Source organism: Chromobacterium sp. IIBBL 290-4 (genome assembly GCF_024207115.1).
Lineage (GTDB): Bacteria > Pseudomonadota > Gammaproteobacteria > Burkholderiales > Chromobacteriaceae > Chromobacterium.
In genome coordinates, this window is the sequence record NZ_CP100128.1 from 2,890,128 (window position 1) to 3,338,750 (window position 448,623).

General features: G+C 61.0%; 413 protein-coding genes, 9 tRNA genes, 6 rRNA genes, 3 pseudogenes and 2 riboswitches (2 of these 433 running past the window's edge). Of the genes and pseudogenes, 237 read left to right on the forward strand and 194 right to left on the reverse strand.

Going from position 1 to position 448,623, the window contains the following annotated elements:
- Positions 1-661: the 5' portion of an SPOR domain-containing protein gene (locus NKT35_RS13475; RefSeq protein WP_254293755.1), read on the reverse strand. Its footprint begins 167 nt before the window's first position; the window shows 661 of its 828 coding nt (coding positions 1-661); it begins with the start codon at positions 659-661; its stop codon lies off the left edge, out of view.
- A gap of 132 nt (positions 662-793) precedes the next feature.
- Between NKT35_RS13475 and ndk the strand changes: the two genes are divergently transcribed.
- The 15 genes and pseudogenes from ndk to NKT35_RS13550 all read left to right on the forward strand — a co-directional run bounded on the left by ndk (position 794) and on the right by NKT35_RS13550 (position 16,125).
- Positions 794-1,219, forward strand: coding sequence for a nucleoside-diphosphate kinase (ndk, locus tag NKT35_RS13480; protein WP_254293757.1), 426 nt, complete (start codon positions 794-796; stop codon positions 1,217-1,219).
- 70 nt (positions 1,220-1,289) lie between these two features.
- A complete protein-coding gene (gene rlmN, locus NKT35_RS13485; RefSeq protein ID WP_254293759.1) occupies positions 1,290-2,384 on the forward strand; it encodes a dual-specificity RNA methyltransferase RlmN in 1,095 nt (364 codons plus the stop codon).
- A gap of 32 nt (positions 2,385-2,416) precedes the next feature.
- On the forward strand, positions 2,417-3,124 hold the full coding sequence (gene pilW, locus NKT35_RS13490; RefSeq protein WP_254293760.1) for a type IV pilus biogenesis/stability protein PilW: 708 nt from the start codon (positions 2,417-2,419) through the stop codon (positions 3,122-3,124).
- Between the two features lie 2 nt (positions 3,125-3,126).
- Positions 3,127-4,089, forward strand: a complete 963-nt coding sequence (locus tag NKT35_RS13495; protein ID WP_254293762.1) for a RodZ domain-containing protein — start codon at positions 3,127-3,129, stop codon at positions 4,087-4,089.
- Between the two features lie 13 nt (positions 4,090-4,102).
- Positions 4,103-5,386, forward strand: a complete 1,284-nt coding sequence (gene ispG / locus NKT35_RS13500) for a flavodoxin-dependent (E)-4-hydroxy-3-methylbut-2-enyl-diphosphate synthase (protein WP_254293764.1) — start codon at positions 4,103-4,105, stop codon at positions 5,384-5,386.
- Between the two features lie 34 nt (positions 5,387-5,420).
- Entirely contained in the window at positions 5,421-6,692 is a 1,272-nt protein-coding gene (gene hisS, locus NKT35_RS13505; protein WP_254293766.1) for a histidine--tRNA ligase, read from the forward strand.
- Positions 6,693-6,707: 15 nt separating this feature from the next.
- Positions 6,708-7,337 carry a YfgM family protein gene (locus tag NKT35_RS13510; protein WP_254293768.1) on the forward strand — a complete coding sequence of 210 codons (630 nt, stop codon included), beginning with the start codon at positions 6,708-6,710 and terminating at the stop codon, positions 7,335-7,337.
- A gap of 4 nt (positions 7,338-7,341) precedes the next feature.
- Entirely contained in the window at positions 7,342-8,481 is a 1,140-nt protein-coding gene (gene bamB, locus NKT35_RS13515) for an outer membrane protein assembly factor BamB (protein ID WP_254293770.1), read from the forward strand.
- A 10-nt stretch (positions 8,482-8,491) separates the two neighbouring features.
- Positions 8,492-9,803: pseudogene (der, locus tag NKT35_RS13520) on the forward strand (ribosome biogenesis GTPase Der); the annotation flags it as partial.
- Between the two features lie 193 nt (positions 9,804-9,996).
- Positions 9,997-10,257 (forward strand): RNA chaperone Hfq, encoded by a 261-nt coding sequence (hfq, locus tag NKT35_RS13525; protein WP_254293774.1) that lies wholly within the window; start codon positions 9,997-9,999, stop codon positions 10,255-10,257.
- A gap of 7 nt (positions 10,258-10,264) precedes the next feature.
- A complete protein-coding gene (gene hflX / locus NKT35_RS13530; RefSeq protein ID WP_505190943.1) occupies positions 10,265-11,485 on the forward strand; it encodes a ribosome rescue GTPase HflX in 1,221 nt (406 codons plus the stop codon).
- The gene (hflK, locus tag NKT35_RS13535; protein WP_254293778.1) at positions 11,472-12,662 is read left to right on the forward strand and encodes an FtsH protease activity modulator HflK; all 1,191 of its coding nucleotides are present in this window, start codon (positions 11,472-11,474) and stop codon (positions 12,660-12,662) included. The genes hflX and hflK overlap by 14 nt, the downstream gene beginning before the upstream one ends.
- A complete protein-coding gene (gene hflC / locus NKT35_RS13540) occupies positions 12,659-13,543 on the forward strand; it encodes a protease modulator HflC (protein WP_254293781.1) in 885 nt (294 codons plus the stop codon). The genes hflK and hflC overlap by 4 nt, the downstream gene beginning before the upstream one ends.
- A 97-nt stretch (positions 13,544-13,640) precedes the next feature.
- Positions 13,641-14,792, forward strand: coding sequence for an ATP phosphoribosyltransferase regulatory subunit (locus NKT35_RS13545; protein WP_254293783.1), 1,152 nt, complete (start codon positions 13,641-13,643; stop codon positions 14,790-14,792).
- Between the two features lie 37 nt (positions 14,793-14,829).
- Positions 14,830-16,125: an adenylosuccinate synthase gene (locus NKT35_RS13550; RefSeq protein WP_254293785.1), complete on the forward strand. Its 1,296-nt coding sequence runs from the start codon at positions 14,830-14,832 to the stop codon at positions 16,123-16,125.
- Positions 16,126-16,193: 68 nt separating this feature from the next.
- On the opposite strand, the gene NKT35_RS13555 is transcribed toward NKT35_RS13550, so the two are convergent.
- On the reverse strand, positions 16,194-16,544 hold the full coding sequence (locus NKT35_RS13555; protein ID WP_254293787.1) for a VOC family protein: 351 nt from the start codon (positions 16,542-16,544) through the stop codon (positions 16,194-16,196).
- A 59-nt stretch (positions 16,545-16,603) separates the two neighbouring features.
- Positions 16,604-17,854: a cytochrome-c peroxidase gene (locus NKT35_RS13560; RefSeq protein ID WP_505190919.1), complete on the reverse strand. Its 1,251-nt coding sequence runs from the start codon at positions 17,852-17,854 to the stop codon at positions 16,604-16,606.
- Between the two features lie 177 nt (positions 17,855-18,031).
- On the opposite strand from NKT35_RS13560, the gene NKT35_RS13565 reads away from it, so the two are divergent.
- A complete protein-coding gene (locus tag NKT35_RS13565; protein ID WP_254293792.1) occupies positions 18,032-20,164 on the forward strand; it encodes an acid phosphatase in 2,133 nt (710 codons plus the stop codon).
- Between the two features lie 123 nt (positions 20,165-20,287).
- Positions 20,288-21,694, forward strand: coding sequence for an MFS transporter (locus tag NKT35_RS13570; protein WP_254293794.1), 1,407 nt, complete (start codon positions 20,288-20,290; stop codon positions 21,692-21,694).
- 81 nt (positions 21,695-21,775) lie between these two features.
- Here the strand turns inward: NKT35_RS13570 and NKT35_RS13575 are convergent.
- From NKT35_RS13575 to NKT35_RS13595, 5 genes are all read right to left on the reverse strand, one after another.
- Positions 21,776-21,862 (reverse strand) — tRNA-Leu (locus tag NKT35_RS13575).
- A 56-nt stretch (positions 21,863-21,918) separates the two neighbouring features.
- Positions 21,919-22,005 (reverse strand) — tRNA-Leu (locus NKT35_RS13580).
- Between the two features lie 62 nt (positions 22,006-22,067).
- A tRNA-Leu gene (locus NKT35_RS13585) sits at positions 22,068-22,154 on the reverse strand.
- A 49-nt stretch (positions 22,155-22,203) separates the two neighbouring features.
- A tRNA-Leu gene (locus NKT35_RS13590) sits at positions 22,204-22,290 on the reverse strand.
- A gap of 49 nt (positions 22,291-22,339) precedes the next feature.
- Positions 22,340-22,426 (reverse strand) — tRNA-Leu (locus NKT35_RS13595).
- A gap of 73 nt (positions 22,427-22,499) precedes the next feature.
- Here NKT35_RS13595 and rnr point away from each other — a divergent pair.
- From rnr to NKT35_RS13635, 8 genes are all read left to right on the forward strand, one after another.
- Positions 22,500-25,286, forward strand: coding sequence for a ribonuclease R (gene rnr / locus NKT35_RS13600; RefSeq protein WP_371926347.1), 2,787 nt, complete (start codon positions 22,500-22,502; stop codon positions 25,284-25,286).
- Positions 25,287-25,726: 440 nt separating this feature from the next.
- Positions 25,727-27,262: ribosomal RNA gene (locus tag NKT35_RS13605) — 16S ribosomal RNA — on the forward strand.
- A 92-nt stretch (positions 27,263-27,354) separates the two neighbouring features.
- A tRNA-Ile gene (locus tag NKT35_RS13610) sits at positions 27,355-27,431 on the forward strand.
- 12 nt (positions 27,432-27,443) lie between these two features.
- Positions 27,444-27,519, forward strand: a tRNA-Ala gene (locus NKT35_RS13615).
- Between the two features lie 258 nt (positions 27,520-27,777).
- A 23S ribosomal RNA gene (locus NKT35_RS13620) occupies positions 27,778-30,669 on the forward strand.
- A gap of 146 nt (positions 30,670-30,815) precedes the next feature.
- Positions 30,816-30,930, forward strand: a 5S ribosomal RNA gene (gene rrf / locus NKT35_RS13625).
- Together the 16S, 23S and 5S rRNA genes with 2 tRNA genes alongside form the textbook arrangement of a ribosomal RNA operon.
- Before the next feature lie 239 nt (positions 30,931-31,169).
- A complete protein-coding gene (locus tag NKT35_RS13630) occupies positions 31,170-32,078 on the forward strand; it encodes an ion channel (RefSeq protein ID WP_254293798.1) in 909 nt (302 codons plus the stop codon).
- 75 nt (positions 32,079-32,153) lie between these two features.
- On the forward strand, positions 32,154-33,182 hold the full coding sequence (locus NKT35_RS13635; RefSeq protein ID WP_254293801.1) for an oxidoreductase: 1,029 nt from the start codon (positions 32,154-32,156) through the stop codon (positions 33,180-33,182).
- Here NKT35_RS13635 and NKT35_RS13640 read toward each other — a convergent pair.
- Positions 33,145-34,371 (reverse strand): IS256 family transposase, encoded by a 1,227-nt coding sequence (locus tag NKT35_RS13640; RefSeq protein ID WP_254293804.1) that lies wholly within the window; start codon positions 34,369-34,371, stop codon positions 33,145-33,147. The genes NKT35_RS13635 and NKT35_RS13640 overlap by 38 nt on opposite strands.
- 144 nt (positions 34,372-34,515) lie before the next feature.
- Entirely contained in the window at positions 34,516-34,851 is a 336-nt protein-coding gene (locus NKT35_RS13645; RefSeq protein ID WP_254293806.1) for a hypothetical protein, read from the reverse strand.
- A 186-nt stretch (positions 34,852-35,037) separates the two neighbouring features.
- Between NKT35_RS13645 and NKT35_RS13650 the strand changes: the two genes are divergently transcribed.
- Positions 35,038-35,847, forward strand: a complete 810-nt coding sequence (locus NKT35_RS13650; RefSeq protein ID WP_254293808.1) for an acetoacetate decarboxylase — start codon at positions 35,038-35,040, stop codon at positions 35,845-35,847.
- A 110-nt stretch (positions 35,848-35,957) separates the two neighbouring features.
- Positions 35,958-36,251 carry a YMGG-like glycine zipper-containing protein gene (locus tag NKT35_RS13655; RefSeq protein ID WP_254293810.1) on the forward strand — a complete coding sequence of 98 codons (294 nt, stop codon included), beginning with the start codon at positions 35,958-35,960 and terminating at the stop codon, positions 36,249-36,251.
- A gap of 75 nt (positions 36,252-36,326) precedes the next feature.
- On the opposite strand, the gene NKT35_RS13660 is transcribed toward NKT35_RS13655, so the two are convergent.
- Positions 36,327-38,237, reverse strand: coding sequence for a S53 family peptidase (locus NKT35_RS13660; protein ID WP_254293812.1), 1,911 nt, complete (start codon positions 38,235-38,237; stop codon positions 36,327-36,329).
- A gap of 570 nt (positions 38,238-38,807) precedes the next feature.
- Here NKT35_RS13660 and moaA point away from each other — a divergent pair.
- Positions 38,808-39,782, forward strand: a complete 975-nt coding sequence (gene moaA, locus NKT35_RS13670) for a GTP 3',8-cyclase MoaA (RefSeq protein ID WP_254293816.1) — start codon at positions 38,808-38,810, stop codon at positions 39,780-39,782.
- A gap of 12 nt (positions 39,783-39,794) precedes the next feature.
- Here the strand turns inward: moaA and NKT35_RS13675 are convergent, their stop codons facing one another.
- The 7 genes from NKT35_RS13675 to NKT35_RS13705 all read right to left on the reverse strand — a co-directional run bounded on the left by NKT35_RS13675 (position 39,795) and on the right by NKT35_RS13705 (position 44,127).
- The gene (locus tag NKT35_RS13675; RefSeq protein WP_254293818.1) at positions 39,795-40,325 is read right to left on the reverse strand and encodes a hypothetical protein; all 531 of its coding nucleotides are present in this window, start codon (positions 40,323-40,325) and stop codon (positions 39,795-39,797) included.
- Between the two features lie 2 nt (positions 40,326-40,327).
- A complete protein-coding gene (gene serB, locus NKT35_RS13680) occupies positions 40,328-41,176 on the reverse strand; it encodes a phosphoserine phosphatase SerB (protein ID WP_254293820.1) in 849 nt (282 codons plus the stop codon).
- An 81-nt stretch (positions 41,177-41,257) separates the two neighbouring features.
- Positions 41,258-41,719, reverse strand: a complete 462-nt coding sequence (locus NKT35_RS13685) for a DoxX family protein (RefSeq protein WP_254293822.1) — start codon at positions 41,717-41,719, stop codon at positions 41,258-41,260.
- Entirely contained in the window at positions 41,716-42,480 is a 765-nt protein-coding gene (locus tag NKT35_RS13690) for an HvfC/BufC N-terminal domain-containing protein (protein WP_254293824.1), read from the reverse strand. Before NKT35_RS13690 ends, NKT35_RS13685 begins: the two co-directional genes overlap by 4 nt.
- The gene (gene bufB / locus NKT35_RS13695) at positions 42,467-43,297 is read right to left on the reverse strand and encodes an MNIO family bufferin maturase (RefSeq protein ID WP_254293826.1); all 831 of its coding nucleotides are present in this window, start codon (positions 43,295-43,297) and stop codon (positions 42,467-42,469) included. The genes NKT35_RS13690 and bufB overlap by 14 nt, the downstream gene beginning before the upstream one ends.
- Positions 43,298-43,524: 227 nt before the next feature.
- Entirely contained in the window at positions 43,525-43,788 is a 264-nt protein-coding gene (locus tag NKT35_RS13700) for a BufA1 family periplasmic bufferin-type metallophore (RefSeq protein ID WP_254293828.1), read from the reverse strand.
- Between the two features lie 87 nt (positions 43,789-43,875).
- Positions 43,876-44,127, reverse strand: a complete 252-nt coding sequence (locus tag NKT35_RS13705) for a BufA1 family periplasmic bufferin-type metallophore (protein ID WP_254293830.1) — start codon at positions 44,125-44,127, stop codon at positions 43,876-43,878.
- Between the two features lie 551 nt (positions 44,128-44,678).
- Here NKT35_RS13705 and NKT35_RS13710 point away from each other — a divergent pair.
- On the forward strand, positions 44,679-45,866 hold the full coding sequence (locus NKT35_RS13710) for a lipase family protein (RefSeq protein ID WP_254293832.1): 1,188 nt from the start codon (positions 44,679-44,681) through the stop codon (positions 45,864-45,866).
- A 55-nt stretch (positions 45,867-45,921) separates the two neighbouring features.
- On the opposite strand, the gene queE is transcribed toward NKT35_RS13710, so the two are convergent.
- From queE to queC, 3 genes are read right to left on the reverse strand one after another with little or no spacing between them, the layout of a single operon-like run.
- Positions 45,922-46,557, reverse strand: a complete 636-nt coding sequence (gene queE, locus NKT35_RS13715; protein ID WP_254293834.1) for a 7-carboxy-7-deazaguanine synthase — start codon at positions 46,555-46,557, stop codon at positions 45,922-45,924.
- Between the two features lie 46 nt (positions 46,558-46,603).
- Positions 46,604-47,623 (reverse strand): 6-pyruvoyl trahydropterin synthase family protein, encoded by a 1,020-nt coding sequence (locus NKT35_RS24310; protein ID WP_254293836.1) that lies wholly within the window; start codon positions 47,621-47,623, stop codon positions 46,604-46,606.
- Between the two features lies 1 nt (position 47,624).
- Complete coding sequence (queC, locus tag NKT35_RS13725; protein ID WP_254293838.1) at positions 47,625-48,326, reverse strand: 7-cyano-7-deazaguanine synthase QueC; 702 nt, start codon at positions 48,324-48,326, stop codon at positions 47,625-47,627.
- Positions 48,327-48,595: 269 nt separating this feature from the next.
- Here queC and NKT35_RS13730 point away from each other — a divergent pair, with 269 nt between their 5' ends.
- Both NKT35_RS13730 and NKT35_RS13735 read left to right on the forward strand, forming a co-directional pair.
- The gene (locus NKT35_RS13730; protein ID WP_254293840.1) at positions 48,596-49,687 is read left to right on the forward strand and encodes a M35 family metalloendopeptidase; all 1,092 of its coding nucleotides are present in this window, start codon (positions 48,596-48,598) and stop codon (positions 49,685-49,687) included.
- 225 nt (positions 49,688-49,912) lie between these two features.
- Positions 49,913-51,070 (forward strand): PP2C family protein-serine/threonine phosphatase, encoded by a 1,158-nt coding sequence (locus NKT35_RS13735; RefSeq protein WP_254293842.1) that lies wholly within the window; start codon positions 49,913-49,915, stop codon positions 51,068-51,070.
- Between the two features lie 105 nt (positions 51,071-51,175).
- Here the strand turns inward: NKT35_RS13735 and NKT35_RS13740 are convergent, their stop codons facing one another.
- The 7 genes from NKT35_RS13740 to NKT35_RS13770 all read right to left on the reverse strand — a co-directional run bounded on the left by NKT35_RS13740 (position 51,176) and on the right by NKT35_RS13770 (position 62,282).
- The gene (locus NKT35_RS13740) at positions 51,176-52,126 is read right to left on the reverse strand and encodes a diguanylate cyclase (RefSeq protein ID WP_254293844.1); all 951 of its coding nucleotides are present in this window, start codon (positions 52,124-52,126) and stop codon (positions 51,176-51,178) included.
- Positions 52,107-56,678 carry a PAS domain S-box protein gene (locus NKT35_RS13745; RefSeq protein ID WP_254293846.1) on the reverse strand — a complete coding sequence of 1,524 codons (4,572 nt, stop codon included), beginning with the start codon at positions 56,676-56,678 and terminating at the stop codon, positions 52,107-52,109. The genes NKT35_RS13740 and NKT35_RS13745 overlap by 20 nt, the downstream gene beginning before the upstream one ends.
- 124 nt (positions 56,679-56,802) lie before the next feature.
- Complete coding sequence (locus NKT35_RS13750) at positions 56,803-57,435, reverse strand: LysE family translocator (protein WP_254293847.1); 633 nt, start codon at positions 57,433-57,435, stop codon at positions 56,803-56,805.
- 52 nt (positions 57,436-57,487) lie between these two features.
- The gene (locus NKT35_RS13755; protein ID WP_254293849.1) at positions 57,488-59,560 is read right to left on the reverse strand and encodes a prolyl oligopeptidase family serine peptidase; all 2,073 of its coding nucleotides are present in this window, start codon (positions 59,558-59,560) and stop codon (positions 57,488-57,490) included.
- Between the two features lie 175 nt (positions 59,561-59,735).
- On the reverse strand, positions 59,736-60,830 hold the full coding sequence (locus NKT35_RS13760) for an alkene reductase (protein ID WP_254293851.1): 1,095 nt from the start codon (positions 60,828-60,830) through the stop codon (positions 59,736-59,738).
- A 19-nt stretch (positions 60,831-60,849) separates the two neighbouring features.
- The gene (locus NKT35_RS13765; protein WP_254293853.1) at positions 60,850-61,590 is read right to left on the reverse strand and encodes an NADPH-dependent oxidoreductase; all 741 of its coding nucleotides are present in this window, start codon (positions 61,588-61,590) and stop codon (positions 60,850-60,852) included.
- Between the two features lie 74 nt (positions 61,591-61,664).
- Positions 61,665-62,282 (reverse strand): TetR/AcrR family transcriptional regulator, encoded by a 618-nt coding sequence (locus NKT35_RS13770; RefSeq protein WP_254293856.1) that lies wholly within the window; start codon positions 62,280-62,282, stop codon positions 61,665-61,667.
- 204 nt (positions 62,283-62,486) lie between these two features.
- Here NKT35_RS13770 and NKT35_RS13775 point away from each other — a divergent pair, with 204 nt between their 5' ends.
- Together NKT35_RS13775 and NKT35_RS13780 are read left to right on the forward strand one after the other, a co-directional pair.
- Positions 62,487-63,428, forward strand: a complete 942-nt coding sequence (locus tag NKT35_RS13775) for a metallophosphoesterase family protein (protein WP_254293858.1) — start codon at positions 62,487-62,489, stop codon at positions 63,426-63,428.
- Between the two features lie 12 nt (positions 63,429-63,440).
- Positions 63,441-63,764, forward strand: coding sequence for a cupredoxin domain-containing protein (locus NKT35_RS13780; RefSeq protein WP_254293859.1), 324 nt, complete (start codon positions 63,441-63,443; stop codon positions 63,762-63,764).
- On the opposite strand, the gene NKT35_RS13785 is transcribed toward NKT35_RS13780, so the two are convergent.
- The 4 genes from NKT35_RS13785 to NKT35_RS13800 form a co-directional block, all read right to left on the reverse strand.
- On the reverse strand, positions 63,761-64,801 hold the full coding sequence (locus NKT35_RS13785; protein ID WP_254293861.1) for an LLM class flavin-dependent oxidoreductase: 1,041 nt from the start codon (positions 64,799-64,801) through the stop codon (positions 63,761-63,763). The two genes, NKT35_RS13780 and NKT35_RS13785, sit on opposite strands and share 4 nt — an antisense overlap.
- Before the next feature lie 94 nt (positions 64,802-64,895).
- A complete protein-coding gene (locus tag NKT35_RS13790) occupies positions 64,896-65,441 on the reverse strand; it encodes a GNAT family N-acetyltransferase (RefSeq protein WP_254293863.1) in 546 nt (181 codons plus the stop codon).
- 102 nt (positions 65,442-65,543) lie between these two features.
- Positions 65,544-65,873 (reverse strand): hypothetical protein, encoded by a 330-nt coding sequence (locus NKT35_RS13795; RefSeq protein ID WP_254293866.1) that lies wholly within the window; start codon positions 65,871-65,873, stop codon positions 65,544-65,546.
- A complete protein-coding gene (locus NKT35_RS13800; protein ID WP_254293868.1) occupies positions 65,870-68,494 on the reverse strand; it encodes a glycoside hydrolase family 15 protein in 2,625 nt (874 codons plus the stop codon). Before NKT35_RS13800 ends, NKT35_RS13795 begins: the two co-directional genes overlap by 4 nt.
- A gap of 426 nt (positions 68,495-68,920) precedes the next feature.
- On the opposite strand from NKT35_RS13800, the gene hmpA reads away from it, so the two are divergent.
- The 4 genes from hmpA to NKT35_RS13820 all read left to right on the forward strand — a co-directional run bounded on the left by hmpA (position 68,921) and on the right by NKT35_RS13820 (position 71,602).
- A complete protein-coding gene (hmpA, locus tag NKT35_RS13805) occupies positions 68,921-70,132 on the forward strand; it encodes an NO-inducible flavohemoprotein (RefSeq protein WP_254293870.1) in 1,212 nt (403 codons plus the stop codon).
- A gap of 70 nt (positions 70,133-70,202) precedes the next feature.
- Positions 70,203-70,640, forward strand: coding sequence for an Rrf2 family transcriptional regulator (locus NKT35_RS13810; protein ID WP_254293872.1), 438 nt, complete (start codon positions 70,203-70,205; stop codon positions 70,638-70,640).
- A gap of 23 nt (positions 70,641-70,663) precedes the next feature.
- Entirely contained in the window at positions 70,664-71,005 is a 342-nt protein-coding gene (locus tag NKT35_RS13815) for a YnfA family protein (protein WP_254293873.1), read from the forward strand.
- 84 nt (positions 71,006-71,089) lie between these two features.
- Positions 71,090-71,602, forward strand: coding sequence for a DUF6622 family protein (locus NKT35_RS13820; protein WP_254293875.1), 513 nt, complete (start codon positions 71,090-71,092; stop codon positions 71,600-71,602).
- On the opposite strand, the gene NKT35_RS13825 is transcribed toward NKT35_RS13820, so the two are convergent.
- Both NKT35_RS13825 and NKT35_RS13830 read right to left on the reverse strand, forming a co-directional pair.
- On the reverse strand, positions 71,548-72,030 hold the full coding sequence (locus NKT35_RS13825; protein ID WP_254293877.1) for a DMT family transporter: 483 nt from the start codon (positions 72,028-72,030) through the stop codon (positions 71,548-71,550). The genes NKT35_RS13820 and NKT35_RS13825 overlap by 55 nt on opposite strands.
- Positions 72,031-72,032: 2 nt before the next feature.
- Positions 72,033-72,506 carry a DMT family transporter gene (locus NKT35_RS13830; RefSeq protein ID WP_254293879.1) on the reverse strand — a complete coding sequence of 158 codons (474 nt, stop codon included), beginning with the start codon at positions 72,504-72,506 and terminating at the stop codon, positions 72,033-72,035.
- Positions 72,507-72,637: 131 nt separating this feature from the next.
- On the opposite strand from NKT35_RS13830, the gene NKT35_RS13835 reads away from it, so the two are divergent.
- Positions 72,638-73,588 carry a LysR family transcriptional regulator gene (locus NKT35_RS13835; RefSeq protein WP_254293881.1) on the forward strand — a complete coding sequence of 317 codons (951 nt, stop codon included), beginning with the start codon at positions 72,638-72,640 and terminating at the stop codon, positions 73,586-73,588.
- Positions 73,585-75,000 carry a cryptochrome/photolyase family protein gene (locus NKT35_RS13840; RefSeq protein WP_254293883.1) on the forward strand — a complete coding sequence of 472 codons (1,416 nt, stop codon included), beginning with the start codon at positions 73,585-73,587 and terminating at the stop codon, positions 74,998-75,000. The genes NKT35_RS13835 and NKT35_RS13840 overlap by 4 nt, the downstream gene beginning before the upstream one ends.
- Here NKT35_RS13840 and NKT35_RS13845 read toward each other — a convergent pair.
- A complete protein-coding gene (locus tag NKT35_RS13845; RefSeq protein WP_254293885.1) occupies positions 74,990-75,811 on the reverse strand; it encodes an AraC family transcriptional regulator in 822 nt (273 codons plus the stop codon). The two genes, NKT35_RS13840 and NKT35_RS13845, sit on opposite strands and share 11 nt — an antisense overlap.
- Positions 75,812-75,907: 96 nt before the next feature.
- Here NKT35_RS13845 and NKT35_RS13850 point away from each other — a divergent pair, with 96 nt between their 5' ends.
- From NKT35_RS13850 to NKT35_RS13870, 5 genes are all read left to right on the forward strand, one after another.
- On the forward strand, positions 75,908-76,804 hold the full coding sequence (locus NKT35_RS13850) for a DMT family transporter (RefSeq protein ID WP_254293887.1): 897 nt from the start codon (positions 75,908-75,910) through the stop codon (positions 76,802-76,804).
- A 573-nt stretch (positions 76,805-77,377) separates the two neighbouring features.
- The gene (locus NKT35_RS13855) at positions 77,378-79,024 is read left to right on the forward strand and encodes an Nramp family divalent metal transporter (protein ID WP_254293888.1); all 1,647 of its coding nucleotides are present in this window, start codon (positions 77,378-77,380) and stop codon (positions 79,022-79,024) included.
- Positions 79,025-79,180: 156 nt separating this feature from the next.
- Positions 79,181-79,909: an MgtC/SapB family protein gene (locus tag NKT35_RS13860; protein ID WP_254293890.1), complete on the forward strand. Its 729-nt coding sequence runs from the start codon at positions 79,181-79,183 to the stop codon at positions 79,907-79,909.
- A gap of 229 nt (positions 79,910-80,138) precedes the next feature.
- Entirely contained in the window at positions 80,139-81,665 is a 1,527-nt protein-coding gene (locus NKT35_RS13865; RefSeq protein ID WP_254293892.1) for a fumarate hydratase, read from the forward strand.
- 316 nt (positions 81,666-81,981) lie between these two features.
- A complete protein-coding gene (locus NKT35_RS13870; RefSeq protein ID WP_254293894.1) occupies positions 81,982-82,758 on the forward strand; it encodes a class I SAM-dependent methyltransferase in 777 nt (258 codons plus the stop codon).
- A gap of 1 nt (position 82,759) precedes the next feature.
- Here NKT35_RS13870 and NKT35_RS13875 read toward each other — a convergent pair whose 3' ends face one another.
- From NKT35_RS13875 to tadA, 3 genes are read right to left on the reverse strand one after another with little or no spacing between them, the layout of a single operon-like run.
- Entirely contained in the window at positions 82,760-83,173 is a 414-nt protein-coding gene (locus NKT35_RS13875; RefSeq protein WP_254293895.1) for a DUF2721 domain-containing protein, read from the reverse strand.
- Complete coding sequence (locus NKT35_RS13880; RefSeq protein WP_254293897.1) at positions 83,173-83,799, reverse strand: L,D-transpeptidase; 627 nt, start codon at positions 83,797-83,799, stop codon at positions 83,173-83,175. The genes NKT35_RS13875 and NKT35_RS13880 overlap by 1 nt, the downstream gene beginning before the upstream one ends.
- Before the next feature lie 4 nt (positions 83,800-83,803).
- Positions 83,804-84,538 (reverse strand): tRNA adenosine(34) deaminase TadA, encoded by a 735-nt coding sequence (tadA, locus tag NKT35_RS13885; RefSeq protein WP_254293899.1) that lies wholly within the window; start codon positions 84,536-84,538, stop codon positions 83,804-83,806.
- Positions 84,539-84,704: 166 nt separating this feature from the next.
- Here tadA and NKT35_RS13890 point away from each other — a divergent pair, with 166 nt between their 5' ends.
- The gene (locus NKT35_RS13890; protein ID WP_254293901.1) at positions 84,705-85,793 is read left to right on the forward strand and encodes a hypothetical protein; all 1,089 of its coding nucleotides are present in this window, start codon (positions 84,705-84,707) and stop codon (positions 85,791-85,793) included.
- Between the two features lie 16 nt (positions 85,794-85,809).
- Here NKT35_RS13890 and NKT35_RS13895 read toward each other — a convergent pair whose 3' ends face one another.
- From NKT35_RS13895 to NKT35_RS13915, 5 genes are all read right to left on the reverse strand, one after another.
- The gene (locus NKT35_RS13895) at positions 85,810-86,082 is read right to left on the reverse strand and encodes a hypothetical protein (RefSeq protein WP_254293903.1); all 273 of its coding nucleotides are present in this window, start codon (positions 86,080-86,082) and stop codon (positions 85,810-85,812) included.
- The gene (locus NKT35_RS13900) at positions 86,079-86,435 is read right to left on the reverse strand and encodes a phage holin family protein (RefSeq protein WP_254293905.1); all 357 of its coding nucleotides are present in this window, start codon (positions 86,433-86,435) and stop codon (positions 86,079-86,081) included. The genes NKT35_RS13895 and NKT35_RS13900 overlap by 4 nt, the downstream gene beginning before the upstream one ends.
- 41 nt (positions 86,436-86,476) lie before the next feature.
- On the reverse strand, positions 86,477-86,791 hold the full coding sequence (locus NKT35_RS13905) for an ElaB/YgaM/YqjD family protein (RefSeq protein WP_254293907.1): 315 nt from the start codon (positions 86,789-86,791) through the stop codon (positions 86,477-86,479).
- A gap of 127 nt (positions 86,792-86,918) precedes the next feature.
- On the reverse strand, positions 86,919-88,229 hold the full coding sequence (locus NKT35_RS13910; protein WP_254293909.1) for an MFS transporter: 1,311 nt from the start codon (positions 88,227-88,229) through the stop codon (positions 86,919-86,921).
- Positions 88,230-88,423: 194 nt separating this feature from the next.
- Positions 88,424-89,050, reverse strand: a complete 627-nt coding sequence (locus NKT35_RS13915) for a LysE family translocator (RefSeq protein WP_254293911.1) — start codon at positions 89,048-89,050, stop codon at positions 88,424-88,426.
- A gap of 90 nt (positions 89,051-89,140) precedes the next feature.
- On the opposite strand from NKT35_RS13915, the gene NKT35_RS13920 reads away from it, so the two are divergent.
- On the forward strand, positions 89,141-89,524 hold the full coding sequence (locus tag NKT35_RS13920) for a DUF1275 family protein (RefSeq protein ID WP_505190944.1): 384 nt from the start codon (positions 89,141-89,143) through the stop codon (positions 89,522-89,524).
- Between the two features lie 208 nt (positions 89,525-89,732).
- Here NKT35_RS13920 and NKT35_RS13925 read toward each other — a convergent pair whose 3' ends face one another.
- The 5 genes from NKT35_RS13925 to smpB all read right to left on the reverse strand — a co-directional run bounded on the left by NKT35_RS13925 (position 89,733) and on the right by smpB (position 94,508).
- Positions 89,733-90,407 (reverse strand): CatB-related O-acetyltransferase, encoded by a 675-nt coding sequence (locus tag NKT35_RS13925; protein ID WP_254293915.1) that lies wholly within the window; start codon positions 90,405-90,407, stop codon positions 89,733-89,735.
- Between the two features lie 583 nt (positions 90,408-90,990).
- On the reverse strand, positions 90,991-91,896 hold the full coding sequence (locus NKT35_RS24315) for an MFS transporter (RefSeq protein ID WP_254293917.1): 906 nt from the start codon (positions 91,894-91,896) through the stop codon (positions 90,991-90,993).
- A 129-nt stretch (positions 91,897-92,025) separates the two neighbouring features.
- On the reverse strand, positions 92,026-93,609 hold the full coding sequence (gene guaA / locus NKT35_RS13935; protein ID WP_254301389.1) for a glutamine-hydrolyzing GMP synthase: 1,584 nt from the start codon (positions 93,607-93,609) through the stop codon (positions 92,026-92,028).
- Positions 93,610-93,702: 93 nt separating this feature from the next.
- On the reverse strand, positions 93,703-94,056 hold the full coding sequence (locus NKT35_RS13940) for a hypothetical protein (RefSeq protein WP_254293919.1): 354 nt from the start codon (positions 94,054-94,056) through the stop codon (positions 93,703-93,705).
- Positions 94,053-94,508, reverse strand: a complete 456-nt coding sequence (gene smpB / locus NKT35_RS13945; protein ID WP_254293921.1) for an SsrA-binding protein SmpB — start codon at positions 94,506-94,508, stop codon at positions 94,053-94,055. The genes NKT35_RS13940 and smpB overlap by 4 nt, the downstream gene beginning before the upstream one ends.
- Before the next feature lie 194 nt (positions 94,509-94,702).
- Here smpB and NKT35_RS13950 point away from each other — a divergent pair, with 194 nt between their 5' ends.
- Positions 94,703-95,140, forward strand: coding sequence for a type II toxin-antitoxin system RatA family toxin (locus tag NKT35_RS13950; protein ID WP_254293923.1), 438 nt, complete (start codon positions 94,703-94,705; stop codon positions 95,138-95,140).
- Positions 95,133-95,435, forward strand: a complete 303-nt coding sequence (locus tag NKT35_RS13955) for an RnfH family protein (RefSeq protein WP_254293925.1) — start codon at positions 95,133-95,135, stop codon at positions 95,433-95,435. The genes NKT35_RS13950 and NKT35_RS13955 overlap by 8 nt, the downstream gene beginning before the upstream one ends.
- Before the next feature lie 65 nt (positions 95,436-95,500).
- On the opposite strand, the gene NKT35_RS13960 is transcribed toward NKT35_RS13955, so the two are convergent.
- The 5 genes from NKT35_RS13960 to pyrG form a co-directional block, all read right to left on the reverse strand.
- Positions 95,501-97,279: a GGDEF domain-containing protein gene (locus tag NKT35_RS13960; protein WP_254293927.1), complete on the reverse strand. Its 1,779-nt coding sequence runs from the start codon at positions 97,277-97,279 to the stop codon at positions 95,501-95,503.
- Between the two features lie 45 nt (positions 97,280-97,324).
- Positions 97,325-97,648 (reverse strand): cell division protein FtsB, encoded by a 324-nt coding sequence (gene ftsB / locus NKT35_RS13965; protein WP_254293928.1) that lies wholly within the window; start codon positions 97,646-97,648, stop codon positions 97,325-97,327.
- 4 nt (positions 97,649-97,652) lie between these two features.
- Positions 97,653-98,936 (reverse strand): phosphopyruvate hydratase, encoded by a 1,284-nt coding sequence (gene eno / locus NKT35_RS13970; protein ID WP_254293930.1) that lies wholly within the window; start codon positions 98,934-98,936, stop codon positions 97,653-97,655.
- An 83-nt stretch (positions 98,937-99,019) separates the two neighbouring features.
- Complete coding sequence (gene kdsA / locus NKT35_RS13975) at positions 99,020-99,868, reverse strand: 3-deoxy-8-phosphooctulonate synthase (RefSeq protein ID WP_254293932.1); 849 nt, start codon at positions 99,866-99,868, stop codon at positions 99,020-99,022.
- Positions 99,869-99,873: 5 nt separating this feature from the next.
- Complete coding sequence (pyrG, locus tag NKT35_RS13980; protein WP_254293935.1) at positions 99,874-101,514, reverse strand: CTP synthase; 1,641 nt, start codon at positions 101,512-101,514, stop codon at positions 99,874-99,876.
- 269 nt (positions 101,515-101,783) lie between these two features.
- On the opposite strand from pyrG, the gene rpmB reads away from it, so the two are divergent.
- Both rpmB and rpmG read left to right on the forward strand, forming a co-directional pair.
- Entirely contained in the window at positions 101,784-102,017 is a 234-nt protein-coding gene (gene rpmB, locus NKT35_RS13985; protein ID WP_103902413.1) for a 50S ribosomal protein L28, read from the forward strand.
- A 35-nt stretch (positions 102,018-102,052) separates the two neighbouring features.
- A complete protein-coding gene (gene rpmG, locus NKT35_RS13990; protein ID WP_017506994.1) occupies positions 102,053-102,208 on the forward strand; it encodes a 50S ribosomal protein L33 in 156 nt (51 codons plus the stop codon).
- A gap of 136 nt (positions 102,209-102,344) precedes the next feature.
- On the opposite strand, the gene NKT35_RS13995 is transcribed toward rpmG, so the two are convergent.
- From NKT35_RS13995 to NKT35_RS14035, 9 genes are read right to left on the reverse strand one after another with little or no spacing between them, the layout of a single operon-like run.
- Positions 102,345-103,199, reverse strand: coding sequence for a uracil-DNA glycosylase (locus NKT35_RS13995; protein WP_254293936.1), 855 nt, complete (start codon positions 103,197-103,199; stop codon positions 102,345-102,347).
- A complete protein-coding gene (gene rimI / locus NKT35_RS14000; RefSeq protein WP_254293939.1) occupies positions 103,196-103,639 on the reverse strand; it encodes a ribosomal protein S18-alanine N-acetyltransferase in 444 nt (147 codons plus the stop codon). The genes NKT35_RS13995 and rimI overlap by 4 nt, the downstream gene beginning before the upstream one ends.
- Positions 103,636-104,307 (reverse strand): tRNA (adenosine(37)-N6)-threonylcarbamoyltransferase complex dimerization subunit type 1 TsaB, encoded by a 672-nt coding sequence (gene tsaB, locus NKT35_RS14005; RefSeq protein WP_254293941.1) that lies wholly within the window; start codon positions 104,305-104,307, stop codon positions 103,636-103,638. Before tsaB ends, rimI begins: the two co-directional genes overlap by 4 nt.
- 31 nt (positions 104,308-104,338) lie before the next feature.
- Positions 104,339-105,562, reverse strand: coding sequence for an EAL and HDOD domain-containing protein (locus tag NKT35_RS14010; RefSeq protein WP_254293943.1), 1,224 nt, complete (start codon positions 105,560-105,562; stop codon positions 104,339-104,341).
- Between the two features lie 15 nt (positions 105,563-105,577).
- Positions 105,578-107,485, reverse strand: coding sequence for a chemotaxis protein CheA (locus NKT35_RS14015; protein ID WP_254293945.1), 1,908 nt, complete (start codon positions 107,483-107,485; stop codon positions 105,578-105,580).
- A gap of 42 nt (positions 107,486-107,527) precedes the next feature.
- The gene (gene cheZ / locus NKT35_RS14020) at positions 107,528-108,292 is read right to left on the reverse strand and encodes a protein phosphatase CheZ (RefSeq protein WP_254293947.1); all 765 of its coding nucleotides are present in this window, start codon (positions 108,290-108,292) and stop codon (positions 107,528-107,530) included.
- Between the two features lie 44 nt (positions 108,293-108,336).
- A complete protein-coding gene (cheY, locus tag NKT35_RS14025; RefSeq protein ID WP_254293949.1) occupies positions 108,337-108,732 on the reverse strand; it encodes a chemotaxis response regulator CheY in 396 nt (131 codons plus the stop codon).
- A gap of 51 nt (positions 108,733-108,783) precedes the next feature.
- Positions 108,784-109,725, reverse strand: coding sequence for a chemotaxis protein (locus NKT35_RS14030; protein ID WP_254293950.1), 942 nt, complete (start codon positions 109,723-109,725; stop codon positions 108,784-108,786).
- Between the two features lie 40 nt (positions 109,726-109,765).
- On the reverse strand, positions 109,766-110,719 hold the full coding sequence (locus tag NKT35_RS14035) for a chemotaxis protein (protein ID WP_254293952.1): 954 nt from the start codon (positions 110,717-110,719) through the stop codon (positions 109,766-109,768).
- A 177-nt stretch (positions 110,720-110,896) separates the two neighbouring features.
- Between NKT35_RS14035 and NKT35_RS14040 the strand changes: the two genes are divergently transcribed.
- On the forward strand, positions 110,897-112,054 hold the full coding sequence (locus NKT35_RS14040; protein WP_254293954.1) for a sensor histidine kinase: 1,158 nt from the start codon (positions 110,897-110,899) through the stop codon (positions 112,052-112,054).
- A 64-nt stretch (positions 112,055-112,118) separates the two neighbouring features.
- Positions 112,119-112,436: an STAS domain-containing protein gene (locus tag NKT35_RS14045; protein WP_254293955.1), complete on the forward strand. Its 318-nt coding sequence runs from the start codon at positions 112,119-112,121 to the stop codon at positions 112,434-112,436.
- 136 nt (positions 112,437-112,572) lie between these two features.
- Here the strand turns inward: NKT35_RS14045 and NKT35_RS14050 are convergent, their stop codons facing one another.
- Positions 112,573-113,037 carry a hypothetical protein gene (locus NKT35_RS14050; protein ID WP_254293958.1) on the reverse strand — a complete coding sequence of 155 codons (465 nt, stop codon included), beginning with the start codon at positions 113,035-113,037 and terminating at the stop codon, positions 112,573-112,575.
- Between NKT35_RS14050 and NKT35_RS14055 the strand changes: the two genes are divergently transcribed.
- From NKT35_RS14055 to cheD, 7 genes are all read left to right on the forward strand, one after another.
- Complete coding sequence (locus NKT35_RS14055; protein WP_254293960.1) at positions 113,030-113,395, forward strand: response regulator; 366 nt, start codon at positions 113,030-113,032, stop codon at positions 113,393-113,395. The two genes, NKT35_RS14050 and NKT35_RS14055, sit on opposite strands and share 8 nt — an antisense overlap.
- A 39-nt stretch (positions 113,396-113,434) precedes the next feature.
- Positions 113,435-115,747: a chemotaxis protein CheW gene (locus NKT35_RS14060; protein ID WP_254293962.1), complete on the forward strand. Its 2,313-nt coding sequence runs from the start codon at positions 113,435-113,437 to the stop codon at positions 115,745-115,747.
- Positions 115,748-115,765: 18 nt separating this feature from the next.
- Positions 115,766-116,263, forward strand: coding sequence for a chemotaxis protein CheW (locus NKT35_RS14065; RefSeq protein WP_254293964.1), 498 nt, complete (start codon positions 115,766-115,768; stop codon positions 116,261-116,263).
- Between the two features lie 25 nt (positions 116,264-116,288).
- Positions 116,289-119,939 carry a methyl-accepting chemotaxis protein gene (locus NKT35_RS24200; protein WP_371926351.1) on the forward strand — a complete coding sequence of 1,217 codons (3,651 nt, stop codon included), beginning with the start codon at positions 116,289-116,291 and terminating at the stop codon, positions 119,937-119,939.
- Between the two features lie 100 nt (positions 119,940-120,039).
- Positions 120,040-120,885 carry a CheR family methyltransferase gene (locus NKT35_RS14080; RefSeq protein ID WP_254293966.1) on the forward strand — a complete coding sequence of 282 codons (846 nt, stop codon included), beginning with the start codon at positions 120,040-120,042 and terminating at the stop codon, positions 120,883-120,885.
- A 3-nt stretch (positions 120,886-120,888) separates the two neighbouring features.
- A complete protein-coding gene (locus NKT35_RS14085) occupies positions 120,889-121,962 on the forward strand; it encodes a protein-glutamate methylesterase/protein-glutamine glutaminase (RefSeq protein ID WP_254293968.1) in 1,074 nt (357 codons plus the stop codon).
- Positions 121,959-122,564: a chemoreceptor glutamine deamidase CheD gene (gene cheD, locus NKT35_RS14090; RefSeq protein WP_254293970.1), complete on the forward strand. Its 606-nt coding sequence runs from the start codon at positions 121,959-121,961 to the stop codon at positions 122,562-122,564. Before NKT35_RS14085 ends, cheD begins: the two co-directional genes overlap by 4 nt.
- Before the next feature lie 60 nt (positions 122,565-122,624).
- Here the strand turns inward: cheD and fdxA are convergent, their stop codons facing one another.
- Positions 122,625-122,948 (reverse strand): ferredoxin FdxA, encoded by a 324-nt coding sequence (gene fdxA / locus NKT35_RS14095; RefSeq protein WP_254293973.1) that lies wholly within the window; start codon positions 122,946-122,948, stop codon positions 122,625-122,627.
- A 92-nt stretch (positions 122,949-123,040) separates the two neighbouring features.
- Here fdxA and gluQRS point away from each other — a divergent pair, with 92 nt between their 5' ends.
- The 8 genes from gluQRS (at position 123,041) to NKT35_RS14135 (ending at position 135,216) form a co-directional block, all read left to right on the forward strand.
- Positions 123,041-123,934, forward strand: a complete 894-nt coding sequence (gene gluQRS / locus NKT35_RS14100; RefSeq protein ID WP_254293975.1) for a tRNA glutamyl-Q(34) synthetase GluQRS — start codon at positions 123,041-123,043, stop codon at positions 123,932-123,934.
- A 349-nt stretch (positions 123,935-124,283) separates the two neighbouring features.
- The gene (locus tag NKT35_RS14105) at positions 124,284-125,567 is read left to right on the forward strand and encodes an amino acid permease (RefSeq protein WP_254293976.1); all 1,284 of its coding nucleotides are present in this window, start codon (positions 124,284-124,286) and stop codon (positions 125,565-125,567) included.
- Between the two features lie 175 nt (positions 125,568-125,742).
- A riboswitch (glycine riboswitch) is annotated at positions 125,743-125,835 on the forward strand.
- 14 nt (positions 125,836-125,849) lie between these two features.
- Positions 125,850-125,948: riboswitch (glycine riboswitch) on the forward strand.
- A gap of 42 nt (positions 125,949-125,990) precedes the next feature.
- On the forward strand, positions 125,991-127,079 hold the full coding sequence (gcvT, locus tag NKT35_RS14110) for a glycine cleavage system aminomethyltransferase GcvT (RefSeq protein ID WP_254293978.1): 1,089 nt from the start codon (positions 125,991-125,993) through the stop codon (positions 127,077-127,079).
- Between the two features lie 57 nt (positions 127,080-127,136).
- Positions 127,137-127,523: a glycine cleavage system protein GcvH gene (gcvH, locus tag NKT35_RS14115; RefSeq protein WP_254293980.1), complete on the forward strand. Its 387-nt coding sequence runs from the start codon at positions 127,137-127,139 to the stop codon at positions 127,521-127,523.
- A 92-nt stretch (positions 127,524-127,615) separates the two neighbouring features.
- Positions 127,616-130,468: an aminomethyl-transferring glycine dehydrogenase gene (gene gcvP / locus NKT35_RS14120; RefSeq protein ID WP_254293982.1), complete on the forward strand. Its 2,853-nt coding sequence runs from the start codon at positions 127,616-127,618 to the stop codon at positions 130,466-130,468.
- A 217-nt stretch (positions 130,469-130,685) separates the two neighbouring features.
- Positions 130,686-131,321, forward strand: a complete 636-nt coding sequence (locus NKT35_RS14125; protein WP_254293984.1) for a class I SAM-dependent methyltransferase — start codon at positions 130,686-130,688, stop codon at positions 131,319-131,321.
- Between the two features lie 205 nt (positions 131,322-131,526).
- Positions 131,527-133,521: a putative bifunctional diguanylate cyclase/phosphodiesterase gene (locus tag NKT35_RS14130; RefSeq protein WP_254293986.1), complete on the forward strand. Its 1,995-nt coding sequence runs from the start codon at positions 131,527-131,529 to the stop codon at positions 133,519-133,521.
- 111 nt (positions 133,522-133,632) lie between these two features.
- Positions 133,633-135,216 carry an ABC transporter substrate-binding protein gene (locus NKT35_RS14135; RefSeq protein WP_254293988.1) on the forward strand — a complete coding sequence of 528 codons (1,584 nt, stop codon included), beginning with the start codon at positions 133,633-133,635 and terminating at the stop codon, positions 135,214-135,216.
- On the opposite strand, the gene NKT35_RS14140 is transcribed toward NKT35_RS14135, so the two are convergent.
- Positions 135,203-135,352, reverse strand: coding sequence for a hypothetical protein (locus tag NKT35_RS14140; protein ID WP_254293990.1), 150 nt, complete (start codon positions 135,350-135,352; stop codon positions 135,203-135,205). The genes NKT35_RS14135 and NKT35_RS14140 overlap by 14 nt on opposite strands.
- A 204-nt stretch (positions 135,353-135,556) precedes the next feature.
- On the opposite strand from NKT35_RS14140, the gene NKT35_RS14145 reads away from it, so the two are divergent.
- Positions 135,557-136,207 carry a TetR/AcrR family transcriptional regulator gene (locus tag NKT35_RS14145; RefSeq protein WP_254293991.1) on the forward strand — a complete coding sequence of 217 codons (651 nt, stop codon included), beginning with the start codon at positions 135,557-135,559 and terminating at the stop codon, positions 136,205-136,207.
- 60 nt (positions 136,208-136,267) lie between these two features.
- Here NKT35_RS14145 and NKT35_RS14150 read toward each other — a convergent pair whose 3' ends face one another.
- The 3 genes from NKT35_RS14150 to NKT35_RS14160 all read right to left on the reverse strand — a co-directional run bounded on the left by NKT35_RS14150 (position 136,268) and on the right by NKT35_RS14160 (position 138,987).
- Positions 136,268-137,233, reverse strand: coding sequence for an IS1595 family transposase (locus NKT35_RS14150; RefSeq protein ID WP_254293992.1), 966 nt, complete (start codon positions 137,231-137,233; stop codon positions 136,268-136,270).
- Positions 137,234-137,296: 63 nt separating this feature from the next.
- Positions 137,297-137,857: a hypothetical protein gene (locus NKT35_RS14155; protein ID WP_254293994.1), complete on the reverse strand. Its 561-nt coding sequence runs from the start codon at positions 137,855-137,857 to the stop codon at positions 137,297-137,299.
- Positions 137,858-137,949: 92 nt separating this feature from the next.
- A complete protein-coding gene (locus tag NKT35_RS14160; protein ID WP_254293996.1) occupies positions 137,950-138,987 on the reverse strand; it encodes a porin in 1,038 nt (345 codons plus the stop codon).
- Positions 138,988-139,585: 598 nt separating this feature from the next.
- Here NKT35_RS14160 and NKT35_RS14165 point away from each other — a divergent pair.
- On the forward strand, positions 139,586-140,446 hold the full coding sequence (locus tag NKT35_RS14165; protein WP_254293998.1) for a Rossmann-like and DUF2520 domain-containing protein: 861 nt from the start codon (positions 139,586-139,588) through the stop codon (positions 140,444-140,446).
- Position 140,447: 1 nt separating this feature from the next.
- Here NKT35_RS14165 and pncB read toward each other — a convergent pair whose 3' ends face one another.
- The 3 genes from pncB to NKT35_RS14180 are packed head-to-tail and all read right to left on the reverse strand — an operon-like array spanning position 140,448 to position 142,961.
- Positions 140,448-141,656 (reverse strand): nicotinate phosphoribosyltransferase, encoded by a 1,209-nt coding sequence (gene pncB, locus NKT35_RS14170; protein ID WP_254293999.1) that lies wholly within the window; start codon positions 141,654-141,656, stop codon positions 140,448-140,450.
- 22 nt (positions 141,657-141,678) lie between these two features.
- Positions 141,679-142,383, reverse strand: coding sequence for an SAM-dependent methyltransferase (locus NKT35_RS14175; protein WP_254294001.1), 705 nt, complete (start codon positions 142,381-142,383; stop codon positions 141,679-141,681).
- On the reverse strand, positions 142,380-142,961 hold the full coding sequence (locus NKT35_RS14180) for a Maf family protein (RefSeq protein ID WP_254294003.1): 582 nt from the start codon (positions 142,959-142,961) through the stop codon (positions 142,380-142,382). The genes NKT35_RS14175 and NKT35_RS14180 overlap by 4 nt, the downstream gene beginning before the upstream one ends.
- A 119-nt stretch (positions 142,962-143,080) precedes the next feature.
- On the opposite strand from NKT35_RS14180, the gene NKT35_RS14185 reads away from it, so the two are divergent.
- The 11 genes from NKT35_RS14185 to NKT35_RS14235 all read left to right on the forward strand — a co-directional run bounded on the left by NKT35_RS14185 (position 143,081) and on the right by NKT35_RS14235 (position 153,073).
- Positions 143,081-143,584 carry a YceD family protein gene (locus tag NKT35_RS14185; protein ID WP_254294005.1) on the forward strand — a complete coding sequence of 168 codons (504 nt, stop codon included), beginning with the start codon at positions 143,081-143,083 and terminating at the stop codon, positions 143,582-143,584.
- 48 nt (positions 143,585-143,632) lie between these two features.
- Positions 143,633-143,812: a 50S ribosomal protein L32 gene (rpmF, locus tag NKT35_RS14190; RefSeq protein ID WP_011136965.1), complete on the forward strand. Its 180-nt coding sequence runs from the start codon at positions 143,633-143,635 to the stop codon at positions 143,810-143,812.
- Between the two features lie 57 nt (positions 143,813-143,869).
- Positions 143,870-144,907 (forward strand): phosphate acyltransferase PlsX, encoded by a 1,038-nt coding sequence (gene plsX / locus NKT35_RS14195; RefSeq protein ID WP_254301390.1) that lies wholly within the window; start codon positions 143,870-143,872, stop codon positions 144,905-144,907.
- 5 nt (positions 144,908-144,912) lie between these two features.
- Entirely contained in the window at positions 144,913-145,872 is a 960-nt protein-coding gene (locus NKT35_RS14200) for a beta-ketoacyl-ACP synthase III (RefSeq protein ID WP_254294007.1), read from the forward strand.
- A gap of 127 nt (positions 145,873-145,999) precedes the next feature.
- A complete protein-coding gene (gene fabD, locus NKT35_RS14205; RefSeq protein WP_254294009.1) occupies positions 146,000-146,929 on the forward strand; it encodes an ACP S-malonyltransferase in 930 nt (309 codons plus the stop codon).
- Between the two features lie 80 nt (positions 146,930-147,009).
- Positions 147,010-147,747 carry a 3-oxoacyl-ACP reductase FabG gene (gene fabG, locus NKT35_RS14210; protein WP_254294011.1) on the forward strand — a complete coding sequence of 246 codons (738 nt, stop codon included), beginning with the start codon at positions 147,010-147,012 and terminating at the stop codon, positions 147,745-147,747.
- Positions 147,748-147,856: 109 nt separating this feature from the next.
- The gene (acpP, locus tag NKT35_RS14215) at positions 147,857-148,096 is read left to right on the forward strand and encodes an acyl carrier protein (RefSeq protein WP_254294013.1); all 240 of its coding nucleotides are present in this window, start codon (positions 147,857-147,859) and stop codon (positions 148,094-148,096) included.
- A 166-nt stretch (positions 148,097-148,262) separates the two neighbouring features.
- Positions 148,263-149,504 carry a beta-ketoacyl-ACP synthase II gene (fabF, locus tag NKT35_RS14220; RefSeq protein ID WP_254294015.1) on the forward strand — a complete coding sequence of 414 codons (1,242 nt, stop codon included), beginning with the start codon at positions 148,263-148,265 and terminating at the stop codon, positions 149,502-149,504.
- Between the two features lie 134 nt (positions 149,505-149,638).
- A complete protein-coding gene (locus NKT35_RS14225) occupies positions 149,639-150,931 on the forward strand; it encodes an aminodeoxychorismate synthase component I (RefSeq protein WP_254294017.1) in 1,293 nt (430 codons plus the stop codon).
- Positions 150,931-151,743, forward strand: a complete 813-nt coding sequence (gene pabC, locus NKT35_RS14230; protein ID WP_254294019.1) for an aminodeoxychorismate lyase — start codon at positions 150,931-150,933, stop codon at positions 151,741-151,743. Before NKT35_RS14225 ends, pabC begins: the two co-directional genes overlap by 1 nt.
- A gap of 148 nt (positions 151,744-151,891) precedes the next feature.
- Positions 151,892-153,073, forward strand: a complete 1,182-nt coding sequence (locus NKT35_RS14235; protein WP_254294020.1) for a dicarboxylate/amino acid:cation symporter — start codon at positions 151,892-151,894, stop codon at positions 153,071-153,073.
- A gap of 162 nt (positions 153,074-153,235) precedes the next feature.
- Here the strand turns inward: NKT35_RS14235 and NKT35_RS14240 are convergent, their stop codons facing one another.
- Positions 153,236-153,496 carry a DUF4936 family protein gene (locus tag NKT35_RS14240; RefSeq protein ID WP_254294022.1) on the reverse strand — a complete coding sequence of 87 codons (261 nt, stop codon included), beginning with the start codon at positions 153,494-153,496 and terminating at the stop codon, positions 153,236-153,238.
- A gap of 45 nt (positions 153,497-153,541) precedes the next feature.
- On the opposite strand from NKT35_RS14240, the gene NKT35_RS14245 reads away from it, so the two are divergent.
- Positions 153,542-154,474, forward strand: coding sequence for a prephenate dehydrogenase (locus tag NKT35_RS14245; RefSeq protein WP_254294024.1), 933 nt, complete (start codon positions 153,542-153,544; stop codon positions 154,472-154,474).
- 2 nt (positions 154,475-154,476) lie between these two features.
- Positions 154,477-155,217 carry an SDR family oxidoreductase gene (locus NKT35_RS14250; RefSeq protein ID WP_254294026.1) on the forward strand — a complete coding sequence of 247 codons (741 nt, stop codon included), beginning with the start codon at positions 154,477-154,479 and terminating at the stop codon, positions 155,215-155,217.
- Here NKT35_RS14250 and NKT35_RS14255 read toward each other — a convergent pair.
- The gene (locus tag NKT35_RS14255; protein WP_254294028.1) at positions 155,214-156,098 is read right to left on the reverse strand and encodes a LysR substrate-binding domain-containing protein; all 885 of its coding nucleotides are present in this window, start codon (positions 156,096-156,098) and stop codon (positions 155,214-155,216) included. The genes NKT35_RS14250 and NKT35_RS14255 overlap by 4 nt on opposite strands.
- A 98-nt stretch (positions 156,099-156,196) precedes the next feature.
- On the opposite strand from NKT35_RS14255, the gene NKT35_RS14260 reads away from it, so the two are divergent.
- Positions 156,197-157,453, forward strand: coding sequence for an MFS transporter (locus NKT35_RS14260; RefSeq protein WP_254294029.1), 1,257 nt, complete (start codon positions 156,197-156,199; stop codon positions 157,451-157,453).
- Positions 157,454-157,511: 58 nt separating this feature from the next.
- Here the strand turns inward: NKT35_RS14260 and mnmA are convergent, their stop codons facing one another.
- Genes mnmA through NKT35_RS14275 form a run of 3 tightly spaced genes read right to left on the reverse strand, consistent with a single transcriptional unit; the run spans position 157,512 to position 159,571 of the window.
- Complete coding sequence (gene mnmA / locus NKT35_RS14265; RefSeq protein ID WP_371926352.1) at positions 157,512-158,588, reverse strand: tRNA 2-thiouridine(34) synthase MnmA; 1,077 nt, start codon at positions 158,586-158,588, stop codon at positions 157,512-157,514.
- The gene (locus NKT35_RS14270; protein ID WP_254294031.1) at positions 158,585-159,193 is read right to left on the reverse strand and encodes a hypothetical protein; all 609 of its coding nucleotides are present in this window, start codon (positions 159,191-159,193) and stop codon (positions 158,585-158,587) included. Before NKT35_RS14270 ends, mnmA begins: the two co-directional genes overlap by 4 nt.
- A gap of 18 nt (positions 159,194-159,211) precedes the next feature.
- Entirely contained in the window at positions 159,212-159,571 is a 360-nt protein-coding gene (locus tag NKT35_RS14275) for an NUDIX domain-containing protein (protein ID WP_254294033.1), read from the reverse strand.
- A 167-nt stretch (positions 159,572-159,738) separates the two neighbouring features.
- Here NKT35_RS14275 and NKT35_RS14280 point away from each other — a divergent pair, with 167 nt between their 5' ends.
- Positions 159,739-159,939 carry a (2Fe-2S)-binding protein gene (locus NKT35_RS14280; RefSeq protein ID WP_254294035.1) on the forward strand — a complete coding sequence of 67 codons (201 nt, stop codon included), beginning with the start codon at positions 159,739-159,741 and terminating at the stop codon, positions 159,937-159,939.
- A gap of 108 nt (positions 159,940-160,047) precedes the next feature.
- Positions 160,048-160,524, forward strand: coding sequence for a bacterioferritin (gene bfr, locus NKT35_RS14285; protein WP_254294037.1), 477 nt, complete (start codon positions 160,048-160,050; stop codon positions 160,522-160,524).
- A 143-nt stretch (positions 160,525-160,667) separates the two neighbouring features.
- On the opposite strand, the gene NKT35_RS14290 is transcribed toward bfr, so the two are convergent.
- Complete coding sequence (locus tag NKT35_RS14290; RefSeq protein WP_254294039.1) at positions 160,668-162,263, reverse strand: YdgA family protein; 1,596 nt, start codon at positions 162,261-162,263, stop codon at positions 160,668-160,670.
- A gap of 159 nt (positions 162,264-162,422) precedes the next feature.
- On the opposite strand from NKT35_RS14290, the gene NKT35_RS14295 reads away from it, so the two are divergent.
- The 8 genes from NKT35_RS14295 to NKT35_RS14330 all read left to right on the forward strand — a co-directional run bounded on the left by NKT35_RS14295 (position 162,423) and on the right by NKT35_RS14330 (position 171,570).
- Positions 162,423-163,604 carry a DesA family fatty acid desaturase gene (locus NKT35_RS14295; RefSeq protein ID WP_254294042.1) on the forward strand — a complete coding sequence of 394 codons (1,182 nt, stop codon included), beginning with the start codon at positions 162,423-162,425 and terminating at the stop codon, positions 163,602-163,604.
- A 112-nt stretch (positions 163,605-163,716) separates the two neighbouring features.
- Positions 163,717-163,857, forward strand: a complete 141-nt coding sequence (locus tag NKT35_RS14300; RefSeq protein WP_254294044.1) for a hypothetical protein — start codon at positions 163,717-163,719, stop codon at positions 163,855-163,857.
- A 624-nt stretch (positions 163,858-164,481) separates the two neighbouring features.
- Positions 164,482-165,708 (forward strand): IS256 family transposase, encoded by a 1,227-nt coding sequence (locus NKT35_RS14305; RefSeq protein WP_254293804.1) that lies wholly within the window; start codon positions 164,482-164,484, stop codon positions 165,706-165,708.
- Between the two features lie 263 nt (positions 165,709-165,971).
- A complete protein-coding gene (locus NKT35_RS14310) occupies positions 165,972-167,348 on the forward strand; it encodes a hypothetical protein (protein WP_254294046.1) in 1,377 nt (458 codons plus the stop codon).
- A 300-nt stretch (positions 167,349-167,648) separates the two neighbouring features.
- A complete protein-coding gene (locus NKT35_RS14315) occupies positions 167,649-168,485 on the forward strand; it encodes a class I SAM-dependent methyltransferase (protein ID WP_254294048.1) in 837 nt (278 codons plus the stop codon).
- A gap of 106 nt (positions 168,486-168,591) precedes the next feature.
- Positions 168,592-169,962, forward strand: a complete 1,371-nt coding sequence (locus NKT35_RS14320; RefSeq protein ID WP_254294050.1) for a pyridoxal-phosphate dependent enzyme — start codon at positions 168,592-168,594, stop codon at positions 169,960-169,962.
- A gap of 65 nt (positions 169,963-170,027) precedes the next feature.
- A complete protein-coding gene (locus NKT35_RS14325; RefSeq protein WP_254294052.1) occupies positions 170,028-171,170 on the forward strand; it encodes a trans-sulfuration enzyme family protein in 1,143 nt (380 codons plus the stop codon).
- Positions 171,171-171,222: 52 nt separating this feature from the next.
- On the forward strand, positions 171,223-171,570 hold the full coding sequence (locus NKT35_RS14330) for a RidA family protein (RefSeq protein ID WP_254294054.1): 348 nt from the start codon (positions 171,223-171,225) through the stop codon (positions 171,568-171,570).
- Positions 171,571-171,618: 48 nt separating this feature from the next.
- Here NKT35_RS14330 and NKT35_RS14335 read toward each other — a convergent pair whose 3' ends face one another.
- Positions 171,619-171,879, reverse strand: coding sequence for a hypothetical protein (locus tag NKT35_RS14335; protein WP_254294055.1), 261 nt, complete (start codon positions 171,877-171,879; stop codon positions 171,619-171,621).
- 279 nt (positions 171,880-172,158) lie between these two features.
- On the opposite strand from NKT35_RS14335, the gene NKT35_RS14340 reads away from it, so the two are divergent.
- Together NKT35_RS14340 and NKT35_RS14345 are read left to right on the forward strand one after the other, a co-directional pair.
- Entirely contained in the window at positions 172,159-172,872 is a 714-nt protein-coding gene (locus NKT35_RS14340; RefSeq protein WP_254294057.1) for a hypothetical protein, read from the forward strand.
- 12 nt (positions 172,873-172,884) lie between these two features.
- Positions 172,885-173,469 (forward strand): C39 family peptidase, encoded by a 585-nt coding sequence (locus NKT35_RS14345; RefSeq protein WP_254294059.1) that lies wholly within the window; start codon positions 172,885-172,887, stop codon positions 173,467-173,469.
- Positions 173,470-173,534: 65 nt separating this feature from the next.
- On the opposite strand, the gene miaA is transcribed toward NKT35_RS14345, so the two are convergent.
- A complete protein-coding gene (gene miaA, locus NKT35_RS14350; protein WP_254294092.1) occupies positions 173,535-174,512 on the reverse strand; it encodes a tRNA (adenosine(37)-N6)-dimethylallyltransferase MiaA in 978 nt (325 codons plus the stop codon).
- A gap of 119 nt (positions 174,513-174,631) precedes the next feature.
- Here miaA and NKT35_RS14355 point away from each other — a divergent pair, with 119 nt between their 5' ends.
- From NKT35_RS14355 to greB, 5 genes are all read left to right on the forward strand, one after another.
- Entirely contained in the window at positions 174,632-175,150 is a 519-nt protein-coding gene (locus tag NKT35_RS14355; RefSeq protein WP_254294094.1) for a GNAT family N-acetyltransferase, read from the forward strand.
- Between the two features lie 77 nt (positions 175,151-175,227).
- On the forward strand, positions 175,228-175,860 hold the full coding sequence (gene scpB / locus NKT35_RS14360) for an SMC-Scp complex subunit ScpB (RefSeq protein ID WP_254294096.1): 633 nt from the start codon (positions 175,228-175,230) through the stop codon (positions 175,858-175,860).
- Between the two features lie 337 nt (positions 175,861-176,197).
- A complete protein-coding gene (locus NKT35_RS14365; RefSeq protein ID WP_371926509.1) occupies positions 176,198-177,340 on the forward strand; it encodes a pseudouridine synthase in 1,143 nt (380 codons plus the stop codon).
- Positions 177,341-177,448: 108 nt separating this feature from the next.
- Positions 177,449-177,907, forward strand: a complete 459-nt coding sequence (locus NKT35_RS14370; RefSeq protein ID WP_254294100.1) for an NUDIX domain-containing protein — start codon at positions 177,449-177,451, stop codon at positions 177,905-177,907.
- A gap of 36 nt (positions 177,908-177,943) precedes the next feature.
- Positions 177,944-178,498, forward strand: coding sequence for a transcription elongation factor GreB (greB, locus tag NKT35_RS14375; protein ID WP_254294102.1), 555 nt, complete (start codon positions 177,944-177,946; stop codon positions 178,496-178,498).
- Between the two features lie 59 nt (positions 178,499-178,557).
- On the opposite strand, the gene NKT35_RS14380 is transcribed toward greB, so the two are convergent.
- The 10 genes from NKT35_RS14380 to minC all read right to left on the reverse strand — a co-directional run bounded on the left by NKT35_RS14380 (position 178,558) and on the right by minC (position 188,219).
- On the reverse strand, positions 178,558-179,016 hold the full coding sequence (locus tag NKT35_RS14380; RefSeq protein WP_254294104.1) for a MarR family winged helix-turn-helix transcriptional regulator: 459 nt from the start codon (positions 179,014-179,016) through the stop codon (positions 178,558-178,560).
- Between the two features lie 302 nt (positions 179,017-179,318).
- A complete protein-coding gene (locus NKT35_RS14385; protein WP_254294106.1) occupies positions 179,319-179,945 on the reverse strand; it encodes a hypothetical protein in 627 nt (208 codons plus the stop codon).
- Between the two features lie 151 nt (positions 179,946-180,096).
- On the reverse strand, positions 180,097-180,687 hold the full coding sequence (locus NKT35_RS14390) for a pyridoxamine 5'-phosphate oxidase family protein (protein WP_254294108.1): 591 nt from the start codon (positions 180,685-180,687) through the stop codon (positions 180,097-180,099).
- Positions 180,688-180,796: 109 nt separating this feature from the next.
- Positions 180,797-182,809, reverse strand: coding sequence for a M3 family metallopeptidase (locus NKT35_RS14395; protein ID WP_254294111.1), 2,013 nt, complete (start codon positions 182,807-182,809; stop codon positions 180,797-180,799).
- Positions 182,810-182,893: 84 nt separating this feature from the next.
- A complete protein-coding gene (locus tag NKT35_RS14400; protein ID WP_254294113.1) occupies positions 182,894-184,918 on the reverse strand; it encodes a M3 family metallopeptidase in 2,025 nt (674 codons plus the stop codon).
- Between the two features lie 90 nt (positions 184,919-185,008).
- Positions 185,009-185,437, reverse strand: a complete 429-nt coding sequence (locus tag NKT35_RS14405; RefSeq protein ID WP_371926510.1) for a VOC family protein — start codon at positions 185,435-185,437, stop codon at positions 185,009-185,011.
- Positions 185,438-185,445: 8 nt separating this feature from the next.
- The gene (locus NKT35_RS14410; RefSeq protein WP_254294115.1) at positions 185,446-186,384 is read right to left on the reverse strand and encodes a LysR substrate-binding domain-containing protein; all 939 of its coding nucleotides are present in this window, start codon (positions 186,382-186,384) and stop codon (positions 185,446-185,448) included.
- Positions 186,385-186,387: 3 nt separating this feature from the next.
- The gene (minE, locus tag NKT35_RS14415) at positions 186,388-186,645 is read right to left on the reverse strand and encodes a cell division topological specificity factor MinE (protein WP_011136924.1); all 258 of its coding nucleotides are present in this window, start codon (positions 186,643-186,645) and stop codon (positions 186,388-186,390) included.
- A gap of 3 nt (positions 186,646-186,648) precedes the next feature.
- Complete coding sequence (minD, locus tag NKT35_RS14420; RefSeq protein ID WP_254294116.1) at positions 186,649-187,461, reverse strand: septum site-determining protein MinD; 813 nt, start codon at positions 187,459-187,461, stop codon at positions 186,649-186,651.
- Between the two features lie 23 nt (positions 187,462-187,484).
- Positions 187,485-188,219 (reverse strand): septum site-determining protein MinC, encoded by a 735-nt coding sequence (gene minC, locus NKT35_RS14425; RefSeq protein ID WP_254294118.1) that lies wholly within the window; start codon positions 188,217-188,219, stop codon positions 187,485-187,487.
- 394 nt (positions 188,220-188,613) lie between these two features.
- Between minC and NKT35_RS14430 the strand changes: the two genes are divergently transcribed.
- Entirely contained in the window at positions 188,614-189,183 is a 570-nt protein-coding gene (locus NKT35_RS14430; RefSeq protein ID WP_254294121.1) for a phasin family protein, read from the forward strand.
- A 187-nt stretch (positions 189,184-189,370) separates the two neighbouring features.
- On the opposite strand, the gene NKT35_RS14435 is transcribed toward NKT35_RS14430, so the two are convergent.
- The 5 genes from NKT35_RS14435 to ppa form a co-directional block, all read right to left on the reverse strand.
- Positions 189,371-190,423: a LysR family transcriptional regulator gene (locus NKT35_RS14435; RefSeq protein ID WP_254294123.1), complete on the reverse strand. Its 1,053-nt coding sequence runs from the start codon at positions 190,421-190,423 to the stop codon at positions 189,371-189,373.
- Positions 190,424-190,493: 70 nt separating this feature from the next.
- Positions 190,494-191,081, reverse strand: a complete 588-nt coding sequence (locus tag NKT35_RS14440) for a hydrolase (RefSeq protein ID WP_254294124.1) — start codon at positions 191,079-191,081, stop codon at positions 190,494-190,496.
- 9 nt (positions 191,082-191,090) lie between these two features.
- Positions 191,091-192,467, reverse strand: a complete 1,377-nt coding sequence (locus tag NKT35_RS14445; RefSeq protein WP_254294126.1) for an MFS transporter — start codon at positions 192,465-192,467, stop codon at positions 191,091-191,093.
- A 297-nt stretch (positions 192,468-192,764) separates the two neighbouring features.
- Entirely contained in the window at positions 192,765-193,475 is a 711-nt protein-coding gene (locus NKT35_RS14450) for a hypothetical protein (RefSeq protein ID WP_254294129.1), read from the reverse strand.
- Positions 193,476-193,641: 166 nt separating this feature from the next.
- Positions 193,642-194,169, reverse strand: a complete 528-nt coding sequence (gene ppa, locus NKT35_RS14455) for an inorganic diphosphatase (protein ID WP_254294131.1) — start codon at positions 194,167-194,169, stop codon at positions 193,642-193,644.
- Positions 194,170-194,299: 130 nt separating this feature from the next.
- Between ppa and coq7 the strand changes: the two genes are divergently transcribed.
- From coq7 to NKT35_RS14500, 9 genes are all read left to right on the forward strand, one after another.
- Entirely contained in the window at positions 194,300-194,920 is a 621-nt protein-coding gene (coq7, locus tag NKT35_RS14460) for a 2-polyprenyl-3-methyl-6-methoxy-1,4-benzoquinone monooxygenase (protein WP_254294133.1), read from the forward strand.
- A 232-nt stretch (positions 194,921-195,152) separates the two neighbouring features.
- Complete coding sequence (locus NKT35_RS14465; RefSeq protein ID WP_254294135.1) at positions 195,153-196,481, forward strand: anaerobic C4-dicarboxylate transporter; 1,329 nt, start codon at positions 195,153-195,155, stop codon at positions 196,479-196,481.
- Positions 196,482-196,493: 12 nt separating this feature from the next.
- Positions 196,494-198,269: a fumarate reductase (quinol) flavoprotein subunit gene (gene frdA, locus NKT35_RS14470; protein WP_254294137.1), complete on the forward strand. Its 1,776-nt coding sequence runs from the start codon at positions 196,494-196,496 to the stop codon at positions 198,267-198,269.
- Positions 198,266-199,012 (forward strand): succinate dehydrogenase/fumarate reductase iron-sulfur subunit, encoded by a 747-nt coding sequence (locus NKT35_RS14475; RefSeq protein ID WP_254294139.1) that lies wholly within the window; start codon positions 198,266-198,268, stop codon positions 199,010-199,012. The genes frdA and NKT35_RS14475 overlap by 4 nt, the downstream gene beginning before the upstream one ends.
- Complete coding sequence (locus NKT35_RS14480; protein ID WP_254294140.1) at positions 199,009-199,407, forward strand: fumarate reductase subunit C; 399 nt, start codon at positions 199,009-199,011, stop codon at positions 199,405-199,407. Before NKT35_RS14475 ends, NKT35_RS14480 begins: the two co-directional genes overlap by 4 nt.
- Positions 199,404-199,766, forward strand: a complete 363-nt coding sequence (gene frdD / locus NKT35_RS14485; RefSeq protein ID WP_254294142.1) for a fumarate reductase subunit FrdD — start codon at positions 199,404-199,406, stop codon at positions 199,764-199,766. The genes NKT35_RS14480 and frdD overlap by 4 nt, the downstream gene beginning before the upstream one ends.
- Before the next feature lie 196 nt (positions 199,767-199,962).
- Entirely contained in the window at positions 199,963-200,559 is a 597-nt protein-coding gene (locus NKT35_RS14490) for a hypothetical protein (RefSeq protein ID WP_254294144.1), read from the forward strand.
- Between the two features lie 188 nt (positions 200,560-200,747).
- A complete protein-coding gene (locus tag NKT35_RS14495) occupies positions 200,748-201,473 on the forward strand; it encodes a hypothetical protein (RefSeq protein WP_254294145.1) in 726 nt (241 codons plus the stop codon).
- A gap of 262 nt (positions 201,474-201,735) precedes the next feature.
- Positions 201,736-202,371, forward strand: a complete 636-nt coding sequence (locus NKT35_RS14500; protein WP_254294147.1) for a hypothetical protein — start codon at positions 201,736-201,738, stop codon at positions 202,369-202,371.
- 55 nt (positions 202,372-202,426) lie between these two features.
- Here the strand turns inward: NKT35_RS14500 and NKT35_RS14505 are convergent, their stop codons facing one another.
- The 3 genes from NKT35_RS14505 to NKT35_RS14515 form a co-directional block, all read right to left on the reverse strand.
- Positions 202,427-203,455: a DUF475 domain-containing protein gene (locus NKT35_RS14505; RefSeq protein ID WP_254294148.1), complete on the reverse strand. Its 1,029-nt coding sequence runs from the start codon at positions 203,453-203,455 to the stop codon at positions 202,427-202,429.
- Between the two features lie 111 nt (positions 203,456-203,566).
- Positions 203,567-204,778, reverse strand: coding sequence for a DUF1615 domain-containing protein (locus NKT35_RS14510; RefSeq protein ID WP_254294150.1), 1,212 nt, complete (start codon positions 204,776-204,778; stop codon positions 203,567-203,569).
- A gap of 78 nt (positions 204,779-204,856) precedes the next feature.
- Entirely contained in the window at positions 204,857-205,543 is a 687-nt protein-coding gene (locus NKT35_RS14515) for a peptidoglycan DD-metalloendopeptidase family protein (protein WP_254294153.1), read from the reverse strand.
- A gap of 49 nt (positions 205,544-205,592) precedes the next feature.
- Here NKT35_RS14515 and NKT35_RS14520 point away from each other — a divergent pair, with 49 nt between their 5' ends.
- Positions 205,593-206,321 carry a substrate-binding periplasmic protein gene (locus NKT35_RS14520; protein WP_505190945.1) on the forward strand — a complete coding sequence of 243 codons (729 nt, stop codon included), beginning with the start codon at positions 205,593-205,595 and terminating at the stop codon, positions 206,319-206,321.
- A gap of 73 nt (positions 206,322-206,394) precedes the next feature.
- On the opposite strand, the gene ettA is transcribed toward NKT35_RS14520, so the two are convergent.
- Positions 206,395-208,047, reverse strand: a complete 1,653-nt coding sequence (ettA, locus tag NKT35_RS14525; RefSeq protein ID WP_305883429.1) for an energy-dependent translational throttle protein EttA — start codon at positions 208,045-208,047, stop codon at positions 206,395-206,397.
- Between the two features lie 564 nt (positions 208,048-208,611).
- Here ettA and NKT35_RS14530 point away from each other — a divergent pair.
- From NKT35_RS14530 to NKT35_RS14555, 6 genes are all read left to right on the forward strand, one after another.
- Positions 208,612-210,111 (forward strand): carbohydrate porin, encoded by a 1,500-nt coding sequence (locus NKT35_RS14530; RefSeq protein ID WP_254294157.1) that lies wholly within the window; start codon positions 208,612-208,614, stop codon positions 210,109-210,111.
- A gap of 88 nt (positions 210,112-210,199) precedes the next feature.
- On the forward strand, positions 210,200-211,321 hold the full coding sequence (locus NKT35_RS14535) for an NHL repeat-containing protein (RefSeq protein WP_254294159.1): 1,122 nt from the start codon (positions 210,200-210,202) through the stop codon (positions 211,319-211,321).
- Complete coding sequence (gene efeB / locus NKT35_RS14540; RefSeq protein ID WP_254294161.1) at positions 211,318-212,613, forward strand: iron uptake transporter deferrochelatase/peroxidase subunit; 1,296 nt, start codon at positions 211,318-211,320, stop codon at positions 212,611-212,613. Before NKT35_RS14535 ends, efeB begins: the two co-directional genes overlap by 4 nt.
- Before the next feature lie 25 nt (positions 212,614-212,638).
- Positions 212,639-213,643, forward strand: a complete 1,005-nt coding sequence (locus NKT35_RS14545) for an iron ABC transporter substrate-binding protein (protein ID WP_254294163.1) — start codon at positions 212,639-212,641, stop codon at positions 213,641-213,643.
- Between the two features lie 147 nt (positions 213,644-213,790).
- Positions 213,791-215,410: an ABC transporter permease gene (locus tag NKT35_RS14550; protein WP_254294165.1), complete on the forward strand. Its 1,620-nt coding sequence runs from the start codon at positions 213,791-213,793 to the stop codon at positions 215,408-215,410.
- Positions 215,398-216,510 carry an ABC transporter ATP-binding protein gene (locus NKT35_RS14555; RefSeq protein WP_254294167.1) on the forward strand — a complete coding sequence of 371 codons (1,113 nt, stop codon included), beginning with the start codon at positions 215,398-215,400 and terminating at the stop codon, positions 216,508-216,510. Before NKT35_RS14550 ends, NKT35_RS14555 begins: the two co-directional genes overlap by 13 nt.
- A gap of 596 nt (positions 216,511-217,106) precedes the next feature.
- Here the strand turns inward: NKT35_RS14555 and NKT35_RS14560 are convergent.
- Complete coding sequence (locus NKT35_RS14560; protein ID WP_254294169.1) at positions 217,107-218,036, reverse strand: substrate-binding periplasmic protein; 930 nt, start codon at positions 218,034-218,036, stop codon at positions 217,107-217,109.
- Between the two features lie 374 nt (positions 218,037-218,410).
- Between NKT35_RS14560 and NKT35_RS14565 the strand changes: the two genes are divergently transcribed.
- Positions 218,411-219,343 carry an IS5 family transposase gene (locus NKT35_RS14565; protein WP_254294171.1) on the forward strand — a complete coding sequence of 311 codons (933 nt, stop codon included), beginning with the start codon at positions 218,411-218,413 and terminating at the stop codon, positions 219,341-219,343.
- Positions 219,344-219,617: 274 nt separating this feature from the next.
- Here NKT35_RS14565 and NKT35_RS14570 read toward each other — a convergent pair whose 3' ends face one another.
- The 8 genes from NKT35_RS14570 to gpmI all read right to left on the reverse strand — a co-directional run bounded on the left by NKT35_RS14570 (position 219,618) and on the right by gpmI (position 229,392).
- Positions 219,618-220,043 (reverse strand): lipocalin-like domain-containing protein, encoded by a 426-nt coding sequence (locus tag NKT35_RS14570; protein WP_254294173.1) that lies wholly within the window; start codon positions 220,041-220,043, stop codon positions 219,618-219,620.
- Positions 220,044-220,355: 312 nt separating this feature from the next.
- Complete coding sequence (locus tag NKT35_RS14575; protein ID WP_254294175.1) at positions 220,356-220,844, reverse strand: DUF456 domain-containing protein; 489 nt, start codon at positions 220,842-220,844, stop codon at positions 220,356-220,358.
- Positions 220,841-222,931 (reverse strand): polyphosphate kinase 1, encoded by a 2,091-nt coding sequence (ppk1, locus tag NKT35_RS14580; RefSeq protein ID WP_254294177.1) that lies wholly within the window; start codon positions 222,929-222,931, stop codon positions 220,841-220,843. Before ppk1 ends, NKT35_RS14575 begins: the two co-directional genes overlap by 4 nt.
- A gap of 230 nt (positions 222,932-223,161) precedes the next feature.
- Complete coding sequence (locus tag NKT35_RS14585) at positions 223,162-223,434, reverse strand: oxidative damage protection protein (RefSeq protein ID WP_254294179.1); 273 nt, start codon at positions 223,432-223,434, stop codon at positions 223,162-223,164.
- 97 nt (positions 223,435-223,531) lie between these two features.
- On the reverse strand, positions 223,532-224,839 hold the full coding sequence (gene argA, locus NKT35_RS14590) for an amino-acid N-acetyltransferase (protein ID WP_254294181.1): 1,308 nt from the start codon (positions 224,837-224,839) through the stop codon (positions 223,532-223,534).
- 180 nt (positions 224,840-225,019) lie between these two features.
- Positions 225,020-226,423 (reverse strand): S41 family peptidase, encoded by a 1,404-nt coding sequence (locus NKT35_RS14595; protein ID WP_305883430.1) that lies wholly within the window; start codon positions 226,421-226,423, stop codon positions 225,020-225,022.
- A gap of 42 nt (positions 226,424-226,465) precedes the next feature.
- Entirely contained in the window at positions 226,466-227,800 is a 1,335-nt protein-coding gene (locus tag NKT35_RS14600; RefSeq protein ID WP_254294183.1) for a murein hydrolase activator EnvC family protein, read from the reverse strand.
- A gap of 68 nt (positions 227,801-227,868) precedes the next feature.
- Positions 227,869-229,392, reverse strand: a complete 1,524-nt coding sequence (gene gpmI / locus NKT35_RS14605) for a 2,3-bisphosphoglycerate-independent phosphoglycerate mutase (protein WP_254294185.1) — start codon at positions 229,390-229,392, stop codon at positions 227,869-227,871.
- A 106-nt stretch (positions 229,393-229,498) separates the two neighbouring features.
- Between gpmI and NKT35_RS14610 the strand changes: the two genes are divergently transcribed.
- On the forward strand, positions 229,499-229,795 hold the full coding sequence (locus NKT35_RS14610; protein ID WP_254294187.1) for an ArsR/SmtB family transcription factor: 297 nt from the start codon (positions 229,499-229,501) through the stop codon (positions 229,793-229,795).
- A gap of 63 nt (positions 229,796-229,858) precedes the next feature.
- On the opposite strand, the gene NKT35_RS14615 is transcribed toward NKT35_RS14610, so the two are convergent.
- Entirely contained in the window at positions 229,859-230,317 is a 459-nt protein-coding gene (locus NKT35_RS14615; RefSeq protein ID WP_254294189.1) for a DUF4442 domain-containing protein, read from the reverse strand.
- Between the two features lie 278 nt (positions 230,318-230,595).
- Here NKT35_RS14615 and NKT35_RS14620 point away from each other — a divergent pair, with 278 nt between their 5' ends.
- The 7 genes from NKT35_RS14620 (at position 230,596) to trhA (ending at position 235,073) form a co-directional block, all read left to right on the forward strand.
- Complete coding sequence (locus NKT35_RS14620) at positions 230,596-231,210, forward strand: MotA/TolQ/ExbB proton channel family protein (RefSeq protein WP_254294191.1); 615 nt, start codon at positions 230,596-230,598, stop codon at positions 231,208-231,210.
- A 2-nt stretch (positions 231,211-231,212) separates the two neighbouring features.
- Positions 231,213-231,629 (forward strand): ExbD/TolR family protein, encoded by a 417-nt coding sequence (locus tag NKT35_RS14625; RefSeq protein WP_254294194.1) that lies wholly within the window; start codon positions 231,213-231,215, stop codon positions 231,627-231,629.
- A 12-nt stretch (positions 231,630-231,641) separates the two neighbouring features.
- On the forward strand, positions 231,642-232,667 hold the full coding sequence (gene lpxK, locus NKT35_RS14630; RefSeq protein WP_254294196.1) for a tetraacyldisaccharide 4'-kinase: 1,026 nt from the start codon (positions 231,642-231,644) through the stop codon (positions 232,665-232,667).
- Positions 232,657-232,839, forward strand: coding sequence for a Trm112 family protein (locus NKT35_RS14635; RefSeq protein WP_254294198.1), 183 nt, complete (start codon positions 232,657-232,659; stop codon positions 232,837-232,839). Before lpxK ends, NKT35_RS14635 begins: the two co-directional genes overlap by 11 nt.
- The gene (gene kdsB, locus NKT35_RS14640) at positions 232,836-233,594 is read left to right on the forward strand and encodes a 3-deoxy-manno-octulosonate cytidylyltransferase (RefSeq protein ID WP_254294199.1); all 759 of its coding nucleotides are present in this window, start codon (positions 232,836-232,838) and stop codon (positions 233,592-233,594) included. The genes NKT35_RS14635 and kdsB overlap by 4 nt, the downstream gene beginning before the upstream one ends.
- Positions 233,595-233,633: 39 nt before the next feature.
- Positions 233,634-234,290 carry an adenylate kinase gene (gene adk / locus NKT35_RS14645; protein WP_254294201.1) on the forward strand — a complete coding sequence of 219 codons (657 nt, stop codon included), beginning with the start codon at positions 233,634-233,636 and terminating at the stop codon, positions 234,288-234,290.
- A 165-nt stretch (positions 234,291-234,455) separates the two neighbouring features.
- Positions 234,456-235,073: a PAQR family membrane homeostasis protein TrhA gene (trhA, locus tag NKT35_RS14650; protein ID WP_254294203.1), complete on the forward strand. Its 618-nt coding sequence runs from the start codon at positions 234,456-234,458 to the stop codon at positions 235,071-235,073.
- Positions 235,074-235,149: 76 nt separating this feature from the next.
- On the opposite strand, the gene NKT35_RS14655 is transcribed toward trhA, so the two are convergent.
- The 8 genes from NKT35_RS14655 to NKT35_RS14690 all read right to left on the reverse strand — a co-directional run bounded on the left by NKT35_RS14655 (position 235,150) and on the right by NKT35_RS14690 (position 241,539).
- Positions 235,150-235,671: a hypothetical protein gene (locus NKT35_RS14655; protein WP_254294205.1), complete on the reverse strand. Its 522-nt coding sequence runs from the start codon at positions 235,669-235,671 to the stop codon at positions 235,150-235,152.
- A 6-nt stretch (positions 235,672-235,677) separates the two neighbouring features.
- Positions 235,678-236,049: a DUF6463 family protein gene (locus NKT35_RS14660; RefSeq protein ID WP_254294206.1), complete on the reverse strand. Its 372-nt coding sequence runs from the start codon at positions 236,047-236,049 to the stop codon at positions 235,678-235,680.
- Between the two features lie 272 nt (positions 236,050-236,321).
- On the reverse strand, positions 236,322-236,837 hold the full coding sequence (locus tag NKT35_RS14665) for a hypothetical protein (RefSeq protein ID WP_254294208.1): 516 nt from the start codon (positions 236,835-236,837) through the stop codon (positions 236,322-236,324).
- Between the two features lie 35 nt (positions 236,838-236,872).
- On the reverse strand, positions 236,873-237,517 hold the full coding sequence (locus NKT35_RS14670) for a dihydrofolate reductase family protein (RefSeq protein WP_254294210.1): 645 nt from the start codon (positions 237,515-237,517) through the stop codon (positions 236,873-236,875).
- A 114-nt stretch (positions 237,518-237,631) separates the two neighbouring features.
- Positions 237,632-239,089 (reverse strand): DegQ family serine endoprotease, encoded by a 1,458-nt coding sequence (locus NKT35_RS14675; protein ID WP_254301395.1) that lies wholly within the window; start codon positions 239,087-239,089, stop codon positions 237,632-237,634.
- Between the two features lie 122 nt (positions 239,090-239,211).
- Positions 239,212-239,844 carry an endonuclease III gene (gene nth, locus NKT35_RS14680; protein WP_254294212.1) on the reverse strand — a complete coding sequence of 211 codons (633 nt, stop codon included), beginning with the start codon at positions 239,842-239,844 and terminating at the stop codon, positions 239,212-239,214.
- Complete coding sequence (gene rsxB / locus NKT35_RS14685) at positions 239,841-240,605, reverse strand: electron transport complex subunit RsxB (RefSeq protein ID WP_254294214.1); 765 nt, start codon at positions 240,603-240,605, stop codon at positions 239,841-239,843. The genes nth and rsxB overlap by 4 nt, the downstream gene beginning before the upstream one ends.
- Before the next feature lie 25 nt (positions 240,606-240,630).
- Positions 240,631-241,539 carry a LysR substrate-binding domain-containing protein gene (locus tag NKT35_RS14690; RefSeq protein WP_254294216.1) on the reverse strand — a complete coding sequence of 303 codons (909 nt, stop codon included), beginning with the start codon at positions 241,537-241,539 and terminating at the stop codon, positions 240,631-240,633.
- A gap of 106 nt (positions 241,540-241,645) precedes the next feature.
- Here NKT35_RS14690 and NKT35_RS14695 point away from each other — a divergent pair, with 106 nt between their 5' ends.
- From NKT35_RS14695 to NKT35_RS14705, 3 genes are read left to right on the forward strand one after another with little or no spacing between them, the layout of a single operon-like run.
- Positions 241,646-241,960 (forward strand): carboxymuconolactone decarboxylase family protein, encoded by a 315-nt coding sequence (locus NKT35_RS14695; RefSeq protein ID WP_254294218.1) that lies wholly within the window; start codon positions 241,646-241,648, stop codon positions 241,958-241,960.
- A gap of 10 nt (positions 241,961-241,970) precedes the next feature.
- A complete protein-coding gene (locus NKT35_RS14700; protein ID WP_254294220.1) occupies positions 241,971-242,378 on the forward strand; it encodes a tautomerase family protein in 408 nt (135 codons plus the stop codon).
- Positions 242,372-242,932: a DUF4865 family protein gene (locus NKT35_RS14705; protein ID WP_254294222.1), complete on the forward strand. Its 561-nt coding sequence runs from the start codon at positions 242,372-242,374 to the stop codon at positions 242,930-242,932. Before NKT35_RS14700 ends, NKT35_RS14705 begins: the two co-directional genes overlap by 7 nt.
- An 87-nt stretch (positions 242,933-243,019) precedes the next feature.
- Here the strand turns inward: NKT35_RS14705 and NKT35_RS14710 are convergent.
- A pseudogene (locus tag NKT35_RS14710) lies at positions 243,020-243,592 on the reverse strand (class I SAM-dependent methyltransferase); the annotation flags it as partial.
- A 487-nt stretch (positions 243,593-244,079) separates the two neighbouring features.
- Between NKT35_RS14710 and NKT35_RS14715 the strand changes: the two are divergent.
- From NKT35_RS14715 to NKT35_RS14730, 4 genes are all read left to right on the forward strand, one after another.
- On the forward strand, positions 244,080-244,709 hold the full coding sequence (locus tag NKT35_RS14715; protein WP_254294226.1) for a DsbA family oxidoreductase: 630 nt from the start codon (positions 244,080-244,082) through the stop codon (positions 244,707-244,709).
- 71 nt (positions 244,710-244,780) lie between these two features.
- Positions 244,781-245,104 carry a DMT family transporter gene (locus tag NKT35_RS14720; RefSeq protein WP_254294228.1) on the forward strand — a complete coding sequence of 108 codons (324 nt, stop codon included), beginning with the start codon at positions 244,781-244,783 and terminating at the stop codon, positions 245,102-245,104.
- Positions 245,105-245,183: 79 nt separating this feature from the next.
- On the forward strand, positions 245,184-245,549 hold the full coding sequence (locus NKT35_RS14725) for a DMT family transporter (protein WP_505190920.1): 366 nt from the start codon (positions 245,184-245,186) through the stop codon (positions 245,547-245,549).
- A gap of 167 nt (positions 245,550-245,716) precedes the next feature.
- Complete coding sequence (locus NKT35_RS14730; protein ID WP_254294232.1) at positions 245,717-246,169, forward strand: nucleoside deaminase; 453 nt, start codon at positions 245,717-245,719, stop codon at positions 246,167-246,169.
- A gap of 312 nt (positions 246,170-246,481) precedes the next feature.
- Here NKT35_RS14730 and NKT35_RS14735 read toward each other — a convergent pair whose 3' ends face one another.
- Positions 246,482-246,928 (reverse strand): MarR family winged helix-turn-helix transcriptional regulator, encoded by a 447-nt coding sequence (locus NKT35_RS14735; RefSeq protein ID WP_254294234.1) that lies wholly within the window; start codon positions 246,926-246,928, stop codon positions 246,482-246,484.
- Positions 246,929-247,377: 449 nt separating this feature from the next.
- On the reverse strand, positions 247,378-248,343 hold the full coding sequence (locus tag NKT35_RS14740) for a SphA family protein (RefSeq protein WP_254294236.1): 966 nt from the start codon (positions 248,341-248,343) through the stop codon (positions 247,378-247,380).
- Positions 248,344-248,492: 149 nt separating this feature from the next.
- On the opposite strand from NKT35_RS14740, the gene NKT35_RS14745 reads away from it, so the two are divergent.
- Positions 248,493-249,023 carry a GNAT family N-acetyltransferase gene (locus NKT35_RS14745; protein WP_254294238.1) on the forward strand — a complete coding sequence of 177 codons (531 nt, stop codon included), beginning with the start codon at positions 248,493-248,495 and terminating at the stop codon, positions 249,021-249,023.
- A gap of 45 nt (positions 249,024-249,068) precedes the next feature.
- Here the strand turns inward: NKT35_RS14745 and acs are convergent, their stop codons facing one another.
- The 3 genes from acs to NKT35_RS14760 form a co-directional block, all read right to left on the reverse strand.
- The gene (gene acs / locus NKT35_RS14750) at positions 249,069-251,033 is read right to left on the reverse strand and encodes an acetate--CoA ligase (protein ID WP_254294240.1); all 1,965 of its coding nucleotides are present in this window, start codon (positions 251,031-251,033) and stop codon (positions 249,069-249,071) included.
- Positions 251,034-251,106: 73 nt separating this feature from the next.
- Entirely contained in the window at positions 251,107-252,786 is a 1,680-nt protein-coding gene (locus NKT35_RS14755; RefSeq protein WP_254294242.1) for a cation acetate symporter, read from the reverse strand.
- The gene (locus NKT35_RS14760; RefSeq protein WP_254294244.1) at positions 252,786-253,094 is read right to left on the reverse strand and encodes a DUF485 domain-containing protein; all 309 of its coding nucleotides are present in this window, start codon (positions 253,092-253,094) and stop codon (positions 252,786-252,788) included. The genes NKT35_RS14755 and NKT35_RS14760 overlap by 1 nt, the downstream gene beginning before the upstream one ends.
- 251 nt (positions 253,095-253,345) lie before the next feature.
- Here NKT35_RS14760 and NKT35_RS14765 point away from each other — a divergent pair, with 251 nt between their 5' ends.
- Positions 253,346-254,080: a class I SAM-dependent methyltransferase gene (locus NKT35_RS14765; RefSeq protein WP_254294245.1), complete on the forward strand. Its 735-nt coding sequence runs from the start codon at positions 253,346-253,348 to the stop codon at positions 254,078-254,080.
- Here the strand turns inward: NKT35_RS14765 and NKT35_RS14770 are convergent.
- Entirely contained in the window at positions 254,077-254,271 is a 195-nt protein-coding gene (locus tag NKT35_RS14770; RefSeq protein ID WP_254294247.1) for a hypothetical protein, read from the reverse strand. The two genes, NKT35_RS14765 and NKT35_RS14770, sit on opposite strands and share 4 nt — an antisense overlap.
- A 346-nt stretch (positions 254,272-254,617) precedes the next feature.
- Between NKT35_RS14770 and NKT35_RS14775 the strand changes: the two genes are divergently transcribed.
- From NKT35_RS14775 to NKT35_RS14785, 3 genes are read left to right on the forward strand one after another with little or no spacing between them, the layout of a single operon-like run.
- The gene (locus NKT35_RS14775; protein WP_254294250.1) at positions 254,618-255,163 is read left to right on the forward strand and encodes a cytochrome b; all 546 of its coding nucleotides are present in this window, start codon (positions 254,618-254,620) and stop codon (positions 255,161-255,163) included.
- 21 nt (positions 255,164-255,184) lie between these two features.
- A complete protein-coding gene (locus NKT35_RS14780) occupies positions 255,185-255,754 on the forward strand; it encodes a YceI family protein (protein WP_254294252.1) in 570 nt (189 codons plus the stop codon).
- 32 nt (positions 255,755-255,786) lie between these two features.
- The gene (locus NKT35_RS14785; protein WP_254294253.1) at positions 255,787-256,365 is read left to right on the forward strand and encodes a YceI family protein; all 579 of its coding nucleotides are present in this window, start codon (positions 255,787-255,789) and stop codon (positions 256,363-256,365) included.
- A 62-nt stretch (positions 256,366-256,427) separates the two neighbouring features.
- Here NKT35_RS14785 and NKT35_RS14790 read toward each other — a convergent pair whose 3' ends face one another.
- Together NKT35_RS14790 and NKT35_RS14795 are read right to left on the reverse strand one after the other, a co-directional pair.
- Positions 256,428-256,679 (reverse strand): hypothetical protein, encoded by a 252-nt coding sequence (locus NKT35_RS14790; protein ID WP_254294260.1) that lies wholly within the window; start codon positions 256,677-256,679, stop codon positions 256,428-256,430.
- Positions 256,680-256,693: 14 nt separating this feature from the next.
- Positions 256,694-257,011, reverse strand: a complete 318-nt coding sequence (locus NKT35_RS14795) for a hypothetical protein (protein WP_254294262.1) — start codon at positions 257,009-257,011, stop codon at positions 256,694-256,696.
- Positions 257,012-257,338: 327 nt separating this feature from the next.
- On the opposite strand from NKT35_RS14795, the gene sph reads away from it, so the two are divergent.
- Positions 257,339-258,877 (forward strand): sphingomyelin phosphodiesterase, encoded by a 1,539-nt coding sequence (sph, locus tag NKT35_RS14800; protein ID WP_254294264.1) that lies wholly within the window; start codon positions 257,339-257,341, stop codon positions 258,875-258,877.
- Positions 258,878-258,912: 35 nt separating this feature from the next.
- Here the strand turns inward: sph and NKT35_RS14805 are convergent, their stop codons facing one another.
- The gene (locus NKT35_RS14805) at positions 258,913-260,046 is read right to left on the reverse strand and encodes a nickel/cobalt efflux transporter (protein WP_254294266.1); all 1,134 of its coding nucleotides are present in this window, start codon (positions 260,044-260,046) and stop codon (positions 258,913-258,915) included.
- 138 nt (positions 260,047-260,184) lie between these two features.
- On the opposite strand from NKT35_RS14805, the gene NKT35_RS14810 reads away from it, so the two are divergent.
- Positions 260,185-260,457, forward strand: coding sequence for a metal/formaldehyde-sensitive transcriptional repressor (locus tag NKT35_RS14810; RefSeq protein ID WP_254294268.1), 273 nt, complete (start codon positions 260,185-260,187; stop codon positions 260,455-260,457).
- 75 nt (positions 260,458-260,532) lie between these two features.
- On the opposite strand, the gene NKT35_RS14815 is transcribed toward NKT35_RS14810, so the two are convergent.
- From NKT35_RS14815 to NKT35_RS14830, 4 genes are all read right to left on the reverse strand, one after another.
- Positions 260,533-261,618 (reverse strand): tryptophan 7-halogenase, encoded by a 1,086-nt coding sequence (locus NKT35_RS14815; RefSeq protein WP_254294270.1) that lies wholly within the window; start codon positions 261,616-261,618, stop codon positions 260,533-260,535.
- Entirely contained in the window at positions 261,608-263,419 is a 1,812-nt protein-coding gene (locus NKT35_RS14820) for a LodA/GoxA family CTQ-dependent oxidase (RefSeq protein WP_254294272.1), read from the reverse strand. The genes NKT35_RS14815 and NKT35_RS14820 overlap by 11 nt, the downstream gene beginning before the upstream one ends.
- Before the next feature lie 15 nt (positions 263,420-263,434).
- Positions 263,435-264,715, reverse strand: coding sequence for a ferritin-like domain-containing protein (locus NKT35_RS14825; RefSeq protein ID WP_254294280.1), 1,281 nt, complete (start codon positions 264,713-264,715; stop codon positions 263,435-263,437).
- 253 nt (positions 264,716-264,968) lie between these two features.
- Positions 264,969-265,808, reverse strand: a complete 840-nt coding sequence (locus NKT35_RS14830) for a heme-binding protein (protein ID WP_254294283.1) — start codon at positions 265,806-265,808, stop codon at positions 264,969-264,971.
- A gap of 313 nt (positions 265,809-266,121) precedes the next feature.
- On the opposite strand from NKT35_RS14830, the gene NKT35_RS14835 reads away from it, so the two are divergent.
- Positions 266,122-266,412: a hypothetical protein gene (locus tag NKT35_RS14835; RefSeq protein WP_254294285.1), complete on the forward strand. Its 291-nt coding sequence runs from the start codon at positions 266,122-266,124 to the stop codon at positions 266,410-266,412.
- Entirely contained in the window at positions 266,397-267,023 is a 627-nt protein-coding gene (locus NKT35_RS14840; protein WP_254294286.1) for a transglycosylase SLT domain-containing protein, read from the forward strand. The genes NKT35_RS14835 and NKT35_RS14840 overlap by 16 nt, the downstream gene beginning before the upstream one ends.
- Positions 267,024-267,105: 82 nt before the next feature.
- On the opposite strand, the gene NKT35_RS14845 is transcribed toward NKT35_RS14840, so the two are convergent.
- From NKT35_RS14845 to NKT35_RS14870, 6 genes are all read right to left on the reverse strand, one after another.
- Entirely contained in the window at positions 267,106-268,245 is a 1,140-nt protein-coding gene (locus NKT35_RS14845) for a GGDEF domain-containing protein (RefSeq protein ID WP_254294288.1), read from the reverse strand.
- Between the two features lie 582 nt (positions 268,246-268,827).
- Complete coding sequence (locus NKT35_RS14850; RefSeq protein WP_254294290.1) at positions 268,828-271,275, reverse strand: two-component system response regulator; 2,448 nt, start codon at positions 271,273-271,275, stop codon at positions 268,828-268,830.
- Positions 271,272-272,711 carry a sensor histidine kinase gene (locus NKT35_RS14855; RefSeq protein WP_254294292.1) on the reverse strand — a complete coding sequence of 480 codons (1,440 nt, stop codon included), beginning with the start codon at positions 272,709-272,711 and terminating at the stop codon, positions 271,272-271,274. The genes NKT35_RS14850 and NKT35_RS14855 overlap by 4 nt, the downstream gene beginning before the upstream one ends.
- Positions 272,712-272,952: 241 nt before the next feature.
- The gene (locus NKT35_RS14860) at positions 272,953-274,569 is read right to left on the reverse strand and encodes a 3-keto-5-aminohexanoate cleavage protein (protein WP_254294294.1); all 1,617 of its coding nucleotides are present in this window, start codon (positions 274,567-274,569) and stop codon (positions 272,953-272,955) included.
- Between the two features lie 1,107 nt (positions 274,570-275,676).
- Positions 275,677-277,398, reverse strand: a complete 1,722-nt coding sequence (locus NKT35_RS14865; protein ID WP_254294296.1) for a diguanylate cyclase — start codon at positions 277,396-277,398, stop codon at positions 275,677-275,679.
- 103 nt (positions 277,399-277,501) lie between these two features.
- Positions 277,502-282,691 (reverse strand): PAS domain S-box protein, encoded by a 5,190-nt coding sequence (locus NKT35_RS14870; RefSeq protein ID WP_254294298.1) that lies wholly within the window; start codon positions 282,689-282,691, stop codon positions 277,502-277,504.
- 128 nt (positions 282,692-282,819) lie between these two features.
- Between NKT35_RS14870 and NKT35_RS14875 the strand changes: the two genes are divergently transcribed.
- From NKT35_RS14875 to NKT35_RS14885, 3 genes are all read left to right on the forward strand, one after another.
- Positions 282,820-283,935, forward strand: a complete 1,116-nt coding sequence (locus NKT35_RS14875) for an HD-GYP domain-containing protein (RefSeq protein ID WP_254294305.1) — start codon at positions 282,820-282,822, stop codon at positions 283,933-283,935.
- Positions 283,936-284,039: 104 nt separating this feature from the next.
- The gene (gene mpl / locus NKT35_RS14880) at positions 284,040-285,410 is read left to right on the forward strand and encodes a UDP-N-acetylmuramate:L-alanyl-gamma-D-glutamyl-meso-diaminopimelate ligase (RefSeq protein ID WP_254294307.1); all 1,371 of its coding nucleotides are present in this window, start codon (positions 284,040-284,042) and stop codon (positions 285,408-285,410) included.
- On the forward strand, positions 285,407-285,895 hold the full coding sequence (locus NKT35_RS14885; protein ID WP_254294309.1) for a hypothetical protein: 489 nt from the start codon (positions 285,407-285,409) through the stop codon (positions 285,893-285,895). Before mpl ends, NKT35_RS14885 begins: the two co-directional genes overlap by 4 nt.
- Here the strand turns inward: NKT35_RS14885 and NKT35_RS14890 are convergent.
- The gene (locus tag NKT35_RS14890) at positions 285,874-286,809 is read right to left on the reverse strand and encodes a sensor domain-containing diguanylate cyclase (RefSeq protein ID WP_254294312.1); all 936 of its coding nucleotides are present in this window, start codon (positions 286,807-286,809) and stop codon (positions 285,874-285,876) included. The genes NKT35_RS14885 and NKT35_RS14890 overlap by 22 nt on opposite strands.
- A 232-nt stretch (positions 286,810-287,041) precedes the next feature.
- Here NKT35_RS14890 and NKT35_RS14895 point away from each other — a divergent pair, with 232 nt between their 5' ends.
- The 4 genes from NKT35_RS14895 to NKT35_RS14910 all read left to right on the forward strand — a co-directional run bounded on the left by NKT35_RS14895 (position 287,042) and on the right by NKT35_RS14910 (position 291,622).
- Entirely contained in the window at positions 287,042-287,758 is a 717-nt protein-coding gene (locus tag NKT35_RS14895) for a substrate-binding periplasmic protein (protein ID WP_254294314.1), read from the forward strand.
- 66 nt (positions 287,759-287,824) lie between these two features.
- Entirely contained in the window at positions 287,825-289,060 is a 1,236-nt protein-coding gene (locus NKT35_RS14900; protein WP_254294316.1) for a DUF1615 domain-containing protein, read from the forward strand.
- A gap of 59 nt (positions 289,061-289,119) precedes the next feature.
- On the forward strand, positions 289,120-289,830 hold the full coding sequence (locus NKT35_RS14905; RefSeq protein ID WP_254294338.1) for a substrate-binding periplasmic protein: 711 nt from the start codon (positions 289,120-289,122) through the stop codon (positions 289,828-289,830).
- Positions 289,811-291,622: a DUF1302 domain-containing protein gene (locus tag NKT35_RS14910; RefSeq protein WP_254294340.1), complete on the forward strand. Its 1,812-nt coding sequence runs from the start codon at positions 289,811-289,813 to the stop codon at positions 291,620-291,622. The genes NKT35_RS14905 and NKT35_RS14910 overlap by 20 nt, the downstream gene beginning before the upstream one ends.
- Before the next feature lie 279 nt (positions 291,623-291,901).
- Here NKT35_RS14910 and NKT35_RS14915 read toward each other — a convergent pair whose 3' ends face one another.
- Complete coding sequence (locus NKT35_RS14915; protein ID WP_254294342.1) at positions 291,902-293,221, reverse strand: sodium-dependent transporter; 1,320 nt, start codon at positions 293,219-293,221, stop codon at positions 291,902-291,904.
- A gap of 497 nt (positions 293,222-293,718) precedes the next feature.
- Between NKT35_RS14915 and NKT35_RS14920 the strand changes: the two genes are divergently transcribed.
- The 18 genes from NKT35_RS14920 to NKT35_RS15005 all read left to right on the forward strand — a co-directional run bounded on the left by NKT35_RS14920 (position 293,719) and on the right by NKT35_RS15005 (position 314,034).
- The gene (locus NKT35_RS14920; RefSeq protein ID WP_254294343.1) at positions 293,719-294,186 is read left to right on the forward strand and encodes a (2Fe-2S)-binding protein; all 468 of its coding nucleotides are present in this window, start codon (positions 293,719-293,721) and stop codon (positions 294,184-294,186) included.
- Positions 294,183-296,342 carry a xanthine dehydrogenase family protein molybdopterin-binding subunit gene (locus NKT35_RS14925; protein WP_254294345.1) on the forward strand — a complete coding sequence of 720 codons (2,160 nt, stop codon included), beginning with the start codon at positions 294,183-294,185 and terminating at the stop codon, positions 296,340-296,342. The genes NKT35_RS14920 and NKT35_RS14925 overlap by 4 nt, the downstream gene beginning before the upstream one ends.
- Before the next feature lie 9 nt (positions 296,343-296,351).
- Positions 296,352-297,344 carry an XdhC family protein gene (locus NKT35_RS14930; RefSeq protein WP_254294347.1) on the forward strand — a complete coding sequence of 331 codons (993 nt, stop codon included), beginning with the start codon at positions 296,352-296,354 and terminating at the stop codon, positions 297,342-297,344.
- A complete protein-coding gene (locus tag NKT35_RS14935) occupies positions 297,341-297,928 on the forward strand; it encodes a nucleotidyltransferase family protein (protein ID WP_254301396.1) in 588 nt (195 codons plus the stop codon). Before NKT35_RS14930 ends, NKT35_RS14935 begins: the two co-directional genes overlap by 4 nt.
- A 55-nt stretch (positions 297,929-297,983) precedes the next feature.
- Entirely contained in the window at positions 297,984-299,852 is a 1,869-nt protein-coding gene (locus NKT35_RS14940) for a methyl-accepting chemotaxis protein (RefSeq protein WP_254294349.1), read from the forward strand.
- A 902-nt stretch (positions 299,853-300,754) separates the two neighbouring features.
- Positions 300,755-302,218: an exopolysaccharide biosynthesis polyprenyl glycosylphosphotransferase gene (locus tag NKT35_RS14945; protein WP_254294351.1), complete on the forward strand. Its 1,464-nt coding sequence runs from the start codon at positions 300,755-300,757 to the stop codon at positions 302,216-302,218.
- 99 nt (positions 302,219-302,317) lie between these two features.
- Entirely contained in the window at positions 302,318-303,313 is a 996-nt protein-coding gene (locus NKT35_RS14950; RefSeq protein WP_254294352.1) for a GHMP family kinase ATP-binding protein, read from the forward strand.
- On the forward strand, positions 303,282-304,289 hold the full coding sequence (locus NKT35_RS14955; RefSeq protein ID WP_254294354.1) for a GDP-L-fucose synthase family protein: 1,008 nt from the start codon (positions 303,282-303,284) through the stop codon (positions 304,287-304,289). Before NKT35_RS14950 ends, NKT35_RS14955 begins: the two co-directional genes overlap by 32 nt.
- The gene (locus NKT35_RS14960; protein ID WP_254294356.1) at positions 304,286-305,113 is read left to right on the forward strand and encodes a transketolase; all 828 of its coding nucleotides are present in this window, start codon (positions 304,286-304,288) and stop codon (positions 305,111-305,113) included. Before NKT35_RS14955 ends, NKT35_RS14960 begins: the two co-directional genes overlap by 4 nt.
- A complete protein-coding gene (locus tag NKT35_RS14965; RefSeq protein ID WP_254294358.1) occupies positions 305,113-306,096 on the forward strand; it encodes a transketolase family protein in 984 nt (327 codons plus the stop codon). The genes NKT35_RS14960 and NKT35_RS14965 overlap by 1 nt, the downstream gene beginning before the upstream one ends.
- Positions 306,097-306,171: 75 nt before the next feature.
- Entirely contained in the window at positions 306,172-307,341 is a 1,170-nt protein-coding gene (locus NKT35_RS14970; protein ID WP_254294360.1) for a DegT/DnrJ/EryC1/StrS family aminotransferase, read from the forward strand.
- A gap of 9 nt (positions 307,342-307,350) precedes the next feature.
- Entirely contained in the window at positions 307,351-308,094 is a 744-nt protein-coding gene (locus NKT35_RS14975) for a nucleotidyltransferase family protein (protein WP_254294362.1), read from the forward strand.
- Entirely contained in the window at positions 308,081-308,662 is a 582-nt protein-coding gene (locus NKT35_RS14980; RefSeq protein ID WP_254294364.1) for a D-sedoheptulose-7-phosphate isomerase, read from the forward strand. Before NKT35_RS14975 ends, NKT35_RS14980 begins: the two co-directional genes overlap by 14 nt.
- A 23-nt stretch (positions 308,663-308,685) precedes the next feature.
- Positions 308,686-309,621: an NAD-dependent epimerase/dehydratase family protein gene (locus tag NKT35_RS14985; protein WP_254294366.1), complete on the forward strand. Its 936-nt coding sequence runs from the start codon at positions 308,686-308,688 to the stop codon at positions 309,619-309,621.
- A gap of 227 nt (positions 309,622-309,848) precedes the next feature.
- Positions 309,849-311,090, forward strand: coding sequence for an oligosaccharide flippase family protein (locus NKT35_RS14990; RefSeq protein WP_254294368.1), 1,242 nt, complete (start codon positions 309,849-309,851; stop codon positions 311,088-311,090).
- Positions 311,083-312,252, forward strand: a complete 1,170-nt coding sequence (locus NKT35_RS14995) for an O-antigen ligase family protein (RefSeq protein ID WP_254294370.1) — start codon at positions 311,083-311,085, stop codon at positions 312,250-312,252. Before NKT35_RS14990 ends, NKT35_RS14995 begins: the two co-directional genes overlap by 8 nt.
- 77 nt (positions 312,253-312,329) lie before the next feature.
- The gene (locus NKT35_RS15000) at positions 312,330-313,154 is read left to right on the forward strand and encodes a glycosyltransferase (protein ID WP_254294372.1); all 825 of its coding nucleotides are present in this window, start codon (positions 312,330-312,332) and stop codon (positions 313,152-313,154) included.
- Positions 313,155-313,173: 19 nt separating this feature from the next.
- A complete protein-coding gene (locus NKT35_RS15005) occupies positions 313,174-314,034 on the forward strand; it encodes a glycosyltransferase family 2 protein (protein WP_254294374.1) in 861 nt (286 codons plus the stop codon).
- A gap of 286 nt (positions 314,035-314,320) precedes the next feature.
- Here NKT35_RS15005 and NKT35_RS15010 read toward each other — a convergent pair whose 3' ends face one another.
- The 7 genes from NKT35_RS15010 to NKT35_RS15040 all read right to left on the reverse strand — a co-directional run bounded on the left by NKT35_RS15010 (position 314,321) and on the right by NKT35_RS15040 (position 321,367).
- Complete coding sequence (locus NKT35_RS15010) at positions 314,321-315,325, reverse strand: ABC transporter ATP-binding protein (RefSeq protein WP_254294376.1); 1,005 nt, start codon at positions 315,323-315,325, stop codon at positions 314,321-314,323.
- 13 nt (positions 315,326-315,338) lie between these two features.
- Positions 315,339-316,139, reverse strand: coding sequence for an ABC transporter permease (locus tag NKT35_RS15015; RefSeq protein WP_254294378.1), 801 nt, complete (start codon positions 316,137-316,139; stop codon positions 315,339-315,341).
- Positions 316,136-317,047, reverse strand: a complete 912-nt coding sequence (locus NKT35_RS15020) for an ABC transporter permease (protein ID WP_254294380.1) — start codon at positions 317,045-317,047, stop codon at positions 316,136-316,138. Before NKT35_RS15020 ends, NKT35_RS15015 begins: the two co-directional genes overlap by 4 nt.
- A 65-nt stretch (positions 317,048-317,112) precedes the next feature.
- On the reverse strand, positions 317,113-318,213 hold the full coding sequence (locus NKT35_RS15025) for an ABC transporter substrate-binding protein (RefSeq protein ID WP_254294382.1): 1,101 nt from the start codon (positions 318,211-318,213) through the stop codon (positions 317,113-317,115).
- A gap of 178 nt (positions 318,214-318,391) precedes the next feature.
- Complete coding sequence (hcnC, locus tag NKT35_RS15030) at positions 318,392-319,651, reverse strand: cyanide-forming glycine dehydrogenase subunit HcnC (protein WP_254294384.1); 1,260 nt, start codon at positions 319,649-319,651, stop codon at positions 318,392-318,394.
- A gap of 1 nt (position 319,652) precedes the next feature.
- Complete coding sequence (locus NKT35_RS15035) at positions 319,653-321,059, reverse strand: NAD(P)/FAD-dependent oxidoreductase (RefSeq protein ID WP_254294386.1); 1,407 nt, start codon at positions 321,057-321,059, stop codon at positions 319,653-319,655.
- Entirely contained in the window at positions 321,059-321,367 is a 309-nt protein-coding gene (locus tag NKT35_RS15040; protein ID WP_254294387.1) for a (2Fe-2S)-binding protein, read from the reverse strand. Before NKT35_RS15040 ends, NKT35_RS15035 begins: the two co-directional genes overlap by 1 nt.
- 430 nt (positions 321,368-321,797) lie before the next feature.
- Here NKT35_RS15040 and NKT35_RS15045 point away from each other — a divergent pair, with 430 nt between their 5' ends.
- The 11 genes from NKT35_RS15045 (at position 321,798) to NKT35_RS15095 (ending at position 329,811) form a co-directional block, all read left to right on the forward strand.
- Entirely contained in the window at positions 321,798-322,316 is a 519-nt protein-coding gene (locus NKT35_RS15045) for a hypothetical protein (protein WP_254294389.1), read from the forward strand.
- A gap of 27 nt (positions 322,317-322,343) precedes the next feature.
- Entirely contained in the window at positions 322,344-322,847 is a 504-nt protein-coding gene (locus tag NKT35_RS15050) for a hypothetical protein (RefSeq protein WP_254294391.1), read from the forward strand.
- Between the two features lie 81 nt (positions 322,848-322,928).
- Complete coding sequence (locus NKT35_RS15055; RefSeq protein WP_254294393.1) at positions 322,929-323,924, forward strand: asparaginase; 996 nt, start codon at positions 322,929-322,931, stop codon at positions 323,922-323,924.
- 560 nt (positions 323,925-324,484) lie between these two features.
- Positions 324,485-325,033 (forward strand): AAA family ATPase, encoded by a 549-nt coding sequence (locus NKT35_RS15060; protein WP_254294395.1) that lies wholly within the window; start codon positions 324,485-324,487, stop codon positions 325,031-325,033.
- Between the two features lie 207 nt (positions 325,034-325,240).
- The gene (locus tag NKT35_RS15065) at positions 325,241-325,456 is read left to right on the forward strand and encodes an RNA-binding S4 domain-containing protein (protein ID WP_254294397.1); all 216 of its coding nucleotides are present in this window, start codon (positions 325,241-325,243) and stop codon (positions 325,454-325,456) included.
- Between the two features lies 1 nt (position 325,457).
- Positions 325,458-325,652, forward strand: a complete 195-nt coding sequence (locus NKT35_RS15070; protein WP_254294399.1) for an oxidoreductase-like domain-containing protein — start codon at positions 325,458-325,460, stop codon at positions 325,650-325,652.
- Entirely contained in the window at positions 325,639-326,502 is an 864-nt protein-coding gene (locus NKT35_RS15075; RefSeq protein ID WP_254294401.1) for a 3',5'-nucleoside bisphosphate phosphatase, read from the forward strand. The genes NKT35_RS15070 and NKT35_RS15075 overlap by 14 nt, the downstream gene beginning before the upstream one ends.
- 19 nt (positions 326,503-326,521) lie before the next feature.
- Positions 326,522-327,145 (forward strand): L-threonylcarbamoyladenylate synthase, encoded by a 624-nt coding sequence (locus tag NKT35_RS15080; protein ID WP_254294403.1) that lies wholly within the window; start codon positions 326,522-326,524, stop codon positions 327,143-327,145.
- A gap of 24 nt (positions 327,146-327,169) precedes the next feature.
- Entirely contained in the window at positions 327,170-327,811 is a 642-nt protein-coding gene (locus NKT35_RS15085; protein ID WP_254294405.1) for a site-2 protease family protein, read from the forward strand.
- 80 nt (positions 327,812-327,891) lie between these two features.
- Positions 327,892-328,539, forward strand: coding sequence for a site-2 protease family protein (locus NKT35_RS15090; protein WP_371926359.1), 648 nt, complete (start codon positions 327,892-327,894; stop codon positions 328,537-328,539).
- 75 nt (positions 328,540-328,614) lie between these two features.
- Positions 328,615-329,811 carry a tryptophan--tRNA ligase gene (locus NKT35_RS15095; RefSeq protein ID WP_254294407.1) on the forward strand — a complete coding sequence of 399 codons (1,197 nt, stop codon included), beginning with the start codon at positions 328,615-328,617 and terminating at the stop codon, positions 329,809-329,811.
- A gap of 170 nt (positions 329,812-329,981) precedes the next feature.
- On the opposite strand, the gene NKT35_RS24205 is transcribed toward NKT35_RS15095, so the two are convergent.
- The 5 genes and pseudogenes from NKT35_RS24205 to flgA form a co-directional block, all read right to left on the reverse strand.
- Positions 329,982-330,440 (reverse strand): methyl-accepting chemotaxis protein, encoded by a 459-nt coding sequence (locus NKT35_RS24205; protein WP_371926511.1) that lies wholly within the window; start codon positions 330,438-330,440, stop codon positions 329,982-329,984.
- 99 nt (positions 330,441-330,539) lie between these two features.
- Positions 330,540-331,307 (reverse strand): annotated as a pseudogene (locus NKT35_RS24210) (PAS domain-containing protein); the annotation flags it as partial.
- Positions 331,308-331,466: 159 nt separating this feature from the next.
- Positions 331,467-334,058 carry a TonB-dependent receptor plug domain-containing protein gene (locus tag NKT35_RS15110; protein ID WP_254294409.1) on the reverse strand — a complete coding sequence of 864 codons (2,592 nt, stop codon included), beginning with the start codon at positions 334,056-334,058 and terminating at the stop codon, positions 331,467-331,469.
- A 273-nt stretch (positions 334,059-334,331) separates the two neighbouring features.
- Entirely contained in the window at positions 334,332-334,592 is a 261-nt protein-coding gene (locus tag NKT35_RS15115) for a hypothetical protein (protein ID WP_254294411.1), read from the reverse strand.
- Between the two features lie 56 nt (positions 334,593-334,648).
- Positions 334,649-335,341 (reverse strand): flagellar basal body P-ring formation chaperone FlgA, encoded by a 693-nt coding sequence (gene flgA / locus NKT35_RS15120; protein ID WP_254294413.1) that lies wholly within the window; start codon positions 335,339-335,341, stop codon positions 334,649-334,651.
- Positions 335,342-335,470: 129 nt separating this feature from the next.
- Here flgA and flgB point away from each other — a divergent pair, with 129 nt between their 5' ends.
- The 14 genes from flgB (at position 335,471) to asnB (ending at position 348,962) form a co-directional block, all read left to right on the forward strand.
- Positions 335,471-335,824: a flagellar basal body rod protein FlgB gene (gene flgB / locus NKT35_RS15125; protein WP_305883432.1), complete on the forward strand. Its 354-nt coding sequence runs from the start codon at positions 335,471-335,473 to the stop codon at positions 335,822-335,824.
- 3 nt (positions 335,825-335,827) lie between these two features.
- Positions 335,828-336,232 carry a flagellar basal body rod protein FlgC gene (gene flgC / locus NKT35_RS15130; RefSeq protein WP_254294417.1) on the forward strand — a complete coding sequence of 135 codons (405 nt, stop codon included), beginning with the start codon at positions 335,828-335,830 and terminating at the stop codon, positions 336,230-336,232.
- Positions 336,229-336,915, forward strand: coding sequence for a flagellar hook capping FlgD N-terminal domain-containing protein (locus NKT35_RS15135; RefSeq protein ID WP_254294419.1), 687 nt, complete (start codon positions 336,229-336,231; stop codon positions 336,913-336,915). The genes flgC and NKT35_RS15135 overlap by 4 nt, the downstream gene beginning before the upstream one ends.
- Positions 336,916-336,937: 22 nt before the next feature.
- Entirely contained in the window at positions 336,938-338,119 is a 1,182-nt protein-coding gene (locus NKT35_RS15140; protein ID WP_254294421.1) for a flagellar hook protein FlgE, read from the forward strand.
- A 4-nt stretch (positions 338,120-338,123) separates the two neighbouring features.
- Positions 338,124-338,855, forward strand: coding sequence for a flagellar basal body rod protein FlgF (locus NKT35_RS15145; protein WP_254294423.1), 732 nt, complete (start codon positions 338,124-338,126; stop codon positions 338,853-338,855).
- A 12-nt stretch (positions 338,856-338,867) separates the two neighbouring features.
- Complete coding sequence (flgG, locus tag NKT35_RS15150; RefSeq protein ID WP_254294425.1) at positions 338,868-339,656, forward strand: flagellar basal-body rod protein FlgG; 789 nt, start codon at positions 338,868-338,870, stop codon at positions 339,654-339,656.
- The gene (gene flgH / locus NKT35_RS15155) at positions 339,653-340,306 is read left to right on the forward strand and encodes a flagellar basal body L-ring protein FlgH (RefSeq protein WP_254294427.1); all 654 of its coding nucleotides are present in this window, start codon (positions 339,653-339,655) and stop codon (positions 340,304-340,306) included. The genes flgG and flgH overlap by 4 nt, the downstream gene beginning before the upstream one ends.
- Positions 340,307-340,314: 8 nt before the next feature.
- Positions 340,315-341,421, forward strand: coding sequence for a flagellar basal body P-ring protein FlgI (locus NKT35_RS15160; RefSeq protein ID WP_254294429.1), 1,107 nt, complete (start codon positions 340,315-340,317; stop codon positions 341,419-341,421).
- 413 nt (positions 341,422-341,834) lie between these two features.
- Positions 341,835-342,257 carry a rod-binding protein gene (locus NKT35_RS15165; RefSeq protein WP_254294431.1) on the forward strand — a complete coding sequence of 141 codons (423 nt, stop codon included), beginning with the start codon at positions 341,835-341,837 and terminating at the stop codon, positions 342,255-342,257.
- A gap of 12 nt (positions 342,258-342,269) precedes the next feature.
- A complete protein-coding gene (gene flgK / locus NKT35_RS15170; RefSeq protein WP_254294433.1) occupies positions 342,270-343,637 on the forward strand; it encodes a flagellar hook-associated protein FlgK in 1,368 nt (455 codons plus the stop codon).
- Between the two features lie 8 nt (positions 343,638-343,645).
- Positions 343,646-344,554: a flagellar hook-associated protein FlgL gene (gene flgL / locus NKT35_RS15175; RefSeq protein ID WP_254294435.1), complete on the forward strand. Its 909-nt coding sequence runs from the start codon at positions 343,646-343,648 to the stop codon at positions 344,552-344,554.
- Positions 344,555-344,561: 7 nt separating this feature from the next.
- Positions 344,562-345,596 carry a hypothetical protein gene (locus tag NKT35_RS15180; RefSeq protein WP_254294437.1) on the forward strand — a complete coding sequence of 345 codons (1,035 nt, stop codon included), beginning with the start codon at positions 344,562-344,564 and terminating at the stop codon, positions 345,594-345,596.
- Positions 345,597-345,700: 104 nt separating this feature from the next.
- On the forward strand, positions 345,701-346,915 hold the full coding sequence (locus tag NKT35_RS15185) for a phospholipase D-like domain-containing protein (protein WP_254294438.1): 1,215 nt from the start codon (positions 345,701-345,703) through the stop codon (positions 346,913-346,915).
- Between the two features lie 196 nt (positions 346,916-347,111).
- Complete coding sequence (gene asnB, locus NKT35_RS15190; RefSeq protein WP_254294440.1) at positions 347,112-348,962, forward strand: asparagine synthase (glutamine-hydrolyzing); 1,851 nt, start codon at positions 347,112-347,114, stop codon at positions 348,960-348,962.
- 102 nt (positions 348,963-349,064) lie between these two features.
- Here asnB and NKT35_RS15195 read toward each other — a convergent pair whose 3' ends face one another.
- From NKT35_RS15195 to ppk2, 4 genes are all read right to left on the reverse strand, one after another.
- Positions 349,065-351,149: a methyl-accepting chemotaxis protein gene (locus NKT35_RS15195; protein ID WP_254294442.1), complete on the reverse strand. Its 2,085-nt coding sequence runs from the start codon at positions 351,147-351,149 to the stop codon at positions 349,065-349,067.
- Positions 351,150-351,384: 235 nt separating this feature from the next.
- On the reverse strand, positions 351,385-353,184 hold the full coding sequence (locus tag NKT35_RS15200; protein ID WP_254294444.1) for an ATP-binding response regulator: 1,800 nt from the start codon (positions 353,182-353,184) through the stop codon (positions 351,385-351,387).
- The gene (locus tag NKT35_RS15205) at positions 353,181-353,636 is read right to left on the reverse strand and encodes a putative pterin-binding protein (RefSeq protein WP_254294446.1); all 456 of its coding nucleotides are present in this window, start codon (positions 353,634-353,636) and stop codon (positions 353,181-353,183) included. The genes NKT35_RS15200 and NKT35_RS15205 overlap by 4 nt, the downstream gene beginning before the upstream one ends.
- A gap of 424 nt (positions 353,637-354,060) precedes the next feature.
- A complete protein-coding gene (ppk2, locus tag NKT35_RS15210) occupies positions 354,061-354,918 on the reverse strand; it encodes a polyphosphate kinase 2 (protein WP_254301398.1) in 858 nt (285 codons plus the stop codon).
- Between the two features lie 341 nt (positions 354,919-355,259).
- Between ppk2 and NKT35_RS15215 the strand changes: the two genes are divergently transcribed.
- The 6 genes from NKT35_RS15215 to NKT35_RS15240 are packed head-to-tail and all read left to right on the forward strand — an operon-like array spanning position 355,260 to position 361,138.
- Complete coding sequence (locus NKT35_RS15215) at positions 355,260-355,964, forward strand: ABC transporter ATP-binding protein (RefSeq protein WP_254294447.1); 705 nt, start codon at positions 355,260-355,262, stop codon at positions 355,962-355,964.
- Positions 355,961-357,343, forward strand: coding sequence for an ABC transporter permease (locus NKT35_RS15220; protein ID WP_254294449.1), 1,383 nt, complete (start codon positions 355,961-355,963; stop codon positions 357,341-357,343). Before NKT35_RS15215 ends, NKT35_RS15220 begins: the two co-directional genes overlap by 4 nt.
- A gap of 10 nt (positions 357,344-357,353) precedes the next feature.
- Complete coding sequence (locus NKT35_RS15225) at positions 357,354-358,121, forward strand: outer membrane lipoprotein-sorting protein (RefSeq protein ID WP_254294451.1); 768 nt, start codon at positions 357,354-357,356, stop codon at positions 358,119-358,121.
- A gap of 3 nt (positions 358,122-358,124) precedes the next feature.
- On the forward strand, positions 358,125-359,348 hold the full coding sequence (locus NKT35_RS15230; RefSeq protein ID WP_254294453.1) for a hypothetical protein: 1,224 nt from the start codon (positions 358,125-358,127) through the stop codon (positions 359,346-359,348).
- 15 nt (positions 359,349-359,363) lie between these two features.
- The gene (locus tag NKT35_RS15235) at positions 359,364-360,386 is read left to right on the forward strand and encodes a sensor histidine kinase (RefSeq protein ID WP_254294455.1); all 1,023 of its coding nucleotides are present in this window, start codon (positions 359,364-359,366) and stop codon (positions 360,384-360,386) included.
- Positions 360,387-360,415: 29 nt separating this feature from the next.
- Complete coding sequence (locus tag NKT35_RS15240; protein WP_254294457.1) at positions 360,416-361,138, forward strand: LytR/AlgR family response regulator transcription factor; 723 nt, start codon at positions 360,416-360,418, stop codon at positions 361,136-361,138.
- 272 nt (positions 361,139-361,410) lie between these two features.
- Here the strand turns inward: NKT35_RS15240 and NKT35_RS15245 are convergent, their stop codons facing one another.
- Positions 361,411-361,914 (reverse strand): cupin domain-containing protein, encoded by a 504-nt coding sequence (locus tag NKT35_RS15245; RefSeq protein ID WP_254294458.1) that lies wholly within the window; start codon positions 361,912-361,914, stop codon positions 361,411-361,413.
- 90 nt (positions 361,915-362,004) lie between these two features.
- Between NKT35_RS15245 and NKT35_RS15250 the strand changes: the two genes are divergently transcribed.
- Complete coding sequence (locus NKT35_RS15250) at positions 362,005-363,672, forward strand: SulP family inorganic anion transporter (protein ID WP_254294460.1); 1,668 nt, start codon at positions 362,005-362,007, stop codon at positions 363,670-363,672.
- Between the two features lie 7 nt (positions 363,673-363,679).
- Here the strand turns inward: NKT35_RS15250 and NKT35_RS15255 are convergent, their stop codons facing one another.
- Complete coding sequence (locus NKT35_RS15255; protein ID WP_254294468.1) at positions 363,680-364,606, reverse strand: 2-hydroxyacid dehydrogenase; 927 nt, start codon at positions 364,604-364,606, stop codon at positions 363,680-363,682.
- Between the two features lie 143 nt (positions 364,607-364,749).
- Between NKT35_RS15255 and NKT35_RS15260 the strand changes: the two genes are divergently transcribed.
- Both NKT35_RS15260 and NKT35_RS15265 read left to right on the forward strand, forming a co-directional pair.
- Positions 364,750-365,976, forward strand: coding sequence for an HAD family hydrolase (locus NKT35_RS15260; protein WP_254294470.1), 1,227 nt, complete (start codon positions 364,750-364,752; stop codon positions 365,974-365,976).
- The gene (locus tag NKT35_RS15265; RefSeq protein WP_254294472.1) at positions 365,957-366,820 is read left to right on the forward strand and encodes an EamA family transporter; all 864 of its coding nucleotides are present in this window, start codon (positions 365,957-365,959) and stop codon (positions 366,818-366,820) included. The genes NKT35_RS15260 and NKT35_RS15265 overlap by 20 nt, the downstream gene beginning before the upstream one ends.
- Here NKT35_RS15265 and NKT35_RS15270 read toward each other — a convergent pair.
- The 3 genes from NKT35_RS15270 to NKT35_RS15280 form a co-directional block, all read right to left on the reverse strand.
- Complete coding sequence (locus NKT35_RS15270) at positions 366,817-367,584, reverse strand: HAD-IIB family hydrolase (protein ID WP_254294474.1); 768 nt, start codon at positions 367,582-367,584, stop codon at positions 366,817-366,819. The two genes, NKT35_RS15265 and NKT35_RS15270, sit on opposite strands and share 4 nt — an antisense overlap.
- Positions 367,585-367,661: 77 nt before the next feature.
- Positions 367,662-368,114, reverse strand: a complete 453-nt coding sequence (locus NKT35_RS15275) for a putative immunity protein (RefSeq protein WP_254294476.1) — start codon at positions 368,112-368,114, stop codon at positions 367,662-367,664.
- 15 nt (positions 368,115-368,129) lie between these two features.
- Complete coding sequence (locus NKT35_RS15280) at positions 368,130-369,497, reverse strand: HD-GYP domain-containing protein (protein ID WP_254294477.1); 1,368 nt, start codon at positions 369,495-369,497, stop codon at positions 368,130-368,132.
- 160 nt (positions 369,498-369,657) lie between these two features.
- Here NKT35_RS15280 and NKT35_RS15285 point away from each other — a divergent pair, with 160 nt between their 5' ends.
- Positions 369,658-371,244, forward strand: coding sequence for a hypothetical protein (locus tag NKT35_RS15285; protein WP_254294478.1), 1,587 nt, complete (start codon positions 369,658-369,660; stop codon positions 371,242-371,244).
- A 9-nt stretch (positions 371,245-371,253) separates the two neighbouring features.
- On the opposite strand, the gene NKT35_RS15290 is transcribed toward NKT35_RS15285, so the two are convergent.
- Positions 371,254-372,384 (reverse strand): hypothetical protein, encoded by a 1,131-nt coding sequence (locus NKT35_RS15290; RefSeq protein ID WP_254294480.1) that lies wholly within the window; start codon positions 372,382-372,384, stop codon positions 371,254-371,256.
- Positions 372,385-372,859: 475 nt separating this feature from the next.
- Here NKT35_RS15290 and NKT35_RS15295 point away from each other — a divergent pair, with 475 nt between their 5' ends.
- Positions 372,860-373,366: a GNAT family N-acetyltransferase gene (locus NKT35_RS15295; protein WP_254294482.1), complete on the forward strand. Its 507-nt coding sequence runs from the start codon at positions 372,860-372,862 to the stop codon at positions 373,364-373,366.
- Positions 373,367-373,430: 64 nt separating this feature from the next.
- On the opposite strand, the gene NKT35_RS15300 is transcribed toward NKT35_RS15295, so the two are convergent.
- Together NKT35_RS15300 and NKT35_RS15305 are read right to left on the reverse strand one after the other, a co-directional pair.
- Positions 373,431-374,906 carry a protein adenylyltransferase SelO gene (locus tag NKT35_RS15300; protein WP_254294484.1) on the reverse strand — a complete coding sequence of 492 codons (1,476 nt, stop codon included), beginning with the start codon at positions 374,904-374,906 and terminating at the stop codon, positions 373,431-373,433.
- Between the two features lie 87 nt (positions 374,907-374,993).
- Positions 374,994-377,261, reverse strand: coding sequence for a YgiQ family radical SAM protein (locus tag NKT35_RS15305; RefSeq protein WP_254294492.1), 2,268 nt, complete (start codon positions 377,259-377,261; stop codon positions 374,994-374,996).
- Between the two features lie 264 nt (positions 377,262-377,525).
- On the opposite strand from NKT35_RS15305, the gene kdoO reads away from it, so the two are divergent.
- The 10 genes from kdoO to NKT35_RS15355 all read left to right on the forward strand — a co-directional run bounded on the left by kdoO (position 377,526) and on the right by NKT35_RS15355 (position 389,197).
- Complete coding sequence (kdoO, locus tag NKT35_RS15310) at positions 377,526-378,374, forward strand: Kdo hydroxylase KdoO (RefSeq protein WP_254294493.1); 849 nt, start codon at positions 377,526-377,528, stop codon at positions 378,372-378,374.
- A gap of 224 nt (positions 378,375-378,598) precedes the next feature.
- On the forward strand, positions 378,599-379,207 hold the full coding sequence (locus NKT35_RS15315; protein ID WP_254294495.1) for a GNAT family N-acetyltransferase: 609 nt from the start codon (positions 378,599-378,601) through the stop codon (positions 379,205-379,207).
- A complete protein-coding gene (locus NKT35_RS15320; protein WP_254294497.1) occupies positions 379,194-379,814 on the forward strand; it encodes a class I SAM-dependent methyltransferase in 621 nt (206 codons plus the stop codon). The genes NKT35_RS15315 and NKT35_RS15320 overlap by 14 nt, the downstream gene beginning before the upstream one ends.
- A gap of 82 nt (positions 379,815-379,896) precedes the next feature.
- On the forward strand, positions 379,897-380,415 hold the full coding sequence (locus NKT35_RS15325; RefSeq protein WP_254294499.1) for a GNAT family N-acetyltransferase: 519 nt from the start codon (positions 379,897-379,899) through the stop codon (positions 380,413-380,415).
- A 142-nt stretch (positions 380,416-380,557) separates the two neighbouring features.
- Positions 380,558-382,240, forward strand: coding sequence for a glutamine--tRNA ligase/YqeY domain fusion protein (locus tag NKT35_RS15330; RefSeq protein ID WP_254294505.1), 1,683 nt, complete (start codon positions 380,558-380,560; stop codon positions 382,238-382,240).
- Positions 382,241-382,347: 107 nt separating this feature from the next.
- Positions 382,348-383,994 (forward strand): bifunctional UDP-sugar hydrolase/5'-nucleotidase UshA, encoded by a 1,647-nt coding sequence (gene ushA, locus NKT35_RS15335; RefSeq protein ID WP_254294507.1) that lies wholly within the window; start codon positions 382,348-382,350, stop codon positions 383,992-383,994.
- Between the two features lie 234 nt (positions 383,995-384,228).
- On the forward strand, positions 384,229-385,446 hold the full coding sequence (locus tag NKT35_RS15340; protein WP_254294509.1) for a 6-phosphofructokinase: 1,218 nt from the start codon (positions 384,229-384,231) through the stop codon (positions 385,444-385,446).
- A gap of 134 nt (positions 385,447-385,580) precedes the next feature.
- Entirely contained in the window at positions 385,581-386,954 is a 1,374-nt protein-coding gene (gene cysS, locus NKT35_RS15345; RefSeq protein WP_254294512.1) for a cysteine--tRNA ligase, read from the forward strand.
- A 107-nt stretch (positions 386,955-387,061) separates the two neighbouring features.
- Positions 387,062-387,277, forward strand: a complete 216-nt coding sequence (gene rpmE / locus NKT35_RS15350; RefSeq protein WP_114062334.1) for a 50S ribosomal protein L31 — start codon at positions 387,062-387,064, stop codon at positions 387,275-387,277.
- A 261-nt stretch (positions 387,278-387,538) separates the two neighbouring features.
- Positions 387,539-389,197, forward strand: a complete 1,659-nt coding sequence (locus NKT35_RS15355; RefSeq protein ID WP_254294514.1) for an ArnT family glycosyltransferase — start codon at positions 387,539-387,541, stop codon at positions 389,195-389,197.
- Positions 389,198-389,431: 234 nt separating this feature from the next.
- Here the strand turns inward: NKT35_RS15355 and NKT35_RS15360 are convergent, their stop codons facing one another.
- The gene (locus NKT35_RS15360; protein ID WP_254294516.1) at positions 389,432-390,319 is read right to left on the reverse strand and encodes a LysR family transcriptional regulator; all 888 of its coding nucleotides are present in this window, start codon (positions 390,317-390,319) and stop codon (positions 389,432-389,434) included.
- A gap of 96 nt (positions 390,320-390,415) precedes the next feature.
- Between NKT35_RS15360 and NKT35_RS15365 the strand changes: the two genes are divergently transcribed.
- Positions 390,416-391,384 carry an NAD-dependent epimerase/dehydratase family protein gene (locus NKT35_RS15365; RefSeq protein WP_254294518.1) on the forward strand — a complete coding sequence of 323 codons (969 nt, stop codon included), beginning with the start codon at positions 390,416-390,418 and terminating at the stop codon, positions 391,382-391,384.
- Between the two features lie 74 nt (positions 391,385-391,458).
- Here NKT35_RS15365 and NKT35_RS15370 read toward each other — a convergent pair whose 3' ends face one another.
- The 13 genes from NKT35_RS15370 to NKT35_RS15425 all read right to left on the reverse strand — a co-directional run bounded on the left by NKT35_RS15370 (position 391,459) and on the right by NKT35_RS15425 (position 405,011).
- Positions 391,459-392,325 carry an HDOD domain-containing protein gene (locus NKT35_RS15370; RefSeq protein ID WP_254294520.1) on the reverse strand — a complete coding sequence of 289 codons (867 nt, stop codon included), beginning with the start codon at positions 392,323-392,325 and terminating at the stop codon, positions 391,459-391,461.
- A gap of 244 nt (positions 392,326-392,569) precedes the next feature.
- Positions 392,570-393,535: an IS1595 family transposase gene (locus NKT35_RS15375; RefSeq protein ID WP_254293992.1), complete on the reverse strand. Its 966-nt coding sequence runs from the start codon at positions 393,533-393,535 to the stop codon at positions 392,570-392,572.
- A gap of 117 nt (positions 393,536-393,652) precedes the next feature.
- Entirely contained in the window at positions 393,653-395,617 is a 1,965-nt protein-coding gene (locus NKT35_RS15380; RefSeq protein ID WP_254294522.1) for an acetoacetate--CoA ligase, read from the reverse strand.
- A gap of 62 nt (positions 395,618-395,679) precedes the next feature.
- The gene (locus NKT35_RS15385) at positions 395,680-396,573 is read right to left on the reverse strand and encodes a hydroxymethylglutaryl-CoA lyase (RefSeq protein ID WP_254294524.1); all 894 of its coding nucleotides are present in this window, start codon (positions 396,571-396,573) and stop codon (positions 395,680-395,682) included.
- Positions 396,574-396,585: 12 nt separating this feature from the next.
- On the reverse strand, positions 396,586-397,092 hold the full coding sequence (locus tag NKT35_RS15390; protein WP_254294526.1) for a GyrI-like domain-containing protein: 507 nt from the start codon (positions 397,090-397,092) through the stop codon (positions 396,586-396,588).
- 28 nt (positions 397,093-397,120) lie between these two features.
- Positions 397,121-397,603 (reverse strand): tetratricopeptide repeat protein, encoded by a 483-nt coding sequence (locus NKT35_RS15395; protein ID WP_254294528.1) that lies wholly within the window; start codon positions 397,601-397,603, stop codon positions 397,121-397,123.
- 34 nt (positions 397,604-397,637) lie between these two features.
- Positions 397,638-399,593 (reverse strand): acetyl-CoA carboxylase biotin carboxylase subunit, encoded by a 1,956-nt coding sequence (locus tag NKT35_RS15400; protein ID WP_254294530.1) that lies wholly within the window; start codon positions 399,591-399,593, stop codon positions 397,638-397,640.
- Complete coding sequence (locus tag NKT35_RS24055; RefSeq protein WP_256493407.1) at positions 399,583-399,714, reverse strand: hypothetical protein; 132 nt, start codon at positions 399,712-399,714, stop codon at positions 399,583-399,585. Before NKT35_RS24055 ends, NKT35_RS15400 begins: the two co-directional genes overlap by 11 nt.
- Positions 399,715-400,361: 647 nt before the next feature.
- Positions 400,362-401,150 carry an enoyl-CoA hydratase/isomerase family protein gene (locus NKT35_RS15405; protein WP_254294532.1) on the reverse strand — a complete coding sequence of 263 codons (789 nt, stop codon included), beginning with the start codon at positions 401,148-401,150 and terminating at the stop codon, positions 400,362-400,364.
- 10 nt (positions 401,151-401,160) lie between these two features.
- Positions 401,161-402,759: a carboxyl transferase domain-containing protein gene (locus NKT35_RS15410; protein WP_254294534.1), complete on the reverse strand. Its 1,599-nt coding sequence runs from the start codon at positions 402,757-402,759 to the stop codon at positions 401,161-401,163.
- Positions 402,760-402,773: 14 nt separating this feature from the next.
- Positions 402,774-403,118: a nuclear transport factor 2 family protein gene (locus tag NKT35_RS15415; protein WP_231162445.1), complete on the reverse strand. Its 345-nt coding sequence runs from the start codon at positions 403,116-403,118 to the stop codon at positions 402,774-402,776.
- Between the two features lie 130 nt (positions 403,119-403,248).
- Positions 403,249-404,418 (reverse strand): isovaleryl-CoA dehydrogenase, encoded by a 1,170-nt coding sequence (locus tag NKT35_RS15420; protein ID WP_254294536.1) that lies wholly within the window; start codon positions 404,416-404,418, stop codon positions 403,249-403,251.
- 122 nt (positions 404,419-404,540) lie between these two features.
- A complete protein-coding gene (locus NKT35_RS15425; protein ID WP_254294538.1) occupies positions 404,541-405,011 on the reverse strand; it encodes an NUDIX hydrolase in 471 nt (156 codons plus the stop codon).
- A gap of 72 nt (positions 405,012-405,083) precedes the next feature.
- Between NKT35_RS15425 and NKT35_RS15430 the strand changes: the two genes are divergently transcribed.
- Complete coding sequence (locus tag NKT35_RS15430; protein ID WP_254294541.1) at positions 405,084-405,560, forward strand: YaiI/YqxD family protein; 477 nt, start codon at positions 405,084-405,086, stop codon at positions 405,558-405,560.
- A gap of 435 nt (positions 405,561-405,995) precedes the next feature.
- On the opposite strand, the gene NKT35_RS15435 is transcribed toward NKT35_RS15430, so the two are convergent.
- A complete protein-coding gene (locus tag NKT35_RS15435; protein ID WP_254294543.1) occupies positions 405,996-407,219 on the reverse strand; it encodes an L-lactate MFS transporter in 1,224 nt (407 codons plus the stop codon).
- 275 nt (positions 407,220-407,494) lie between these two features.
- Between NKT35_RS15435 and NKT35_RS15440 the strand changes: the two genes are divergently transcribed.
- Complete coding sequence (locus NKT35_RS15440) at positions 407,495-408,148, forward strand: hypothetical protein (RefSeq protein WP_254294545.1); 654 nt, start codon at positions 407,495-407,497, stop codon at positions 408,146-408,148.
- A gap of 12 nt (positions 408,149-408,160) precedes the next feature.
- Here NKT35_RS15440 and NKT35_RS15445 read toward each other — a convergent pair whose 3' ends face one another.
- The 3 genes from NKT35_RS15445 to NKT35_RS15455 all read right to left on the reverse strand — a co-directional run bounded on the left by NKT35_RS15445 (position 408,161) and on the right by NKT35_RS15455 (position 411,280).
- Positions 408,161-408,916 carry a LytR/AlgR family response regulator transcription factor gene (locus NKT35_RS15445; RefSeq protein ID WP_305883433.1) on the reverse strand — a complete coding sequence of 252 codons (756 nt, stop codon included), beginning with the start codon at positions 408,914-408,916 and terminating at the stop codon, positions 408,161-408,163.
- Positions 408,913-410,583 carry a sensor histidine kinase gene (locus NKT35_RS15450; protein WP_254294547.1) on the reverse strand — a complete coding sequence of 557 codons (1,671 nt, stop codon included), beginning with the start codon at positions 410,581-410,583 and terminating at the stop codon, positions 408,913-408,915. Before NKT35_RS15450 ends, NKT35_RS15445 begins: the two co-directional genes overlap by 4 nt.
- Before the next feature lie 154 nt (positions 410,584-410,737).
- The gene (locus NKT35_RS15455; protein WP_254294549.1) at positions 410,738-411,280 is read right to left on the reverse strand and encodes a carboxymuconolactone decarboxylase family protein; all 543 of its coding nucleotides are present in this window, start codon (positions 411,278-411,280) and stop codon (positions 410,738-410,740) included.
- Between the two features lie 117 nt (positions 411,281-411,397).
- On the opposite strand from NKT35_RS15455, the gene NKT35_RS15460 reads away from it, so the two are divergent.
- Positions 411,398-412,297, forward strand: a complete 900-nt coding sequence (locus NKT35_RS15460) for a LysR family transcriptional regulator (protein WP_254294551.1) — start codon at positions 411,398-411,400, stop codon at positions 412,295-412,297.
- Here the strand turns inward: NKT35_RS15460 and NKT35_RS15465 are convergent.
- Together NKT35_RS15465 and NKT35_RS15470 are read right to left on the reverse strand one after the other, a co-directional pair.
- On the reverse strand, positions 412,287-414,272 hold the full coding sequence (locus NKT35_RS15465) for a 2Fe-2S iron-sulfur cluster-binding protein (protein WP_254294553.1): 1,986 nt from the start codon (positions 414,270-414,272) through the stop codon (positions 412,287-412,289). The genes NKT35_RS15460 and NKT35_RS15465 overlap by 11 nt on opposite strands.
- Positions 414,273-414,288: 16 nt before the next feature.
- On the reverse strand, positions 414,289-414,909 hold the full coding sequence (locus NKT35_RS15470; protein ID WP_254294555.1) for a glutathione S-transferase family protein: 621 nt from the start codon (positions 414,907-414,909) through the stop codon (positions 414,289-414,291).
- 304 nt (positions 414,910-415,213) lie between these two features.
- Between NKT35_RS15470 and NKT35_RS15475 the strand changes: the two genes are divergently transcribed.
- Positions 415,214-416,662 (forward strand): M4 family metallopeptidase, encoded by a 1,449-nt coding sequence (locus tag NKT35_RS15475; RefSeq protein WP_254294557.1) that lies wholly within the window; start codon positions 415,214-415,216, stop codon positions 416,660-416,662.
- Positions 416,663-416,752: 90 nt separating this feature from the next.
- Here the strand turns inward: NKT35_RS15475 and NKT35_RS15480 are convergent, their stop codons facing one another.
- On the reverse strand, positions 416,753-417,280 hold the full coding sequence (locus NKT35_RS15480) for a MarR family winged helix-turn-helix transcriptional regulator (protein WP_254294559.1): 528 nt from the start codon (positions 417,278-417,280) through the stop codon (positions 416,753-416,755).
- A gap of 111 nt (positions 417,281-417,391) precedes the next feature.
- On the opposite strand from NKT35_RS15480, the gene NKT35_RS15485 reads away from it, so the two are divergent.
- Positions 417,392-418,270, forward strand: a complete 879-nt coding sequence (locus NKT35_RS15485) for an EamA family transporter (RefSeq protein WP_254294561.1) — start codon at positions 417,392-417,394, stop codon at positions 418,268-418,270.
- A gap of 43 nt (positions 418,271-418,313) precedes the next feature.
- Positions 418,314-418,931: a nitroreductase family protein gene (locus tag NKT35_RS15490; protein WP_254294563.1), complete on the forward strand. Its 618-nt coding sequence runs from the start codon at positions 418,314-418,316 to the stop codon at positions 418,929-418,931.
- On the opposite strand, the gene NKT35_RS15495 is transcribed toward NKT35_RS15490, so the two are convergent.
- Entirely contained in the window at positions 418,923-419,456 is a 534-nt protein-coding gene (locus tag NKT35_RS15495; protein WP_254294565.1) for a GNAT family N-acetyltransferase, read from the reverse strand. The genes NKT35_RS15490 and NKT35_RS15495 overlap by 9 nt on opposite strands.
- Positions 419,457-419,522: 66 nt before the next feature.
- A complete protein-coding gene (locus NKT35_RS15500) occupies positions 419,523-419,915 on the reverse strand; it encodes a MerR family transcriptional regulator (protein ID WP_254294567.1) in 393 nt (130 codons plus the stop codon).
- Between the two features lie 118 nt (positions 419,916-420,033).
- On the opposite strand from NKT35_RS15500, the gene NKT35_RS15505 reads away from it, so the two are divergent.
- Complete coding sequence (locus NKT35_RS15505; protein WP_254294569.1) at positions 420,034-421,722, forward strand: AMP-binding protein; 1,689 nt, start codon at positions 420,034-420,036, stop codon at positions 421,720-421,722.
- Between the two features lie 92 nt (positions 421,723-421,814).
- Positions 421,815-422,495, forward strand: a complete 681-nt coding sequence (locus NKT35_RS15510; RefSeq protein WP_254294571.1) for a UPF0149 family protein — start codon at positions 421,815-421,817, stop codon at positions 422,493-422,495.
- A gap of 29 nt (positions 422,496-422,524) precedes the next feature.
- On the opposite strand, the gene NKT35_RS15515 is transcribed toward NKT35_RS15510, so the two are convergent.
- Positions 422,525-422,884, reverse strand: a complete 360-nt coding sequence (locus NKT35_RS15515) for a hypothetical protein (RefSeq protein ID WP_254294573.1) — start codon at positions 422,882-422,884, stop codon at positions 422,525-422,527.
- Positions 422,885-422,960: 76 nt separating this feature from the next.
- On the opposite strand from NKT35_RS15515, the gene NKT35_RS15520 reads away from it, so the two are divergent.
- From NKT35_RS15520 to NKT35_RS15545, 6 genes are all read left to right on the forward strand, one after another.
- Positions 422,961-424,496, forward strand: a 16S ribosomal RNA gene (locus NKT35_RS15520).
- Between the two features lie 92 nt (positions 424,497-424,588).
- A tRNA-Ile gene (locus tag NKT35_RS15525) sits at positions 424,589-424,665 on the forward strand.
- Between the two features lie 12 nt (positions 424,666-424,677).
- A tRNA-Ala gene (locus NKT35_RS15530) sits at positions 424,678-424,753 on the forward strand.
- Positions 424,754-425,036: 283 nt separating this feature from the next.
- Positions 425,037-427,928, forward strand: a 23S ribosomal RNA gene (locus tag NKT35_RS15535).
- 146 nt (positions 427,929-428,074) lie between these two features.
- Positions 428,075-428,189 (forward strand): 5S ribosomal RNA (rrf, locus tag NKT35_RS15540).
- Between the two features lie 171 nt (positions 428,190-428,360).
- A complete protein-coding gene (locus tag NKT35_RS15545; protein ID WP_254294575.1) occupies positions 428,361-430,565 on the forward strand; it encodes an ATP-binding protein in 2,205 nt (734 codons plus the stop codon).
- Here the strand turns inward: NKT35_RS15545 and NKT35_RS15550 are convergent.
- From NKT35_RS15550 to aotJ, 4 genes are all read right to left on the reverse strand, one after another.
- Positions 430,562-431,554, reverse strand: coding sequence for a GlxA family transcriptional regulator (locus NKT35_RS15550; protein WP_254294576.1), 993 nt, complete (start codon positions 431,552-431,554; stop codon positions 430,562-430,564). The genes NKT35_RS15545 and NKT35_RS15550 overlap by 4 nt on opposite strands.
- 124 nt (positions 431,555-431,678) lie before the next feature.
- Positions 431,679-432,410: an ABC transporter permease gene (locus NKT35_RS15555; RefSeq protein ID WP_254294578.1), complete on the reverse strand. Its 732-nt coding sequence runs from the start codon at positions 432,408-432,410 to the stop codon at positions 431,679-431,681.
- A complete protein-coding gene (locus NKT35_RS15560; RefSeq protein ID WP_254294580.1) occupies positions 432,407-433,096 on the reverse strand; it encodes an ABC transporter permease in 690 nt (229 codons plus the stop codon). Before NKT35_RS15560 ends, NKT35_RS15555 begins: the two co-directional genes overlap by 4 nt.
- 70 nt (positions 433,097-433,166) lie before the next feature.
- Entirely contained in the window at positions 433,167-433,931 is a 765-nt protein-coding gene (aotJ, locus tag NKT35_RS15565; RefSeq protein WP_254294581.1) for an L-arginine-binding protein AotJ, read from the reverse strand.
- Between the two features lie 469 nt (positions 433,932-434,400).
- On the opposite strand from aotJ, the gene NKT35_RS15570 reads away from it, so the two are divergent.
- A complete protein-coding gene (locus tag NKT35_RS15570; RefSeq protein ID WP_254294588.1) occupies positions 434,401-439,209 on the forward strand; it encodes an NAD-glutamate dehydrogenase in 4,809 nt (1,602 codons plus the stop codon).
- Positions 439,210-439,315: 106 nt separating this feature from the next.
- Here NKT35_RS15570 and NKT35_RS15575 read toward each other — a convergent pair whose 3' ends face one another.
- The 3 genes from NKT35_RS15575 to coaBC form a co-directional block, all read right to left on the reverse strand.
- Positions 439,316-440,332, reverse strand: a complete 1,017-nt coding sequence (locus NKT35_RS15575) for a GGDEF domain-containing protein (RefSeq protein WP_254294591.1) — start codon at positions 440,330-440,332, stop codon at positions 439,316-439,318.
- 106 nt (positions 440,333-440,438) lie between these two features.
- On the reverse strand, positions 440,439-440,891 hold the full coding sequence (dut, locus tag NKT35_RS15580) for a dUTP diphosphatase (RefSeq protein ID WP_254294593.1): 453 nt from the start codon (positions 440,889-440,891) through the stop codon (positions 440,439-440,441).
- 53 nt (positions 440,892-440,944) lie between these two features.
- The gene (gene coaBC / locus NKT35_RS15585; protein WP_505190946.1) at positions 440,945-442,162 is read right to left on the reverse strand and encodes a bifunctional phosphopantothenoylcysteine decarboxylase/phosphopantothenate--cysteine ligase CoaBC; all 1,218 of its coding nucleotides are present in this window, start codon (positions 442,160-442,162) and stop codon (positions 440,945-440,947) included.
- Positions 442,163-442,287: 125 nt separating this feature from the next.
- Here coaBC and radC point away from each other — a divergent pair, with 125 nt between their 5' ends.
- The 7 genes from radC to NKT35_RS15620 all read left to right on the forward strand — a co-directional run bounded on the left by radC (position 442,288) and on the right by NKT35_RS15620 (position 446,975).
- The gene (gene radC, locus NKT35_RS15590) at positions 442,288-442,962 is read left to right on the forward strand and encodes a RadC family protein (protein WP_254294597.1); all 675 of its coding nucleotides are present in this window, start codon (positions 442,288-442,290) and stop codon (positions 442,960-442,962) included.
- A gap of 115 nt (positions 442,963-443,077) precedes the next feature.
- Positions 443,078-443,329, forward strand: a complete 252-nt coding sequence (locus NKT35_RS15595) for a hypothetical protein (protein ID WP_254294599.1) — start codon at positions 443,078-443,080, stop codon at positions 443,327-443,329.
- A 135-nt stretch (positions 443,330-443,464) separates the two neighbouring features.
- Positions 443,465-443,848 carry a Gfo/Idh/MocA family oxidoreductase gene (locus NKT35_RS15600; RefSeq protein ID WP_254294601.1) on the forward strand — a complete coding sequence of 128 codons (384 nt, stop codon included), beginning with the start codon at positions 443,465-443,467 and terminating at the stop codon, positions 443,846-443,848.
- A 302-nt stretch (positions 443,849-444,150) separates the two neighbouring features.
- Positions 444,151-444,600, forward strand: coding sequence for a DUF2844 domain-containing protein (locus NKT35_RS15605; protein ID WP_254294604.1), 450 nt, complete (start codon positions 444,151-444,153; stop codon positions 444,598-444,600).
- Positions 444,597-445,877 (forward strand): DUF3443 domain-containing protein, encoded by a 1,281-nt coding sequence (locus NKT35_RS15610; protein WP_254294606.1) that lies wholly within the window; start codon positions 444,597-444,599, stop codon positions 445,875-445,877. Before NKT35_RS15605 ends, NKT35_RS15610 begins: the two co-directional genes overlap by 4 nt.
- A 206-nt stretch (positions 445,878-446,083) precedes the next feature.
- Positions 446,084-446,371, forward strand: coding sequence for a hypothetical protein (locus NKT35_RS15615; protein WP_254294608.1), 288 nt, complete (start codon positions 446,084-446,086; stop codon positions 446,369-446,371).
- Positions 446,372-446,417: 46 nt separating this feature from the next.
- Entirely contained in the window at positions 446,418-446,975 is a 558-nt protein-coding gene (locus NKT35_RS15620; protein ID WP_254294610.1) for a flavin reductase family protein, read from the forward strand.
- A 67-nt stretch (positions 446,976-447,042) separates the two neighbouring features.
- Here the strand turns inward: NKT35_RS15620 and tyrS are convergent, their stop codons facing one another.
- On the reverse strand, positions 447,043-448,317 hold the full coding sequence (gene tyrS / locus NKT35_RS15625; protein WP_254294612.1) for a tyrosine--tRNA ligase: 1,275 nt from the start codon (positions 448,315-448,317) through the stop codon (positions 447,043-447,045).
- Positions 448,318-448,550: 233 nt separating this feature from the next.
- On the opposite strand from tyrS, the gene NKT35_RS15630 reads away from it, so the two are divergent.
- Positions 448,551-448,623, forward strand: the 5' end (the start) of a protein-coding gene (locus NKT35_RS15630; RefSeq protein WP_254294615.1) for a cytochrome b/b6 domain-containing protein. 584 nt of this gene lie beyond the right edge of the window; only the first 73 of its 657 coding nucleotides appear in the window; its start codon is at positions 448,551-448,553; the stop codon falls past the right edge of the window.

A 448,623-nucleotide genomic window follows, 5' to 3' on the forward strand; every position in this document is an offset into this window, starting at 1 on the left:
TGCTGAATAGTCCCATTTGCACTTGGTAGCCCATGGAACTGCCGGCGGGTTCGGCTTTGGCGATTTGGGGTGCGGGCTCTGGGGCGTTGGCTTTGGGGGCTGGCGCGGTTGCTGCGTTGGCGGGCGGCAGTTGCGCGGCCTCGTTGCGGGCGCTGGCGGCGGCGCTCGGGGCGGCGGCTTTTGCCGGCGCTTCTTTGTTGCTTGCCGCGGCGGCGGGTTTGGCCGCGCTGCTGTGGGGCTCGGCTGCCGCGTGAGGCGCTGCCGCGGGGTGTCTGGCGGCGGCTTGCTGATTGGCGATGGCGGGGGTTTTGCTCAGGTCGGGCGCGGCTGGCGTGGTTGCGGCCGGCGCGATCGGCGATTGGCTGGGTGTTTCCGCCGCGGGCGCGCTGGCTTGGATGGCGGGCGCGCTGGCGGTTTTGGCCGGCGTGATGACGCCGGCGGCTGGGCTGGACGTCGGTTTGATGATCTTGCCTGAGCTTGGACTTTGCGAGTCGCTGCTCATTTCCATCTTGGGTTTGGTCAGCGTATCCATCAGCGGAATGGCGGCGAGGGCGACGGCGACCAGGCCGCCGGCGATCCAGAGCCGTTTTTTCAGCTTGCTGTTGATGTCGGAGTCTTCTTCGCCGTCGTAGGGCGTCTGCTGTTGGTTTTGTTCGCGCATGGTGCCTGCTTGGATTGTGCAGCACGTGTTTGAAAACACTGCTAAAATAGCGGGTTCGTCAGAATTGGGTAACCCGACTGGCGTCATAATACTTAAGTTTAGCCAGTTGTCTTGTCGTTAGGGAGAATTTATATGGCAATCGAACGTACCTTGTCCATCGTTAAGCCGGACGCAGTCGCCAAGAATGTAATCGGCAAAATCTACGACCGTTTCGAATCCAACGGCCTGAAGATCGTCGCCGCCAAGATGAAGCAACTGTCCCGCGCCGAAGCCGAAGGCTTCTACGCTGTGCACAAAGAGCGTCCGTTCTTCACCGCTCTGGTTGATTTCATGATTTCCGGCCCGGTGATGATCCAGGCGCTGGAAGGCGAAAACGCCGTGCTGAAGAACCGCGAACTGATGGGCGCCACCGATCCGAAGAAGGCTGAAGCCGGCACCATCCGCGCCGATTTCGCCGATTCCATCGATGCGAACGCCGTTCACGGCTCCGACAGCGTGGAAAACGCCGCCATCGAAGTGGCTTATTTCTTCGCCGCTTCCGAAATCTGTGGCCGCTAAGCCCCGGATAGCAGTTGTTTGACCGGAGGCTGCCGGATGCTCGGCGGCCTCTTCCCCTTTTGAGGATTGCATGAAAACCAACCTGCTCGATTTCAATCTGGACCAACTGACGCAACACTTTGCCGAGATGGGCGAAAAGCCTTTCCGCGCCAAGCAAGTGATGCGCTGGATGCACCAGATGGCCGAAAACGATTTCGACGCGATGACCGATCTCGCCAAGAGCCTGCGCGCCAAGCTGCACGAGCGCGCCGTGGTGGGCGTGCCGTCGCTGATGACCGGGCAGGCGTCCAGTGATGGCACCCGCAAGTGGCTGCTCGATGTCGGCACCGGCAACGGTGTGGAAACCGTGTTCATTCCGGAAGACGATCGCGGCACCTTGTGCGTGTCATCCCAGGTGGGTTGCGCGCTGGAGTGCACGTTCTGCTCCACCGGCCGCCAGGGATTCAACCGCAATTTGTCAACCGCCGAAATCATCGGCCAGCTGTGGTGGGCCAACAAGGCCATGGGCGTGACGCCCAAGAACGAGCGCGTCGTCTCCAATGTGGTGATGATGGGCATGGGCGAGCCGCTGGCCAACTTCGACAACGTGGTCAGCGCGATGCAGATCATGCTGGACGACCACGGTTACGGCTTGAGCCGCCGCCGCGTGACGCTGTCCACCTCCGGCCTGGTGCCGCAAATGGACCGGCTGCGCGAAGAATGCCCGGTGGCGCTGGCGGTGTCGCTGCATGCGCCCAACGACGCGATCCGCGACGAAATCGTGCCGATCAACAAGAAATATCCGTTGGTGGAGCTGATGGCCGCCTGTCGCCGCTATCTGGAAAAAGCGCCGCGCGATTTCATCACCTTCGAATATGTGATGCTTGACGGGGTCAACGATAGACCGGAACATGCTCGCCAGTTGCTGGAATTGGTGAGGGACGTGCCGTGCAAGTTCAACCTGATTCCGTTTAATCCTTTCCCGAACTCGGGTTATGATCGCTCCAGCAACAACGCGATTCGCATTTTCCGTGAAATACTGCAGGAAAAGGGCTATGTCGTGACAGTGCGCAAGACGCGCGGCGAAGATATCGACGCCGCCTGCGGCCAGTTGGCGGGCCAGGTGCAGGATAAAACCCGGCGCCAGGCCAAGTGGATGCAGATCATAGAGGATAAAAAACTATGAGAGCATGGCGGGTGTGTCTGGCTGGATGGCTGTTGGCCTTTAGCGCAAGCGCACCTGCCGCGGCGGGCAATGCTCAGGATCTTGCCCGCATCCGCAGCCAGTTGGCGGTGGAGTACGCGAAGATAGGCAATCTGAAGGTGGCGCTGGACAACGCCAATCAGGCGGTTCAAGCCGACCCCACCCTGGTGAGCGCCTATCTGACCCGCGCGTATGTGTTGAATTTGCTGCAGCAGTCGGGCCCGGCGGAAGAGGATTTCCAGCGCGCGTTACGGCTGGACCCCGCCAGTCCCGAGGTCAATAACAATTACGGCCTGTTCCTGTGCGAACATGGCAAGCCGCAGGAGTCGCTGGCCTGGTTTCAGAAGGCTTTGGCCAATCCCCTGTATGATTCGCCGCAGAGCGCCTATTTGAACCTGGGCCGCTGCAGCGCCAAGCTGGGAAGGCAGGAGCAGGCGAACGATTATCTGTTGAGCGCTTTGCGCGCGGCGCCGGAGTACGCGCCCGCATTGCGCGAGCTGGCCAATTTGCAGCTGGAACAGGGCAACGCCAGGCTGGCGGCCTTTTATTTCGGGCGCTTGCGCCGCGCCGCGTCAAGCGCGCTGGATGCGGCTGACTGGTGGTTGGGAGCCAGAATCGCCCGCAAGGCTGGTGACGACGCGTTGGAGAGCGAGTGCGCCAACGTGTTGAAAAACCAGTATCCGGACTCCAGAGAAACGCAACTGTTGTTGAGTGGAAGCTGAGGATGGAAAAAAAAATCGAAGATCATGACACGCCGAAGCCGCGCGGCATCGGCGCCACTCTGAAGGCCGCTCGCGAGGCGGCCGGACTCGGCTTAGGGGAAGTGGCCGACAGACTGAAGCTGTCGCTTAGACAGTTGGAGGCGATAGAGCGCGACGATTTCGACGCCTTGCCCGGCGCGACTTTCGTCCGCGGCTTCGTGCGCAATTACGCCCGCTTCCTGGAAGTGGATCCCGAACCGCTGATGGAGGCGCTGGAGCAGCACTTCCCGTCGGCGGTGAACGAGGTCGCCAATCTGGTCAAGGGCACGGCGGCCCGCGAAGCGCAGCCGCAGCCCCAGGCTGCCGCGCCCGTCGAGGCGGAGCCCTCATCCGGCGCCGCCGGAAAGTGGGTGGTGCTGGGTTTGCTGGCCGCCGGGCTGGTGGGCGGCAGCGTCTGGTACGCCAATCGGGATGCGAGCGGCGCCAAGCCGGCGCAAGAGGCTGAAAGCGGCCTGGCGCCGATGCTGACGCAGCACGAAGCCTCGATGGCCTCCGCCTCCGCTCCTGTCGCCGCCTCCGCGCCGGCAGTGAAGACGGTTGCGGCGAAGACAGCTTCGGCGCCGGTGGCGGCAGCCAAGCCCGCCTCCGCGCCGACGGCGCTGGCCAAGGCGGCTGCCAAACCGGTAGCCAGCGCGCCGGCCAAGCTCGCGGTCAACAAGCCGCAAGCCAGCGCGCCGGCGGCGCAAGGCAGCGACAAGGTCAGCGTCAATGTCAAGGATGCGGCCTGGGTCTCGGTGCAGGACGCCAATGGCAGAAAACTGATTTACAAGGTGATGCAGCCCGGCGATCAAACCGAAGTGACCGGCTCCGCGCCGTTCAAGGTGGTGGTTGGCAATGCCAGCCAGGTGGAGCTGAGCTACAACGGCAAACCGGTGGATCTCGCAGACAAGATCAAGGGCACCACCGCCAAGATTCAACTCAAGTGACGCAGGGTAGCGAATGGATAGCGTGAACATCGCGCGCCGCTCCACCCGCCTGGTGCGGGTAGGGCATGTTTTGGTGGGTTCGGCCGCGCCGGTCGTGGTGCAGTCGATGACCAATACCGACACCGCGGACGCGGCGGCCACGGCCGAGCAGGTATACCAGCTGGCGCAAGCCGGCTCCGAAGTGGTGCGCATCACCGTCAACTCGCCGGAGGCGGCCGCCCGCGTGGCGGAAATCCGCCAGCGGCTGGACGATATGGGCAGCAGCGTGCCGCTGGTGGGCGACTTCCATTTCAACGGCGATCGGCTGTTGAAAGAGTTTCCGGACTGCGCCAAGGCGCTGGCCAAATACCGGATCAATCCGGGCAATGTGGGCAAGGGCGCCAAGGGCGACGACAAGTTCGCCTTCATGATCCGCGCGGCGATGGAGCACGACAAAGCCGTGCGCATCGGCGTCAACTGGGGCAGCCTGGACCAGGCCTTGCTCGCGCGGATGATGGACGCCAACAGCCGCGCGGCCCATCCCTTGCCGCTGCCCAAGCTGATGCAGGAGGCGCTGATCGTGTCGGCGCTGGAGTCGGCTGAGAAGGCGATGGAGATCGGCCTGTCGCCGGACAACATCATCTTGTCGTGCAAGGTCAGCAATGTGCAGGACCTGATCAGCGTTTACCGCGATCTGGGCCGGCGTTGCGACTACCCTCTGCACCTGGGCCTGACCGAGGCCGGCATGGGCAGCAAGGGCATCGTCGCCTCCAGCGCCGCCTTGGCGGTGCTGTTGCAGGAAGGCATAGGCGACACCATCCGCATCTCGCTGACGCCGCAACCGGGCGAGGCGCGCACCAAAGAGGTGGTGGTGGCGCAGGAGCTGTTGCAGACCATGGGCCTGCGCAGCTTCACGCCGCTGGTGACCGCCTGTCCGGGCTGCGGCCGCACCACCAGCACCTTCTTCCAGGAGCTGGCCGACCATATCCAGAGCTATCTGCGCGAGCAGATGCCGGTATGGCGCTTGCAGTATCCCGGCGTCGAGGACATGAAGGTGGCGGTGATGGGCTGCGTGGTGAATGGTCCGGGCGAGTCCAAGCTCGCCGACATCGGCATCTCGCTGCCGGGCACCGGCGAAGTGCCGGTGGCGCCGGTGTATGTGGATGGCCACAAGGATGTGACGCTGAAGGGCGACAACATTCCGGCCGAATTCACCGCCATCGTCGACAACTATGTGAAAACGCGTTACGGCGAGGGCGGGGCCAAGCGCCGCGAAAGCGCCAGCCGCACCATCCCGATCCAGCCGGTTAAGGCCTGACGGAACAGAATTCAGCAGATACAAGAAGATAGCAATGGCTCAGAAATACCAAGCGGTCAAAGGCATGAACGATGTGCTGCCGGCCGAATCCTACCAGTGGGAATACTTTGAAGAAGTGCTGCGCAAGCTGTTGGCCGATTATGGCTATCAGAACATCCGCACCCCCATCGTCGAAGGCACGCCGCTGTTCGTCCGCTCCATCGGCGAAGTGACCGACATCGTCGAGAAGGAAATGTACACCTTCATCGACAGCCTGAACGGCGACAGCCTGACGCTGCGCCCGGAAGGCACTGCCGGCACGCTGCGCGCGGTGGTCGAGCACAACCTGCTGTACAACGCCACGCCCAAGCTGTGGTACATGGGCCCGATGTATCGCCACGAGCGCCCGCAGAAGGGCCGCTACCGCCAGTTCCACCAAGTGGGCGTGGAAGCGCTGGGCTTCGCCGGCCCGGACATCGACGCTGAAATCATCGCGATGACCGCCGATCTGTGGCGCCGTCTGGGCATCAGCCAGTACGTGCGCCTGGAGATCAACTCGCTGGGCAACGCCGAAGAGCGCGCAGCCCACCGCGAGGCCCTGGTCAAGTACCTGGAACAGCACGTAGACATTCTGGACGAAGACGGCAAGCGCCGCCTGTACACCAACCCGCTGCGCGTGCTGGACACCAAGAACCCGGCGCTGCAGGAGATGGCCAACGCCGCGCCCAAGCTGTCCGACTATCTGGGCGAGGAATCGCGCGCGCATTACGCCGGCTGGAAGGCGATGATCGCCGCGCTGGGCATCGAGTTCGTGGAAAATCCGCGCCTGGTGCGCGGCCTGGACTACTACAACCGTTCGGTATTCGAGTGGGTGACCACCGAGCTGGGCGCGCAAGGCACCATCTGCGCCGGCGGCCGTTACGACGGCCTGATCGAACAGCTGGGCGGCAAGGCCGCGCCGGGCATAGGCTTCGGCATGGGCATGGAGCGCGTGCTGTTGTTGCTGCAGGACAAGGGCCTGCTGCGGGCGCAGCGCAATGTCGACGTCTACCTGGTGAACCAGGGCGAGGGCGCCGGGCTCTATTCGATGAAACTGGCGCAAACCCTGCGCGCCGCCGGCTACTCGGTGGTGCAGCATCTGGGCGAAGCTAGCTTCAAGTCGCAAATGAAAAAAGCGGACGGCAGCGGCGCGGCATTCGCGCTGATCGTCGGCGAAAACGAAATCCAGGCGGGTCAGGTGGTGGTGAAGGCGCTGCGCGCCGACGTCGCCCAGCAGACCGTGGCGGCTGATGCGCTGGTGGCCACCCTTGCCTCTCTGAAAGCTTGATAGAAAGGGGACGCGATGGCGTTCGACTTGCAGGAACAGGAACAGATCGATTCGATGAAGGCCTTCTGGCAACAGTGGGGCAAGCTGATCGGCGGCGCGGTGTTGGCCGTCAGCCTCGGCTACCTCGGCTACAAGGCTTACAATATGTACCAGCTGCAACAGGCCGAAAAAGCCGCCGCCTCCTATGAGGCGGTGGATAACGCCGTCGCGGCCAAAGACATCGCCAAGCTGAAATCCGCCGCGCTGCAACTGCAGGGCGAGTACGCAGGCACGATTTACGCCAGCCGCAGCGCGCTGGTGCTGGCCAAGGCCGCGTTCGACAAGAACGATTTGGATCTGGCCGCATCGCAACTGCAATGGGTGCTGCAAAACAGCAAGGATGACGCGGTGAAGGCCATCGCCCGCCTGCGTCTGGCCGCTTTGCATCTGGATCAGAAAAAGTACGACGCCGCGGTATCCGAGCTGAATCAGGAGCACCCGGCCGCCTTTGACGCGCAATACCTCGAGTTGAAGGGTGATGTGTTCGTCGCCAAGGGCGACAACGCCGCGGCTCGCGACGCTTACAAGGCGTCGCTGGCCAAACTCACCGATGACGACGCCGGCCGCCAGCTGGTGCAAACCAAACTCGACGCGCTGGGAGGCTGACCGAATGCGCCGCCAACTGTTGCTTGCCGCTGTACTTTCCTCATTGACGCTGGCCGGTTGCGCCAGCTGGTTTGAAGGTTCCACCCAGTTTCAGCCGACGCCGCTGGTGGCGATCAAGCCGCTGCAAACGATAGATGTGAAATGGACGCTGCAGCAGGCGGCGCCTGCCGGCAGCTTCCTGCCGGTGTACGCCAACGGCAATGTGGTGACGGCTGACGCTGAGGGCCGCATCCGCAGCGTGGACGCGCTGTCCGGCCGCGTGCAGTCCGATGTCTCCTTGAAGCAGGCCTTGACTGCCGGCGTGGCGGTCAGCGACGACACCGTGCTGGTGGGCACGCCGGACGCCACGCTGCTGGCGGTGAACCGCGTCAGCGGCAAGGTGTTGTGGCAGCAGACGCTGACCAGCATCATGCTGGAGCCGGCGCAGATCGCCGGCGCGGTCGCCGTGGTGCGCACCAATGACGGCCGCCTGACCGGCTTCAATGTCGCCGACGGCAAACAGCAATGGTCGGTCGGCAACGTGTTGCCGCAGCTGACGGTGCGCAACAACGGCTCCATGCGCGCAGTGGGCCGCGAAGCGGTGATGGTGGGGCAGGCCGGCGGCCGCCTCGACATCATCAATCCGGTGACCGGCAACGCGCTGTGGCAAGGTTCGGTGGCTACGCCGCGCGGCGCCACCGAGCTGGAGCGCATCACCGACATCACCAGCCGCCCGGTGTTCGACAACGGCCAGGTGTGCGCGGTGGCCTACCAGGGCCGCGTGGCGTGCTTCGACGCGCGCAATGGCAGCCTGCAGTGGGCGCGCGATGTGTCGTCCAGCAGCGGCGTGGCGGTGGATGCCCGCAACGTCTATGTGACGGCGGAAGACGGTTCGGTCTGGGCGTATGATCGCCAAACCGGCCGCAACGTCTGGAAAAACGACGAACTGAAGTACCGCAGTGTTTCCGGCCCGGCCTTGATCGGGCGCTTCGTGCTGGTGGTGGATGGCGAAGGCTACGCTCATCTGCTATCCAACGAGAGCGGCAGCATTGTCGGACGCAACAAGATCGGTACCTCCGGTCCGGTCAATCAACCGGTATCGCTTGGCTCCACCGCCCTGGTGCAGGGACGGGATGGCCGCCTGGCGATGCTGAATTTGGGATAAGCAGTTTTAGATGAAACCTACCGTAGCGCTGGTCGGCCGCCCCAATGTGGGCAAGTCGACCCTCTTCAACCGGCTCACCCGCAGTCGCGACGCCCTGGTGGCGGACCTGCCGGGTCTGACGCGCGACCGCCATTATGGCCAAGGCCGCGTCGGCGAGAAGCCGTATCTGGTGGTCGATACCGGCGGCTTCGAGCCGGTGGTGGACGAAGGCATTCTGTTCGAAATGGCCAAGCAGACCCTGCAGGCCGTGGACGAGGCGGATGCCGTGGTGTTCCTGGTGGATGGCCGCTCCGGCCTGACGCCGCAAGACAAGATCATCGCCAACCGCCTGCGCCAGCTGGACCGTCCGGTCTATCTGGCGGTCAACAAGGCGGAGGGCATGCGGCATGCCATCGCCGGCGCCGAGTTCCATGAACTGGCGCTGGGCGAACCCTTGGTGATTTCCGCCGCCCACGGCGACGGTGTGCGCGAGCTGATGGAGCTGGTGCTGGAAGACTTCCCCGAAGAAGTGGAAGAAGAAGACAGCCGCCATCCGAAGTTCGCCATCATCGGCCGCCCCAATGTCGGCAAATCCACCCTGGTGAACGCCATCCTGGGAGAAGAGCGCGTGATCGCTTTCGACCAGGCGGGCACCACTCGCGACAGCATCTATATTGATTTTGAGCGTGAAGGCCATACCTACACCATTATCGATACCGCCGGCGTGCGTCGCCGCGCCAAGGTCAACGAGATGCTGGAGAAGTTTTCCGTTATCAAGACCATGAAGGCGATAGAAGACGCCAACGTCGCGGTGCTGGTGCTGGACGCGCAGCTGGATATTTCCGAGCAGGATGCGACCATCGCCGGTTTCGCGCTGGAAGCGGGCCGCGCGCTGGTGGTGGCGGTGAACAAGTGGGACAACCTGGACGGCGAACAAAAGGAAAATGTGCGGCGCGAGATCGCTCGCAAGCTGAATTTCCTGGATTTCGCAAAGTTTCATTACATCTCGGCCATCGAAGGCCGCGGTGTGGCAGACTTGTTCAAGTCCATCGACGAGGCTTACCGCGCCGCCATGGTCAAACTGGCGACGCCCAAGCTGACCCGCGTGCTGCAAGTGGCGATCGAGCGCCAGCAGCCGCCGCGCGCCGGCCTGATCCGTCCCAAGATGCGTTATGCGCACCAGGGCGGCCAGAATCCGCCGGTGATCGTGGTGCACGGCAATGCCTTGGACAATATTCCGGCCAGCTACACCCGCTATCTGGAACATACTTTCCGCAAAGTGTTCAAACTGCAGGGCACCCCGCTGAGAGTGCAGTACAAGTCGTCTGAGAACCCGTTCGACAAGGAAGAGGGCAAGGAGAAATCCCGAGCCAAGCCTAAGCCGATGTCCAAAATGCGGGGCAGGGAAAAAGAAGTTCGCTACGGCAAGAGCAGCAAAAAATAGTACGACGGTATGTTTTCTGCTAAAAATAAGCAGGCCGCCGCGCTGTTAGACTGCGCAGTTAATACAACAATCATCGATTCGGAGAAAAACGAATGAGCTCTAAAGGGCAAATGTTACAAGACCCGTTCCTGAACATCCTGCGCAAGGAACACGTGCCGGTTTCCATTTATCTGGTCAACGGCATCAAGCTGCAGGGCCAGGTCGAATCTTTCGACCAATATGTTGTTCTGCTGAAGAACACGGTGACCCAGATGGTTTACAAGCACGCCATCTCCACCGTGGTTCCGGCCCGTCCGGTCAACATCCCGCACGAACATCCGGCGCAAAAGCAGGATCAGGCTCAGGACGCCTAATCCTAATCTGTCGCACCGATCGGGCCGATTGGCCGCATCGCAAGATGTGGCCATTCGGCCTTTATCATGTTCTGCGTTATTCATTATTGGTAAATGCATGTTTGACCGTCCCGACTTGGGCGACCAGGCCATCCTGGTCAGCCTCGATTTTGGCGACCCCGATTATCAGGAAAATGTCGCCGAGTGCGCCGAGCTGGTGCGCGGCAGCCAAGTGGAAATTCTCGGCATGGTGCAGGGCAAGCGCCAGCGGCCCGACGCAGCCTTGTTCGCGGGCAAGGGCAAGGTGGAAGAGATTGCGGCCATGGTGCGCGCGACCGGCGCCAATGTGGTGATCTTCAATCACGCCTTGTCGCCCGGCCAGGAGCGCAATCTGGAGCGCAAGCTGGAATGCCGGGTCATAGACCGCAATAGTTTGATTCTCGATATTTTCGCCCAGCGCGCGCGCAGCCACGAAGGCAAGCTGCAGGTGGAGCTGGCGCAGTTGTCGCACTTGTCCACCCGGCTGGTGCGCGGCTGGACCCACTTGGAGCGGCAAAAGGGCGGCATCGGCCTGCGCGGCCCCGGCGAAACGCAGCTGGAAACCGACCGCCGCTTGCTCGGCATCCGGGTGAAATCGCTGAAAGATCGACTGGCCCAGGTGCAGAGGCAGCGCCACACCCAGCGCCGCAGCCGCAATCGCGCCGGCATCGCCTCGGTGTCCATCGTCGGCTATACCAATGCCGGCAAGTCCACTTTGTTCAACTCGCTGACCAAGGCCAATATCTACGCGGCCGACCAGTTGTTCGCCACGCTGGACACCACCAGCCGCAAGCTGTTCCTGCATCATCGGCTTTCCGTCGTGATTTCGGATACCGTCGGTTTCATCCGCGATCTGCCCCACACCCTGGTGGCCGCTTTCCGCGCCACGCTGGAAGAGACGATTCAGGCGGACCTGCTATTGCATGTGGTGGACTGCGCCAACGAGATGCGCGATGCGCAGATCGAAGAAGTGAATAAAGTGCTGGCCGAGATCGACGCCGACGGCATTCCGCAGCTGATCGTGTGGAACAAAAGCGATTTGAAAGGCCTGCCGCCGGAAATCGAGCGCGGCGAAAACGGCGAAATCGTTTCGGTGCGGGTGTCCGCGCTGAAGGGCGAGGGCTTGGAACTCTTGCGCGAAGCGATTGCCGAAAGGGTGCAACCTTCCGCCAACAACCAAGAAGAATCCTACGAGCATGTCGTCGAATGACCCGAACCGCGGCCGCCAGAACGCGCCGCCGGACCTGGATGAAGTTTTCCGCGATCTGAACCGCAAATTCGCCCGCCTGCTGGGTTCGAAGAACGGCGGTCCAGGGGGCGGCCGAGCATCCGGGCCGCAACCATCTTATAAGCTTGTCGCGCTGGCGGCCATCGGCGTGGTCGGCGCTTTGTGGCTGGCCAGCGGCCTGTATGTGGTGGACGCCCGCGAAGAGGGCGTGGTGCTGCGGCTGGGCAGCTTCAACCGGCTGACCGAGCCTGGCCTGCAATGGCACGCGCCGTATCCGATCGAGAAGGCGGAAATCGTCAATCTGACCGAATTGCGCAGCGTGGAAGTCGGTTATCGCGCCAGCGCGCAGAATCGCGTGCCGGAAGAGTCGCTGATGCTGACTTCCGATCAGAACATCATCGACGTGCAGCTGTCGGTGCAGTACGACATCAAGGACGCGCGCGCCTATCTGTTCAACAACGCCGCGCGCGAGCGCGACGGCAAGGACCTGGTGAAGCAGGCGGCCGAAACCGCCATTCGCGAAGTGGTAGGGCGCAACAAGGTGGACTTCGTGCTGAACGAAGGCCGCGCGCAGATCGCCTCCGATGCGCGCAAACTGATCCAGGAAGTGCTGGACCGTTACCAGGCAGGCATCCGCATCGCCAAGGTCAACATCAATGACGTGCAGCCGCCGCAGCCGGTGCTGGCGGCCTTCGACGACGCGGTGAAGGCTGGGCAGGACAAGGACAAGCTGCTGAACGAAGGCATGGCCTACGCCAACGAGGTGGTGCCCAAGGCCAAGGGCATGGCCGCGCGGCTGGTGCAGGAAGCCGAAGCCTATCAGCAGCAGGTGGTGGAGCGCGCCCAGGGCGATGCCCAGCGTTTTAAACAAGTGTTGCCTGAATACAACAAGGCGCCCAAGGTCATGCGCGACCGCCTGTATCTGGACATGATGCAGCAAGTCATGAACAACAGCAGCAAGGTATTGGTGGATCAAAAAGCCGGCAACAGCCTGCTGTACCTGCCCCTGGACAAGCTCACCCAGATGACGGCGCCTGGCGCCGCACCAGCCGCAGCCCCCCAGACGCCGGTTGCGCCGGCGCCCGCCGCCGCGCAAGCGCCGGCGAAGAATGGACGCGATGCTTCGCGTGGCCGTGATTTCTTTGGAGCGGAGCGATGAGCGAGAAACTGATTCCAAGCGTAGTGGCGATTTGCGGCGTTTTGTTCGTGGCCGGCCTGTCGCTGTTTACCGTCGATCAACGCCAGTACGCGCTGGTTTTCCAGTTCGGCGAAGTGGTGAAGGTGATCGACCAGCCGGGCATCCAGTTCAAGATCCCGCTGTTGCAGAACGTCCGTTATTTCGACCGCCGCGTGCAAACCATAGACGCCGAGGCACCGGAACTGTTCAACACCCGCGAGAAGAAGAACGTGCTGGTGGACAGCTTTGTGAAGTGGCGTGTGGTAGATGTGTCACAGTTCTACAAGAGTGTCGGCTCTGAGGCCGCCGCGGTGGCGCGACTCAAGCAAACCATCAACGATGGCCTGCGCGCCGAGTTCGGCCTGAAGACGGTTTCCGACGTCATTTCCGGCCAGCGAGACCAAGTCATGGAGACTGTTCGCAAGCGCGCGGACGCGGATGCGCGTAAAATAGGTGTAGAAATTCTCGATGTCCGCTTAAAACGAGTCGATTTTCCGGATAAAATAAGCAGTTCCGTCTACGACCGCATGCAGTCCGAGCGACGCACCGTCGCCAGCCAGCTGCGCAGCGAAGGTTCAGCCGACGCCGAGCGGGTGAAGGCGGAAGCCGACAAGCAGCGCGATGTGATCCTGGCCACGGCGTATCGCCAGGCGCAGGAGCTCAAGGGCGCGGGCGACGCCAAGGCGGCGGCGATTTATGCCGAGGCCTATGGCAAGAATCCGGAGTTCTATTCCTTCTGGCGCAGCATGGAGGCGTACAAGGAGTCGTTCAAGAACAAGAGCGACGTGCTGGTGCTGGATCCCAGCAGCGACTTCTTCAAATACCTGAAGAATCCGCAGGCGGGGCAAGGCAAGAGCAAGTAGCTGACAATTTGGTATAAAGAAGACTGGCCGGGGCGACCTGGCCAGTTTGCTGATAACAAGGCGGGTCCTTCCCCGCCTTTTATTCTGTTGAAACGAAATGCGCAATTGGCTGTTACCTGAATATATCGCGGACATCCTGCCGGCAACCGCCCGCCAGGTCGAATCCGCCAAGGCCGCGATGCTGGAAGGCTTTCGCGTGGCTGGCTACGAGCTGGTGCTGCCGCCGCTGATCGAGTACATCGACTCGCTGGTCAGCGAAGGCGACGCCACGCTGGATCTGAAAACCTTCAAGCTGGACGACCAGTTGTCCGGCCGCCAGCTGGGCTTGCGCGCCGACATCACGCCGCAAGTGGCGCGCATCGACGCGCATCTGCTGGGCAGCCGCACCGGCGTGACTCGTCTGTGCTATGCCGGCAGCGTGGTGCATAGCCGCCCGTCCGGCCTGACCAGTTCGCGCGAGCCGCTGCAGGTGGGCGCCGAGTTGTACGGCTACGCCGGCATCGAGGCCGACTTGGAAATCATCGAGCTGATGCTGGGCACGCTGGAGCGCGCTGGCGTGAAAAAGCTGCGCCTGGACGTGGGCCATATCGCCATTTACCGCGGCCTGGCCGCGGCGGCGGGCCTTGCGCCGGACGTCAGCCGCGAGCTGTTCGGCCTGCTGCAAAACAAGGACGCCGCGGGCATCGCCTCGCTGGTAGCCGGTGTGGCCGAGCCGTACAAGAGCGCCTTCCTGGCGCTGCCGGAGCTGTATGGTCCGGCTTCGGTGCTGGAAAAGGCGCGCACCCGTCTGCCGTCTTTGCCGGAGGTGGAACTGGGCTTGATGCAATTGACCGCCATCGCCCGCGCGATGGAGGGCAGGGTGGAGCTGAGCTTCGACCTGGCCGAGTTGCGCGGCGACTTCTACCACACCGGCCTGATGTTCGCGGCTTACGCGCCGGGCTGGTCCGACGCCATCGCCCGCGGCGGCCGTTACGACAATGTCGGCCGCCGTTTCGGCCGCGCGCGTCCCGCCACCGGCTTCAGCCTGGATCTGCGCGATCTGGTGCGCATCCTGCCGGAGCGCGACCCTAGCCGCGGCATCCGCGTGGCCGCGCGGCTTCTGCCGGCGGCCGCCTCGGAAGTGGCCCGTCTGCGCGCCGAAGGCGAGATGGTGGTAATCGATTATCTGGGTGAATCGGCCGCGGCGCTCAATTGCGACCGCGAACTGGCGCCGGCCGAAAATGGCTGGCAACTGACGCCGTTTCACTGATTTTGTTTCTTTTTGATTGACGAAGAGGTTTGTTCCAATGTCCAAGAACGTTGTCGTGATTGGCACCCAGTGGGGTGACGAAGGTAAAGGCAAGATCGTTGACTGGCTGACCGACCACGCACGTGCCGTGGTTCGCTTCCAGGGCGGCCACAATGCTGGCCACACCCTGTGGGTGAATGGCAAGAAAACCGTCGTGCGCCTGGTGCCGTCCGGCATTCTGCGTCCGGAAGTAGACTGCTTCATCGGCAATGGCGTTGTGCTGTCGCCGGAAGCGCTGCTGAAGGAAATCGACGAACTGGAAGCCGCCGGCGTCAATGCCTCGGCTCGCCTGAAGATCGCCGAAGGCTGCCCGCTGATCCTGCCGTACCACATCGCCTTGGACCAGGCTCGCGAAGCCGCCAAGGGCGACGCCAAGATCGGCACCACCGGCCGCGGCATTGGCCCCTGCTATGAAGACAAGGTTGCCCGTCGCGCGCTGAAGGTGATCGACCTGTTCGATCCGGCCCGCTTCGCTTCCAAGCTGAAGGAAAACGTAGACTACTACAACTTCCTGCTGGTGAATCTGTTCAAGGCCGAGCCGGTCAATTACGACACCATCCTGGCCGACACCATGAAGATGGCCGAGCGCATCAAGCCGATGGTGGCCGACGTGTCCCGCACCCTGTACGATCTGGACCAGGCTGGCACCCCCATCCTGTTCGAAGGCGCGCAAGGCACGCTGCTGGACATCGACCACGGCACCTACCCCTTCGTGACCTCGTCCAACTGTGTGGCCGGCGCAGCCGCTCCGGGTGCCGGCGTGCCGCCGCAAATGCTCAACTACGTGCTGGGCATCGTGAAGGGCTATTGCACCCGCGTGGGCTCCGGTCCGTTCCCGACCGAGCAGGAAAACGAAATCGGCATGTTCCTGGCCAAGCGCGGCAATGAGTTCGGCTCCGTGACCGGCCGTCCGCGCCGCTGTGGCTGGTTCGACGCCGCCGCGCTGAAGCGCTCCATCCAGATCAACGGCGTGTCCGGCCTGTGCGTGATGAAGCTGGACGTGATGGACGGTCTGGAAGAGATCCAGCTGTGCACCGGCTACATGCTGGATGGCCAGAAGGTCGACATTCTGCCGTTCGGCTCCGATGCCGTGACCAAGTGCGAGCCGGTCTACGAAACGATGCCGGGTTGGACCGACTCCACCGTGGGCACGAAGCGTTGGGAAGACCTGCCGGCCAATGCCCAGGCTTATCTGAAGCGCATCGAAGAAGTATGCGGCGCGCCGGTAGACATCGTGTCCACCGGTCCGGACCGCGAAGAAACCATCGTGCTGCGTCACCCGTTCGGCCTGTAATCGAACGCTGGCCCCAGCATCAAGAAACCCGCCTGTTGGCGGGTTTTTTCGTTTTGGCGGGGCGAGTCTCACTCGTGCTGCAGGATGTTCAGCAGATTGCCCAAGGGGTCGCGGACAAAGAATCTCCGCACTTTCCAGGGTTCGCTGACCGGGCCGTATTCAATGGCGATGCCGGCATGGCGCACTCTGGCCAGCGCCTGATCCAGATTGTCCACCTCTATGGACAGCGTCGGCACCGGGGTGCCTGAGCCGCCTTCGCTGGCGAAGCTGATCTGCGGCTGCATGTCGGATTCAGCGGCGTAAAGCCGGATCCAGCCGTGATCCATGACCATTTCCAGTCCCAGCACCTGCTGATAGAAAGCATCCGCGGCTGCCGGCGACTGCGTGGCGATATTGGCGACGATGCGTTTGACTATCATGGCGTTTTCCCCTGCGCGAAGTCAGCCATTCAGCATAGGCCGCCTTCGCGCGGCTTGCCTCAGCTGCCTTTGCGGCGCGCGGGTTGATAGCCGTCATTCAGCGTTTTCAGAAAGGCCAGCATGTCGCTGATATCGCTTTCGCTGTAAGCCGGTTTGCCGCCGGGCTTGCCGCCGAAAGGGGCTTCCATGTTTACGTTGCCATGATAAGAGGCGGGGATGTCGTCGAACTTCGCCGTCTTGCCGTCCTTGCCGCGTGGATACCATTTCTCAGGCCTGACATCTCGTTCGGCGTAGAAACGCAGCACCTGGCGCAAGTCATGGAAGGCGCCGTTGTGGAAGAAAACCTGGCGGCTGGCGACATTGCGCAAGCTGGGGGTGCGGAACAGGCCGCAATACTCGGGGTGGGTTTTCAGATCGGTTCGATAGGGGCCGCACAGGCCTAAATCGTAATAGCGCTTGTTTTGATTGGCGGAGATGGCTGCATTGCGCGGCACGCCGACGGCGATGTGGCCGAAGTCGCTGAACAAGGGAAAGGCGCCGCTTTCGCTGCGCGCGCTGAGATGGCAGGAGGCGCAGTTGCCTTTGGCCGGATCATTGAAGACGGTGAGTCCGCGCATTTCTTGAGCGTTCAGCCTTGTTTGGCCCCTTAAGTAAGCATCGTATTTGCTGTTGTACGGGGAGAATTCCTTGGGGTTTTGCTGGAAAACCTCCAAGGCCAAGACGGCTTTGCCGAATGCTTGATCGGGATGTTTGAAGATGTCCTGGCCAAAGAGCTTGCGGAAGGTGGCGGCATGCGATGAAGCTTCCAGGCGTTTGACCAGGGCGGAAGGCGTGCCGTTCGCCATCTCGTTGGCTGCCAACAGGGGGAGGGCGGCCTGGCTATGGGTGGAGTCTGTCCTCCCGTCCCAGGTGAAGCCGCCTGTGGGGCCGGCGTCTTCGCTGTCGTTGCCGTCATCGTCGTGGAAGTGTTCGCTGAACGGCGGCACGGTTTGCAGGTAGCGCAGCGATGGCACGGCGCGCGTGCCGGCTTGTTTGCCGTCTTGGCCTCCCAGTTGGACGGCAAGCCCGTTGGGCGGTCCATAGGCATGGCTCGGGCTGTGGCAGGTGGCGCAAGACATTTTGCCGGATGCCGACAGGTTGCGATCAAAGAACAGTTGCCGGCCCAATGATTCCAGCTGCTTGGCGCTGACAGGATGCGGACCGGGCGCGTAAATGGCTTGAGTGTAGGCCGGCTTGGCTGGGGCTGCTGCGTGAGCGGCTATCGGGGTCAAGCTTGCAAGGAGGGGCAGCAAGGAAAGAGTGCGGAGCATGAGTAAGCAGTGAAAATGGTTTGGCGGCGACTGTACTGCGAATTCATGACTGAAATATGACAGTGAGGGTTTTGTTTCAAAAGTGTTGGCTGGACTTGGATGTTAACCATTTGTAAGTTGTTTGTAACATGCCGAAAGGATAATGCGCGCTGTCCATTTAACCTGGGGTTTTCCTTCATGCAACGCCTGACCTGTGGCTTCGCGCTGACTCTGATCGGCGCAGCCGTGCTGACCGCCTGCGGCGGCGGCTCTTCTTCTTCGTCCGCGGCTTCAACCAGCAATACCACCGGGGTGGTCACCGGCAGTTATTTCCGTCATGCCAAAGTGTGCCTGGATCAAAATGGCAATGGCCATTGCGATAGCAATGAGCCCTCAACGTATACGGACAATAACGGCGCGTTTACTTTAAACGGCAAGGGCGCGGTGTTGGTCGAGGTGGGGACCGACGCGACGCGTTATGATCCCGATACCGGCGTGGCGACGCCTGTGAGCGATCCGTTGATTTTCCGCGCCCCCGCCGGAGCCAATAATGTCGTCGTCAGTTCCTTGAGCACCGAAGTGGCCGACTTGATGGATGGCGGAGTGGATCTGAATACGGCAACTAAGGCAGTGGCCGACCGGCTGGGTGTGGATTCGGAAAAAATCCTGGCGGACCATAACAAGGAAAAAGACCCGGATGCGAAGGCCGCGCTGAAGGCAGCGATCAATCAGAACATCGACGCCATCGCTAGCGCAGTCAAGGAGGCGGGTCCGACTGGCGATATCAAGGGCAATCTGCACAAGCGGCTGGGGCTGAGCGATATCAAGAACGTGGTGGTGATCTATGCCGAGAACCGAGGCTTCGACAACCTCTATGGCTTATTCCCAGGGGCGAATGGCATCCCTGGCGTGAACGCCAGTTCTGACAGCAAGGCTGCTACGCCTCAAAAGGACTTCGATGGCAGTGTGCTGCCTGCGTTGCCGCCGACTTGGGGGGGGCTGACGGCGGGTGGCCAGAATGTGACGTTGACCCAGGCCCAAACCTTAGGCTTCGCCAATCAGCCGTTCCAGATCGATGATCCCAAGGGCTTGAACGGCACTGGCGTGGTGGTGTCTCAATCCATCATCACCCGCGACCTGGTTCATCGTTTCTATAACAATCAGATGCAGATCAATGGCGGCGCCAATGACAAGTTCGCGGCCTATTCCGATGCCGGCGGTCTTTCGATGGGCTACTACGATGGCAGCCAGATGGCGATGTGGAAACTGGCCCAGCAATACACGTTAGCCGACAATTTCTTCATGGGCGCTTTCGGCGGCTCTTTCTTGAATCACCAGTACCTGGTGTGCGCTTGCGCGCCTGAATATCCGAATGCTGACACCTCGGTGGCCAAGGGCAGTATTTCGGCGATCGATACCGACAGCAAGGGCAATTTCGTTCGTTTGACGCTGGCGGCCAATAGCCCTAAATCCGTTCTGGATGGCGCTGCGACATATAAGAATGACAGCACTTTGACGCCTAAGGACAAAAACGGAAAGTTCTATGCTGTCAATACCATGCAGCCGCCGTTTCAACCTAGCGGCAATGTTTCCTCGCCCGACGATAAGACTAACAAGTATGCTGATCCGAGCAAGGCTTCGACGCTGCCTGCTCAATCCCAGGCTACGATTGCTGACCGATTGGATGCTAAGAAGATCAGTTGGGCTTGGTATGCCGGCGCTTGGAATGCTGCATTGTCCGACCGGAAGGCGATTGGCAATAACACAAGTCCTGTTCCCGACTTCCAGACCCACCATCAGCCTTTCAACTACTTCTCCAGCTTTGATCCGGTTAGTCAAGCCGATTACCGCGCCAAGCACTTGAAGGACTTTGATCAAAGCTTCCTGGCGGATGCCGCTGCCGGCAAGTTGCCGCAAGTAGCTTTCTACAAGCCGCAAGGCAACCTGAATCAGCATGCAGGTTATGCCAGCGTGGCGGATGGCGACAGCCATATCGCTTCCGTGATTGGCCAGCTGCAGAAGAGCCCGCAGTGGAAGAATATGCTGGTGATCGTGACCTATGACGAAAACGGCGGTTTCTACGACCATGCCAAGGTGCCGAAGGGGGATGTTTGGGGGCCGGGCACGCGTATTCCTGCAATCGTGATTTCTCCGTTCGCCAAGCAGAAGTTTGTCGATCATACCCAGTACGATACCGCGTCCATTCTGCGTTTCCTGACCCGCCGTTTTGGTTTGCAGGCCTTGCCGGGCGTGACGGTGCGCGACAAGGCGCTGGTGAAGAATGGCGGCAAACCGATGGGCGACTTCACGACGGCGCTGTCGTTTAAATAAGCGCGGCGTGGATGTTTCTGGCAACCGCCCCGCTGGGGCGGTTTTGTTTTTGTTATGACAGTTGCGGCACTGTTGACTTGGCTGGTGTTAAACTGAAATGCTAATCACCCCCACTTATTGCTCATGCAGTTCAAAATCGCACCCGGCATGGCGACGCCGCTGATTGTCGCCACGGCGCTGTTCATGGAAAACATGGACGCGACCGTCATTTCCACGTCTTTGCCGGTCATCGCGCAGGATCTGGCTGTCGATCCCATCTCTCTCAAGCTGGCGCTGACCTCGTACTTGGTCAGCCTGGCGGTGTTCATACCCATCAGCGGCTGGATGGCGGACCGTTTCGGCGCGAGGCGGATATTTCGCGCCGCCATTCTGGTGTTCATGTTGGGCTCCTTGTTATGCGCGGGGACCAGCACGCTGCATGGTTTCGTGATGGCGCGCTTTCTGCAGGGCATAGGCGGCGCCATGATGGTGCCGGTGGGGCGTTTGGTCATTTTGCGGACCATAGACAAAGCCGATTTGGTGCGGGCGCTGAGTTATCTGACGGTGCCGGCGCTGCTGGGGCCGGTGATCGGTCCGCCCTTGGGCGGCTTTATCAGCACCTATTTCCATTGGCGCTGGATTTTCCTGATCAATATCCCCATCGCCTTGCTGGGCTTGGCTTTGGCTGGGCGTTTCATCGCCAATCTGAAAGAGGATTCGGTGCCCAGGCTGGATATGGCGGGCTTTGTCCTGACGGGCGCCGGCTTATCCATGCTGATGCTGGGCCTGTCGTCGGAGGGCAAGCACATGGTGTCGGCGACGACTTCGATCTGGCTGACGGCCGTGGGCGCCGCGCTGTTGCTCGGCTATCTCTGGCATTACCGCAGAAGCCAGGATGCTTTGCTGGATCTGTCGCTGCTGCGGCTGCCCACCTTCAACGCCGGCGTGGTGGGGGGCTTCATGTTCCGAGTCGGCATCGGCACCATCCCGTTTTTGCTGCCCTTGATGCTGCAATTGGGTTTTGGTTTTTCACCGTTTGAATCGGGTTTGCTGACTTGCTCCACAGCCATGGGCGCCATAGGCATGAAGACGGTGGTCGCCAAGGTGCTGCAGAAATTCGGTTTCCGCCGGGTGCTGGTGCTCAATAGCTTGTTGGCGGGTTGTTCGGTGGCGATTTATGCGCTGTTCCGCGCGGATACGCCGCATTGGATTCTGCTGGCGGTGTTTGTGTTGGGCGGTTGTCTACGTTCCCTGCAGTTCACCAGCCTCAATGCCATCACTTTCGCCGATGTCGAGGCGGAGCGCTTGAGCAACGCCACCAGCCTGTCCAGCGTGGCGCAGCAGTTGGCCGCCGGTTTTGGCGTGACAGTGGGGGCGTTTGCTTTGCAAACCACTGCTTGGTGGCATGGCCATCAGCAATTGCAGGCCGTGGATTTCGGCCAGGCTTTCCTGATCATGGGGACATTGACGGCGCTGTCCAGTTGGCAGTTTTTGAAGCTGGACAAAAATGCGGGCAGGGAAGTCTCGGCGGGGCATGCCGCAGGGAAGTAGCATTGGGCCGGCATGCGCCGGCCTTGTTTCCGCGAGACGAATAACAAAAAGCCGTTGATCAGTGATCAACGGCTTTTGTTTTGGTGCCCAAGAGAAGACTCGAACTTCCACACCCTTGCGGGCGCTAGGACCTGAACCTAGTGCGTCTACCAATTCCGCCACCTGGGCATAAACTCATTGTGTTACTGCTTTTCAACCGGCGTTTGATGCGCCAGTTTTACAACTGGTGCCCAGGAGAAGACTCGAACTTCCACACCCTTGCGGGCGCTAGGACCTGAACCTAGTGCGTCTACCAATTCCGCCACCTGGGCCAAACTCGAATTGTATTGCTGCTTCAAACTGCCGCGCTTGGCGCGTCAGTTTTCAAAATATCTGGTGCCCAAGAGAAGACTCGAACTTCCACACCCTTGCGGGCGCTAGGACCTGAACCTAGTGCGTCTACCAATTCCGCCACCTGGGCATACCACTATCTACTGCTGATCCAGCTGCTAAACTGGAGGTAATTCTGTTGGTGCCCAAGAGAAGACTCGAACTTCCACACCCTTGCGGGCGCTAGGACCTGAACCTAGTGCGTCTACCAATTCCGCCACCTGGGCCAACCAGATTTCATGATGCCAGCCAAACGCCGCGCTTACAATAGTAAGATGGTGCCCAAGAGAAGACTCGAACTTCCACACCCTTGCGGGCGCTAGGACCTGAACCTAGTGCGTCTACCAATTCCGCCACCTGGGCGTCGCTTTGCTGTATCATCGTGTTGCATTGCTGCAACGAGATGCGGATTATAGACATTATCCTGAGGGTGTCAATGGCTCAGCTAGCAAAAAAACAAAAAAAACTTTCCCTGCGCGACCAGGATCCTCATCTGGAGCGGGAAAAACTCAAATATTCCAACCCTTTGCCGAGCCGAGAGTTTGTCATGCAAATTCTGGCGGAGCAGGGGGTGCCGCTGTTTCCGGACGAGCTGGCGCACATGCTGTCGATCCGGCGCGACGAAATTCACTTCTTTGAACGCCGCTTGCGCGCCATGGAGCGCGATGGCGAAATCATCATCAATCGCAAGGGCGCGGTCTGCGTCGCCGAAAAACTCGATCTGATCCGCTGCAAGGTGTCCGGCCATCGCGATGGCTACGGCTTCGCCATTCCGGATGAGGGCGAGGGCGCCGGCAACGATATCTTCCTGCCCGAACGCGAAATGAAAAAAGTCATGCATGGCGATCGCGTCATGGTGCGGCCATCTGGCGTGGACCGTCGCGGCCGGCAAGAGGGCAAGATCGTCGAAGTGCTGGAGCACGCCGTCACGCGGCTGGTTGGGCGTATTCAGCGCGAACGAGGCGTGTGGGTGGTGCTGCCGGAAGACAAGCGCATCAATCACGGCATCCTGATCGAGCCAGGCGGCGAAGCGGGCGCGACCGAGGGCCAAGTGGTGATGGTGGAGATCCTGCAGCAGCCGGATGCCTATCATCAGCCGGTCGGCAAGGTGGCGGAAGTGCTGGGCAACTATGCCGATCCGGGCATGGAGATCGAGATCGCGCTGCGCAAGCACGATCTGCCGCATCGCTTCCCGGACGAAGCTTTGGCGCAAGCCAAGGCCACGCCCAAGAAAGTGCGCAAAAAGGATTGGACCAAAGACCGGGTGGATCTGCGCGACCTGCCGCTGGTGACGATAGACGGCGAAACCGCGCGCGACTTCGACGACGCGGTCTATGCCGAGAAGCAAGGCAAGGGTTACCGCCTGGTGGTGGCGATCGCCGACGTCAGCTTCTACGTGCAGCCGGGCGATGCGCTGGATGTGGAGGCGCACAGCCGCGGCACCTCGGTGTATTTCCCGCGCAGGGTCATCCCGATGCTGCCGGAGGCCTTGTCCAACGGCATCTGCTCACTGAACCCGGAAGTCGAGCGCATGTGCATGGTGTGCGACATGCAGATCAATGCCAAGGGCGAGGTCAAAAAATACAAGTTCTACCCGGCGGTGATGCAGTCCAAGGCGCGGCTGACGTACAACCAGGTGTGGGACTGGCTGCAGAATGGCAGCGATCACCCCATGCTGCCGCATATCAAGGATTTGTACGCGCTGTTCAAGATCCTGCTGGCGGCGCGCGGCAAGCGCGGCGCGATCGAGTTCGACTCGGTGGAAACGCAGATGATCTTCAACGAAAACGGCAAGATCGATCGCATCGTACCGGTGGTGCGCAATGACGCGCACCGGGTGATTGAAGAGTGCATGCTGGCCGCCAATGTCTGCTCGGCGGACTTCCTGCATAAGAACGGCCACAAGGCGCTGTATCGCGTCCATGAAGGCCCGACCGAAGAAAAACTGGAAAACCTGCGCACCTATCTGCGCTTGGTGGGACTGACCTTAGGCGGCGAAGACAAGCCGAGCGCCAAGGACTACGCCAAGCTGGCGGAGCAAATCCATGGCCGCCCGGACGCGCCTGTGCTGCAAACCATGCTGTTGCGCTCCATGCAGCAGGCGGTTTACACGCCGGACAACAACGGCCACTTCGGTCTGGCTTATGAGGCTTACACCCACTTCACGTCGCCTATTCGCCGTTACCCTGATTTGCTGGTGCATCGCGCCATCAAGGCGGTGCTGAAGGGCGAAAAGTACAAGCCGGGCAAATGGGCCGCGCTGGGCGTGCATTGCTCGATGACCGAGCGTCGCGCTGATGACGCCAGCCGCGATGTGGAGTCATGGCTGAAGACTTACTATATGCGCGACAAGATCGGCGAGGTGTTCCAGGGCAAGATCTGCGCCGTCACCAGCTTTGGCGTGTTCGTCCTGTTGGATGACGTTTATGTCGAAGGCTTGGTGCATATTTCGGAGCTGGGCAAGGACTACTTCCACTTCAAGAAGGATGTGCAGGCCATTGTCGGCGAGAAGAGCGGCGTGCAATACCGACTGGGCGATGTCTTGAAGGTCAAGGTCATGGCGGCCAATCTGGAAAGCTCGCAAGTTGACTTCGCGCTGGTCAAGGATGCGCCTCCTGAGGCGGCTGAGCCTTCTCAGCAAGGAGGAAGCGAGCCAGCAGCAGCCAGAAAGCCGCGCCGTCGTCGCGGCGGCAAGCCTGCAGGCGGCGCAGAAGCACGGCCAGTGCCGCAGGAAGCGGCGCAGGCGCCGGCCAAGCCTGTTGAGCCTGTGGCAGAGAACAAGCCCACAGGCTTGCCATCGGCTCCCAAGGGGCGTCAGCGCCAAACCAAGCCGGTGGCAGCGCCGGCTAAACCCGTCGCGCAACAGGAGCCCAAATCGACGGTCGCCAAGGGCGAGGTCGCGCAGCCGCTTGCGGGTGTTGAGGCAAGCGTGCCGGCGGCGCAGCCGGTGCCGGCTGCCAAGGGGCGTCGTCGCGGCGGCCCGGCAAAAGCCGGCGAAGCGGCGGCTCCAGAAGCGCTTGGTGTCGAGGCTCAGGCCCAGGCGGACAGTTTGCCGCTTGCGCCCAAGGGGCGATCGCGGACCAAGCCTGCTCCGGAAAGCGCTGCGGGCAAGCCCGGCGAAGAGTCCGCAGCGGCTCAACCTGCGGCTGAGGCCGCGCCGCAAGCCAAGCCTGCGCCGCGCCGGCGTCGCCAAGGGCAGGCCAAGCGCTCCGGCGGTGAGTGATCAGTAGCTATCTATATTAATAGGTATCAAAAGCCGACCGGAAAGAGATTTTCGAGTCGGCTTTTTCTTTGCGCGGCGCGCTGTGGCGGCGCGTTGGCGGCCGGTGTTTCGCTGTCAGGCTAAAATTCTTTTACTTCAGTTTCTTTACAAATCAGTAGCTTGTCGCGCTTGTGCGCAGAAAGTTCATTTTTTCTCGCAAAAGGTGTTGACGACCCCAGGCCCCGGGCGTATAGTTCGCCTCCTCAGCTGACGCAGCGAACGAAACAGCGGAAACGAAACGGTTTCCGAGGTGACGAAAACTGCACCGGCACTGCTCTTTAACAGAACGAATAACCGATAGGTGTAAGTGCTTGGTGAAAGCCAAATACTTGCACTGCAAGAGACAAGAGATACTTGTTTATTTCTTTGAACTTGCGTGCCAGAAAATTTGCTATGAGATTGAACTGAAGAGTTTGATCCTGGCTCAGATTGAACGCTGGCGGCATGCTTTACACATGCAAGTCGAACGGTAACAGGGTGCTTGCACCGCTGACGAGTGGCGAACGGGTGAGTAATGCATCGGAATGTACCGTGTAATGGGGGATAGCTCGGCGAAAGCCGGATTAATACCGCATACGCCCTGAGGGGGAAAGCGGGGGATCGAAAGACCTCGCGTTATACGAGCAGCCGATGTCTGATTAGCTAGTTGGTGAGGTAAGAGCTCACCAAGGCGACGATCAGTAGCGGGTCTGAGAGGATGATCCGCCACACTGGGACTGAGACACGGCCCAGACTCCTACGGGAGGCAGCAGTGGGGAATTTTGGACAATGGGCGCAAGCCTGATCCAGCCATGCCGCGTGTCTGAAGAAGGCCTTCGGGTTGTAAAGGACTTTTGTCAGGGAGGAAATCCCGCTGGTTAATACCTGGCGGGGATGACAGTACCTGAAGAATAAGCACCGGCTAACTACGTGCCAGCAGCCGCGGTAATACGTAGGGTGCAAGCGTTAATCGGAATTACTGGGCGTAAAGCGTGCGCAGGCGGTTGTGCAAGTCTGATGTGAAAGCCCCGGGCTCAACCTGGGAACGGCATTGGAGACTGCACGACTAGAGTGCGTCAGAGGGGGGTAGAATTCCACGTGTAGCAGTGAAATGCGTAGAGATGTGGAGGAATACCGATGGCGAAGGCAGCCCCCTGGGATGACACTGACGCTCATGCACGAAAGCGTGGGGAGCAAACAGGATTAGATACCCTGGTAGTCCACGCCCTAAACGATGTCAACTAGCTGTTGGGGGTTTGAATCCTTGGTAGCGTAGCTAACGCGTGAAGTTGACCGCCTGGGGAGTACGGCCGCAAGGTTAAAACTCAAAGGAATTGACGGGGACCCGCACAAGCGGTGGATGATGTGGATTAATTCGATGCAACGCGAAAAACCTTACCTGCTCTTGACATGTAACGAACTTGGTAGAGATATCTTGGTGCCCGAAAGGGAGCGTTAACACAGGTGCTGCATGGCTGTCGTCAGCTCGTGTCGTGAGATGTTGGGTTAAGTCCCGCAACGAGCGCAACCCTTGTCATTAGTTGCCATCATTTAGTTGGGCACTCTAATGAGACTGCCGGTGACAAACCGGAGGAAGGTGGGGATGACGTCAAGTCCTCATGGCCCTTATGAGCAGGGCTTCACACGTCATACAATGGTCGGTACAGAGGGTTGCCAAGCCGCGAGGTGGAGCTAATCTCAGAAAACCGATCGTAGTCCGGATCGCACTCTGCAACTCGAGTGCGTGAAGTCGGAATCGCTAGTAATCGCAGATCAGCATGCTGCGGTGAATACGTTCCCGGGTCTTGTACACACCGCCCGTCACACCATGGGAGTGAGTTTCACCAGAAGTGGGTAGGCTAACCGTAAGGAGGCCGCTTACCACGGTGGGATTCATGACTGGGGTGAAGTCGTAACAAGGTAGCCGTAGGGGAACCTGCGGCTGGATCACCTCCTTTCTAGAGAAGGCGATTGCCAAGTACTTACAGCCTATCGGTTATTTGTGTTAAGGGCATTGAGGTTGTGGAGTCCACGATCTCTAAAGTCAACTGGGTTTGTAGCTCAGCTGGTTAGAGCACTGTGTTGATAACGCAGGGGTCGTAGGTTCGAGTCCTACCAGACCCACCATTTGACCTGTTTGGGGGATTAGCTCAGTTGGGAGAGCACCTGCTTTGCAAGCAGGGGGTCGTCGGTTCGATCCCGTCATCCTCCACCACTCCAGTGCAAACATAATCACTCTTGAGAGAGTGTGATTTTGTTTGCGTTGAAAATACGCCCGATCTTTAACAAACTGAAGAAGCCGAATATATATAGACGGCGAGATGAAAACATGGAGTTAACTCTTCATGTCGACAGATCGTCATCTTGGGTATTTGATTGTATCTAAGGCTGCGTCGCCATATCAAAAGGGGCGGTGCAGTCGTCGCACAAACACTCTCTATTGTCGCAGTAATTTAGGTTACTGAAATGATAGGGTCAAGCGACTAAGTGCATCTGGTGGATGCCTTGGCGATCATAGGCGATGAAGGACGTGTAAGCCTGCGAAAAGCGCGGGGGAGCTGGCAATAGAGCTTTGATCCCGCGATGTCCGAATGGGGAAACCCACCGTTTAGGCGGTATCCCAGACTGAATACATAGGTCTGCGGAGGCGAACTCAGCGAACTGAAACATCTAAGTAGCTGAAGGAAAAGAAATCAACCGAGATTCCGTAAGTAGTGGCGAGCGAACGCGGAACAGCCTGTATGTGTTATGAGTTGCGTTAGTGGAAGGTTCATGGAAAGGACCGCCGTAGTGGGTGATAGCCCCGTACACGAAAACGCATCGCAAGAACTAGGCATACGACAAGTAGGGCGGGACACGAGAAATCCTGTCTGAAGATGGGGGGACCATCCTCCAAGGCTAAATACTCATGATCGACCGATAGTGAACCAGTACCGTGAGGGAAAGGCGAAAAGAACCCCGGGAGGGGAGTGAAATAGAACCTGAAACCGGATGCATACAAACAGTGGGAGCGGACTTGTTCCGTGACTGCGTACCTTTTGTATAATGGGTCAGCGACTTACATTCAGTGGCAAGCTTAACCGAATAGGGGAGGCGTAGGGAAACCGAGTCCGAATAGGGCGTCTTAGTCGCTGGGTGTAGACCCGAAACCGAGTGATCTATCCATGGCCAGGATGAAGGTGCGGTAACACGCACTGGAGGTCCGAACCCACTAGTGTTGCAAAACTAGGGGATGAGCTGTGGATAGGGGTGAAAGGCTAAACAAACTCGGAGATAGCTGGTTCTCCCCGAAAACTATTTAGGTAGTGCGTCAAGTATCACTTCCGGGGGTAAAGCACTGTTATGGCTAGGGGGTCATTGCGATTTACCAAACCATGGCAAACTCTGAATACCGGAAAGTGCGAGCTTGGCAGACAGACAGTGGGTGCTAACGTCCATTGTCAAGAGGGAAACAACCCAGACCGCCAGCTAAGGTCCCAAATGATCAGTTAAGTGGTAAACGAAGTGGGAAGGCCTAGACAGCCAGGATGTTGGCTTAGAAGCAGCCATCATTTAAAGAAAGCGTAATAGCTCACTGGTCGAGTCGTCCTGCGCGGAAGATGTAACGGGGCTCAAACTGATAACCGAAGCTGCGGATGGGCGCGTAAGCGTCCGTGGTAGGGGAGCGTTCTGTAGGTCTGTGAAGGTGTGTCGAGAGGCATGCTGGAGATATCAGAAGTGCGAATGCTGACATGAGTAGCGATAAAGCGGGTGAAAAGCCCGCTCGCCGAAAGCCCAAGGTTTCCTACGCAACGTTCATCGGCGTAGGGTGAGTCGGCCCCTAAGGCGAGGCTGAAAAGCGTAGTCGATGGGAAACGGGTTAAAATTCCCGTACTTTTGTGTAGTGCGATGTGGGGACGGAGAAGGTTAGGTCAGCAGACTGTTGGAATAGTCTGTTCAAGCCGGTAGGCGTGAGGGGTAGGCAAATCCGCCCTTCTTTAACGCCGAGAAGTGATAACGAGGGTCTACGGACCTGAAGTGACTGATACCACGCTTCCAGGAAAAGCCACTAAGCTTCAGCTACACAAGAACCGTACCGCAAACCGACACAGGTGGGCAGGATGAGAATTCTAAGGCGCTTGAGAGAACTCAGGAGAAGGAACTCGGCAAATTGATACCGTAACTTCGGGAGAAGGTATGCCTGTTGGGGTGTAGTGATTTACTCACGAAGCTTTGACAGGTCGCAGAGAATAGGTGGCTGCGACTGTTTAACAAAAACACAGCACTGTGCCAACACGAAAGTGGACGTATACGGTGTGACGCCTGCCCGGTGCCGGAAGGTTAAGTGATGGGGTGCAAGCTCTTGATCGAAGCCCCGGTAAACGGCGGCCGTAACTATAACGGTCCTAAGGTAGCGAAATTCCTTGTCGGGTAAGTTCCGACCCGCACGAATGGCGTAACGATGGCCACACTGTCTCCTCCTGAGACTCAGCGAAGTTGAAGTGTTTGTGAAGATGCAATCTCCCCGCTGCTAGACGGAAAGACCCCGTGAACCTTTACTGTAGCTTTGCATTGGACTTTGAACAGACTTGTGTAGGATAGGTGGGAGGCTTTGAAGCCAGGACGCTAGTTCTGGTGGAGCCGTCCTTGAAATACCACCCTGGTGTGTTTGAGGTTCTAACCTTGGTCCGTGATCCGGATTGGGGACAGTGCATGGTAGGCAGTTTGACTGGGGCGGTCTCCTCCCAAAGTGTAACGGAGGAGTTCGAAGGTTACCTAGGTACGGTCGGAAATCGTGCTGATAGTGCAATGGCAAAAGGTAGCTTAACTGCGAGACCGACAAGTCGAGCAGGTGCGAAAGCAGGACATAGTGATCCGGTGGTTCTGAATGGAAGGGCCATCGCTCAACGGATAAAAGGTACTCCGGGGATAACAGGCTGATACCGCCCAAGAGTTCACATCGACGGCGGTGTTTGGCACCTCGATGTCGGCTCATCACATCCTGGGGCTGTAGCCGGTCCCAAGGGTATGGCTGTTCGCCATTTAAAGTGGTACGTGAGCTGGGTTCAAAACGTCGTGAGACAGTTTGGTCCCTATCTGCAGTGGGCGTTGGAAGTTTGACGGGGGCTGCTCCTAGTACGAGAGGACCGGAGTGGACGCACCTCTGGTGTACCGGTTGTGACGCCAGTCGCATCGCCGGGTAGCTAAGTGCGGAAGAGATAACCGCTGAAAGCATCTAAGCGGGAAACTTGCCTGAAGATGAGACTTCCCTGGAGGCTTGACCTCCCTGAAGAGTCGTTCGAGACCAGGACGTTGATAGGTCGGGTGTGGAAGCGCTGTGAGGCGTGAAGCTAACCGATACTAATTGCTCGTGAGGCTTGATCCTATCATTTGAGTGGCTTAGCGTACGGATCTTGGATTCGTATGATACTGAGCGACGAGATAGAGTGTGTGCGACACAATTAAATACCGAATATTCAGAATCAGAGAGCTTCTCTGGTTCAGGCTTCTTTAAGTTTGTACAAGTTTATGTCTGGTGGCCTTAGCGAGATGGTCCCACGCCTTCCCATCCCGAACAGGACCGTGAAACATCTTAGCGCCGATGATAGTGTGGCCTTGGCCATGTGAAAGTAGGACACCGCCAGACGCCCCATTCGAAGCCCAGCTCAATCGAGCTGGGCTTTGTGCATTGGCGCGCCGGAAGCGCGATGCCTGCCATGCCATTTTCGACGCACCCGACGCTCTCCCAACAAAAAGCCCCGCTGATCCAGCGGGGCTTTGGCGTTTCAGTTCCGAACGTTTTGGGCATGCTTGTCATGCCATTGACCTAGTCTTGCATACCTCACACAATCCCTAACTATGGATTTTGACGGGAAGGTATTGGATATGGTTTTTCGCAGCGGCAAACGGGCGCGACGCATCGAGGCGGGTGGCCGCAAGCTTTTCATTCACAATATGCCGGCCCATTCATTGCAGGATCTTTACCACTATTGCATGACTATCAGCTGGCCGCGATTTTATCTATTCATCGCTGCAGCTTTCATCGTTTTGAATCTCTTGTTCGCCAGCCTCTATCAACTACAGCCTGCGGGTATCGCCAATCAATATCCACAGGGTTTTCTCGGCGCCTTTTTCTTCAGTGTGGAGACGCTGGCGACCGTAGGCTATGGCGATATGCACCCGCAAACTTTGTATACCCACTGGATTTCGATGTTGGAAATCTTCGTCGGCATGATGAGCATCGCCTTGATTACCGGGGTGACGTTTGCGCGCTTTTCGCGCCCGCGGGCGCGCATAGTATTTACGCGCAGTCCTGTGGTGAGGATGCTGGATGGCGAGCGAGTATTGATGCTGAGAGCCGCCAATGCCCGAACCAATGTCATTATCGATGCCAGCGCCCGCCTGCGATTGCTGCAGCATGAGGTGACCGCGGAAGGGACATCATTTCGCAAACTATACGATTTGGAGCTGGTTCGTGACCAGCATCCGATGTTTCTGCTTGGTTGGACGTTGGTGCATAAAATCGATGAGCGCAGTCCTTTGTTCGGGCGCGATGCCGCCTCTTTGGCGTCGAAGAAGGCGATGCTTATTTTGTCTATCAATGGGATGGATGAGACTACTATTCAGCCCATGGTGGCGCGGCAGGCCTTTCCCCATCAAGACATCCGCTGGAACCATGCTTTCGCTGATCTCCTGTATACCGATGAGGATGAAAACGACCATGTCGATTACTTGCGTCTGCACGATGTCAACCCGCTGGTTTGGGATGAGAGCAAGCGTAAGGATGCCGAGTGAGGCGCTCCCTAGTGATCCGGGTTTGGCATTTCATGCTCAAGACGTATGATGCAGACTTGTGGATAGGAGTATGCGATGACTGAGCGATTGAGGGTGGGACTGGGATATGGTTATGTCGGGGCAACGTTCCATGCGCCGCTGATTGATGCCGTGCCGGGGCTGGAGTTGTTTGCCATCGTTACCAGCAAGCCGGAACAAGTCATGCGCGATTGGCCGCAGGCGCGGGCGTTGTCGAGCCCGGATGCGCTGTTTGCTTGCGACGATATCGATCTGGTGGTCATCGCCACGCCGAACGACAGCCATTTTCCGCTTGCGCGGGCCGCGCTGGCGGCCGGCAAGCACGTGGTGGTGGATAAGCCATTTACCTTGACGCTGGCTGAGGCGGATCAGCTGGTGATGGAGGCGGATCGCGCCGAGCTTTGTTTGTCCGTTTTCCATAATCGACGCTGGGACGCGGATTTTCTGACCATCAAGCAACTGCTGGATGAGGGGCGATTGGGGAGGGTGGTTCATTTCGAATCGCACTTTGAGCGCTTTCGCCCCGAGGTTGCCGCGCGCTGGCGGGAGACCGCCGGGCCGGGGGCGGGCCGTTGGTATGATCTGGGACCGCATTTGCTTGATCAAGCCGTGCAGTTATTCGGTTTGCCGGAAGCGATTCTGTTGGAGACCGGCGCTTTGCGTGATGGCGCGCTGTCTGATGATTGGTTTCATGCGCTGTTGCGCTATCCAGATAAGCGGGTGATTTTGCATGGCAGCATGCTGGCGGCGGCTCCCGCGCCGCGTTTCATCATCCACGGCACAGAGGGAAGCTTCACCAAGTTTGGCCTGGATCCTCAGGAGGAGGCGCTCAAAACTGGCAGCAAGCCAGGGAGCAGCGCTTGGGGCCTAGATCCTCAACCAGGACGATTGCTGACCGCCGCGGATGGCGAACAGCCGTATGAGGGAGCGGCGGGCGATTACCGGCAGTATTATGCGGCGATTCGGGACTGCATTCTGGAAGGGAAGGACAATCCTGTCCCGCCTCAAGCGGGGGCGTGTCCGAATTTTTGTGTAAACGGGGTTTGGGTTACGCCTGTGGAATGCGTTCCTCGAACTGAATGGTAAAGCGAGTCAGCGCTGCCTTCCAATCCCGAATCGGCATGGTCCACTTCTGACTGATGTTCCTTAGCGCCAGATAGAACAGTTTCAGCAATGCCTCATCACTCGGGAACGAGCCCCGATTCTTGGTCAGCTTTCGCAGACTCATATTCACCGACTCGATGGCATTAGTGGTGTAGATCACTTTCCTGATCTCCGGCGGGTAGTCGAAGAATGGCGTCAACCGAGCCCAGTTGCGCCGCCAGGACTGACCAATTGGCAAATACTCGTCATCCCACTTGGCCTCAAACTCACCTAGCCGCTGCTCAGCTTCGTCGAGGGTGGCCGATTGGTAGATTCGCTTCAGGTCGGCGGCTACTTCAGCACGCCGCTTCCACGACACGTAGTTCAGGCTGTGTCGCACCATGTGCACGATGCACAACTGCACCGCTGCTTTCGGGAAGACCGCCTCGATCGCTTCCGGGAAACCCTTCAGACCATCGACGCAGGCGATAAAGATGTCCTGTACGCCCCGGTTACGCAGCTCGGTCACGACCTGAAGCCAAAACTTGGCTCCTTCCGTCTGAGCCAGCCACATCCCCAGAACCTCCTTCTCTCCAGCCAGGGTAATACCGATGGCGAGATAGACGGCTTTCACACGTACAGCTCCCTCACGTACTTTCACGTGGATGCAGTCGAGGTAGATGATCGGATAGAGCGAGTCCAGGGGGCGAGCCTGCCACGCCTTGACCTCTTCTGTGACGGAATCGGTGATGGAGGAGATCAGGCTGGGCGAGACCTCGGTGCCGTACATCTCTTCCAGATGGGCCTGGATTTCCCGAACAGTCATACCACGGGCGTAAAGCGAGATGACTTTGTCGTCGAAGCCGGTCCAGCGGGTCTGGTGCTTGGGAATGAGTTGCGGCTCGAAGGTACCCTGGCGGTCTCGTGGCACTTCGATAGGCAATTCGCCGAACTCGCCCTTGAGGGTCTTGCGGCTCTTGCCGTTCCGGGTGTTGCCGGCTGGATTGAGCACCGGCTCGTGTTTGCTATGGCCGAGGTGTGCGGCCATCTCAGCATCCAGTGCTTTCTCGACCAGCAGCTTGGTCAGTTGCTTGAGTAGGCCGTTCTCACCGATGAGGTCTTCGGGCTTCTGATAGTCGGCCAGCAAGCTGTCCAGTAGTGTGTCAGGTACGTCGTGTTTCTTTGAGCTCATTGTGTCTCCAGACTAGGTGGCAGTTTCCTGCCAAATGTCCGTTTACACAAAATTCAGTACACGCCCTCAAGCGGCGCGTCAGATCATGCATCTGCTGGAGTTGGGTTTCGCCAGCGCCAAAGAGCAGGGCTGGATGGCGCTGAGCTAACCCTTGTTCTTTTTCTTGCCACCGCCTCCTTCATTGGCTTGCTGGGCGGTGGCGATGACTTCTTCCGCGCTGACTGGGGCTTGCCGCTCCGGAGCGATTTCCGTCAGCAATGCCTCCAGCAGTTTGCTGCGGGAGCTGATGTGGTGATCGAAGCGCCAGTCTTTCAGCAAATCGATGGCGACGTCAAAGTAGCGCATGTCAATATCGTACAACTGGCTGAGGTCGAAAGAACGTCCCATTTCCAGCGCCGCGGCCAACTCTTTCAATACCAGCATCTGCTGAGGGTCGTGCCCTTCCTCGATGAATTTCCGGATTTTTTTGGCGGCGTTCATGCGGTGTCCTGTCTGGCGAGCATTGGTTGTTCGAGTCATGCGTCTGTAATGATGGGCGCGGCTGTCGTCTTAGTCAACTTGCTCGAGAGCGCTGGCGGCAAATGGGCTGATTGATTGCGCGGGATGGGGGCAGGTACGCAGGACTAGCATTTTTGCTTATTGCTCTTGTCATTTTTGCGGAATATTTTGAATCATTATTTGAATCAAAGCGTGTTTCCGCTCTCTATCCATTACCCGTCAACAGGAGTGTCCCTGATGAAACAGCAAGAAGTCCGTCGTCGCGCTTTCGCCATGCCGCTGACCAGTCCGGCTTTTCCGCCGGGCCCCTACCGTTTCGTCAATCGCGAATATATGGTGATCAGTTACCGAACCGATCCGGCCGCGATTGAAGCCATCTTGCCGGAACCGTTGCAGATGACGGAGCCCGTCGTCAAATACGAGTTCATTCGGATGCCGGACTCCACCGGTTTTGGCGACTACACCGAGAGCGGGCAAGTGATCCCCGTGACCTTCAATGGGCAGCGCGGCAACTATGTGCATGCGATGTTTTTGGATGATCAGCCGCCGATCGCCGGCGGGAGGGAGTTGTGGGGCTTCCCCAAGAAGGCGGGCAGCCCACGCTTGCAAGTCGAGCGCGACACCTTGATAGGCACCTTGGATTTTGGTTCGCAGCGGATCGCAACCGGCACCATGGGGTACAAGTATCAAACCCTGGATCATGCCAACGTGCTGTCCGGCCTGGCGGAGCCGAATTTTCTGCTAAAGATCATTCCGCATGTGGACGGCTCGCCCAGAATTTGCGAATTGGTCCGTTATTACACCACTGATGTGACGCTGAAAGGCGCATGGAGCGCACCGGGCGCTTTGGAACTGCGGCCGCATGCGTTGGCGCCGGTGGCGGCATTGCCGGTGCTGGAGATACTATCGGCCACGCATTATATTTGCGATATGACATTGGATCTTGGCACTGTCGCGTTTGATTACATGCAGCAGTAGCATGGCATGTCTTGTAAATGAATGCGAACATTCTCTAACATTCTGAAACGGACCAAGTAGTAGCATTGTCTTATGCTGCTCTTTCAGGCAGATGATCGAGAGAGCAGCATATGAAAAAGGCGGTTTTGGGACTGGCGTTGATTTTGAGCGCCAGCGCAGCCCTGGCGGATACAACGACGAATACTGTCATTGGCGGCGCTTTGGGCGGCGCGGCTGGCGCGGCGGTTGGACATGCGGTGGGCGGCCGCGATGGCGCCATCATCGGCGGCGCGCTGGGCGGCGGCGCCGGAGCTGCGGTGGGGAATGGCTATGGCCGCTCCGACAAGCGCGAATACCGCAAGCAGGGGCATGGCAAGCGCCATAAGCCTTGCAAGCGGCATCATAAGCATCATCGTTGCCGCTGACAGCACGGCTTTCGTCTATTCAGCAAAAGCAAACGGCCTCCTTGCGGGAGGCCGTTTTTTATTGACGCCGCTAAATCAGAAGAAGTAACGCTTCAGCACGGCATCCAGGTTGGCGACATTCGGCACGCCGATGCCGGTGGCCTGGTTGTAGCCCCTATGCGCGTTGTAGCCCCAGTTGCCGCCCGCGCTGACTTCGCGGAACGGCGCGCCATGATGGCCGAAGCCGTGATAGGCATGGCCTGTGGCCAGCAGGCTATAGAGCGACAGGTTGAGCAGGCCGATGCGGCTGCCAAGCGACTGGTTCAGCAAGGCGGTGATGCCTGCCAGCTGAGGCGCCACAAAACTGGTGCCGCCATTATTGGCCAGGATGCCGAAACCGTTTTGGCTGGAGGTGTAATACATCACATAACCGGTTTCCGGGTCGGCATTCAGCGAGACATCCGGCAGATTGCGGCCCTTGAAATTGCCCGGTACCGTAGCGACCACTTGCGGCGGTGTTTGGCTGCTGTCAACCAGCTGTTGTCCCGCAGGAGAGTTCAGCATATGCGGGATCCAGCTCTGATAGAAGGGACGGTTGATGAAGGCGCTGACGCCGCCGCCGCCGCCGACCGGGAAAATGCCGCAAGCGACCGGATCCTTGCCCGCCGCTTGGCAGAAGCCGCTCAAATAATCCCAGCCCCAGGCGCGCTCGGTCGGAATCTTGACCTGGGTGGCCTTGCCATCCTTGCTCTGCAGCGTCAGCGTGGCCGGCACGGTGGTGCCGCCGGCGGCGGTGATGAAGGATTGGTTGGCCGGGCTGTCTACAGACAGAACCTTGTTGAATTGCGGCAGCGGCGCGGCGCGATTGACATCGTAGGCGCCGGAGTCGCCTGCGGCGGCGAACATGGTTTGTCCTTGCAGCGCGGCTTGCAGGAACAGATCATGATAGACCTGCAGCACATTGGCGCTCTTGCCGCCGACTGGATTCACCGCCTGAGCCTGATCATCGAACCATTCCCACTCGCCCCAGCTGACAGACAGCGTGTCGGCGGCATTGGATTCTATAGCCTGGGCGAAGGCGTCGACAAAGCCCTGGGTGGTGTTGGGCGCCTGATAGACGATGATTTTGGCGCCAGGCGCCACGCCGCCGGATTGCTCCACGTCCAGCGTGGTTTCATCCGAGCCGCCTTCGTCGCTGGGCGCGCCGGGGCCGCCGTCGATGTCGACGACGGACAGGCGGTTCGGGTCGGTTTTCAGGCCCAACTGATTCCAATATTGAAACGCGTCGGACGGCGTGAAGCTGGCGAGCGTGACGATGCCTATGGTGGCGCCCTGGCCATGAATGCCCTTGTTGTACAGCGGCGTGATGTCGTAGTGGCGAGCCAGGTCGGTGACGGTCCATTGTCCCGGCGCATTGCCGGCAGTCACGCCGACGCTCTTGGCCGCGATGGGCTTCAGGCCGTTGGGCAACTGGCGGATGTGGGGACGGAAGTGGGGGCGGCTATCCAGGCCGATGACCGCTTGGACGTCTGATAGATCGACGCTGGGCGCAGTGGCCTTGACCGGAGAGATGAAGCGGCTGGCCGAGCCGGACGATGAGGCTTGCTTTTGGAAAACGTGGACTTCGGCGCCAAATGCCTTCTGCACCACGGCAGCCGGGCCGCTCACCTGCAGCAGCGCGCTGCCGACGCGTTTGACGTTGAGGCCGGCGGCTTGCAAGCGCGCGCTGACGCGAGCGACGGAGGCATCGCTAGGCGCGAAAAGGGCGCGGAATTCGGCCGGGGTCAGAAATTTGTGGAAATTGGCGCTGCCCTGGGTGTGCATATCCAGCAGGTAGCGGGTGGCGGCATCGCGGTCGCGCAGGGGCAGGGCGATGGTGACGGTGAGGGGCTGCGCGGGCGCTGCCTGCTCCACCTTGCCCAGATCCAGGGCGCTGGCGGCGATGGACGCGGACGATGCTGCGGCGATGGCGACGGCGATCGCTGTCAGTTTCAGCGGAAATGCCATGGTCTTGTTTCTCCTTTGTCGCTGGCTGTTGTTGTTTGACGAGCGGGTGCCGCAGTATGGCCAGTTTGCTTTGCCGCGCCAGAAGGGAGCGGAAGGGGAGCGCGGCAAGCATGGGTGGTCTCTTTGTTTTAATGGCAATCTTTGATTTCTTTGTTCCTGTAAGTACTTCTGTGATTAATTTAATGCTGTTTGAATTTCAATATAGGAGGCGGCGCAGGAGACAGAAGCGAGGTTTTGTAACGGTATGTGACGATGCAATGTCGGTGATTTGCATATAAATTCTCACTGCGTGAGCGGGATGGCCACGATGCCGATCTTGGCGATGCCGCAGGCAGCGTTTTGCGTGGTGGATGGGTCTGGATTGGCACGATGGGAGGAGTGCGGGGCGGCGCTGAGCCTGTCGGCTTTCCGAAGGCATGCTGCGTTTGCCGCCAAGCTTGCGGGTCTGGAGTACAATTCAAATAGAGTTTGCTGCCTGTCGGATAGTGAGCGGCTGGCCGCGGCGATGCCGCGACAGATTGCGCAAGAAATGGCGACTAAATCGGTAGCGGGGCAAAGTTTGGAGGATGCATGCTGATTGACCGGTTTGGGCGCAGTATCGAATATCTGAGATTGTCGGTGACGGATCGTTGCGATTTGCGTTGCGAGTACTGTTTGCCCAAGGGATTCAAGGGCTTCGAAGAGCCCGCCAACTGGCTGACCTTCGATGAAATCGAACGCGTGGTCGCGGTTTTCGCTCGCTTGGGGACGCGCCGCGTGAGGCTGACTGGCGGGGAGCCGTTGCTGAGGCGCAATCTGGCGGAGTTGGCTGGCCGCTTGTCGCGGCTGGAAGGCTTGACGGATCTGTCCTTGACCACCAATGGCACGCAATTGCGCAAGCATGCGCAGGCATTGCGCCAAGCCGGCGTCAGCCGCATCAACTTGAGCCTGGACTCATTGCGGCGCGAGTGCGTGCATGAAATCACCGGCAGCGACAGCCTGCCCAAGGTGCTGGATGGCCTGACGGCGGCCAAAGAGGCGGGGTTTTCGCCTATCAAGATCAATATGGTGGCGATGCGCGGTGTCAATGAGCAGGACATCGAGGCGATGACCGCCTTCTGCATCGAGCATGGCTTCATCCTGCGGCTGATCGAGACCATGCCGATGGGGAATACCGGCCGCGCCGCCCAATACCTGGATTTGCAGCCCGTATTGCTGCGCTTGTGCGCGCAGTTTGACTTGGTCGAGCAGGCCAAGACGCTGGGCGGCGGGCCGGCCCGTTATTGGAGCAGCCGCGACGGCAGTTTCTCGTTGGGGATGATCACGCCGATTTCTCAGCATTTCTGCGCCACCTGCAACCGGGTCCGTTTGTCAGTCGACGGCACTTTATACATGTGCCTGGGGCAGGAGGAAAAGCTGGAACTGCGTCCTCTGCTGCGCTCCGGCATCGACGACGCCGGTTTGGAGCAGGCTTTGCGGCAGGCGATAGAGCTGAAGCCGGAGCGCCACGAGTTCCGCGAGCAGCCGCAAAAGCTGGTTCGCTTCATGTCGATGACCGGCGGCTGAGCCGGGTTGGGCTCAGCGTTCCAGTATCGCGCGCCGGTGGCGGCGGAATACCCACTTTTCCCACATCAGATGCGTGTCCGGTTCGAACGAACCCTGGATGTCCGCCATCAGCAGGTGCCGGCCATCGTCTTGCGCGCGGCACTCCTCGACCCGTCCGTCGAGAAACAGCAGCAAGGCCGAATCGGGATTGGGATAGATGGAAATGAGCAAGCGCTGGCCGGCTTGCCAGGCTTGCTCATCCTCCCAGGCAATCGCATTGAGTCCTAGCCGGCATGGCGCGCAGCCTGGACGGCTGGGGTGGCGCTCCAGCAGGGAAACTTCCAAAGCGAGATCAAGCTTGGCTTCCAGGCGCAGCAGCACCGGGTTGCTATCGTCCGGCGTTTCGCCAGGCGCGGCCAGCACGCGCAGCGCGAGCCGGGTTTCCCGCTGCAGGCGCGGCGAGAACTCGCCTTCCGCGATCTGGGCGAGGAAGGGCAATTCGGAGTCGAAGCTGACCGTATCGAGCGGCAAGAGGCGGTCAGCCTGCAAGGCGGATGTTTGCATGGTCAGTGATAGAGTTTGAGCAAGGCATCGAGGCCGGCGCGTTCGATGGCGATGTCGGCGGCGGCGCTGACCGCGGGTTTGGCGTGATAGGCCACGCCCACGCCGGCTTCCGATAGCATGGGCAAGTCGTTGGCGCCGTCGCCCATCGCCAGCACCTGGGCCGGCTTGAGCTTCAAGCGGGTTCGGATTTCGATCAGCAGCCGTTTCTTGGCCTCGGCGTCGATGATGTCGCCCAGCACTTTTCCGGTCAGTTTGCCGTCGACGATCTCAAGCTGATTGGAGTAGGCGTAGTCCAGGCCGTATTCCGCTTTCAGCCTGTCGGTGAAATAGGTGAAACCGCCGGATACCAGCAAAGTTTTGATGCCGAAGCGCTTGCAGGCGGCCAGCACTTGCTCCGCGCCGGGATTCAGCCGCACACGCTCGCGGTACACCTGTTCCAGCGCCGCTTCTGGCAGCCCCTCCAGCAAGGCGACGCGCTCCCGCAGCGAGGCGGAAAAATCCAGCTCGCCGCGCATGGCGCGCTCGGTGATGGCGGCGATCTGCGGCTTGATGCCGTGCAGATCCGCCAGCTCGTCTATGCACTCGATGCTGATCAGGGTGGAGTCCATATCGCTGACCAGCAGCCGGAAGTCGGCGAAATGTTTGCCGCTGTCGACATAGGCCGCGTCATAGCCATATTGACGGCACAGCGCGAGCGCAGCCTGGCGTTTCTCGAAGTTGGCGCCGCGCATCCTGGCGACATCCGGCGCCGGGTGGTCCAGATGCGGCGCGTCAGTCAGATGGGCGATGTCGGTAATATGCTGTGGATGCAGTTCAGAAGAGAGTACGACCAGGGTTTTCAGTGTGCTCATTGTGCGATCGGCATCAAGATGGATGGTTTTATTATGCCACGTCTTGGGCCAATTACCGCCTTGGCGCGCTCGCGCCTTACTTCAGCACCCGCGCGCGCCCATCCAGCGCTTGATCCATTGGTCCAGCGATAGGCAGCCGGGGCCGAACGCCAGCAGAACCAGGATTTGCGCGCCCCAGAAGTAGTGGAACTGCCGGGTGGCGTCAGTCAGGCCGGGGTAGCTGATGACGGCCACCGCATTGAGAATGAAGAGCCCCGCGGCGGCGAAGCGTCCACCCAGGCCGGCGACGAGCAACGCGGATAGGCCCAGTTCGCCGCAGGCGGCCATGACCGCGGCCACGGCTGGCGGCAGCAGTGGAACGTGATATTCGTCGGTGAACAGCGCCAGCGTCACATCCCAGTCGGCGATCTTGGTCAGTCCCGAGCTGAAAAACACATTGGCTATCCAGATTCTCAATAGCAGCAAGACCAGCGGTTGCAGCCAGGAGCTGGTTTTGATCAGCAGGCTGTAGGCGCAGGATACCTGTCTGAGTATGGGGTTCATGCGTCGTCCTCCTGTAGTTGAAACGAAGCGAGCAGCGGCGGCTGAAACAAGCCTTGCAAGGCGGATTGCAGGTCGAAGTCCGCCCCACCATCCTGGGCTTGCGCCAGCGCGGCGGCCAGCGGTTCGCCATCGAACAGCGCGCGGTAAAAGGCGTATCGAGATGCGGAGATCGGCGCGGCCTGAACTTCGCCTTGCTGGCGATGGATCAGCGCGTTTTCGGCGGGGCGCTGCAGAATGCCGTCTAGCGGCGCGTCCTGCCGGTGCGCCAGCCAGATGCTGAGCGCCGGCGAATCGGCGCGGCACAGCGCGACGCCGGGCATGGGCGTGAAAATCAGCGCGGCCCACTGTTCCGGCGCAAGCGACGCCAAGGCGGCGCCGTCCAGCGGTTCGGCGTCGGCGGCGTAGTAGGCGCGGTGCGCCAGCCATTCCAGACGGGCGACGTCAGCCAGATAGGGCAGGTCGCGGCAGGGTTCGAATCCGGCGATGAAGTCGGCGAAACGCTCGCCATAGCGGTGCAGGTTGCCGCTGTCCGACGCATGGGATTTCACATATTCACGGGCCAGCGCGGTGAAAAACTCCTCGCCCACCAGTTGTCGGCAGACCGGGTGGCTATGCGCCAGCGAGTCTATCAAGCCGACGCGGTAGTTGTTCCGGTAAACCGCCAATCCATCCGGATCCAGCGCCAGCGCGGCCGCCGCTTCGCCTTGAGCCGGATCGGCGATGGCCTCCAAGAGACCGGCCTGCCATTCATGCCAGTTCATGACGAGCCTCCAGAATCGCTTGCGCCTTGGCGGCCTCGGCTTGCAGGATGGCCAGCGGCGGGATGTCCAGATCCCATTCGATCAGGGTCGGCCTGGGGCCGATGCGTTCGATGACCTCCCGATAGAAGGTCCATACCTCGTCATGCACCGCTTGGCTGTGGGTGTCCACCAGCAGGCGGCCGCGTTCGGAATAGCCGGCCAGGTGAATCTCGCCTATCGCGTCGACCGGCAGCGCAGCCAGCACGGCATCGGTATCGGTGCCCAGATTGATCCGGTTCACGTAGAGATTATTGACGTCCAGCAGGATGCCGCAGCCGGTAAGACGGACCAGTTCGGCCAGGAACTCGCCCTCGTTCATCTCATTGCCCGGGAATTCGACATAGCTGGACAGGTTTTCCAGCAGGATGGCCCTGCCCAGCGCGTCCTGCGCGGCTGAAACGTGGCCGGCGATCGCATCCAGCGCCGCGCGGGTGTAAGGGATGGGCAGGAGATCGTTGACGTAGCGCGCCGCCGAGTGGTTGAACGATAGGTGCTCGGAGATCGAGGCCGGCTGGATCTCATCGGCCAGTCGTTTGAGCGCAGCCAGGTGCGCTGGGTCCGGCTTGGGCGAAGAGCCCAGACCCAGCCCCACGCCGTGCAGCGAAACCGGCCAATGCTCGGCGACGCGCCGCAGCATGGCGACGGGCGTGCCGCCATCGAAGAAATTCTCGCTGTGCACTTCCACCCAGCCTAGCGGCGGCAGAGTGTCTAACACTTCTCGGTAATGCGGCGCGCGCAGGCCGATGCCGCAAACGCTGGGAAGGCTGGGGTGTGACATGCTGGTGTTCCTGGAGAGCGGCCCAGAGAGCTGGCAAAGCGAGCGCATGCGATTCCGCAGCGGCCGGCAAAACAGACCGCGCGCGGAGGCGATGAGCCATCGAGGCCCACGCTTAAAAAGCCAGCGCGCATGCCTATCAGGCTAGGCAGGGCAGTCTCGCCTTGGCAAAGGCGAGAGGGCTTTGCCTGCAATCCGGGCCCGCCATAGGGTGGGCCGGATGGAGCGGTTTACTTCTTGGGGACCGTGTTGCCGCCCATCTTGTCGCAGCTGCCCTTGGCGACGTATTTCCAGTCGCCCGGGTCTTTGTCCACTTTGGCCTGGCCGGCGCAGGAGTGGGCGCCGGTGGCGGAGGCGCAATCGTTCTTGCCCGCCTGCGCGATGCCGTAACACTTTTCCTTGTCGGCCGCGGCTGCCGGAGCGGCGCTCAGCGCGCCCATCGCGATGACGGCACCCAGCGCGGAGGCGATCAGAGCTTGATTCTGTTTCTTCATGTTTGACTCCTTGTGTCATGTTTGCCCGAAAGCATGGGGCTTCCGAGCGTATGGTACTCAAAGCGGCCGGCAAGGCCAGCGGGAAAATTACATCGGCTTGGTTTGACCGCCCATTTTTTGACAAGTGCCGGCGGGCACCAGCTTGAAGTCGGCCGGGTCGTTATCGACTTTGGTTTGGCCGGCGCAGGCGTGGGCGGCGTTCTTGCAGTCATTCTGGCCTGCTTTGGCGATGCCGAAGCATTGGTCTTTGTCGGCCGCGGCCGCCGGCGCGCTGGCCAGCACGCCCATGGCGATGACGGCGCCGAGCGCGGAGGCAATCAGAGTCTTGTTGCTGGTCATGGCATTTCTCCTGGGTAGTTCACCTTGATGGTGATGGCGATATGTCGCCGGAAGCGGCGGTTGCTTACAAGTTGAATGAGAAAAGCACCGTCCACAGCCATTGAGTCGAGACGCTTTTGCGATTCTTACGCAGTTGAAGAAAAAATTTCTTGGGCAAGATTCCTCGCTCGGCATGGCCGCTCTGCAGTGGAGGTCATGCTTTCGTCGTTATAGACACTGGGCGGCGTTGCGTAATGCGGATTGCTTTTCAGATGATTTTGGACTTGATGCTGTTCTTGTGAGCAGTTGCTTGAAACACTATTTAGTGTTGATCTAAAAAAGCCAGCAACCGCTGAGCTTTTCTTGAACTTCTGAATAGGGGTGAGATGATGGCTGCGCTTCCATGGAGCAAGGAGTATTCGGTAGACGAGGCTTTGGAGATATTGCGTCTTGCATCGGCGGTTGGCGGAACACTATGGGATAACCCTCTGCGCAAGCCTGATGGCGTCGAGGGCGACAAAGAGAAAATAGTGGGCTTGTTCCCATGGGCGAACATGACGGAGCCTCCGCTCATGTCCGTGGTTGGCGATTCCCGCTATCCCGGGCAGGCGATGCCTTCCTTGTATACGCATCGTTGGCCGGATGGCTGGCAAGCGGGCATCCGCGCGCAAGACTGGTCACGGTCTATCTGCGCTTCCTGCGGCAAGTTGTTTGGCAATCAGGCGATGCTGTCTTATCACCCAGAGCAGGATGCTTACTGTTTGGCTTTCCGCGGTACGGTGAATTTTCAGAATGTGCTTGAGGACTTCGAGGCCGTCATGGTGAGCGCTCAGGCGCTGACCTTGAGCAAGGAGGTCCAAAAGCAAGCGGAGAAATGGATAGGCAAAGCTGCCAGGGATTTGGTCATCTCGTCGCGCACCTATTGCAAGGAAACCTATCACGGCACGACCGAGCGGGCCATGGTGCACCTGGGTTTTCGGGTGGCGCTGGAGTCGTTGGATTTCGCCGCGGACGAGATCCTCGGCCATCGCAATCGTTTGTCCGATATGTTGAAGGCCGTCATCGAGCAGTCCGGCGGCAAGCCGATCCGGATCTATGTCACCGGCCATAGCCTGGGGGCGGGAATGGCGACGCTGGCGGCGGCGTGGCTGAACACTCAGCCCTTTGCCGGCGGACGCTTCGACGTGAAGTGTTACGCTTTTGCCCAGCCCAAGCCTGGCAATGAGTACTTCGCTTATCAATATGGGCTGGACTTCGCCAATCAGGGCGCTTTCGCGGTCCTGTCCTCCTTGGATACCGTGCCGCAGGTGCCGCTGACGCTGGAAAGCGTGCAGGCGCTGAACTATCCCATGTCCATGGTCGGATTGCGCGTTCCTGTGGATGTGGTGAAGGTCCTGAGCAAGCTGCATGGTCTGAATTACGCGCATGCGGGCCGGCAGATTCTGTTGCATGGCAACGCCATCGTGGACGGGGCGAAGCCCTGCCCGCCTCAAGATGTGAATTGCCGGGATGATGGTTTTTATTCGTTGCCGCCCGCGGGCCAAACAGCCACTGGCGATAATTTCTGGCGCATCCCGGCCTATCTGATGTTTACGCCTAAGCAAGCGGGCGGAGATGTGCCCGACAGGAGCATGTGGGATTCTTGCCAATACGACCCTGAGGATAAGGGCAGCACGCAGTTGGCTAATCTGGCCGGTTTGTGGCAACACCTCCCCTGGATGTACCAGCAATGGCTGTATCTGGACAAGATGGGCAAGTGATGCGTGCTTGAAAGACGAGTTGTGGGAAAACAGGCCCGTGAAGGGCCTGTTTCGTTTAGCGGATATTGACCACTTTGTGGGTCTGCACCGACAGCCGCCATTTGGGATGGGCCATGCAGTAGGCGATGGCGGCGCGGGTGTTGGCGGCCAGGTCGGGGCCGTCCATCGGTTGCAGGTAGAAGGTGGCGAAGTCCAGGTGCCCGACGGTTTCCGGCATCTGCGTCGCCTGCGGGTAGACCAGTTTCAGCTCGTCGCCGCGCAGCTGCTTCAATTCCGAACCGGCCTTGGGGCTGACGCAGATCCAGTCAACGCCCGCCGGCGCGGCGAGGGTGCCATTGGTTTCGATGGCGATTTCGAAGCCTTCCGCATGCAGGGCGTCGACCAGCGCTTCGTCCAGTTGCAGCAGCGGTTCGCCGCCGGTGCAAACCACGTAGCGGACGCCGCCGGCGTCTTCCGGCCATTCCGAGGCGATGCGCGCGGCCAGCGCCTGCGCGCCGTCGAACTTGCCGCCGTCCGGGCCAGCGCCGACAAAGTCGGTATCGCAGAACTGGCAGACGGCCTTGGCGCGGTCTTCTTCGCGGCCGGACCACAGATTGCAGCCGGCGAAGCGGCAAAACACCGCGGCGCGGCCGGCTTGGCGGCCTTCGCCTTGCAGCGTGTAAAAGATTTCCTTGACGGTGTAGGTAGTCACGGCGTGTTCCTGAGAATTGGGCCTGTTGTCGCCGCGCGAGCGGGCCTCACAGCAAAGGCCAGCGCATGTCTTGGTGGAAGTGGACGGAAGCGCTGAGGGCATCGCTTTCCATCAGGTCGATGCGGGCCAGTTCCGGCACCAGCGGGGCCAGTTGGGTGTGTATCCACTCCGCGACAGACGCGTTGTCGGCCTGGCGCAGCCCCGCCAGCTTGTCCAGCGGGTTATGGTCCAGCTGGCGGTAGATGGGCTTGAAGCGGTCTTTGACGTCGCCGAAGTCCAGCAGCCAGCCCATGGCGCGATCAATGTCGCCGGCCAGCATCAGCCGAACCAGATAGCTGTGGCCGGTGTAGTTGCCGGCTTCGTCGAAAGGCATGGCGCTTTCGAAACGCTGCTCCTTCCAGATGCGGAAGCGCTGGCCGTCGAACTGGCTGCCCGCGCTATGCGTTTCGCGCACCTCCACCCAGGCCAATCCCGGCAGCGAATTTTCCAGCTGGCGATACAGCCATTGGGCCATGACTTCGCTAGTGGGGTTTTCCAGGCCGGTGATGTCGTTCAGGTAGTGGTGATTCAGGCGACGATACAGCGGCGCCCAGGCGCAGGCTAGGTCATGCTGGCTCGCGCGCTTGGCGTCGGCGGCGATGCGCACGCCGAAACCGTGGCCATGCAGACGGCCGCATTTGTGGCCGGGCGGCACGTGGGGCAGATAGTGGGCGGCCTCAAAAGCGGCATTGAGCCAATGCAGGGCCTGGCTGTCGTCCAGCATCGCGCCGCGGTCGGGCGCGCCTTGCAGCTTGATGGCGGAGGGGCAGGGCAGCTGGGCGGCGATGTGGCGGAGCAGCGATAAGTCATCGCAGGCAGGCAGCAGGCTATTCAGATCGACATAGTCCAGCGGCGCGACGGCGGCGCCCAGCGCCGTCTGCAGTTCGTCGGCCCCGATATGCTGCGCGTCGCAACGGGCGGTCAGCCGGAAACTATGGCCATGAGGCCTGGCCGTTTTGCCAGGGGTGTCGGGAAGCTGGCGCGCCGCTTCGAAGCCGGCGCCGGCCAAGTGGAAACTCGCGTGCATATCAGTTTCCTTGCGCGGCGCGCAGACAGCGCTCGACCAGCGGATCGGCCACGCCTGCCTCGGCGAAGCCCTTGGCGCGCAGCTCGCATGATGCGCAATGGCAGCAGGGCGGCACCTCGCCGTTGTAACAGGTGTGGCTCCACGCCAGCGCGTCCATGGCGCCGACTTGTTGCGCCAGCGTCACAGTTTGCGCCTTGCTCAGATACATCAGCGGCATGTGCAGTTCGACTCGGCTGTCCATGCCCAGGCGAATCGCCACTTCCAACGCTTTCAGCGTGTTTTCGCGACAGTCCGGGTAGCCGGAGTAGTCGGTCTGCGCCACGCCGGTCACCAGGTGGCGCGCGCCGCGCGTATAGGCGAAGGCCGCGGCGAAGGTCAGGAAAATCAGATTGCGGCCCGGCACGAAGGTATTGGGCAGCGCATCGTCGTCGCGGGCGCCGGTTTCCGGCTCGATGCCGCTGTCAGTCAGCGCATTGCCGCCGATGGCGGCGAAGGTGTCGATGGGGAGCACGGTTTGGCGCACGCCGGCCAAAGCGGCGATTTTGCGGGCGCAATCCAGTTCGATGCGATGGCGTTGGCCGTAATCAAAGGTGACGGCCTCTACATTGCCGGCGCCGAAGCGTTGCAGCGCCCAGTAGAGGCACGTGGTCGAGTCCTGGCCTCCCGAGAGCACCACCAGGGCTTTTTCAGATGCTTGATTCATGATTCCGTCGAAAAACAGTCGAGGTTTGCGGCTCCCGCCAGGATCGGTCTCACCCGGCGGACGTAACCGAACATGTTACCGCACTATAGTCCGACGTGCTTGTGGATGGATGTGGATTATCAATGAGCATTCATTTTAAAAGGGAATTCATTGTAAAAAAGCCCATTTACATGACGAGAGGTTTCGTGCGATCAATATTAGGACGCATGATGAATGCGTCTCTTATAACTAAATGTAATTATGAAAACACTCTTAAAGAGGAAAATAAAATGGACAAGAGCATTGCCGTGATAACTTCCCTGTTGTTGACCGCAGCATCGACGGCTTATGCCGGCGATCTGCAGGTGACCTTGGGTCAACCCAAGCTTTCCGCTGCCCAGGATGTGGATGTCGCCGTGACCTATCGCAATACCGGCAAGCAGGTGCTGCATGTGTACCGTTGGTATGTGCCGGAAAAGGATCTCAAGGAGCAATTCCTGGCGGTCAGCATCGATGGCAAGCCGGCGGAATACCTGGGACCGCGATACAAAAGAGTCGCGCCGTCGCTGCGCGATACCGTCGCCTTGGCGCCCGGCGCGGCACTGACGGCCAAGGTGCGGGTGTCGGACTATTACGATTTGTCGCGTCCCGGCCAGCTGCAAGTGCGTTTCGAAGACCGCAGCGCCAGGGTGCTGAACAGCGGCTTGCCGGCCGGCGTCAGCGCCAAACAGGCTTCCGCGCCGCAGGATGAGGCGGTGTCGTCCAATGCGGTCGGCGTGTACAGCGGCGGCCATGTCAGCCCCTTGCTGAACCAGGCGCGTTCGGCCAAGCAATCTTGGGCGATCCAGAGCCGGGCGGCCGTCAGCGGCGTCAGCTATGCGGCCAATTGCTCGGTGTCGCAGCAGAACCAATCGCGCGACGGCGTGGTGGCGGCCGGTTCGATGGCCGATGAAACCTCGGCGTATCTGAATGGCTCGCCTTCGGCGTCTCCGCGCTATGTCACCTGGTTCGGCAAGTTCAGCCAGGCCAACTGGAATACCGCCAAATCGCATTACGTGAAGATCAAGGATGCGCTGGACGCCAAGCCGATCAAGCTGGATTGCAGTTGCACCGACGCAGGCACTTTCGCTTACGTCTACCCCGCCCAGCCGTACACCATTTATCTGTGCGGCGCCTTCTGGACCGCTCCGACCAAGGGAACGGATTCCAAGGGCGGCACGCTGGTGCACGAGTTGTCGCATTTCACCGTGGTAGCCGGCACCAGCGACCACGTTTACGGTCAGGCCGGAGCCAAAAATCTGGCCAAGACCAATCCGACCCAAGCGCTGGGCAATGCCGACAATCACGAATATTTCGCTGAGAACACGCCTTCCCAGCCTTGAGCGGCATATCTGCACCGAACCATCCCGTTTTCAACGGGATGGTTTTTTCATGCGCGCCGCCATGTGGACAGAATCAAAACTGTTGTCATGCCGGAGGCAGCATGTAAGATGGCGATACGGCTTGATCTGTTGAAACTGGGCTGTGCGCGCGCGATGCGCGGTGCTATCTTGGTACGGTGGCAGCCATGTCGCAGCGACATCCGCGGCCGAGCGTACGGGGGAGTGATGTCGTTAATCACCATCTTGCTGGTGGAGGATAGCGCCACCAACCGGTATTTCATCGAGCAGTTCATTCTGGAGCTGGGCTATGGCTGCGCCATAGCCAAAAACGGCCGGGAGGCGGTGGACTATTGCCGCGGTAAACGTCCCGATCTGATCCTGATGGATGTGGTGATGCCGGAGCTGAATGGCCTGGAGGCGACAGCCGAGCTGCGCAAGATGTTCGGCGAGCACTGGGTGCCCATCATCTTTCTCACCAGCCTCAATGAGTTGGAAAGCGTGGTCGTGGGCCTGAAGGCCGGCGGCGACGACTATCTTACCAAGCCCATCAGTTTCGACCTGTTGTCCGCCAAGATCCATGTTTTTCTGCGCATCGCCGAGATGCAGAATCAGATCAATCAGGATGCCGTCCGTTTGGAGAAGTATTTCCGCGAGAACGAGTTCGAACAACAGCTCGCGCTGGAGTTGATAGAACGGCTGATCCGCCAGCAAACCACCACGCCGCAGCATGTGTGGCAGTACTTGAGTCCTGCGGCCGGTTTCAACGGCGACCTGATCATCGTCTGCGACAATGGCCGAGGCGGCGAGCACATCATGCTGGCCGACTGCACCGGCCATGGGCTGACGGCCGCGATCAGCGCCTTGCCCGCCATCGACAGCTTCTATGAAATGACCCAGGCGGGATGCGCCTTGCCGGACATCGCCCGCGGGGTGAACCGCAAATTGCATCAACTGCTGCCTTGGGGGCGATTCGTCGCGGCGGTCTTCATCGCGCTGGATCCGGCAGGGCAATCCATCCGCATCTGGAATGGCGGCATCCCATGCGTGCTGTTGCTGGACCCGGCCGGGGAGCTGAAGGCCAGCAGCAAATCCGCCCATCCGCCGCTAGGCATACTGCCGGACGGCGATTTCGATGAATCGACCCAAGTGCTGGAGTGGCTGCCTGGCGAGCGGCTGGTCGCCAGCTCCGACGGCATCACCGAGGCGAAGGACGATAAGGGCGTCATGTTCGGCTTGGCCGGCGTCTTGGCCGGCGTCAGGGACGGCTGGCCCGGCCAGGTGGGGGATGCGGTGCTGGCGTCCGCCAGAAGGCATATGCAGGATGGTCCGGCCAGCGATGACATTTCCTTGCTGGTGGTGAGCCACCCGCAGGAAAAACGCTGATTCGGATTGGGGCAAGACCGCCGTCGGCGGCGCGGACGCGTGATTTCCCGGCTGGCCGGCCAGCCCGTATCTACCTCGTTTCCCGGTTTTTCTTCCGATGCGCGGCTAGTCTTCTATTCCGCCGCCAGAGCAGATCTTGCCCCTTCCCTCCGCCTTGGCTTGATAAAGCAGGCGGTCTGCCTCCTGGATCAGGGCCGCATGGGGTTCTTCCCGTCGCGGCACGCGACACGCCAAGCCTATGCTGAGGGTGACGATGGCGGACCGCTCCGATGCGCTATGCTCTATTTGCAAGGCCTGAATGGCGGCGGCAATGCGTTCCGCGACGGCCTGCGCGCCCGCGAGGTCGGTGTCCGGCAGCAGGCAGGCGAACTCTTCGCCGCCGAAGCGCGCGGCCAGGTCATAAGGCCTGTTCAGCTGCGCCTGCATGGCGCCGGCGATTTGACGCAGGCAGTCGTCGCCGGCGTGATGGCCATAGCGGTCGTTGAAACGCTTGAAGTAGTCGACATCGGACATGATCAGCGCCAGCGGAAGAGCGCTGCGCTGACAGCGGCTCCATTCGCGTTGCAAGCACTCGTCGAAGCGGCGCCGGTTGGCGATGCCGGTCAAGCCGTCGCTGAAGGCGAGCTTCTTGAGCTGATCGGACTGGCGCTTGAGCAGCAGGTGGGATTTGACCCGATTGCGCAAGGTGGACGGGTTGACCGGCTTGCTGACGAAATCCACCGCGCCGGCTTCCCAGCAGGCGGTTTCCTGCTCCTGCCCGCTGTGGCCGGTGATGAAGATGATGGGGATATGCTGAGTGTCGGGGTGCCGTTTGAGCTCGCGGCACACTTCCATGCCGTCCATTTCCGGCATTTCCACATCCAGCAACACCAGGTCGGGCGGGCTGTTCAGACAGAGCGCGATGCCCTGCCGACCGCTGGTGGCCATGAAGACCTGATGCTGGGGATGCAGGATTTGATGCGTCGCCATGATGTTGGCAGGCTGGTCGTCTATCACCAGGATTTTGCCGCGCGGCGCATCTTCCGCGTCAGGCGGGCTATTGAGGCGTTCGCTCATTGGATTCTGCCTGTTTGCGTATCCAGTCGGCGCAACGGCGGGAGGCCGCGGAAAAGTCTAATTTCATGATGTCCTCGTCCAGTTGCGCCAACTCGTCGGGAAATGATGTCCCGTAGCTGGCGCGGAGCTGGCCAAAGGCGGGCAGCGCATCCATGCTGGAGGCGTCCAGCATTTCTTGCAAGTGGGCCAGATTCTCGCTGAGCCCCGGCGGCTCGGTTTCGGCTTGGACCGTGCCCGCCGCTTGGGAGACATCGGCTTGAGACGCCAGGCTCAGGGCGGCTTCTATCGCTTGCAGCAACGCTTCGGATAGACGAGGCAAGGAGGGCGCGAGCTCAGCCTTGGCGTTTTGCCTGGCGAGGGTTTCCAATTCGGCGGCGACGAGGGCCAGCTGATCGGCGCCGACTGTCGAGGCCAGCCCCTTCAGGGTATGCAGCAGGCGGGCGGCGGGCGAGGGCTGACCCGATGGCGAGGGCGCCGCCAGTTCGTCGAACAAGGATTGGCTTTCTTGGGCGAAATTGCGCAGCGTATGCAGGTAAATGGGCAGATTGCCGCCGAAGCGAACGAGCGCGCTTTGGCTGTTCAGCACCGGGCGGCCGGCATCCTGCGATTCAACTGCGTCAGGAGCGGGGAGGGGTTCGATGGCGGGCTGCGCGCGGCCGGTATGGCGCAGGATGACTCTGACGAGCTCGGCCAGATCGAAGGGCTTGCCGACATGGGCGTTCATGCCGGCGTCGCGCGCCGCCTCTTTGTCCGCCGGCATGACATTGGCGGTCATCGCGACGATGGGCAACTGGGCGGCGGAGTAGCTGGCGCGCAGCAAGCGGGTGACGGTATAGCCATCCATATCCGGCATCTGGATATCCATCAACACCAGGTCGAACAAGGGCGAGGCGGCGTTGACGGCCTGCAGCGCCGCCTGGCCGCAATCGGCAACCTGGACGTCGGCGCCCTCGTTGCGCAGCAGCTCGCAGGCGACTTGCTGGTTGACCGGATTGTCCTCCACCAGCAGCAGCCTGACACCCTCCAGGCTGGGGCGGGCGCCGGGCGCGCGCGCGGGCAGCGCCACCGGCTCCGCGTGATAGGCGCGAGCCTCGGCGATCGCGTCGAACAGCATGGAGGAGGTCACGGGCTTGACCAGGATGCCGTCGAATAAGGACGCTTCCTCTTTCTGCCGCTGGGCGAGCAGCTCGCGGCCATAGGCGGTGACCATGACGATGACCGGCGGCGTCTTGAGCTGATTGGAGGTTTTCAATTGACGGCAGGTGTCCCATCCATCCAGGCCGGGCAGCCGCCAGTCCATCAGGATGGCGTCGTAGTCCGGTTTGGCTTCCGTCGCCAAGCGCAGGGCGTCCTCGCCGCTGCTTGCCGAATCCACCGTCCAGCCGAATGACTCCAGGATGGAGACATGGGTCAGGCGGGCGCAGTCATTGTCTTCCACCACCAGGCAGCGCAGATGCTGCAACGGCACGATGCCGGCGGGCCGGTTGACGGGGGCTTCCGCTGCCAGGCTGTCGATTTCGAAACGGAAGGTGCTGCCCACGCCCACTTCGCTCGCTACGCTGAGTTTTCCGCCCATCAGCTCCACCAAGCGTTGGCTGATGGCCAGCCCCAGGCCTGAGCCGCCGTAGCGCCGCGCGGTGCTGGCCTCGGCCTGGGAAAATCCCTCGAAGATTTTATCGCACTGCTCGGGCGAGATGCCGATGCCGGTGTCGCGGACCGAGAATTCGATCCGCAAACGGTTTTCCTCGCGGCTTTGCAGGCGGGCCGACAAGACCACTTCGCCGCGCTCGGTGAACTTGATGGCGTTGCCCGACAGATTGATCAGAATCTGCTGCAGCCGCAGCGAGTCGGCGACGATGCGGTCGGGCAACTCGCTATCGATGTCGAACAGCACCTCGACCTCCTTGTTGCCGACATTGGCGCTGAGAATGACGCCGATGTCGCGCAGCAGCTTGTCCAGGCTGAAGGCGTGCGGGTCCAGCGTCAGCTTGCCGGCCTCGACGCGGGAGAAGTCCAGAATGTCATTGAGCAGGCCGAGCAGCGTGCGGGCGGCCGACGTGGCTTTTTCGGCGTAGTCCGCTTGCCGTTTGTCCAGCCGGGTTTGCTGCATCAGCTGCAGCATGCCCAGGATGGCGTTCATCGGCGTGCGGATCTCGTGGCTCATATTGGCCAGGAAGTTGGATTTGGCCAGGCTGGCGCTGTCGGCTGCGTTCTTGGCCTCCTTCAGCCACTCTTGCTGTTCTCTTTCCAGCGTGATGTCGCGATTGATGCCGGTCACGCGCAGCGGCGAGCCATCGCTGCCGCCCTCCACCGCGGCGGCGGCCTGCACGTGGCGTATGGTTCCATCTTGCCTGACGATGCGGAAGTGGAGGTTGTACGTGTCCTGGCCGGCCAGCGCCAGACGCATTTTCTCTTCCGCAAAGAAAGCGTCCTCCGGGTGCACTCTGGTTTTCCAGTGCTCGTAGCGCAGGCCGAAGTCGCCGAAGCCGCGCGGGATGTCGTAGATCTCGTACATCCTGTCGTTCCATTCCAGCATGTCCGCGCCCACTTGCCAGCTCCAGATGCCGAGCTCGGCCACTTCCGCGGCTTTGCTGAGCTGGTCGCGGGCGGATTCCAGTTGGCGGCGGTCATGTTCGCGATCCGTGATGTCGGATGCGATGCCCAGATAACCGGAGGCGTGGCTGCTGTCGTCTTCCAGCCGAGAGACGGTGAGCAGCACCGGCACATGGCTGCCGTCCTTGCGGACATAGGTCCATTGGTGCTCGTTGGGGAGATCGAGCCGGGATTTGCAGGCGATGGCGTCGAAGCCGGCATACACTTTCTCTCCCAGTTGTTCGGAAAACGCTTGGGCGCGGTTGGCCAGTTCCACATTGCAATGCAGCGCCGACAGGTTTTTCTGCCCTATCATTTCTTCTTTCCGGTAGCCGAGCATTCTTTCGGCCGCGGGATTGAACAGGGTGATGGTGCCATGCATGTCGGTGGCGATGATGGCGTAGCCGGCATTGTCCAGGATGGCGTTCTGCAGCGCGGAGTACATGCGTATCTGTTCGGTGCGGTGCGCGACCTGCTGTTCCAGCGAGGCGTTCAATTCGCGGATGCGTTTGTCCGCGTTTTTCTGTTCCGTGATGTCGCGCACCGTGGCGGCGATGCCGATGATGGCGCCGTCTTGGCGCTGGATGATAGGCGCCAGCGTGATGGCGACATCGATGGGCGCGCCGTCGCGATTAAGAAAGATTGCCGTCTGGTTGAGCCGTTCGCCATTCCGGCCGACCTGGGTGAGCAGGCCCTGAAGGTGTCGGATCGATTCCGCTTCGGCCAGCAGCAGCGGCAGCGATTGGCCTATGGCCTCCAGCGGCGCATAGCCGAATATGCTGCTGGCGCCCGGATTCCAACTGCTGATGACGCCGTCCGGCCGCGTGCCGATGATGGCGTCGTTGGCGCAGTCTACGATGGCGGCCAGCTCGGCCTGGCGCAGATTGGCGCGCCGGCTCTGGCGGCGGAACAGCCAGAGGGCCGCGAGCAGCAGCGGCAGGATGGCGCTCAAGGTGGCCAGCGTGATCCACTGCTTGTCATGGACTAGATCGGCGACCACGCTTTCCGGCAGCACGATATGGATGCGGCAATAACGCTCAGGGCGGGCGGGGTCGAAGGGAACCGCCAGATCGCGGGTGTACACCAGGCCTTGATTCGATTCAAACGATTGCACGCCGGCAGGCAAGCCTTCGCCGGCCGGCGAGGGGCGGAAATCGTTCTGCCAGCGCCAGTCCTTGCCTTGATCGAACCCGAAGGTTTGCGCTTTATTGGGCTGCAGCAGGTAATCGCCATTCTGGTTGCTCAGATAGATCTGAAATTCGGAAGGAATGTTCTGCGGCAGAGCCGCCAGCAGCTTGCTGACGTTGTAATTGATCACGACGACGCCGAAAGGGCGGCCATAGCTGTCGCGCACCGGGGTGGCCGCGCGTATGACCGGCAGCGTTTTGAGGCCCAGGTAACCGCCGTGCTTGAAGCCGAGATTGATGTCGGAAAAGTAGACCGACCCGACGGGAAGTTTGGCCGGCTCCTGCACATAAGCCCGGTCGCCGCGAGGCGGCATCATTCCCGCGCCTAATGAGGCGATGGAGCCATCGTCGGCCCGCTCCAGCCGGAGCAGCTCCTCTCCGCCGTTGGCCAGCGCGATGAACCGGATCTGGGCATAGTCGGGATGGGTGGCCAGAAATGCGCCAAAAATCTCCTCCAGCCGCCGCTGCCATTGCTGAATGCTGGATGGATCGCCCTTGTCGACGCCATGCCCTTCGCGGGCGCGTATCAGGCCTTCAACCGGCGGCGTGGCGCTGAGGAACAGCACATCGCGCGCCAGTTGGTCGAAGGTTTGCCGCAAGATGGCGCTGCGGGTCTGGCTGACGTAGCCCAATCGCTTTTGATAGGTTTCCAGCAGTAGCCGCCGTTCTTGAAAACCGGTAACGAAGCAGGCGGCCAGCACTGCCAGCGCCAGGACGACAGTCAGCGCGATCAGGCCGAGCCGGCTATTAGGCTTGGGTTGCGAGAACGGCAAGGAGCGCCTCCTATTCTGGATGGCGGGCGTGGATGGGGGTGTCTTCCTGTGTGGAGTATAGAAATCGCATTGGCATGATGAAAGCCGCCCGCCGGATTCTATCCTAAGCAGGCGGCGCTGGCGTTCAGCGGCCGTTGTCCAGGGCCAGGCGGGCGGCCAGCAGACCGAACACGCCGCTCATCAGCTTTCTTTGCGCGCCTAGCCAGCGCGGGCTGCGCGCCAGATTCCGGCTGATGGCGTGGGCGCCGATGACCACGGAGGCGTTGACGCTGAGGCTGATGGCGATTTGCATCGCGCCCAGTTGCAGCGTCTGGGCCAGCACGCCTTCGCTGCCGGCCTGGATGAATTGCGGCAGCAAGGCGAGATAGAACAAGGCGACCTTGGGATTGAGCAAGCTGGTCAGCAGGCCGTTGCCGAACAGCTTGAGGCGGGAGTGGCGCGCCATCCCGCGCGCGTCGGGCCGCAGGTCGTGGCGGCCGGTCCAGGCCTGCCAGGCCATCCAGCCCAGATAGCCGGCGCCGGCCCATTTCAAGGCGAGATAAGCCAGCGGCGCGGCGGCGAACAGCGCGCTCAAACCCAGCGCGGTGGCCAGCAGATGGCAGGCGAAGCCCGCCATCACGCCCAGCAGGGAAACGAGGCCGGCCAGCTTGCCTTGGCATAGGGTGCGCGACAGCAGGTAAATCATGTTGGGCCCCGGCGTCAGCGCCATCAGCAAGGCGGCTGCGGCGAAGGACAGGGCGGGGTGGATCGCGAGCATGGGCTTCTCCATGAAAACAGCCCCGCGCGGGGCGGGGCTGGTGTGGCGGGGTTTAGCGCAGCTGGTGCCAGAGGAAGGTGTATTCCATGGCGGCGATGCGCGCCTCCTCGTCGTAATTGGCCGCCGCGCCGTGGCCGCCTTCGGTGCGCTCGTAGTAACGCACATCGGCGCCTATCTTTTTCATCGCGGCGAACATCTTGCGGGCATGGCCGGGATGGACGCGGTCATCCAGCGTGGAGGTGACGAACAGCGTGGCCGGGTATTTGGCGCCCGGCTTGATGTTCTGATACGGCGAGTAGCGCTTGATGAAGGCCCAGTCTTCCGGCTTGTCCGGATTGCCGTATTCATCCATCCAGCTGGCGCCGGCCAAGAGCTTGTTGAAGCGCTTCATGTCCAGCAGCGGCACCTGGCAGACGATGGCGTTGAAGAGCTCCGGATACTTGGTCAGCATCACGCCCATCAGCAAGCCGCCGTTGCTGCCGCCCTTGATGCCCAGGTGGCGGGCATCGGCGATCTTGCGATGCGCCAGGTCCTTGGCGATGGAGGAGAAGTCGTCGTAGGCCTTCTGGCGCTTGTGCTTCAGCGCCGCGTCATGCCATTGCGGGCCGTATTCGCCGCCGCCGCGGATATTGGCCAGCACGTAGACGCCGCCTCTTTCCAGCCAGGCCTTGCCCATGGAGCCGCTGTAGTAAGGCGTCATCGACACTTCGAAGCCGCCGTAGCCGTAAAGCAGCGTCGGGTTTTTGCCGTCGAGCTTCAAGCCTTTTTTGCCGATTACGAAATAGGGGACGCGGGTGCCGTCGTTGGAGCGGGCGAAGTACTGGTGGATTTCCAGGCCGCTGGCGTTGAAGAAAGCCGGCTGCTGTTTCAGCGGTTCGCGCGCGTCGCTGCCGGCATGCGCCAGCGACAGCGTGGTGGGGGTCAGGAAGTCGGTGAAGGTGAAGAAGTAGTCGTCGGAGTTCTTGCTGTCCACCGCGCTGACGCCGATGCTGCCGTAAGAGGGCGCGTCCACCTTGCGCGACTGCCATTTGCCGTCCACCACTTTCCACTCTTGCAGCCGGCTCTTGACGTTGTCCATGATGTTCAGGATCAACGTGTCGCGGGTGGAGGCGGAGCCTTCGCCCAGCGAGGTGGTGGCGGTGGGCAGGAACAGCGGAACGAAATCGCGCTTGCCTTGCTGATAGTCGGCCAGCTTGATGGCCAGCAGGCTGCCCGGTTTCCAGTTATGGCCGCCGGTCTTCCATTCCTGGCGCGGCTTCAGCAGCAGCCAGTCGCCGAAGAAGTCCGTTTCGACATGGCCGGGCTTGTCCAGTTTTTTCCAGTCTTCGCCTTGGCGCAGGTACAGCTCGTTGGTGAAGAAGCTGCTGCCTTGCTGGATGTAGTCGTACTCGCGGCCTTGGGTCAGCACATGGCTGGCGCCCACCGAGATATCGGTGGCTTCGCCGGCGAACAGCTGCTTGGCGTCGGCCAGCGGCTGGCCGCGCTTCCATTCTTTGACGATGCGCGGGTAGCCTGAATTCGTCAGCGAGCCGGGGCCGAAGTCGGTGCTGATGTAGACGGTGTCGCGGTCTTTCCAGTCCACCTGGCTCTTGGCTTCCGGCGCGACGAAGCCATCGCCGATGAAGCGTTTGCCGGCCAGATCGAATTCCCGCACTACGGCGGCGTCGCCGCCGCCGCGGCTCAGGCGGATCAGGCAGCGGTCTTCTTGCGGCTCGACGCAGTTGGCGCCTTGCCATACCCAGTTTTCTTTTTCATCTTTGGCCAGCTGGTCCAGGTCGAGCACGGTTTCCCATTGCGGCGCGGCCTTGCGGTATTCGTCCAGCGTGGTGCTGCGCCACACGCCGCGGGTATGGGTCGCGTCGCGCCAGAAATTGTAATAGCGGTCGCCGATTTTCTGGATGCCCGGAATCTTGGCGCTGGAGTTGAGGATGGACAGGATGTCCTGGCGCAGATCGGAGAAGTGCTTCCAGCTTTCCAGTTCTTGCGTGGTGGCGGCGTTCTGCTGCTTCACCCATTGCAGCGCATCTTTTCCTTGAATCGATTCCAGCCACAGATTCGGGTCTTCCGCCGCGTGGGCCTGCGCGGCCAGGGCGGCGGCGCCGAGCGCCAGCAAACTGCTTTTCATGATGCTTCTCCTTGCGCGGTCCTGGGCCGCTTGCGCCGGCGCCGGATCGTCTGATTGGTTCGCGGTATGTAGACGCCAGACTCTAACGCGAAATAAATTAACTTGTCATTATTTTTGGCGCAAAAAAGCCCCGGCATGGCCGGGGCGGATGCGAGGGAGGGGCGATGCCCGCCGCTTACAGCGTGGGGTAGTCGGTATAGCCTTCCGCGCCGCCGCCGTAGAAGCTGGCCAGCTTGGGCTCGTTCAGCGGCGCGCCTTGCTTCAGCCGCTCCACCAGATCCGGATTGGAGATGAAGCTGCGGCCGAAGGCGGCGGCGTCGATGAAGCCTTGCTTGATCAAGGTTTCCGCCTTCTCGGCGGTATAGGCGCCGGCGCCGATGATCACGCCGGGATAGCGCTTGCGCAGCTCGGTGCGGAAGGCGTCATCCAGCTTGGGGCCGCCGGCCCAGTCGGGTTCGGAAATGTGCAGGAAGGCCAGCTTGCGCTTGGCCAGCTGTTCGGCCAGGTACAGCGCCATGTCCAGCTGGTCGGTATTGCTCACGCCATTGAAGATGCCCAGCGGCGAGATGCGGATGCCGACGTGATCGGCATCCCATTCGCCGACCACCGCGTCCACCACTTCCAGCAGGAAGCGGGCGCGGTTTTCCACGCTGCCGCCGTATTGGTCGGTGCGGACGTTGGCGGCCGGGGACAGGAATTGATCGATCAGATAGCCGTGGGCGCCGTGGATTTCCACCAGGTCGAAACCGGCGCGGCGGGCGTTGTCGGTGGCGCGGCGGTAGTCCTCGATGATGTCGGCGATTTCCTCGGTTTCCAGCGCGCGCGGGGTATCGCACTGTTCGCGCACCAGGCTGCCGTCGGCGGCGCGGATATTGGTGCGGCTGTCGGCCTGGATGGCGGACGGGCCGACCGGCGCGTCGCCATTCGGTTGCAGCGAGCGATGGGAAATGCGGCCGGTATGCCACAGCTGCAGCGAGATTTTGCCGCCGGCTTGATGCACGGCGCCGGTCACTTCGCTCCAGGCGCGGACTTGCTCCTCGCTATAGATGCCGGGCGCGCCGGCATAACCCTTGGCGGTGGGCGAGATATGGGTGCCTTCGGCCACGATCAGGCCGGCGCTGGCGCGCTGGCGGTAGTATTCCTTGGCCAGCGGGCCGGGCACATCGCCCGGCTCGGTATTGCGCAGGCGGGTCAGCGGGGCCATCGCCACGCGGTTGGCCAGGGTGGCGGCGCCCATTTGCAGCGGGGTGAACAGTTTGTCGGCTTGCATAGCGGTTTCCTTGATGAATTTACAGATCGAAGCCAAAACCCTGGCTGCGCGCGACCGGCGCGACCTTGGGGAAGTACACGTGTTGATAGTAATTGGCGGTATTGGCCGACCAGGGCTGGCCATCGGGGCGGCCGATGTGCTGCCAATATTGTGTCAGCGTTTTGTCATAACTGGCGATGTGCGCGCTTAATTCTCCGGCCTGGTAGCGTTCTTGGTGGACGAAGGTGGCGCGCGGCAGGCGCGGCTTCAGGCTGCCATCCTGATCGATATGGCCGATCACCATGCCGGCGACGGGGAAGGTCAGCTCCGGCAATGCCAGCAGATCTATCATCGCTTGCGGATCGCGGCGGATGCCGCCGATCGGCACCACGCCCAGGCCGGCCGAGCGGGCCGCGGTCATCATATTGCCCAGCGCGATGCCGGCGTCCACCGCGCCGACCGCGAAGGCCTCGACGCTGGTGTGGACGCGCTGTTCCAGCCCGGCCATTTCCACGCCGACGCGGGTTTTATGGAAGTCGATCACCGCGACGATGAAGACCGGGGCCTGGGCGATCCACGGCTGGCCGCCGGCGATCTCGGCGATGCGGCGGCGGCGTTCGGCGTCCTGCACCACTACCAGCGAGACTTGCTGGCCATTGATGGATGTCGGGCCTTTCCAGCCGGCGTCGAGGATGGCGTCCAGCACTTCGGGCGCCACCGGTTTGTCCTGATAGCTGCGCACGCTGTGGTGCTGCTGCATCAGACGCAATGTTTCATTCATGATGCGCTCCATTTTGAGTAGACCAGTCGTCTAGTAATGGTTTCAATAAAACCCGCCATTCGGCGGGCATGAATTCAGTGTTTGCAAGCGGCGCTGTCGGCTGCCACCAGCATGGTTTCCGTCAGGCGCAGGGCGTTGAGCATGGGCTCGGACGAGCGTTGCACCTTGTACAGCAAAGCGCTGCCCACCCACAGGCTGTACAAGCTGGCGGCCAGGGTATCCGGCGCCAGGGTGGGGCAGAGGCTGCCTTCGGTCTGGCCGCGCTTGATCGCATCCGCCAGTCGGACGATGACGCGGCCCATGCCCTCGGCCAGCGCGTCGCGCATCGGCTCGGACAGGTCGGACACTTCCGCCGCCAGTTTCACCGCCAGGCAGGTGTGGCTGGCGCCGTCGCATTGATGACGCTCCACCCAGCCATCGAAATAACGCAGCAGGCAATCCCGCGCCTGGCCATGGTCGGCGCGCAGCAACAACACCAGCTTTTCGTCGTAATTGAGGAAATAACGGCGCAGCAATTCCACGCCATAGCCTTCTTTGGACGCAAAGTAATGGTAGAACGAGCCCTTGGGCACGCCGGCGCAAGACAGGATTTCCGCCAGCCCGACGGCGGCGAAGCCCTTGCCCAGAATGATGTTTTCGCCGATGGCCAGCAAGTGCTCGCGGGTGTCGGCTGAATGATTGGCGCGTGACATGGCTTGAATACTACTAGACCAGTCGTCTAGTTTCAAGAAAATTATCAGCTCCTAGCCTTGTGACTGTTGTGGCGCTGATCTAAAAAACAGCTCAGTACCCGCGTGGATTGGGCTTTGGCTGCGCTTTGCAACGATGGCATGCGGCGTGTCGCAAACCAGCCGGAGCCGGCCTGGCATCAGCATGTTTGAGCTTGGGAGGTCAAAGTGGACGATCGTGAAACCTTGCAGGATGACGGGCGCCGCCGCGCCTTGGGCTGTCTGGCGGGCTGGGCCGGCGCGGCCGTGGTGTGGACGATGTCCGGCGGCGTGCCGGTGGCGCGGGCGGCAGGCGCCTCCGGCATGCCGGGCGGAGGCTTGTTCTTTGTCCAGATCAGCGACACCCATCTGGGCTTCCACCGGGCGGCCAATCCGGATGTGGCGGGCAGTTTCCGCCGCGCCATCGCCGACATCAATGCTTTGCCCGCGCCGCCGGCCTTTGTGGTGCATACCGGCGATGTCAGCCATTTGTCCAAGCCTGAAGAGTTCGACCTGGCGCGGCAGATGTTCAAGGACATCAAGACCGAGCGGGTGCACACCATACCGGGCGAGCACGACGCGATAGACGACGGCGTCAGCGGCTATCTCAAGTTCTTTGATCATGAGGGCAAAGGCAAGGCCTGGTATAGCTTCGATCAGGGCGGGGTGCATTTCATCGCGCTCAACAATGTGCTGAACTTCGCCATGGGCAAGCTGGCGGCCTTGGGCGAGGAGCAACTGGCCTGGGCGAAGCGCGATCTGGCCGGCGTGGCGCATTCCACGCCCATCGTGGTGCTGGCGCACATTCCGCTGTGGACCTTGTACGAGCAATGGGGCTGGGGCACGGCGGACGCGGACCAATTGATGGCGCTATTGCGGCCTTTCGGCTCGGTGACGGTGTTGAACGGCCATATCCACCAGATACTGCAAAAGGTTGAGGGCCATGTGGCGTTTCACACGGCTCGTTCGCTGGCCTATCCTTTGCCTACGCCAGGACAGGCGGGCGTCGGCGAGCCGGGGCCGGTGACTGTGCCGGCGGGCGAGCTGGGCAAGCTGCTGGGCATCCGCCAGCTCAATATCGTGCCCGGAAGCGGCGAACTGGCGCTGGTGGATACGCCGCTGGATCATTGAAAAGGGGGATTCATGCTCAAGGCCGCTTGTTGGATGGCCGGCGCGCTGCTGATGGCGGCGCTGTCGGCCCAAGGGGCGGATGGCGGCCATACCGTCGCCATCAGCAAATTCGCGTTTCAGCCCAAGGAATTGACCGTCGCGCCCGGCGCCAAGGTGGTGTGGGTGAATCAGGACGAGACGCCGCACACCGTCACCAGCCGCAGCAAGGCTTTCGCTTCGAAGGCGCTGGATACCGACGACAAGTTCGAGCATGTGTTCGAAGCCGAAGGCGATTATCCCTATTACTGCGTGGTCCATCCCTTCATGGGCGGCGTCATTCATGTGCGCAAGCCCTAGCGGGCGGGCGTAGCCTCCGCCTGGCGGTCCAAGCGCTTGCCATGCGCCAGTTCGGCGGCGATTTCGCAGGAGCGCAGGCGGTCGGAGATGCTGTGGCAATCAGTGGACAGCATGATCTCATCCACGCCAGTGCGCTCGACGAAACGCTCCAGCGCGGCGCGCACTTGTTGCGGGCCGCCGATAATGGCCTCGCCCAGCCATTCATTGCGGACGGTGAACTCCTCGCGGGGCGTCCACAAGCCAGCCATGCTTTCCACCGGCGGCTTGAGCGGCAGCCGCTGGCCGCGGATCAAGGCCAGGAATTTCTGCATCGGCGTGGTGGCTAGCTGCTGCGCCCTCTCATCGCTGTCGGCGGCGATCAAGGGAATGCAGGCGATGGCGTAGGGCCGCTCCAGCACGGCGGAAGGCTGGAAGCGGTGGCGATACAACTGCAGCGCCTCGTCCAGATGCGTCGGCGCGAAGTGCGCGGCAAAGGCGAAGGGCAGGCCCAATTGCGCGGCCAGCTGCGCGCTGAACAGGCTGGAGCCCAGCAGCCACACCGGCACTTCGGTGCCGCCGCCGGGGATGGCGCGCACCGCTTGGCCTGGCTGTTCCGGGGCCAGGTAGCCGCGCAGCTCGCCTACTTGCTGCGGAAAGTCGTCGCCGTTCATCCGGTCGCGGCGCAGCGCGCGAGCGGTCAGCGGGTCGGTGCCGGGCGCGCGGCCCAGGCCCAGATCTATCCGGCCGGGAAACAGGGTGGCCAGGGTGCCGAACTGTTCCGCCACCACCAAGGGCGCGTGGTTGGGCAGCATGATGCCGCCGGAACCCACGCGTATGTTTCGAGTGTGGGCGGCGATGTGGCCGATCAGCACCGCGGTGGCGGAGCTGGCCACGCCGGGCATATTGTGATGCTCGGCCACCCAGAAGCGGGTGAAACCCAGTTTTTCGACGTGTTGGGCCAGCTGCACGCTGTGGCTCAGCGCTTGGGCGGCGTCGCCGCCTTCCACGATGGGCGCCAGGTCCAGCATGGACAATTTGATCTGGGAAAGCGGGCTCATGCGCGCTCCGATTAAGAATAAAGTGCCGTCCATTATCGATCCGGCTTATCTCATCTGCCAGCCCGTTCGCTTGAACGGATTGTTAAGAAAAACGCTACGCCGTTTCCATCGCCGCCAGGGTCTTGAACAGGATGGCCGTCGCTTCGGCGACGCTGCCATCCGGACGCAGCGCAAAGCCGGGGATGCGTCCGGCAGGCTGGTAATCCAGGGATAAATATAAGGGCTCAGCCTTGTCGCCGCTGGCGGTGTCCAGCGTCAGCAGCGTGCGTTTTCTGCGTCTAGCCTGTTCTTCGATCTCGCGCATCAGCGCGCGGGCGATGCCTTGGCGGCGGTGGTCGGGATGCACCAAAAGCTTGCATACCTCGGCGCGGTGCGGTTGATTGGGCGGCGTGTCGCAATCCAGCTGCGCGCTGCCGGCCAGCTCGCCATCCACTATGGCGGCCAGCAGCACGCGGTGGCCGCTGGCGACGCCGGGCAAGGCTTTGTCGCGCCAGAAGGCGGCGGCCTGTTCTAAGGTAAACGGCAGCACGAAATGGATGCTGGCGCCGTCCAGCACGCAATCGTGCAGCAGTTCGGCCAGCTCCGGCAGCCAGGATTCGGCGGCGGCGGCGTCGAGCGAGAGTATTTCCAGTCGCATCATCTTGTTCCTCTATCTTTGTCGCTTGGCGATGCCGAATGAGCAAGCAAGAAACAGGCCCGGATTTCCGGGCCTGTCGCCGTGCGCATGCCGGCGCTGCCGGGATCAAGGATCCGGCGGCCTGGACAGCGGCTGTGCGTCCGGGATGTCCGGCGCGCCGCGCTGAACTTCCATCTTGGCTATCACCGGAGCGGCTTCCGGCCGCCAGCTGTTGCCGCCTTTCTTCACCGGCGGCAGGGCCGGGCGCGAAGGCGGCCGCCAGGGCTGGGCGGGCGTGGCCTGATGGACGATGGGCCGGGTCGGCAAAATGGCGGCCGGCTGCTTGGCGATAGCCGGCGAGGGCGCCTGCGCCGGCCATAGCCGCCAGGCCGCGCCGCCGGCCGCCGCCGCCGCGGTCAATAGCAGGGCGGCAGCCCAGGCGCGGCGCGGGGTCACCAGCTCACCTGGTCGTTCAGGTTGAGGCTGCCGCTGGCCGGCGTCTGCAGGCTGTGGTTGCCGGACAGGTTTTCCCAAGTCACGCTGCCGTCGGCGTTCTTGCGGTAGTACTTGTAGGCGATCTGTTGGCCGGCCGGCAGGTTGACGCCGTTTTGCCACGCTGGATAGGCGGCCGCGTCCAGCGGAAGACCGAGGTCGGTGTTCCAGTTGCCCAGCGCGCGCGCGTTGCCGGTGATGTAGAGCTGCTGGCCCCATTGCGTGCTGGCCGTCACGTTGATGCCGACCGGCGCTTCGCCGGCGTTAGGCGCGGCGCGACAGTTGTTGTAGCGCGCGCACACCACTTGCGGGATGTCGACCACCTTGCCGGCGTTGATCGAGGCCAGCAGGCTGATGTATTCGCCCATCGCCCAGTTCAGCGGCGCCATAGACTTGGTCGGCATGCCGGGCAGGTAGCCGGCCGGCGTGGTCACCGCCCAGCCATCCGGCAGCGTCGCGCTATTGGACCATACCTGCTCAGGCAGCATGCCTTCCGGCGTGGCCAGCAGCTTCAGCGTGGCGAAGTAGGGCTGGCCGGCGGCGGCGCTGCCCTGGCGGGCGATCTCGTACATGCCGCGTTCGGCGGTGAAGATCGGCCATAGCCGGCCGGCGCCGCTGCCGTTGAAATCGCTGCCGTCGTTGTGTTCGCCGTAGCCGTCGAAGTTGTAGCGGAACCAGGCGTTGACCGGCAGGGCGGGCGCGCCGGGCAGCGCCAGTTTCTGCCCCAGCACGCTGTCGAACACATTGATGGTGTTGACGATGGTGGGATCGTTGGCGCGCTTGACGCCCATGCGCACCAGCTCCAGGAAGCCGCCGTCCACCACGCGGCGGGCATCGTGGCTGCCGCCGCCATTCTTGATGGTCAGCGTTTGCGGCGTGTCCGGCCCGGCGGATGGGGCGAAGCTGGCGCGGTCTGTGCCGGAGCCGGCGCGGCTGGCCGGGTTGATGCGGACATAGTAGCTGCCATTGCCGAAGCTGCCGCTGCTGGTGTAGGTCCAGGCGGCGACGCTTTGCTGCCAGTAGTCCGCCGCGGCGAGATAACGGCCGGCGCTGGCGTCGTCGCCATTATTGCGGGCGATGTCGGCGGCGGCCACCAGGCCGGCGATCTCGGCGGCTATGGTGGACGGCGAGTAGCCTGAATTTTCCTCCCAGCGCTCTTGGTAGCTCCACGGGCCGGTGGAGACGATGTAATCGGCGGTCAGCTTGATCTTGGGCCACAGCGGATTGGATACGGCTGAACCCAGCCGCCAGGCCAGCAGAATGGGCATGGCTTGCTCGTCCATCTGCGTGCCTTGCCAGTACGGCCAGCCGCTGACCCAGGCGTTTTGCGGGAAGCGGCCGATGCGGCTGTAGCCGGCCGCGCAGCCGGCGGCGTTGTATTCCGCTGTGCCGCAATTGCTGTTTTGCTGCAGGGTATTGAACAGGTAGCCCACCACGCTGGCGGCGGTGGATTTGTCGCCGGCGGTGGTCAATGCGTTGGCGAACTTGAACAGGTCGCGCGGCCATACCAGGTGGTAGCCGCCCTGGTTGGCGTCGCCCTGGGTCTCGCCCCACGGCGTGCCTATGCCGGCGATCATCGCGCCGTTGCTCTTGTCCTGCATGGTCTTCAGCGTCATTGCCGCCAGATAGTAGCGGTCGTCGGCCAGGCCGCCCTGGGTAGACAGGCCGGCGGCGTAGGCATGCCAGGCGTTGTCGTACTGCTGCTGCGCGGCGCTCAGGTCCGATCCCAGCGAGGCGGCGGCGCTACCCACCGCGTCGGCCTGGCTGGCGCCGAAGCCTAAAGCCACGTCGAAGGACACGCTGGTGGCGGTCGGGTCGCCCAGGTCCAGCCAGCCGGTTTGCGCCACATTGCCATTGGTGGCGGAGCTGTAAGCCCAGTTCATGGTGTTGTCGCCGCTGCCTATCAAGTCAGTCCAGCCGTCGCTCTGGCCGACGAAGCCGTTGGACAGCATGGGCTGGCCGTTGACCACTTTCCACGGCTGGCTGGCCATCAGCGCCGAGGCGCGGCTGTTGTGGCTGGCGGTCAGCGCGTAACCGCCAGCGGCGGCCACGGTTTGCGCGCTGTTGCCGCTGCCGGCGTTGTCCAGATAGGGCTTGAACAGCACGTAGAGATTAAAGTCGCCGACGGTATGGCCGTTCAGCGCGGTGAAGGTGACGCGCTGGATCAGCGTGTCGTGATTGGGGTCGGCGAAGATGCGTTTGCTGATCTGCCAGTTGTGGCCGGCGTTGCCGGTGCTGGCGATCCAGCTCATGGTGCGCGTGTCGGTTTGCCCGGCGGAGTAGGCCTGGCGTTTCTCCTCGTCGACGAAGGTCTTGCCGGCGTCGCCGACCAGAAACTGCAAGTCCACCGATTCCGGCGTGTCCAGCACCGGGTAGTACACCTCGGATACGACGCCGCGGTAACCGGTGAAGTAGACCTTGGACGGGCTGCCGACGGCGGTGCCGAGAAAGGACTTGGCGGCGGGGCCGCGAACCGGGGTGTCGCCGGGGCTGCCGAAAGCTTCATCGGCATGCGACAGCGGGCTGAACAGGCTGGCGATCAAAAGGCCCAGCAGGGTAGGGCGCGTCAGGGTTGGGCAGGGCATGGTGTAGTCTCCGTTTGTAGTGGCGCTGCGTTTGACGGTCGTGTTTTACTCGCCGCCAATGTAGTTTTGCTACTAGTTATATCAAACAAATATCGAATGGCATGCTGGTATTCGAGTAGAAATTGAGGGTGTTGACGTCGAATAAGGCTTTCTGCCGCAAGTGGTGAGCGGGTGGTTGTAACTAAAAGACAACAGAACCGCCTTGGTTTGAGTAGTTTTCTGACATTGAACCAATAAAGATGTATTATTTTTACATCTTTAAGGCCGTCAGAGATTTCCGTCATGAGTCAGTCGAGGACTGGTTCGGAAGCGAGGCCTGTGCTCCCGGCGTCCCTACCTATGGGGTGAGACGGGGCTGGCTGGAGTCAGCTGGTGGTTTTTTTAGAGCTATAAAAATGTATTTTATAAACATCTTTAGGAGCCATCATGCTGAGCGAACAAACCCGTTCCCTGGTTAAAGCCACCGTACCCGTGCTGCAACAGCATGGCGTGACCTTGACCAGCCACTTTTATCGCCGCATGTTTCAGCACAACCCCGAGTTGAAGCATCTGTTCAATCAGGGACACCAGCATGCCGGCCAGCAACAGCAGGCATTGGCGATGGCGGTGTTGGCCTATGCCCAGCACATCGATGATCCGTCGCCGCTGCTGCCGGTATTGACCCGCGTGGCGAACAAGCATGTCAGCCTGGGCATTCGCGCCGAACATTACCCGATAGTCGGCAAGCACTTGCTGGCCTCCATTCGCGAGGTGCTGGGCGAAGCGACCGGCGATGATCTGATCCAGGCCTGGGCCGAGGCTTACGGTTTGCTGGCCGATACGCTAATCGGCATCGAAAACGACATGTACCGAGACAGCACAAACGCCGACGGCGGCTGGAGCGGCTGGCGTCCGTTCCGGGTGGTCAGGAAGGAGATGGAAAGCGAGGAAATCGCCTCTTTCTATCTGCAGCCCAGCGATGGCGGCGCCCTGCCGGGCTTCCGGCCGGGCCAGTATGTGTCGGTGCGCCGCTTCGTCGGCGAATGGGGTTTGAGTCAACCCCGGCAGTACAGCCTGTCCGATGCGCCCAATGGCGAGTACCTGCGCATTTCGGTGAAGCGCGAGGATGCTGCGGTGGGCAAGCCGGCGGGGAAGATGTCCAATCTGCTGCACCGCGAAGCCGAGGTGGGCGACGTGCTGGAGTTGAGCGCGCCGCAGGGCGATTTCTTCTTGCATGAAGACCGCGACACGCCGGTGGTGCTGATCAGCGCCGGCGTGGGGCAGACGCCGATGCAGTCCATGCTGGGCAAGCTGCTGCGGGGCAGCCGCCAAGTTCGTTTCCTGCATGCCGCTCGCCATGGCGGCGTTCACGCCATGGGCCGCCAAGTTCGACAGTTGGCCGAGCGTCATCCGCAACTGCAAGTGCATGTCAGTTATGAAATGCCGCGCAGCCAGGACGTGGCCGGCGTCGATTATCAGGCCCCGGGGCGCTTGGCTTTGGATCAGGTGAAGGAAATCGCCTTGCTGCCGGATGCCGATTACTACTTGTGCGGCCCCTTGGGCTTCATGCTGGAGCAGCGTGATTGCCTGAAGCGGCTGGGCGTGCCAGCCGGGCGCATCCACTATGAAGTGTTCGGCTCCAACCCCTTGGCCGACTAAGGGGGGATGATTGAGGCGGCGGCGCATCCGCGTTATGCTCCGCCGATCCTTTCTCTAGGCAGGCGCTACGATGCAACTGACCCGTTTCACCGACATCGGCCTCAGGGTGTTGATGTATCTGACTGCGCTGGCGCCGGGCCAGTTGGCCACCATTCCGGAAATCGCCGAGCGCTTCGAAATCTCGCGCAACCATCTGGTCAAAGTGGTGCATTTCATGGCGCAGCAAGGCTGGCTGGCCACCAGCCGCGGCAAGGGCGGCGGCCTGGCGCTGGCCAAGCCGCCGGAGCATTTCCGCCTGGGCGAGGTGGTGCGGACGCTGGAGGGCGCGATGGACTTGATCGATTGCGCCGAACCGCCTTGCGCGCTGCGCCAGGGCTGCCGTTTGAAAGGCGTGCTGGATGTGGCGCTGGCGGCATTTTTCCAGTCGTTGGATGGGCACACTTTGCGAGACATCGTCGCCAGTCCCACTGGCGAGGCCATCATTCGCCTGCATCGCGGCGCGATCTGAGCCGCGCTCGCCAAGGAGTCTTCATGGAATGGTTATCCGGCCTGCCCCGCGTGGCAGGCTTGTTTGTTTTGACGGCGCTGATGGAGATTGTCGGCTGCTATCTGCCCTGGCTGGTGCTGCGCGGAGGCAAACCGTGGTGGCTGCTGCTGCCCGCCGCCGGCGCTTTGGCCTTGTTCGCCTGGCTGTTGACCTTGCATCCCGCGGCGGCGGGGCGCGTATACGCGGCCTATGGCGGCGTGTATGTCAGCGTGGCGCTGCTGTGGCTATGGCTGGCGGACGGCATTCGGCCGGACCGCTGGGACGCGCTGGGCTGTGCGTTGGCGCTGGCGGGCATGCTGGTGATCATGTTCGCGCCGAGGGCGTGAGCTCAGCTAGTCCTTCTTCAGAAATTCACAGTATGATGCTTAAATGAATATGCTGTTTTCATTTTTCGCGAATGGGGAGAGAACATGTTGTTGGGTATCGTGCGCCATACGCCGTGGCCGGTTTTCGTGCTGTTTTTCGTTTTGCTGTCGCTAGGCCGCAAGCAGATGGAAACCCGCCAGCTTTCGCGCGGACGTTTGCTGTTGTTGCCGCTGGCGATGCTGGGCCTGTCGGCCTACGGCGTGCTGACGGAGTTTGGCCCGGCCGTGTTGCCGGTGGCGGGCTGGCTGGTGGGTTTGGCTTTGGCGCTGGCCATTGCCGGGCCTTGGATCGTCCCGGCTGGCGTGCGTTATCTGTCGGAGAGCCGCAGTTATGAGGTGCCGGGAAGCGGGCTGCCGCTGATCTTGATGATGGCGATTTTCTTCACCCATTATGCGGTCGCCGTTGCCATGGCGATGCGCTTGCCTTTGACAAGCGGCTCCGTGTTTCCCGGTTTGATAGGCTTGGCTTATGGCGTGCTGTCCGGACTGGTGGCCGCGCGCGCTCAGGCGATTTTTCGCGGCGCGGCGCGGGCCGATGGCGCGCCCGCTTCTGTTTGATGACGGGCGCGGACAGGGCGGCGCGCCAGGCATAGTCCCAGCGCGACCAGCCCTAGCCCCGCCAGCAGCGTTGCGCCGCTTTTGCCGCGGTGATCCAGTTGGTCTAGCCACGCGCCGCATGCGAGTTGGCCGCTAATCACCAGCAGCGTGGTTTTCATCGCGCCCAGCCGGGGCAGCACCAGGCTGTTGATAGCCACGAAGCCCGCGCCGATCATTCCGCCCATCCAGGCCTGCCAGGGCGCGTGCTGAGGCCAGCGCAGCGAGGCGAGGCCGGCTAGCAAGATCATGCTCAGGAATAAGCAGCCTCCCAAGTGGTTCCAGAACGAGGCGGCCAACGCCCCGCGTTTTTTTCCAAGCTGGCCATTGATGGCGCGGCTGCCTGCGATGCAAAGGCCGTTGATCACGGCCAGGCCTAAGTCCATCCACATGATCAGGCTCCGAAAATCAGCACGGCGCAGCCGGCCAGAGTGAGCGACAGCGTCAACGCATCGCGCGGGACAAGAGCGCGTCGCGGCAGTCCGAACCATCCCCATTGATCGGCGGCGAGGCCTAACAGCGCTTGCCCGGCCATGCCCAGAGCCAGGGTTCCAGACATGGCCAGCGGGCTGTTGACGGTGATCGCGGCAAGCGCAACCGCCAGCGCTCCCGGCATCCCGCCCAAATAAGACCATAAAGGGGCTTTTTCCATGCCGCGTGGCTGGGTTTTGCTTGGATAGATCCACCAGATCAGCAAGGCTGTCAGCGCGCCTATGCCGTGGGCCAGCCACGAGGCGCTGATAGGATTGCTATAGCGCGCCAGCCGGCTATTGCTATGTATCATCAGCGCCAGCAGGATGCCGGCCAGCAAGGCGAGCATTGGCGGCGTCCATTGAGTCGCCAGGGCGCGCATCGACTTCAGTTTCATGAGTTTTTCCATATCGATTTTTCTTAGCCGGCGTGCCGCCGGTCGTTTCGATCATTACTATATATTGTGCTTAATTGACTGATAATCCGGCTTTGTGGAAACTGATCGTAGAGATTAAGTAGACAATGGCAATGGAACATTTCGCTGCGATTCCCATATTTGTCGCCGTGGTGGAGGCGGGCAGTTTTTCCGCCGCCGCCGTCAAGCTGGGTTTGACCAAGTCCGCCGTCAGCAAGCGGGTGCAGCAATTGGAGGCTGGCTTGAATGTGCGGCTGCTGCAGCGCACGACGCGCCGGCTCCGCCTGACCGAGGCGGGCGAGCGTTATTACGACAGCGTGCGCAATGCGCTGGCCATCGCCATCGAGGCGGAAGAGGAGGCTGCCGGCTTGCAAAGCCAGGCGGCGGGCTTGCTGCGCGTCAGCGCGCCGATGGCTTTCGGCCGTCTGCACCTGTCGCCGCTGGTGCCGGAGTTTTTGCGCCGCCACCCCAATATCGAGCTGGAGCTGGCGATGGACGACCGCATGGTGGACCTGGTGGTCGATGGCTACGACCTGGCCGTGCGCATCGGCAATCTGCCGGACAACAGCATGGTGGCGCGCCGCATCGCGCCGTGCCGGGTATGGGTGTGCGCCTCGCCGGACTATCTGGCGGAATATGGCGAGCCCAGGCATCCGGCCGAGCTGGCCCAGCATAACTGCATCGCCTATTCCTATTACCGCGGCGGCGCCAGCTGGGTTTTCCAAGGACCCGCAGGGGAGGTTCGCGTGCAGCCGCGCGGCAATTACCAGGTGAACAATAGCGAGGCGCGCCGCGACGCCTTGTTGGCGGGCCTGGGCATTTGCGAGATGCCGACCTTCATCGTCGGGCCGGATCTGGCGGCGGGCAGGCTCAAGGCGGTGTTGACCGATTATGCCTTGCCTCGCCACGCCATCCATGCGGTCTACCCTGAGCGGCGCCGCTTGCCAGCCAAGGCGCGCGCTTTCATCGACTTTCTGCAAGAAAAGCTGGGCGGCGATCTGCCCTTGTGGGATCGCGGCCTGCCCGCATCTTGGTTGGCGTCATCAAGCGGAAACCCATCATGAGCAAGACTTTCGGCAAGGCGCTGCTGTGGCTGCGCCGCGATTTGCGGCTGGACGATCACGCGGCCTTCTATCACGCGCTCAAGCATAGCCAGGCGGTGCTGCCGGTGTTCGTGTTCGACAGCTCGATACTGGACGCCTTGCCGCGCGACGACAGGCGGGTGGATTTCATCTGGCAAAGCGTGGCCGCGCTGAAGCGCGAGCTGAACCTGCTGGGCGGCGATTTGCTGATTCGCCATGGCCTCCCCGTGGACGAGATTCCCGCGCTGGCGGCGGAGTGGGGCGCGGAGGCGGTGTTTTGCAACCGCGATTACGAGCCGGTGGCGCGCGCGCGCGATGCGGAGGTGGCCAAGCGGCTGGCGGAGCGCGGCATCGCCTTTCACGCCAGCAAAGATCAGGTGATTTTCGACACCGACGAGGTGCTGACTGGTGCCGGCAAGCCATTTTCGGTATTCACGCCGTATAAAAACGCCTGGTTGAAACAGTTGACGCCGTTTCATCTGCAGGCCTACTCGGTGCGGCGCTATCTGGACGCGCTGATGCCGCGCGAGCCGCAGCCCATGCCGAGCCTGGCGGAGCTGGGCTTCCAGTCCAGCGATCTGGCCGCGTTGCCGGTGCGGGCGGGGAGCGAAGGGGCGGAAAGCTTGTTCGCGGATTTTGCCGGCCGGATCGACCGCTATAAAGCGCAGCGCGATTTCCCCGGCATCAAGGGCGTGTCTTATCTGAGCGCCCATCTGCGCTTCGGCACTCTTTCCATCCGCCAACTGGCGGCCTTCGCCTGGCATGATGGCGGCGAGGGCGCGATGTGCTGGCTGAGCGAGCTGATCTGGCGCGATTTCTATCAGCAGGTGCTGTGGCATAGGCCGGACGTGGTCGAGCATGCCTTCAAGCCGGAATACGACGCGCTGCCGTTTCCCAACCACGCCGAGTGGTTCGAGGCCTGGAAAGCGGGCCGGACCGGTTATCCGCTGGTGGACGCGGCGATGCGCCAGTTGAACCGCAGCGGCTATATGCACAATCGGCTGCGCATGGTGGCGGCCAGCTTCCTGGTGAAAGACCTATTGATAGACTGGCGCTGGGGCGAGCGCTACTTCGCCGAGACACTGCTGGATTTCGATCTGGCGGCCAATAACGGCGGCTGGCAATGGGCGGCCAGCACCGGCTGCGACGCCCAGCCTTATTTCCGCATCTTCAATCCGGTGAGCCAGAGCGAGAAGTTCGATCCGGACGGCCGCTTCATCCGCCGCTATGTGCCGGAACTGGCGGCGTTGCCGGATAAATTGATCCACGCGCCGTGGCAAGCCAAGCCGGAAGCCTTGATGGAGGCCGGCGTGCGATTGGGCCGCGATTATCCGCACCCCGTCGTCGATCACGCGGTTCAGCGCGAGCTGGCGCTGGCGCTGTTCAAACGCTGAATTCGTCCGGCCATTCGCCGCCTTCCAGCAACTGGCGGCGATAGCGCTCCGGCGAAGCGCCCAGCTGTTTCTGGAACATGGCGATGAAGGCGGACGGCGTGGCGTAACCCAACCGGGCCGCAATGGCCTGCACGCTGTCGCCTTGCTTCAGCAGCGACAACGCCTCCAGCAGCCGGGCGCGGCCGCGCCACTGGCCGAAGCTCATGCCCAGCTCGCGCTGGAATAATCTGGCCAGCGTGCGCTCGGTGCTGAATACCTTGTCGGCCCAGATTTTCAGCGGCGTGGGATCGGCGGGATCGGCGCGGATGGCGTCCAATATCGGCTGCAATAAGCGTTGGCCGCTATCCGGCAGATAGGTGGCCTCGCGTTTGGATTGCCGCACCCGCGCGAACAGCAGCTCGGCCTGGCGGATGTCCCAAGGGTCGGTCAGCGTGGTGACTTGTCGCTGGCCAAAGTCGTCCAGCAGGGCGCGGATCAGCGGCGTCTGCTCGATCAGGCAGATGTGGCTGGGCAACTGCGCCGCCAGCTCATGGCTGACATAGATGGAGGTGTAGTGCATGTCTTGGCGCACATAAGCGGCATGCGGCAGCTCCGGCGGCGTCCACAGCAGGTATTGGGCGGGGGACACCACCTTGCCGTCATCCAGCAGCAACTCCACCAGGCCCAGGCTGATCCGGTTCAATTGCCCCCAGCGGTGGCGATGGCGGGCGAATTCGCTTTTGGGCGTGAAGCGGTGATAGCGGAAGATCAGCGGCGCGGGCTCGGGCAGCAGGCCATCGCTGGCGAAATAGTCGGCGGGAGCGGCGTTCATCTTGTCCGGTTTGCCTCAGTGCATTGTTTGTTTCGAATTATATATCCGAGAACAGACGGAGCTAGAATAGCAGCCATCATGTCGAAGGAGCCTGTGATGGCTATGCTGTTTCCCTTGCTGGCGGTGTTGATCTGGGCCGCCAACGTCATCGTATCCAAGGCCGCCGCCCAAGTGTTGGACCCTGCGGCGATTTCGCTCTATCGCTGGCTGCTGGCCGCCATCGTGCTGACGCCGTTCTGCTTGCCGGCTTTGCGTCGCCGCATCGGCGAGCTCAAGCCCTGGCTGGGCAAGCTGTTGGCGCTGTCCGCGCTGGGGATGGTGCTGTTCCAGTGTCTGGCTTATTACGCCGCTCATAACACCAGCGCCACCAATATGGGCGTGATCACCGCCTTGGTGCCGCTGTTGGGCTTGTTGCTGAATGCCGCGGTTTTCCGTCAGAAAGTCAGCGGCCTGGCTTGGCTGGGCGTGGCGGTGTCGTTTTCCGGCGTGGCTTATCTGCTGGGGCAGGGCGATCCGCTGAGTCTGTTGACTCATGGCGTCAATATCGGCGATGCGCTGATTCTGGCTGGCGCCGCGTCCTATGCTTTGTATGGCATTTTGCTCAAGCGCTGGGCGCCGCCTTTCGGCGCTTGGGTCAATCTCTACTTGCAGGCCAGTCTGGCGGTGTTGCTGCTATTGCCGCTGAGCTTGACCGCGCACAGCATGGCGGTGCCGGCCAAAGGCATCGGCCTGGTGCTGTTCGCCGGCATAGGCTCGTCGGTGTTCGCCGCTTATCTGTGGATGCGCGGCATTCAGAAGCTGGGCAGCGACCGCACCGCCATCTTCATGAACCTGCTGCCCTTGTTCACAGCGTTGATGGCGAGCGCCATGCTGGGGGAGACCATCCACTATTTTCACTGGATTGGCGGTGGTTTGATCCTGCTGGGCGTCGCGTTGGGCCAGGGCGTGTTCCGGCGCGACGCTGCGGCTAAATTGGCATTTGTAAAAAAATAACACAATCTGTTAACAAAAATTCACATGGTGGGTTTGGCGTTTTATTGCGCTTATAGTGAAGTTGCGCCGGCGATTTTGCGAGCTTGACCAGCAAGATCGCCGGCTTGTGGCAAATTGCCGCAAAGGGCCCTGCCGCGGTGCAGAATATTCATGTCAAGAGGGTGTTGACGTTCATTTCACGGCAGGCTTACTATCGCCGCGTTTTCATTACTGGGGGCTGATGCCTTGGAAAGTTGCAGTAGTAGTTGTTGGTTATCTACCGGGTCGCTCTGACCGGCACAGGCATCGTCACCAAATTTTCTTGGCCGCTGTCTTGCCGCGAAGCTAGACAGTGCGCATCGATAGGCACAGCCGTTCGGCTGCCGCCGCGTACTTACCCAAACCACCGTTACTGCTGATGACCGCGAACCGAGACCTCTCGGACGCCTAAATCAGGTTTGCGCATTTTCGCGCTTGCATACGCCGCGTGTTTTCACGCCTGGCCGACGCAGGTTCGTCCATGCCCGCATGCCTTCGTTTGCTTGCAAAACGACGGGCGGTACCCGCTTGCGCCGCCCGAACGGAGAAATGACAATGACAAATCCCGTCAAGAACGAAGCTGTACTGGATAGCGCCCACGTCGGCGATATCCGCGGTGCCTTTGGCACTATCCGCCACGGCGACGTGGCGGCTCGCAATAGCATGTGGCAGCGTTTTCGCACGCTGCTGGCGATTTTAGGCCCCGGCCTGATCGTCATGGTCGGCGACAACGACGCCGGCGCTTTCAGCACTTATTCCCAAGCCGGCCAGAACTACGGCACCTCGCTGCTGTGGACCTTGCTGCTGCTGATCCCGGTGTTGTACGTGAACCAGGAAATGGTGCTGCGCCTGGGCGCCGTCACCGGCGTGGGCCATGCCCGTCTGATCCTGGAGCGTTTCGGCAAGTTCTGGGGCGCCTTCAGCGCCATCGACTTGTTCCTGCTCAATGCCCTGACCATCGTCACCGAGTTCATCGGCATCACCTTGGCCTTGCAATATTTGGGCTTGCCCAAGGAATGGGGGGTGGTCGCGGCCGCGCTGTTGGTGATGGCGGCGGCGAGCACCGGGGATTTCCGCCGCTTCGAGCGTTTCTCGATGATTCTGGTGGTGTTCAGCCTGTTCCTGGTGCCGGTGTTCATGATGGTGCACCCGCCGATGGCGCAGATCGGCCATGACCTGATCGTGCCGGGCATGCCCGCAGGCGGCAAGTTGTCCGACGTGATGCTGCTGATCATCGGCATCGTCGGCACCACCGTCGCGCCGTGGCAGCTGTTCTTCCAGCAAAGCTATGTGATCGACAAGCGCATCACCCCGCGCTTCATCAAATACGAGCGCGCCGACCTGTGGCTGGGCATCGTGCTGGTGCTGATCGGCGCCATCGCCATCATCGGCATGGCCGCCGCGCTGTTTGCCGGCAAGCCGGAATTCGGCAACTTCCAGGACGCCGGCGCCGTCGCCGCGGGCTTGGGCAAATATCACAGCCATCTGGCCGGCGTGCTGTTCTCCATCGCCCTGATCGACGCCAGCCTGATCGGCGCCAGCGCCGTGTCGCTGTCCACCGCTTACGCGCTGGCCGACGTGATGAACATGAAGCACTCGCTGCACCGCAAGCCGACCGACGCCCGCGCGTTCTACGCGGTGTACTTCCTGCTGATCGCCGGCGCCGCCGCCCTGGTGCTGATTCCGGGCGTGCCGCTGGGCCTGCTGACCAATGCCGTGCAAACGCTGGCCGGCGTGCTGCTGCCGTCCGCTTCGGTATTCCTGTTGCTGCTGTGCAATGACAAGGAAGTGCTGGGCCCGTGGGTGAATGGCCGCTGGACCAATCTGTTCACCGGCGCGGTGGCCGCCATCCTGGTGTTGCTGTCCATCATTCTGACCGCGTCGGTGCTGTGGCCGGATATTTCCAGCCAGACCATCATCAATGTTTTGGTGGGCGGCAGCATTATCGGCGGCATCGTGGTGATTGCGGCCCATACCGTGAAACTGCGCCGCGACGCAGAATCCGGCGCCGATCTGAAGGAAGAGGCCAAGCCGAGCAAGCTGTACATGCAAACCTGGCGCATGCCGCCGCTGAACCAGCTTAAGCCGATGGTGCTGTCCCGCACCAATCGCCTGTGGATGGGCGTGCTGCGCGGCTACTTGGTGATAGCGGTGGTGATGGTGGTGTACAAAGTGACGGAAGTCGCCTTGCTTGCCCACTGAGAGGCGGGTTAAGGTGGTGGCCGGCGACGCATCGAGCGCGCCGGCGGCGCAAAGCCGTCCTTTGGGGCGGCTTTGTTTTTAGGGAGCGGTGCATGGTGGCTTTCACAGAAAGCCACCATGCACATTCCTTATATAACAATTCAATATGGGGGGCTCATGCATTACAGTCTGCAAACTTTATTCGATTTCGACCTTTATGGCCTGTTGCATTCCTTCATTTGCCTGGCGATGGCTTTTGTTTGCGGCACGGTGATCGGTCTGGAGCGGCAGTATCGCCAGCGCACGGCTGGCCTGCGCACCAACGCGCTGGTGGCGGTGAGCGCCGCGGCCTTCGTCAATATGGCTTTGCAGCTGGATGGCTCGGGCAGCGCTTCTAGGGTGGTGGCCTATGTGGTCTCCGGCGTCGGTTTTCTCGGCGCCGGCACCATCATGAAAGAAGGTTTGAATGTCCGTGGCCTGAATACCGCCGCCACGCTATGGGGCTCAGCCGCCACTGGCGCTTGCGCCGGCGCGGGCATGCTGGGCCAGGCCATCCTGACCACGGTGTTTGTGCTGGCGGTGAACACGCTGCTCAGACCCGTGGTCAATTCCATCAATCGCCGGCCTATCGACGACGATTCCAGCGAAGTCACTTACCAGTTGTGCGTGATTTCGACGCGCGAAGAGCAGAAGCAGGCGCTGTCGCATGTCGGCGATTTGCTGGAGCGCGCCAATTACCCGGTGGGCGACCTGGATGTCGAGGCCTTCGGCGAGGACGAGGTGGAAATGACCGCCACCTTGCTGGCCACCTCGGTGGATTCGGACGAGCTGGACCGCATCGCCGCCGAATTGGCGGCCAAGCCCTATATCAGCCAGGCCTACTGGAATACCAGCACCAGCGAATGAGCCGGCCCAAAGGCAAGCAACCGCCGCGCTTGCGCCCGGCGGTTTTTTCATGTCCGCGATTTAGGCATCATTCGCCATCCGGCGCTTTGTTTGCAGTCAAAGTTCATGACGGACGGTGTTACAATCGGGATAGGTTTTTAGTTGTCGCGCGGCACCGGTTTTATCCAGCGCCGGCGGCGGGGTAATCCACGGGCGGCCGGACCGGCGCCCGGCTTCTCGAGACAGCCTTATGACCATCATCCGCCAGGAAGACTTCATCCAGAGCATCGCCGATGCCTTCCAGTACATCAGCTGTTACCACCCGAAAGATTATATCGACGCGCTGTACCAGGCTTACCTGAACGAGGAAAGCACCGCCGCCAAGGACGCGATGGCGCAGATTCTGGTCAACAGCCGCATGTGCGCCGAAGGCCGGCGCCCGATCTGCCAGGATACCGGCATCGCCGTGGTGTTCCTCAAGGTGGGCATGAAAGTGCAGTGGGATGCCGCTTTGAGCGTGCAGGAGATGGTCAACGAGGGCGTGCGCCGCGCCTACAACCATCCGGACAACAAGCTGCGCGCCTCCGTGCTGAGCGACCCGGCCGGCAAGCGTCTGAACACCAAGGACAACACCCCGGCCGTGGTGCACTTCGAGATCGTCGAAGGCGATCAGGTGGACGTGATCTGCGCGGCCAAGGGCGGCGGTTCGGAAAACAAGTCCAAGATGGCGATGTTGAACCCGTCCGATTCCATCGTCGATTGGGTGCTGAAAACCGTGCCGACCATGGGCGCCGGCTGGTGTCCGCCCGGCATTCTGGGCATAGGCATCGGCGGCACGCCGGAAAAGGCGATGCTGCTGGCGAAAGAATCGCTGATGGACCACGTCGATATCCACGAACTGAAGGCCAAGGCCGCTGCCGGCGGCGATTTGTCGCGCGTGGAAGAACTGCGCCTGGAATTGTTTGAAAAGGTCAATGCGCTGGGCATAGGCGCCCAGGGCCTGGGCGGCCTGACCACGGTGCTGGACGTGAAGATTCTGGATTACCCAACCCATGCGGCCTCGCTGCCGGTGGCGATGATCCCGAACTGCGCCGCCACCCGCCATATCCATTTCCATCTGGACGGCAAGGGCCCGGCCCAGCTGGAACCGCCCAAGCTGGAAGACTGGCCGGACATCACCTACGACGCGTCCAACGGCAAGCGCGTCGATCTGGACAAGATCAGCAAGGAAGAAGTGGCCAGCTGGCAACCCGGCGACGTGCTGCTGCTGAACGGCAAAATCCTCACCGGCCGCGATGCCGCCCACAAGCGCATGATAGACATGCTGAACAAGGGCGAGCAGCTGCCGGTGGACTTCACCAACCGCTTCATCTATTACGTTGGCCCGGTCGACCCGGTGCGCGACGAAGTGGTAGGCCCGGCCGGCCCGACCACGGCCACCCGCATGGACAAGTTCACCCGCCAGATGCTGGAGCAGACCGGCTTGCTGGGCATGATAGGCAAGGCCGAGCGCGGCCCGGCGGCGATCGAGGCGATCAAGGACAACAAGGCCGTGTACCTGATGGCCGTCGGCGGCTCCGCCTACCTGGTGTCCAAGGCGATCAAGGCATCCAAAGTGGTGGGCTTCGCCGACCTGGGCATGGAGGCGATCTACGAATTCGAGGTCAAGGACATGCCGGTGACAGTGGCGGTGGATTCCTGTGGCACCTCGGTGCATAACACCGGCCCGGCGGAATGGCGGGTGAAGATTGGGAAGATTCCGGTCAGCATTGCCTGATCTTAGGACTATGCAGAAACAGCCCTCTCGTTTAGAGCGGGCTGTTTTTTTTATGGGTAAGCATACTTTTAACTTAATTAAGAGTAAGTTTTGAATGAATCGATGTTTTTGTTTTGATAATCCACTGAAGTCGGGTATGCGATTGCAATATTTATTGCTTGTTTAAATTGCTTAAATTATTGTTGCATTGGTGACGCAGTCATCTGTTAATACATGTGTTTACGACGGTTTTTTCTTGCAAAACTGCCTATGTCAGCATACATACTGAAAATGTTCCCGGCATCGTTTCAGTGGTTTTACCTATCTCGATATGAATATGTCTCTCGGTTCTGTCGCCACCTTCGGTCTTTACTCGGATTTGTACGCCCGCTTCCGGCCGTCTTATCCGGAGGAGCTGTATGCCTGGCTGTTGCCGCTATGCCCTGGTTATCAACGGGCATGGGATTGCGCGACCGGCAGCGGGCAAACGGCGGTGCGCCTGGGGGAGAGTTTTGCGCGGGTGGATGCCACCGATATCAGCTCGGCGCAGCTTTCCGCCGCTGAGCCGCATACTCAGGTGTATTACCGGGAGTGTCCAGCCGAGGTGACGCCGTTCGACGACGATTGCTTTGATCTGGTTTGCGTGTCGCAGGCGCTGCATTGGTTCCATCATCCGTCCTTTTGGCCGGAGGTGGCGCGGGTTTTGAAGCCTGGGGGAGTCTTTGCGGCCTGGGGCTACCACCATTGCGAGGTGACGCCGGAAATCGACCGGGCATGCAGCGTGCTGTGGTCCATCATCGAACCGTTCTGGTCCAGCCGTTGCCAGTTATTGTGGGATGATTTTCAGGGCAGCGGCTGTCCCTTGCCCTTGCTCAAGGCGCCTAGTTTCATCATTCGCAATGAATGGGCGCTGGATCATTTTCTGGGATTCCTGAACACCACGTCGGCGAGCAAATTGTGCAAGCGGGCTTTGGGGGAGGGGATACTGGACGATGCCTGCAAGCGGATCGCCCGCGCCTGGGGCGATCCTCAGCAAAGGCGGCAGGTGACCCTGCCGGTGCATCTGCTGGTGGCCCGCAAGGACGAAGCGGGCGCGTCCAAGGGCTTGGCTTGACTCAATGGCGGCGGTCGTATTCCGCCTGCAGGTCGGATAGCAGGATATTGAGCGCGTCGGACGAGCGGATCAGCTCGATCAGCGAAATAGCCAGCGAGGCGATCATGCTCAGCAAGCTGGCGCCGAAAGTCACCTCCCCCCAAGCCTGCCAGCCGGTATAGATCTGAAACATCGCCACCGTGCACAGAAACAGGCTGCCTATCCCCATGAATTGCATCCATTTGATCAGCGTGATGCGGGTGCGCAGATTGCCGATCTGACGCAGGATTTTCGGATCCTTGCTGTCGCGGTATTCCTCGTACAAATTGCGAATGATGCTGGCCAGGCCCAGAAAGCGGTTGGTGTAAGCCAAAAGCAGCAGGGAAATGGCGGGGAACAGCAAGGCGGGGGTGCCAAGATTCAGCATGGTGTGCATCAGGAGTTCTCGTCTATCCAAACATCGATGCCGCTGGGCGCGGCGTCAAACAATTCCATTACGTCCTGATTTTTCATCCGGACGCAGCCCAGCGAGCTGGGCTGGCCCCATGGTACATGATCTCCGGCGCCGTGGATGTAAATCGCGCGATCATAGCTGTCCACATTGCCGCCTTGATTCAAGCCGGGCTCCTGGCCGCAAAGCCACAGGATGCGGGTCAGGATCCAGTCTTTGTTCGGATACTGGGCGTGCAGTTCGGGCGTGTATTTCCAGGGCGTGATCCTGCGGCGGAAGATGATGGTGTTTTCCGCCGCGCCTGCGCCTATTTTGTCGCATACGGTATGCCAGCCGCGCGGCGTCTGATAGCTGCCTGTCGTTTCACCAAGGCCGTTCTTGGCGGTGGAAACCACGTATTCCTTTTGCACGCGCCCCCAGTCATCCAGCAGCCGCAAAGTTTGCGATTTCACGCCTATCCAGATCCAGGCCTGGCCGTAATGGCGTGGGTTGGCATGGGTGGCTTGCAGCGGGGCGTCTTGTTCTTGGTTCAGAATCATCGCCGCGGCATCATCTTGCGCCCATGCGGGCAGGGAAAGAGTGCCGAGCAGGCAGAGTAAAAGCCAAGGCATGGTTTTAGTCCTCGGCGGCGGCTTGGCGGCGCGCCTGGAAAAAGGCTGAAAGCTGGCTGGCGCAGGCCTCGGCGTCTACGCCGCCAAAGATCGATGCATGGTGATTGAGCTTGCGGTCGGAGAATAAATTGATGGTGCTGCCGGCCGCGCCGGTTTTGGCGTCGCGCGCGCCATAGACCACGCGGGCGATGCGCGAGTGCAGGATGGCGCCGCTGCACATCGGGCAGGGCTCCAGCGTGACGTAAAGATCGCAGCCATCCAGCCGGTAATTGCCCAGCCGGGCGGCGGCCTCGCGCAGCGCCAGCATTTCCGCGTGGGCTGATGGGTCATGGCGGCCTATGGGCTGATTGTAGCCCTGGCCTATCACCTCCCCATTCTTGACCACCACGGCGCCGACCGGCACTTCGCCTTCTGCGGCCGCCTGTTCCGCCAAGCGGCGCGCTAGCGACATGAAGCGAGCGCGCTCCTCTGCTGCTGGCGGCAAGGAGACAGGAGGGTGTTCGGTCAATTGTTTGAGCAATGCGGCCTTGTCTGCTTCGGTTAAATCACGCCAATGCCCTCCGCGGGCGGCCGCCTCCAGCGCGAACAATAGGCGGCGGGTGACGGTATGCCCCGCTGCTTTCAACTTTAAAAAAGCGGTGACTACGCCGCAATCAAGCAGCTGCTGCCGGGTTTGAATGTTCTGGATGGCCAGCCACTCAAGCGCGGCGGGAGGCAGGGGCGGGGATGAAAGCGTCACGAGGGGCGGGGAAGGTTGCGTAGATGGCTGCATTATCGCGCGTTTGGTCGATGGGACCAATATGCGCGCCGAAGGGCAGGCAGGGATTGGGTTGGTAACATGCAAATAGTCATAAAGAATGGCAAAAAAATGCCGATATGAGTGAAAACCAAAGAAAGTCCTTCCCATGTCCGTGATTCCATCTCAATTCGCCTCGGCAGGTTTGAGCGCATGGAGGCAGACTATCGCCGCGCCCGCGCCAGCCGGCGGAGCCAGCCAAGACGACGGCGCCGCGGCCTCGGTTGATGCGGCCAGCCAAGCTTCAAGTTCGCAAGCCGTCCCGCCGTCTAATTCGCTTAGCCAGGTGCAGCAGGCGCTCAATCGCGGCTGGCAGGATTATATGCAGAAGCTGCGAGTCAATTTGAACCAGCTTCCCAAGCAAAGCCCGCAGGCCGATCAAATGCAGAAAGAGCTGCTGAAGAAGCAGGCTGACTCATTGCGTCAGATGATGATGATCACGCATGACAAGGCCAGTCTGCGCGCCTTGGCTAGTCAATTGGCGCGCTTGGCGCGAGAGTTGAAGGATCTGGTTTCCAGCATGACGCAGAACGCGGCCGACTCGCAGATGGCGGTCAGCGTGGCGGGACAGCCTTCCGGCGATGCTTCTGCCGGTTCGGGTTCTGGCGATGGCGCGCAGATGGATGCGTCGGCAGGAGGCTCCGCGGCGGAAGCCGCGCAAGCGGCAGCAGGGGGCGCGGCGGATGCCGCAAGCTCCGACGCATCGACGGCGGATGACGCTCAAGCCGCCTCTGCGGCGGCGAATGCCGCCGGCAATGGGCAAGGACAAGCCGGAGCGAATGCATCGTCAGGCGCTCAGGCGCCGTCTGCGGGAAGCGAAGGCCAAAGCGCGTCAGGCGGACAAACGCAATCCGCCGCCTCGGGCCAGGCTGCCAACCAGGCGGATCCGCAGGCCGCGCTGCGCAATATGTTGGCCAAAGGCAATCCGGTGGCGGGCGATGGCGATATTCAGGAGATCGCGCGGACGCTGAAGATGGTGCAGGATTTTATCAAGCGAATGGCGCAGCAACTGCAGGGCCAGCAAGACTCGAATTCGCGCAGTATCAAAGAAGATTTGAAGCAGGCGGACAAAGCCTTGGAGGATGTGGACAAGATACTCAAGGGCGGGTCGGAGGCGCTGGCGGCGGTCAATGGCGAGATATCGGTCAATATCAATGTTTCGGCGGAAGCGGGCGGCGGGACGAGCGTCAGCGCATAAGCCGCATGGGCGCGCGTCAGCGGCGCAGCAGGCGGCTGATCAGCCGCCAGGCGGCCAGCAAGCGCGAGCCGCCTTTCAGCCAGCGGCCTAGTTTGGCGCCGGGAAGCAGCTTGGCGGCGATGTCCACGATGGCGCCCAGTCCGCCGGGCGCTTTCCAGAAAGCGAATCCTTCGCCGGCCCATCTCAATGGCTGAGCCAAGCGCTGCTGCTCCAGCCTGAGCTTGATGCGCAGCGCTTCGCCCTTCATCACCAGCAACTGTTTTTTCAGGGCGCGGTCTTGCGGCGTCATGGTCTTTCTCCGCCCGGGCCCAGCGCGGTCCAATCCTTGCGGACTTCTTCCAGCGTGGTGGCGAACGGCGCCGGCTGTTCGCGCAATTTGCGCCGCAAACCCAGCAGCAGAAAGGCCGAGGCGCCGCAGAGCAGCAGCGCCAAGGCAGCCATCACCGCCAGCCGCCAGGCCGCGGGCGTCAAGGCCCACAGCGCCAGCACGGCGGCGATCAGGCCACAGCCCAGCAACACCAGGCCCAGCATGCCTTGCAACAGATTGCCGACGATATCGTCCTTCAGCTCTTGCGCTTCCAGCGACAACAGTTCGGCGCGGGTGAACAAGAGCGCGGCGACGCCGCCGGCGAAGGAGCGCATGCTGCCGGGCCGGGGCGGGCGGGGCGTTTCAGCCATCTAGCTTAGCGGCGGGAAACCAGCATGCCCAGCAGAAAGCCGACGCCGGCGGCGATGCCGATGGACTTCCACGGGTTCTCATGCACGTATTGATCGGTGGCCTTGGCCGCCTCCTTGGCCTTGCCCACTACCGCCTGCTCGGCGTCGATCAGACGCACCTTGGCGACTGACAGCTTGTCGGCCAAGCGCTTGCGCAGCTCGCGGCTTTGCTGGCTGCCGTCGTCGGCGGTGGCGTCTATCAGTTCTTCGGTGCTGGCTAGCACCTGGCGAACATCATCCAGCAGTTGTTCTTTTTCCTTGGCGATTCCGGCTGCATTCATGGCGACCTCCTGGCGAAAGACAATGGGAACATCTAGCGGGCGCGCGCTTGGCGCGGCGCAGCAATCAAGTTGTACGGGTCCAAGCTAACAGGCCGGCGCGGTCCAGTCAAACCACGCGGTCAAGATTTCAGCCGCGCGGGCACAGGGCTTCGTCCAACGAAGCCTCGGCGGCGGGCCTGGCGCTCAAGGCGCACAGCCAGCCGGTGACGGCGACGCCCGCGCAGTAAAGCACGCATATCCATGGGCTCCACGGCATGGCGGCGATCAGCAGCAGCGGCGTCACGCTGGCCCAGATCGAGTAGGCGATGTTGTAGGTGAAGGAAATGCCGGACACGCGCACATCGGCCGGGAACATGCCCACCATGATGGACGGCACCACGCCGACGATGCCGCAACACAGGCCGGCGAAGGCGTAGGCGAGGCCGGTCCAGCCCCAGCCGCCTATCAGGTCGGCGTACAGCGCCGCCACGCCGACCGGCAGCAGCAGGCTGTACAGCATCAGGCTGCGCTTGTGGCCGATGCGGTCGCAGACGTGGCCGGCGATCACGCAGCCGATATTGAGGAAGACGATGCCCACGCTGCTGAGCGCGAAGGCCTGGTCGGCATGCATGCCGAAGCGCTGTTGCAGCAGCGTGGGAGTGACCACCACCAGCACCACCACGGCCGACGTCAGCACGCAGGTCAGCACCGCGGCTGGCAGCAGGGTGGCCTTGTGGCGACGCAGCACATCCAGCAGCGGGTAGGCGGTGCGGCCGCGTTCGGCCTGGCGCTCGCGCATGGCCAGGAACACCGGCGTTTCGCTCAGCCAGCGGCGCAGCCAGACGCCCAGCAGGCCAAACGGGCCGCCAAGCAGGAAGGGAATGCGCCAGCCGTAATCCAGCATCTCCTGCGGCGTGAACATCCGCGCCAGAATAGTGGCGGTCAGCGCGCCCAGCAGATAGCCGAAAGTCAGTCCGGCCTGCAGCACGCCCAGCGCGTAGCCGCGTCGCGCCAATGGCGCGTGCTCGGCCACGAAAGACCAGGCGCTGGGCACTTCGCCGCCCACTGCCGCGCCTTGCAGAATGCGCAGCGCCAGCAGGATCAGCGGCGCGAAGATGCCGATTTGCGCATAGGTGGGCATCAGGCCTATCAGCAGGCAAGGGCCGGCCATCAGCAGGATGGTGAGGCTGAATACCCGCTTGCGGCCCAGGATGTCAGCGAAGTGGGCCATCAAGATGCCGCCCAGCGGCCGCGCCAGGTAGCCGGTGGCGAAAATGCCGAAGGTTTGCAGCAGGCGCAGCCATTCCGGCATGGCGGGCGGGAAGAATAGCTTGCTCAGCGTGGTGGCGAAGAAAGCGAAAATGATGAAATCGTAGATTTCCAGCGCGCCGCCCAGCGCGGCCAGACCAAGCGTCTTGTAGTCGGTGCGGGTGAGCGGTGTGGATCGGTTTGGGGTCATGGTCAATCACGAAGTGCCGGGCCGCAGGCAAGCCCATTATGGTAATGAATGAAATCCGCGCAGGATTCTGCGCAGACTCCCCGGAGCCGCCTCAAGCCCCGCAAGGCCGCCAGTGTAGCGCGGTTGGCAAGGATTGCGTGAATAATGCTCGAGTGAACGGCGGCGAGATAGAACAGCTATTGGCGCGGGCAATCTTAAATCGATGCGGCTAACTTCAGACCCAATGCCGCCATGATGCCGCCCGCAGCCCGGTCTAGCCATTTTTTCCCGCGCAAATAGCTTGCGCGCGGTCCTGCCATCGACAGCAATGTGGCCACTAGCGCATACCAGCCGCTTTCTATGCAAAACACCGTGGCAGCCAAGCCGCACTTGAATGCCAGTGTAGTTTCATTCGGCAGGAAGGCGGCGAACACGCTGGCGTAGACGACGGCGGTTTTAGGATTGCTAAGCTGAGTGCTCAGTCCCTGTAAAAGATAGCGCGGGGAGAGGGCTGGAGAGCTTGGATCGTTTGAAATCGCCGCTTCCAGAGGTTTTTTGGCGCCTTGCCAAATTTGAAACCCCATATAAGCCAGATACAGTCCTCCCAAAACCTTCAGCGCGATATAAAGAGAAGGAACCGCCAGCAGCAAACCATGCAGGCCAAGCAAGGATGCGATGGCGAAAAGCATGCCGCCTATGCCCATGCCAAGCGCGGACAACAGGCCATTGCTCCGGCCTGTGCCGGCCGCGGTTCTGACAATCATGATGAAACTGGGGCCGGGGCTGGCGACACCTACGGCAAGCGCGGCGGCTATGGCGAGGAGTTCAGGTAGATGCTGCATGGCGATGCCTTTTATGAGAAGGATAGCGTCAAGTGATAGTCACTGATTTTTATATGAAAAATAAATATTTTGCAATGCGGCGTGGCCGCTGTGGCGGCCATCGAGATGGGGTCTTTCACCGGTCTAAATCCATGGGCCGAGTTTGTGGTGGGAACGACGCTGGTGACGGCAATGGGCTTGCAGAACGCCATGCAGCGCATGCATCTGAGCAGCGCGCCGCCATCCACTTTGATGACGGGCACAACGACGCAGGTCATGATCGATTTGACGGATTTGACGGATTTGGCGCTAGGCGCGACAGGCGATGTCCGCGCTTCGGCACGGGGTCGTTTGCGCAAGATGGTGCCCGCCATTCTGGTTTTTGCCGGGGGCTGCGGCTTGGCGGCGCTGGTTTATATCCTTGTGCGCGAATGGTTCTTTGCTTTGCCGCCGGTGCTTGCCTTGATGGCGCTATATGTAAGCATGGGGAGATGAGCGAATGTTCCAGGCGCAAGATGCTGGTTTGAGTGCTGCGCTTGTATGCTTAAGGGCGAGGACTTTGTTTCTGTACTGCGAGGGAAGGCATGCTTGAGAGGGACGATATTTAATGAGCAAGCATTGTCGATATCGAACCGCAAACATTGTATTTTTTTGGGGTAAGCCGTAGGCAAAAAAGGCACCTAGAGACTAGGTGCCATTTGCCTCATTGAGTATTGAGGTGAAGGTTGGTGGATGGAGCGAAGGTGCCTTTAGGGGATTTTTTATTTTTCGTAGTTTGGTCAATAAGGCTGGTAATGCTTCCTTGGCATAAGCCACCCGCATTCTGCAGTATTGCTTCAATCGGCCAATTCCACCAGGCTATATTGAGCAATTTATTTATTTCTTCGGTATTGAAGCGATATCGTATGATTTTGGCTGGATTGCCTGCCACTATTGCATAGGGAGGTACATCTTTGGTTACCACTGACTCGGCTGCAATAACGGCTCCGTGGCCGATCGTTATGCCAGACATGATTGTAGCGCAAGAGCCAATCCAAACATCATTTCCAATGGTCACGTCGCCCTTTGTGGAACGGTGGCCTTTTATGTAATCAAGTTCTGGAAAGTTTCCGGGAAAGGGATAAGTGGAGATCCAGTCAGTTCTATGGTTACCGCCTAAAAAAATTCTTGCCCCGTGAGCAATGGAACAGAATTTCCCAATTTTCAGAGAGCTGCCATCATCCCAGTCTTCCACAATAGGTAGGCCGTAAGAGTAGATGCCGTACTCGTATTTTCTGTCATGTAGAATGTCAAACTTTAGCTTGTCTTTTATCCAGCGAGGTTGCTTTTTGGCCCGCTTAAGCAAAATTTTCTTTTTCAGTTTTTGCAGGAGATTCATTTTTTGAATGGAAGTTATTTTGGTTGCGAGTGATTGCTATTTTGTGTGTTTTTATGTTTTTTGTTAAAAAAAGAAATGAACCTGCATTGTATTTCAAAAAAGTGTTTTGTGCGAGAAATGTTCATTTCTGATCTTTTTCGAGTGGGGGGGATAGTGCTGAAGCGTGGGGGCGGTGCACTGGCTTGGCTGTTAAGGCTGTGGAAAAAGCATAATCATGTTCGCCAGATTGTTGCTCAACACGCAGGCTATGTGCTTGGACGCTCTGCGCTAGCACTATGCGGCAAGGCCATGGCTTGGTCTTGGGTCAAGGAGAGGCGCGTGCCAATCAAGAATCAATCACGGGATGAGAGTGGGATGGCTGTTCGGCGACATTGCTAAGGAGAGTTCGTGTCGTATTGGCCATAAAAAAGCCCCGCATGGTGCGGGGCACAGGGTCGAGCGTCTTATCAGGGGACGCGCGACGCAGTCGCTTGAGACCGTTGGTGTCGCCCAAGAAAGGATCCGCCAGCTAAAGCATTGTTGATAGAGCCAAGTTTCATCGCCCATCTAATGGCATTCGTGTCGCCTCTCCGCATGCGGTCACTCACCGGCGTGGGCCAGGGGTAAAACCGTGGGCATTGGCGCGCCAGGCAGTGAGGAAACCCATCATCAAGATCACCAGCACAACCCACGGGAAAATTTGGGCGCCCGCGCTCTCCAGCAGTACGCCGCCAATTAAACCACTGCCGGCGAACGCGAAGTTGAACACAGTCACCAGCATGGATTGAGCGACGTCCGCATCGTTGCCTGTCGCATCGGCCAATGCGGTTTGCAGCAAGGTTGGCGCACCACTGAAACTCACGCCCCAAACGGCGACGCCAGCGAAGATGAATACTGGTGATCTTGTCCCCAGACCGAATATCAAGGAGACGAGCGCAAACGCACCCAGTCCAGTCAGTACTAGGAGGCGCAGCCATCGGTCAACCAGGTAGCCGACAAGCCAAATGCCGAACATGGCGGACATGCCAAAGACTAGCAAGACGATGTCCACATGGCGGGCTAAGCCAAGCGATGCCAGGAATGGCGCGATATAGGTGTACAGAATATAGTGCGGAAGAATCCAGCTCATGACGACGAGCAGTACGGATAGCACGCCGGGTATGGCGAGAACCCGCCGGATTGGCAATCGGCCGTCGGCTGGCAAACCGGGGGGGCATTGGCTGGGCATGGCATTGCGCGCAAGACGATCTGGGATGCCGCCGCCGATATTCGCAGCGGTGCACTCAAAGTCTTGCTGCCGGATTGGATCGAAAGCGAGCCGGGAATCTATGCCGTATTCCAGCAGAACCGCTATATGCCGCCCCGGGTGAGGGCGCTTTTGGACTTTCTGATAGATAGATTCCAGCGAGTGGCCGATGAGATATTGGCAGGCCTCCCGGCGCCATTGGAGGCTGTACAGGAGGGTAGTATTGACTAGGGTGTGTGCGACCTGATTGTTATTTAAAATCAATATGTTGGCAGGTAAAATCCTTGGGTGCTGTGGTTGCTGACATGTTTTGAGTGATGAAAAAAAGCCCGCAGTGACGCGGGCTTTTTGGAAGTTTCTGCTGACTGATGCCAGCAGTTGCCTAACACGAGGTCATTCCCACTCGATCGTCGCCGGCGGCTTGCCGGACACATCGTAGACCACGCGGTTGATGCCGCGCACTTCGTTGATGATGCGGTTGGAGGCGCGGCCCAGCAGGCTGTACGGCAGCTCGGCCCAGTGCGCGGTCATGAAGTCGCTGGTCACCACGGCGCGCAGCGCCACCACGTAGTCGTAGGTGCGGCCGTCGCCCATCACGCCTACCGATTTAACCGGCAGGAACACGGCAAAAGCTTGGCTGGTCAGCTCGTACCAGTTCTTGCCGGTTTTCTCGTCGACAGTGTTGCGCAGCTCTTCGATGAAGATGGCGTCGGCTTGGCGCAGCAGGTCGGCGAATTCCTTCTTCACTTCGCCGAGGATGCGCACGCCCAGGCCCGGGCCCGGGAAGGGGTGGCGGTAGACCATGTCGTGCGGCAGGCCCAGGGCCACGCCCAGCTGGCGCACTTCATCCTTGAACAGCTCGCGCAGCGGCTCGAGCAGCTTCAGATTCATGTCTTCCGGCAGGCCGCCCACATTGTGGTGGCTCTTGATGGTGTGCGCCTTCTTGGTCTTGGCGCCGGCCGATTCGATCACGTCCGGGTAGATGGTGCCTTGGGCCAGCCACTTGGCGTTGGTCAGCTTGCCGGATTCGCGGTCGAACACTTCGATGAATTCCGCGCCGATGATCTTGCGCTTCTTCTCCGGATCGCTCTCGCCGGCCAGCTTGGCCATGAAATCGGCTTCGGCCTGCACGTGGACAACCTTGACGCCCAGATTCTGAGCGAACATCTCCATCACCATCTTGCCTTCGTTCAGGCGCAGCAGGCCGTGGTCGACGAAGACGCAGGTGAGTTGGTCGCCGATGGCGCGGTGGATCAGTGCGGCGGCCACGGAGGAGTCCACGCCGCCGGACAGGCCGAGGATGACTTCTTCATCGCCGACTTGATCGCGGATCTTCTTCACCGCTTCGTCGATGTAGTTCGGCATGGTCCAGCTGGGCTTGCAGCCGGCCACGTGCAGCACGAAGCGGTGGATCATCTCGGTGCCGCGCTTGGTGTGGGTCACTTCCGGATGGAACTGCACGCCGTAGAAGCCGCGTGCCTCGTCCGCCATCGCCGCGTAGGGGCAGGATGGGGTTTCGGCGATCACCTGGAAGCCGGCTGGCAGCGCGGTGACCTTGTCGCCGTGGCTCATCCATACGTCGAGGAAGCCGTTGCCGGCGTCGTCGATCTGGTCCTGCAGGCCTTCCAGCAGCTTGGAGTGGTGGCGGGCTTTGATCTGGGCGTAGCCAAACTCGCGCTTGTCGCCGCTTTCCACTTTGCCGCCCAGGGTCTGGGCCATGAACTGCATGCCGTAGCAGATGCCGAGCACCGGCACGCCCAGCTCGAACAGCTTGGGGTCGGCCTGGTAGTCGGACTCGTAAACCGAGTTGGGGCCGCCGGACAGGATGATGGCTTTCGGCGCGAAAGCCTTGATCTCTTCGATGGGCATGTCGAAAGAATGAAGCTCACAGTAAACGTGAGCTTCGCGTACGCGGCGGGCGATCAGCTGAGTGACCTGGGAGCCGAAGTCGAGAATGAGGATCTTGTCCATGCCTATCCTTGAAAAGTAATGCAGGCCGTTAAGGCCATTATCGTCAATGCTGAAAATAATTTTGCGCTTTCAGACCGGCGGTTTCGCCGGCCTGGCCGCTTAATCTTTGTTTTGGGGCGGCATCCGGCGGTAGGGCTCGCGCCGTTCCGGTATGCGGTCGCCGCGGGCGATCAGCATCAGCACGCCCAGCAGCACCATGCCTAAGGCGACGAAGTGGCTGGTTTTGAGCGCCAATTGGTCTATCGCGTAGATGCTGGCGCCGGCATAGGCCAGCATCGGGCTGGTCACCAGCGTGGATTTGTTGAAACCATCCAGCGCCAATAGCAACACGCCCGCCGCGAACAGCAGCAGGGCGAGCAGGGTGGGGGTGTTGGGCAGCCAGGCGGCGCTTTTCAGCAGCCAGACAATGCCGACGCAGATCAGCGCGATGGGCAGAGCGGCGCTGCGCTTCATGCCGCGCCTCGCTGGTTCTTCATGACGCGTTGTTTCTCGCGCTGCCATTCGCGATCCTTCTCGGTATCGCGTTTGTCGTGCATTTTCTTGCCTTTTGCCAGGCCGACTTCGGCTTTGACGTTGCCCTTGGTGTAGTGCAGGTCCAGCGCCATCATGGTGTAGCCGGCGCGTTCCACCTTGCCGATGAAGCGGTTGATTTCCGCCTGGGACATCAACAATTTGCGCGGGCGCACCGGGTCCGGCTTGACGTGGGTGGAGGCGGATTGCAGCGGGGTGATGTGGCAGCCGATCAGCCAAAAGGCGCCGTTTTTCCAGTCCACGTAGCTTTCCTTGAGCTGCACGCGGCCAGCGCGGATGGCCTTGACTTCCCACCCCTCCAGCACGAGCCCGGCCTCGAGTTTTTCCTCGATGAAATAGTCGTGGAAAGCCTTGCGGTTCTGGATGATGCTCATGTGGGGTTCCTTTGGAATCCGACATTGTAGCAGAAGCCGGCGATCCGCCAAAGTCCAGCCTTTTTAGTAGTTTGATGTGAAGATATGGCGACGGGCGCGTTTGGATGTCGGGGGCGGGGCGTTTGGCGGCGGTTTTTGCTAAAATTGCGGCTTGATTGTCTATTTCGAGACCCCGGAAACGCCGGGTTTTGCCGATGCAGCTTGTCGAAAAGAGCGTCCTGGTGGCGCATACGCCGGCGCAGATGTATGCGCTGGTGGACGATATCGAAAACTACAGCCGTTTTCTGCCCTGGTGCGGCAAGACCGAGGTATTGTCGCGCGAGGACGGCCAGGTGGTCGCCAGCCTCCACATCGACTACCTGAAAGTGAAGCAGCACTTCACCACGCGCAACCATAATGTCGAGAATGTGTCCATCCGCATGGAACTGGTGGATGGGCCGTTTGAACAGCTGGAAGGGCTCTGGCATTTCAAGCCCTTGGGCGATTTTGGCTGCAAAATCGAATTCAGCCTGCGTTACCAGTTTTCCAGCCGGATCCTGGAAAAGATCATCGGCCCGGTCTTCGGCCACATCAGCGGCACCCTGGTGGATGCCTTCATCAAGGAAGCGGACAGGAAGTACGGCGATGACTGACAAGATCAGGGTGGAGGTGGCGTATGCGCGGCCGGATCGACAGTGGCTGTTGACTGTGGATTTGCCGCAAGGCGGCACGGCGCTGGAGGCGGTGAAGGCTTCCGGCATTCTGGCGGATTGCCCGGAGTTGAGCGCGGAGACGCTAAAGCTGGGCGTGTTCGGCAAGTCGGTCAAGCCGGATGCCGCGCTGCGTCCGCAGGATAGGGTGGAAATCTACCGGCCCTTGCTGGCCGACCCCAAGGAAGTGCGGCGTCAGCGCGCCGAGGCGGGCAAGAAAATGAAAAAGGGCGTTTAGGCGGCCAGGGAAGTAAAAAAAGGATGGCCAAGGCGCCATCCTTTTTTATTGATATCGGCGAGATGTCAGCTCAGCGCTTCTTCCGCCGAACAGACGCGGTTTTTGCCGTTGATCTTGGCCTGGTACATGGCCTGGTCGGCGCGCTCCAGCACATCCGACTCCATCTCTCCCAGATGCCAGCGCGCCACGCCGGCGCTGAAGGTGATCAGCAGCTTGTCGTTGTTGGCCAGGAAGAAGGTTTTGGTCAGCTCGCGCTGTAGGCGCTGCACGGTTTGCACCGCCTCGGTTTCCGGGGTGTCCGGCATCAGGATGACGAACTCCTCGCCGCCGAAGCGGGCGACGATGTCGGCCGGGCGCAGGCTATGCTTGATCACATCCACCAGATACTTCAGCGCGTCGTCGCCGGCCAGATGGCCGTAGCGGTCGTTCAGCTGTTTGAAGTTGTCCACGTCGATCAGCGCGACCGACAGCGGCGCGGCGGTGCGCTCGGCGCGGCCGATTTCGCGCTGGAAGTATTCAGCCAGGCCGCGGCGGTTGTAGGCGCCGGTCAGCTGGTCTTCCTTGACCTTGGCGCTGGCGGCTTCGAGAGCGGACTCCAGTTCGCGGATGCGCAGTTCGGCCGCTTCCACTTGCTCCTTGGCTGAAACCAGCTCGTCGCGGGAGCGGGTCAGATCCAGTTGCATGACCGAGGTGTCTTCCATCAGGGCGCTGATGATGCCGCCCAGATCGCTGACATTGTCGGTTTGCTTCAGTTTCTCGCTGTGAGCCTGGATCTTGCTGTGGAATTCGTCGGTGCTGTCCGTCATCATCGCCAGCCGGGTGACGAAGCGGTCCAGCAGGGCGCGCAGCGAGCTGGCGGCTTCGTCCAGCGAGCTCTTCAGCATGCCTTGCTTGCGGATGACTTCCTTCAGGCTGGTTTCCAGCTGATAGATTTGCTGCATGGACAGCGGCTCTTGGCTGAGCATTTCCTGCAGGGAGCCGACTTGTCCCAGCAGGTATTCGTCCGAACGATTGAGCTCGGCCACATTGTCCAGCATCAGCTTGAGCAGGTTGGTCAGGCCCGTGGTCAGGCGGCCTTCCTGTTGCGACTGCAGCTCCAGCTTGATCATGAAGGCGCGCAGCTTGGGCATGAAGGCGTTGAGCCTGGGCTCGTCGGCGATGTCGTCCAGCTCTTTGAGCAAGCCTTCCAGGCCGTCGACGAGATCCGGGTAGCTCGCCAGGCGCGGTTCCAGGCCGTGCTTCAGCGCGAACGCCAGGGTGCGTTGCCAGGATTGCCAGCTGCTGTCGACTTCTTCCGGGGCGCTGGCGGAGGCGTCGCCATCGCTTGTCTCTTCGCCGCTGGCCGGCATTTCTCGGGCGGAGGGCGAGGCATTCCAGTTTTGCAGCAGGGCGACCAGCTTCTGATTGAGTTCTTCAGGCTGATTGCCGTAATTGATCAGCACGCGTTCCAGCGCGCTTTGCTTGTGGTGTTGAGGCAGGTCGGGCTGGCGCAGTTCCCAGCTCTTGATCAGATTTTGCAGCAACAGGCCCCAGCTTTGCGTCAGCTGCTGGGTGGCGAAGGTGCCGCGCAGGAAATCGATGACCAGTTGCGGGGCTTGTTCCCAGCGGCTTTCATCCAGCACCTGCTTGAGGCGGCTGAGCGTGACCTTGGCCTGGACGTTTTCCTGGGGCAGCGTTTCCAGCGCGCGCAGCAGCAGAACGGCCAGCTTGTTGTCGCGAGCCATCGGGGTTTGCGTCAACTCGTGGTAAACCCGCTCGAAGTTTTCCGGCGTGGGAAGCAGTTTCCGCATGGACAACTGTTTCAGGGTTTCTCTTGCCACTTCGATAGGGTTCTGTGTCGTCATTGCCCAAACCTTGGTGCTCTTAAGGCGGCCAGCCATCATGGATTGTCAGTGGGGGTGAGTGTCCGTTGTCGGGTGACCCGGCAGCGGCGTGTTCTTGCTGGTGTCCAGCAACTGGAAGAACACTTCGCCGTTGCGAATCATGCCAAGTTCGTTACGCGCTCTTTCCTCTATCGCATCGCTGCCTTGTTTCAGATCGCGCACTTCGGCATCAAGCGCGGCGTTGCGGGCAACCAGTTTTTGGGTGGTCGCCCGCTGTTCCTGCAGTTGCTTATCCAGCTGCCAGACCCTGAGCCAGCTGCCCTTGCCGAACCATAAAGGCCACTGCAAGGCGAGGATAACGGTTACCAGGGTCGCGGTCAGCCAGCGCATGCAATCACTTCAGATGATAAAACGCGGCGCGGCCCGGGTAGTAGGCGGCTTCGCCCAGCTCTTCCTCGATGCGCAGCAGTTGGTTGTATTTGGCCATGCGGTCGGAACGCGACAGCGAACCGGTCTTGATCTGCATGCAGTTGGTGGCGACTGCCAGATCGGCGATGGTGCTGTCTTCGGTCTCGCCCGAACGATGGCTCATAACGCAGGTATAGCGGGAACGCTTGGCCAGATCAACTGCTTTCAAAGTCTCGGATAGCGTGCCGATCTGATTGACCTTGACCAACAAGGAGTTAGCCACACCCTTGGCGATGCCTTCGGCCAAAATTTTCGGGTTGGTGACGAATACGTCGTCGCCGACGATCTGCACTTTTTGGCCCAGACGTTCGGTCAGCAGCTTCCAGCCAGCCCAATCTTGCTCGGCCATGCCGTCTTCGATGGAGATGATCGGGTACTTGTTGACCAGGTTTTCCAGGTAGTCGGCGAACTCTTCCGAGCCCAGCGACAGTTTTTCGGCGGTCAGGTGGTACTTGCCGTCGCGGAAGAATTCGGAGGCGGCGCAGTCCAGTGCGATCATCACGTCCTGGCCGGCCACGTAACCAGCGGCGTCCACGGCTTCCAGAATCAGCTTGATCGCGTCTTCATGGCTTTCCAGGTTCGGGGCGAAGCCGCCTTCGTCGCCGACGGTGGTGGCGTAGCCCTTCTTGTCACAGATCTTTTTCAGATTGTGGAAGATTTCGGCGCCCATGCGCAGCGCTTCGCGGAAGGTTTGCGCGCCTACCGGGATGATCATGAATTCCTGGATGTCCAGGGTGTTGTTGGCGTGTTCGCCGCCGTTGATGACGTTCATCATCGGGACCGGCAGGGCCATCGGGCCGGCGCCGCCCAGGTAGCGGTATAGCGGCAGGCCGGAATCTTCGGCGGCGGCGCGAGCCACGGCCATGGAGACGGCCAGCATGGCGTTGGCGCCCAGGCGGGACTTGGTCTCGGTGCCGTCCAGCTCGATCAGGGTCTTGTCAATGAAGGTTTGGTCGGATGCGTCCAGGCCAATGATCGCTTCGCAGATTTCGGTATTGATATTGTCGACGGCTTTCAGCACGCCCTTGCCCAGATAGCGGCTCTTGTCGCCATCGCGCAGTTCCAGCGCTTCGCGGGTGCCGGTGGAGGCGCCGGACGGTACCGCTGCGCGGCCCATCACGCCGGACTCCAGCAGAACGTCCGCTTCCACGGTCGGATTGCCGCGGGAGTCCAGGATTTCGCGAGCTACCACATCAACGATCGAACTCATTGTCATTCCCTTCATAGCTTAAGTTGAACTTGCGGAGGCAAAAACAGCCCGGCGCTTGCCGGGCCGATTTTGGCCTTCGAGTATTACAGCGAGTGCTCTTGCCAGGGATTTTGCTTGACCAGCTTGTCCAGCGCCTTGAGCGTAGTCAGCAATTCTTTTACCTGGGCAAGCGGCAGGGCGTTGGGGCCGTCGCACAGCGCCTGGTCCGGGTCGGGGTGCGTTTCCAGGTACAAGCCGGAAATGCCCGCCGCCACCGCCGCCCGCGCCAGCGTCGGCACGAAGCGGCGCGGGTTGGCGGCGTGCTGCAGCGCGCCGGGCAATTGCACCGCGTGGCTGACGTCGAACACCACCGGGCAGGCGGTGTCGCGCATCACGGCCAGCGAGCGCATATCCGCCACCAGGTCGTGATAGCCGAACGAGGTGCCGCGCTCGCAGGCCAGGAAGCTGTCTTCCGGCAGCCCGGCCTCGCGCGCGGCTTCGCGCGCCCAGCTTATCACTTGCCGCATTTCGCCTGGGGCCATGAATTGGCCCTTCTTGATATTGACGGGTTTGCCGCACTGCGCGACCGCGCGGATGAAGTCGGCCTGATGCGCCAGAAAGGCGGGGGTTTGCACCACATCCACCACGCTGGCGACCTGCACCACTTCGTTTTCGGTATGCACGTCGGTCAGAACGGGCACGCCGATCTGGCGTCGGACTTCTTCCAGCATGCGCAGGCCCTGGTCGATGCCGAAGCCGCGGAACACATTGGAAGCCGGCCGATTGGCCTTGTCATAGCTGGCCTTGTAGATGAAGGGGATGGCCAGCTCGCTGGCGATCTCCTTCAACTGCCCCGCGGTGTCCAGCGCCATTTGGGCGCTTTCCAGCACGCTGGGGCCTGCGATCAGGAATAAGGGCTGATCCAGGCCGATTTCGAATCCGCACAGTTTCATCAGTGTCAGTTGCCCTGCTTGTCAGCCTTGTAGTCCAGCGCCGCCTTGACGTAGGCGATGAACAGCGGGTGGCCGTCGCGCGGAGTGGAGGTGAATTCCGGGTGGAACTGACAGGCGAAGAACCAGCGATGGTTGCCCAGCTCGATGGTTTCCACCAGCTTTTCATGACCGGCGGAGCGGCCGCTGATGGTCAGGCCGGCTTGTTCCAGGCGCTGGATGTAGTAGTTGTTGACTTCGTAGCGATGGCGATGGCGCTCGGTGATTTCGGTGTTGCCGTACACGCGCGCTGCCAGGGAGCCGTCCACCAGATCGCACTGCTGGCCGCCCAAGCGCATGGTGCCGCCCAGGTTGGAGTTCTCGTCGCGTTTTTCGATCTTGCCGTCGTGGTTGACCCACTCGTCGATCAGCGCCACCACCGGGAAGTTGGTGTCGAGGTCGAACTCGGTGGAGTTGGCGTCGCTCATGCCGGCCACGTCGCGAGCGTACTCGATCAGCGCGATCTGCATGCCCAGGCAGATGCCCAGGTAGGGGATGTTGTTCTCGCGAGCGAACTTCACCGCCTTGATCTTGCCTTCCACGCCGCGCTTGCCGAAGCCGCCCGGCACCAGGATGGCGTCCATGTCCTTGAGGGACTCGGCGCCGTCGCGGTCGATTTCTTCAGAGTCGACGTAGATGATGTTGACGTTGGTGCGGGTGTGCACGCCGGCGTGCTTCAGCGCCTCGGTCAGCGACTTGTACGATTCGGTCAGATCGACGTACTTGCCCACCATGGCGATGTTGATGCTGTGGTCCGGATGCTCGATGGCGTCGATGATGCGGTCCCACACCGACAGGTCGGCCTTGGGCAGATCCAGTTGCAGCTGTTCGGAGATGATCTCGTCGATGCCTTGGGCGTGCAGCATGCCCGGCACTTTATAGATGGAGTCGGAATCGTAGCAGCCGATCACCGCGTTCTCTTCGACATTGCAGAACAGAGCGATCTTGCGCTTTTCGTCTTCCGGCAGCTCGCGGTCCATGCGGCACAGCAGGATGTCCGGCTGAATGCCGATTTCGCGCAGCTCCTTCACCGAGTGCTGGGTCGGCTTGGTCTTGATTTCGCCGGCGGTGGTGATGTACGGCACGTAAGACAGGTGCACGTACAAGGTGTTCTTGCGGCCATGGTTGGAGCGCATCTGGCGAATCGCTTCCAGGAAGGGCAGCGATTCGATGTCGCCGACGGTGCCGCCGATTTCAACGATGGCGACATCGGCGTCAGCCGCGCCTTCGTTCATCTTCAGCTTGATTTCGTCGGTGATGTGCGGGATGACCTGGACGGTGCCGCCCAGGTAGTCGCCGCGGCGCTCTTTGGAAATGACCGATTCGTACACCTGGCCGGTGGTGAAGTTGTTGCTTTTCTTCATCTTGGCATGGATGAAGCGCTCGTAGTGGCCGAGGTCAAGGTCGGTTTCCGCGCCGTCTTCGGTGACGAACACCTCGCCGTGCTGGAATGGGCTCATCGTGCCCGGGTCGACGTTGATATAGGGGTCGAGCTTCAGCATGGTGACTTTCAGCCCGCGGGATTCGAGGATGGCAGCGATGGACGCAGCGGCAATGCCCTTACCCAGGGAGGACACCACGCCACCGGTTACGAAGATGTACTTGGTCATGAGATTACGGCTCTGTGGGAATCCGGGATTTTACCAAGAAATCGTCTCGAGTTGAATCACTTGATATCATCTTGTTGCGGGAAAGAATGCAACACTTGTCCTAAGGTTGCGCCGATAGTGCTCGCCTCGCTGTGGCGAATCCGTTACAATGTCGACCGACTGTTTCATACGTGAGTGCGCCTAAATTCATTTAGGTGCGCGTTCTGCTTGAATATCTGGCTTTTTCTATGTTATAAAGCCAGCTTTTACCGGTTTTGGGGAGTTTAACCATGGCGCGTGTTTGCAAAGTCACCGGCAAGCGTCCGATGACCGGGAACAACGTTTCCCACGCCAACAACAAGACTAAACGTCGTTTCCTGCCGAACCTGCAATATCGCAAGTTCTGGGTAGAAAGCGAAAACCGCTGGGTGCGCCTGCGCGTATCCAACGCCGCTCTGCGTACCATCGACAAGGTGGGCATCGATGCAGTGCTGGCTGATCTGCGCGCTCGCGGCGAGATCTAAGCGGTCTAACTAGATAACGCACAGAGGAATACATCATGCGCGATAAGATCAAGCTGGAATCCACCGCTGGCACCGGCCACTTCTACACCACCACCAAGAACAAGCGCACCATGCCGGAAAAGATGGAGATCAAGAAGTTCGATCCCGTTGCCCGCAAGCACGTTCTGTACAAAGAAACCAAGCTGAAATAAGCTTGTTTTCCGGTTGGTAGAGAGCCCTTCTCTGGTGCACGGAGAAGGGTTTTTTATTGGTCCTGTTTTGCAGGGCTGTGCACAGCAGAAAGGCCAGTCATTCGACTGGCCTTTTTCGTTTTCCGTGGCTTGCGGCTCAGCCGCCTGCGTGCTGGTAGACCTTGCGGGCCAGCAGCAGGTCCTGCCACGCCTTGGCCTTGTCCGGCTGATTGCGCAGCAGGTAGGCGGGGTGATAGCTCACCACCAGCGGCACGCCTTGGTAGCGGTGCACTTTGCCGCGCAGGCGGCCGATGGAATCTTCCGTCTCCAGCAGTGTCTGGGCGGCGAAGCGGCCTAGGGCCAGGATCAGCGTCGGTTGGATGTGGCGGATCTGTTGCAGCAAATAACCGTTGCAGGCGGCGATTTCATCCGGCGCCGGATTGCGGTTGCCGGGCGGACGGCACTTGAGCACGTTGGCGATATAAACATCCTGATCGCGGTCCAGTCCCGCCGCCAGCAGCATATTGTCCAGCAGCTGGCCGGCGCGGCCGACGAAGGGCAGGCCTTGCTTGTCCTCTTGCTCGCCCGGCGCTTCGCCTATCAATAGCCAGCGGGCCTTGGCATTGCCGCGGCCGAATACTGTCTGGGTGCGGGTTTCGCATAGGCGGCATTGCTGGCAGTCTGCCACCTGCTGTTGCAGCTCGGACCAGTCCAGTTGCGGCAATTCGCTGCGGACCTCCGCGCGCAATGTCGTGCTTGGCGGCGTTGCGGCCGGCGCGTGCGCCGTGGTATCGGGGGCGGCCGTTGCCGCTTGGGCGGGCTCAATGCTCGGCTTGGCGGGTTCGATGGCTTCGGCGGGCGCTTCGAAGGCATGGGGCGGAGACTTGGCCTGGGCTTCGGCGAGCCAGGCCTGGCGCGCGAGTTCTCCCGGATGCTGGTCGAAGCGGCCGTCGCGCGGCAGCCATGTCGGACCGAGTCCCATACTTTGTTGCAGCAGCTTGCTCCGGCTCACAGGATGGCCTCCATCAGGATGGCGTGCTCGCGGCCGTGCTTCGCGGGGTAGTAGTTCTTGCGCAGCCCGCACTGATGAAAATTGCAGTGCTGGTAAAGCTTGCGCGCCGCCTCATTGCTTTCGCGCACTTCCAGGAACAATCTGCGACAGCAGTCGTCGCGCAGGTCTTGCAGCATGGACTCCATCAGCAGGCGGCCATTGCCTTGGCCCTGGTGTTCGCGGGCGATGACGATGTTGAGAATTTCCGCCTCATCCAGCACGCGCATGATCAGGACGTATCCCATCAGCGCGCCTTCATCTGAAAACAGCCCATAGCAAGGATAGCCGGCCTCCAGGCTGTCGCGGTATTGGCCGACGCGCCAGGGATGGTCGGTGGCCTGCTGTTCCATATCGGCCAGCAGCTCAGGACTGTTGGGAGCGAAGCGGCGCACTTGGCTCATCGTTGGCGCGCCTGCTGCTGCTCCACGCTGGTCAGCGCCACTTTGTTGCGGACATAGAGCAACTCCGCCTCGCGCGGGTGGGTGTGGGGGTAGCGTCCGCTTGCGGCCAGCCGGATATAGGCTTCGGCATGGGGGCGGCTGTGCGGAGAGAGGGGAAGCGCGCTCCGGGCTTCCGGCAGCAACTGGGCGTAGTTGTCAAAGCCGTCGCCGGCGAGCAGGGTTGTGCCCTCCGGCAAGGCGATGGTCTCGGGAGAGGCTACGCTGATCGGGCTCAGCCGTTTCCAGTCGGCTCCGGTTTGGTAGAGCGCGCTATATACCTGTTGCATGCGCGCGTCGAAGCAAACCAGCACCTGGCCTTCGCCGGCCTGGTAGGCCAGATTGTCCAGCGTGGGGATGGCGATGGTGGGCAGGTCGGCGGAGAAGGCCAGGCCTTGAGCGACGCCGCAGGCGATGCGCAGGCCGGTGAACGCGCCGGGGCCTTGTCCAAAAACAATGCCGTCAAGCGAACCCAGGCTCACGCCGGCCTCGGCGAGCAGGCGCGATATCTCCGGCAGGGTGCGTTCGGCGTGCTTCTGCTCAACGCATTGATGAAATGCCAACATCTCCCCATCCAGGCTCAAGGCGAGGGACAGGTAGGTGGTGGAGGTGTCCAGGGCTAACAGTTTCATTGGGCTTGATACAACCTTGCAAGGCTTGGGATTATAAGCCCAGTTCCTCTACCCAGGCGAGCGCCGAAATATGGGCCTGGTTCAATTGCTCGCAAGTGAGCCCCAGTTGATCGCATAGTTGCGGCACGCCTTCCAGATTGCCGTCCTCGCAGGCGCGGGCCAGTTTCAGATACTGGCTCATCGAACCCCTGTCGTGCAGCAAGGCCTCGTTTACCGGCGATGGGAGCTGCAGATGCATGATGATCTTGTCCATCGGCATGTCGAACAGCACGTCCAGCAAGCTGAACAGGCCGACGATGAACAGATTGTCGTTGACGTCGTGGCGCTCGCCCAATTGCATGCCCAGCAGCTCCATGAACCGGCCGCGGGTGACTGCGGTTTTTTGCAGAGCGGGGGGCGCGTGGCTGTCATCGGAGGCGGTGACCAGCAGCAGCGTCAGCCAGCGGTAAAGCTTTTGATAGCCCAGCACGGTGACCGCATGCGAGAACGAGCTGATGGTGGTGTTGAGTCCGGCGGCCGCGGAGTTGACGTAGCGCAGCAGCTTGTAGGACAGGGCCACGTCGCGCTTGAGCACCTGTTCGATGTCGCGGATGTCGGCATCCAGCCGCAGCAAATTCAACAGCTCCAGCGTATTGCTGAAGGTGGGGTGGATCACCTTGGCCGTCAGCGTTTCCGGCTTGGCGAAGTAATAGCCCTGGAAGCCGTCCATGCCAAGCTCTTTGCAGAGATGGAACTGGGCGTGGGTTTCCACGCGTTCGGCGATGCGGATCAGCGGATAGCTGCGGAGTCGCGCCGCCAGCATCTGGAAGCGGGTGGCGTCCTGGTTTTGGATGTCCAGCTTGACGTAGTTGGCCAACTCGAGAAAGGCCGCCGCCGGCGATTCGAAGCTGAAGTCGTCCAGCGCGATGCCGAAGCCCATCGAGCGCAAATGCCGGGCGCGCGACAGCAGCTCATTGCTGGGGACGATGCGGGGCGAAAGATCCAGAATGATGCGCCGCGGCGGCAGCAGTTCCAGAAACTCGCTGTTGAGCATGGTCTCGCCGACGTTGATGAAGGCCAGCTTGTTGCCTATCAGCCAGCTGGTGCCCATATTGTTCAGCGTATTGACCAGCACATCGGTGTCGGCTTGCAGCTCGGTATGCTTGCCGACGCCGGACGCCTCTCCGCTGGGACGAAAAAGCAGCTCATAACCTATGAGCTGCTGGTTGCGGTTCAGAACCGGCTGCCGTCCGATGAAGGCAGTATTGGTGGTCATGCTTGCGCCTTGAAGTTAGGTGGCGATCACGTCCGCCGTCCGCACAATGGCGTTGCTGTTTTCGCTGGAGGTGAGCAAGTCTTCCATGTCGAGCACCAGCACCACGGAGCCATCGCCGGACAGCGTGGCGCCGGCCACGCCCTTGGGGCGGATGTTCTGCAGCGGCTTGATCACCACATCGTCGCGTCCGACGAAGGAGTCGATGGCCAGAATGAAAGACTTTTCAGCGGACTGCATCAGCACGCCGAAGTACGGTTTTTGCGTCGGCTCCCATCCCAACAAGCCGGCCAGCGTTTTCAGCGGCAGGATTTCGTCGCGGACCACGATGGTGGGCTTGCCGGATACCTCTTGAATGGCGCCGCTGTCGATGGTGATGATTTCGCGCACCATGGCCAGCGGAACGGCGAAGGGCTGATTGCAGGCGCGCACCACCAGCACCGGCAGGATGGCGAGGGTCAGCGGCAGCGAGATGCTGATGCGGGTGCCTTCGCCGGCTACCGAGTTGATGTCGATGCGGCCGTTGAGCTTCTGGATATTGGTGCGGACCACGTCCATGCCGACGCCGCGGCCGGATACGCTGGAGATCTGGTCCTTGGTGGAGAAGCCCGGCAGGAAGATCAGCTGCAGGCACTGCTTTTCATCCAGCGAATTGGCGGTCTCGGTGTCGATCAGGCCCTTTTCGATCGCTTTGCGGCGCAAGGCGTCGGGATTCATGCCTTTGCCGTCGTCGGTGATTTCGATCAGGATGTGGTCGCCTACCTGCTCGGCGGTCAGTTGCACCAAGGCCTGCGGTTTTTTGCCGGAAGCGATGCGCTCTTCCGGCGACTCGATGCCGTGGTCTACCGCGTTGCGAACCAAGTGGACCAGCGGATCGTTCAGATCCTCGATCATGGTCTTGTCGAGTTCGGTTTCCTCGCCGGACAACACCAGTTCCACTTCCTTGCCCAGTTGGCGGGCCAGGTCGCGCGCCAAGCGCGGATATTTCTGGAACAGGCGGCCGATCGGCTGCATGCGGGTTTTCATCACCGCGTTCTGCAGGTCGCCGACCAACAGGTCCAGCTGGCTGATCGCCTCGTCCAGCGAACGCAAGGTGTTGGTGTCGCGGTTGCCCTGCAGGATCTCGGTGCGCAGCGTGGTCAGCCTGTTCTTGGTCAGGCCGATTTCGCCGGACAGGTTCAGCACCATGTCCAGGCGCACCGTGTCGATACGGATGGTGTTTTCCTGAGGACCGCTGGCCACAGGGCCGCCGCCGCCGGCTGGTTTGGCCGGCGCAGGCTTGGGCGCGGCGGCCTTGGCGGGAACCGGCGGCGCAGCCGGGGCCGGAGCCGGCGCGGTTGCGGCAGGGGCCGGCGCCGCAGCGGGCGCTTGTTGCGGAGCTGCAGGCGCGCTGGGCGCTGCGGCTTGCGGGGCCGATGCGGATGGCGCGACGGCTTGATACAGTTGATTCCAATCCGGGCCGCCTGCGGCCGCTGCGGCAGGCTCTGGCGCGCTGGGCGCCGGGGCCGGCTGAGCGGCTTCCATCGTCGGCGTTTCGCCGGCAAGCGCTGCGTCCAGCGCGGCCAGGACGCGAGCGTCCGCGTCGCCGGGCATCAGGCCTTGTCCCAGCGTGCCGAACATGTCGCGCACGATGCCGGTGGCGTCCAGAATGACGTCCATCACTTCCGGGGTGATGTGCATTTCGCCGTTGCGCAGCTTGTCGAACAGGTTTTCCGTGCGGTGGCACAGATTCACCATAGGGATGACATTGAGGAAGCCGGCGCCGCCCTTGATGGTATGGAAGCCGCGGAAGATGTCATTGAGCAAAGCCTTGTCTTCCGGGCGTTTTTCCAGCTCGACCAATTTGTTGTCCACGTCGGACAGAAGGTCGGTGGACTCCATCAGGAAATCCTGAAGCAACTCTTCCATGCCGCCAAATTCGCTCATTTTTCACCCCACGCGTCGTGCGTTGTCTTGCTTGCGTTGCTGTTAGAAACCCAGGCTTTCCAGCAGGTCGTCCACTTGCTGCTGGCTGGTAACCACGTCGGTTTTGCCTTCCGGATTGATGACTGGTCCGTTGAGCAAATTATTGCTGAGTTCGCCTTTTTTCTCGTTTGGCGAGAACTCGATCAAGAAGTTGACCAGTTCGGTTTCCAGAATCTTGACCATGCCCATCATTTTCTTGATGACTTGGCCGGTCAAATCCTGAAAATCCTGGGCCATTACGATTTCCAGCAGTTGCGTATTGGTCGCCTGCGTCTGATTCGGCACATCTTTCAGGTATTGCCGCGTTTCCTCGGCCAGACGCTTGAACTCTTCCACGCTCAATAAATTGGCGTACAATTTTTCCCAGCGCTCGCTCAGCGCCTGCGCCTCGCTTTCCAGTTTGTCCTGGAAGGGTTTGGCGATATCGGTCGCATTCAGCACGCGCTCGGCGGAGTTTTCCGTCAGCGTGGCGATGTAAGACAAGCGATCCTTCGCATCGGGGATGGTTTCCGCCACTCTTTCCAGAGACTTGTCATAGCCCAGGTCGCGCAGGGCGTCGTGCATCTTGCGTGTCATCTGGCCGATATGCTCATACATCGAGGAAGGCGTGGCCTCGCCCAAGTTAAAGGCGGTGGGTTCCGATTCTGCCGTTTGCGCGGGGGCAGCCGTCGTCTCGGCTGCGGATTCATCCTGTTGCTGACGGGCGATGGTTTCGAACAGAGCTTCCAGCTCCGGCGAATCACCGTTCTCCAAAATATGGTCGGGCACGATCTTTCCTCCTCAATGCTGACGCGGGCAGTCTTGTTGGATGCTCAGGCTGGCTTGTTCATGTTCTGGAAGATCTTGTTCATCTTCTCTTCCATGGTGGCGGCAGTGAAGGGCTTCACGATATAGCCGCTGGCGCCTGCCATGGCGGCTTCGATGATGTTTTCACGCTTCGCTTCAGCCGTCACCATCATGAACGGGAGATGCTTCAACTGAGGATCCGCCCGTACGGCCTTGAGTAGTTCAATGCCCGTCATATTGGGCATATTCCAGTCGGAAACGACAAAGTCAAAATGCTGGGTCTTGAGCTTGTGCAGCGCGACTTGGCCGTCCTCGGCTTCATCGACGTTGGTGAAGCCCAGCTCTTTCAGCAGGTTGCGGACGATTCTTCGCATGGTGGAGAAGTCGTCCACTACCAGGAATCGCATATTCTTGTCTGACATCGAGGTATATCCTGAATTATCTATGTTCCTTCAAGGCGCACATTGTAGCGATTACCTTTGCAGGAATGGAATCAAAGTTTCTGCCAGAACGCCCGGATCGAACTTCGCGACATAAGAGTCCACGCCTACGCTGGAGCCCATCGCCCGGTTGGCGTTGGAGGACAGCGAGGAGTGCATGATCACCGGAATGCCTTTGAAGCGCTGATCCGATTTAATCAATTTGGTCAATACATAACCATCCATTTCCGGCATTTCGGCATCGACCAGGATGATCTTCAGATAGTCGTGCAGGCATTCGCCTTCCGCCCAATTCCGGCCCGCCAGCACTTGCAAGCGGTCCCAGGCTTCGCGGCCATTGGTGGCCTGCTGGAACTTGATGCCCATTTTCTCCAGCACGCCGGTGATCTCCTTGCGGGCCACCACCGAGTCGTCGACGAAGAATATGTACTGATCCGATTCCAGCTGCGCGGTCGGCACGTCCGGCAGGCGCGGTTCGCCCACCACGCTGGCCAGGATCTGCTCCACGTCCAGAATGGATACCAGCTTGCCGTTATCCAGCTCAGTGATCGCCGTGATCAGATTCTGATTGGTGCCGGCCGCCGCCATGATGTTTTCAGGCGCGCGCACCTTGTCCCAATCCACCCGGATGATGCGATCCACCGAGTCCACCAGAAAAGCCTGGGTGCTCTTGTTGAATTCGGTGACGATCATGGTGTCGAATTTGCTGCCGCTGTTCTCTCGGCCGATGAACTTGGCCAGCGAGATGACCGGGATGATATTGCCGCGCAACGACAGCACTCCCTCGACCCCGAACGGCATATTGGGCGTCTTGGTGATGGCCGGCGTCTGCGAGACTTCGCGCACCTTGAAAACATTGATGCCGAAAGTCTCACGCGTTCCCAGCGAGAACAGCAGAATCTCCATTTTGTTGGAGCCGGCGAGCTTGGTCCGGGCGTCCACACTGGCAAGCAAGGAGGCGTCAGTGCTAGGCATGTCTTGATCCTGTCCCTTGAAAACTTTGAGATAACCGTTTTTAGTTGCTGGGTTCCAGTTTCAGCATCTGGCGCAGCTTGCTGGCGAGCTTCTGCGGTTCAAATTTCGAAACATACGAGTCCACGCCGACCGATTCGCCCAGTTTTTGATTGGACGAGCCGGACAGCGACGAGTGCATCAGCACGGGGATGCCGGCGAAACGCGGATCGCTCTTGATCATCTTGGTCAGCATATAGCCGTCCATCTCGGGCATTTCCACGTCGGTCAGCACCAGGTGCAGCTCGTCGGACAGCTTGCGTCCGGCGGCTTCAGACTGTTGGGCCATTTTTTGCAGATCTTCCCAGCCGCGCATGCCGTTGATGGCGTAGGTGTAGCGAATATTCATCGCTTCAAGCGTGCGTTCGATCTGCTTGCGGGCTACCGCGCTGTCGTCGGCGAAGAAGATGCGCCGCTCTTCCTTGACCGGTTCGATATTGATGAAACTGTGGCCGTCGTCGATGATGCTGGTTTCCGCCAACACCTTTTCCACGTCCATCATCATGACCAGCGTGCCGTTGTCGAGCTCGGTGACGGCAGTCACCAGACCCGCCATGCGATTGGTGATCATGTCGGGCGGCACGCGCATGGCGGACCAATCCAGACGAAGGATGGTGTCCACCGCCTCGACCAGAAAGCCTTGCGTGTGGCCGTTGTATTCGGTGACGATCATGATTTCCGGGCGATTGCTGGTGACAATGCCCGCATACTTGGCCAGATCAATCACCGGCACCAGCGCGCCGCGCAGGCTGACCATGCCTTCCACGGAGGATGGCATTTCCGGGGCGGAGGTGATTTCCGGCGTGCGCATCACCTCGCGCACCTTGAATACATTGATACCAAATATTTCCTTGCGACCCGTACGCTGATCATGCCCCAAGGAGAACAATAGGATTTCCAGCTTGTTGGTGCCGGCCAGTTTGGTTCTGGCGTCGATTTTTTTGAGAAGCTCTGACACAGAAACCTCCGCAGCATCTTTTCGAATGGCGCACTACTACCCTTTATACGCCAGATATGAGTTTTTCCCGGTTTTTTTTGCTTGCGGCCATGTCTGGCGCAAGTTGGCTCACCGTAAGTTGGTCATTATCATACCGTTTAAGTGGTTTTTACAAATGACAGTGAAGCGACGTCGACTATGGTTTCAAGCCTGAATGATCAGCAACAGCTGGAAGCGGCATTCGAACAGTTCAATGCGGTTTCAGGGCAACTCATTGATGCGTATAGGCAACTTGAGGTTCAAGTCAATGTATTGAATGCCCAGTTGGACGAGGCAAACAACCAGTTGCGCAAGCAGCGAGATGAAAATGCCGCGTTGGCGGAAAGACTCGCTTTGTTGCTGCAGGTGTTGCCCGCGGGGGTGGTGGAGTTGTCGGTGGAGGGGCGGGTGGTGGTCGCCAACCTGGCGGCGGCGGAAATGCTGCCAGGCTGCCAGGCGGGGGCCGACTGGCAGGCGTTGTCGGGAATGCTGTCAAGGTCCGACGTCGACGATACCTATGCCTTGCCGCAGCCTGAGGGCGCTCGGCGGCTGACGCTGCAATACCAGGAGCTGCCGGCATCGGGCGGGCGGATCGTCTTGATCCACGATGTGACCCGGCTGCACCAACTGACTGGCGAGCTGGCAAGCCAGCAGAAACTGGCGGAGATGGGCAGCATGGCCGCCGCGCTGGCGCATCAGCTGCGCACGCCTTTGGCGAGCGCGATGTTGTATACCGCCAATCTGAAGCAAGATATTCCAAGGGCGGAAGACCGCGCGCGCTTTGTCGAAAAAAGCCTGGCTAGAATGCGGGCGCTGGAAGGCTTGATGCAGAATATGCTGGGCTATGTGAGAGGGCAGGTTTCCTCCTTGGAGCCTTCGGATCCGGGTCTGTTGCTGGAGGAGGTTTGCCAGGTGTTGGCGCCGCAGTGCCAGGATAAAGGCGTGGTTTTGGATTGCAATCTGTTGGATACATCTGCCATAAAGGTGATGATAGACCGCAAAGCCCTGCAAGGCGCGCTCACCAATCTGCTGGAAAACGCGTTGCAATTTACGCCGCGCGGCGGAAGGATAGGAGCGGCGCTGACGGCGAGCGAGGGCTGGGCGGTCTTCACCGTCGAGGACAGCGGCCCCGGCGTTCCCGATGATGCGATGGAAAGGATATTCGAGCCTTTCTTTACGATGCGCTCAGGCGGCACGGGCTTGGGCTTGGCCATCGTCAAGAAAGTGGCGGATGAGTTGGGCGGTGGGGTGCGCTGTTACAACAAGCCGGCGGGTGGGGCCTGTTTCGAATTGCAGTTGCCGACGCGTGGCGCTTAAGGGCGGTGAGAGTCCGCTTTCAGCCGCGTGAAATGTCAATGCTGAAGAAAGCCGAGGAACAGTGATGAAACCGATTGTGAGTGTCGAGGGGAATGTCGGCTTGATGAAGTTGATAGGTCAGTTCGACTTCAATCTGCACAAGGATTTCCGGCAGGCGAGCCAGGAGCTTTTGGATAATGGCGCCGTGCAGGAGATTCATGTCGATTTTGATCAGGTGCCGTTTCTGGACAGCTCCGCTTTAGGCATGTTGCTGCTGTTGAAAGAGCGAGCGGCCGGGCAAAAGAAATCGATGATTCTGATCAATTGCCATGAGGCCGTGATGCAGGTGTTTGAAATCGCCTGCTTCAACAAGATGTTCACCATCCGCTCGGCGACGCAATAGCGGTCAAGTTTGAATGGCGGCCGCCGTAATTCGGGGCGGCTGCGCTTCGCCTTGTTCATGCCTGTCGATGCGCATGCGTAGCGCTGGATTTCGCAATGAAATCAATGCGCTGTCTGTGAGGTTTTCTTAATTGGCCTCACCGGCATGGGGCCGCGCGGCGCAAGGTTTCAAGCATTCGCGCGCGCGCATTCCTGAATGCGATTGAGTCTCCATTAATGATTGATGGGGCGCTTCTTGGATGATCAAAACAAATCAGTCTCGTGTTTATCCGCGCGGCGTGAAATGAACGCTTGCGGCTGGATGATGCGCGCGTTTTTAGCCTGCGCAGCGGAAGATTTCCCCCAAATATTGCCGTCCTTTCCCTTTCAATCGACAGATTCTCGATAGTTTGCCGGATGGCAAGAATGTTCCGATGTGCTATCCCGATATAGTCGTCTCCGCAAATGACGGTCTGCTTGGTTTTGATCCATTTCAAACCGGCAGCTTCAGCCGTCGCATGAGTTGGGGGAGTTCGGTTGGACCAGCCTGTCTTGGCGGCAATAGCCAGAAGGCGGCGGTCGATTTGACTGGAAACATTCGATAGCGGGAAGGCCATGTCCAAGAAAATTCTTACGGTGGACGATTCGGCATCGATTCGTCAGATGGTGAGTTTCACCCTGAAAAGCGCGGGCTACGAAGTCGCTGAGGCGGTGGACGGCAATGCGGGTTTGAGCAAGGCGCAAGGCGCTCAGTTTGATCTGGTGCTGACCGACCAGAACATGCCGGGAATGGATGGCTTGACCCTGATCCGCTCCTTGCGCAAGCAGGCCTCGTACTCCTCCACTCCCATTTTGATGCTCACCACGGAATCCAGCGACCAGATGAAGGCGCTGGGGCGGGCCGCTGGCGCTTCGGGCTGGCTGGTCAAACCGTTTGATCCGCAAAAGCTGCTCGACGTCGTCAAGCGCCTGGTCGGTTAAGCTCATCATCGCTACGGGGGGACGATTGTGGCGATCGATATGTCGCAATTCCACCAGGTGTTCTTCGATGAGACGGACGAGCACCTGGCCACCATGGAATCGCTGTTGCTGGCGATGGATGTCAATTGTCCGGAATCGGAAGACCTGAACGCCGTCTTCCGCGCCGCCCATTCGATCAAGGGCGGCGCCGCTACATTCGGCTTTTCAGACATGGCCGACCTGACCCATGTGCTGGAAAATCTGCTGGATCGCGTGCGCAAGCGGAGCATGGCGCTGACCGCGCCCATGGTGGATGTTTTCCTGCAGGCCAAGGACGCGCTGCAAGGGATGTTGGGCGCGCACAAGGGCGGGCCTTCCGTCGACGCGGCGGCGGTGGCGGACATCAAGCAGCGCTTGGTCGAGATCGAAAGCGGCGCTTCCGAGGAGCCTAAGATTCCGGAGCCTGATCCGGTATCTGCAGCGCAGCCTGACACGATATGGACCTTGTTCGTCGAACTGGCCCCAGTGGATGGCGTGGATATGCGCCAGGTTCTGGATGCCCTGGCCGCGCACGGCGATTTGACCATCGTGCAAGATGGCGTGGCGGCGGAGCAGCTGCCCTGGGTCGCAGTTTTCACTTCCGGCTTGAGCGCGGACGAAGTCGCCGAGTCCCTGGCATTCACACTGGCTCCCGATCAATTTCGCCTCTGCGTGGACCACGGCAGCGAAGAAGGCGAAGACTATGGGTTCTTTCTGCCGGGAGACAGCGTCGAGGCGCAACCGCACGATTCTGCCGGGGCCTTGGAGGACGACGGCTCTTTTGGTTTGTTCGAGCCGCTGCCGGACGATCCGCTCAAGCAGATGGAGCTGGATGGAAGTTTCGGTTTGTTCGAGCCGATCGCCTCGGCTCCGCCGGAAGGGTCGGCCGAAGGGTTCGCCCATCTCGAGAAGGATGGCAGTTTCGGCTTGTTCGAGCCCATCGCCGCGGCGCCGGCCGCGGATGAGGAGGGCGATGGATTCGGTCTTTACGCCCAGGCTCCTGGCGTTGGAGTAGGCGTAGCGGCGCCTGCCACTGCCAAGCGCGAGGCTGGCGCCGCGGCCCCGGGCGCCGCCCCAGCCGCTGCGAGCAAACCTGAGGAAAAAGCCGGCGCCGCGGCATCCGCGGGCGAGAATTCCATTCGGGTGAATATTGAAAAGGTCGACCTGCTGCTTAATTTGGTGGGCGAGCTGGTCATTACGCAATCGATGCTGATGCAGTCAGGCAGCGGGCTGGATCCGGTGGAGCATGAGCGCCTGCTCAACGGCATCAGCTCCTTGCAACGCAATTCGCGCGAGTTGCAGGAAGCAGTGATGTCGATCCGCATGACGCCTATCGCCTTCGTGTTCAACCGGTTTCCGCGCGTGGTGCGCGACCTGGCGACCCGCCTGGGCAAGCAGGTCGAACTCAAAATGGTGGGCGAGAACACCGAGCTGGACAAAGGCTTCATCGAAAAACTCTCTGATCCCTTGACGCATCTGGTCCGCAACAGCCTGGACCATGGCATCGAATCGCCTGAGGCGAGACGAGCCAAGGGCAAATCGCCGACCGGCAGGCTGACGCTGCGCGCCTTTCATCAGGGAGGCAGCATCGTGATCGAAGTCAGTGACGACGGCGCCGGCCTCAACCGGGAGAGCATCCTGGCCAAAGCGCGCGAGCGGGGCATGGCGGTGCATGACGCGATTTCCGATCAGGAAGTGTGGGGGCTGATTTTCGAGGCCGGCTTCTCCACCGCGGCGGAGGTGACCGATGTCTCGGGCCGCGGCGTCGGCATGGACGTGGTCAAGCGCAATATCCAGAACATGGGCGGCCGCATTGAAATCGATTCTATGGTCGATGTCGGCACCACGATGAGCATCCGCCTGCCGCTGACGCTGGCGATCATGGATGGCATGTCGGTGCGGGTGGGGCAGGAGATATACGTGATGCCGCTCGGCTTCATCCTGGAGTCGCTGCAACCCGAAGGGCGCGAGATCAAGACCGTGGCCGGGCGCGGCGAGGTGGTGCATATCCGCGGCGAGTATCTTCCCATCATCGCGCTGGGCCGGTATTTCAGCGTCGAATCCGCCAAGACCAATGCGAGCGAAGGCATTTTGGTGATTGTCGAGTCGTCGGAGTCCCGGGTCGCGCTCTTGGTGGACGACCTGATCGGCCAGCAGCAGTTCGTGGTGAAAAATCTGGAAACCAATTACCGCAAAGTGGATGGCCTGTCGGGCGCGACCATCCTGGGCGATGGCCAGGTGGCGTTGATTCTGGATATCTCAATGATCGCGCGCAGCAATAGTTCCAGAGGCGGGCAGGTAGTCGCGCAGCAGGCGGCGGTATCCCTCGAATAAGGCGTTTGGGAGACGGGCATGCAAGTGGAAGGCTTGAACGAAAACCTGGCTCGGGATGTGGCGGCCAGGGAGCTGCTGGTGTTTACGCTGGGGTGCGAGGAATACGGCATCGATATCCTGAAGGTTCAGGAAATTCGCGGCTACGACACGGTGACGCGCATCGCCAACGCGCCGGAGTTCATCAAGGGCGTGATCAATCTGCGCGGCAGCATCGTGCCCATTGTCGACCTGAGGCTCAAGTTTGGATTAGGGGAGCCGGTTTACAACGAATTCACGGTGGTGATCATCCTGAACGTCAGCAAGCGAACCGTAGGCATCGTGGTGGACGGCGTATCGGATGTCATCCAGTTGGATAAAGACTCGATGCGCGCGCCGCCGGAATTCGGCTCGACGGTGGACACCGCTTATATCGAAGGGCTGGGAACGATAGACGAGCAGATGATCATCATCGTCGATATTGAACGATTGATGGGTAGCGACGAAATGGCATTGACCGCCGTTGCGGCGCGAGTTTGATGCCCGAACCATGGGGAGAGGCAAGATGAGCGATATGAAGTTCAAACACCAGCTAACCCTTGGCTTCGGGCTGCTGGTGGCTGCTACCGCGGCGGTGCTGTACCTGGCGCAGGCGCAACTTGGCCGTTTGCAGGGGGAGGTGCTGCAGTTCTCCTCCGGATCGGGCATGCAAATCAGCCAGCTGGCGCAGGCCAGCGCCGCCCAGGAGGCTGCCGGCCAATTACTGCGCCAGGTCGGCGCAGTCCAGGCCATGGCGGATCCGGCGCAGTCTCGCGCCGTCCAGCCCCAGCTGGATGTTTCACTGGAAGCGTTGACGGGCAAGCTGAACGCGCTTTCCGCCCATGTCTCCAGCGAAGGCAAGCCGGTGTTGGATGCCGCGCGCAATTTGGACGCGGCCTTTCGCAATCAATTAACCGCATATCGCCAATTGTTGTCGGCAGGGCGGGGAGACGAAGCGCGCTCCTATGCCCAGTCCACGCTGTGGACGGGCGCGGCCAAGTATCAGGAGGCCGTGGGCCAGTATGCCCGCTATGAGAGCGAGCAGTCTTTGAAGATGGCGCAGGCGGCCGGCGCGCCGGATGCCTTCGGCGGCAATGAGCTGTACGGTTTCGGCGGCGGTTTGCTGGTGTTGGCGCTGTTCTTGATCTGGACCTTGGCGCGCTCTCATGAAAGATTGCTGGGCGGCGATCCGCAGGTGCTGGCGGCTGTGCTGAAGGAGCTGGCCAACGGCGAGGTGAAGACTGAATTCCGCGTGCGGGATGGAGATCATCGCAGCGCCTTCGCTTTTCTGCAGGAGGCGGTCAATCGATCGCTGGAGAACCTGCGGGTCCGCAGCGCATTGGATTCCTGCACCACCAATGTGATGATCGCGGATGAAGAGCATCAAGTGGTCTACGCCAACCGGGCGGTGCTGGATATGTTCCAACAGGCCGAGTCGGACATCCGCCAGGATCTGCCGCAGTTTTCGGCAAGGGCGATTTTGGGCAGCAGCATAGACAACTTCCACCGCAATCCCTCGTATCAGCGCAATCTGCTCCAGCAGGTGAGAGGCACGCATCGCAGCTCTATCGAAGTGGGCGGGCGAACCTTTGACCTGGTCTTGACGCCGATTTTGGATAATCAGAATCGAAAGCTGGGCTCCGTCGTCGAGTGGGTGGACGCGACCCGCGCGCTGGCGCAGAAAGCGGCCGAAGAGGCCAAACAGGCCGCCGATCGCCGCGCCGCGGCGGAAAACGCCCGCATCCGCAGCGCTTTGGACGTGTGCACCACCAATGTGATGATCGCCGACGAGAATCATCAGATCATTTACGTCAACCAGTCGGTGTTGAGCATGTTCCGCAATGCCGAGGCCGATATCCGCCGCGATATTCCCCGTTTCAATTCGGCTGCGTTGCTGGGTTCGCGCATCGATGATTTCCACAAGAATCCCAGTTACCAACAGGGCTTGCTGGCCCAGGTCCGCGATACCCATCGCTCGTCCATCGTTGTCGGCGGACGCACTTTCGGCTTGATCTTGTCGCCTATCCTGGGCGCCAAGGGCGAGCGGCTGGGGGCGGTGGTGGAGTGGCAGGACAATACCGAAATGCTGCGGCTGGAGGCTGAATCGGAAGCCCGCGTCGTGCAAGAACGCAAGGTGGCGGCGGAAAACGCGCGCATCCGCAATGCCTTGGATGTGTGCACCACCAATGTGATGATCGCCGATGAGAACCATCAAATCATCTATACCAATCATTCGGTGATGACTATGTTCCGCAATGCGGAAGCGGATATCCGCAAGGATATTCCGCGCTTCTCCGCCGGGGAGTTGTTGGGCAGCAAAATAGACGCCTTCCATAAAACCCCTTCCTATCAGCACGGTTTGCTGCAGCAGGTCAAGGAGGTGCATCGCTCCTCCATCGAGGTGGGCGGCCGCACCTTCAACCTGATCCTGTCGCCGATCTTCGGCATCAAGGGCGAGCGCTTGGGCGCGGTGGTGGAGTGGCTGGACAATACCGAGAACCTGCGCCGCCAGGCGGAGCGCGAAGCCCAGGCGGCCGAGGAGCGCCGCGTCGCAAGCGAAAACGCGCGCATCCGCAGCGCTTTGGACAACTGCACCACCAATGTGATGATCGCCGACAACGAGCGCAAGATCATCTACATGAACCACAGCGTGACCGACATGCTGCGCGGCGCGGAATCGGATCTGCGCAAGGCGTTGCCCAACTTCGACGTGCGGAAGTTGATTGGCGCGACGATGGACGAGTTCCACAAAAACCCAGCGCATCAGCGCGAGTTGCTGGCGAATATGCGCGCGACCTATCGCGCGGAAATCGCGGTAGCCGGCCGCACCTTCTCCTTGGTCGCCAATCCGGTCTTTAGCGTCGACGGCGAGCGGCTGGGATCGGTGGTGGAGTGGAAGGATCGCACCGCGGAGGTCCAGATCGAGCATGAGGTATCGGAAATCGTCAAGGCGGCGTCCTCCGGCGAGTTCGGCAAGCGCATCGATGTGGACGGCAAGCAGGGCTTCTTCAAGCTGCTGGGCGATGGCATCAACCAATTGCTCGGCGTAACCAGCCAGGGGCTGAGCGATATCGCCAGCGTATTGAGCTCCTTGGCCAAGGGCGATTTGACCAAGACGATAAGCGCGGATTACCAAGGCTTGTTCGGGCAGCTGAAAACGGACACCAACGCCACGGTGGAGCGCTTGAAGGAAATCGTCGGCAATATCAAGGTCTCCACCGATTCGATCAATACCGCGTCCAAGGAAATCGCCGCCGGCAATTCCAACCTGTCCAGCCGAACCGAGCAGCAGGCAGCCAGCCTGGAAGAAACCGCGTCAAGCATGGAGGAGATCACCAGCACCGTGCGGCAGAACGCCGAGAACGCCAAGAAAGCCAACTCGCTCGCCACCGGGGCGTCCGATATCGCCGCGCGCGGCGGCAAGGTAGTGGGCGATGTGGTGTCGACGATGAACGAGATCAACGAAAGCGCCAAGAAGATCGTCGACATCATCAGCGTGATAGACGGCATCGCTTTCCAGACCAATATTCTGGCATTGAACGCCGCAGTGGAGGCCGCGCGGGCGGGAGAGCAGGGGCGGGGCTTCGCGGTGGTCGCGAGCGAGGTGCGCAATCTGGCGCAGCGTTCGGCGGGGGCGGCCAAGGAAATCAAGTCGCTGATAGGCAATTCGGTGGACAAGGTGGAGTCGGGAAGCCGTCTGGTGGACGAGGCGGGCCGCACCATGAACGAAATCGTGATCTCTATCCGTCGCGTGGCCGACATCATGAGCGACATCTCCGCCGCCTCGGTGGAGCAGAGCTCAGGCATCGAACAGGTGAATTTGGCCGTGACGCAGATGGACGAAAACACCCAGAAGAATGCCGCCTTGGTGGAGGAGGCCGCGGCAGCGGCGGAATCGCTGGAGGAGCAGGCGCGCTATCTGTCCGATGCGGTCGCGGTGTTCAAGCTGGACGAGAGGCTGACGCATGCCAAACCGCCGGCGGCGAAGCCATCCCCGGCAGGCTATGCGGCGTCGCCTGCCAGCTCGCACGCGTCTCATGGCGGAGGACAGCCGGTGGCCGCCTCTTTGGCCAGCCGGACTGGCAATCATGTGGGCAGTTATCAGGTGAAGCCCAAAGCGATAGAGCCGATCAGGCCGCAGGGCGACTCGGGCGAAGGGACTTGGGAGGAGTTCTGAGCCACGACGGGCGAGTGAAGTGAAGGGGCCGCTCTTTGACGTGGCCTGAACACGACGAAGAGTGGCTGGCATTTGGCGAGAAGCGCGAGGAAAGAGAAGCATGGCGCAGGACACCGAGCTCAAGTTCACACATAGCGATTTCAGGCGCGTGCGGGACATGATCTATCAGCGGGTCGGAATTTCGCTGAATGAATCCAAGACCCATATGGCGTACGCGCGCCTGGCCAAGCGGGTGCGCTCGAGCGGCTTGCGCAGCTTCGCCGATTATCTGGACATGCTGGAAGGCGATCAGCAGACGGCGGAATGGCAGAGCTTCATCAACGCCTTGACCACCAATCTGACCTCGTTTTTCCGCGAATCGCATCATTTCGATATTCTGCGCGAGCATGCGTGCATGCAAAAAAAACCGGGAGAGATTTTCCGGGTGTGGAGCTCCGCCTCGTCGACCGGCGAGGAGCCTTACTCCATCGCCATCACGTTGCTGGACGTTTGGCGCGAGATGAGCGGCGGCTCTTTCGAGCTGGTGGCATCCGACATCGACACCAATGTGTTGAATCATGCCGCCTTGGGCGTTTACAACCAGGAACGAGTGGAAAAAGTCTCGCCCCAGTTGCTGCGCCGCTATTTCGATAAGGGCGCGGGAACGAATGCGGGCAAGGTCAGATTGAAAAAGACGGTACGGGATGCTTTGATTTTTTTCCAATTTAACCTGATTGCGCCAAATTGGCCGGATATCGGCCAGTTCGATGTGATTTTCTGCCGCAATGTCCTGATTTATTTTGACAAATCCACCCAGTCCGAAATTCTGGCCAAAATGGCAAAGTGTCTGAAACCGAATGGATTGCTGCTATTGGGACACTCGGAAAACATCGTGCATTTGACCGATGCGTATGTCGCTTGCGGCCGTACCGCCTACAAGCTGGCGCATCCTGAATTGCAGGAGTAGGACATGACCGCTAGGAAGAAAATACGCGTGGTAGTCGTGGACGATTCTGCGTTGATCCGCAATCTGCTGACCAGCATCATCAATGAGGCGCCGGACATGGAGGTGGTGGCCACCGCTTCCGACCCCATCATCGCGCGGGAAAGGATACGCGAGACCAATCCCGATGTAGTGACGCTGGATGTGGAAATGCCGAGGATGGATGGCGTGGAGTTCCTGCGGCGCTTGATGCGCTTGAAACCGACGCCGGTGTTGATGATTTCCTCCTTGACCGAGTCAGGCTCAGAAACCACGCTGACGGCGCTGGAAATCGGCGCGGTGGATTTTGTTCATAAACCAAGCGATGACGTAACGCGGCGCATGCAGGAGTATGCCGAAGAGATCCGGGAGAAGCTGCGCGTGGTCGCCGAGGCGCGTTTGCGCCAGCCCATGCGTTTCAAACAGCCGCCGCCGCTGCCCAGCAGCCGCAGCGCCACCGGATTGAAAAAAAACATGCTGGTGTTTGTCGGCGCCTCCACCGGCGGCACCGAGGCGATCAAGGACTTCCTGATGGGCATGCCGGCGGATAGCCCGCCCATTCTGATCGTGCAGCATATGCCAGAGCACTTTACCTTCACGTTCGCCGGAAGGCTGAACAGCCTGTGTCCGATGCAGGTGAAAGAGGCCGAGGATGGCGAACCTGTCAAAGCTGGCGTGGCTTACATCGCGCCGGGAAGTTCGCATATGCGGGTGCGGCCGGGCGGGCCGACGGGGTATCTGATCATCTTGGACCAAGGCGAGCTGGTGAATCGACACCGGCCGGCAGTGGACCCCTTGTTCGACTCGGCGGCCCAATATCTGCGAAAAAACGCGATTGGCGTCATCTTGACCGGGATGGGAAAAGACGGCTCGGAAGGCTTGTTGAGAATGCGTAACGCCGGAGCGACCACCTTCGGCCAGGATGAGGCCAGTTGCGTGGTTTATGGCATGCCAAGGGAGGCGGCGAAAGTCGGCGCGGTGATGCACGTCCATCCGCTGAGCAAGTTGGCGGCCAAGGTTGTCGAGTGCCTGCAAAGTCATGCAGAAAGGGCGATTACATGAATCATGCTGACATGGCCAATGGTCACCAGTATTTTGACAAGCATTTCCAGATCATGGCGGTCAAAGTCTTTCCCGGCGAATTCCACGCCACCAATCAGCCGCGCATGTTGGTCACCTTGCTGGGATCGTGCGTCGCGGTCTGCTTGAGCGACCGGGTGTCGGGGGTGTGCGGGATGAACCACTTTTTATTGCCAGAGGGCTCGCTGGACCTGGGCGCGGGCACTTCCGCCGCGCGATTCGGCGTCAATGCGATGGAGCTGCTGATTACCGATATGCAAAAGCTGGGCGCGATGCGCAACCGCTTGGAAGCCAAAATATTCGGCGCCGGCAATGTGCTGGACGGCATGACAGTGGTGAATATAGGCGAACGCAATACCAATTTTATTCGCGGCTATCTGGCCAATGAAAAGATACCCATCCTGGCCGAAGACTTGTTGGGCGATTGCGCGCGCAAGGTTTATTTCTTCACCAATACCGGCAAGGTGCTGATCAAAAAGCTCAAGCGCAACAGCACGGCCGTCAAGCAAGAAATGCCGTACCGCGGCCGCATTGTGGACCAGCGCGAAGGCGACAAGACCGGCAGCATCGATCTGTTCATTTAAAACAACAGGCGGCATCCTGGGACGCCGCCTGTATCTGAGTTGAAACCCCGCGGGCCGCGATCAGCGTTCGAGATAGGGCAGTTTATCTTTCACTTCGGCCCAGTCCGCATGGTCGGCTGGCGGGTCTATGCGATTGCTGATGCTGGGCCAGTTCTTGGCGAGTTCTGCGTTCAAGGGAATGAAATGCTCCTGTCCCTTGGGCACATCGTCTTCGGGATAGATGGCGCCGACCGGGCATTCCGCTACGCAAAGCGAACAATCTATGCATTCTTCCGGATCAATCGCCAGAAAGTTGGGGCCTTCGCGGAAGCAGTCGACCGGGCAGACTTCGACGCAGTCCGTGTATTTGCATTTGATACAGGCATCGGTTACAACGTACGCCATTGATGTATCCTTCGTGAAACTCGATCATGGTTCTTTATGATTGATATTTTAGCGGCAAATCCCATTCCCTGTAGCCTACCTGTCCAAGTTTGATGTCCAAATCCAACTATCGGGGCCGTTTCGCGCCCAGTCCCACCGGCCTGTTGCACGCGGGCTCGCTCAGCACCGCCGTCGGCAGTTATCTGGAAGCCCGAAGCCAGGGGGGCGAATGGCTGCTCAGAATGGAAGACCTGGATCCGCCGCGCGAGGTGCCGGGCGCCGCCGACTCCATCCTGAAGACGCTGGAAGCGTTTGGCTTCGAGTGGGATGGCGAGGTGGCGTATCAGAGCCGCCGCCATCATTTGTATCGCGATGCCTTGAAGCAGCTGATTGAGAACGGCAAGGCCTATGCTTGCGCCTGCACGCGCAAGGAGATCGCCGCGGCGGCCAAGCGCGGGCTGGATGGTTATGTCTATCCCGGCACGTGCCGCCATGGCTGCCCGGATGGCCGAGAGGGCCGGGCATGGCGATTGCGGGTCAATGCCAGGCTTACGACCTTGCCGGACCGCTTGCAGGGCGAATACAGCCAGAATCTGGCGAGCGATATCGGCGATTTCGTCTTGCTGCGCGCCGATGGCTTCTGGGCCTATCAACTGGCGGTGGTGGTGGATGACGCCGAACAGGGCGTCAGCGATATCGTGCGCGGCGCCGATCTATTGGTATCCACGCCCAGGCAACTGGCCGTATACGATGCGCTGGGCCTTGAGCCGCCCAGCTACTGCCACTTGCCGGTATTGACCAATGGAGCAGGAGAAAAATTGTCGAAACAGACGCTGGCTCCGGCGATTTCAACGGGCGACGCCGCCCGGCAATTGCGCGCCGCTCTGGCGCTGCTCGGGCATGAGGCTCCCGTTGAGTGCGGCAGCCTGGACGAGCTATGGCTTTGGGCGCGACAGCGCTGGTCTTTATCTCGCGTGCCGCGCGGCCCCTTGCTGGCGCCGTTGTAATGCCAATGTTTTTATTTTTTTGACATAAGTGACTGATGTCGCGGCGATTTATTTTAAAAAAATAGCGAATGCGACATGTTTTTACGTCAAAAGTATGTTCTAATGCGCGCTTTTTTCCGGCGCGGCGGCGAGATGGCGAGCGTTTTGGCGGATTCAGTTCTGCCGATATTCCCTGATTTGGCTATGGTTAAAGCCAACGGCTCATCTCGACCCATGCGGTTGTTTCCTCTTGTTCGCATTGTTTGACGCAGCCTGTTTTCAGCCTGCGCGGGATGCTTTCGGCCTCAACGGAGATACAGGTTTGAGCGAAAACAATTCCATCCAAAAGAAAGGCTCGCTCGGAGTCTGGATGTGCACCGCCCTGGTAGTGGGCAATATGATAGGTTCCGGCGTATTTTTGCTGCCGGCCTCGCTGGCGCCGTTTGGCGGCATCTCCATGTTGGGCTGGCTGCTGACCTCCTGCGGCGCGATCTGTCTGGCGCTGGTGTTTGCCCGCCTGTCCGCCATTCTGCCGCGCGAAGGCGGGCCGTATGCCTATATCCACGCCGGTTTCGGCGACTTCGCCGGTTTCTGGATCGCTTGGGGCTACTGGATTGCTTTGTGGGCCGGCAATGCCGCGCTGGCAGTGGCGGCCACCAGCTATATGCAGGTTTTCTTCCCCATCTTGGGCCATAACGAATTCTTGGCTGGCGGCTTCGCCATCAGCCTGATCTGGATCGTCACCTGGATCAACAGCCGCGGCGCGCACAGCTCCGGCGTGGTGGCGGTGGTGACTACGCTGCTGAAGCTGCTGCCTTTGGCGGCCGTCACCTTCATCGGCTTCTTTCATATGAACACCGACAATCTGGCCTTCAATCCGCATGGCAAGCCGCTGTTGTCCTCTCTGTCCGCCACCATGGCGCTGACTTTGTGGGCCTTCTTGGGCCTGGAGTCGGCATCGGTGCCGGCGGGCGATGTGGTGGAGCCGGAAAAAACCATCCCGCGCGCGACGGTGATCGGCGCCTTGCTGGCGACCGTGCTCTACATTTTGTCCACTATCTCGCTGATGGGGTTGATGCCGGCCGACATGCTGGCCGCGTCGCAAGCGCCGTTCGCCGACGCAGCCAAGTTGATGTGGGGCGATTGGGGCTATTGGGCGGTAGGTTTCGGCGCGGTGGTGTCCTGCTTTGGCGCGCTCAACGGCTGGAGCCTGATGCAGGCGCATGTGCCGGCCGCGGCGGCCAAGGACAAACTGTTCCCCAGCCGTTTCAATCAGCGCAACGCGGCGGGCGTGCCCATCTTCGGCCTGGTGTTGTCCAGCACGCTGGTCACCATTTTGATGGCGATGAAGTACGCCGGCGGCGATAGCGGGGTGAAGATTTTCGAATTCATCATCCTGCTTGCCACCGCCACCACGCTGCTGCCCTATGCGTTCTGCTCGATGGCGCTGATCGCCATCATGCTGATGCGCGGCAAGGAGTTCACGGCCAAGGATTATGTCGCGCCCGGCTTCTTCGCAGGCATCGGCTTCGTTTACTCCTTGTGGGCCTTGTATGGCTCCGGCGCTGACATCGTGATGTGGGGCATGCTGCTCTTGCTGCTGGGGCTGCCGATTTATGTGTGGCAGATCAAGGAGAGGCACTCGGCGCAGTGATTTTGCCCGGATGCGGAATGAGAAAGCGCAGAGCGAAAGCCTGCGCTTTTTTCGTTTTCGAATGGAATTTATTGATGAATTTGCGCGATTTTTTTCATAGGAAAACATTTTTGGCGACTGTTTGACATCGAAATAAACTCGGCTTGCCAAGGCGGGGAGAAGGCCACCATAATCGCCGGGTCATACAGGAGAGAGCGGCTGTCACTGCCGCCGCCGAAGGCGCAAGCGCACCCGCTAATCGCTCAGGCAAAAGGACTGTATCATCGGGCCGGCGGCTGCCGGTTCGCGCAATCTGGAGAGCGGCGCCCGCGCGGCGTCCACCGAAGGGGCTAACGGCCGATCCGGCCGGAAAATCTCAGGTGCAGGGACAGAGGGGTGTGGTTGAAACAGGCTATCCACACTTGACTCTGAAGGAACCGCGCCATGACGGCCCCGAAACGTACTCCGCTGTTTGATGCCCATATCGCCGCCGGCGCCAAGATGGTCGATTTCGCCGGTTGGGAAATGCCCATCCATTACGGTTCCCAGCTGAAAGAGCACGAAATCGTCCGCAGCGACGCCGGCATGTTCGACGTCTCCCACATGACGGTGATCGACATCACCGGTTCCGGCGCCAAGGCCTGGCTGCAAAAACTGATCGCCAACGACGTGGCCAAGCTCGGTTTCGAGGGCAAGGCGCTGTATTCCGGCATGTTGACGCCGGAAGGCACCGTCGTCGATGACCTGATCGTCTACCTCACTTCCTACGGCTACCGCATGGTGGTCAATGCCGGCACCACCGAAAAAGACCTGGCCTGGATGGAAAGCCAGAAGGCGGGCTTCGACGTGACGCTGCAAGTGCGCCGCGACCTGGCCATGCTGGCGGTGCAAGGCCCGCAAGCCATAGACAAGGTTTGCGCCGTCAAGCCTGAGTTGGCCGAAGCCATCCGCGCGCTGAAAGTGTTCCAGGGCCTGCCGCAAGATCAGTGGTTCTACGCCCGCACCGGCTACACCGGCGAAGACGGACTGGAAATCATGGTCCCGGCCGATCAGACCATTGCCTTCTTCAATCAATTGCAAGCCGTGGGCGTCGCCCCTATCGGCCTGGGCGCGCGCGACACGCTGCGCCTGGAAGCCGGCATGAATCTGTACGGCCACGACATGGACGAAACCGTGTCGCCGCTGGAAGCGGGCATGGGCTGGACTATCGCCTGGGAGCAGGCGGATCGCAAATTCAACGGCCGCGAAGCGCTGGAAGCGCAAAAGGCCGCCGGCGTGAAGATGAAGCAGGTGGGCCTGGTGCTGGAAGGCCGCGGCGTGCTGCGCGAAGGCTTGAAGGTGGTGGTGGAGGGAGTGGGCGAAGGCGTGATCACCAGCGGCACCTTCTCGCCCACGCTGAAGCACTCCATCGCCATCGCCCGCGTGCCGGCCGCTACCGGCGCGACCGCCCAAGTGGACCTGCGCGGCACGCTGACCGATGTGCGCGTAGTGAAGATGCCCTTCGTGCGCAACGGCAAGAAAGTATTCGAATAAACCGGCAGGCGCATCGCGCCGCCATCCCCGATCATAGCTACGACTGGAGAAACCGAGATGAGCAACATCCCCGCCGAACTGAAATACGTTGAAAGCCATGAATGGCTGCGCCTGGAAGCCGACGGCTCCGTGACCGTGGGCATCACCGCGCACGCGCAGGAACTGCTGGGCGACATCGTCTTCGTCGAACTGCCGAAGGTGGGCGCGACCCTGGCCCGCGACGAGCAGGCTGGCGTGGTGGAGTCGGTGAAGGCCGCTTCCGACGTCTACTGTCCGATTGCCGGCGAAGTGCTGGCCGTCAACGAAGAGCTGGAAGGCGAACCGGAACTGGCCAACACCGATCCGTATAGCGACGGCTGGTTCTTCAAGATCAAGCCGGCCAACGCCGCGGATCTGGACGGCCTGATGGACGCCGCCGCCTACGCCAAGGAAATCGGCGCCTGATAGCCTGACCGCCCCGCCGTCGCCAGACGCCGGGGCGTTGTTTTTTCCGGCGCGGCCTCGCGCAGGCCGCCGCAACGAAGAAAGTCCCAAGCATGTCGCTCACCGAACTCTTCAACCGCCACGAATTCATCGCCCGCCACATCGGGCCGTCCGACGCCGAGCGCGCCGAGATGCTGGCCTCCGTCGGCGCGCCGTCCATCGACGCCCTGGTCGACCAGACCCTGCCGGCCGACATCCGCCTGAACCGCCCTCTGGAGCTGCCCTCGCCGCAGCCGGAGGCCGAGGCGCTGGCCGCCTTGAAGGCCGTCGCCTCCAAGAACGTGGTCAACAAGTCTTTCATCGGCCTGGGTTACTACCCGGTGCTGACGCCCACCGTCATCCTGCGCAATGTGCTGGAAAATCCGGGCTGGTACACCGCCTATACCCCGTACCAGGCCGAGATCGCCCAGGGCCGGCTGGAAGCGCTGCTGAACTTCCAGCAGATGGTCATCGACCTGACCGGCCTGGAAATAGCCAACGCCTCGCTGTTGGATGAAGCTACTGCCGCCGCCGAGGCGATGGCGATGGCCAAGCGCGTGTCCAAGTCCAAGTCCGTCCGCTTCTTCGTTGACAGCCGTGTGCTGCCGCAGACGCTGGACGTGATGAAGACCCGCGCCAAATACTTCGGCTTCGAACTGGTGTCCGGCCATCCGGAAGAGGCCGGCAACGGCGACTACTTCGGCGCGCTGTTCCAGTATCCGGGCGAGGCCGGCGATCTGATCGACCTGACCCCGCACATCGCCGCGATCAAGGCCAAGGGCGGCGTGGTCGCCGTCGCCGCCGACGTGATGGCGCTGGTGGCGCTGAAGTCGCCGGCGGAAATGGGCGCCGACATCGCGCTGGGCAATACCCAGCGCTTCGGCGTGCCGATGGGCTTCGGCGGCCCGCACGCGGCTTACTTTGCCTTCAAGGACGAGATGAAGCGCTCGGCGCCGGGCCGCATCATCGGCGTGTCCATCGACGCCAAGGGCAAGACCGCGCTGCGTATGGCGCTGCAGACCCGCGAGCAGCACATCCGCCGCGAAAAGGCCAATTCCAACATCTGCACCAGCCAGGTGCTGCTGGCCAATATCGCCGGCCTGTACGCCGTCTACCACGGCGCGGAGGGCGTGCAGCGCATCGCCGCCCGCATCCACCGTCTGGCCGCCATCTTCGCCCATGCCGTGCAAAGCGCAGGCGGCAAACTGGTGTTCGATCGCTTCTTCGACACCGTGCAAGTGGACGCGCCCAAGGCCGACGCCATCTACGCGGCCGCGCTGGCCGCGGGCTACAACCTGCGCCGCGCCGGCAAGACCGTGCTGGGTGTGGCCTTCCATGAGGCAGCGACCGAAGCGGATCTGGCCAAGCTGATCGAGCTGTTCACCGGCAAGCCAGCCGACATCGCCGCTTTGGACGCTGCCGCCCAGGATGCGATCCCGGCCGCGCTCAAGCGCGAATCGGCCATCCTGACCCATCCGGTGTTCAACACCCACCATAGCGAGCACGAGATGCTGCGCTATATGAAGAAGCTGGAAAACCGCGACCTGGCGATGAACCACTCGATGATCTCGCTGGGCAGCTGCACCATGAAGCTGAACGCCACCAGCGAGATGATTCCGATCACCTGGCCGGAATTCGCCAATATGCACCCGTTCGCGCCGCGCGAGCAGACGGTCGGCTATCTGCAGCTGATCGAAGGCCTGCAGACCCAGCTGAAGGCGATTACCGGCTTCGACGCCATCTCCATGCAGCCGAACTCCGGCGCCCAGGGCGAATACGCGGGCCTGTTGGCCATCAGCCGCTACCATGAGTCGCGCGGCGAAGGCCACCGCGACATCTGCCTGATCCCGCAGTCGGCGCATGGCACCAACCCGGCCACCGCGCAGATGATGAATATGCAGGTGGTGGTGGTGAAGTGCGACGAGGCCGGCAACGTGGATGTGGCGGACCTGAAGGCCAAGGCCGAGCAGCACGCGGCCAATCTGGCCGCGCTGATGATCACCTATCCGTCCACCCACGGCGTGTTCGAGCAGGGCATCAAGCAGATCTGCGAGATCGTCCACGCCCACGGCGGCCAGGTGTATATGGACGGCGCCAACCTCAACGCCCAAGTGGGCCTGACCCGTCCGGCCGACATCGGCGCCGACGTGTCGCACATGAACCTGCACAAGACCTTCTGCATTCCGCACGGCGGCGGCGGACCGGGCATGGGCCCGATCGGCCTGAAGGCCCACCTGGCGCCGTTCATGGCCAATCACGTGGTGGCTTCGGTGCCGGGCGCAGTGGAGGGCCAGACCGCGGTATCCGCCGCGCCGTTCGGCTCCGCTTCCATCTTGCCGATCTCGTATATGTATATCGCGATGATGGGCGCGGAGGGCATGAAGCAAGCCACCGAGAACGCGCTGCTGTCGGCCAACTACCTGGCCACCCGTCTGGGCGAACACTTCCCGGTGCTGTACACCGGCGCCAACGGCCGCGTCGCCCACGAGTGCATCATCGACCTGCGCCCGCTGAAGGCCGCCTCCGGCGTGACCGAAGTGGACGTGGCCAAGCGGCTGATGGACTACGGTTTCCACGCGCCGACCATGAGCTTCCCGGTGCCGGGCACGCTGATGATCGAGCCGACCGAGTCCGAGCCCAAGGCCGAGCTGGACCGCTTCATTGCCGCGATGGCCGCCATCCGCGCCGAGATCGACCAGGTGCAGAACGGCGTGTGGCCGGCGGACAACAATCCGCTTTGCAACGCGCCGCACAGCAAGGCTGACATCGCCGGCGACTGGAACCGTCCGTACAGCCGCGAGCAAGGCCTGTTCCCGCTGCCTTACGTGCTGGAAAACAAATTCTGGCCGAGCGTGAACCGCATCGACGATGTCTACGGCGACCGCAACGTGGTGTGCAGCTGCCCGAGCACGGATAGCTATATGTAAACAGACCTGCAGCATTTTCAATGCAGTTTAAACCCCTCCTTGCGTTAAGCCGGAGGGGTTTTTCATGACTCGTGAATGATTACGTACAAATACTAGGTAAGAACAACTAAGTAGTTATCTGTTCTGACCAGAACTATGACTAATTAGGCAGCGCCAAGGAGCCGGCGCGCGGAGCGCGCTAAGGTGGATGACAAGTTTGAGCAGTGGGGTGAAAACGATGGGTGTCGCTAACTTTGATGCGTTTTATCGCAAGAATGCTTCCTTCTATGGCGACAGGCCAGCGCTGTCGCTGCGGTACTTTTTAGACAAGTTCGAGGTCCGAGGCGGAGGGCGTGGCCTGGATCTGGCCTGCGGACAGGGACGCAATGCTTTCTATCTCGCCAGCAAGGGCTATTCGATGTTCGGCATCGATGAGTCTTCAGAAGCGATCGCCAAACTGGGCGAGCTGGCCGACACGCAACGTCTGGATGTGAGCGGCAAGGTGGTGAATCTGACCGAGTTGGAGATTGAATCCCAGCAGTACGACATCATCATCGCGTATACCGCCTTGGACCATGTCTCCGCGGATGAAGGCGAGCGTCTGGCGCGGGAAATGATGAAGGGGCTGGCGCCGGGCGGCTATCTATTCGCGGCGGTATTCATGGTCGACGATCCGGGCTGCTGCGGCAAAGGCGGCGGCGTGAGCGAGACGGCGGCTTATATTCGCCACTATTATCAGCCAGGCGAATTGCGGGAGCAGTTCCGCCAGTTGGAGCCGCTGGCATACCAGGAAGAATTTGCCTTGGATATCAGCCACAGCTGGCCGCATCACCATAGCATGGCGCGGCTGTTCGCCCGCAAGCCCTTGCATTGACAGGCGGGAATGGCTCAAGGCCGGCTACCATGCCGGCCTTTTTCATGCGGCTAGCCGGCGCGCTTGTTTGCGGCGCGGTGTGGCATATTTGTATGATTTCCTTAAAAAACAGCCGTTTGAATTATCTAGTTTGCTACAATGTCGGCCACCGCAGCGGCGGCTTCCGTAATGTTTTTCATGAATAAATAAAAGGTTAGCGGCCAAGATGCCGATCAATTGCATCCCTTCCTGGCAGGAGGGTTTTCCTGCGCTGCTGGCGGCGTTGAGTCAGCCTATCTGGGTTTTCGATATCGATCATAAGCGAGTGTTCTGGGCGAATGACGCCGCGCTCCATGTCTGGAATGCGGACAGCGTGTCAGAGCTGCAGGCTCGCGATATGTCCATCGATATGTCGGTTTCGGTATCGCAGCGTTTGAAACAGTATCAGCAAGATTTCGAACGCGATAATGCTCGTTTTGTCGAGAGTTGGACGCTCTATCCCAATGGCGCGCCCTGCGCGCTGAAAGTGGTGTTCAGCGGCATGCGCGTGGATGGCGGCATGATGATGCTGTGCGAGGCGCAGAGCCGGGTGACGGCGGATTCCGCCACGCTGCGCAGCGCCGAGGCCTTGATGCATACCTCGATGTCGATTGCGCTATACGACGAGGCGGGCGTGTCCTTGTACCGCAATCCTGCCGCGCGCGCGCAAGTGGCGAATGTGACGGAAACCTGGCGGGAACACTTCATCGACGATTCGGATTGGCAGTCTTTGCGGCAAGGCGTGGCGGCGGTAGGGCAAGCCAGGCGTTTGGCGCAGGTGCATACCCGCAATGGCCGGCGCTGGCATGAGATCGCGGCGCGGGCTTGCCGGGACGCGGTGTCGGGCCGGGATGCCCTGCTGGTGAGCGAGGTGGACATCACCGATCTGAAGCACGCCGAGGCGCGTGCCAGCTTCCTGGCCAATCACGACGTGCTGACCGGGCTGCCGAACCGCAACGGCATGCGCAGCGATTTCTTGCCGCATCTGCAACGCGCCCGGCGCGCGGGTTGGCAGATCGCGCTGATGTTCATCGATCTGGACCGCTTCAAGAACGTCAATGATTCGCTGGGCCATGCGCGCGGCGATGAGTTGCTGGTCAGGATGGCGGGACGCTTGTCGCAACTGATGGGCAAGGACGAGCGCGTGGCGCGGCTGGGCGGCGATGAGTTCCTGGTGGTGATGGCCGCGCCGCAAGTGCAAGAGCGCGCCGAGCAACTGGGCAGGCGCATCCTGCAGGCCTTGAGCATGCCGATGCGGCTGGGCGGCATGGATATCGGCGTATCGGCATCGGTTGGGGTGAGCCTGTGCCTGGATGAGGAACTGGATGTCGAGAAGCTGATGCGGCACGCCGATCTGGCGATGTACGCGGCCAAGGACGCCGGCCGCAATCAGCTGAGCTTCTTCAATCCGGCATTGGAGGCCAGCGTGCAAGCGCAGCTGGCCTTGGAGAGCGATATCCGCCGCGGCCTGGAGGCGGGCGAATTCGTGGCCTACTTCCAGCCGCGCGTCGAAGTGGCGAGCGGCCGCATCATCGGCGCCGAGGCGCTGGCGCGCTGGGCGCATCCGGACAAGGGCTTGCTGATGCCGGGCGCTTTCATCGGCATGTGCGAAGACAGCGGGCAGATTCTTGAGCTGGGCAGGCAAATCCTGGCCCAGGCGGCGCGCCAGCAGCGCCAGTGGCAATTGGCAGGGATGGATTTGACCGTCTCGGTGAATCTGTCGCCCTGCCAGTTTGCCGATCCGGGCTTGGCGGAGATGGTGGGCCAGGTGTTGCGGGAAAGCGGATGCCAGCCGGAGCGGCTGGAGCTGGAAATCACCGAGTCGGTGTTGCTGGGGCATGACGAGAGAACGCTGGCCGCGCTGGATGGGCTGCGTCAGCTGGGCATACGCATCGCCGTGGACGATTTTGGCACCGGATACTCCAATCTGGCGTATTTGCAGCGCTATCCCTTGCACTCGCTGAAGATAGACCGGTCGTTTGTCGCCAGCCTGGATTCCACGCCGGCCATCGCCGAGTTGATCACCACCATGTGCCGGATGCTGGGATTGAATATGGTGGCGGAGGGGGTGGAGACGCGCCAGCAGCTGGAGTGGCTGGCGCAACGCGGCTGCCAGGAGTATCAAGGCTATCTGTGCAGTCCGGCGGTCAGCGCGGCGCAGTTCGCCAGATTGTTGCGCTGACGGCGGCTTATATCAATATGTATATAAGGTTGTTGGATTTGCGCTGCATTTAGCTTAACCTTGGGCGATTGATGCTGGCGGCATCCTTGTGCCGCCGCGAGGAGAAAATGAATGCAAAACATCCATCGCGCCGCTCTGTTGGCCGCCTTGCTGCCGTTGGCGGCGGCGGCCAAGCCGCTCACCGTTTGCACCGACGCCAATCCGGAAGGCTTCGATGTGGTGCAGTACAATTCGCTGGTCACCACCAATGCTTCCGCCGATGTGCTGATGAACCGGCTGCTGGATTACGATGCGGCGGCAGGCAAGCTCAGGCCTAGTCTGGCGAGCAGTTGGGAAGTCAGTCCGGATGGTTTGGCATATACCTTTCATTTGCGTTCCGACGCCGGATTCCATGTTACCGACTACTTCAAGCCTAGCCGCAAGCTGAACGCCGACGATGTGGTGTTCACCTTCGACCGCATGCTCAATCCGGACAACCCCTGGTACAAGACCGCGCCCACGGGTTATCCGCACGCTCAATCGATGCAGTTTCCCAAGCTGATCAAGTCGGTTGGCAAGGTGGACGCGCAAACCGTGCGCTTTGAATTGAATTATCCGGAAGCGACTTTCCTGTCTAGCCTGACCATGGGTTTCGCTTCTATTTACTCCGCGGAGTACGCCTCGCAATTGCTGGCGGCGGGCAAGACAGCGGAGTTGAACAGCAAGCCCATCGGCACGGGGCCGTTCATTTTCAAGAGTTTTGCCAAGGACGCCCAGGTCCGCTATCTGCCGAATGCGTTGTATTTCGGCGGCAAGCCCAAGGTGTCGGCGCTGATTTACGCCATCACGCCGGATTCCAGCGTGCGCCTGCAGAAGCTGCGCGCCGGCGAGTGCCAGGTTGCGCTGTCGCCCAAGCCGCAGGATATCGAATCCGCCCGCGGCGACGCCAAGCTGCAGCTGAAGCAGACGCCGGCTTTCATGACGGCTTTCCTGGCCTTCAACAGCCAGAAAAAACCATTGGACAATCCGCTGGTGCGCCAGGCCATCAATCTGTCTTTCGACAAGAGCCACTATTTGAAAGCGGTGTTCGGCAATACCGCGGCGGCGGCCAATCTGGTGTATCCGCCCAATACCTGGAGCTACGATAAGTCCATTCCCGCCTATCGCTACGATCCGGCGCAGGCGAAAAAGCTGCTGGCCAAGGCGGGCTATCCCAATGGCTTCGACATCGGCGTTTGGGTTCGCCCCGGCGGCAGTCTGCTCAATCCCAATCCCAAGGCCGGCGCGGAGTTGCTGCAGGCCGACTTGGCCAAAGTGGGCATCCGCGCCCAGATCAAGGTGTTGGAATGGGGCGAGCTGATCAAGCGCGGCAAGGCGGGCGAGCATGAGCTGCTGTTCATGGGCTGGGCCGGCGACAATGGCGACCCGGATAATTTCCTGACGCCGCAATTCTCCTGCTCGGCGGTGCAGTCCGGCACCAATTTCGCCCGATATTGCGATCCCAAGCTGGATAAGCTGATCGCAGACGGCAAGAAAACCAGCGATTTCAAGGCGCGCGCCAAGTTGTACCAGGCGGCGCAACGCATCATCCATGATCAGGCCTTGTGGCTGCCGTTGGCGCATCCGACGGCTTACGCCTTGGCGCGCAAGGAAGTGTCCGGCTATGCCGTGAATCCTTACGGGCGGGTGGATTTTTCGTCTGTCAGTGTTCGCTGATATTTTGAAATAGACTAATCGCTACTTTATTTTCAGAGAGGCTGTCGTTGCCGCCCGGTTCCCCGCTGGGCAGCGGCGCAGCCTTTTTTTGCGGGATTTGTCTTGTTTGCCTGCCTGGCGTGCGCTTGATCAGCATTTTGCATGAATCAACTTGCATAGTGGCGGGCTGATTTTGGTAGTATTGCTGTAGCGGCCGCTCGCCAAGCGGACTGCAGGGGAGAGGAGAGCGCCAGCAGCTGGGCGCGTCTTGCTTGGTCTTAGAATGTATCCACCCTCGCTTGACTACGTGCTTTCGCGTATCATCGACCGGGCTTGGTTACGATAAATGATAAAACAATAGATGCAAACCAGACGAACACAGCAAAGCCGAAGAGAGTCCACCATAGGGAAATTGGTGGAGGCGGCGATTGAATGCCTGATGGAGAGCGGCTACCACGGCACCAGCGTGCAACTGATCTGCGGCCGGGCTGGCGTGTCCCAAGGCGCCTTGTTTCGCCATTTCGCCACCAAGAATGAATTGATGCTGCCGGTGGGGCGCAAAGTGGTGGACGATATTTTCGAGGGCGCGCTGGAGTTGGCGGGACAGTTGCCATCTTCCATGCCGGAGGAGGAGCGCATCATCGCGCTGATGCGGGCGCTGGTGACTTCGCCGCGGCATATCGTGCTGCTGGAGTTGCTGATGGCGGCGCGCACCACGCCGGATCTGCGCGAAATTTTCCTTGGCAGCGCCAGCGGCTATTTCCGCGACCGCTTTGTCGCGATGATGGCCTCGCTGTTTCCGCGCTACGCCATTTCCACCGGCTTTTTCGCCACCTTGCTCACCATGATGACCACCATGCACGGCATGGCGCTCTATCGCACGCTGGCCGAGCATCCGGATGGCGACCGCATGCGCGAGCAATGGCTGCAGGCGGCGCTGAAAAACGAATTGGAAAGAATCCGCCAGGAGGGGGCCGATACCCGCAATCCGGTGTATCAGCTGCCGTTCTGAGCCCCCCCAAAAAAAGCGATGATGGCCGATCCTGCGCAGCAGGGTCGGCTTTATTTTTGGCTATGTCCCAATAATGTGTTGCAAGGGACGACCCACTGCCTCCTGCAAGCAGTGGCAAGGCTGCATGGTTTGCTGATAGCGCTCCAGCATCCGTCGCCACCCCAGATAGTTTTCAAGGTATTTGGTGGCAACCCCGTGGAATCGAGCCATCCAAAGCTTCAAGCGGCTATGGTAGGCATTCACATGCTGGATATGGAACGCCCCCTCGCGTACCCGCTGTCCCGTCTTGGCATGCACGACTCGATGGGTAATGCCATGCTGCCTGGCAAAGGTCGAGTACACCGCTGCGCCGTCCGAACACAGGATGGCGTCGCTATCCACCAACGGGGCTAAAGCCGCTTCCACATGAGCGCCATTGAGCTTCTTCAACTTGAAGTCCGCTATATGTCCCTCTCGGTCCTGCACCACCATGATGGGAATCTGATCCGGCCCGGTTCCCCGTGTTTGGCTGACGCCACCCCGCTGGCGCGGCGCGCGGGGGAGGCACCGCTGCCCTTTGAATGATTCCAGAATGAAGGTTTCATCTACTTCGACGATGCCTCGGGCTTGCGCCGCCAGATGGTCTGATGCGCGATGCAAGAAGCGATGCCGCCATAGGAAAGCCGTGTTCTTGCTGATGCCGCATGCACGAGCGGCTGCTCGCACGGTCAAGCCATCCTGCAGTGCTTGGGCGTAGCTCAGCCAGCGATCGGCCTTGCGCAATTTGGCTAATGGACTGCCCGACAAGGCATTGCAGGTCCGGTGGCACTGTTTGCAGCGATAACGCCGCAGGCCTCGGCTCCAGCCCCATAACGCCAACTGGTTGGCCTCGGCCTGGCAGTGTGGGCAAGCCGTCAGGTCAGGCAAGGCGTCCTGAATGGCGTCATGGTGAGTGGGATGTTTAAGCGCAGAAGACAGCAAGCTCCTCTGTTTGAGCGTGAGCTGATCCAGTTGGGCAAGAAAACGCTGAAAACTCTGGGCATCCATGGCGCGACTCCCGGTCTGCTACTGTATTCAGCATAGCTCCCAACACGGAATTGGGACATAGCCTTATTTTTGCTCTGAGCAGGATGCTGCGCGGCTGAGGTCGCTTGGCGGTTCCAGCGCGGCGTCGGGTGCATTTTGAGGAATGGTGCCCACTATCAGCTTGCACGTCTTGTTGTCCATATCCACATCCAGCATGGCTTCGTAATCGCGCCCGGCTTGCGGGGTGAAGCGCACTGCCAGTGTTTTGCAGTGCCAATAGGTCGCATCGTTGAATGAACTGGTGATGGTGGCGACTTGTCTGGCGGGCAGGCGGTACTCCTCAAAATAGACTGATGAGAACAGCTTGCTCACCTGGGGCATGGCGCGAAGGTTGGCCGTTTCCGGCATGCTTATGCTCTTATTGCTGGCCATGTGCAGGAAGGAGCTGAAAGATTGCGACTCCACAATATTTCCGTCCTTGCCGAACAGATTGAACTGATAGCAGCTTTGGCGGGGAAACACGCCCAGTCCCACGCCATTGCGCTGGAAAATCCGGATTCTGGCAGAGTCGTCGGTCTTGGCGGGTTCTTCGGCATGGCTGCCGAATGTGACCAGTAAGCAGAGTATGAGCAGCGCTTTTTGCATCCTTATGTCATATTATTGGTTTGAAAAAAGACCCGCCGAGGCGGGTCTTTTTCTGCTTCTGCGTTCGCAGGTTCTTGCGTCGAACCGTTGAATTAGAAGTTGTGAACCAGGTTCAGGCCCAGAGCCTTCTGCTTGTCGTAGCCCTTGAACTTCAGTTCACCGTATTGAGCGCCAACGGTGGTGCGCTTGGACAGAGCGTAATCAGCGCCCAGCAGGTACTGGTCGTAGCCGGTGTTGTCTTGCTTCACGCTGTTGTACTTCACGTTGTCGCCGTGGGCGTACGTGAACTTCGGAGTAATAGCGCCGAAGCTGTACGAAGCAGTCAGTGCGTATTCAGAAGTCTTGGTCTTGGCGCCAGCAACTACAGTTTGCGGAGCGAAACCATTCCAAGCCAGGCTGGAAGCGCCTTGTTCTTGCTGGTAACCCAGGCCTACGAACAGGTTGTTGGCGTTGTAGCCAACTTCCACGCGGTGCTTGTCGTTGGCGATGCCAGCGATTTCGGATTCGTGGGTGTAAGCGTACTTGCCGAAGAAGCCGCTGTTTTCATAGCCCAGGCCGACGATGGAGGTTTCGTGCTGTTGGGAAGCCGCAGACTTGTCTTCCTTGGTGCCGTATTGCAGGGAGGCAGTCAGGCCCGGAACTACGGCCGGGAGGTCGTAGCGAACGGAGTTCTTCAGACGGGTGGCGTCGCGGGTGAAGATGCCCAGACCCAGGATTTGGCTGTTGTAAGACCAAGCGTCAACCAGGCCCATGTCGCTGTCCAGGTAGTTGGACACGTTGCCGAAGCGCAGGGTACCCAGGTTGCTTTGCAGGCCCAGGAAGGAGTTGCGGTTAGCCAGGGTGCCGGTGCTGCCGCCGGTATATGCCTTGCCGGCGTTGGTGCCGTCGCTGTTGCCGTCGATGGCGAAGCCGCTTTCAACTTGCCAGATAGCCTTCAGGCCGTTGCCCAGATCTTCGGAACCCTTGAAGCCGATGCGGGAACCCAGGTCGTCGATATTGGTTTGCTTGGCGGCTTTGCCACCCAGGTCCAGGTTTTCAACGCCGGCTTTGATGGCGCCGTAGATGGTTACGTCAGCAAAAGCGGCAGCCGGCATGGAGGCTACCAGCAGGGCGATCAGACTTTTTTTCATGGTCAAGTCATCCTTTTTAGGTTTAGGAATGTGAGCGAATGCTATTGGCTGGGTTGTGAAAATGCAACTACGACAATGAGATTGTGTTGCTTACAAGCAACTAACTATCACTGATTTTCATTTTTAAATTCAAATTTGACCATGTAACTCATTGAATTGTAATGATTGAAATGGTTTGTTTGCGTCGTGAAGCTGGTTGTTGCATAAATGCTTCATAGCTCTTTAATGCTTATGCTTATTGGCTTCCTGGTTCTGATGAGATAAAAAAAAGCCCGCCATTGTAGGGGCGGGCTGAAAAATCAACGTGACTTGAAGTGAATCTGGCCAGCGCGACTTGCGGCTAACTAAATTCGCTTTCGATCATCTTAAAAGAAAGCATTGACTATGTAAATTGAGCAATTGTTCGAATTTCATTTCAATATTGTTACTGCATTGTTTCTATGCCTTTGATATTTATAAATAAAATCGCATTGAGTTGTTTTTGGGTTGAAATGTGCATATGACGAATGATGCTTTTTTGCCACGGTTTGAAGTGGCGCCAAGGCGCTGAGGTAAGATGCGCCGCAGATTTCGAGCTGAATGGGGGGGGGGGCGGTTGATGGCGGATTTGAGCGTGTCGGTGATAGGCATGGGGCGCTTGGGGCGAAGCTTGGCGCGCTTGGTGTCCTTGGCGGATGGTTACTGCGTGCGGGATCTGTTGCTGAGGCGCGAAAGCGAGTCCAGCGCCGTGCGGGGCTTTGTCGGCGATGGGCGGGTGGTGTTCCGCTTGGAGGAGTTGGTTGCTGCGGACTTGTATCTGTTGGCGGTGCCGGATGCGGCGATTGCTGATTGCGCCAGGGCGCTGGCGGCGGCTGACGTGGTGCCGGCCGGCAGCGTGGTGTTTCACGCCAGCGGCGTGAGCGAGTCGACGTTGTTGCGGCCTTTGGCGGAGAAGGGGGCATGGATTGGCAGTTTGCACCCCGCGTTTTCATTTGCAGACCCGGCTCGGGCGGTGGAGGGGTTTGCCGGTACGTTGTGCGCGGTAGAAGGTGATGAGCGGGCGTGTCAGGGGTTGGAAAGGTTTGCCGCGAGGATAGGCGGACGGCCGTTTCGATTGGCTGCGGGCGGCAAGGCGGCTTATCACGCCAGTTTGTCAGTGGCGTCCAATTATCTGGTCGCCTTGACGGCGATGGCGGGGCAGTTGGCGGGCCAGGCAGGCGTGCCGGCGGATCTGGCGGGGCCGCTGTTGGGTGGTTTGATGCGGCAGACGCTGGAGAATGCCTTGGCGCTGGGGCCGTATCAGGCGTTGACGGGGCCCATTGTTCGTGGAGACGCGGATACGGTGGCTCAGCATTTAATGGTGCTGGGCGATTCGGGCTTGGCCGAGGCGTATCGGGCGATGGGCCGGCGAACGGTGGCGCTCGCCGGCGATAGGGTGTCGGATGCGCAGCGGGAGAAGCTGCTGGCGCTGCTGTCCTGATTTATTGCGGCGGCGGCAGTTTGAAAACCTGCCGCAGATAAGCCAGAAAGGTTTCGTCGCTGCACATGGTTTTGCCGGGGCTGTCGGACAGCTTGGCTACCGGCTGGCCATTGCAGCTGACCAGCTTGAGCACGATCTGCAGCGGTTCCAGTCCCATATCGTTGGTGAAGTGGGTGCCAATGCCGAAGCTGACCTGTATATGCGGGCTGAAGTGGCGGTGCAGTTGCAGCGCGCTGTCCACGCTGAGGCCATCGCTGAAAGTCAGCATCTTGGCGGCCGGGTCGATGCGCAGCTTGCGGTAATGCGCGATCGCCTTTTCTCCCCATATATAAGGATCGCCGCTGTCGTGGCGCAGGCCGTCGAACAGTTTGGCGAAGTAAAGGTCGAAATCCGCCAAGAACGCATCCATGCCGACCACGTCGGTCAGCGCGATGCCCAGGTCGCCGCGGTATTCCTGCACCCAGGATTCCAATGCCGCTTTCTGAAAGTCTCTCAGCCGTACGCCCAGCGCCTGGAAGGCCTGGAAGAACTCATGCGCCATGGTGCCGATGGGGGTGATGCCTAGCTGGCGCGCCAGGTAGACATTGCTGGTGCCGCGGAAGATTTGCGGCAGGGCGCGGTTCAGCTGTTCGATGACATATTCCTGCCAATCGCGGCTGAAGCGGCGGCGGGTGCCGAAGTCGGCGATCAGCAAGGGGAAGCGTTGCTCCGCCGCTTCCTCGCGCTGGAAGCGCTCAAGTTCGGCCAACTTGGCCGCCAGCCGGCGGCGGCCTTCTTCGCGTACGGATGGGCTGTCCAGCGGCTGGAAGTACAGCTCGTTGACGATGGCCAGCACGAAAATCTCGAAGAACATCGCCTGCACCATCGGGCCCCTGATATGGATGGCGAGCTGGCCGGCCTCTTCGCTGACGGTGATGAAGCGGCGCTGCAGATGGAACAATTCCAGATAGTCGACGAAATCGCTCTTGATGAAACGCAGGCTGCGCAGGTAGTCCAGCTCGTCCGGGCAGAAGCGCAGCTGGCACAGCAAGTCGAGTTGCGCCTCCAGCTTTTCTTTCAGCTCGGATAAGGGCGTGTCCGGGTGGTTGCGGCAGCGGAATTCGTACTCGCCATGCGCGGCCGGGAATTGGTGCAGCACCACCTGCAGCATGGTGAATTTGTACAGGTCGGTGTCCAGCAGCGACTGGATGATGGGCGTGTTCTTGGGCATGGGGTGCGCCTGATGATATGTGCTAGGCCGCGTGGATGACGAAAATGGCCGGGCGCTTATGCAGGTCCGGCATGTCTTTGGGCCAGTCTTGCACGCGGTGGCTGACGATGGTTTGCGACGGCAGCGTCAGGTCGCAGGCTACCGCGAGGCGGGTAGAGGGTGCCAGCGTTTCGCGCAATTGGACAAGCAGCGCGTTGTTGCGGTAGGGGGTTTCGATGAATAGCTGGGTCTCGTTGTTCTTGCGCGAGCGCTGTTCCAGCTCTTTCACCAGTTTGGCTTTTTCGGCTGCGTCCACGGGCAGGTAGCCATGGAAGGCGAAGCATTGGCCGTTGGCGCCGCTGGCCATCAGCGCCAGCAGGATGGAGGAGGGGCCGATCAAAGGCTCGACGCGGATGCCGTGGCGGTGCGCCAGCGCCACCAGTTGCGCGCCGGGGTCGGCCACGGCCGGGCAGCCGGCTTCGGAAGTCAGGCCGACATCCTGGCCGGCTTGCAGCGGCGCGAGCAGGGCGGCGACATCGGCTTCCTTGGTGTGTTCGTTCAGCGTGCTCATGGACAGCTCGCGGATGGGTGTCGTTACGCCCAGCGCTTTTAAATGCTTGCGCGCGGTTTTTTCCGCCTCCACCACAAAGTGGGTAATGTGGATCACTTTGGCGCGTTCGCCTTCCGGCAGCCAGGCGATGTTTTCGTCGCCCAGCGGGGCGGGGATCAGAAACAGCGTGCCGCTCATCGCAACACCTCCACGCCTTCGTTCGCCAGCATGGTGATCAACTGGAACAACGGCACGCCGATCAGCGCGTTGGGGTCGTCGGACTCCACTTTTTCCAATAGCGCGCCGCCCAGGCCTTCGCTCTTGGCGCTGCCCGCGCAATGCAGCGCGTCGGGTTCGCGGGTGAGATAGTCGCGGATTTGCGATTCGGTCAACTGGCGCAGCGTCACCTTGGTGATGCCGACGCATTCCTGCAGCGCGCCGCTGTGGCTGTTGTACAACGCCAGCGCCGAGTGAAATACGACAGTCCGGCCGCTCATCCATTTGAGCATTTCCACGCCGTTTTCATAACTGCCGGGCTTGCCGATCTGCTTGCCGTCCAGCAGCGCCACTTGGTCTGAGCCTATGATCAGCGCTTTCGGATATTTGTCCGCCAGCGATCGCGCCTTGGTGCGCGCTAGGCGCACCGCGGTTTCCAGCGCGGTTTCGCCGGCTAGCGGCGTTTCGTCGCAGATGGGCGGTTCGGCGCGGAAGGGTAGGCCCAGGCGGGCGATGATTTCTTGGCGATAGCGCGAGGTGGATGCCAGTACAATGTGCATGGATGAAAGCCTGGTTTCGGCAGCCCGGTTTCGCGTCTTCGCGATCGAGTAGGATATGTCCGGAGCTAGCCTTGTTTCTTTTGACAAATCAGCGGAATGGATTGTACCATGCGGAGTTTATGTCTAAACCGATTTTGATCGATCCGCTCAAGTTCGCCCGGGAGGGGCGTTCGTTGGCTGGCAAAATGCCGGTCGGCGAACTGGATGAGCGTATTCGTGGCGACCTCGCAGACGCTTCCGGAGAAGTGTCGTATCAGCTCGAAGGCTTTATCGACGAGTTGCAACGCCCTGCGTTGCGCATTCGTCTGGCCGCGGGTTTGAACGTCACTTGTCAGCGTTGTCTGGATGGCATGCCGTTCAGCCTGGACACCGATTCGGTGCTCACGCTGTTCACTAGCCAAGACAAACTGGAAGAAGCCTGCGAGCTGGACGACACGCTGGATGCGATTCTCGCCGAGCCCGAGCTCGACGCGACTGCGCTGATCGAAGACGAAATCATTATGGGCTTGCCGCATGCGCCGAAACACGACGAATGCGGCAGGGATACTCTCTCGCTCGCCAAGGCTGACAAGCCCAATCCGTTTGCGGTGCTGGCGGCGCTTAAGAGACCCAAGTCCGAGTAACCCAGATTCGCTATTTCTGAATCTACTTGAATTTCTTAGGAGTCGACCATGGCTGTTCAACAGAACAAAAAGTCCCCGTCCAAGCGCGGCATGCATCGTGCACACGATTTTCTGACCGCTCCGGCTCTGGCAGTTGAAGCCAGCACCGGTGAAGCCCACCTGCGTCACCACATCAGCCCGAACGGCTTCTACCGTGGCCGCAAGGTTGTGAAGACCAAGGGCGAGTAATTCGCTCCCGTTCTTCGCATCCTATCCTTAAAGTAGGCACTATTACCGCATTCGTTGATGACTATCACCGTCGCGGTTGATGCTATGGGCGGTGACGTTGGCCTCAAGGTTACCGTCCCGGCATCGATCCAATTCCTGCAAGACCACCCCGACATCCATCTGATTCTCGTAGGCGACCAGCCAGCCCTTGAGGCGGAACTGGCCCTGCACGATGGCGCCGTGCGTGAGCGCATCCTCATCCAGCATGCTACCCAAGTGGTGGGCATGGACGAGGCGCCTCAGCTCGCCCTCAAGAATAAAAAAGATTCGTCGATGCGGGTGGCAATCAATCTGGTCAAGGAAGGCAAGGCTCAGGCCGCCGTGTCCGCCGGCAATACCGGCGCGCTGATGGCGACCGCGCGTTTCGTCCTCAAGACCATTCCGGGCATCGACCGTCCCGCCATCGCCAAGCTGCTGCCTAATGTAAAAGGCACGTCTTGCGTATTGGATCTGGGCGCCAACGTCGATTGCACTCCAGAACAACTGTTGCAGTTCGGCATCATGGGTTCCGAGCTGATGGCTGGCCTGCAAGGCAAGTCCAATCCTTCCGTCGGCCTGCTGAATATCGGCAGCGAAGACATCAAGGGCAACGACAATATTAAAAAGACTGCCGAACTGCTGCGCCAGTCGGAGCTGAATTTCTACGGCAACGTAGAAGGCGACGACATCTGCAAGGGCACGGTGGATGTGGTAGTCTGCGACGGTTTTACCGGCAACGTGGCGCTTAAAACAGCTGAGGGGCTGGCGCATATGTTCGCCGTATTCCTGAAAGAAGAGTTCAGCCGCAGTTGGTGGACGCGCTTGTGCGCGCTGGCCGCTCTGCCGGTGCTGGGGCTCTTCAAGAAGCGCATCGATCCGCGCCGCTACAACGGGGCCAGCTTGCTGGGCCTGCGCGGCATCGTGGTGAAAAGCCACGGCGGCGCCGATGTCACAGGATTCCGTTACGCGTTGGCGCAGGCATGCGAGGAGGCCGGCTCCGACGTGATTGGTCACATCGCCGAACGGGTTGCTAAACAACTAGATAATCTCAAGCAATCCGAGGCAGAAGCGAACTGACATACATGGGCTATTCCCGCATTCTCGGCACCGGCAGTTTTTTGCCATCCCAGGTGCTCACTAATGCGCAATTGGCCGAACGCGTGGAGACCAGTGACGAGTGGATTGTTTCTCGCACTGGCATTCGCGCGCGCCATATTGCCGACGATCAGCATAAAACCAGCGACCTCGCGCTGAAGGCGGCGGAAGCCGCCATCGAGAGCGCTGGCATAGGCAAGGGCGAGATCGATCTGATCATCGTCGCTACCACCACGCCGGACATGATTTTCCCCAGCACCGCCTGCATCTTGCAGGAAAAGCTGGGCCTGCCCGGCATTCCCGCGTTCGATGTGCAGGCGGTGTGCGCCGGCTTCATCTACGCGCTCAATACCGCCAATGCCTATATCAAGAGCGGCATGGCCAAGAAGGCGCTGGTTGTCGGCGCCGAAATCATGTCGCGGGTGCTGGACTGGGATGACCGCCGCACTTGCGTGCTGTTCGGCGACGGCGCTGGCGCAGTGGTGTTGGGCGAATCCGACGAGCCGGGCATTCTGCACGCCAAGCTGGCGGCCGATGGCCGCTACCAGGGTTTGCTGAATACGCCGGCGCAAATCTCCGGCGGCAAGATCCAGGGCATTCCGTATCTGCATATGGATGGCCCCGCGGTGTTCAAGTTCGCCGTCAAGTCGCTGTCCGAGATCGCCGTTTCCACATTGGCGGAAGCGGGCGTGGACAAGGCGGACGTCGATTGGCTGGTGCCGCATCAGGCGAATCTGCGCATCATCGAATCCACCGCCAAGCATCTTGGCTTGCCTATGGATAAGGTGATTGTCACCCTGCCGCAGCAAGGCAATACCTCGGCCGCCTCGATTCCGCTGGCTTTGGATGTGGCGGTGCGCGATGGCCGCGTTCAGCGTGGCCATAAAGTGTTGCTGGAAGGGATCGGCGGCGGCTTCGCCTGGGGCGCTGCGCTGCTGGTCTACTGATATTTTGACGCGCGAAGTGGCGTTTTCGCTGGAAATCGCCTAGGCTTGGCCGAATTTATTGACGGCTGTGCTTGGCAGGCGCGGCTGCTTTGCGTCATTCTTGGCGTCGAATTCCGTGGAGTCGACTATGGCTTTTGCATTTGTATTTCCGGGGCAGGGCTCGCAGAGCTTGAAAATGATGGACGGCTTCGCCGACCTGCCCGTGGTTCAGCATACTTTCGAAGAAGCTTCCGACACCCTGTCGGTGGATTTGTGGGCCATGTTGCAGGCGGACAGCGCCGATGCGATCAATGCCACCGTCAATACCCAGCCTATCATGCTGGCTGCCGGCTATGCCACCTATCTGGCGTGGCAGGAATTGAACGGCTTGCAACCGTCCGTTGTGGCGGGGCATAGCCTGGGCGAGTACACCGCCCTGGTCGCAGCCGGCGCGCTGCCTTTCGCCGAGGCGGTCAAGCTGGTGCGTTTGCGCGCGGAAGCGATGCAGGCGGCCGTTCCTGTAGGGGTGGGCGCGATGGCTGCCATTCTGGGCCTGGCCGATGAGGATATCCGCGCCGCTTGCGCGGAGGCGGCTCAGGGCGAGGTGGTGGAGGCGGTGAATTTCAATTCGCCGGGCCAGGTGGTGATCGCCGGCAATAAGTCCGCGGTCGAGCGCGCCATGGATGCGTGCAAAGCCAAGGGCGCCAAGCGCGCCTTGCCGCTGCCGGTATCCGTGCCGTCGCATTGCTCTTTGATGAAGCCTGCCGCGGAGCGTCTTGCCGAGGCATTGAAGAGCGTGCATCTCAATGCCCCCGCAATACCTGTATTGCATAATGCCGACGTGGCAAGTTACAGTGACGCGGCGCAGATCCGCGACGCGCTGACTCGCCAGTTGTTCATGCCGGTGCGTTGGACTGAAACCATCCAGAAACTGTCCGCCGAGGGCATTACGCTGATGGCGGAGTGCGGTCCGGGCAAGGTGCTGGCCGGTTTGGCCAAGCGCATCGACGGCAACGTCAAGTGTCTGGCGCTGACGGATCGCGCCGCGCTGGAAGCGGCTCGCGCCGAGTTGGTGTGAAGATTTCGCGAGACCGGCGCGCCGGTCTCGCCATAGCCTGCGCCGCTCCAGGAGCGGAGGCGGGCGACAAGGAGAGATTGATGAGTCTGCAGGGCAAAGTGGCGCTGGTGACCGGCGCATCCCGCGGCATCGGCGCGGCGATTGCCGACGCGCTGGCGGCGGAAGGCGCTATCGTGATCGGCACCGCCACCTCTGAATCGGGCGCCGCCGCCATCGGCGAACGCCTTTCCGCCAAGGGCGGATTCGGTCGTGTGCTGAATGTGACTGAAGAAGGCGCTGTGGAAGCGTTGGTTGAGTCGGTAGAGAAAGAATTCGGCGCCATCGCGGTGCTGGTCAACAACGCCGGCATCACCCGCGACGGCCTGTTGATGCGAATGAAGGACGACGATTGGGACGCCATCATGGATACCAATCTGAAGTCGGTGTTCAAAGCATCCAAGGCCGTGTTGCGCGGCATGATGAAGGCGCGCTCCGGCCGCATCGTCAACATCGCTTCCGTCGTGGGCGCGATGGGCAATGCGGGCCAGGCCAATTACGCGGCGGCCAAGGCGGGCATCATGGGCTTCACCAAGTCCATGGCGCGCGAGGTAGGCAGCCGCAATATCACCGTCAACTGCGTGGCGCCGGGTTTTATCGATACCGATATGACTCGCGCCTTGCCGGAGGCGCAGCGCGAAGCGCTGGTCGGCCAGATTGCCTTGGGCCGTCTGGGCGATGTGAAAGATATCGCCGATGCCGTGGTCTTCCTGGCATCGGATCGGGCGGCCTATATCACGGGTCAGACCTTGCATGTGAATGGCGGCATGCTGATGCCGTAAATTTGCCTGGCGCAAGCCAGTGCAAGATTTAGGTAGGCTGCTCTAATTTTTTTTTGTAGAATACCGGGGTTTTGTAATCCCGAATCAGAAAGGTCAAGGGTTTATACAAATGGAAAACATCGTAGCGCGCGTTAAGAAGATCGTTGCCGAACAACTGGGCGTGAACGAAGCCGAAGTGAAGGTTGAGTCCTCCTTCGTCGACGATCTGGGCGCCGACTCCCTGGACACCGTTGAACTGGTGATGGCGCTGGAAGAAGAATTCGAATGCGAAATCCCGGACGAAGAGGCTGAGAAGATCACCACCGTTCAGCACGCTGTTGATTACATCACCGCTCATCTGAACAAGTAATCCCTTTTTTTCGGGATCTGAACCTCTGCCCGGTGTTGCTTCGGCTCGCCTGCAGAGGTTCTTTTGTTAAGAGAATTCCAAACGTGCGTTTGAATTGTCTTGTGGGCGATTCGACTCGCTTGGTTGCAACGGGAGACTGCCCTCCCATCTCTCACGGAGATTCTTCGTGTCCAAACGCAGAGTAGTAGTGACTGGCCTGGGCCATGTGTCCCCGGTCGGCAATGATGTCGCCACCGGCTGGGCCAATCTGGTCGCCGGCAAGAGCGGCATTGGCAAGATTACCCGTTTCGACGCCAGCGACATGGCGTGCCAGATTGCCGGCGAGGTCAAGGATTTCGACATCGCCGAATACATCTCGCCTAAAGAGGCGCGTCGCAACGACCTGTTCATCCATTACGGCATCGCGGCTGCGCTGCAGGCGGTGGCGGATGCGGGTTTGGACGACGTTCCCGGCTTGGATAAGACCCGCGTCGGCGTCAACATCGGTTCCGGCATCGGCGGCTTGCCGCTGATCGAGGAAACCGGCGTGGCGTTGATGGAAGGCGGCCCGCGCAAGATCGGCCCGTTCTTCATCCCCGGCTCGCTGATCAACCTGATCGCCGGCCAGGTGTCCATCCTGAAGGGCTATCAAGGACCGAGCTACGGTATCGTGTCCGCCTGCACCACCGGCGCGCATTGCATCGGCGATGCCGCGCGGCTGATCCAGTACGGCGACGCCGATGTCATGGTGGCGGGCGGCTCCGAGGGCGCGGTTTCGCGTCTGGGCATCGGCGGCTTCGCCGCGATGAAGGCGATGTCCACCCGCAACGACGATCCGGCCGCTGCGTCCCGTCCCTGGGACAAGGGCCGCGACGGCTTCGTGATGGGCGAAGGCGCCGGCGTGCTGGTGCTGGAGGATTATGATCACGCGGTGAAGCGCGGCGCCAAGATCTATGCCGAGCTGATCGGCTTCGGCATGAGCTCGGATGCTTACCATATCACCGCGCCCAGTTCCGAAGGCCCGGCCCGCGGCGTCAGCAACGCGCTGCGCGACGCCGGCATCAACCCGGACGCGGTGCAGTACGTCAACGCGCACGGCACCTCCACGCCCTTGGGCGACGCCAACGAAACCAAGGCGATCAAACTGGCTTTCGGCGATCACGCCAACAAGCTGGTGGTCAACTCCACCAAGTCGATGACTGGCCACCTGTTGGGCGGCGCCGGCGGCGTGGAGGCGATCTACACCATCCTGGCCATCCACAACCAGGTATCGCCGCCGACCATCAACCTGGTCGAGCAGGATATCGAAGGCGGCTGCGATCTGGATTACGTGGCCAACACGGCTCGCGATATGAAGATCGATGTCGGCATCTCCAACTCCTTCGGTTTTGGCGGCACCAACGGCACCCTGGTGTTCAAACGGGTGTAAGACAGCCGCAACAATCGATTGACAGACCGAACCGCTGCGCTACACTCGCAGCGGTTTTTCTTTTTTCGCGTCCGCTTTTACTAAGGGATGCCATCAACAAAGCCGCGCTTCGCGCCGGCGCAGGACCCCACCCGATGTTCACGCAGAAACTCGACTTCATTCCCGACCTGTTGGCCTTGCATGCCGCCGAGCGGGAGCGTTTCCCCTATCTGATGCAATCGTCCGGCGACAAGGGCTGGGACATGCTGCTGATGCAGCGCGAGCGGCGCGTGTACATGGGCGGCGAGGGGCAGGCGTTTCTGGATGAGGTGAGGGCGTTCAAGCCGCAGCCGGTGTCCAACCCGCATCAGCTGCCCTTTGTCGGCGGTTGGTTCGTCTATCTGGCTTATGATCTGCTGTCGGAGTTCGAGCCGCATGTGCCGCAGGCCTTGCCGGACACCTTTCCTTTGGCGGTGTGGGCGCGCACGCCGGCCGCCGTGCTGGTGGATAGAGCCAGGCAGGAGGCTTGGCTGGTGGGCGAGACGGCGGACGAGTGGCACGCTTTGGAGCGGCTGGTGAGCCAGTGCCCCTTGTTCACGCCGAGCGCGATCGCGCTGGCGGGGCTGGAGGAGGATCCGCCGGAATGGTATACCGAGGCGGTGACGCGGCTGAAAAGCTACATCTACGAAGGCGATGTGTTTCAGGTAAACATCTCGCGCGGCTGGCGCGCCGAATTGGCCGAAGGCATCGCCGCGCCCGATCTGTACGCCGCCTTGCGCCGAGCCAATCCGGCGCCGTTTTCCGCGCTGGCGGACTTCGGCGAGGCGCAAATCGTCAGCTCCTCCCCGGAGCGGCTGGTGAGGGTGCGGGATGGCTGGGCGGAAACCCGGCCCATTGCCGGCACGCATCCGCGCTCCCAGGACCCGGCCGAGGACGCGGCATTGAAGAAGCGGCTGATCACCAGCATCAAGGAGCGCGCCGAGCATGTGATGCTGATCGACCTGGAGCGCAACGATCTGGGCCGCATCAGCAAGCCGGGCACGGTGGAGGTCAATGAGCTGATGGCGGTGGCGAGTTATGCCTATGTCCATCACATTGAATCCAATGTCCGCGGCAAGCTGCGCGACGATGTCGCGCCGGCGGATGTGCTGCGCGCGCTGTTCCCCGGCGGCACCATCACCGGCTGCCCCAAGGTGCGCACCATGCAGATCATCCGCGAGCTGGAAAACAGCGCTCGCCGCGCTTACACCGGCAGTTTGGGCTATCTGAACCGCGATGGCAGCATGGACTTCAATATCTTGATCCGCAGCTTCATGCAGGAGGGCAGCCAGCTGCGCTTCCGCGCCGGCGGCGGCATCGTGGCTGATTCCGATCCCGAGCGCGAACTGATGGAAACCCGCCACAAGGCGCGCGGCCTGTTGCGGGCCTTGGGCGTGGACGGCGTCTGATGGCGATGTTGATCGACGGCACGCCGGGCGATAGCGTTTCGGCGTTGGACCGCGGCTTGGCTTACGGCGATGGCGTGTTCCGCACCTTGCGGCTGCGGCATGGCATCCCCTGGATGTGGCGCTGGCAGTATGCGCGGCTGCGCGACGACGCGGCGCGCATGCGTTTGCCCTTGCCGGATGAAGCGGCGCTGTTGGATGAGCTGCTGCAATTGGGGCGCGAGCACGCGTCGGCGGTTGGCAAGATCGTGGTCACCCGCGGCGTCGGCGCGCGCGGCTATAGCATGGTCGCCGCGACGGGTTCGACCCGCATCGTCTCGGTTTCCCCTTGGGCGGGTTATCCGGCCGCCTATGGCGAGCAGGGGGTCAATGCGCGCTGGTGCGAGCTGCGTTTGTCCGCCCAGCCCAGATTGGCCGGCATCAAGCATCTCAATCGGCTGGAGAATGTGCTGGCGCGCTCCGAGTGGGACGATCCGGCGATTCAGGAGGGCTTGCTGTTGGATCAGGACGGCTGGCTGGTGGAGGGCACGATGAGCAATGTCTACTTGCTGCGCGGTGCGCAGTTGCTGACTCCTAAGCTGGATTGTTGCGGCGTGAACGGCGCAGTGCGAGATTGGTTGACTGAAAATGTTTCAAGTTTCGGACTTGAATTTATAGAATCGCGACTTTCCGCCGCCGATTTGATTGACGCTGAGGCGGTGTTTCTCTCCAATAGCCTGATGGGCATCTGGCCGCTCGCCCGCTTGGGCGACAAGACCTGGTCGCCTTCACCTTTGCTGCAGACGCTGCGGCAAGCCTTGCTACAACAAGCCTGAAACACTGCGCCAAGGGGACACGCGGCGCGGCGTTCCGTCTGCTTTTCGCAGGCATTTCCTTTTGAAAAAGCCATCCGCATCGTTCGGAGGGAGAGGTTTTGCTTGCGCGGCCGGCATCGGGCTGTGACATCCGACAAAGAGGTCGCCTGTGAAACTGATTCTGAAACTGCTCGCCGGCATGGCGCTGGGCCTGCTGCTGGGCTTGTTCGCGCCGCCGCCGTTGGCCGCGCTGCTGGCCACCTTCAAAAGCCTGTTCGGCCAATTCATCGGCTTCATGATCCCGCTGATCATCGTGTTCTACATCATGAGCGGGATCGCTTCGCTGGAACGCGGTTCCGGCCGCATGCTGGGCCTGACCGTGGGCCTGGCCTACGCGTCCACCATTTTGTCCGGCGTGTTGGCGTTTTCGGCGGCGTCGACCGTGCTGCCGCAATGGCTGTCCGGCGCCGCTTCCGCCGCGCCGCAGGCGGCCGAGGCCATGGCCCAGCCTTTGTTCAAGCTGGAGATCAAGCCGCTGTTCGACGTGATGACGGCGTTGACGCTGGCCTTTGTCTTTGGCCTGGGCATCGCGGCGACGGGGGCGGAGCGGTTGCGAGAAGTGGCCGAGCAGGGCAAGGGCATCGTCGAGAAGGTGCTGGCCCGCGTGCTGGTGCCGCTGCTGCCCGCTTATATCGCCTGCGTGTTCGCCGAAATGGCCGCCGCCGGCGCCGCGCTCGCCACCCTGAAAACCTTCGGCGCGGTGTTGCTGCTCGCCATCGCTCTGCATGGCCTGTGGCTGGCGGTGCTGTATGGTTTCAGCGGCGCCTTGCTGGGCCGCAACCCCTTATCTTTGCTCCGCGCCATGCTGCCAGCCTATTTCACCGCGCTGGGCACCATGTCCTCCGCCGCCACCATCCCGGTGGCGCTGCGTTCCGCCGGCAATATGCGCGTGGCCCGGCCGGTGGCCAATTTTGTGATGCCCTTGTGCGCCACCATCCATCTGTGCGGCTCCACCATCACGCTGGTTAGCTGCGCGACGGCGGTGATGTTGATGACCGATGGCCTGGCGGTGCCGGGTTGGGAGGTGATGCTGCCTTTCATTTTGCTGCTGGGCGTCACCATGGTGGCCGCGCCTGGCGCGCCGGGCGGCGGCGTGATGTCGGCGCTGGGCATTCTTTCCAGCGTGCTGGGTTTTCCCGAGGCCAGCTTGGCGTTGATGATCGCGCTGTATCTGGCGCAAGACAGCTTCGGCACCGCCTGCAATGTGGCTGGCGACGGCGTGATCGCCTTATGGGTGGAGCGCTTGGGCGGTTTGGAGGCTGCGGGCGAACCCGCCGTTCAGAATGGATGACGGTGATTAGCTAAGCAGAACAAGTGATTTGGTTGCGAGGGGCGTGTCGATTATATTCTTTCTCCATGCCGATCTGCCTGGTGCCGTCAGGCGGAGTTTCGGTTTCTCTCGTTAATCGTGTTACTTTTGGCCGGGCCGCGCGCCCGGCATTTTCTTGTCCGCTCACAGCGGCTGAAACCATTCCACATGCGCGGCCATGCCCAGGCCATGCCTTTCGCGCGCGCCGCGCCAGATGGCGAGAAAGGCGTTTCGGTCGGCAATGCCGGAATAAGTTTCCATCCAGGTGCGCTCGTCGTCGCAGCGGCGCGAGAGCTGGCCTGTCCAGCCGGCGGCCGCCAGTTCGCCTTGCAAGGCCTTGAGCCTCGCCAACGTGTCTTCCGCTTCCGATTCCACTTTGAAATAGCAATACAGCGTGCAGGGCATGCGCGTCCTCCCAGTCTTGGGCTGGCCTGATGATGAAAATTGTTTATGATAGACCTTCATGCCGCCCAGGTGGCGGCCAGGCAAGGGGAGCAGGTGCAGCAGCGGATAGACACACTGGTAGTGGCGGGGGTTGGCCTGATCGGCGGTTCCTTCGCGCTGGCGCTCAAGCGCGCCGGCCGCGTGGGACGGGTGATAGGGGTGGGCCGCACGCTGGCCAATCTGGAAAAAGCCTTGGCGCTGGGCGTGGCGGATGAGATCAGCCAGGACATCGCCGAGGCGGCGGCGCGCGCCGACATGGTGTTGCTGGCTTGTCCGGTGGGGCAGATGGGCGCGCTGATGGCGGCGATGGCGGCCAGCCTGCGCCCAGGCTGCGTCGTCACCGACGGCGGCAGCACCAAGAGCGATGTGGCGGCGCTGTATCGCCGGCATCTGCCCCATCATCTGCCATGGTGCGTGCCGGCTCATCCCATCGCCGGCTCGGACATGTCCGGCGCCAGCGCTGCCCAGTATGGCCTGTATGAAAACCGCCGCGTGGTGCTGACCCCGCTGGAGGAAACCCTGGCCGAGTCGTCGGAAACCGTGTCGGAACTGTGGCGCGCCTGCGGGGCCGAGATCCATGCCATGGGCGCGGCCGAGCATGACGCGGTGTTCGCCAGCGTCAGCCATCTGCCGCATTTGCTGGCCTTCGCCTATGTGGACCGGGTGGCGGCCAAGGATAACGCCGAGCGCTGTTTCGATTTCGCCGCCACCGGCTTTCGCGACTTCACCCGCATCGCCGGCAGCCATCCGGAAATGTGGACCGACATCAGCCTGGCCAACCGCGAGGCGCTGCTGGCCGAACTGGCCGATTACCAAGCCGGCTTGGGCCGGCTGGCGGCCTTGCTGGAAAACGGCGATGCCGCCGGGCTGAACCAATTATTCGGCGAGGCGCGCGCGGCGCGCACCCGCTGGCATCAGCAATTTTTGCGAAGGGGCTAGCAGTGAGCGGAAAAGTAGCGATCGTGACGGGGGGCACGCGCGGCATCGGCGCGGCGACCACGCGTTTGTTGGTGGCGGGCAGTTGGCGCGTGGCGGCCAACTATCGCTCTGACGAAGCCAGCGCGGCGGAATTGAAAGAGGAGTTGGGCGAGGCGGTGCAATTGTTCCGCGCCGATGTGTCCGAGGAAAAAGCCATCGTCAGGCTGTTTGATGATGTGCTCTGCCATTACGGCCGCCTGGACGGTTTGGTCAACAACGCCGGCGTCACCGCGCCCATGGCCCGTCTGGAGAGCTACAGCGCGGAGCGGGTGGAGAAGGTGCTGCGCGTCAATGTGCTGGGGCCGCTGCTGTGCTGCCGCGAGGCTGTGCGGCGCATGTCCACCCGCCATGGCGGCGACGGCGGCGCCATCGTCAATGTGTCGTCGGCCGCGTCGCGGCTGGGCTCTGCCGGAGAATACATAGACTACGCGGCCAGCAAGGGCGCGATAGACACGCTGACCTTGGGCCTGGCGCGCGAGGTGGCGGAGGAGGGCATTCGCGTCAATGCGGTGCGGCCCGGCTTGATCGCAACCGATATCCATGCCGCCAGCGGCGAAGCGGGCCGAGTGGAACGGCTGGCGCCGTCGGTGCCGCTGCGGCGCGGCGGCGAGGCGGTCGAGGTGGCCGAGGCCATCGTCTGGCTGCTGTCCGACGCGGCGTCGTTTTGCACCGGCAGCCTGCTGGACGTATCGGGCGGCCGTTAATCTTTCGCCACGCCGGCCAGGAAGTTCGCCACCAAGGGCGAATCCTGGTCGCGCCGGGTGGCGATGCCCATCGATAGATAAGCCTCCTCGTCCGAGATGGGCACATAACGCACCGCGGGTATCTGCACGCACTCCAGCGGCGAGGGCAGGATGGCGACGCCGACGCCGGCCGCCGCCAGCCCGATCTGGGTGATGGCTTCTCCCGCCTCCTGCACGATATTCAGCGGCATGCCCGCTTGCCGCGCCAATTGCAGAATCACGTCGCGCAAGCCGGCGCCGGATTCCTGCGGATAGCCTATCAGCGCTTCCTGGAACAATTCTCCTAAGGACACATGGCTGGCGGACGCCAAAGGGTGGGAGACCGGCAGCACTGCCAGCAGTCGGTCGCGATGCAGCTCCGCCACCTTTATCAAGGTGCTGGGCGCCGGGCCGTTGAAGCGGACGAAGCCGAGGTCCAGCTGGTTTTTTTCCAGCGCTTCGAATTGACCGGCGGTGAACTGCTCGCGCAGCGTCAATTTCACTTCCGGGTAGCGGGCGCGATAGTTTTGCAGGCTGTGGTAGAGGATGGGTGTCAGCGGCAGTGACGAGGTGAAGCCGATGCGCAGCTCCCCGATTTCGCCATCGGCGGCGCGGCGCACGGCCTGCATCGCGGCCGCGCTGTCGGCCAGGATCTGCCGCGCCCGCGGCAGCAGCTGGCGGCCGGCGGCGGTGAGCTCCACCTTGCGCTGGTGGCGGCGGAACAGCGGCGCGCCCAATTCCGCTTCCAGCGCCTGGATTTGCTGGCTCAAGGGCGGCTGGCCGATGTGCAGCCGCTCGGCGGCGCGGGTGAAGTGCAGTTCCTCGGCCACGGCCAGGAAGTAACGCAGATGTCGCAATTCCATTTAATATATTTTATGTATCAATATTGATTGAAATATATATTGGACCAGTAGTTTGGCCAAGCCTAAGCTGACAGCGTTGGTGTTTCAGAAAGATTGCCGTGTCCATCCCCGTTTCCGCTGTCGCCTTTTCTTCCGCTCTGTCCGCCGCCGAAGCGCCGTCTAGCCGCTTGCAAGCCGGCACCGCCGCTTTCCGCGCCACCGCCCGCGCGATGTTTGTCGGCGGTTTCTGCACCTTCGCCATGCTGTACGGCGCGCAGCCCTTGATGCCGATGTTCGCCCATGATTTCGGCCTGACGCCGGCGGCCTCCAGCGGCGTGGTGTCGATGTCCACCGGCGCGCTGGCCTTGGCGCTGATCCCGGCCAGCTTGCTGTCAGACCGTTTCGGCCGCCGCGCCTTGATGATCGCCGCCTTGTCCCTCGGCGCTTTGTTGACCTTGCTGTCGGCCTTTGTCGATAGCTTCGGCCATTTCCTGCTGTTGCGCGCTTTGTTCGGCGCGGCGCTGGCCGGTTTGCCGGCGGTGGCGATGGCCTATCTGAGCGAGGAAGTGGACGGCAAGTCGCTGGGCCACTCCATGGGGCTGTATATCGCCGGCAATGCCTTGGGCGGGATGTGCGGCCGCTTCATGTCGTCGGTGCTGGCCGATCATTTCGGCTGGCGCGGCGCCACGCTGGCGCTGGCGCTGCTGGGATGTTTGGGGGCTTGGCTATTCTGGCGCTGGCTGCCTGCGTCGCGCCATTTTCAATCCCGCCGTCAGGATTTTGCCCGCATGCGGCGCGAAGTCGGCAGCATTCTGGGCGATGGCGGACTGCCCTGGCTGTTTTTGACCGCCTTTCTGCTGATGGGCTGCTTTGTCAGCCTGTACAACTATCTGGGCTTCCGCTTGTTGGCGGCGCCGTTTCATCTGAGCCAGAGTATGTTGGCCTGGGTGTTTTCGCTGTATGTGGTGGGGATCTGGTCGTCAGCCTGGGTGGGGCGGCTGGCCGACCATTTGGGCCGCCGCAATGTATTGTGGCTGATGGTGGCGATGATGCTGGCCGGACTGGCGCTGACGCTGGCCGATACGCTGTGGCTGATGGCGCCGGGCATCGCGCTGTTCACTTTCGGCTTTTTTGCCGGCCATTCGGTGGCCAGCAGCTGGATAGGCTTGCGGGCTCGCGAGGCGAAGGCTTTGGCGTCGGCCTTGTATCTGGGCGCGTACTATCTGGGCTCCAGCGTGTATGGCTGGTTGTCGGGCCTGATGTGGGGTTCGGGGGGCTGGCATGGCGTGGCCTCGGCCTTGGCGGTCGGTTTATTGGCCTTGCTGGCGGTGGCCTTGTGGTTGCGCCGCCTGCAGCCGCTGCCGCAGAATGCTTAGCTGTAGAAGCAAAAAGCCCCGCGTGAAGAGCGCGGGGCTTTGTCGTGATGGGGACGGCTTACTGGATGATGCCGCCGCCCAGGCAGATGTCGCCATCGTATAGCACGGCCGATTGGCCCGGCGTCACCGCCCATTGCTTTTCCTGGAAGGTCAGGCTGGCCTGGCCGTCGACGATGGGCGACAGCGAGCAAGCCGCGTCGGCCATGCGGTAGCGGTTCTTGGCGCTGTATTCGCCAGCGGCGGGCGCGCTAGGCAGCGTCCAGCTCAGGTCCGCCATGGAGAGCGTGGGCTTGAGCAGCAGCGGGTGGTCGTGGCCCTGCACCACGATCAGCTTGTTGGCTGGTATGTCCTTGCCGGCGACGAACCAGGGTTCGCCATTGCCGTCCTTGCTGCCGCCTATGGTCAGGCCCTTGCGCTGGCCCAGGGTGTAATACATCAGGCCGATGTGCTCGCCGACGGTCTTGCCTTCCGGCGTCACCATCTGGCCGGGCGAGGTGGGCAGATAGCGCTGCAGGAACTCGCGGAACGGGCGCTCGCCGATGAAGCAGATGCCGGTGGAGTCTTTCTTGGCCGCGGTGGGCAGGCCTGCCTGCTCGGCCAGCTTGCGCACTTCGGTCTTGCGGATGTCGCCCAGCGGGAACATCGCCTTGGCCAGCTGGTGCTGCTGCAAGCGGTACAGGAAGTAGCTCTGGTCCTTGGTGTGGTCCACCGCCTTCATCAGGTAGTGGGTACCGTCTTTTTCCAGCTTGCGCGCATAGTGGCCGGTGGCGATGCAGTCGGCGCCCAGTTCCATCGCGTAATCGAGGAAGGCCTTGAACTTGATCTCGGCGTTGCACAGCACGTCCGGATTGGGCGTGCGGCCGGCCGAATATTCCTTCAGGAAGTACGAGAACACGCGGTCCTTGTATTCCTTGGCGAAGTTGACGATTTCCATGTCGATGCCGACGATGTCGGCCACGCTCATCGCGTCCAGCGCGTCCTGCTTGATCGAGCAGTATTCGTCGTCGTTGTCGTCTTCCCAGTTTTGCATGAACACGCCGATCACTTCATGGCCTTGCTGCTTCAAGAGCCAGGCGGTCACCGACGAATCCACGCCGCCGGACATGCCGACGACTATGCGTTTCTTACCCGTCACGGGGCATTTCCTTCCTTGCTTTTGCTTGCCTGCTCAACAGGCTCGGATACGGCCGGGGGCTCGTATCCCGTCATCCAAACTGAAAGGGGAACCACCACGGGCGGTTCCCCGAAATCCTTGAACCAAGTGTCCACCGCCCAATCCTGATTGGCGGCGTCGTCATGCAGCACGCCGGTATAGTGCAGATCCAGAATATGCGGCGCACGCCATTCAGCTTGTGCCGCATGGTGGAATTTCAACCAGCCCTGTCGTTCCAGATAATGCAGGAAGGTGGTGACGTTGCTGCTGTGGTCTACGCAATCCATCCGGCCTTCCGCGGGGCCGTCATGAATATTGCCGCCTTTGTCTTGCCAGATGGGGGTGAAGCGAGCGGCGATGAAATACAGCGTCTGCACCGCGTCGCCGACTGCCGCGCGCTCGCTTTCCGCTGAGTCCGCTTGCGCCATCCGCGCCGCCAGCCAATCGCGCTCTTCATCGGAGATATCGAAGTAGGCCTGCCTGGAACATCGGTAATGATAACAGATGTTTAGCCCATCGGCGCGCGCCGAAGCATAGGGGAGGATGGCGGCAATCAGCAGCAGCGCGGGCAGCAGGCATCGGATCATAGGCGGGATTTCCTGGCGTTAGCGTAGATCGTGGATCAATTCCAATGGATATACTATGCCATGAAGATAATCATTGATGCATTGCATCACAACCGGGCTGCGCAGGCGTTCGGCTTGGGCGGCGATTTGCTCGCGGCTCAGCCAGTGCGTGGCAACGATGCCTTCATCAAGCGAGGGCGGCGAGGATGGCGGCGACGCGTCGCCGTGGAAGGCGAAGCGCAGATAGGTGATGTCGCTGTCGGCTTTGTCGGCCAAATAGATGCCGACCAGGCCGCGCGGCGCGAAACGCCAGCCGCACTCTTCGCGCGCCTCGCGGACAACCGCCTGCAGCAAGGTTTCTCCGCGCTCAAGGTGGCCGGCGGGCTGGTTGAGTTTCAAGCCTTCCGGCGTCTGTTCCTAGATCATCAAAAAACGGCCTTCACGCTCGATGATGGCGGCGACTGTTGTATTCGGCTTCCAGATGCGATCAGTGTTATTGACAATCATTCTTGTTTGTCTCTATGATGATGATAACTATTATTGATTGTAGCCAGAGAGGCCGCCACATGTATGTTTGCCTGTGCAACGCAGTGACCGACAGCCAGATCCGCCAAGCGGTGCATGGCGGCGCGACGCGCATGTGCGATCTGCGCCGCGAGCTGGGCGTGGCGTCCGATTGCGGCAAATGCGCCTGCATGGCCAATCAAATCCGCAAGGACGCGCAGACGGAGTTGTCGGCTTGCTCGGTGGCGCGCAGCGCGGCCTGAATCTTTTCCCTTTCAGGACAATCGCTTGCTCTTGTCCTGTCCTGATTTCACTTGAGCTGAGACGCTGGTGTGCCATAATGCCTGGATAATTTTCCAGGAGGGCAGGCCATGCAAGGCGACAAGAAAGTCATCAAGTACCTGAACCAGATACTCAAGAACGAACTGACCGCGATCAACCAGTACTTCCTGCATGCGCGCATGTATAAGAACTGGGGCCTGAAAAAGCTCAACGAGCACGAATATCACGAGTCCATCGACGAGATGAAGCACGCCGACAAGCTGATCGAGCGCGTGCTGTTCCTGGAAGGCCTGCCCAATCTGCAGGACCTGGGCAAGCTGCATATCGGCGAAAATCCCAAGGAAATGCTGGAGTGCGACCTCAAGCTGGAAATGGAAGCGCTGCCGCTGTTCAAGGAGGCCATCGCCTACTGTGAAACCGCCAAGGACTATGTCAGCCGCGACCTGCTGGAAGATATCCTCGAAAGCGAGGAAGAGCACATAGACTGGCTGGAAACCCAGTTGGGCCTGATCGAGAAGGTGGGCTTGCAGAACTATCTGCAAAGCCAGATGGAAGACGCGTCCTGATCTTCAGTCGATAGCGTTGGACCCATCCTGAAGCCGCAGCGTTTTTGCCTGCGGCTTTTTTGCGTCCTTTGCGCGGAGCCCGAGGCCTGGACGCAAAAACGGCCCGCTTCTTGGCGGGCCGTCATCGCGGAGGCGGTGGCCGTCTACTTCTTGGCCGGCGCGGCGGCGGGCGCCGAGGCGTCTCCTGCCGCAGCCTCCTCCGCCTCTTCCCAGGGCAGGGCGACTTTTTTCTTGTGGATGGTCAGGCCGCGGGCGTCGTAGTTCAGATCGGTGGAGATCTGGCCATTGTCTTCGACGATATAGCCTTCCGACTTCCATTGCGACAGCTGGCTGTCCAGCAGGCTCTTGGCCAGATCGTCCACTTCCTGCATGTTCGGCTGGTCTTCCGCGGTGTGGTCCACCGTGAACAGATTGCGCGCCTGCGTCAGCACCAAGTCTTCCAGCGTTTGCCGCGGCAAGCTCAGCTTGGCATCCGCCTCGATGCGCTTGGCCAGCAGGGTGATGTCGTTCAGGTCGGCCGGGGTGAAGCCGTTCATGCCCAGGCTGCCCTGCAGCGTGGCTTCGCCGCTAGGCATCTTGAGATAGAACTCGTTGATCAGCAGCTTGGGGTTGTTCTGCAGCAAGGGGATGGCGTTCTTCTTGATGGTGTCCACGTACTGCTTGCGCAGCAGCGTCGGGTCCACGCCTTCGAACGGAATCTCGCTGATCGCCTTGTCCAGCTTGACCAGGGTGGGGCCGTGCAGGTGGTTGGCGGACACGTCCAGCCGCATCGGGCCGTAGCGGTGCTCGTTGAAGCTCAATTCTGCGAAGTTCACCTTGCCGCGGGTGTTGACGAACTCGTCCTGCTCGCTGGTCACGATCTGGTAATTGAAATTCTTCAGCACCACCGACGACGGTTTGAACTCGCCGGACGGGTTGACGAACTCGCCGACGCGCACCCGCGTCATCAGATAGATCAACTCGTTCAGCTTCAGGCTGTAAGGCACGCTTTCGCGCGAGCTGAGCTGGACATTGCCGATGGCGAGCTCGCTGGTGCCCAGCTTGACGCCGGTATTGCCGGGGCGCATGTCGGATATGTAGCGCACGCCTTCAAAGGAGATATTGCCCTTGCTGGCGGCCTCCAGCAGGAAGCCGGGCGAGACCGCCTCGGTTTTGTATTCCTGATAGCCCTGGGCGTAGTCGACCTTGAGGTCGAAGCCTTTCCATTTCATCTTGACGCCGGACAGCGCCTCTTCGTAATCGAAGGAGGGCACGGTGACATCCAGCAAGCCGCCGCCGCCGAAGCCGATGCGGTTGGTGATGGTGATCGGCTCTTTTTCGCCGAAGAAGGTTTTCAGCGTCTTGCGCGTGGCGTCGCTCATCGCGAACTCGGTGCGCACCAAGGCGCGCGCCGGGTGGAGGTCAAACGCCGACAAGCCGGGCAGCGGACCATGCTGGACATGGTTGGTGAACTTGATGGTCGAGTTCAGCAGCGGCTTCATATTGTCGGGCAGCATGTTCTCATACGGCCCCGACAGGCGGCGGTTGAACACCAGCTCGGTGGTTTCGGTGGACGAGAACCAGCCGCGCTCGTAGCTGTGCGATTTGACCTTGAACAGCGGCAAACCAGCCAGCATCCGATGCTGTTCCTGCAGGGTCTCTTCAGCCTTGACGCCGGCCCAGTAGCTGGAGGCGGCGTACAGGACGAACAAGCCGCCGACGGCGGCGCCGGCGATGATCAGTCGACGTTTTGGCAACACGCGTATTTTTCTGAACTAGGGTGAAATGAAGCCCTATGGTACACCAATGCCGGGCGCGGTGCGCTTTCGGCTGAAAGCGCAGGCAAAAAATGCCCCTGATGGGCAAGGGTGTGTTATAGAATAGAGTTTTACATCTAGATTACAGGAAGTCGCAGCTACATGAACTGGCTCAACGGTCTGCTTGATTTGCCGTGGTGGGGCAATATTGTCGCCGCCTTGATTCTGACCCACATCACCATCGCTTCCGTCACTATCTTCCTGCATAGGCATCAGGCCCATCGCGCGCTGGATTTGCATCCGCTGCCCAGCCACTTCTTCCGTTTCTGGCTTTGGCTGACCACCGGCATGGTCACCAAGCAGTGGGCGGCCATCCATCGCAAGCACCACGCGCGCTGCGAAAGCCTGGAGGATCCGCATAGCCCGCAAATCCTCGGCATCAAGAAAGTGTTGTGGGAGGGCGCCGAGCTTTACCGCGCCGCCTGCAAAGACCAGTCCATCATGGACAAGTTCGGCCACGGCACGCCGGACGACTGGCTGGAGCGCAATGTTTACAGCAAGCACAACGCCAAGGGCATCGTGCTGATGTTGATCATCGATCTGGCGCTGTTCGGACCCATCGGCCTGTCTATCTGGGCGGTGCAGATGGTGTGGATTCCGTTCTGGGCGGCGGGCGTGATCAACGGACTCGGCCACTATTGGGGCTACCGCAATTTCGAGAACGAGGACGCTTCCACCAATCTGGTGCCCTGGGGCATTCTGGTGGGCGGCGAAGAGCTGCACAACAACCACCACACCTTCGGCACCTCGGCCAAGCTCTCTTACAAGTGGTACGAATTCGACATCGGCTGGATGTATATCCGCATCCTGTCCGTGCTGGGCTTGGCCACGGTGCGCCGCGTGGCGCCGCAACTGGCGCAGGATCCGTCCCGTCCGCAGTTGGACCTGGAGCATCTGCAGGCGATTATTTCCAACCGCTACGCCATTGCCGCCCGTTATGCGCGCGAACTGCGGGCCGAGTATGGCTCCGAACTGGCCCAGCTGAGTTTGCCGGAGCTGCCGAACGCCGATTTCCGCCGCAAGATGAAGGTGTGGCTGAAGCAGGATGCCAAGGACACGCCGGAAGTCGAGCGCGAGCAACTGGCCGAGCTGCTGGCGCAAAGCCAGGTGCTGGCCACCATCTACAATATGCGGCAGGAGCTGACCCGTTTGTGGGAGCGTTCCAATCTCACCCGCGAACAGTTGCTCAAGGAGTTGCAGGACTGGTGCGCGCGGGCGGAAGCCTCCGGCATCGCCGCATTGGAGCGTTTCTCGCGGAGCTTGAGGCAAACCGCTTTGGCGTAATGCTGGCAATTTGATTTTCGACGAGGCCGCATCTTGATCAGGATGCGGCCTTTTGTTTTGCGCCGCGTAGAGGCTGGTGATCTTCAATTAACTTCACACCTAAGGAGCTTTTATGAAACGAGAAGCCGTGAACCTACCAATAGTGAACATGGTGCCGCTTGAGTGGGAGGCGACCGCCTGCACTTCCAGTGGCGCGCAACAGATTATTCCGGCCATCTCTGCAGGGCTGATCGCGCTCTTCCTCGTCTGGTGATCGCTAGCCGGATGGCCGCGGGCATTTCTGTAGCTACTCAATGCCCGCAGGTCCATTCGGTCTTGATAAACCTCAGCCCCGGCTCGCCGGGAATAACATGATGCGACTTAACAGCTATGACACAGACTTTTAGTGACTTTGCGGCCCATCTGAATGGCGATCCGGTGCGGCACCTTGCCGCCCACGAGGAGCGCTTTCGCCAGTTCGCAAGCTCGGTAGATCTGCAAAGTCTGATTGCGTCGGAGCTAGACCGCTGCAAGGCAGACACTCGGTATCCTGCAAAGATTCGCTCTCGCAGTGCTCTGAGGGTCGGGCGAGGTGATTGGTTCGTCGTCGAACTAGTGGTGCTTCAGCTGCCCGAGACCCCTAACCCAATTACTACCGAACTTTCGGACGACATTTACTACTTCCTGAGCACCGCGGAGGTGGAAGTCTACGAACTGTACAACTTCGAGAATATGACCTACTCGGGCAAGGCGCGTGCAGTTCCGGAAGTTAACTATAGCGTGACTGCCGGCCAAACGATCGTAGTGGAAGCTGAACGACGAGTGCTGGCGAGGGCGTGTACTGAATTTTGTGTAAACGGACATTTGGCAGGAAACTGCCACCTAGTCTGGAGACACAATGAGCTCAAAGAAACACGACGTACCTGACACACTACTGGACAGCTTGCTGGCCGACTATCAGAAGCCCGAAGACCTCATCGGTGAGAACGGCCTACTCAAGCAACTGACCAAGCTGCTGGTCGAGAAAGCACTGGATGCTGAGATGGCCGCACACCTCGGCCATAGCAAACACGAGCCGGTGCTCAATCCAGCCGGCAACACCCGGAACGGCAAGAGCCGCAAGACCCTCAAGGGCGAGTTCGGCGAATTGCCTATCGAAGTGCCACGAGACCGCCAGGGTACCTTCGAGCCGCAACTCATTCCCAAGCACCAGACCCGCTGGACCGGCTTCGACGACAAAGTCATCTCGCTTTACGCCCGTGGTATGACTGTTCGGGAAATCCAGGCCCATCTGGAAGAGATGTACGGCACCGAGGTCTCGCCCAGCCTGATCTCCTCCATCACCGATTCCGTCACAGAAGAGGTCAAGGCGTGGCAGGCTCGCCCCCTGGACTCGCTCTATCCGATCATCTACCTCGACTGCATCCACGTGAAAGTACGTGAGGGAGCTGTACGTGTGAAAGCCGTCTATCTCGCCATCGGTATTACCCTGGCTGGAGAGAAGGAGGTTCTGGGGATGTGGCTGGCTCAGACGGAAGGAGCCAAGTTTTGGCTTCAGGTCGTGACCGAGCTGCGTAACCGGGGCGTACAGGACATCTTTATCGCCTGCGTCGATGGTCTGAAGGGTTTCCCGGAAGCGATCGAGGCGGTCTTCCCGAAAGCAGCGGTGCAGTTGTGCATCGTGCACATGGTGCGACACAGCCTGAACTACGTGTCGTGGAAGCGGCGTGCTGAAGTAGCCGCCGACCTGAAGCGAATCTACCAATCGGCCACCCTCGACGAAGCTGAGCAGCGGCTAGGTGAGTTTGAGGCCAAGTGGGATGACGAGTATTTGCCAATTGGTCAGTCCTGGCGGCGCAACTGGGCTCGGTTGACGCCATTCTTCGACTACCCGCCGGAGATCAGGAAAGTGATCTACACCACTAATGCCATCGAGTCGGTGAATATGAGTCTGCGAAAGCTGACCAAGAATCGGGGCTCGTTCCCGAGTGATGAGGCATTGCTGAAACTGTTCTATCTGGCGCTAAGGAACATCAGTCAGAAGTGGACCATGCCGATTCGGGATTGGAAGGCAGCGCTGACTCGCTTTACCATTCAGTTCGAGGAACGCATTCCACAGGCGTAACCCAAACCCCGTTTACACAAAAATTCGGACACGCCCCGATACTGCGAAACAGTTTGGCTGGAAAGGAGTTCGGAGAGCCATATCGACTTCTTCTTGCCGACAGGTTGTTTGATGGGAAGTGGCCCTCCGTGTCTCGGTGGATGGCCAATGTTGAGCAGATGGCTGCGATATTCGCGGATTCGTCGACTTCTAGCACCGCCCTCTTGCGATGTGTTACTGCCGCTGGCCCTATAGCGTTTGAACTGCCGCAGGCCCCTCATAGCTTGGATCAGATTGCAGATCGAGAGCACCGCGTTGCTGCACGATTAGCTAGAGCCGATAATCGATACCAGGCAGTAAGATGTCGCGAATCGCATGGAGAAGGCGACATTCTACTGAAGGATTTGGGTCCTAGCCGGCACGAAGTACGTATTGGCAGCAGCATTGCAACTCTCGATGAATCGTCGGCCAAGCGCTCAATGGCATTTCATCGCGTGGTGAACATCAGCGAGCTGCCGACGATGACTTTGGCCGCTATTCCGATGCTGCAGACTCTGATCGATAAGATTTCCGCACGTCGTGGCCTCCGGATCTCGTCCTCGCTTTTCTGTCACGTTGACCCGATCGGGATCTCACGCCAGTTATTAGCGCTGAAAATCGAGATGACCGCGGAGGTTTCGGACCGGGGAGCATCCCGGCTCTTGGACGGGATATTCGATGAGGTTATGAACGTTAAGCCACTGGAGTTGTCCTCGGCTGCTCTGATGCTCACCGATGCCATCAATCGGGAACCACTAGGGCTGGCATTGGCCGAGGCCAGCCAGCAAGTAGGTGGCAGCGCTGCGGTGCTTCAAGCGTGGCGGGGATTATCGCAATATCACTATGCGGCGGCGGTTGCAGAAGTACAAGATGCCAGCCTGGTCATGCCATTGGCGTGGGATCGAATCGTAAGTGAGGTGGTTAAGTCGCCTACTATCGAGATTACTCCGGCTAATGGCATGAGCGCCTCCGAGATACTGCAAGTTGTGGAGGACAGGCTCGCATCTATCTCGTGGCCAGTTCGTAATGAGAGTCCAATCGCTGAGCTACGTTCCCGGTTGCTTGTCCAGGGGAAATTTCGAGAATCTGCCTTTGTGAGGCGCACAGCGCTCCCGCTTGGTGATTCGTCCGCGTGTGCAGCTATCGTCGCCGCTGAGCGAGAGATTGATCGAGTCTTCGTGCAACCGCTTCTGCGAGATGCTATCGGCTCCTATAGCGCCTTCATCGGCGTCGATATGGCAATGCAAGAGTATCACATTGGCAGTTATCGAACGCCTGAGTTGGGAGGGTTCTTGGTCAGGCCATGGGACGAAGATGCTTGGCAGGAGAGGATATCGGCGATTGATCTGTGCGCCGTCGCAGCCAACAGGAAGAGTCTCGTTGATGCCATCGGGCGAGTCGACGAACGACCGCAATCTTTAGTTCGGGCAATTTACGGACGTCTGACGGGTTCTTCAGCTACGTTTGCACACCTCCAAGATGCGCTCAGAGTCATTGATGACGATATGATCGTTTCCATACTCCGGAGACTTGGCGAGTTTCCTGCATGCAGCGTTGCGGTATTAGGGCGAATGGACCAGACCCCACGTCCCGATAGCACTTGGTCAGTAGTGTCACTCTAGCGTGTCTGCGATGTCGCGGTTGCCAAAGATTGTTGAGTCCGACAGTCTGCAACGTAGACTGCTCAAGAGATTACGCGTCGGAATTGAGCATACCCTATCTTAATGTCAGGCAACCGCAAGCAAGTGGCTTTTCCGTAATCTTCCGTCCATTTCCCTCATCCACCCGCAAGCATTGCGCTTGCGGGTTTTTTATCGTCCCGGGTTTAGTACTGTTTGCTATATAAAAATTTGAATTAATTTTTGTATCTTTTATAGCTTGCGGAAATATAATGTGCTGACTGGAACAAGCAAGGATTTGCGATGACAGTTCTCACTCAAGCCGATCTCTCCGGCGATCTGCCTTATATCCATGGCTTCTCCGCCGCCGAGCAAGCGCGCTTGGTTCGTCAGGCGCGCTTCTCCGAGGCCATGGTTTACCGCGATGTCGATTTCTCCGGCGTTGACCGGCTGCTGGAAGTTGGTTGCGGCGTCGGCGCCCAGACTGAAATCCTGCTGCGCCGCTTTCCGGACGCGCAGATCACCGGCATCGACTTCAGCCAGCGGCAGCTGGCGGTAGCACGGCAACGGCTGCAAGGCAGCCCCTACCATGACAGAGCCAATCTGCTGCATATGGACGCGGAGGATCTGGATTTTCCGCCCGCCAGCTACGATGCCGCCTTCTTGTGCTGGATTCTGGAGCATGTGAATTCGCCCGAGCGCGTGCTGGGCGAAGTGCGGCGGGTGTTGAGGCCGGGCGCCAGGCTGTACGCCACCGAGGCGATGAACGCCACTTTCTTTCTGTCGCCTTATTCCGCGAACCTGCAGCAATACTGGCTGGCATTCAACGACCATCAGCTCGAGGTCGGCGGCGATCCCTTCGTCGGCGCGAAATTGGGCAATATCCTGCAGCGCTTGGGTTTCCGCCATGTGGAAACGCAGGTGAAAACCTGGCATCTGGACAGCCGCGAACCGCATCGCCGCCAACTGGTGCTGGATTACTGGACCGAGTTGTTGCTGTCCGCGGCGGATCAATTGATAGAGGCCGGCCGGGTGGACGCGGCGCTGGTGGAGGCGATGACGCGCGAGCTGCGCCAGTTGCGCGGCAATCCGGAGCTGGTGTTCTTCTACAGCTTCATGCAAGCCAGCGCGGTGGTTTAAAAATGAAGATAAGAGCCGTTGTTATATCGATTCGATAGAAATTTTTTTGCTTTTTATATAACTAAAAATTACTAAAAGTAATTTTAAAATAGCCAGGAGTATTGAAATGAAGGATCATTCGGTTTTGTCGCTGATCGGCAACACGCCGCTGGTGCGGGTCAGCCATCTGGATACCGGCCCGTGCGAACTGTATCTGAAGCTGGAAAGCCACAATCCGGGCGGTTCGATCAAAGACCGGATCGCGCTGACGATGATCGAGGCGGCCGAGCGGGAAGGCAAGCTGAAACCGGGCGGCGCCATCATCGAGGCCACCGCCGGCAACACCGGCCTGGGGCTGGCGCTGGTGGCGTCTCAGAAAGGCTACCCGCTGACGCTGGTGGTGCCGGACAAAATGAGCCGGGAAAAGATTTTGCACCTGCAGGCGCTGGGCGCGAAGGTGGTGCTGACCCGTTCCGACGTCGGCAAGGGCCATCCGGAGTATTACCAGGATCTGGCGGCGAGCATCGCCAGCGAAACGCCTGGCGCGTACTACATCGACCAGTTCAACAACCCGGCCAATCCGCTGGCGCATGAAACCACCACCGGGCCGGAGATCTGGCGCCAGATGAAGCATGAGGTGGACGCGGTGGTGGTGGGGGTGGGCTCCAGCGGCACGTTGACCGGCCTGACCCGCTTCTTCAGCAAGCATGCGCCGGACACCGCCTTTGTGCTGGCCGATCCGGTGGGCTCGGTGATGGCGGACTTTGTCGAAACCGGCAGTTATGGCCAGGCCGGCAGTTGGCTGATCGAGGGCATAGGCGAGGACTTCATTCCGCCGTTGACCGATTTGTCCATGGTGAAGCGCGCCTTCCGCATCAGCGACCAGGAAAGCTTCGACACCGCCCAACAATTGCTGAGCAGCGAAGGCATTCTGGCGGGGTCTTCGTCGGGCGCGCTGCTGGCGGCGGCGCTGCGCTACTGCCGCGAGCAGACCGAACCCAAGCGCGTGGTGACGCTGGTGTGCGACAGCGGCAACAAGTATCTGTCCAAGATGTACAACCGCGATTGGCTGGTCGACCAAGGCATGCTGCGCCTGCCCGAGGTGGGCGGGCTGACCGACCTGATCGTCCGTCGCCATCAGGATGGCAGCACGGTGTCTTGCCATCCGGACGAGCCGCTGAGCGCCGCCTACCAGCGCATGCGCCTGCACGATGTGTCGCAGATGCCGGTGCTGGACGACGACAAGGTGGTGGGCGTGCTGGACGAGTGGGACTTGCTGCTGTCGGTGCACGGCGAGCCGGAGAACTTCCGCCAGGCGGTGAGAAGCGCGATGAGCAGCCAGGTGCAGACCTTGTCGCCGCGCGCCTCCTTGCAGGATTTGCTGCAGGTGTTCAATGACGGGCATATCGCGCTGATCGTCGATCAGGGCCGCTACCTGGGCTTGATCACCCAGTCCGATTTGCTGGCCTTCTGGCGTCGCCAGCCGCGCGGAGCATGATCAAACACTGGATTTAAGCGGCTCGCCTGGAGCGGGCCGGACATAATTATGAAAAGGACAAAGCTATGACTGATTTTCACACACTGGCCGTCACCGCCGGCGCCCATGAAGACGCTTTCGGCGCGGTGATGCCGCCTATCTATGCGACCTCCACGTATCGCCAACACGCGCCGGGCGAGCATACCGGCTATGAGTATTCCCGTTCGCAAAACCCGACGCGTGAAGCGCTGGAGCGCGCGGTGGCCGAGCTGGAGGGCGGTCTGCGCGGCTATGCCTTTGGTTCGGGATTGGCCGCCATCTCCACCGTGCTGGAGCTGCTGCCGGCCGGCAGCCATCTGATCGCGGTGAATGATCTCTACGGCGGCACCTTCCGCCTGTTCGAGAAAGTGCGCAAACTCAGCGCCAATCTGGAAGTGACTTATGTCGCCTCGGCCGATAGCGCCGCGCTGGAAGCCGCCATCCGGCCGAATACCAAGATGATCTGGGTGGAAACGCCGTCCAATCCGCTGAACCAGCTGGTGGATCTGAACGCCGTGGCCGCCATCGCCCGCCGCCACAAGCTGATCGGCGTGGTGGACAACACCTTCGCCTCGCCGGTGAACCAGCGGCCGCTGGATTTCGGCTTCGACATCGTCGTCCACTCCGCCACCAAGTATTTGAACGGCCATTCCGATGTGGTGGCCGGCGTGGCGGTGGTCAGCCGCGAGCAGCTGGAGCTGGCCGAGCAGCTGGCCTTCCTGCACAACGCGGTGGGGGCCATTCTGGACGCCTTCCCCAGCTTCCTGGTGCTGCGCGGCCTGCGCACGCTGGCGCTGCGTGTCGAGCAGCATAACCGCAATGGTCTGGCCATCGCTCGTTGGCTGGAGGCGCAGCCGTGGGTGGAATCGGTGCTGTATCCCGGCCTGGAAAGCCACCCGCAGCACGAACTGGCGCGCAGCCAGATGCAAGGGTATGGCGGCATCGTGTCCTTCTATCTTAAGGGCGATGTGAAGGCTTTCCTGTCCAAGCTCAAACTGTTCGCGCTGGCCGAGAGCCTGGGCGGGGTGGAAAGCCTGGTGTGCCTGCCGGCGGCGATGACGCATGCGTCCATTCCGGCCGAACGCCGCGCCGCTCTGGGCATACACGATAATCTGATCCGCCTGTCGGTGGGCGTGGAAGGCGAGGCGGCGCTGATTGCCGATCTGGCGCAGGCGCAGCGGGACAGCTGATCGCGTTGCCGTTAGAATCGTTGGTAATTACCCACCCAAAACGGAGAACAACATGAGCATTTACCGTCACAAGCAAGGCGCCCGTCTGGCCGAGGCCGTGGTGACCAATGGCCTGGTCTTTCTGGCTGGCCAGGTGCCGGAAAACACCGAGGCCGATGCTCGCGCCCAGACCGAAAACGTATTGGGTCAGATCGACGCCTTGCTGGCGGAACTGGATTCGGATAAGGCCAAGATTGTCGACGTCACGATTTTCCTGGCCAATCTGGCCGATTACGATGCGATGAACGCAGCCTGGGACGCCTGGGTGCCGGCCGGCAACGTGCCCGCCCGCGCCACGGTGGAAGCCAAGCTGGCCAATCCGGCGTGGAAGGTGGAGATCAAGCTGGTCGCCGCGCGCTGAGCCGCTTGGTCAAGGAGAAACCCGCAGCTGTGATGGCTGCGGGTTTTTTTATTGCTTCGGCGGCGGCGGGGGATTGCCGTCTTGCGGCGGATGGTCGGGAATCGCGGCGAGGCGTGCCGGCATCATCGCGCATTTACCGCTCATTTTCTCGCCGCGGGGCGTGGTGAACGACACCGTCTCCCCCGCTTTCTTGCCATTGCAAGCCTGAAACGCCTCGTCCGGCGGCACCCGATTTTGCGGCGGAGGCGCTGCTGAGGCGAAAGCGCTAGTCAGAATGAGAAGGCCGGCGATGCAGGGAAGACGGTCCATCTAAATGTTCCTTTCCTTCGAGAGCGAGGGGCTGCGGCGTGGTTCGGCCATGACAAGTCTGGTCCTGCCCTTTAGTGCAGATGCCGTGTCAGGCAGCATCTGCATTTTATGCCGCAACCCTATGTAATTCATCTTTATTTTCAATAAAAATCAATAACATGGACGCATTTTTGACGATTGCTGACGCAAGGGCACTTCGATATCACTAGGGCATGCGGCGGCTGTCTGCTGCCGCAGAAACTGGCGCTGCACATCCATCTCACATCAGGAGGTTGAAACATGCAGTCGAAATCCGTGATCGTGGCTGCCCTGATCGGCGTGGCGGGATTGACCGCCCAGGCCGTCGACGCGCAGCCCAATATCGAGGCTACGCCGCAATCCTTATCCGTCCAGGCATCAGCGGCCGCCAACGCCGCCCGCAAGGGTTTGGCGGAGTTCTCCAAGCAGGTCCTGTCCAATAAAAACGGCAATTTGCCGGATGGTTTTCCGCTTGATGTCGCCAGCGCGTCTGAGCTGGCTGCCGCGCGGGTGGGCTATGGCTTTCCCGTTTATAGCGTCAACCCTCAAAAGCTGATGGCGGCGGATGCCGATATCAGCCGCCTGATGACGCCTACCGGCAGTTGGCGCTTCATCATCTACTCCGGGAGCAAGCCCATCGGCCTGGTGACGGTGGAGCAGGTGCGCGGCCAGTGGCAGGCCATTGCCTATGGAGCCATCGGCTTGGCGCGCAATGTCGAGGCGCTTCAGACCGCCTATGGCAATGCCGGCCGCAGCAATACCCGTTTTTTGAGGGTTTTCCAGGCGCAGTCGGACTTCTTGGAAGTCATGCCCGAGCAAGGCGGCAAGCCGCAGTTCGCGGCGTTGGCGTCGGCTTATGAGTCCTTATTGCTGAAACGGCAGTCAGGCGAGCCGGTGGCGCCCTTGATGGACGGAGCGGCGCTCATGGAGCCGCTGCGCGCGGCGGTGCGCAGCAATTTGGCCAACTGGCGCTAGGAGGGCGAGGAGATGAAAAAACGATTCTCAGCAGTCATGTTGTCGGCCACCTTGCTGGCGGCGGCTATTCCCGCCGCCGCGGCCAATCTGAGCTTGAAAGTGCCGTTGACGCAGCAGGAGCATAGCCAATGGTGCTGGGCGGGCTCCAGCAAGGCGGTGCTGGCGCTGTATGGCAAGACGCCCAGTCAATGCAACATCGTCAATTGGGCCTTCGGCATCAACTACGCTTGCGGCAATAGCAACTTCAACTGGAACAGCAATGCCAACAGCCCCAACAATATGTTCGGCAGCGCCGGCAGCCTGCAAAACATATTGAGGAATTGGGGAGTGACGAATGTCACGGTCAACGACTATCTCTCCTGGACCCATGTGCAGCAGGATATCCAGGCCAACCGTCCCTTCGTCATCCGCTATGGCTGGACGGGAGGTGGCGGGCACTTCATTGTCGGGCGGGGCTATAGCGATGACAGCGGCAGCTATTTGTATCTGATGAATCCTTGGCCGGGCGAGGGCATGATTTACGCCACCTATCGCAGTGTGGTGTCGGACAACGATCATAACTGGACGCATACCTTGCGGATGAGCGTCAATCCTTGAGCAGAGGGCATGGGAGGGCAGGTGCGGAGGCTGAAATGGCGCACCTGCCATCAGGACCGCTCGGGTCAAAAGTCTCCGGCATAGCGTAAATCGTCCGGGCAGCTGTCGCCGGCTTGGAAAGCCGACACCGCAGAGACCAGCATGCCGGACAGCCCATCCTGCTGCGCGTCTACCGGGATGACATCCAGGCTGCGGGTCCAGGTGAGTTGCCGTTTGGCCAGTTGCCGGGTGGCGGCGATGCCGCGTTCGATGAATTCGTCGTAGCCGTACAGGCCGTCCTGATGCTCCCAGGCCTGGCGATAGCCCACGCAGCGCATGGAGGGCAGATTCAAATGCAGCTCCGGATATTTCGCGCGCAACTGCGTGACTTCGTCCAGAAAGCCTTGTTCCAGCATGATGCGGAAGCGCTGCGCGATGCGCTCATGCAGCCAGGCGCGTTCACGCGGCACCAGCGCCAGCGGCAGGAAACGGAAACTGGCGGCGGCCTCCTTGCCTTGCGCGATCAATTCGGACATGGGTTTGCCGCTGATCAGGCAGACCTCCAGCGCGCGGTGGATGCGTTGCGAGTCGTTGGGGTTCAGCCGCGCGGCGGTGATAGGGTCCAGCGCCGCCAGTTTGGCATGCATCGCCGGCCAGCCCAGTTCGGCGGCTTGGGCGTCCAGTTCGGCGCGCAGGGCCGCGTCGGCTTGCGGCAGATCGGACAAGCCCTCCAGCAGCGCTTTGTAGTACAGCATGGTGCCGCCCACCAGCAGCGGCAGTTTGCCGCGGGCCTGAATGTCGGCGATCAAACGATTGGCATCGGCGTGGAACTGCGCGGCGGAATAGCTTTGCAGGGGACTGATGATGTCGATCAGGTGATGCGGACAGCCGGCCATCTCTTCCTGCGATGGCTTGGCGCTGCCGATGTCCATGTCGCGATAAACCAGCGCGGAGTCGACGCTGATGATCTCAACGGGGAAATGGCGCGCCAGTTCCAGCGCCAGGCCGGTTTTGCCGGAGGCGGTGGGGCCCATCAGAAGAATGGCTTGCGGGGTGTTGCTCATGAATAGGACTCGCTGCGGTTCAGATTCCGATTGTCTCATAGCGGCGGCCGATCTGCGCAAAGGGCTTGACCTCGCCGCATAGCTGGTTACGATGGGAGTATTGGTCTTGGGAGCCGAGAATGAAAATAGAGTCCGCCAGCGAGCAGCATCTTGAGGCTTACCGGGCGTATTTCGACGCCTGCCGCAAGGAGGGGCTGAAGTATTATCAGGATCTGGGCGACGATGCCGATCATTGGCTGCGCCAGCTGGTGCTGCATGCCGAAGGCAAATCGTTGCCGGCAGGCTGGGTGCCTTGTCAAAGCTGGTTTCTGTTGACCGGCGGCGGAGAGATCGTCGGCTCGATCCGTCTGCGTCTGGGCGAAACCGCGGTGATCCAGGACGAGATCGGCCATGTCGGCTATGAAGTGCTGCCGCAATGGCGCGGCCATGGTTTCGGCAAGGTGCTGCTGCAGTATGTCCAGTCCTTGGGCAATGTCCCGGTTTGCGGCAATTGGGTGCTGGTGTGCGACGCGACCAATATCGCCTCCATCCGCACCATAGAGGCTTGCGGCGGGCAGAGACTGGAGGATATGCCGCAGCCGGACGGAACGGTTTTGCGGCGTTTCAGTCTCACTTCCCTGGCTGGGATCATTGAATAGTTTTCCGCGCGGCCAAATATGTGTAGAATCCGCAGCTTCCCGCGCTTAAAACCCGAATTCTCCGGCATCCCGGCTTGATGTCCACCATTACCGACTTAAAATATCTGAAGATCGTGCTGGAAACAGCATTGCTGACCGCTCAGGAACCGCTATCGGTGTCCCAGTTGAAACGGCTGTTCACCGAAGACGTCAAAGCGGCGCTGATCAATGATATTCTGGAAGACATTCAAGGCGATTGGCGCGGAAGAGGCATTGAGCTGATCAAGCTGGCTTCCGGCTGGCGCTTTCGGGCGCGGGCCGAGTTCACGCCGTATTTGAATCGGCTCAATCCGGAAAAACCGCCCCGTTATTCCCGGGCGGTGATGGAAACGTTGGCGATCATCGCCTACAAACAACCTGTGACCCGTGGCGACATAGAAGCGATACGCGGCGTGTCGGTTTCCACCAATGTGATGCAGACCCTGCTGGAGCGGGGCTGGATCGAAGTCATCGGTCACAAGGACGTACCGGGCCGTCCCGGCCTGTACGCCACTACACGCAAATTTCTGGATGATCTGAGCTTCGTCTCGCTGAACGATCTTCCGCCCTTGGCGGAGCTCGGCAGCTTGGTGGTGCCGGATGCCCAAACACAGGACGACAGCCCCCTCGCGGGCGCAGACGATCTCCCCCTCGATGATGAGGCGGACAATTTAGAGCCAGTCGCGGAATAAACCTTCCGCCACTTGCTCCCATGGAAAGAGCAAGCACATGTCTACAAAAGGACAACGTACCAACGCGCGCCAGCCGGTTGCGCGCGTCAAAGGCCGTGAAACCGCGCAGCCGCGCCAGAACACGGGCCGCAGCCAAGGCCAGATGCGCCAAGGCAAGAATTCCCCCTCCGGCGGCATCCAGCCGCGCTTTCCGCAGCAGAACGGTCAAGGCCAGCAGCAAGGCCGCCGCGCCGGCGGTCCGCGCCAACAGCAACGCGACGCTTATGGCAATCCGGTGATGCCGTCGCAGGATGGCGTGCCGCTGTTCAAGATGAGCCGCCGCGAGCAGGAGCAGCAAATGCTGGCCTCCGGCAATCGCAAGCCGCAATACCAGCGCGACAGCAATGGCGATGTGAACGGCAACGTCGCGCCGCTGGAGCATGAACGCCGCTTCGGCAACAAAAACGCCGCCCGTCCGGTTGCGGAAGGCCGCGGCCGCAAGGCGCCGGAAGGCGCCGCCAAGCCGCAACAAGGCGAACCGCGCGCCGACGCCAAGCCCAGAGCCGACGGCAAGCCCAAGCAACAAGTGCTGAAGGCCAAGAAGCTGCGTCTGCGCAGCCCCAGCCAGGACATCAAGAACAAGGCGCAGAAACTGAAGGAAGTACGCGTCGATCTGAACGAGATCGAGCCGGTGCGCCTGCAGAAAGCCCTGTCCTCGTCCGGCGTGGGGTCGCGCCGCGAAATGGAAGAGTGGATCGAAGCCGGCCTGGTGCTGGTCAACGGCAAAAAGGCCAGCCTGGGCGACAAAGTCGGCCCGCACGACAAGGTGACGGTCAAGGGCGACCCGATCAAGCTGAAGTGGGCCGACCGCCTGCCGCGCGTGATCATGTACCATAAAGAAGAGGGCGAGATCGTCACCCGCGACGATCCGGAAGGCCGCGTCACCGTGTTCGACCGTCTGCCGCAAGCCAAATCCAGCCGCTGGGTGGCGATTGGCCGTCTGGACGTCAACACTTCCGGCTTGCTGCTGATCACCACCAGCGGCGAACTGGCCAACCGCATGATGCACCCGAGCTTCGAAGTGGAGCGCGAGTATTCGGTGCGCGTGCTGGGCGAATTGACCCCGGAAATCATGAAGGAGATGACCAAGGGCGTGGAACTGGAGGACGGCGAAGCGCGCTTCGACCGCATCTTCCAGACCGGCAGCCAGGAAGAGTCCGCCAATCAGTGGTTCAACGTGGTGATCAAGGAAGGCCGCAACCGCGAAGTGCGCCGCATGTTCGAGCATTTCGGCCTGACCGTCAGCCGCCTGATGCGCGTGCGCTTCGGCAATATCGGCCTGCCTCCGCGCCTGAAGCGCGGCCAGTTCTATGAGCTCAACGCCGCCGAAGTGGCCGCCGTGATGAAGTGGTCGAATCTGACCGTTACCGGCGGCAAGCCGGTCAAGCCGGTCCGCCGCGGCTCGCCGCGCAAGCCCAAGGCCGCGCCGCGCCAAGAGTAAGCGATGGGGCTCATCCTGAGCGATGAGCCTAGGCTGAAGGTTCGGGCGATCGCCATAGGCGGTTGCCCGTTTTGCTTTTCAGGTCGCGGGGACGACATGGAAGATTTCATGAGCATGGCGGAAGGCGAATGGCTGCCGCCGCAGGAGCGCAAAATGCGCGCCGCTATCATCATCATCGAAGGCGGCCGGCTGCTGTTGATGCGCCGGGTCAAGCCCGACAAGGATTATTACGCCTTGCCTGGCGGCAATATCAAAAAGAACGAGACGCCGGCGATGGCCTGCGTGCGCGAGACCCGCGAGGAAACCGGCTTGAATGTGTGGTTGGGCGGCGAGGTGTGCGTGCTGGAAGGCAATAAGCGCACCGAGCATGTTTTCCTGGCGCGGGAGCACCGCGGCATGTTGCGCCTGGGCGGGCCGGAGCTGGCCAAATTGTCGGCGGACAATCATTACGAGCTGGTGTGGCTGGACGCGGCGGCGCTGCGACAGGTCAGGCTGCGCCCCAAGGCGCTGCTGCCATATTGCCTGGCCTTGCTGGAAGGCGATGGCGCGCCTTTGCTTCAGGCATAATACCAACAGCTTTCAATCGGATTAGATGGAACGAGCATGAGCAAGGCGTTTACCCGAGAAGACGAAGAGCAGGACGACGATCTCCCCGCTGAGCGCCGCCTGCCGGCGTCGACCAAGAATTACATCACGCCGGGCGGCTGGCAGCGCTTGAAGGATGAGTTGTATCACCTGGTCAACCGCGAACGGCCGGAGATCGTGCAAGTGGTCAACTGGGCGGCCAGCAATGGCGACCGTTCGGAAAACGGCGATTATCTGTATGGCAAGCGGCGCTTGCGCGAAATCGACCGCCGCATCCAGTTTTTGACCAAGCGGCTGGAAATCGCCGAGGTGGTGGATCCGGAGGCGCGCGAGGCGACCGACCAGATTTTCTTTTCGGCCAGCGTGCTGATTCAGCGCGGCGACGGCAACGAGCAAAGGCTGACGATAGTCGGCGTCGATGAGATCGACCTGCCGCGCGGGCGGATCAGCTGGATTTCTCCCATCGCCCGAGCCTTGCTGAAAGCCAGGGAGGGGGACTCGGTGTTGTTCCGCGGCCCGGATGGCGACGAGGACATCGAGGTGCTGGAAGTGCGCTACTGCAAGATTGATTGAGTCGGATGGAATGCTAAAAAGCCCGGATCGCAGGATCCGGGCTTTTTCATGAGCGTATTCTAGGGGAGAGCGTTTTCCGCCAAGCGGCCGTTGATCAGGAACCAGTCGCGGGTGGCCTTGTCTCCGCCGTCGCCGAAGGCGATCTGCAGCAGGCGCTGCTGCTCGTGATGCAGGCTGTCTTCCAGTCTGGAGCCTTCTTCGCTGAGGCTAAGTTGCTTGACGCGCTTGTCGTGCGGCGCGGCTTGGCTGCACACCAGGCCCATTTCCATCAACTGGCGCAGGGGAATGTTGATGGCTTGCTTGGTGACGCCGAGGAAGGACAGCAAGTCCTTGACCGACAATTTGGGATAGCGCGCGACAAAAAACAGGATGCGATGGTGCACCCTGGCCAAGCCTCTTTTGGCCAGAATCTCATCCGGCTTGGCGGTCAGCGCTTTGTAGGCGTAAAAGAAGATCTCAATGGCGGCGCGAGTGTCCAGAATGGCCTCGGTCTCCGGTCGGTCGATAGTCTGGTTCATATTGTGTCCTGGTTAGGGGCAGGGCGCCTATTTTGGCGCTAGGTTTTTTTGCGTTTTCGCGTGTATTGTCCGGCATGGCGTATGGGTTCGCCATTTTGCCGGCGCATCGATTCAGTATGCTTTTCGACTTGAAGTAGATCAATGATATTTGATCATTTCCTGTCCATTGGCAGGGGAACTACTGAGGGTGCATTGCGACTTTGCCAGCACGGCTTTGCGTAGTTTGCCATGATGGCTGCACAAACGCGTTCGCATCAGCAAAAATGATAGCCGATTGCGTGAGTCGGGAAGATGGAGCGCGCTTAATTGTTGCGGACGACGACATTCACGCTGGAGAGCGGATAGCCTATCTCTCCTACTGCGATCGATGTCCAGATATTGCCTTTGTGCGCCACCAGATAGCGGTCGGAGTCGTTGTAGATGATGAACCGGCTGTTCTGCGCCGTTTCCCAGAGCGATGTGCTGTTGGCGCAGGGTTTGTCGCAGATGAAATCCAGCTGATAGCCATCCTGTTTCAACTGGCGTTGATACGCTTCCCAGACTTGCAAGGTGCTTTGCGTTTCCGGGTGCTCATATACGTTTTTATAAACTTGGCCTCGCAGGAGTTCAGACTTGGCGACGCGCACCGAGCCATCGTTATTCAAGCGCGGGCGGCTGAGGAAAACCGTCAGTTGATCCAGCTCTTTGTAGCTAGGCGAGCGTTCTTCTTTTACGGGCAATGGCGAGGCGACTGGCGAAGGCTGGGTCAGTTTGATTTTGGGAGACAGGGCGCCGTTGCCGGTTTTATCGCTGCTGACGGCGCTGCCGACGCTTTTGACGGTATCAACCGCTTGGTTGACTGAGTTGAGCACGGAGCCAAGATCGAAAGCCAGGGCGGCGCTGCAGTTTGTCACAGTGAGAATGAAGCCAAGGGTGGTGGCGGCGCGCATGATGGGTTCTCAGGATGATTGCTGATAGCCACAGTATTCAGACGATATATGAAACAAGCAATGACATTGATATTTTAAAATGCTTTTGGATTGATGGCTGTTGTAAAGATCGCTTATGGCCAGATGCGCGGGCGATGGACTGTGTTTCCTTTCAAGGCACCAATATGGTCGACTCCCAGTCGGCGCCGGCTTGTCGGCGATAGATCCGGCGGTCATGCAGCCTATCCGCCAGCGAAGCGTGGCCGATTTCAACGAATTCAGGCCGCAGCGTCAAAACACACACGCCAGGCGGCGTTTCCACCTGTGCCGGCAAGTTCTGCCGCAATGCCTCGGCCTCGGCGAGCAAGACCTCGCGCGAGGGCAGCGGGCTGCTCTGCGGGCGCGCCAGCTGATGGTAGAGGTCCGGCAGCTGGCCCGCGCGGCTTCTGTTCTGCCAATCGCGGCGGGTGGCTTCGCACTGTCCAAGGCTGGCCTGGCCGCGCAGCCGGTATTGGACCATTTGCAGCGGCCAGAAGCCGCTCAGCTCCCATTTGCCGTTGGCCTGCCAATGGCGGATCTTGGGGCTGTGGGCATTGACTTTCAATACGATGCCGTTTTCGTCCAGCGCGCGCAGCGTGACGATGCGCGAGGCGGGCTGGCCCTCTTCGTCCACCGTGATGAAGGTGGCGAAGTGGGCGCAAGCATCGTTTTGCTCAATGGCGGCTTGATAGAAGGCTTGCAGGCGATTCAAGGGCTGGGGCATTTGGCGGCTTCCGGAAATTGTCGGATCAGAGATTGAGTGTGCTGGCGGCCAATAAAGAAAAGCCGCCGACGCTTGCGAGTCAGCGGCTTGCCGGCTTCGCGCGGTCTGATCAGATCAGGCCGCGTTTTTTCAGCATCGCTTGCGCCTGCGGCTCATGGCCGCGGAAGGCGCGGAAGGCGGCGCGCTGTTCGCGGGCGTCGCCGGCGCTGTAGATATGGCGGTGCAGTTTGTCGGCCAGTTCCGGGTCGAACAGATCGCCGGCCTCTTCGAATGCGGCGAAGGCTTCCGCCTCCAGCACCTCCGCCCACAGGTAGACGTAATAGCCGGCGGCGTAACCGCCGTTGAACAGGTGGTTGAAGTGCGGCAGGGAGTGGGCGAGCTCGGCCTCCGGCGGCAGGCCGTAGCGGCGGCATAGCTCGGCCTCGAAAGCGTCGGGGTCGTCAATGCCGTCTGCCTGCTGGTGCAGCGCCAGATCGAGCAGCGCCGAAATGGCGTAGCGCACGGTGGCATGGCCCTGCTGGAAATTCTGCGCGGCCAATATTTTGGCCACCAGCTCCGGAGGGATGGCTGCGCCGGTTTCCACATGGCGGGCGTGCTTGTCCAGTATCCCGGGCGCCAGCACCCAGTTCTCCATCAATTGCGATGGCAATTCCACGTAGTCGCGCGGCACTCTTGAGCCGGCCAGGCGCGGGTAGCGCACATCGGACAATAGGCAGTGCAGGGCATGGCCGAACTCATGGAACAGCGTGCGCGCGTCGTCGAAGCTGAGCAGCGTCGGCGCGCCTTTGGCGAAGTTGGTGTTGTTGACGACGATGGGCAGGGAAATGCCGCCATGCCTTCCCTGGGCGCGGTAGATGCTGTTCCAAGCGCCGCCCTTCTTGCTGGGGCGGGCGAAGTGGTCGCTGAGGAAGATGCCGATCAATTGACCGTGGCGGCTGACTTCCCAAGTGCGGACGTCCGCGTGGTAGCGAGGCAGGTCGTGCCGTTCTTCGAAGCTCAGGCAGAACAAGCGGCCGGCGACGTCGAACATGGCGGCCTGCATGCTTTCCAGGCTGAAATAAGGCTTCACTTGCGCATCGTCCAGCGCGTAATGCTCTAAGCGGACTTTTTCCGCCAGATAGCGCCAGTCCCAGGGCTTAATGTCTTCGCTCAAGCCCAGCTTGCGCGCCAGCGCCTGCAGTTGTCGCTTTTCGCGCTCGAACAATGCCTTGGCGGGCTCCCAGACCTGCTCCAACAACTGGTAGACCGCCTGCGGCTCGCCGGCCATGCGGTCGGTCAGCGCGTAGTCGGCGTAATTGGCGTAGCCGAGCAAGCGAGCCTGTTTTTGCCGCAATTGCAGGATGCGGCAGAGCAGGGGGCGGTTGTCGCGCCCGGCTTGCGAGCCGCGTCGGGTCTTGGCGCGCCAGATGGCCTCGCGCAGATCGGCGCGGCTGGCGTGAGCGAGAAAGGCGGTGGCGGAAGAGTGGGCCAGCGTTGCGGCATGGCCTTCCAGGCCGCGTTGGCGCGCGGCTTCCGCCATCGATGCGCGCAGCGCCGCCGGCAAGCCGGCCAGTTCGGCCTCGTCGCGCAGTTGCAGCGCGTACTCGGCCTCGTCGGCCAAAACATTCTGGCCGAACTCCGCGGATAGGCGGGCTAGTTCGGCGACCGCGTCGGAGAATCCCCGACGCGCCTCGCCTTGCAGACAGGCGCCGGCCATCGTGAAGTCGCGGTGCAGACGTTGCAGCAGGCGGCGGGCTTCCGCGTCCAGCTCCAGTTCCATGGCCTGCTTAGCGACGGCGTCCAGGCGGGCGAACAGCGTCTCATTCAGATAGATGGCGCTGTGATGGGCCGCCAGCTTGGGCGCCAAGTCGCGCTCGGCAGCCCGTAGCTCCGGCGACGAATGCGAGGCGCACAGATTCTGGAAAACCAGTGCAACCCGGCTCAGCGGCAAGGCCGCAGATTCCAGCGCTTCCAGCGTGTTGGCGAAGGTGGCCGGCTCGGTTTGCCTGGCGATGTCGTCAACGGCCTGACGGTGTTCCGCCATCAGTTGCTCCAGCGCCGGCGCGAAATGCTCGGCGCGGATCCGGTCGAAGGGCGGCAGTTGATGCGGCGTGTCCCAGGCTTGCAGCAACGGGTTGTCCATGGTTTTCCTTTACGTGTTCCGGCTTGCGGGGTTTATTGGGCGACGGCGGGCGAGGACGGCGGCGTTTTCGCCCGCCATCAGGCCTCAGATCAGCCCGCGGTTCTTCAACATCTCTTCGGCGCGCGGGTCATGGCCGCGGAAGGCGCGGAAAGCCGCGCGTTGCTCGCGGGCGTCGCCGGCGCTGTAGATATGACGGTACAGCTTGTCGGCCAGTTCCGGGTTGAACGGATCGCCCGCTTCTTCGAAGGCTGCAAAGGCTTCGGCTTCCAGTACTTCCGCCCACATATAGACGTAGTAGCCGGCGGCGTAGGCGTCGTCGGAGAAGATATGGCCGAAGTGCGGCGGGCGGTGGTTCATGCCGGCTTCGGGCGGGATGCCCAGCCGCTCGCGCTCGGCTGCCTCAAAGGCGGAGATGTCCACGCCGTCAGCGTCGGCGCGCTGATGCAGGGCCAGATCGATCAGGGTGGAGGCGGTGTAGCGCACCGTGTCGAAGCCCTGGTTGAAGTGGCGCGCCGCTTTGATCTTGGCTACCAGTTCGGCCGGGATAGGTTCTCCTGTTTCGGCGTGACGGGCATGCTTTTCCAGAATCTCGGGCGCCAGCGCCCAGTTTTCCATCAGTTGCGATGGCAGCTCGACGTAGTCCCACGGGCAGTTGGGGCCCGCCAGCAGACGGTACTCCACATTGGACAGCAAACCATGCAGGCCGTGGCCGAACTCATGGAACAGCGTGCGGACATCGTCGGCGCTCAACAGGGTCTGGCCATGGCTGGCCTTGGCGAAGTTATTGTTATTGACCACGATGGGCTGCGTTTCGCCGCCATTTCGGCTTTGGTAGCGATAGGAGTGCATCCAGGCGCCGCCGCGTTTGTGCGGACGGGCGAAGTTGTCGCCCAGGAACAGGCCGATGATTTGGCCCGCGCGGCTGACATCCCAGGCGCGCGCGTCCGGGTGGTAAAGCTTGAGGTCATGCCGTTCGCTGAAGCTGAGGCCGAACAGGCGGCCGGCGACGTCGAACATCGCGGCAATCATATTGTCCAGGCTGAAGTAGGGCTTGATCTCGGCGTCGTCCAGCGCGTAGCGGGCGATGCGCACTTTCTCGGCCAGATGGAACCAGTCCCAGGGCTGGATGTCGGTCGGTTCGCCCAACTTGGCCGCTTCCTCGCGCAGCAAAACCTTCTCCGCTTCGAAACGGCCTTTGGCCGGCTCCCACACCTGTTCTAGCAAGGCATGCACGGCGGCGGGCGTGCCGGCCATGCGGTTGGCGATGGCGTAGTCGGCGAAGTTGGCGAAGCCCAGCAATCGGGCTTGCTCCACGCGCAAGGCCAGGATTTGCTTGGCCAGCGGACGGTTGTCGCGTTCGGGGTGTTCGCCGCGGCCGGTCCAGGCGCGCCAGGCTTGCTCGCGCAGATCGCGGCGCGGCGAGAAGGTCAGGAAAGGCACGACAGCCGAACGCGACAGCGTGATCACCCAGCCTGCCAGCCCGCGCGCTTGCGCGGCGGCTTGGGCGGCGTCGATCAGAAAAGCGGGCAGGCCGGCGAGATCTTGCTCTTCCAGCACGAGTGTGTATTCGGCTTCGTCCGCCAGCACGTTCTGGCTGAAGGCGGTGGTCAGTTCCGCCAGCTTGCCGACCACGTCGGCGTAGCGTTGCCGATCCGCGCCTTGCAGTTTGGCGCCGGCGCGGACGAAGTTGCGGTGGATCAGATCCAGCAGGCGGTCTTGTTCCTCGCTCAGGCCCAGTTCGGCGCGGCGGGCATGCACCTGATCCAGCCGGGCGAAAAACCCTTCATGCATATGGATGCGGCTGTGATGGCCGGCCAGCTTGGGCGCCATATTGCGCTCCACTTCCTGCAAGGCAGGCGAGCTTTGCGAGGCGGTCAGGTTGTCCAGCAGCAACTGGGCGCGCTCCAGGCGCAAGCCGCTGCGGTCGAAGGCGGCGGCGGTGTTTTCAAAGCTGGCGGGCTCGTTCAGCGCGGCCAGCTGGTCGATTTCGGCCAGGTGCTCGGCGAATAGGACATCGAATGCCGGCTCGAAGTGCTCGGCTTGAACCTGATCGAAGGGCGGCAGTTGGTGCGGGGTGTTCCAGGCTTGCAGCAAGGGATTGGCGGACATGTCGATTGTCTCTGTATGGGCGGTAAAAGTCTGAAAATGACTCTAGCATTGTTTGTTTTGAAAACAAAACAGCGAATGCTGATGCGCTTGTCAGAGGTTCTGGGCGATGTGCCACAACACGCCGGACGGGTCGGTCAACGGGAAATCCAGCATGCCCCACGGCTGTTGTTTCAATTCGCCTATTTTGATTTGGTACTTTCCGGCGATGCCGCGGGCGGTCAGCTCCGCATGCCAGGCGGCGGCGTCCTCCACCAATAGATGCATCATGCAATTGGCGGCGGCTTCGGGATGGTAGTAGTCCTGCAGCAGGAAGCTGCAATCGCCGTGGGCGAAATAGGCGACATCATGGCTGACTGATTTGCGCTCGAAGCCGAGGTCTTGGTAGAAGGCCTGGGAGAGCTGGAAATCTTTGCAGGGAATGAAGGCTTTGATTTCGATGGAAGCCAGATTTTTAATGACAATGTCCTTTTGTGGGGCAAATGAAAACCCGCCGAATGGAATCGGCGGGCGGGTGATCAGGCATGAGCTTAGGCGAGTTTGGGCTCGTCTTCCAGCATGGACACGCCGGCGAGGCCGGAACGGAACACGGCCTGTTGCAAAGTGTCTATCGCCTTTTTGCGGAAGAACTGCTTGCGCGTCACCAGCAGCACGCGGCGTTGTGGTGCCGGCTGGCTGAACGGCACGATGGACAGCAGGGACTCATCGGACGGGCCGATGGAGGTGGCCGGCATCACGGTGACGCCCATGCCGCTGGCCACCATGTGGCGGATGGTGTTGAGCGAACTGCCTTGCAGCGTGCTGGCCAGGCTGTTGCCATAGCTGGGGCGGCTGGATAGTTCGCTGCAGGTTTGCAGCACCTGGTCGCGGAAGCAGTTGCCGGGGCTGAGCAAGAGCACGCTTTCCTCGGACAACTGGCAAGCCGGGATGGCGTCCATCTTTTCCCAGTGGTGGCCCTTGGGCATGGCGACGACGAAAGGCTCGTCGTACAGCGGCCAGGCTTCGATGCCGGTTTCCTCGAAAGGATCGGCGACGATGATGGCGTCCACCTCGCCGCGCTTGAGCATTTCCGCCAGCCTGGAGGTGTAGTTCTCTTCCAGGATCAGCGGCATGTCCGGCGCCAGGATGCGCAGCGCCGGAATCAGCTTGGGCAGCAGATAGGGGCTGATGGTGAAGATCACCCCCAGCTTCAGCGGGCCGGCCAGTTCGTTCTGATGCTCGCCGGCCAGCCGTTTCACCGTGTCCGCCTCTTCCAGCACGCGCTGCGACTGCTCGATGATGCGTTCGCCTATCTCGGTGACCGCCACTTCCTGGCCGCCGCGTTCAAACAGGGTGACGCCCAGCTCATCCTCCAGCTTTTTGATGGCGATGGACAGCGTGGGCTGGCTGACAAAGCAGCTCTGGGCGGCGCGGCCGAAGTGGCGCTCGCGCGCCACCGCCACGATATAGCGCAGTTCGGTCAGCGTCATGGCTTAGCGTTGATGCTCCGGCAGCACGATGTTGACCTCCAGGACTTCATAATCGTCCTGGCGTTCCACTTGCACCTTGATGTCTTCCAGATTGACAGACACGTATTTGGAGATCACTTCCATCAGCTCGCGCTGCAGCGCCGGCAGATAGTCGGGCGCGTGGCGGCCGTTGCGTTCGTGGGCCAGGATGATCTGCAGACGTTCTCTGGCGATGGCGGCGGATTTTTGGCGCTTGCCAAAAATCATATCGATCAATGACATGACTTAACCTCCAAACAGGCGCTTGAGGATGCCCACCTTGGGGGCGTCCAGGAAGCGCATCGGGCGATCTTCGCCCAGGAAGCGCGCTACCACGTCGGTATAGGCCTCGGCCACATCCGTACCCTTCAGGTGGATGGCCGGGGTGCCCGAGTTGGAGGCTTGCAGCACGCTTTGCGACTCCGGAATCACGCCGATCAGCGGCACGCGGAGGATTTCCTTGACGTCTTCCACCGACAGCATTTCGCCCTTGTCGACGCGGCCCGGCGCGTAGCGGGTGATCAGCAGATGCTCTTTCACCGGCTCGCGGCTTTCCTCGGCGCGCTTGGATTTGGACGACAGGATGCCCAGGATGCGGTCGGAGTCGCGCACCGACGACACTTCCGGGTTGGTGACGATCAGGGCCTCATCGGCGAAGTACAGCGCCATCAGCGCGCCCTTCTCGATGCCGGCCGGAGAGTCGCAGACGATGTAGTCGAAACCGGCGTCGGCCAGTTCCTTCAAGACTTTTTCCACGCCTTCCAGCGTCAGCGCGTCTTTGTCGCGGGTTTGCGAGGCCGGGATGATGAACAGGTTGTCGCAGTTCTTGTCCTTGATCAGGGCCTGGTTCAGGCTGGCTTCGCCATTGACGACATTGATCAGGTCGTAGACCACGCGGCGTTCGCAGCCCATGATCAGGTCCAGATTGCGCAGGCCGACGTCGAAGTCGATCACCACAGTCTTGTGGCCGCGCAGTGCCAGGCCGGAAGCGAAGCTTGCGCTAGTGGTGGTTTTGCCTACGCCACCCTTGCCGGATGTCACAACGATGATTTTTGCCACGGGGCTTTCCTTTGAATAAGGTGTTACTCGCCGAGCGCGGTCATCACCAGCCGCTCGTTTTCAAGATAGATTTGGGTGGGTTTGCCCAGAATGCTGTCGGGCAAAGCTTGTTCGATGGTGCGATAGACGCCGGCGATGGACACCAGTTCCGCTTCCATGCTGCGGGCGAAGATGCGCGCCTCGGCATTGCCGCGCGCGCCGGCCAGGGCGCGGCCGCGCAGCGGGGCGTACACATGGATGTTGCCGTCGGCGATCACTTCGGCGCCGGCGCTGACCATGGCCAGCACCACCAGGTCGCAGCCCTTGGCGTAGATCTGTTGGCCGGCCCGGACAGGCCGGTCGATGATCATGGTGGCGGCGGGCGCGGGCGCGGGCGCGGCGATGGGCGCAACCGTTTCGGCTGCCGGTTTGGCGGGCTCCTGGATAGACTGCACCGAGCGCGGCTGGGCCGCGCTGTTGGCGAAGGCCAGGCCGAAGCGGCTGGCGACAGCGGCCATGGCGTTGTCCGGATGGCGCAATGCCACGGCGCGGATGCCGCGGCGGCTCAACAGCGGCAGCAGTCGGCCAAGGTCCAGCTCGGCCGGGCGCGGCAGCGCTTCCACGTCGAGCACGAAGGCTTCCGCCGGAGCGTCGTTGCTGGTGCCGAATCGCGCGTCCAGCGCCTGGCTCAATTCGTCCAGGTTATCGGTGCGCAACAATAAGGCCAGCAGGTCCAGGCTGGCGGATTTGATATCAAAGGCGTTGGCCGCAGGGCTCATGAGATAGCTTTATACCTGGATAGATTTCTTCTATGAGGGAGTGTACTGGCTTGGGGCCCGGCTTTCAATGGCGGCGCGCGGCCGCCTGGACTTTGCGCCGCCGCCGCGTCGAAAACCGCTGCCGATAGTCTGGCGAAGATTGTTGCAATGCAAAGTTTGTCTTGGAAGTCTGGCCTGCAAGGACAGGTGCGGGACTGTCATTAATCTGGAATGATGCTGTGGTAAAAACGGATACAAAATAGTTGCTTAGCGAGTTGTGCAGTGCACCATTACGTTGACGTCAGTTAGCTTGCTGGGGTAAAGTGTGATTGTTGCGATGCAATATTCGTGAACCGACAGTTTTGTTGCTGCATTACCAGGTCGCAGTCTTCATGACAATTTAGGAGTTGATTACATGTTCACCACCACTCAGGAACTCTCCGCTCTCGGCCAGTCTCAGTTCGACAAGGCTGTCCGTCTGTCCTCCATCGTATTGGCCGGCGCCGAGCGTTTCGCCAGCCTGCAACTGGATCTTTCCCGCAAACTGCTGAATGACAACGCCGAAGCCTTCAAGGCGCTGAGCGAAGTCAAGGACGTCAAGGCGCTGGGCGAAGTGCAAAGCGGCCTGACCCAGCCGGTGCTGGATCAAGCTTTCTCCGCCGCCCGCAATGTCTACGACGCCGCCTTGGCCACTCAGAACGAGCTGTCCAGCTTTGTCGAAGAGCAGATCGCCGAGAACAACAAGGCGCTGCAAAGCAGCCTGGAGCGTCTGTCCAAGAACGCCCCGGCCGGCTCCGACATCGCCGTCGCCGCGCTGAAGACCTTGCTGAACACTTCGACCGCCGCTTTTGAAAGCGTGTCCAAGACCGCCAAGAAGGTCAGCGCCGAAATCGCCGAAGCCGGCGTGGAAGCCGCCACCAATTCGGCCAAGGCCGCCAGCGCCGCCGTAGCGCGCAAGAAAACCGCGTCGACTACCGCTGCCTGATAGCCGCGGGCTCGGCTGCCTCGGTCGGATGCGATCGGGATGCGGCGGAGCGGAGTAGATGGACCCAGGGCCGGACTTGTTCCGGCCCTTTCTCTTTGCCGATGCCCTGCCAGCGCGATGCTGGCGCGCTCCCATCCGCCGCTGAAGGCGCTGCGGGGCCGGCAGTTTCGATGCTGGGCGAACCGGATCAGCTTGCGCAGCCCTGAAGGGCCGCATCGCCATGCTGCAGCGATTTCGCCGTCTCGATGATGCGGTCGCGCAGCCAGGCGTGAGCTTGGCTTTTGTCGTGGCGCTGATGCCAATAGAGTGTCCAGCTCAGATCGGGGATGGGCAGCGGCAGATCGTGTATGACAAGCTGCGGATCATTCAGGCTTAATGCGTGCCGCTCAGACATGATAATGGCGTAGGGCAGGGCGTGCAGCATATTGGGCGCGGTGAACCAGTGCGGGATATTGAGCGCGATCCGGCGCGCGCAGCCGATTTCGTTCAGCTGCGCATCGATCAGGCTATGCTGGCCAGCGGTGATCGATACGTTCAGAAAGTCGAGCGCCAGAAATCTTTCCAGCGTCAGAGGCTTGTCGGCGTTGGGGTGGTGGCGGCTGAGCACGCAGACCATCCTATCTTGAAACACTTTCACCGAAGACAGCGTGTCGACATTTTCCAGTCGCGCGCTGATCGCCATATCCAATTGTCCCGTCTCCAGCGCCGCCGCCGTCTGCGCGGCGTTCAGGTGCATGATATTCATGGATAGCTTCGGCGCTGCCTCGCGCACTCGGCGCAATAGGGTGGGCAACAGCAGCAGTTCCGTCAGATCCGACATCCGCACGGCGAATTGCCGATGCGCGGTTCGCGGGTCGAATTGATAGTCAGACTCGAAGAGCGCTTTGATCTGCTGCATGATTTGCCGCGTGGGCTCTATCAGCGCCTGGGCCCTTGGAGTCAGTTCCATGCCGCTTGCGGTTCGCGCCAGCAGCTCGTCTTTGAACTGGTCGCGCAGGCGGGACAGCGCATTGCTGACGGCGGGCTGCGATAAGCCCAGTTTCAAACCCGCCCGCGTGACGTGTTTCTCCGTAAGCAGCGCGTCCAGGATGACCAGTAGATTCAAGTCTGTCGAGCGTAGGTTCATGAAGCTTCCATTGGTATGTCTTAAAGCCCAGGCCATTATTTCAGTTATTTGGAATGGCGGCGACTCTGGGGCACCGGCCAAGCGGGGCAGGCTGGCGGCCGCCAAAATTTTCAATATGGGAGCCTCTCCGGCAATGAAATGACCAGGTTCGGCGGGAGGAAGGGACGCCTCGGCGCCCCTGAGCTCAGCGCGAAAATGCTTGCCGCAAGGCCTGAATGATCTCTTCGCTGTCCGAGACTTGCCCCAGCCGCGGAAAGATCTGGGTCAGGGCGAATGCCTGCGCATCGGCGGATAATGTGCTGACGGCATCGCTGGCGATGATGACGTTGTAGCTGTTTTCATAAGCCTGGCGAGCGGTGGACTCGACGCCGATATTGGTGGCGATGCCGGTCAGGACAAGGCCGGTGATGCCGCGGCGCCGCAGTTGCACATCCAGATTGGTGCCGGTGAATGCGCCCCACTGGTGCTTGGTGATTACCAGGTCATGCCGCTGCACGCCCAGTTCCGGCGCGAGGACGCTCCAGTCCGGGTCCAGATTCGGCGGCGAATGCGGCGCATCGGTCTTCACTTTCAGCGCGACGGCTCCATCCGGCTGGTAGCTGGTGCGCACATAGATGACCGGCAGATCGAGCGCGCGGAACGCCGCGGCGAGTGCTACCGTTTTGGCAACCACTTGCGCGCCGGTGTAGGGCGAAACCGGCAGCGAGACGATGCCGTTTTGCAGATCGATGGCGAGCAGGGCGACTTGGCGATTTAGGGTAGGTTTAGGCATGGATAAGCCTTATGTTGGTTGAGAAATGACGGGGTCGGCGGCGTCGATGTGCCGGCTTGAGGCCGCGTTGAGCAAGAGCAGCAGGCTGATGGCGCCCAGGATCAGGGCGAGTTGCTGCAGGCCGTGGTCGCCGGCGGGATGGCCAAGGGTCAGGCTGACGAGGGAAAACGACAAGCTGCCGCCGACATATTGCGCGGTGCGGTACAGGCCGGAGGCCGCGCCCATCTGCTCGGGCGGCGCGCTTTGGTAAAGCGTGGCCTGGTTGCCGAGGTTGTTGAAGCCATTGGGCATGCCAAAGACGACGGATAGCAGCGCGATGCTCCACACCGGCAAACTGGATGAGATGAAACACATCGCCGCGCTGCCAATGCACAGCATGAGCGTGCCGATGATCAGCACCGGGCGAGAACCGTAGCGGTCCGCAATGCGAGTCGCGATCATGGTTGTCGCGGCGCCAAGCGCCGCAATGGGCAGCAGTAGCAGGCCGGCCTCGGCGGCGGAGAGTCCTTTCGCTTCCTGCAGCCACATCGGCAAGGCATAGAAAATCGCGTAGAACACCGCATAGGAACCGATGCAGCGCAGATAGGCGCCGAGCAAGGGCCGGTTCTGGCTCAGCATGCGGACATCGATCAGCGGCGCCTGGGCCATGCGCTCGCGTTGGATCAACGCAGGACATAAAAACATCGTCAGGGCCAGCTGCCACCAGTTGGGCTCGCGCGGTGTCGACTGCAGGAATAACAGCAGGCTGGAAAGCGTCAGGATGAAGAGCGTCACGCCGGGAAGGTCCAGATCGCCAAGCGTTCCTTTTTTCTTCCCGTCGCTCAGGGCGGCATCCGCCGGCAGCCAGCGCCAGGCGAGCGCGAAGGCGATCAATACGATGGGCGCATTGATCCAGAAAATGGAGCGCCAACCTGCCCATTGCACCAATAGGCCGCCCAGCGGAGGGCCGAAGGCGACGGCCACTTGTCCGGCGATGGACATGACGCCGAGCCCGCCGATGGGCGTGCCGCCGGCGGCGTTGCGGCTGGACCAGGCATGGATGATGGCCATGCCGGCGGGGTAGGCGGCGGATGTGCCCAGGCCCAGTCCGACGCGGGCGGCGATCAGCCAGCCGATGGATGGCGCGAAAGGCGCCAGCGCGGACGCCAGCAGCACGATGGCCAGGCCCAGGCAGAAAATGCGCTTGGCGCCGAAACGATCAGCCAATCGTCCCATGGTCGGCTGCCCCACCGCGGTGGCAAGGTATAAGCCAGACACCAGCCACATCGATTCCGAGCTGGAGTGCAGGGCGCTGCGCGATGAGAAGGATTGCTGGATGCTGAGCAGCGCGACGGCGATCATCGAGGAATTCAAGGCGTTGAGCAGGGTGCCTAGCGCGATGGGCAAGATCAATCGACTGGGCAGCCGCAGTCGCGTCGGGCATTCCGTGTCGGCAGGGGGTGTTTTTTGCGATGGGAGGATTTTCATGGCTTGGTCGCAGCTTGGGTTGGCGAGGCTTGCTGCCCGGGAGCGACTACCATAGCGGTTCTGCTTTTCTTGATGAAATGGATTGTTGTGATGCCTGCATTGGCGGCGTCAATGACGGAAAGGGGCTGGAGCGTTGTGGCTGGTTATGGCGGGCGGGACCGCCCGCCTGGAGGCGTTCGGGACATGCGGCTCAAGCGGCCCTGAGTGGGGAGGGTCTTAGTTCGCGCCTTGATTGGCGAGGATGGTTTGGATGCGCGCCAACCATTCGCCACGCACGGCGGGATCAGGCAGCGTCAGCAGGATGGCGCGGGCGAGCGCGGCTGCGAAGTGCTGGGCCGCTTCCGGCAGCGGGCTGGGATAGGGCGGCAGCAGGCCGACGCGCTCGGCCAGATAGCCCTGCGCCAGTTCAGCCAGCTTGTCGGCGATGCGCCATTGGCTTTCCAGCATCGCTTCCCACTGCAAAGCATGCGGCGCGCCGTCGGGTTGCCGCAGCGAGCCTAACCCCTGATGTTGCAGCGCAATGAAGACGCGCTCGCAAAAGCGCGCGCTGTGGGCCGGACCGCAGGGCAGCCAGCAGCCTGGCGCCGGGGCCAGGGCATCCAGCATCCGGCAGGCCGCGCTATCCGGAGCCGGCGGGTTGCCGATCAAGAGCATGAAACCATGCTCGGCGGCGAAAGGGCTCCAGTCGCCCCTCAGCTCGACAACGGGCAGCGATAGCGCGGCACAGCGCGCCAATCGTTCGGCCAAGGCGTGGTCGCCATCGCGGCCCAGGTCCAGCCAGCAGTCTTCCAGTTCGATTCCCATCCATCCGGCGGGCAGCCGCGTGGCGGCAGGTTCGCGCGCAGCGGCCAGCCCTTGCGCTTCAAGTCGGCGCAAGAACCATGGCAGATGCGGAGCCTGGCCCCGGATGTGGAAGGAGATGCTCATTGCGGATACCGGATGGCCGCCGCCTTTCGGCGCCGGTTCAAATAAGCGTGGCAGAAGATGGCTGCCGCGGCAAACCATTATCCCGTCAAATGATGGAATGCTGCAATGCAGCATCGGTAAATGCGAAAAAACCGGCACAGGGCCGGTTTGCTTGGACGCGTTTGGCTTACTTGCCGAAGCGTTCGATGCCTTCCAGCAGTTCGGTCTTGGCGTCTTCCAGCGTGCCCCAGCCCTGGATCTTGACCCACTTGCCCTTTTCCAGATCTTTGTAGTGCTCGAAGAAGTGCACCATCTGCGCGCGCAGCAGTTCCGGCAGGTCTTCCAGCTTCTGGATGGACTTGTACATCGGGCACAGCTTTTCAACCGGAACGGCGACCAGCTTGGCGTCCACGCCGCCGTCGTCTTCCATCTTGATCAGGCCCAGGGCGCGACAGCGCACCACCACGCCCGGCGGCAGCGGGAACGGGGTCACCACCAGCACGTCTACCGGATCGCCGTCGCCGGCCAGAGTTTGCGGCACGAAGCCGTAGTTGGCCGGGTACATCATGGAGGTGCCCATGAAGCGGTCAACGACCAGCGTGTTCCAGTCCTTGTCGAATTCGTACTTGATCGGAGCGGCGTTGGCGGAGATTTCGATGACGACGTTGAAGTCGCCCGGCATATCCTTGCCCGGGCCGATGCTTGCGAGGTTCATTGCGCGCAATCCTTCGTGTTGATGTAAATAAATGGGATTAACCGATCGATTATATCAGCTGCTGCCGCGGCTGTGCCGTCCAGGTATAATCGCAGGTTTGACGAATATTGCATGCGGGAGTGGCGCGGCTATGCTGGACAAGCTGATCATTGAACTGGACAAGGGCCTGCGCACGCTGTGCGCCCCGGCCAACAGCGGCCGCGCGCATCCAGACCAGGATGTGGCCGAGGCCGATCTGAGCCCGGAGCAGAAAAAGCACGCGCTGGGCCTGATGCGGGTCAATCACTGCGGCGAGGTGTGCGCCCAGGCCTTATACCAAGGCCAGGCGCTGACCGCGCGCGATCCGTCGGCGCGCGAAGCGTTGAAGCAGGCGGCGCAGGAAGAGGTGGAGCACCTGGCCTGGACCGAGCGCCGCATCCGCGAGCTGGGCGGCCGGCCCAGCCTGCTCAATCCGCTGTGGTACACCGGCTCGCTGGCGATGGGCGTGGCGGCTGGCGTGCTGGGCGATAAATGGAACCTGGGCTTTCTGCAGGAAACCGAGCGCCAGGTCGGCGCGCACTTGGATAGCCATTTGCAAACGCTGCCGGAAGATGACGCGCGTAGCCGCGCCATCGTGGCGCAGATGCGCGATGACGAACTGCAGCATGCCGAGATGGCGCATGAGCTGGGCGCGGCCGAGCTGCCGGCCCCGCTGAAGGCGGCGATGAAACTGTCTGCCAAGGTGATGACCGGCAGCAGTTATCACCTGTAAAGCCCCGTTGGATACTCATTCAAGCCGGCCTCGCGCCGGCTTTTTATTTGTCCTGCCTCAAACTTTGTCCGGAAACACCATGCCGCGTTCATATCCAGTCAACCGCCTGTCCGCTTGCTTGATCAAGGTCTAACCGCTCCACCCTGGCGATGCCATATAAACAGATGCGATAGCAATCGGTTTCAGTTGCCGGCCCGGCTGGGCGCAGGCGCTGCGGCCAAGGAGAGCAGGCATGTGGACTTTCTGGATTGAATTCGCGCTGCTGCTGACCGCCATTCTGATAGGGATACGGCGCGGCGGGGTGGCGCTGGGCATGATAGGCGGGCTGGGCGTGGCCGTGCTGGCTTTTGTCTTTCGCGCGGCGCCGGCCGAGCCGCCGATCACGGTGATGCTGATCATCCTGGCGGTGGTGACCGCCTCGGCCACGCTGCAGGTGGCGGGCGGGCTGGATTTTTTGGTGCAGCAGGCGGAAAAGGTGATGCGCAAGCATCCGCAGCAGATCACCTTCCTCGCGCCTTTGTCCACCTTCTTGCTGACCATGTGCGTCGGCACCGGCCACGCGGTGTATTCCTTGCTGCCGGTGATTGCCGATGTGTCCTTGAAGACTAAGATCAGGCCGGAGCGGCCGATGGCCATGGCCAGCGTCGCTTCGCAGATGGGCATCACCGCCAGCCCCGCCGCCGCCGCCGTGACTTCATTGTTGGCGATGACCGCGCACAGCAGCCAGCCGTTGACGCTGTGGCAAATTCTGATGGTCACGATTCCGGCCGGCCTGATCGGCGTGCTGGCCGCCGCGTTCTGGAGCCTGAAGCGCGGCGCCGAGCTGGACCAGGACCCGGAATACCAGGCGCGGCTGCAAGACCCGGATTTTCGCGCCTCTATCGAGAAATCCGTCACCACCTTGGACAAGACCTTGCCCGCCCACGCCAAGCCGGCGGTGGTCCTGTTCTTCTCCGGCATTCTGCTAGTGGTGTTGCTGGCGCTGTTCCCGCATTGGCTGCCCATCGATGAAAAGGGCAAGACGGTGCCGATGACCACGGCGGTGCAGTTCGTGATGCTGGCCTGCGGCGCCTTCATCCTGTTTCTGTCCAATGCCAAGGCGGCGGCCATCGCCCGCTCCGAGGTGTTCACCGCCGGCATGATCGCCGTGGTGTCCATCTTCGGCATTGCCTGGATGAGCGACACCTTCGTCAAAGCCAACCAGGCTTTCCTGGTCGACAATATCAAGGTGATGGTGGAGTACGCGCCCTGGACCTTCGCGCTGGCGATGTTCGCCGTGTCCGCCTTCGTCAAGAGCCAGGCCGCCGTGCTGACCATCATGGTGCCGTTCGGCCTGGCGCTGGGCCTGACGCCGCATCAGCTCCTGGCCATCATGCCGTCCTGCTACGCCTATTTCTTCTTCGCTTTTTATCCCAGCGACCTGGCGGCCATCAATATGGACCGCAGCGGCACCACCCGCATCGGCAAATATTTGCTCAATCACAGCTTCATGATGCCGGGGTTGATCGGGGTGGGCGTGTCCACGGTGGCGGCCTACGCATTGACGCATTTTTACTTCTGATAGGGGAAGCGCGTGAAAACCTGTCAAGCAGACGTGGTGATAATCGGTGCCGGCGGCGCCGGATTGCGGGCGGCCATCGCCGCCGCCCAGTTCGATCCCAGGCTCAAGATCGCCCTGGTGTCCAAGGTGTATCCGATGCGCAGCCATACGGTGGCGGCGGAGGGCGGCTCGGCGGCGGTCAAGCAAGACCATGACAGCTACGACGCCCACTTCCACGACACCGTGGCCGGCGGCGACTGGCTGTGCGAGCAGGATGTGGTGGAGTATTTCGTCCGCCAGTGTCCGGAAGAAATGGTGCAGCTGGAGCACTGGGGCTGTCCGTGGAGCCGCAAGGAGGACGGCAGCGTCAATGTGCGCGCCTTCGGCGGCATGAAGATAGAGCGGACCTGGTTCGCCGCCGACAAGACCGGCTTCCACATGCTGCACACCTTGTTCCAGACCTCCATCCAGTTTCCGCAGATCCAGCGCTTCGACGAATACTTCTGCGCCGATCTGATCGTCGAAGACGGCCAGGCGCGCGGCGTGCTGGCCATCGAGATCGCCAGCGGCGACAGCGTGCTGATAGAAGCCGGCGCGGTGGTGATGGCCACCGGCGGCGCGGGGCGGGTGTTCCGCGAGAACACCAATGGCGGCATCGTCACCGGCGACGGCATGGCCTTGGCCTACCGCCACGGCGTGCCGCTGCGCGACATGGAGTTCGTCCAGTACCACCCCACCTGCATGCCGCGCACCGGCCTGTTGTTCACCGAGGCTTGTCGCGGAGAGGGCGGCCTGCTGATCAATAAGGACGGCTACCGCTATCTGCAGGACTATGGCCTGGGGCCGGCCGAGGACAAGCCGCGCAACAAGTTCATGGAGCTGGGTCCGCGCGACCGGCTGAGCCAGGCCTTCTGGTACGAGCAGCAGCAGGGCCGCACCGTGCAGGGCCCTTGGGGCTCGGCGGTATATCTAGACCTGCGCCACCTGGGCCACGCCAAGCTGCGCGAGCGGCTGCCGCAGATCTGCGAACTGGCCGAGGAATTCCTGGGCATCGACCCGGCCAAGGAGCCGATTCCGGTGCGCCCGGCGGTGCACTACACCATGGGCGGCATCCTGGTCGATGGCCATTGCGCCGCGCCCATGCCCGGCCTGTACGCGGCGGGCGAGTGCTCCAGCGTCGGCATCCACGGCGCCAACCGGCTGGGCTCCAACTCGCTGGCCGAGCTGTCGGTGTTCGGCAAGGTGGCCGGCGTCGAGGCCGCCCGTTTCGCCCGAGAGCAAAAGCCTGCCAAGCGCGAGTCTTTGCTGAAACAGGCCGAGGCGGCGGAGGCTCGCCTGCATGCGCTGCGCGCCAAGGAAGGCACCGAGCGCATCGCCGATCTGCGCCGCGAGATGGCGGAGACGATGGAGGCCGGCTGCGGCATCTATCGGATGGCAGACAGCATGCAAGCCACCTGCGACAAGTTGGCCGAGCTGAAGCGGCGCTTCAACAACGTCAACGTGGAAGACAAGTCCAGCGTGTGGAACAGCGACTGGCTGCTGGCCATCGAGCTGGGTTACCAGCTGGATGTGGCCGAGGCGATGGCGCATTCGGCGCTGCAACGCAAGGAATCGCGCGGCGCCCACCAGCGGCTGGATGGCTATGAGGCGCGCGACGACGCCAACTTCCTCAAGCATAGCCACGCCATTTATCAGCCAGACGCGGCGCCGCGCATCGAGTACGGCGCGGTCAAGATCACCACGTCCCAACCCGGCGTCCGCGCTTACGGCGCGGCGGGGGTGGCCGCAGAAAAAGGAGAACAGGCATGACGGACCAGACGATGAGCATCGAGGTGATGCGCTATCGGCCAGAGCAGGACAAGGAGCCGTGGCTGCAAAGCTTCGAGGTGCCGTACAGCGATGACATGTCGGTGTTGCAGGGCCTGCAATACATCCGCGACTACCTGGACGGCACGCTGGCATTCCGCTGGTCCTGCCGCCAGGCCATCTGCGGCAGTTGCGGCATGATGGTGGACGGTGTGCCCAAGCTCGCCTGCAAGACCTTTCTGCGCGATTACCCCGGCAAGGTGCGCATCGAGGCCTTGAATCACTTCCCGATCGAGCGCGATCTGGTGGTGGTGCTGGACGATTTCATAGACAAGCTGGAAAGCATCACGCCCTATATCGTGCCCAAGGAAGACAAGCCCTTGTCCGAGGGCGAGTACCAGCAGACGCCGGCGCAGATGGACTGGTACGCCCAGTTCAGCGGCTGCATCAACTGCCTGCTGTGCTACGCCGCCTGTCCGCAATACGGGCTGAATCAGGACTTCCTCGGCCCCGGCGCCATCGCGCTGCTGCATCGCTACAACCAGGACAGCCGCGACGGCGCCTGCGAGCAGCGCATGGAGCTGCTGGCGGCGCAGGAAGGCGTGTTCAACTGCACGGCGGTCGGTTACTGCTCGGAAGTCTGCCCCAAGGCGGTGGACCCGGCCAATGCGGTGAACCTGAACAAGACGGCGGTGGCCAAGGATTATTTCCTGCGCTTCGCCCGGCCCAAGGGAGGTTGCAAATGAACAAGCGCAAGCCTTATGTCCGGCCGATGCCAGGCTGGTGGCGGAAGAACCCATATTTCATCGAGTACATGATCCACGAGGGCACGGCGCTGTTCGTCGCGGCCTACGCCTTTGTGCTGTTGTTCGGCCTGTGGCGGCTGAGCCAGGGCGAGGCGGCGTGGAACGGCTTCATCGCGGCGCTGCAAAGCCCCCTGTCCATGCTGTTGCACCTGATTCTGTTGTTGATGATCGGCTACCACAGCTACACCTGGTTCAAGATCATGCCGCGCACGCTGCCGCCGCTGATCATAGGCGGCAAGCGCGTTTCCGCCGCGGCCATCACCGCCGGCGGTTTCATCGCCACCTTGCTGGCCAGTCTGGCGCTGCTCGGCATCGCATGGGGGATTTCGCAATGAAAAACCGGCAATTGAAGCGTTCGCATGCCCCCATTTTCTGGGGCTTGTTCGGCGCCGGCGGCATGTTGGCGGCGCTGTTTGGACCGATGCTGGTGTGGATCACCGGCTTCGCCGCGCCGCTGGGCTGGCTGCCGGCCAAGGCGGCCAGCTATCAGGGCGCGCTGGCGCTGGCGCAAAACCTGATCGGCAAGGCGGTGTTGTGGGGGCTGATCAGCTTGCTGCTGTGGCATGCGGCGCACCGCATTTACCATAGCCTGCACGATATCGGCATTCATGGCGGACCGCTGGCCAAGTCGCTGACTTATGGCGTGGCGGCGGCGGGGACACTGTGGGCGGCGGCGCTGCTGTTGGGTGTTTGAATACTATTTTTAATCAATTACTTGAAGGAAAGGCACTCAGTAAAAACAACTAGCTATTCTCCCAGTTCATCTTATATTGAACTATGTTCCATGATGGCTTTATTCATGGTTGTTTTATTTAAAATGCGTTCAAAAAAGCTATATGGCCGCCAGAGACTGTGCGGAAACGTAGAGCGTTGAATGCAGGGAGAAGGCGATGTCTGTCAGCGCGATCGGCAGTTACTCCAGTGTTTCCTTTGCGCCGGCGATGCCGTCGGTCAATCCCTCGCAACAGGCTGGCCTGTCATCAGGCCAGCTTCCAGGCGTTTCGCAGGCTTCCAGCCCCTTTGGCAACAGCGGCGGCAGCCTGAGCCAGAATGCGGTCGCTGCCTTGCAGATTACAGGCCTGAATGTATCGGGCAGCGGCCAGAGCAGCGCGACCGCAAATGGCGTCAGCGCCCAGCAGGCGGTCAACTCCTTTGTCTTGACGCTCTATCAGTCGGTGCAGGCGGAAAGCTTGAACGGCGCAGGCGGCTCCTCATCGACGAGTACCAATGCCGGCGGTTATGGCGGCTTTCAGGATAATCTGCAGAAGCTGCTGCAGGACGTCAGCAATGGCGTGCGCAATCCCGCCACCACCAAACTGATGGCGGCGTTCAAGAACCTGGAGCAGCAGTTGGGCGGCGCGCCGGCTGCGGCCCCTTCTCAGCAGGCGGCCTTGCACGATTTCATGCAGAACCTGGTGAATCTGCAGAACAACAGCCAATTCTCTTCTTCCTCAGGCCTAGGGTCCTTGGTCAATACCCGCGCCTGATCCATTTGCCGGCATAAAGTATTGCGGCAGGCGGATCCATGAGCCATGATGAAGTAGGCGCGAATCTGTATTTTCCTTTTATTAACAAATATTTGCAGATTGCGCCTACGCCAGCTGGCAGCGGTGCCGATATACCGCTATCAGCGCAAGCTGAGGGCGGGTCTTTGGTTTTCCGGAAGGAGAGCATCATGTCAGTCGGGTCTTTGGGCAATAGCTCCATTTCATTGCAGTACACTCAGGTCAGCATCCAGGAAACATTGTCCGGCGATAGCGGGCAATCCGGCAGCGGTTCGGTTCAGGGCAGCGGGGGCGGCGGCGGCCATCATCACCATCATGGCGGTGGCGGCGGTTTGGGGCAGGATGTGTTGCAGGCTTTGCAGCAATCGGGTCTGTTGCAGTCCGCCTCAGGCAGTTCGTCCGCCTCTTCCGCCGATGGCGCCTCTAGCGACGGCACCGATGCCAATGGCGCGGTGAGCGCCGCAGGCGGCGGTAATCAGCAGCAAGCGGTGCATGCCTTCATCCATTCATTGTTCCAGGCTTTGCAGCAAGAAGGCGCATCGTCCGCGTCGGGCGCGGCCTCGTCTGGCGGCGATTCGGATGGAGACGGCGATGTCGATTCCGGCGGCTCGGACCAGGATGCGGGCGGAGCCGGCGGCGTGAGCGGCGGCGGCTATGGCAATCTGCAAAACAATCTGCAGCAGCTGCTGCAAGATATCTCCAACGGCACGCAGAACGGCGCAACCTCCACTTTGCAAACCGCGTTCCAGAATTTGCAGCAAGCGCTGGGGCAAGGCGGAAGCGGCCAATCTCAATCTTCGCTGCAAACCTTCTTGCAGAATCTGAGCAATAATCTGCAGCAGGGCCAGTTCGGCTCCAGCGCCGGCGTGGGCGCTTTGCTGAGCACCTCGGCTTGAGCGCGCGATAGCCCCGTGAGGGGCGTCTAATGTCAGTTTGCAATTGAGAAAGGCCGGAGCGATCCGGCCTTTCTCATTTCCGGCCCGCCCCGCGGACGGAATGGTTTGTCGCTGGAGCCTTGCCGCGCGGTTCAAAAAACGTATTGCCTATCGCAAGAAAACAAACAATTATGAATATGAGTTTTAAATTGCATTTATCTTAATTGTTTGTAATTCAGGCCTTTACTGTTAATCGAAACCCGAATTCTAGCGGGAGGGCACCATGTCAGTCGGGTCGGTGAGCGCGGGCGGCATCTCTTCGCAGTATGTGCAGAATAATCCGGACTTTTCGTCTCAAGCGTTGGGCGCGCCATCGGGTGGCGCGGCGCGAGCGGCAGGCCAGCAGCGAGGCCTCTCGCCCGGCGAGGAGCTGACGCAAGGCGTTCTGCAAGCTATGCAGCAGTCCGGCTTGTGGCAGCCCAAGGCCTCGACCGGGGTGGCGACAAGCAGCGACGGCAGCGGCTCCCAGGCTATAGACCCCGCCAGCGGCGGCAATCCGCAGCAGGCAGTTCAACAATTCGTATACTCTTTGTTTCAGTTGGCGCAGCTGGCCGGCGCATCTGCCGAAACCAGCGGCGATCCCAATCAAAACAACGGCGCGAGCGGGCAGAGCGGGTCAAGCGGCTATGGAGGTTTTCAGAACAATCTCCAGCAGTTGTTGCAAGACGTGGCAAGCGGAGCGCAGAACGACGCCACATCCTCTTTGCAAGCGGCCTTCCAGAATTTATCCGATGGAACAGGCGGACAGGGGGCTCAAATCTCATTGCAGGCGTTTATGAAGCAACTTAACGCCAATTTGCAGCTCGGCCCGCTTGGCGCCGGCAGCAGCGTCGGCGTGCTGATCAATACCACGGCCTGAGCCAGGCAGGCCGTAGGCGGACAGTGAAAAGGCCGGAGCGATCCGGCCTTTGTCTTTAATGTTTCTTGCGGGAGGGCAGGCTGGTTGCGATGCCCAGCCCGATGATGGCCACGCTGATCAGGCCGGTCGTCACCTCGCCAAGCTCCACATGCAAGGCGGCGGCGAACATGATGGCGACTAATGCGGCGATGGCCCAGAACGCCGACACTTCCAGATACTTGAACTGTCCGATCACGTCGCGCTCCACCAGATAAATGGTCAAGGAGCGCACAAACATCGCGCCTATGCCCAAGCCGGCGGCGATCAGCCAGAAATCGCTGGTGATGGCGAAGGCGGCGATCACGCCGTCCATCGAGAAGCTGGCGTCCAGCACTTCCAGATAAATAAAGCCGATCAAGCCATTCCTGGCCGCGGCGGTCTTGATGCCCATGCCGCCGAACAACTGCTTGAACATATGCAGCGCCATGAACACCACATAGCCCCAGAAACAGCTGCTGATGAAGGCCATGCGCTGGCCGGCCGGCACGCAGGCGGCCACGGCCGCCACCACCAGGATGGTGACCAGCGATTGGGCGTTTTCCACGCTGCCCAGGCGCGACAGCAGGGGTTCGACGCCGGGCAGCCAGTGCTCGTCTTTTTCATGCTGGACGAAGTACTCCACCACCACCATCAGCAGAAAGGTGGCGCCGAAGCCCATGATCATCAAATGGCTGTCATGCATGATCTGCTGATAGCGTTGCGGCTGCTCGGTGGCGACGACGAAGGCCTCGCTCAGCGGCACGCCGCCGGCGGTGGATACGATCAGCAAAGGGAACAGAATGCGCATGCCGAACACCGCGACCGCGATGCCCAGCGTCATGAACACCTGCCGCCAGCGCGGGCTCATGACTTTGAGAATGCCGGCGTTGACGACGGCGTTGTCGAAGGAGACGCTGGTCTCCAGCACTGCCAGCACCAAGGTGGTCAGCAAGGCCGCGCTGGCGGCTTCCGCGCCGCCCTGCCCATAGCCATACCAGCCGACCATGGCTAGCGCCGCGGCGCTGAACAGCAGCGAGCCGCGGAAAAAAGAAAAAGTGGAGCGCATGTGCAAATACCTGATTTTATTGCGGAGGATCCGCTGTTTTGAATGCGATGACGGCCGGGGAGACCGGCCGTTCGCTGTCGCGGATTATAAGCTCAAATCAGACCGATGGCATCAAGACGCGGCGCCTTGCGCTGCCATGCAGCGCTGATAGCGGCCATCCACGCGGTCGGCGAACCAGGCGGTGGTCAGCTTGCGGGTGATCTTGGGGCTTTTCAGATCGATGCGCGGCATTTCCACGCGAGGCAATGCGTGTCCGGCCTGCCGGTCGGCGGCGGCGAAGACTTTGCGATAGAGTTCGCTTTGGCCGAAGGCGCTGTTCTTTTCCAGCTTCAGATCGCGCTGGATGTCGGCCGCGCTCATGCCGATTTTAGAGGCGATGGCCAGCGCGGCGCGCTGGCTGCCGGCGGTCTGTCCGCCCTGGTAGTTCAACAGGTCGCCGTCCAGCGCCAGCTTGTGGCCGCTCAAACGCGCCAGCGCGGCCTGGAAGGCGGCGTTGCGGCTGCTGTAGCGGCCGGCGTTGAAGTCGGCGAAGCGGTATTTCATGTCCTGATACGGCGCGGGATATTGCAACAGGATGGCCGCGCCGAAGTAGACGCCGCCGCGGCGGCTGAACACCTCATGGCGAATGCTGCCTTGCACCGGGTAGGGGTAGGGCCAGACGCGGGCATGGCCCTCGGCGAACTCCACGCTGACTTGCATCGGTCCGCCGGTGCGGATGGGGTTTTTCATCTCGAAGGGCAGGCCCATCTTGCGCGCTTCCTTGGCCATGTCCTCGTACAACAGATTCATCTCCCGTTCGGTGCGCAAATTGTCGATGCGGGTCTTGTAGCTCTGGCCATTGGGCGAGGTCTTCAGCAGGGCGGTCTTCACCACCGTCAGCGGCACCAGATAGCGGTGGGCCTTCTCTTCGATTTTTCCCCAGACGATCTTGTCCAGCCCCGGCACCACCGGGTCGCCTTGCCAGCTGGACTCCTGCTCGATGACGGCGGCCAGCGCGCAGGAGTATTCGGCCGTGGCCGGGATCTGCAAATGACGGAAGGCGCTGTCGATGTCGTTGATCCATCCTTGCCTGTCATGCGCTTTGGCCGGCACCGCGCGGGCGATGACTTGCCGGCCCATGGGCGGCGCGGCCTTGCTTGGCGGCGGCGGAACGGGCTGAGGCGCGCTGACGGCAGGCTGCGGCGAGGCGGGCGCGGGAAGCATGGGCTCTGGCGCTGAGGCGATGGGCGGCACGGTTTCTTGAGGCGCGGACGCGATGGGCGCGAGCGGAGCGGCGCAGGCTGCCAACAGCAGGCTGAGCGAGATGGGCAAAAAGCGTTTCATGTTTTGATTATGCATTTGAGCAAAAGGCGTGGGCCGAGCTTAGGCGATGCCTTGCCCGCAGGCAAGGCCAGACCAGGCCTAGCGCGCCGGCAGATAGGCCGCCGGATCGACCACGCGGGTGCCCAGCCGCAGCTCGAAGTGCAGCTTGACCCGGTCCGCGCCGCTGTCGCCCATGGCGGCGATCTGCTGCCCGGCGCTGACCTGCTGGCCTTCCTGCGCCAGCAGCTTCTGATTGTGGGCGTAGACGGTCAGGGTGCTGTCATTGTGTTTGACGATGATCAGGTTGCCGTAGGCGCGTATGCCCTTGCCCGCGTAAACCACCTTGCCTGAGGCGGCCGCCCGCACCGGGTCGCCTTCCTTGCCGGCGATGTCCAGCCCCTTGTTGCGGTTGCCGTCGAATTTGGCGATCAGCGCGCCATCGGCCGGCCACTGCAGCTTGATGTCGAGCTTGGCTGGCGGCGGAGCGGGTTTGCTTTCTGCCGGTTTGGCGGGCGTCGCGGCCGGTTTGCCGGCTTGCGGCTTCGCCGTTTGAGACGGCGGCTGTACCCGCAGCAGCTGCCCCTTCTGGATATTGGAGGCATCAGCCAGCTGGTTCCAGCGGGACAGGCTGGCCACGCTTTGCTTGTACTTGCGCGCGATGCGGTATAGCGTGTCGCCGGCCTGTACGCGATAGAAGCCGGCAGGCGCAGGCGCGTCCGCCGCGGGAGGCGTCGCGCAGGCTGCCAGCAATAAGCTGCTACAAATAATCAGAGAGCGGAAGTGCATGCGCTCGATTTTAACATCTCTAAGATGGCATGGGCGGGGTGGGGTGATGATGAGGCGGTTTTGGTTGGCGTGCGGATGGCTGCTCAGCGGCGCGGCGTGGGCGGAGGCGCCTGTTCTGACGGTTGATTTGTATACGCTGGATTACCCTCCTTTTGTCACCAAGGAGGATGGAAAGCCGCCGCGGGGGATTGCCGTAGATCTGGCCATGGCGGCCTTGAGCCGGGCCGGTTTGCGCGGGCAGGTTGTCGATCTGCCGTGGAAGAGGGCGCAGATGCAGGTGATGAACGAACCGCTCAGCTGCCTGATGCCGCTGACGCGTTCCGCCAAGCGGGAAGAGCAGTATCGCTGGGTCGGCATGATCGATAACAGCCAGCAATCCTTGTTCGTGATTAAAACCCGGCCAGGGCATCTGCGCGGTTTGAACGATTTGAAAGGGCTGAGGATCGTGACGCTATTGGGCTCCTCGATGGCGGAGTGGCTGCGGCTGCACAATGTGGCGTTTTCCGAGCTGCCCACCACCGAGGACGCTTATCGAGAATTGAGCCTGGGGGTGGCGGATGCCTGGGCCGTGCATGGGCCGGTGGCGCGCTATCTGGTGAAAAAGCAGGGCAGCAGCGCGGTGCCGATACGCGAAGAGTTGCGACTGCAGGAAACATCGGTGTATTTCGCCTGCAGCAAGCGGATGCCGCAAGCGGTGGCCAAAAGTCTGGAAGAAGCCTTCCAGTCGTTGAGGAGCAGCGGCGAGACCGCGCGCATCATGTCGCATTATCTGGATTGAGGGTGAACTGGCGCCTGGCTTGGTTGAGGACAAGAAAAAGCCCCCGCGAGCGGGGGCTGATTCATGGGGCTGATCAGCGGCTGATCGGCTTGTAGCGGATGCGCTTGGGCTTGGCGCCTTCCTCGCCCAGGCGCTTCTTCTTGTCGGCTTCGTATTCCTGATAGTTGCCGTCGAAGAAGGTCCATTGCGATTCGCCTTCCGCCGCCAGAATGTGGGTGGCGATGCGGTCCAGGAACCAGCGGTCGTGGGAGATCACGAACACGGTGCCGGCGTATTCCAGCAGCGCGTCTTCCAGCGCGCGCAGCGTTTCCACGTCGAGGTCGTTGGACGGTTCGTCAAGCAGCAGCACGTTGCCGCCCTTGAGCAGGGTCTTGGCCAGGTGCAGGCGGCCGCGTTCGCCGCCGGACAGCATGCCCACTTTCTTCTGCTGGTCGGCGCCCTTGAAGTTGAAGCGGCCCAGGTAGGCGCGGCTGGACATCTCGAAGCGGCCGACGGTCAGGATGTCGGCGCCGGCGGCCACGTCCTCGAACACGGTCTTGTCGCCGTCCAGGCCTTCGCGGCTTTGCTCGACGAAGGCCATCTGCACGGTCTGGCCGATCTTCACCGCGCCGCTGTCCGGCTGTTCCTTGCCGGCTATCATCTTGAACAGCGTTGATTTACCGGCGCCGTTGGGGCCGATGATGCCGACGATGGCGCCCGGCGGGGCCTTGAACGACAGGTTGTCGATCAGCAGGCGGTCGCCGAAGCCCTTGGACACGCCGTCGAACTCGATCACTTCATTGCCCAGGCGCTCGGCCACCGGGATGAAGATTTCCTGGGTTTCGTTGCGCTTCTGGGTTTCGTAGCTGGACAGTTCTTCAAAGCGGGCGATACGCGCCTTGGACTTGGCCTGGCGGCCCTTCGGGTTTTGGCGCACCCATTCCAGCTCCTGCTTCATCGCCTTCATGCGGGCGCCTTCGCTCTTGGCTTCCTGCGCCAGGCGCTCTTCCTTCTGTTCCAGCCAGGACGAGTAGTTGCCCTTCCACGGGATGCCTTCGCCGCGGTCCAGCTCCAGAATCCATTCGGCGGCGTTGTCGAGGAAGTAGCGGTCGTGGGTGACGGCCACCACGGTGCCGGGGAAGCGCACCAGGAACTGTTCCAGCCATTCCACGGACTCGGCGTCCAGGTGGTTGGTCGGCTCGTCCAAGAGCAGCATGTCGGGCTTGGACAGCAGCAGCTTGCACAGCGCCACGCGGCGCTTCTCGCCGCCGGACAGCGGGCCGATCTTGGCGTCCCACGGCGGCAGGCGCAGCGCGTCGGCCGCCAGCTCCAGTTGCAGCGCGACGTTGTCGCCGGCGCCGGCGGAGATGATGGCTTCCAGCTTGGCTTGCTCTTCGGCCAGCGCGTCGAAGTCGGCGTCCGGCTCGGCGTAGGCGGCGTACACCTCTTCCAGGCGTTTCTGCGCGCCCATCACGTCGCCCATGCCGCTTTCCACTTCCTCGCGCACGGTCTTGTCGTTGTCCAGCTTGGGCTCTTGCTCCAGATAGCCGATCTTGACGCCGGCCAGGTGCTGCACTTCGCCGTCGTATTCCTTGTCCACGTTGGCCATGATGCGCAGCACGGTGGATTTGCCCGCGCCGTTCAGGCCCAAGAGGCCGATCTTGGCGCCGGGGAAGAAGCTGAGGGAGATGTCCTTGATGATTTGCCGCTTGGGCGGGACGATCTTGCTCACGCGGAGCATCGACATCACGTATTGGGCCAAAGTATGTACCTCGGATGGAGTGGATCAAGCCCGTCGCGCCCTCTGGCGAGACACAGCCGCGAATCGGGGAGAGGGCGGGCGATGGGCGTTCAATGAAAGAAGACTGTGGAATCAGCGATTTATCATCGGTGGCTGCGTCGGGCGCGCCGGCTGCCTGTCCTGAATTTTTGCTAAGTCCCTGTTTTATATTCGATTCGCCTTATTTTATCACAAGCGGACGGCCGGCGGCCTGAGGCCAGGGGCGTCGGCTGAGATAGGCATGCGCCATTATGCCTGCGGGGAGCGGCGCTTAGCAAAGGCGAGGGCGCCGAAGGCTTGGGGGCCCGGACGCGAGCGAGGAGGGCGCTTCATATAAATTCATGAATCCATGCGGGCTGATTTGCTAATTGAGTTTCATTCGTGTCAACCATTGAGAATGATTTTCGTTTTTCTATACTGAAACTATCTGCGCCTGTCCGCGGCGCGTCGCCATCTGCGCGGAGCCGGGCGAAAGAAAAACGATAGGCACGAATGGGAAGCAATGGAATCTTCAATGGGAGACGCGATACTGTGAAACGAAGCCTACCCCCGCATGCGCGCAGGCTGCTGAGCTGCGCCATCGCCTCCGGCCTGCTGCTGGCCGGCATGGCGCGCGCCGAGCAAAGCGCCGGCAACGACATCAATCCGGCCGATGTGCCGGAGGTCGATCAAGCCATCAAGGCCAAACCGGATTCGCAATGGACCGGGTGGTGGAATCGCTCGACCCTGCTGGGCGATATGGGCGGCCTGCGTTCCGCTCTGGGCCGCCAAGGCATTACCGTAGGCCTGACCGAGAGCAGCGAATACCTGCGCAATGTCAGCGGCGGCCTGCAATACGGCGGCCAATACCAGGGCCTCGCCACGTTGACGCTGGGCCTGGACACCCAGCGCGCCGGCTGGTGGGATGGCGGCAGCTTCAACGTCAGCGTGCTGGACATCCACGGCAAGCCGTTCAGTGGCCAGTACGTCGGCAGCATCCAGACCGCCAGCGGCATCGAAGCCGACCGCGCCTCCCGGCTGTGGGAAGCCTGGTTCCAACAGCAGCTGAACGGCGAGCGGCTGGATCTCAAGCTCGGCCAGCAAAGCCTGGACCAGGAATTCATGGTGTCGCAGTACGGCAGCCTGTTCATGGGCACCATGTTCGGCTGGGCGGCGGTGCCGTCCGCCGATATGCCCGCCGGCGGTCCGGCCTATCCGCTTTCCGGCCTGGGCGCGCGTTTGCGCGGCAAGATCGGCGACAACATCACGGTGCTCGGCGGCGCTTTTGCCGGCGATCCGACGCGCGATGTCTCGCAGAATCCCAGCGATCCCCAGCAACTGAACAAGTACGGCACCACCTTCAGCCGCCACGGCGGCACCTTGTTCATCGGCGAACTGCAATACGGCCGCAACCTGCCGTCCAACGGCGCGCTGGAAACGCCGCGTCCGCTGAACGGCGTCGGCGGTTTGCCGGGCACTTACAAGGTCGGATTCTGGTATTTGAATCAGAAAACCCCCGACACCCGCTGGGATGTCAACGGCCAGCCCTTGGCGCTCAATTTGGCCGGCCCGCAGATGCATGAAGGCAACTACAGCATCTACGCGGTGGCGGACCAGACCGTATGGCGTCCGGCGGAAGACAGCTCTAAGACGCTGAATGTGTTCGCCCGCGCCATGGCCGCGCCGGGCGACCGCAATCTGGTGAGTTTCTCAGCCAATGCCGGCATCACGCTGACCGCTCCGTTCGCCGGCCGCGACAACGACATCGCCGGCCTGGCCGTTGGCTACGTCAAGGTGGGCAATCATCAAGCCGGCAACGATTTGGACAACGGCATCGCCAATGGCAATCCGCTGTATCCGGCGCGCGGCGACGAGACGCAAATCGAAGCGACCTACCAATATCAGTTGACGCCGTGGTGGCAGTGGCAGGCGGACTTGCAGTATGTGCGCAATGTCGGCGCCGGCGCCTCGGCTACACCCAGCGATTACACCAGCACCCAGAAGATTCCGAATAGCTGGGTGGTGGGTTTGAAGACCACCATCACCTTCTAAATAAACCTGCCATGAAAGGAGTAATGCGAACTATTCTGGTAATTATTCTTGTTACCGTTCGCATTCTCCTTTTCCGGAGACAGACGCAATGAAAGCGACATTCTCGCCGCGCGCCCTTGCCGCCGCCGTGACCACGCTGCTGGCGCTGAGCGGCGCCGCCCATGCCGGCGACACCTTCCTCGCCGGCATCAAAAAACACATGGTGCTGACCAATACGGTGCCGGACAATGGCGACCAGAACCCGTACGCCATCGCGGTTTCTCCTATCACCGCCGGCAAGCTGAAAGCCGGCGACGTGCTGGTGGACAACTTCAACAACGCCGCCAATCTGCAAGGCTTGGGCAGCACCATCGTCAACTACCGCCCCGACAGCAAGGAGATGACGCTGTTCGCGCAGATTCCGCGCACACTGGAGCAGTGCCCCGGCGGCGTGGGCCTGTCCACCGCCATGACGGTGCTGAAAAGCGGCTGGGTGATTGTCGGCAGCACGCCCAGCAACGACGGCATGACCGATACCAAGGGCGCAGGCTGCCTGATGGTGCTGGATACCAACGGCAAGCTGGTGGATGTGTGGTCCGGGCCGGACATCAATGACCCGTGGGGCAATATGGCCGTCATCGACAACGGCGACAAGGTCACGCTGTTTGTCAGCAATGCCGGTTTCGGGGTCGGCAGCGCCAAGGGCACGCCGCCAGTGGTCAATCTGGCCACCGTGCTGCGGCTGGATATCGAAGTGCCGGCCGGCCAGCCGCCCAAGGTGCTGAAGCGCACCGTGGTGGCCAGCGGCTTTGGCGAGCAGGCGGACAAGAGTGTGTTCCTGATCGGCCCCACCGGCCTGGTCTACGGCAAGGACGACAAACTCTACGTATCCGATGCGCTGGGCAACCGCATCAGCGAAATCTGGGATGCCGCCAGCCGCGACACCAGCGCCGGCATCGGCCGCACGCTGACCCACGACGGCCTGCTGCTGCGTCCGCTGGCGCTGACCTCCACGCCGCAAGGCCATTTGCTGGCCACCAACGGCTCCAACGGCAAGGTGGTGGAGATCGATCCGGCCACTGGCGAGCAACTGGCGGCGCGCTGGATAGACGCCAACAAGGCGCAGACGCCGCCGGGCAGCGGCGACTTGTTCGGCATCGCCATCACGCCGCAGGGCGACGGCTTCTACTACGTCACCGACGACAACAACAATTTGGTATTGGCGAAATGAGCGATAGCAAAGCACCGCAGCAAGCGTCTCGCCGCGGCTTTCTGTTCGGCGGCGGCGCGCTGGCCCTGGCGGGCTGGCTAAGCGGCGCCAGCGGCATGGCCGCGGCCGCTGCGCTGGCCAAGACAGCCAAGCCTCAACAGCCCAAGGATCTGGAGCCGTTCTACGGCGCGCATCAGGGCGGCATCCTCACGCCGCAGCAGCAAAACAGCTATTTCGCGGCTTTCGATATGGCGGATACCGCCAAGCGCGAAGATTTGATCGCGCTGTTGAAAGTCTGGACCGACGCGGCGGCGCGGATGACGCGCGGCTTGCCGGCGCGCGACCTGAGCGGCCAGCGCGACAAGGCGCCGCTGGATTCCGGCGAGGCCGTCGGCCTGGCCACCGGACGACTGACGATCACCTTCGGTTTCGGTCCCGGCCTGTTCGCCAAGAACGGCGTGGACCGCTATGGCCTGGCCTCGCGCCGTCCGGAGGCGCTGGTGGATTTGCCCAAGTTCAACGGAGACCAGCTGGTGCCGGAACGCAGCGGCGGCGATCTGTCCGTGCAGGCTTGCGCCGACGATCCGCAAGTGGCTTTCCACGTGGTGCGCATGCTGGCGACGCTGGCCGACGGCATCGCCAACGTGCGTTGGGTGCAAACCGGCTTCGCCAGCGGCGCGCCCGGCGGCGGCACGCCGCGCAATCTGATGGGCTTCAAGGACGGCACCAACAACCCGTCCACCAAAGATCCGGCGCTGATGAACCAGTTTGTCTGGGTTGGCGACGAGGGCGGCTGGATGAAGGGCGGCAGCTACCTGGTGGCGCGCCGCATCCGCATCGCGCTGGAACACTGGGACAAGACCGAGCTGGGCTTCCAGCAGGAAGTGGTGGGCCGCTACAAGGACAACGGCGCGCCCTTGGGCCAGAAGCATGAGTTCGAACCGATGAAGCTGGATGCGGTGGACAAGGAAGGCAATCCGCTGATTCCGGACAGCGCTCATTCCCGCGTGGCTTCGCCGCAGGAGAACGACGGTTCGCGCATTCTGCGCCGGGCTTACTCCTACGACGACGGCGCGAACTTTGTCGCCGAGCGCTGGCCGCCCTGGCACCAAGGCATCGAATACGATGCCGGCCTGTTCTTCCTGGCCTACCAGCGCGACCCGCGCAGCGGCTTCATCCGCATCAACAAGAAGCTGGCGGCCATGGACATGATGAACCAGTACACCACCCATGTGGCCAGCGCCATTTTCGCTTGCCCGCCAGGCGCGCGTCCCGGCGGCTATATCGGCGAAGCGCTGTTCGCCGGCTTGTGATTTCTCGCCTGCAAAGGAAAGACCAATGAAAACGAATAAACTGCTCGCCGCCCTGATCGCCGGCGGCTTGCTGGCCGCCAGCCAGTTCTCCCTCGCCGCCAGCCTGGTGCTGTACAACGCCCAGCACCCGCAAACGGTCAAGCTCTTGACCGAGGACTTCGAAAAAATGAGCGGCATCGGCGTGAAGATCCGTTCCGGCGAGGGCCCGGAGCTGTCCGCCCAGCTGCTGGCCGAGGGCAAGGCCTCGCCGGCCGATATCTATTTCGCCTCCAACTCGCCTGAGCTGATGCTGCTGGAAGGCAAGCAGCTGCTGGCCAAGCTGCCGGCCGCCACCTTATCGCCCATCCCGGCGCGCTACAGCTCGCCGCAGGGCGAATGGGTGGGCGTGATGGCGCGCGAAAACGTGCTGGTGTTCAACAACAAGCTGGCCGCCGGCATGGCGATGCCGGCCTCGCTGATGGACCTGGCCAAGCCGCAATGGAAGGGCAAGCTGGCCATCGCCCCGTCCGACGGCGACTTCCTGCCGCTGGTCAGCGCGGTGCGCGCGCTGAAGGGCGACCAGGCCGCGCTGGCCTGGTTGAAGGGCTTGCGCGACAACGCCCGGACCTTTGACGACAACGAAGGCGTGGTGGCCGGCGTGAATCGCGGCGGCGTGGCTGTCGGCATCATCAACAACTACTACTGGACCCGCCTGCAGGTGGAACTGGGCAGCAAGGGCATGCACAGCCAGCTGTACCACTTCGGCAACGCCGACGTGGGCGCGCTGATCAATGTGTCCGGCGCCGGCATCCTGAAGAGCGCGCACAACTCCGAAGCGGCGCAGAAGTTCCTGGCCTATCTGGTGAGCCCGCGCGCCCAGCAGCTGATCGCCAAGAGCAACATCACCTTCGAGTACCCGCTGCTGCCTAGCGTGGCCCCGGCGCCGCAGCTGAAGCCCTTCGGTCAATTGAACCCGCCGCCGCTGGACATGCAGAAACTGGGCGATGACAGCCAGTCGGCCAAGCTGCTGCGTCAGGCGGGCTTGCTGTAATACGCATCGGCCGCTAAAGCCGCTCAAGGGCGCGGAAAGATGGGGACGCGCGGCGCGCATCGGCAAATCGATGGGCGCTGGCGGCTGCATTTGCCGCGCCTTTGGCGGTTTTGCGGCGAACGAGGTTTTTAGAATGAGGTTTTCAGGATGAACATCGCCTTGCGCCTGACGGGCGGCACAGGCCGACGTCCGCTCGGCCTCACCGTCAGCGCCGCCTTGGTGGCGCTGTTGGTGCTGCTGCCGCTTGGCTTCACGCTGTGGCAGGCGGCCAGCGTCGGCGGCGACGATGCCGCCGAGTTGCTGTTTCGCCCCATCGTCGCGCGGCTGGCCGGCAATACCGCGCTGATCGTGCTGGCCAGTACCTTCAGCTGCGCGGTCGCCGGCACCGCCTCCGCCTGGCTGGTGGAGCGCACCCGCTTGCCGGGCCATCGGCTGTGGGCGCTGCTGTGCGTGGCCCCGCTGGCCATTCCGCCCTTCATCACTAGCTTCGCCTGGGTGTCGCTGAGCCCGGATCTGCAGGGCTTCTGGGGCGCCTGGCTGGTGCTGACCACCGCCTACACGCCGCTGGTCTATCTGCCGGTGTCGGCGGTGCTGCGCAATATGGATCCGGCGCTGGAAGAAACCGCCCGCTCGCTGGGCCTGTCCGCCTGGGCCTGTTTCCGCCGCGTGACGCTGCCGCAGCTGAAGCCGGCGCTGCTGGGCGGCATGCTGCTGGTGGCGCTGTCCACGCTGTCGGAGTTCGGCGCCTTCATGCTGCTGCATTTCCATACTTTCACCACCGAAATCTACGCCGAATACCGCGCCAGCTTCGACAGCGCCGGCGCTTCGCTGCTGGCCAGCGTGCTGATGGCGGCCGGGGTGCTGATTCTGCTGGCCGAGCTGCGGGTGCGAGGGCAGGGCCGTTATCAGCGTTTGGATCGCGGCGCGCGGCGCGCCGCCGGCCGGCTGGAGCTGGGCTGGAAGCGCTGGCCGGCATTGCTGTGGCTGGCGTTGCAAGGCTCGGTCACGCTGCTGGCGCCCATCGCCACCATTCTGTACTGGACCCTGCAGCCCGGCGCCGACGCGGTGACGCCGGCCGAAGTGTCGCCGCAGCTCTTGCTGTCCGCCACCGCCACTTCGCTCGGACTCGGTCTGTCGGCCGCCGCGCTGACCACCGTGCTGGCGCTGCCGCTGGGCTATCTGTTGGCCCGCCATCCGGGCCGGCTGGCGCATCTGCTGGAACGCGTGGTCTACCTGGCGCAGGGCGTGCCCGGCATCGTGATCGCGTTGGCCTTGGTCAATCTGGCCATCCAGTGGCTGAAGCCGCTGTACCAGAGCGCGGCCATGCTGGCGCTGGCTTACGCCATCATGTTCTTGCCGCTGGCGCTGGTCAGCGTGCGGAGCGCCTTGATGCAGGCGGAAAGCCGGCTGGAGGAACTGGCGCGCTCTCTGGGGCTCAACTGGTGGCAGGCGCTGTGGCGGGTGGTGCTGCCGCTGGCCGCGCCAGGCCTGGGCGCAGCCGCCAGCCTGGTGTTCGTCTCGGTGATCACCGAACTGACCGCCACGCTGCTGCTTTCGCCCATCGGCACCGAAACGCTGGCCACCCAGGTGTGGGCCGACACCGCCGCGCTGGCCTTCGCCGCCGCCGCGCCCTACGCCGCCATTCTGATCGCGCTGTCGCTGTTCGCCACCTGGCTGCTGATGTCCTGCCTGGGGCGCGGCGCGGTATTGGACGGCCAGGCGCAAGCTTGGAAACAACAACCGGAAACACCGCCATGTCGGAACTGAAAATCGAAAAGCTGGGCAAGCGCTTCGGCGAGCATCGGGTGCTGGATGACATCACCCTGACCGTGGAGCAGGGCTCTCTGCTGGCTTTGCTGGGGCCGTCCGGCAGCGGCAAGACCACGCTGCTGCGGTTGTTGTGCGGCTTCGAGCGCTGCGACGAAGGCAGCATCCGCATTGGCTGCCAGTTGGTGAGCAGTCCGCAAGTCCATCTGCCGCCGGAGAAACGCCAGATCGGCTATGTGCCGCAAGAAGGCGCGCTGTTTCCGCATTTGTCGGTGGCCGACAATATCGTGTTCGGCCTGCCGCGGGCCGAACGCCGCGCGCGCCGCCGCGTAGCGGAGCTGCTGGATATGGTGGGCCTGCCGGCTGACTTTGCCGATCGCGCGCCGCAGCAATTGTCCGGCGGCCAGCAGCAACGCGTGGCGCTGGCCCGGGCGCTGGCGCCCAAGCCGGCGTTGGTGCTGCTGGACGAGCCGTTCTCGGCGCTGGACGCCGCCTTGCGCGCCGAGACCCGCCAGGCGGTGGCCGACGCGCTCTCAGCCAGCGGCACCACGGCGCTGATGGTGACGCACGACCAGGCCGAAGCGTTGACCATGGGCCGCCAGGTGGCGGTGCTGTGGCAAGGCAAGCTGCTGCAAGTGGCCGCGCCGCAAACGCTGTACCAGCGCCCGGCCAGTCCGGAGTTGGCCGACTTCGTCGGCGACGCTGTGCTGCTGCCCGGCCGCGCCCAGGGCGGCGAAGCCCAATGCGCGCTAGGACGGCTGCCGCTGCTGGACGGCATGCCGCAGGGCGAAGTCAACGTGCTGCTGCGGCCGGAGCAGATCCGCCTGCTGCCGGCATCGCCCGACCATGCGCCGCAGGCGCGGGTGCTGGACGTCAGCTTCAGCGGCCACGACGCCAGCGTGCGGCTGGCGCTGGAAGACGGCAGCCTGTTGGCCGCCCGCGTTCCCGGTCACCGCTGTCCCCAGCCCGGCCAGGGAGTGGCGCTGCAAGTGGAAGGCGCAGTCGCCTGCTTTGCCGCGCCTGGCGGCGCAAGCAGCGGCGGCCCCATCGCCGCCACCCGTCTGCAGCACAGCCTGGCTTTGTTTCGCCAGGGACGCTAAGCGGCCCGCTCTCCCCTGGCGGGAGTGGGAGGCTCCACTCGTTCATTACTGGCAAAGATGAAAATAAACGGAGCAACTTGCACCCTGTCCTCAGGGTCGGGGAGTTCGCAGTGTTTCGGCATTTTTCAGGCGAGAAAGAAGCGAGCGCTCATCAAAAAAGCCTTCCCATCTTGGGAGGGCTATTTCATTCTGATCTCTATTGTTCCTACTACTATGCAGACGCGGAGTACTTAGTTACTTCTTCTTTGGGTCGTGGATCGGTAGTGTCGGGTGCTTTGGCGCGGTTGGCGGGTCTACGTGCCGACGGCGATCATCGGTTCCATCTTCTTTTTTCGGTTTGGGACCGGGTTTGATGGCGCTTATCATCTTGGCTTTCTCCGATTTGCAGCCATAGCGACTGCTATCCATTGATAGATATAAGTTTACTGAAGTTCAAGCGCGTAGCGCGCGTTGGCCAAGGGCATGCCCGCAGGCAAAGCGATTGGCGGACAAAGCACAGGAAAACCATCAGGTGTGCACAATTTGGGACTATCAAACCGCGATCATGGCTCATGGAGCGCGGGTATGGCCCTGCGGCCAAGCCGCGTTACGCGCTTTCACTGAGCCGTCTTGTCAGTTAACCGGTATTTTTTCTTGAGCTCCATCACCAAGGGCTGGTTCTTTTCCAGAAATTCATTGAATTGTTTGATCACCTCTCCCTGCCTGATGCTGGAGAGGGAAAAGTCATTGCTTTCAAAGGGCAGTTTTTTATCAAAAACTAATGCGCCTGGCTGGTGAATGATCACGTCAAGGTAGTAATTGATCACGATTGGGCTGGCATAGACGGCGTCGTAGTGACCAGTCATCCCCAAGGAGATCACTTTGTTGAATGAATCCTCTTGGTAGACTCGAATGGTTCCATTATTGATCTTTTTCCGCATGGTCTGATCAATGGGCCAAGGCGTAAAGCCTCGCATGGTCACGATTGTCTGCAGGGATGTCTCTGATAATTGCTCGACCTTTTCTGGCTTCACCAGTAATCCTTCACTGACATTGATGACGGGATCGCTGTAAAAGATGGATTTGCCTTTTTTCAGATCGGCTTGCCAATTTGGATTGTCTGGATATTTGAAGTCAATCGAGTTTTCGTTCAGGAAGGTATGGAATAATCTTGAAACTGGAAAAGGTGTATAAGTAAAGGAATGGCCGTATTGCTTGGCAAATGCATCAAGCAACTCCCTGCCATATCCGGAAAATTTTCCATTGGCGTAGCTATGCAGCGGGTAATAGTCAATTTCTTCAACGCCCACCACAAATGAGTTGGCGGAGGCAGCGCCAGTAAACATCATGCCAACAAGCGCCATTACTGTTAATGCTATTTTCATTTTGTACCACGCAATCGCATCTGCATGCGCTAGACGGCATGAGCAGAACGGCCAGTTCAGGAGACTATTGCTTATTACTGTAGAGCAAACGGCCAAAATCTGGCCTGGAAAATAAAGGCCAAGCGAACCATCGCCAATTGCAAGATACAAGGTTGATGGCATGGATACTTCACTCCTGAGCCGGCATCCAAGTGGCAGATGGGTAATCGCCGAGCCTCTAGCCAAGGAGAAGAGAGTCTTGCTGATACACTTCATGCGGCATCCCAGCGCGCCTACTTTGACTTCGTCCTGTTGAAGCGTCAGTCACATACGCCCTGCCTCTTTAGCAGAAGAGGGGCGGGGGGAGGGGAATCTGTCAGTCAGCCTGATGGAGGAGAGTTGTCCGCTGCATCCTGTGCGTTATGCCGAGAGTGCGGATTGGCAAGAAACCAAACTTGGTCGTCTGGCACGGACAAGTTTATATCCAGTTGCATGCCCAGTTTTTTCGGGCTTTGTTGCACAAATCACCCTCCCAGCAGGCGGGGTAGAATGACGGCATGAGCAAGCCCGCCCCGCCCAAGTACAAGACCACCAACTGGAAGACCTACAATGCTGCGCTCAAGGCGCGTGGGTCGCTGATGATCTGGTTGGACCGTGACATGCGCTGGCATGGCTCTGCAGTCGGCAAACGTGGACGGACACCGACTTTCAGCGATGCCGCCATTCAGTTCTGCCTGACGATCAAATGCCTGTTCAATCTTGCGCTCCGACAGGCCGTGGGTATGGTGCAAAGCCTGCTCAAACTGGCGGGGCTGGACTGGCTGACGCCGGACTACAGCACCGTGTGCCGGCGGCAAAAGCATTTGCAGGTGGCCACTCCTTGCCGTCCAACCACGACCGGGCTGCACCTGTTGATCGACAGCACCGGCATCAAGATGCTGGGTGAAGGCGAATGGAAAACGAAGAAACACGGCGCGGAGTACCGCCGTCAGTGGCGCAAGGTGCATTTGGGCATTGATGCGCAGACGCTGGAAATCCGGGCGATTGAAGTGACCGACAACGCGGTGGGCGATGCGCCAATGTTGCCGGAGTTGCTGGACCAGATTTCCGCGGGGGAAAGGATTGCTGCAGTAAGTGGCGATGGTGCCTACGACACCAAAGGCTGCCATGAAGCGATTGCCAAGCGAAAAGCCGAGGCGGTGATTCCTACCCGAAAGAATGCCAAGCCGTGGAAGGAAAATCGGTTGGGCGCCCATGTCCGAAACGAGATACTGCGTGCTACCCGGCTCCTGGGTCGAGCGATCTGGAGGAAATGGAGCGGTTACCATCGCCGCAGCCTGGTGGAAACCAAGATGCGCTGTTTCAAGCTGCTGGGCGAGCGGGTAATGGCAAGGGACTTCGACCGTCAAGTCGCAGAGCTCCAAGTGCGAGCGGCGATCTTGAACCGCTTCACGCGGCTCGGGACGCCGATGACGGTGCGCATGCCATAAATCCGTCCGGGGAAAGGGGCTTTGCATGCCGAAGCCTATTTATGCAACAAAGCCTCGCCAACATGGCGCATCACTTCAGGATTGCTATAAATTTCAAGCCAGCGATGAAGATGGCTGGCTGTCGGGGGAATCAGCATCAGCCTATCGGTTTGGAGCGTTGGGATGTTTAACAACATGATTTTGGCTCATTATCGGCTTCGGCAAGGGGCGTTCTCAATGCAGAGAGCCATTCAAATGTGGTCGTCAATTGCTATGAAGCAGCTTGAGTAACGGTCTACTCCCGCGTAAATCCAAGAACGCCTCTTCCCATTGCATTGCCAGCCGCCAGAGGATTGGGCATCCAGTCGGTGAAAACATGTAGCGCGTCGCCATCCAGCTGGTAGAAGCGTGCCTGCTCGGTGCCGTTCCAGGCTTCGTTCCAGGACGCGTCAATCGCGACGATGAACCTATCTCCATCTATCCGATACCGTCCGGTATAGGCCATCATCGTGCGGAAAAGCGCCGCCAGCTTTTCATCTTCCGCTCCCGGCTCCCGCGCCTTGGCGGTCACCAGCGCCATCATGCGCCCGTCTGCGCCGAAGATAAGATAACCATTGGGGGCTGAGCCCCATGGCTGGGTGCGTTCCTTGGAGGCTTGCAGCTCCAGCTCAAAAGAAAGCAATCGCCAGCTGCCGTGCAGTTTGCTGTCGCGTTCTGACATATCCCATCCTGTCGCTGTTCGTCTGAAAATTGGTGCTGTCGGATGCAGGCGCGTAGCCCCCGGGCAGTTGCATGCCAGAGCAGATAATAACCATGTTAGCACATTGGCATGAATGATAACGCGGGCCTGGATGCCAAATGAATGCCGGCCGAGCCAGTGATTTTCATGCGCGCCAATGAAAACGGCGAGCCGCCAGGCCCGCCGTCATTCTTCATTTAAATCCATTGTCTATGCCATGCCAGCTCAGGCCGGGAGGCTTGCGTCAGGCGGATAGCTCGGCATTCGCGCCAGTTGGGCGGCGGCCAGGCGGTTTTAGAACACCAGCGCCAGCGCGGCGGTAGCCAGCATGGCGAAGGCGCAGGCGATCTTGGCCACCGCGCCGGCGATGAAGCCGAGGAAGGTGCCGATGCCGACTTTGCCGGCCTGGAAGGCATCCTTGCGGGCGATGAATTCGCCTATCACCGCGCCGAGCAAGGGGCCGAGGATGACGCCAGCAATGCCGAAAAACATGCCGACCAGGCTGCCGATGAAGGCGCCCCACAGCGCTTGCTTACTGGCGCCGGTGGCTTTCGCCCCCAATAAGCCGGCCACAAAGTCTATCACCAGGCCCAGGGCCGCCAGCACGGCGAGTATGGTCAGGCTGATCATGCCGAGATGCTGGAAGTTATCCAGCCACCCGGCCAACAGCAGGCCGCCAAACAGCAGCGGCAAGCCGGGAATGGCCGGCAGCACGGTGCCGGCGAGTCCCGCCAGCACCAGGAGCAGGGCGCCGGCGTAGCCGAAAATCAGCCCCGCCGTCATTCCGCGTCCGCTTTCTCGTCGTTCTGGCTGACGCCGGCGTAGCTTTCCAGCAGCTCGCGCTGGGCGCAGTGCGGCTTGCCGCGTCCGCCGCGACGTTTGTAGCTGCCGTCCGGCAGCATTTCCCAGCTGTTGACGTTGTCTTCCAGATACAGGCGCAGCGCTTCCTTGATGATGCGGCGCTTGAGCTTGTTGTCCAGGATGGGCACGCAGGTTTCGATGCGGCGGAAGAAGTTGCGGCTCATCCAGTCGGCGCTGGACATCAGCAGGTCTTCCTTGTGATCGTTGTAGAAGTAGAACACGCGCGGGTGTTCCAGGAAGCGGCCGACGATGGAGCGCACCGAAATATTATCGGACAGGCCCGGCACGCCAGGCCGCAGCGCGCAGACGCCGCGGACGATCAGCTGGATCTTCACGCCGGCCTGGCTGGCGCGGTACAGCGCGTGAATGACTTGCGGCTCCAGCAGCGAGTTCATCTTGGCGATGATCTGCGCCGGCTTGCCGGCCAAGGCGTGCTCGGTTTCGCGCCCGATGGACTGCATGATCATGCTGTGCAGCGTGAACGGGCTCTGGAACAGATGCTTGAGGCTGCCGGCGCGGCCCAGGCCGGTGAGCTGGACGAAGATGTCGTTGACGTCGCTGGCGATTTCCTCGTTGCAGGTCAGCAGGCCGAAGTCGGTATACAGCCGCGCGGTGCGCGGGTGGTAATTGCCGGTGCCCAGATGCACGTAGCGGCGCAGGCCATGCTCTTCGCGGCGCACCACCATCAGCATCTTGGCGTGGACCTTGTAGCCGATCACGCCGTACACCACGTGGGCGCCGGCGTCTTCCAGGCGGCTGGCCCAGCCGATATTGGCCTCTTCGTCGAAGCGGGCCATCAGTTCCACCACCACGGTCACCTGCTTGCCGGCGCGGGCGGCGGCGATCAGCGATTCCATCAGCACCGAGTCGGTGCCGGTGCGGTACACCGTCATCTTGATCGCCACCACGTGCGGATCGGTCGCCGCGTGGGTGAGGAAGTCGATTACAGGCTGGAAGCTTTGGTAGGGGTGGTGCAGCAGCACGTCGCCCTTGCGTATGGTTTCGAACAGCGCGCCCTTTTTCTGCAGATTGGACGGCAGGGTGGGGGTGAATTGCGAGAATTTCAGATCCGGGCGGTCCACCAGATCCGGTACCTGCATCAGTCGCACCAGGTTCACCGGGCCGTTGACGCGGTAGACGTCGCGCGGCTGCAGATTGAACTGGGTCAGCAGGAAGGTTTCCATATGCTGCGGGCAGGTATCGGCGATTTCCAGCCGCACTGCGTCGCCGAACTGGCGTTGGCGCAATTCGCCCTGCAGCGCGGTGCGCAGGTTCTTGAAGTCGTCGTCGTCCACCGACAACTCGCTGTCGCGGGTGACGCGGAATTGATAGCAGCCCTTCACCGTCATGCCGGGGAACAGCTCATGCACATGCGAGTGCAGGATGGACGACAGGAATACGAAGCAATGCGGGCGGCCGTCGCACACATCCGCAGGCAGCTTGATCACGCGCGGCAAGATGCGCGGCGCTTGCACGATGGCGGTGCCTGAGGCGCGGCCGAAGGCGTCGCGGCCCTCCAGCTCCACCGTGAAGTTCAGCGATTTGTTCAGCACCTTGGGGAAGGGGTGGGACGGGTCCAGTCCGATCGGCGTCAGGATGGGCATCAGCTCGCGGAAGAAATAGTCCTTCACCCATTCCTGCTGTTGTTCGGTCCACTCGCTGCGGCGCAGGAAGACGATGCCCTCTTCGCGCAAGGCCGGAAACAGCACTTCGCTCATCGCCGCGTATTGGTCGCGCACCAGCTGATGGCTGGCGCGGGCCACCTTGGCCAGCGTCTGCTCCGGCGTGCCGCCATCGGCCAGCACCCGGTCAGGCGTGGCGTGGGCGGCGTCCTGCAGCCAGGCGACCCTGACCTCGAAGAATTCGTCCAGGTTGGAGGAGACGATGCAGAGGAAGCGCAGACGCTCCAGCAGCGGCAGGCTGGGGTCCTCCGCTTGCGCCAGCACGCGGCGGTTGAATTCTATCAGTCCGAGTTCTCGGTTCAGCAACAGGTCTTGCGATTGTGACATACGATGTGCGAGCCAATATTTTGCGATGACGGAAACAATACAGCCAGGCTGCCGCCCAGGGGCTTGGTTGGCGTTCCAGAGGACCCGGCAGCGCCGGGCCTTCTCAAGGGGAAGAGGGCTTGCGCAGCCTTCTTGGGTGCATCCCCATCCCCGCCCTTGCCCTGCAAGGGAGCTTCGCCCGTGAGACGGCAAAAAAAAACAGCCCTCGCTTGGAGGGCTTGGTACGGCAATTAGTTCTGCGGCGGGGTGTAGCCTGCCGGAGCGTCGGCGCCCTGGCCGAAGAAGTAGGCATCCAGCTGCGCCGCCAGATACTGGCGAGCGCGGGCGTCTGCCAGGCTGAGACGGTTTTCGTTGATCAGCATGGTCTGGTAGCGCAGCCAGCCTTGCCAAGCTTCTTTGGAAACGCTTTCGAATACGCGCTTGCCCAGTTCGCCCGGCAGCGGCGGGAAGTCGAGGCCTTCGGCTTCGCGGCCCAGCTTGACGCAGTTTACAGTTCTGCTCATGGCATCCATCCTTGCATGAAATCTGATTGGAACAATCGGCTATTGTGGCACAGCGCCCCCGGCCTTCCAACCTCGGCGGCATCATGGCTGTTAATTGTTACAGCTTCTTTACAAAGACCTTGGAGCGGCGCTGGTAATTGTAAAACTGTTGGCGCGACAGCGGCAGCGAGCTCTTGTCCGCCTCGCAGAAGCCGCGCTCGATGAACCAGTGCGCGGTTTGGGTGGTGAGCACGAACAGCGTCAGCAAGCCCTGGGTGCGCGCCTGGTATTCGACATGCCGCAGCAGCATTTCGCCAAAGCCGCCATCGCGTTTCTCCTGCGATACCGCCAGGCAGGCGAGCTCGGCGGTGTCGGCCTCGGGGAAGGGGTGCATCGCCACGCAGCCGTAAATCTTGCCGTCGTGCTCCAGCACTGAATATTCGCCGATTTCCACTTCCAGCCGCTCGCGGCTGCGGCGCACCAGGATGCCTTGCTCTTCCAGCGGCCGGATCAGGCCCAGGATGTCGCCGACGTCTTCGATGCTGGCATTGCGCACCCGCACCAGCGGGTCGCGGGCGATCATGGTGCCGTTGCCGCCTCGGGTGAAGTGCTCCAGCAGCAGCGCGCCGTCCTGGTGGCGGCTGATCAAGTGGGCGCGGGGAATGCCTTCGCGAGTGGCGCGGACGCAGTAGGGCAGGTAAGTCTCCACGTCGTCTTGCAGCTCGCCGGCGGCCAGCAGTTCTTCGGCTTGATGGGAGGTGAGGGAGCTGATCAGCTCGCCGTCGCGCTCCACCACGCCGCGGCCCTCCACCACGAAGATCAGCTTCTCAGCCTTCAGCGCGATGGCGGTGTGGGTGGCCAGCTCTTCCATCGCCAGATTGAAGCTTTCGCCGGTCAGCGAATACCCCACCGGCGTGAGCAGCACCAGCTCGCCGCCATCCAGGCGCTGGCGGATGGCGGCGGCGTCCACGCGGCGCACCTGGCCGGTGTACTGCATGTCCACGCCGTCCAGCACGCCCAGCGGCTGGGCGGTCACGAAATTGCCGCCGGCCACGCGCAGATGGGCGCCGTGCATGGACGAGTGCGGCATGCCCATGGATAGCCGCGCCTCCACGTCATGACGGGTGGCGCCGGCCGCCTGCTTGACGATGTCCATGGTGGCGGCGTCGGTGACGCGGCGGTCGCGATGGAACATCCGGGCGATGCCGTGGCGTTTGAGCAGGGTTTCGATCTGCGGGCGGATGCCGTGCACCAGTACGATGCGCACGCCCAGGCTGACCAGCAGGTTGATGTCCTGCGCCATGCTGGAAAAGTCGCCGTCGAGCAGGCTATCGCCGCCCATGGCCAGCACAAAGGTCTTGCCGCGGTAGGCGTTGATATAGGGTGCGGCTTCGCGGAAAGTGAGGACGAACTCGCGTGTCAGCATGCGGCGGGCTCCAACCGGAAAAACATGATGGACAAGAATAACAGGATTGCATGGAATTTAGCGCAGCCAGCCCCATGCGGTTGACAAGAGCAGGCTGCTTTTTGCCGGATTTCGGCGGGCCAGGCAATAAAAATGCCGCCGGGCTGGCGCCGGGCGGCATTGTGGCGGAACGCTCGCGGATCAGCTGCCGCGTTTTTGCAGGACTTGCTGCACCTTCAGCACATTCAGCGCTTGCGACAATTGGTAATCGTTCTTCGGGTTCGGTTCGCGCGGGCCGTACTGGCTTTCCTCGTTCGCCGGCTCCTTGGCCTTGTCGGGCTGGGGCGCGGGCTTGGCCTGGACGGGCGCCGGCTTGGCGGCGGGCTTGTTGTCCCCGTTCGGATTGGCCAGGTGATTTTCCAGGTCCGCTTCGCGGATGCGCAGCGCCTGGTCCGCGGAGGTCAGCGTGGCGTCTTCGGCGATCACGTCCGGCGTGATGCCCTTGGCCTGGATGGAGCGGCCGCTAGGCGTGAAGTAACGGGCGGTGGTCAGCTTGATGCCGCCCAGGCTGCCCAGCGGCAGCACCGACTGCACCGAGCCCTTGCCGAAGCTCTGGGTGCCGACCAGGACCGCGCGCTTCTGATCCTGCAGCGCGCCGGCGACGATTTCCGAGGCCGAGGCGGAGCCGCCGTTGATCAGCACCACCATGGGCACGTTGCGCGCTTGGGCGGGCAGCGTGGCCAGCGGGTCCCCGCCATTCTGCATGGCGTAGTTCTGCGGCGTGGCGGTCAGGCGCATCTTGGCGTCCGGCGTGCGGCCTTCGGTGTAGACCACCAGCTTGTCCTTGGCCAGGAAGGCGGACGACACGCCGACCGCGCTGGTCAGCAGGCCGCCCGGATCGTCGCGCAGGTCCAGCACCAGGCCTTTCAGCGGCTGCTTGTTGTCCTTGTAGAGCTTCTGCAAGCCCTGGGCCATATCCTCGGTCGTGTGCTCGGCGAAGCGGGAGATGCGCACGTAGCCGTAATCGGGCTCCAGCATCTTGTATTTGACGCTCTTGGTCTTGATCACGGCGCGCGCCAGCGTGAAGACCAGCGGCTTGGCTTCGTTCTTGCGGGCGACGGTCAGCGTGACCTTGCTGCCCGGCTTGCCGCGCATCTTCTTCACCGCGTCGGTCAGCGACAGGCCGCGCACCGGGGTGTCGTCGATCTTGATGATCAGGTCGCCGCTCTTGATGCCGGCTTTTTGCGCCGGGGTGTCTTCGATGGGCGAGATCACCTTGACGAAGCCGTCTTCGGAGCTGATCTCGATGCCCAGGCCGCCGAACTCGCCCTGATTGTCTTCGCGCAGGTCCTTGAACTCTTCCGGTCCCAGGTAGGCGGAGTGCGGATCGAGGCCGGACAGCATGCCCTTGATGGCTTCGTCGATCAGCTTCTTGTCTTCAACTGGCTCGACGTAGCTTTGTTTGATCAGGCTGAATACTTCTGCGAAGGTGCGCAGCTCGTTCAGCGGAAGCGGCGAGGCTTCTTTGTCTGCCAGCGCCTGCATGCTGAGGGTCAGGACGCCGCCGGCCATGGCTCCCGCCACCAACCAGGCTATCTTTTTCATTCTTTGGCTGCTCATGCTGTGCAAGTTCTCCATTGCGGGCGTCTACCGCGCCCAGGCTTGCGGGTTGAGGGGGCGACCCAAGTGTCGGATTTCAAAGTACAGTCCGGCATCGCCGTTGTCCAGTGCTCCCGTGTTGCCAAGTGTTTCGCCGGCTTTGACGCTGCTGCCCGACGATTTGCCGATGACGGACAGGCCGGTGTAGACGGTCATGTAATTGCCGCCATGATCGATAATGACTGCCTTGCCGAATCCGCGCAACTCGTCGGCATAAACCACCGTGCCGTCCGCTACGCTGTGGACGGCCTGGCCGTTGGCGGTGCGGATAAAAATGCCTTTCCAGGTGGTGCCTTCGCGGCGCATCTTGCCGAAGCTGCCGGCGATCTGGCCCGCCACCGGCATTTTCAGCTTGCCTTGCAGGCTGGCGAAGGCGCGGCCGGCCGCGCTGTCGTCGGCGACGTCGTCCACCTTCTGCGCCGGCTCTTCCTTGACCACGACTTGTTTCTTGGCTTCCTCCGGCACCGGTTTGCCTTGTTTCTTGGCCTGTTCCGCCAGTTTGCGGCGGCGTTCGTTTTCCTTGCGCGCGGCTTCTCGGGCCGCTGCCAGCTTGGCCTTGCGGGCCTCGGCGGCCTTGCGGGCGGCTTCGGCTTTGCGGCGCTGGATTTCGCGATTGATCTGGGCGATCAGATTGCCCAGCCGCTTTTCGTCTTCCTGTAGCTGGGTGAGCTTGCTCTGGCCTTGCTTGATCTCGCCGGCCACTTTGTTGAGCTGCTGGACCTGCTGGGTCTTGTCCTGCTCCAGCTCGGTTTTTTCCTGAGACTTGCGGTTGGATAGACTGTTCAGTTGCGCCAGCTCTTGCTCCAGCTGGGCGGACAGCGTTTCCAGCTTTTTCTGCTGGTCTATCAATTGCTGCACCAGTTGCTGCTCGGCGCGGGCGATATGTTGGTAATAGGTCAGGTCGCGCGCGCTCTGGTTCGGGTCGCTGGCGTTCAGCATCAGCTTCATGGCATCGTGCTGGCCGTTCTTGTATTGGCGCACCAGCATCTGGCCGACGCGGCCGCGCACCTCGGCCAGGCTCTTGCGGCTTTTCTCGATCTGGGCGCGCAGGTCGGCCAGTTGCTGCTCCGATCGGTTCTGTTTCTGCTCCAGCGTGGCCAGCGCCTGGCGCGTCTGGGTGATCGCCTGTTCCGATTCCTTGATGGCGCTCTGCGCTTCCTTCTGCACCGTCTGCTTCTGCGCCAGGTCTTTTTTCAGGCTGTCGATTTCCTTGCGCACGTTTTTCAAATCTTGCTGATGAGGGGCGACGGACAGGGTGGAGGAGTCGGTGTTGGCCGCTTGCGCGGCGCCGGCGATCAGGGCCAGCAGCAGGTAGCGTTTCATTCCGGGTTGTCTTTCGAGTATGTGGCTGTCCGCGGCCGCGCCCGGCACGGCCGCGGACAGAGCAGGGCTTACTGGAAGTCTATCAGCGAGCGGCCGGTCATTTCCGCCGGCTGCTTCAGCCCCATCATGGCCAGCAGCGACGGCGAAATGTCGCGCAGCGAGCCGCCGTCCTGAACCTTGGCCTGGCGGCCGATGTACAGGAAGGGCACCTGGTTGGTGGTGTGCTGGGTATGCGGCTGGTGGTGCTCGCCATCGTACATCTGTTCGCAGTTGCCATGGTCGGCGGTGATCAGCACTTCGCCGCCGGCAGCCAGCATGGCGTCCACGCAGCGGCCGATGCAGCCGTCCAGCGCTTCCACCGCTTTCACGGCGGCGTCGAATACGCCGCTGTGGCCGACCATGTCGCCGTTGGCGTAGTTGCAGAAGATGGCCTGGTATTGGCCGGACTGGATGGCGGCGACGATCTTGTCGGTCACCTCGCCGGCGCTCATTTCCGGCTGCAGATCATAGGTGGCCACCTTGGGCGAGGGCACCAGGATGCGCTCTTCGCCCGGATATACCTGTTCTTCGCCGCCGTTGAAGAAGTAAGTGACGTGCGGATACTTCTCGGTTTCGGCGATGCGCAGCTGCTTCAAGCCCTGGGACGACAGGTATTCGCCCATGCCCATGCTGATTTTCTGCGGCGCGTAGGCCACCGGCAGCGCCGAGTAAGCCTCGCCGTAAGAGGTGAGGGTGGCGTAGCAGGAGAACTTGGGCTGGCGAGCCTGGAAGCCGTCGAAGGCCGGGTCGGTCAGCGCGGTGGTCAGTTGGCGGGCGCGGTCGGCGCGGAAGTTCATGAAGATCACCGCGTCGCCGTCTTGCATCTTCACCGGCGCGCCGATGCCGGTGGCCTTGACGAATTCGTCGTTCTCGTCGCGGGCGTAGGCGGCTTTGAGCGCTTCCAGGCCGGTTTCGGCGTGGAACAGGCCTTCGCCTTCCACCAGCAGGCGGTAGGCGGGCTCGACGCGCTCCCAGCGCTTGTCGCGGTCCATCGCCCAGTAGCGGCCGGCGACGGAGGCCAGGCGCGCGTTCGGGCACTCGGCCAGCACCGCGTCCAGGCGCTTGAGATAGGTTTCCGCGCTGCGCGGCGGCGTGTCGCGGCCGTCGAGGAAGGCGTGAAAGTAAATCTTGGGCACGCCGGCGGCCTGGGCGGCGCGGATCAAGGCGTGGATGTGATTCTCATGGCTGTGCACACCCCCGTCGGATAACAGGCCAAACACGTGCAGTGCTGAGTCTTGAGCTTTACTCATGGCTTGCCGCAGTGTGGCATTTTGGGCGAAGAGGCCGTCCTCGATATCGCAATCGATGCGGCTGATGTCCTGCTGGACGATGCGGCCGGCGCCGATGTTGAGGTGGCCCACTTCGGAGTTGCCGAATTGGCCGGAAGGCAGTCCGACAAAGTTTTCCGAGGCATTAATGGTGCCGTAGGCGTACTTCTGGCGCAGATTGTTCCAGATCGGCATGTTGGCATGCAGGATGGCGTTGTCGTCGCCTTCGGTGCGATGGCCGAAGCCGTCCAGAATCAGCAGCAAGACAGGGGTGATTGAGCTCATGGCATTCGCATTCAGAATATTAGAAAACCTTGATAGTATCTAATTTTGCCGATACTATTGTACCGCAGTCAAATCAATAAAATGACGCTACATTAGGAGAAAAGCATTGCTGTTCAACGATGATCAGATCGAGCAGAGCTCGCGGGCGATGAAGGCCATGTCGCATCCGCTGCGCCTGAAGATCATATCGGTCCTGGAGGACCGGGAAGTGAGCGTGCAAGACATTGTCGAGCAGGTTGGCACTTCCCAGAGCAATATATCCCAACATCTGGCCATTATGCGGGACAAGGGCGTTTTGCGCACGCGCAAGGACGCCAACCGCGTGTTCTATCGTGTGGGCGATATCCGTACGCTGGAAGTGCTGAAGATGATGCGCGAAGTATTCTGCGGTTTCGGAGAGTAAGCGCCAGCCAGGACTCGATGTGAAAAAGCCGCTTTCAGCGGCTTTTTTCCTATGCGCCGTTTGTCAGCGCTTTTCCGGTTTGCGCTTGACGTACAGGGTCTTGTGCACCAGCGCGACCAATTCGTTGTCGCCGTCGCGTATCTGCACTGTCATTTCCGGCAGGTATTTCTCGCCGCCCGCCGTGCGCTGGCGGATGTCCTCCAGCAGGCCGTCGTCTAGATCGAACAGCGCCCGCACGGTTCCGCGGCCGGGTTTGATGTAGTCGATGCGGCCGGTCTTGTCCCAGACATAGTAGTCATTGCCCAGCTGCCTGAGCAGCATCAGCATGTAAAAGGGATCGGTCATCGCGTACAGGCTGCCGCCAAAGTGCACCCCGACGTAATTGCGGTTGCCCAGGCCCAGCTTGAGGCGGACTTCGGCTTGGCGGAAATCGGGCGAGAGCTTGTGCACGCGAATGCTGGCGCCGAGAAAGGGCGGCCACAGATTGAACAGCAGCTTGATCAGCCAGATGGGCAGGTTCATTTCTTTAGTCAAACGGTCGTTTGGATATTGACATCCTCGGCAAGAGTTTGACGCATGTCAATCCAGCCAGGATGGCGCGTGGTTTGGATGTATATTTTTATCCACAGCAATCCCGGAATAAGTCTGTGGATAAGTTGTGGGGCGGGCTGGTGGCGGCTGGTTTTGGCTGTGTTTGCCCAAAAAAGCGGCAATGGGCGGGAATTTTTCCGCGCCAAGGTTGCCTCAGCCGGTTTGAGGTAATAAAGTTCCTCGTTTGAATCGATTACGGAGAGCGTTTCGTGTGGGCGATCGTTGAAGCGGCCGGCTGGCCGATCTGGACCATCATCGCGGCTTCGATTGTGTCGCTGGCCATCATCCTGGAAAGACTGTTCACGCTGCGCAAAAGCGCCGTGGTTCCAAAAGGCTTGCTGGCGCAAACGCTGCAGGAGTACTGCCGAGTCGGCGATAGGGAAGAGCTGCTGCAGAAGCTGCATCAGCATTCGCCCTTGGGCCGCTTGTTCTCTGCCGGCCTGCGCAATGTCAATGGCAGCCGCGAGGTGATGAAAGAGTCCATCGAGGATGAAGGCCGCCAGGTGGCTTACCAGCTGGAGCGTCTGCTGACCTCGCTGGGCACCATCGCCGCGATGGCGCCGCTTTTGGGCTTGCTGGGCACCGTGATCGGCATGATTGAGATCTTCGGCTCGCAAAACGGCAACGGCGCCAATCCGCAGCAACTGGCGCACGGCATCTCGGTGGCGTTGTACAACACCGCCTTCGGCCTGATCGTCGCCATTCCCAGCATGATGTTCTACCGTTATTTCCGCAGCAAGGTGGATGGCCTGCTGGTGGATATGGAAGCGCAGGCGATCAAGCTGGTGGAAGTGGTGCACGGCGACCGCAAGAACGGAGACTGAGCATGAATTTTCGCCGCGGCAGAAGCCGGGAAGAGCCGGAAATCAATTTCATCCCGCTGATCGACGTGCTGTTGGTGATCCTGATCTTCCTGATGGTCACCACCACCTATTCGCGTTTTTCCGAGCTTAAGATCAATCTGCCCACGGCTCAGGGCGAGCAGCAGAAGAACAAGACCACGGAAATCCGGGTGGCGGTGGCGGCCGACGGCGCGATGGCGGTGAACGACGCCAAGCTGGCCCGAGGCGACAAGGCTGAGCTGTTGGCCAAGCTGAAAGCCGCGTCGGCGGGCAAGAGCGACGTGGTGGTGGTGGTCAACGCCGATGCGCGCTCCACCCACCAGTCGGTGATCACCGTGATGGAAGCCGCGCGCGAGGCGGGGCTGTCGCAACTGACCTTTGCGACCCAGAATCTGCAGTAAGCCCGGAGCGGCATGAATCTGATTGAACAACACTGGTACCGGCCGCGAGGCTGGTTGACAGCCCTTCTGGCGCCGCTGGAAGGGCTTTTTGCGTTGCTGTCCGCAGGGCGCCGGCTGGCGTTTCGGCGGGGCTGGAAGCAGAGCGAGAAGCTCGCGGTTCCCGTGGTGGTGATAGGCAATATCAATGTCGGCGGCGTCGGCAAAACGCCGTTGACGCAGAGCCTGCTGCGGGATTTCGCCGCGCGCGGCGTCAAGGTGGGCGTGATCAGCCGCGGTTACGGCGGCCAGGCGCAAACGCCGACCGAGGCGAGGCCGGGCAGCGATCCTGCCCTGGTGGGCGACGAGCCCTTGCTGCTGGCCGCCTGCGGCGCGCCGGTGGTGGTGGGGCGCGACCGCGTGGCCGCCGGCCGCCATTTGCTGGCTTTGCATCCTGAGGTGCGGCTGATCCTCAGCGACGATGGCTTGCAGCACTACCGGCTGGCTCGCGATCTGGAAATCGCGGTGCTGGATGGCCGGCGCGGCCTGGGCAGCGGCAGGCTGCTGCCCAACGGCCCTTTGCGCGAACCGGCCTCGCGCCTGCGCAGCGTCGACGCGGTGGTGGTCAACGGCTCCGGCTCCGGCGCCGCGCTGCCATTGCCGGAGGATTTGCCGCGTTTCGCCATGAGTTTGAGTCCGGCGGCGCTGCATGCGCTGGATGATCCCTCTCGGCAGCGCTGCGCAGCGGACTTTGCCGGCATGCGCGTGGCGGCCCTGGCCGGCATCGGCCATCCGCAGCGCTTCTTCGATACGCTGGCGGCCATGGGCGTGGCGGCGGATCGTCAGCTGTCCTTCCCCGATCATCATCCCTTCGCCGCGGAGGACATTCCCGCCGACGCCGACGCGGTGATCGTCACCAGCAAGGACGCGGTCAAGCTCGCGCGGGCGCTTCATGACGCGGCGCAGCGTGCTAGACTATGGGTTTTGCCGGTTCAGGCCACGCTGGCGCCTGATCTGTGCGGATGGATACTAGCCCGCTTGAAGATGGAACATGGACGCTAAATTTCTGGAAATCCTGGTTTGCCCGCTGTGCAAGGGCCCGCTGGCGCTCGACAAGAGCAAGGAAGAACTGATCTGCAAGGGCGATCGCCTGGCGTTCCCGATCAAGGACGGCATCCCGATGATGCTGGAGAGCGAAGCGCGCGAGCTGGCTCCGGAAGAAGAAGTCAAATGAGCGGATTCATCGTGGTGATCCCGGCGCGGATGGCTTCCAGCCGCCTGCCGGGCAAGCCGCTTGCCGATATCGCCGGCAAACCGATGGTGGTCCGCGTGGCCGAGCGGGCGGCGCAGAGCCGCGCCGGCCGAGTGATTGTAGCCACCGACCACGCCGACATCCTGGCCGCGTGCCAGGCTCACGGCGTGGACGCGGTGATGACGCGCGAGGACCACGCCAGCGGCACCGATCGCCTGGCCGAAGTGACGGCGGCGCTGGGCTTGGCCGACGACGCCGTCGTGGTCAATGTGCAGGGCGACGAGCCGCTGATCGAGCCGGCGCTGATAGACCAGTTGGCCGATATGCTGGCGGCCAGCGACGCGCCGATGGCGACGCTGGCGCACGCCATCCATGACGCCGCCGATCATTTCAATCCCAATGTGGTGAAGGTGGCGCTGGACAAGCATGGCCGCGCGCTGTACTTCAGCCGCGCGCCGATTCCCTATGCCCGCGACGCTTACGCGGCGGACCGCTCGGCCTTGCCTGCCGGCTTGCCGGCGTATCGCCACATCGGCATGTACGGCTACCGCGCAGGTTTCCTGAAGACTTACACCGGTCTGGAAGCGGCGCCGCTGGAGCAGTATGAAGCGCTGGAACAATTGCGCGTACTCTGGCATGGTTACAGCATTATGGTGGCCCTGGCGAGCGAGGCGCCGGCCGCAGGGGTGGACACGCCGGAAGACCTGGAACGGGTGCGTCGGCTGTTTGCGCGGTAAACAAATACAATTAAATCGAAACAGACTGGAGTCAAATACATGCGACTGATCCTGTTGGGCGCGCCGGGCGCCGGCAAAGGCACCCAAGCCAACTACATCCGTGAAAAATTCGGCATCCCGCAAATCTCCACCGGCGACATGCTGCGCGCCGCGGTCAAGGCTGGCACGCCGCTGGGCCTGGAAGCCAAGGCCATCATGGATGCCGGCGGCCTGGTCCGCGACGACATCATCATCGGCCTGGTGAAGGAGCGCATCGCGCAAGCGGACTGTGCCAACGGTTTCCTGTTTGACGGCTTCCCGCGCACCATTCCGCAAGCCGAGGCGATGATCGCCGCCGGCGTGGACATCGATTACGTCGTGGAAATCGACGTGCCGGACGCGGCCATCGTCGAGCGCATGGCCGGCCGTCGCGTGCACCTGTCCTCGGGCCGCACCTACCACGTGACCTTCAACCCGCCCAAAGTGGCCGGCAAGGATGACGTGACCGGCGAAGACCTGATCCAGCGCGACGACGACCAGGAAGACACCGTCAAGAAACGCCTGTCGGTCTATCACGAGCAGACCGCCGTGCTGGTGGGCTTCTACGGCAAGCTGGCTGCCGCCGGCGACGCCAAGGCGCCGAAGTATGTGAAGATCGACGGCACCCGCGCGGTGGAAGCCGTGCGCGACGAGGTGCTGAAGGCGCTGGGCGTCTGATACTCCGTTTGTCCTGAAGCTGGAAGCGGGCCTTGCGCCCGCTTTTTTGCGTTCTGTGCTGGTTTTGTCACACAGCAAGGAGGACAATGGAACCCGACACCGCAGAGGGCGTCGAACCAGTTTTGACATGCAATCACGCCGGCGCGGCCGGTCAAGGAAAACAAGATGTATCACGGGGAACGTTTCAACGGCTATTCCCATCTTGCCGGCACCTTGCTGGCGATAGCCGGGCTGGTGGTGCTGGTGGTGGAGGCGGCGCTGCAACGCGATCCATGGAAGATCGTCAGCTTCAGTCTTTATGGCGGCACGCTGGTGACGCTGTACTTGGTGTCCACGCTGTATCACAGCTTCAAGGGCCGGGCCAAGGCCATCCTGCAGAAGTGCGACCATTCGGCGATCTATCTGCTGATCGCCGGCAGCTATACGCCGTTCGCCTTGGTGACGCTGCGCGGCGCCTGGGGCTGGACGCTGTTCGGCATCAGCTGGGGGCTGGCGCTGTTCGGCATCATCCAGGAGCTGACGCTGGGGCGGCGCACGCGGATCCTGTCGATGATTCTGTATGTGGCGATGGGCTGGCTGGTGCTGATCGCCATCAAGCCGCTGATCGAGGCGCTGGAACCGGGCGGCTTGTTCTGGCTGGGCCTGGGCGGCTTGCTGTACAGCGTCGGCATCTACTGGTTTCTCAATGACGAGAAGATACGCCATGGCCACGGCATCTGGCATCTGTTCGTGCTGGGCGGCAGCATCTGCCAGTATGTGTGCGTGTTGAATTACGTCGCCTGAGCGCGGCGATGGCCAAGATGAAAGCGAAGCCTTGGGGCTTCGCTTTTTTTATATTGCGGCAAGGAGCTTGAGTGGCTCATTCCCAGGTTCGGCGCGGCGGCATGCCGGGATGGGCGGCATCAATCTCAATGACTTGCTGAAAACCTTCATCCAGTTGCGGCGGCTGCCAAAGCTCATGCGTGTGTTGAATGATGGTTTCCGGAACCCACTGCTCCGGCGGACGCAGAGCATTGCGCGCCAGCGCGAGCTTGAGCGGAGCATGCACCCAGACCGCGATGGCGCGGCTGTCATTGTCGCTGGCGATTGTCAGCGCTTTGCTCCGGGCTTGCCGCGAGGGCAGGGCGGCATCCAGAAAAATGATCCTGTCGCCCAAGCCATGGCCATATTGCTTGATCCAGCTGCTTTTTCCCGAGCCTTGCAATCCGCACACCAGGCACAGCTTGAGTTGGCCCTGTCCTTGCCGCAGCTTCTTGTCCAGCTCTTGATAGGCCAGCATCCAGGCGCGTTTGCCTTGCTCGGGCCGCGGCAGGGTGTTGCCGACCCGGTTCAGATAGTGATCGGGATTGATGTGATTGAATGAGCGGGGCGCAGGGTCCATGCCGGCTTATAGTCTTATCAACGAAGGGTTTGACTGTCTCCGCAGCAAAATGGCGAAGGCGGGGGGCAGGGCTAGCCAGAAGCCGGATGCAGGCATCAGCACGATGCCGGTCAGCGCCAGGATCAATAAACCCCAGCCCAGCGACTTGGGCAGCTCGCCGTGCAGCGCCTGTTCCAGTTTCATGACCGCGAGTCCGAGCAGAAACAGCGCGGCGCCGAATAGCAGAAACCACATGACTAACATGTGGGACATCTCCGACAAAAAACTCAATGCGCCATCGCTTTTGCGTTGAAACAGCGCATCGCGGAATACCCATAAGCCAAATGCGCTATGCAAAATCGAAATGCCGATCAGGCTGCGGCCTATCCATTGCTTCATATCCAAGCCTCGGGAAAGTGTTTTGATATGATAATGGAATTTAATTGCCGCTTGTCTATATTTAATTCGTATTTACACAAGCTGTTGCATTTGTCTGCCGGCTACGCGTCTAGCCGGGGCTGGAGCGGCATAGGCGCAGCGCTTGCCTGCCCTCGGGAAGGCAAGCGGCCATCCACATTTTGTTTGGGCGGCGAGCGGGAGAGAGGCGCTGAGGCAAAGCCATTGTGATGGAGCCGGGCCGGCTGCAAGGCCCAAACCCGCGACAGGCCAAGTCAGGCTTTGTCGAAGCGTGGATAAACGGCCCCCTCCAGCATCTGCGGAACCGACAGCCCCGCGCCAGGCAAGCTGCGCCAATCTGGCGATTCGGGCGTGATCGGCGCCATATCGGCCCAGTGCAAAGTCAGCTCTCCCGCCGCCGACGCGGTCATCTGCATCTGAAAAGCCCATGTCCGGCCAATTTGCAGCAGGCGGCCGTTGCCGACAATGATGGATTCTTTCAGCAGCCGCGTCTGGGCGAAGTTGATCTGCACCATGCCGTCAGGCGTGACGCTGCCGGCCAGGGTGCGCAAGCTGGGCCGGGCCGATGCGGCTTGCCCCGGCTGGTAGATCAAGGCCGAGCAAGCGCCCCAAAAATAACCTTGGGCGCAGCCGGAAATGTGCCATACGGTTTGATCGCCGCGCCAGGCCAGGGTCTGGCTGTCCGGCTCATAGCGCAGGGCGGGCAGGCCGGGTTCCGGCACGTACCAATAGCTGTCGGCGAGAAAGTCCAGGCTGTCTATGAGGTTCATCTCGGTCTCCTGGCGATATGGGCGTGAGGCTTGACTCAGTCTTTCAGCAAAATGAAATGGGCGGCTCGCTCGCCGGATACGCTGCTTGAGCAGCGGTAGCCCAGTTCGGGAAGATCCAGGCCGGCCAGCAAGGGCTCGCCCGCGCCCAACAAGGCCGGAGCGATGGCCAGGTGCAATTCGTCCACCAGCCCGGCGCGCAAGTATTGGCGGATGGTGTCCGCGCCGCCGCCCAGGCGGATGTCTTGGCCATGCGCCGCCTGTCTGGCTTGCTCCAGGGCGGCTGCGATGCCGTCGGCGACGAAGTGGAAAGTGGTGCCGCCCAGCATGCGCAACGGCGGGCGAGGATGGTGGGTCAGCACAAAGACGGGAACATGATAGGGCGGCTCTTCTCCCCACCAGCCGCGCCAGCTTTCATCCATCCAGGGGCCGCGCAGCGGGCCGAACATATTGCGGCCTATGATCCAGGCGCCGACCTTGTCGAAACCTTGTTCGATGAACTGGTTGTCGATGCCGGTTTCGCCTCCCTTGCCGCCATGCATTTTCTGGAAGGCGGCGGTGGCGAAGGCCCATTGATGCAGCGCCAGTCCGCCTTTGCCCAAGGGCTGCTCCAGGTTTTGATCGGGGCCGGCGGCGAAGCCGTCGAGCGACAGGGACAGGCAGGCGACTTTCAGCTTGGTCATGTCATTATCCGCCTGGATAGTTTCATGTCATGGCTGAGTTATAGGCGGCGCGCAGGGAAAAGAAAACGCCGCCTCGAATGAAGCGGCGTTGTGTCGATGCGGCCAGGTCTGGACTTAGTCGGTTCTCAGCGCGATGAACAGCACCGATTCGCCGCGGCGCACCAGCAGCGCGGCATGGCCGCCGGCATCGGCCAGCGCCTTTTCAAAGGCCTTGATGCTGGTCACGTCGCTCTGGTTCAGGCCGACGATGATGTCGCCGGCTTGCAGGCCGGAGCGGGCTGCCGGGCCCTGCGAGCGCTGGATCAGCAAGCCGCCGCGTATGCCCAGATCGGCGCGTTGCTCCTGGGTCAGCTCGGACAGGGTCAAACCCAGCTTGCCGAACTGATAGCCTTGCGGCGCGCTGTCATTGGCCGGCTTGGCGCTGCCGGTGTTGTCCGGCTGTTCGGCTAGCGTGGCTTCCAGCGTTTTCTCGATGCCCTTGCGCCATACCATCAGCTTGATCTTGGTGCCGGGGCCGAGCGCGCCCACCAGCATGGGCAGGTCTTTGGAGCTGTCGATCACCTGATTGTTCAGCTTCAGGATGATGTCGCCGGCTTGCAGGCCGGCGCGTGCGGCCGGGCCTTTTGGATCGACGCGCACGACCAGCGCGCCGGACGGGCGTTGCAGCCCGAACGATTGCGCCAGCTCCTGCGTCACTTCCTGGATGTTGATGCCCAGTTGTCCGCGGCTGACCTTGCCCTTGGTTTTCAGCTGATCCGCCACCTGCATCGCCAAATCAATGGGAATGGCGAAGGAGATGCCCATGAAGCCGCCGGAGCGGCTGTAGATCTGCGAATTGATGCCGACCACTTCGCCGCGCAGGTTGAACAGCGGGCCGCCGGAGTTGCCGGGGTTGATCGCCACGTCGGTCTGGATGAAGGGCACCAGCGTTTCATCCGGCAGGCTGCGGCCCTTGGCCGAGACGATGCCCGCGGTGACGGTATTGTCGAAGCCGAACGGCGCGCCGATGGCGGCCACCCACTCGCCGACTTTCAAGTCGGAGGGGTTGCCTATCTTGGCGACCGGCAGATCCGCCGCCGCTACTTTCAGCAGGGCGACGTCGCTGCGTTTGTCCAGGCCCACCAGTTTGGCGCGCAGTTCGCGCTTGTCGGTCAGCGTGACGCGGATCTGGCCGCCATCCGCCACCACGTGGGCATTGGTCAGGATGAAGCCGTCGCTGCTGATGATGAAGCCGGAACCGTAGGACACGCTTTCCTCAGGCGCCTGATCCTGCTGCTGCGGCTGGTTGGGCATGAAGCGGCGGAAGAAGTCGTACAGCGGGTCGTCTTCCGGCACCGGGAAGGGCATGCTGCTTTGCTGCTGCGGCGACGCGTTTTCGCGGCTAGCCTGGATATTGACCACGGAGGGGCCGTCGCGGCTGACCAATTGCGTGAAGTCTGGCAACAGCATCGCCACCTGGCCGTTGTTTTGGGCGGGGATGGCGACGGGCGCGGGCTGGCTGCTGCCTTTGACAAGCTGCTCTATCCTGTCGCAACCGGACAGTAGCGACGCCGCGAGCAGGGCGCCGGCCATGATGCGAATGCTTGTAGTCACAGGCAATCCTCTTGTTTGACTATCGGGGTAAATGGGGGCGGGCCGTTGAATTTGCAATATTTTTTATCGGCATGATCGCCCAGTCTCCCTCTCCCTTTTTATCATAACGGTTTTGCCGGATATTCGCAGAGGTCCGCGATGACGCAGTTCTGGCATTCCGGCTTGCGCGCCTTGCAGACGTAGCGTCCGTGCAAAATCAGCCAATGGTGGGCGTCCAGTTTGAACTCGGCCGGCACGAAGCGTTCGAGCTTGTCTTCCACTTCGCGCACATCCTTGCCGGGCGCGATGCGGGTGCGGTTGGACACGCGGAAGATGTGGGTGTCCACTGCGATGGTGGGCTGGCCGAAGGCGGTGTTGAGCACCACGTTGGCGGTTTTGCGGCCCACGCCGGGCAGCGCCTCCAGCGCCTCGCGCGTTTGCGGCACTTCGCCGCCGTGCCGCTCCAGCAGGATGCGGCAGGTGGCTATCACATTCTTGGCCTTGGTTTTGTAGAGGCCTATGGTCTTGATGAAGTCGGCCAGGCTTTCCTCGCCCAGCGACAATATCGCCGTCGGAGTGTTGGCCACCGGATACAGGCGGCGCGTGGCTTTGTTGACGCCGACGTCGGTGGCTTGGGCCGACAGCAGCACCGAGATCAGCAGCTCGAACGGCGTGCTGTATTCCAGCTCGGTAGTCGGATGCGGATTGGTTTCGCGCAGGCGGCGGAAGATCTCTTGGCGCTTGGCGGCGTTCACTCTGCGTCCTTGTCGGTTTGCTGTTGGGCGGCTTTCATCGCTGCGGCGCGTTCCATGGCGGCGCGGATCACCGCCATTTTATCGGACGAGGCGGTAGCCGCCACCGGCGCTTGCTGCTTGGCGCGCTCCATCGCTTTGCGGATCAGCTCGTTTTTATCCACGGCGGCGGCCTGGCTGGAGGGCGCAGTGCTTGCCGCGGCAGGCTGGGGGTTGTCAGAAGGTGCGCGCTCGGCCAGCCGTTTGGCTTTGTCGGCGGCGTCGCGGTCTTTGCGGGCCTGGCGGGCATCGAAGCGCTTGCGCGCCAGCGCCGCGCGGGCCATGACCTGTTCGCGTTCGCCATCCGCCGGATCGCTGACCGGGATCAGGTCTATGCAGTCCACCGGACAGGGAACCAGGCACAGTTCGCAGCCGGTGCACTCTGCGGCGATGACGGTATGCATCTGCTTGGCCGCGCCGACGATGGCGTCGACCGGACAGGCCTGGATGCACAGGGTACAGCCTATGCAGCTGTCTTCGCGTATCACCGCCAGCGAGCGGGGCTTGGGCCGCGGGCCGTCGGCGTCGAAGGGAAGGACTGGCAGGTCCAGCAGCGCGGCCAAGGCCCGCACGCCATCCTCGCCGCCCGGCGGGCAGCGATTGATCGGGTCGCGTCCCTCCGCCAGCGCCTCGGCATAGGGCCGGCAGCCTTGGTGGCCGCACTGGCCGCACTGGGTCTGGGGGAGGAGGGCGTCGATCCGTTCGACGAGCTTGATGACGGCCATGCTTCGGATTCCGCTTCAAAAACCGTTAATTATCGATGTTAAGCGCTTCGGCTTCAACACCTTGCGTATTTTGATGAGCCGCTAATCGCTGATGCAGGATGTCGTGCAGGCGCTGGGCCGGGGGCGCAAGCCGGGCTTCGGCGCGGCACAGCAGCAGTTCGATGGCGGGCAGCGGCGGCAGCGCATGAGCCGTTTTGTCCAGTATCACCAAGTCCGGCGGCAACTGGATGGCGGTGCGGGCGCTGACGCCCAGGCCGGCGCGCACCGCCGACCACAAGCCCGCCAGGCTGGTGCCGCTGGCAGCCAGCCGCCAGGCGCGCCCGGCCTGATCCAGCGCTTGGCAAACCTGGGTGCGGATGACGCAGGGCGGATCGAACAAGGCCAGCGGCAAGGGGGAGGATGAAATGCGGCTGGCGGCGGAGCCTATCCAATGCACCGCATGGCGGCCGATAGCCTGATGGTGAGGCGCGCGCGGGCCGGAGTCCCAGGCCAGGGCGAGGTCCAGTTCGCCGCCTGCGACCAGCCTTTGCAGCTCCTGGCTGCGGGCCACCCGCATTTCCACCCGCACTTCGGGGCAGGCGCGGGCGAATCTGCCCAATACTTGCGGCAATAGCCCTTCGCCGAAATCTTCCGCCAGCCCCAGCCGCACGATGCCGGCCAGCGAGATGCCGCGCACCGCCTCCACCGCCTCGTCATTCAATTCCAGCAGGCGGCGGGCATAGGACAGCAGCGCTTCGCCAGCCGGCGTGGGCGTCAGGCCGCGGCCGCTTTTTTGCAGGATGGGTACGCCAAGCTGCTCTTCCAGCTTTTTCAACTGCGCGCTGACGGCGGAGGTGGAGCGGTGCAGCCGTTCCGCCGCGCGGGCGAAGCTGCCCAGCTCCAGCCCTTGGCAATAGCTTTGCAGATCGTCCGGGTCCAGCAGGATGCGTCGCATGATGATTATCCAGTTTTTTGGGATGGTGTTTAGAAATATATTCGATTATCAGGATGAATGCCATGCCTTACAGTGAGGACGTGATCTCAACTGTCTGGAGAAAAGCATGTTTTCGCCTCAAGAGGCTTTGCCCCGGCTGGCCCCGAAACTGGATCAACTGACGCGCGAAGTCTTGTTCGCCGATGTCTGGCGTCGCGACGCCTTGTCGCCGCGCGAGCGCAGCCTGATCACCATCGCCGCTTTGATCGGCCAGGCGCGGCCGCAGGCGCTGGCGTTTCATCTGCGCCGAGGGCTGGAGAACGGTTTAAGCGCTGAGGAATTGAGCGAGCTGCTGACACACTTGGCCTTCTATGTCGGTTGGCCGTCCGCCACCGCCGCGCTGGAACAGCTAGACGCTGTTTTGGCTAATCCTGCTCGATAAGGAGAGCATCATGCCCTATGCCCGCATTTCCCTGTTGAAAGGCAAGTCGCCGCAATACCTGCGCGCCCTGGCCGACGGCATTCATCAAGCCATGGTGGACAGCATCGCCGTGCCGCCGGCCGATCGCTTCCAATTGATCCATCAACACGAGGCTGGCGAGATGATCATCGATCCTGAGTATGGCGGCGGCCCGCGTTCGGAAGATTTTGTGCTGGTGACGCTGCATCTTGGCCGGCCGCGAACCAAGGAGGCCAAGGCGGCGCTCTATGCCAGGATGGCTGAACTATTGAGCGTGTCGCCGGGTTTGGCGCCCGCAGATCTGATGGTGGTGCTGATAGACGGGGAGATGGACAGCTGGTCGTTCAGCCATGGCCGCCAGGCCTCCGCCTTGAGCCGGCAGGAGCTGCAATTATGCTGACCATGCAATATCGCATCGCGCTGCCGGCCGATTATCCGATGTCAGCCATCGAGACGCGCATCGCCGAGCGCGGCCACTTGACCGACGGCTTGCCGGGGCTGGCTTTCAAAGCCTACTTGTATGCGATCAAAGGCGAGGCCGGCGCGGTGTCCAACGCCTATGCGCCATTCTATCTATGGCGGGCCGCGGAGGGCATGCGCGACTTTTTATCCGGTCCTGGCTTCGCGGCGCTGAGCGAGTCCTTCGGCCGGCCTGTTGTCCAAAGCGCTTTGGTCTGGCTTGCCAAATGGAAGGACGACGCGGCGCAAGCCCGCCACGCTGTGATCGAGCGCTTGCCGTTGCCTGCAGAAACAAGCTTGGCGGCCCGGCGCGCGGCCGAGGCGGATTGGGGACAAACGCAACTGCTCGATTCGAACACGCTGGCGGCGGCAAGCGCTTTCGATCCCTCGATGTGGCTGCTCACGCGCATCCTGTTGCTGCGCGAGGCGCCGCGTGATTTGGCGGCGGCTTGCGAGCTTTACCGCGTGGGTCGGGTGTCGATGGGCGGGGATTGATGCGCGCTCAGGGTAGATGCCCCGCGTGCGGGGCGATCTGCCATCCATTGTCTGCCAATGGCGGAGCGCCCCTGCGGGGCTTCCGCCCTACCGTTTGCGCGCCAGCATGGCCATCAGAAAGCCGCGGCCGAATAGCGGCCCATCTGCCGGCATGTCGCGCATGGGAGCGACGGTTTCGATCTCCAGCCAGGGCGACCACAGTTCGCGCAAGCGCTGTTCGTCATATCCCAATCCGCCGCCCATTGTGGCTTGAGCATAGACTTCCGCATCGCTCAGGCCGCTGCTGCCTTCCGGCGCGAAGCAGGCCAGCCCGAAATGGCCGCCCGGTTTCAACATGCTGGCGACTCGCTGCATATATTGCTGGCGTCTATGCGGCGTGATGTGGTGGAAGCAGCCGGAATCATAGACCAGATCCGCGCCATTCTTATCGAATACGAAATCGAATACTGAAGCCTGCGCGATCTCGACAGCCAGACCGCTGGCGGCGACGCGTTCGCGCGCCCATGTGACGGCTGATTCTGAGTAATCGATGGCCTGGACGGTAAAGCCCAGGCTGGCGAGGTATAGCGCGTTGCGGCCGTTGCCGCAGCCCAGATCGATGGCGCGGCCGGGTCTGAGGCGGCCCGATGCGATCCAGCTGGCGAGGCTTTCATCCGGCGCGTCGACGAAAAATGGGCAGGGGCGTTGCCGGTTCGCATAGAAAGAGGGCCACTTTTCCTCGGCGAGGGAAAGGAGGAGGTCAAGGCGGGCTAGATCGGCTTCAGGCTGAGAGGCGAAGTCTGGCAAGGAGTCTGTCATCAAGGATGCTGCTCATGGTGTCGGAGTTTGCGGGTGCTGAGGACGGCGAGGCAGCTTACGCATGCAAAGCGGGATGCCTTGCTGTCGCGCAGTGACATTCTATATGGATATCGTCTTGAAGGGGGGGGCTTGTGCCTAGCCTGATTGTCGGATGATCAGGCTGTCTGCGATCGGTTGGCTGTTTTTGATTGCTTCTCATCATGTTGATTTTGTATTGTTTTTTTGGACTTCTATCTGCGGACGCCATTGCCGGCGTATTGTTGTGAATTAATTTGCATGCGCAAGCATATTGACATGCATATTTGATTTGGGTAATTTGCATGCATGTGCAAATAAATGGAGGCTTGAGATGAGCGAGACCAAAACCATCTCGATCTATTCAGACTACGTATGCCCTTACTGCTTGCTGGCTGAGCAGGCCATACGCGATGTTTTGGACGCGCGCGGCATTCGCATCCGCTGGCGTCCCTTTGAATTGCGTCCTGATCCGGTGCCTACCTTGCGGGTGGATGACTCCTACCTTCCCGATGTCTGGAAAAGATCGGTTTATCCGATGGCTGAAAGACTGGGCCTGCCTATCACCTTGCCGTCGATATCGCCGCAGCCACGCAGCGATAAAGCCTTTCAGGTGTTCGCGTTGGCGGAAGAGCATGGTTTGGGGCATGAGTACTCTGTCGCCGTGATGCGCGCCTTTTTTCTGGAAGGCAAGGATATCGGCGAGTCTGAAGTTCTGGCGGATATAGCCGCCTCACTGGGTCTGGATCGGCAACAGGCGTTGAGCGCTTTGGCGGATGGCCGCTATCTGCTCCATCACCAGGCGGCTTTGCGGCATGCGGTTAATGAAGCGCACGTGAGATCGGTGCCCACCATCATTGTTGGTAATAAAAGATTTAGCGGCGTGCCGGATTTAGCCGATTTTCAGCAGGCCTTGAATGAGCTCTTGCAGTTTGAGCAGGAGGTGAGCCGGCAGGAAAACTAGTATAGGACGCAATCCATAAGCATGATTTCGATATTGTCTTTCCTTTATTACCACTATTTGGAGCAGTGAAAATGATAGCTTGGGTTTATCTTGGTGTCGCTGTAATTTTTGAAATCACGGTAGCGCTGGCCGCAGGAAAAGCCAAAGGTTTTACCGATGCGCGGTGGACCGCAGCCACTTTGCTTAGCGGTGCCATCGCCACCTATTTTCTTGGCCTTGCCTTATTGACCTTTGATGTCGGGGTGGGCTATTCAATTTGGACTTCGGTGGCGGGCGTAGGCATTGTGTTGCTGGGGGCGGTTTTCTTTAATGAGCGATTGAGCTTGAAAAAGCTTTGCGGCATTGCCATGGTGATTGGTGGCGTGATCGGCCTGCATTTGAGCGGTGCGGCATAAACAAAATATTTTCCACATATTTTTTATATTTGAGTTGGCAAGAACCTTTTGAGGAAGAGTCATGGGTAAGAAATCTACAATGCCAAGCGCTCAGCATGCTTGGAGCATGTTGCTGTTGGCCGGCGTTTTTGAGGTGGGCTATGCCCTGAGCGTGGGCGGCAGCCATGCGTTCTCTGTAGTAGGGTGGACTATTTCCGCCGGCATTTTCTTTTTGCTGACGCTGTATGCGCTTAGCGTAGCCCTGAAAACCATTGATGTCGGCATAGGCTATGCGGTGTGGGCGGGCATCGGCGCGGTAGGTTCCTCCATCTTTGGCGTCTTTCTGTTCAATCAATCGCTCAGCCTGCATCAGGCTTTTTGGTTGGCGCTGATTATCGTCGGCGTGGTTTGCTTGAAGCTGGCCGGCAGTGAGCCCAGCTCGTCTGTGAAGCCTGGCGTGGCGTGAATCATTTGATAGCAGGCTGTGAATGCTTGGGCGGCATACTCCGCCCAAGCCTCGCCTATTTCTTTGTTCCGGCACTGGCCTGCGCTTCATGCGCCGCTTATCCGATTTTCCCCCATTAATTTGGAACCTTCATGTCTACTTTCCTATTTTCATCGCTAGAGCAAAGCATGCAAGAACTGGTGCGCTACTCCTGCGAGCATGTGCGGCAGGGCGGCATTCCTTTTGCATCTTTCGTGATTAACGGTCAGGGTGAAATACTGGGTCGCGGGGTCAATCGGGTATTGGAAAACCATGATCCTACCGCGCACGCCGAAGTGGAGGCGATTCGCGATGCTTGTCTCCGTGCCGGAAGGCACCATTTGCATGGTTTGACGCTTTTGGCATCGGGCGAGCCCTGCGCGATGTGCTATCTCAATGCCTACTATGCCGGCATTAGAGAAGTCATTTTCGCCGTGGACCGTGATGATGCGGCAGCGGCGGGTTTTGACTACCGAGGCTCATATCGAATGCTGGCCGCTTTCCCCCGCCAGTGGGCTATGCAGTACCGCAAACTGGCGGTCGCAGGCGCCTTCGAGCCATTCAAGCTTTTCCAGGCTCAGAATCAACGCCGCTGCTCATGAAGCAATGATTCAGCAAGTTTTTCTGGCATTCAGGCGTAAGCTGCGCGGCTTTAGTTTGGGGTTCGGCGATATGGATCTGTCTGGGCGATATGGGAGATAAGCCGATACCTCAAACAGGGCTGGATGATAGGGACGCGCAGGGAAGGCGTTGGCGCAGGCTGACAATGCGGCGCCATTAAACGGTTTGGCGCAAGGTGCTGGGCACGCTGCCTTGAAGGATGGACTTGGCCAGCATGCCTGGCCAAGTCTTGAACTGCTGGATGAGCTTGATGGCGGTGAATTCCTGCAGGGCCAAGAAGGGTCAGCTCAATTTCATACCTTGGCGCTGTTTGGGAGAGCGCTCAACAAGCCGCGAAGGCATGGCACAATTTGCATATTCTCTTCATTTAATTCCGCTTCATCCAAAGCCGCTTGAATGTAAAGCGCATAGTCATCGCCGGCCAGACTTTGCACTTTTCTCCCTTGCTCTGTCAAAACAGTGTAGACGCCGCGTTTATCATTCGGACACAGGTCGCGCTGCGTATAGCCGGCTTTTTCCAAACGCTCTGCCACACGGGTGACTGAGCTTTGGTTTAAACCTAGAAGATGCGCCAATTCTTGCATTCGCAGTTCTGAGTTGGCGGCAACCGCCAGATACTGCAATGCGCGGTATTCGGAAAGTCCCAGGCCATGATCGCGTTGAAGATTTTTGGCCAGACGGTTTTCTATGCCATCTACCACGGAGCGGATGCGCTCCCAAAGTAAACTGCTTGGCAACATTAAAGAAGACCCTTGCATTCGATGATTTGAGGAACGGCACTGAGTTCGGGCATGCATCAATGCAGCCTTAAAAGCATGTGCATGCATATAAGTTGAGCATACCATTGAATATGCGCGGCTGAGAAAGTTTTGCTCCAGGCCCAGGCGGTGCCAGGCTTCGCCAAAGACCAGGGAGAGGCCATCTCCCAAGTCAGAAATGATCGGCTACTCTGCGCCAGTTGTTTGATGGCGCCGGAGTTTGGGGCGAGTGAAAAGGCAAGACGCGCGAAGCGGCTACTTGTCGCAGTCGCCGCTTCTGGAGCGCAAAGCCAGGTGGTTGGGAGGCGCTTGAGCCTGAATGATGCGCAGAGGCCTCGATATATCCTTTGGCTTTCGGCATCCTCAGCCATGGGTCTTGGCGAATGTGCAGCGGCTTCGACCGAGCGTCCCGCTTAGCCGGGAGGCTTGTTTTAAATCGGCACAAACAGCGACAGCCAGCTGTTCCAGCCCGCGGTGCGGTTCTTGGCGTCGAATTCGTCGTAGGCTTTCAGGTTGACGTACCACTTTTTCTTGCCGACCGAGAAAAAGTAGCCCACTTGCGGCCCCAGTCCGACCACCTGCGACTTCTGATTCTTTTTGCCCATGCCGGGCGCGCTGTCGTTCTCCAGCTGGTGATAGGCGTAGCCGACCAGGCCGATATGGAAGTTTTCGTTCAGGAACTGCGACAGCGACAGGTCCAGGTGGGCGTCGTTGCCGTTTTTGTAGTCGGTGTCCGGGTTTTTTTGGTTGAGCGTCAGCCCCAGTACAGCGGAAAACTCGGTGCCGCTGCTTTCATTGAGATAGGTGTAGCCGCCGCCGGCGTCGTAAGACCAGTGATTGGTGCCCATATTGGCGGCGCGGTTCGGGTCGTAGGCGCCGGTCGGCATGCCCAGCGTGGCGTAAGCCAGATAGTTGTGATTGCCTTGCTTCCATTTCAGCGTGGCCATCGGGTAGAGGTCGCCGAAGTCGTTGCGGGTGTCGTCGCTGCTGGCGCTGCGAGTCTTGCCCTTGGGCGAGGTGGTGGCGGCGTTGTCGTAGACTTCGGCGCGGCCGTACAAACCGGTCAAGGAGACGGCGGCCTGTGCGCCGGCAAGCGGCGTTTCGAAGGTGTAGGTGGGCGAGACGAACAGCAGGTCGCTAGGCGTGCTCAACTGGGTGTTGGTGACGCGGCCGCGCTTGTTCTGGTTGCGGGTGGCCGAGTCGGCGCTGGCGTGATAGCCGCTGAAGGTCCAAGACCAGCCCGGGTCATTCGGCACCGCGGCGAAGGTGCCCATTTGTCCGGGCAGCCAGAAACTCACGCCGCCTTCGTCGGCTTGCGCCTGGGCGGACAGCAGCGCGCCTGCGGCCAGGCAGGCCAGGGCGAGGAGAGTGTTCGGGGAGGAGATTTTTTGGTTCATTTGGGCGGCTTCTTTTCAGACATCTCCGGCGCCCGCTGCGCGCGGTTTTGATGCCATCCGATTTTCCCATATCCTGTAGGCCGGGTGTAGAGCGAACATGATGGGAAAACCAGAAATCGCGCCATTTCCATGGCGCAGTGAGGGGTGTCATGCATATCAGTCTTAAACCGCCGCTGCTTGAGGACGCGGCAGTCTTGTTGGATTTCGAGCTGGCCAATCGGGCCTATTTCGAGCACTGGATCAATGCTAGGCAGCCGGCCTTCTATTCCTTGGACGGCGTGCGCGGCAGCATAGCGACGGCGCAGGCGGAAAGAGAGTCGGGCTCCGCCTATCAGTATTTGATCTGGCAGGGCGGGGCCATCGCTGGCCGCATCAATCTGCGCGGCGTGGAGCGGCATTATTTTCACAAGGCTGAACTGGGTTACCGGGTGGGCGAGGCGCATGTCGGCAGGGGCGTCGCCAGCAAGGCGCTGGCATCCCTGTGCGAATTGGCTTTCGGCGAGCTGGGCCTGGCCAGGCTGGAGGCGACGGTGCGGCCGGCCAACGCCGGTTCGCTGAAGGTGCTGGAGCGCAATGGTTTCAGCGTGTTCGGCAAGGCGGAGCGCAGCATGCTGCTGCATGGCGAATGGCATGATCTGTGGCATATGGAGCGCCGCTCGCCGCGGATCCGCTTTGAATGAAAAAAGGCCGTCGAAACGACGGCCGTCAAGTCTTTCCTCAGGGTATTAAAGCGGCTGCTGCAGCTGCTGCAGGATTTGCGGATTCTCCAGCGTGGACACGTCCTGGGTGATTTCCTCGCCCTTGGCGATGGAGCGCAGCAGGCGGCGCATGATCTTGCCGGAGCGGGTCTTGGGCAGATTCTCGCCGAAGCGGATGTCGTCAGGCTGGGCGATCTTGCCGATCTCGTGCGCCACCCAGTTTTTCAGTTCGGCCGCCACCGTCTTGGCGGCGTCGCCTTGCGGGCGGGCGCCTTTCAGCACCACGAAGGCCACCACGGCTTCGCCTTTCACGTCATGCGGCTTGCCGACCACGGCGGCTTCGGCCACCAGCGGGTTGGCCACCAGCGCCGATTCGATCTCCATGGTGCCCAGGCGGTGGCCGGACACGTTCAGCACGTCGTCGATGCGGCCCATTATCCAGAAATAGCCGTTCTCGTCGCGATGGGCCGAGTCGCCGGCCAGATAGTATTTGCCGTCGAATTCGTCCGGGAAATAGGTTTTCTTGAAGCGATCCGGGTCGTTCCAGATGGTGCGCACCAGGCTGGGGAAGGGCTTTTTGATCACCAGGAATCCGCCGCGGCCGGGTTCCACTTGCGCGCCGGATTCATCGACGATGTCGGCGATCACGCCCGGTAGCGGCAGCGTGCACGAACCAGGCTTGGTGGCCACGGCGCCCGGCAGCGGCGCGATCATCGCCGAACCGGTTTCGGTTTGCCACCAGGTGTCCACGATGGGGCAGCGGCCGCCGCCTACGGTTTCGTAATACCAGATCCACGCTTCCGGGTTGATCGGCTCGCCTACGGTGCCGAGCACGCGCAAGGACGACAGATCGAACTGCTTGGGCAGGTCCGAGCCCAGCTTGATCAGCGAGCGGATGGCGGTCGGCGCGGTGTAGAAGATGGATACCTTGTGCTTTTCTATCATGCGCCAGAAGCGGCCGGCGTCCGGGTAGGTGGGCACGCCTTCGAAGATCACCTGGGTGGCGCCGTTGGCCAGCGGGCCGTAGCAGACATAGCTGTGGCCGGTGATCCAGCCCACGTCGGCGGTGCACCAGAAAACATCGTTGGGTTTGTAGTCGAACACCCAGCGGAAGCTGTTGATCGCGCCCAGCAGATAGCCGGCGGTGCTGTGCTGGATGCCCTTGGGTTTGCCGGTGGAGCCGGAGGTGTAGAGGATGAACAGCGGGTCCTCGGCGCTCATCCATTCCGGTTCGCAAGCTTCGCTTTGGCCTTCGATCAGCTTGTGCCACCACACGTCGCGGCCGTCGGTCCAGTCCGCGCCGCTGTTGGTGCGCTGATACACCACCACGTTTTTGATCGATTCCGCGCCTTCCAGCGCCAGCGCCTCGTCGACGGTGGCCTTCAGCGGCACGCTCTTGCCGCCGCGCACGCTTTCATTGGCGGTGATCACCACTGTGGCGCCGGCATCCTGGATGCGGTCGCGCACCGCGCCGGCGGAGAAGCCGCCGAACACCACCGAGTGGATGGCGCCGATGCGGGCGCAGGCCTGCATCGCCACCACGGCTTCTATGCCCATCGGCATGTAGACGACGACGCGGTCGCCCTTGTTCACGTTCAGGCTCTTCAGGCCGTTGGCGAACTGGCAGACGCGGCGATGCAGCTCGGAATAGGTGACGCGGGTGACTTCGCCGTCATCGGCTTCAAAGATGATGGCGATCTTGTTGGCGTTGGTCGCCAAATGGCGGTCCAGGCAGTTGTAGGAGGCGTTGAGCACGCCGTCGTCGAACCATTTGAAGAACGGCGCCTGGCTGTCGTCCAGCACGCGGGAGAACGGTTTTTTCCAGCTGATCAGTTCCCGCGCCAGATCCCCCCAAAACGACAGATAGTGATCGTCCGCCTGTTCGCACAGGGCGTGGTAGGCCTCTATGCCGCTGACCGACGCCTTGCGGCGGAACTCGTCCGATGGGGCGAAGCTGCGGGTTTCCTTGAGGATGGAATCTAGCGTGGACATGTGTTTCTCCAGAGTCTTGTAGTGTTGTCGCCGCGCGCCGTCAAAACGCGCGGCGTGGCAATGATGTTGACATTTAATGCTTGCTGGCGCCACTGGCCCCAATGCCGGTCATGGCGCGGACATACTGGGCCTCGAACTTGGCTTTCTCCGCGGCGGCCTGCTTGGAGGTATCCAGCACCGACACCAGCCAGGTGCAGACGAAAGCCAGCGTCATCGAGAAGATGGCCGGGTTCTTGTAAGGGAAGACGGCGTGTTCATGCTTCATCACCTCTACCCATACTGTGGGACCCAGCACGATCAGCAGCACCGCGCTGACCAGGCCCACCAGGCCGCCGATGACCGCGCCGCGCGTGGTCAGGCCCTTCCAGAACATCGACAGGAATAGCACCGGGAAGTTTGCCGAGGCGGCGATGGAGAAGGCCAGGCCTACCATGAAGGCGATGTTCTGCTTTTCGAACACCAGGCCCAGCACGATGGCCACCACGCCCAGCACTACGGTGGTGATCTTGGAGACGCGGATCTCGTCGGCCTCGTTGGCCTTGCCATGCTTGATCACGCTGGCGTACAGGTCATGCGACACCGCGGACGCGCCGGATAGCGCCAGGCCCGCCACCACCGCCAGAATGGTGGCGAAGGCTACGGCGGAGATGAAGCCCAGGAAGATGTCGCCGCCCACGGCATCGGCCAGGTGGATGGCCGCCATATTGCTGCCGCCTATCAGTTGGTGCACTTCCTTGCCGTTTTTCATCACCGTTTCCATCATGCCCGGCTGGTTCAGCACCAGCATGATGGCGCCGAAGCCGATGATGAAGGTCAGGATGTAGAAGTAGCCGATGAAGCCGGTGGCGAAGAACACGGACTTGCGCGCCTCCTTGGCGTCCGCCACGGTGAAGAAGCGCATCAGGATGTGCGGCAGGCCGGCGGTGCCGAACATCAGCGCCAGGCCCAGCGAGATGGAGTCGATAGGATCGGCCTTGCCCGGGGCCATGATGGCGATGCCCTTGCTGTGCGCGGCCACGGCTTTTTCAAACATCACCTCCGGACTGAAGCCGACAGACGCCAGCACCATGATGGCCATGAAGGTGGCGCCGGACAGCAGCAGCACCGCCTTGATGATCTGCACCCAGGTGGTGGCCAGCATGCCGCCGAACAGCACGTAACAGACCATCAGCACGCCCACCAGCACCACGGCGGAGCCGTAGCTCATGCCGAAGAGGAGCTGGATCAGCTTGCCCGCGCCCACCATCTGCGCGATCAGGTACATGGCCACCACCACCAGGGTGGACACGGCGGCCAGGCTGCGCACCGGCATCTGCTGCAGGCGGTAGGAGGCGACGTCGGCGAAGGTGTATTTGCCCAGGTTGCGCAGCCGTTCCGCCACCAGGAACAGGATGATGGGCCAGCCTACCAGGAAGCCCATGGAGTAGATCAGGCCGTCATAGCCCTTGTCGAACACCAGGGCGGAAATGCCCAGGAAGGACGCGGCGGACATATAGTCGCCGGCGATGGCCAGGCCGTTCTGGAAGCCGGTGATGCCCCCGCCGGCGGCGTAGAAGTCGCTGGCCGACTTGGTGCGGCGCGCCGCCCAGTAGGTGATGCCCAGGGTGAAGGCCACGAACAGGAAGAACATGATGATGGCGTGCCAGTTGGTGGCTTGCTGTTTGACATCGCCCTCGATCGCGCCGGCGGCGAATACCAGGCCGGGCGCGAGGGCTGCCGCGCAGGCGGCGAATTTCTGCTGTATGTGGCGCATTACTTGGCCTCCTCGACGATCTGCTGGGTGAGCGGGTCGAATTCCCGGTTGGCGCGGCGGACATAGATGCCGGTCAGGGCGAAAGCGGACAGGATGATGCACACGCCCACCGGAATGCCCACCGTCATGGTGGCGCCCTGGTACAAGGGTTGGCCCAGAACGCCGGGAGCGAATGCCAATACCAAGATGTAGCCGTAATAAATGGCCAACATCACGATGGCCAGCGTCCAGCCCAGGCTGGTTTTCTTGTGGACCAGTTCCAGGTACTTCGGGTTGGACTGGATCTTCTTCAGAGTCTCCTCATTCATGACATCCTCCTTTATGGGGTGCGTCGCGCGAAGGGCGCTGATGAAAAAATACGAGAGGAAACCGGGAGCGGGCTAATCGTTTTTTTTGATGCGGCGAATTAGTTGCACCGATGGTGTGGTATTTAATCGTTTTAAAATCAACAGTTTGAATTTGAATTTTTACTCCATTTTTCAATGACTGGGCAGGGGCGAGCGCATGGACTTGTCTTGTGGCAAGATATTTGATTGGAATGAATTTTATGGAGGCGCGGATGCCCAGCTTGCTTTACCAAGAGCCATCTTTGGCGGCGGTTTACGATCTGTTCAACGCTTGGGGCGCGGATAATGATTTCTATCTGGGCCTATTGAAGCCAGTGGTGAACACGGTGTTGGACATAGGTTGCGGCACAGGCTTGTTGGCTGTGGCGATGGCCAAGCAGGCGCAGGTGACAGGGCTGGAGCCGGCGGCCGCCATGCTGGATATCGCCCGCCAGCGTCCAGGGGGCGAGCGCGTGCGCTGGCTGCAAACCGATGCCCGCGATTTCGCCTTGGATGAGCGGTTTGATTTGATTTACTGCACCGGCCACGCCTTCCAGGTGTTTTTGACCGAGGCCGACCGGCAGGCGCTATGGCGCAATGTGAAAGCGCATCTGGCGAGGGAGGGCGAGTTCGTATTCGAGACTCGCAACCCCTGGCCCCGCCCATGGGAGCAATGGGGCGAGCGGCCGCCGCGCAGAGTGAGCCATGCGGAATGGGGCGAGGTGGAGATCAGCCATCTTATCCGATCCGTGGACGGGGACCGCGTCGAGTTTCAGGCACGCTACCGTTTTCTGGATAGCGGCCAGGTTTTCGAGATCGAAGAGCAGCTGTGCTTCTGCGATCTGCCGACGCTGCAGGCCGAGGCGGCAAGCGCGGGATTGCGGGTGGATGCGGTGTATGGCGATTGGCAGCAGGGCGAATGGCGCGAGGACAGCCCGGAAATCATCCTGCGGCTGCGCCACGGCTAGGTCGCGGTTTTGGGCTGGAAACGCAGGCAGGGCTGGCCGGAGGCCTCCTGCACATCCAGGCAGGGCGTGCGTTTGCTGGAAAAGCCCATGGCCCGGCAGCCATGCGGGAAGTCCGGGTTGTAAGTGACGAAATAATGGCGGCAGCGGCGGCAAAGCGGCGCGTTGGCGGCGGGCGGTTTGGGAGTCGGCATGGCGTCGGCAATGAAAAATCCCGCCCAGTATGGCATCGGGCGGGACAAAGCGCGAGGTCGGACGCGGTGAGAGGGCTCTTGCTTCCCATTGACTGAAACGGCCTGATGCTTGGCGCGTCGCAGACCGCTTGTTTGGTTGGCTGGAATGGGGCGGCGGGACAGAATGCGCGGATGGCTGGCGATTCATTGTTTACCAGCAGGAAATAATAAATTTGTTTGGCCGGGCTATTTCATTAAATGAAAACCGCTTACAGTTGCGCTTATTCGGCAAGCTGAGCGTCATATCACGAGCCGCGATGAGGCGCGCGATCCCGCTCTTTGTTCAACCGTTTTTGAGAGGCTGCCCATGTCACATACGAGATACACCGCTCCCGCCATATTTTTGCACTGGCTGATGGCGGCCGCGCTGATCTGCCTGTTCTGCGTCGGCTTCTATATGCATGGCCTGTCGTTGTCGCCGTGGAAATTGAAAATCTATTCCTGGCACAAATGGAGCGGCGTGACGCTGTTCCTGCTGGTGTGGCTGCGGCTGGCCTGGCGTTTCAGCCACCGCCCGCCCGCGCTGCCGGCGGGCATGGGCAAGGCGGTGCGCGCTGCCGCGCACGCCGGCCACGCCATGCTGTATCTGCTGATGATCGTCATCCCGCTGTCCGGCTGGCTGATGAGCTCGGCCAAGGGCGTGCAGACCGTGTATTTCGGCGTATTGCCGCTGCCGGACCTGATCGCGCCTAATCCGGAGCTGGGGCATCGGCTCGGCGCGCTGCACTCGGCGCTGAACTACCTGCTGGCGGCTGTGGTGGCCGGCCATGTGGGCGCCGCGCTCAAACATCACCTGATAGACAAAGACGACGTGCTGACGCGCATGCTGCCGTGGCGCGCCCGTTCTCGCTAAATTCAACCGGAGAAAGTGAAGATGACCTTCCATCGTCTGATTTCGTCGGCGCTGCTCTCTGGCGCGCTGGCCGTTCCGCTCGCGTCCCAGGCCGCCGAGTACGTATCCATCCAGCAGGACAAAAGCACCATCGCCTTCGGTTACAAGCAGATGGGCGTGGGCATGCAAGGCCATTTCAAGAAGTTCTCGGCCGCGCTGAGTTTTGATCCGGCCAAGCCGGCGGCTGCCAAGGCCCAGTTCGATGTGGCCCTGGCCAGCATCGACACCGGCTCCGCCGAGGCCAATGAGCAAGTGGCGGACAAGGACTGGTTCAATACCAAGCAATATCCGAGCGCGCGCTTTGTCTCCAGCGCGATCAAGTCTCTGGGCGGCAACCGTTTTCAAGTGGACGGCAAGCTGACCATCAAGGGCCGCACCCAGCCGGTCAGCACTGTCGCCACCATGACGCCGCAGGGCAAGGACGCCGCCTTCGACGGCGCCTTCACCATCAAGCGCGCGGACTTCGCCATCGGCGAAGGCGATTGGAAGGATTTCGGCACCGTAGCCAATGAAATCCAGATCAAGTTCCACCTGTCGGCGCGCGCCAAGTAAGCGCGGCCCTTTAGCAAACAAGGAAAGAAGCCATGAAGAAACTGACCCGCCTCACCCTGGCCGCCGTGGCAATCGCCAGCTTTAGCGGCGCCGCCCTGGCCAAGCCGGAAACCTATGTGATCGACAACGCGCACACCTTCCCGCGCTTCTCGTACAGCCACCTGGGCTTCTCCACCCAGTTGAGCCGTTTCGACAAGACCAGCGGCAAGATCGTGCTGGACAAGGAAGCCAAGACCGGCTCCGTCGATGTCGTCATCGACATGAAGTCGGTGGATACCGGCTTCCCGGTGTTCAACGGCCACATCCAGGGCGCGGACTTCTTTGATACCGCCAAGTACCCGACCGCCACCTTCAAGTCCACCAAGGTGCTGTTCGACGGCGACAAGCCGACCGCGGTGGAAGGCAATCTGACCATCAAGGGCGTGACCAAGGCCGTGACGCTGCAACTGTCCAGCTTTACCAATCAGGAGCATCCGATGCTGAAGAAGGACGCCATCGGCGCCAACGCCAGCGTCAAGGTGAAGCGCACCGAGTTCAACGCAGGCAAATACGCGCCTTACGTAGGCGACGATGTCACCATCGACATCGCCGTGGAAGCCATCCACGAATAATCAGCCTGGCTGATTGCAGGAAAAATAGCCGCGAGCGCTTTGGCCTCGCGGCTATTTTTTTGTCAGCTCAGCGTCCACCACAGCAGCAGCGCCAGCGCCGCAGGCAGGCAGAATACCAGCAGAAAGATGGGCAGCTCCTCGCGCGCCGAATAGCCGGCATGGCTCACGCCCATCCACATATTCACACCCGACGCGATCAACCACAGCGGAATGAAGGCCAAGCCGCCGGCCGACAGATTGCCGGCCAAGCGTCCGCCCGCCAGGCAGGCGGCCAGCAGGATCAAACCCGCCAGCAGGATTTTCACGGTATGCATGACATCTACCTCGTTCAGGCCTGGCCAATGTCCAGCCGGCTGATCTTGCCGTCCTGGGCCACGGCGAAACGGAAATAGGCGGGGAAATCGCCCCATTGCTCGGTGTGGAAGGGGCCGGAAATTTCCAGGCCATCCGCGCTGATCCGGCTGAGCGAGATAAAGCGCTCATGGCCCAGCGCCTCGCGGCTGAAAGCGTGGAAGTCACGCGGGCTGCCGTCGTCGAACAGCTTGGCGTCGGCTTGAAAGGCCGCTAGCCAGGCCGCCAAATCACCGGCTTGCAGGGCGGCGATGGCGCGGCGGACGGGTTCTTGTTTCAGCGCTTGCAGATCCATGGCGATGCTCCTCAATGTTCATACCCCCTTGCTCAAAGGGGCTTGCGCGTTTCAGGCGCGGTTCTGTCTGCTGAGCCAGCGGCAGGCGCCGCGGACTGAGGATCTTGTGCCAGCCGGCCCTGACCCTGTGGCAGACGTTTTGCTCATGGACTGCAGTTTATTGAGGTTTTGTCGCCAGATAATCCAGGCAGTTCTGGAAAGATTGTCCAGGCATTTAGGCCAATGCGGCCAGCTTTGAATATGCCATATTAATTTTTTGATATTTCACTCGCTGGCAATATTGCCCGGCCACGCTGTTTCGCTTTCCCACCCTCGTATGGAGTGTAGATGAAAGCCTGGTCTGTTCTATTTTGCGCGGCTTTGGCATGGCCTTCGCTTGGCCATGCCGGCTATCCCGAAGATCTGAAACTGGCCACCTGGAACGCGATGCTGTTGCCGCAGGCCTTGTATCCCAACTACGGCCAAATGCGGCGGGTGGAGTTGATGGCGGCGTCCGCCGTGGCGAATCGCCAGGATGTGCTGGTGTTCCAAGAGCTGCAGGACAACAGCGCGTCCGAACATCTGCTGCAGCTGCTGAAGGCGCGCTTCCCCTATCAAACCCCAGTGATAGGCCGTACCCAGCAAGGCTGGGACAGCACCGAGGGCTGGGACAGCCTGCGGCCGGAAGACGGCGGCGTGGCCATCGTCAGCCGCTGGCCCATCGTGGAGCGTAGGCAGTATTTGTACAAAACGCCGGGTTGCAGCTGGGATGGCCAGGCCTTGAAAGGCTTCGCCTATGCCCGGATCAACGTCAACGGGCAGTTCTATCATGTGATCGGCACCCATTTGCAATCGGAGGATAGCGGCTGCCGCAATCATGCCGACATCGCCGTGCGGCAGGCGCAGCTGCGCGAGATGGCCGACTGGATCAAGGCCAAGCAGCTGCCGCCGGAGGATGTGGTGATCGTGGCTGGCGATATGAATACCGATAAGGGCAAGGCGGCTGAATATCAGGCGATGCTGGACATCTTGCAGGCGGTCGAGCCGCGCTATGTAGGCGTGCCGTACAGTTTCGACACCCGCAACAACGGCATCGCGCTGGAGCGTTATGGCGCGCGCACCGGCGACGCGCCGGAATACATAGACTATATCCTGATGCTCAAGGGCCATCGCCTACCCGCGGTTTGGCACAATTTGGCGCAGGACGCGCCGTCGCCGCAGTGGACGGCGCAATCGGCAGTGGCCAAGCAAACCTATGCCTATGCCGACGTCAGCGATCATTATCCTGTCCAGGCTTTCGCCTGGGCCGATGCCGATACGCCCACCCATTCTCAGGGCGCCGGCGCGTATCGACTCGCCAGCTTGCAGAGCTTGGGCAACGGCCGCTTCATTCAGGCGGCGGATGCCAATGACGGCTGGCTGAAAACTACGGCGGCCAGCGCCGGCGCGCAGTCGCTGTTCAATCTGTCCAATAATTTCTCGATGCGCGACAACGGCTGCATCCGTTCCGGCGAGTATGTGCGAGTGGAAAGGGCTGACCGGCCGGGCAATTTCTGGACCTGGTCGGGCGGCGTGGGCGGCAATCAGTACGCCTATTACACCGCGCAAGGCCCCTTGAGCCGCTCCGCCGAATTGCGTCTGGTCAATCAGAGCCGGCCGGAGGGCTGCCTGCAGGATGGCGACGTGGTGTCGTTCAAGGATTGGGCGCGCGCGGCCGACTATTATGTCACCGCCTGGAGCGGCGGCAGCCATGCCGATCAGCTGTATTTGTGGCAGCCATCGGCGGGCGAGGGCGAGAAATTCCGCATCCGCCTGGGCGCGCCCGGCGCCCGGCTGGATTGGTCGGATAAGCTGGTTTATCGAAAAAAGCGCCTTGCCGCCAGGTGAGGGACAGTCGGCCCGCGCGGGAACGGACCGTTGGTTTAGCGCAGCGCGGTCAGCGCCTGGATGCCCAGGGCGCAGCCGACGACCAGGATCAGCCCGCCGGAAAAGTATGGCGCTTTGCGCGCGAACTCGCCGAAGCCGCTCCAGCGGCGGCTGGCATGGCGCACGCTGAGGGCCGCCAGCGCGCCGGACGCCACCATGGTGAGCGCGAGTCCGATGCTGAAGCACAGCACCAGGCCGGCGCCGAGCGCCATCTTCTTCAGTTGCAGGCATAGCAGCAAGACGGTGATGGAGGCAGGGCAGGGCACCAGGCCGCCGGTCAGGCCGAACAGCACGATCTGGCCGGTGGTGACTTGGCGATTGGCGAAGCGGCGGCGGATGTCGTTGGCGTGGGCCAGCTCGTGCGGATCCTGATAGCCGGCGTCTCCCAGGTCGAGGCCGGCCCGGTTTGCAGACGCATGCGCATGATCTTCGCTGAACGTGACATCGTAATCATGGCTGTGATGGCCATGTCCCAATTGAAGCCGGGCGATGAACTGGTGCGGCTCGGGAATGAGCTGTTCCGATTCCAGAAAGCCGTCGCGCTGAACAAAGACATAGCTTTCCTGCTTGCCGTCGGGCCGCTCCAGCGACAGTTTGGCCTCCGCAGCCGCCCAGGCATGGCCATGCTTGCCGCGAGGATGGATGCGGAAGCGCGGCGGCGCGCCTTGTTCGAATATTTCCAGCGCGATCAGGCCGTGGCCGGTATCGATAAGCTTGGATTCGGCGTGACCATGCTGATGGTCGTGGTCGTGGTCGTGGTCGTGGTCGTGGTCGTGGTCATGCGCGACGCGTTGCTGGCGCCAGGTGCGCCACAGCATCCAGGCGGCCACGGCTATGATTATCGCCGCCGAGGCGGCCTGAAAATAGGGTTCGGAAGTCTCTGCGTTCCAGTTGCGTCCAAAATGCAGGCCCAGCAAGGCTACCAGCCAGACCACGGCCGTGTGGGACAAGGTGGCGGAAAGGCCCAGCAACACCGCCTGGCTAACCGTGCCGCGGATGGCGACGATGAAAGCGGCCATCATGGTTTTGGAGTGGCCGGGCTCCAGTCCGTGCAGCGCGCCCAGCAAGATGGCGCTGGGAATGAACAGCCAAGCGTTGCCCTGTTGCAGCAGGGTGGCGAATTCGGTCATGGCGAGAGTTTCTCAAAGTTTCAAGGCGACTGAAGTATACTGCCCGCCAGTATAAAAATACTAGCCCCTAGTATATAAATACTGGTGGATAGTATCTGCATGGTAAGCTGGCGCTTTGATCGAGAGGATGAATCGTTCATGACGCATACCGTCAAGGACAAGGCCAAACTGTTGGCGCGAGTGCGCCGGCTGAAAGGGCAGGCCGCGGCATTGGAAAAGCAGCTGGACAGCGGCGACGACTGCGCCGCCATCCTGCAGCAGATCGCGGCGATACGCGGCGCGGTGAACGGCCTGATGGCCGCGGTGATGGAAGGCCATCTGGTGGACCACTTGGTGATGGAGCCGGACGAAGACAAGCGCCGTCAAGAACTGGAAGTGGTGCTGCAGGTGGTGAAGTCGTATTTGAAATAGCCTTGCGGCTTCCCGGCTGCGGAAAGGAAAACGCGGCCAGCCAACGGTAAATAGGCAGGCCGCGTCTTGCGCGGTTCAGGCGGGCATGGTTGATGCCGCCATGCGCCGGGCCCAGAAAGGCTGTTCCGGCCAGCGGGTTTCAACGCCATAGTGGCCGGCGCGTTCCCGCAAGTAACGCCGGAAGCTTTCATCGGCGCGCTGGGCGTAAGCCCGGGCCGCGCCAAGATCGCCATCCAGCATTCCCAATACCGCCGGGACGGCGGCCAGCGCGTCGCTCAGCGCGCCGCTGATGCCGGACGAAGTCAGCGGGTCCAGCCCCATCAAGGCGTCGCCGACGCACAGCCATCCCGGCCCGGCGGCATGCTGGACGCAGCCGCTATGCGCGGCGAAGGCGTGCACGGCGTCTGGCAAGATGGCGGGCGCCCGCTCGGCCAGCAAGCGGGTGGCGCGCCAGGCGGCGGCGTAGACTTGCGGATCGGACAGGCGAGCTTGCTTGGCCAAGTCTTGATCGGTCATCAACGCCAGCAGCGCGCGACCATCTGGCAGACCCGCGGCGTACCACCAGCCATAGGGCGTGGATTCCACCAAGGAGTAGCCCGCCAGCGCTTGGGCTTCCGGCGCGTGGCAGGCCAGCGCTATCAGTTTATCCAGTTGATGGCGCGGCACGCCGAGACGGCTGGCCAGCGGCGAACGTCGCCCGCCGGCATCGACGACTATCCTGGCCTTGACCGCTCCCATTCCCCGAACCTGGACATTCCAGCCGTCCGTGTCCGGCGCGATGCCGTCCACGCCGGAGCAAGCCAGCAGCGCGACGCCGCGCGCCATCGCCTCCAACTGCAAGGCGCGGTCGAAGGCGGCTCGGTCCAGGTGCCAGCCGTGGCCTTGGGCGCGAAACAGGAAATGATCCAGTTGCGGCTGATCTCCTCCCCATAGCGACACATTGCCGTGGCAAGGCTGCTGACCCAGCAAGGCGTATTCCACGTCCAGCTTGGCCAACAGGCCGGCCACATCCGGAGAGGCCGATTCGCCGATGCGGAAGGGCCAAGCCAGCGGCCTGTCCAGCAGCAGCGCATCGACGCCCGCCTGGTTCAGCGCCAGCGCCAGCGCGCAGCCCGCGGGGCCGGCGCCGGCGATCAGGACCTCGCAAGGTTTAGCGATCATTTTCCTCCGGCGCGTCGCTGGGATCGAAAGGCCGCGGCAGCTCGCGCTCCACCTCGACGAAGCGGCGCTTGCCTTCGACCTGCTTCTCCATGATGAAACCCAGGCCCGCCCAGTACTTGACCATGTCGATGTCGTCGGCGAACTGGATGAACGTGCTGCCCAGTTGGTCGTAGTCGGTGCCCAGCCACGGCACTTGCTTGCCGGTTTCCTGGTCCGGCGGCGCGGGCGGCGTGGCGCGCAAGGTGTTGAGCTGCGGTTTGGGCTCCAGATAGACAAACTCCGGCCGCTGCGCCGGCCACCACCACAGGCGGCGGCCGTCTATCGGCTGCGACGAGCATTCGTTGAAGTCCGCCTGCCATGGTATGGCCATATAGCGGGTGACATCGCCCGGCTCCATGCCTAGCCTGAGGTTGAAGTCCAGGCTCAGCGGCCCTTCCGGCACAAACCGGTTGCGGATGCGGAAGGGCTGGTCGTAGATGGCCGGATTGCGCGAGATCCAGGTCATCTCGATGCCGGGCGAAAACGGCCCGCCCACGCAATTGTCCAGCGCCGCGCGGGTCAGGCTTTCTCCCGCGTCCGCCGTTTGGTCCTGATCGACGAAATAGCCGGCCACCCATTGCTGCAGCATGAAGTACTGCGTGTCGGTGAGCCGCATATAGGTGCTGGTGGCGGTGCTCTTCACCAGGCAGTTGTCCCCGGCCAGATAAGGCATCAGCGTGGCGCCGCTGGCGTTGAGGATGTCGTTTTCCTGGTAGGGCGGGCGGATGAAGTCGAGGATGTATTGGCGGAACCCCTGGAATTCCTCCGCGCCCATGCCGTCCGCGCCGGTGGCGCCCAGTTTTTCGAAATCGAAATGGTGCGGCTTGGGCGGAATGGCGGCTACCCAGGGCATATAGGTGGCGCGTTCCAGCATGGGCCGGATTTCGGTGCGGAAGTTCGGCAGGAAGCCGGTTTTACCGGCTTTCCAGAAACCATTTTCGTAGATGTCCGGGTAGTGGCCGCTGCGCACCATGGCATCGAAGATGGTGTCGTACAGCGTGATCAGATTGGGAATCTCCGGCGCGTATTTGGGCGGGGCCACCAGCACGTGGGCGGGCAGGGCTTCGATCTTGTCGCCGTTGTCGAACTCGATCAGCGCGCTGACCGGGCCATCCGAGGTGTCGTCCCACCAGCCGTCGTTATTGGCGTAGTCGGTGATGGTGGCGTCGGGATCGGCTGAGCCGGAGACGCCGTAGCCGCCCAGCACCAGCAACCGGCCTTCCTGATCGGTGCGCAGTTCGCCCAGCGTGTCGATGGCGTCTTTCATCGGGTACAGGGGGCTGGGCGGGAAATGCGCGCCGCGGTAGCCGGCCGGCACGGTACTTTTGCTGAATTGCACGCCGGCTTGGCTGCGTCCGGAAATCTGCCGCGGCCCGGCATCGATCAACAAGGTGTGGCGGTCTGTCGTTTGCGGATTGCGCAAGGGGTGGCTGGATGCGTAGCCGCCTTCGCCCTCGGCCGGCACGAAGGTGTACCAGCTGGGTTTCTTATTGGCCAGGTGCGCGGTCCAGCGTATCGATTTGATGCCGGCGCTAGACAGGGTGACCGGCTCGCTGTGGCCGTTTTCCACCTTGTAAACCTGAAAGCGGGCCGCCTGGCGGCACAGCCGGCCTTCCGCGTCGCGGAAGTCTTGTTGGGTGAAGGGCTGGCCATCGGGCAGGATGGGCAGGCCGCAGTATTGGTCCGGTTCGATGTAGAACTTTTCCGGCGCATTGCCGACGCGGGCGACGCCGATGGCGGGATAGATTCGGTATTCGGTCATATGGCCTCCTCTAGCTCAGGCGTGGCGGATGTGTTGGGCGGTCGCCAGTTGATCGATATTGGCGCGCACGCTTTCCAGCGCATCCACCAGTTCTTCGCGATCGGCCGGGTCGTCGATGTTCTGCTTCACCACGCCGACCGAGCTCTGCAAGCGTTTGCCCAGCGCGGCCAGATTGCTGCCTGGCTGGTAGAGATAGGTGGGCGCGCCGTTGGGGCCGACATCGCTATTGGTGTTGGCGTGGGCCGGGGTGGTCATCAGCTGGCGCGCGATCGTGGGCAGCGCCTGGTGCATCAGCGGCAGCGCCAGCGTGAAGAAGGTGTCGTTGGCGCCCGGCGCGCGCGAGGAGAAGCTGCGCTCCATCGAATCCAGCATCACGCTGTAGGCGAGGTCGAACACCTCGGCCAGCTCCAGCGCCACCGGATTGGTGAAATCGCTGCGCTTGGGATTGGAGATGATGGGGTAGGTGGGCGGGAAACGGTCACGGTCCAGCGAGACGGTGCGGAATTTCTTGAAGTGAGACAGCTCGTACGGCGAGCCTATGATGGGGCCGTAAGTGCCGTCGGTGCGCTGGCCATAGCCGTTATAGGTGGCCCAGGGCTCGATCGGAATCATCGATTGCGATTCCGGCACGCTGCCTTCGCCCTGCTGCACGATCTGCTGCACGCCCAGTTGGGCGCTGGCCAGGTCGGTCACCAGAATGGGCTTGCCGCCGAACTTGCCCAGATAGATGTCGATGCGCTGGGCGGCGTCCGGATTCTGCTCGAACAGCGGCTGGGCGCCGCTGTACTGCTCCAGGCACAAGAGCAGCATGTCGTAGAGCTGGGCGATATAGCTGTAGTTGTTGCCGCGCGGCAGCGCATGCGGCGGCGCCGGGGTTTCGATGGCGGTGAAGGTGTCGTTGAACACTTCCACCGAGGCGCGGCACAGGCCGATGAAGGGCGTGGTGTCAGGGTTGGCGTGCGGCAGATAACAGGGATAGGTTGGCGTGAAGCTGCCGGTCATCTTCGGTCGGCCGCCTATGGCCACCATCAGATTGGCCGCCTGGTTGATGTGGAACATTTCCTCCATCATCACGCTGCGCAGCAGCTGATAGGCCTCGGTATTCGGGTCGCTGATCGAGTACAGCGCCGTCAGATAGGGCGGAATAGTGGTCATTTCCACCATGATGGCCAGCTGGGCCATGTCCTGCAGCGGCTTGCGGCTGTCGCCGGCGGCCTTGTCTTCGGCGCTGAGCTGGCCGCGGGCGCGGTCGAACAGCATGCCGAAGGGTTTGTTGGAATCGACGATTCGGGTCATGTTTCCTCCATCATTAGGAAGACAGGTTGCGCGCGCGGCCTAGAGGGCGCGCTTTGGACTGACAATGCTTTTGGAGAGTCGGCTGAGCCGGCTTTGCCATCGACCTCAACGCGGCTGGTTGCGCCGCCGGCCTTTTGAGCGCCGATCCTTTGCAGAGCGCATCGGCGATCGATAGGCGCGACTGGCGCTCCGGTCTCGCAGGGGGCGGTCAGCCATCCGGCGCGCCGCGTCTGGCGGCGCGCCAATAAACGGCTTAACGCTTGATAAGCGTGGCCACCGAAATATGCGGCCAGATGACGCCGTCGAACACCAGCAGCACGGTTTGGGTGTACTGCAGTTGTAGGAATTGGCTGCCATCCTTGCGTTGCACCGTTTCAATCCAGAAGATGGAATCCATCTGGGTGGCGTTGGCGTTGACGACCACAAACGGAATATTGGCGACGGCGCCGACATTGTTGGTGCTGACCGGCAGGTTGACGGTGTTGACCACCTTTAATCCCTGATCCGCTTGCGCGTTCAGCACATTGACCAGCGCCTGGTTGGGATTCTGCATATCGAATCCCGGCGGAAAGGTGCCGTTCAGGTAGGGGTCGGTATAGCCCAGCGGCAGCGGCGGCTCGCCGGGAAGCGGCGTCGGCAGCGGGCTGACCGGCGCGATGACCGGCGCGCGGCTTTCACAGGATGACTGGCCTTGCGCCAGCACGGAGTCGCCATGCGGAATGGTGGATTGGCGGACGATGGTGGAGGGGGCGTCAGGGTCGCTGGTGGGCGGAACATTGAGCCACAGGCCGGGTTCGATGTGGATGCCCTCGTCGGTGGCGGCATCGCTGACTTGCTGCAGATAGGTCAGGCCGTAGATGAAAATATCGTCTTGTTTGGAGCCGCGGTTGGGAACGGGGCCGCCGATGGCGTTGAAAGTCAGCGTTTCGTTGGTGGCGTTGACGATCAGGCGAAAGATCTGATTGTTCTGAAAGTCGGGTACGGCGATCAGATTGTAGCCATGGCCAAACCAGGTGCCAGGCAAGTCAGCCAAGGGGCCTAGTTGGCTCTGGGTTTGCTTGACAGGAGCGGCGGCGCGTTCAAACAGTTTCATTTCAAACTCTCCTAAAACAGGTGAAGTCGAAGCGGTCCGGTATAGCCAAACAACCCGATACGCCAGCCTTTGCGATCGGCGGCTGGCATTTGATGTCATATATGTATATTTACTTATCCATGCTCGCCAAATGGAATATGGGCTTGTGCTGGTTATAGTTTGGCGGGAGGCGCTGTCAAGAGAGGGGAATTACGGGTACTGAAAGCCGTCGCCCTGCTCGGCGGCGGCGGGAGGGGCAAGATGGCGTGAGGCTGCCGGGCGGGCGCTGGATCGATGCTCGCCGGCGCGACCATTCCCCTCCTGGAGACATTCCGTGTTGAAAAAATTACTGGACTATCGAATTTACCTGTTGACTCTGCCAGCCACCGCCTTGCTGTTCTGGATTGACCGCGCCGTGGCGCAAACCTGGCTGCAGCTGGGTCTGGCTTTGCCCATCTTGGTGGGCGTGGCATTGTTGTTGCGCAAGGCGCTGTTTCATGCGGATATTTCCGCGGCCGCCGACGCGGCGCTGGCATCGCCAGTCGGCGCCGCGCTGGTGGTTTTGTCCGACAGGCTGTTCATGGCCGCGGTGGTGCTGGGCGGTGTGCTGTGGCTGCGGGGCTGAGCGCGGCTGCGCTGGCCCTGTTGCCGGTGCTGGCAGGCGCCATTGCTCAGAACTGGCCGCAACTGGGTTCGCCTTCGGTGCTGGCGGCCCAGGTGGAGCAGGAAAGCGGCTGGCGGGCGCAGGCCACGCTAAGAACCAAGCGAGAGCTGGGCGCGGGGCTGGGCCAGTTCACCAAGGCCTACCGCGCCGATGGCTCGGTCCGCTTCGACGCTATTTCCGACATGGCCGCTGCTTATCCTGAGCTGCGGGGCTGGAGCTGGGCCAATGCCTATGATGCGCGCTATCAGCTGACCGCGCTGGTATTGAAGAATCGCGGCAATTACCGCCTGATCCGCTGGGCCGCGAGCGAAGACGATCGTTTGGCGATGATGGATGCCGCCTATAACTCGGGCCTGGGCGGGGTGATTGCCAGAAGGACGCTGTGCTCGCGCATGCCGGGGTGCCTGCCGGGCCGATGGTTTGGCCATCTGGAGCGCAGCAGCGCTCAATCCAGAGTGCGGCAGGCCGGCTACGGGCAGTCATTCGCCGACATCACCAATACGCATGTCCGCAATGTGATGGTGACTCGGCGTTCCAAGTATCAGGCGTATTTCGGCGAGGCGAGGCCTTAGCCGAAGATGAGTCCGCGCCGATAAGGCCGGTCTGAGCTCGTCCTGTTCTGTCCCGAACTCGGGCCCGCCCTTGCCGCATGGCTCACCGCAGTCCTTGCATCTCCGTTGCCAGCGATGGACAGGGCTGGACGCTTCTGCTGCTCTCCACGCGATTGCGCCCGCGGTGTTTGGCCTGGTAGAGCAGCATGTCCGCCTCCAGGAACAGTTCGGCCAGATTGCCGTGCTCTTCATGGCGCGCGCAAGCGACGCCGATGCTGCCGCTGATGGATAAGGTGCGGCCATCCACGACTGGGTTCAGATTATGGATGGCCAGACGCAGGCGATTCGCCACATTGCAGGCTTCCAGATCATTGGTGCAGGGCAGCAGCATCACAAACTCTTCGCCGCCATGTCGACCGAGCAGATCGGTTTGGCGGGCCTCCTGGCGCAGGCAGTCCGCCAATTCTTTGAGCACATCATCGCCGGCCTGATGGCCGAAGCGATCATTGATGCTTTTGAAGTGGTCCAGGTCGATGAGAAGCAAAGCCAGCGGCATGCGTTTTTGCCGCGCATGCTCGAACAGTTGTTCCGCTTTCTCTTTGAATGTCCGATGGTTGTACAGCCGAGTCAGTCCATCCTGCTGGGCCTGGTCTTGCAATTGCAGCAGCAATCTTTCATAGCCGAGATAGAGGATGGAGAGGCCAAAACTGAAGCCGATCCAGAATAAGGCAAGCGATGCGAGCAGATTGAACTGCGGAAAGTCGAGCTTGTATCCCGAGGCGGAGATGAATAGCCGGAACAGGGAGGTTGCCACCATCAGCGACGCCACGCCCAGCAAAAGGCGATAGGCGATGGGGGGCGCTTGATGCCGGTTGCGGAACAGCTGGTAAACGATCAGCGACCAGCACAGCAGATGGGTGCTTGACGTGACCACTACCCGTTTGTCGAAGTTGCTGCCGCCTGCCCAGTATATATAGGCCAGCATCGCGGGGACGCAAATCAGCAGGTGGCGGCACCATAAGGGTTGGCGGGAAAACGCTTGCCGGGTAGCGATTACCGCCAGCGGATGAAACAGCATGAGAATGGCGGTATTGGTGATCAGCATGGGCCATGCGCCCATCCCGGCCGGGAAATAGGCGAGCATGGTGCCGATGGCGGTTACCACGCCACCCAGGCTAAGCGTGAACAGGCTTTTTTCTTTCCGGTTATTGAACCAGAAAAGCAGTGTCACCATAGTCAGCATGACGGTGTAACCCGTTGTGCTCAACAAGGTTGATTTGAAGTCGAGGATACTTTGTAGGGGCGGGGCAGACATGAGATTGACTCAATTTGGTTTGCGTTTTTATTTAATGCATGCCTTTGGTTTATTTTGTGTTGATCTTTTGATGATCCGCATGGCATTTTGGTAATTATGCACTGGAAATATGCGGGACTGCATGAATTTTGTTGTTTTGACATTGGTATAAGAGGCTGGAGTGCAATAAGCTTAACTTTGTTATCACTGTTTAAACTTGAATGACTATTCAGAAATACTTCGCCTGTCCATGAATATTTCTATCGCAGTGGAATCACAAGGAACAGGCAAGTCAATGTGATTTCCCTATGATGGGCATTGCGCCGGCCATGATGCTGGATGCAGTCCACGCTGCAATCCTCGGGCGGTCAGAACCTGGCCTATTCACATATGCCCGGAGAAAAGCGGAGCTTTCGGATAGGGACGTCTATTCCAGATTGATGGCGCAAGGCTGCGCTTGCGCATGTTGTGACGGCGGGGTCGATCTTGATGCTTTCGGCATTGTCGGAGCGCTAATCGTCGGGGCAGGTTTTATCCCGAAGGGTGGTAGGCGGCGTTTGTTTTGCAAAATAGCTCGATGAAGGCATCCGCCTCCATCGGCGGGGCATAGAGAAAGCCTTGCCCCAAGCGGCAGCCGGCCTCTAGCAGAAAGTTGGCTTGACGCTTGGTTTCCACGCCCTCGGCGATCACTTGCAAGTCCAGCTTGCCTGCCAGCGCGATAATGGCTTCGCATAGGGCTTGATCGCGCGCGTCTACGTCCAGCTGGCGGATGAAGGATTGGTCTATTTTGAGATAGTCCAGATTGTATTGTTTCAGGTATGACAACGCGGAATAGCCGGTTCCAAAGTCGTCCAGGGCGATCATGAAGCCCGCCGAGCGGTAGAGGTCTAGCGCTTGCCTGACCTTGGGGTCGGCGTCAAGCAGCAGTCTTTCGGTGATTTCCAGCACCAAGGTATTGGTCGGCATGCCGGCTTCACGGGCTTTATGTATCCAGCGCGTGTGGTTTTGCTCGTCGCGGAAGTGCAAAGCGGAAACATTGATGGAGACCTGCGGCGCGCGGTCCAACGATGAGAGCCAGCGGCTCAGTTGCCGAAGCGCTTCGTCGAATACCCATTCGCTGATCGGGCCAATCATGCCGCACTCTTCCGCGATGGGAATGAACACGCTGGGGGAAATCTCCCCGGTTTGTTCGTGGCGCCATCTCAATAACGCTTCCGCTTTGACCACCTTCCCGTCGGCGAGATCGACGATGGGCTGGAATAGCAGGCGGAGCGCGCCATGCTCCAGGGCTTGATGCAGTCCGCTGGAGATTTGCAGGCGGATTTCGGCGGCCTTTTGCATGGCGGGGGCGTAGAAGCAGCAGCGATTGCGTCCGGCCTGTTTGGCGCCGTACATGGCTTGGTCGGCATTGCGCAATAGTTCGCTGACCGCCGCGCCGTCCGTGGGCGCGAGCGCGATGCCGATGCTGCCGCTCACATAGCAGGTCATCTGCTCCAGCTGCACCGGCTCGCTTAATTTGTCCAACAGTTTCTGCGCGGTCTGGTCGATCTGCGACGGCGCGCGCACATCGCCCAGCACGATGCAGAACTCGTCGCCGCCCAGCCGCGCCACCGTGTCGCTGGCGCGCACGCACGCTTGCAGCCGCGCGGCGATGATGGTCAGCAGATGGTCTCCCGCCGCGTGGCCCAGCGAGTCGTTGACGTGCTTGAAATGATCCAGATCGATCAACAGCACCGCCACCATCTTGCGGTGGCGGGTCGCCTGAGCCAGTTCGTATTCCAGGCGGTCGAACAGCATGCGCCGGTTGCTCAGATTGGTCAGCGGGTCATGCTTGGCCAGAAAGTCCAGTTGCTCCTGGGCGGCCAGCACCGAGCTGATGTCGGAAAACACCAAAACGAAATGCGTGATTTTGCCATTGTGGCCGGGCACGGCGCTTAGGCTTTCCCAAATGCTGATGCTATGGCCGCGATGGTGGAGGTAGCTGACATTGCCTTGCCACAGCTTGCGTTCGCCGTTTTGCAGCTGTTCGATCAAGCCGGCGCTGTGCGGCTTGAGGTAGAGCGAGTCGATGCTGGCCCAGCCCAGGGCCTCCGCTTCGCTGTAGCCGGTTTGCTCGGTGAAGGCCGGGTTGATGGAAACCACTTTGCGTTCCGCGTCCAGGATGGCGATCCCCTCGGCGGTGGAATCGAAAACCGTGACGGCCTGGCGCAGCCTCTCCTCGGTCTGGCGCCGCGTGGTGATGTCTTGCAGCACGCCTATGATGCGGCAATTCTGGTGCAGTTCGTCGAAACGCTTGCCGTGCGCTTCGAGCCAGCGTTCGCCGTCGGCGCCGCCATCTTGCAGGCGGAAGGAAACGGTGAAACTGCCGCCCTCCTGGCGGGTTTGTTCCATGGCCTGCATCACGGCCGGCAGGTCGCGGCGGTCTATTTTTTCCAGAAAGTTGCGGATGGGTTCGCTGATCACCTGGTTGCGCGGCAGCATGTCGAGCCCGTTCAGGCTATAGATGTTCAGATGATCGATGTCCGCGCGCCATTCCCAGATTTCCAGCCGGGCTGCTTGCATGGCCTTGCTGAACCGTCCCAGCAGGGCATCCGCGTCTTGCTGGATGTGCGAGCGCGACATCGCCATTTGCAGCGTGGCGTGCAGTTCGCGCGGCGAGACGGGTTTGACCAGATAGCCATAGGGCAGGGCGCTTTCGGCGCGTTGCAGCGTCGCATCCTCCGCATAGGCGCTGAGAAAAACGATGGGCGTTTTCAAGGCCAGATAGATTTCAGTGGCGGCATCGACGCCGTCCATCGCCCCCTCCAGATGGATATCCATCAATACCAGGTCCGGGCGCTCTTCCTTGGCCTTGTCTATGGCCAGCTTGCCGGTCGCCACCACGGCGCAGACGGTATAGCCGAGCGCTTGCAACTGGAGCTGCAAGTCCATGGCGATGATGCGTTCGTCTTCGACAATCAGGATGCGGCCCGCTTTCATGGCGCTTCTCCCGCGTCGAAAATGGCAAAGCGCGCCTCAATGCTGACGCCGGGGGCGTTGTCGCTGATTTCCAGGGTCGCGCCCATTTGCTCCGCCAGCATCGGCACCAGTTGCAAGCCCAGCGAGGAGGTGGCGCCTTCGCGCGCGGGTTTCGGCATGCCGACGCCATGGTCGGCGACGGTCAGTCTGGCGTGCTTGTCGTCCTCGCGCTCCAAGCGCAGCCAGATGGTGCCTTGTCCTTCCGGATAGGCGTGCTTGATCGCGTTGGTGAGCAGTTCGTTGATCAGCAAGCCGCAAGGCGTGGCGCGTTGCAGTTCGATGCAGACTTCGCCGGCCGGCGCGATCAGTTCCACCCGCAAACGGCCGGCTTGCAGGCCATAGCTGCTCATCATCAATTGATTGAAGCGCTGCAGGTATTCGCCCAGATCGACTTTGGAAAAGTCATGGCGCTCATACAGCAATTGGTGGATCAAGGCCATCGAGCGCACCCGGGTTTGGCTTTCCTGCAGGGCCTGGCGGGCGCTTTCCTCCCGCACGTAATGGGTTTGCATATTGAGCAGGCTGATGATGACTTGCAGGTTGTTTTTCACCCGATGGTGCACTTCGTTCAGCAGGGTGGTTTTTTCCTGCAGCGCCATTTCCAATTGGTTTTGCGCCTGCTTGCGGGCGGTCATATCGACAATGCCGGCCAGCACCATGGGGCCATCTTCGGTGACGATGGGGTTGAGGCCGATCTCGATGGGGAATTCGCTGCCGTCCTTGCGCAGGCCGAACAAATCGCGGCCCACGCCCATGGGGCGGGCTTCGGGCTGGTGTTGGAAGCGCTGCCTCAATTGGCCGTGCTGCTTGCGGAAGCGCTCAGGAACCAGCCGCTCCATTTGCATGCCGAGCAGTTCTCCGCCGCGGTAGCCGAATAGCAATTCGGCAAGCCGGTTGAACAAGGTGATGACGCCGGACTCGTTCACCATGACCATGGCGTTGGGAGATTCCTGCACTACCAGATGGAAGCGTTCTTCCAGGCGTTTGCGCGAGCTGATGTCGCGAGTGATCTTGGCATAGCCCTTCAATCCGCCTGCCGTGTTGTAAATCGGCGTCAGCAGGATGTCGGCGAGGAAGCGGCTGCCGTCCTTGCGAACGCGCCAGGCTTCGCCGGCATGGCGCCCTTCCTGGCTGGCGATGGCCAATTCCTGCGTCGCTTTTGCCATGGGATTGCCGTCGGGGGGATAGAAAAGGCTGAAGTGCCGGCCTATCACCTCTTCCGCTTGATAGCCTTCCATTCTCTCGGCGCCGGCGTTCCAGCTGCGGATGCGGCCATCCGCGTCCAGCAGATAAATCGCGTAGTCTTCCACGCAATTGACCAGCAGCCTGAAACAGGCTTCGCTTTCGTCGCTGTCAGACAACGGTTCATTGAGCAGCAAGGTGGTGCGAGGGGTCATGGAATCCCCTTGGCGAATCGCCTGAAGACAAAATGGCTGACCGCATCGAAATGGCGATGATTTCGAATCAGGCTTGCTCTCTGAGATATAAGACATGCTTAGTGCGAATTGATCTCACTAAGTATTTGCACTTGCCGGTTTTGGCGAGAGGACAGGGCGCGGCGCCCATGGGGAGCGATGTCTGGTCTGTCTTGAGCGAGTGCCCCGCCAGCGATGCTGCTTGCCGGCGGGGCGAGTGCGGTCAAGCCTCGACGCTTTCCACGGCTTCGGCGTGCAGGCGCTGGCGCGGCATGCGCAGATCCCGTCGGAGCTCGTCCGCGTCCATGACATGGTAGCCGCGTTGCTCCAGCTCTTCGCGCAAGCCCTTCACCTGTTCGGCGCTTCTAGCCTTGCGGATGCCGCCGGGCACATGCGGATCGATCAGGTTCAGTCCATCCTCCAGGCCGACGCGGATGCCGTCCAAATCCAGAGCGATGGCGACATCGACCAGGATGGCGTGCAGCGCGCCCGGCAGCAGCAAGGAAATCCGGCAATCACGGAAATGTTGGCGCAATTGTTTGACGGTGGGCCGCAGCTGTTCGGCTGCCAGCTTGGCGGCGGCGGCGGTTTCCTCCTGTTGCAGCAGGGCTTGAATCTGCTTGCGGGACGCGGGGTCGATCAGCGAGTCGTCTTCCACCTCTCCGCTGACCGGGTCGCGGCGATGCTGGTCCACGCCGGCCACCAGCATGAACAAGACCGGCGCGCCGCTGTCTTGCAAGGGCTGGCGATACAGCGTGATCGCGTTTTCGGTGATGATGTGGTTGAACACCTCGATTTCCGGACGAACGCCGGTCTGCTGGAAATGCTCCAGCTGTTCTCTCAGGAAGCCATTCGGATTGTCATAGCCTCCCCCTGTCTGGAAAACCACCGGTCCCGGGCTCAGCGAGGCGATCTCAGGCGCGGCGTAGCCCGCGTAGTTTTTCAGATGGGCGCGGCGCAAGGGGCTTTGCGAGGCAGAACGATCGCCGCGAGCGCTGGTGGAAAGGTTCAGCAACGTGGCGGGAGCGGACAGGCGCATGGCCGGCACGATGTTTTCGTATTGATCCAGTACGATTTGATTGCGCTGCTGGCCTGCGCTGATGGGCGCGCCCAGTCCCGGGATGGCGAGCTTGACCTGATCCGCGAGATCGCGCGTGTGCAGGTGGATCACGGCGGCGCCTTCGCGCGCGCAGTGAAGCGATTCCGCTACGATGCGATCCGCCGTGATGGGCAGGTGAGGGCTGCGCGCCTTGCCGGGCTGCCACATGCCGGCCTCGCTCGCTTTCCAGCCGCCAGCCAGGAAGAGAGAGGCGGCCTCAGGCGCTTGCGTCTTGATTTCCGCCACCATCTCCGGAGGAAGATAGCTGCTGAGCCGCTCAGACCGCCACACGAGATCGCCCTGTTCGGATTCCCATCCATGGGTGGTGAGCTGCTGCACCAGTTGCCGGACCAGCGCGCGGGACGGAATCAGCTTGAAAAGCGTGCGAGGCAACCGGCGCGCGGGGGCCGGGCCTGCTGCTGCCTGCGGTCTCCAAACGCCGTTTCCAAGTTGCCATCCCGCCGCTTGAAGCGCCTCCAGGCTAGTGATTTGCTGAGCCTCGGGCAGGGTGAAAAAGTCTTCCCGGCTCGCTGCCGGCGCATACCCATCTTGCAGCAGCCAGCCGCCGGCCGGAGTCGACTCCCATCCTTCGCGCTTCAGCAACTGCAGGATTTCAGGCAACTTCGCATTTGGAATTAAATGATCCAGCAGCAGGCCAGGAATGAATTTAGGTTCCTGGGGATCCAGATATTTGGGTACGGCGCCAACCGGAGCCGCCGTGATGTAAAAAGCCTTACTCATGAATCGCTCCCTGGGCTTGGCCTGCTGATGCGGCAAAGCAGGCGAAACCTTGTTTGGTTGATGGTGTGTCAATTTTTTTGGCTAATTCCGCATTATTCATGGAATGAGCCTTGCGCCATGTTCTGGTCTTTTATCCAGCTGAAGCGAAGGGGTAGGTATGGTTTCCTGTCTTAAAGTGGCCATCAATGATGGATGCGTCGTTTGTTCTGCGATTTATTTTTAATTGAATGGTTGGGCTAATTCATATTGGTATGAATGCTTAGTTGAAAATCCTGATTAGTTCATCAGGCCATGATCGAGTCATCAGGTGGTAGGCGGTCAGCTGTCAAATGAGGCGCATGGACAGACTGTCTTGGACAGGCTGTATGTTTGACGAGGAAATTATGCGGACAGAGGAGATGGAAGGCGAGGGTGTAATGCTAATTGCATATTAATTGCGTTTTATCTGTATTATTTATCCAAATGGAAAAATTGAAAATATCAGTCAGTTTAATTTTTTATAGAATTAGTGTTTTTAGAATTATTTGTATTGATTTTCTCATGATTGAATCAGATGTATTGCATAATGCGGATGGTTGGTTTTATTGTTTTTATCGTGGTTGATTTTTGAAATGAAGTTGCGCGTATGATTCGTGCGAAAGAAAGGCTTGAGCTGTGATTTTTGTTCTATTAATGATTGATTGATATGTGATATTTTTGATGAAGTTTGAGTTTTTGCGCATATTCTGCCTTGGCGATTGGGAACTGGGTGGCAGTTTTCTTGGAAAGAGTGGGTTTGAATTCAAGTGAAATCCAGATTGATTTAATCAAATGACCAGATTTGGCGGAAAACCTCCTGTGATGAGCACGTTGGCAATGATGTCGTCGATATGGCGGACGTTATTATTCGTTTGATCTGGATTCGTGAGTCCAATGCTGCGACGGCTGGTCCACAATATCGGCTATCTCCACAAGGGGTATGCCTAAACTTGCCGCCAGTCTGGGCCAAGGCTCTCCGAGGCAGACAGTGAGAGTGGCATGGCAAGCAGGCGCAACCAAGGAGTTGCAAGGTTATGTCAAATGTTTAATTTCGGGCCAGGAGGTACGAAGGCCTGATCCTGGCCGGGATCAGCTTCCGCTCCATTCGACGCGGTTCCGCCCCAGCCGCTTGGCGGAATAAAGCGCATGGTCGGCCGCCACCAGCAGCAGCTCCAGAGAGTGATTGGCGTCGCTCAGCGAGGCGGCGCCGAAACTGGCGGTGACGCTTAGGCTTTGACCGCCGGGCAACTGGAGCGGCGAGGCTTCGATCGCGGCTCTCAACCGTTCCGCCAACGAAAGGCCGGCCGCCTCGCCGCCGCAGGTTGTCAGCGCGATGAACTCCTCGCCGCCATAGCGGCCTATCAGATCGGATTCGCGGCATTCCGCGGCTATGGTGGCGGCGATGTGGACCAGCACGGCGTCGCCGGCGTCATGCCCATGGTTGTCATTGACCTGTTTGAAGTGGTCGATGTCGAACAAAATCAAGGTGATGGTGTCGCCGCAGCGCCAGGCGCGCGCGATTTCCGCCTGAGCGCTTTGGGTGAAGGCCCGGCGATTCGGCAGCCCAGTCAGAAAATCTAGGCGCGACACCTCGGTCAACTCATCGATCAGCCTTTGCTTTTCCTGCTCCAGCGCGAGCTTCTCCAGACTGCGTTGCTTCAATATCGCCAGGGCTTGCAGCAAGTCGCCGATCTCGTCCCGCCGGGGATGGGGCGGAACCGGCGCGTCCAGGTGGCCGTGCGAGATATCGGTCAACAAGCGTGAGGCCTGGAGCAGCGGCTGGGCGACCCGCCGGCGTATGAAGACGTACAGGGCCAGCTGGGCCAACAGCGCGGCCAGCCCAAGCGCGATCGCGTACATGAGGTTCCGCCGCGCGGCTTGATGTTGGCGGCGGCCGGTGTCTATGGCCTGTTCTATCATCGTGTCGCGCAGCGCCATCATGGAAGCCATGGCGGGCACGTAGCGGGAAGCGAAGGCGGCCGCGCTCAAGTGGGCGGGCGGCGCGCCATAGCGGACCATGCCGTCGACGAACTCCATCGCATCGCGGAAATACTGTTCTTCCATCGTTCGCCAGGCATCCAGCGTCGCCGGCGGCGAGTCTTGCGCGGCGATGCTGAGCGCGAGCATGCCGTGCAGTTGGACGATGCGGCCGCGCAGCATGTCCGCCTCCCGCCGCTCTTCTGCCGTCAAGGGGCGGCGGCTTGATAGGGCGCCGGTCAGTTGCGAGCCCAGCCGGCCGGCGTATTCCCGCAATTCCGTGGCCTGGCGCGCGCTGCTGAGCGGGCTGCTCAATTGGGGGTAGATGTCTTCTGCATGGATGGATAGGGCGGTGACCGCCTCCATGATCGCCGGAATGACTTCGAACATCTGATGGACCGCGGCCATCATCTGCGCCGAGTCGCGCTCTTCATAAGGCTGGCGATTGATCTCGTCGATGTCGCTGCGGGCGACCGCCAGCAGTTTCTGCGCGGACTGCATGGCGCGGCTGGCTCGGATCTGTTCGGGCGCGGCGTCTGCGCCTTGCGCGTCCAGCAAGGCCTGGATGGCGGCGTCGCTGACGATGCGGGCCCGGTGCAGACGCTCTCTGAGCACGGGATCGGGCGGGCTGCCGATCAGGCTGTTGCCGGGGCCGCGCTCCGCGGAGACCTTTTCCGCCGCCACCATGGCCAGGCGGGCGATCTGAATCGCCTGCAAGCCGTTTTCGGTGGCGTGGTAGGTTTCCCATTCGCGCTGAATGATCCAGCCCAGCGGCAGGCTGGCAAGCAGGAACAGAATGGCGGAAACCAGCGTGAATATATGGGACAGTCGCATCAGAAGTTCCGCGATGGCTCGGTTGGAGGAGCGTCGCTCGGGCTAGGCGCCAATTGAGTATATGTTCATCTGTGTCGGACGGGGGCTTTTCCCGGCGCTGAATTCAATTGTCGATGCGCGGCGAGCTCGGCTCGGGCTCCTGGATGGCCAGCAAGGCTTGGGGAAAGTCGAAGGCCTCCATGCTTTGCTCCAGGCGGCGCATCGCGTCGGCGGAAAGGCTTTGCGCCAGCGCGCCATGATGGCGGCGGAAGATTCCGTCGGCGGAGAAGTCTCCCGCCCGCAGCGCGGTTGCCAATTGCCGCAAGGCGTCTTTCCCGCCCGGGGCGGCGCTTGTTTTTTCAGGCGCCGCGGCTTGCAGCGCCAGGACGCTGTCGTTCAACTGGCGCAACAGAGCCGCCAACTGCTCAAGCTTGTCCTGCGCGTCTGTTCCATGGTCGCGCAAGGAGGATTCCAACGCTTCGGCGGCGCTTTGCAGCGAACTCAGGCCCAGCGTGCCGCTGCTGCCTTTGAGGGTATGGGCGATCCGCACCGCTTCTTCTTGCGTCAGATCGGCTTGCCTGAGCTTATCCGCGTCCTCGCTGTGGTAGCCGAGGAACCGCCCCAGCAAGGAGCGGTAGCGCTCCAGGTCGTTGCCCACGCGCGACAAGCCCAGGGCCAGATCCAGGCCGCTTATCGCCTCGAGTTGGCTGCGCAGCTCCGCCGGCGCGGCAGGGCGTTCCGGCTGCGCAGCCTGCGTCGCGGCTTGCGCGTGCGGCAGCCAGCGCCGCAAGGTTTCGAACATCCGCGCCGGTTCGACCGGTTTGGCGACAAAGTCATTCATGCCGGCTTTTTCGCAGGCCTCCCTATCATCCGCGAAAGCGTTGGCGGTCATCGCCAGAATGGGCACTTGGCGTCCCGCCGGGTTTGCGCGTATCCGGCGGGTGGCTTCCAGGCCATCCATGCCGGGCATCTGCATGTCCATCAAAATCAGAGCATAGCCGGCGGGGGCGGCGAGAAAGCGCGCCACCGCCTGCGCGCCGTTTTCGGCGATGTCCGCATCCAGGCCTATGCTGCGCAGCAGGGCGACCGCCACTTCCTGGTTGACCGGGTCGTCCTCCGCCAGCAGCAGGCGCAATCCTTCCGGGTGCGAGGCATGGCTTGGCGAGAGGGCGGGCTCGGCCGCGGCGGCGCGCAGCTCGCCCCGCTCCAGACGGGCGGTGAACCAGAACACGCTGCCCTTGCCGGGCTGGCTTTCCACGCCCACGGTCCCACCCATCATTTCCGCCAGATGCTTGGTGATGGCCAGCCCCAGTCCGGTGCCGCCGTAACGGCGAGTGGTGGAGGCGTCGGCCTGTTCGAAGGCGCCGAACAGCCGCGGCAGCGCTTCCGCGGGAATGCCGATGCCGGTATCGCGGACTTCGAACCGGGCCAGCACCGCGCCATCCTCGCCCAGGCTCTGCTCCAGCCGCAGGGCGACGCTGCCGCTGGCGGTGAATTTGACGGCATTGCTGGCCAGGTTCAGCAAGCATTGCGTCAGCCGGGTGAGGTCGCCGCGGGCGGCCAGCGGTTCGGACGGCAGCTCCAGCAGCAAGGCCAAGCCTTTGGCGCGCGCCAGGTCCGCCACCATGGCGGCCACATCCTTAGGCAGCCGGGAGAGCTCAAAGTCGCTGTAATCCAATTTGAGTTTGCCGGCTTCGGCCTTGGACAAGTCCAGAATGTCGTTGATGATGTTGAGCAGGTGGCGGGCGGAGCGGTCTATGGTGTCCAACTGGTGCCGCTGTTCGTTGGACACGCCTTGCTGGCCCAAGAGATATGCCATGCCGAGGATGGCGTTCATCGGGGTGCGGATTTCATGGCTCATATTGGCCAGGAAGGCTGATTTCATCGCATTGGCCGCCTCGGCCGCTTCCTTGGCCTGCACCAGGGCATGCTCGGCCTCTTTGCGGCGGCTGATGTCGATGACGAAGGCGATGACGCGGTCGGGCGAGTCTTCGCCGCCTCTGGCGTAGTACAAGGTCACCTCCACCGGGATGGCGCGGCCTTGGCGGGTGAGATTGGCGCTTTCGAACTGGGCGCGGTTATGCTGCCGCAACTGGGCGATGGCCGCATGAAATGCCGGAAAGGGGACATTGGGGTCGATGTCGGGCACGGACAGGCTCAGCAATTCCTGCTCGCTATAGCCCAGCATGTCAGCGCAGTGGCGGTTGGCGTAGAGGATGCGGCCGCTGTCGGGGTCCACCCACTGGATGCTGATGCCCACGCTGTCCATGGCGAACTGGTTCATTTGCAGCCGGGCGTGCGCTTCTTTCACCTCGGAGGTGCGGGCCTCGACCAGCTCTTCCAGATGGTGGCGATAATTATCCAGCTCCAATCCCATCCGCTTTTTCTCGGTGATGTCTTCTTGCAAGGCCAAATAGTGGGTGATGCTGCCGTCTTCCTGGCGAATGGGCGCGATGACGGCGAATTCGATCGACTCTTCTCCATTCTTGCGCCGATTGTAAAACTCCCCTTTCCAGGGAAGGCCCTGTTCCAACTGCCGCCATAGCTCCTGGTAGGTTTCCTTGGGCGTGCGGCCGGAGGCCAGCAGGCTGGGCTTTTGTCCAAGCACCTCTTCGCGGCTGTAGCCGCTATGGCGCAAAAAAGCCTCGTTCACATATTCGATTTCGGCGTCGCGGTCAGTGATGATGATGCTTTCCGGGCTTTGCTCCACCACCAGCGACAGCTTGCGGATTTCGTCCGCCGCGCGCTTGCGCTCGGTGATGTCGCGGCAAGCGCCGTAGAGGGTGCCGTCGGGCAATTGGATCGCATTGATTTCCACGGGCGTCAGCGCGCCATCGTTGCGCTTGAGCAGCAGCTCGGTGGTGACGTGTTCGCCGGCCAGCAACTGCTTGAGCACGGCGGCCGAATGTTCTCTATCCTGCTCCGGCGTGATGTCCGGAATGCTCATGCCCAGCAACGCTTGCTGGGTATAGCCGAGCAGCAGGCTGGCTTGATGGTTGGCGTAGAGATAGCGTCCCTGTGGGCTGGCGACGAAGACCGCGTCGGCGGCATGGTCCAGCAGCGATTGATAGCGAGCCTGGCTGGCGGCCAGGGCCTGGCTTTTCTCGCGCATCGGCCGCAAGTCGGCGTAGGTGGCGACAAAGCCTTCCAGCGATCTGTCCAGGTTGTGGATGGCCGCGATCGTGAGATAGATCGGTATCGACTCGCCATGCTTGCTGATCCGCGCCACCTCCCCGGACCAGTTGCCGCGAGAGAGCACCAGGCTATTGATGGCCTCGCGGCGAGCCATTTCTTCCAGCGGCGTCAGGCGAGAGATGGCGTGGCCTATCAGCTCGTCGGCCGGATAGGCCATCAGCTGGATGAAAGCCGGGTTGGCATAAGTGACGCGTTGCTCGGCGTCGGTCATGACGATGGGTTGCGCGGTCTGGCCTAGCGCTTGGACTAAGCGGTGAGTGTCGGCTTCGGCCAGCTTGCGGTCCGAGACATCTTCGGTGTAAATCAGGATGCCGCCGATGGCGCCGTTTTTCTCGTGCCAGGGCCTGATTTCCCATTTGAGCCACTGGACGTGGCCATCGGCGCGCAGGAAGCGATCCTCCTCCGCGCGTATCACCTCGCCCGCCAGGCCGCGTTGATGGATGGCTCGCCAAGTCTCGGGAATTTCAGGAAAGACCGCGTAATGGGACAGGCCCTGGACGTCGCGGCCCTCCAGCCCGTAATCTTTCAGCCAGCGCTGGCTGACCGCCAGGTAACGCATCTGGCGGTCGAACATGGCCAGCGAGGCCGGCGCGTGATCGACGAACAGATGCAGCAACTGCTCGCTTTCGCGCAAGGCCACCTCTGCTTGCTTCTGCTCGGTGATGTCTTGCATGGCGCCGCGGACTTGGACGATCCGCCCTTGTTCTATCACCGGTCGGCCCAAGGTGCGCACCCATTTGCGCCGTTTGGCCGCGCTGATCAACTCCAGTTCCAGATCGTATGGCGCGCCCTGCTCAATGACGGTTTTAACGGCTTTTTCTATGCGGACGCGGGATTCGCCCTCGTAAAAGGACAGGCCCAGGGAGACGTTGGCGGGCAGATCCTCAGGCAGATCATGGATGCGCGCGACTTCTGGCGTCCAGCCGCCTTCCCCGGTGGCGGGGTCGAACCACCAGCCGCCGATCTTGGCGATCGCGCTCATCTCGCGCAACAGCTCATCGTGCTCGTGCAGCTGCTTTTCCAGCCGCTTGCGTTCGGAAATATCGGTGGCGATGCCGCAGACGGCGTAGATTTTGCCTTGCTTGTCGTGCAAGGGAAATTTCAGCGAAATATAGGTATGCATGCCATCGAGATGGGGGACGGTTTCCTCCAGCTCTATCGCTTGTCCGGTCGCCATCACGGATTGGTCGGCGGAAGTGACGCGGCGGGCGACCTCTTCGGGAAAGAGGTCGAAATCGGTGCGGCCCAGCATGCCGTTGCGCGCCAGGCCGAAAATTTCGGCGAAGCGGTGATTGGCCAGCATATAGCGGCCCTGCTCATCCTTGATGAAAATCACCGCCGACGCCTTGTCCAAAATCGCCTGCAGCAAGGCATGCTGCTGCTTGAGCGCGTCTTCCATTTCCAGCAGCGGGGCGAGGTCGTGCAGGGTCACGCTGTAGAACAGCGGTATTTGCGCGTCATGGCATGGGCGAATGGTCACCGAGGCTGCGATCGGCCCCCTGGCGGCGTGCGTCAATTGCATTTCAACAACCTGGTCCGGCTCTACGGCGGCGATGTCGGTCCGGGTTTCAGTCGGCGCCAGCAGATCCACCCACGCCAATTGGCGCAGGGTTTCCTCGTCGCGTCCCAGCAGGCGTTGCGCCTCCTTGTTGGCCGATTGGACGCGGCTATCCGCGGACAGCAGCAGCACGCCATATTGGCCGTTCTCGAACAATGCCCGGAAACGCATGTTTTCATGGCTGCTGAGGGCGGAAGCCGCTTGCTGCGCGGCGAGGTTTCGCAGGTGGCGGCTGAACAGGCTGAACAGCGCGGCGGTGACCGCGAATACCGCGATCGAAAACAGATCGGAGGGCCTCATGGCCGCGCCATTTAGCCTCAGTGGGATGAAAATCGCCCATGCCAAGCCAACCGACAGCAAGGTGGCGGCCAGGCCGCCTTCCAGGCCGCAGGCCAGCGCGGCGAGAAAGGTGGCGGGATAGAACAAGAACCAGGCATAAGGCTGCAGATAGGCCCACAGCCCCCATTGCGCCAACCCGGCGGCGAACACGATGAGGAGGGCGAGCGACAGGCGTGACAAGCGGTTGAGCGCTTTAGGTCTAACCTTAGAGAAAATCGACAAGGCAAGCTCCGGTGCGGCGGGGGCGGCGATCAAAACCATGCATTGGTATCAATCTAGACGAAGTTGGGTTCGCGAGGGAGCGGAAAATAGCCGAACATGAGTAGGATCAATATCTTGCGGGAGTAGCCATGGCGGGGGAAAGGATCACCGTGCTGGTGGTGGACGATGCGCCGGAATGCCTGGCGGTGCTGGGCGAATTGTTGCAGCCGCATTATCGGGTGCTGGTGGCCAACAGCGGCGCCGCCGCTTTGCGGCTGGCGGAGGCGGAGCCAAGGCCCGAGCTGATTTTGCTGGATGTGATGATGCCGGAGATGGACGGCCGGCAAGTGTTCACCCGTTTGCGCGCCCAGGCCGCCACTGCCGATATCCCGGTGATCTTCGTCACGGCGATGGGCGATCTGCAGGATGAGCTGCAGGGGCTGGAGGCCGGCGCGGTCGATTACATCACCAAGCCCATCGCGCCGCCGCTGGTGTTGGCGAGAGTGCGCATCCAGCTGGAGCTGAAGCAGGCCAAAGACCGCTTGAGCGATCAAAACCGCTGGTTGGAGCGCGAAGTGGCGCGCCGGATGTCGGAGAACGATCTGACCCAGCGGGTGGCGATACACGCTCTGGCTCGGCTGGCGGAAACCCGCGACAACGAGACCGGCAACCACTTGCTGCGCACCCAGGGCTATGTGGAAAGGCTGGCCCGCTTGCTGCAGGCCTTGCCGGCGTATGCGGGGGAGTTGACCGACCACAAGATAGATTTGATCGCGCGTTCCGCGCCGCTGCACGATATCGGCAAGGTCGGCGTGCCCGACAAGATACTGTGCAAGCCGGGCGCCTTGGATGAGGATGAGTGGTCCATCATGCGCACGCACGCGCGGATAGGGGCGGAGGCGATTGCCCAGGCTGAGCGGGATGTCGGCCATTCGCTGGAGTTTCTCACTTACGCCAAGGAGATCGCGGAGCATCACCATGAGCGCTGGGATGGGGCGGGCTATCCGGATGGCCTGGCCGAGACGGATATTCCCTTGCCTGCGCGGCTGATGGCGCTGGCCGATGTGTTCGACGCGCTGATTTCGCGGCGCTGCTACAAGCCGCCTTTTTCGTTCGAGCATGCGCGCGGATTGATCGCCGAAGGCGGCGGCAGCCAGTTCGATCCCGACATCACCCATTGTTTTCTGGACAACTTCGACGACTTCGTCGCCATCGCCCGACGGCATGCGGACCAGCAGGCGGAGAGGGCCGAGCCGCAGGGGTGATGCTCCGGCCGCCGCGCTTTGGCCGCGCCAGGCCTGGCTTGGTGTCGGCCCGGCCGGCTTTCCGGTATCCTTGCGGTTTCGTTGTCTTTCTGCGCTGAACCGATATGCACATCCACATCCTGGGTATCTGCGGTACCTTCATGGGCGGCATCGCCGCCATCGCCAAACAGGCCGGCCACAAGGTGACCGGCTGCGACGCCAACGTCTACCCGCCGATGAGCACCCAGCTGGAGGCGATGGGCATAGAATTGACCCAGGGTTTCGGCGCGGAGCAGATCGAACTGAACCCGGATGTGTACGTGATCGGCAATGTGGTGACGCGCGGCAAGCCTTTGATGGAAGAAATCCTCAACCGCGGCCTGCCTTACATTTCCGGTCCGCAGTGGCTGGCCGAGAACGTGCTGCACGATAAATGGGTGTTGGCGGTGGCCGGCACCCACGGCAAGACCACCACCAGCTCGATGCTGGCGTGGATACTGGAAGACGCCGGCCTGGCGCCGGGCTTTTTGATCGGCGGCATCCCGGAGAACTTCGGCGTGTCGGCGCGGCTGCCGGGCAAGCCGGCGCTGGACTCGGACAGCGTCAGCCCCTTCTTCGTGATCGAGGCCGACGAGTACGATACCGCCTTCTTCGACAAGCGCTCCAAGTTCGTCCACTACCGGCCGCGCACCGCCATCCTGAATAACCTTGAGTTCGATCACGCCGACATCTTCGCCGATCTGGCCGCCATCGAGACCCAGTTCCACCATTTGGTGCGCACCATTCCCGGCAACGGCCGCATCGTCAGCAACGGCCGCGAGGCCAATCTGGACCGCGTGCTGGAGCGCGGCAGCTGGACGCCGGTGGAGCGCTTCGGCGCGGACGCCGGCTGGCAACTGGGCGAGCTGCACGAGGACGGCGGCTTCGAAGTGCTGCTGGAAGGCAAGCTGCAAGGCACGGTGCGCTGGGCGCTGTTGGGCGAGCATAACCGCCTGAACGCCGTCGCCGCCATCGCCGCCGCGCGGCATGCCGGCGTGGCGGTGAAGGACGCCATCGACGCCTTGTCCCGCTTCGCCAACGTCAAGCGCCGCATGGAAGTGAAGGGCGTGGCGGGCGGTGTCACTGTTTACGACGACTTCGCCCACCATCCCACCGCCATCGCCACCACCCTGGAAGGCCTGCGCCGCAAGGTGGGCCAGGCGCGCATCCTGGCGGTGCTGGAGCCGCGCTCCAATACCATGAAGCTGGGCACCATGAAGGACGCGCTGCCGGGTTCGCTGGCGCTGGCCGACCTGGTGTTCTGCTCGGCCGCCGGCCTCAACTGGAACCCGGCGGAAGCGCTGGAGCCGATGGGCGCCAAGGCGCAAACCTTCACCGATTTCGATGCGCTGCTGAGCGCCATCGCCGCCGAGGCCAAGCCTGGCGACCACGTGCTGGTGATGAGCAACGGCGGCTTCGGCGGCATTCACCAGAAACTGCTGGACAAGCTGGCTTGACGCCGCCATCCGCAGGCCTGCCCGCTCCGCTGCTGCTGGCGCGGCAACTTGCGCCGCTGCTGGAGGGACTGGAGTGGGCGATAGGCGGCAGTTCGCTGCTGTGGCGGCTGGGCTTGGAGCCGGCGCCGCGCGATCTGGATATCGTTGTTTCGCTTGAGTGCGCTGGCGCGGCGGAGACCATCCTGGATGGTTGTTTGCAGCGCCTGCCGCGGCCGGCGCATGCCGACTACGCCAGCGAGGTGTTCGTCCGCTACCGCGCCTCGTCCGGGGTTGAGCTGGACCTGATGGCCGGCATCGCGGCGCGGCGCGAGGGGGCATTGGTGCGCTGGGAGTTTGATCCAGCCAAAAGCTGTCGACAGGATGCGCTGCCTTTCATGCCGGCCGAGGATTGGCTGGATTTATACCGGCTGTTTGATCGGCCGCGCCGGGTCGAGCAGTTGACGAGGTATCTGGCGACTCGGGCTCAGGGCAGCTTGATGATGTAGTTGGCGCCGCCTTCGCGCGCTTTTCCCAAGGCTTGATCCAGGCGGTCCAGCAGCGCGGTGGGGCTGTTTTCGCCCTGGCGCAGCGCGCTCAGGCCGACGCAGGCGGCAGCCTGGTGCTCGGCGCCCTGATAGATGAAGGTGAGCTGGCGCAAGGCTTTGATCAGTCTGCGTCCCAGTTCGTTGGCGCCGGTCATGTCGGTGTTGGGCAGCAGAACGATGAAGCTCCCTTCGGCGCGGCGCGCCACCACATCGCTGTCGCGGGTGCTTTGCAGACACAGGCTGCTGGCCAGGCGGAGCAGGTGATTGTAAGCCGAGCCGTCGTCTTCCTTCGGCACCATCTCCGGCACATTCACCAGCTCCAGCACCAGTCCCGACAATTGCGCGCCATAGCGGCGGGCGCGGGTGGTTTCATTGTGCGCCATGGTCATCAGCCGGTGCATGCCGATCACGCCGGTCAGCTTGTCTTCATTGTCCTGTTGATCGCCGTCCTCCTTCAGCGAGCGGACGATATTGAGCGAACGCTCCACCAACTGCCGCTCGAAATCCAGCAGCTGGCTCATCACCTTGGCCTCGGTGCGGTCCATGAAGCTGAAAACCTGGGTCTCCACGCCGTCCAGCATTACTTTGCGCACGGATAACTGTACATCGAAACTGCGTCCCGTGGCGGTGCGCAGCAGCATGCCGCGGTTGTAGATCATATTGTTGCGTTCCAGCTCCTGGCGGATATTGTTTTCGTCCTCCTTGTCGGCCAGGAACTCGTAGATGGATCGGCCCAATAGTTCATTGTGCGGGCAGGCGAGCAGGATGCCGGCCAGTTGATTGGACGAAAGTATGCGGCCGCTTTCCGGCTCGGTCAGCAGCAGGCTGCCTTGCACGGTGTCGAACAAAGGCTGGAGGATTTGCAAAGCTTCCATTCATCGGCTCCCATGGCGGCTGAGGCGAGGGGTGCTGCTGGGGCCTGGAAAGGCGTCGCGGCATGCTACGTTCTTTTACTTAGTGTATGACGTGTGTCTGGGTATTTCACGCCCGACCGACATTTCAACGGCATAGCCGGATGGGCTGGCGATCAATGCCGCGGCAGGGCTGGACGGCAGGCGCCGCAGCGGTTTGCTATGGTGGAAGCAGCGCGCGGTTTGGGGAGAGGCCATGAACAAATGGCTGCCGTTGGCGGCTTTGCTGGGCGGACTCGCGGCGGGAAGCGCGCAGGCCGAGTCTCTGCGCATCCTGCTGATCCAGCTGCCGGGCGTGATGGAGGGCGTGATGGAGGGCGAAGGCCAGGATTTTCATGGCGGCGGAGTCGATTTGCTGCGAGAACTGTCTCGCCGCGCCGACATCCCTTTTTCATTCGAAGTCTATCCCCAGGCGCGTTCCATGCTGCTGGTGCAGCAGACACCAGACACCTGTATCCCGCTTTCCCGCTTTCTCGGGCCCCGGCTGCAGCTGAAGTGGAGCGCGCCGGTTCTGCCCATCCAGCTGGTTTTGTTTTCCCGCGGCGATGACACTTTGCTGGTGCCGGATCTGGAGCATGCGCGCAAATTGAGGATAGGCGCGATGCGGGGCAGCGCGGTGGCGGCCAGGCTGCACGAGCTGGGTTTGGCGCTGGAGGAAAGCTCCGACTATCAAACCGGTTTGCGCAAGCTGCAGCTGGGGCGTCTGGATTTGTGGGGCATGGTCGATATCGGCGTGTCCACGCTGTCTACCCGCGTCGGCATTCCGCACCCCAGAGCCGCGCTGGTGGTGGATAAGAGCGACATCGCCTTGGCCTGCAACCCGCAAGTCAGCGATAGGGCGATGTCCAAGCTGGACCATGCGATTGAGAGCATGCGGCAGGACGGCAGCATGGGGCGCTTCGACATGAAGTGACAAAGCGCATGTCAAGCAGGGACGGGCTGCGCTAAACTGGCGTTTTGCCTGTTCCGCGAGACTCCGTTGAAATCCCGTCTGACTCTGCTGGCCGGCAGCCTGCTTGTCGCCGCCTGCGCCACGCCGCCCCAGCCCGCTTCCGCCCCGGCTGTCGTTTCCCCTGCTTCCGCGCCCGGCGCCGAGTTGCCGCCGCCCGCGCCGGTCGAACCCGCCTCCGCCCCGGTGGTCGCGCCGCCGCCCGGCAGGCCGGTGAGCAAGCCCATCCAGCCGCCTGCCGTCTTGCAGGAAGGCCAAGGCAGGGCGCTGCTGGAGCGGTTGTTGCCGCAGGGCATACCGGACCGCAAGGGCTGGAGCAATGACATCATGGGCGCCTTCAGCCATTTGAAGATTCCGTACACGCCGCAGTTCTTCTGCGCGGTGCTGGCGGTGGCGGAGCAAGAGTCCGGTTTCAGTCCGGACCCGGTGGTGCCCAATCTGTCCAAGATCGTCTGGGGCGAGATCGATCAGCGCCGCCAGAAATACCTGATTCCGCAATTCGTGGTGGACGCGGCGATGAGCAAGAAATCGCCCGATGGCCGCACATTCAAGCAGCGGGTGGATGCCCTGCGCACCAAGCGCGAGATGAACGCGCTGTATGAGGACATGGTGCGCGAGCTGCCGTTCGGCCAGACCATCTTCGAGCACAAGAACCCGATTCGCGACGGCGGCCCGATGCAGGTCAGCGTGGCCTTCGCCGAAACCCACGTCCGCGCCTGGCCGTATCCTTACAGCTACGCCAGCCTGCGCGACGAGGTGTTCACCCGCCGCGGCAGCGTCTACTTCGGCACCGCCATCCTGTTGCAGTATCCCGCGCCTTACCATGACATGGTCTACCGTTTCGCCGACTTCAACGCCGGCCGCTACGCCAGCCGCAATGCCGCTTTCCAGCAGGCGGTGGCCAAGTTGTCCGGTCGCAAGCTGGCGCTGGACGGCGACATCATGCTGTACAACAACAAGATGAACCGCGATCTGTCCGGCGAAGTCAGCGACACCCAGCGCGCGCTGCAAGCTATCTCCGGCCGCCTGGGCATGAGCGACGCCGAGATGCTGCGCGATCTCAAGCTGGAAAAATTGTCCGGTTTCGCCCAGTCGCCCTTGTACCAAAAAGTGTTCGCGCTGGCCGGCTCCAAAGCGCCGCGCGAAATCATTCCGCAGATTGTGCTGGTCAGCCCCAAGTTCACCCACAAGCTCACCACCGAATGGTTCGCGCGGCGGGTGGATGGCCGCTATCAGCGCTGCCTGGCGCGCGACGGGGCCAATTAGCGGCATCGTTTCCGGACGCCCGGCTATGCTGAATGGGGGAAGCAAGCTGGGGAGGCGTCGTGGCGCGATGGTGGAGCATAACGCTGGCAGCGGCCTGGCTGGGGCTGACACCGCCGGCGCAAGCCGATTCTCTGACGATCTGGATCAGTCCTCGTCCGCCTTTGTCGCTGGTGGACGACGCCGGTACGGTGGCCGGTCCGATCACGGGTCTGCTGGGCCGCATCGGCGCCAGCGCCGGCCAGACCTTGCAATTGAAAGGTTGTCCAGTCGCGCGCTGCTTGATGATGGCGCGGCGTCTGCCGGACAGCTGCGCCTTGTCGGCGCGCGGGCCGGCGCGCGAGACGCAGTTCAAATGGAGCCATGTCATCCTCAACTTGCGGATGGTGTTGCTGGCTCGCGCCGAGGATAAGCGGGCGGTCGCCAGTTTGGCGGATGTCCAGGCTCTGCGGGTGGGAGTGACGCGCGGCACCATGCAGGAAAGCCTGCTCAAGGAGGCGGGCGTGCCGGCGCAGGAAAGCCTGGATGTGGAGACAGGTTTGCGGCAGCTGCAGTTGGAGCGGCTGGACCTGTTCGCCGCCCTGGATCTGGACGTCGCGCAAATGGCCAAGCGCATCGCCATGCCTGCGCCCAAGGTGGCGCTGGTGCTGGCCGACTGGCCCTTGTATTTCGCCTGCAACGCCAACGTCAGCGATGAGGCGATGGCCCGCTTGAATGCTGGCGTGGCGGCGCGGCGCGCGGCCGGGGATTTCGATGGCTTGCGCAGCCGCTAGCGGGCTGGGCCTGCTTGCCGCCTTGCTGTTGCCGGCATCGGCCTGCGCTGGCGACATCGTGTTCGGCGACCGCCCCAGCAGTCTGGGCGATGGCGTGAAAAGCGATTGGAACGGCTGGAGCCTGCAAGGGAAGGGCGCGTTCGGCATCGGAACCGTGATCCGCGCCGACGCGCCTTCGTCTTATCTGATCAATGGCGCAGGCATGGGCAGCCGCAACGATGGCGAGCTCAACTATGGCAAGGGCGACACGGTTTCGCGCAGCGTGGATGCTTATGTTCAGCTGGACGCCAGCCGCGGCGGCTATGGTTTTTTCATCAGCGCCAAGGCTTGGTATGACCAGGCGCTGGCGGCGGAGTCGGCGCCGCATGGCAATGTCGCCAATGGCTACCGTCCTGGCCCATTGAGCGATGCCGGCTTCGTCCCGTCCAGCCGGTTCGGCGGACTGTTGCTGGATGACATGTATTGGTATGGCAGCCTGAGCGTGCTGCAAAGGCCGCTGACCTTCCGGCTGGGCCAGCAGGTGATACCTTGGGCCACGCCGACCACGATAGGCGGCGGCCTGCAGCAGATCAACGCGGTGGACTACCCGGCCATGTTGCGCGCCAGCGCCTCCGCCGAGGCGGCCAATGAGCAGGCGCCGGCCGTCTACGCTTCTTGGCAGATCAGCGCGCTTGGCAGTCTGGACGGCTATTACCAGTTCGCTTTCCGCTCCAATGGCTACCCCGGCTGCGGCACCTTCTATTCCATCAACGATTATCTGCAGCCCGGTTGCGACAAACTGACGCTCAATGGCGCGATCTTGAGCCAGCTGGCGCATAAGCCGGTGCTTACCGGCGATCAGCAGTCCATCGCCAATCCCCTGGATTTCATCGCCCGTACTGACGATGTCCGCCCTGGCTCAGGCCAATATGGACTGGGCTGGCATCGCGATCAGGTGCTGGGCGGCCGGCTGGGCGTGTTCGCCGCCGACTATATCTATCGCAGCCCGCTGCTGCAGGTGGTCAAGACCGGCCCCGGCGCGCTGCTGACCGCGCCGGGGCCCGGCGGCGCGCCAATTCCTGTCGGCATCGCCGGCGAATATCGGGATGACTTTCCAGACCATCGCCATCTGTTCGCGCTCAACTGGCTGCGTCAGACCGACAGCGGCGCCCGCTTGTATGTCGAATACAGCGTGCAGCCTAATCATCCTCTGCCCTGGAACGGAGCGGACATTTTCAACGGCGCCATCGCCGGCGCAGGGCCGCTGGCTTATCTCAGCCATCTGACTGCCGGCGATGTCATACGGGGCTACGACGATTTTCGCGTCAGCCAATGGATAGTCACCGCGCATCAGCCTTTTTCCTGGCCGACAGCCAGCGCGCTGGACGCGCAGATCGGCTTGCGCCAGGTGTTCGGCTTGCCGGATCCCTATGTGATGCGCTACGGCCGACCGGGTTTCGGCACGGCGCCCAGCAGCGCGCAGCCCGTTTGCTCCAGCGACGCCGCCTCTTGCGCGCTGTCCGGTTTTGTCACGCCTACCGCCTGGGGCTGGAAGCTGAAATACCAGGCCAGCGTGCGCGGACGGGAGGGCTGGCCGGCATGGCAGCCTTACCTGGCTTTCGCTTACGACCCGGTCGGCTATTCCGAGGATGGCCAGTATTCGGCAGGCCGCCATACCGCGACGGCCGGCTTGGGCGTGCCGCTGAAAAAGGACTGCGCGCTGGACTTGCGCTATGTCCGCACCGGCGGCGGCGCATACAACCTGCTGCAGGACCGCAGTGTGTTCATGCTGAGCCTGAAAGCCGGTTTCTAGCCCTTCGCCTATATTGATTTGACATCAAGCGGCGACGGCGCAGGCGGCGCGCGTCCATCGCCCTGCGGGATCGATTCGATGAAACGGATCATTCACGGCAAGACGATGGAGCTAGGTCCATTCCGGACGCGCCGCTGCTGTCGGCGCTGGAAGAGGGCGACAGCGTCACCGCGATAGAAGGCAAGGCCGACAAGACGGCCGCGCAAGACGGCTAAGGCCGGCTAAGCAAAAGGGAGGCTCGCGCCTCCCTTTGCTTATGTCACGCCAGCCTGCGGCGGATCAGAAGCCGCCGATCAGAATCCAGCCTATCAAGGCCGGCGCCAGCGCCATGCAGAAGCCGCGCATCGCCGTCATCGCGCGCGGCGGGCAGCTTGCGGACAGCTCCGCGCGCACCACCGGCCATGCCTTCCAGCCGACGAACAGCGCCAGCAGCAGCTCGCCCAGCGGCATCAGCAGCTTGGAGGTGACGAAGTCCAGCAGGTCGAAGAAATTCATGCCGAACAGCTGGTAGTCGCCCCATACGCCCAGCGACAGCGAAGCCGGAATGCCCAGCAAAAAGGTGGCCAGCGCCATGCCGCAGGCGGCGGAGCGGCGCGACAGGCCCAGTTCGTCTATGGCGAAGCTGGTGATCACCTCCAGCAGCGACACCGAGGAGGTCAGCGCGGCCAGCAGCAGCAGGCAGAAGAACATCGCCGCAAACAACTGCCCCATCGGCAGGTGGGCGAACACCGCCGGCATGGTGATGAAGGTGAGGCCCGGGCCGGCGGACGGGTCGAAGCCGAAGGCGAACACCGCCGGCAGCACCATCAATCCGGCCAGGAAGCAGGTGGCCACCGTCAGCAGGATCACCCACAGGGCCGAGCCCACCAGATTGGAGTCGCGGCCGACATAGGAGCCATAGGTGATCATGATGCCCAAGCCCAGCGACAGCGAGAAAAAGGCCAGGCCCAGCGCATCCATCAGCATGGCGCCGCTGAGCTTGGAGAAGTCCGGCGCCAGGAAGTAGGCCATGCCTTCCAGCGCGCCAGGCAAGGTCAGGCCGCGCGCGATCAATAGCAGCATCAGCCCGAACAGCGCCGGCATCAGGAATTTGGACAGTTTTTCTATGCCTTTTTGCACGCCGCCGGCCACGACGCCCAGCGTCATCAGCGCGAAGGCGGCGTGATAGATCAAGGGCTGGGAGGGATGGCTGATGAAGCCGCCGAAGATGTCGCCCAGCTTTTTGGCGTCGGCGGTGAGGATGCCGCCGTCAATCGACTTGCCGATGTAGGCGATGGTCCAGCCGCCCACCACGCTGTAGAAGGACAGGATCAAAAAACACACCAGCACGCCCATATAGCCGATCACCGGCCAGCCGCCGCCGGCAAGCTTGCGGAAAGCGCCGACCGCGCCGGCGTTGGCGGCGCGTCCCAGCGCCATTTCCGACAACATCAGCACCAGGCCCAGCGTCAGGCAGATGCCCAGGTAAACGAATAAAAAGGCGCCGCCGCCATTGGTGGCCGCCACATAGGGAAATTTCCAGATGGCGCCGAGTCCGATGGCGGAGCCGGCGGCCGCGAGAATGAAACCGAGGCGCGAGCCCCATTGAGATCGATTCATGGTGAAAGTCTTTGTCGTCATGCTGTTTTGGAAGGTGCCTGGCCATGGCTGCGCCTTGCCGCGCGGGCAGGCGAAGACAGGGTCATGCGGCCGCCAGCGCAAGGCCGGCGGCGAGGTTTCCCGCTGCCCTTATGGCGGGCAGTCATGGAAGGGGACGGCTGGGCGCGCTTGCGGCCCGCGCGAGCGGCGCCGGGGCTAAAGCGCAACAGCCTGGGAGAGGACGCCGTTTGTTGGACGGCACTACCGCGGCATCAGGGTTGGCAACGCCAGGCGGTCCTCGATTTGTATTTTGGATACGCTTCAAAATGTAACAATGAATGCGAATAGTTTCTACTGTTTTTGGCATAAAGCTGCAAATTACCCTGTGAGCATGCCAGGCGCTGCCTCCTGACGGTTTCGCGCTGCCGCTTCTTGGAGCGGTCGCCTATATTGATTTCACATCAACCGGCGACGGCGCAGGCGGCGTGCGTCCATCGCCCTCTGCGGGGATCGATCCGATGAAACTGATCATTAACGGCAAGGCGGCGGAACTGAGGTCCGCTCCGGACACGCCGCTACTGTGGGCGCTGCGGGATGAGCTGGGCCTGACCGGAACCAAGTTCGGCTGCGGGGCGGCGCTGTGCGGCGCCTGTACCGTGCTGCGCAATGGCCAGCCCATCCGCACCTGCGTGACGCCGCTGGCGGCCCTGGAGGAAGGCGACCGCGTCACCACGATAGAAGGCAACGCCGACAAGGTGGCGCAGGCGGTGAAGCAAGCCTGGCAGGCAATCGATGTGGTGCAGTGCGGCTATTGCCAGAGCGGCCAGTTGCTGGCCGCCACCGCTTTGCTCAGCGGCAATACCAAACCTTCCGATCAGGACATAGACAATGCGATGAGCGGCAATCTGTGCCGTTGCGGCACCTATCCGCGCATCCGCGCCGCCATTCATGAAGCCGCCAGATTGCTGAAGGAGCCGCAAGCATGAATATTCGTCAGCTTTCCCGCCGCGAATTCCTCAAAGCCGGCGGCGCGCTGTGCCTGGGTTTCACCTTGCCGACAGGCGGCAGAATGGCGCAGGCCGCTACGCCCGCGGCAGCGGCTCCCGTGCCCAATGCTTTTGTCCGCATCGAGCGCGACGGCAGCGTCGTCATCGTCAGCAACAAGTCCGAGATGGGGCAGGGCATCTATACATCGCTGGCGCTGCTGATCGCCGAGGAGCTGGAGTGTGATTGGAGCCGGGTGAAGGTGGTGTCCGCGCCGGTGGCGCCGGTGTACGCCCACACGGTTTTCCATCTGCAAATCACCGGCGGCAGCACCAGCACTTTGTCCAGTTACGACCAGTACCGAAAGGTGGGCGCGGCCGCGCGCCAGATGCTGATCGCCGCCGCCGCCGCGCGTTGGGGCGTGCCGATGTCGCAATGCCGGGCTGAAAACAGCCGGGTGTACAACAGCGCCAACTCCGCCAGCCTGGGCTATGGCGAGCTGTCCGAGGCCGCCGCCAAGCAGCCGGTGCCGGATGCGGTGGAGTTGAAGCCGCGCCATCGCTGGAAGCTGATGGGCAGCCGCGTACATAGGCTGGACGGGCCGGAAAAGCTGGACGGCAGCGCGCAGTTCGCGCTGGATGTGCGCCTGCCGGGCCAATTGACGGCGCTGATCAAGCGCTGCCCGAGCTATGGCGGCAAGCCGTTGAGCTTTCAGGCGGATGCGGCATTGGCGGTGCCAGGCGTCAAGGCGGTGGTGGCGATCAGCAACGGCGTGGCGGTGGTCGCCGAAGGATTTTGGCCGGCCAAGAAGGGGCGCGATCTGCTGGAGGTGAAATGGGATGCAGGCCCCAATGCCGCTTTGGATTCGGCTAAGTTGAACGAGGAGTATCGGCGGCTGGCGAGCCAGGAGGGGCAGGTTTACCAGCGGGTGGGCGAGGCCGATGCCGCCTGGCGCGGCGCGGCCAAGAAGCTGGATGTCCGCTACGAGCTGCCCTATCTGGCGCACGCGCCGATGGAGCCGCTCAACTGCGTGGTGTGGCTGAAGCCGGATGGCTGCGAAATCTGGAGCGGCACCCAGTCGCAAACCATGGACGCGGCGATGGCGGCCGGCATGCTGGGCTTGAAGATGGAGCAGGTGACGCTGCATACCACCTTGCTGGGCGGCGGTTTCGGCCGGCGGGCGATACCGGGCGGCGGCGACTGGCTGCGCGAGGCAGTGGAGGTGGCGCGCGCCCATGGCAAGGGCGTGCCGGTGCATCTGATGTGGACGCGGGACGACGATCTGGCCGGCGCCTATTACCGGCCGATGTGGCACGACCGGGTGCGCGGCGGCGTCGATGCCGCCGGGCGGCCGGTGGCCTGGCTGCAAACCGGCGTCGGGCAGTCTATCGCGGTCGGCACGCCATTCGAGAAAATGATGATCAAGGATGGCATAGATGGCTTGTCCATCGAGGGTACGGCCGACATGCCTTATGCCATTCCGGCCCGGCTGCTGGACCTGCATACGCCGAAAACGCCCTTGCCGGTGTTGTGGTGGCGCTCGGTCGGCCACTCGCACAGCGCCTTTTCCACCGAGAGTTTCATCGACGAGCTGGCCAGGCTGGCGCGCAAAGACCCGCTGGCTTATCGATTGTCGCTGCTGCCGCCCGGTTCGCGGGAGAGCGGGGTGTTGAAAGAAGCCGCCCGCATGGCGGGCTGGGGCCGCAAGTTGCCCAAGGGCCATGGCTTGGGCATCGCCGTGCACGCTTCTTTTGGCTCGTACGTCGCCCATGCGATGGAAGTGGCGGTGAAGGGCAAGAGCCTGACGGTGCAAAAAGTGTGGTGCGCGGTGGATTGCGGCGTGACGGTGAATCCGGATCAGGTGGCGGCGCAGATGCAGGGCAGCATTCTGTTTGGCCTGTCCGCCGCCTTGTTCGGCGAGATTACTTTCAAAAACGGCGAAGTGGAGCAGAAGAATTTCGATGGCTATCAGCTGTTGAGGATGTCTCAATCGCCGCTTATCGAAGTTTCCATTCTTCAGAGCGAGGAAGCGCCTGGCGGCACCGGCGAGCCGGCTGTGCCGCCGGTCGCGCCGGCCTTGGCCAATGCCATCCATGCCGCCAGCGGCAAGCGGCTGCGCATCCTGCCCTTGAGCCGCAGCGGTTACCAGCTGGCATAGGAGCCCGCGATGCGAGGCAATGACGAAGAGGTGCTGGCGCAGGCGGTGCAGTGGCTGAAGCAGGGCCGCCGGGCTGCCTTGGTGACGGTGCTGGGCACTTACGGCGCCAGCCCCAGGCCGCCGGGTTCGATGGCGCTGATCCGCGACGACGGCGCGATTTTCGGCTCGGTGTCGGGCGGCTGCGTCGAGGATGATCTGCGGTGGGAAATCGCCGCCGGCGGTTTTTTCGACGCAGGGCCCGCTGTACGAGTGCGCAGCTTCGGCGCCAGCGTGGAGGAGCGCCAGCGTTACCGCTTGCCTTGCGGCAACAGCCTGCGGGTGGCGGTGGAAGCCTGTCCGGATGCCGCCTTGCTGGAGGCTTTGCTGCAGGCGCTGCAGTCGCAGCGCTGCCTGTGGCGGCAGGTCAGGTATCGGGATGGAGAAAACCGGCTGGTCGAGCGCGAAATGGCGGGAAGCTTTGCCGAGGATGAAGATGGCTTTGCCGCGCTGCATGGGCCGAACTGGCGTCTGCTGATCATAGGCGGCTCCGAATTGGGGCGTTATCTGGCGCAAATCGCGCTGACGCTGAATTTCGCGGTGACCGTATGCGAGCCGCGCGAAGAATATCGGCAGGATTGGCCCATGGCGGCGCAGTTGTCTGTGGAAATGCCTGACGATCTGGTGCTGGGTTTCCGCTGCGATGGCCGTACTGCGGTGGTGGCGGTGACGCATGATCCCAAGCTGGATGATCTGGCCTTGATGGAGGCGTTGAAGTTGCCTTGCCTGTATGTGGGCGCGCTGGGCTCGGCCACGACCACGCTGAAGCGCAAGGCCAGGCTGGAGGAGCATTTCGGCCTGACGCCGGCGCAACTGGGGCATTTGCATGGCCCGGTGGGGCTGGACATAGGCTCGCGCACGCCGGCGGAGATAGCGGTGTCCATCGCCGCCGATCTGGTGGCTTGCCGCAGCCGGCTGCTTCGGGCGCAATCCGAAGACCGCCAAAGCGAGGCGTGCCGGACATGATCGTGGGCGTGGTGTTGGCGGCGGGCCAGGCCCTGCGGTTCGGCTCAGACAAGCGGCAGGCCAGGCTGCCGGATGGGCGAACCTTGCTGGAGGCCAGCCTGGCGTCTTTCATCGGCCAAGTTCAGGAGTTGGCGCTGGTGCTGCCGGCGGATGATCTTTATGGATTGGCGCAATGCCGCACGCTGGGGGTGCGGCCGCTGGCTTGCCGTTTGAACCCGGCCGGCATGGGGCATTCCTTGGCTTACGGCGCGGCTTGGGCGATGTCGCTGGCGGGTTGCCAGGGCATGGTGCTGGGCTTGGCGGACATGCCGGCCGTTCAGCCGCATACCGTAAGCCAAGTGGCGGCGGCCCTGTGCCATGGCAAACCCGTGCTTCCCTGCCATCAAGGCGCGCCGGGGCACCCGCGCGGCTTGCCTGCAGCCAGTTTCGCCAAACTGCTGGATCTGGCTGGCGACGTCGGCGCGCGCGAGGCGGTTGACTGGAGCCAAGCATTGAGGCTGGAGGTCGATGACGCCGGCGTATTGCTGGACATCGATACGCAGGAAGACCTCAAGCGCTTGCATGGCGCGGCGGCAGCCGATTAGGGATGGCTCGCTGCGTTTTCTATAGTGAAGTGTTATCGCGTATGAGGGAGCGCCGATGCGAACGCGCCTCACGGTTGCCCACAAACTGGCGCTGCTGATCGCGCCGCTGGTGCTGGCGCTTTTTTTCGTCGCCCTCGGCTATGCCTATTCTCAACAGCAATTGCTGAGAGAGCTGCGGCGGGACCAGTCGCTGACTGAAAACATGACCATGGTGGGCGAGCTGATTCAGCAATTGCAATCGGAGCGCGGCCGCAGCTATGGCTATCTGATGCAGCGCCAGCCCTTGCCGGCAGAGCTTCGGCAGGCAAGAAGCGCCGCTGACCTGGTGCTGGAAAAGCTGCATGGGCAAAACCGCGATAGTCTGTCGCCCATATTGTTGGCCTATCTCGACAATATGGTGCCCAAACCGGAGCGGCTGCGGCTGCTGCGTAGCGATGTCGATAGCCGGCGCTCCTTGCCGGATCCGGCTTTCAATCGCTATTCGGAGATGATTGAGCAGCTCTCCGGCATTGTCGCTTTATTCCATGCGCCGACTCAGCAGGTGCAGGCGCTGGTGTTGCAATGGTCTGCGGTGAATTGCCAAAAAGAGTACACCGGCCGCACGCGGGGGCTGGTTTCCGGCGTGCTTGCGTCAGGCAGCTTCACGATCACCAATTTCCGCTTGGCGAGCGGCATGGTGTCGCAGGAGGAGCTGTGCCGAAGCCAGTTCAGACAATATGGCGGCGACGAGACGCTGTTGCAGGGCGCGATGGAAAAAAGCCGGCAATTTGAAGCCATGCGCGACGGCATTCTGGCGCGAGGCACAGGCGCGATGCAGAGCGCGACCCCGGAAGAATGGTTTCCAACCGCGAGTTTGCGCTCCAATGCTCTGCTTGAGGTGCAAAAGGCGTTGCTGGAGCAAATCCGGCGGCTGGTCGACGAGCAGGCGCAAAGCGCGAAACTGCATGGGTTCCTGGTGATCGTTGGGCTGCTGTTGCTCTTGTTTCCCATTGGTTTGGCGGCGCTGGTGGGCCGCAATATCGTGCATACGCTGGGAGCCGAGCCGGATGAGGTGGCGCAAGGGATGCGCGAGCTGTCAGCGGGGCGCTTGGATTTTTTTCTGCCTCTGAAGAGCGGAGATACGCAAAGCCTGGCCGCGCATATTCGGCAAATGGGCGAGCGGCTGTCGGGAGTGATCATGCAGGTCAAGGAAGACGCGGACGCGGTGGCCAACGCCTCCACCGAGCTCAACTCCGCCTCCATGGGCTTATCACTTGGTGCGGCGAGGGCTTCGGGCGATGTGGAAGGGACCAGCGTCTCGGTGGATGAGATCGCCCGCAAAATGTTTCAGATGGCCGGCGATGCCAACCATGCCGGCCAGATCGCCGACACCGCCAGCAGCCAGGCTACCGAAGGGCATAGCGTGGTGAGGCAGACCATCGCAGCTATGCATGATATCGCCAAGCGTACCGACATCATTGACGACATTTCCTACCAAACCAATCTTTTGGCGTTGAACGCTGCGATAGAGGCCGCAAGAGCAGGGGAGCACGGCAAAGGCTTTGCGGTGGTGGCGGACGAGGTGCGCAAGCTAGCCAAGCGCAGCCAGGCGGCAGCCAAGGAGATAGGCCAAGTCGCGATCCATAGCGTGAAATTGGCGGAAAGCGCCGGCCAGCAATTGAGCGATATCGTTGATTCCAGCCGCAAAACGCTGGATCTGGTTAAGGGCATCTCCTGTGAGGCGACTGAGCAGGCGCAGCGAGTCGGCGGCATCAATCAGGCAATGCAGCGGCTTAACCAGCTATCGCAGGATAACGCAGCGGCCAGCGAGCAGTTGTCTGCCGCGGCTCAGGAAGTGGCTTTAAGGGCGGATAGTCTGCGGCAACAAATGCAGTACTTCCAAGAACATCAGGATGGGGGCGAAAGCCAAAACGCAAAATTTTAGAGAGGCTAAAAAAGCCGTGATCCTGTGTGGTTTTCATACTACTTGTATCGTCTGCACCGGCGGGCAGCCTCCGTCGCACTTCGAAATAGCGGTTTTATTGCTGACTGTGAACAACAAGGAAATAAAAATCGGGTTCCAGGATTTTAAAGAGTAGATGGCTGAGGAGGATATTTACCCCGCGACAAGATAAAAACAGGCGCTGCGAAAAAGCATCGAAGGGCCTAGGAGCGATCGGTCTCCCTTCATCTCGTAGCTTGAAAAACGATACCCACCTGAGCTATACCGTATACATCGAACGAGCTTGACAGCATATCACCGCTTATGCTGCATAGCAAAACAAAGTTTGCATCCCCTTTTTTTTAGTCTATATCTATATCGTACCATGAAGAGTTCCTTTGTTTTCTAAGAAGATATAGTTTCAAATTTTAGTAGATCTTACCTCAAGGGGGCTGGATTGCGATTCGGCTTGGAATGGGTGGGTAAGAACTAGTGTGAAGTTTGATTTCTAATAATAAAGGCTCCAAGCATGCGCACTATTGATTATTCTTTGGAAGGGGTCCTAACTCTGATTGCAAGAGTTGGTGTGCAACTTCAATTCATATGGTTCCAGACAAGCTCTGGCCAGTCTCTTCAGTCTTCCAATACTTCCTGTTTTTCGAATGCTACTTCTGGGAATTTAAATTCTCTGATTTGTTTTCGATGTCTTGTTGCCAGAGTTTTCCAAAGCAGTCACTTTTATTTTCATCTGTAGCTCATAAAGCCAAGGTCATTAATTTCTTTTTGGCTGATTCGTTTTTAATTAGATCGTTTAAATGCATGGCAAGGGAAGTTTTACCTTTTAAGAGTGGCATTTTATTGATTCGTGTTGCGGTGGTTATGCATGAACTTGAAAGGCTCCTGATATGTCATCTTTTGAGAAGTTTGCGGAACTAGCCATCGATAAGAGGCCAAATAGGCCGCAGCTAGGAGCTGCAGTGAGTGTCGCAGTGCTTTTGTTTGTTGATCAGCTTATCATCGCGGCCTGTTTGTATTTTGGATTTTATTATAATCAAGGTGTGGGTGGGCGGTGGCAGCTCTATTTTGACCTGGTTGGAATGTCTGCACTGAGCATCTCTTTGATTAAATTGTTTAGCAATGATTACTTAAGCGGCAGAAGTGCATTCCGTTCCTTTCTCTTTGATTGTGTATATGTTTTAGGTGGTGCTGTTTTGAATGCGGTCTTTATTTTCATAAGCAATCCGAAGTGGAGCTTATTGTTGCAGGCGACTTTGCTTGGTTGGTTAATGGTTTTTCTTACTCTGCCAGCTATTCAATATGTAGTCAGGATGGTTTTGTCGAAGTTCAAATTTTGGAATGAATACGTTGCAGTTGTTTATCTTCAGCGGGATGGCGAGGAATATTTTAGATACGACTCTTCAAGTTGGCTCGGGCGGCATGTTGCTATCAATCTGTTTGTTACTGATACTGTAGAGCCTGGTAAGGCAAAAGCTGAAGATAATGTTTTTGTTGATGATAAGGTTGCTGAGATTTTTATAAAATGGCAAGACATACTGCCAGTGCTAAATAATATAGGTTGTAAAAGTGTAGCATTGGCATACCATGAAAAAGATTCCGTTAATTTATCAGGATTGATTGACGACATACTTTTAAATTTCAACATGTTGATGTTGCTGCCTAGTTATGGGCAAAAGGATAGTAATGAAGATCAGGGTGAGTTGAGAACAATACGAGTCATAAAAAGCAATGTTAATAGTTTGTCATATAGAATCATTAAGAGATGTCTGGATTTGGTCGGTGCTACGATTTTGATGTTGTTGCTGTCGCCAATTATGTTATGTCTTGCTTTTATTGTCGGTCGCGATGGAGGGAAACCAATTTTTGGGCATGAAAGAGTGGGGCGTGATGGAAAAAAATTTAAATGCTATAAATTCAGAACAATGGTGCTGAATTCAAGTGAAGTATTGCAGAATTTACTTGAGTCAAATCCTGATGCCAGAGCGGAATGGGATAGGGAGTTTAAGCTGAGAAATGATCCAAGAGTGACAAAGATAGGTAATTTTCTCCGAAAAAGCAGCTTTGATGAATTACCGCAGCTATGGAATATTATTAAAGGTGAAATGAGCTTGGTTGGACCAAGACCTATTGTTGTGAAAGAACTTGACAAGTATGGAGAAGATGTCAAGTTTTACTTGGCAATGAGACCTGGTTTAACTGGTCTGTGGCAAGTTTCCGGCAGGAACAACCTGACATATGCACAAAGGGTTGCAATGGATGTGGATTACGCAAAGGCATGGAGTATTTTTAAAGATGTGATTATCTTATTTAAGACAGTTTACGTGGTTTTACGGCGTGATGGAGCATATTAGCTAGATTTTAAAGAGCTAAAAAGCATTCCAGCGCTGACTGGGATTGATTAAAACGGTTCTTTTAAGCTATGCGGCATTTCAATTATTTGGGGGTGTCATATGATTATCACGCGTACGCCTTTCAGGGTATCTTTTTTTGGTGGCGGGACTGATTACCCTGCTTGGTTTCATGAGCATGGCGGAGCGGTTCTTGCTACTACAATTGACAAATATTGCTATATCAGTTGTCGTCACCTGCCTCCATTTTTCGATCATAAACATAGAATTGTTTACTCGCGAATTGAAAATGTTCGTGATGTAGAAGATATCGAGCATCCAGCGGTTCGTGCCGCACTCAATTGGACACAATATCAGCATGGCTTGGAAATTCATCATGATGGCGATTTACCAGCCCGTGCGGGACTTGGATCTAGCTCATCATTTACTGTTGGCCTCTTGCATGCGCTTTCAGCTTTAGAAGGAAAGTATTCCTCAAAAGAAGACCTGGCAAAAAAAGCTATATATCTTGAGCAAGAGGTGATTGGTGAAAATGTTGGCTCGCAAGATCAAGTTTCCGCAGCATACGGTGGCTTCAACTATATAGAATTTAAGAAAAATGGTGAATTCTCAGTCTCGCCATTGATTCTTAAAGAGAGCAGAATTAATGAGTTGCAAAGCCATTTAATGTTGTTCTTCACTGGACTGTCTAGGGTCGCGTCAGAGATTGCCAAATCGCAGATAGAAAAAATAAAAAGTCATGAGAATGAGCTTTTCAGGATGAGAGAGATGGTAGAGGAGGCAACGAAAATTCTACACTCGGATATGCCGATCAATGAATTTGGCAAGTTGTTGCACCAAAACTGGCTTTATAAAAGGAGCCTGTCCGATAAAATATCGACACCTGAAATTGATCTAATATATGAGGAAGCCATTGAGGCAGGGGCCCTGGGAGGGAAGTTATTAGGAGCAGGAGGGGGGGGGTTTGTATTGTTATTTGCTCCACCTGAGAAGCAGATGCATATCAAGGAAAGATTGAGAAATTTAGTGCACGTTCCATTTAAGTTTGAAAGTTCAGGTAGTCGAGTTGTTTTATATCAACCAAATGGCTTGCTCTAATATTATGAATAAAAATTCTTCAATCTATATTGCTGGGCACGGTGGTCTGATTGGTTCGGCTTTATTAAGAAAACTTTCTACAGAAGGGTTTGAAAACATATTAGTTAGAGCGCGATCTGAGCTTGATCTGCTGAACTATCATTGTGTGATGGATTTTTTTTGCAAAAATAAACCAGAGTATGTGGTATTAGCTGCAGGGAAAGTTGGTGGGATTGAATCCAATCAAAATTACCCAGCAGATTTCATTGTTGAGAATATACAGATTCAACTGAATATCTTGTCTGCAGCCAGGGAAAATAATGTAAGAAAATTGATATTTTTTGGTTCTTCCTGCATGTATCCTCGGGACTGCAAGCAGCCAATGAGTGAGAACGACTTATTGACTGGAAAGCCTGAGGGAACAAGTTTACCTTATGCCATAGCAAAGTTGGCAGGCATTCATACTTGCCTTGCTTACAATAAACAGGATGGCAATCAGAGATTCGTCCCTGTCATTCCAAATAGTGTATACGGTCCTAATGATAATTTTGATGCACGGGCTGGTCATGTGCTCTCTGCTTTAATATCCAAATTCCATAAGGCAAAACTAGAAGAACATCCCAAAGTTGTTCTTTGGGGAACCGGCTCTGCTCGTCGAGAGTTTGTCCATGCAGATGATGTAGCGGATGCATGCATGCATTTACTATTCAATGATATTTCATCATTGGAACTACCCGTTAATCTTGGCAGTGGCTATGATGTTTCAATTAAGGATTTGGCTTTGCGTATCGCAAAGCTTTCTGGCTTTAATGGGGATATCCATTGGGATCTGGCTAAGCCAGATGGCTCGCCTCAAAAGTTATTAAATAGCGCTAGAATAAATGCGATTGGTTGGTTTCCAAAAGTCAGTTTGGATGATGGACTGCTAAGTACCTATGAATGGTATGTTAGAGAAATAGGCCGTTCTCTGACAGAAAATGAAGGGGAGTCTACATGAGTAAAATATCAATCAGTGGAGACGATCTCAAGGAGAAAAGTAATTGGGTGTGGAGAGAGACGTTACGTATTCATCGTCATTCGCCAGAAACTAGAATTGCTTCCTCATTATCTTCCATTGATATCTTTGTAGCGCTTTATTATGGTGGTGTACTGGATTTTTTCCCGAGCACGCCATTTGATGAAAATCGAGATCGATGCATCATAAGTAAAGGGCATGGTTCAATATGTATGTACCCGATACTGGCAGATCTTGCGTACTTTCCATTAAGTGAACTTGAGCATGTGTGTGAGGCTGGCAGCTTTCTAGGGGGCATTCCAGACCCTGTCATCCCTGGATATGAAACTATTAATGGGTCTTTGGGACATGGACTAGGAGTCGCTACTGGAGTAGCGATAGCACTAAAGCGGAAGAAAAGCGTTAAACAAACTTTTGTGGTCTGTGGTGATGGAGAGCTTCATGAAGGAGCGAATTGGGAAGCTATCATGTTTGCTTCGCACCATAAATTAGATAATTTAAATCTGATTATTGATAATAATAAAATAAGCATGCTCGGTTATACCGACACTATTATTTCCCATCAGGATTTGGCGGCAAAATTTACTTCATTTGGTTGGGATGTGGATGTGGTTGATGGACATGATGTTTGTCAACTTCAGCTTAGCCTGCTGGCGCTCAAGTCACGCAAAAATGGAAAGCCAAAGCTTTTGATCGCAAATACGAAAAAAGGCCATGGCGTACCAGGTTTAGAAAATACAGCACTCTGCCATATCATGAATCCTAAGCCGGAAGTAATAGACAGTCTTTTGGAAGGGGGACGGTAATGATTACGCACTCAATTCCGATGCGAGATGCCTTGCTTGAAAAAATATATCAGTCCATGAAAACTGATTCAAAAATTTTCTTTTTAAGTGCCGATTTTGGATCTCCAGTTTTAGATAAGATTCGCTTGGATTTTGCTGATAGATTTATAAACGTAGGGATTGCAGAGCAGAATCTTATTAATATAGCAGCTGGTTTGGCTATTGAAGGGAATAAGGTTTTTGCATATGCGATAGCACCTTTTTTAACCATGAGATGCTATGAGCAGATTCGAGTGAATTTAGCTTTACTATCCCAAGTTAGAGACATGAATGTCAGTTTGATAGGCGTTGGCGCAGGTTATAGCTATGTTGTGTCAGGACCAACGCATCAGTGTTACGAAGATATTTCAATCATGCGCGCGCTGCCTTCAATTTCTGTTTACTCACCGGCAGACCACATTAGTACTGGATGTCTTTTTGATCGCTTAGTCAGTAAGAAAGGTATCAAGTATATAAGACTTGATGCCCAAACATTGCCTGTTATATACGAGAATCCTATCTTAAATGTCGAGGCGGGTTTTAATGTGCATAGGAAGGGCGATGAGATCTGTTTGCTTGCTACAGGCTATATGGTTCATGTTGCTATGAAGTTGGCAAATCGTTTGAAAAACAAGGGTGTCGATGTTGGCGTTGTAGACATCTTTGACATAAGTCACTCGTGCAATAACTTTCTGTATGAGGAAATTTCAAAATATCGTGGGATAGTCACAATGGAAGAAGGTTTTAAAGGAAGAGGGGGGATGGATTCCATGATTCTGGATTATATTTCAAATTCAGATCTTGAAATTAGAGTGAAGAATATTGGTGTTCGAGGAGGGTATAGCTTTGATTTAGGTAGCCGTTCTGAATTGCATGAGAAAGTCGGAATTGGGGAGGAGGCCTCATTGAAAACCATTTTGGAATTTCATGGGAGTATCACGAACTACTGCATAAATAATGGATGACAAGCCTAGTTTTTAGGTTCTATCACTTATAATTTTTCTAATTATGAATATTTGCCCTATAAAAAGGAGTCGTCCATGAAATATCCTTTGATGCGGAATAATATTTTACGTGAAGATCTGGATGTTTTAATTGAGTACTTAAAGCAGGATGATCCTATTCTAACCAATGGGCAAAAGGTGAGGGAGTTTGAAGGCGAGTGGTCGAAATGGCTAGGTGTAAAATATAGCGTCTTCGTCAATTCTGGCGCATCTGCCAACCTATTATCAATGGCGATTTTAAAAATCCGATATCCAGAAGGTGGTGAAGTTATCGTTCCTCCCTTTACATGGATTTCTGACATCGCCTCTGTAATTCAGAATGGATTTACACCGGTTTTTGTTGATATTGATCCAAGATCCTTAGCTTTGGATACGGATTCTGTAATAAAGAAAATTAATAATAGAACACGAGCAGTTTTTTTGACGCATGCTCAAGGATTCAATGGATTAACAGATGAGTTATTGAGTGAGTTAGATAGGAGAAAAGTACATCTGATTGAAGATGTGTGTGAATCACATGGTGCTTGCCATAAGGGTAGAAAAGTTGGCTCATTCGGCTGGATGTCGAATTTTTCATTCTACTATGCTCATCATATGAGTACGATTGAAGGTGGGATGATATGTACGAATGATGAGGAAGTTTATCAACAGTTAAGAATGCTTCGTTCTCATGGCATGGTGCGTGAATCAAATGATAATAGTTTAAAATCCTACTACAAAGAAAGCAATCCAGACTTAAACCCAGAATTCATTTTTGCATATCCGGCTTATAATGTAAGAAATACTGAGCTTGGAGGGATTATGGGCCTATCTCAGCTGAAAAGATTAGATGCAAATATTAAAAAGAGAACTGATAATTTCTTGCATTTTATAGAAAATCTTAATGGAAATATTTTCCAAAAAGATTTTGTAGTAGAGGGGTCTAGTAATTATGCGTTCAATATTGTATTGAACGAGGCCAATTTAGAATTGGCTTACAATTTAATGACCGCTATGCGCTATGCTGGGATTGAGTTTAGAAGAGGGAGCGCAGGTGGTGGAAATCAACTTCGTCAGCCTTATCTAAAAGGAATTTTCCCACAGGATTATTGCAAACAATTCCCTAATACAGATCATATTCATTTCTATGGATTCTATGTAGGAAACTATCCAGGGTTGACTTATCCTGAAATTGATGAAATTTGCTCGGTTTTGAATTCAATCTGAAATATTGATATGAATATAACAACTGCAATCATACTCGCCGGTGGATTGGGGACAAGGTTACGAAGTGTAGTCTCTGATCGGCCAAAACCTATGGCTCAGGTTGCTGCGAAACCATTTTTAGAGCATTTAATAGATTATTGGATTTCGCAAGGTATTCGCCACATTATCCTATCCGTTGGGTATATGCAGCATATTATTGTTGATCACTTTGGATATGAGTATAAAAAAGCAAAAATTGAATACTCTATAGAAAGTAATCCATTGGGAACTGGTGGTGCACTTATTAAAGCATCTCAACTTATAAATCCCGGAGAGCCGTTTATTTTATTAAATGGAGATACTTTTTTCCCCATTTCTTTAAAAGAATTGGCTGAGTATTCGGCTCGCATCAAGGCGGGTGTGTGCTTGTCCCTATTTTCGTCTAATGATCATGTTCGCTACTTAGGCGTTTCGCTTTCTGACGAAGATATTATTGTTAGCTTTTCGAATGATCATTCTGAGCCTGTTTTACGAAATGAGCAGAAGTGGGTAAATGGTGGAGTATATTTTTTTCAGTATGAATCCTTGAATGGTTTTATAAATAACTCCAATGAGAAGTGCTCATTGGAGAGCGAGCTGTTTCCGAAGATGCTTAAGGCAGGTGTTCCATTTTATGGGAAAAAGTGTTCAGAAACATTCATAGATATAGGTGTTCCATCAGACTATTATATGGCCCATGAGATATTAAATAGGAGGGGGTATGAATGCCAGTGATAGATTAAGAAAGAACATTTTTAGCTCTATAGAGGCCAAGAAGGCTTTGCTCGAGTGCGATAACGCAATTCAGACTTTTAATTCAGCTGTTGAAAAAGTCATTAACTGCTATAAAAAAGGTGGAAGACTATACATTGCAGGAAATGGAGGATCCGCTGCTGATGCGCAGCACCTAGCGGCCGAGTTTGTAAGTAAGCTTGCCAAAGATAGAGCTCCGTTGCCTGCAGAAGCATTAACCGTTGATAGTTCAATATTGACAGCGGTCGGTAATGATTATGGCTATGAGTATGTATTTTCTAGACAGCTGGAAGCTAAAGCCAGTAGTAGAGATGTTTTTCTGGGCATTACAACATCAGGTCAATCACACAATATATTAAAAGCGATAGAGGCATGCAAAAGACTAAATGTTGAGAGCATCGTTTTTTGTGGAAAAGATGGTGGCCTTGTAAAAGGATTGACTGATAACTGCATAGTTGTGCCTGGCAGCATGACAAGTACAATTCAGGAAATACATATCGTACTTGCACACACATTATGTGAGTGCGTTGAGGCAGCATTGTTCGAGTAAACAATTTATTCAAGGGGTTTGCTATGTACAATATTCTAGTCACTGGTGGCGCAGGATACATTGGCTCAATTTTGACTCCAGATCTATTAAATCTGGGCAATAGAGTGACTGTATTAGATAATTTTATGTATAGACAAACCAGCTTGAATCATGTTTGTTATCACCCTAATTTCAAAGCTGTAAAGGGAGATATCAGAAATAAAGAGATCATCTTGCCGCTGCTGAAAGAAGCTGACATTATTATCCCTTTGGCGGCCCTTGTGGGCGCACCACTTTGTAACCAAGATCCTGTTGGATCCTCTTCAATCAATCATGATGCCATTACGATGATGTTGAAGTTACTCTCGCAAGAGCAGAGAGTGCTGATGCCGACAACGAACAGTGCTTATGGAACAGGTGACGAAAATAATTATTGTACTGAAGAGTCGCCATTGCGGCCTATTTCACAATATGCTAAGAAAAAAGTCGAGGTCGAAAAAGAACTGATGGAGAGTGGAAATGCGATTAGCTTTCGACTAGCGACGGTATTTGGAATGTCACCTAGAATGAGAGTTGATTTGCTAGTCAATGATTTTGTTCATCGTGCTGTTTACGATAAGTTCGTTGTTCTATTTGAAGGTTCATTTAAGAGAAATTATATTCATGTTCGCGATGTGTCTCGCGCATTTCAACATGGAATAGAGAACTTCGATAGAATGTGCAATCAAATTTACAATGTTGGTTTGTCTGATGCTAATGTATCCAAAAAAGAGCTGTGTCAGAGGATTCAAGCGCATGTGCCAGATTTCTTATACTTTGATGCGCCAGTTGGAAAGGATCCAGATCAACGAAATTATATTGTTTCAAATGAGAAAATCGAGGCTACAGGATTTCATCCACAAGTATCACTTGATGATGGAATTTCGGAATTAGTCAAAGGATATGCAATGTTTAGAAATTCTATCCATGGGAATATTTAGAGTTAATTGAAGCTATGATCGTATTTAGATTACTCCGGAAATGATTCTAGCGTGTTAGAGGAATGACTTGAGACTGGGTTCATGGCCGGAGTAATATTTTATTTTACAGTACAACTAGTGTTCACCGTCTCGTGTTGATATGTAAATACAGCATCTATTCCGTTTTCATCTATTGCAATATGGATTTTAGGTAAGATTTTATAACCTGAAAAATTTATACGTGGCCCATGATGAAAAAATTCGGCGCTCTTTTTATTGTTCAGGGTATTAATTATGTTTCACCTTTAATCTTGATTCCAGTCTTAACTCATCGATTGGGTGTGGCTGCTTGGGGAAAGATATCCATACTAATTTCCCTGACCGTATTTTCATTAGTTTTTATTGAGTATGCATTCCATCTTTCTGGTGTAAGGGCTGTCGCACAGTGTAAAAACGATGAGGAGGAGCTGAATGGGCTATTCGTCAATGTAGTAGGGGCTAAATTTATTTTGGGGCTCATGTTTTCTACATTATCATGTATTCTATATTTCTATTTCCTCTCTTCCTATATCAATGAAATAGAATTTCTCAGTTGGCTTCTTTCCACGATCGCTCAGTCTCAAACGGGTGCCTGGTATTTTCAGGGGCAGCAGCGCAGTGTCCTTGGTTTTGGAATGGAAGCTGCATCGAGACTCATATCAACAGTATTGGCTATTATCGTTGTCCATGTCCCCTCTGACATATGGAAATATTTCATTTCAATCGCGATAGGTTGGGCACCTGGTATTCTCTTCTCCATGTTTAGAGCGCATTTCTTTAAAAGTCTCTCTTTTTTTTCTATCCGGGACGTATATAAACTGCTCGTTTCTGGATTCAATGCTTTTTTACTGAATGCTTGGGGGGCATTTTTTGTCAGCATGCCAACCATTGTTTTGAGTAAGGTTGTATCTTTAGAGGTTGTTGGATATTTCTCTTTGGCAGACAAAATAGTTAGGGCCATGTATGGGATTTATGTTCCATTTCATACTTATTTATTTCCTAAGATAGCTCGGCTTGCTATCGAGAATAAAGATGCTGCCGCTTTATATGTGGCAAGAGGGTTGAAGGTTTGCATTGTGAGTGGGATTCTGGTTTCGCTTTCAATATTTCTTCTCGCAGACAATATTATTGTCTTTTGTTTCGGAGTGGATTTTTTTCCGGCATCTTCGGTTTTGAAAATGTACTCGTTGATGCCAACCATCTTAGTGATTAACTCAATATTGGTTGTCCAGTGGATGGTTAATTTAAGTGTGGAAAGAATTTATAATAAATGGAATGTGATATTTGGTTTTTTGAAGCTTTTTCTCGTTGCCTGGCTTGGGGTGAGGTTTGGGGCGGAAGGCGCAGTTATTGCTATTTCTAGTTCGGATGCAGCCTGTCTTTTGGCTAGTTATTTTAGTTTAAAGAAGATAGGGTTAACTCCATTTGTTTGTGAGCTAAAAAATGTCTAAATCCTTCATGTTGCGTTTTTTTCTCATGATTTTACCACTGCAATTTATTATTCTGTTGCCATTGGGGGATAAGGGGTCGGGTATTAGGTTGTATCATGTGGTTGGAATGGTGGCTTTCTGCTTGTTTGTGCTGTTTCGATTTTACGCGGGTAGGTTTCTAATTTTTAGAACAGTAAAGCTGGATGTCTTATTTTATTTTTCTGGCATTGTTTTGGTGGAGTTTTTTAACTCAAGCTCGAGGGACTACTTTCAGTTAGTGCTGCCTGTGTTTGCATTCCTAAGCTACCTGATTGGTGCCGTGGCGCTTTTTGATATTTCAGAACGCAAGTTGAATGAAACTTTAAAGAATGCGGCCCTTGTATTTTTTTTAATTGTCTTTTTGAAAAATATTTTTTTCTTGCCAGAACTTTTGTCAACTTTTAATCAAGGGCAGGAGGCATTGATTGGCATACCTTGGATAACTGCTGGTGGGCCGAACATAGAATCAACAGTTTTGGTTATGATGCTAAGTTTATTCATTGGGTCTCGGCGAATGTGGTGGCTTTCTGGTTTGGTTTTTTTAAGTTGTATTCTTTACCAATCCAGAACTTCAACTCTATTGTTTTTGTTTATTTGTGCTTTGCACGTTTCTATTAAATATAAAGGTATTTTCCGACTTTCCATTTTCTTGGCGGGTTTTGCTGCATTTATTTCGGTTGTTGCTGCTTCAGGTATTTCAAATAGATTTGAAAATGTTTCGGATGAATTTGATGAGTCTACGGTTGGGCGTTATTTTTTATGGACTTCAGCTGTGGATCTTATTCAAGATAATTATCTTGGTTATGGCTTGGGTGAGGGTGTCCAGAAGATTGAATCAGAGGCAGATAGGGAGTTGGCGGAAAATAATTTTCATAACATTTATTTGCAATCTGCGGTAGATTCCGGTGTGATTTTCTCAGCACTGTTGTTGTTGATTGCTGCTAGAAGAATATATGCTTCGATAAAAAGTGGATCTACAGTTTCCCCATATGATCTGATTGTATGTATGTATTTTATCAGTGGATTTGTGCAGTTTACAGGCTATGATGCTATTGGTTGGCTTTTTATTGGGATCGCCGACTCGATGAGGTCTAGTACATTCCAATCTAAAATAATAACGTCTCCCCTGCCGCGGCTGACTTAAGCTTGTTTATTTTATGTTTTTGCTTGGGATGTAATTTCATTTGTAATGAATTTATTTAAGATGGCATAGGGGATGCGATGGCGCCAATTTCAGTAATAATGAGCACTTACTCTGGAGTTAAAGAGGAATGGCTGAAGCTGTCCCTGCAAAGTTTGGTAGGCCAAACACTATTGCCGGCACAGATCGTACTGGTCATTGATGGTGAGGTTTCTGCTGGCCAAATTTCCATCATTGAAAAGGTTAGCAGGGAACATGAAAATATTGAATTTACGGTTTTGCGCCAAATTCCTCAAAAAGGCTTGGCGGCAGCCTTAAATTATGGACTTGAGAAGGCGAAATATTCTATTGTCGCAAGAATGGATAGCGATGATATATGTGAGTTAAATAGATTTGAACTGCAGTATGCCTACCTTGATGAGCATCCTGATGTCGACGTAGTGTGCTCATGGCATGCTGAGTTCGAAACTGAGGGCAAGATATTATCGTTAAAGCAAACGCCAGAAAAGCATGAAAAAATTAAAAGCTCTCTTAACTATAGAAATGTAATCTCGCATCCAACCATGATGTTGCGTAAAGACTCAATCCTCCGTGTTGGCGGATATGATGAAAGTGTTGGTTTGCTCGAAGACTATGATTTGCATTTAAGGTTACTTAATGCGGGTGCTCGTTATTACTGTATGTCGGTCCCGCTGGTGAATGTGAGGGTTTCCATATCGCAAAAAAATAGGCGGGGTGGAGTTATGTACTTGATACGGGAAATAAAATTCAGAACTAAATCCATGGCTCTCAGGCGCCTTAGTTTTTCAGGCTGGGTTGTTGGAATTTTTTTGTATCCTATTTTCAGACTAAGTCCGCCGTGGTTGAAAGGGGCGCTTTATTCTTTTGTTAGGAGCGGCAAGTAAAATTTAGTGGAGATTCGATATGTCTAATTCTATCGCCGGTGGCTCACGTACAACCACAGTATCAAAACCAAGAGTTTCTGTATTAACCTTTGTCCGCAATGCTGTTAATACTTTGCCTTTGACTATTGCATGTGTGGATGCGCAAACTAGCAAGGATAATATAGAGTATATCGTTGTGGATGGTGAGTCTACCGATGGGACGGTAGAGGTTATCAAGAGCTTGGATAGTAAAATAAGTAAATGGATTTCTGAAAAGGATCGTGGCATTGTTGATGCCCAGAATAAAGCAATAAAATTAGCAGTAGGGGATTATGTTTTTTGTCTGAATGCTGACGATTGGGTTGACCCAGATTTCATAGAGAAAGCACTGCAGGCAATCGGGTGCGGCGAGGTCGACATTGTATATGGTGATGTTGTTGTTCATGCCGAAGATGGTAAGGAGCTGCATCGCTTAGCTGGAAGTGAACGTTTCTTTTCAACTCTCGGATCAAAATATCAAATGCCCTGCGTTAATTTCCCGACAATGGTGATCAAGAGATCGCTTTTTGATAGGGTTGGTTTTTTTGATGAAAGCTTCAAAGTGGCGCCAGATTTTGAATGGCTGCTTCGGGCTAATAAAAATATATTTGATATTAAGATTTTATATCTAAAGGGTTTGGTTACCCATTTCCGCTTGGGGGGTAATTCAGATCTGCATTATTTTGATGGATTAAAAGAGGCTAAACGCGCCTCTTTGCTACATGGTGGAGGGACCTTTCTTGCAAATTGTTATATGTTTAAGCGAGTTCTTATGCATTGTTTTAAGTCTATTGTTTTTAAGAGTTTTCCACCTGCTGTCGTGCAGCATTGCTTGAATTTTTTCAGGCGCTATTTAGTCTAGGAGGATGCTTTTTGATACAAGATCGGTTTTGCTTGACCTCCTCCGTTCCAAAGCGCTAGCTCGCCAGATGACTGATCGGCTTGGAGAGGAGGCGGGTGCGTGTCGAAGGCGTTTGGGTGTGGCAAATATTGCCGTTCCTGACGACTGTTTATGTCGATGGGCTTGTTGCCGGCGCGCGGCGCGCGGCGCGTGATTGGGCTTGAGGAGAGTCTGGCGGTTAGGGAGCATCGCGAAGCACGCGCCAAGTTTCGGGGGCGTGAACTTCGCGATGCGTCTTGGCGCGGGCTCAGCGCACCTCGCGCAAGTCTTCGCGCGCGATTTTCAGCTTGACCGCGGTGCCGCTGGCCAGCAGGTCGGCGGCGTTGCGGTTAAGCCTGTCCACTTGCAGCGTGGCGCCGCCGGTTTCCACCTGGTAACGGATGATGTTGCCCAGGAGCTGGTGCTGGCGGATCACCGCCGGCAGCGCGTCGTCCGCCGTCTGCTCATGGGCCAGCAACTGGATGGATTCCGGACGGATGGCCAGGTGGCCGCTGATTTCCAGCCCCAGCAGCGCGCGGCTTTCCTGGGCCGTCAGCAGATTGTAGTTGCCCATGAAGCGGGCGACGAACTCGGTGGCCGGCTGGGTGTAGATGGTCTCCGCCGCGCCTTCCTGCTCCACCTTGCCCTGGTTCATCACGAAGATGCGGTCCGACATGGTCAGCGCTTCCTCTTGATCGTGGGTCACGAAAATAGTGGTCAGGCCCAGGCGACGCTGGATGTCGCGGATCTGCTCGCGCAGATTTTTGCGGATGCGGGCGTCCAGCGCCGACAGGGGTTCGTCCAGCAGCAGCAATCGCGGCTCCACCACCAGGGCGCGCGCCAGAGCCACGCGTTGGCGTTGGCCGCCGGACAGTTGGTGCGGGAAGTGCTTCTCGCGGCCGTTCAGTTCCACCAGCGCGATCACTTCGCCCACCTTGCGGCGGATTTCGTCGGCGCTGCGCTTCTGCATCTTCAGGCCGAAGGCGATGTTGTCCGCCACGTTCATATTGGGGAACAGCGCGTAGCTCTGGAACACCATGCCGATGCCGCGCTTCTGCGGCGACTGGTGGGTGATGTCGTCGCCGGCCAGGCGGATGGCGCCGCCGCTGGGCGTTTCGAAACCGGCGATCATGCGCAGCACCGTGGTTTTGCCGCAGCCGGACGGGCCCAGAAAAGTGATGAATTCGCCGGCTTCCACCTGCATGTTGAAATCGTGCACCACGGCTTGCTGGCCGAAGCGCTTGTTCAGATGATCGATTTGCAGAAATGCCATGATTGCTTCCGTTTCAATGTTCGTCGGCGCCGAGAGCGGCGCGGTTGCGGCTGACAACCTGCATCAAGCCCATCGCGGCCCAGGTGACCAGGAAGGCGATGATGGCCAGCGCGGCCGGCTCGTAGGCGCGGTTGGCGCCGATCAGCTGCAAGTAGGGACCGAAGGCCGGGCGAGCCAGCAGGCTGGCCAGCGTGAACTCGCCGATCACGATGGCGAAGGTCAGGAAGGCGCCGGACAGGATGGCGGTTTTCAGATTGGGGAAGATCACCAGCCTGAGGATGTCGAACCAGCCGCTGCCCAGGCTTTGCGCCGCCTCGGTCAGCGAGCGCACGTCGATGGCGGACAGGCCGGTATCGACCGAGCGGTACAGATAGGGCAGGGCCAAGGTCACGTAGCCGAAGACCAGCAGCAGGTCGGTGCTGCGTTCGCTGCCGGTGAAGGGCAGCCAGCCGCCGCTGCCGTACAGCCGCAGATAGCCGAATACCAGCACGATGGCGGGGATCACCAGCGGCAACAGGGTGATGAACTCGATCAGCGGACGCAGCCGCGGCAGTTTCAGCTGCACCCAGAAGGCGGTGGGCACCACCAGCACAATGCCGACCAGGATGGTCAACAGCGCCAGCAGCGCGGAGTAGCCGAAGCTGGCCTGGAAGCCGGGGTCGGACAGCACCACCTTGTAGGCCTCAAAGCTGTAGCCCTCGCGCTTCATCTTCAGGCTGAACTCGAAAGTGGCGATCAAGGGCAACAGGAAGTAGCCGCTGCCCAGCAGGATGGCGAGCCAGGCGCCGAAGCGGGATGAGGTCTTGGTTTTCATGCGGCCTCCCTCAGGCTGCGCTTGCGCAGCCAGATATAACCGGCGTTGGCGCTGCCGGTGATCAGCACCATGCCCAGCGCCAGCGCGTAGCCCAGGTTCTGGTCGTGCAGCACGTCGCCGTGGATTTGCGCGTACAGCAGGATGGTGACGATATTGAGCGAGCTGCCGGTCAGCGCGTAAGCGGTGGCTACCGCGCCGAAGGCATTGGCGAACAGCAGCAGCGCCGAGCCAACCAGGCTGGGCCACAGCACCGGCAGCGCGATATGGCGCCAGTAGGCGAAGCCGGAGCCGCCCAGGCTCTCGCAAGCCTCGCGCCATTCCTCTTTCAAGCCTTCCACGGCAGGGGCAATGATCAACACCATCAGCGGCACCTGGAAGTACAAATAGGTGAGAGTGAGGCCAGCGAAGCTGAGGATGGAAAAGCCGCTGGCGTAGAGATCGACATCCAGGTATTTGCGCAGCAGCATGGTCACCAGGCCCATCCGTCCCAGCGTGGACAGGAAGGCGAAGGCCAGCGGGATGCCGGCGAAGTTGGACGCCACGCCGGAAAAGGTGGTCAGCGTCGGGCGGATCCAGGCCGGCAGGCCGCCGCGTATCGCCGCCAGCGCCAGCAGCAGGCCCAGCAGCGTGCCCAGAATGGCCGAGGCGGCGCTGATCTCAAGGCTGATCTTGTAGGCGCTGAGAATGCTGTCGTCGAACAGGCGGACGATGTTGTTCAGGGTGAAATGGCCTTGCGCGTCCTGAAAGGCGCCTATCATCAGCATGCCGGTGGGCAGAATCAGGAACAGCAGGGCGAACAGCAAGAAGGGCGCGACGCCCAGCCACGACAACAGCGAGGCGCGGATGGCGCCGGGAGGGTTGGCGGTGCGGGGGGCGGGTGTCGGCATGGTGTCTGAGGATGCGGACATCGATGTTTCTCGTGGGTGGTAAAAGGGCCGCCCATGGCGGCCCTGGGTGAGACAGGATGCGGGTGTTACTTCACATTGCTGCCGACTACGCTGTCCCACTGCTTGGTGATGCCGGCCTTGTAGGCCTCTTGCTGCTCGATGGTCGGGAATACGGCCTTCTTGTAAGCGGCGGCGTCCGGCAGCTTGTTGATCAGTTCGGCCGGAATCTTGTTCTTGGCGGTCAGATCATTGAAGCGGATCGGGTGGCAGTAGCCCTTCAACCAGGCCACTTGGCCTTCGTCGGAGAACAGGTATTCCATCCACAGCTTGGCGGCGCTCGGGTGCGGCGCGTAGGCGCTGATGGCCTGGGCGTAAACGCCGGCCACTACGCCGGACTTCGGCACGATCACGTCGACCTTGGGGTTGCCCTTCAGCGTGTCGCGGTCGGCCAGGGCGTTGTAGTCCCAGCGCACGATGATGGGGGTGGTGCCCTGGGCCAGCGAGGCGGCCTTGCCGATCACCGGCACGAAGTTGCCGTTCTTGTTCAGTTGCGAGAAGAACTTCAGGCCGGCGTCGGCGGCTTTGTTCACATCGCCCTTGGCGTGGGACAGGCCGGCGGCGAATACGCCCTGGATGGCCTGGTTGGCGGCGCGCGGGTCGCCGGCCAGGGCCACGGCGTTTTTGTATTCCGGCTTCAACAGGTCGGACCAGTCGGTCGGCGCCTTGCTGATCAGGTCTTTATTGACCTGGAAGGTCAGCACGCCGTAGTAGTCGCCGTACCAGTAGCCATCCTTGTCCTTGACGTTGTCCGGAATGGTTTTCCAGCTGGATACCTTGTACGGCTGCAGCAGGCCGGCGGCCTTGGCTTGCGGGCCGAAGGACAGGCCGACGTCGATCACGTCCGGCGCTTGCGGGCCCTTGTTATTCTTGTTGGCCTTGATGGCCTCCAGTTCGTCGGCGGAGCCGGCGTCCGGATTCAGTTCATTCACCTTGATGCCGTACTTGGCCTTGAAGCCGGCGATCACATTGCCGTAGCCGCACCAGTCATGCGGCAGGGCGATGGTGTTCAGCTCGCCTTCTTTCTTGGCGGCGGCGATCAGCGCGTCCAGATTGGCGGCCATAGCGGCGTTGCCGATCACGGCCAAGGCGCCGGCGACGGCGATGTAGCCCAGTTTGTTCTTCATCATTGCTCCCCTTCCGGCCAGTGGCCTTATCTATCGAAAAACTGATGCGATGGTATGAGGGATTGATGACAAAACGACGTCATTAATATGACAAAACGGTTTCAGTCGACGATGTCTGCCAGCGTGGGCGAAAAAAAACCGCCAAGCCCGAAGGCAGTGGCGGCTCATGAGAGGAACTTGATCAGGCGTGCAGCGCGAAATCCATTTCTTTCTCGGTGCGGTTGGGGAAGCGGCTGGCCAGGAAGGGCGCGATGTCCAGCGGCAGCGGCTCGCCGCGCACCAGGCCGTTCAGCAGCACTCCGGTGATGGCCGAGGTGAGGATGCCGGTGCGGAAGTGGCCGCAGGCGTTCAGATAGCCTTCGACGCCGTCTTCCGGCCCCAGGATCGGCAGCTCGTCCGGGGTGCCGGGGCGCAGTCCGGCCCAGCAGCGCTTGATGTTGACGTTGGCGAGCTCCGGCACGCAGCGCACCGCGCCCTGCACCAGGCCGTTGATTTCCGGATAGGTGATGGTGGTGTCGTAGCCCTTGTCCTCGGTGGTGCTGCCGATCAGGATCTCGCCGTTGTCCTTCTGCGCGATGTAGCAGTCGCTGGTGGTGATGCAGCCGCGCAAGAGCTTGGGCATTTTCTCGGACAGCACGATCTGGCCCTTGACCGGCTTGACCGGAATGGTGCGGCCGGTGGCCCAGCGCGACAGTTCGGCGGCCCAAGAGCCGCCGGCGTTAATCAGCGTGTGGCACGAGAAGTCGCCGGCCTCGGCGGTGCGCACGCCGGTCACGCGGCTGCCCTGGCGGGTGACGCCGGTGACGTTGACATTGAAATAGACGTCCACGCCGTTTTGCCGCGCCGCCTCGGTATAGGCGTCGGTCAGGCGGAAGGGGCTGACCTGGTGGTCGCACAGGAATTCCAGCGCGCCTTGGGCCCGATGGCTGACGAAAGGCTCGTCCTCCCGCAGCTGCTCTCGGTCCAGCCAGCGCACTTCGCTGGCCAGGTGCGGAATCTGCGCGGCGATGTGTTCGGCGTACAGCTGGTCTTCCTCGTCGTAGATGATGTATTTGAGCCCGGTGCGCTCGAACTTGAAATCCATGCCGTGCTTGTCCATCAGCTCCTGATGCAACTGGGGGTAGAGCGCGTTGGAGGCCAGCGCGAAGTCGAAGAAGCTTTGCGGCAGGATGTGCGGCGTGGCGGCGTCTACCGCCACGGCTGCGCCGGCGGCCTCGCGCTTGCGATTGGCCGAGTTCATGCGGAAAAAAATCACGCCGCAGCCCAGGCCGACCGATTCGCCTATCGCCCACAGGCCGCCGGCCGAGGCGCGAGAGGCGTTGCCGGGGCGCTTGCTGTCTATCAGCGCGATTTTCAAGTCGCGGCGCTTGGACAATTGGTAGGCGCAGGAGGCGCCGATCACGCCGCCGCCGGCGATCACGATGTCGTATGGCTTGCTCATGTCAAATCTCCTCAGTCTGTTGGGCGTCGAGGGCGGAGAAGGCCGAGAACGGCAGCGGGTCCAGCGGAAAGCGCGGGCGTATCCAGCCCACATCGTGCTTGCCGGTGTGTTCGCGCAGCCGGTCGCTGCAATAGCCGACGCACATCTTGCCCTGGCAATCGCCCATGCTGACGCGGGTGCGCATCTTCAGGCTGATCAGGTCGTTGACGCCTTGCCCCAGCGCGGTGTCGATATCCTGGCGGGTGACGTGCTCGCAGCGGCAGATCACCGTGTCGGTGCGTGGGAGGGCGAGCTGGCCCATGCCGCGGCGGGTGAAGCGGTTGATGCCAGCGCGGAAGCGCAGCACGGCAGCCAAGTCTTTGCTGAGCTCATCGCGGCGGCGCAGGGCCGCGGCGTCATCCAGCACGTTCAGCTGCCGCAGCATGGAGAGCGCGGCGATGCGTCCGGTCAGCATGGCGGCTTCTCCGCCTTTCAAGCCGCCGACATCGCCGGCCAGATGGATGCGATCGAGGCTGCCGCGCTGCCAGTCGTCGATATCGGGCTTGAGGCAGCCGTCTTCATCGTAGCCGTGGGCCAGGCCCATTTGCTGAGTCAGCTGGGTGCGGGGCAGGAAGCCGTAGCCGCTCGCCAGCGTTTGCGCCGGCAAGCGCTGGGCGCGGCTGTGATCGGCCGTCCAGTCCGCGTTGTAAGGCGCGACGGTGACGGCGCGCAGCTCATCGTCGCCATGGCCTTCGATCACGCCCCATCCAAAGTGGAAAGGCACGCCATGGCGTTTCAGGTAGGCGAGCATGCTGAGCCCGTCGAGAAACAGCTGCGGCTGATTCAGCAGGGCGACCGCCTCTTTCGCCAGCCGGCTGAAGGCGCTGGCCTCGTATACGCCTACCACTTCCACGCCGGCTTTGCGCAATTGGCAGGCAACCAGCGGCAACAAGGGGCCGGTGCCGGCCAACACCGTGCGCCCCAAGGGTTTGACCACGCCGCTCTTGATCTGCAGTTGCAAACCGCCCAGCATGATCACGCCGGGCAACGTCCAGCCGGGAAACGGCACGCTGCGCTCATGGCAGCCGACCGAGAGCAGCAAATGGGAATAAGGGATGCGCTGCGTGCGCTCCTGCGGCGTCAGCGCGAACAACTGCTCGGCATTCCCGCCGATGACGCGGGTGTTCAACCGGATGTCCACGCGCGCGGCTATCGCGTCGAACGCGCCATGCAAGGCTCGCATATTGGCGCAGTAGCGCTCGCCCAGATAATCCAGTTCCACGCCGTCGCGCAGGGGGCCCCGATACACCACGCCGCCCAGGCGCGAGGCTTCTTCCAGCAACAGGCTGTCCACGCCGTGGCTGGCCAGTTCGATGGCGGCGGACAGGCCGGCGGGGCCGCCGCCGACGATCACGGGTTTGCGTTCCATTACAGGCCCTCCGTCTGCAGGCGGTTGCAGTCCGTTTCCACCCGCATGCCGGGCTCTACGATGGTTTGGCAGGCCCGAAGCTTATGGCGGCCATTGATCCTGACCTGGCAGCAATGGCATATCCCCATGCCGCAATAGGAGCCTGCGGTTTGCAGATTGTCGTTGCGGCTGAGCCGGCGCAGGCCTGCCGCGCTGAGAACGCTGAGCACGGTTTCTCCTGCGGCCGCGGCAATGGGGGCGTCGTTGACGTAGATGGTCAGGGCGGGCGCGATAAGCGGTTGAATGTCGTATTGTCTGGTCAGGGACATGTGATGCCTTGTTTTGAGTGCTACTTGGTTAATTGATGAATGGCTCCGAAGCGCCTGATAAAAGGTGCGACTATATGAGTCATTATTATTTGTATTGGTTATATTTTTTTCATTTTTTATATCTTTATCATGACGATTTCGGTTCTTGTTTAACCAAAGTCAAACTATCTATTCCGCAGGCTGCGCCCCTGTCCTGAGAGGCAGGGAGGCGGGTTTCTTAATAAAAATTCACGTTTACCGTCTGAATAAAATTGTTTTTTAAAAAACAGCGTTTTTTCCGGTCTTGCCCGCTACATTTCCTTACATGCAGAAACCTAAATGCTGCTGACGCCTGGAGGCGGCACTGCCATCCTGTCGATAAGCCTGATTGTTTGGGCGCGAATTAAATACGGCTGGCATGAGGCCGCCGGAACGGATGGGGAGATCCGAGATGAATCGACACGCAAGCGCGGCGGCATGGGCTGGAATGGCTTTGCTGGCGCTGGGCTTGGGCGGCTGCGTGGTGACGCCGCCGCGCGCGCAGGTGGTCTATCAACCTGCCACGGTACGACTGGAAATGCCGCGCGACTGGCGGCCGGCCGACCATCCTTACTATCTGCACGCGATGAGCGATTTGCGGCAGGCCAGGAATTATCTGGCTCGTCCCGACTACCCGCAGATAGCGGACGATGAGCGCCGCGCCGTGGCGGAGATCGACGCCGCGCTGGGGGAAATGAAGAAAGCGGCCATCGAGGACGGCAAGGACCCTTGGCGCTATGAGCAGCCGGATGCCCGCATGAACCCGGCGGACCGCTTCCACAAGGCGATGGAGCTGCTTGACGCGGCCCGCCGCGACGCCAGCCATCAGGAAGACGACCCTTGGGTGCGCGATTTGCAGCATCGCATCCTCCATCACATCGACAATGCCCATCGCGCCACGCAGCAAGCGATTGGCGACGCTTTGCGCTGACCCTCGCAGGATAGACAGGAGAACACCATGAAGTTATCGAACATTCTGATGATGTTGACGCTGGCCGCGGCCGGCAATGCCGTGCTGAGCGCTCCGGCGCTGGCCGATGGCTGGCGCGATGGCGATGCCTGGACCTGGCAGCAGCACCAATGGCACCCGGAGGATCATCCTTACTACTTGCATGCGATGACCGACCTGCGCGCGGCGCGCGATCTGCTGGCCCGCCCCGACTACCCGCGCGTGATGGATGACGAGCGCCATGCGGTGGACGAAATCAACAAGGCGCTGCGCAAGATGCGCGACGCCGCCATCGACGATGGCAAGGACGTATATGAACGGACCCCGCCGGATGCCAGCTGGCGCCCCGAGAATCGCTTCCAGCAAGCCAAGGATCTGTTGAACAAGGCCCGCCAGGATGCGACCCATCGCGAAGACGACCCGTATCTGCGTTCCTTGCAGCGCGACATCGTCCATCATATCGACGAGGCGCACCGCGCCATCGACCAGGCGGTGAACGACGCGCTGCGTTAATCCTTTTGGCCCGCCGCGTGTGACGCCTGCGGCCGCATGCGCTACCATCGAACGCTGAATACAAGCCCGATGGAGTAAGCAATGAGCCGCATTCTGGTGCTCTACACCGGTGGTACCATAGGCATGGACCACACCCCCGAGGGCCTGGCGCCGGCGCCGGGCCTGCTGCCGCGTCTGCTGCAACGTTTCGAGCGCCCCGGGCTGGCGTTTGATGTCATCGAATTCGAACAGCTGATCGACTCCTCCGCGGTGACTCCCCGCCAGTGGAACCAGATCATCGACGCGCTGGTTTCCCGCTATCCAGACTACGACGGCTTCGTCGTCATCCACGGCACCGACACCATGGCTTATACAGCCAGCGTGTTGTCCTTCGCCCTGCAAGGCCTGTCCAAGCCGGTGGTGCTGACCGGCGCGCAGCTGCCGCTGGTGCACCCGCGCTCCGACGGCTGGGCCAATCTGGCCGACGCGCTGGAAGCGGCCTGCCAGCCGGATTTGAACGAGGTCGCCATTGCTTTCGACCGGCTGCTGCTGCGCGGCAACCGCGCCCGCAAACTGGACGCCGAGCGTTTCGACGGTTTCAACAGCCCCAATGCCGAGCCGCTGGCGCAATTTGCCATCCATGCGCACTGGCGCCGCGAGCGCTGGCTCAAGCCGGAAGGCGAGTGGCGGCCGACCCGCATCAATGAAAATCTCAAACTGGCCGCGCTGATGCTGACGCCGGGTCATGGCAGCGCGTTGGCAGGCATGGCCTTGCAAGCAGGGGGCCTGGACGGCGCCATTTTGCTGGCCTATGGCAGCGGCAACGCGCCGGCGGATCCGGTTTTGCTATCGGGCATCGAAGCGATGAAGGCGCGCGGCTGCCCGGTGCTGACTTTGACCCAGGTGATGAAGGGCGCGGTGGAAGTGGGCGCCTACGCCGCCAGCCAGCCGCTGGCGCGCGCGGGCGCATGGCCGGGCGGCGACCTGACGCCGGAAGCGGCCTTGGGCAAGCTGCAGGTTCTGTTGTCCGGCAGCGTTGCCGGCGAGGCGCTGCGCGAGGCGATGAGCCGCGCCCTGCGCGGGGAAATGACGGTCTGACAGCGCTTGGCTGGAAGCAAGGGCTGCCTAAAAAATAGGCGGCCCTTTTTCATGCTTGCGCATCAGTCACTTGGCGCGCTTTTCCACAGCGCGTCCACATGGTTCTGTACTTGTCGTGTGGGCAAAGGCAGGGTGGCTGAGCGAGGCCTTGAGGCGGGAATGGCGAGGTTGCTGTCTAAAAAATAGGCAGCCAGTCGCGCGCTATGCAAAATCAGCCACTTGAGCGGCTTATCCACATTCGGCGCACAGAATTGTGTACCGCGATTGGGGATGGCATGGCGACTCGGCTGACTAAAAAATAAGCAGTCTAGTGAAACCCTTATAGATCAATCGATTGACAGGCCTATCCACAATGCGCCCACATGGCTCTGCACTGGCGATGGGGACAAAAATCGAAATCGCTTAAAAAATAATCAGCCAGAGGAAAGCCTAATGCGATCAGGCGCTGGACACGCTTGTCCACAGCCCGTTCACAGCGCTGTCCCCGTCGCTTGTGAAAAACCGGGAAAGCGGCCGCGGCGGAGGTATAATGGCAGGCTTGGCGTGAATTGTGGCATGGCATGAATCAACAGACGATATTGCCGCTTCGGGTGGCGATAGTCGGTCCCGAATCCAGCGGCAAAAGCACCTTGGCGGAAGATTGGGAGCGTTTGCTGCGTTCGCAAGGGCGCCGGGCAGTGTGGGTGAGGGAATATTCCCGCGAATATTATGCCAGCCGGCCCTATGTCTCCACGCCGGCAGACATCGAAGCCATCGCCGCCGGCCAGTTGCGTGCGGAAGAAGAGGCCGCCAAGGAGGCCGACATTCTGCTATGCGACACCACGGCGTTGACCTGCAAGATCTGGGCCGAGGTGGCGCATGGGGAGGCCAGCGCCACGCTGTTGTCGCTGTATCGGCCCCAGGCTTACGCGCTGACAGTGCTGGCGCGGCCGGATATTCCGTGGGAGCCGGACCCATTGCGCAGCCATCCCACGCAAAGGGACTGGCTGCTGGATTTGCATCGGGCGGCGCTGCGCGAGGCGGGCGTCGCGGCCATTGAGCTGACGGGTTCGCGGGCGGAGCGTCTGCAGGCGGCGCAAGAGGCGCTTTTCCCTATATTGCCTGCCTAAAAAATAATCAGCTGCAAAAGGACGTGGCAAAACAGCGGTTTGCCGCGCTTGTCCACAGCGGCTCCACAGTATTGTCCGTTGGCTAAGTGGATAGACCGACGGGGTTGATTAAAAAATAATCAATCATGAAAAATGTAAATAGATGAAGGGTTTGGCGGTCTTGTCCACAGGCCGCTCACAAGCCTGTCCCGAACGAGTGTGCAAAACATGAAAGAAACCTACCAACTGTCCGGCGAGTACATCGCCTTGTGCGATTTGCTCAAAGCCTGCAACGTCTGCCATTCCGGCGGCGCGGCCAAGCATTTCATCGCAGAAGGCAATGTGTCGGTGAACGGCCAGCTTGAGCTGCGCAAGACCTGCAAGATCCGCGCCGGCCAGACCGTCAGCGGCGAAGGCTTCACCATCTTGGTCGAGGCGGCCTGAAATGAATGATCCGGCAGAGCGCATGCCAGAGCCGCCGTTCGAGGTGAGCGACGACATGTGCTGCGGCAGCGGCTGCGAGCCGTGCATCCTGGATATCCATCAGCAGGAGCTGCGGGCATACCGCGTTCGGCTGGCGGAGTGGGAGGCGCGGCAGGCGGCCGGGCAAGCCGGAGGAGACGACCATGGCCGGCATTGACCTGCATTTTCATTCCCGCGCCTCGGACGGCGCGCTGACGCCGACCGAAGTGATAGACCGCGCCGCGGCGCGCGAGGCCAAGCCGGAGCTGCTGGCGCTGACCGACCACGATTGCACCGCCGGCCAGGAAGAGGCCGCCGCCGCGGCTTCGCGCCACGGCATTGCGTTCCTGAACGGCGTGGAGGTGTCCGTCACCTGGGGCCGGCATACGGTTCACATCCTCGGGCTGGGCATCGATCCGGAGCACGCCGCGCTGGCCGACGGCCTGAGACGGATACGCGAGGGCCGGCTGGAGCGCGCGCGGCAGATGGGCGATTCATTGGCCAAGATAGGCATTGAGGGCTGTTTCGAAGGAGCGATGCGCTGGTGCGACAATCCCGAGATGATCAGCCGCACCCATTTCGCCCGCCACCTGGTGGACAGCGGCGCGGTGAAAGATGTGCGCGCCGTGTTTCGCAAATACATGACGCCGGGCAAGCCAGGCTATGTGGCGCATGAATGGGCCGGCCTGGAAGACGCGGTGGGCTGGATTGTGTCATCCGGCGGCATGGCCGTCATCGCGCATCCGGGCCGTTACGATATGGGCCGCACCTTGATCGAGCGGCTGATCCTGGACTTCAAGGCGGCGGGCGGCCAAGGCATAGAGGTGGCCAGCGGCAGCCATAGCCTGGACGATATGCACAAATTCGCCCTGCATGCGGACCGGCACGAGCTCTTCGCCAGCAGCGGCAGCGATTTCCACGCGCCGGGCGAGGGCGGCCGCGACGTAGGCTACACCGAAAGCCTGCCGCCGATTTGCCGGCCGATCTGGCAAGCGCTGGAGGCAAGAATACTCAGGCCGCAGGCCTGACCACAATAAGGACAAGAACATGGCGCAGTTTTTCATGATCCATCCCGATAATCCGCAGGCCAGGCTGATCCGCGAGGCGGTGAAGATCCTGCGCGAGGGCGGCGTGATCGTGTACCCCACCGATTCCTGTTATGCGCTGGGCTGCGCCTTGGGCGACAAGGCGGCGCTGGAGCGCATCCTGGACATCCGCGGCGTGGATCTGAAGCAGCGGATGATGACGCTGGTGTGCCATGACTTGTCCGAACTGGCCAATTACGCCAAGGTGGACAATAGCCAGTTCCGCCTGCTGAAATCCGCCACGCCGGGCAGCTACACCTTCATCCTGCAGGCGACGCGCGAAGTGCCGCGCCGCACGCTGCACCCCAAGCGCTCCACCATAGGCCTGCGGGTGCCGGATCACAAAGTGGCGCTGGCCTTGTTGGAAGAGCTGGGCGAACCCATATTGTCCTGTACGCTGATGTTGCCGGGCGATGCCGAGCCGCTGTCCGATCCTTATGAAATCCGCGAGCGGCTGGAGCATCTGGTTGAGGCGGTGATAGACGGCGGTTGGTGCGGCACCGAGCCGACCACGGTGATAGACATGACCGACGGCGTGGAGTTGATCCGCGCGGGCAAGGGCCCGCTGGCGCCGTTCGGCCTTTGATTCGATGATATTGTTTAGGAAACCATGCAGCAGCTTTCTTTGATCCAGCAACTGGCGGTATCGATACTGCCGATTCTGTTCGCCATCACCATCCCGGCCGGCGCGCAGGCTTTCATGGCCGACCGTCTGGGCGATCGCACCGCCTATATGACCGGCCGCCGCACTTTCAGCCCCCTCGCCCATATCGATCCCATCGGCTCCATCGTGCTGCCGCTGATAGGCGTGGCCATGGGCGGCTTCATCATCGGCTGGCCCAAGTCGCTGCAGTTCAACGCCGGCGCCATGCGCAATCCGCGCACGGCCTTGGCCAAGGTGGCGGCGGTGACGCCGCTGGCCAATCTGGCGATGGCGCTGCTGTGGGCGGGCATGGTGCTCGCGTCCAGCCATCTGTCCGACTACTTCAGCGAACCGCTGCAGCTGATGGCGCTGATAGGCGTCAAGGTCAATGTGGCCTTGATGATCTTCACGCTGATTCCGCTGCCGCCGTTGCCGGGCGGCATCATCGTGCAAGCGCTGCTGCCGGCGCGCATGGCCTGGCAGTTTTCCAAGGTGGAACCGTACAGTTTCTGGATTCTGCTGCTGTTGATGTTCAGCGGCGTTCTGGGCAAGGTGTTGCTGCCCTTGGTGCAGGCCATTGTGGTGTTGATTATCGGCGCGGTGCTGTAACGCATGGTCCGCCATGGGCGGACGCATTGCCAAAACGGCGCCGGCCTGCCATCGTTTGTCATCGGAATGCTAGGAGCGGGATGATGGTGGATATGGATCTCTTGGTGCGGCAAGTCACGGTCTATGCGCTGCCGGTATTGCTGGCGATCACCGTGCACGAAGCCGCCCACGCCTACGCGGCGCGGCTGTTCGGCGACAATACCGCCTATCTGCAGGGGCGGATGACGCTGAATCCGCTCAAGCACATCGATCCCATAGGCACGATCTTGCTGCCGCTGGTCTGTTTATGGGCCGGCGGCTTTGTGTTTGGCTGGGCCAAGCCGGTGCCGGTGAATTTCGGCGGCCTGCGCAAGCCGCGCCAGCATATGCGCTGGGTGGCCGCGGCGGGGCCGTTGGCCAATTTCGCCATGATGATAGCCTGGACGCTGTTGTTGAAGCTGGCGCTGGCCGGCACTGGCGGCGGCTATGGCGAGCCGCTGGCGCTGATGAGCAAGGCCGGCATCGCGATCAATCTGTCGCTGATGCTGTTGAATCTGCTGCCTATCCTGCCTTTGGACGGCGGCCGCATCCTGTACAGCCTGCTGCCGGCCGGCATGGCCTGGCGTTACGCCGCCACCGAGAACTACGGCATGGTGATTCTGATGGTGCTGATCGTCAGCGGCCTGCTCGGAACCATTCTGCAACCGTTTTATGTATTGATGTATCATCTGCTGCAATTGTTTTTCTAGAACCCAGCGCGGGCCAGACCGCCGGACAGACCGGCGGTTTTTCATTTCCCGCAGCCCATTCGAGAGCGTAATTCTATGTCCGCCAACCGCATCCTTTCCGGCATGCGCCCAACCGGCAGCCTGCACCTTGGCCATTACCACGGCGTGATCAAAAACTGGGTGGAGATGCAGCACAGCCATGAGTGTTTCTTCATGGTGGCCGATTGGCACGCGCTGACCACCAATTTCGACGACGTCTCCATCATCGGCAAGTCCATCAACGAAATGGTGATCGACTGGCTGGCTTCGGGCGTCGATCCGGAAAAGTCCACCATCTTTGTGCAATCCAAGGTGCCGCAGCATGCCGAGCTGCATCTGGCGCTGTCCATGGTGACGCCGCTGGGCTGGCTGGAGCGCGTGCCCACCTATAAAGACCAGATGGAAAAGCTGAGCCATAAGGACCTGACCACTTACGGCTTCCTCGGCTACCCGCTGCTGCAGGCGGCGGACATCCTGGTGTACAAGGCCGGCCTGGTGCCGGTGGGCGAAGACCAGGTGCCGCACATCGAATTGACCCGCGAAGTGGCGCGCCGCTTCAACCATATGTTCGGCCGCGAACCCAATTTCGAAGAGCTGGCCAAGGCGGCGGTGAAGAAAATCGGCAAGGCCGGCAAGTTGTTCGAGCAGCTGCGCAACCGCTATCTGCAAGATGGCGAAGTGGAAGCGCTGATGCAGGCGCGCGATATCCTGGCCGCCAGCCAGAACCTGGGCAATGCCGATCGCGAGCGCCTGTACGGCTGGCTGGAGAACAAGGGCAAGATCATTCTGCCCGAGTGCGAGGCCAAGCTGACCGCCGCCTCCAAGATGCCGGGCCTGGATGGCCAGAAGATGTCCAAGTCTTACGGCAACACCATCACCATGCGCGAAGCGCCGGAAACGGTGAGCAAGAAGATCCGCGGCATGCCCACCGACCCGGCCCGCGTGCGTCGCACCGACCCGGGCACGCCGGCCAAGTGCCCGGTATGGCAGCTGCACGAGGTGTACAGCAGCGATGAGACCAAGGAATGGGTGAAGGCGGGCTGTACCACCGCCGGCATCGGCTGTCTGGACTGCAAGCAGCCGGTGATCGACGCCGTGGTGCGAGAGCAGCAGCCGATGTTCGAGCGCGCCGAGAAATACCTGGCCAATCCCAAGCTGGTCACCGAAATCCTGGCCGACGGCAACGCCCGCGCCGAAAAGGTGGCGCGCGAAACCATGAACGACGTCCGCGCGGCGATGGGCTTGGGATATTGATCCGGAACGATGTCGGATGTGAAAACCGGCTGCAAATCGCAGCCGGTTTTTTTATATGCGCCGCGGTGTTTTGGCCATGGCTTGGCATCAGAGCGCGGTAGTTTTGAGCATTTCAGCTCGCGTTTGTGTTTCGCGCCGGCCTGCAGTCGATACAACTGCCGAGGTGTCTGTCAACTCTCCCGCAGCAACTCCGACACCTCTTTCACGACCACTACCACATCGCGCGCGCCGCTGCGGATTTCGTGGATGGCGCCGCGGGCTTGGTCGGCGAGTTGCAGGCTGTTGCCGGCTAGCGCCTGCATCTGATTCATCGCCTCGATTGCGGAGAGGGAATCGTTTTGTATGCTCTGGACGATGCCGGAGATTTCGCCGGTTGATTGGCTGGTGCGCTCCGCCAGCTTTCTGACCTCGTCCGCCACCACCGCGAAGCCGCGGCCGGTTTCGCCGGCGCGCGCCGCCTCGATGGCGGCGTTCAGCGCCAATAGATTGGTTTGATCTGCGATCTCGCTGATGGTGTTGACGATGCTGCCGATCTGCTTGGAGCTGTCGCCCAGTTTGGCCAGAATGCCGGAGGAGGCCTCCACGCTGCCGGCGACACGGTTGATCTCGCTGGCTGCCTGCTCCAACACTTCGCTGCCCTGGATGGACAGCTGCTCGGTGTTTTCCGAAGCTTGTACAGCGCTTTGCGCATTCTCTGCCTGTTGGCGCAGGCGTAGTTTTTGCGCGCTGATGTCATTTGCAAATTTGACTACTCGCACTGGCCGGCCATTAGGGTCTAGCACGGGGTTGTAGGTGGCTTGCAGCCAGACGGTGTCGCCATTTTTGCGTAAGCGGTGAAATTGCCCTTCAAGAAAGCGGCCTTGTCCAAGTTGCTGCCACAAGTGGCCATACTCAGTGCTATTGGCATAAGCTGCATCGCAAAGCATGCGATGATGTTTGCCGATTACATCGCCTCGTTGGTAGCCGAAAGCATGCAGGAAGTTTTCATTGACGTCGAGAATGTTGCCGTTCAGGTCGAACTCAATGCGCGCCATGGAGAAATCGATTGCGTGCCGCAAGGCCTTGCTGTCTTGCTCGGCATGCACTTGTGCCGTGATGTCGGTGGCGACCTTGATGACACCACTCACACGCCCGTCTGGGCCATGGATAGGTGAGTAGCTGGCTTCCAGCCAAACCTCCTCGCCGTTTTTGCGTATGCGTTGAATGTGGCCGGATTGGGGCTCTCCGCGGCCTAGTCTTTGCCAGAATGTTTGATAGTCGGAACTGTTACGGAACTCAGAAGTGCAGAATATCCGGTGGTGTTGTCCTGCCAGTTCGTCTTCTCGGTACCCCATCGCTTTCAGAAAGTGCGCATTGGCGTGCTTGATGTCGCCGCTGGCGCTGAACTCGATGACTGCCATGGCGCTTTCTATCGCAGCTAGCCGAGCTTGTGCTTGGGCTAGCCCCAGGCGAGTGGCGTCGAGTTCACGAGTGAGATGGCGGTTAAAGAATGACATGTGGCGCTCCTGGTAAAACGGAAGGGGATTGTCCCTTTATGAGGCAAATCGTACAAGGCTATGCTCGAAGTCTGAGTGGATCTGCTAGAGATCAGTATTGGTCATGAAATATAAAAACGCCCGGAAAATCCGGGCGTTATCTCTTCTGCTTGAGGCTTGTCAATCGAACTTGTACTGCGCCCCGACGATGAAGGCGCGGCCGGTCGGGTCGTATTGGCTGGAGTCGAAATACACGCCGCCATGAGCATCCCAGGGCGGGCGTTTGTTGGTCAGGTTTTCAATCGTCGCGGTCAGCGTCAGGCGTTTGAAGCCCTTGTAGCTGGCGCTGAGATTGAAGGTGTCCGATCCCTTGACGCTGGTCTGGTCGCTGTCGTCGTCGCGGGTAGCCTGGGTGTAGCCATTGGTGTGGAACCAGGTCAGCGTGCTGCTCCAGTCGCGAGCGTCCCAGTTGGCCGAGGTCTGGCCTTTCCAGCGCGGCAGCGCGCCGTGGATATTGCTGCCGGCGCCTTCCACTTCCGGGCCGTCCTTCTGCAGCGGTTTGCTGAACGACAGCAGGCGGCTCCACTGGCCGGCCAGCGTCAGCTTGCCGGCGGCGAATTTCCAGCTTTGCGACAGATCCAGATCAAAGCCCGAGGTGCTTTGCGCGTTCAGATTGATGAACTTTTGCGTCAGAGATTGCAGGCGGCCCTGGCTGTCGCGGCTGACTTGGCCGGGATAGGCTTGAGGGTTGCGGATGACGGTCGAGGGGTCCTCCAGGCCGATCACGTCTTTTTGGCGGATGCGGTAGTAGTCGACGCCTATGCTGGTGCTGGCGGTGGGGGAGAAGACAAAGCCCAGGTTCAGGTTGTCGGAGCGTTCCGGCTTGATGGCGGGATTGGCGACCACCAGGTGGGTGAACGATACCGTCTGTCCCGGCGTGATCGGGTCGAACGGGTCTTTGGCGCTGCTGTAGCTCACCGCCGTGCTCTGGGTGATTTCCGGCAAGGACGGCGCGCGGAAACCCTTGGAGACCGAGCCGCGCAAGGTCAGGCTTTCCAGCGGTTGGTAACGCAGGCCCAGTTTGGGCGAGAAGGCGTTGCCGAAGTCGCTGTAGTGGTCGGCGCGGACGGCGGTGTTCAGCGACAGGTTTTTCAGCAGCGGCGCATTGAGTTCGGTGTAGGCGGCCTGGATCAGGTGCGAGCCATTGATCAAGTCCAGGGCCGGGCGCAGCTCGGTGCCGCTCAGCACCTGCGGCGAGGTGCCGGCGTTCATCACTTCGCGCCGCAGCTGGTAGCCGGCGGCGAAACCCAGCGGGCCGGCCGGCAGCTGCGCCAGCTCGGTGCTGGCGGTGGCGTCCAGGCTCATCACGCGATAGAAGGCCGGGCGCAGGGTGTTGATGCGCAGGCTGTCTTTCACAGCCTCGCTGTTCTTGGACGGGTCGGTGAAACTGTAGCCGCCGTTCTGCAGCAGGGCTTCATAGGCATAGCGATTGACGAAGTTGTAGGCATACTCGCGCAGCCGGCTGTCGGAATACAGGCCGGAGACATCCCAGTCCCACTTGTCGCCGCTGCCTTTTACGCCGGTCAACAGGCGGCGGAAGGCGGTGGTGTCGGTTTTGTCGCGCTCGCCCTGGCCGAACAACACCGTGTTGAACGGCGTCGGCGCGGCGTTGGGATTGTCGGGATGGCCGACCGGCAGCGTGGTGCTGATCGGCGCCAGCCGCTGGTTGGCGGCGTCCCAGGCGCGCAAGGAGTTGGTCAGCGATAGCGGGCCGGCGAAAATGGCGCTGGCGTGGCTGGCGCCGTACAGGAATTCGGCATAGGCCTCGCTGGTGGCGTTGAGGCGATAGCTGCCATGCAAGGCGGCGTGATAGCGCTCGATCGCCGGCATCAGGGTGGAGTACTGCGCCGGGTTGTAGGCCCAGACTCGGCCTGTTTTCCCGGGATTCAGCGCGGCGTAGTCGGTGTCTTGCAGCGGACCTATCGCCTTGGGGAAGCGATTGGTGGGATCGGAGCCGTAATAGTTGGTGACGCTCCTCTCCAGATTGCCGCCGGGCAGACCGTGGAAATCATTGTCTTTCAGCCAGGAGACGTCGGTCTGGTCCAGCCGGTCGCGCTTTTGCGAGTCGAAAGCGAACCAGACGTTGTATCCATCCTTGTCCAGATCGCCGTGGCCGGCCAATAGATTGAATTTCTGCTGATTCTGCCCGGTGCTGCTGTCGCGGCTGAACTCCACGCCGGCTTCCGCGCCCTGGTAGTCGGGATACAGAATGATGTTGACCACGCCGGCGATGGCGTCCGAGCCGTAAATGGCGGAAGCGCCGTCTTTCAGGATTTCTATGCGCTTGACCGCCTTCAGCGGCAGCGCGTTGAGGTCGACGAAGGTTTCCTGCAATTCCTGAGCGGTGGCGTAGTTGGATACGCGCTTGCCGTTGACCAGCACCAGCGTATTGCGCTGGCCCAGGCCGCGCAGCGAAACGCCGGCGGTGCCGGCCGAAAAACTGCCGGTGACCTGTTCGTTGAAACTGTTGCCGCTGTTCACCGCCAGCGAGCGCAGCACGTCCGGCAAATCCGCCTTGCCGCTCTTGGCGATGTCGGCGGCGGTGATCACTTGCACCGGGTTGGATTTGGCTTTGGAGCTGGCGCGGATATTGCTGCCGGTGATGGTGACGCGCTCCAGCGAATTGTCGAGATTGTCGGTGTTGTCGGCGGCCAGGGCGGCGATAGGCAAAGCGGCGCCCAGCCCGGCTAGCAGCAGGGTGTGTTTGATCATCACGGAACTTTCTAATGGTTATCGGCTAAGGCGTGATCCGGCCTGGCGGTCTCTAAGTGAGCCAGGCAGGAGGCGACAGCGTGGTCTGTTTAGGCGGATTGCTCTTTGCATGCTGTATACAAAATACATAACAAGGTGAGCAAAATGTACCTATGCGAACGGATTATGTGAAATGAAAGATTTTTCTGAGCTAATTCGATCTGGCGATTTTCAAAATCGAAAAGCATCGGGCGGGGCGGGCCGCGCGGAACGCGCAGCGCCGCGGGGAGAGGCTCAGTGTCCGGGACGCAGCGCTTCCATTTGCTGGCGCTGGGTTTCCATGCAGCTTTTCAAGGCTTGCGGGTTTTGCGCGCCCTGAATGCAGCTGATGGAGTTTTGCAGGATCTGGATGTGTTGATTGTGCAGCTGCAGCAGTTTGGCTTTCATTTCGGCGAAACGGGCTTCGCCTTGCTGGCGGCCATGCGGGGCGGAGGCTTGCGGCGCGGCGCCGGCCCATAGCGGGGCCAGCAGCAGCAAGCAGTAAATCCTTTTCATCGTGGGCTCCTGGTTGGGGATGCCCCTTTGGTATACATCAGCCCCGCCTTGGCCGCTCACTCCAGCGCCATCACCTGGCCTTCCGCCTCCACTTTGCTGCTGATGATCTTGCCGCTGGACTGGTTGCGCACCTTGATGGTTTCTCCTTGCTGGCCATTGGCCATCGCCTCGCCGGCGGCGCTGACTTCAATGCCGCTCTGGCGCGCGATGATGCGCACTTCGTCGCCGCGCTTCACCAGCAGCGGCGCTTGCAGCTGTTTTTTGCGCAGGGTTTGGCCTTGCTTGATGGCGGCGCGCGGGCTCAAGCCCGCGGGCGGCGCGCCGTGGCCGAACAGATCGGCGGCGTCGCTGACGGGGCGCTGCGCCCAGGCGATGTCGTCCGCGGACAGCGTTTCACCCGATTGCAGATCGCGGTTGGCGACAGCGACGCGCGCCGAAACCGTCGCGCGCGCGATGAAGCTGCCGCGCCAGCCGTTAGATGGGCATACGGCGTCGATGCGCATGCGGCTGAAACCGCGGCTGTCCATCGCCTCGGTCTGCCAGCCCGCGCAATTGGGAAGGTTGGCGGGGGCGATCATCTGCAGTTGAACGACGGGCTGGTCCAGCCCGGCCGCGCGCAGCTTGTCCTGAATGATTTGCTCCGCTTGCTTGCGCGCCGATTGCTCGGCGGAGAGGGGGGCGGCGGCCTGCGACGATGCGGAAAGCAGGGTCAGGACCAAGGATAAAACTGAAAGTGTGAATTTTGCCATGCCAGTGCGCTTGGTAATTATTGCCTATACGGTGCCGGGTTCGCTTATTAGTATCGCTTTCCAATGAATTGGGCATTTCCAATAAAAGCTTGTGCATGGTAGTGAAGCGATAGGGACTAGGCAATGGGCATGCATCTTGACAAGGCCCTGAGCATCCACCCGGAAGCCTTGCGGCTGCGGGCGGAGCGAACCCGGATTTTGGCGTCCAACATCGCCAATGAAAACACCCCGGGTTATCAGGCGCGAGACATCGATTTCAAGGCGGCGCTGGCATCGGCGGCCGCCGATTCGCCGTTGGCGCTCGACGACGGCGGCGGCGATCTGCTGTACCGCCTGCCCAATCACCCCTCCCGCGACGGCAATACCGTGGAGATCGGGGTGGAGCAGGGCGAGTTTTCGCAAAACGTTTCCGAATTCCAGACCAGCCTCACCTTCATCAATATGAAGCTGCACGGCCTGGCCAAAGTCATCGCGGGGCAATAAGCCATGTCATTCCGGGATATTTCGCGCATCGCCGGCTCGGCGATGACGGCGCAGACCGTGCGCCTCAATACCGTGGCCAGCAATCTGGCCAACGCCGACACCTCGGCCGGCAGCGAACAGACGGCGTTTCACGGCCGCAAGCCGGTGTTCTCCAGCCAGATGATGGGCGAGGGCATGGGCGTGCAGGTGCTGGATGTGGTGCAGAACCAGGAGCCGGTGCGCAAGGCGCACGAGCCGGGCAATCCGCAGGCCGACGCCGACGGCAATGTGTTCTACAGCAATGTCAACGCGGTGGAAGAAATGACCGACATGCTGTCGGCCAGCCGCGCCTTTCAGACCAATGTCGAGGTGCTGTCGCGCGTCAAAACCATGCAGCAGGACTTGCTGAAGCTGGGAGACAACGCATGAGCGTGGCACAAGCGCAGGCCCGGTCGTTCAGCGCCCAATCGCAAAATCAAAACGCTGCGGACGCGCCTGTGGCCGCCGCCGCCGCCGCGGATAAGAAGGACGCGCCCAGCGACATGTTCATGACGCTGCTGCTGGCGCAGATCCGCAATCAGAACCCGCTCGATCCCGCCGACCCGGCCCAGTTTGTGACCCAGCTGGCGCAGATGAGCCAGATGCAGAACGGCCAGGAAATGCTCAAGCAGCTGCAAAGCCAGGGCAATCTGCTGCGCGAGCTGCAAGGCGCGTCGCTGGGCGCGCAGGTGGGCAAGCCGGTGCTGGTGCAAACCGACCGCATCCGCAGCGACGGCCAGGGCGAGCTGTCCGGCCGCGTCACCCTGGCGGGCGAAGAGAAAGCGACCACGCTGACGCTGATCGACGCCGCGGGGCAGCGCACCCGCATCGATCTGGGCAAGCGCGCCTCGGGCGGCAGCGACTTCAAGATCAAGCTGGCCGACTACCATCTCGCCGCCGGCGATTACCAGCTCGAATTCAGCACCGATTCCGGCCAAAAAGGCTTGCTGGAGCTGAAGGCCGCGGTCAGCGGCATTCGCCTGCCGGTGCAGGGCGGCGAGCCGGTGCTGAGCCTGGCCGGTTTGGGGGACTTCCCCGCTTCCTCGATTTCCGCGCTGCTGCAAGCAGCTTAATGATTCCGTACGGAGAGCTTTGATGAGTTTCGAAATCGCCTTGTCCGGCATTAACGCGGTCAACAGCCAATTGGGCAGCATAAGCGACAATATCGCCAACTCCGGCACCCACGGCTTCAAGTCCGGCCGGGTGACCTTCGCTTCCGCCTATGCCGGCAGCCAGGCCATGGGCGTCAGCGCCAATGCCAATAGCCAGAGCATGGGCCGCAGCGGCGGCGTGGTGAATACCGGCCGCGCGCTGGACGCCGCCATCGACGGCAAGGGCTTTTTCGCCACTCGCAGCCCGGCCGGCATGATCAGCTATACCCGCGTCGGCATTTTCAATACCGACAAAGACGGCTATCTGGTGAACGACCACGACGGCCGCGTGCTCGGTTACGCCCGCAATGAAAACGGCGCTTTGGGCGCCTTGGGCGATATCCAGATTCCAACCGGCAACATCCCGGCCAAGCCGACCGACCAGCTGCAATACACCGGCAATATGTCGGCCGGCTGGACAACCCAGACCGCGGCTTTCGACAAGAATCTGGCCCAGACTTTCAATCACTCCAACGTCTCCACGGTGTTCGACTCGCTGGGCAACAAACACAGCCTGACGCAGTATTTCTGCAAGAGCGCGGACAGCACGGTGACGGTGCATTACACGCTGGACGGCAACAGTCTGGCGACGACGACCGACCTCAAGTTCGACGCCAATGGCAAGCTGACCCAGCCGGCCGCGGCGGTCAATCTGGATTTGGGCACGCCCGGCGGCGCTTCGCCGTTGAAGCTGGCGCTGGACTATGCAGGCACCACCCAGTTCGCCGGCGAGGCCAGCACCAGCCGCAACGCCGGCAACGGCTATCCGCCCGGCGTGCGCACCGGCGTCAGCCTGGGCGAGAAGGGCGAAGTCATCGTCAGCTACAGCAATGACCAAAAACAAGTGGTGGCGCAGCTCGCCATCGCCAACTTCGCCAATGAGAACGGCCTGTCGGCGATGTCGCAGACCAGCTGGCAGGAAACCGGCGAGTCCGGCACGCCGTTGTTTTCGGTGGCCGGCAGCAGCATGGCCGGCAAGCTGGTGACATCGTCCCTGGAGCAATCCAACGTCGACATGACTTCGGAGCTGGTCAACCTGATGACGGCGCAGCGCAACTATCAGGCCAACACCAAGGTCATTTCCGCCGAAAACCAGGCGATGCAAGCCTTGATGCAGGCGGTGTAAGGCGATGGACGCGCTGATCTATACCGCGATGAGCGGCGCCGACCGTCTGCTCAAATCGCAGCAGATTCACGCCAACAACCTGGCCAATGCCGAAACCGGCGGCTTCCGCGCCGACATCGACGCCGCCGTCAGCCAGCAGGTGCCGGGCTACGGCTACGACGCGCGCTTGCTGAGCAAGAACGCGCCGACGGTGCTGGACACCCGCAACGGCACCGTGGTGGAAACCGGCCGCGAGCTGGATGTCGCGCTGCAGGGCGACGGTTTTCTCGCCATCGCCGCGCCGGACGGTTCCGAGGCCTATACCCGCTCCGGCGCCATGACCGTGGCCGCCGACGGCACGCTGACGGTCAACAACCACCCGGTGCTGGGCGACGGCGGCCCCATCCGCCTGCCCGAGGGCTATCTCAAAGTGGCGCTGGCGGCCGACGGCATGGTGTCGGTGCTCAATCCCGGCGATGTCGAAATGCAGCAGGTGGACAAGCTCAAGCTGGTGAAGCCCGACGCGCGCGAACTGGCCAAGAGCCCCGAGGGGCTGATCGTGGCCCGCCAGGGCGGCAGCCTGGCGGCCGACGACAGCGTGCGGGTGCAAAGCGGCCATCTGGAGCGCAGCAATGTCTCTGCGGTGGAGGAGATGGTGTCGGTGATGGCGCTCAACCGCAATTTTGAAATGCAGATGAAACTGTTCAACGCCGCCAGCGATATGAACGAGGCGGGCAACCGCCTGGTGCGCGGCTGATAGGGGAATTCGATGAATCCGGCTCTGTGGATCAGCAAAACCGGCATTCAGGCGCAAGACGCGCGCCTGACGGCCATCGCCAACAACCTGGCCAACGTCAACACCACCGGCTTCAAGCGCGACCGCATGGTGTTCGAGGACTTGTTCTACCAAGTGGACAAGCAGCCAGGCAGCAAGGTGGACGACAATAATGTTTCGCCGTCCGGCGTGCAGCTGGGCAACGGCACCCGGCTGGTGGGCAGCCAGAAGGTGTTCACCGAGGGCAATCTCACCACTACCGGCCAGTCGCTGGACCTGGCCATTGTCGGCCAGGGCTTTCTGCAAGTGAAAATGAGCAACGGCGAAACCGGTTACACCCGCGCCGGCCAGTTGCAGCCGGGCCCCAACGGCCAGCTGGTCAACGCCCAGGGCCTGCCGCTGGAGCCGGAAATCACCATTCCGCCCACTGCGACCAAGGTCTCCATCAGCGAAACCGGCGTGGTGTCGGTGACCGAGAGCGGCGGCGGCGCGCCCACCACTATCGGGCAGATCACCTTGGCCAACTTCATCAACCCCACCGGCTTGCTGGCGCTGGGCGACAACCTGTTCCAGGAAACCGCCGCCAGCGGCAACCCCACTACCGGCAATCCGGGCAGCGACGCGCTGGGCAAGCTCAAGCAGGGCAGCCTGGAAGGCTCCAATGTGCAGGTGGTGGAAGAAATGGTGGACATGATCGCGGCGCAGCGCACTTACGAGATGAACACCAAGGTGCTGACCGCGGCCGACAATATGCTGCAGCAGCTGGGCCAGTCGGTGCGATGAGCGCGGCCAAGCTTCTTCCTGCGCTGGCTTTGTTGGCGGCGGGCTGCGCCCAGATCCAGCCCCCTGCGCCGGAGCCGGACCCGCTGCCGGAACTGATGCAGCAGCAAAGCCAGGCGCCGCGCGGCGGCGGCGTGTTCACGCCGGCCGGCGTGCAGGCGCTGACTTCGGACAGCCGCGCCTTCCGTCCCGGCGATATTTTGACGGTGACGCTGGAAGAAACCACCCAGGCCAGCAAGCAGGCCGGCACCAGCTTCGGCAAGAAGGCCGGTGCCAAAGTGGCCCCGTCGCTGATCGGCAACACCACTTTCAATGCCCAGCTGGGCATAGACGCCAATCGCGACTTCAACGGCTCATCCACCTCCACCCAGCAAAACGCGCTGGCCGGCTCGCTGACCGTGGTGGTGCATCGGGTGCTGGCTAACGGCCTGCTGCAAGTGAAGGGCGAGAAGCAGCTGGCGATCAATCAGGGCGAGGAAATGCTCAAGCTCACCGGCTATGTGCGGGTGGAAGACATCGACACCGACAATCGCGTGTCCTCGCAGCGCATCGCCAACGCGCGCATCGGCTACACCGGCAGCGGCGCGCTGGCCGACGCCAATGCCCCCGGCTGGCTGATGCGCTTTTTCAGCAGTCCATGGATGCCGTTCTAGGGTTCGCAATGAGATTCAACTCGATTCAACGCTTGATCGCCGCCGCCTGCCTGGCGGTTTTGTCGTTTGCGGCCGCCGCCCAGCCGCTGCGCCAGCTGGTCAATGTGGAAGGCATACGCGACAACCAATTGATAGGCTACGGCATTGTGGTGGGTCTGGATGGCACCGGCGACAACTCGCAGGTGAAATTTTCCGGCCAGTCCGTCGCCAATATGCTCAAGCAGTTCGGCCTGAAGATGCCGGAGAAGACCGACACCCGCGTCAAGAATGTGGCGGCGGTGATGGTCAGCGCCAGCCTGCCGCCTGGCTACAGCCGCGGCCAGACCATAGACGTGACGGTGTCGTCGCTGGGCGACGCCAAAAGCCTGCGCGGCGGCACGCTACTGCTCACCCAGCTGAAAGCGGCCAACGGCGAAGTGTACGCGTTGGCCCAGGGCAGCGTGGTGGTGGGCGGCGTCTCGGCTCAGGGCAAGAGCGGCTCCAGCGTCACCATCAACACGCCGACGGCCGGGCGCATTCCCAACGGCGGCAGCATAGAGCGCGAAATTCCCAGCGATTTCGAGCAGGGCGACAGCATACGCCTCAGCCTGCGGCGGCCCAGTTTCGAAACCGCCACCAATGTGGTGGGCGCCATCAACCGCAGCTACGGCAAGATCGCCAGCACCCGCAACGCCACCACCATCGAGGTGAGGGCGCCGCTGGACCCGACCGAGCGGGTGGCCTTTGTCGCCCGGCTGGAAAAGCTCAATGTCAGCGTCGGGCCGGAAATTCCGCGCGTGGTGTTCAATTCGCGCACCGGCACCGTGGTGATCAGCGAAGGCGTCACCGTGCGCCCGGCGGCCGTTTCGCACGGCAGCTTGCGAGTGGTGATTTCCGAAACCTCGCAGGTCAGCCAGCCGGGGCCGTTCAGCAATGGCGATACCAAGGTGGTGCCTAACTCGAATGTGGATGTGCAGCAGGGCAAGGGCCAGATGTTCAAGTGGCCGGCCGGCGCCAGCCTGCGCGCCATCATCGACGCGGTGAACCGCACCGGCGCGTCGCCGGACGACGTGATGGCCATCTTGCAGGCGTTGGATCAGGCCGGGGCCATCGATGGCGAGTTGATTGTTATTTAAATGGTCAGGCAACCCTGTCTTATTTGAAGCTACTGACTCAGGTTTGCGGGGGATTCTAGTGAATTTTTGAGTCCGCTAGGCGGACGATATTTGAGTGCCGGGCCCGCCCGGCCGGCGGGTCAAGGGGCTGAGCGGCCAGCCCCATCGCTGAGCGAATCGAAGATTCGCACGCAGGGATGAACCCAGGCCGCCCCGCCGCGCTGCGAAACCCCGTCGCCAAAGCCATTCCCAAGGAGCCGCCGGAACTAGCGGCGCGCAAAGGTCGCGCCGCGTCGAACAACCGGCGTCTTAAAACCTTGGGATGGCTTTGGAGACGGCTTGCGCTGATGGGGATATGGCTCGTCGATATCACTCTATTTATTTATGGCCTGTTTTCATATTTTGGATTTCAAGACTTTGACAAAGGAACTTCGGTGCTGAACAACGACTTGCAGTCCCGCAACGATAGCCCGGCTTTCGAGGGCGCGGTGGCGCCGGCCAGCGCCGAATACCGCCAGAAGGCCCAGAAGGCGGCTGAGATGTTCGAGGCCCAGTTCATCCGCGAGATGTTCAAGCAGATGCGCAAAACCACGCGCGAAGTGGCGGGCGAGGACAGCGTGTTCGCCAAGTCGGTCAACGGCGACATGCTCGACCTGGCCGACGGCGCGCTGGCCGACCAGCTGGCCTCGCGGCAGACCTTCGGCATCGCGCGGGTGATCCTGAACCAGCTGCTGCCGCGCGATGGCAATATTCCCGTTAAGACGCTGGACGCCGCCGTCGCCCAAGTAGAGCAGGGGCGCGCCGCCGGACAAGGCTTGTCGGCTTTCTCCGCCCCGATGTTTCCCTTGAATAAGTGATGACCGCCCGCCATGCGCATGATCAATAACGCGCTGACCGGAACGCAGGCCGCCCAGGTCGCGCTCAACACGGCCAGCCAGAATATCGCCAACCTGAAAACGCCGGGCTATTCGCGCCAGGGCGTGGTGTTCGCCACCCAATTGCCGGGAACCGGCGATCCCAACAGCGCCGGCTATGGCGTCAACGTGGCCGAGGTGCGCCGCTTCAGCGACGACTACAAGAACCTGCTGCAATGGCAGGCCGGGTCGCAACTGGGCGAGCAGTCGGCGGCGCGTCCGTATTTCAGCCAGCTGGAACAGGTGATGGGCAGCCAGGGCTCCAGCTTGTCGGTGGGTTTCGACAAGTTCTTCGCCGCGCTCAACGCTGCCAGCCTGGATTCCAACACCATGCGCGACCAGGTGGTGCGCGAGGCCGGCGCGCTGGCGCAGCGCTTCAACAATCTGCATGGCGTGCTCACCTCGCAGCTGGCGGCCATCGCCGAGCAGCGCAACGCCACGCTGACGCAGATGAACAGCGCGGCGGCCAATCTCGGCAAGCTCAATGAGAAGCTGATCGCCGCCCGCGCCCAGGGCATCAATACTTCCGGCCTTGAGGACGAGCGCGACCGCCAGATCGACCAACTGGCCTCCTTGGTCGAGGTGCGCGTCGTGGCGCAGCCGGATGGCGGCAAGAATGTGACGCTGACCAACGGCCTGCCGCTGGTGGCGGGCGACAGCGTGGCCACGCTGTCGAGCGAAACGCAGCCGGACGGCAGCCAGCAGCTGAAGCTGGCCTTCGGCACCGAAAAGTACACCATGCAAGGCGGCCAGCTGGGCGGCCAGCTGGGCGGGCTCAACCAGTTCGAAACCGATATGCTGCGCCCGGTCATCGATCAAGTGCGGACGCTGGCCGGCGAGCTGGCGAACAAGGTCAATACGCAGCTGGCCAAGGGCTTCGATATGAAGGGCCAGCCGGGCAAGCCTTTGTTCGTGTTCGACGCCGGCGCGGCGCACGGCCTGCTGCAGACCACGGGCCTGCAGGCGGCCGATCTGGGATTTTCAGGCGACAAGGACAAGCCGGGCAATAACGACAATCTGCAGCAATTGATCGCTCTCAAGCAGCAGACGCTGCCGCTGGCCGGCATCGGCCAGGTGACGCTGGGCGACGCGTATTCGCAGATGATCGGCCACCTGGCCATCGCCAGCCAGCAAAACAAATCCGCGCTGGACACCTCCGGCGTGATCCGCGCCGAAGCGGAAAAAAACTGGCAGAGCAGCGCCGGCGTCAATCGCGACGAAGAGGCGGTGAACCTGATCGAATTCCAGAAAATGTTCCAGGCCAATATGAAAGTGATTTCGGTGGCCAACCAGCTGTTTGAAAGCACGTTGGCCATCCTGTAAGGACAAGCATGCGCATCTCCAGCAATCAGTATCAGTCCGTGGTTCTGCTCGCCATGCAGAACAGCAGCGCCGGCATGTCCGAGCTGCTGCAGAAAATGTCCAGCGGCAAGAGCATGCTGGCGCCGTCGGAAAACCCGATCGCCAGCGTGCGCCTGCTGCGCCTGCAACGCGAAGAGGCGTCCTTGGCGCAGTACCGCGACAATATCGGCGCGCTCAAGTCGCAGCTGAGCAAAAACGAAACCCTGCTCGACGGCGTCAGCGCCAATCTGCGCGATGCGCGCGACCTGCTGGTGGCCGCGGCCAACCAGCCGCCGGCCGAGGACATCAAGGCCATGGCCGCGCCGCTGATCAGCCTGCGCGACAGCATTCTGTACGCGGCCAACACCCAGGACAGCGAAGGCCGCTATCTGTTTTCCGGCAGCGCGGTGAACAGCCAGTCCATTGTTTACGACGCCAAGCAGCCGGAAGGCAGCCGCTACCGTTTCAACGGCAATCAGGATAAGCAGCTGATGACAGTGGGCGAAGGCGTGACCCAGGCATCCAATGTGACCGTGGAGGCGCTGGCCCCGCTGCTCAATCAGCTGGACAAGGCCATCGCGGCCATGCAGGACCCCAAGCTGGACAGCAAGGATCCCGCCGTCGGCGCGACCTTCCGCGGCGTGATGGACGGCGTGGACGCGGCGCTGAGCAATGTCAGCGGCACCATTTCCGAGCTGGGCGGCGCGCAGAACGTGCTGAAGACGCTGGACGGCAATCATGACAGCGTCAGCCTGGCCAATCAGCAGAGCATGCTGGAATTGGGCAGCCTGGATTACGGCACCGCCTTCATGGACATGAACACCATGTCCATGGCGCTGCAGGCCAGCCAGAAAGCCTATGGCAAGGTCAGCCAGCTGACCTTGTTCGATGTGATCTGAGGCTGAGATGGCGAGCACTTTGGGGTCGATCAACCCATCCAGCCGGGAGCGCGGCTGGAGCCGGGACGGCGCGGTCATCGCGCCGGCAAGCGGCCGTTCCGATTCGGCGGCCCGCCCGGCGCTGGCCAGCGCCAGGCCGTCGGCTGGCGGCGCATCGGGCTGGCGTTACAGCACCCAGCTCAACGAACAACTCAGCGCCGCGCAGTGTTCGCGCGGCTTTGTCGACGACATGCTCAGCCAGCTGGAAAGCTTCAAGAGCGCGCTCAGCCAGCAACTGAGCCAGCGCCGTCTGGACGCGGATGGCTTGAGCGCTCAGCGCGACGAACTGGCGCAATCCTGGCAACGCCGGCAGCAAGACAGCCTGGACAGCCTGGATGGCCAGCTGCGGCTGAGCCTGGGGGCGCCGTCGCGGCAGCGCTTCACCGTGCGCGGCCTGGATCTGGACAGCCTGACCCAGGGCGCGCCGGAAACCTTGGTGTTCGCCGATGGCGCGGGCAATCCGCCGGCCGCCGTCAGCGTCGGCGAAGGCGCCGGCCGCGGCGAGATTTTGCGCCGTTTGAACCAGGCTTTGGGCCCGGCCGGCATCCGCTGCGAACTGGATGATCATGGACGGCTGGGCTTCAGTTGCGGCGAACAGGATTGGCCGGCGCTGCAAGCCAGCTTGACCGTGCGCGGCGGCGGCGTGCGTTTCGCCGGCGGCGTGCCGCAACGGCTGCCGCTGGAGGCGGAGGCCCCGGCATTGGACGCGGCGCGCTGGCAGGTCGACGACCATGCCCAGGTGAGGATGACGCTGCAGGACGTGCTGAGGGCGATTGCCCGGCTGCAGCAAACCCGCGGCGCCATCGACCACGCGATAGACGAAGCGCGGCAATCCATCGCGCAATTGTCCAGGGTGGACGAGCCCAGTTGGGCCGACGCCTTCGTCAGCGATTTCAACGCCAGGCTGAATCAGCGCGGCGATTTCGCGCCGCTGCAGCAATTGGTGCCGGCCTTGCTGGGCATCAGCCGCTACCGGGTGCTGGCGCTGCTGTCGCTGCGTTGAGACTCTCCTAGAATGGCCGCCCTTGGGGTGGCCATCGTCTATCTGGATACACACTTCCTTAACATGATTATGTCATCATCGCGCCTTTTGCGAAGGATGCCGCCATGCTGCGCCGCTGCTGGCCTTTAGCCCTGATGTTGTCCGCCTCTTTGGCCCATGCTGAGTTCGCCATTCCCGGCTTCGAGCTGGTGCACACCGCGCCGCAGCATGCCGGCATCGACACGCCGGATCTGCGCGATCCGGCCACGGTATGGAGCGAGCTGTTTGCCTCGGCCAAGCGCGAGATCGTGCTGGAGCAGTTCTATGTGGCGGGGCAAGACGGCAGTAAGCTGGAGCAGGTGATGGACAGCCTGGCGGCGGCGGGACGGCGCGGGGTGAAAATCCGCTTTTTGATGGAGAAGAAAGGCATGTTCGCCAGCGAGCCGGCCACCATCGAAAAACTGAAGCGGACGCCTAATCTGGAATATCGCCAGCTCGACTACAACCAGCTGACCGGCAACGGCATCATCCACGCCAAATTCATCGTGGTGGACGGCCAGACGGCCTATGTCGGCAGCCAGAATTTCGACTGGCGCTCCTTGCAGCACATCCATGAAACTGGCCTGAAAGTGGCGGACGCCGCGATGGCCGGCAAGATGCAGGCCATTTTCGAGCAGGATTGGGCCGCCCAGGCTGCGCTGGCCGCCGGCGCCAAGGCGCCTCCCTTGCGCAAGGCTGAGCAAAAGGCCGATCTGTCGCAGCCCGCCGTGCTGTTGGCCAGCCCCAACGCCTACAACCCCGATGGCGTCGGCGATTCGGAAGAGGCGCTGCCGCGGCTGATGGCCGAGGCCAAGCAAGAGGTGCGGGTGCAATTGCTGGATTATGTGCCGCTGAGCTATGGCAAGCCGCGCAACTACTATCCGCTGTTCGACAACGCCATCCGCTCGGCTCTGGCGCGCGGCGTGAAGGTCAAGCTGATGGTGTCGGACTGGAATCTGGAGGCGCCCGGCGTCGACTACCTGAAAAGCCTGGCCGTGCTGCCCGGCATGGAGCTGCGGGTGGTTACTGTGCCGCGCGACGGCGCCTGCATTCCCTTCGCCCGCGTGATCCACACCAAGACCATGACCATAGACGGCAAGATCGCCTGGGTGGGCACCAGCAATTGGAGCGGCGGATATCTGGACAAATCGCGCAATCTGGAAGTGGTGCTGCGCAATGAAACAATGGCGCAGCGCATCGCCGCGCTGCACGAGCAGACCTGGTCGACGCCCATGGCCGCGCCCATAGACGTGAATCGCCATTATCAAGCGCCGGACAAGAGTTGCCGTCAGCCAAGCTGATTGCCGTTTCTTGACGCTTGTCGCCGCAGCCGCCTCGCGCGGCTGTTTTCATTCCCAGTCTAAAGGCCAGTTTTACTGTGCTTTGCCGCTTGATTACGGTCAATGCTCTTTGCATTTTGGCGAGGGAGTTGGAATATTTTCCAACCAATAGGCGGCTTCCAGCGGGCGGCCGCCAACCCACCACAGGAGAGCGGACATGTGCGGCATAGCAGGATGGGTGAGTTACCAGCGCGACTTGCTTGGCGAGCGCGAACTGGCGGAGCGGATGACGCGGACGATGCGCCGGCGCGGACCTGACGACGAGGGCGTTTGGCTGGACAAGCATGCGGCCCTGGGGCACAGGCGGCTGGCCATCATTGACCTGGAAGGCGGACGCCAGCCTATGCTGGCCGAGGAGGATGGCAGGACGCTGGCCTGTCTGGTTTACACCGGCGAGGTATACAACTTTCTGGAGCTGCGGCGCGAATTGCAGGGGCTGGGCCATGTGTTCCGCACCCGCAGCGACACCGAGGTGGTGCTCAAGGCCTACCTGCAATGGGGCGAAGATCTCACCGTGCGTCTGAACGGCATGTATGCCTTCGCCTTGTGGGATAGCCGGCGCGAACAGTTGTTTCTGATCCGCGACCGGATGGGGGTCAAGCCGCTGTACTACTATCCGACGGCGGATGGGGTGCTGTTCGGCTCCGAACCCAAGGCTATCCTGGCTCACCCTGAAGCCCGCCGCCGGGTGAGCGCGGCGGGGCTGCGCGAGCTGTTCGAAAATGTGAAGACCCCGGAGGCCGCCGTGTTCGACGGCATGTATGAGGTGAGGCCGGGCCAGGTGGTCATGGTGGATAGGTCCGGGGTGCATAAGCGCCGCTATTGGCAGTTGCAGGCGCGCGAGCATACCGACAGTCTGGACACCACCATACGCACCGTGCGCGAGCTGCTGGATGATATCGTCTCCCGGCAGATCATCGCCGATGTGCCGCTCTGCACGCTGTTGTCCGGCGGCTTGGATTCATCGGCGATCACCTCGCTCGCCGCGCGCAAGCTGGCGGTCCAGGGCCTGGGGCCGGTGCGCTCCTTCTCCGTGGACTTCGTCCCGAATGGCGTGGCCTTTGTCGCCGATCATCTGCGCGGTTCGCCTGACGCGCCCTTTGTGCGGGATCTGGCGGCCTTCGCCGGCACCAATCATGAGGAGATTCTTTTGGACAGCGGGGCGATGGCGGATCCGGAACTGCGGAACGCGGTGCTGGAGGCCTTGGACCTGCCGCCCGCCAACTGGGGCGATATGTGGCCCTCGCTGTATAAATTGTTCGAGGCGGTGCGAACGCGCTCCACCGTCGCGCTATCCGGCGAGTCCGCGGACGAGGTATTCGGCGGCTATCGCTGGTTTCATGACGCCGAGGTGGTGGCGAACGACGACTTTCCTTGGCTTCACCGCAGCATCGCCAGTTATTTTGACGGCAAATCGCTATTCGACGCCGCCTGGCTCGCCAAGCTGGAGCTGCCAGCCTTCCGCCGCGACAGCTACGCCGAGGCGCTGGCCGAGTCGCCGCGCCTGGCATCCGATTCCCCCCAGGAGCGGCGCATGCGCGAGATCGGCTATCTGCATCTGACGCGCTTCGTCCAGACGCTGCTGGACCGCAAGGACAGGATGAGCATGGCGGTGGGGCTGGAGGTGCGAGTGCCGTTCTGCGATCACCGCCTGGTGGAGTATGTGTTCAACGCGCCGTGGAGCATGAAGACCTTCGACGGCCGCGAGAAGAGCCTGTTGCGCGCCGCCTGCCGGGACGCCTTGCCGGACTCCATAGCCCAGCGAGTGAAGAGCCCCTATCCGGCGACGCAGGACCCCGCTTACGAGCGCAGCTTGCGGACGGCGCTGCGCGCGGTGCTGGATGACGCCGCCTCGCCGGTATTGCCTTTGCTGGATCTGGGCGCGGCGCGGGCTTTGCTGGACCGCCCCTTCGGCCGCATCAGCGCCGCGCCGGAGCGCGCCGGCCTGGAGATGGCCCTGGGGCTGGACGCCTGGCTGCGGCGTTACAAGGTTGACCTGACGGACTGATGATGGCGCGCGCTCGCGCCGGGCGAAAAGCCAGCGCGGGATGAGCAAGGCGGCGGCGCTCTGATGGAGCTTGCCGCCGCCTGGCTGGCCGGACGCTAGGCTTTACAGCTTGAAGTGGCCGACCAGTTGCTCCAGATCGGCCGCCAGTTCGCGCAGCTGCGTGACCGAGGCGCTGACGTCGCCCACCACCTGGCTGTTGGCTTGGGCCATCGAGCTGATGCGCTCCACGTTCTGCGCGATTTCCACGCTGGCGCTGGATTGTTCGCGGGTGGCGGCGGCGATGTCGATGATGCTGGCCGCCAATTGGCTGCTGCGCTCATTGACTTCCAGGATGGCTCGGTTGGCTTGCTCGGCGATGGCGACGCTCTGATCCACCTGGCGGCTGCCGCGCTGCACCTCGCCGACCACTTGTTGGGTTTCGCCGCCGATGGCCTCGACGATGCGGGCGATTTCCACGGTGGCCTCGGTGGTGCGGCCAGCCAGCTTGCGCACTTCGTCGGCCACCACGGCGAAGCCGCGGCCGAGTTCGCCGGCGCGCGCGGCCTCGATGGCGGCGTTCAGCGCCAGCAGATTGGTCTGGTCGGCGATGTCCTTGATCACGCCGACGATGGTGGACACTTCTTCCGAACGCGCGCCCAGTCCGGCCACGCGTTCGGCCAAGGCATGCATATTGTCCATCACCTGGCGGATCTCATCGGTGACCTGGCTGACCATCTGCGCGCCGGAGGCGGTTTGGCGGCCGGTGTCGCCGGCGATCTCGCCCGCTTCCTGCGCGGTGGAGGCGATATGCTGCACGCCCACCGTCACTTCTTCCACGCTGGCCGCGCAGGCGCTGGCGGCGTCCGATTGGCGGGACGAGGCGTCATGCACCTGGCCGGCCGCGCCGCTGAGGCTGGCCGCGGCGGCGGAAACCTGGCGGCTTTGCTCGCGCACATGGATGAACATCTGGCGCAGGCTGTCTATCAGGTGGTTGAAAGCGTGGGCGGTGCGGCCGATTTCGTCGCGGTTGGCGATGGCGATGCGCACGGTCAGGTCGCCGCCGCCTGAGGCCAGCTGTTCCATGGTGTCGGCCAGGCGGTTCAGCGGCTGAGTCAGCGCGCGGGTGACGGCAGTGAGCAGAATCAGGATCAGGACCAAGGCCACCGCGCCGATGCCGATGGCGGCCAGCATGGCTTTGCGCGCCTCGCCGGTGATGGCCGAAGTGGGGATGCTGACGCCCAGCGTCCAGAATTGGCCGCTGTCGCCGACTTTGATGGGATGGAAGAAGTGGGTGAAGCCGCCGTCCTCGTAGACAAAGCTCTCGCCGCCGCGGATGGCGGACAGGCGGGAGGCGAGGGTATCGTCGCTGGCCACCGGCTTGCCCAGCTTGCTGGCATCCGGATTGACGACATAGGTGCCGCCTTCGGACAGGATGCGGATATAGCCGGTTTCGCTGATGCGGATCTGGCCGAAGTCTTTCTGCAATTGGCCTAGCGCCAGGTCGGTGCCGGCCGCGCCCAGCATCTTGCCGGCCGCGTCGCGGATCACGGTCACCAGCGAGGTTTCCAGAATCTTCTTGCCGCTTTGGTCTTCGTCGCTATAGGGCTCGGTCACCGTGTCGCGGCCGCGCTGCTTGGGCTGATAGTAGAAATTGCCCCAGCCCGGCTTTTCATAGTCGGGCTGGAAGGTTTCCGGGTGTTCGCGGAATTGCGGGAAGGTTTTGACCGTGGCGTCCAGCATCAGCGCGTCTTGCACCGGCTGGCCTTGCGCGTCGCGGATCACATAGGGGGTGAAGCGGCCGCTGGGATCGTGGTGGGGCCAGTCCAGCCGGTAGGCGTTGTCGTTGCCGTCGAAGGCGTTGGGTTCCCACAGCATCCATAGAGTAAGCGATTGCGGCGCGCGCGCCAGCATTTCCAGCGCGGTGTCCACCGCCAGCTTGCGGTCTGCGCGGCCGCTTCGTTTTTGCGCCAGCGCCGCGTCCGCCAGGCGGCGGGGCAGGTCGAAAGACAGGTTCAGCATGTTCTCGGCATTGCGCGCGTAGCTGCTGGCTTGCTCGGCGGCGAGTTGGTAGCCGGTCTGCTTGGCCGATTCATAGTTGAGCCGGGCGATCAGCGCGATCATCACGGCGAAAGCCAAGGTAATGGCGCTGGCGGCGACGAGAATGATGCGGGTGCTCAGGCGGCCCCATCGTTGTGGTGCGCTATTCATGCGGTTTCCTGCAAGGCTGGATGAACGTTCGCTCCCGCTAGAGAGGGCGAAGGGAAAGGCGAACGGCAATTATGTTGGCATTTTGACGAATTTGGATTCGATTATAAAGGGAATCCAAATGAGAATGAGGTGAATTTTGCCTTTTGCTGAAGCCGGCGATGGCTGCCGACGGCATGGGCCCGCGCCGCGCAAGCGGACGCCGCGGGCCTGGCGCACGGGGAAGGCTGGAGGCTGCTTATCGGCTGGGGAAGGCTTCCGGGCGGTTGGCCGCGGAGATTTGGCCGAAGGATGGCAGATAGCGTTGCAGTTGACCGAAGTTGAACGGCTTCTCCAGCTTGCCGAATAGCAAGGTTTGCCGGGAGTCGCTGAATTCTTGGCGGAAGGCGGTCATGCCTACCACTGGCGTCAGCCGGTTGTGCGGCGATTGCAGCGCCGCTTCGGCCACTTCATAGCCGCTGGCGCTGCCGACTTGCAAGTCCAGCAGCAGCAGATCGTACTTCTCGGTTTGAACGTGTTCGATCGCATCGGGCACCGTGGCCAGGGTCTCCACTTTGTAGCCCTTGGATTCGAGCAGGGCGTGGTATGACTCCCGGATCTGATCGTCGTCGTCCAGCAGCAGGATGCAAGGCGGGGTGACGGCGTTGGACGCGCCTTCCGCCGTGACCGGTTGCGCCGGCAGCTGCAAGCGGAAACAGGTGCCCACGCCGGCCTCGCTCTCCACCTGGATGCGGCCGCCGAACAAGGTCACCAGTTCATGGACGATGGCCAGTCCTAGCCCGCTGCTGCCGGGGCGGCGGTTCTTGCCTCTGGCAAAGGGGCGAAAGAGCTGGGTCTTGATGTCGTCGGCGATGCCGACGCCGGTGTCTTCTATGGCGATGTGCAGCAGCGGCGATTGATAGCGGATGCTGAGCCGGATGCTGCCGTGGTCGGTATAGCGGATGGCGTTGGTCAGCAGGTTCCAGATGATTTGCCGCAGCCGGCCGCTATCCAGCCACAGGACAGGGAGCTCGCCGCAATTGACGAAGAAGCGCAGGCCTTTGGCTTCGGCGTTGCCGCGGTGCGCTTGCTCCATTTCTTCCGCCAGCGCCTTCATGTCGGTTCGCGAAGGCTCCAATGCCAGCCTATGGTTTTTCAGGGCGGCGACATCCATGATGTCGCGCACCTGGGTCAGCAGGTGGTCGGTGCTGCGTTTCAGGCGAGTGAGGTAATTGTAATGCGCCGTCTCGGGGGGAATGCTGTACTCCAGCAATTCCACGCAGGTCTGGATGCTTTGCAGCGGCGAGCGGATTTCATGGCTGATGGTGGCGAGAAAGGTGTCGCGCGCCAGTTCGGTTTGCACCAGCGCCTCGCGCGCGGCTTGTTCTCTCTCGAACAACTGCTTTTGGCGCTCGGCTTGCCGCTTCAGTTCGCCGAGGCGGTGCAGCACGACCCAGAAGATGGTCAGGAATACCAGCCAGAACACCAGGCCGAGCAGATACATGGTCTGATGCTTTTTCAGCATGGCGATCTGATTCACCAGGTCGCTGTTTTCCTGATGCCGGGCTTCGCCCGCGAACTCCGCCAGCATGGGGCGAAGCTTGGCGAGGTCTTTGGATAATTGCAGCGCGTCCTGCTGGCTCCATTGTCTTGGGGGGCGCTGGAACAGAACGTTCAATTCCTGGCTGAGTTCCGGGAAGCCCGCGAGCTTGGACAGGGCGTTTTGGGAGATAGAGGGGTGCGAGTACATGCGGTACTTGCTGGCCGCGATCGCGTAGCTCTTGTCGACATCCTCCTGCGATATCTGGCCGGCCCGGTAGCGCCAGGCATCCATTTCCAGGCGGTTCAGCGTCAATTGCATCTGCGTCACCATCCAGTAGAGCTCGGATGGCTTGCTGTTGATGGGTCTTTGGATTACCGCGGTATAGAGCGCCCAGGAGATCAGCAGCGTGGCGGCCAGGGAAAAGGCGACGAAAAAGCGCTCCAGGTCGAATAGCCTGCGGCGCATCGCGTTCAGGAATGAGGCGGCGCCCTTAGCCGGGCTCTTCCCTGGGCTCATCGGATTTCTATCCTGAAGACTTGCCAGATCAGCTTGGAAATGAAGACGCCGCTGACCTCGGACTCGCTCATGCTCGGCAAGGGGTACATCAGCCAGAACGGGCCATAGTCTTCCCGGCGCATGGGCTTGCCGTTCCAGCGATTGGCCAGGATGACGTTGTAGCGGTCCAGATCGGATGCGGGAATGGTGACGTTGTAATCGTCCTCCGCGTAAAGCTTGATTTTCTGGCCTTTGGCGCCCGCTTTTGCCAGCACATCGCGCAAGAGCGGCCCCTCGAAGGTGCCTTTGGGCGTCCATTCCGTGGCGGTGGTGATGGCGTGGCGCGGCAACTTGTCCAGATCGGACCAGGTCAGCACATAGCTTTTATTCGATGCGTCGGTGAATTTGACGATATTGCCGGCGACGGTCAGCGTCTCCTGAGGCTCGGCTTGCGCGCGCGGGGCAAGAGACAAAGCCGCGGACAGGACGGCCGTTCCAAGCAGGCTGGCGCCGAGGCGCGGCAGATGTAGACGCTTGAACGAAGGCGCCGTCCAAAGAACGGAACATGAGGAGGCTGAGCGTGCAAATCGTAGTAGGCGAATCATCTGCGTGTGCTGTCTTTGTCTGGCTGGGTCGGCTGAATGCCGATGAAAATGGATTATGTCATGGGTTTTGACAATGACAAACAACAAGGCTGTGAGAAATAACCGGTTCCATCATAAAGGACAGGGTACAAGCGACATGGCCGCAGACCAGCTCGGCATCGTTTGATCGATCGCGCCCTGGACGGCGCGGGTTCTGTCCCCAGGCCTCGTCTCGCCTGGCAACAGCCAGCCGCCGCGTCATGCGACGGCTTTGACTGCGCCGGCAAGAGAGCCCCCATCTGCCGGCAAGGCTTCAGAAGGCCAGCTTGTCTTGCTCTTCCGCGCCCAGCATATCGTCCGGGCTGCCGACGATCAGCGGGTCCGGCCCGCGCGCGACGCGGGCATCCTTGCCGGGATAGTCCAATTGGGACAGGAAGTGGCGGATGCAGCCCAGGCGGGCGCGTTTCTTGTCGTCGGATTTCACCACCGTCCACGGCGCGTCGCCGGTGTGGGTGTGGAAGAACATCGCTTGTTTGGCGGCGGTGTAGTCGTCCCATTTGTCCAGCGACTGGATGTCGATGGGCGACAGCTTCCAGTGCTTGAGCGGATCGTCGCGGCGGGAGATGAAGCGGCGCAGTTGTTCTTCGCGGCTGACCGAGAACCAGAACTTGAACAGCTTGACGCCGCTATTGACCAGCATGCGCTCCAGCTGCGGGGTCTGGCGCATGAATTCCAGGTATTCGTGCGCGTTGCAGAAGCCCATCACCCGCTCCACCCCGGCGCGGTTGTACCAGGAGCGGTCGAAAAAAACGATTTCGCCGGCGCTGGGCAGGTGGGCGATATAGCGCTGGAAATACCATTGGCTGCGTTCCTGCTCGCTGGGTTTCTCCAGCGCCACCACGCGCGCGCCGCGCGGATTGAGGTGTTCCATATAGCGCTTGATGGTGCCGCCCTTGCCGGCGGCGTCGCGGCCTTCGAACAGTATGACGATTTTCTGCCCGGTTTCCTTGACCCAGCTTTGCACTTTCAGCAGCTCGATCTGCAATTCCTGTTTTTGCCGCTCGTAGTCGGCGCGGCGCATCCGGGCGGCGTAAGGATAGCTGCCAGGCAGTTCGGCGCTGTTGCTGTCTTCGTCGCTGCCATGCGGCGCCGTGGCCACTTGCAGCGCCATCGGCTGCTGGCTGGTGTGCTGGATGATTTCCACCGATTCGTCGTGCACGCGCGCCACATTGCGGGCGCGGGCCGATGGGCGGCGCGGCTTGGCCGGCGTGTTGGGGGGCTGGAGTTCGTTGGCGGGGCTGTCTTCCGGGATTTTTTCAGACGTCATCTGCGCACCTATTCCATGCTGGAGTCATGGTTTCATGCTACGCCTGCCGCAAGCGGCTGTCGATGCCGCGCATTTCGCGCCGTCTGCTTGCATTTCGCGCCGGCTGGATGCGTTCTGTCGCATGACGGTGTTGTAATCGGTGTTGGGGTTTACATTCTGTTCATCAATCCTGAGCGAAGGGACACATGATGTGGAGCGTAGAAGCGCATGGCGTAGACAAGCATTATCGGCTGGACCAGGTGACGGTTCCCGCCCTGCTGGAGGTAGAGCTGGCGATTCGCCCGGCCTGCTTTACCGTGCTGGCGGGGCCATCCGGCAGCGGCAAGACCACCTTGTTGAATCTGATCGGCGGCATAGACCGGCCGGATAAGGGCAGCATCGCCATCGCCGGGCAGGACATCACCCAGCTCAAGGATGATGCCTTGAGCGATTTCCGCGCCCGGCATATCGGCTTCATCTTCCAGAATTTCAATCTGCTGCCGGTGCTGTCGGCCTATGAGAACGTCGAGTACCCATTGCTGTTGGCCAAGCTGCCGGCAAGCGAGCGCAAGGGCAGGGTGATGGAGTTGCTGGATGCCGTGGGGCTGGCCGACAAGGCCAGGCAGCGCCCGGGCCAGTTATCCGGCGGCCAGCGCCAACGGGTAGCCATCGCGCGCGCCTTGGCGCATCGGCCGTCGCTGGTGCTGGCCGATGAGCCGACCGCCAATCTGGACAGCCAGACCGGCGGCGCGATCTTGTCCTTGCTGCGCGCCCTGCAGCGCGAATATCAGCTGACGGTGGTGTTTTCCTCGCATGATCCGCAAGTGATCGCCGCCGCCGACGATCATTATCAAGTCCGCGACGGCCGAGTGGCCCGCGCGGCGCATCCCGCGCAAAAGGAGATGGCATGAGCACCGTGAAACTGGCTTGGCGCAATCTGTTGCGCAATCGCCGCCGCACCATCGCCACCTTGGGCACCATGGTGGTGGGCGTGACCGCCTTGCTGTTGTTCGGCGGCTATAACCGCACCGTGGAATATGGCCTGCAGACCAGCATGGTCCGCGCCGACGGCCATCTGGAAATCCAGCAGCGCGATTACTTCAACTACGGCGACGGCAATCCGGCGGCCTACGCCATCCGCGATTACCAGCGAGTCATGCGAACGGTGGCAAATGATCCGGTGCTGAAGCCCATGCTGACCGTGGTCACACCCTCGCTGTCCTTGGGCGGCATCGCCGGCCATTACGCCGCCGGCGCCTCGCGCACCGTGTTCGCCTCCGGCGTGGACGTGGCGGGGCAGAACCAGTTGCGGCAGTGGAATGACTACCACTTCGAGGACAAGAGCAAACCTTCGGCGCTGACCGGCACCAGCCAGGACAGCGTGGTGATAGGCAAGGGCCTTGCCCGAGTGTTGCAACTGTGCGAAAGCGGCAAAGAGGCGGATTGCGCGGGCCGGCCTGCCGCGGCCACCGATAAAAACAAGCCGGACATGCCGGCCGATATTCAGGCCCTGGCCGACGCCGCGCCGAAACCGGTCGCTGATCGCAGCCTGGAACTGCTGGCCGCCAGCGCCGGCGGCGCGCCCAATGTCGCCAAGCTGCAGGTGGCCAAGGTGAAGAGCATGGGCGTCAAGCAGCTGGACGATATGTTCATCAGCATGCATCTGGCAGCGGCGCAAAAGCTGGTGTACGGCGCTGAACCGCCGCGGGTCACCGCTATCTCCTTGCAGCTGCGGCATACCAGCCAGATCCCGGCGGCCAAGGCGCGGTTGAATCAGCTGTTCGCCGCTTCCTTGAAGGATCAGCCGCTGGTGGTGTACGACTTTACCCAACTGCAGCCGCAATACGGCCAGATTACCGGCATGTTCGGCACCATTTTTGGATTTTTGTCGGTGTTGATTGGCTGCGTGGCGCTGTTCACCATCGCCAATACCATGAATATGGTGGTGCTGGAGCGCACGGTGGAAATCGGCACCTTGCGCGCCATGGGTCTGCGCCGCCGCGGCATCCAGCGCATGTTCCTGTGCGAGGGCGTGATGCTGGGCGTGGCCGGCAGCGCGCTGGGCGTGCTCTCCGGCTTGATCTTCGCCTGGCTGATCAATCATGCCGGCCTGACCTGGCTGCCGCCAGGACAAGTGGACCCGTCGCCCATCTATGTCAGCTTGTGGGGCGAGGGGCGCTTGATAGGCAATACCGTGCTGGGCCTGGGGCTGATGGCCGCCGTGTCCGCCTGGTGGCCGGCCCGCCGCGCCGCCCGCGCCGTGATCGTCGATGCCTTGCGCCACGCCTGAGGAGATAAAAATGAAAGCAATGATGACAGCCGCCGCCCTGGCTTTGTTGAGCCAGCTGGCTCAGGCCGCGCCCGATGCGCAGCAGATACTGGCCGCGAGCGACGCGGTGCGCAATCCAGGCAAGCCTTTCGGCGTGATGGTGTCGCTGGTGGGATATAAGGACGGCAAGGAAAATGAGCGCAATTCGCTGGCGGTGTATTCCCGCGCCGACGCCAGCAGCGGCCAGTATCGCAGCCTGATTCGTTTCGTCAGCCCGGCGCGCGACGCCGGCAAGCTGATGCTGAAGAATGGCAACGATTTATGGTTTTACGACCCGGCCAGCAAGGCCAGCGTGCCGATCTCGCCGCAGCAGCGCCTGCTGGGCCAGGCGTCCAATGGCGACGTGATGACGGTGAACCTGGCGCTGGACTATGCGGCCAAGTTGGAGGGCGAAGAGGATATTCAGGACGGCGACCGCCAAACGCGCCGCTGCTACAAGCTGAAGCTGGCGGCGCGCAACGGCAGCGTCACCTACCACGCCATCGAGCTATGGCTGGACGTCAATGGCTACCGCAGCCGCAAGGCCAGGTTTTATTCCGAAAGTGGCAGTCTGCTGAAAACCGCCTACTACCGCGGCTATCAACAGGTATTGGGGCAGGAGCGTCCCACCGAGACCGTGATCATAGACGGGCTCAACCCCAAGTGGGTGACAGTGATGCGCAATAGCGATTTCGCCTGGCGCGAGGTGCCGGAAGCCTGGCTGCAGCGCGATTACCTGCCGCGATTCCGGGCGGAGTAAGCGATGCGAGCGATCTGGGCCTGGCCTTTGCTGTTGCTGGCCGCCGCGGCATGGGCGGATGATGACGCCGCGGCGCTGCAATTGGCCGATCATGCCGATCTCACCGCGGAAAAACCGCGCGATTGGAAGCTGTTGCTCGAGGCCGCGGCGGTGGCGATGCCTTCTCGGCCAGGTTCCCAGCGCTTGTCGGCAGACTACCGTTGGGACGGGCGTCTGAGCGCCGATTGGCGCGGGGTATTCTCCGATCGGCTGGACCAAAGCTTTGCCGATTCGCTCGAGCGCAGCCATGGCGTCAATACGCTGCGCGAAGCGTATCTCAGCCATGAATTCGGCAGCGACAATATAGTGGATGCCGGCCGGATCAACACCCGCTACGGTGTGGGGTTGGGTTACAACCCCACCGATTTTCTGGGCGAGGGCGCGGTGCGCTCGGTGGTGTCGGCCGACCAGGAAAGCTTGCGCGAAAACCGGCTGGGCAATGCCATGCTGCGTTGGCAAAAGCTGTGGGACGCCGCATCGCTGACCGCCATCTGGTCGCCCAAGCTGGCGGATGCGCCCAGCGGCAACGGCTTGAGCCTGGATTGGGGGGCGAGCAATCCAAGAGAAAGGATGCTGCTGGCCTTCAGCTATCGTTTTTCCGAAAGCTGGAACCCGCAGTGGCTGCTGTTCCGCCAGCGGGGCGGCTCGCCGCAGCTGGGTTTCAATCTCAGCCATGTGCTGAGCGATTCCACCGTCGGCTACGTGGAATGGGCGGGCGGAAAAACGGATAGCGATTGGCGGCGCTGGCTGGGCGCGCCGGATGGGAACTGGCGCAACCGCTTGGCCCTGGGCGCGACCTGGACGGGCGAAAACAAGCTCAGCCTGACGCTGGAAGGCGAATATGACGGCGCGGCGCCTGACGCGGCGGATTGGAGCCGGCTCAGGCAAAGTCCGTTCTATGGCCCTTATCGCTATCAAATGATGAGCTCGACGGCGCTGTTGACCCAGCGCGCGGCATTGCTGCGCGCCAGCTGGCAAGACGCTGTGATCGATCATCTGGATGTGACGGCGATGCGCCAGGCCAGCCTGATCGATCACAGCGGCATGAATTGGGCCGAAGTCCGCTATCATCTGGGGCCCAGCGATATCGCGCTGCAATGGCAGCGTTTCGACGGCGCGCCGCTGACGCAGTATGGCGTGGCCAATGGCCGGCAGGTTTGGCAATGGGTATTCGATTACTTCTTGTAGATGAGCGAGACGGCTATGCAAATAGGCAAGTTCGCCGTAGATGGGCGCGGGCTTTTTTTCCTGAATATCGTCAATTTGGCGATCGCGCTGTTCTTCACCGCTCTGTTTGGCTGGTCGGAGCTGAAGAGCAGTCTGCTGATTTCATTTTCAATCGGCTACTGCTGCTGGGGCATGGCGGAGCTGCTGCAGCGCTGGGCAGTGGGGCGGATGGCGATTTACCTGCTGGTCTCGCTGGTCGCCGTGCCCATAGGCTTCAAGCTGGCGGCCTGGCTGGGCGCGACCGATGTCTTGGCGCAAGTGACGCAATCGTGGTCGGCGGATGCAGGCCTGCGCTTGCTGCTGGCCGTGGCCTTGGTCGCCTTGTTCGCCATGTCCTTGTCGCTTTATTACTTCCGCTCCCGCGCCCTGGCCGGCGAACTGGAGGCTACGCAGCGGCGCGAGGCGGAAAGCCGCGAGGCGCAGACGGCGGCGCAGCTGGCGATGCTGCAGGCGCAGATCGAGCCGCATTTTCTGTTCAATACCCTGGCCAATGTGCAAAGCCTGATCGAGATCGATCCGCCGCGCGCGTCTAAAATGCTGTCACACCTGAATACCTATTTGCGCGCCAGCCTGGCGCGCAGCCGCAATGCCCAGGGCACGCTGGGGCAGGAATTGGAGCTGGTGGGCGCCTTGCTGGACATCGCCGCCATCCGTATGGGCGAGCGGCTGCGGGTGGCAGTGGAGGTTGCCGAGGAGCTGAAGCCGCTGCCATTGCCGCCCTTGCTGTTGCAGCCCTTGGTGGAGAACGCGCTCAAGCATGGCCTGGAGCCCTGCGTGGCGGGGGGAGAGCTGAAGATCCACGCGGAACAGCGCGACGGCAGGCTTTGCCTGTCGGTGCGCGACACCGGCGTCGGCATCGGCGCATCCTCGCCCTGCGGCGTAGGCCTCGCCAATATCCGCGATCGGCTGACGGCCTTGTATGGCGGAGCGGCGAGTTTGCGGCTATCGCCCGCCGAGCCGCATGGCGTGCTGGCGGAGTTGGCCTTGCCGATTGCATAATGTCGGGATGGTTGAAACCGGAATTGTCCATGCCTACCGCTCTGATCGCCGATGACGAACCCCTGCTGGCTGCGGCTTTGCAATCCGCGCTGGCGCGGCTGTGGCCGCAACTGGCCATTGCCGCCGTCGCCCATGACGGCGTCAGCGCGCTGGCGGAAATCAATCGCTTGCGGCCGGACTTTGCGTTTCTCGACATCCGCATGCCGGGTCTGGACGGCATGGCGGTGGCGCGCAGCGTGGCCGGCTGCCGCGTGGTGTTTGTCACCGCTTACGATGAATATGCCTTGCAGGCGTTCGACGCGGCGGCGCTGGACTATCTGCTCAAGCCGATAGACGACGTCAGGCTGCTGCGCTGCATCAGCCGCTTGCAGCAGATGGCTCCTTCGCCTATCGCCGCTCCGGCGCCAGCCGCGGAAGCGCCAACGGAGTACCTCAACTGGATCACGGCGGGCTTGGGCAATAACAAGCGACTGATCTCGGTGGACGAGGTGCGCTATTTCAAGGCCAACGACAAATACACCGAGCTGGCTTTGGATGGCGAAACCCAGCTGATCCGCACGCCTTTGAAAGAACTGGCCTCGCGCCTGGACCCGCGTCTGTTCGCGCAAATCCATCGTGGACTGATCGTGCGGCTGTCGGCGGTGCGAGGCATCGAGCAGGACATGTTGGGCCGCAGCTTTGTATTGCTGAAGGATGGCGGCGACAAGCTGCCGCTCAGCCGCAGCTTCGCCGCCCAATTCAAGTCCATGTAGGGCGGAAGCCCCCTCGGGGCGTTCCGCCGACCAACTGGGCAACGACCTCGGCGGAACTCCCGGCTGAAAGCCGGGATTCCGCCCTACGGCCCGGTTGGCAATATGGCGTAGAGTGGGCAGGCCTTGCCCGCGCGCCAGGCAAATCAACTCGGCTCGGCGGAAGCCCGGCTTGGCCGGGCGTTCCGCCAATGATTTACAAGGTTGGACGCTTCATCGCCAGGGCTGCGCCGCCGTCTACCATCTGAATCGTTTGGCGGATAGCGGCACGCCGATTACTTTCTGTGCATAGAAAAAATCTTGGGCAGCTCCGCCTCGCCATCCATATACGCCGCTTTTTCCAGATATCCCACCTGGCCGAGGCTGCGTACCAGCACCTTGCCGCTGTCCGGGTAGTGGCAGACTTCGTTGGGGTCGTTGCGGCCCATGCCCAGGTAGACCAGGTCTTCGTCGAAAGGATTGGCCAGTTGATGGGCGACGCCGCTGCCGGCCGGACAGGACAGGCAATCGCCGGGACCAACCTCGCAGATCTTGTCGCCATAGCGGAACAGGCCGCGGCCGGACAGGATGTAAAATACCTCGTCTTCCAGCGCGTGGCTATGGAAAGGGCAGCCGGCGCGGCCAGGCGGCAGGCGGGTCAGGTTGACGCCCAATCGGCCCTTTTGCTGATCCAGAACCGGCGTCAGCGGCTGATAGCTGCCGCCCCAATGTTGTCCTTCTTGATAGTCCTTGCTCGGCGCGTCATGGATATTCACGACATTGGCGGGGCGGTGTTCCATTGCGTTCTCCCTTGATCAAGCTAAAGGCGGCTCTGTCCGCCATGGGCTAGGCTGATAGCATACCGTGGCCGCAACAGGAAGGCATCCGTAATGAGCGCGTTGGCGTTTCGTCCCCGTCTGCTGGATACGCTGAGACACTACGACCGCAAGCAATTGCGCGCCGACCTGATGGCCGGCGCCACAGTCGGCATCGTCGCCTTGCCTTTGGCCATGGCCTTCGCCATCGCCAGCGGCGTGTCGCCTCAGGCCGGCATCGTCACCGCGGTGATCGCCGGCGCGCTGGCCGCCATGCTGGGCGGCACTCGGCTATGCGTCACCGGGCCGACCGGCGCCTTCATCGTCATTCTCTACGGCATCGTCAGCAAATACGGCGTGGCCAATCTGCTGATCTGCACCTTCATGGCCGGCGCCATGCTGGTGTTGATGGGCGCGCTGCGGCTGGGGCAGGTGATACGCTTTTTTCCGATGCCGCTGATCACCGGCTTCACCAACGGCATCGCGGTGCTGATCTTCCTGACGCAGCTCAAGGACTTTTTCGGCCTGCCCATCGCCAAGATGCCGTCCGGCTTTTTCGCCGTGATGGCGGCGCTGCGCGAGCATTTCTCCGGCTTGCATTGGCCGACGACGCTGTTGTCCTCGGCCTTGTTGGCGCTGATTCTGCTGTGGCCGAAAAAGCTGAACCGGCTGGCGCCGTCTCCATTCGTCGCCCTGATGCTGGCCACGCTGGCCACGGCGCTGTTCGATTTGCCGGTGGCCACCCTGGGCAGCCGTTTCGGCGGCATTCCGCAAGGCTTGCCTATGCCGGCCGGACTGGATCTGAACCCCACGCATCTGTCCGATTTGCTGGCGCCGGCCTTCACCATCGCTTTGTTGGGCGCGATCGAGTCCTTGTTGTGCGCGGTGGTGGTGGACAGCCTTACCGCCGACCGCCACGACGCTAATCAGGAACTGATGGGCCAGGGCATCGCCAATATGGTGGTGCCGTTTTTCGGCGGCATTCCCGCCACCGGGGCGGTGGTGCGTTCGGCCACCAATGTCGGCAACGGCGCGCGCAGCCCGCTGGCGGCCATCTTCCACGCCGCCTTGCTGTTGGCGGTGCTGTTGCTGGCCGCGCCTTTGGCCAACCATGTGCCCCTGGCCGCGCTGGCGGCGATTCTGGTGTCGGTGTCCCTGAAAATGGGCGATTGGGATATCCGCAAGGCGCGGCAGTTTCCCCGTCATGACACGGCGGTGTTGGTCACCACCTTTGTGCTGACGGTGGCTTTCGATTTGACCATCGCGGTGGAGATAGGCTTGCTGATGGCGGCGGTGTTTTTCATCCGCAGCATGGCCAGCCACACCGGCGCGCATCAGCTCAAGCCGGAATACGCTCAGCTGTACGAACGCCACAGCATCGCCGGCAAAAGCGTGCCGGACGGCTGCGCGGCGTTCCGCATCGAGGGCGCGCTGTTTTTCGGCGCGGCGGACTGCATCGACACCATTTTGCAGGAAGCGCCGCGCGCGCGGGTGGTGATTCTGCAGCTGCACCGGCTGGTGATGCTGGACACCACCGGGCTGTTGGCGCTGGAGGCGCTGCGGGCCCGCTTGCGGGAGAATGGCAAGAGCCTGATCCTGTGCGGCGCGGCCGACGAGGTGCTGGACCTGCTGGAAGGCTCGCGGCTGGCCGAGCGGCTGGGCGAGGACAATCTGCAGCCCGACCTGGCCGCCGCCTTGCAGCGCGCCGAGGAGGTGTTGACCGAAGGCGTGGTGTGGGCCTGATGCCGGCTCAGTAGCCCTGGCCGCGCTCCACCTGGCCGGTCATCTCTTCGCCATGCGCTTTGCGGCGCAGATTATCCACGATCTGGCTCACCGCCTCCTGCCGCAGCGTGACGGCGGCGATATGCGGGGTGAGGGCGACCGCGGGATGGCGCCAGAACGGGTGATCGTGCGGCAGCGGCTCCACGCCAAATACGTCCAGCTGGGCGCAGCGGATGTGGCCATTGTTCAGCAGGGCCAGCAGCGCCTGTTCATCCACCAGGTCGCCGCGCCCGGAGTTGATCAGCATCGAGCCCGGCTTCATCAGCGACAGCCGCTCGCCATTGAGCAGACCCTTGGTTTGCGGAGTGGAGGGCAGCACGGAGGCCACCACGTCGCAGCTTTCCAGCAGTTTCTCCAGCCCGGCTTCGCCGTGCAGGCTATGCACGTGGTTGATGTGCTTGGGGCTGCGGCTCCAGCCGCTGACCTGATAGCCGTCATGCGCCAACGCTTTGGCTACCGCCGCGCCTATCTCTCCCAGGCCCAGAATGCCGACATGGACGTCGGCCGGCAGCCTCGGCGCCAGTTTGCGCCATTGGCCGGCGGCTTGTTCGCGGCGATACAGATCCATATTGCGCTGATAGCCCAGCACGCCGTAGCGGATGTATTCGATCATCTGCGCGGTCATGCCGCCGTCCAGCAGGCGGTAGACCGGCAAATGGGGCGGCAGCTCCGGGTGGGACAGCAGCTTGTCCACGCCTGCGCCCAGCATGAAGATGCCCTCCAGCCGCGTCAGCGTCGGCAGCATCCCGTCCGGAATGCCCCAAGCCACCAGATGGCGGACCATGGCGGGGTCGGCGCGCGCGTGGTCGACAAAGGTTTCTTCCGGCATCGCCTGACGGAATAGCTGCAGGTAAGCGTCGATTTCCTTGGGGCTGGGCGTATGAATCAGGATCATGGCTAAGGCTCGCTTCTGGATTATGAGAACAGTATACCGCTAGGACTGTTGCGGCGCTCGCTAGGGGCAAACCGCAAGCGCTTGTTGCGGATTTCGCCCCTTTCTATACCGAGTGCATGTCGTTCCGCATGGGAGGATGTGCGATGAAACAGGATGATCCCGGCGATCTGGCGCGGGGCCGCAGCCTGCGGGAGCTGGCCGACGGGGCGAATGCGCGCGGCGAAGGCTGGTTATTGGCCAGCGATGTCGAAGGGCCGTTGTTTCTCGGCGACTTCATCGCCGAGGCGCTGTCCTCCAAATTGAAGCCGGAGGGCGGTGGGGAGGACGCGACGCCGTCTTACGGGCAGATATTGTATCGCGAGGCCTACCACGCATTCAGCGGCGATACGCTGGGGCTGCGGCGTCCTGCCGGTTTGCGGGAAGGCGCGGCGCCGGAGGGTGGCTACACGCTGGCTCAAGAGGGGACGGACACCATTTTCGCCTTGCCGCTGCTATTGGCCGCGGGCGCCGATTACGCCTATCTGGAGGGGCTGGCCCTGCGCTCCGCGGCCACGCCCGGCGCGGAGGAAATGGCGCGAGGCTTGGCGCGAATGGGCTGGACGCTGGCCGGCATCACCACCGCGCCTCAGCAGCCGTACCGCGAGGTGGCGGCCCGTTGCGGCTGGTTGCAGCCGACGCGGGTGCTCGGTTCGCCATTTCCATTGATCGAGGCCGAGGCCTGCTTGCGCAAGCATGGCCTTTGGGAGCGGGAGATGGCGCTGGCGCAGCGCTATCTGCGGGACGCTTGCCAATTGATAGATCGATTGTCCGAAGTCTGGATGGACGGCGGGACGCGGCGGCGGCATTTTTCCCATGCCGGCAAGATGCTGCTGAGGCAGCGCTTCCAGCGTTTCTACCGCGAGGAGTTGGGCATCTCCTATTTGCCGGGCGAGCGCGCGCGCGGACCCGCGCCGACCATGCTGGGCCGCATTGTCGAGGCATGCGCCATGGTGGGGGACAGGGCCAAGGCGGCGCTCGCCTTGAGTCTGGCGCGGCGGGCGGGAGGCTGGGAACGGCTGGTGGCGATGGGCGACGGCGCCAACGATGCCGTCATGCTGCGTCGGGCGCGCTGGTCCATCGGCGTCAATGGCCCGGATGCGGCCCGGGCCGCTCGCATCGGCCTGGTCACCGACGATATGCGGCATGCCCTGGTGTTGTTCCGCTTGATCGAGAGCGGCGAGGATGACGTCGATGCCGTCATCGCGAAGGCCAGGGCGGCGCTGGGCGGCGCTGCGCTGGTGCATCGCGGCGGCGATGGGTTGGCGCCGGAGTGGGAGGAGCGGCATAGGCAGATGAAACGGAGGCTGCGAGGTGAATTCGTCACCTATTGAGGCGGCGGGCTGGGCGCACCGGGGGCGCAGTCTGTCCGGGGCCGGCTTGGCCATCTTGTCCATGTGCTGCGTGCAGTTCGGCGCGGCCTTGTCGCAAGCTCTCGTCGACAGACTGGGCGTCTTCGGCGCGACGGCATGGCGTCTGGCGATCGCGGCCGTCATGCTGTCGCTATGGCGGCGGCCGAAGCTGTCCCGGCTGCCGCGAGGCGCATGGCTGGTCACCCTGCTGTTGGGCGCGGCGATGGCCGGCATGCTGATGGGGTTCTTCGCGGCGATTCGCACCTTGCCGCAAGGCCTGGCCGCGGCTATCAATTTGCTGGGCCCGCTATGGCTGGCCTGGCGGGCGGACACCCGTCCGCGGCGCGGCCTGTGGCCGCTGTTGGCGTTGCTCGGCATTCTGGCGCTGGCCAGGCATGGCGAGCGCTGGACGGTGGATATGGCTGGCCTGGCTTGGGCGGCCATGGGCGCGGCATGCTGGGCGGCCTACATCATTTTGCTCCGTCGCGCGGGAGAGGTTTGCCAAGGCTGCGACGGCGTGGCGCTGGCGCTTCCCTTTGCCGGCTTGCTGGCCGCGCCGTTTTGTTGGCTGGGCGGAGCGCCTGCGCCGGGCGAGCTGGCGCAGTTGGCAGGCTTGTCATTATTGATGCCGGTTCTGCCGTATCTGCTGGAGCTTGCCGCCTTGCGCAGGCTGAATCCCGCTCCATTTGGCGTGTTGATGAGCCTGGAGCCGGCGGTCGCGGTTCTGGCCGGAGCCGTGCTCTTGGGCCAGGCTCTCGCCCCCTGGCAGCTGGCCGGGCTGGCCATGGTGACGGCGGCCAGCCTGGGGGCGATGGCGGAGACCTAGGCGGCGTAGCGTTCGCCCAGGCGGCGCATCGCGCCGATCAAGGCGAGCTCAGTGCCGGCATCCCGCAGGATCTGTTCTGTCGCCAGCGGCTTGAGCTGCGGATGCTCGCCCACCTGTACCGTATGCCGGGCGGCGGAGAACATGGGCAGATCGTTGCTGTCGTTGCCGAAGCAGACCAGCTGTTCCGGCGAGATGCCATGGCGGCGCAGCGCGGCCATCTTGTCCACGCCGGCGGCGGTGATGTCGACGATCTGCTGGTCGGAGTGATGATGGATGGCGATATCGTCTCTTTCCGCCAGCGCCTGATGCAGGCCGGGGATATCGTTGCAGGTGGTGACCAGCAGTTTGACCGGCAGGCGGATATCGTCGCGAGGCACGCGGCTGGCCCGGTTTTGCGGATCGACCAGGCTCATCAAGGGGTGATCTTCATCGCCGCTGAAGTGGTAGTGCCAAGGCAGGTCCACCAGAAACGAGGCTTGCAGCTTCTCGGTCAGTTCAAACAGGCCGCCCATGGTTTGCCTGGGCAGCGGCTGGATGTCGCACAGCTCGCCCTGTTGGTAGGTCATGGCGCCGTTGGAGCCGACAAACAGCTTGTTGTGAAAGCGCTCATCCAGCAGATGCAGGATGTCGCGGTAGGGACGGGCGGAAGCGAAACCGATTGTGTGGCCTTGGCGTTCCAGCTCGTCCAGTGAATGCTGGATGGCGGGGCTGATGGTGAGGCCATCGAAGCAAAGCGTGCCGTCTATGTCGAAGATGAAGTGCATGGGTGGTCGTGGCGGGCGAGGGTGGTGGAGCCCGTGATTGTAATGGTCAGGACCATATTGGAGGAAGTGGTCGGCGCTTATTCGCTTTTTGCCAGCTCTCGCAGCAGGCGGATCTGCCAGTCGAATTCCGGCGCGAACGCTTCCGGCTCTGATGCCGCGCCATAGCCGCCCTGGCCATAGACGGCGGCGTAGGCGGCGTACTCCGCCGCTTGCAGCGCGCGGCCTGACAGCGCCATGGCCACGGCATGGCTGGCGGAGACCGCCGCGTGTCCGCAGCCGTCCAGCGACGGCGAGCCGGGGTGGGAGCGGGCGAGTTCGGCCGAGCGGAGGGCCAGGACATTCAAGGCCGGGCGCGAGATGTCTCCGGCCAGATAGGCTTTCAGCCCTTCCAGGGCGGCGGCCAGTTCCGGGTTTTCCAGCAGGTGGGCGACGCGCAAGGCGCAGGCCAGGCCGAAGCGCAAACGCAGCGATTCGCGCCGAGGCGAATCCAGCGCCAAGGCGTCGGCCAGCGCGCGTAGTCCGTCATTCATATCGACTTGCCGGCTTCAGGTCAGGCATATCGTGTCGCTCTCCAGCGCGTCTTCCTCGCGCAGCACGCCTTCCAGCGCGGCGAAGCAGGCCGGGTCCAGCGCCTTGCCCAGGCTTTGGCGCATGATGTCCAGCGTTACCGGCACCGGGTTTTCCGGGTGGTAGGGGCGGGCGGCGTGAATGGCGTCGAAAATGTCGGCCACCGTGATGATGCGGGTTTCCAGCGCGATTTCGCTCGCCTTCAAGCCTCGCGGGTAGCCGGCGCCGTCCAGCCTTTCGTGGTGGGCGCCGGCGACGCGGGCGAGTTCCGAGAACGATTCGATCCGCCCCAGAATGGTTTCGGTGTAGGCGGCATGGCGCCTCACCGCTTCCCATTCCTGCTCGGTCAGCTTGCCCGGTTTGTCCAGGATGGTGTTGCTGACGCCCAGCTTGCCCACATCGTGCAGCAGCGCGCCGCGCTTCAGCCAGCGCCGGCGCGGCGCATCCAGCCCCAGCTCCATGCCGATGCGTTCGGCGTAATGGCCCACGCGGTGGCTGTGGCCGGCGGTGAACGGGCTTTTGGAGTCCACCACCTGGCCGAAGCCTTCTGCGATTTCGTCCATATAGTCTTCATCCAGCGGCACCGTGCATTGCGCCGGCTCCAGCTCCAGCACCGCCTGTTCTATATCGTCCGACTCCAGTTTCTGCCAGAAGCCGTCGTCGCGCGCGGCGCTGCGGAAAGCGGCCACCAGTTCCGGGTCGAACCAGCCGCCGCCGCGCGCGACGGCTTCGTCCAGCGCGGCATGGCGTCCGTGGGTGACGTTGAACACGTCTATCACTTGCGCCAGCAGCGCGATGCGCGCGTTCAGCGGGATGGCCTGGCCGCGCAGGCCCAGCGGCCTGCCGGAGCCGTCCCAGTGCTCGTCCAGATACTGGATGCCGCGCGCCACATTGTCGTTGAAGCGCAGCTGGCGGGCGATATCCGCGCCGCGGTGGCAGCGGGTATTGATCAGCTCGTCGGCCATTTCCTTGCCGCGCAGCAGCACGTTGAGAATGGAGGCCGCGCGCTGGCTCCAGCCGGCGGCGTGAGTGCCGGTGTTGGAAAACACGAAGCCCAGCATTTTCGGCAAACCCAGGCCAACCCGCTTGAAGTCCTGTTTGAAGCCGCGGTCGTCGGTGAGATAGAGCTCGCAGATGCGGGCGGCGTTGCTGCTGCAGCCCAGATCCTTCAGCAAGATGGCGTAGTACAGGTCCCATAGCTCCTGCGGCGGCAATCCGATGGCGCGGCCTATATGCATGCCTATCCAGCAACTGCGCACGCAATGACCTTCCGGCTGGCCTTCCGTGATATCCAGCGCGTAGCTGAGGGAGCCTATCAGTTGGGACAGTTTGAGCGTGGCGGCCATGGCGCACCTTCAGGAAGAGAGGGCTATTTCACTATTCCATGCGCTTGCCGGTTTGGCAATTTCCGATTGCGCCATTTTCCTTGCGCAGGCGTGGATTTAAAAGAGCTAAAAATTCCAATTAATCTGCCGATATAGATAAAAATGACAAATAGAGTCCGTGATGAACACAATATCGGCTTTTCCCGCTTCAATCGGCGGCCAACTGCCTTGGCGGCCGCTCGTCGCCGCGGCTTCCTCTTCCAATGCCGGCAAGCCCGCGCCTTTGCTGGATGTCAGCGGCAAGGTGGTCGGCACGCCGGAGTCGCGCTACGGCATGAGCCGGCAGAGCTTGCAACTGCTCAAAGAATACGATGTGCGCAATGTTTCGGGCCGGGATTTGCACGATCTGCTGACCGTGCTGTCCGCTAATCATGACGTCGATCAGGATCTGGCCGCATACATCCGCTCCGATATCGAGAGCAATAGCTGGAAGACGACCGGCGCGCGCAATGTGTTGGCGCAGTACGGCAAATCGCGCGATGACGAAATGGCGGCGGTGAAGGCTGGCGAAATGCCGGCTGGCGTAGAGGATGACCGCTTGCTGCGCTTCGACAAGATCGACAAGATGCTGAGCAAACTGGCCGGCCTCCACGACGCGCTGCAAAAGGACGATCAGGTGGAGACCGCGGCCGAGGGCAGCGCCAAGCAGGCGGCGGACATTCTGCGGCTCAATCAGTGGATGGCGGCGGCGGACAAGGCGCAAACGGCGGGGATGCCTTTGCCGGAGGCGGGCGCGGACACGTATTTCTCCATCATCGGCGTGATGGAGCGTTTAGGCATAGATCTGAATCCTGATAAGCAGGAGCTGTCGCAAACGGAAATGCTGAATAAAGCCAGGCAGGCTTACCAGGCTTGGCAACAACAGCATCCGGGCGAAGCCTTGGCGATGGATTTGAAACCGGAGGCGGAAAAGACAGACCCGCCAGCCGCCGCGCCGCCAGCGCCGGCGCAGCCTCCAGCCGACGCGACGGACGCGCTCAGCCCGGCGCAGCGCCAGCGCCAAGCCATGGATGCGATGAATGTGGAGGCGCAGTACGGCCTCAGCGTCAGCATGCTGCAGTTGATAAAAAGCACCGATATCGAACGGATGCCTATCGATCAGTTCAAGCAATACGCCAATCTGCTGCGCGACAACGGCGTGCTGAGCCAGAACGATGTCGACACGCTGATGCCCTTGACTCAGCGCGGCATGGTGGACCCGACGCGTTATTACCGGCGCGATCTGGCGGCAATCCAGGAGACCCTGCGGCAGGGCCGCAAGCCGCAATACAGCACGGCCAGGGGTCCCAAGGACTTGCCCGATCCGCAAGGACGCATCGCCAACGACCAGCACGCCCAAGCTGTGATAGACAAGTTGAGCCAATTGCATCAGGTTTTGCAGGGCGATGACCGGGTGCAGGAAATGATGGGCAACGGTCTGCAGCAAATGGATGATATGGCGGCGTTCCAGCGCTGGAGCCAAACGGAGCAGAAGGGCGCCAAGACCAGCGAAGCTGCCGAGCCGGAATTTCGCGACAGTCAGGATGTGGACGGCATTTTTCGGGTGTTGAACCGGCTGGGAGTGGAGCTGGCGCCGCTGGAGGGCAATCCCGGCGACAGCGAGCGGCTGGATTCTGCCTGGAAGGATTATCAGGCCTGGCGCAAACAACATCCCAAGGAGCAGCCGACCATTCCTTTGACGGCGAAACGGCTGGATGTCTATGCCTGAGCGGCGAGGCTAGCGCGGCGGCGCCCACCCCGCATGATAATCGTGGCCGACCACGGCGGCGGCGAAGCGGCCCAGATCGACATCCAGCGACTCCGCAGCGGCGCGGCCGCAGCCTTTGACGGCGGCCTGATGAACAAAGCGCGCGAAGGGCGTCCATTCGCGCGCCAGATTTTCCACCAGGATGCGGGCGAGATCATAAGACAGCGTATTGGCTTCGCCCGGCGCCAGAAAGGCGTCGCCCAGCCAGAAGGCCCGCATCCGCTCCGCGGTCCAGAATGCCCGGTGCCGCTCCGGCAGGCCGGTTTCCGCGCGGCTGGCCGCCGGACAGAGCCGCCATTCGGTGTTGACCGCGATGCCTTCGTCCAGCCAGCGCGGCAGTTTCAGATGGGCCAGGGAGGCGTGGGTCAGCTCATGGACGATGATGGGTTCGATATGGGACAGCTCTCCCGCCACCACCACGAAGTGGGGATAGAAACCGTCGATGAACATGCCGCTGCTGGTGGCGAACACGCCTTCATCGGGCAAGTACTGGGCAGTGTAACGATGGTATTGCGCTTCGTTTTCCAGAACCAGCAACAGGGTTTTGTGATCGTTCGGCCATTGCGCCAAGCCGGGCAACAGCTTGCGTATGGCCTTGCGCGCGCGGTCTATGCTGCGCAAGCTGGCTTCTCTTTGCGCTCGGGAAAACGGGGAGAGTAGCAAGCTGTCTTCATTTTCGCTCACATGAAAATCGCCGCCCAGCCAGTCGCGCAGATGCAGCCACCAACCGCGTTGCGCATTCAGCTTGGCGGCGGCCCGCTTGCCTGGCGGCAGCGTTTGCGCCGCGGCGCGCAGTTTGGGGAGGTCCGCCATCAGCATGCCATCCCTTACGGTCAAGAGATCCCGCCAGGCCCAGCGCTGATGGCCGCAATCATATTGAAGCGGCGCAGCGGGCCGCGCCTCCTTGACGCTTGCCGCCTGGTTTGCCCTGCGCGGCGGCCGGGTTTGCAGCCAGACCAGAAGGGCGCCGAGAAAGGGCAGCATCCAGAGCATGAACAGCCAGCCGGCAATCAGAATCTTGCCGGCGCCTGAGCGCAGCAGGCGGCGCGTCCAGTACAGATTAAGCAGCAGACAGGCTGCCGGGAGCAGAAAGCGGATCATGACGCGGTTGGCTTTTCAGGCTGTGGGATAAGAGGCGCGGCGCGCGCGTGAATCTCGCCGCGCTGTTTTTTGAAGACTAAGCTGATTGGCATGCGCACGGCAAGTTGGCTTGTGGCGCAGCAAGCCTCTGCAACCGAATGGCCTGTGATTAGGCGGGCGGAGACCGGCGTTGGCGGAGAATAGGAATCCACTCCATGCGAGTGCGACGACAGGGGAGTGGGCCCAAGATGGCACGCGGCAAGGGACGCCAGGCATCAGCCAGACGCAGCAGCGCAAAGGCGTCAAGCAAGCGATAAGACGGTCTGTTCCTGGCTTGCTTGATGGCGGCGGCAGCTTCGCCTGCAGTCATCCAGACGTACTCCTGCAAGCGATGCCTAAAATCATGACCTCGCTTTCGAGGTGAAAATGACGGCGAACCGGGCATGGGCAAGCAGGTTTCGGCTACTTCAAGCAAAAGCGGCGGGAGGGAGGCGGCATGACGGCAAAAGCGACGATGGATTACCTGACTGAACAGGATTTCGACACGGTAGCGCGGCTGGGTGGAGAAATCTGGCGCAGGCATTTTCTGGGCATGATCACGGCGGAGCAGATCGAATACATGTTGGCCAGCCGCTATGTGCCGGAGAAATTGAGCCTTTATCTTCATGCGCCTGACCGCTGGTTCCGCCTGTTGCGGATGGATGGCGAGCCATCTGGCTATTTCAGTTACGCCCTGGCCAAGCGCCCCGGCGAAATGAAGTTGGAACAGTTGTATCTATTGGAGCGGCTGCGCGGCCAGGGGTGGGGCGGCAAAATGATGGACGAAGCGGAACGCGCCGCCCGCGCGCTGGGATGCGACACCCTGATGTTGACGGTCAACCGCCACAACGCCGCGGCCATCGCCGTGTACCAAAAGCGAGGCTTCGAAGTGCGGGGGGAAGTGGCGGCGGACATCGGCAATGGCTTTGTGATGGATGATTTTGTGATGCAATTGGCGCTCTAAGCCTGCCGGGCAAGGCCTGGATGATTTAGCTCCTCGCATCTTGCCCGCGCCGCTAATCCGTTAATCACGTCCCGCAGAATGTCCGATAGCCCTCCGCCACTTCCGGCGCGGCCGGCAGCGCATAGCGCGCCATGTTTTCCCTTTCGGTGAAGGGCTCGCGCAGCGCTTCCAGCAACTGCAGCGTCGGCCCCATGTAGCCGCTTTCGCTGGCGGCGTCCAGCGCTTCCTCCACCAAATGGTTGCGCGGGATATAGATCGGGTTTTCGCGGCGCATCGCGGCGGCGATGTCGGATGGGCGGCGCGATTTCGGCGCCACCCGGATCAGCCAGCGTTTCAGCCAGGGCTCCAGCGCGGCAGCTTCGGCGAAAAGCGCGGTCAAACGATCCGGCTTGCCTTCAACTACGTCCGCCAGATAGCGCCAGGCGAGCGTGTGGTCCACGCCGAATGCCGCCAGCAGCGTCAGCCAGTCTTGCGCCAGCTGATGGTCTTCCGCGTGCTCGCCGGCCAGACCCAGTTTGCGGCGCGCCTGCGCCAGCCAGTGGTGGCGGTAGCGGGTTTCGAAGTTTTCTATGGCTTGCGTCGCATCCGGCACTGCGCTGGCGGGATCGTCGGGCGCGATCAGGGGCAACAGCGTTTCGGCGAAGCGGGCCAGATTCCATTGAGCGATGGCCGGTTGATTGCCGTAGGCATAGCGGCCCTGATGATCGATGGAGCTGAACACTGTATCCGGATGATGCGCGTCCATGAAGGCGCAGGGCCCGTAGTCTATCGACTCTCCCGACAAGGCCATATTGTCGGTGTTCATCACGCCGTGGATGAATCCTGCGTGCATCCAGAGCGCGATCAATTCCGCCTGCCGCTCAGCAACGGCCGCCAACAGGCCGAGATACCGGTTTTCCTGAGCGCCTAGCTCCGGGTAATGGCGGGCAATGGTGTAGTCGGCCAGCTTGCGCAACATGTCCGCGTCATTGCGGATGGCGAAGTATTGGAAAGTGCCTACGCGCAGGTGGCTGGCCGCCACGCGGGTCAGCACCGCGCCCGGCAGCGGGCGATCGCGCTGCACGGTTTCGCCCGTGGCTACCACCGCCAAAGCGCGGGTGCCGGGTATGCCCAAAGCGTGCAGCGCCTCTCCGATGATCAATTCCCTCAGCATGGGCCCGACAGCGGCCTTGCCGTCTCCGCGGCGCGAAAAAGCCGTGCGGCCGCTGCCTTTGAATGCGATGTCGCGGCGCTGGCCATGACCATCGATCACCTCGCCCAGCAACAGCGCCCGGCCATCGCCCAGCGAGGGAGACAAACCGCCGAATTGATGACCCGCATAGGCTTGGGCGATGGGCTGAGCGCCGATCGGCAGCTCTGTGCCGGAGAACAGGCGGGCCAATTCGGCAGGTTTCTCGCCTGCAGTGCCCAGGCCTAACTCATCCGCCAGCTCTGCGTTCCAGTAGAGGAGGTCGGGTTTGGGAGGGGCTTCGGCCTCCCCTTGAGAGTAGGCTTCGGGCAGGTCGCGGACGTAGCTGTTATCGAAGGAGATGGCGAGCATAATAATCTTGAGGTAGATGGGTATCTGAAATGCATGCTACCCGAAATGGAAGAAGGGCAGTAAAAAACCGCCCGAAGGCGGTTTGGCTTAGCGTCTGCCAGTCTTGTTGCCAGCCTTGGCCGGTGATCGGCCGGCTTGGGGCTGGCCGGAGCCTGGCTTGCCGCCTTGTCCGCGTGTCTGGCTGGCGGCGGGTTTGCCGCGCTGGCCTTGCGGCGACTGGCGCGCGCCGGTGGTCTTGCCGCGGTTCATGGGCGCGCCCATCTTGTGGCGCACCGCGGCGGCCTTGTCGCCCGGCGGCGTCGGCGGGATCAGGCAGTGCTTGCTGTGGCCGATCAAGTCGCCGCGTCCCATGTCGAGCAAGGCGTCGTGGATGATTTGCCAGTTGTCCGGATGGTGGTAGCGCAGGAAGGCCTTGTGCAGCTTGCGGCGGTAGCCGTCGCGCACCACGTCCACCTTTTCCGAGCTGCGGCTCAGGCGCTTGAGCGGATTGCGGCGGGTGTGCCACATGGTGGTGGCCATCGCCATCGGCGTCGGGGTGAAGGTCTGCACCTGGTCCAGGCGGAAGTTGTTCTTCTTCAGCCACAGCGCCAGGTTCATCATGTCCTCGTCGCTGGTGCCCGGGTGGGCGGCGATGAAGTAGGGGATCAGGTACTGTTCCTTGCCGGCCTGGCGGCTGAAGCGCTCGAACAGCTCCTTGAACTTGTCATAGGCGCCCATGCCCGGCTTCATCATCTTGGACAGCGGGCCGTCCTCGGTGTGTTCCGGGGCGATCTTCAGATAACCGCCGACATGGTGCTGCACCAGTTCCTTGATGTATTCGGGCGAGCGCACGGCCAGGTCGTAGCGCAGGCCGGACTGGATGTTGATCTTTTTCACGCCAGGCAGCGCGCGCGCCTTGCGGTACAGCTGGATCAGGTGGCTGTGGTCGGTGTTCAGGTTTTCGCAGATGTCCGGGAACACGCAGGACAGCTTTCTACAGGACGACTCGATCTTCGGGTCCTTGCAGCTGAGGCGGTACATGTTCGCGGTCGGGCCGCCCAGGTCGGAGATGTGGCCGGTGAAGCCCGGGGTCTTGTCGCGGATTTCCTCGATCTCGTGCAGGATGGATTCTTCCGAGCGGCTCTGGATGATGCGGCCTTCGTGCTCGGTGATCGAGCAGAAGGTGCAGCCGCCGAAACAGCCGCGCATGATGTTGACCGAGTACTTGATCATCTCCCAGGCCGGGATGTGGGCGTCGCCATAGGCCGGGTGCGGATTGCGGGCGTAGGGCAGGCCGTAGACGAAGTCCATTTCCTCTGTGACCAGCGGAATCGGCGGCGGGGTCAGCCACACGTCGCGCTCGCCGTGCATCTGCACCAGCGCGCGGGCGTTGCCCGGGTTGGATTCCAGGTGCAGGGTGCGGCTGGCGTGGGCGTACAGCACCGGGTCGTGGGCGACGGCTTCGTAGGCCGGGATGCGGATCACGGTCTTGGCGCGTTCGGCGCGGCGCTTGGCCAGGCGCTCTTCGCGCGATTCGATGCGGATCACCTGCGGCTGGCTCGGGTCCATGCCCTTGGTGGCTTCGGCCGCCTGCTCCGGGATTTCCTGGTAGGGGTTCAGGTGCGGGTCGACGCGGCCCGGCACGTCCACCACGCTGGAGTCCATCTCCTGCCATTCGTCGTCCGGACGCCAGCCGTGCGGCACGATGAAGGCGGTGCCGCGGATGTCGCGCATCTCGGACAGCTTCTCGCCCTTGGCCGCGCGGTGGGCGATTTCCACCAGCGCGCGCTCGGCGTTGCCGTACAGCAGGATGTCGGCCTTGGAGTTGACCAGCACCGACGGGCGCACCTTGTCGCTCCAGTAATCGAAGTGGGCGATGCGGCGCAAGCTGGCTTCGATGCTGCCTATCATCACGCCGACGCCGGGGTAGGCCTCGCGGCAGCGCTGCGCGTAGACGGTGACGGCGCGGTCCGGGCGCTTGTTCGGCTCGGCGTTCGGCGTGTAGGCGTCGTCGGAGCGGGCGCGGCGATCGGCGGTGTAGCGGTTGATCATCGAATCCATATTGCCGGCGGTGACGCCGAAGAACAGGTTCGGTTTGCCCAGTTCGCGGAACGCGTCGGCGCTGTGCCAGTCCGGCTGGGCGATGATGCCGACGCGGAAGCCTTGCGCCTCCAGCAGGCGGCCCACCAGCGCCATGCCGAAGCTGGGGTGGTCGATGTAACAGTCGCCCGTGATCAGGATGATGTCACAGGAGTCCCAACCCAGCTGGTCCATTTCGGCGCGGGTCATCGGCAGGAACGGGGCGGTGCCGAAACGGCTGGCCCAGTACTTGCGGTAGGAGTCGATTGGTTTGGCGGCGGCTTGCGGAGTAGTCATGCGTTCACGTCGAATTCAGGCAGCCGGTCATTATGCCGCAGTTTGCGGAAAAAATCTGCATAAATGGTTGTTTTCAATGGCTAATCCCGGAGAGCCTGTAGGGGAATATCAATTTGGTCCTGAATAGGAATGCTGATTGAAATCAAATGGATGGCCGGCCAGGCATGTCGCGCGGCTGTTACAATTCATGACTTTGGTGTAACCTAGAATTTTTGTGCAATGCAATATGAGTAGGCGGCGATAAAGCTGCCGGAAGGGAAGGGTATGGAGCGGATTGTTCGGATAGCTGGCGGCGAGCCGGGATTGGTGGCCAAGCTGGAGTCGGGCGGAGTGCTGCATATTCCGGACTTTGGTTTCCGGCCGAACAAGGAAGAGGCCGCCTTGCTGAATCCCGCTATCGCAGACCCCAAGCGCAAGAACATCAGCCTGGAGCCGAGCAACGGCGATCTGCACGGCGTGGTGGGCGGCATAGAAAAGGAAAGGGCGGTGCGCGGCCTGATCGCGCGCTACCAGTTGGCAGCCAATGATCTGGTCGAGCGGCTGTTGCCGGAATATCGCGGCAAGCTGCGCTCGGCCCCCACCAGCTTGCGGCTGGTGCGAGTGGAAGACCGCAAGACCTCCTGGCGCAAGGACGACAGCCGCCTGCACGTAGACGCCTTCCCGTCCCGTCCCACCTATGGCGAGCGCATCCTGCGCGTGTTCTGCAATATCAACCCAAGCGGCGAGCCGCGGGTATGGCGGGTGGGCGAGCCGTTTGAAGACATGGCCAAGAAGCTGCTGCCGCGCGTGCCGCGCCAGTGGCCGGGCTCGGCGGCCTTGCTGGCCGCGCTGAAAATCACCAAGCGCAAGCGCAGCGAGTACGATCACATCATGCTGCATCTGCATGATGCGATGAAGGCGGATCTGAGCTATCAGCGCGAATGTCCGCAGGAAACCGTGCCGTTCGCGCCGGGCGGCGCCTGGATCTGTTTCTCCGATCACGCCTCGCATGCGGTGATGTCCGGCCAGTTCATGCTGGAGCAGACCTTGTGGCTGCCGGTGGACAAGATGGATGATCCGGGCAAGTCGCCGCTGCGGCAGCTGGAGAGGCTGAGCGGCAGGCCCTTGCTGTAAGGCCTGAAGTATTCCCCTTGCGCGGGGCAGCTTGAATTTGTCGGCCCCGCTCTTTCATGGCAAAGCATTTGTCATTACCATGTCTGTGCAATCATCCTGATGACTTTCCGGACATGGCCGACCCAAAACAGCATTCTTTTTCTTCTGCTTCGGCAGCTTCCCTGGCGGCTTGGCGCGCGCCTGGCCCTATCGCCGGCTCAGCCCTTCATGGCGAGGCGGCGACATTGCTGCCTTTGGACATCTCGCGCCACGGCGCGGCGTTGCATGGATTGTTCGCCGGCGATGGCGAGCACTGGCGCCATCTTCCCTACGGGCCTTTCTCCGACGAGGCCGCTTTCCTGGCTTGGCTCCAGGCGACCGCGGCGCTGGCGGATACCGTGCTATACGCGGTTTTCGCCAAGGACGGCGAGCGTCCCTTGGGCTTTCTCGCTTACCGGCAAATCGTCGCCGCGCACGGCGCCATCGAAATCGGCCACGTCAATTTTTCACGCGGGCTGCGGCGCACCCGGCAAGCCACCGAGGCGGTCTATCTATTGCTGCATGCCGCTTTCGAGGCGGGATATCGCCGCTGCGAGTGGCGCTGCGATGCGCTGAACGAAGCTTCCGCCCGCGCGGCGAAGCGGTTTGGCTTCCAGTTCGAGGGCCGCTTGCGGCAGGCCATGGTGGTGAAGGGGCGCAATCGCGACACCCTGCTGTTCTCAATGCTGGATAGCGAATGGCGCCGGCTCAAGCCGGCCTTTCAAGCTTATCTGGCTGACGATAACTTCAGTCCGGACGGCAGGCAGCTGCGGCCGCTGGGGGAGTATTTGGAGGTGGATCATGTCCTTGCCTGATTCGTTGCAAGCTTCAGTCGCAATGCCGGCGCAAGTATGCTGCGACGAGTGGCTGGCGCGCTGGCTGCCCATGCTACGCGAGGCGTGCGCTCATGGCCCGGTGCTGGAGATAGGCTGCGGAGAGGGCGAGGATTCCGCCACGCTGACCGGCGCGGGGCTGGAATTGATCGCTTTTGATCTATCGGCCGAGGCGGCTGCGGCCGCTTCGCGTCGCGTGCCGGGCGGCCAGTTTCATTGCCAGGATGTGCGGCAGCCGTTCCCCTTGAATGAAAGACAGCCCGGCGCGGTGGTGGCCAGTCTGTCGCTGCATTATTTTCCTTGGGAGGAAACGCTGGGCATTGTCGAGCGCATTCGCCAATGCCTGCCGCCGGGCGGCAAGCTGTTGTGCCGCCTGAACGCCAGCGACGACCATCATTACGGCGCCAGCGGATACCCTGAAATCGCGCCGGATTATTATCTGGTGGATGGCTCGCCCAAGCGTTTCTTCGACGAGCGCTCGGTGCGCGAGTTGTTTGCCAATGGCTGGCGGATATTGTCGCTGTCTCATCATGTGACCGGCAAATACGGCCTGCCCAAGGCGCTTTGGGAGGCGGTGCTGGAGCGCTGATCCGGCGCGGCGTGCGGCCGGGCATGGCCGGTCCGGTCCAGCCTTTGTTTCGCGGTTCCATCTCAATCAGGAGAGCGCAGCCATGTTCATCCGACGTTTATCCTCGGCCGACGCCGAGGTGTTTCAGAACTTGCGTCTGCAGGCGCTGCAGAATAGCCCCAGCGCCTTTGGCGCCTCTTATGAAGACGAGCGCCTGCTGCCGCTGTCCGAGGTCGAGGCAAGATTACTTGAGCGCCCTGGTCGCGCTGTGTTTGGCGGTTTCGATCAAGGCCGGCTTGTCGCCATGGCGGGTTTGGCGCGGGAAGGCGGCCGTAAATCGGCCCACAAGGCGTTTGTGTGGGGCGTGTATGTCGAACCCGAAATGCGCGGCCGGGGTTGGGCGCCGGCCTTGCTGCGGGAATGCTTGGCTTTCGCGCGCGCGACGCCGGGGATTTTGCTGGTGAACCTTTCCGTCAATGCCGACAATCGGCGCGCGCATGATCTTTACGCCACGATGGGCTTTCAACCCTTTGGCCGCGAGCCCGGCGCTTTGTTGATCGACGGCTGCTTGCATGACGAAATCCATATGCAGCTGCGGCTGGGCGAGCCGGCAAATGCTTGATGGCCGCGCTGGCGCAGGCCCGGTGTGGCGGGAGATTGGATAGGGTGGCGCAATGAGGCAGGCCTCTGTCACATCCCTTATCAAAACCTGGGCCAAAATCGGTTACAATGACCGATTCGCTATCCATACCCACAGCCAGAACATGAGCACGGAAAACAACGCGCCGGTTGTCAACAACTTCATCCGAACCATCATCGAACAGGACCTCGCGTCGGGCAAGCACAGCAGCATCGTCACCCGCTTTCCGCCGGAGCCTAACGGATTCGCCCACATTGGCCACGCCAAGGCCATCTGCATCAACTTCGGCCTGGCCGAGGACTACCAGGGTAAGTGCAATCTGCGCATGGACGACACCAATCCGGAGAAAGAGTCGCCGGAATACGTGCAGTCGTTCATCGACGATATCAGCTGGATGGGCTTCAAGTGGGATGGCGAAGTGCGCTTCGCGTCCGACTATTTCGACCGCCTGTACGGCTACGCGGTGGAACTGATCCAGGCCGGCAAGGCCTATGTGGACGACCTGTCCGCCGAAGAAATGCGCCAGTACCGCGGCAGCCTGACCGAGCCGGGCAAGAACAGCCCCTATCGCGATCGCAGCGTTGAAGAAAACCTCGACCTGTTCACTCGCATGAAGAATGGCGAGTTCGCGGATGGCAGCAAGACGCTGCGCCTGAAGATAGACATGGCCTCCGGCAACATCAATCTGCGCGATCCGGCCATTTACCGCATCCGCCGCGTGCATCATCACCGCACCGGCGACAAGTGGTGCATCTACCCGATGTACGACTACACCCATTGCATCTCCGACGCCATCGAGGGCATCACCCACTCGCTGTGCACGCTGGAATTCGAAGACCACCGTCCGCTGTACGACTGGGTGCTGGACAATATCAGCATCGGCTGCCATCCGCGCCAATATGAATCGTCGCGCCTGGAATTGCTGTACACGCTGACTTCCAAGCGCAAGCTGCTGGCGCTGGTGAACGAAGGCGTGGTGACCGGCTGGGACGACCCGCGCATGCCCACCATCGCCGGCATGCGCCGCCGCGGCTACAGCCCGGAAGGCATCAAGCTGTTCGCCCAGCGCATCGGCGTGTCCAAGGGCGAGAACATCATCGACATGAGCGTGCTGGAAGGCGCGGTGCGCGAGACGCTGGAAAACGAATCGCCGCGCGTGATGGCCGTGGTCAATCCGCTGAAGGTGACGCTTACCAATTACGACGCCGCCGTCACCGCCAGCCGCAGCGCGCCTTTCCATCCGCATCATCCGGAGTTCGGCGAGCGCGATGTACCCATCGCCCGCGAGATCTGGATCGAACGCGACGACTTTGCCGAAGTGCCGCCGCCGAAGTGGCAGCGCCTGACCGCCGGCGGCGAAGTGCGCCTGCGCTACTCCTACGTGATCAAGTGCGAAGAAGTGGTGAAGGACGCCAACGGCGAGGTGGTCGAGCTGAAGTGCTCCATCGACCACGACACACTGGGCAAGAACCCGGAAGGCCGCAAGGTCAAGGGCGTGATCCACTGGCTGTCGGCCGAGCACGCCATCTCGGTGGATGTGCGCTGGTACGAGCGCCTGTTCACCGAACAGCGTCCGGACGCGGTGCGCGGCGAGGACGGCGAATACGTCGACTTCCGCCAGTTCCTGAGCCCGGATTCGCTGAAGCTGGTGCCGGCCTATGTGGAGGCCTCGGTGCTGCAGGCCGCGCCGGAATCGCGCTTCCAGTTCGAGCGCCTGGGTTATTTCGTCACCGACCGCTATGAACACCAGCCTGGCGTCAAGGCCGTGTTCAACCGCACGGTAGGCTTGAAAGACAGCTGGAAATAAGCATTTGTTGTAGCGCCGATGGCGAACCTCCGGGTTCGCCATTTTTGCGTGTGGAGCGGTTTCCGCGCGCAAGCCGGCCTGGCGAGCCGGACTATAAGGAGAAAAAAATGCACATTACGCTCAAGTCCGTTTCACAGGCCCTGCTGATGGCGGGCATGCTCAGCGCCTGCGCCACCCAGCCAGGCAAGGGCGCCTATCTCAGCGACAAGACCTACAAGATCACCATCTTGCACACCAACGACCACCACGGCCGCTTCTGGCCGAACAGCGACGGCGAGTATGGCCTCGCCGCCCAGAAAACGGTGGTGGACAAGGTGCGAGCCGAGGTGAAGGCAGAAGGCGGTTATTCGCTGCTGCTGTCCGGGGGCGACGTCAACACCGGCGTGCCGGAATCCGACCTGCAAGACGCCGAGCCGGACTTCCGCGGCATGGACCGCATCGGCTACGACGCGATGGCGGTGGGCAACCACGAGTTCGACAAGCCGGTGCCGGTGCTGATGAAGCAGCGGCAGTGGATCAGCTTCCCGATGCTGTCGGCCAATATCTATCAGGATGGCCGCCGGATGTTCGATCCCTACACCATTTTCAATCTGGGCGGCGTCAAAGTGGCGGTGCTGGGCTTGACTACCGACGACACCGCCAAGATGGTGAACCCGGCGCAGATCAAGGGCATTGAGTTCAGGAGCCCGATCGCCGAGGCCGGCAAGCTGGTGCCGGAATTGCGCGACAAAGCCGACATCGTCATCGCCGCCACCCATATGGGCCATTACACCGACGGCAATCATGGCGTGAACGCTCCGGGCGACGTGGAAATGGCGCGCGCGGTCAAGGGCCTGGATCTGATCGTCGGCGGCCACAGCCAGAACCCGGTGTGCATGAAGGCTGAAAACGTCCGCGACGACGCCTATGTGCCGGGCGCGCCGTGCGCGCCGGATCGCCAGAACGGCGCCTGGATCGTGCAGGCGCACGAGTGGGGTAAATATGTCGGCCGCGCCGATTTCGAATTCAATAACGGCAAGCTCAAGCTGGTGAAATACCAGCTGATTCCGGTGAACCTGAAAAAGACGGTGAAAACCGCCGACGGCAAAACCGAGAAAGTGCCGTACACCGAGCTGATTCCGGAAGACGGCAAGCTCAGAAGCTTCCTCAAGGGCTACCAGGACCGCGGCCAGGCCGAGCTGGGCGTCAAGGTGGGCGAGCTGTCGGCCAAGCTGGAAGGCGACCGTTCGGTGGTGCGCAGCCAGCCCACCGGGCTGGGCGTGTTCGTCGGCGAGGCGATGATGGCCAAGGCCAAGGCTGACTTCGCGGTGATCAACTCCGGCGGCATCCGCGATTCCTTGCCGGCCGGCGTGTTGAGCTACAAGGATGTGCTCAAGGTCTTTCCCTTCGGCAGCACCCTGGTTTATGTGGACATGAAGGGCGACGAGGCGCTGGATTACCTCAAAGCCGCCGCCAGGATGACGCCGGGCGCCGGCGCTTTCGCCCAGTTCGCCGGTGTGAAGCTGCGCATCGAAAAAGGCGAATTGAAGGAAGCGCTGGTGGGCGGAAAGGCCATCAATCCGGCCAAGACCTACCGGGTGGCGATCAACAGCTTCATGGCGGCGGGCGGCGACGGCTACCCGAAAATGAATCAGCATCCGGGCTTCGTCAACACCGGCTTCGTCGATGCCGAAATGTTGAAGGACTACGTGGCCAAGCAGTCTCCGGTCAAAGCTGAACGCTTTGCGCCGGGCGACGCGGTGAGCCGCATGTAAGCCATGATCCAGCAAGATGGGCCGCGCGATGGCGCGGCTTTTTTGTTGATGGGAATGTATGTAGTCAAACTACTACATCGCGGCCGGTTTGCCGCCTGTCAAGGAAGCCTGATTTGGCGCAGCCTGCCTGCTTGAGCGGCTTTGGCGGGCGGTGGTATGGTGGTGGTGTTAGCAGCGTCGGCATGCTGTCGGCCTTGGCGCTGCCCGGACAGTCCACACTATCAGGTTGCGATCATGACCAAGCCAAGAGCCGTATATCTGCAATCCGGCGGACCCACCGCCGTTCTGAACGCCTCCGCCCAGGGCGCCATCGAGACGGCGCGCCGCCTCGGACTCTCTCTCTACGCCGCCTACGACGGCCTGGCCGGCCTGCTGGATGGCAGGCTGTGCGATACCGACGCGGTATCCGACACCGCCATCGCCCAGCTCGCTTTCATGCCGGGCGGCAGCTTCGGCGTCAGCCGTCGCATGATAGGCACGTATGAAGAAGCGCCGGAAGACTGGCTGCGCCTGCGCGACGTGCTGGCCAAGCACGACATCCACTATCTGCTGATCAACGGCGGCAATGGCTCCTTGGGCTGCGCCGAGCGGCTGGTCGATTTTGAAAAGCACACCGGCTACAAGCTGGGCGTGATCGGCATTCCCAAAACCATAGACAACGACCTGGTCGGCACCGACAACAGCCCCGGTTACGGCTCTTCCGCCAAGTTCCTGGCCAGCGCCATGCGCGAAGTGGGCCTGGACATGACCAGCATGGGCTGGGGCCGCGTGTTCATCATGGAAACCATGGGCCGCCACACCGGCTGGCTGGCCGCAGCCTGCGCCGCCGCCTCGCGCAATCCGCACGAAGCGCCGCACCTGTTGCTGCTGCCGGAGGTGCCGTTCGATCAAGACCGCTTCCTGGCGGCGCTGGACGCCAGCCTGGCCAAGTACGGCCAGTGCGCCATCGCCGTGGCCGAGGGCATCACCGGCAAGGACGGCCGCTTCGTGGCCGAAGCCAAGAAGTCGGAAACCTACGGCCACGAGCAATTGGGCGGGGCGGGGCACTGGCTGGCCAAGCTGATTCTGAACGAGCGCGGCATTTCCGCGCACGTGGCCCAGGTGGACTATCTGCAGCGCGCCGGCGGCCATCTGGCCTCCGCCACCGATGTGCGCCAGGCCTATGTGATGGGCGAGAAGGCGGTGGAGTGGCTGCTGGCCGGCAAGTCCGGCTTGATGGCCGGCATTCAGCGTTTGAACGACCATCCCTACTGTTGGAACGTGGCCGAGGTGCCGCTGTCCGCAGTCGGCGACAAGGAAAAACGGCTGCCGCCTGAATTCATCAGCGCCGACGGCTTCGGCGTCACCCAGGCCTTCCTCGATTATGTGAAGCCGCTGATGGAAGGCGAGCGCATCCCGCCGTTCAAGGATGGCCTGCCGGACTACCGTCCCATAGACTGGCCGCGCATCTGAGCGTGGGCCGAATGCGCTGGAATCTGAACCGCCGCCTGCCGGCGGTTTTTTCATCCAAACGCCGCTTACGACAGTTTGCTCCGCTCTGTTACAATCCTTCCCTTTCGATTGACCAACCATAGGTTTTTTTGACCATGCTGAGCCTGTACAACACCCTGACCCGCCAGAAGGAAGCGTTCAAACCCATCGAACCCGGCAAGGTGCGCATGTACGTCTGCGGCATGACCGTCTACGACCTCTGCCACATCGGCCATGCCCGCATGCTGGCCGCTTTCGATGTGATCTACCGCTGGCTGAAGACCTCCGGTTACGACGTGACCTATGTCCGCAATATCACCGACATCGAAGACAAGATCATCAACCGCGCCTTGGAGCGCGGCATCACGCCGGATCAATTGGTCGAGTCGACCATCGCCGACATGCATCAGGACGCCGCCGCGCTGGGCCTGCTGCCGCCGACGCACGAGCCGCGCGCCACCCACCACGTGGGCGGCATGATAGAACTGATCGAAAAACTGATCGCCAACGGCAAGGCCTATCCGGCCGCCAACGGCGACGTTTACTACGCGGTGCGCGAGTTTGAAGGCTACGGCAAGCTGTCCGGCCGCACCCTGGACAAGCTGCGCGCCGGCGAGCGCGTGGAAGTGGACCCGAACAAGCGCGATCCGCTGGACTTCGTGCTGTGGAAAGCCGCCAAGCCGGGCGAGCCGTCCTGGGACAGCCCGTGGGGCAAGGGCCGTCCGGGCTGGCATATCGAGTGCTCGGTGATGAGCTGCCACCATCTGGGCGAACATTTCGACATCCACGGCGGCGGCGAGGATTTGCAGTTCCCGCACCACGAGAACGAGATCGCCCAGTCCGAGGGCGCGCACGGCCACCAGTACGTCAACTACTGGCTGCACAATGGCTTCATCAATGTCGATGGCGAAAAAATGTCCAAGAGCCTGGGCAACTTCTTCACCATCCGCGATGTGCTTGAGCATTTCGATGGCGAAGTGATCCGCTTCTTCATCGTGCGCAGCCATTACCGCAGCCCGGTGAATTACACCGACAGCATCCTGAACGACGCCAAGCAAGGCCTGACCCGTCTGTACACGGCGCTGCGCGGCATCGAGTTGCCGGCATCCAATGGCATTGATTGGAACAATGCTTACGCCGCGCGCTTCAAGGCGGCGATGGACGACGACTTCGGCACGTCCGAAGCGGTGGCGGTGCTGTTCGAGCTGGCCGGCGAAGTGAACAAGAGCCGCGATGCGCAGCTGGCGCGCCTGCTGAAGGATCTGGCCGGCGTGCTGGGCCTGCTGGAGCGCGATCCGGAAGCCTTCCTCAAGGGCGGCGCGGCCGAGGGCGAATTGTCCGCCGAACAGGTGGAAGCGCTGATCCAGGCGCGCAAGGATGCCCGCGCGGCCAAGAACTGGGCCGAATCCGACCGCATCCGCGACGAACTGACGGCCAAGGGCATCGTGCTGGAAGACGGCGCCGGCGGCACCAGCTGGCGCCGCGCCTGAGGCGATTCGCCGCCCGCGCTTGTCAAGCGCGGGCAAACGGCGGATAATGCTAGGTTTCGCAAGCAGTACAGGCAAAACCCCTGTACCCGATTTGAAAGGTAAGAGAGATGAAGACCGATATTCACCCGAATTACAAAGAACTGTCTGTTACCTGCTCCTGCGGCCAACAGTTCGTAACCAAGTCCACCATGTCCAAGGACGCCTTCTCCATCGAAGTGTGCTCCAGCTGCCACCCGTTCTACACCGGCAAGCAAAAGATCGTGGACACCGCTGGTCGCGTGGACAAGTTCAACCAGAAGTTCGGCAGCTTCTTCAAGCGCTAATCGCGCCGCCGGATCTGGATTGGAAAAAGGCAGCCCTGGGCTGCCTTTTTTGTTGCCTGCGCGTCCCGCGCTTGAGCGGGGCAGGGCGCGTCAGGCGGTCTTCGCGCGCCTTATCTTCGGCCTATCGATCCATGGAGAAGGCAATCCGCCATGCGCCAGGATGCGGGACACGCTAAAATCTCAGCGACCGGCGCGCGGCAAGCGCGAAATGATCACCAACAGCTGGCTTCGGCGGGCTGTTCAGAACCGATTCCAAAAAACATGCTGACTTATTCTGCCCAATCCGGCGCGCTGGCCAAGCCGACCGAGAAGCCCTGGGTGCTGTTGCTGCTGTGTTTCATCTGGCTGTGGCCCGGCATTCTGGGGCATGACCCCTGGAAGCCGGACGAGCCCTATGTGCTGGCCGTCGCGCAAAGCATGCTGCACAGCGGCAACTGGCTGTTGCCCACGCTCAACGGCGCGCCGTATCTGGATAATCCCCCCTTGTATTACTGGCTGGCCGCGGGCTGCATCAAGCTGTTCTCCCCTTGGCTGATGCCGGCACATGACGCCGCGCGCATGGCTACCCCGATGTTGATGGCGTTGTCGCTATTGCTGGCCGGCATGGCTGGGCGCGATCTGATAGGCCGCCGCCACGGCCGCAGCGTGGTGATGATCTTGATAGGCTGCATCGGCCTAGCTGAGTCCGGCCATCAGTTGACGCCGGCGGTGGCCAGCTTCGCCGGCTTTGCGGCGGCCTTTTATTCGCTGTCCCTGACCCTGCGCTCGCCGGGATTGGCCGGCGCCTTGCTGGGCGCGGCCAGCGTGGCCATCTTCCTGGGCGGCAGCCTGGCCGATCTGATGCTGATCTGGCTGACGGCGGTGATGCTGCCGGCTTTCAGCAGCTGGCGTTGCAAGAATTATGGCCTGACCTTGCTGCTGGCCTTGCTGGTGGCGATTCCGGCCATCCTGGTCTGGCCCATGTTATTGCTGCGCGATTATCCGGCGGTATTCACCGATTGGTGGGCCAATTACTCGCTGGGACAGTCCAGCGGTTTCGGGCATTTGCGCCTGTTCCATGATTTTGGTTATTTCAGCGTCAATATCCTGTGGTTCGCTTTCCCCGCCTGGCCGCTGGCGCTGTGGACGCTGTACCGCAATCGACAGCTGGAAACGCCCAAGCTGCAATTGCCGCTGTTGTTCTGCGTGATGATCGCCGTGTTTCTGACGCTGTCCGACCGCGCCAATATCATCGACGCCATGCCTTTGCTATTGCCGTTCTCCGTGCTGGCTGCGGTGGAGCTGGATAATCTCAAGCGTGGCGCCGCGGCCTTCCTCAACTGGTTCGCCTTGATGACTTGCGGAATGTTCGGTCTGTTTGGCTGGTTGGGCTGGGCGGCGATGAACTATGGCTGGCCGAAAGGCCTGGCAGGCAGAGCGCAGTATTTCAGTCCCTTCTACCAGCCGCATGTGTCGTGGTGGCAGGCTGGCGGCGCGCTGCTGGCTACGCTTGCTTGGCTGTGGGCCTTGAGCCGTCCTCACCTGAGGGGCCGCCAAGCAGTGACGAATTGGGCCGCAGGGCTGACCTTGTTGTTGGGCTTGGCGCTGACCTTGTGGCTGCCCTGGTTCGACGCGGCCAAGAGCTATCGACCGGTGGTGGAGAGAATGCGGGCCAAGCTGCCAGCGGATGCGCGTTGCGTGGCGACGGAGAGCGATAATAAATTGGCGCTGATCAGCTGGCGCTACTATGCCGGCATCGAACTGGTATCGTTTCCGCGCGGCGAAACACCGCCTTGCGATTATTGGCTGGTGGCGCGAGACAAAGCGCAGGGCATGGCCGAGCCGGGCTGGCAGGTGTTGTGGACCGGCAATCGTCCCCGCGAAGACAATATGACTTTCGCCTTGCTGCAGCGGCTGTCCCTGCCGAAACAGGCCGAGTGAAAATAAGATGCAGCCGCCCTGGTGGAAACCAGGGCGGCTTTTTGCTATTTGGCGGCGGCGAGAGGGGGCGGCGCTCAAGCGGAGAGGGTATTGCGCCGACTCGCAGGAGCTGATTGTTCATTTCATCCTGGCTTGCGGATGGCTGTTTTCAGGATGGCCGCAAGGGCAGGGTGCCTGGATGTTGCCCCCATCGAACGACCCACGCCTTTCGCTGCGCCTGGACGGTCGGGGCGCCTATGGCTCGATGTAATGCCGCATGCCGCTGACCAAGGCATCGAACACCGCCTTGCACGCCCGGTTATGGCGCAAGTCTTCATGCATGGTGATCCAGGTATCCAGGCTCAACTCGTAATGCCCGGGCAGGATGCGCCGCAAACCATCGCGCTCCGCCAAGCTCTGCTGGCAGAAGCCAATGCCGGCGCCGGCGCGCAGCAGCGCGAGTTGAGCCAGGTCGCTGTCGCTGAGCAGGCTGAAGCCCTCGCGCGACAGGCCGGGCATCCGTTTGGCCGCTTCGCGCTGGAAGGCGCTGGCTTGATCAAAGCCGATCAGGCTATGTTGGCTGAGTTCGGCAAGCGCGGCGGGCTCGCCATATACGGCGCAATAGGCTGGCGCGGCGTACAGGCCGATGGCGACGGCGCCGACGGGGCGGGCGATCAGTTGCGCCTGCTGGGGCGGCGTCATGCGCACGGCGATGTCCGCCTCGCGCGATAGCAAGTCTTGCGAGCGATTGCTAAGCGCCAATTCTATCGTGATGGCCGGATGGCGCCGCCGTAGCTTGGCCAGAATAGCGGGCAGCACCTCCACGCCGATGACCTCGCTGGCCGTCACCCTGACTGTGCCGCTGGGTTCCTCGCCTTGGCTGGAGGCCGCGCGCTGCAGCGCCGCCGCGTGGCTGGCCATGGCTTCGGCGTGAGGCCGCAGCGCGCGGGCCGCGTCGGTAGGCAATAATCCGCCTTGCGAGCGAGTGAATAGCGGAAGGCCCAGCGCCGTCTCCAGCGCGTCGATATGGCGGCCTAGCGTGGGCTGGGTTTGCCCCAGCGCGCGCGCCGCCGCAGATAACGATCCCTCCTGCAATACGGCGAGGAGGGAACGGTAGAGCTGCCAATCTATGCTGTTTTCCATACGTAAATGTATGGAATGTATACCTGTTTAGTCAATTCCGTATTGATGGCCATCGCCATAAGATGGTCGCTCCGAAACAAATCAAGGAGCGGAATCATGACGAAGCGACAACAAGCATTGGTAGTGGGCGCGGCTGGCGGCATAGGCGGGGAGGTGGCGCGCCAGTTGCGCGACGCGGGATGGGCGGTGCGCGGCTTGGTGCGCCGTCTGGAGCAGCCTGTGCAGGAGCGCGATGGCATCGCCTGGGTCCGGGGCGACGCGATGCGGCCGGAGGATGTGGCGAAGGCGGCAGAAGGTTGCGAGGTGATCGTTCATGCGGTGAATCCCCCAGGCTACCGGCGCTGGGGGGAACTGGTCTTGCCCATGTTGGAGGCGACAATCGCCGCGGCGCAAGCGCAAGGCGCGACCATCGTGCTGCCCGGCACGGTGTACAACTACGGACAGGATGCCTTTCCCGCCATAAGGGAAGACTCGCCGCAGCGGCCGCAGACGCGCAAAGGCGCGATCCGGGTGGAAATGGAAGCTCGGCTGCGGGCCTATGCGGCAGGCGGCGGCAGGGCGCTGATTGTGCGCGCCGGCGATTTCTTCGGCCCGCGGGCGGGCAATAACTGGTTTTCACAGGGTTTGATCCAGCCTGGCAAAGCCATCCGCCGCATCCAGAATCCAGCCGCCGCCGGTGTCGGCCATCAATGGGCCTACTTGCCGGATGTAGCGCGCAATATTGTCGACTTGCTGGCCAGGCGCGAATCGCTGGAGCCGTTCGCGTCATTCCACCTGGGCGGCCATTGGGATGAGGACGGCACGCAGATGGCGCAGGCTATTCAGCGGGTTTTGCGGCGACACGGCGGCGACGCCAAGCTGGCTGCGTTTCCTTGGTGGTTGATCCGGCTGATCGCGCCATTCAATGCCACGCTGCGGGAAATGCTGGAGATGCGCTATCTGTGGCGCCAGCCGGTGCGGATGGACAATGGCAAACTTTTGGGCGTGTTGGGACGGGAGCGGCTGACGCCGCTGGATGAGGCGGTGGAGGCGACCTTGAAGGGCTTGGGCTGCCTGCCTGAGTAAGCCGAGGGGGAAGCCGGCTAGCCTGCAATGGTTGTCAGGCTTATTGAAGGCGGTCTGACTCCATCGCCGCGCCGCTAGGCTTGAGCCGGTTTTTCCTGCTCTTGCAGATGGGCCAGGAGACGGGCTTTCTGCTCATCGGAAATCGGCAGGACCGCGATCAGTTTCTCCTTGGCCACGCCTGGGATGTATTGGGCGATATTGCCGATGTCGGAGGGCAGGGCGGGGTTGTCCGGGTTTTGAGTGAGATGGCGGGCGCAGTCTATGGCGATTTGGGCGATATGCGTGCGCGGCCGGTCCACTCCGCGGATCAACTGGCTGATCATTTGCGGCAATTGCCAGGCATCGGCCAGAATCAGGGTCAATTGCCGGAAAGTGAATCCGGCGGTGTTCAGCTGTGCCAAACCGGTCCGGTTGGCGCGGCCGGATTCGAATTCTTCGATGGCCGCGGTGGGCAGTTCCGGCGCGAAATGCCACAGCAGCAGTTCTCCGGTTTCCGAAAGCAGGGTGGCCAGCGAAATCTCATCGGGGGAGGCATCCGAGCGGAGGCCGGACCAGGTGCGAGCGATATGGGATGCCAGAATGGCGGTGGCGACGGCGGCTTTGCCGCCGGGGTGGGCGATATTCACCACCGGGCTGTCGGCGATCATCGAATATAATTCATCGCTTCCCAGCTGCAGTATGGTGGCCAGCTGAGTGGTGGTTTCCCTGCCCAGATGCCGCGAGCGGCGCCGCTCGGCCTCCAGCAGCAGTTTGACGGCCAGATAGGGGTCGTCATGCACCAATTCAACCAATTCTCTTGGCGCAAACTCCGGCGCGTTCTTGCCCTGGGATTTGAGCGACTGGAAAATCTTCTTCGTCACCAGCAACACCGGCAGCTCTCTGTCTTTCAGATAAGCCGCCCACTGCTCAATTCCCCAGCTTCGTTGGTGTCGGCTCAGCATGATGATCCGCTCCAAAAATCGCCGCGCGCCGTTTTTTCGTGTCGCTATGGACGATATCGGCTTTGGTCTAACGGTTGCGGCGCGGAAGTTGGCTTGTCCCTGTTTTCATGATAATGCAATTCATCAGCCGCGGCGTTGAAAAGCTGCTGGGCATCGCGCCCAGGCTGCGCCAGCTGCGGGTGGCTTTTGCGGCAGGTTTCAGCGTGATGGCATACGAGCGATAAGCTTGCGGCCAAAGAAAAGGCTATGTCCCAATAATGTGTTGCAAGGGACGACCCACTGCCTCCTGCAAGCAGTGGCAAGGCTGCATGGTTTGCTGATAGCGCTCCAGCATCCGTCGCCACCCCAGATAGTTTTCAAGGTATTTGGTGGCAACCCCGTGGAATCGAGCCATCCAAAGCTTCAAGCGGCTATGGTAGGCATTCACATGCTGGATATGGAACGCCCCCTCGCGTACCCGCTGTCCCGTCTTGGCATGCACGACTCGATGGGTAATGCCATGCTGCCTGGCAAAGGTCGAGTACACCGCTGCGCCGTCCGAACACAGGATGGCGTCGCTATCCACCAACGGGGCTAAAGCCGCTTCCACATGAGCGCCATTGAGCTTCTTCAACTTGAAGTCCGCTATATGTCCCTCTCGGTCCTGCACCACCATGATGGGAATCTGATCCGGCCCGGTTCCCCGTGTTTGGCTGACGCCACCCCGCTGGCGCGGCGCGCGGGGGAGGCACCGCTGCCCTTTGAATGATTCCAGAATGAAGGTTTCATCTACTTCGACGATGCCTCGGGCTTGCGCCGCCAGATGGTCTGATGCGCGATGCAAGAAGCGATGCCGCCATAGGAAAGCCGTGTTCTTGCTGATGCCGCATGCACGAGCGGCTGCTCGCACGGTCAAGCCATCCTGCAGTGCTTGGGCGTAGCTCAGCCAGCGATCGGCCTTGCGCAATTTGGCTAATGGACTGCCCGACAAGGCATTGCAGGTCCGGTGGCACTGTTTGCAGCGATAACGCCGCAGGCCTCGGCTCCAGCCCCATAACGCCAACTGGTTGGCCTCGGCCTGGCAGTGTGGGCAAGCCGTCAGGTCAGGCAAGGCGTCCTGAATGGCGTCATGGTGAGTGGGATGTTTAAGCGCAGAAGACAGCAAGCTCCTCTGTTTGAGCGTGAGCTGATCCAGTTGGGCAAGAAAACGCTGAAAACTCTGGGCATCCATGGCGCGACTCCCGGTCTGCTACTGTATTCAGCATAGCTCCCAACACGGAATTGGGACATAGCCAAAGAAAAACGGGGACCGAAGTCCCCGTTGCCAGTCGATATTCTCGGTGGGCGATTATTCGCTCAACTCGCGCAGATTCTCGAACAGCTTTAGCGCCTCCGGATTGGCCAGCGCGCTGACATTGCTGACCGGCCTGCCATGGATCACATTCTTCACCGCCAGCTCGACGATCTTGCCGCTGACCGTGCGCGGGATATCCGGCACGGCGATGATGCGGGCCGGAACATGGCGCGGGCTGGCGCCGTTCTTGATCTGGGTTTTGATCTTGGCGATCAGCGCCTCATCCAGCTTCACGCCGTCGCGCAGCTTGACGAACAGCACCACGCGCTCGTCGTCTTGCCAGAGCTGTCCCACGGCCAGGCTTTCCAGCACTTCCTGGAAGGTTTCCACCTGGCGGTAGATCTCGGCGGTGCCGATGCGCACGCCGCCCGGGTTCAGCACCGCGTCGGAGCGGCCGTAGATGATCACGCCGTCGTGAGCGGTGATTTCGGCGTAGTCGCCATGGCACCAGATATTGGGGAAGCGGCCAAAATAGGCTTGGCGGTATTTCTCGCCGTCCGGGTCGTTCCAGAAGCCTATGGGCATGGATGGGAAGGGTTTGACGCAGACCAGCTCGCCTTTTTCCTCCCACAGCGGGCGGCCCAGTTCGTCGTAGATATGCACCGCCATGCCCAGGCCGCGGCATTGCAGCTCGCCGCGGTACACCGGCAGCGTGGCCGCGCCCAGCGCGAAGCAGGAGACGATGTCGGTGCCGCCGGACACCGAGGCCAGATTGATGTCGGCCTTGATGTTCTGGTACACCCAGTCATAGCTTTCCGCCACCAGCGGCGAGCCGGTGGACATCAGCGCGCGCAGATGCGGCAGCTTCCAGTCACGGGCCGGCACCACGGCGGTTTTCTTCAGGCTGTCGATGTATTTGGCCGAGGTGCCGAAGTGGGTGAAGCCATGCTCGGCGGCGTAATCCCACAGCACGCGGCCCTCGTCGGCGAAAGGCGAGCCGTCGAACAGCATCAAGGCCGCTCCGGAAGCGAGGCCCGTCACCAGCCAGTTCCACATCATCCAGCCGCAGGTGGTGAAGTAGAACAGATGGTCGCCCTGATGGACATCGCTGTGCAGCTGATGTTCTTTCAGGTGCTGCAGCAAGGTGCCGCCGGCGCCGTGGACGATGCACTTGGGCTTGCCGGTGGTGCCGCTGGAATAGAGGATGTACAGCGGATGGTTGAAGGGCAGGCGGACGTACTCCACCGCGCGCGCCTCGAAGCCGGCGATGAAGGCGCCCCAGGTCTGGGCCTTGGGCACTTCGGCGGCGAAGGCCGCGCCGTCTTCGCTCAGATAAGGCGCGACGATGATGCGCTCCACGCTGGGCAGCTGTTCCGCCAACGCAATCATCTTGGCGCGGATATCCACCGCTTTGCCGTTGTACCAGTAGCCGTCCGGGCAGAACAGGATCTTGGGCTCGGTCTGGCCGAAACGGTCCAGCGCGCCGTCCAGGCCGAAGTCCGGCGAGCCGCTGGTCCACACCGCGCCCAGGCTGCTGGCGGCCAGCATCGCCATCAGCGTGGCCGGCATATTCGGCATGAAGCCTGCCACGCGGTCGCCCGCCTGGATGCCGGCGGCGTGCATGGCCTGCTGCAGCCTCGAAACCTGCTGGTTCAGTTCGCGCCAGCTGTATTTCTGCTCGAGCTTGTCCTCGCCGCGGAACACCACCGCCAGCGTGTCGTCGTCGCGGCGCAGCAGGTTTTCGGCGAAGTTGAGCCGAGCCTCGGGGAAGAAGCGCGCGGCCAGCATGTTTTCGCCGTTTTCCAGCGCCACGCCGCCCTTGTCGCCGATGACGCCGCAATAGTCCCAAACCAGAGACCAGAACAGCGCAGGATCGGTGATGCTGGCCTGCCACAGGCTGCGGTAATCCGGCAGCGGCTTGTTCCAGGCGGTTTCCGCCAGACGGGCGAAGGCGGTGAGATGGCTGCCGGCCAGCCGCTCGGCGGACGGGCTCCAGATCGGGGTTTGGCTTGCTTGCATAGATTCTCCTGTGGCGCGGCCCTGCTATGGCTTTATTGGAGTGAGGGCCGGCCGGTGTGTGGTCAGTCCTGGCGGCCGAGTGCGTGCGCGAGCTTGGACGCGGGCGGCTTGCCCAGCGCGTCGCTGATATGCCAGGCGGCGGCCACCAGTTTAGTCAGATCGATGCCAGTGTGGTAGCCCTCGCCGGCGAGCAGATAGGCGACATCCTCGGTGGCGACATTGCCGGATGCGCCCTTGGCGTAGGGGCAGCCGCCCAAACCGGCTACCGAGGCGTCGAACACTCGCAGCCCGGCATCCAGCGAGGCGCGGATATTGGCGATGGCCATGCCGTAGGTGTCGTGGTAATGGCCGGCTAGTTGGTCGGCCGGCAATACTTTCAATACGTGATCCAGCATGGCGCGCACCGAGGCCGGCGTGCCCACGCCTATGGTGTCGCCCAGCGAAATTTCATAGCAGCCCAGCTCGGCCAGCGCCTTGGCCACATCAGCCACCTTTTGCGGCTCTATCCTGCCTTCGTAAGGGCAGCCGACCACGCAGGACACATAACCGCGCACCTTGATGCCGGCGTCCAGCGCGCGCCGCGTCACGCTTGCGAAGCGTTGCAGGCTTTCGGCGATGCTGGCGTTGATGTTCTTCTGGCTGAAGCTTTCGCTGGCGGCGCCGAATACCGCGATTTCGCGTGCGCCGGCCTCCAGCGCCGCGTCCAGCCCCTTGTCGTTGGGCACCAGCACCGGATAGGCGATGGCGCCGGCCAGGTCCAGCCCGGCCAGCACTTCGGCGCTGCCAGCCATTTGCGGCACCCACTTGGGCGAGACGAAGGCGCCGGCCTCTATCGCGCTCAAGCCGCTGGCGGCCAGGCGGCGGATCAGTTCCAGCTTGGCCGCGACGCTGACGGTCTGCTTTTCATTCTGCAGCCCGTCGCGCGGGCCGACTTCAACGATTTTGACGCTTTGCATGGCTCTGGTTTCTTAGCGCTTGGATTGAACGGGAATGTAAATGTCCATTTGCAGCGTTTCCTGGCCGGGCGCGCAGCGGCTGTCGTAGCGCTCAAAGGTTTCGCCGGGCCCGTGCCGCCATTTGGAGGATGAAGGCAGCCATTCCTGATAGATGTGTTGCCACGTCCGCGCGATGGCCTGGCCAAAGTCCGCCGCGGCCGCTGGCGGCGTGCTGAACACGGCATACTTGGCCGGCGCGATGCGGCGGCGTTCGCAGCCTTCCGGCAGCGCGCGCTCATCCGGGCATTCCATGGCGATCAGGTAGCGGAAACGTTCGCTGGCGGAGTCGAAATCGCATACCACGCCGTACTCCGGCGCATGAGGGCGTTGCAAAGCGGCCAGCAGCGGCTGGCGCAGCCTGGCGGCATAGTCATCCCAAAAAGCGGGAATCTGTTGGAGATTTTCGTCGCCCTGCTTGCGAGTGGCGATGCTATAGCCCACCAGAGCCAGGCCGGGGTGATCGATGATGATGGGGTCCATCGCGTAGTCCTCCGCTCGCAGGCTGGGTTTACCAGGTTTTATCCAGATCTTGGGCGTAGAAGCGTATTGCTCGCTCATAACGGCGAATGTCTTCATCGACGCTGGTCTGCGCCAGCAGCGTCAACAAGGATTCCGTCGCCAGTTTATGCTTGCCCAGGTTATAGCGGGCCATCGCCAAGAAGGTTTGCAGCGGCAGGTCTGCAGGGAAGTGATGCAAGCCCTCCAACAATGCTTGCTCCGCTTCTTGGAACTTGCCGAGCGCGCGGTAGCTGCTGCCCAGGCCCAGCCAAGCGCCGGCGGCATCCGCGCCGCTCAAACCCAGCTCCAGCGCTTGCAGATAATGCGGAATGGCAGCAGCCTCCTCGCCTCGGCTGTCGTGCAGGCTGGCGGTGAGATAGTGCAGGTCGGCGTGCTGCGGCTGATGGCTCAACAGCTCGCGCGCCTGTCGCAGCGCTTGCTCGGTTTGGCCGCTGTGCTGAAGCTTGCGAATATTTTCCAGGGCGATGTGCATATTAATCCCATTTGCTTACCTGTAAATGACAAAGTCATTCTGCGGTAAAATCTACCAGTTCGTCACCATCGTTCACTTGCTCGCCGGCGGCAAAGTAGAAATCCTGCACCACGCCGTCGCCGGGGGCGGTGATGGTGTGCTCCATCTTCATCGCTTCCAGAATCAGCAATGGAGAGCCCTTGGCGACTTTCTCGCCGATCTCGGCCAGCAGCGCCACCACCCGGCCCGGCATCGGTGCCTTGAGGTGGGTTTCGCCGTGTACGCCCAGTTCGGCGTAGGCGTAGGGGTCCACCCATTCCACGGCTAGACGCTCGCCGTTTTCGAACAGCACGCGCTGAGCGCCGTGGCGCGCCACAGTGGCTTTGATCGCGGAGCCATCCAACACGGCCAATAGTTGCGAGCCTTGCAATCGCGCGCGGGCGGCGAACGATTGCCCGTCTACGGCGACGATGAAGCCGTCCGCCTGATGGCGCAGCGTCGCCGTGTGCTCTTCTTCATCTTGGCGGAAGGAGAAGCGCCGCGTTTGCTCGCCGTTCAAGCGCCAGCCGGCCGGTGCGGGGTAGGGCGCTTGTTGCGCCAGCGCCTCGGCCAATGCCAGTAACGCTAGTTGGCGGGCTGTCGGCGCAGCGGGCGGCGGCAGCAGCGCGTCGTGGTGGCGGGCGATCAGGCCGGTATCGACATTGCCGCTGGCGAAGCTGGGATGGCTGACGATGCGGCGCAGGAAAGACACATTGCTGGACAGGCCGACGATCTGGTACTGCGCCAGCGCGGCGTCCATCTGCCTGAGCGCCGCCTCGCGGGTTTCGCCCCAGACAATCAGCTTGGCGATCATCGGGTCGTAGAAAGGCGAGATAGCGTCGCCCTGTTCCACACCGGTGTCTATGCGCACATGGGCGGTTTCGGCCGGCGTGGCCAGGTGGACCAGCGTGCCGGTGGACGGCAGAAAGCCCTTGTCCGGGTCCTCGGCGTAGATGCGGGCCTCGAGGGCGTGGCCGCGTATCGCCAGCTGTTCCTGCGCCAGCGGCAGCGCGCCGCCTGCGGCGACGGCCAGCTGCCAGGCCACCAGGTCCTGGCCGGTGATCATCTCGGTCACTGGGTGTTCCACCTGCAGCCGGGTGTTCATCTCCATGAAGTAGAACTTGCCGGAGTCGACATCCATGATGAACTCGACCGTGCCGGCGCCGACATAGCCCACCGCGCGCGCGGCGGCCACGGCGGCTTCGCCCATCGCCTCGCGGGTGGCTTGCGGCAGGTGCGGGGCCGGCGCTTCTTCCAGCACTTTCTGGTGGCGGCGCTGCACCGAGCAGTCGCGCTCGAACAGGTAGACGCAGCCGCCCAGTTTGTCGGCGAAGACTTGAATCTCGACGTGGCGCGGACGGGTCAGGTATTTCTCCACCAGCACCTTGTCGTCGCCGAAGCTGGCGCGCGCCTCGCGCTGGCAGGAGGCGAGGGCGGCGGCGAAGTCTTCGCTCTTTTCAACGATGCGCATGCCCTTGCCGCCGCCGCCGGCGCTGGCCTTGATCAGCACCGGGTAGCCGATGGCGTCGGCTTGCTTCTGCAGCAACGCCGGGTCCTGGTCGTCGCCGTGGTAGCCGGGCACCAGCGGCACGCCGGCCTTCTCCATCAGCGCCTTGGCGGCGGATTTGCTGCCCATCGCCGCGATGGCCGAGGCCGGCGGGCCGATGAAGGCGATGCCGGCGGCCTCGCAGGCGGCGGCGAAGTCCTCGTTCTCGGACAGAAAACCGTAGCCGGGGTGCACCGCCTGGGCGCCGCTCTGCCGGGCGATGGCCAGGATCAGGTCGGCGCGCAGATAGGATTCGGCGGCCGGCGCCGGGCCGAGGCGGTAGGCCTCGTCGGCCAGCTTGACGAAGCGGGCGTCGGCGTCGGCGTCGGAATAGACGGCGACGGTGGCGATGCCCAAGGCCTTGGCGGTCTTGATGACGCGGCAGGCGATTTCACCGCGGTTGGCGATCAATATCTTATTGAACATGGCGGTCTCCCGCGGCGAAACCGCCCCGGCGCGTGCGCGCCATCAGGCGATTTTGCTGCGCAGCTGCGCAGCCTTGCGGCTGCTGGTCGCCGCGGTTGGCGATCAGTATTTTATTGAACATGGCAATCTTTCATGGTCTGCCAGTTGGGCGTTGTCTGGTTGTGGATGAGAGAGCGGCATCGGCCCCCTCTCCCGAACCCCTCTCCCGCGAGGGGAGAGGGGCTATGAACGGCGCTGTTGGAGCTGTCTTCTTCGCTAAGCATGTTTGCTTGGCAAAACCTTGTCGGAGCTTGACTGAGCTCTTCTCCCGAGTGGGGAGAGGGGCTATGCGCGGCGCTGTTGGAACTGTCTTCTTCGCTAAGCATGTTTGCTTGGCAAAACCTTGTCGGAGCTTGACTGAGCTCTTCTCCCGCGAGGGGAGAGGGGCTACGAGCGGCGCTGTTGGACCTGTCTTCTTCGCTAAGCGTGTTTGCTTGGCAAAACCTTGTCGGAGCTTGACTGAGCTCTTCTCCCGAGTGGGGAGAGGGGCTATGAGCGGCGTTGTTGGACCTGTCCTCATCGCAAAGCGAGTTTGTTTGCCGAAACTAGCTGGAGTTTGGCCGAGCCCCGCTGCCGAGAGGGAAGAGGGGGCATTGGCGGCATGGATCGACTGGTCTGCCGCTTCAAACGCGTTCAGCAGCCTAAGCGTGGCCGACGCTCGATGGCTCCCCTCTCCCCTTGCGGGAGAGGGGCTGGGGGAGAGGGGGTGAAGCCGCCGCCTATCCATCTTTATTCCTGCCACTTCGGCGCGCGTTTTTCGAAGAACGAGGCCAGTCCCTCGCGCGCCTCGTCGCCGGCGCGGATGGAGGCGATGCGGCCGGCGGTGTGCTCCAGCAGCGCGTCGTCCCACGGCGAGCCTTCGCGCAGTTCGGCCAGCAGCTGCTTGGCTTCGCGCAGCGCGCCCGGCGCGCCCTTGGCCAGCTCTTCGGCGATTTCGGCCACGCGCGCGTCCAGCAGCGCTTCGCTGACCAGCTCGTGAACCAGGCCCAATTGCAAAGCGGCGGCGGCGGCGATGCGTTCGGCGGACAGGAAATAGCGCCGAGCCTGGCGCCAGCCTATCGCGTCGGCCACATACGGGCCGATGGTGGCCGGGATCAGGCCCAGCCGCACCTCGGTCAGCGCGAACTTGGCGGCGTCGGTGGCGATGGCGATGTCGCAGACCGCCGCGAGGCCGGTGCCGCCGGCCATGGCCGCGCCGTGGATGCGGGCGATCACCGGCTTGGCGCTGCGGTAAATGGCTTTGAGCATGGCGGCCAGCTTTTGCGCGTCGGCCAGGTTTTCCTGCTCGCTGTAGCCGGCGGCGCGGCGCATCCAGTCCAGGTCGGCGCCGGCGCAGAAGCTTTTGCCGCGGCCGGCCAGCACGATGACGCGCACCGCCTCGTCGCGGTTCAACTGGCGCATCGCCTCGGTCAGCTCGGCGATCAGCACCTCGTTGAGCGCGTTGTGCAGCTCGGGGCGGTTCAGCCAGACGGTGGCCACCTTGCCGATTTGCTCGATTTGCAGCATGGTGTAGCTCATTCTGCGCTCCTTACATCCGGAACACGCCGAAGCGCGTGGCTTCGACCGGAGCCGACAGCGCGGCCTCCAGCCCCAGCGCGAGCACGTCGCGGGTCTGGGCCGGGTCGATCACGCCGTCGTCCCACAGCCGCGCGCTGGCGTAGTAGGGGTGGCCCTGTTCTTCGTATTGCTGGCGCACCGGGGCCTTCAGGGCCTCTTCCTGCTCAGCCGTGAAGGCATCGCCCAATTGCTCCTTTTTCACCTGGGCCAGCACGCCGGCGGCCTGTTCGCCGCCCATCACCGAGATGCGGCTGTTCGGCCACATCCACAGGAAGCGCGGCGAGTAGGCGCGGCCGCACATGCCGTAGTTGCCGGCGCCGAAGCTGCCGCCTATCAGCACGGTGAACTTGGGCACCTTGGCGCAGGCCACCGCTGTCACCAGCTTGGCGCCGTCCTTGGCGATGCCGCCGTTTTCGTACTTCTTGCCCACCATGAAGCCGGTGATGTTCTGCAGGAAGATCAGCGGAATGCCGCGCTGGCAGCATAGCTCGACGAAGTGCGCGCCTTTCAGCGCGGATTCGGAGAACAAAATGCCGTTGTTGGCGAGGATGCCGACGCGGTAGCCGTTGAGGCGGGCGAAGCCGGTCACCAAAGTCGTCCCGTAGTTCTGCTTGAACTCGTCGAAGTCCGAATCGTCGACCAGGCGGGCGATGATCTCGCGCACGTCGAACGGTTTTTTTGGATCAGCCGGGATCACGCCGTAGATCTCGTCCGCGGCGTAGCGCGGCGGCTTGGGATCGGCGCGGTCCAGCTCGCCTTGCTTCTTCCAGTTCAGGTCCGACACGATGCGGCGGGCGATGGCCAGCGCGTGGGCATCGTTCTGGGCCAGGTGGTCGGCCACGCCGGAGATTTTTGTGTGTACATCGCCGCCGCCCAATTCTTCGGCGCTGACCACCTCGCCGGTGGCCGCCCGCACCAGCGGTGGGCCGCCCAGGAAGATGGTGCCCTGTTCCTTGACAATGACGGTTTCGTCGCTCATCGCCGGCACATAGGCGCCGCCGGCGGTGCAGCTGCCCATCACCACCGCGATCTGCGGAATGCCGGCGGCGGACAGATTGGCCTGATTGTAGAAGATGCGGCCGAAGTGATCGCGGTCCGGGAACACCTCGTCCTGCAGCGGCAGGAAGGCGCCGCCGGAGTCCACCAGGTAGACGCAGGGCAAGCGGTTGTCGCGGGCGATTTCCTGCGCGCGCAAATGCTTTTTCACCGTCATCGGGTAATAGGTGCCGCCCTTGACGGTGGCGTCGTTGGCGATGATCAGGCAGTCGATGCCCGAAATGCGGCCGATGCCGGCGATCATGCCCGCGCCGGGCGCGTCGTCGCCATACATGCCGTAGGCTGCCAGCTGGGACAGCTCCAGAAACGGCGCGCCGGGGTCGAGCAGCAGATCGATGCGCTCGCGGGGCAGCAGCTTGCCGCGCGCGGTGTGTTTGGCGCGGGCTTTCTCGCCGCCGCCCAAGGCCGCCTGGGCGACTTTCTGTTTCAGATCGTCCACCAGCGCGCGCATCCGGTCGGCGTTGGCGACGAAGTCCGCGGCGCGCGGCGACAGCTTGGATTCGAGGATGGGCATGTTCTTTTACCTTGTCATTCGGCGTCGACGAACCACACCGCGGCGATCAATCCATCGGCATTGACGTCGTAGATGGCGACCGCGCGCAGGCGGTTTTCGCCGTCCAGCGTCACGTCTTCGTGGTCGATGACGCGGCTGCCCTGGACGATGCGGTGCAGCAGCGCGGCGTGCAGCTTGGGCAGGTTGAAGCGCTTGCTGGCGTAGTGGTCGGCCAGCGCGGCGCGGCCATTCAGGCTCAGTGTCATGGCCGGCAGGCGGTAAACCTTGACGTCCTCGGCGTAGCAGGCGGCGAACGCCTCGAGATTGCGGGCGTTGTAGGCGTCCAGCTGAGCCTGGACGATGCGTTCGGCGGCGGTCATGTTTTGGTTTTCCTCGGTATGGCCGGGGCAGGGTTGGAAAAATCGTCCGAGGCAAGGCGCGCCGCCGCAGACCGTACAAATCGTACGGCCAGTCGGCGCAACGCCGTATCGGACGATTTAGCCACCATGCTTATCGGGTTTCGGCCATCAGTTCGCGGCCGATCAGCCAGCGGCGGATCTCGCTGGTGCCGGCGCCGATCTCGTACAGCTTGGCGTCGCGCAGCAGGCGGCCGGTAGCGTATTCGTTGATGTAGCCGTTGCCGCCCAGGCACTGGATGGCGTCCAGCGCCAGCTGGGTGGCGTTCTCGGCCGCGTACAGAATGGCGCCGGCGGCGTCCTTGCGGGTCTGGCGGCCGGTTTCGCCGCGGTCCAGCGCCTGGCCCACGGCGTAGACATAGGCGCGGCTGGCGGACAGCTTGACGTACATGTCGGCCAGCTTGCCCTGCATCAGCTGGAAGTCGCCGATGGGCTGGCCGAACTGGGTGCGGTCGTTCAAATAGGGCACCACGATGTCCAGGCTGGCCTGCATGATGCCCAAGGGGCCGGCGGCCAGCACCGAGCGCTCGTAATCCAGACCGCTCATCAGCACTTTCACGCCATTGCCTTCGCCGCCCAGCACGTTCTCTTCCGGCACGAAACAGTTGTCGAAGAAGATCGGGTAGGTGTTGGAGCCGCGCATGCCCAGCTTGTCCAGCTTGCTGCCGTGGCTGAAGCCGGCAAAGTTCTTTTCGATGATGAAGGCGGTGATGCCGCGCGGGCCGGCGTTGACGTCGGTTTTGGCGTACACCACCAGCGTGTCGGCGTCGCCGCCGTTGGTGATCCACATCTTGCTGCCGTTGAGCAGGTAGCCGCCGTCGGTCTTGTCGGCCTTCAGCTTCATGCTGACCACGTCGGAGCCGGCATTGGGCTCGGACATCGCCAGCGCGCCGACGTGCTCGCCGGAGACCAGCTTGGGCAGGTATTTCGCGCGCTGGGCGTCGTTGCCGTTCTTGTAGATCTGGTTGACGCACAGATTGGAGTGCGCGCCGTAGGACAGGCCCACCGAGGCGCTGGCGCGGCTGATTTCTTCCATGGCGATCATGTGGGCGAGGTAGCCCATGTCCACGCCGCCGTACTGCTCGCTGACGGTGATGCCGAGTAAGCCCAGCTCGCCGAACTTGCGCCACAGATCGGCCGGGAACAGATTGTCCTGGTCGATGGCGGCGGCGCGCGGGGCGATCTCGCGTTCGGCGAAGTCACGCACCGATTCGCGCAGGAGGTCGTAAGTCTCGCCGAAGGCGAAGCGCAGGCTGCTGTACATGGGGTTCTCCTCGTTTGTGCATGCGGCGCGGCTGGCGGCGCCTGATGAACACATCATCGCTTACGTTTACGTAAGCGTCAATATGTCGCCATGATGAGGAGTCGGTTGAGTACGACGGGCGCTTATTCGCGATTGATCACATGGCGTAGGCTGCGCTCCGCGCTGATCAGCATGTCTTTCATGGGCAGCGGCAGGATGCGCAGCTCGCCGAGCTGCTCGCGGCTGAACCAGTCGAACTCCAGGCGCGCGCCGCCGTCTTCGATTGCGAACGGCGTGGCGAGGTCGGGCAGCGCGGAGTCGACGGCCAGATGGGTCTGGAAATACAAGCCCAGCTCATGGTTGCGCTGGCCGCCCGCGCTGAAGAAGTTTTCTATCAGCATCACCAAGTTGCCGCAACGCACGGCTTCGCCCAGCTCTTCAAGCATTTCCCGCTCAACCGTTTTGGGCGCGTCTTCATCGGGTTCGACCCGGCCGCCGGGCAGGGTCCAGAAATCATCGCGGATCAGGCGGTGCAGCAAGACTTTGCCCTCATGCTCGATGATGGCGCCGGCGCGCAGATTGAAGCGGACGCCGGCTATGTCGACGCTGATCATTTTCTATCTCCTTGGCATTTTGGCGGGCGCGCAGCATAGCGCTTTCTCCCGTCATGGACAAGGGCGGGTATCATGGCCGGCTATGTAAATGAAGAAAGAAACGCGATGACGATCTGGGTGGATGCCGACGCCTGTCCCAAGGTGATACGGGAAGTGCTGTTCCGCGCGGCGCAGCGCACCGGCGTGGAGCTGGTGTTGGTCGCCAATCAGCTGCTGGCGGTGCCCAAGGCGCCGAATATCCGCGCGCTGCAAGTGCCCAAGGGCTTCGACGTGGCCGATAATGAAATCGCCCGCCGCATCGAGGCTACCGATTTGCTGATCACCGGCGACATTCCGCTGGCTTCCGAGGTGCTGGCCAAGGGCGCGCAGGCGTTGAACTGGCGCGGCGAGGCGTTTTCCAAGGAAACCATCGCCGCCCAGCTGACGATGCGCGACTTCATGGACAATCTGCGCGCCAGCGGCATCCAGACCGAAGGCCCGCCGCCTTTGAGCCAGGCGGACCGGCAGGCGTTTGCCCGACAGTTGGATATCTGGCTGGCGCGGCGGTAGGGCGGAAGCCTGGCTTGAGCCGGGCATTATGCCAAGTAGTGTCTGCAGAGGGGATGATTTGTGGTGCAGCTTCCGCCGAGTAGGCGGGTCAGGGGCAGCGCGGCCAGCCCCCCGACACCCCAAGGCCGCCCCGACAGCGCGTCGAAACCCCGTCTTCAAAGCCATTTCCAAGGAGCCGCCGGAACTACATGCGTGCGGATCTTTGATTCGCTCAGCAGTACGCGCTACCGTCGCGCGGCGTCGAACAGCCGGCGTCTTAAAACCTCGGAAATGGCTTCGAAGCCGGCTAGCGCTGATGGGGATGGCGCACATCGGTTCGGTTTCACAGCATTTGTATAAGTTGTCGCCAAATTGATTGATCGTCAAAGCGGTGTCCGCCATTCACGCAAAAGCCCCCGAATCCGGGGGCTTTGTCTTGTCTGGGAGGGGAGAGGCTCAGGCCTTGCCCAGATGCGGTTCGGCGTCGAATTCTTCCTTGTCGGCCTGGGCTGCGCCCGGCTGGCGGATGGTCAGCGAGAACAGCAGGGCGACGATCAGCAGCGCCAGAATCAGGTGGAAGGTGGCGAGGAAGCCGCCGAACAGCGAGGCCACGATGGAGCCGACGATGCTGCCGATGCCGAAGCCCAGGTAGATCACGCCGTAGTTCTTGGTCAGATTGTTCAGGCCGAAGAAATCGCTGACCAGCGAAGGGTAGACGGTGATGGTGCCGCCGAAGCTGAAGGCTATGCAGGCGATGGCGGCGAAGAACAGGCCGGCGTTGAGCGGGGCGAACAGCAGGGTCAGCATGCCGGCCAGCGCGGCGATCTGGGCGATGGTGATGACGCGGATGCGCGGCATCTTGTCGGACAGCACGCCCAGCACCAGGCGGCCGGACAGATTGGCCACCGCGATCACGGCCACGGCGTTGGCGGCGGTGGCGGCCGACAGGTGGACGAAGCTCTCGCCGATGTCCTTGGCCACGCCGATCACGTACAGGCCGCTCATGCACACGGTGAGGAACATCAGCGCCAGCATCCAGTACTGCGGCTGGCGCATCGCCTCGGCCAGCGTGAAGTCGCGGCTGCCGCCGGTTTGCGCGGAGGCGGCTTGCTTGGGCGCGTCAGTCATCAGCAGGGCGCCTGCCACCACCATGGCCATGGCGATCAGGCCCCACAGCTGGAAAGTGGCTTCCAGGCTGAAATGCGACAGCAGCGCCAGGTTGATGAACTTGAAGCCCAGGCTGCCCAGGCCGTAAGCGCCGATGGCGCAGGCCGAGATCAGACCCTTGCGTTCCGGGAACCATTTCACGCAGTTGGACAGCGACATCAGGTAGCCGGCGCCGTCGGCGAAGCCCACCAGCAGGCCGGCGCACAGATACAGCATGATCAGGCTGCCGGCGTGGGAGGTCAGGTAGAAGCCCAGGCCCAGCAGCAGGCCGGAGGCGATGGCCACCTTGCGCACGCCGAAGCGCTCCTGCAGCTTGCCGGCCATCGATGACGCCACCGCCAGCGCGAGGCTGAGCAGGCCGAAGGCGAAGGCCACCTGGCTGACCGGCTCGGAGAGCTTGTGCGACAGCTGGGCGTTGAACAGGCTCCAGGTATAGACGGAGCCCAGCGCGAACTGGGTGAGGACGGTACCGGCCAGGGTACGGTAGCGGATGGCGTTGCTTGAGGCGTTCATGGCGCTGCTCGCTTATAAAGTCATTACTGTTGGCATGACTATAAGCTTGTACTTATGGAGGCGGCGCAGTGCGGGAATGAAATGCAGATTGGGGGGAATGAAATGCAGGGTGGCAAGCGTGAGTAACAACTTATCAGTATTTTTTTGCAAAGATTTCTCTTGATTAGCCAAACAAGGGTGGTGGATATTTAATTTGAGTGTTTGTTGGTTGTGGCAGAGTAATTTGCATGCAATTTGCATTTTTGTGATGGCGAACCGGTGAGTTGGGGAGGGGTATGTCTATTTGCTATGCGGTAATGTTTTTGATATTTCCTATCTGCAGTCTTGCTTCAGATTCGTCTAGTCAAACGGATAACATATCAGCTTATTCTACATTGGTGTTGGCTATTGTTGCCATAATGCAAGCAGTTCTATTTGCATGGCAGTTGATATTGATGCGTAAATCAATGAAGGATGCTGCTAAGGCAACAATGGCGGCCACAAAAAGTGTTGAGCTGATTTCTAAATTGGAGAGGCCGTGGATATTTTTGGAAAAAATAAAGGTTGTAAGAAGAGAGGGGGCTCCAATTGATCCTTCCCTGCGAAATAATTACTTCATTTCCTTGAGGTTTCGGAATCAAGGTAGGTCTCCCGCATTTTTATCTTCTTTTAAGTTTCAATTTGTTGAAAAGACTCTTTTGCCTGTGATACCGAATTTTGAGGGGTGCCAGGAGTTAGGTTGTCAATCGTCCTTGGCGGTAGGTAAGAGGTTTGAAACTAGGCAAGTAGGCCCTGCGACGGGTAAGGATGTCGAATATACTATGATTGGCATTCTGGTTTACCATGATATGGCTCGTGTTTTGCATCGTACAACATTTGCTATTGATGTTTCACCTAGCTTGCCAGTCTCGAGTGCTAACGTAAATCAAGCATATGACTATATGGACTAAGCAATATTAAGATTAAAGATGCATCAACTGCCTGAACGCCTTGATATTGCTGCGGCTGACCGGGATTTCGGTTTTCAGGTCGTAGAGCTTGATGATGTAGGTGCTGTTTTGCCAGGGCGCGATTTCGCGGATCTTGTGGATGTTGACGCAGAAGGAGCGGTGGCAGCGGAAGAAGCTGTCGGCCGGCAGCCGGGACACGAATTCGCTGATGCTCATCGCCATCACGTAGCGGTCGCGCGCGGTGTAGACCAGGGTGACTTTCTCGTCCGCCTCCACGTAATAAATGTCGTCGCAAGGCGTGACGATGATGCTGTCGCCCTTGGCCAGATTGACGGTGCGGCTGACCGGGGCGTTGTCGGCCGCCGGCGGCGCGACAGCCACGGCGCTGGCCGGCGCTGGGGCGGGCGGCTCTTGCGCCTCCAGCCTGGCCAGCACGCTGGCGATGCGGGTTTCGTTATAGGGCTTGAGGATGTAGTCGAAAGCCTCCAGCTCGAAGGCGTCCACCGCGAATTCTTTGTAGGCGGTGACGAACACGATGCGCGGCGGCCGCGTGGTCTTGTGCAGGTTCTTGGCCAGCAGCAGGCCGTCTATCGATGGGATATTGATGTCCAGAAACACCACGTCCACTTCGTTTTCCTGCAGAAACTTGAAGGCCTCCAGCCCGTCTTCGACGCTGGCGGTGATCTCGATGGAGCTGTGCTCCTGGATCAGGTAGGCCAGCTCTTCGCGCGCCAGGTATTCGTCCTCCACGATCAGCGCCTTGATCATGCCTTCTCCTCCAGCGGCAGTTCGAAACTCACTTCGGTGCCCGGTTCCAGCCGGGCCAGCCTCAGGCCTTGGCCGTACAAGAGCTTGATGCGTTCGTTGACGTTGGACAGGCCTATGCTGCGGCTTTCCACCTGGCCTTTGGCGATGCCGTCCATCACCTCCTGGCTGATGCCGTAGCCGGTGTCGCGCACCGACACGCGGATGCGGTCGGCCAGTTTCTTGACGGCGATGCGCACTTCGCCCGGCTCCTTGCGCGGCTGGATGCCGTGCAGGATGGCGTTTTCCACCAAAGGCTGCAGCAGCAGGCTGGGCACGCGCGCGCTGACTTCGTCCACGTCGAACACCACCGACAGCTTGCTGCCGAAGCGCGCCTGCTCGATGGCCACGTAGTCGCGCACCTGCTTCAGCTCCTCCTGGATGTCGATCAGCGTGTCGCCCAGCGACAGGTTGTAGCGCAGATAGTCGGCCAGCTTGGCGATCAGCTGCCGCGCCTCGGCCGGCTGGATGCGGATCAAGGTGGAAATGGCGTTCAGCGCGTTGAACAGGAAGTGCGGGTTGATCTTGCTTTGCAGCGCGGCGAACTCGGCTTTGCGCGCCATCTCCTGCAACTGCTTGATGCGCGAGGCCTCCATCTGGGTGGAGATCAGCTGCGACAGGCCCAGCGCCAGCTCGCGCAGCGAGCCGGTGATGCCGCCGCTTTGGCGGAAGAAGATTTTCAGCGTGCCGGTGACGCGGCTGTTTTCGCGCAGCGGAATGATGATCACCGAATGAAAGTCCGCCACCCGGTATTGCCGCAAGTCGTTCTCGATGATGATCTGGTCCTGTTCCACCGCGCGGCGGGTGATCTCGCCGATGGCGGAGTGGGCGGCCGGCTCGTAATAGTCCTTGCCCAGGCCGACATAGGCCTGCACGTCGCGGGTGTCGGTGATGGCCACCGCGTCGGCGCCGATATGGTTGCGGATCACCGTGCATACTTCCACCAGCGCGTCGCGGTCCACGTTCTGGAAATAGGGCAGGGTGCGGTTGGCGATGGTCAGCGCCAGCTTGGCCTGGCGCGCCGCCAATAGTTCTTTTTCGTCGTCCAGGTCTTGCACCAGCTTGATGATCAAGCCGATGCAGACGGTGCCGGTGATCATAGGGTAGGCGATGTGGCCGACGATGGCGTGGCCGACGGCGGGCGCGGTGAACCACAATATCAGCGCCATGGTCAGGCTTTCGCAGGCGACGCCGGCGGCGATGCCGTACAGCCACAGCCGCTGGCGGCCGGCGCGGTAGTGGATGGCGGTGGCCAAGAGGCCGGCGCAGATGCTGGAGATCAGGCAGGGCAGCGAGGTATAGCCGTGGATGTCTATCAAATAGCGGTGCAGGCCGGAGACGATGCCGGTGGGGATGCCCACCCAGGGGCCGAACAGAATGCCGCCGGCCAGGATGGCGATGGTGCGCACATTGACCAGCGAGCCGTCCACCGGAATGCCGGTATAGGTGCTGAACACAGCGAACAGGCAGAATAGCAGCGACACGCCGGCCAGTTCGGCCGGGGTGTGCTTCTGTTGGCGCAGCAAGTCCTGGAACGGCCGGATGCGGGTGAGGAAGAACAGCGCCATCAGCATCAGCGCGGCGCGCTCGAATACCGCCAGCAACAACATGTTCGGATTGTTTTCTATCATCGGAAACGGAGCCGCGCAGGCGGCTGGGGGGCGGTGAAAACGGAATGCTTGTGGGTATTTTAAGGCATGGGGACGGATGGAGCAGCCTGATGGACAATAAAAGAACGAAGGCATATGAAGGCCGGGAGCCTGGGGGCTCCCGGCGGAGGCGGGATTAGCCGCGGGCCTGGACCAGCGGGAAGTCCACCGCGGTGGCGGCGGCGTTGTTGACGTAGTTGGTCAGGATGTTCAGCGCCACCACGGTCACGATTTCCAGCGTTTCCGCTTCGTCGAAGCCGGCGCCGCGCAGCGCGGCCAGTTCGGCGTCGGCCACGCGGCCGCGCTGTTCCGCCACATTCCGCGCGAAGCGCAGCGCGGCGGCTGACTTGGCGTCGGCGCTGGCGAAGTCGCGCGCGGCGGCGATTTCATCATCGCCAAGCTTGGCCACATGCTTGGCCAGATAGCTGTGGGCGGACAGGCAGTAGTCGCAGCCGTTGAACTCCGCCACGGCCAGCGCGATGCGTTCGCGCAGCGTTGCGCTCAGCTTACCCTTGCCCAGCGCGCCGTTCAGCGACAGATAACCTTCCAGCGCGGCCGGGCTGTGGGCTAGCAACTTCATCAGATTGGGCACCATGCCCAGTTGTTGTTGCACGGCGGCCAGCAGCGGCTGGCTGGCGACGGGAATGTGCTCGGCGGCGGGGATGGCGATGCGGTTCATGGCAAGACTCCTGGGTGGGTGCGGAACGTTTCCGCGATGGGTGTACTTTGCCAAATTCTTTATTTTGGAAGAATATCTGTTTTCTAAAATGGATTATTTCAGTATGAGGAATAGCGGATGGACCGTTTCCACCTGATGAGCGTCTTCGTCGCCGTGGCGGAGGAAGAAGGCTTCGCCGGCGCGGCGCGCAGGCTCAAGCTGTCGCCGCCTGCGGTGACGCGCGCGGTGGCGGCGCTGGAGGAAAATCTGGGCGTGCGCCTGCTGAACCGCACCACGCGCTATGTCAGGGTAACCGAGGCCGGCGCGCGCTATCTGGACGACGCGCGCCGCATCCTGGCGGCTTTGGATGAGGCGGAAGAGGCGGCGGCGGGCGGCAACGCCGAGCCGCGCGGGCTGATCCGGCTGACCGCGCCGGTCTTGTTCGGCCGGCTGTATGTGATGCCGGCGGTGCTGGATTTTTTGCGCCAGCACCCGCTGGTGGAAGTCTCGGCGCAGCTGCGCGACAACGTGGTGAACCTGATGGAGGAGGGGCTGGACGCGGCGGTGCGCATCGGCCATCTGCCGGACTCCTCGCTGCGCGCGGTCAAGGTGGGCGAGGTGAGGCGGCTGGTGTGCGCGGCGCCGGACTATCTGGCGCGGCATGGCGCGCCGGAGGAGCCTGAAGGTTTGCTGAGCCACACGGTGATCGCCTCCACCGCCGCCTCGGCCTCGCTGGAGTGGAAGTTCGGCGCGGACGGCGAGCGGCGGGTAAGGGTGAGGCCGCGGCTGACGGTCAGCGGCAATGACGTGGCGATTGACGCGGCGCGCGGCGGTTTCGGCCTGATCCGGGTGATGTCCTACCAGGTGGCGGAGGCGCTGGCGGCGGGAGAGCTGGAGCGGGTGCTGACGCCATACGAGAGCGCGCCGCTGCCGATCCACATCGTCCATGTGGAAAGCCGCTACGGCTCGACGCGGATGCGCCGCTTCATCGACCATCTGGCCGAAAGGCTGCGCGCCGATCCGCGGCTTACAGGTTGATTTCCAGCTTGTCCGCTCCCGCGGCCGGGTAGGCGCAGCACAACAGAATCTCGCCAGCTTGCGCGGCGTATTCCGGCGCTTGCAGATAGGTGGCCTGGCCGGACAGCAGGGCGGCGCGGCAGCTGCCGCAACTGCCGCCGCGGCAACTGAAGTCCGGATTCAGGCCGCAGGATTCGGCCAGCTCCAGCAGGCTTTGGCCGGGTTGCCATTCGGCGTCCATCGCGGAGGCGGCGAAGCGCACCGGCACTGCGCCATCGGCGGGAGCGGGCAGGGCTGGCGCCTGATGGCCGGCGCGTTGCAGCCCGGCGGGGCCGAAGGCTTCGGCATGGATGCGAGAATCTTCCACGCCGGCTGCGATCAGTTGTTCGTACAGCGATTGCATGAAGGCCGCCGGGCCGCATAGATAGACATCGCCATCCAGATGCATGCCCTGTCGGCGCAGCAGCGCTATGTCCACATGGCCGGCGTGCTGATAGTCGATGCCCAGGCGGCGGGCGGTTTCAGGCTGGCTGGCTGCCGTTACGACGCGCAGTTTGCCGGCAGCCTTGGCCTGCAAGGCCTCCAGCTCCGCGTCGAAAGCGCGCTCGGCCACCGTGCGGGTGGCGTAGGCCAGCAGCGTGGGCGGCATGGCGTCGGGATGCTCGGTCAATTGATGCAGAAAGGCCAGCATGGGGGTGATGCCTATTCCGCCGGCCAAGAGCGCGATAGGGCGATCCAGCCGCGCCAAGGTGAAGTCGCCGCGCGGCGGCAGCGCTTCCACAATATCGCCAGGCGCCAGTTGATGCAGTCGGGCGGAGACCTTGCCCTGGCGCTTGACGCTGATGCGGTAAGACCCAGTCTGCGACAGCGTGTAGTTGCGCATGCGCGCGCCATCCACGCCGGCCACTTTCAGGCTCAGGTGCTGGCCGGGCAGAAAGTCCGGCGGTACGGAGCCATCGGCCGGTTCCAGATAGATTGAGCGGACGGTTTCGCTTTCGTCTTCCACTCGGCTCACGCGCAGCGGCAGCCATTGCCGCGCTGGCGCGGCATTCGGCCAGGCGCCGGTGGCCAGCGCGTAGGGCGAGTACTCGCGCAGTGTCCAGCGCAGCGCCGATGCGTTGCGGCGGCGCACTACGCGCTCCACGCGGAAAGTCCACAGCCGCTCAGCCCCGGCGAAGACGGAGGCGGCGTCGAGGTCAAGCACCTCGGCCCGGCCCGCCAGCTGCAAGGTGTCGCCGCTGGAAAAATCGATGAACAACAGTCCGGCGGGCGGGTGCAGCAGCAGATTGCCCAGGGTGTTGAAGTAACCGTTGCCCGCGAAATCGGGGATGGTCAGCGTATCGCCCGCCACTTTGACGAAGCCCGGTTTGCCGCCGCGGTGGGAAATGTCGGCTTGCCAGCTTGCCGGGCCGGCGGGCGCGGCGCTGGCGACGAAGAACGTATCGGCTGCGCTAATTTGGGCGCGCGCGTCCTCGTCCAGCTCATCCATCCACTCCACCGAGCCCAGAATGCGCGGCCCAGGCTCGCGCGCAAACTGGAACTCGCGCAATTGGATGTATTTGGGGCAATTGCCGAAGGACTGCTCCACCGCCACCGTCATGCCGCTTTCATCCAGCTCGGCCAGCTTGCCGTTCATCCGGTTGCGGCGGCGGGTGTGCAGCTCTATGCCCAGTAAGGCCACGGCCGCGCCGGGGCGCAGGCAGTCGCGCAGCGGGTCGGCCGGGCTGGGCAGGCTGTTCAACCGCAGCGCGCGCTCATCCGGCGAGACGGCGAAACCGGGCAAGCCTTCGATGATGCCGGCCCAGGGGCGGCCGGCGCCATCCAGCGCCGCCATCGCCAGAAAAGGCAGCTGGCGGAAAAACTCCCGGTGCTGTTCCGGCATATGGTCGCGGATGACGCGCGGGCCGGTCGCGGCCATCTGCTGCCGGCTGCCGGCGCGTTCTTGCATTTCCTGCTCGCCCGGATGCCAGGGCGAGCAGGCGTGTTTATCGCTCATCTTGTGTTTCTACAAGCTAGGCAGGCTCAGCGATGGGGCTGGCTTGCATGGATACGAAGCCTGGCAACGCTTGGATGCGGGATAGCCAGGCCAGAACGGCCGGAAAGGGCGACAGCGCTACGCCGCCTTCCGGCGCATGGGCCGTGTAGGTATACATCGCGATGTCGGCGATGGAAACCGCATCGCCGGCGAGGTATGGGCGTTCGGCCAGCTCGCCTTCCATCACCTGCAGCAGGGCTTTCGCTTTGGCGACAGCCAATCCGTAGTCTAGCGGAGCGCCGAAGAGCTTGTGTATCCGGGCCTGCGCGGCTCCTTGCGCTAGCGGGCCCGCGGCCGCGGACAGCCAGCGCTGAACACGGGATTGCGCCAGCGGCGACTCGGGCAGCCATTCGCCATTGCCGTAACGTTGCGCCAGATAGACCAGGATGGCGTTGGAATCCGCTATCGCTTCGCCCTTGTCCACCAGCACCGGCACTTGGCCGAAGCGGTTGAGCTTGAGGAAGGCGGGCTGTTTTTGCTCGCCAGCGCTGAGGTTGACCGGCACGGTTTCATAGGACAAGCCGAGCAAGGACAGCATCAAGCGGACGCGGTGGCTGTGGCCGGAGAGGGGGAAGTCATACAGCTGCAGCGTGGTCATGGCGGCGCTCCTGGTTCAGAGGGGGGATGCGGATAGTTTGCCAGCGAATGCCTGTTTGAAGAATGTCTGGAGGGGGCAAGAATCTATTTCGCAAAATGGAATAATGGGTTTGCCATTGATTGGCATTCTTGCTTCTAGCAGGCTCTTCATGGTTGATGCCTGTAAATGCCAATTAATTGAAATTTATTTTTTATTATCAACTGACATAAAGCATAAAAGACCTTGTCTCCAGGTTTTCTTATAGTTGCATGCCTGGGTCTCGCGCCTGGGCGTTTGACGACATGAAAAACACTAGGAGTCTGTGATGAAAATTCGCCAGGTGTTGTTGAATGGTTTGATCGGCTGCGCGGCGGCGTTTGCTTGCGGCGAGGCCGCGGCTGCTCAGCGCGTGGATTTGGCCGCCTCGGCCAGCGCCGCTTTTCCCGGTTTAGAGCCGGCAGGCTTCAAACCCGTGCGCAGCGCGTCGTTTCCCGGCGGCAAGGTGGTGACGCGTTACCAGCAGTTTTATCAAGGCGTGCCGGTTTGGGGCGAGGCGGTCACCGAGGAAAAGCAGCCTGGACAGCCTGCTACGCTTATCGGCAACTATATCGCGGGCATAGAAGCCGATCTGGCGACGGTTCGCCCAACGGTTTCGAGCGCCGCCGCGCTGGCGCAAGCCAAGTCGCTGGCGGCCAATGGCTACCCTACGCGCAACGAGAAAATCGAATTGGCGATTCGGCTGGGCGAGTCGGGCTCGGCGCAACTGGTGTATCTGGTTTCCTTTGTGGTGGAGGGCGCCGCGGGCGCGGATCGGCCTAGCTTCATCATCGATGCGAATAGCGGACAGGTGCTGAAGCGTTGGAACGGCATGGCGCATGCGGAAGCCGGCGGGCCGGGCGGCAACGGCTATACCGGCAAATATTTTTACGGCAAGGATTACGGCCCCTTGATTGTCACCAGCGATTGCAAGATGGACAGCGGAGCGGTGGCGACTATCAATATGAACGGCGGCACCAACGGCGGCAGCGTTTTCAAATTCCCTTGCCCGACGAATAACTTCGGCGAGGTCAATGGCGCGTTTTCGCCATTGAATGACGCCCATTTCTTCGCTAATGCCTTGGTGAATATGCATAAGGACTGGTTTGGCGGGAATCTGATGAGCGGCAAATTGCAGGTGAGGGTTCACTATGGCCGTAATTATGCAAACCTGTTTTGGGATGGCCGGTCCATTTCCATCGGAGATGGCATTCCCGGGGTCACATATCCGCTTGCCGTGCTCGATTTGATCGCGCACGAGGCGCATCATGCCTTCACGGAGCAGAATTCCGGCTTGGTGTATTCCGGCCAGTCCGGCGGCATCAATGAGGCGTTTTCCGACATGGCCGGCGAGGCGGCGGAGTTTTATCTGCGCGGCAAGAACGATTGGTTGGTGGGGCGGGAGGCATTCAGGAAGGAATACGCCTCTCGGTATTTCGCCGATCCCGGCAAGGATGGCCGCTCGATCAGCCATGCCAAGGATTACCAAGACGGCATGGATGTGCACTTTGCCAGCGGGGTGTACAACAAAGCGTTTTACTTGCTTGCCACCCGGCCAAGCTGGAATACCCGCAAGGCCTTTGAAGTGTTCGCCGACGCCAATCGCTTGTATTGGACGGCCTCTGCCACTTTCAATAGCGCGGCTTGCGGCGTGATCAAGGCGGCGGAAACGCGCGGCTACGCCAAAAGGGATGTGGAGCAGGCATTCGCCGAGGTGGGCGTGGCTTGCGCCGCATGATCCGGGCGCCAGCCAGGCTTTGAGTTTTTAAGGAGGACGGCGGATGTGAGTTTCATCCGCCGTTTCGCGTGTCCTTCATTGGCGCGGGCGCTATTTTTTTCCGTTTGCAGCCGACGCCTCTTCCAAGGCATTCAGCAGTTCCATCAGCCGTTTCTCCAAGGTATCCAGACTGCGCGCCGGCAGCGCGGCCAAGATGGCGTGCTCATTGGCCACGTGCGCTTCCACCGCGCGCTCTATCAAGGCGAAACCGGTTTCGCTCAGCCGCACCAAGGTGCTGCGCGCGTCTTGGGCGCTGGCTTCACGCGAGATCCAGCCTTTGCCTTCCAGCACTTTCAACCTATGGGTCATGGTGCCGGACGTCACCATCAGCGATGAAAACAGCTCGGTCGGCGCCAGGCAATAGGGCGCGCCGCTGCGCCGCAGCGTGGCCAGCATGTCGAACTCCCAGCCGCTCAAGCCGTATTGCTCGAATACCGCGTCCATTCTTTGCGACAGCAGCGCCGAGCAGCGGCTGAGCCGCCCGATCACGCCCATCGGACTGACGTCCAAGTCGGGTCTTTCTCTTCCCCATTGTTGCAGGATCCGGTCTACCGCATCGCCTTCCGTCGATATTGACATGCGCCTTCCTTGTCTTGAATTCAAGATTTATTTGCCTTGAATTCAAGACGAATGTTATCTTGAATTCAAGTTAATTCATGCCGATTATAAATCGAATCGAAAGGCTTGCCCATGTCCGTTCAACCAAGCTCCTCCCAATGGCGCGATGTGCTGATCACTGCTTTGGTGCCGGTGATCTGGGGGTCTACCTATATCGTCACCACCCAGCTGCTCCCCCCGGACCGACCCTTTACCGCTGCCTTGCTGCGGGTGCTGCCTGCCGGCTTGCTGCTGGCTTGCTTTGGCGGATGGCGGCCGGCCAAAGGGCAGTGGGGACGGTTGCTGTTGTTGTCCGCGCTGAATATCGGTGCATTCCAGGCGCTGTTGTTTGTCGCCGCTTATCGCTTGCCGGGGGGATTGGCCGCGGTGGTGGGAGCTTGCCAGCCCTTGCTGGTGATGGCGCTGGCTTGGCAGGTGGAAAAACGCAAGCCCGCGAAGCTGGCTTTATGGGCCAGCTTGAGCGGGGTGGCGGGCATGGCGGCCTTGCTGTTGTCGCCTGGCTCGCGCTGGGATGGCTTGGGCATGTTGGCGGCGTTCGGCGGCGCGGTGGTGATGGCTTGCGGCACCTATCTGACGCGTCGTTGGCGTTTTCAGGCGCCGGTGACGGCGCTGACTGGCTGGCAGCTCACTTTGGGAGGCCTGATGTTGCTGCCCTTGGCTGCCGTCATCGATCCGCCTTTGCCGGCATTGAGCGCGGCGCAGATCGGCGGCTATGCCTATTTGACAGTATTTGGCGCGCTGCTGGCCTACTTGCTGTGGTTTCGCGGCATTGCCCGCCTGTCCGCCGTGGCGGTGACTTCATTGGGCTTGTTGAGTCCCTTGACCGCGGTGGTGCTGGGTTGGGTTTTGCTGGGCCAGGCGTTGTCGGCTCAGTCGATGCTGGGCCTGGCCATTGTGCTGGCTAGCGTGCTGGCGGTGCAGTGGAGCATGATATCTATTAATTCAAAGTAAATAATTTATATAAGAACCTATCGTTTCGCAAAAGAGAAATCTTATGAAAACAGCATTGCAAGCGTTGTTGGAGGCGCGGATCTCCGCCAACCACTTTGATGCGTCCCATGGCATGGAGCGAGGAGAGGTGGAAAGGCTGATACAACTAGCCACGCTGGCGCCTTCCGCCTATCACATGCAGAACTGGCGCTTTATCGCGGTGCAAAGCGCGGAGGCCAAGGCCAGGCTGTTGCCTCTGGCTTTTGGCCAGCGGAAAGTGGCTGAGGCCGCCGTGACTTTCATTTGCTGCGGCGTGTTGGGCGGCCATAGGGATTTGCCGCAGCGGCTGCAGCCTGCGGTGGATGCAGGGGTCATGCCTGGCTCGATAAGCGATGCCTGGATACGCGCGGCGGCGAGCGGCCATGAAGGCAAACCGCAGACGCAGCGAGACGAGGCGGTGCGCTCGGTCTCTTTGGCGGCCATGAGTCTGATGCTGGCGGCGCAGGAGCAGGGCTTGGCCAGTTGTCCGATGGGCGGCTTCGACGCCGCGGGCGTGGCGCGGGCCTTTGGCCTGCCGGAGAATGAAATCCCGGTGCTGTTGCTGCCGGTTGGGCGCGCGGCTGAGGGCAACTGGGCCCAGAAACCGCGGCGGCCGGTGGCGGAGGTGCTGGAATTAGTTTGATGTCGCCGGAGGTTCGGCGCAGCTGAGCCGCGCCATCATCAAGACATCCTTGTAGCGGCCATCGATGTGGATGGCATCGCGTTTGCGGCCTTCCAGCAGGAAACCATGTTTTTCGTAGAGCTTGATCGCGTTGAGATTATCCTCATGCACGGTCAGCTCCAGGCGGCGGAAGCCGCGCTGTTCCGCTAGCTGCAGTGCGCTTTCCAGCAGCCATCCGCCCAGGCCCATGCCGCGGTAGCGGGGAAGCAGGCCCATGCCCAATGTGCCGCCATGCTGATAGATGGGGAGGCGATGAGGGGTGACATCGCACCAGCCTACAACCTGGTTGCCGTCGAGCAATAATAAATGCGGAGCTTGGCAGGTCAGCTGGCTGCGCGCATATTCCGCCGAAGCCGCTTGCGGGATTTCCAGAAAAGCCAGATAACGCCGCTCCCTGGCCACGCTGTCGCTGACGCGCCAGAAATCCTCGACGCGCTCAGCGCTCAGGTGCTGCAAGGAAAATGTGGCGGTGTAGGGGCTGGGCATGGCAATGACCTCCGTTGAGAAGGCCATTTTGCGGGATGGGTAATGACGTTGCAATATCCCTGTCGGTCAGGCGACGGAGCTCTGCTTGTCGATCACATTGCGGCAATGGCTTTCCAGAGAGGCGATTTCTTCCAGCACCGCGTCGATGTCGTGGCGTTGCGCCTCCAGCTGCTGACGGCGCTCCAGCAGCAAATCCAGCAGTTTCTGCGACTGGCTGGCCTCGTCGCGCGCCAACTGGTACAAATCTATCGTTTCGCGGATTTCCGCCAGCGACAGGCCGATGCGTTTGCCGCGCAGGATCAGCTTGAGCCGGGCGCGGTCGCGGCGATTGAACAGGCGTTGGCGCCCTTCGCGCTGCGGTTCGATCAGCCCTTGCTCCTCGTAGAAGCGGATGGTGCGGAGGGTCACGTCGAATTCGCGCGCCAAATCGGAAATGGTGAAAAATTCTGCTGCGGTCATATTGTCTTCCTTCAGGCGGCGATTGTAGCGTTTTTTCCACGCCTCCAGCACGAAGCTTGATTTACGTTTACGTAATCGTCAATCTGTATTTCATTTGCAAGCGATTCGGAGACTTCATATGCGGCAAGCCAGTTACGCTCAGGGCGCCAGCCATCAACCATTGCTGGGCTTAAGCATAGGACGCTTCTTCGATGAGGCTTGCGAACGGCACGCGGACCGGCTGGCGCTGCGAGTCAGGCATCAGGACATCCGCTGGAGTTACGCCGAGCTGAAAGCGCAAGTGGATAGGCTGGCTTGCGGTCTGCTGCGCCTGGGGCTGAGGCCGGGCGATAGGGTGGGCATCTGGTCGCAGAATCGCGCCGAATGGGTATTGATGCAATTCGCCGCGGCCAAAGCCGGCTTGGTGCTGGTCAACATCAATCCAGCTTACCGCCGCGCCGAGTTGGAGTACGCCTTGAATAAGGTAGGGTGCCGCGCGCTGGTGTTGTCGCCCAGCTTCAAGAGCAGCGATTATGTGCAAATGGTGCGCGATCTGGCGCCGGAGCTGGAACATTGCCGCCCCGGCGAATTGCACGCCACCAGATTGCCGGAATTGCGCTGGGTGGTGCGGATGGGGCAGCAGGTCCTGCCAGGCATGCTGGCTTTTTCGGCTTTGCTGGAGGAACCATCGGCCGATGAGCTGGCCAGGCTGCAGGGCCTGGGCGAAACCATACAGTTCGACGACGCGGTCAATATCCAGTTCACCTCCGGCACCACCGGCCAGCCCAAGGGCGCGACGCTGTCGCATCATAATATCTTGAACAATGCCTGGTTCGTCGGCGCGGCGATGAAGCTGAGCCCGGCGGATCGCTTATGCATTCCTGTGCCCTTGTATCACTGCTTCGGGATGGTGATGGGGAGCTTGTGCTGCGTTTGCCATGGCGCGGCGATGGTGTTCCCGGCGGAAGGGTTCGATGCGCTGGCGGTGCTGGAAACGGTGCAAGAGGAAAAGTGCACCGCTTTGCATGGCGTGCCGACCATGTTCATCTCGACGCTGGATCATCCGCGCTTCGCCGAGTTCGATCTATCCAGCCTGCGCACTGGCATTATGGCCGGCAGCCCTTGTCCGGTTGAAGTGATGAAACGGGTGATAGATAGGATGCATATGGCGGAGGTGACCATCTGTTACGGCATGACTGAAACCAGCCCGGTCAGCCTGCAGAGCGCCACCGATACGCCATTGGAACAGCGCGTCAGCACCGTGGGTTTCGCGCATCCGCATGTCGAGGTGAAGATTGTCGATGCAGAAGGGCGCATTGTGGCGCGCGGCCAAAGCGGCGAATTGTGCGCGCGCGGCTATTCGGTGATGTTGGGATATTGGGGCGACGAGGACATGACGCGCAAGGCGATAGACGCCGCCGCTTGGATGCACACCGGCGATCTGGCGACCATGGGCGAAGATGGCTCGGTCAATATCGTCGGCCGGGTCAAGGATATGGTGATTCGCGGCGGCGAAAACATCTATCCGCGCGAAATAGAAGAGTTTCTTTATCGCCATCCCAAAATCCAGGATGTGCAAGTCATCGGCGTGCCGGATATGCGTTATGGCGAGGAATTGTGCGCCTGGATACGGCTGCGCGATGGCGAGAGCGCGACGGAGGAGGATATCCGCGCGTTTTGCCAAGGCGAAATCGCCCATTACAAGATTCCCCGCTATATAGAGTTCGTCGAGGTTTTTCCGATGACGGTGACGGGGAAAATCCAGAAATATCTGATGCGAAAACAGATGCTGGAGAAGCTGGGCTTGAATGATGTGAAAACGGCCTGATCTTGCTCAGGCGCGGCGAGCAAAAGAACCGCCGGCAGGCCGCTTTTGGCTTACAATGCCGCCAGAGTCGATTCACCTAGAGGAATAACATCATGACCGTGACCGTTTTCAACGATGCAGACCTGACCCGTCTCGAAACGCTGCTGACCCCGCTGTCGGCCAGCGGCAGCACCATGCGCCCGGACGAAGTGCAGGGCTTCTTCGCCGCCCTGGCCAGCGGACCGGACGCGGTCGATGCGGCCTTCTGGCTGCCGGAAGTGCTGGGCGATGCGCCGGCGTTCGAAAATCCGGCCGATGAGACCGAATTGAAAGCGCTGCTGCAAAAGCTGTTCGACAGCATCCGCTACGTTCTGAGCGAAGGCGAAGAGCTGGACTTGATCCTGTACGCGGAAGAAGACAGCGAAGAAGAAGGCACGCCGGACTACTGGCCGTGGGCGAACGCCTATCTGTACGCGCTGGATCTGGTCGATACCGATTGGTTCGAAGTGGCGGAAGACGACGAAGGCTTCGAAAGCCTGATGATGCCGATGCTGGTGTTGGGCGGCGCTTTCGAAGACGAAGAGGGCGGCGAAGATCTGCTGACCTTCACCGACGAAGAAGTGGAAGGCTATAAGGAAGAGCTGACCGATGCGCTGGTGGCGGTGAGCAACTACTGGCGCGCCAAGGAACAAGCGCCGATCACCGTCCGTCGCGAAGGCGACAAGGTAGGCCGCAACGATATGTGCCCGTGCGGCAGCGGCAAGAAGTACAAAGCCTGCTGCGGCAGCAACTAATAGATAGTGTGATTGGATAGAAGCTGCGATCAGGCTTCATATATAGACAGGCCGGCGGCAACGCCGGCCTGTTTGTTTTTGGCCGTTGCGGTGTGCTGGAGGAGGGTAGGCATCAGCTTTGCTGAGGGGTTTTGCAAATACCCCTTGTTCATATCTTCAGCCGGATCATGGGCTTGCCTGCCTGCTGGCGGTTTGGCGATGATTTTTCCTGATTTTTCTCGCAAAAGGTGTTGACGACCCCAAGGCTCGGGCGTATAGTTCGCCTCCTCAGCTGACGCAGCGAACGAAACAGCGGAAACGAAACGGTTTCCGAGGTGACGAAAACTGCACCGGCACTGCTCTTTAACAGAACGAATAACCGATAGGTGTAAGTGCTTGGTGAAAGCCAAATACTTGCACTGCAAGAGACAAGAGATACTTGTTTATTTCTTTGAACTTGCGTGCCAGAAAATTTGCTATGAGATTGAACTGAAGAGTTTGATCCTGGCTCAGATTGAACGCTGGCGGCATGCTTTACACATGCAAGTCGAACGGTAACAGGGTGCTTGCACCGCTGACGAGTGGCGAACGGGTGAGTAATGCATCGGAATGTACCGTGTAATGGGGGATAGCTCGGCGAAAGCCGGATTAATACCGCATACGCCCTGAGGGGGAAAGCGGGGGATCGAAAGACCTCGCGTTATACGAGCAGCCGATGTCTGATTAGCTAGTTGGTGAGGTAAGAGCTCACCAAGGCGACGATCAGTAGCGGGTCTGAGAGGATGATCCGCCACACTGGGACTGAGACACGGCCCAGACTCCTACGGGAGGCAGCAGTGGGGAATTTTGGACAATGGGCGCAAGCCTGATCCAGCCATGCCGCGTGTCTGAAGAAGGCCTTCGGGTTGTAAAGGACTTTTGTCAGGGAGGAAATCCCGCTGGTTAATACCTGGCGGGGATGACAGTACCTGAAGAATAAGCACCGGCTAACTACGTGCCAGCAGCCGCGGTAATACGTAGGGTGCAAGCGTTAATCGGAATTACTGGGCGTAAAGCGTGCGCAGGCGGTTGTGCAAGTCTGATGTGAAAGCCCCGGGCTCAACCTGGGAACGGCATTGGAGACTGCACGACTAGAGTGCGTCAGAGGGGGGTAGAATTCCACGTGTAGCAGTGAAATGCGTAGAGATGTGGAGGAATACCGATGGCGAAGGCAGCCCCCTGGGATGACACTGACGCTCATGCACGAAAGCGTGGGGAGCAAACAGGATTAGATACCCTGGTAGTCCACGCCCTAAACGATGTCAACTAGCTGTTGGGGGTTTGAATCCTTGGTAGCGTAGCTAACGCGTGAAGTTGACCGCCTGGGGAGTACGGCCGCAAGGTTAAAACTCAAAGGAATTGACGGGGACCCGCACAAGCGGTGGATGATGTGGATTAATTCGATGCAACGCGAAAAACCTTACCTGCTCTTGACATGTACGGAACTTGCTAGAGATAGCTTGGTGCCCGAAAGGGAGCCGTAACACAGGTGCTGCATGGCTGTCGTCAGCTCGTGTCGTGAGATGTTGGGTTAAGTCCCGCAACGAGCGCAACCCTTGTCATTAGTTGCCATCATTCAGTTGGGCACTCTAATGAGACTGCCGGTGACAAACCGGAGGAAGGTGGGGATGACGTCAAGTCCTCATGGCCCTTATGAGCAGGGCTTCACACGTCATACAATGGTCGGTACAGAGGGTTGCCAAGCCGCGAGGTGGAGCTAATCTCAGAAAACCGATCGTAGTCCGGATCGCACTCTGCAACTCGAGTGCGTGAAGTCGGAATCGCTAGTAATCGCAGATCAGCATGCTGCGGTGAATACGTTCCCGGGTCTTGTACACACCGCCCGTCACACCATGGGAGTGAGTTTCACCAGAAGTGGGTAGGCTAACCGTAAGGAGGCCGCTTACCACGGTGGGATTCATGACTGGGGTGAAGTCGTAACAAGGTAGCCGTAGGGGAACCTGCGGCTGGATCACCTCCTTTCTAGAGAAGGCGATTGCCAAGTACTTACAGCCTATCGGTTATTTGTGTTAAGGGCATTGAGGTTGTGGGATTCACGATCTCTAAAGTCAACTGGGTTTGTAGCTCAGCTGGTTAGAGCACTGTGTTGATAACGCAGGGGTCGTAGGTTCGAGTCCTACCAGACCCACCATTTGACCTGTTTGGGGGATTAGCTCAGTTGGGAGAGCACCTGCTTTGCAAGCAGGGGGTCGTCGGTTCGATCCCGTCATCCTCCACCACTTACAGTGCAAACAAAAACGAACTTAATCAAGTTTGATTCTGTTTGCGTTGTTCGCGTGCAGCGAAAGCTGCTCAGCAAAACGCCCGATCTTTAACAAACTGAAGAAGCCGAATATATATAGACGGCGAGATGAAAACATGGAGTTAACTCTTCATGTCGACAGATCGTCATCTTGGGTATTTGATTGTATCTAAGGCTGCGTCGCCATATCAAAAGGGGCGGTGCAGTCGTCGCACAAACACTCTCTATTGTCGCAGTAATTTAGGTTACTGAAATGATAGGGTCAAGCGACTAAGTGCATCTGGTGGATGCCTTGGCGATCATAGGCGATGAAGGACGTGTAAGCCTGCGAAAAGCGCGGGGGAGCTGGCAATAGAGCTTTGATCCCGCGATGTCCGAATGGGGAAACCCACCGTTTAGGCGGTATCCCAGACTGAATACATAGGTCTGCGGAGGCGAACTCAGCGAACTGAAACATCTAAGTAGCTGAAGGAAAAGAAATCAACCGAGATTCCGTAAGTAGTGGCGAGCGAACGCGGAACAGCCTGTATGTGTTATGAGTTGCGTTAGTGGAAGGTTCATGGAAAGGACCGCCGTAGTGGGTGATAGCCCCGTACACGAAAACGCATCGCAAGAACTAGGCATACGACAAGTAGGGCGGGACACGAGAAATCCTGTCTGAAGATGGGGGGACCATCCTCCAAGGCTAAATACTCATGATCGACCGATAGTGAACCAGTACCGTGAGGGAAAGGCGAAAAGAACCCCGGGAGGGGAGTGAAATAGAACCTGAAACCGGATGCATACAAACAGTGGGAGCGGACTTGTTCCGTGACTGCGTACCTTTTGTATAATGGGTCAGCGACTTACATTCAGTGGCAAGCTTAACCGAATAGGGGAGGCGTAGGGAAACCGAGTCCGAATAGGGCGTCTTAGTCGCTGGGTGTAGACCCGAAACCGAGTGATCTATCCATGGCCAGGATGAAGGTGCGGTAACACGCACTGGAGGTCCGAACCCACTAGTGTTGCAAAACTAGGGGATGAGCTGTGGATAGGGGTGAAAGGCTAAACAAACTCGGAGATAGCTGGTTCTCCCCGAAAACTATTTAGGTAGTGCGTCAAGTATCACTTCCGGGGGTAAAGCACTGTTATGGCTAGGGGGTCATTGCGATTTACCAAACCATGGCAAACTCTGAATACCGGAAAGTGCGAGCTTGGCAGACAGACAGTGGGTGCTAACGTCCATTGTCAAGAGGGAAACAACCCAGACCGCCAGCTAAGGTCCCAAATGATCAGTTAAGTGGTAAACGAAGTGGGAAGGCCTAGACAGCCAGGATGTTGGCTTAGAAGCAGCCATCATTTAAAGAAAGCGTAATAGCTCACTGGTCGAGTCGTCCTGCGCGGAAGATGTAACGGGGCTCAAACTGATAACCGAAGCTGCGGATGGGCGCGTAAGCGTCCGTGGTAGGGGAGCGTTCTGTAGGTCTGTGAAGGTGTGTCGAGAGGCATGCTGGAGATATCAGAAGTGCGAATGCTGACATGAGTAGCGATAAAGCGGGTGAAAAGCCCGCTCGCCGAAAGCCCAAGGTTTCCTACGCAACGTTCATCGGCGTAGGGTGAGTCGGCCCCTAAGGCGAGGCTGAAAAGCGTAGTCGATGGGAAACGGGTTAAAATTCCCGTACTTTTGTGTAGTGCGATGTGGGGACGGAGAAGGTTAGGTCAGCAGACTGTTGGAATAGTCTGTTCAAGCCGGTAGGCGTGAGGGGTAGGCAAATCCGCCCTTCTTTAACGCCGAGAAGTGATAACGAGGGTCTACGGACCTGAAGTGACTGATACCACGCTTCCAGGAAAAGCCACTAAGCTTCAGCTACACAAGAACCGTACCGCAAACCGACACAGGTGGGCAGGATGAGAATTCTAAGGCGCTTGAGAGAACTCAGGAGAAGGAACTCGGCAAATTGATACCGTAACTTCGGGAGAAGGTATGCCTGTTGGGGTGTAGTGATTTACTCACGAAGCTTTGACAGGTCGCAGAGAATAGGTGGCTGCGACTGTTTAACAAAAACACAGCACTGTGCCAACACGAAAGTGGACGTATACGGTGTGACGCCTGCCCGGTGCCGGAAGGTTAAGTGATGGGGTGCAAGCTCTTGATCGAAGCCCCGGTAAACGGCGGCCGTAACTATAACGGTCCTAAGGTAGCGAAATTCCTTGTCGGGTAAGTTCCGACCCGCACGAATGGCGTAACGATGGCCACACTGTCTCCTCCTGAGACTCAGCGAAGTTGAAGTGTTTGTGAAGATGCAATCTCCCCGCTGCTAGACGGAAAGACCCCGTGAACCTTTACTGTAGCTTTGCATTGGACTTTGAACAGACTTGTGTAGGATAGGTGGGAGGCTTTGAAGCCAGGACGCTAGTTCTGGTGGAGCCGTCCTTGAAATACCACCCTGGTGTGTTTGAGGTTCTAACCTTGGTCCGTGATCCGGATTGGGGACAGTGCATGGTAGGCAGTTTGACTGGGGCGGTCTCCTCCCAAAGTGTAACGGAGGAGTTCGAAGGTTACCTAGGTACGGTCGGAAATCGTGCTGATAGTGCAATGGCAAAAGGTAGCTTAACTGCGAGACCGACAAGTCGAGCAGGTGCGAAAGCAGGACATAGTGATCCGGTGGTTCTGAATGGAAGGGCCATCGCTCAACGGATAAAAGGTACTCCGGGGATAACAGGCTGATACCGCCCAAGAGTTCACATCGACGGCGGTGTTTGGCACCTCGATGTCGGCTCATCACATCCTGGGGCTGTAGCCGGTCCCAAGGGTATGGCTGTTCGCCATTTAAAGTGGTACGTGAGCTGGGTTCAAAACGTCGTGAGACAGTTTGGTCCCTATCTGCAGTGGGCGTTGGAAGTTTGACGGGGGCTGCTCCTAGTACGAGAGGACCGGAGTGGACGCACCTCTGGTGTACCGGTTGTGACGCCAGTCGCATCGCCGGGTAGCTAAGTGCGGAAGAGATAACCGCTGAAAGCATCTAAGCGGGAAACTTGCCTGAAGATGAGACTTCCCTGGAGGCTTGACCTCCCTGAAGAGTCGTTCGAGACCAGGACGTTGATAGGTCGGGTGTGGAAGCGCTGTGAGGCGTGAAGCTAACCGATACTAATTGCTCGTGAGGCTTGATCCTATCATTTGAGTGGCTTAGCGTACGGATCTTGGATTCGTATGATACTGAGCGACGAGATAGAGTGTGTGCGACACAATTAAATACCGAATATTCAGAATCAGAGAGCTTCTCTGGTTCAGGCTTCTTTAAGTTTGTACAAGTTTATGTCTGGTGGCCTTAGCGAGATGGTCCCACGCCTTCCCATCCCGAACAGGACCGTGAAACATCTTAGCGCCGATGATAGTGTGGCCTTGGCCATGTGAAAGTAGGACACCGCCAGACGCCCTATCGAGAACCCCAGCTCCATGAGCTGGGGTTTTTGCTTTTCCCGCAGCCTGCGTACTGCTTTCTGACAGGGAAAGACAAAAAGTATTATATTTGCAAAAATGCGCGGCGGAGAGGGTGTGACGTGCATATGATTGGAAGTGTCGAACGCATCTGCAAGGTGGCGGCTTGAGCAAATTCAAAGGCGGCGAGAAGCTTCTTTTTGGCGCTATCTGGTTGATTGCCACCGTCATGGTGGCAACCCAGTGGGGGATGGCCGAGTATCGCCGTTTGCGCGATGGCTTTGAGCTCGCCGCGCATCAGGTCTATGCTGGCGTGGCGCGGCGTCTGGACCAGAATGAATCGGTCTTGTCAGCGATTGACGCCTTGCTGTTGTCTCGCGAGCAGTTCGATGCATCCGCATTGAGCGCCTTTTCGCGCGATATGTTGCCGCGTTACCAGCAGCTGTATGCGATCGAATTTCTCCGCAGCGTCACGCTGGCCAATCGCGATGCCTTCTTGAGAGATATGGAGGCGCGGTTTGGCGAAACCTTCTATATCCGCGATTTCGACATCAAAGGTCGGCGAAGTTGGCTGCCGGCGCCCCCCCGTTCCCAAGCTTTGGTTGTCTCCATGATTGAGCCGGATCTCCCGGCCTCCAATCCCATTTTCGGTTACGACATGCTGGGTGATGCTTTCTTTACGCAAGATCTGAAGCGTACCCTGGCGACAGGGGAGAGAGTCAGCTCGCGTCCTTTCGAATTATATGAAGGCGGTGGCAAGGCCTATTTGCTGATGCAGTCGCTGAGGCGCGATGCGTTGCCAGGAAAGAAGCACGCAGGGAGGCCTGCGGGGTTTGAGGGCGTGGTCGCTTTGGTGGTCATGTGCGACCGTTTACTGCAGCTGCCGTCCGATCAAGGTTTACCGGCGAATCTGGACCTTTCTTTGTATCCACGAGGAGAAGGCGGGCAGGTAAGGGAAGTGCTGCATGAGCGAGAGCATCATTTGGGGGACCATGACTGGTGGCCTTTGATCACTCGCCTGGAGTTGCGGCTGCCTTTGAACAGCGAAGCGCAGCCTTTTGTGCTGGGGGTGTCCCGAGACGTCAGGCTGAACGATCTGGGCTTGCTTTCGCTGATGCTGCGCGAGTTGTTTGTCGCCTTGCTGGTCGGGGCGGCGGGCTTGATCTATTTCCAGCGGATTGCCTTGCGTCGCGAACGTTCGCAGGCTGGCGAAGAGCTGTTTTTGCAGAGCGAGCGGGCTTCGGTAACGCTGAGCGCGATTCATGATGGCGTAGTCATTCTTCGTCAGGACCGGTCGATAGAGATGGCGAATCCCATGGCCTTGCAGCTGGTGGATATGCCGGTGGAAGAGGTGCTGGGCCAGCCTTGCCATGAAGTGTTCCGTTTGATGGGCGAGCTGGCCTCGGAGTTTTCAGAAGATCCTATCAGCGAGTGTTTTCGTACCGGACAATCGGTGGAGCTGGCCGAGCGCATGCAATTGACCACCGCCCGCGGCAAGGTGCATTTCGTCGAAGGGGGCGTGGCGCCTTTGATGTCGCGCGACGGCGTGTTGATAGGCGTGGTCTGCGCCTTGCGCGATATGGGGCCGCTGCGGCTCAGAACGGCGGCGGCGCTGGAGGCGAGCGAGAGCCGCGTCAAGGAGCACCTAGAGAAGCTATCCCATGTCGCGCGCCTGCATACCATGGGAGAGATGGCTTCGGGCATCGCGCATGAGTTGAATCAGCCGCTGACGGCGATTTCCAATTACTGCCAGGCGGCCATTCAATTACTGGATGGCGTGGAGGATGTGCCGCCACAGGTGAACTCCGCTCTGAAATTGGCTGTTGCCCAGGCGGGGCGGGCTGGTGAAATCATCAAGCGCCTGCGGGCGCTGGTCAGCAAGCGTTCGATTGAGACGAGGCTCATCGATATCAATCAGGTTGTCGGCAACTGCATGTTTCTGGTCGAATACGATCTGAAAGAGCGGGGCATCGAGGTGGTGCAGCTGCTTTCAGGGTATTCCATCCCGGTGATGGCGGACAGCATTCAGCTGGAGCAGGTGGTATTGAATCTGCTGTCCAATGCCATGGATGCCTTGAGAGACGAGCCGGCGATGAAGCGCCATGTGATCGTGCATACCCGCCGCGAAGGCAAGAAGGGCATCCTGGAGGTGAGGGATACCGGCAGGGGCATTACGCCGGATCTGCTTGAGGTGTTGTTCCATCCCTTTTTCTCGACCAAGCAGCATGGCATGGGCTTGGGGCTATCCATCTGCCAAACCATCGTCGAGCAATACGGCGGTTTGATTTCCGCTGAAAACATCCCGGCCAGCGGCGCTTGCTTCCGCATAGAACTGCCGCTCGCCCTGCAGGCGGAGCGGCAGCTGGGTTAAGCGCGGGTGACCGAGCTGGGCAGAGCCCGTTGCGAGCGCTCTTCCCTGGGCGTGATGTTGAAGTGGTTGCGATAGGTGCTGGAAAAGTGCGGGCCGCTTGAAAAGCCGCAGGCCAGGCCGATCTGCACGATGGATTTGCTGGTTTGCTGCAGCAGTTGGCGCGCGCGGTTCAGGCGCAGTTCCAGGTAGTACTTGGATGGCACCGTGCTCAAGTATTGCTTGAACAGCCGCTCCAGCTGGCGTCGGGAGACGCCGACGTAATACGCGATGTCGTCGGTGGAGAGCGGTTCTTCGATGTTCGCCTCCATCAGGCTGACGGCTTCGGTCAGCTTGGGCTGGCTGCCGCCGATGCGGGTGGCCAGCGGCACGCGCTGCCGTTCGCTGCCGGGCCGTATCCGCTCCATGCTGAACAGCTCGGACAGCTGGGCGACGAATTCATGGCCTTGCGACTTGCCGACCAGGTCCAGCATGAAGTCGAAGGTGGCCGCGCCGCCGGCGCAGCTCAAATGCCGTCCTTCGCTTTCATACAGATTGGAGGTGACGATCACTTCGGGAAACTCTTCCGTCAGCCGGGCGATTTCGCGCCAATGTATGGTGGCGCGATGGCCGGCCAGCAAGCCGGATTTCGCCAGCCAGTAGCTGCCGCAGCCTATGCCGACCAGAATCATTTTGTCGATATTGAGGGCGGCGATGTTTTTGCTCAGCTCGTCCAATCCGGCTTCATTGCCGATTTCATCCGCCAGAATCAGCAGGTAGTCCAGCTTGGGCGCGTAGGACAGCGGCAGATCCACGGCCAGCTTGATGCCGTTGGATAGTTGCACCGGCGCGCCGTCCAGCGACAGCAGCAGGGTTTCGTACAGTTTTTTTTCGGCAAGCAGATTGGCGTGCGTCAATACCTCGGAGGCGCTGGCGAAGTCGGCCATCGAGGCATGGGGCAGGAGCAGGAATCCGAAGCGTTGAGCCTTGGCGGTTTGGGGCGGATGACCCATGTCTGGTATGTCGGTAGCGGTTGCAAAAATACCGCCATGCCGGAGCGCCCGGCATGGCGGTGTGTCTTGCCCAGCATTGTACGATTAATTTCGATGTTCGGGCAGTGCAATTGTTGCGCTGTATTTACGCTTTGCGCGGCGCCAGGAAGGCCAGATAGCGGCGTTCCGCCCGTTTCATCAGCCAGACCAGTCCGAAAGTCAGCGCCAGGTAGATGGCGGCGGCGGTCAGGAAGGGCTCGAAGGGCTGATAGCTTTCGCTGTAGATGCGGCGCGCCACGCCGGTCAGGTCGGCTAGCGTCACCAGGCCGGCGATGGCGGTGCTTTGCAGCATCATGATCACCTCGTTGCTGTAGGCCGGCAGCGCGCGGCGCAGTGCGGAGGGCAGCACGATGCGGCGCAGCATCAGCCAATGGCCCATGCCCATGGCGCGGGCGGCTTCGATCTCGCCCCAATGGGTATTGCGGATCTGGCCGGCGATGATTTCCGTGGTGTAGGCGGCGGTATTCAGCGTGAAGGCGAGGATGGCGCAGACGTAGGCGTTTTGCAGATATGCCCAAGCCCAGCTATCGCGCACCCAGTCGAACTGCGCCAGGCCGTAATAGATGATGAACAGCTGCACCAGCAGCGGCGTGCCGCGGAACAGGTAGCCGAACAGCCAGACCGCGCCCGCCAGCGGCCGTTGCTTGGCGGTGCGCGCCACGGCTAGCGGAATGGCCAGCAGCAAGCCCAGCAGCAAGGACAGGCCCAATAGCTCCAGGGTCAGTATCAGGCCGTCGGCGCTGGACAGCATGGGGCCGCCGTCATGGGCGCCGAAAAACTCCGGCAGACGCTCGATAATCAGTTGGGGATCGATCACAGTCCGCTCTCCTTGGCGCCCATCGAGTAGCGTTTTTCGGTCCAGTGCAAGAGCAGATTGGACACGCCGGTTATGCAAAGAAACAGCGCGCCGACGATGATGTAGACGTCGAAGGGCTGCTGGGTGGCCGACTTGGCGGCGTCGGCGCGGTACATCACATCATTGAGGCCGATCACCGACACCAGGGCGGTGGACTTCACCAGCACCAGCCAGTTGTTGGAGAAGCTGGGCAGGGCGTAGCGCACCATCTGCGGCAGCTGGATGCGGAAGAACACGCGCAGCGGCGACATGCCGTAGGCCAGGCCTGCTTCCATTTGGCCCTTGTGCACGGCCATCATCGCGCCGCGGAAGGTTTCGGTCATATAGGCGCCGAAGATGAAGCCCAGGGTGGAAACGCCGGCGACGAAAGGATCGATGTCCGGCGCTTGCCAGCCGAAATAGCCGCAGATGTCGTTCAGCAGCATCTGCGCGCCGAAAAACAGCAAAAACATCCACACCAGGTCGGGAATGCCGCGCACCACGGTGGAATAGAATTCGGCCAGCAGCGTCAGCGCGCGCGACTGGGTGGATTTGAGCAACGCGCCGACAAGGCCGAGGGCGACGGAGACAGCCAGGGCGGAGCCGGCCAGCTTGAGCGTCAGCGCCAGGCCTTCGAATATGCTGGGAAGGTAACCTTGCAGAAACATGTAGCAATCTCGGAAGAGGGGATTGCGGACGCAGACGCGCCGGGCGCGCCTGCCTGAGATGCGCTAGGGCTTAGCCGCCGTAGACATCGAAGCTGAAGTATTTGTCTTGCACTTTCTTGTAAGCGCCATCCTTGCGGACTTGGTCGATGGCCTTGTTCAGGCGGTCAACCAGCGCTTTGTTGCCCTTCTTGACGGCGATGCCGGCGCCCAGGCCGAAGTATTTCACGTCGGAGTAGTTCGGGCCGACAAAGGCGTAGCCCTTGCCCTGGGCGGTCTTCAGGAATTCGCCTTCACCCACCGCGCCGTCGACGAACACGGCATCCACGCGGCCGGACTTCAGATCCAGGAAGGACTCGGGAGACTTGGCGTACGGCACGATGGTGGCGCCGTTCTTGCCCCAGAAGTCTTTGGCGAACTTTTCCTGGGTGGAGGCGCGCAGCACGCCGATCTTTTTGCCCTTGAAGCTGGCGGCGTCAACCTTGGCGCCGTCCTTGGCCACCAGGCGGCTGGCGATGTTGTAGTACTTGTGGGTGAAATCCACCGCCTTCTGGCGCTCCGCGGTGATTTGCATCGACGAGATGATGGCGTCGAACTTGTTGGCGTTCAGCGCCGGAATCAGGCCATCCCAGTCTTGCGGCACGATCTGGCAGGTCACTTTCATCGAGGCGCAAATCGCGTTGGCCATATCGATGTCGAAGCCTTGCGGCTTGCCGTCGGCGCCTTGCTTGGAGAAAGGCGGGTAGTTGAGGTCGATGCCGAAGCGGAGGGTTTCCGCTTGGGCGGACAGGGAGGCGATCAAGGCGAGGCCGGCGCTTGCAAACAGTGCTTTTTTCATGATGTTGCTTCTACTTCTCTTCTTCTTGGCCGAGTGTTTTGCGGCCTGCTTGTAAACCCCGCACCGGAGGCGACGTTATTGTTCCGATCCGGGCCATCTTGGATAGCGGCTTGATTTGGCAATGCCGCAATGCACAACAACAAGCGAGGGGATTGGTCAATCCCCATAAGCAAGTGCGCACATTCTACCTTACTTTTTCATGAAAATGGAAATATCATAAAAATCATTATGTTACGACATGATTGCGACGACTTTGATGGGTGGGGCGTAGCGTTTTTTGTGTAATTGATCGTCGCTTTGCTGTAAGGTATCGGCGGGATTCTCCCAAGCCTTATGCCTCTGGCTTGCAGACCTGGAGGGGTAGGGTGGGCGATTTGTGTAACTCCATGTCGCATTAAGGAAATCCCGCTGGGATGGCGCTATCTACAATGCCCCCGACAACCTCCCTGCTCACAACAAGAGAAGCTAAATGTCGCTTACCAATAAGACTGAACTGGCCAGCCTGATCGCAGATATCCAGGCTGTAGCCGAGAGCAAGCTTTCTTCCAAGGAGACCCAACAACTCGCCGCCTTCTTCCCGATCTATTTCGAAGAGACCGAACACGCCGATTTGCGGCAGTTCTCCTCGCTCGATCTGTTCGGCGCAGCCATGGCGCACTACGAGTTTGCCGGCAAACGCTCTGCCGGACAGGTCAAGTGCCGCATCTACAACCCCGATTTCGAACGCGACGGCTGGCAAAGCACCCACACCGTGATCGAAGTGGTGAACGACGACATGCCGTTCCTCATCGACTCGATCTCCATGCTGCTGTCGCGCTACAATCTGAACCTGCATCTGCTGGTCCACCCGGTGCTGGCGGTCGCTCGCGACAAGAGCGGCGCGCTGCTCGAGGTGAAGCGCACCGAAGACCGCAGCCTGCCGCTGGAATCGTTCATCCATGTGCAGATCGACCGCATCAGCGACGCCGAGCTGCTGGCCGAGCTGGACGCCGAGCTCAAGCGCGTGCTGGCGGACATCCGCCTGGTGGTGCGCGATGAGCCCAAAATGCGCGATGTGCTGGCCGGCATCGGCAAGGATCTGGCCAAGCTGAAGGGCGATCGCGCCGTAGAAGCCAAGGAGGCGGTAGCCTTCCTGGAGTGGATGGCGAGCCGCAACTTCCTGTTCATGGGCTATTGCGACTACGACCTGGTCAAGCGCGACGGCAAGGACAGCCTGAAAATCGTCAAGGGCTCCGGCCTGGGCATTCTGCAGGACCAGGGCGACAAGGAGTACTCCGCCAGCTTCGAACAATTGCCGCAAGAACTGCGCGAATTGGCCCACCTGCCGCAGCTGATCATCCTGAACAAGTCGCAAACCCGCTCCATCATCCATCGTCCGGCCTATGTCGACTTCGTCGGCATCAAGCGCTTCAACGACAAGGGCGAGGTGATGGGCGAGCGCCGCTTCCTCGGCCTTTACACCGCCAGCGCTTACCAGACTTCGCCGAAAGACGTGCCCATCCTGCGCCAGAAAGTGGCGTCGGTGGTGTCCGGCTGCGATTTCGTCGATGACAGCTACAAGGCCAAAACCTTGGGCTTCGTGCTGGAAAGCTACCCGCGCGACGAGCTGTTCGAAATCCCGGCCGAAGTGCTGGGTCCGATCGCCGAAGGCATCGTCAGCCTGCAAGAGCGCCCGCGCGTGCGCCTGTTCGTGCGCGCCGACCGTTATCACCGCTATGTCAGCAGCCTGGTTTACGTGCCGCGAGACAGCTTCAGCACGGAAGTGCGGCTGAAGATCGAAAAAGTGCTGATGAACGCCTTCAATGGCAGCAGCGCCGAGTTCAGCGTGCAGATCGGCGACGGCACCCTGGCCCGCGTCCATTACATCATCCGCACCGCATCGGCCAAGCTGCCTGAGTTCCACGCCGCGGATATCGAGGCGGAAATCGCGCGCCTGGTGCGCGGCTGGAGCGAAGAGCTGCATCAGCAACTGATCGAGGCTCATGGCGAGGAGCAGGGCAACGGCCTGTTCAACCGCTACAAGGGCGGCTTCCCGGTGGCTTACCGCGAAGAATTCGCCGTGCGCAACGCGGTGCTGGACGTGCAGCACCTGGAGGCGATCGACGCCAGCCAGCCGCTGGCGATGAAGCTGTACCGCCCCTTCCATCGCGGCGGCGCTTCGTTCAACCTCAAGCTGTTCCGCGAAAACGAGCCGCTGGGCCTGTCCGCCAGCCTGCCTATCCTGGAAAACATGGGCGTCAAGGTGCGCGATGAGCATCCGTACTGCGTCAAGCGCGCGGATGGCTCGCAAGTGTGGATCAGCGACTTCGGCCTCGACGTCGGCAATTTCGGCGAACAGATGGCCCAGGACCAGGTTCAGCGCGACTTCCAGGAACTGCTGGCCCAAGTCTTCGCCAAGCGCTGCGAAAACGACGGCTTCAACCGCCTGGCGCTGGTTGCGGCCCTGGATTGGCGCGAAATTTCGCTGGTGCGCGCCTTGGCCAAGTACCTGCGCCAAGGCGGCCTGACTTTCAGCCAAGCCTACATCGAGCAGTGCGTGGCCAACTATCCGGCCATCACCCGCAGCCTGGTCGAGCTGTTCTACGCTCGCCTGGATCCGGTGAACTTCGAAGACGAGAAGGCCGAACTGCTGCTGGCCGCCGTGCGCGGCATGCTGGACGGCGTGGCCAATCTGGACGAAGACCGCATCCTGAACGGCTTCCTGGACGTGATCCTGGCCACCCGCCGCACCAACTTCTGGCAGAAGGGCGCCGACGGCGAGTTCAAGTCCTACATCTCGTTCAAGCTGGAATCGAACCAGATCCCCTTCCTGCCGCAACCGCGCCCGATGTTCGAAATCTGGGTCTACAGCCCGCGCGTCGAAGGCGTGCACCTGCGCGGCTCCAAGGTGGCGCGCGGCGGCCTGCGCTGGTCCGACCGCATGGAAGACTTCCGCACCGAAGTGCTGGGCCTGGTGAAGGCGCAGATGGTGAAGAACTCGGTGATCGTGCCTATGGGTTCGAAGGGCGGTTTCGTCGGCAAGCAACTGCCGGCGCCGTCCGACCGCGAAGCCTTCCTGGCCGAGGGCATCGCTTGCTACAAGATCTTCATCTCGGCCTTGCTGGATGTCACCGACAACCTGGTGACCGGCCAGATCATTCCGCCTAAGGACGTGCGCCGCCTGGATCCGGACGATCCGTACCTGGTGGTGGCGGCCGACAAGGGCACGGCGACGTTCTCCGACATCGCCAACGGCATTTCCGAGTCTTACGGCTTCTGGCTGGGCGACGCCTTCGCCTCCGGCGGCTCCGCCGGCTACGACCACAAGGGCATGGGCATCACCGCCCGCGGCGCTTGGGAGTCGGTGAAGCGCCACTTCCGCCACCTGGGCGTCAACACCCAGGAGCAGGATTTCAGCGTGATCGGCATCGGCGACATGGCCGGCGACGTGTTCGGCAACGGCATGCTGTTGTCCGAGCACATCTGCCTGAAGGCGGCGTTCAACCACCTGCACATCTTCCTCGATCCGACCCCGGACGCGAAGAAGAGCTTCGCCGAGCGCGCGCGCCTGTTCAATCTGCCGCGCTCCAGCTGGGCCGATTACAACCGCGAGCTGATCTCCAAGGGCGGCGGCATCTTCGAACGCTCGGCCAAGTCCATCCCGCTGTCGCCGGAAGTGAAGGCGTGGCTGGAAACCGACAAGGACCACATGGCGCCGAACGAGCTGATCCATGAGATCCTCAAGGCCAAGATCGACCTGCTGTACAACGGCGGCATCGGCACCTACATCAAGGCGTCGACGCAGAGCCACGCCGACGCCCGCGACCGCGCTTGCGATCCGGTGCGCGTCAACGGCAACCAGCTGCAAGCCCGCGTGGTCGCCGAAGGCGGCAACCTGACTTGCACCCAACTGGGTCGCGTCGAGTTCGCGCTGGCCGGCGGCCGCATCGCCACCGACGCCATCGACAACTCCGCCGGCGTGGATTGCTCCGACCACGAGGTCAATATCAAGATCTTGCTGGGCGCGGTGATGCAGTCCGGCGACATGACGCTGAAGCAGCGCAATGAGCTGCTGGCCGAGATGACCGAGGAAGTCGGCCATCTGGTGCTGCGCAACAACGTGCTGCAGACCCAGGTGCTGGCGATCAAGCGTCTGGAAGCGGCGTCCATGCTGTCCACCCATGCGCGGATGATTTCGCACATGGAAAAGACCGGCGAGCTGAACCGCGAGATCGAGTACCTGCCGTCGGAAACGCAGATCAACGAGCGTCGTCTGGCCCGCCAAGGCCTGACCGTGCCGGAAGTGGCTGTGCTGCTGGCGTACAGCAAGATTTCGCTGGACCAGGCCATTCTGGCCACCGATCTGCCGGACGACCGCGACTTCCTGCCGGTGCTGGTCAACTACTTCCCGAAACCGCTGCAACAGCGTTTCGGCAAGCAGATGGAACAGCATCAGCTGAAGCGCGAGATCATCTCCAACCAGCTGGCCAACCAGATCATCAACCGCATGGGCACCACCTTCGTGTTCCGCCTGCAGGAAGAGTCGCCGTTCTCCGCGGCCGACATCGCCCGCGCCTGGTGGATCGCCAACCGCGTATTCGACGCGGAAAGCCTGTGGGGCCAGATCGAAGCCTTGGACAACAAGGTGCCGGCCGACCTGCAGATGCAGCTGATGGTGCTGGTGCGCACACTGGTGGAGCGCGTGACCCGCTGGGTGCTGCGCAACAAGCGTCCGTTCGCCTCGGTCAACGCCGTGATCGAACAGTACGCCGCTCAGGTGCAGAGCCTGCTGTCCGCGCTGCCCAAGCTGATCACCGCCGCCGATTATCCGGCTGTGGCCGCCCAGGAAGCCCGCATCGCTCACGCCAATCTGCCTAAGCCGCTGCAACAGGTGCTGGCGCGCCTGGAGTACGCGGTGCCGCTGATGGACATCATCGAGATCGCAGGCGACAGCAAGCTGGCGCTGGACCAAGTGGCCGCCAACTACTTCCAGTTGGGCCGTTCGCTGCAACTGGATTGGCTGCGCGACGCCATCACCAGCCTGCCGCGCGACAACCGTTGGCAATCGCTGGCTCGTTCCGCGCTGCGCGACGACCTGTACAGCGTGCATCGCAATCTGGCCCGTCAGGCGCTGGATGGCGCGGCCGCCGCGGACTTCGCCGCGCAGTGGCTGGGCAATCGCCAGGGCGCGGTGGAAATCTGCGGCCAGATGTTCGCCGAGCTGCAGTCGTTCAGCGCGCTGGATCTGGCCATGCTGTCCGCCGGCATGCGCGAGCTGAACAACCACCTGTTGGCCTAAGCCTATGCGTTCCGGTTTCGGCCGGAATGAAAATGAAAAGCCGCGAGATTCATCTCGCGGCTTTTTTTGGAGCATGGCTGGCCTGCGGCTGAAGGCCGGGCTGTCGTCAGAAATAGTCTACTTGCCCATCCATCCGTATCGACTCCAATTCGCCCATGGCGACCAGCTTCTCAAAGCACTGGACTTGATTGCGCCCATGGGCCTTGGCGTAATACAGCGCGCGGTCAGCCTGCTCTATCAGTTGCCCCGGCAGCAGCGCCGGGTTGACCTGGGTGTAGCCTATGCTGATGGTGAGCTCGCGCACCTGCGGGAAGGGATGGCGTTCCACGCTGTGGCGGAATCGTTCCAGGGCCAGCTCGGCCTGGAGAATGTCCGAGGCCTGCAGCAGCAGCGCGAACTCTTCGCCGCCGTAGCGGAACAGGCCATCGTCTTCGCGAAAACTCTGCTGCATCAATTGCGCCATGATCAGCAGGACTTCGTCGCCCACCATATGGCCGAACTGGTCGTTGACCCGCTTGAACAAGTCGACGTCCAGCAAGGCGAGAATGTGGGGGTGCTGCGTGGTTTGCGGCCTCTGCAGCGAAGACATCAGATTGTAGAAGCGCAGATCGAATTTGCGCCGGTTATGCAGCGCGGTGAGCATGTCTCGGTCGGCCTCGAACAAGAGGCGAAGAAAGTTCTCATGTATCCGCGCCATGGCTTTGAGCATGGCGCGATTGATCTTGGTTTCGCTGGAGGTGTGGATCACCACCAGCGAGATGATGCTGCCCATGCAGCGCATGGGCATGCACATGCCGGTGGGAATGCGGTGGATGCCGTCGTCGCGGTCCAGCATGTTCAGCAGGTCGTACAAGAAGATGGGCGGCGGCAGCCAGCCGTCGGTGGTGGTTTCGGTGATGATGGGCTTGCCGGCGCTGGAGATCGCCTCCAGACGGCGGCGGATATAGGGGGCGCTGTTGACCCAGCGGCAGGCGAACAGCTCCACCTTGTCTACATGCATCACCTCCACCAGCGTGGAGAGCAGGCTGGATTCCAGCATTTCCTGCTCGCGCTGCGAGGTCAGTTCGACCAGATTGTCGAGGATCAGTTTGCTTTCGTTTTGTTCCGGAAGCGGTGTCTGCATGATGAGCGTGCTCCTGAGGCACGGCTGCGCGATGGGGCAGCCGGTGCCGCTTCTTCCGGATTATAGGCAAGCAAGCGCGAGGCGGCGCTGAAGCTTGCCGCCGCGCTTAGCCGCGGCCGGTGCTGCCGAAGCCGCCGGCGCCGCGCTCTGAGCTGTCGAAATCGTCGACGATGTTGAAGTCGGCCTGCACCACGGGGACGATCACCATTTGGGCGATGCGCTCCATCGGTTCCAGCAGGAAGGGCTCCTGGCCGCGGTTCCATACCGAGACAAAGACTTGGCCCTGATAGTCGGAGTCGATCAAGCCGACCAGATTGCCCAGCACGATGCCGTGCTTGTGGCCCAGGCCGGAGCGCGGCAGCAGCATGGCGGCGAGATTGGGATTGTCCAGATGGATGGCGATGCCGGTGGGAATCAGCTTGGTTTCGCCCGGCTGGATGGTCATCGCGGCCTCGGTGGCGGCGCGCAGGTCCAGGCCGGCGGAGCCGGCGGTGGCGTAGGTGGGCAGGTTTTCGCGCAGGCGCGCGTCCAGGATTTTAACGTCGATAACGGTTTGCATGGTGTTTCCTTGTGATGCGGTGGCGGCCTCGGGGCCGCCGGATGGTGGATTCTTCAGCGCTTGGCCAGCAGCGCGGCCAAGTGGCGGACAATGGCGGTCGCCACTTCGGTTTTGGGCAGGGCGGGAAGGGGGTGCTGGCCGGCATCGTCCAGCAGCACCACTTGGTTATCATCGGCACCCATCGCGTGCTGGGCGAGGTTGGCCACCAGCAGCGGCAGCTTCTTGCGCTTGCGCTTGGCTTCGGCGAATTCCAGCAGGTTCTGGCTTTCCGCCGCGAAGCCGACGCAGAAAGGCGCGGCGGGCAGCGACGCTACCGTTGCCAGAATGTCCGGGTTTTCTTCCAGTTCGATGGTCGGAAGCGACGCGCCTTTCTTGATTTTGTGCTCGCTGCGGTTTTTCACCCGGTAGTCGGCGACAGCGGCGACCGAAATGAAAATATCGCTGCGGCCCACCTCGGTCAGCACGGCTTGTTGCATTTGCTGGGCGCTCTGAACATCGATGCGGCGCACGTTCAGCGGCGCATCCATGCCGGTGGGGCCGGAAACCAGCGTCACTTCGGCGCCGGCGTCGCGGCAGGCGCGCGCCAGGGCATAACCCATCTTGCCCGAACTGATATTGGTGATGCCGCGCACGGTGTCTATGGCTTCGTAAGTCGGTCCCGCGGTCAGCAGCACCTTTTTGCCTGCCAGCAGCTTGTCGGCGAAGAAGCCTTGCAGCATCTCGACGATTTCATGCGGCTCGGACATACGGCCGTCGCCGGTTTCGCCGCAGGCCTGGAAGCCATTGCCCGGACCGAATACGGCGACGCCGTCGGCCTGCAGTTGGGCGATGTTGCGCTGATTGGGCGGATTCTGCCACATCTGCAGATTCATCGCCGGCGCGACGATCAGCGGGCAGGTCCGCGCGGCGGCCATTGTCGACAGCAGATCGTCGCATGCGCCATGCGCCAGCTTGAACAGCAGGTTGGCGGTGGCCGGCGCGATCAGAAAGACATCGGCGCGGCGCGACAGCTCGATATGCGCCATCGCATTGCTGGGTCTGGGATCCCACAAATCGGTGTAGACCGTATGTCCCGACAGCGCCTGGAAAGTGGCGGGGGCGATGAAACGGGTGGCGGCCTCGGTCATCACTACTTCCACCTGATGGCCCGCCTTGATCAGCTGGCGGGTCAGTTCGGCGGATTTGTAAGCGGCGATGCCGCCGCTGATGCCGAGAAGAATGCGTTTGGCAGTCATGGATCGTTCTTTGCGCTGCAGCCGTAAACTGGCCATTTTAGCGGATTTGACCTGTCCGGTGGTTCCTGCCGCTGGATTTTGCGGCATGTTATTGTCATTGCTTGTTTCTATCTTGGTGGCTGGGTGGCCCAAATAATGCTATAGCCAGAAGGAGGATGAGCATGTCGATCGCCGATTGGCCAGAATCCGAACGTCCACGAGAGAAGTTGCTGCGCCATGGCGCGTCTTCTCTAAACGATTCCGAGTTGCTGGCTATTTTTTTGCGCACCGGCGTCAAAGGGACTAACGCGGTGGATTTGTCGCGGCAGCTGTTGCAGGAGTTTGGCTCCTTGTCCGCCTTGCTGGGCGCGCCGCTGCCGCAGTTCAAGACGCGGCCGGGCTTGGGCGAGGCCAAGTACGCCCAGTTGATGGCCTGCGCTGAATTGGCCAAACGGGCCCTGTCCGAGGATATGCGGCTGGGAGACTTGCTGACCAGTCCGGCGCAGGTGAAGGATTATTTGCGTTTGAGCATAGGCAGGAGGGATGTCGAAACATTTGTTGTGATTTTTTTGACGGCACAAAACCGTTTGATCGAGGTCGAAGAAGTATTCCATGGCACCTTGACGGAAACGCGGGTCTACCCGCGGGAAATCGTGAGACGGGCTTTGCAGCGCAACGCGGCGGCGGTGATGGTGGCGCATAATCATCCGTCGGGCGTTTGCGAGCCATCGTCGGCCGACAGGGTGTTGACGGATATGCTCAAGCGAGCGCTGGATTTGGTCGATATCAGGTTACTTGACCATTTTGTCGTGACCGGCGGACAGACGAAATCGTTCGCCGAGCGTGGTTGGCTGTGAAATGCAGGTTTTCGGTGAGGCGGCGGTTTGACAGTATCGCCATTGTTTGCGGGGCTTGTGATTTGCCACTGTCGAGAAGGCTGAGTGTTCCCCACCGTAGCAAGAGGAGACCATTATGAACATCCTGCGTTTGCTGAATGAGTCGGACTACATCCAGGTGAACAATCAGTTCGTCAAGCCTGACTTCCACTCGGTCTCTGAAGAATTTTCCGACGACGACGACGTGGTGTTGGAGGCCAGGCTGGATGGCCAGGAGCTGGTGTTGACGATGGCGGATCTGACCGACGCCACGCCTTTGGCCGATGGCGGCTTCTGGCTGGAGGGCTTGGGTTACCTGCGGTTCCTGTCCCAGCAGAATCTACATTGAGTTTCCTCTGCGTTCCAAGAAAAGCCCGGCTTGCGCCGGGCTTTTTTGTCGCATGCGCGATGCGCTTGACTTGCCTCAAGTTCGGATTAGCGCCAATGCTCTACAGTAACCTTCCGTATTTAATGGGCATATTGGATGGCGATCATGGAAAAATTCAGGGTCGGTATGGTGGGCGTGGGCGAAACTGGAACGCCGTTGTTGAAGCAATTGTTGGATGCTCCATTTGTCGAAGTGGTTGGTGTGGCGGATTTGGACTTGCAGTTGCCTGGGGTGCGGTTGGCTCAAGAAAAGGGCGTGGCGGTCACGGCTAACTTTATAGAGATAGCCGAGCAGGGCGAACGGGTCGACATCATCATCGATGTGACGGGCTCGCGGAAGGTCAGAGAGGATTTGCGCCGTTATATGCAGTTTTCCGGCAATACTCATACGGTCATCGTGCATGAGCGGGTGGCTTTGCTGATGATGTCGCTGGGAGCTGGGCAGAGGGTGGACACGCGCCACGATGAAATGACTTATTGATTGATATTGTCGCGGCGCGGCCGCGCTTTGCCATCAAAAAGCGGGAGGCTAGCCTCCCGCTTTTTTATTAACACCTGGTAAACGAAGCGCTAACAGTATTCTTGTAGCCTAAGCTGATATGGGCAAATATGTAGCGTGAGAGCCGGCGCTTGCGATGAAGTGTTGCCAGCGTGTCGCAACGCTGTTGCAAGGCGAATGAGACTTTGTCAGCATCGTTAAGAGGGGGCTTCCTCGTCATATTGTCGTGTGAATAGAACAAGCAAGTTTGTCTGGCGGATGGCTTTGACGAAAGGGGAGGTGATATGAGGACAAGAACTTGGTGGGGATGGGTTTTTCTATTTCCAACCTTGGCGCATGCGGCCTTGGGGTTGTCGCCCAGCGCGCCGGCGTCTGCCGGTCCGCAGACGACAATGCCTTTCTCCGGCGCTTCCGCCAGTTATAGCGTTCAAACAAGCCAGGATGCGACGGGCTGCGTGATTCGCGAGTACGTCGCAGCCAATGGCATCGTTTTTGCGGTTTCCTGGAAGGGCAAGAGATTGCCGGATCTGAAATCGCTGCTGGCGGGATATTTTCCGGCCTATCTGCAGGCTCAGCGACAGAATGGCAAGGGATTGAATGTGCTGGCGGAGCAGGTCGGCAATCTCGTCATCCATTCTTATGGCCGGATGGGCTCCTTTCAAGGCATGGCCTATGACAAGACGCTGTTGCCGGCGGGGGTGACGCCCGCTCAGCTGAAGCAGGGGGCGCTATGAAAAAGATTCTATTCAGCCTGCTGGCGCTGTGCGCATTGATCGCGGGTTGCGGGGGCGGAGGAGGGGGGAATGTCGGCTCGGTTTCAAGCGGCAGTTCCAGCTCATCATCTTCATCATCTTCATCGTCCTCTTCGTCTTCCAGCACCGGCAATAGCGTGGTGATGACGGTCGATAGCGGGCCTAGCGGCGCGACGGGACAACTGAACATCCCCTATGTTTCGGTCACGATCTGCCAGCCGAACAGCACCAGCAATTGCCAGACGATAGACCATGTCTTGGTCGATACCGGCTCCAGCGGTTTGCGAGTGTTGTCGTCGGTTTTGAACAGCACATTAGCCTCTTCTTTGAGCGTTCAGACAGTCGGCAGCCGCTCGTTGCTTGAGTGCGCGCAATTCGCCGATGGCTATACGTGGGGGTCGGTCCAGCTGGCGGATGTTCGCATGGCGGGAGAAGTAGCCAGCAGTGTTCCGATTCAGATAATCTCGGATCCCAACTTCTCCACGGTGCCCGCGAGCTGCCAGTCCAGCGGCGGCGCCACATTGACGAACGAGGGCGATCTGCAAGACCTGGGCGCCAATGGCATCCTCGGCGTTGGCGTGAGCAAGCAAGACTGCGGAACCGGTTGTGTCGGCGATCCCAATAATGGCACCTATTATGGATGCGCTACCGCTGCGACTTGCCAGCCCAGCATCGCGCCGCTGGCTAAACAGGTGACAAACCCGGTCTCCGCTTTCGCCGCGGATAATAATGGCGTGCTGTTGCAGTTGCCCTCCATCGCGGCAACCGGCGCCTCGAGCGCGCAGGGGACATTGACCTTCGGCATCGCTACGCAAACAGACAATGCGATTCCTGGCGGCGCGCAAGCCTTTCCATTGACATACGACGGCTTGGTCTATTCTATTCAAACCTCTTACAAGGGGCAGAGCTACAATAGCTTCATTGATAGCGGATCAAATATTCTGTATTTCAACGATTCCAGCATCACGACTTGCAGCCTTGGGGGAGGCACATGGTATTGTCCGGCGTCGCAACAAAATCTGAGCGCCACGCTGTCTAGCGGCAGCGTCAGCAGCGTGGTGAATTTCAGCTTGATCAGCGCGCAATATTTGAATATCAATTCCTCCTTTTCGGCCTTCCCAAGTATCGGCGCCCCCATCACCGGCGATTTCTCCGCTTATTTTGACTGGGGATTGCCATTCTTTTATGGCCGCAGCGTATTTGTCGGATTCGTCGGCAGCGGCAATCCCAAGGGCACGGGGCCGATGTACATTTTCTAAAAGAAGTCTCTTGCACTGCAGCAATCACTGTTCTATAACGCAACTGTCATCACGATGACATCTCCTCTGTCTTTGTGCTTGAGGATAATGGCAAATGGCCCGGTCAAAACCGGGCCTTTTTTTGTTATAAGGACCTAACGAAAAATAAGTTACGAGTAAATTAATTCCATGATACATTTTTATGTCATTTTTATTGTGGAATAGACGTGAACGCGGCCAAACGAATCCGTCAATTGCTGGCAATGAGCTCGGAGCCTGAGCAAACCAGCGTGTTGTTGCAGCTGGCCACCGATCTGCAAGTGGGCGGAACGTTCGATATTCGCCGGCTATTCCAACTGGAGCCTGAGTTTTTCGACCTCGGAATCGCCTTGTTGCGAGACTGGCGCTTTGGCCATCACATCGCTTCGCGCAGCAAATTGTTTGAAGACATCCTCGCCCAGGATGCCCGCTTGCAGCAGCGCCTTTGCCATTTGTCCGGCGGCATGGCGCATTGATGGCGGCTTGCTAGAATAGCGTTTTCGAAATAGTCGGGAGCGCGCAGTGTTGAAGGATGTCGAACTGGCCAAGGCCTATCGTCTGCTGAACCATGGCCCAACGGTGCTGGTCAGCAGCGCCGCGGCGGGAAAGCGCAATGTCATGGCGGCCGCCTGGGCGATGCCGCTGGATTTCGATCCCCCCAAGGTACTGGTGGTGATAGACAAATCCACCTATACCCGCGAGCTGATGGAGGCTAGCGGCGAATTCATCTTGAATGTGCCGTGCCGCGCTCAGGCGGCTCAAGTGGTGAGGGTGGGCAGCGAAAGCGGCCGCGACGAGGACAAGTTCGCCGCCAGCGGTCTGCAGGAGGCGCTGGCGCAAAAACTGGCCGCGCCGCGCGTGGCGGGCTGCATCGCCTATCTGGAGTGCAAGATCGTGCCGGAACCGCATAACCAGCAGCGTTATGATCTATTCATCGGCGAGGTGGTGGCGGCGCAGGCGGATGAGGATTTGTTCAGCGCCGGGCATTGGCATTTCGACGACGATCCGGCCAAGCGCAGCTTGCATTACATCGCCGGCGGCGCTTTTTTCGCCACTGGAGAGGCGTTCAGCGTCGCTTGAGCGCGTTTGCCGAGCAGCAAAAAAGCCCGTCCATGCGACGGGCTTTTCATTTGGTGGCGGGAGTGGCTTATTGCCAGTCCACCAGGGCGTACAGTTTCTTGCCGCGCTTGAGCAGCGAGTATTGGCCGAACAGGCGTTCGCCGTCGTCGATGGCGTGTTCCAGACTGTCCACCTTGATGCCGTTGACGCTGACCGCGCCGCTCTGGATGAAGGTGCGCGCCTCGCTCTTGGACTTGGCCAGGCCGCCGGCGGCCAGCGCGTCGATCAGACCGCTGGCGCTCTTGTCCAGCTTGATGGTTGGCAGGCCATCTTGCGCCAGTTGGGCGAAGTCGTCGGCGGTCAGGCTGGACAGGTCGTTGCTGAACAGGCTGAGGGTGATGCGCTGAGCGGCCTCCAGCGCGGCTTGGCCGTGCACCAGCGCGGTCACCTGCTCGGCCAGGATGCGTTGGCCTTCCGGCTTGCCTTCGCGGGTCTTGTCGGCTTCTTCGATGGCGGCGATTTCGTCCACCGACAGGAAGCTGAAGTAGCGCAGGAATTTGTACACATCGGCGTCGGCAGTGCCCAGCCAGAACTGGTAGAAGGCATACGGCGAGGTTTTCTTCGCGTCCAGCCAGATGGTGCCGGATTCGGTCTTGCCGAACTTGGTGCCGTCCGCCTTGGTCACCAGCGGCATGGTCAGGCCGAATACCTGGGTCTGATTCAGGCGGCGGGTCAGATCGGTGCCGGCGGTGATGTTGCCCCACTGGTCGGAGCCGCCGATCTGCAGCTGGCAGCCCAGGCGGGTGTTCAGTTCGGCGAAGTCGTAGCCTTGCAGCAGGCTGTAGGAGAATTCGGTGTAGGAGATGCCTTGATCCTCTCGAGCGATGCGCTGCTGCACCGCTTCCTTCTTGATCATGGCGTTGACCGAGAAGTGCTTGCCGATGTCGCGCAGGAACTCCAGCGCGTTCATCTTGCCGAACCAGTCGTAGTTGTTGGCCATCAGCGCGGCATTGCCGCCTTCGAAGGACAGGAACGGTTCCACCTGCTTGCGGATCTTATCCACCCAGCTTTCGATCACGTCCGGGGTGTTCAGCTTGCGCTCGGTGGCCTTGAAGCTGGGGTCGCCGATCATGCCGGTGGCGCCGCCGACCAGGGCTACCGGGCGGTGGCCGGCCTGCTGGAAGCGCTTCAGCATCAGGATGGGCACCAGGCTGCCGATGTGCAGGCTGTCCGCGGTGGGGTCGAAGCCGCAATAAAGCGTAACCGATTCCTTGTTCAGCAGTTCTTGCAGCGCAGCCATATCGGTGGTTTGCGCGATGAGGCCACGGGCCTCCAGATCCTGAAGAAGGGCGGTTTGCGTCATTTGACTAAGTCTCCAACACGGTAAAAGACGACGCGCGGGGCGTCGGAAAAAAAACGGCTCCAGCGGGACGATGGCGTCGCCAGGCTGGAGTGCGGAATTTATCTTAACCGAATTTGCGGTCAAATGGCGGTGGATTGTCCATTTTATTGATGAAATAGCGGGCCGGCATCTTGGACCATGGCGGTGAATGCGGCAAAATGGACGGATGTCCAGGATAGGGAAAGGGTTAAAGGATGTCTCAGCAGGTGAAGATATGGGATGCGCCGACGCGCTTGTTTCACTGGACGCTGGTTTTGCTGTTCGCCG

What these genes read in the sequence shown, in the direction of transcription:
- NKT35_RS14345 (WP_254294059.1), top strand. Translation starts at nt 172,885, where the DNA reads ATGAAAAAACGATTCTCAGCAGTCATGTTGTCGGCCACCTTGCTGGCG.
- flgK (WP_254294433.1), top strand. Translation starts at nt 342,270, where the DNA reads ATGCGCATGATCAATAACGCGCTGACCGGAACGCAGGCCGCCCAGGTC.
- hflK (WP_254293778.1), top strand. Translation starts at nt 11,472, where the DNA reads ATGTCGTCGAATGACCCGAACCGCGGCCGCCAGAACGCGCCGCCGGAC.
- NKT35_RS14145 (WP_254293991.1), top strand. Translation starts at nt 135,557, where the DNA reads ATGCAAACCAGACGAACACAGCAAAGCCGAAGAGAGTCCACCATAGGG.
- NKT35_RS14985 (WP_254294366.1), top strand. Translation starts at nt 308,686, where the DNA reads ATGTACAATATTCTAGTCACTGGTGGCGCAGGATACATTGGCTCAATT.
- NKT35_RS14575 (WP_254294175.1), bottom strand. Translation starts at nt 220,844, where the DNA reads ATGACGGCGGGGCTGATTTTCGGCTACGCCGGCGCCCTGCTCCTGGTG.
- NKT35_RS15380 (WP_254294522.1), bottom strand. Translation starts at nt 395,617, where the DNA reads ATGCAAGCAAGCCAAACCCCGATCTGGAGCCCGTCCGCCGAGCGGCTG.
- NKT35_RS14255 (WP_254294028.1), bottom strand. Translation starts at nt 156,098, where the DNA reads ATGGAATTGCGACATCTGCGTTACTTCCTGGCCGTGGCCGAGGAACTG.
- NKT35_RS14390 (WP_254294108.1), bottom strand. Translation starts at nt 180,687, where the DNA reads ATGCCCCAGCCCTTGAATCGCCTGCAAGCCTTCTATCAAGCCGCCATT.
- NKT35_RS15260 (WP_254294470.1), top strand. Translation starts at nt 364,750, where the DNA reads ATGAAACAGGATGATCCCGGCGATCTGGCGCGGGGCCGCAGCCTGCGG.
- ppk1 (WP_254294177.1), bottom strand. Translation starts at nt 222,931, where the DNA reads ATGTCACAATCGCAAGACCTGTTGCTGAACCGAGAACTCGGACTGATA.
- NKT35_RS13785 (WP_254293861.1), bottom strand. Translation starts at nt 64,801, where the DNA reads ATGAGCCCGCTTTCCCAGATCAAATTGTCCATGCTGGACCTGGCGCCC.
- gpmI (WP_254294185.1), bottom strand. Translation starts at nt 229,392, where the DNA reads ATGAGCTCAATCACCCCTGTCTTGCTGCTGATTCTGGACGGCTTCGGC.
- NKT35_RS15510 (WP_254294571.1), top strand. Translation starts at nt 421,815, where the DNA reads ATGACCGTGACCGTTTTCAACGATGCAGACCTGACCCGTCTCGAAACG.
- NKT35_RS14670 (WP_254294210.1), bottom strand. Translation starts at nt 237,517, where the DNA reads ATGACCAAGCTGAAAGTCGCCTGCCTGTCCCTGTCGCTCGACGGCTTC.
- tsaB (WP_254293941.1), bottom strand. Translation starts at nt 104,307, where the DNA reads ATGAAACTGTTAGCCCTGGACACCTCCACCACCTACCTGTCCCTCGCC.
- NKT35_RS15035 (WP_254294386.1), bottom strand. Translation starts at nt 321,059, where the DNA reads ATGGAACGCAAACCCGTGATCGTCGGCGGCGGCCCCGCCGGCCTGTCC.
- NKT35_RS14975 (WP_254294362.1), top strand. Translation starts at nt 307,351, where the DNA reads ATGAATATAACAACTGCAATCATACTCGCCGGTGGATTGGGGACAAGG.
- NKT35_RS13755 (WP_254293849.1), bottom strand. Translation starts at nt 59,560, where the DNA reads ATGAAAAGCAGTTTGCTGGCGCTCGGCGCCGCCGCCCTGGCCGCGCAG.
- NKT35_RS14925 (WP_254294345.1), top strand. Translation starts at nt 294,183, where the DNA reads ATGAATATTCGTCAGCTTTCCCGCCGCGAATTCCTCAAAGCCGGCGGC.
- fdxA (WP_254293973.1), bottom strand. Translation starts at nt 122,948, where the DNA reads ATGGCGTACGTTGTAACCGATGCCTGTATCAAATGCAAATACACGGAC.
- NKT35_RS14805 (WP_254294266.1), bottom strand. Translation starts at nt 260,046, where the DNA reads ATGACCGAATTCGCCACCCTGCTGCAACAGGGCAACGCTTGGCTGTTC.
- NKT35_RS15285 (WP_254294478.1), top strand. Translation starts at nt 369,658, where the DNA reads ATGAACACAATATCGGCTTTTCCCGCTTCAATCGGCGGCCAACTGCCT.
- NKT35_RS15485 (WP_254294561.1), top strand. Translation starts at nt 417,392, where the DNA reads ATGTCCGTTCAACCAAGCTCCTCCCAATGGCGCGATGTGCTGATCACT.
- aotJ (WP_254294581.1), bottom strand. Translation starts at nt 433,931, where the DNA reads ATGAAAAAAGCACTGTTTGCAAGCGCCGGCCTCGCCTTGATCGCCTCC.
- NKT35_RS13915 (WP_254293911.1), bottom strand. Translation starts at nt 89,050, where the DNA reads ATGCAGCATCTACCTGAACTCCTCGCCATAGCCGCCGCGCTTGCCGTA.
- NKT35_RS14920 (WP_254294343.1), top strand. Translation starts at nt 293,719, where the DNA reads ATGAAACTGATCATTAACGGCAAGGCGGCGGAACTGAGGTCCGCTCCG.
- NKT35_RS14625 (WP_254294194.1), top strand. Translation starts at nt 231,213, where the DNA reads ATGAATTTTCGCCGCGGCAGAAGCCGGGAAGAGCCGGAAATCAATTTC.
- NKT35_RS13890 (WP_254293901.1), top strand. Translation starts at nt 84,705, where the DNA reads ATGTCCGTGATTCCATCTCAATTCGCCTCGGCAGGTTTGAGCGCATGG.
- scpB (WP_254294096.1), top strand. Translation starts at nt 175,228, where the DNA reads ATGTCCACCATTACCGACTTAAAATATCTGAAGATCGTGCTGGAAACA.
- NKT35_RS13675 (WP_254293818.1), bottom strand. Translation starts at nt 40,325, where the DNA reads ATGCAAACATCCGCCTTGCAGGCTGACCGCCTCTTGCCGCTCGATACG.
- NKT35_RS13565 (WP_254293792.1), top strand. Translation starts at nt 18,032, where the DNA reads ATGCAACGCCTGACCTGTGGCTTCGCGCTGACTCTGATCGGCGCAGCC.
- NKT35_RS14990 (WP_254294368.1), top strand. Translation starts at nt 309,849, where the DNA reads ATGATGAAAAAATTCGGCGCTCTTTTTATTGTTCAGGGTATTAATTAT.
- NKT35_RS14695 (WP_254294218.1), top strand. Translation starts at nt 241,646, where the DNA reads ATGTTTTCGCCTCAAGAGGCTTTGCCCCGGCTGGCCCCGAAACTGGAT.
- ftsB (WP_254293928.1), bottom strand. Translation starts at nt 97,648, where the DNA reads ATGCGCTGGCTGACCGCGACCCTGGTAACCGTTATCCTCGCCTTGCAG.
- NKT35_RS14930 (WP_254294347.1), top strand. Translation starts at nt 296,352, where the DNA reads ATGCGAGGCAATGACGAAGAGGTGCTGGCGCAGGCGGTGCAGTGGCTG.
- NKT35_RS14860 (WP_254294294.1), bottom strand. Translation starts at nt 274,569, where the DNA reads ATGAGTAAGGCTTTTTACATCACGGCGGCTCCGGTTGGCGCCGTACCC.
- minC (WP_254294118.1), bottom strand. Translation starts at nt 188,219, where the DNA reads ATGAGCCCTGCGGCCAACGCCTTTGATATCAAATCCGCCAGCCTGGAC.
- NKT35_RS15475 (WP_254294557.1), top strand. Translation starts at nt 415,214, where the DNA reads ATGAAAATTCGCCAGGTGTTGTTGAATGGTTTGATCGGCTGCGCGGCG.
- NKT35_RS14040 (WP_254293954.1), top strand. Translation starts at nt 110,897, where the DNA reads ATGGTTTCAAGCCTGAATGATCAGCAACAGCTGGAAGCGGCATTCGAA.
- NKT35_RS14305 (WP_254293804.1), top strand. Translation starts at nt 164,482, where the DNA reads ATGAGCTCAAAGAAACACGACGTACCTGACACACTACTGGACAGCTTG.
- NKT35_RS14505 (WP_254294148.1), bottom strand. Translation starts at nt 203,455, where the DNA reads ATGCGCTCCACTTTTTCTTTTTTCCGCGGCTCGCTGCTGTTCAGCGCC.
- NKT35_RS13640 (WP_254293804.1), bottom strand. Translation starts at nt 34,371, where the DNA reads ATGAGCTCAAAGAAACACGACGTACCTGACACACTACTGGACAGCTTG.
- rimI (WP_254293939.1), bottom strand. Translation starts at nt 103,639, where the DNA reads ATGAGCCAAGTGCGCCGCTTCGCTCCCAACAGTCCTGAGCTGCTGGCC.
- NKT35_RS13940 (WP_254293919.1), bottom strand. Translation starts at nt 94,056, where the DNA reads ATGAAGCGCAGCGCCGCTCTGCCCATCGCGCTGATCTGCGTCGGCATT.
- NKT35_RS13905 (WP_254293907.1), bottom strand. Translation starts at nt 86,791, where the DNA reads ATGAATGCAGCCGGAATCGCCAAGGAAAAAGAACAACTGCTGGATGAT.
- eno (WP_254293930.1), bottom strand. Translation starts at nt 98,936, where the DNA reads ATGAGTTCGATCGTTGATGTGGTAGCTCGCGAAATCCTGGACTCCCGC.
- NKT35_RS14730 (WP_254294232.1), top strand. Translation starts at nt 245,717, where the DNA reads ATGCAAGAACTGGTGCGCTACTCCTGCGAGCATGTGCGGCAGGGCGGC.
- NKT35_RS13660 (WP_254293812.1), bottom strand. Translation starts at nt 38,237, where the DNA reads ATGGCATTTCCGCTGAAACTGACAGCGATCGCCGTCGCCATCGCCGCA.
- flgC (WP_254294417.1), top strand. Translation starts at nt 335,828, where the DNA reads ATGTCATTCCGGGATATTTCGCGCATCGCCGGCTCGGCGATGACGGCG.
- hisS (WP_254293766.1), top strand. Translation starts at nt 5,421, where the DNA reads ATGGCTCAGAAATACCAAGCGGTCAAAGGCATGAACGATGTGCTGCCG.
- NKT35_RS14135 (WP_254293988.1), top strand. Translation starts at nt 133,633, where the DNA reads ATGCAAAACATCCATCGCGCCGCTCTGTTGGCCGCCTTGCTGCCGTTG.
- NKT35_RS13495 (WP_254293762.1), top strand. Translation starts at nt 3,127, where the DNA reads ATGGAAAAAAAAATCGAAGATCATGACACGCCGAAGCCGCGCGGCATC.
- NKT35_RS14595 (WP_305883430.1), bottom strand. Translation starts at nt 226,423, where the DNA reads ATGAAAAAGATAGCCTGGTTGGTGGCGGGAGCCATGGCCGGCGGCGTC.
- bufB (WP_254293826.1), bottom strand. Translation starts at nt 43,297, where the DNA reads ATGTCACACCCCAGCCTTCCCAGCGTTTGCGGCATCGGCCTGCGCGCG.
- NKT35_RS14615 (WP_254294189.1), bottom strand. Translation starts at nt 230,317, where the DNA reads ATGAACCTGCCCATCTGGCTGATCAAGCTGCTGTTCAATCTGTGGCCG.
- NKT35_RS15045 (WP_254294389.1), top strand. Translation starts at nt 321,798, where the DNA reads ATGAATCGACACGCAAGCGCGGCGGCATGGGCTGGAATGGCTTTGCTG.
- serB (WP_254293820.1), bottom strand. Translation starts at nt 41,176, where the DNA reads ATGAGCACACTGAAAACCCTGGTCGTACTCTCTTCTGAACTGCATCCA.
- hmpA (WP_254293870.1), top strand. Translation starts at nt 68,921, where the DNA reads ATGCTGAGCGAACAAACCCGTTCCCTGGTTAAAGCCACCGTACCCGTG.
- NKT35_RS14565 (WP_254294171.1), top strand. Translation starts at nt 218,411, where the DNA reads ATGAGCAAGCCCGCCCCGCCCAAGTACAAGACCACCAACTGGAAGACC.
- NKT35_RS14665 (WP_254294208.1), bottom strand. Translation starts at nt 236,837, where the DNA reads ATGAACCTCATAGACAGCCTGGACTTTCTCGCCGACAGCTATTGGTAC.
- NKT35_RS13750 (WP_254293847.1), bottom strand. Translation starts at nt 57,435, where the DNA reads ATGCTCGCGATCCACCCCGCCCTGTCCTTCGCCGCAGCCGCCTTGCTG.
- NKT35_RS13510 (WP_254293768.1), top strand. Translation starts at nt 6,708, where the DNA reads ATGGCGTTCGACTTGCAGGAACAGGAACAGATCGATTCGATGAAGGCC.
- NKT35_RS14015 (WP_254293945.1), bottom strand. Translation starts at nt 107,485, where the DNA reads ATGAGCGAATTTGGCGGCATGGAAGAGTTGCTTCAGGATTTCCTGATG.
- NKT35_RS15185 (WP_254294438.1), top strand. Translation starts at nt 345,701, where the DNA reads ATGCTGCGCCGCTGCTGGCCTTTAGCCCTGATGTTGTCCGCCTCTTTG.
- NKT35_RS15115 (WP_254294411.1), bottom strand. Translation starts at nt 334,592, where the DNA reads ATGAAAAGGATTTACTGCTTGCTGCTGCTGGCCCCGCTATGGGCCGGC.
- NKT35_RS14795 (WP_254294262.1), bottom strand. Translation starts at nt 257,011, where the DNA reads ATGGATCTGCAAGCGCTGAAACAAGAACCCGTCCGCCGCGCCATCGCC.
- NKT35_RS13865 (WP_254293892.1), top strand. Translation starts at nt 80,139, where the DNA reads ATGACCATCATCCGCCAGGAAGACTTCATCCAGAGCATCGCCGATGCC.
- radC (WP_254294597.1), top strand. Translation starts at nt 442,288, where the DNA reads ATGTCGATCGCCGATTGGCCAGAATCCGAACGTCCACGAGAGAAGTTG.
- NKT35_RS14855 (WP_254294292.1), bottom strand. Translation starts at nt 272,711, where the DNA reads ATGACCCCTCGCACCACCTTGCTGCTCAATGAACCGTTGTCTGACAGC.
- NKT35_RS14140 (WP_254293990.1), bottom strand. Translation starts at nt 135,352, where the DNA reads ATGCTGATCAAGCGCACGCCAGGCAGGCAAACAAGACAAATCCCGCAA.
- NKT35_RS15180 (WP_254294437.1), top strand. Translation starts at nt 344,562, where the DNA reads ATGGCGAGCACTTTGGGGTCGATCAACCCATCCAGCCGGGAGCGCGGC.
- NKT35_RS14105 (WP_254293976.1), top strand. Translation starts at nt 124,284, where the DNA reads ATGTGCACCGCCCTGGTAGTGGGCAATATGATAGGTTCCGGCGTATTT.
- NKT35_RS15400 (WP_254294530.1), bottom strand. Translation starts at nt 399,593, where the DNA reads ATGTTCAATAAGATATTGATCGCCAACCGCGGTGAAATCGCCTGCCGC.
- NKT35_RS13730 (WP_254293840.1), top strand. Translation starts at nt 48,596, where the DNA reads ATGGACAAGAGCATTGCCGTGATAACTTCCCTGTTGTTGACCGCAGCA.
- asnB (WP_254294440.1), top strand. Translation starts at nt 347,112, where the DNA reads ATGTGCGGCATAGCAGGATGGGTGAGTTACCAGCGCGACTTGCTTGGC.
- NKT35_RS14585 (WP_254294179.1), bottom strand. Translation starts at nt 223,434, where the DNA reads ATGAGCAGAACTGTAAACTGCGTCAAGCTGGGCCGCGAAGCCGAAGGC.
- NKT35_RS13910 (WP_254293909.1), bottom strand. Translation starts at nt 88,229, where the DNA reads ATGACCCCAAACCGATCCACACCGCTCACCCGCACCGACTACAAGACG.
- NKT35_RS14850 (WP_254294290.1), bottom strand. Translation starts at nt 271,275, where the DNA reads ATGAAAGCGGGCCGCATCCTGATTGTCGAAGACGAACGCATCATCGCC.
- NKT35_RS13760 (WP_254293851.1), bottom strand. Translation starts at nt 60,830, where the DNA reads ATGCAAGCCGACAAACTGTTCACCCCGCTGCAAATGGGCGCCGCCACC.
- NKT35_RS15610 (WP_254294606.1), top strand. Translation starts at nt 444,597, where the DNA reads ATGAAAAAGATTCTATTCAGCCTGCTGGCGCTGTGCGCATTGATCGCG.
- NKT35_RS14935 (WP_254301396.1), top strand. Translation starts at nt 297,341, where the DNA reads ATGATCGTGGGCGTGGTGTTGGCGGCGGGCCAGGCCCTGCGGTTCGGC.
- NKT35_RS13740 (WP_254293844.1), bottom strand. Translation starts at nt 52,126, where the DNA reads ATGAGCGAACGCCTCAATAGCCCGCCTGACGCGGAAGATGCGCCGCGC.
- NKT35_RS13790 (WP_254293863.1), bottom strand. Translation starts at nt 65,441, where the DNA reads ATGATGCGACTGGAAATACTCTCGCTCGACGCCGCCGCCGCCGAATCC.
- NKT35_RS14225 (WP_254294017.1), top strand. Translation starts at nt 149,639, where the DNA reads ATGTTCACGCAGAAACTCGACTTCATTCCCGACCTGTTGGCCTTGCAT.
- NKT35_RS13955 (WP_254293925.1), top strand. Translation starts at nt 95,133, where the DNA reads ATGACTGACAAGATCAGGGTGGAGGTGGCGTATGCGCGGCCGGATCGA.
- NKT35_RS14635 (WP_254294198.1), top strand. Translation starts at nt 232,657, where the DNA reads ATGGACGCTAAATTTCTGGAAATCCTGGTTTGCCCGCTGTGCAAGGGC.
- efeB (WP_254294161.1), top strand. Translation starts at nt 211,318, where the DNA reads ATGAGCGATAGCAAAGCACCGCAGCAAGCGTCTCGCCGCGGCTTTCTG.
- NKT35_RS15070 (WP_254294399.1), top strand. Translation starts at nt 325,458, where the DNA reads ATGAATGATCCGGCAGAGCGCATGCCAGAGCCGCCGTTCGAGGTGAGC.
- NKT35_RS15145 (WP_254294423.1), top strand. Translation starts at nt 338,124, where the DNA reads ATGGACGCGCTGATCTATACCGCGATGAGCGGCGCCGACCGTCTGCTC.
- NKT35_RS14085 (WP_254293968.1), top strand. Translation starts at nt 120,889, where the DNA reads ATGACCGCTAGGAAGAAAATACGCGTGGTAGTCGTGGACGATTCTGCG.
- NKT35_RS14030 (WP_254293950.1), bottom strand. Translation starts at nt 109,725, where the DNA reads ATGCCTAGCACTGACGCCTCCTTGCTTGCCAGTGTGGACGCCCGGACC.
- NKT35_RS13655 (WP_254293810.1), top strand. Translation starts at nt 35,958, where the DNA reads ATGAAAAAGGCGGTTTTGGGACTGGCGTTGATTTTGAGCGCCAGCGCA.
- NKT35_RS14320 (WP_254294050.1), top strand. Translation starts at nt 168,592, where the DNA reads ATGAAGGATCATTCGGTTTTGTCGCTGATCGGCAACACGCCGCTGGTG.
- NKT35_RS14790 (WP_254294260.1), bottom strand. Translation starts at nt 256,679, where the DNA reads ATGCATACCGTGAAAATCCTGCTGGCGGGTTTGATCCTGCTGGCCGCC.
- NKT35_RS13710 (WP_254293832.1), top strand. Translation starts at nt 44,679, where the DNA reads ATGTCCGTGGTTGGCGATTCCCGCTATCCCGGGCAGGCGATGCCTTCC.
- NKT35_RS24055 (WP_256493407.1), bottom strand. Translation starts at nt 399,714, where the DNA reads ATGTTCAATAAAATACTGATCGCCAACCGCGGCGACCAGCAGCCGCAA.
- NKT35_RS13845 (WP_254293885.1), bottom strand. Translation starts at nt 75,811, where the DNA reads ATGAACGCCGCTCCCGCCGACTATTTCGCCAGCGATGGCCTGCTGCCC.
- NKT35_RS13950 (WP_254293923.1), top strand. Translation starts at nt 94,703, where the DNA reads ATGCAGCTTGTCGAAAAGAGCGTCCTGGTGGCGCATACGCCGGCGCAG.
- flgH (WP_254294427.1), top strand. Translation starts at nt 339,653, where the DNA reads ATGAGCGCGGCCAAGCTTCTTCCTGCGCTGGCTTTGTTGGCGGCGGGC.
- coaBC (WP_505190946.1), bottom strand. Translation starts at nt 442,162, where the DNA reads ATGGCCAGTTTACGGCTGCAGCGCAAAGAACGATCCATGACTGCCAAA.
- greB (WP_254294102.1), top strand. Translation starts at nt 177,944, where the DNA reads ATGAGCAAGGCGTTTACCCGAGAAGACGAAGAGCAGGACGACGATCTC.
- NKT35_RS14825 (WP_254294280.1), bottom strand. Translation starts at nt 264,715, where the DNA reads ATGACCCGAATCGTCGATTCCAACAAACCCTTCGGCATGCTGTTCGAC.
- NKT35_RS13545 (WP_254293783.1), top strand. Translation starts at nt 13,641, where the DNA reads ATGCGCAATTGGCTGTTACCTGAATATATCGCGGACATCCTGCCGGCA.
- NKT35_RS13855 (WP_254293888.1), top strand. Translation starts at nt 77,378, where the DNA reads ATGACAAATCCCGTCAAGAACGAAGCTGTACTGGATAGCGCCCACGTC.
- NKT35_RS15000 (WP_254294372.1), top strand. Translation starts at nt 312,330, where the DNA reads ATGGCGCCAATTTCAGTAATAATGAGCACTTACTCTGGAGTTAAAGAG.
- ushA (WP_254294507.1), top strand. Translation starts at nt 382,348, where the DNA reads ATGCACATTACGCTCAAGTCCGTTTCACAGGCCCTGCTGATGGCGGGC.
- NKT35_RS14950 (WP_254294352.1), top strand. Translation starts at nt 302,318, where the DNA reads ATGATTATCACGCGTACGCCTTTCAGGGTATCTTTTTTTGGTGGCGGG.
- NKT35_RS24200 (WP_371926351.1), top strand. Translation starts at nt 116,289, where the DNA reads ATGAGCGATATGAAGTTCAAACACCAGCTAACCCTTGGCTTCGGGCTG.
- NKT35_RS15325 (WP_254294499.1), top strand. Translation starts at nt 379,897, where the DNA reads ATGTTCATCCGACGTTTATCCTCGGCCGACGCCGAGGTGTTTCAGAAC.
- NKT35_RS15430 (WP_254294541.1), top strand. Translation starts at nt 405,084, where the DNA reads ATGGCCGGCTATGTAAATGAAGAAAGAAACGCGATGACGATCTGGGTG.
- kdsB (WP_254294199.1), top strand. Translation starts at nt 232,836, where the DNA reads ATGAGCGGATTCATCGTGGTGATCCCGGCGCGGATGGCTTCCAGCCGC.
- NKT35_RS14300 (WP_254294044.1), top strand. Translation starts at nt 163,717, where the DNA reads ATGAAACGAGAAGCCGTGAACCTACCAATAGTGAACATGGTGCCGCTT.
- NKT35_RS14410 (WP_254294115.1), bottom strand. Translation starts at nt 186,384, where the DNA reads ATGACGCTGACCGAACTGCGCTATATCGTGGCGGTGGCGCGCGAGCGC.
- NKT35_RS14380 (WP_254294104.1), bottom strand. Translation starts at nt 179,016, where the DNA reads ATGAACCAGACTATCGACCGACCGGAGACCGAGGCCATTCTGGACACT.
- NKT35_RS14245 (WP_254294024.1), top strand. Translation starts at nt 153,542, where the DNA reads ATGATAGACCTTCATGCCGCCCAGGTGGCGGCCAGGCAAGGGGAGCAG.
- NKT35_RS15480 (WP_254294559.1), bottom strand. Translation starts at nt 417,280, where the DNA reads ATGTCAATATCGACGGAAGGCGATGCGGTAGACCGGATCCTGCAACAA.
- NKT35_RS14700 (WP_254294220.1), top strand. Translation starts at nt 241,971, where the DNA reads ATGCCCTATGCCCGCATTTCCCTGTTGAAAGGCAAGTCGCCGCAATAC.
- NKT35_RS14395 (WP_254294111.1), bottom strand. Translation starts at nt 182,809, where the DNA reads ATGGACAACCCGTTGCTGCAAGCCTGGGACACGCCGCATCAACTGCCG.
- NKT35_RS14720 (WP_254294228.1), top strand. Translation starts at nt 244,781, where the DNA reads ATGATAGCTTGGGTTTATCTTGGTGTCGCTGTAATTTTTGAAATCACG.
- NKT35_RS14465 (WP_254294135.1), top strand. Translation starts at nt 195,153, where the DNA reads ATGTGGACTTTCTGGATTGAATTCGCGCTGCTGCTGACCGCCATTCTG.
- NKT35_RS15370 (WP_254294520.1), bottom strand. Translation starts at nt 392,325, where the DNA reads ATGCTGAGCCGACACCAACGAAGCTGGGGAATTGAGCAGTGGGCGGCT.
- NKT35_RS15495 (WP_254294565.1), bottom strand. Translation starts at nt 419,456, where the DNA reads ATGCCCAGCCCCTACACCGCCACATTTTCCTTGCAGCACCTGAGCGCT.
- NKT35_RS14895 (WP_254294314.1), top strand. Translation starts at nt 287,042, where the DNA reads ATGAACAAATGGCTGCCGTTGGCGGCTTTGCTGGGCGGACTCGCGGCG.
- NKT35_RS15230 (WP_254294453.1), top strand. Translation starts at nt 358,125, where the DNA reads ATGCGAGCGATCTGGGCCTGGCCTTTGCTGTTGCTGGCCGCCGCGGCA.
- NKT35_RS14370 (WP_254294100.1), top strand. Translation starts at nt 177,449, where the DNA reads ATGAGCATGGCGGAAGGCGAATGGCTGCCGCCGCAGGAGCGCAAAATG.
- NKT35_RS15425 (WP_254294538.1), bottom strand. Translation starts at nt 405,011, where the DNA reads ATGATCAGCGTCGACATAGCCGGCGTCCGCTTCAATCTGCGCGCCGGC.
- NKT35_RS14475 (WP_254294139.1), top strand. Translation starts at nt 198,266, where the DNA reads ATGACGGACCAGACGATGAGCATCGAGGTGATGCGCTATCGGCCAGAG.
- hfq (WP_254293774.1), top strand. Translation starts at nt 9,997, where the DNA reads ATGAGCTCTAAAGGGCAAATGTTACAAGACCCGTTCCTGAACATCCTG.
- NKT35_RS14830 (WP_254294283.1), bottom strand. Translation starts at nt 265,808, where the DNA reads ATGAAACTGTTTGAACGCGCCGCCGCTCCTGTCAAGCAAACCCAGAGC.
- NKT35_RS14570 (WP_254294173.1), bottom strand. Translation starts at nt 220,043, where the DNA reads ATGTCAGAACGCGACAGCAAACTGCACGGCAGCTGGCGATTGCTTTCT.
- NKT35_RS13900 (WP_254293905.1), bottom strand. Translation starts at nt 86,435, where the DNA reads ATGCGCTCCTTCGCCGGCGGCGTCGCCGCGCTCTTGTTCACCCGCGCC.
- NKT35_RS15140 (WP_254294421.1), top strand. Translation starts at nt 336,938, where the DNA reads ATGAGTTTCGAAATCGCCTTGTCCGGCATTAACGCGGTCAACAGCCAA.
- NKT35_RS14550 (WP_254294165.1), top strand. Translation starts at nt 213,791, where the DNA reads ATGAACATCGCCTTGCGCCTGACGGGCGGCACAGGCCGACGTCCGCTC.
- NKT35_RS13800 (WP_254293868.1), bottom strand. Translation starts at nt 68,494, where the DNA reads ATGCCCTGCCCAACCCTGACGCGCCCTACCCTGCTGGGCCTTTTGATC.
- NKT35_RS14175 (WP_254294001.1), bottom strand. Translation starts at nt 142,383, where the DNA reads ATGAGCGGCACGCTGTTTCTGATCCCCGCCCCGCTGGGCGACGAAAAC.
- NKT35_RS13685 (WP_254293822.1), bottom strand. Translation starts at nt 41,719, where the DNA reads ATGAACCCCATACTCAGACAGGTATCCTGCGCCTACAGCCTGCTGATC.
- NKT35_RS15575 (WP_254294591.1), bottom strand. Translation starts at nt 440,332, where the DNA reads ATGCAGACACCGCTTCCGGAACAAAACGAAAGCAAACTGATCCTCGAC.
- NKT35_RS14535 (WP_254294159.1), top strand. Translation starts at nt 210,200, where the DNA reads ATGAAAGCGACATTCTCGCCGCGCGCCCTTGCCGCCGCCGTGACCACG.
- NKT35_RS15250 (WP_254294460.1), top strand. Translation starts at nt 362,005, where the DNA reads ATGAGCGCGTTGGCGTTTCGTCCCCGTCTGCTGGATACGCTGAGACAC.
- NKT35_RS13735 (WP_254293842.1), top strand. Translation starts at nt 49,913, where the DNA reads ATGTCGTTAATCACCATCTTGCTGGTGGAGGATAGCGCCACCAACCGG.
- NKT35_RS15255 (WP_254294468.1), bottom strand. Translation starts at nt 364,606, where the DNA reads ATGATCCTGATTCATACGCCCAGCCCCAAGGAAATCGACGCTTACCTG.
- NKT35_RS13870 (WP_254293894.1), top strand. Translation starts at nt 81,982, where the DNA reads ATGTCTCTCGGTTCTGTCGCCACCTTCGGTCTTTACTCGGATTTGTAC.
- NKT35_RS15235 (WP_254294455.1), top strand. Translation starts at nt 359,364, where the DNA reads ATGCAAATAGGCAAGTTCGCCGTAGATGGGCGCGGGCTTTTTTTCCTG.
- NKT35_RS15320 (WP_254294497.1), top strand. Translation starts at nt 379,194, where the DNA reads ATGTCCTTGCCTGATTCGTTGCAAGCTTCAGTCGCAATGCCGGCGCAA.
- gluQRS (WP_254293975.1), top strand. Translation starts at nt 123,041, where the DNA reads ATGTCCAAATCCAACTATCGGGGCCGTTTCGCGCCCAGTCCCACCGGC.
- NKT35_RS15440 (WP_254294545.1), top strand. Translation starts at nt 407,495, where the DNA reads ATGTCTATTTGCTATGCGGTAATGTTTTTGATATTTCCTATCTGCAGT.
- NKT35_RS13645 (WP_254293806.1), bottom strand. Translation starts at nt 34,851, where the DNA reads ATGAACGCCGCCAAAAAAATCCGGAAATTCATCGAGGAAGGGCACGAC.
- NKT35_RS13835 (WP_254293881.1), top strand. Translation starts at nt 72,638, where the DNA reads ATGGAACATTTCGCTGCGATTCCCATATTTGTCGCCGTGGTGGAGGCG.
- gcvT (WP_254293978.1), top strand. Translation starts at nt 125,991, where the DNA reads ATGACGGCCCCGAAACGTACTCCGCTGTTTGATGCCCATATCGCCGCC.
- NKT35_RS14365 (WP_371926509.1), top strand. Translation starts at nt 176,198, where the DNA reads ATGCTGGCCTCCGGCAATCGCAAGCCGCAATACCAGCGCGACAGCAAT.
- NKT35_RS15605 (WP_254294604.1), top strand. Translation starts at nt 444,151, where the DNA reads ATGAGGACAAGAACTTGGTGGGGATGGGTTTTTCTATTTCCAACCTTG.
- NKT35_RS15290 (WP_254294480.1), bottom strand. Translation starts at nt 372,384, where the DNA reads ATGATCCGCTTTCTGCTCCCGGCAGCCTGTCTGCTGCTTAATCTGTAC.
- NKT35_RS14715 (WP_254294226.1), top strand. Translation starts at nt 244,080, where the DNA reads ATGAGCGAGACCAAAACCATCTCGATCTATTCAGACTACGTATGCCCT.
- cheD (WP_254293970.1), top strand. Translation starts at nt 121,959, where the DNA reads ATGAATCATGCTGACATGGCCAATGGTCACCAGTATTTTGACAAGCAT.
- NKT35_RS14600 (WP_254294183.1), bottom strand. Translation starts at nt 227,800, where the DNA reads ATGAAACGCTACCTGCTGCTGGCCCTGATCGCCGGCGCCGCGCAAGCG.
- NKT35_RS15110 (WP_254294409.1), bottom strand. Translation starts at nt 334,058, where the DNA reads ATGATCAAACACACCCTGCTGCTAGCCGGGCTGGGCGCCGCTTTGCCT.
- NKT35_RS14735 (WP_254294234.1), bottom strand. Translation starts at nt 246,928, where the DNA reads ATGTTGCCAAGCAGTTTACTTTGGGAGCGCATCCGCTCCGTGGTAGAT.
- NKT35_RS15490 (WP_254294563.1), top strand. Translation starts at nt 418,314, where the DNA reads ATGAAAACAGCATTGCAAGCGTTGTTGGAGGCGCGGATCTCCGCCAAC.
- NKT35_RS15020 (WP_254294380.1), bottom strand. Translation starts at nt 317,047, where the DNA reads ATGTCCGCATCCTCAGACACCATGCCGACACCCGCCCCCCGCACCGCC.
- NKT35_RS15040 (WP_254294387.1), bottom strand. Translation starts at nt 321,367, where the DNA reads ATGTCCCTGACCAGACAATACGACATTCAACCGCTTATCGCGCCCGCC.
- smpB (WP_254293921.1), bottom strand. Translation starts at nt 94,508, where the DNA reads ATGAGCATCATCCAGAACCGCAAGGCTTTCCACGACTATTTCATCGAG.
- NKT35_RS15160 (WP_254294429.1), top strand. Translation starts at nt 340,315, where the DNA reads ATGAGATTCAACTCGATTCAACGCTTGATCGCCGCCGCCTGCCTGGCG.
- NKT35_RS24310 (WP_254293836.1), bottom strand. Translation starts at nt 47,623, where the DNA reads ATGCACGCGAGTTTCCACTTGGCCGGCGCCGGCTTCGAAGCGGCGCGC.
- NKT35_RS13850 (WP_254293887.1), top strand. Translation starts at nt 75,908, where the DNA reads ATGGCTATGCTGTTTCCCTTGCTGGCGGTGTTGATCTGGGCCGCCAAC.
- NKT35_RS15360 (WP_254294516.1), bottom strand. Translation starts at nt 390,319, where the DNA reads ATGGAAAACAGCATAGATTGGCAGCTCTACCGTTCCCTCCTCGCCGTA.
- NKT35_RS15420 (WP_254294536.1), bottom strand. Translation starts at nt 404,418, where the DNA reads ATGTACAGCAGCCTGCGCTTCGCCTTCGGCGAGACTTACGACCTCCTG.
- NKT35_RS15195 (WP_254294442.1), bottom strand. Translation starts at nt 351,149, where the DNA reads ATGAATAGCGCACCACAACGATGGGGCCGCCTGAGCACCCGCATCATT.
- NKT35_RS14545 (WP_254294163.1), top strand. Translation starts at nt 212,639, where the DNA reads ATGAAAACGAATAAACTGCTCGCCGCCCTGATCGCCGGCGGCTTGCTG.
- NKT35_RS14780 (WP_254294252.1), top strand. Translation starts at nt 255,185, where the DNA reads ATGACCTTCCATCGTCTGATTTCGTCGGCGCTGCTCTCTGGCGCGCTG.
- rpmF (WP_011136965.1), top strand. Translation starts at nt 143,633, where the DNA reads ATGGCTGTTCAACAGAACAAAAAGTCCCCGTCCAAGCGCGGCATGCAT.
- NKT35_RS14555 (WP_254294167.1), top strand. Translation starts at nt 215,398, where the DNA reads ATGTCGGAACTGAAAATCGAAAAGCTGGGCAAGCGCTTCGGCGAGCAT.
- NKT35_RS14130 (WP_254293986.1), top strand. Translation starts at nt 131,527, where the DNA reads ATGCCGATCAATTGCATCCCTTCCTGGCAGGAGGGTTTTCCTGCGCTG.
- bamB (WP_254293770.1), top strand. Translation starts at nt 7,342, where the DNA reads ATGCGCCGCCAACTGTTGCTTGCCGCTGTACTTTCCTCATTGACGCTG.
- NKT35_RS14995 (WP_254294370.1), top strand. Translation starts at nt 311,083, where the DNA reads ATGTCTAAATCCTTCATGTTGCGTTTTTTTCTCATGATTTTACCACTG.
- pabC (WP_254294019.1), top strand. Translation starts at nt 150,931, where the DNA reads ATGGCGATGTTGATCGACGGCACGCCGGGCGATAGCGTTTCGGCGTTG.
- NKT35_RS15450 (WP_254294547.1), bottom strand. Translation starts at nt 410,583, where the DNA reads ATGATAGAAAACAATCCGAACATGTTGTTGCTGGCGGTATTCGAGCGC.
- NKT35_RS14875 (WP_254294305.1), top strand. Translation starts at nt 282,820, where the DNA reads ATGGCGGGGGAAAGGATCACCGTGCTGGTGGTGGACGATGCGCCGGAA.
- NKT35_RS13830 (WP_254293879.1), bottom strand. Translation starts at nt 72,506, where the DNA reads ATGAAACTGAAGTCGATGCGCGCCCTGGCGACTCAATGGACGCCGCCA.
- rpmG (WP_017506994.1), top strand. Translation starts at nt 102,053, where the DNA reads ATGCGCGATAAGATCAAGCTGGAATCCACCGCTGGCACCGGCCACTTC.
- NKT35_RS15215 (WP_254294447.1), top strand. Translation starts at nt 355,260, where the DNA reads ATGATGTGGAGCGTAGAAGCGCATGGCGTAGACAAGCATTATCGGCTG.
- NKT35_RS15595 (WP_254294599.1), top strand. Translation starts at nt 443,078, where the DNA reads ATGAACATCCTGCGTTTGCTGAATGAGTCGGACTACATCCAGGTGAAC.
- NKT35_RS14385 (WP_254294106.1), bottom strand. Translation starts at nt 179,945, where the DNA reads ATGCGCGCCGCCACCACCCTTGGCTTCATTCTCACTGTGACAAACTGC.
- NKT35_RS13770 (WP_254293856.1), bottom strand. Translation starts at nt 62,282, where the DNA reads ATGTCACGCGCCAATCATTCAGCCGACACCCGCGAGCACTTGCTGGCC.
- NKT35_RS14500 (WP_254294147.1), top strand. Translation starts at nt 201,736, where the DNA reads ATGTCAGTCGGGTCGGTGAGCGCGGGCGGCATCTCTTCGCAGTATGTG.
- NKT35_RS15455 (WP_254294549.1), bottom strand. Translation starts at nt 411,280, where the DNA reads ATGAACCGCATCGCCATCCCCGCCGCCGAGCACATTCCCGTCGCCAGC.
- NKT35_RS14125 (WP_254293984.1), top strand. Translation starts at nt 130,686, where the DNA reads ATGGGTGTCGCTAACTTTGATGCGTTTTATCGCAAGAATGCTTCCTTC.
- NKT35_RS14330 (WP_254294054.1), top strand. Translation starts at nt 171,223, where the DNA reads ATGAGCATTTACCGTCACAAGCAAGGCGCCCGTCTGGCCGAGGCCGTG.
- NKT35_RS14185 (WP_254294005.1), top strand. Translation starts at nt 143,081, where the DNA reads ATGTCTAAACCGATTTTGATCGATCCGCTCAAGTTCGCCCGGGAGGGG.
- NKT35_RS13690 (WP_254293824.1), bottom strand. Translation starts at nt 42,480, where the DNA reads ATGAACTGGCATGAATGGCAGGCCGGTCTCTTGGAGGCCATCGCCGAT.
- acs (WP_254294240.1), bottom strand. Translation starts at nt 251,033, where the DNA reads ATGTCCACGCTAGATTCCATCCTCAAGGAAACCCGCAGCTTCGCCCCA.
- NKT35_RS14770 (WP_254294247.1), bottom strand. Translation starts at nt 254,271, where the DNA reads ATGCCGACTCCCAAACCGCCCGCCGCCAACGCGCCGCTTTGCCGCCGC.
- NKT35_RS15245 (WP_254294458.1), bottom strand. Translation starts at nt 361,914, where the DNA reads ATGGAACACCGCCCCGCCAATGTCGTGAATATCCATGACGCGCCGAGC.
- NKT35_RS14045 (WP_254293955.1), top strand. Translation starts at nt 112,119, where the DNA reads ATGAAACCGATTGTGAGTGTCGAGGGGAATGTCGGCTTGATGAAGTTG.
- NKT35_RS13635 (WP_254293801.1), top strand. Translation starts at nt 32,154, where the DNA reads ATGACTGAGCGATTGAGGGTGGGACTGGGATATGGTTATGTCGGGGCA.
- NKT35_RS14065 (WP_254293964.1), top strand. Translation starts at nt 115,766, where the DNA reads ATGCAAGTGGAAGGCTTGAACGAAAACCTGGCTCGGGATGTGGCGGCC.
- NKT35_RS14155 (WP_254293994.1), bottom strand. Translation starts at nt 137,857, where the DNA reads ATGCAAAAAGCGCTGCTCATACTCTGCTTACTGGTCACATTCGGCAGC.
- NKT35_RS15505 (WP_254294569.1), top strand. Translation starts at nt 420,034, where the DNA reads ATGCGGCAAGCCAGTTACGCTCAGGGCGCCAGCCATCAACCATTGCTG.
- fabD (WP_254294009.1), top strand. Translation starts at nt 146,000, where the DNA reads ATGGCTTTTGCATTTGTATTTCCGGGGCAGGGCTCGCAGAGCTTGAAA.
- NKT35_RS14510 (WP_254294150.1), bottom strand. Translation starts at nt 204,778, where the DNA reads ATGAAACGCTTTTTGCCCATCTCGCTCAGCCTGCTGTTGGCAGCCTGC.
- NKT35_RS14325 (WP_254294052.1), top strand. Translation starts at nt 170,028, where the DNA reads ATGACTGATTTTCACACACTGGCCGTCACCGCCGGCGCCCATGAAGAC.
- NKT35_RS15065 (WP_254294397.1), top strand. Translation starts at nt 325,241, where the DNA reads ATGAAAGAAACCTACCAACTGTCCGGCGAGTACATCGCCTTGTGCGAT.
- NKT35_RS14340 (WP_254294057.1), top strand. Translation starts at nt 172,159, where the DNA reads ATGCAGTCGAAATCCGTGATCGTGGCTGCCCTGATCGGCGTGGCGGGA.
- NKT35_RS14970 (WP_254294360.1), top strand. Translation starts at nt 306,172, where the DNA reads ATGAAATATCCTTTGATGCGGAATAATATTTTACGTGAAGATCTGGAT.
- NKT35_RS13765 (WP_254293853.1), bottom strand. Translation starts at nt 61,590, where the DNA reads ATGAATGAAACATTGCGTCTGATGCAGCAGCACCACAGCGTGCGCAGC.
- NKT35_RS14270 (WP_254294031.1), bottom strand. Translation starts at nt 159,193, where the DNA reads ATGATCCGATGCCTGCTGCCCGCGCTGCTGCTGATTGCCGCCATCCTC.
- NKT35_RS14760 (WP_254294244.1), bottom strand. Translation starts at nt 253,094, where the DNA reads ATGAATGAGGAGACTCTGAAGAAGATCCAGTCCAACCCGAAGTACCTG.
- NKT35_RS15405 (WP_254294532.1), bottom strand. Translation starts at nt 401,150, where the DNA reads ATGAGCTACACCATGCTGCAAATCGAGCAAATCGGCAAGGTGGCCACC.
- NKT35_RS15220 (WP_254294449.1), top strand. Translation starts at nt 355,961, where the DNA reads ATGAGCACCGTGAAACTGGCTTGGCGCAATCTGTTGCGCAATCGCCGC.
- NKT35_RS15600 (WP_254294601.1), top strand. Translation starts at nt 443,465, where the DNA reads ATGGCGATCATGGAAAAATTCAGGGTCGGTATGGTGGGCGTGGGCGAA.
- NKT35_RS15465 (WP_254294553.1), bottom strand. Translation starts at nt 414,272, where the DNA reads ATGAGCGATAAACACGCCTGCTCGCCCTGGCATCCGGGCGAGCAGGAA.
- NKT35_RS15005 (WP_254294374.1), top strand. Translation starts at nt 313,174, where the DNA reads ATGTCTAATTCTATCGCCGGTGGCTCACGTACAACCACAGTATCAAAA.
- NKT35_RS14765 (WP_254294245.1), top strand. Translation starts at nt 253,346, where the DNA reads ATGCCCAGCTTGCTTTACCAAGAGCCATCTTTGGCGGCGGTTTACGAT.
- NKT35_RS15470 (WP_254294555.1), bottom strand. Translation starts at nt 414,909, where the DNA reads ATGACCACGCTGCAGCTGTATGACTTCCCCCTCTCCGGCCACAGCCAC.
- NKT35_RS15550 (WP_254294576.1), bottom strand. Translation starts at nt 431,554, where the DNA reads ATGGGTCATCCGCCCCAAACCGCCAAGGCTCAACGCTTCGGATTCCTG.
- rpmB (WP_103902413.1), top strand. Translation starts at nt 101,784, where the DNA reads ATGGCGCGTGTTTGCAAAGTCACCGGCAAGCGTCCGATGACCGGGAAC.
- mpl (WP_254294307.1), top strand. Translation starts at nt 284,040, where the DNA reads ATGCACATCCACATCCTGGGTATCTGCGGTACCTTCATGGGCGGCATC.
- NKT35_RS14335 (WP_254294055.1), bottom strand. Translation starts at nt 171,879, where the DNA reads ATGGACCGTCTTCCCTGCATCGCCGGCCTTCTCATTCTGACTAGCGCT.
- NKT35_RS14315 (WP_254294048.1), top strand. Translation starts at nt 167,649, where the DNA reads ATGACAGTTCTCACTCAAGCCGATCTCTCCGGCGATCTGCCTTATATC.
- sph (WP_254294264.1), top strand. Translation starts at nt 257,339, where the DNA reads ATGAAAGCCTGGTCTGTTCTATTTTGCGCGGCTTTGGCATGGCCTTCG.
- coq7 (WP_254294133.1), top strand. Translation starts at nt 194,300, where the DNA reads ATGCTGGACAAGCTGATCATTGAACTGGACAAGGGCCTGCGCACGCTG.
- NKT35_RS13860 (WP_254293890.1), top strand. Translation starts at nt 79,181, where the DNA reads ATGCATTACAGTCTGCAAACTTTATTCGATTTCGACCTTTATGGCCTG.
- miaA (WP_254294092.1), bottom strand. Translation starts at nt 174,512, where the DNA reads ATGAGCAACACCCCGCAAGCCATTCTTCTGATGGGCCCCACCGCCTCC.
- kdsA (WP_254293932.1), bottom strand. Translation starts at nt 99,868, where the DNA reads ATGAAACTGTGCGGATTCGAAATCGGCCTGGATCAGCCCTTATTCCTG.
- NKT35_RS14450 (WP_254294129.1), bottom strand. Translation starts at nt 193,475, where the DNA reads ATGAGCATCTCCTTCCACATCCGGGGCCAGGCTCCGCATCTGCCATGG.
- NKT35_RS14560 (WP_254294169.1), bottom strand. Translation starts at nt 218,036, where the DNA reads ATGCCATCAACCTTGTATCTTGCAATTGGCGATGGTTCGCTTGGCCTT.
- NKT35_RS15025 (WP_254294382.1), bottom strand. Translation starts at nt 318,213, where the DNA reads ATGATGAAGAACAAACTGGGCTACATCGCCGTCGCCGGCGCCTTGGCC.
- NKT35_RS14890 (WP_254294312.1), bottom strand. Translation starts at nt 286,809, where the DNA reads ATGGAAGCTTTGCAAATCCTCCAGCCTTTGTTCGACACCGTGCAAGGC.
- lpxK (WP_254294196.1), top strand. Translation starts at nt 231,642, where the DNA reads ATGAATCTGATTGAACAACACTGGTACCGGCCGCGAGGCTGGTTGACA.
- NKT35_RS15460 (WP_254294551.1), top strand. Translation starts at nt 411,398, where the DNA reads ATGGACCGTTTCCACCTGATGAGCGTCTTCGTCGCCGTGGCGGAGGAA.
- NKT35_RS15225 (WP_254294451.1), top strand. Translation starts at nt 357,354, where the DNA reads ATGAAAGCAATGATGACAGCCGCCGCCCTGGCTTTGTTGAGCCAGCTG.
- NKT35_RS15385 (WP_254294524.1), bottom strand. Translation starts at nt 396,573, where the DNA reads ATGCAAAGCGTCAAAATCGTTGAAGTCGGCCCGCGCGACGGGCTGCAG.
- NKT35_RS15410 (WP_254294534.1), bottom strand. Translation starts at nt 402,759, where the DNA reads ATGCCCATCCTCGAATCCAAGCTGTCGCCGCGCGCCGCGGACTTCGTC.
- NKT35_RS15390 (WP_254294526.1), bottom strand. Translation starts at nt 397,092, where the DNA reads ATGGACCCCATCATCATCGATCACCCCGGCCTGGCTCTGGTGGGCTAT.
- NKT35_RS15395 (WP_254294528.1), bottom strand. Translation starts at nt 397,603, where the DNA reads ATGCACATCGCCCTGGAAAATATTCGCAAGCTTCAGCACAGCGGCCAA.
- hflC (WP_254293781.1), top strand. Translation starts at nt 12,659, where the DNA reads ATGAGCGAGAAACTGATTCCAAGCGTAGTGGCGATTTGCGGCGTTTTG.
- NKT35_RS15570 (WP_254294588.1), top strand. Translation starts at nt 434,401, where the DNA reads ATGTCGCTTACCAATAAGACTGAACTGGCCAGCCTGATCGCAGATATC.
- NKT35_RS15560 (WP_254294580.1), bottom strand. Translation starts at nt 433,096, where the DNA reads ATGTTTCTGCAAGGTTACCTTCCCAGCATATTCGAAGGCCTGGCGCTG.
- NKT35_RS13550 (WP_254293785.1), top strand. Translation starts at nt 14,830, where the DNA reads ATGTCCAAGAACGTTGTCGTGATTGGCACCCAGTGGGGTGACGAAGGT.
- NKT35_RS15355 (WP_254294514.1), top strand. Translation starts at nt 387,539, where the DNA reads ATGCTGACTTATTCTGCCCAATCCGGCGCGCTGGCCAAGCCGACCGAG.
- NKT35_RS15050 (WP_254294391.1), top strand. Translation starts at nt 322,344, where the DNA reads ATGAAGTTATCGAACATTCTGATGATGTTGACGCTGGCCGCGGCCGGC.
- NKT35_RS14060 (WP_254293962.1), top strand. Translation starts at nt 113,435, where the DNA reads ATGTCGCAATTCCACCAGGTGTTCTTCGATGAGACGGACGAGCACCTG.
- NKT35_RS14775 (WP_254294250.1), top strand. Translation starts at nt 254,618, where the DNA reads ATGTCACATACGAGATACACCGCTCCCGCCATATTTTTGCACTGGCTG.
- NKT35_RS14010 (WP_254293943.1), bottom strand. Translation starts at nt 105,562, where the DNA reads ATGACCACCAATACTGCCTTCATCGGACGGCAGCCGGTTCTGAACCGC.
- NKT35_RS14160 (WP_254293996.1), bottom strand. Translation starts at nt 138,987, where the DNA reads ATGAAAAAAAGTCTGATCGCCCTGCTGGTAGCCTCCATGCCGGCTGCC.
- NKT35_RS15060 (WP_254294395.1), top strand. Translation starts at nt 324,485, where the DNA reads ATGAATCAACAGACGATATTGCCGCTTCGGGTGGCGATAGTCGGTCCC.
- hcnC (WP_254294384.1), bottom strand. Translation starts at nt 319,651, where the DNA reads ATGAGCAAGCCATACGACATCGTGATCGCCGGCGGCGGCGTGATCGGC.
- NKT35_RS13960 (WP_254293927.1), bottom strand. Translation starts at nt 97,279, where the DNA reads ATGACGACACAGAACCCTATCGAAGTGGCAAGAGAAACCCTGAAACAG.
- flgL (WP_254294435.1), top strand. Translation starts at nt 343,646, where the DNA reads ATGCGCATCTCCAGCAATCAGTATCAGTCCGTGGTTCTGCTCGCCATG.
- NKT35_RS15135 (WP_254294419.1), top strand. Translation starts at nt 336,229, where the DNA reads ATGAGCGTGGCACAAGCGCAGGCCCGGTCGTTCAGCGCCCAATCGCAA.
- rsxB (WP_254294214.1), bottom strand. Translation starts at nt 240,605, where the DNA reads ATGGCCGTCATCAAGCTCGTCGAACGGATCGACGCCCTCCTCCCCCAG.
- bfr (WP_254294037.1), top strand. Translation starts at nt 160,048, where the DNA reads ATGCAAGGCGACAAGAAAGTCATCAAGTACCTGAACCAGATACTCAAG.
- NKT35_RS14785 (WP_254294253.1), top strand. Translation starts at nt 255,787, where the DNA reads ATGAAGAAACTGACCCGCCTCACCCTGGCCGCCGTGGCAATCGCCAGC.
- NKT35_RS15330 (WP_254294505.1), top strand. Translation starts at nt 380,558, where the DNA reads ATGAGCACGGAAAACAACGCGCCGGTTGTCAACAACTTCATCCGAACC.
- NKT35_RS15240 (WP_254294457.1), top strand. Translation starts at nt 360,416, where the DNA reads ATGCCTACCGCTCTGATCGCCGATGACGAACCCCTGCTGGCTGCGGCT.
- NKT35_RS14400 (WP_254294113.1), bottom strand. Translation starts at nt 184,918, where the DNA reads ATGTCCGCCAATCCCTTGCTGCAAGCCTGGAACACCCCGCACCAACTG.
- NKT35_RS13555 (WP_254293787.1), bottom strand. Translation starts at nt 16,544, where the DNA reads ATGATAGTCAAACGCATCGTCGCCAATATCGCCACGCAGTCGCCGGCA.
- NKT35_RS15015 (WP_254294378.1), bottom strand. Translation starts at nt 316,139, where the DNA reads ATGAAAACCAAGACCTCATCCCGCTTCGGCGCCTGGCTCGCCATCCTG.
- NKT35_RS13705 (WP_254293830.1), bottom strand. Translation starts at nt 44,127, where the DNA reads ATGACCAGCAACAAGACTCTGATTGCCTCCGCGCTCGGCGCCGTCATC.
- NKT35_RS15415 (WP_231162445.1), bottom strand. Translation starts at nt 403,118, where the DNA reads ATGACCGCCGCCGAACGCATCGTCCAGGCTCAGCTGGACGCCTACAAC.
- NKT35_RS15010 (WP_254294376.1), bottom strand. Translation starts at nt 315,325, where the DNA reads ATGGCATTTCTGCAAATCGATCATCTGAACAAGCGCTTCGGCCAGCAA.
- NKT35_RS14655 (WP_254294205.1), bottom strand. Translation starts at nt 235,671, where the DNA reads ATGGACCCTGCGCCCCGCTCATTCAATCACATCAATCCCGATCACTAT.
- NKT35_RS15280 (WP_254294477.1), bottom strand. Translation starts at nt 369,497, where the DNA reads ATGGCCGCCACGCTCAAACTGTCCCAACTGATAGGCTCCCTCAGCTAC.
- NKT35_RS13815 (WP_254293873.1), top strand. Translation starts at nt 70,664, where the DNA reads ATGGAATGGTTATCCGGCCTGCCCCGCGTGGCAGGCTTGTTTGTTTTG.
- NKT35_RS13780 (WP_254293859.1), top strand. Translation starts at nt 63,441, where the DNA reads ATGCTCAAGGCCGCTTGTTGGATGGCCGGCGCGCTGCTGATGGCGGCG.
- NKT35_RS14490 (WP_254294144.1), top strand. Translation starts at nt 199,963, where the DNA reads ATGTCTGTCAGCGCGATCGGCAGTTACTCCAGTGTTTCCTTTGCGCCG.
- fabG (WP_254294011.1), top strand. Translation starts at nt 147,010, where the DNA reads ATGAGTCTGCAGGGCAAAGTGGCGCTGGTGACCGGCGCATCCCGCGGC.
- NKT35_RS15375 (WP_254293992.1), bottom strand. Translation starts at nt 393,535, where the DNA reads ATGGATGCCCAGAGTTTTCAGCGTTTTCTTGCCCAACTGGATCAGCTC.
- NKT35_RS14815 (WP_254294270.1), bottom strand. Translation starts at nt 261,618, where the DNA reads ATGATCGCTAAACCTTGCGAGGTCCTGATCGCCGGCGCCGGCCCCGCG.
- NKT35_RS14495 (WP_254294145.1), top strand. Translation starts at nt 200,748, where the DNA reads ATGTCAGTCGGGTCTTTGGGCAATAGCTCCATTTCATTGCAGTACACT.
- NKT35_RS15075 (WP_254294401.1), top strand. Translation starts at nt 325,639, where the DNA reads ATGGCCGGCATTGACCTGCATTTTCATTCCCGCGCCTCGGACGGCGCG.
- tyrS (WP_254294612.1), bottom strand. Translation starts at nt 448,317, where the DNA reads ATGACGCAAACCGCCCTTCTTCAGGATCTGGAGGCCCGTGGCCTCATC.
- pyrG (WP_254293935.1), bottom strand. Translation starts at nt 101,514, where the DNA reads ATGACCAAGTACATCTTCGTAACCGGTGGCGTGGTGTCCTCCCTGGGT.
- minE (WP_011136924.1), bottom strand. Translation starts at nt 186,645, where the DNA reads ATGTCATTGATCGATATGATTTTTGGCAAGCGCCAAAAATCCGCCGCC.
- NKT35_RS14150 (WP_254293992.1), bottom strand. Translation starts at nt 137,233, where the DNA reads ATGGATGCCCAGAGTTTTCAGCGTTTTCTTGCCCAACTGGATCAGCTC.
- NKT35_RS14440 (WP_254294124.1), bottom strand. Translation starts at nt 191,081, where the DNA reads ATGCCTAAACCTACCCTAAATCGCCAAGTCGCCCTGCTCGCCATCGAT.
- rlmN (WP_254293759.1), top strand. Translation starts at nt 1,290, where the DNA reads ATGAAAACCAACCTGCTCGATTTCAATCTGGACCAACTGACGCAACAC.
- NKT35_RS15080 (WP_254294403.1), top strand. Translation starts at nt 326,522, where the DNA reads ATGGCGCAGTTTTTCATGATCCATCCCGATAATCCGCAGGCCAGGCTG.
- NKT35_RS14055 (WP_254293960.1), top strand. Translation starts at nt 113,030, where the DNA reads ATGTCCAAGAAAATTCTTACGGTGGACGATTCGGCATCGATTCGTCAG.
- NKT35_RS14910 (WP_254294340.1), top strand. Translation starts at nt 289,811, where the DNA reads ATGGCTTGCGCAGCCGCTAGCGGGCTGGGCCTGCTTGCCGCCTTGCTG.
- NKT35_RS13810 (WP_254293872.1), top strand. Translation starts at nt 70,203, where the DNA reads ATGCAACTGACCCGTTTCACCGACATCGGCCTCAGGGTGTTGATGTAT.
- NKT35_RS15200 (WP_254294444.1), bottom strand. Translation starts at nt 353,184, where the DNA reads ATGAGCCCAGGGAAGAGCCCGGCTAAGGGCGCCGCCTCATTCCTGAAC.
- NKT35_RS15300 (WP_254294484.1), bottom strand. Translation starts at nt 374,906, where the DNA reads ATGCTCGCCATCTCCTTCGATAACAGCTACGTCCGCGACCTGCCCGAA.
- NKT35_RS14915 (WP_254294342.1), bottom strand. Translation starts at nt 293,221, where the DNA reads ATGAATCGATCTCAATGGGGCTCGCGCCTCGGTTTCATTCTCGCGGCC.
- NKT35_RS14200 (WP_254294007.1), top strand. Translation starts at nt 144,913, where the DNA reads ATGGGCTATTCCCGCATTCTCGGCACCGGCAGTTTTTTGCCATCCCAG.
- NKT35_RS15340 (WP_254294509.1), top strand. Translation starts at nt 384,229, where the DNA reads ATGACCAAGCCAAGAGCCGTATATCTGCAATCCGGCGGACCCACCGCC.
- flgB (WP_305883432.1), top strand. Translation starts at nt 335,471, where the DNA reads ATGCATCTTGACAAGGCCCTGAGCATCCACCCGGAAGCCTTGCGGCTG.
- NKT35_RS15270 (WP_254294474.1), bottom strand. Translation starts at nt 367,584, where the DNA reads ATGCACTTCATCTTCGACATAGACGGCACGCTTTGCTTCGATGGCCTC.
- NKT35_RS14755 (WP_254294242.1), bottom strand. Translation starts at nt 252,786, where the DNA reads ATGCGCCACATACAGCAGAAATTCGCCGCCTGCGCGGCAGCCCTCGCG.
- NKT35_RS14515 (WP_254294153.1), bottom strand. Translation starts at nt 205,543, where the DNA reads ATGCACTTCCGCTCTCTGATTATTTGTAGCAGCTTATTGCTGGCAGCC.
- NKT35_RS15445 (WP_305883433.1), bottom strand. Translation starts at nt 408,916, where the DNA reads ATGATCAAGGCGCTGATCGTGGAGGACGAATACCTGGCGCGCGAAGAG.
- trhA (WP_254294203.1), top strand. Translation starts at nt 234,456, where the DNA reads ATGTATCACGGGGAACGTTTCAACGGCTATTCCCATCTTGCCGGCACC.
- NKT35_RS14845 (WP_254294288.1), bottom strand. Translation starts at nt 268,245, where the DNA reads ATGCTGACTATGGTGACACTGCTTTTCTGGTTCAATAACCGGAAAGAA.
- NKT35_RS14240 (WP_254294022.1), bottom strand. Translation starts at nt 153,496, where the DNA reads ATGCCCTGCACGCTGTATTGCTATTTCAAAGTGGAATCGGAAGCGGAA.
- NKT35_RS14820 (WP_254294272.1), bottom strand. Translation starts at nt 263,419, where the DNA reads ATGACCGAATACCGAATCTATCCCGCCATCGGCGTCGCCCGCGTCGGC.
- NKT35_RS13560 (WP_505190919.1), bottom strand. Translation starts at nt 17,854, where the DNA reads ATGCTCCGCACTCTTTCCTTGCTGCCCCTCCTTGCAAGCTTGACCCCG.
- NKT35_RS14940 (WP_254294349.1), top strand. Translation starts at nt 297,984, where the DNA reads ATGCGAACGCGCCTCACGGTTGCCCACAAACTGGCGCTGCTGATCGCG.
- flgG (WP_254294425.1), top strand. Translation starts at nt 338,868, where the DNA reads ATGAATCCGGCTCTGTGGATCAGCAAAACCGGCATTCAGGCGCAAGAC.
- NKT35_RS14725 (WP_505190920.1), top strand. Translation starts at nt 245,184, where the DNA reads ATGCCAAGCGCTCAGCATGCTTGGAGCATGTTGCTGTTGGCCGGCGTT.
- NKT35_RS14080 (WP_254293966.1), top strand. Translation starts at nt 120,040, where the DNA reads ATGGCGCAGGACACCGAGCTCAAGTTCACACATAGCGATTTCAGGCGC.
- NKT35_RS14355 (WP_254294094.1), top strand. Translation starts at nt 174,632, where the DNA reads ATGAAAATAGAGTCCGCCAGCGAGCAGCATCTTGAGGCTTACCGGGCG.
- NKT35_RS14280 (WP_254294035.1), top strand. Translation starts at nt 159,739, where the DNA reads ATGTATGTTTGCCTGTGCAACGCAGTGACCGACAGCCAGATCCGCCAA.
- argA (WP_254294181.1), bottom strand. Translation starts at nt 224,839, where the DNA reads ATGCTGACACGCGAGTTCGTCCTCACTTTCCGCGAAGCCGCACCCTAT.
- ettA (WP_305883429.1), bottom strand. Translation starts at nt 208,047, where the DNA reads ATGTCGATGCTCCGCGTGAGCAAGATCGTCCCGCCCAAGCGGCAAATC.
- rpmE (WP_114062334.1), top strand. Translation starts at nt 387,062, where the DNA reads ATGAAGACCGATATTCACCCGAATTACAAAGAACTGTCTGTTACCTGC.
- NKT35_RS14180 (WP_254294003.1), bottom strand. Translation starts at nt 142,961, where the DNA reads ATGCACATTGTACTGGCATCCACCTCGCGCTATCGCCAAGAAATCATC.
- NKT35_RS15500 (WP_254294567.1), bottom strand. Translation starts at nt 419,915, where the DNA reads ATGACCGCAGCAGAATTTTTCACCATTTCCGATTTGGCGCGCGAATTC.
- NKT35_RS14745 (WP_254294238.1), top strand. Translation starts at nt 248,493, where the DNA reads ATGCATATCAGTCTTAAACCGCCGCTGCTTGAGGACGCGGCAGTCTTG.
- NKT35_RS14660 (WP_254294206.1), bottom strand. Translation starts at nt 236,049, where the DNA reads ATGAAGCAATGGATAGGCCGCAGCCTGATCGGCATTTCGATTTTGCAT.
- ispG (WP_254293764.1), top strand. Translation starts at nt 4,103, where the DNA reads ATGGATAGCGTGAACATCGCGCGCCGCTCCACCCGCCTGGTGCGGGTA.
- NKT35_RS14865 (WP_254294296.1), bottom strand. Translation starts at nt 277,398, where the DNA reads ATGCGACTGTCCCATATATTCACGCTGGTTTCCGCCATTCTGTTCCTG.
- NKT35_RS13925 (WP_254293915.1), bottom strand. Translation starts at nt 90,407, where the DNA reads ATGAATCTCCTGCAAAAACTGAAAAAGAAAATTTTGCTTAAGCGGGCC.
- NKT35_RS14480 (WP_254294140.1), top strand. Translation starts at nt 199,009, where the DNA reads ATGAACAAGCGCAAGCCTTATGTCCGGCCGATGCCAGGCTGGTGGCGG.
- cysS (WP_254294512.1), top strand. Translation starts at nt 385,581, where the DNA reads ATGCTGAGCCTGTACAACACCCTGACCCGCCAGAAGGAAGCGTTCAAA.
- NKT35_RS15085 (WP_254294405.1), top strand. Translation starts at nt 327,170, where the DNA reads ATGCAGCAGCTTTCTTTGATCCAGCAACTGGCGGTATCGATACTGCCG.
- moaA (WP_254293816.1), top strand. Translation starts at nt 38,808, where the DNA reads ATGCTGATTGACCGGTTTGGGCGCAGTATCGAATATCTGAGATTGTCG.
- NKT35_RS15275 (WP_254294476.1), bottom strand. Translation starts at nt 368,114, where the DNA reads ATGAATGACGGACTACGCGCGCTGGCCGACGCCTTGGCGCTGGATTCG.
- NKT35_RS14430 (WP_254294121.1), top strand. Translation starts at nt 188,614, where the DNA reads ATGTTCACCACCACTCAGGAACTCTCCGCTCTCGGCCAGTCTCAGTTC.
- NKT35_RS14965 (WP_254294358.1), top strand. Translation starts at nt 305,113, where the DNA reads ATGATTACGCACTCAATTCCGATGCGAGATGCCTTGCTTGAAAAAATA.
- NKT35_RS15095 (WP_254294407.1), top strand. Translation starts at nt 328,615, where the DNA reads ATGTCCGCCAACCGCATCCTTTCCGGCATGCGCCCAACCGGCAGCCTG.
- NKT35_RS13875 (WP_254293895.1), bottom strand. Translation starts at nt 83,173, where the DNA reads ATGCACACCATGCTGAATCTTGGCACCCCCGCCTTGCTGTTCCCCGCC.
- NKT35_RS14295 (WP_254294042.1), top strand. Translation starts at nt 162,423, where the DNA reads ATGAACTGGCTCAACGGTCTGCTTGATTTGCCGTGGTGGGGCAATATT.
- NKT35_RS13630 (WP_254293798.1), top strand. Translation starts at nt 31,170, where the DNA reads ATGGTTTTTCGCAGCGGCAAACGGGCGCGACGCATCGAGGCGGGTGGC.
- NKT35_RS15305 (WP_254294492.1), bottom strand. Translation starts at nt 377,261, where the DNA reads ATGACTACTCCGCAAGCCGCCGCCAAACCAATCGACTCCTACCGCAAG.
- NKT35_RS15055 (WP_254294393.1), top strand. Translation starts at nt 322,929, where the DNA reads ATGAGCCGCATTCTGGTGCTCTACACCGGTGGTACCATAGGCATGGAC.
- NKT35_RS14740 (WP_254294236.1), bottom strand. Translation starts at nt 248,343, where the DNA reads ATGAACCAAAAAATCTCCTCCCCGAACACTCTCCTCGCCCTGGCCTGC.
- NKT35_RS13840 (WP_254293883.1), top strand. Translation starts at nt 73,585, where the DNA reads ATGAGCAAGACTTTCGGCAAGGCGCTGCTGTGGCTGCGCCGCGATTTG.
- dut (WP_254294593.1), bottom strand. Translation starts at nt 440,891, where the DNA reads ATGCAAACCGTTATCGACGTTAAAATCCTGGACGCGCGCCTGCGCGAA.
- NKT35_RS13570 (WP_254293794.1), top strand. Translation starts at nt 20,288, where the DNA reads ATGCAGTTCAAAATCGCACCCGGCATGGCGACGCCGCTGATTGTCGCC.
- NKT35_RS14520 (WP_505190945.1), top strand. Translation starts at nt 205,593, where the DNA reads ATGAGGCGGTTTTGGTTGGCGTGCGGATGGCTGCTCAGCGGCGCGGCG.
- NKT35_RS13825 (WP_254293877.1), bottom strand. Translation starts at nt 72,030, where the DNA reads ATGTGGATGGACTTAGGCCTGGCCGTGATCAACGGCCTTTGCATCGCA.
- cheY (WP_254293949.1), bottom strand. Translation starts at nt 108,732, where the DNA reads ATGTCAGACAAGAATATGCGATTCCTGGTAGTGGACGACTTCTCCACC.
- NKT35_RS15295 (WP_254294482.1), top strand. Translation starts at nt 372,860, where the DNA reads ATGACGGCAAAAGCGACGATGGATTACCTGACTGAACAGGATTTCGAC.
- rnr (WP_371926347.1), top strand. Translation starts at nt 22,500, where the DNA reads ATGGCTCAGCTAGCAAAAAAACAAAAAAAACTTTCCCTGCGCGACCAG.
- NKT35_RS14980 (WP_254294364.1), top strand. Translation starts at nt 308,081, where the DNA reads ATGAATGCCAGTGATAGATTAAGAAAGAACATTTTTAGCTCTATAGAG.
- NKT35_RS13880 (WP_254293897.1), bottom strand. Translation starts at nt 83,799, where the DNA reads ATGCCTTGGCTTTTACTCTGCCTGCTCGGCACTCTTTCCCTGCCCGCA.
- kdoO (WP_254294493.1), top strand. Translation starts at nt 377,526, where the DNA reads ATGGAGCGGATTGTTCGGATAGCTGGCGGCGAGCCGGGATTGGTGGCC.
- NKT35_RS13700 (WP_254293828.1), bottom strand. Translation starts at nt 43,788, where the DNA reads ATGAAGAAACAGAATCAAGCTCTGATCGCCTCCGCGCTGGGTGCCGTC.
- NKT35_RS14705 (WP_254294222.1), top strand. Translation starts at nt 242,372, where the DNA reads ATGCTGACCATGCAATATCGCATCGCGCTGCCGGCCGATTATCCGATG.
- plsX (WP_254301390.1), top strand. Translation starts at nt 143,870, where the DNA reads ATGACTATCACCGTCGCGGTTGATGCTATGGGCGGTGACGTTGGCCTC.
- NKT35_RS13820 (WP_254293875.1), top strand. Translation starts at nt 71,090, where the DNA reads ATGTTGTTGGGTATCGTGCGCCATACGCCGTGGCCGGTTTTCGTGCTG.
- flgA (WP_254294413.1), bottom strand. Translation starts at nt 335,341, where the DNA reads ATGGCAAAATTCACACTTTCAGTTTTATCCTTGGTCCTGACCCTGCTT.
- ndk (WP_254293757.1), top strand. Translation starts at nt 794, where the DNA reads ATGGCAATCGAACGTACCTTGTCCATCGTTAAGCCGGACGCAGTCGCC.
- NKT35_RS14165 (WP_254293998.1), top strand. Translation starts at nt 139,586, where the DNA reads ATGGCGGATTTGAGCGTGTCGGTGATAGGCATGGGGCGCTTGGGGCGA.
- NKT35_RS14960 (WP_254294356.1), top strand. Translation starts at nt 304,286, where the DNA reads ATGAGTAAAATATCAATCAGTGGAGACGATCTCAAGGAGAAAAGTAAT.
- NKT35_RS15090 (WP_371926359.1), top strand. Translation starts at nt 327,892, where the DNA reads ATGATGGTGGATATGGATCTCTTGGTGCGGCAAGTCACGGTCTATGCG.
- NKT35_RS15435 (WP_254294543.1), bottom strand. Translation starts at nt 407,219, where the DNA reads ATGAACGCCTCAAGCAACGCCATCCGCTACCGTACCCTGGCCGGTACC.
- NKT35_RS15365 (WP_254294518.1), top strand. Translation starts at nt 390,416, where the DNA reads ATGACGAAGCGACAACAAGCATTGGTAGTGGGCGCGGCTGGCGGCATA.
- pncB (WP_254293999.1), bottom strand. Translation starts at nt 141,656, where the DNA reads ATGCCCAAGAACACGCCCATCATCCAGTCGCTGCTGGACACCGACCTG.
- NKT35_RS14690 (WP_254294216.1), bottom strand. Translation starts at nt 241,539, where the DNA reads ATGCGACGCATCCTGCTGGACCCGGACGATCTGCAAAGCTATTGCCAA.
- NKT35_RS14945 (WP_254294351.1), top strand. Translation starts at nt 300,755, where the DNA reads ATGTCATCTTTTGAGAAGTTTGCGGAACTAGCCATCGATAAGAGGCCA.
- adk (WP_254294201.1), top strand. Translation starts at nt 233,634, where the DNA reads ATGCGACTGATCCTGTTGGGCGCGCCGGGCGCCGGCAAAGGCACCCAA.
- queC (WP_254293838.1), bottom strand. Translation starts at nt 48,326, where the DNA reads ATGAATCAAGCATCTGAAAAAGCCCTGGTGGTGCTCTCGGGAGGCCAG.
- ppk2 (WP_254301398.1), bottom strand. Translation starts at nt 354,918, where the DNA reads ATGGCGCTGCAAGTGGCCACGGCGCCGCATGGCAGCGACGAAGACAGC.
- NKT35_RS14810 (WP_254294268.1), top strand. Translation starts at nt 260,185, where the DNA reads ATGACGCATACCGTCAAGGACAAGGCCAAACTGTTGGCGCGAGTGCGC.
- gcvH (WP_254293980.1), top strand. Translation starts at nt 127,137, where the DNA reads ATGAGCAACATCCCCGCCGAACTGAAATACGTTGAAAGCCATGAATGG.
- NKT35_RS13895 (WP_254293903.1), bottom strand. Translation starts at nt 86,082, where the DNA reads ATGACGCCGCAAGACCGCGCCCTGAAAAAACAGTTGCTGGTGATGAAG.
- ppa (WP_254294131.1), bottom strand. Translation starts at nt 194,169, where the DNA reads ATGAACCTCGCAAGCATCGGCCCGGGCAAGGATATGCCGGGCGACTTC.
- gcvP (WP_254293982.1), top strand. Translation starts at nt 127,616, where the DNA reads ATGTCGCTCACCGAACTCTTCAACCGCCACGAATTCATCGCCCGCCAC.
- acpP (WP_254294013.1), top strand. Translation starts at nt 147,857, where the DNA reads ATGGAAAACATCGTAGCGCGCGTTAAGAAGATCGTTGCCGAACAACTG.
- NKT35_RS14675 (WP_254301395.1), bottom strand. Translation starts at nt 239,089, where the DNA reads ATGGCCGGCGCCCTGCTCGCGGCGTCGCTACTGTCCGGTTGCGACAGG.
- frdD (WP_254294142.1), top strand. Translation starts at nt 199,404, where the DNA reads ATGAAAAACCGGCAATTGAAGCGTTCGCATGCCCCCATTTTCTGGGGC.